The organism is Shewanella psychrophila (assembly GCF_002005305.1).
In the GTDB taxonomy this organism is placed as follows: Bacteria; Pseudomonadota; Gammaproteobacteria; order Enterobacterales; family Shewanellaceae; genus Shewanella; species Shewanella psychrophila.
Genome location: NZ_CP014782.1, coordinates 230,687 through 692,059 on the forward strand (window position 1 = coordinate 230,687; position 461,373 = coordinate 692,059).

386 protein-coding genes, 23 tRNA genes, 6 rRNA genes and 5 pseudogenes (2 of these 420 only partly in view) are annotated in these 461,373 nt (G+C 44.7%); 255 read left to right on the forward strand and 165 right to left on the reverse strand.

The annotated features are described in order from the left end of the window. From sps_RS01075 to sps_RS01115, 9 genes are all read right to left on the reverse strand, one after another. A protein-coding gene (locus tag sps_RS01075; RefSeq protein WP_077750791.1) for a 2-oxo acid dehydrogenase subunit E2 crosses the window boundary here: on the reverse strand, nucleotides 1–614 show its 5' portion. Its footprint begins 154 nt before the window's first position; only the first 614 of its 768 coding nucleotides appear in the window; it begins with the start codon at nucleotides 612–614; its stop codon lies beyond the left edge, outside the window. Further along, nucleotides 611–844, reverse strand: coding sequence for a phosphopantetheine-binding protein (locus tag sps_RS01080; RefSeq protein WP_077750792.1), 234 nt, complete (start codon nucleotides 842–844; stop codon nucleotides 611–613). The genes sps_RS01075 and sps_RS01080 overlap by 4 nt, the downstream gene beginning before the upstream one ends. Then, the gene (locus sps_RS01085) at nucleotides 837–2,741 is read right to left on the reverse strand and encodes an HAD-IIIC family phosphatase (RefSeq protein ID WP_077750793.1); all 1,905 of its coding nucleotides are present in this window, start codon (nucleotides 2,739–2,741) and stop codon (nucleotides 837–839) included. The genes sps_RS01080 and sps_RS01085 overlap by 8 nt, the downstream gene beginning before the upstream one ends. After that, nucleotides 2,738–3,742, reverse strand: a complete 1,005-nt coding sequence (locus sps_RS01090; RefSeq protein ID WP_077750794.1) for a 3-oxoacyl-ACP synthase III family protein — start codon at nucleotides 3,740–3,742, stop codon at nucleotides 2,738–2,740. The genes sps_RS01085 and sps_RS01090 overlap by 4 nt, the downstream gene beginning before the upstream one ends. 9 nt (nucleotides 3,743–3,751) lie before the next feature. Next, the gene (locus sps_RS01095; RefSeq protein WP_077750795.1) at nucleotides 3,752–6,685 is read right to left on the reverse strand and encodes a type I polyketide synthase; all 2,934 of its coding nucleotides are present in this window, start codon (nucleotides 6,683–6,685) and stop codon (nucleotides 3,752–3,754) included. 87 nt (nucleotides 6,686–6,772) lie between these two features. Beyond that, a complete protein-coding gene (locus sps_RS01100) occupies nucleotides 6,773–7,027 on the reverse strand; it encodes an acyl carrier protein (protein WP_077750796.1) in 255 nt (84 codons plus the stop codon). A gap of 22 nt (nucleotides 7,028–7,049) precedes the next feature. Beyond that, nucleotides 7,050–8,705: an acyl-CoA dehydrogenase family protein gene (locus sps_RS01105; RefSeq protein WP_077750797.1), complete on the reverse strand. Its 1,656-nt coding sequence runs from the start codon at nucleotides 8,703–8,705 to the stop codon at nucleotides 7,050–7,052. Further along, entirely contained in the window at nucleotides 8,698–10,464 is a 1,767-nt protein-coding gene (locus sps_RS01110; protein WP_169915644.1) for an acyl-CoA dehydrogenase family protein, read from the reverse strand. The genes sps_RS01105 and sps_RS01110 overlap by 8 nt, the downstream gene beginning before the upstream one ends. Before the next feature lie 10 nt (nucleotides 10,465–10,474). Then, nucleotides 10,475–12,223 (reverse strand): fatty acyl-AMP ligase, encoded by a 1,749-nt coding sequence (locus sps_RS01115; RefSeq protein ID WP_077750799.1) that lies wholly within the window; start codon nucleotides 12,221–12,223, stop codon nucleotides 10,475–10,477. Nucleotides 12,224–12,423: 200 nt separating this feature from the next. Here sps_RS01115 and sps_RS01120 point away from each other — a divergent pair, with 200 nt between their 5' ends. Continuing rightward, on the forward strand, nucleotides 12,424–13,386 hold the full coding sequence (locus tag sps_RS01120; RefSeq protein ID WP_077750800.1) for an iron-sulfur cluster-binding domain-containing protein: 963 nt from the start codon (nucleotides 12,424–12,426) through the stop codon (nucleotides 13,384–13,386). 42 nt (nucleotides 13,387–13,428) lie between these two features. Here sps_RS01120 and sps_RS01125 read toward each other — a convergent pair whose 3' ends face one another. Genes sps_RS01125 through sps_RS29185 form a run of 3 tightly spaced genes read right to left on the reverse strand, consistent with a single transcriptional unit; the run spans nucleotide 13,429 to nucleotide 16,359 of the window. Further along, nucleotides 13,429–15,300 (reverse strand): FUSC family protein, encoded by a 1,872-nt coding sequence (locus sps_RS01125; RefSeq protein ID WP_077750801.1) that lies wholly within the window; start codon nucleotides 15,298–15,300, stop codon nucleotides 13,429–13,431. Between the two features lie 2 nt (nucleotides 15,301–15,302). After that, entirely contained in the window at nucleotides 15,303–16,157 is an 855-nt protein-coding gene (locus sps_RS01130) for an efflux RND transporter periplasmic adaptor subunit (protein ID WP_077750802.1), read from the reverse strand. Nucleotide 16,158: 1 nt separating this feature from the next. Further along, nucleotides 16,159–16,359, reverse strand: coding sequence for a DUF1656 domain-containing protein (locus sps_RS29185; RefSeq protein ID WP_149027200.1), 201 nt, complete (start codon nucleotides 16,357–16,359; stop codon nucleotides 16,159–16,161). 159 nt (nucleotides 16,360–16,518) lie between these two features. Between sps_RS29185 and sps_RS01135 the strand changes: the two genes are divergently transcribed. Then, nucleotides 16,519–16,995: a peroxiredoxin gene (locus sps_RS01135; RefSeq protein WP_077750803.1), complete on the forward strand. Its 477-nt coding sequence runs from the start codon at nucleotides 16,519–16,521 to the stop codon at nucleotides 16,993–16,995. Between the two features lie 81 nt (nucleotides 16,996–17,076). On the opposite strand, the gene sps_RS01140 is transcribed toward sps_RS01135, so the two are convergent. The 4 genes from sps_RS01140 to ompR form a co-directional block, all read right to left on the reverse strand. Continuing rightward, nucleotides 17,077–17,958: a hypothetical protein gene (locus sps_RS01140; RefSeq protein WP_237157971.1), complete on the reverse strand. Its 882-nt coding sequence runs from the start codon at nucleotides 17,956–17,958 to the stop codon at nucleotides 17,077–17,079. Nucleotides 17,959–18,050: 92 nt separating this feature from the next. Beyond that, on the reverse strand, nucleotides 18,051–20,015 hold the full coding sequence (locus tag sps_RS01145; RefSeq protein WP_077750804.1) for a methyl-accepting chemotaxis protein: 1,965 nt from the start codon (nucleotides 20,013–20,015) through the stop codon (nucleotides 18,051–18,053). 153 nt (nucleotides 20,016–20,168) lie between these two features. After that, nucleotides 20,169–21,479 (reverse strand): two-component system sensor histidine kinase EnvZ, encoded by a 1,311-nt coding sequence (gene envZ, locus sps_RS01150; RefSeq protein ID WP_077750805.1) that lies wholly within the window; start codon nucleotides 21,477–21,479, stop codon nucleotides 20,169–20,171. 56 nt (nucleotides 21,480–21,535) lie between these two features. Then, complete coding sequence (ompR, locus tag sps_RS01155) at nucleotides 21,536–22,261, reverse strand: osmolarity response regulator transcription factor OmpR (RefSeq protein ID WP_077750806.1); 726 nt, start codon at nucleotides 22,259–22,261, stop codon at nucleotides 21,536–21,538. A gap of 494 nt (nucleotides 22,262–22,755) precedes the next feature. On the opposite strand from ompR, the gene sps_RS01160 reads away from it, so the two are divergent. The 5 genes from sps_RS01160 (at nucleotide 22,756) to sps_RS01180 (ending at nucleotide 30,520) form a co-directional block, all read left to right on the forward strand. Next, on the forward strand, nucleotides 22,756–24,075 hold the full coding sequence (locus sps_RS01160; protein ID WP_169915646.1) for an iron-containing redox enzyme family protein: 1,320 nt from the start codon (nucleotides 22,756–22,758) through the stop codon (nucleotides 24,073–24,075). Nucleotides 24,076–24,184: 109 nt separating this feature from the next. After that, a complete protein-coding gene (greB, locus tag sps_RS01165) occupies nucleotides 24,185–24,670 on the forward strand; it encodes a transcription elongation factor GreB (protein ID WP_077750808.1) in 486 nt (161 codons plus the stop codon). Then, nucleotides 24,663–25,574 (forward strand): class I SAM-dependent methyltransferase, encoded by a 912-nt coding sequence (locus tag sps_RS01170; protein WP_077750809.1) that lies wholly within the window; start codon nucleotides 24,663–24,665, stop codon nucleotides 25,572–25,574. Before greB ends, sps_RS01170 begins: the two co-directional genes overlap by 8 nt. Before the next feature lie 231 nt (nucleotides 25,575–25,805). Further along, complete coding sequence (locus tag sps_RS01175; RefSeq protein WP_077755509.1) at nucleotides 25,806–28,157, forward strand: Tex family protein; 2,352 nt, start codon at nucleotides 25,806–25,808, stop codon at nucleotides 28,155–28,157. Nucleotides 28,158–28,465: 308 nt separating this feature from the next. Further along, nucleotides 28,466–30,520 carry an LTA synthase family protein gene (locus tag sps_RS01180; protein ID WP_077750810.1) on the forward strand — a complete coding sequence of 685 codons (2,055 nt, stop codon included), beginning with the start codon at nucleotides 28,466–28,468 and terminating at the stop codon, nucleotides 30,518–30,520. Here the strand turns inward: sps_RS01180 and sps_RS01185 are convergent. Both sps_RS01185 and bioH read right to left on the reverse strand, forming a co-directional pair. Next, nucleotides 30,517–31,026, reverse strand: coding sequence for a hypothetical protein (locus tag sps_RS01185; protein ID WP_077750811.1), 510 nt, complete (start codon nucleotides 31,024–31,026; stop codon nucleotides 30,517–30,519). The genes sps_RS01180 and sps_RS01185 overlap by 4 nt on opposite strands. A 78-nt stretch (nucleotides 31,027–31,104) precedes the next feature. Next, nucleotides 31,105–31,890 (reverse strand): pimeloyl-ACP methyl ester esterase BioH, encoded by a 786-nt coding sequence (gene bioH / locus sps_RS01190; protein WP_077750812.1) that lies wholly within the window; start codon nucleotides 31,888–31,890, stop codon nucleotides 31,105–31,107. Between the two features lie 37 nt (nucleotides 31,891–31,927). Between bioH and sps_RS01195 the strand changes: the two genes are divergently transcribed. Next, complete coding sequence (locus sps_RS01195) at nucleotides 31,928–32,704, forward strand: ComF family protein (RefSeq protein WP_077750813.1); 777 nt, start codon at nucleotides 31,928–31,930, stop codon at nucleotides 32,702–32,704. A 228-nt stretch (nucleotides 32,705–32,932) separates the two neighbouring features. On the opposite strand, the gene sps_RS01200 is transcribed toward sps_RS01195, so the two are convergent. Next, the gene (locus sps_RS01200; protein ID WP_077750814.1) at nucleotides 32,933–35,479 is read right to left on the reverse strand and encodes a M14 family zinc carboxypeptidase; all 2,547 of its coding nucleotides are present in this window, start codon (nucleotides 35,477–35,479) and stop codon (nucleotides 32,933–32,935) included. A 251-nt stretch (nucleotides 35,480–35,730) separates the two neighbouring features. Here sps_RS01200 and nfuA point away from each other — a divergent pair, with 251 nt between their 5' ends. After that, on the forward strand, nucleotides 35,731–36,309 hold the full coding sequence (nfuA, locus tag sps_RS01205) for a Fe-S biogenesis protein NfuA (RefSeq protein ID WP_077750815.1): 579 nt from the start codon (nucleotides 35,731–35,733) through the stop codon (nucleotides 36,307–36,309). A 261-nt stretch (nucleotides 36,310–36,570) separates the two neighbouring features. Here nfuA and sps_RS01210 read toward each other — a convergent pair whose 3' ends face one another. Continuing rightward, the gene (locus tag sps_RS01210) at nucleotides 36,571–37,908 is read right to left on the reverse strand and encodes an MATE family efflux transporter (protein WP_077750816.1); all 1,338 of its coding nucleotides are present in this window, start codon (nucleotides 37,906–37,908) and stop codon (nucleotides 36,571–36,573) included. Nucleotides 37,909–37,929: 21 nt separating this feature from the next. Between sps_RS01210 and sps_RS01215 the strand changes: the two genes are divergently transcribed. After that, nucleotides 37,930–38,991 carry a polysaccharide deacetylase family protein gene (locus sps_RS01215; protein WP_077750817.1) on the forward strand — a complete coding sequence of 354 codons (1,062 nt, stop codon included), beginning with the start codon at nucleotides 37,930–37,932 and terminating at the stop codon, nucleotides 38,989–38,991. A gap of 48 nt (nucleotides 38,992–39,039) precedes the next feature. On the opposite strand, the gene sps_RS01220 is transcribed toward sps_RS01215, so the two are convergent. The 12 genes from sps_RS01220 to sps_RS01275 form a co-directional block, all read right to left on the reverse strand. Beyond that, the gene (locus sps_RS01220) at nucleotides 39,040–40,080 is read right to left on the reverse strand and encodes a protein-glutamate methylesterase/protein-glutamine glutaminase (protein ID WP_077750818.1); all 1,041 of its coding nucleotides are present in this window, start codon (nucleotides 40,078–40,080) and stop codon (nucleotides 39,040–39,042) included. A gap of 72 nt (nucleotides 40,081–40,152) precedes the next feature. Next, nucleotides 40,153–40,989 (reverse strand): CheR family methyltransferase, encoded by an 837-nt coding sequence (locus sps_RS01225; protein WP_077755510.1) that lies wholly within the window; start codon nucleotides 40,987–40,989, stop codon nucleotides 40,153–40,155. A 154-nt stretch (nucleotides 40,990–41,143) separates the two neighbouring features. Beyond that, nucleotides 41,144–45,295 (reverse strand): methyl-accepting chemotaxis protein, encoded by a 4,152-nt coding sequence (locus sps_RS29190; protein ID WP_418346708.1) that lies wholly within the window; start codon nucleotides 45,293–45,295, stop codon nucleotides 41,144–41,146. A gap of 23 nt (nucleotides 45,296–45,318) precedes the next feature. After that, nucleotides 45,319–45,894, reverse strand: a complete 576-nt coding sequence (locus tag sps_RS01235; protein WP_077755512.1) for a chemotaxis protein CheW — start codon at nucleotides 45,892–45,894, stop codon at nucleotides 45,319–45,321. 172 nt (nucleotides 45,895–46,066) lie between these two features. Further along, a complete protein-coding gene (locus tag sps_RS01240) occupies nucleotides 46,067–48,172 on the reverse strand; it encodes a chemotaxis protein CheA (RefSeq protein ID WP_077750819.1) in 2,106 nt (701 codons plus the stop codon). 40 nt (nucleotides 48,173–48,212) lie between these two features. Continuing rightward, a complete protein-coding gene (locus tag sps_RS01245) occupies nucleotides 48,213–48,575 on the reverse strand; it encodes a response regulator (RefSeq protein ID WP_077750820.1) in 363 nt (120 codons plus the stop codon). Between the two features lie 2 nt (nucleotides 48,576–48,577). Further along, on the reverse strand, nucleotides 48,578–48,886 hold the full coding sequence (locus sps_RS01250) for an STAS domain-containing protein (protein WP_077750821.1): 309 nt from the start codon (nucleotides 48,884–48,886) through the stop codon (nucleotides 48,578–48,580). A gap of 361 nt (nucleotides 48,887–49,247) precedes the next feature. After that, nucleotides 49,248–49,925 (reverse strand): SCO family protein, encoded by a 678-nt coding sequence (locus tag sps_RS01255; protein ID WP_077750822.1) that lies wholly within the window; start codon nucleotides 49,923–49,925, stop codon nucleotides 49,248–49,250. 69 nt (nucleotides 49,926–49,994) lie between these two features. Further along, nucleotides 49,995–50,909: a heme o synthase gene (gene cyoE / locus sps_RS01260; RefSeq protein ID WP_077750823.1), complete on the reverse strand. Its 915-nt coding sequence runs from the start codon at nucleotides 50,907–50,909 to the stop codon at nucleotides 49,995–49,997. Between the two features lie 75 nt (nucleotides 50,910–50,984). After that, nucleotides 50,985–51,968: a COX15/CtaA family protein gene (locus sps_RS01265; protein ID WP_077750824.1), complete on the reverse strand. Its 984-nt coding sequence runs from the start codon at nucleotides 51,966–51,968 to the stop codon at nucleotides 50,985–50,987. Next, the gene (locus sps_RS01270) at nucleotides 51,968–52,513 is read right to left on the reverse strand and encodes a hypothetical protein (protein WP_077750825.1); all 546 of its coding nucleotides are present in this window, start codon (nucleotides 52,511–52,513) and stop codon (nucleotides 51,968–51,970) included. Before sps_RS01270 ends, sps_RS01265 begins: the two co-directional genes overlap by 1 nt. 144 nt (nucleotides 52,514–52,657) lie before the next feature. After that, a complete protein-coding gene (locus tag sps_RS01275) occupies nucleotides 52,658–53,494 on the reverse strand; it encodes an SURF1 family protein (protein WP_077750826.1) in 837 nt (278 codons plus the stop codon). 131 nt (nucleotides 53,495–53,625) lie between these two features. On the opposite strand from sps_RS01275, the gene sps_RS01280 reads away from it, so the two are divergent. Next, nucleotides 53,626–53,844: a DUF2909 domain-containing protein gene (locus sps_RS01280; RefSeq protein ID WP_077750827.1), complete on the forward strand. Its 219-nt coding sequence runs from the start codon at nucleotides 53,626–53,628 to the stop codon at nucleotides 53,842–53,844. A gap of 107 nt (nucleotides 53,845–53,951) precedes the next feature. On the opposite strand, the gene sps_RS01285 is transcribed toward sps_RS01280, so the two are convergent. The 6 genes and pseudogenes from sps_RS01285 to lexA form a co-directional block, all read right to left on the reverse strand. Next, nucleotides 53,952–54,827: a cytochrome c oxidase subunit 3 gene (locus sps_RS01285; protein WP_077750828.1), complete on the reverse strand. Its 876-nt coding sequence runs from the start codon at nucleotides 54,825–54,827 to the stop codon at nucleotides 53,952–53,954. After that, complete coding sequence (locus sps_RS01290; protein WP_077750829.1) at nucleotides 54,824–55,393, reverse strand: cytochrome c oxidase assembly protein; 570 nt, start codon at nucleotides 55,391–55,393, stop codon at nucleotides 54,824–54,826. Before sps_RS01290 ends, sps_RS01285 begins: the two co-directional genes overlap by 4 nt. A gap of 2 nt (nucleotides 55,394–55,395) precedes the next feature. Then, nucleotides 55,396–56,991 carry a cytochrome c oxidase subunit I gene (gene ctaD / locus sps_RS01295; RefSeq protein WP_418346761.1) on the reverse strand — a complete coding sequence of 532 codons (1,596 nt, stop codon included), beginning with the start codon at nucleotides 56,989–56,991 and terminating at the stop codon, nucleotides 55,396–55,398. Between the two features lie 51 nt (nucleotides 56,992–57,042). Beyond that, nucleotides 57,043–58,155 (reverse strand): annotated as a pseudogene (gene coxB, locus sps_RS01300) (cytochrome c oxidase subunit II); the annotation flags it as partial. 434 nt (nucleotides 58,156–58,589) lie between these two features. After that, on the reverse strand, nucleotides 58,590–59,102 hold the full coding sequence (locus tag sps_RS01305) for a cell division inhibitor SulA (RefSeq protein WP_077750832.1): 513 nt from the start codon (nucleotides 59,100–59,102) through the stop codon (nucleotides 58,590–58,592). Nucleotides 59,103–59,134: 32 nt separating this feature from the next. Next, nucleotides 59,135–59,752: a transcriptional repressor LexA gene (lexA, locus tag sps_RS01310; RefSeq protein WP_077750833.1), complete on the reverse strand. Its 618-nt coding sequence runs from the start codon at nucleotides 59,750–59,752 to the stop codon at nucleotides 59,135–59,137. A 174-nt stretch (nucleotides 59,753–59,926) separates the two neighbouring features. Here lexA and plsB point away from each other — a divergent pair, with 174 nt between their 5' ends. The 3 genes from plsB (at nucleotide 59,927) to bluB (ending at nucleotide 64,356) form a co-directional block, all read left to right on the forward strand. Continuing rightward, nucleotides 59,927–62,350: a glycerol-3-phosphate 1-O-acyltransferase PlsB gene (gene plsB / locus sps_RS01315; protein WP_077750834.1), complete on the forward strand. Its 2,424-nt coding sequence runs from the start codon at nucleotides 59,927–59,929 to the stop codon at nucleotides 62,348–62,350. Beyond that, a complete protein-coding gene (gene mtr, locus sps_RS01320) occupies nucleotides 62,350–63,606 on the forward strand; it encodes a tryptophan permease (protein ID WP_077750835.1) in 1,257 nt (418 codons plus the stop codon). Before plsB ends, mtr begins: the two co-directional genes overlap by 1 nt. Before the next feature lie 90 nt (nucleotides 63,607–63,696). Then, on the forward strand, nucleotides 63,697–64,356 hold the full coding sequence (gene bluB / locus sps_RS01325) for a 5,6-dimethylbenzimidazole synthase (RefSeq protein ID WP_335695440.1): 660 nt from the start codon (nucleotides 63,697–63,699) through the stop codon (nucleotides 64,354–64,356). Nucleotides 64,357–64,363: 7 nt separating this feature from the next. Here bluB and sps_RS01330 read toward each other — a convergent pair whose 3' ends face one another. Beyond that, a complete protein-coding gene (locus sps_RS01330) occupies nucleotides 64,364–65,368 on the reverse strand; it encodes an AraC family transcriptional regulator (protein ID WP_077750836.1) in 1,005 nt (334 codons plus the stop codon). 219 nt (nucleotides 65,369–65,587) lie between these two features. Between sps_RS01330 and sps_RS01335 the strand changes: the two genes are divergently transcribed. Next, nucleotides 65,588–65,935 carry an MFS transporter gene (locus tag sps_RS01335; protein ID WP_077750837.1) on the forward strand — a complete coding sequence of 116 codons (348 nt, stop codon included), beginning with the start codon at nucleotides 65,588–65,590 and terminating at the stop codon, nucleotides 65,933–65,935. Continuing rightward, complete coding sequence (locus tag sps_RS01340) at nucleotides 65,928–67,151, forward strand: HlyD family secretion protein (RefSeq protein WP_077750838.1); 1,224 nt, start codon at nucleotides 65,928–65,930, stop codon at nucleotides 67,149–67,151. Before sps_RS01335 ends, sps_RS01340 begins: the two co-directional genes overlap by 8 nt. A gap of 70 nt (nucleotides 67,152–67,221) precedes the next feature. Here sps_RS01340 and sps_RS01345 read toward each other — a convergent pair whose 3' ends face one another. Both sps_RS01345 and sps_RS01350 read right to left on the reverse strand, forming a co-directional pair. Continuing rightward, nucleotides 67,222–68,427 carry a GGDEF domain-containing protein gene (locus tag sps_RS01345; RefSeq protein ID WP_077750839.1) on the reverse strand — a complete coding sequence of 402 codons (1,206 nt, stop codon included), beginning with the start codon at nucleotides 68,425–68,427 and terminating at the stop codon, nucleotides 67,222–67,224. Between the two features lie 165 nt (nucleotides 68,428–68,592). Next, entirely contained in the window at nucleotides 68,593–69,006 is a 414-nt protein-coding gene (locus sps_RS01350) for a globin family protein (RefSeq protein WP_077750840.1), read from the reverse strand. A 195-nt stretch (nucleotides 69,007–69,201) separates the two neighbouring features. Here sps_RS01350 and sps_RS01355 point away from each other — a divergent pair, with 195 nt between their 5' ends. Further along, nucleotides 69,202–70,029 carry a VOC family protein gene (locus tag sps_RS01355; RefSeq protein ID WP_077750841.1) on the forward strand — a complete coding sequence of 276 codons (828 nt, stop codon included), beginning with the start codon at nucleotides 69,202–69,204 and terminating at the stop codon, nucleotides 70,027–70,029. 176 nt (nucleotides 70,030–70,205) lie between these two features. Continuing rightward, a complete protein-coding gene (locus sps_RS01360; protein WP_077750842.1) occupies nucleotides 70,206–72,236 on the forward strand; it encodes a methyl-accepting chemotaxis protein in 2,031 nt (676 codons plus the stop codon). A gap of 70 nt (nucleotides 72,237–72,306) precedes the next feature. Here sps_RS01360 and sps_RS01365 read toward each other — a convergent pair whose 3' ends face one another. From sps_RS01365 to sps_RS01390, 6 genes are all read right to left on the reverse strand, one after another. Further along, entirely contained in the window at nucleotides 72,307–75,438 is a 3,132-nt protein-coding gene (locus sps_RS01365; protein ID WP_077750843.1) for an efflux RND transporter permease subunit, read from the reverse strand. Between the two features lie 78 nt (nucleotides 75,439–75,516). After that, complete coding sequence (locus tag sps_RS01370; RefSeq protein ID WP_077750844.1) at nucleotides 75,517–77,028, reverse strand: efflux RND transporter periplasmic adaptor subunit; 1,512 nt, start codon at nucleotides 77,026–77,028, stop codon at nucleotides 75,517–75,519. A gap of 22 nt (nucleotides 77,029–77,050) precedes the next feature. Then, the gene (locus sps_RS01375) at nucleotides 77,051–77,467 is read right to left on the reverse strand and encodes a heavy metal-binding domain-containing protein (RefSeq protein ID WP_077750845.1); all 417 of its coding nucleotides are present in this window, start codon (nucleotides 77,465–77,467) and stop codon (nucleotides 77,051–77,053) included. A 256-nt stretch (nucleotides 77,468–77,723) separates the two neighbouring features. Next, nucleotides 77,724–78,164, reverse strand: a complete 441-nt coding sequence (locus sps_RS01380) for a hypothetical protein (RefSeq protein WP_077750846.1) — start codon at nucleotides 78,162–78,164, stop codon at nucleotides 77,724–77,726. A 233-nt stretch (nucleotides 78,165–78,397) separates the two neighbouring features. Beyond that, a complete protein-coding gene (locus tag sps_RS01385; protein ID WP_077750847.1) occupies nucleotides 78,398–78,829 on the reverse strand; it encodes a DUF2057 family protein in 432 nt (143 codons plus the stop codon). Nucleotides 78,830–79,018: 189 nt separating this feature from the next. Continuing rightward, on the reverse strand, nucleotides 79,019–79,531 hold the full coding sequence (locus sps_RS01390) for a hypothetical protein (protein WP_077750848.1): 513 nt from the start codon (nucleotides 79,529–79,531) through the stop codon (nucleotides 79,019–79,021). A 429-nt stretch (nucleotides 79,532–79,960) separates the two neighbouring features. On the opposite strand from sps_RS01390, the gene sps_RS01395 reads away from it, so the two are divergent. From sps_RS01395 to sps_RS01435, 9 genes are all read left to right on the forward strand, one after another. Next, nucleotides 79,961–80,524, forward strand: coding sequence for a NapC/NirT family cytochrome c (locus sps_RS01395; RefSeq protein ID WP_077750849.1), 564 nt, complete (start codon nucleotides 79,961–79,963; stop codon nucleotides 80,522–80,524). Between the two features lie 223 nt (nucleotides 80,525–80,747). Continuing rightward, nucleotides 80,748–81,650, forward strand: coding sequence for an AraC family transcriptional regulator (locus tag sps_RS01400; protein ID WP_077750850.1), 903 nt, complete (start codon nucleotides 80,748–80,750; stop codon nucleotides 81,648–81,650). 272 nt (nucleotides 81,651–81,922) lie between these two features. Continuing rightward, nucleotides 81,923–84,091 (forward strand): TonB-dependent siderophore receptor, encoded by a 2,169-nt coding sequence (locus sps_RS01405; protein WP_077750851.1) that lies wholly within the window; start codon nucleotides 81,923–81,925, stop codon nucleotides 84,089–84,091. A gap of 90 nt (nucleotides 84,092–84,181) precedes the next feature. Then, a complete protein-coding gene (locus sps_RS01410) occupies nucleotides 84,182–84,898 on the forward strand; it encodes a siderophore ferric iron reductase (protein ID WP_169915648.1) in 717 nt (238 codons plus the stop codon). After that, a complete protein-coding gene (locus sps_RS01415; protein WP_077750853.1) occupies nucleotides 84,891–85,658 on the forward strand; it encodes an ABC transporter ATP-binding protein in 768 nt (255 codons plus the stop codon). The genes sps_RS01410 and sps_RS01415 overlap by 8 nt, the downstream gene beginning before the upstream one ends. Then, nucleotides 85,652–86,650, forward strand: coding sequence for an iron-siderophore ABC transporter substrate-binding protein (locus sps_RS01420; protein WP_077750854.1), 999 nt, complete (start codon nucleotides 85,652–85,654; stop codon nucleotides 86,648–86,650). Before sps_RS01415 ends, sps_RS01420 begins: the two co-directional genes overlap by 7 nt. After that, nucleotides 86,650–88,653 (forward strand): Fe(3+)-hydroxamate ABC transporter permease FhuB, encoded by a 2,004-nt coding sequence (gene fhuB, locus sps_RS01425; RefSeq protein ID WP_077750855.1) that lies wholly within the window; start codon nucleotides 86,650–86,652, stop codon nucleotides 88,651–88,653. The genes sps_RS01420 and fhuB overlap by 1 nt, the downstream gene beginning before the upstream one ends. 364 nt (nucleotides 88,654–89,017) lie before the next feature. Then, nucleotides 89,018–89,212 carry a hypothetical protein gene (locus sps_RS27955; protein WP_149027201.1) on the forward strand — a complete coding sequence of 65 codons (195 nt, stop codon included), beginning with the start codon at nucleotides 89,018–89,020 and terminating at the stop codon, nucleotides 89,210–89,212. Nucleotides 89,213–89,270: 58 nt separating this feature from the next. Beyond that, the gene (locus sps_RS01435) at nucleotides 89,271–89,594 is read left to right on the forward strand and encodes a hypothetical protein (protein WP_077750857.1); all 324 of its coding nucleotides are present in this window, start codon (nucleotides 89,271–89,273) and stop codon (nucleotides 89,592–89,594) included. Between the two features lie 25 nt (nucleotides 89,595–89,619). On the opposite strand, the gene sps_RS01440 is transcribed toward sps_RS01435, so the two are convergent. Together sps_RS01440 and rsmD are read right to left on the reverse strand one after the other, a co-directional pair. Next, nucleotides 89,620–89,913: a DUF1145 domain-containing protein gene (locus sps_RS01440; RefSeq protein WP_077750858.1), complete on the reverse strand. Its 294-nt coding sequence runs from the start codon at nucleotides 89,911–89,913 to the stop codon at nucleotides 89,620–89,622. Nucleotides 89,914–90,012: 99 nt separating this feature from the next. Then, the gene (gene rsmD, locus sps_RS01445) at nucleotides 90,013–90,594 is read right to left on the reverse strand and encodes a 16S rRNA (guanine(966)-N(2))-methyltransferase RsmD (protein WP_179948391.1); all 582 of its coding nucleotides are present in this window, start codon (nucleotides 90,592–90,594) and stop codon (nucleotides 90,013–90,015) included. A gap of 383 nt (nucleotides 90,595–90,977) precedes the next feature. On the opposite strand from rsmD, the gene ftsY reads away from it, so the two are divergent. The 4 genes from ftsY to rpoH all read left to right on the forward strand — a co-directional run bounded on the left by ftsY (nucleotide 90,978) and on the right by rpoH (nucleotide 95,654). After that, entirely contained in the window at nucleotides 90,978–92,588 is a 1,611-nt protein-coding gene (ftsY, locus tag sps_RS01450; RefSeq protein WP_077750860.1) for a signal recognition particle-docking protein FtsY, read from the forward strand. 45 nt (nucleotides 92,589–92,633) lie between these two features. Further along, complete coding sequence (gene ftsE / locus sps_RS01455; RefSeq protein ID WP_077750861.1) at nucleotides 92,634–93,329, forward strand: cell division ATP-binding protein FtsE; 696 nt, start codon at nucleotides 92,634–92,636, stop codon at nucleotides 93,327–93,329. A 35-nt stretch (nucleotides 93,330–93,364) separates the two neighbouring features. Beyond that, nucleotides 93,365–94,330: a permease-like cell division protein FtsX gene (ftsX, locus tag sps_RS01460; protein ID WP_077750862.1), complete on the forward strand. Its 966-nt coding sequence runs from the start codon at nucleotides 93,365–93,367 to the stop codon at nucleotides 94,328–94,330. 463 nt (nucleotides 94,331–94,793) lie between these two features. Further along, on the forward strand, nucleotides 94,794–95,654 hold the full coding sequence (gene rpoH / locus sps_RS01465) for an RNA polymerase sigma factor RpoH (protein WP_077750863.1): 861 nt from the start codon (nucleotides 94,794–94,796) through the stop codon (nucleotides 95,652–95,654). Nucleotides 95,655–95,738: 84 nt separating this feature from the next. Here the strand turns inward: rpoH and menE are convergent, their stop codons facing one another. The 5 genes from menE to sps_RS01490 all read right to left on the reverse strand — a co-directional run bounded on the left by menE (nucleotide 95,739) and on the right by sps_RS01490 (nucleotide 101,364). Continuing rightward, the gene (gene menE, locus sps_RS01470; protein ID WP_077750864.1) at nucleotides 95,739–97,223 is read right to left on the reverse strand and encodes an o-succinylbenzoate--CoA ligase; all 1,485 of its coding nucleotides are present in this window, start codon (nucleotides 97,221–97,223) and stop codon (nucleotides 95,739–95,741) included. 14 nt (nucleotides 97,224–97,237) lie between these two features. Then, nucleotides 97,238–98,305, reverse strand: a complete 1,068-nt coding sequence (menC, locus tag sps_RS01475) for an o-succinylbenzoate synthase (RefSeq protein ID WP_077750865.1) — start codon at nucleotides 98,303–98,305, stop codon at nucleotides 97,238–97,240. Continuing rightward, a complete protein-coding gene (gene menH / locus sps_RS01480) occupies nucleotides 98,302–99,084 on the reverse strand; it encodes a 2-succinyl-6-hydroxy-2,4-cyclohexadiene-1-carboxylate synthase (RefSeq protein ID WP_077750866.1) in 783 nt (260 codons plus the stop codon). Before menH ends, menC begins: the two co-directional genes overlap by 4 nt. Continuing rightward, nucleotides 99,084–100,793: a 2-succinyl-5-enolpyruvyl-6-hydroxy-3-cyclohexene-1-carboxylic-acid synthase gene (gene menD / locus sps_RS01485; RefSeq protein WP_077750867.1), complete on the reverse strand. Its 1,710-nt coding sequence runs from the start codon at nucleotides 100,791–100,793 to the stop codon at nucleotides 99,084–99,086. Before menD ends, menH begins: the two co-directional genes overlap by 1 nt. Before the next feature lie 130 nt (nucleotides 100,794–100,923). Beyond that, nucleotides 100,924–101,364 (reverse strand): Lrp/AsnC family transcriptional regulator, encoded by a 441-nt coding sequence (locus tag sps_RS01490; RefSeq protein WP_077750868.1) that lies wholly within the window; start codon nucleotides 101,362–101,364, stop codon nucleotides 100,924–100,926. A gap of 301 nt (nucleotides 101,365–101,665) precedes the next feature. Between sps_RS01490 and yjeH the strand changes: the two genes are divergently transcribed. Together yjeH and sps_RS01500 are read left to right on the forward strand one after the other, a co-directional pair. Then, complete coding sequence (yjeH, locus tag sps_RS01495) at nucleotides 101,666–102,931, forward strand: L-methionine/branched-chain amino acid transporter (RefSeq protein ID WP_077750869.1); 1,266 nt, start codon at nucleotides 101,666–101,668, stop codon at nucleotides 102,929–102,931. Nucleotides 102,932–103,039: 108 nt separating this feature from the next. After that, a complete protein-coding gene (locus tag sps_RS01500; protein ID WP_077750870.1) occupies nucleotides 103,040–103,864 on the forward strand; it encodes an HDOD domain-containing protein in 825 nt (274 codons plus the stop codon). A 65-nt stretch (nucleotides 103,865–103,929) separates the two neighbouring features. Here the strand turns inward: sps_RS01500 and sps_RS01505 are convergent, their stop codons facing one another. Further along, nucleotides 103,930–104,382 (reverse strand): tellurite resistance TerB family protein, encoded by a 453-nt coding sequence (locus sps_RS01505; protein ID WP_077750871.1) that lies wholly within the window; start codon nucleotides 104,380–104,382, stop codon nucleotides 103,930–103,932. Between the two features lie 130 nt (nucleotides 104,383–104,512). Further along, the gene (locus sps_RS01510; protein ID WP_077750872.1) at nucleotides 104,513–105,031 is read right to left on the reverse strand and encodes a DUF2780 domain-containing protein; all 519 of its coding nucleotides are present in this window, start codon (nucleotides 105,029–105,031) and stop codon (nucleotides 104,513–104,515) included. 180 nt (nucleotides 105,032–105,211) lie between these two features. Here sps_RS01510 and sps_RS01515 point away from each other — a divergent pair, with 180 nt between their 5' ends. The 3 genes from sps_RS01515 (at nucleotide 105,212) to sps_RS01525 (ending at nucleotide 108,808) form a co-directional block, all read left to right on the forward strand. Continuing rightward, nucleotides 105,212–105,928 (forward strand): hypothetical protein, encoded by a 717-nt coding sequence (locus tag sps_RS01515; protein ID WP_077750873.1) that lies wholly within the window; start codon nucleotides 105,212–105,214, stop codon nucleotides 105,926–105,928. Between the two features lie 43 nt (nucleotides 105,929–105,971). Next, nucleotides 105,972–107,390 (forward strand): DUF4145 domain-containing protein, encoded by a 1,419-nt coding sequence (locus sps_RS01520; protein ID WP_149027202.1) that lies wholly within the window; start codon nucleotides 105,972–105,974, stop codon nucleotides 107,388–107,390. Nucleotides 107,391–107,575: 185 nt separating this feature from the next. After that, complete coding sequence (locus sps_RS01525; protein WP_077750875.1) at nucleotides 107,576–108,808, forward strand: hypothetical protein; 1,233 nt, start codon at nucleotides 107,576–107,578, stop codon at nucleotides 108,806–108,808. Between the two features lie 40 nt (nucleotides 108,809–108,848). Here sps_RS01525 and sps_RS01530 read toward each other — a convergent pair whose 3' ends face one another. Beyond that, a complete protein-coding gene (locus tag sps_RS01530; RefSeq protein WP_077750876.1) occupies nucleotides 108,849–109,202 on the reverse strand; it encodes a hypothetical protein in 354 nt (117 codons plus the stop codon). 169 nt (nucleotides 109,203–109,371) lie between these two features. After that, nucleotides 109,372–110,361 carry a LysR family transcriptional regulator gene (locus sps_RS01535; protein WP_077750877.1) on the reverse strand — a complete coding sequence of 330 codons (990 nt, stop codon included), beginning with the start codon at nucleotides 110,359–110,361 and terminating at the stop codon, nucleotides 109,372–109,374. 107 nt (nucleotides 110,362–110,468) lie between these two features. On the opposite strand from sps_RS01535, the gene sps_RS01540 reads away from it, so the two are divergent. Together sps_RS01540 and sps_RS01545 are read left to right on the forward strand one after the other, a co-directional pair. Further along, nucleotides 110,469–111,671 (forward strand): multidrug effflux MFS transporter, encoded by a 1,203-nt coding sequence (locus sps_RS01540; RefSeq protein ID WP_077750878.1) that lies wholly within the window; start codon nucleotides 110,469–110,471, stop codon nucleotides 111,669–111,671. A gap of 251 nt (nucleotides 111,672–111,922) precedes the next feature. Further along, nucleotides 111,923–112,516: a tRNA-uridine aminocarboxypropyltransferase gene (locus sps_RS01545; RefSeq protein ID WP_077750879.1), complete on the forward strand. Its 594-nt coding sequence runs from the start codon at nucleotides 111,923–111,925 to the stop codon at nucleotides 112,514–112,516. A 40-nt stretch (nucleotides 112,517–112,556) separates the two neighbouring features. Here sps_RS01545 and sps_RS01550 read toward each other — a convergent pair whose 3' ends face one another. Next, nucleotides 112,557–114,659 carry a putative bifunctional diguanylate cyclase/phosphodiesterase gene (locus tag sps_RS01550; RefSeq protein WP_077750880.1) on the reverse strand — a complete coding sequence of 701 codons (2,103 nt, stop codon included), beginning with the start codon at nucleotides 114,657–114,659 and terminating at the stop codon, nucleotides 112,557–112,559. 298 nt (nucleotides 114,660–114,957) lie between these two features. Here sps_RS01550 and sps_RS01555 point away from each other — a divergent pair, with 298 nt between their 5' ends. Continuing rightward, complete coding sequence (locus tag sps_RS01555) at nucleotides 114,958–116,553, forward strand: EAL domain-containing protein (RefSeq protein ID WP_077750881.1); 1,596 nt, start codon at nucleotides 114,958–114,960, stop codon at nucleotides 116,551–116,553. Beyond that, nucleotides 116,554–116,919, forward strand: a complete 366-nt coding sequence (locus sps_RS01560) for a hypothetical protein (RefSeq protein ID WP_077750882.1) — start codon at nucleotides 116,554–116,556, stop codon at nucleotides 116,917–116,919. A gap of 21 nt (nucleotides 116,920–116,940) precedes the next feature. Here the strand turns inward: sps_RS01560 and sps_RS01565 are convergent, their stop codons facing one another. Beyond that, a complete protein-coding gene (locus sps_RS01565; protein WP_077750883.1) occupies nucleotides 116,941–117,654 on the reverse strand; it encodes a flagellar brake domain-containing protein in 714 nt (237 codons plus the stop codon). A 395-nt stretch (nucleotides 117,655–118,049) separates the two neighbouring features. On the opposite strand from sps_RS01565, the gene sps_RS01570 reads away from it, so the two are divergent. The 4 genes from sps_RS01570 (at nucleotide 118,050) to sps_RS01585 (ending at nucleotide 122,019) form a co-directional block, all read left to right on the forward strand. Next, nucleotides 118,050–119,378: a M16 family metallopeptidase gene (locus sps_RS01570; RefSeq protein WP_077750884.1), complete on the forward strand. Its 1,329-nt coding sequence runs from the start codon at nucleotides 118,050–118,052 to the stop codon at nucleotides 119,376–119,378. Continuing rightward, nucleotides 119,375–120,820, forward strand: coding sequence for a M16 family metallopeptidase (locus sps_RS01575; protein ID WP_077750885.1), 1,446 nt, complete (start codon nucleotides 119,375–119,377; stop codon nucleotides 120,818–120,820). Before sps_RS01570 ends, sps_RS01575 begins: the two co-directional genes overlap by 4 nt. 121 nt (nucleotides 120,821–120,941) lie before the next feature. After that, the gene (locus sps_RS01580) at nucleotides 120,942–121,508 is read left to right on the forward strand and encodes a hypothetical protein (RefSeq protein WP_077750886.1); all 567 of its coding nucleotides are present in this window, start codon (nucleotides 120,942–120,944) and stop codon (nucleotides 121,506–121,508) included. After that, a complete protein-coding gene (locus sps_RS01585) occupies nucleotides 121,489–122,019 on the forward strand; it encodes a hypothetical protein (protein WP_077750887.1) in 531 nt (176 codons plus the stop codon). Before sps_RS01580 ends, sps_RS01585 begins: the two co-directional genes overlap by 20 nt. Nucleotides 122,020–122,048: 29 nt before the next feature. Here sps_RS01585 and sps_RS01590 read toward each other — a convergent pair whose 3' ends face one another. Then, nucleotides 122,049–122,513 carry a tRNA (cytidine(34)-2'-O)-methyltransferase gene (locus tag sps_RS01590; RefSeq protein WP_077750888.1) on the reverse strand — a complete coding sequence of 155 codons (465 nt, stop codon included), beginning with the start codon at nucleotides 122,511–122,513 and terminating at the stop codon, nucleotides 122,049–122,051. 183 nt (nucleotides 122,514–122,696) lie between these two features. On the opposite strand from sps_RS01590, the gene sps_RS01595 reads away from it, so the two are divergent. Then, nucleotides 122,697–123,650 carry a LysR family transcriptional regulator gene (locus sps_RS01595; RefSeq protein ID WP_077750889.1) on the forward strand — a complete coding sequence of 318 codons (954 nt, stop codon included), beginning with the start codon at nucleotides 122,697–122,699 and terminating at the stop codon, nucleotides 123,648–123,650. Between the two features lie 12 nt (nucleotides 123,651–123,662). On the opposite strand, the gene sps_RS01600 is transcribed toward sps_RS01595, so the two are convergent. The 3 genes from sps_RS01600 to exaC all read right to left on the reverse strand — a co-directional run bounded on the left by sps_RS01600 (nucleotide 123,663) and on the right by exaC (nucleotide 127,787). Further along, nucleotides 123,663–124,589, reverse strand: a complete 927-nt coding sequence (locus tag sps_RS01600; protein WP_077750890.1) for a YjjW family glycine radical enzyme activase — start codon at nucleotides 124,587–124,589, stop codon at nucleotides 123,663–123,665. Next, nucleotides 124,574–126,106 carry a YjjI family glycine radical enzyme gene (locus sps_RS01605; protein ID WP_077750891.1) on the reverse strand — a complete coding sequence of 511 codons (1,533 nt, stop codon included), beginning with the start codon at nucleotides 126,104–126,106 and terminating at the stop codon, nucleotides 124,574–124,576. Before sps_RS01605 ends, sps_RS01600 begins: the two co-directional genes overlap by 16 nt. A 160-nt stretch (nucleotides 126,107–126,266) precedes the next feature. Next, nucleotides 126,267–127,787: an acetaldehyde dehydrogenase ExaC gene (gene exaC, locus sps_RS01610; RefSeq protein ID WP_077750892.1), complete on the reverse strand. Its 1,521-nt coding sequence runs from the start codon at nucleotides 127,785–127,787 to the stop codon at nucleotides 126,267–126,269. 299 nt (nucleotides 127,788–128,086) lie between these two features. On the opposite strand from exaC, the gene sps_RS01615 reads away from it, so the two are divergent. From sps_RS01615 to sps_RS01645, 7 genes are all read left to right on the forward strand, one after another. Next, complete coding sequence (locus sps_RS01615) at nucleotides 128,087–129,877, forward strand: sigma-54-dependent Fis family transcriptional regulator (RefSeq protein WP_077750893.1); 1,791 nt, start codon at nucleotides 128,087–128,089, stop codon at nucleotides 129,875–129,877. A gap of 123 nt (nucleotides 129,878–130,000) precedes the next feature. After that, the gene (gene katE1, locus sps_RS01620; RefSeq protein WP_077750894.1) at nucleotides 130,001–131,509 is read left to right on the forward strand and encodes a catalase KatE1; all 1,509 of its coding nucleotides are present in this window, start codon (nucleotides 130,001–130,003) and stop codon (nucleotides 131,507–131,509) included. A 405-nt stretch (nucleotides 131,510–131,914) separates the two neighbouring features. Then, complete coding sequence (locus sps_RS01625; protein ID WP_077750895.1) at nucleotides 131,915–133,249, forward strand: sphingomyelin phosphodiesterase; 1,335 nt, start codon at nucleotides 131,915–131,917, stop codon at nucleotides 133,247–133,249. A gap of 14 nt (nucleotides 133,250–133,263) precedes the next feature. Continuing rightward, the gene (locus sps_RS01630; protein WP_077750896.1) at nucleotides 133,264–134,217 is read left to right on the forward strand and encodes a hypothetical protein; all 954 of its coding nucleotides are present in this window, start codon (nucleotides 133,264–133,266) and stop codon (nucleotides 134,215–134,217) included. A 12-nt stretch (nucleotides 134,218–134,229) separates the two neighbouring features. Beyond that, nucleotides 134,230–134,712, forward strand: a complete 483-nt coding sequence (locus tag sps_RS01635; protein WP_077750897.1) for an ankyrin repeat domain-containing protein — start codon at nucleotides 134,230–134,232, stop codon at nucleotides 134,710–134,712. A 188-nt stretch (nucleotides 134,713–134,900) separates the two neighbouring features. Further along, complete coding sequence (gene acuI, locus sps_RS01640; RefSeq protein WP_077750898.1) at nucleotides 134,901–135,881, forward strand: acrylyl-CoA reductase (NADPH); 981 nt, start codon at nucleotides 134,901–134,903, stop codon at nucleotides 135,879–135,881. Nucleotides 135,882–136,253: 372 nt separating this feature from the next. Then, complete coding sequence (locus tag sps_RS01645) at nucleotides 136,254–138,257, forward strand: hypothetical protein (RefSeq protein WP_077750899.1); 2,004 nt, start codon at nucleotides 136,254–136,256, stop codon at nucleotides 138,255–138,257. A 55-nt stretch (nucleotides 138,258–138,312) separates the two neighbouring features. Here sps_RS01645 and sps_RS01650 read toward each other — a convergent pair whose 3' ends face one another. Both sps_RS01650 and sps_RS01655 read right to left on the reverse strand, forming a co-directional pair. Further along, nucleotides 138,313–139,230, reverse strand: coding sequence for a LysR family transcriptional regulator (locus sps_RS01650; protein WP_077750900.1), 918 nt, complete (start codon nucleotides 139,228–139,230; stop codon nucleotides 138,313–138,315). A gap of 32 nt (nucleotides 139,231–139,262) precedes the next feature. Continuing rightward, a pseudogene (locus sps_RS01655) lies at nucleotides 139,263–139,412 on the reverse strand (LysR family transcriptional regulator); the annotation flags it as partial. A gap of 121 nt (nucleotides 139,413–139,533) precedes the next feature. On the opposite strand from sps_RS01655, the pseudogene sps_RS01660 reads away from it, so the two are divergent. After that, nucleotides 139,534–140,197, forward strand: a pseudogene (locus tag sps_RS01660) (TetR/AcrR family transcriptional regulator). Here the strand turns inward: sps_RS01660 and sps_RS01665 are convergent. Next, on the reverse strand, nucleotides 140,181–141,560 hold the full coding sequence (locus sps_RS01665; RefSeq protein ID WP_077750901.1) for an ATP-binding protein: 1,380 nt from the start codon (nucleotides 141,558–141,560) through the stop codon (nucleotides 140,181–140,183). The pseudogene sps_RS01660 and the gene sps_RS01665 overlap by 17 nt on opposite strands. Then, nucleotides 141,560–142,243: a response regulator gene (locus sps_RS01670; protein WP_077750902.1), complete on the reverse strand. Its 684-nt coding sequence runs from the start codon at nucleotides 142,241–142,243 to the stop codon at nucleotides 141,560–141,562. Before sps_RS01670 ends, sps_RS01665 begins: the two co-directional genes overlap by 1 nt. Before the next feature lie 247 nt (nucleotides 142,244–142,490). On the opposite strand from sps_RS01670, the gene sps_RS01675 reads away from it, so the two are divergent. The 8 genes from sps_RS01675 (at nucleotide 142,491) to birA (ending at nucleotide 152,440) form a co-directional block, all read left to right on the forward strand. Next, nucleotides 142,491–142,967 (forward strand): Spy/CpxP family protein refolding chaperone, encoded by a 477-nt coding sequence (locus sps_RS01675; RefSeq protein WP_077750903.1) that lies wholly within the window; start codon nucleotides 142,491–142,493, stop codon nucleotides 142,965–142,967. A gap of 107 nt (nucleotides 142,968–143,074) precedes the next feature. Further along, a complete protein-coding gene (gene fieF / locus sps_RS01680) occupies nucleotides 143,075–143,944 on the forward strand; it encodes a cation efflux pump FieF (RefSeq protein WP_077750904.1) in 870 nt (289 codons plus the stop codon). A gap of 771 nt (nucleotides 143,945–144,715) precedes the next feature. Further along, nucleotides 144,716–146,260, forward strand: a 16S ribosomal RNA gene (locus sps_RS01685). Nucleotides 146,261–146,610: 350 nt separating this feature from the next. Next, nucleotides 146,611–149,514 (forward strand): 23S ribosomal RNA (locus sps_RS01690). 189 nt (nucleotides 149,515–149,703) lie between these two features. Continuing rightward, a 5S ribosomal RNA gene (gene rrf, locus sps_RS01695) occupies nucleotides 149,704–149,819 on the forward strand. The 16S, 23S and 5S rRNA genes sit together here with 1 tRNA gene alongside, the layout of an rRNA operon. Nucleotides 149,820–150,143: 324 nt before the next feature. Further along, nucleotides 150,144–150,220 (forward strand) — tRNA-Asp (locus tag sps_RS01700). Nucleotides 150,221–150,453: 233 nt separating this feature from the next. Beyond that, nucleotides 150,454–151,485, forward strand: coding sequence for a UDP-N-acetylmuramate dehydrogenase (gene murB / locus sps_RS01705; RefSeq protein ID WP_077750905.1), 1,032 nt, complete (start codon nucleotides 150,454–150,456; stop codon nucleotides 151,483–151,485). Then, nucleotides 151,478–152,440, forward strand: a complete 963-nt coding sequence (gene birA, locus sps_RS01710; RefSeq protein ID WP_077750906.1) for a bifunctional biotin--[acetyl-CoA-carboxylase] ligase/biotin operon repressor BirA — start codon at nucleotides 151,478–151,480, stop codon at nucleotides 152,438–152,440. The genes murB and birA overlap by 8 nt, the downstream gene beginning before the upstream one ends. Before the next feature lie 14 nt (nucleotides 152,441–152,454). On the opposite strand, the gene coaA is transcribed toward birA, so the two are convergent. Further along, complete coding sequence (gene coaA, locus sps_RS01715) at nucleotides 152,455–153,405, reverse strand: type I pantothenate kinase (RefSeq protein ID WP_077750907.1); 951 nt, start codon at nucleotides 153,403–153,405, stop codon at nucleotides 152,455–152,457. Nucleotides 153,406–153,637: 232 nt separating this feature from the next. Here coaA and sps_RS01720 point away from each other — a divergent pair. From sps_RS01720 to rplQ, 44 genes and pseudogenes are all read left to right on the forward strand, one after another. After that, nucleotides 153,638–153,713, forward strand: a tRNA-Thr gene (locus sps_RS01720). A gap of 7 nt (nucleotides 153,714–153,720) precedes the next feature. Then, nucleotides 153,721–153,805 (forward strand) — tRNA-Tyr (locus tag sps_RS01725). A 35-nt stretch (nucleotides 153,806–153,840) separates the two neighbouring features. Next, nucleotides 153,841–153,914 (forward strand) — tRNA-Gly (locus sps_RS01730). A 186-nt stretch (nucleotides 153,915–154,100) separates the two neighbouring features. Then, the gene (gene tuf / locus sps_RS01735; RefSeq protein WP_077755514.1) at nucleotides 154,101–155,285 is read left to right on the forward strand and encodes an elongation factor Tu; all 1,185 of its coding nucleotides are present in this window, start codon (nucleotides 154,101–154,103) and stop codon (nucleotides 155,283–155,285) included. Between the two features lie 263 nt (nucleotides 155,286–155,548). Continuing rightward, a complete protein-coding gene (secE, locus tag sps_RS01740; RefSeq protein WP_077750908.1) occupies nucleotides 155,549–155,920 on the forward strand; it encodes a preprotein translocase subunit SecE in 372 nt (123 codons plus the stop codon). Between the two features lie 9 nt (nucleotides 155,921–155,929). Next, nucleotides 155,930–156,481, forward strand: a complete 552-nt coding sequence (gene nusG, locus sps_RS01745) for a transcription termination/antitermination protein NusG (RefSeq protein WP_077750909.1) — start codon at nucleotides 155,930–155,932, stop codon at nucleotides 156,479–156,481. 125 nt (nucleotides 156,482–156,606) lie between these two features. Continuing rightward, nucleotides 156,607–157,035, forward strand: a complete 429-nt coding sequence (gene rplK / locus sps_RS01750; protein ID WP_077750910.1) for a 50S ribosomal protein L11 — start codon at nucleotides 156,607–156,609, stop codon at nucleotides 157,033–157,035. 4 nt (nucleotides 157,036–157,039) lie between these two features. Continuing rightward, complete coding sequence (gene rplA / locus sps_RS01755) at nucleotides 157,040–157,741, forward strand: 50S ribosomal protein L1 (RefSeq protein ID WP_077750911.1); 702 nt, start codon at nucleotides 157,040–157,042, stop codon at nucleotides 157,739–157,741. Nucleotides 157,742–158,006: 265 nt separating this feature from the next. After that, nucleotides 158,007–158,507 (forward strand): 50S ribosomal protein L10, encoded by a 501-nt coding sequence (gene rplJ / locus sps_RS01760; RefSeq protein ID WP_077750912.1) that lies wholly within the window; start codon nucleotides 158,007–158,009, stop codon nucleotides 158,505–158,507. Between the two features lie 46 nt (nucleotides 158,508–158,553). After that, a complete protein-coding gene (gene rplL / locus sps_RS01765; RefSeq protein ID WP_077750913.1) occupies nucleotides 158,554–158,922 on the forward strand; it encodes a 50S ribosomal protein L7/L12 in 369 nt (122 codons plus the stop codon). Nucleotides 158,923–159,155: 233 nt separating this feature from the next. Continuing rightward, a complete protein-coding gene (gene rpoB / locus sps_RS01770; RefSeq protein WP_077750914.1) occupies nucleotides 159,156–163,187 on the forward strand; it encodes a DNA-directed RNA polymerase subunit beta in 4,032 nt (1,343 codons plus the stop codon). An 80-nt stretch (nucleotides 163,188–163,267) separates the two neighbouring features. Continuing rightward, a complete protein-coding gene (gene rpoC, locus sps_RS01775; protein ID WP_077750915.1) occupies nucleotides 163,268–167,494 on the forward strand; it encodes a DNA-directed RNA polymerase subunit beta' in 4,227 nt (1,408 codons plus the stop codon). Between the two features lie 189 nt (nucleotides 167,495–167,683). Then, nucleotides 167,684–168,058 carry a 30S ribosomal protein S12 gene (gene rpsL, locus sps_RS01780; RefSeq protein ID WP_077750916.1) on the forward strand — a complete coding sequence of 125 codons (375 nt, stop codon included), beginning with the start codon at nucleotides 167,684–167,686 and terminating at the stop codon, nucleotides 168,056–168,058. Nucleotides 168,059–168,135: 77 nt separating this feature from the next. Next, nucleotides 168,136–168,606, forward strand: coding sequence for a 30S ribosomal protein S7 (gene rpsG, locus sps_RS01785; RefSeq protein ID WP_077750917.1), 471 nt, complete (start codon nucleotides 168,136–168,138; stop codon nucleotides 168,604–168,606). Nucleotides 168,607–168,681: 75 nt separating this feature from the next. Continuing rightward, the gene (fusA, locus tag sps_RS01790; protein WP_077750918.1) at nucleotides 168,682–170,778 is read left to right on the forward strand and encodes an elongation factor G; all 2,097 of its coding nucleotides are present in this window, start codon (nucleotides 168,682–168,684) and stop codon (nucleotides 170,776–170,778) included. An 81-nt stretch (nucleotides 170,779–170,859) separates the two neighbouring features. Continuing rightward, nucleotides 170,860–172,045, forward strand: a pseudogene (gene tuf, locus sps_RS01795) (elongation factor Tu). Nucleotides 172,046–172,400: 355 nt separating this feature from the next. Then, complete coding sequence (gene rpsJ, locus sps_RS01800; protein WP_005503530.1) at nucleotides 172,401–172,712, forward strand: 30S ribosomal protein S10; 312 nt, start codon at nucleotides 172,401–172,403, stop codon at nucleotides 172,710–172,712. Between the two features lie 15 nt (nucleotides 172,713–172,727). After that, nucleotides 172,728–173,366 (forward strand): 50S ribosomal protein L3, encoded by a 639-nt coding sequence (rplC, locus tag sps_RS01805; RefSeq protein WP_077750919.1) that lies wholly within the window; start codon nucleotides 172,728–172,730, stop codon nucleotides 173,364–173,366. A gap of 16 nt (nucleotides 173,367–173,382) precedes the next feature. Then, entirely contained in the window at nucleotides 173,383–173,988 is a 606-nt protein-coding gene (gene rplD, locus sps_RS01810; protein ID WP_077750920.1) for a 50S ribosomal protein L4, read from the forward strand. Continuing rightward, entirely contained in the window at nucleotides 173,985–174,284 is a 300-nt protein-coding gene (gene rplW / locus sps_RS01815; protein ID WP_077750921.1) for a 50S ribosomal protein L23, read from the forward strand. The genes rplD and rplW overlap by 4 nt, the downstream gene beginning before the upstream one ends. A 16-nt stretch (nucleotides 174,285–174,300) precedes the next feature. Further along, the gene (gene rplB, locus sps_RS01820) at nucleotides 174,301–175,128 is read left to right on the forward strand and encodes a 50S ribosomal protein L2 (protein WP_077750922.1); all 828 of its coding nucleotides are present in this window, start codon (nucleotides 174,301–174,303) and stop codon (nucleotides 175,126–175,128) included. Nucleotides 175,129–175,139: 11 nt separating this feature from the next. Beyond that, the gene (gene rpsS / locus sps_RS01825) at nucleotides 175,140–175,418 is read left to right on the forward strand and encodes a 30S ribosomal protein S19 (RefSeq protein ID WP_006083596.1); all 279 of its coding nucleotides are present in this window, start codon (nucleotides 175,140–175,142) and stop codon (nucleotides 175,416–175,418) included. A 15-nt stretch (nucleotides 175,419–175,433) separates the two neighbouring features. Next, nucleotides 175,434–175,766: a 50S ribosomal protein L22 gene (gene rplV / locus sps_RS01830; RefSeq protein ID WP_012144645.1), complete on the forward strand. Its 333-nt coding sequence runs from the start codon at nucleotides 175,434–175,436 to the stop codon at nucleotides 175,764–175,766. A 9-nt stretch (nucleotides 175,767–175,775) separates the two neighbouring features. Next, complete coding sequence (gene rpsC / locus sps_RS01835; RefSeq protein ID WP_077750923.1) at nucleotides 175,776–176,465, forward strand: 30S ribosomal protein S3; 690 nt, start codon at nucleotides 175,776–175,778, stop codon at nucleotides 176,463–176,465. A gap of 11 nt (nucleotides 176,466–176,476) precedes the next feature. Then, nucleotides 176,477–176,887: a 50S ribosomal protein L16 gene (gene rplP / locus sps_RS01840; protein ID WP_077750924.1), complete on the forward strand. Its 411-nt coding sequence runs from the start codon at nucleotides 176,477–176,479 to the stop codon at nucleotides 176,885–176,887. Then, the gene (gene rpmC / locus sps_RS01845; RefSeq protein WP_005503550.1) at nucleotides 176,887–177,078 is read left to right on the forward strand and encodes a 50S ribosomal protein L29; all 192 of its coding nucleotides are present in this window, start codon (nucleotides 176,887–176,889) and stop codon (nucleotides 177,076–177,078) included. Before rplP ends, rpmC begins: the two co-directional genes overlap by 1 nt. Further along, complete coding sequence (rpsQ, locus tag sps_RS01850) at nucleotides 177,078–177,326, forward strand: 30S ribosomal protein S17 (RefSeq protein WP_077750925.1); 249 nt, start codon at nucleotides 177,078–177,080, stop codon at nucleotides 177,324–177,326. Before rpmC ends, rpsQ begins: the two co-directional genes overlap by 1 nt. Nucleotides 177,327–177,504: 178 nt before the next feature. Beyond that, nucleotides 177,505–177,873 (forward strand): 50S ribosomal protein L14, encoded by a 369-nt coding sequence (rplN, locus tag sps_RS01855; RefSeq protein WP_013053412.1) that lies wholly within the window; start codon nucleotides 177,505–177,507, stop codon nucleotides 177,871–177,873. 11 nt (nucleotides 177,874–177,884) lie between these two features. After that, entirely contained in the window at nucleotides 177,885–178,199 is a 315-nt protein-coding gene (gene rplX, locus sps_RS01860; protein WP_005503646.1) for a 50S ribosomal protein L24, read from the forward strand. Between the two features lie 12 nt (nucleotides 178,200–178,211). Then, complete coding sequence (gene rplE, locus sps_RS01865) at nucleotides 178,212–178,751, forward strand: 50S ribosomal protein L5 (RefSeq protein WP_077750926.1); 540 nt, start codon at nucleotides 178,212–178,214, stop codon at nucleotides 178,749–178,751. A 10-nt stretch (nucleotides 178,752–178,761) separates the two neighbouring features. Further along, nucleotides 178,762–179,067 (forward strand): 30S ribosomal protein S14, encoded by a 306-nt coding sequence (rpsN, locus tag sps_RS01870; RefSeq protein ID WP_077750927.1) that lies wholly within the window; start codon nucleotides 178,762–178,764, stop codon nucleotides 179,065–179,067. A 24-nt stretch (nucleotides 179,068–179,091) separates the two neighbouring features. Continuing rightward, complete coding sequence (gene rpsH, locus sps_RS01875) at nucleotides 179,092–179,484, forward strand: 30S ribosomal protein S8 (RefSeq protein WP_077750928.1); 393 nt, start codon at nucleotides 179,092–179,094, stop codon at nucleotides 179,482–179,484. Between the two features lie 10 nt (nucleotides 179,485–179,494). Continuing rightward, nucleotides 179,495–180,025: a 50S ribosomal protein L6 gene (rplF, locus tag sps_RS01880; RefSeq protein ID WP_077750929.1), complete on the forward strand. Its 531-nt coding sequence runs from the start codon at nucleotides 179,495–179,497 to the stop codon at nucleotides 180,023–180,025. A 10-nt stretch (nucleotides 180,026–180,035) separates the two neighbouring features. Then, on the forward strand, nucleotides 180,036–180,386 hold the full coding sequence (rplR, locus tag sps_RS01885; protein ID WP_013053406.1) for a 50S ribosomal protein L18: 351 nt from the start codon (nucleotides 180,036–180,038) through the stop codon (nucleotides 180,384–180,386). 13 nt (nucleotides 180,387–180,399) lie between these two features. Beyond that, complete coding sequence (gene rpsE, locus sps_RS01890; protein ID WP_077750930.1) at nucleotides 180,400–180,903, forward strand: 30S ribosomal protein S5; 504 nt, start codon at nucleotides 180,400–180,402, stop codon at nucleotides 180,901–180,903. A 6-nt stretch (nucleotides 180,904–180,909) separates the two neighbouring features. Further along, nucleotides 180,910–181,095, forward strand: a complete 186-nt coding sequence (gene rpmD / locus sps_RS01895) for a 50S ribosomal protein L30 (RefSeq protein WP_005503660.1) — start codon at nucleotides 180,910–180,912, stop codon at nucleotides 181,093–181,095. A gap of 1 nt (nucleotide 181,096) precedes the next feature. Continuing rightward, nucleotides 181,097–181,531: a 50S ribosomal protein L15 gene (gene rplO, locus sps_RS01900; protein ID WP_005503661.1), complete on the forward strand. Its 435-nt coding sequence runs from the start codon at nucleotides 181,097–181,099 to the stop codon at nucleotides 181,529–181,531. Between the two features lie 7 nt (nucleotides 181,532–181,538). Further along, nucleotides 181,539–182,879 (forward strand): preprotein translocase subunit SecY, encoded by a 1,341-nt coding sequence (gene secY, locus sps_RS01905; protein WP_077750931.1) that lies wholly within the window; start codon nucleotides 181,539–181,541, stop codon nucleotides 182,877–182,879. A gap of 22 nt (nucleotides 182,880–182,901) precedes the next feature. Further along, complete coding sequence (rpmJ, locus tag sps_RS01910) at nucleotides 182,902–183,015, forward strand: 50S ribosomal protein L36 (RefSeq protein ID WP_077750932.1); 114 nt, start codon at nucleotides 182,902–182,904, stop codon at nucleotides 183,013–183,015. 113 nt (nucleotides 183,016–183,128) lie between these two features. Further along, nucleotides 183,129–183,485 (forward strand): 30S ribosomal protein S13, encoded by a 357-nt coding sequence (rpsM, locus tag sps_RS01915; RefSeq protein WP_077750933.1) that lies wholly within the window; start codon nucleotides 183,129–183,131, stop codon nucleotides 183,483–183,485. A 14-nt stretch (nucleotides 183,486–183,499) separates the two neighbouring features. Beyond that, nucleotides 183,500–183,892: a 30S ribosomal protein S11 gene (gene rpsK, locus sps_RS01920; RefSeq protein WP_012327241.1), complete on the forward strand. Its 393-nt coding sequence runs from the start codon at nucleotides 183,500–183,502 to the stop codon at nucleotides 183,890–183,892. Nucleotides 183,893–183,928: 36 nt separating this feature from the next. Then, nucleotides 183,929–184,549 carry a 30S ribosomal protein S4 gene (rpsD, locus tag sps_RS01925; RefSeq protein ID WP_077750934.1) on the forward strand — a complete coding sequence of 207 codons (621 nt, stop codon included), beginning with the start codon at nucleotides 183,929–183,931 and terminating at the stop codon, nucleotides 184,547–184,549. A 24-nt stretch (nucleotides 184,550–184,573) separates the two neighbouring features. Then, nucleotides 184,574–185,563 (forward strand): DNA-directed RNA polymerase subunit alpha, encoded by a 990-nt coding sequence (locus sps_RS01930; protein ID WP_077750935.1) that lies wholly within the window; start codon nucleotides 184,574–184,576, stop codon nucleotides 185,561–185,563. Nucleotides 185,564–185,602: 39 nt separating this feature from the next. Then, entirely contained in the window at nucleotides 185,603–185,998 is a 396-nt protein-coding gene (rplQ, locus tag sps_RS01935; protein ID WP_005502465.1) for a 50S ribosomal protein L17, read from the forward strand. 52 nt (nucleotides 185,999–186,050) lie between these two features. On the opposite strand, the gene sps_RS01940 is transcribed toward rplQ, so the two are convergent. The 6 genes from sps_RS01940 to ccmA form a co-directional block, all read right to left on the reverse strand. Further along, nucleotides 186,051–187,037 carry an ABC transporter substrate-binding protein gene (locus tag sps_RS01940; RefSeq protein WP_077750936.1) on the reverse strand — a complete coding sequence of 329 codons (987 nt, stop codon included), beginning with the start codon at nucleotides 187,035–187,037 and terminating at the stop codon, nucleotides 186,051–186,053. Nucleotides 187,038–187,146: 109 nt separating this feature from the next. Beyond that, entirely contained in the window at nucleotides 187,147–187,632 is a 486-nt protein-coding gene (gene ccmE, locus sps_RS01945) for a cytochrome c maturation protein CcmE (protein WP_077750937.1), read from the reverse strand. Beyond that, nucleotides 187,632–187,829 carry a heme exporter protein CcmD gene (gene ccmD / locus sps_RS01950; protein WP_077750938.1) on the reverse strand — a complete coding sequence of 66 codons (198 nt, stop codon included), beginning with the start codon at nucleotides 187,827–187,829 and terminating at the stop codon, nucleotides 187,632–187,634. The genes ccmE and ccmD overlap by 1 nt, the downstream gene beginning before the upstream one ends. Further along, nucleotides 187,829–188,575: a heme ABC transporter permease gene (locus sps_RS01955; RefSeq protein ID WP_077750939.1), complete on the reverse strand. Its 747-nt coding sequence runs from the start codon at nucleotides 188,573–188,575 to the stop codon at nucleotides 187,829–187,831. The genes ccmD and sps_RS01955 overlap by 1 nt, the downstream gene beginning before the upstream one ends. A 1-nt stretch (nucleotide 188,576) precedes the next feature. Continuing rightward, a complete protein-coding gene (gene ccmB / locus sps_RS01960) occupies nucleotides 188,577–189,263 on the reverse strand; it encodes a heme exporter protein CcmB (RefSeq protein ID WP_077750940.1) in 687 nt (228 codons plus the stop codon). A gap of 9 nt (nucleotides 189,264–189,272) precedes the next feature. Beyond that, nucleotides 189,273–189,908 (reverse strand): cytochrome c biogenesis heme-transporting ATPase CcmA, encoded by a 636-nt coding sequence (gene ccmA, locus sps_RS01965; RefSeq protein WP_077755515.1) that lies wholly within the window; start codon nucleotides 189,906–189,908, stop codon nucleotides 189,273–189,275. Nucleotides 189,909–190,289: 381 nt separating this feature from the next. Here ccmA and sps_RS01970 point away from each other — a divergent pair, with 381 nt between their 5' ends. Further along, the gene (locus sps_RS01970) at nucleotides 190,290–190,583 is read left to right on the forward strand and encodes a c-type cytochrome (protein ID WP_077750941.1); all 294 of its coding nucleotides are present in this window, start codon (nucleotides 190,290–190,292) and stop codon (nucleotides 190,581–190,583) included. 166 nt (nucleotides 190,584–190,749) lie between these two features. Here sps_RS01970 and ccmI read toward each other — a convergent pair whose 3' ends face one another. Next, nucleotides 190,750–191,997: a c-type cytochrome biogenesis protein CcmI gene (gene ccmI / locus sps_RS01975; protein WP_077750942.1), complete on the reverse strand. Its 1,248-nt coding sequence runs from the start codon at nucleotides 191,995–191,997 to the stop codon at nucleotides 190,750–190,752. Nucleotides 191,998–192,414: 417 nt separating this feature from the next. On the opposite strand from ccmI, the gene sps_RS01980 reads away from it, so the two are divergent. The 11 genes from sps_RS01980 (at nucleotide 192,415) to sps_RS02030 (ending at nucleotide 205,155) form a co-directional block, all read left to right on the forward strand. Beyond that, on the forward strand, nucleotides 192,415–194,394 hold the full coding sequence (locus tag sps_RS01980) for a heme lyase CcmF/NrfE family subunit (protein WP_077750943.1): 1,980 nt from the start codon (nucleotides 192,415–192,417) through the stop codon (nucleotides 194,392–194,394). A 17-nt stretch (nucleotides 194,395–194,411) separates the two neighbouring features. Next, the gene (locus tag sps_RS01985) at nucleotides 194,412–194,966 is read left to right on the forward strand and encodes a DsbE family thiol:disulfide interchange protein (protein ID WP_077750944.1); all 555 of its coding nucleotides are present in this window, start codon (nucleotides 194,412–194,414) and stop codon (nucleotides 194,964–194,966) included. After that, the gene (gene nrfF, locus sps_RS01990) at nucleotides 194,963–195,442 is read left to right on the forward strand and encodes a heme lyase NrfEFG subunit NrfF (RefSeq protein WP_077750945.1); all 480 of its coding nucleotides are present in this window, start codon (nucleotides 194,963–194,965) and stop codon (nucleotides 195,440–195,442) included. Before sps_RS01985 ends, nrfF begins: the two co-directional genes overlap by 4 nt. Further along, nucleotides 195,439–196,023 carry a TlpA disulfide reductase family protein gene (locus sps_RS01995; RefSeq protein WP_077750946.1) on the forward strand — a complete coding sequence of 195 codons (585 nt, stop codon included), beginning with the start codon at nucleotides 195,439–195,441 and terminating at the stop codon, nucleotides 196,021–196,023. The genes nrfF and sps_RS01995 overlap by 4 nt, the downstream gene beginning before the upstream one ends. A 718-nt stretch (nucleotides 196,024–196,741) precedes the next feature. Further along, nucleotides 196,742–198,286: ribosomal RNA gene (locus tag sps_RS02000) — 16S ribosomal RNA — on the forward strand. Between the two features lie 250 nt (nucleotides 198,287–198,536). Further along, nucleotides 198,537–198,613, forward strand: a tRNA-Ile gene (locus tag sps_RS02005). A gap of 137 nt (nucleotides 198,614–198,750) precedes the next feature. Next, nucleotides 198,751–198,826, forward strand: a tRNA-Ala gene (locus tag sps_RS02010). 370 nt (nucleotides 198,827–199,196) lie between these two features. Further along, nucleotides 199,197–202,101, forward strand: a 23S ribosomal RNA gene (locus sps_RS02015). A 189-nt stretch (nucleotides 202,102–202,290) separates the two neighbouring features. Next, nucleotides 202,291–202,406: ribosomal RNA gene (gene rrf / locus sps_RS02020) — 5S ribosomal RNA — on the forward strand. Between the two features lie 410 nt (nucleotides 202,407–202,816). After that, a protein-coding gene (locus tag sps_RS02025) for an IS630 family transposase (RefSeq protein WP_169915652.1) occupies nucleotides 202,817–203,849 on the forward strand; the annotation gives its coding sequence in 2 pieces (ribosomal slippage) (nucleotides 202,817–203,283 and nucleotides 203,282–203,849; 1,035 coding nt in all). Nucleotides 203,850–204,093: 244 nt separating this feature from the next. Further along, nucleotides 204,094–205,155, forward strand: coding sequence for a patatin-like phospholipase family protein (locus sps_RS02030; protein ID WP_077750947.1), 1,062 nt, complete (start codon nucleotides 204,094–204,096; stop codon nucleotides 205,153–205,155). 29 nt (nucleotides 205,156–205,184) lie between these two features. Here the strand turns inward: sps_RS02030 and sps_RS02035 are convergent, their stop codons facing one another. Beyond that, nucleotides 205,185–205,856 (reverse strand): YccT family protein, encoded by a 672-nt coding sequence (locus sps_RS02035; protein ID WP_169915654.1) that lies wholly within the window; start codon nucleotides 205,854–205,856, stop codon nucleotides 205,185–205,187. Between the two features lie 190 nt (nucleotides 205,857–206,046). On the opposite strand from sps_RS02035, the gene sps_RS02040 reads away from it, so the two are divergent. Further along, complete coding sequence (locus sps_RS02040) at nucleotides 206,047–206,406, forward strand: hypothetical protein (protein WP_169915656.1); 360 nt, start codon at nucleotides 206,047–206,049, stop codon at nucleotides 206,404–206,406. Between the two features lie 127 nt (nucleotides 206,407–206,533). Next, the gene (gene corA / locus sps_RS02045) at nucleotides 206,534–207,481 is read left to right on the forward strand and encodes a magnesium/cobalt transporter CorA (RefSeq protein WP_077750949.1); all 948 of its coding nucleotides are present in this window, start codon (nucleotides 206,534–206,536) and stop codon (nucleotides 207,479–207,481) included. Here the strand turns inward: corA and sps_RS02050 are convergent. Beyond that, nucleotides 207,478–207,798: a DUF3135 domain-containing protein gene (locus sps_RS02050; protein ID WP_077750950.1), complete on the reverse strand. Its 321-nt coding sequence runs from the start codon at nucleotides 207,796–207,798 to the stop codon at nucleotides 207,478–207,480. The two genes, corA and sps_RS02050, sit on opposite strands and share 4 nt — an antisense overlap. Nucleotides 207,799–207,895: 97 nt before the next feature. Further along, nucleotides 207,896–209,155 carry an HD-GYP domain-containing protein gene (locus sps_RS02055; protein WP_077750951.1) on the reverse strand — a complete coding sequence of 420 codons (1,260 nt, stop codon included), beginning with the start codon at nucleotides 209,153–209,155 and terminating at the stop codon, nucleotides 207,896–207,898. A 152-nt stretch (nucleotides 209,156–209,307) separates the two neighbouring features. On the opposite strand from sps_RS02055, the gene sps_RS02060 reads away from it, so the two are divergent. Further along, nucleotides 209,308–210,003, forward strand: a complete 696-nt coding sequence (locus sps_RS02060) for a 2OG-Fe(II) oxygenase (protein ID WP_077750952.1) — start codon at nucleotides 209,308–209,310, stop codon at nucleotides 210,001–210,003. Between the two features lie 63 nt (nucleotides 210,004–210,066). Here the strand turns inward: sps_RS02060 and sps_RS02065 are convergent, their stop codons facing one another. Continuing rightward, nucleotides 210,067–211,434, reverse strand: coding sequence for an ATP-binding protein (locus sps_RS02065; protein ID WP_077750953.1), 1,368 nt, complete (start codon nucleotides 211,432–211,434; stop codon nucleotides 210,067–210,069). Further along, nucleotides 211,425–212,099 (reverse strand): response regulator, encoded by a 675-nt coding sequence (locus sps_RS02070; protein ID WP_077750954.1) that lies wholly within the window; start codon nucleotides 212,097–212,099, stop codon nucleotides 211,425–211,427. The genes sps_RS02065 and sps_RS02070 overlap by 10 nt, the downstream gene beginning before the upstream one ends. Nucleotides 212,100–212,327: 228 nt before the next feature. Here sps_RS02070 and sps_RS02080 point away from each other — a divergent pair, with 228 nt between their 5' ends. The 3 genes from sps_RS02080 to sps_RS02090 are packed head-to-tail and all read left to right on the forward strand — an operon-like array spanning nucleotide 212,328 to nucleotide 215,463. Beyond that, a complete protein-coding gene (locus sps_RS02080; protein ID WP_077750956.1) occupies nucleotides 212,328–213,182 on the forward strand; it encodes a putative selenate ABC transporter substrate-binding protein in 855 nt (284 codons plus the stop codon). Nucleotides 213,183–213,194: 12 nt separating this feature from the next. Further along, complete coding sequence (locus sps_RS02085; protein ID WP_077750957.1) at nucleotides 213,195–213,884, forward strand: ATP-binding cassette domain-containing protein; 690 nt, start codon at nucleotides 213,195–213,197, stop codon at nucleotides 213,882–213,884. Next, on the forward strand, nucleotides 213,877–215,463 hold the full coding sequence (locus sps_RS02090) for a PhnE/PtxC family ABC transporter permease (RefSeq protein WP_077750958.1): 1,587 nt from the start codon (nucleotides 213,877–213,879) through the stop codon (nucleotides 215,461–215,463). The genes sps_RS02085 and sps_RS02090 overlap by 8 nt, the downstream gene beginning before the upstream one ends. A gap of 19 nt (nucleotides 215,464–215,482) precedes the next feature. Here the strand turns inward: sps_RS02090 and sps_RS02095 are convergent, their stop codons facing one another. Together sps_RS02095 and sps_RS02100 are read right to left on the reverse strand one after the other, a co-directional pair. Continuing rightward, nucleotides 215,483–215,827: a hypothetical protein gene (locus tag sps_RS02095; RefSeq protein WP_077750959.1), complete on the reverse strand. Its 345-nt coding sequence runs from the start codon at nucleotides 215,825–215,827 to the stop codon at nucleotides 215,483–215,485. A gap of 103 nt (nucleotides 215,828–215,930) precedes the next feature. Further along, nucleotides 215,931–216,671, reverse strand: coding sequence for a hypothetical protein (locus tag sps_RS02100; RefSeq protein WP_077750960.1), 741 nt, complete (start codon nucleotides 216,669–216,671; stop codon nucleotides 215,931–215,933). Between the two features lie 377 nt (nucleotides 216,672–217,048). Here sps_RS02100 and sps_RS02105 point away from each other — a divergent pair, with 377 nt between their 5' ends. The 4 genes from sps_RS02105 (at nucleotide 217,049) to sps_RS02120 (ending at nucleotide 223,229) form a co-directional block, all read left to right on the forward strand. Next, nucleotides 217,049–218,656: a sensor histidine kinase gene (locus sps_RS02105; RefSeq protein WP_077750961.1), complete on the forward strand. Its 1,608-nt coding sequence runs from the start codon at nucleotides 217,049–217,051 to the stop codon at nucleotides 218,654–218,656. Beyond that, nucleotides 218,653–220,005 (forward strand): sigma-54-dependent transcriptional regulator, encoded by a 1,353-nt coding sequence (locus sps_RS02110; protein ID WP_077750962.1) that lies wholly within the window; start codon nucleotides 218,653–218,655, stop codon nucleotides 220,003–220,005. Before sps_RS02105 ends, sps_RS02110 begins: the two co-directional genes overlap by 4 nt. A gap of 988 nt (nucleotides 220,006–220,993) precedes the next feature. Then, the gene (locus sps_RS02115; protein WP_077750963.1) at nucleotides 220,994–222,274 is read left to right on the forward strand and encodes a magnesium transporter; all 1,281 of its coding nucleotides are present in this window, start codon (nucleotides 220,994–220,996) and stop codon (nucleotides 222,272–222,274) included. A gap of 145 nt (nucleotides 222,275–222,419) precedes the next feature. Continuing rightward, nucleotides 222,420–223,229, forward strand: a complete 810-nt coding sequence (locus tag sps_RS02120; protein ID WP_077750964.1) for a hypothetical protein — start codon at nucleotides 222,420–222,422, stop codon at nucleotides 223,227–223,229. A 133-nt stretch (nucleotides 223,230–223,362) separates the two neighbouring features. Here the strand turns inward: sps_RS02120 and sps_RS02125 are convergent, their stop codons facing one another. After that, nucleotides 223,363–224,004: a LysE family translocator gene (locus sps_RS02125; RefSeq protein ID WP_077750965.1), complete on the reverse strand. Its 642-nt coding sequence runs from the start codon at nucleotides 224,002–224,004 to the stop codon at nucleotides 223,363–223,365. Between the two features lie 95 nt (nucleotides 224,005–224,099). Continuing rightward, on the reverse strand, nucleotides 224,100–224,876 hold the full coding sequence (locus sps_RS02130) for a helix-turn-helix transcriptional regulator (RefSeq protein WP_077755517.1): 777 nt from the start codon (nucleotides 224,874–224,876) through the stop codon (nucleotides 224,100–224,102). A gap of 231 nt (nucleotides 224,877–225,107) precedes the next feature. On the opposite strand from sps_RS02130, the gene nadE reads away from it, so the two are divergent. Beyond that, nucleotides 225,108–225,938 (forward strand): ammonia-dependent NAD(+) synthetase, encoded by an 831-nt coding sequence (gene nadE, locus sps_RS02135; RefSeq protein ID WP_077750966.1) that lies wholly within the window; start codon nucleotides 225,108–225,110, stop codon nucleotides 225,936–225,938. Nucleotides 225,939–226,024: 86 nt separating this feature from the next. On the opposite strand, the gene sps_RS02140 is transcribed toward nadE, so the two are convergent. After that, complete coding sequence (locus sps_RS02140) at nucleotides 226,025–226,498, reverse strand: DUF6942 family protein (protein WP_237157972.1); 474 nt, start codon at nucleotides 226,496–226,498, stop codon at nucleotides 226,025–226,027. A 152-nt stretch (nucleotides 226,499–226,650) separates the two neighbouring features. Here sps_RS02140 and sps_RS02145 point away from each other — a divergent pair, with 152 nt between their 5' ends. Then, nucleotides 226,651–228,111 carry an alpha/beta hydrolase gene (locus tag sps_RS02145; RefSeq protein WP_077750968.1) on the forward strand — a complete coding sequence of 487 codons (1,461 nt, stop codon included), beginning with the start codon at nucleotides 226,651–226,653 and terminating at the stop codon, nucleotides 228,109–228,111. Nucleotides 228,112–228,151: 40 nt separating this feature from the next. Here sps_RS02145 and sps_RS02150 read toward each other — a convergent pair whose 3' ends face one another. After that, entirely contained in the window at nucleotides 228,152–230,338 is a 2,187-nt protein-coding gene (locus sps_RS02150; protein WP_077750969.1) for a diguanylate cyclase, read from the reverse strand. A gap of 385 nt (nucleotides 230,339–230,723) precedes the next feature. Between sps_RS02150 and sps_RS28420 the strand changes: the two genes are divergently transcribed. Further along, nucleotides 230,724–230,870, forward strand: a complete 147-nt coding sequence (locus sps_RS28420; RefSeq protein ID WP_169915658.1) for a hypothetical protein — start codon at nucleotides 230,724–230,726, stop codon at nucleotides 230,868–230,870. A gap of 146 nt (nucleotides 230,871–231,016) precedes the next feature. On the opposite strand, the gene efpL is transcribed toward sps_RS28420, so the two are convergent. Together efpL and sps_RS02165 are read right to left on the reverse strand one after the other, a co-directional pair. Further along, nucleotides 231,017–231,595: an elongation factor P-like protein EfpL gene (efpL, locus tag sps_RS02160; protein ID WP_077750971.1), complete on the reverse strand. Its 579-nt coding sequence runs from the start codon at nucleotides 231,593–231,595 to the stop codon at nucleotides 231,017–231,019. A gap of 147 nt (nucleotides 231,596–231,742) precedes the next feature. Then, entirely contained in the window at nucleotides 231,743–233,332 is a 1,590-nt protein-coding gene (locus tag sps_RS02165; RefSeq protein ID WP_077750972.1) for an ATP-binding cassette domain-containing protein, read from the reverse strand. Between the two features lie 580 nt (nucleotides 233,333–233,912). On the opposite strand from sps_RS02165, the gene sps_RS02170 reads away from it, so the two are divergent. After that, entirely contained in the window at nucleotides 233,913–234,137 is a 225-nt protein-coding gene (locus sps_RS02170; RefSeq protein WP_077750973.1) for a cytochrome c3 family protein, read from the forward strand. A 167-nt stretch (nucleotides 234,138–234,304) separates the two neighbouring features. Here the strand turns inward: sps_RS02170 and sps_RS02175 are convergent. The 3 genes from sps_RS02175 to sps_RS02185 all read right to left on the reverse strand — a co-directional run bounded on the left by sps_RS02175 (nucleotide 234,305) and on the right by sps_RS02185 (nucleotide 236,712). Beyond that, nucleotides 234,305–234,381, reverse strand: a tRNA-Pro gene (locus sps_RS02175). Between the two features lie 226 nt (nucleotides 234,382–234,607). Continuing rightward, the gene (locus sps_RS02180) at nucleotides 234,608–236,395 is read right to left on the reverse strand and encodes a DUF3413 domain-containing protein (RefSeq protein WP_077750974.1); all 1,788 of its coding nucleotides are present in this window, start codon (nucleotides 236,393–236,395) and stop codon (nucleotides 234,608–234,610) included. 101 nt (nucleotides 236,396–236,496) lie between these two features. Next, a complete protein-coding gene (locus sps_RS02185) occupies nucleotides 236,497–236,712 on the reverse strand; it encodes a YejL family protein (protein ID WP_077750975.1) in 216 nt (71 codons plus the stop codon). Between the two features lie 324 nt (nucleotides 236,713–237,036). On the opposite strand from sps_RS02185, the gene yejK reads away from it, so the two are divergent. Both yejK and sps_RS02195 read left to right on the forward strand, forming a co-directional pair. Then, on the forward strand, nucleotides 237,037–238,068 hold the full coding sequence (gene yejK / locus sps_RS02190) for a nucleoid-associated protein YejK (protein WP_077750976.1): 1,032 nt from the start codon (nucleotides 237,037–237,039) through the stop codon (nucleotides 238,066–238,068). Nucleotides 238,069–238,624: 556 nt separating this feature from the next. Beyond that, nucleotides 238,625–239,996 (forward strand): annotated as a pseudogene (locus sps_RS02195) (IS4 family transposase). 75 nt (nucleotides 239,997–240,071) lie between these two features. Here the strand turns inward: sps_RS02195 and sps_RS02200 are convergent. Next, entirely contained in the window at nucleotides 240,072–240,806 is a 735-nt protein-coding gene (locus sps_RS02200) for a DUF4336 domain-containing protein (RefSeq protein ID WP_179948392.1), read from the reverse strand. Nucleotides 240,807–241,114: 308 nt separating this feature from the next. Between sps_RS02200 and sps_RS02205 the strand changes: the two genes are divergently transcribed. Both sps_RS02205 and sps_RS02210 read left to right on the forward strand, forming a co-directional pair. Continuing rightward, the gene (locus tag sps_RS02205) at nucleotides 241,115–241,996 is read left to right on the forward strand and encodes a 6-carboxytetrahydropterin synthase (protein ID WP_077750977.1); all 882 of its coding nucleotides are present in this window, start codon (nucleotides 241,115–241,117) and stop codon (nucleotides 241,994–241,996) included. Nucleotides 241,997–242,073: 77 nt separating this feature from the next. Then, complete coding sequence (locus sps_RS02210) at nucleotides 242,074–242,910, forward strand: M23 family metallopeptidase (RefSeq protein WP_077750978.1); 837 nt, start codon at nucleotides 242,074–242,076, stop codon at nucleotides 242,908–242,910. 126 nt (nucleotides 242,911–243,036) lie between these two features. Here the strand turns inward: sps_RS02210 and sps_RS02215 are convergent, their stop codons facing one another. Continuing rightward, entirely contained in the window at nucleotides 243,037–243,597 is a 561-nt protein-coding gene (locus tag sps_RS02215; protein ID WP_077750979.1) for a dihydrofolate reductase family protein, read from the reverse strand. A gap of 52 nt (nucleotides 243,598–243,649) precedes the next feature. Here sps_RS02215 and sps_RS02220 point away from each other — a divergent pair, with 52 nt between their 5' ends. From sps_RS02220 to sps_RS02250, 7 genes are all read left to right on the forward strand, one after another. After that, nucleotides 243,650–244,261, forward strand: coding sequence for a TetR/AcrR family transcriptional regulator (locus sps_RS02220; protein WP_077750980.1), 612 nt, complete (start codon nucleotides 243,650–243,652; stop codon nucleotides 244,259–244,261). Between the two features lie 113 nt (nucleotides 244,262–244,374). Continuing rightward, nucleotides 244,375–245,292: an IS5 family transposase gene (locus tag sps_RS02225; protein WP_077750981.1), complete on the forward strand. Its 918-nt coding sequence runs from the start codon at nucleotides 244,375–244,377 to the stop codon at nucleotides 245,290–245,292. A gap of 661 nt (nucleotides 245,293–245,953) precedes the next feature. Continuing rightward, complete coding sequence (locus sps_RS28685; RefSeq protein ID WP_218919624.1) at nucleotides 245,954–246,199, forward strand: hypothetical protein; 246 nt, start codon at nucleotides 245,954–245,956, stop codon at nucleotides 246,197–246,199. Nucleotides 246,200–246,766: 567 nt separating this feature from the next. Beyond that, nucleotides 246,767–248,650 carry an ATP-binding response regulator gene (locus tag sps_RS02235; RefSeq protein WP_077750982.1) on the forward strand — a complete coding sequence of 628 codons (1,884 nt, stop codon included), beginning with the start codon at nucleotides 246,767–246,769 and terminating at the stop codon, nucleotides 248,648–248,650. 66 nt (nucleotides 248,651–248,716) lie between these two features. Next, entirely contained in the window at nucleotides 248,717–251,329 is a 2,613-nt protein-coding gene (locus sps_RS02240; RefSeq protein ID WP_077750983.1) for a hypothetical protein, read from the forward strand. 28 nt (nucleotides 251,330–251,357) lie between these two features. After that, a complete protein-coding gene (locus sps_RS02245; protein ID WP_077750984.1) occupies nucleotides 251,358–252,119 on the forward strand; it encodes an ADP-ribosyltransferase in 762 nt (253 codons plus the stop codon). A 79-nt stretch (nucleotides 252,120–252,198) separates the two neighbouring features. Continuing rightward, nucleotides 252,199–252,966, forward strand: a complete 768-nt coding sequence (locus tag sps_RS02250) for an ADP-ribosyltransferase (RefSeq protein WP_077750985.1) — start codon at nucleotides 252,199–252,201, stop codon at nucleotides 252,964–252,966. Between the two features lie 1,040 nt (nucleotides 252,967–254,006). Here the strand turns inward: sps_RS02250 and sps_RS02255 are convergent. Then, complete coding sequence (locus sps_RS02255) at nucleotides 254,007–255,149, reverse strand: IS4 family transposase (RefSeq protein ID WP_077750986.1); 1,143 nt, start codon at nucleotides 255,147–255,149, stop codon at nucleotides 254,007–254,009. 506 nt (nucleotides 255,150–255,655) lie between these two features. Here sps_RS02255 and sps_RS02260 point away from each other — a divergent pair. The 3 genes from sps_RS02260 (at nucleotide 255,656) to sps_RS02270 (ending at nucleotide 259,995) form a co-directional block, all read left to right on the forward strand. Further along, a complete protein-coding gene (locus tag sps_RS02260; RefSeq protein WP_149027204.1) occupies nucleotides 255,656–258,376 on the forward strand; it encodes a hypothetical protein in 2,721 nt (906 codons plus the stop codon). A 139-nt stretch (nucleotides 258,377–258,515) separates the two neighbouring features. Continuing rightward, nucleotides 258,516–258,893, forward strand: coding sequence for a type III secretion system chaperone (locus sps_RS02265; RefSeq protein ID WP_169915660.1), 378 nt, complete (start codon nucleotides 258,516–258,518; stop codon nucleotides 258,891–258,893). A gap of 634 nt (nucleotides 258,894–259,527) precedes the next feature. Continuing rightward, nucleotides 259,528–259,995 carry a GNAT family N-acetyltransferase gene (locus sps_RS02270; protein WP_077750989.1) on the forward strand — a complete coding sequence of 156 codons (468 nt, stop codon included), beginning with the start codon at nucleotides 259,528–259,530 and terminating at the stop codon, nucleotides 259,993–259,995. A gap of 102 nt (nucleotides 259,996–260,097) precedes the next feature. Here the strand turns inward: sps_RS02270 and sps_RS02275 are convergent, their stop codons facing one another. Then, the gene (locus sps_RS02275; RefSeq protein WP_237157973.1) at nucleotides 260,098–260,919 is read right to left on the reverse strand and encodes a phytochelatin synthase family protein; all 822 of its coding nucleotides are present in this window, start codon (nucleotides 260,917–260,919) and stop codon (nucleotides 260,098–260,100) included. Between the two features lie 138 nt (nucleotides 260,920–261,057). On the opposite strand from sps_RS02275, the gene sps_RS02280 reads away from it, so the two are divergent. Beyond that, nucleotides 261,058–263,160, forward strand: coding sequence for a TonB-dependent siderophore receptor (locus sps_RS02280; RefSeq protein WP_237157974.1), 2,103 nt, complete (start codon nucleotides 261,058–261,060; stop codon nucleotides 263,158–263,160). 97 nt (nucleotides 263,161–263,257) lie between these two features. On the opposite strand, the gene sps_RS02285 is transcribed toward sps_RS02280, so the two are convergent. Beyond that, nucleotides 263,258–263,827: a VOC family protein gene (locus sps_RS02285; RefSeq protein WP_077750991.1), complete on the reverse strand. Its 570-nt coding sequence runs from the start codon at nucleotides 263,825–263,827 to the stop codon at nucleotides 263,258–263,260. A 30-nt stretch (nucleotides 263,828–263,857) separates the two neighbouring features. Then, entirely contained in the window at nucleotides 263,858–264,322 is a 465-nt protein-coding gene (locus sps_RS02290) for a L,D-transpeptidase family protein (protein WP_237158087.1), read from the reverse strand. A 300-nt stretch (nucleotides 264,323–264,622) separates the two neighbouring features. Between sps_RS02290 and sps_RS02295 the strand changes: the two genes are divergently transcribed. Together sps_RS02295 and sps_RS02300 are read left to right on the forward strand one after the other, a co-directional pair. Further along, nucleotides 264,623–265,462, forward strand: coding sequence for an ion transporter (locus sps_RS02295; RefSeq protein WP_077750993.1), 840 nt, complete (start codon nucleotides 264,623–264,625; stop codon nucleotides 265,460–265,462). Nucleotides 265,463–265,691: 229 nt separating this feature from the next. Further along, on the forward strand, nucleotides 265,692–267,212 hold the full coding sequence (locus tag sps_RS02300; protein WP_077750994.1) for an MATE family efflux transporter: 1,521 nt from the start codon (nucleotides 265,692–265,694) through the stop codon (nucleotides 267,210–267,212). 101 nt (nucleotides 267,213–267,313) lie between these two features. On the opposite strand, the gene sps_RS02305 is transcribed toward sps_RS02300, so the two are convergent. The 4 genes from sps_RS02305 to sps_RS02320 all read right to left on the reverse strand — a co-directional run bounded on the left by sps_RS02305 (nucleotide 267,314) and on the right by sps_RS02320 (nucleotide 271,979). Beyond that, nucleotides 267,314–267,538: a DUF2986 domain-containing protein gene (locus sps_RS02305; protein ID WP_077750995.1), complete on the reverse strand. Its 225-nt coding sequence runs from the start codon at nucleotides 267,536–267,538 to the stop codon at nucleotides 267,314–267,316. Nucleotides 267,539–267,752: 214 nt separating this feature from the next. After that, nucleotides 267,753–268,199 (reverse strand): hypothetical protein, encoded by a 447-nt coding sequence (locus tag sps_RS02310; protein ID WP_077750996.1) that lies wholly within the window; start codon nucleotides 268,197–268,199, stop codon nucleotides 267,753–267,755. A gap of 300 nt (nucleotides 268,200–268,499) precedes the next feature. Continuing rightward, nucleotides 268,500–268,856 (reverse strand): glutathione S-transferase N-terminal domain-containing protein, encoded by a 357-nt coding sequence (locus tag sps_RS02315; protein ID WP_077750997.1) that lies wholly within the window; start codon nucleotides 268,854–268,856, stop codon nucleotides 268,500–268,502. Between the two features lie 69 nt (nucleotides 268,857–268,925). Then, nucleotides 268,926–271,979: a DUF748 domain-containing protein gene (locus sps_RS02320; protein ID WP_077750998.1), complete on the reverse strand. Its 3,054-nt coding sequence runs from the start codon at nucleotides 271,977–271,979 to the stop codon at nucleotides 268,926–268,928. Nucleotides 271,980–272,121: 142 nt separating this feature from the next. On the opposite strand from sps_RS02320, the gene sps_RS02325 reads away from it, so the two are divergent. Next, nucleotides 272,122–273,141 carry a 2Fe-2S iron-sulfur cluster-binding protein gene (locus sps_RS02325; protein ID WP_077750999.1) on the forward strand — a complete coding sequence of 340 codons (1,020 nt, stop codon included), beginning with the start codon at nucleotides 272,122–272,124 and terminating at the stop codon, nucleotides 273,139–273,141. Between the two features lie 24 nt (nucleotides 273,142–273,165). On the opposite strand, the gene sps_RS02330 is transcribed toward sps_RS02325, so the two are convergent. Beyond that, a complete protein-coding gene (locus tag sps_RS02330; RefSeq protein ID WP_077751000.1) occupies nucleotides 273,166–273,552 on the reverse strand; it encodes a VOC family protein in 387 nt (128 codons plus the stop codon). 233 nt (nucleotides 273,553–273,785) lie between these two features. Between sps_RS02330 and sps_RS02335 the strand changes: the two genes are divergently transcribed. The 5 genes from sps_RS02335 to sps_RS02355 all read left to right on the forward strand — a co-directional run bounded on the left by sps_RS02335 (nucleotide 273,786) and on the right by sps_RS02355 (nucleotide 276,744). Further along, a complete protein-coding gene (locus sps_RS02335) occupies nucleotides 273,786–274,196 on the forward strand; it encodes a GNAT family N-acetyltransferase (protein ID WP_077751001.1) in 411 nt (136 codons plus the stop codon). 149 nt (nucleotides 274,197–274,345) lie between these two features. Continuing rightward, a complete protein-coding gene (locus sps_RS02340; protein WP_077751002.1) occupies nucleotides 274,346–275,053 on the forward strand; it encodes a DUF445 domain-containing protein in 708 nt (235 codons plus the stop codon). Nucleotides 275,054–275,186: 133 nt separating this feature from the next. Next, nucleotides 275,187–275,537, forward strand: coding sequence for a VOC family protein (locus sps_RS02345; RefSeq protein WP_077751003.1), 351 nt, complete (start codon nucleotides 275,187–275,189; stop codon nucleotides 275,535–275,537). 39 nt (nucleotides 275,538–275,576) lie between these two features. Beyond that, a complete protein-coding gene (locus sps_RS02350) occupies nucleotides 275,577–275,927 on the forward strand; it encodes a 5-carboxymethyl-2-hydroxymuconate Delta-isomerase (protein ID WP_077751004.1) in 351 nt (116 codons plus the stop codon). Nucleotides 275,928–276,000: 73 nt separating this feature from the next. Continuing rightward, on the forward strand, nucleotides 276,001–276,744 hold the full coding sequence (locus tag sps_RS02355) for a substrate-binding periplasmic protein (protein ID WP_077751005.1): 744 nt from the start codon (nucleotides 276,001–276,003) through the stop codon (nucleotides 276,742–276,744). Between the two features lie 163 nt (nucleotides 276,745–276,907). Here sps_RS02355 and asnB read toward each other — a convergent pair whose 3' ends face one another. The 4 genes from asnB to sps_RS02375 all read right to left on the reverse strand — a co-directional run bounded on the left by asnB (nucleotide 276,908) and on the right by sps_RS02375 (nucleotide 283,301). Continuing rightward, nucleotides 276,908–278,584, reverse strand: coding sequence for an asparagine synthase B (gene asnB / locus sps_RS02360; RefSeq protein ID WP_077751006.1), 1,677 nt, complete (start codon nucleotides 278,582–278,584; stop codon nucleotides 276,908–276,910). A 436-nt stretch (nucleotides 278,585–279,020) separates the two neighbouring features. Next, nucleotides 279,021–280,715 carry a M28 family metallopeptidase gene (locus sps_RS02365; protein ID WP_077751007.1) on the reverse strand — a complete coding sequence of 565 codons (1,695 nt, stop codon included), beginning with the start codon at nucleotides 280,713–280,715 and terminating at the stop codon, nucleotides 279,021–279,023. Between the two features lie 162 nt (nucleotides 280,716–280,877). Beyond that, entirely contained in the window at nucleotides 280,878–281,624 is a 747-nt protein-coding gene (locus tag sps_RS02370) for an HAD-IIA family hydrolase (RefSeq protein ID WP_077751008.1), read from the reverse strand. A 300-nt stretch (nucleotides 281,625–281,924) separates the two neighbouring features. Next, entirely contained in the window at nucleotides 281,925–283,301 is a 1,377-nt protein-coding gene (locus sps_RS02375) for a GntP family permease (protein WP_077751009.1), read from the reverse strand. A gap of 164 nt (nucleotides 283,302–283,465) precedes the next feature. Here sps_RS02375 and sps_RS02380 point away from each other — a divergent pair, with 164 nt between their 5' ends. Next, on the forward strand, nucleotides 283,466–283,984 hold the full coding sequence (locus sps_RS02380; protein ID WP_077751010.1) for a gluconokinase: 519 nt from the start codon (nucleotides 283,466–283,468) through the stop codon (nucleotides 283,982–283,984). Nucleotide 283,985: 1 nt separating this feature from the next. Here the strand turns inward: sps_RS02380 and sps_RS02385 are convergent, their stop codons facing one another. Beyond that, nucleotides 283,986–284,840, reverse strand: coding sequence for a universal stress protein (locus tag sps_RS02385; protein WP_077751011.1), 855 nt, complete (start codon nucleotides 284,838–284,840; stop codon nucleotides 283,986–283,988). Between the two features lie 337 nt (nucleotides 284,841–285,177). Here sps_RS02385 and sps_RS02390 point away from each other — a divergent pair, with 337 nt between their 5' ends. The 9 genes from sps_RS02390 to sps_RS02430 are packed head-to-tail and all read left to right on the forward strand — an operon-like array spanning nucleotide 285,178 to nucleotide 292,749. Next, nucleotides 285,178–285,654 carry a Na+/H+ antiporter subunit E gene (locus sps_RS02390; protein ID WP_077751012.1) on the forward strand — a complete coding sequence of 159 codons (477 nt, stop codon included), beginning with the start codon at nucleotides 285,178–285,180 and terminating at the stop codon, nucleotides 285,652–285,654. Next, nucleotides 285,648–285,947 carry an MrpF/PhaF family protein gene (locus sps_RS02395; protein WP_077751013.1) on the forward strand — a complete coding sequence of 100 codons (300 nt, stop codon included), beginning with the start codon at nucleotides 285,648–285,650 and terminating at the stop codon, nucleotides 285,945–285,947. Before sps_RS02390 ends, sps_RS02395 begins: the two co-directional genes overlap by 7 nt. After that, complete coding sequence (gene mnhG / locus sps_RS02400) at nucleotides 285,937–286,311, forward strand: monovalent cation/H(+) antiporter subunit G (RefSeq protein ID WP_237157975.1); 375 nt, start codon at nucleotides 285,937–285,939, stop codon at nucleotides 286,309–286,311. The genes sps_RS02395 and mnhG overlap by 11 nt, the downstream gene beginning before the upstream one ends. 11 nt (nucleotides 286,312–286,322) lie before the next feature. Continuing rightward, nucleotides 286,323–287,300 carry a Na(+)/H(+) antiporter subunit B gene (locus sps_RS02405; protein ID WP_237157976.1) on the forward strand — a complete coding sequence of 326 codons (978 nt, stop codon included), beginning with the start codon at nucleotides 286,323–286,325 and terminating at the stop codon, nucleotides 287,298–287,300. A 40-nt stretch (nucleotides 287,301–287,340) separates the two neighbouring features. Beyond that, on the forward strand, nucleotides 287,341–287,733 hold the full coding sequence (locus sps_RS02410; protein WP_077751015.1) for a cation:proton antiporter subunit C: 393 nt from the start codon (nucleotides 287,341–287,343) through the stop codon (nucleotides 287,731–287,733). A 59-nt stretch (nucleotides 287,734–287,792) separates the two neighbouring features. Continuing rightward, nucleotides 287,793–289,223, forward strand: a complete 1,431-nt coding sequence (locus tag sps_RS02415; RefSeq protein ID WP_237157977.1) for a monovalent cation/H+ antiporter subunit D family protein — start codon at nucleotides 287,793–287,795, stop codon at nucleotides 289,221–289,223. Beyond that, entirely contained in the window at nucleotides 289,220–290,713 is a 1,494-nt protein-coding gene (locus sps_RS02420) for a monovalent cation/H+ antiporter subunit D family protein (RefSeq protein ID WP_077751017.1), read from the forward strand. The genes sps_RS02415 and sps_RS02420 overlap by 4 nt, the downstream gene beginning before the upstream one ends. Nucleotides 290,714–290,723: 10 nt before the next feature. Further along, on the forward strand, nucleotides 290,724–291,062 hold the full coding sequence (locus tag sps_RS02425) for a hypothetical protein (RefSeq protein ID WP_077751018.1): 339 nt from the start codon (nucleotides 290,724–290,726) through the stop codon (nucleotides 291,060–291,062). Then, nucleotides 291,049–292,749 (forward strand): Na(+)/H(+) antiporter subunit D, encoded by a 1,701-nt coding sequence (locus tag sps_RS02430; RefSeq protein ID WP_077751019.1) that lies wholly within the window; start codon nucleotides 291,049–291,051, stop codon nucleotides 292,747–292,749. The genes sps_RS02425 and sps_RS02430 overlap by 14 nt, the downstream gene beginning before the upstream one ends. Nucleotides 292,750–293,137: 388 nt before the next feature. On the opposite strand, the gene sps_RS02440 is transcribed toward sps_RS02430, so the two are convergent. The 4 genes from sps_RS02440 to purM form a co-directional block, all read right to left on the reverse strand. After that, on the reverse strand, nucleotides 293,138–293,950 hold the full coding sequence (locus tag sps_RS02440; protein WP_077751021.1) for a RecX family transcriptional regulator: 813 nt from the start codon (nucleotides 293,948–293,950) through the stop codon (nucleotides 293,138–293,140). A 124-nt stretch (nucleotides 293,951–294,074) separates the two neighbouring features. Beyond that, nucleotides 294,075–295,079, reverse strand: a complete 1,005-nt coding sequence (locus sps_RS02445; RefSeq protein WP_077751022.1) for a substrate-binding domain-containing protein — start codon at nucleotides 295,077–295,079, stop codon at nucleotides 294,075–294,077. Nucleotides 295,080–295,258: 179 nt separating this feature from the next. Next, nucleotides 295,259–295,903, reverse strand: coding sequence for a phosphoribosylglycinamide formyltransferase (purN, locus tag sps_RS02450; protein ID WP_077751023.1), 645 nt, complete (start codon nucleotides 295,901–295,903; stop codon nucleotides 295,259–295,261). Continuing rightward, complete coding sequence (gene purM / locus sps_RS02455) at nucleotides 295,903–296,940, reverse strand: phosphoribosylformylglycinamidine cyclo-ligase (RefSeq protein ID WP_077751024.1); 1,038 nt, start codon at nucleotides 296,938–296,940, stop codon at nucleotides 295,903–295,905. The genes purN and purM overlap by 1 nt, the downstream gene beginning before the upstream one ends. Before the next feature lie 212 nt (nucleotides 296,941–297,152). On the opposite strand from purM, the gene upp reads away from it, so the two are divergent. Beyond that, nucleotides 297,153–297,779 (forward strand): uracil phosphoribosyltransferase, encoded by a 627-nt coding sequence (gene upp, locus sps_RS02460; protein WP_077751025.1) that lies wholly within the window; start codon nucleotides 297,153–297,155, stop codon nucleotides 297,777–297,779. A 177-nt stretch (nucleotides 297,780–297,956) separates the two neighbouring features. On the opposite strand, the gene sps_RS02465 is transcribed toward upp, so the two are convergent. Then, on the reverse strand, nucleotides 297,957–299,276 hold the full coding sequence (locus sps_RS02465) for a Na+/H+ antiporter family protein (protein WP_077751026.1): 1,320 nt from the start codon (nucleotides 299,274–299,276) through the stop codon (nucleotides 297,957–297,959). Between the two features lie 313 nt (nucleotides 299,277–299,589). On the opposite strand from sps_RS02465, the gene sps_RS02470 reads away from it, so the two are divergent. Further along, nucleotides 299,590–300,195: a peroxiredoxin C gene (locus sps_RS02470; RefSeq protein WP_077751027.1), complete on the forward strand. Its 606-nt coding sequence runs from the start codon at nucleotides 299,590–299,592 to the stop codon at nucleotides 300,193–300,195. Between the two features lie 128 nt (nucleotides 300,196–300,323). Here sps_RS02470 and rnt read toward each other — a convergent pair whose 3' ends face one another. After that, nucleotides 300,324–300,995: a ribonuclease T gene (gene rnt, locus sps_RS02475; protein WP_077751028.1), complete on the reverse strand. Its 672-nt coding sequence runs from the start codon at nucleotides 300,993–300,995 to the stop codon at nucleotides 300,324–300,326. A 142-nt stretch (nucleotides 300,996–301,137) separates the two neighbouring features. Between rnt and sps_RS02480 the strand changes: the two genes are divergently transcribed. The 22 genes from sps_RS02480 (at nucleotide 301,138) to sps_RS02555 (ending at nucleotide 313,837) form a co-directional block, all read left to right on the forward strand. Then, entirely contained in the window at nucleotides 301,138–302,007 is an 870-nt protein-coding gene (locus sps_RS02480; protein WP_077751029.1) for a flagellar protein MotY, read from the forward strand. A 626-nt stretch (nucleotides 302,008–302,633) separates the two neighbouring features. Further along, a complete protein-coding gene (locus sps_RS02485; protein ID WP_077751030.1) occupies nucleotides 302,634–304,784 on the forward strand; it encodes a prolyl oligopeptidase family serine peptidase in 2,151 nt (716 codons plus the stop codon). 169 nt (nucleotides 304,785–304,953) lie between these two features. After that, complete coding sequence (gene ybgC, locus sps_RS02490; protein WP_077751031.1) at nucleotides 304,954–305,352, forward strand: tol-pal system-associated acyl-CoA thioesterase; 399 nt, start codon at nucleotides 304,954–304,956, stop codon at nucleotides 305,350–305,352. Then, nucleotides 305,342–306,031: a protein TolQ gene (gene tolQ, locus sps_RS02495; protein ID WP_077751032.1), complete on the forward strand. Its 690-nt coding sequence runs from the start codon at nucleotides 305,342–305,344 to the stop codon at nucleotides 306,029–306,031. The genes ybgC and tolQ overlap by 11 nt, the downstream gene beginning before the upstream one ends. Continuing rightward, nucleotides 306,031–306,465 (forward strand): protein TolR, encoded by a 435-nt coding sequence (gene tolR, locus sps_RS02500; RefSeq protein ID WP_077751033.1) that lies wholly within the window; start codon nucleotides 306,031–306,033, stop codon nucleotides 306,463–306,465. The genes tolQ and tolR overlap by 1 nt, the downstream gene beginning before the upstream one ends. Nucleotides 306,466–306,468: 3 nt before the next feature. Then, nucleotides 306,469–307,428, forward strand: a complete 960-nt coding sequence (gene tolA / locus sps_RS02505; protein ID WP_077751034.1) for a cell envelope integrity protein TolA — start codon at nucleotides 306,469–306,471, stop codon at nucleotides 307,426–307,428. A gap of 10 nt (nucleotides 307,429–307,438) precedes the next feature. Next, a complete protein-coding gene (gene tolB, locus sps_RS02510; protein ID WP_077751035.1) occupies nucleotides 307,439–308,767 on the forward strand; it encodes a Tol-Pal system beta propeller repeat protein TolB in 1,329 nt (442 codons plus the stop codon). A gap of 35 nt (nucleotides 308,768–308,802) precedes the next feature. Continuing rightward, a complete protein-coding gene (pal, locus tag sps_RS02515) occupies nucleotides 308,803–309,339 on the forward strand; it encodes a peptidoglycan-associated lipoprotein Pal (RefSeq protein WP_077751036.1) in 537 nt (178 codons plus the stop codon). 19 nt (nucleotides 309,340–309,358) lie between these two features. Continuing rightward, nucleotides 309,359–310,087 carry a tol-pal system protein YbgF gene (gene ybgF / locus sps_RS02520; protein ID WP_077751037.1) on the forward strand — a complete coding sequence of 243 codons (729 nt, stop codon included), beginning with the start codon at nucleotides 309,359–309,361 and terminating at the stop codon, nucleotides 310,085–310,087. Between the two features lie 185 nt (nucleotides 310,088–310,272). After that, nucleotides 310,273–310,348: transfer RNA gene (locus sps_RS02525), tRNA-Lys, on the forward strand. A gap of 248 nt (nucleotides 310,349–310,596) precedes the next feature. Beyond that, nucleotides 310,597–310,672: transfer RNA gene (locus tag sps_RS02530), tRNA-Lys, on the forward strand. 246 nt (nucleotides 310,673–310,918) lie between these two features. After that, nucleotides 310,919–310,994: transfer RNA gene (locus sps_RS02535), tRNA-Lys, on the forward strand. A gap of 35 nt (nucleotides 310,995–311,029) precedes the next feature. Next, a tRNA-Ser gene (locus tag sps_RS27960) sits at nucleotides 311,030–311,122 on the forward strand. Nucleotides 311,123–311,271: 149 nt separating this feature from the next. Further along, nucleotides 311,272–311,347: transfer RNA gene (locus sps_RS02540), tRNA-Lys, on the forward strand. Nucleotides 311,348–311,382: 35 nt separating this feature from the next. Beyond that, nucleotides 311,383–311,475: transfer RNA gene (locus sps_RS27965), tRNA-Ser, on the forward strand. 54 nt (nucleotides 311,476–311,529) lie between these two features. Beyond that, nucleotides 311,530–311,605, forward strand: a tRNA-Lys gene (locus sps_RS02545). Nucleotides 311,606–311,640: 35 nt separating this feature from the next. Beyond that, nucleotides 311,641–311,733 (forward strand) — tRNA-Ser (locus tag sps_RS27970). Between the two features lie 54 nt (nucleotides 311,734–311,787). Beyond that, a tRNA-Lys gene (locus sps_RS02550) sits at nucleotides 311,788–311,863 on the forward strand. Nucleotides 311,864–311,898: 35 nt separating this feature from the next. Next, a tRNA-Ser gene (locus sps_RS27975) sits at nucleotides 311,899–311,991 on the forward strand. 35 nt (nucleotides 311,992–312,026) lie between these two features. Next, nucleotides 312,027–312,119: transfer RNA gene (locus tag sps_RS27980), tRNA-Ser, on the forward strand. 35 nt (nucleotides 312,120–312,154) lie between these two features. Then, nucleotides 312,155–312,247: transfer RNA gene (locus sps_RS27985), tRNA-OTHER, on the forward strand. Nucleotides 312,248–312,685: 438 nt separating this feature from the next. Further along, complete coding sequence (locus sps_RS02555) at nucleotides 312,686–313,837, forward strand: DcaP family trimeric outer membrane transporter (protein WP_077751038.1); 1,152 nt, start codon at nucleotides 312,686–312,688, stop codon at nucleotides 313,835–313,837. 88 nt (nucleotides 313,838–313,925) lie between these two features. On the opposite strand, the gene sps_RS02560 is transcribed toward sps_RS02555, so the two are convergent. From sps_RS02560 to acs, 3 genes are all read right to left on the reverse strand, one after another. Continuing rightward, nucleotides 313,926–314,195: a GrxA family glutaredoxin gene (locus sps_RS02560; RefSeq protein WP_013051073.1), complete on the reverse strand. Its 270-nt coding sequence runs from the start codon at nucleotides 314,193–314,195 to the stop codon at nucleotides 313,926–313,928. 62 nt (nucleotides 314,196–314,257) lie between these two features. Continuing rightward, the gene (gene radD / locus sps_RS02565; RefSeq protein WP_077751039.1) at nucleotides 314,258–316,036 is read right to left on the reverse strand and encodes a DNA repair helicase RadD; all 1,779 of its coding nucleotides are present in this window, start codon (nucleotides 316,034–316,036) and stop codon (nucleotides 314,258–314,260) included. A 136-nt stretch (nucleotides 316,037–316,172) separates the two neighbouring features. Beyond that, a complete protein-coding gene (gene acs / locus sps_RS02570) occupies nucleotides 316,173–318,125 on the reverse strand; it encodes an acetate--CoA ligase (RefSeq protein WP_077751040.1) in 1,953 nt (650 codons plus the stop codon). A 178-nt stretch (nucleotides 318,126–318,303) separates the two neighbouring features. On the opposite strand from acs, the gene sps_RS02575 reads away from it, so the two are divergent. From sps_RS02575 to sps_RS02585, 3 genes are all read left to right on the forward strand, one after another. Beyond that, entirely contained in the window at nucleotides 318,304–321,726 is a 3,423-nt protein-coding gene (locus tag sps_RS02575; RefSeq protein WP_077751041.1) for a hybrid sensor histidine kinase/response regulator, read from the forward strand. Nucleotides 321,727–321,844: 118 nt separating this feature from the next. Then, entirely contained in the window at nucleotides 321,845–322,456 is a 612-nt protein-coding gene (locus sps_RS02580; protein WP_077751042.1) for a fumarylacetoacetate hydrolase family protein, read from the forward strand. 232 nt (nucleotides 322,457–322,688) lie between these two features. Beyond that, complete coding sequence (locus sps_RS02585; protein WP_077751043.1) at nucleotides 322,689–323,978, forward strand: NAD(P)/FAD-dependent oxidoreductase; 1,290 nt, start codon at nucleotides 322,689–322,691, stop codon at nucleotides 323,976–323,978. Between the two features lie 90 nt (nucleotides 323,979–324,068). On the opposite strand, the gene sps_RS02590 is transcribed toward sps_RS02585, so the two are convergent. Beyond that, nucleotides 324,069–324,728 (reverse strand): response regulator transcription factor, encoded by a 660-nt coding sequence (locus sps_RS02590; RefSeq protein WP_077751044.1) that lies wholly within the window; start codon nucleotides 324,726–324,728, stop codon nucleotides 324,069–324,071. Nucleotides 324,729–324,949: 221 nt separating this feature from the next. Further along, complete coding sequence (locus sps_RS02595) at nucleotides 324,950–325,378, reverse strand: acyl-CoA thioesterase (RefSeq protein ID WP_077751045.1); 429 nt, start codon at nucleotides 325,376–325,378, stop codon at nucleotides 324,950–324,952. 441 nt (nucleotides 325,379–325,819) lie between these two features. Here sps_RS02595 and sps_RS02600 point away from each other — a divergent pair, with 441 nt between their 5' ends. From sps_RS02600 to sps_RS02610, 3 genes are all read left to right on the forward strand, one after another. After that, the gene (locus sps_RS02600; RefSeq protein WP_077751046.1) at nucleotides 325,820–329,209 is read left to right on the forward strand and encodes a glycosyl hydrolase family 18 protein; all 3,390 of its coding nucleotides are present in this window, start codon (nucleotides 325,820–325,822) and stop codon (nucleotides 329,207–329,209) included. A 195-nt stretch (nucleotides 329,210–329,404) separates the two neighbouring features. Continuing rightward, nucleotides 329,405–332,083 (forward strand): glycosyl hydrolase family 18 protein, encoded by a 2,679-nt coding sequence (locus sps_RS02605; RefSeq protein ID WP_077751047.1) that lies wholly within the window; start codon nucleotides 329,405–329,407, stop codon nucleotides 332,081–332,083. A gap of 119 nt (nucleotides 332,084–332,202) precedes the next feature. Further along, nucleotides 332,203–333,384, forward strand: a complete 1,182-nt coding sequence (locus sps_RS02610; RefSeq protein WP_077751048.1) for a lytic polysaccharide monooxygenase — start codon at nucleotides 332,203–332,205, stop codon at nucleotides 333,382–333,384. A 75-nt stretch (nucleotides 333,385–333,459) separates the two neighbouring features. Here the strand turns inward: sps_RS02610 and sps_RS02615 are convergent, their stop codons facing one another. Both sps_RS02615 and ppsR read right to left on the reverse strand, forming a co-directional pair. Continuing rightward, entirely contained in the window at nucleotides 333,460–334,521 is a 1,062-nt protein-coding gene (locus sps_RS02615; protein ID WP_077751049.1) for a 3-deoxy-7-phosphoheptulonate synthase, read from the reverse strand. Nucleotides 334,522–334,685: 164 nt separating this feature from the next. Beyond that, a complete protein-coding gene (gene ppsR / locus sps_RS02620; RefSeq protein WP_077751050.1) occupies nucleotides 334,686–335,498 on the reverse strand; it encodes a posphoenolpyruvate synthetase regulatory kinase/phosphorylase PpsR in 813 nt (270 codons plus the stop codon). 126 nt (nucleotides 335,499–335,624) lie between these two features. On the opposite strand from ppsR, the gene ppsA reads away from it, so the two are divergent. The 5 genes from ppsA to sps_RS02645 all read left to right on the forward strand — a co-directional run bounded on the left by ppsA (nucleotide 335,625) and on the right by sps_RS02645 (nucleotide 342,721). Next, nucleotides 335,625–337,994, forward strand: a complete 2,370-nt coding sequence (ppsA, locus tag sps_RS02625) for a phosphoenolpyruvate synthase (RefSeq protein ID WP_077751051.1) — start codon at nucleotides 335,625–335,627, stop codon at nucleotides 337,992–337,994. Between the two features lie 117 nt (nucleotides 337,995–338,111). Then, nucleotides 338,112–341,168: a D-2-hydroxyglutarate dehydrogenase YdiJ gene (gene ydiJ / locus sps_RS02630; RefSeq protein ID WP_077751052.1), complete on the forward strand. Its 3,057-nt coding sequence runs from the start codon at nucleotides 338,112–338,114 to the stop codon at nucleotides 341,166–341,168. Nucleotides 341,169–341,258: 90 nt separating this feature from the next. After that, nucleotides 341,259–341,711, forward strand: a complete 453-nt coding sequence (locus sps_RS02635) for a DUF1285 domain-containing protein (protein ID WP_077751053.1) — start codon at nucleotides 341,259–341,261, stop codon at nucleotides 341,709–341,711. 132 nt (nucleotides 341,712–341,843) lie between these two features. Further along, nucleotides 341,844–342,263, forward strand: a complete 420-nt coding sequence (locus sps_RS02640) for a MarR family winged helix-turn-helix transcriptional regulator (RefSeq protein WP_077751054.1) — start codon at nucleotides 341,844–341,846, stop codon at nucleotides 342,261–342,263. A 98-nt stretch (nucleotides 342,264–342,361) separates the two neighbouring features. Continuing rightward, a complete protein-coding gene (locus sps_RS02645) occupies nucleotides 342,362–342,721 on the forward strand; it encodes a PliI family lysozyme inhibitor of I-type lysozyme (protein WP_237157978.1) in 360 nt (119 codons plus the stop codon). Between the two features lie 70 nt (nucleotides 342,722–342,791). Here sps_RS02645 and sps_RS02650 read toward each other — a convergent pair whose 3' ends face one another. Together sps_RS02650 and sps_RS02655 are read right to left on the reverse strand one after the other, a co-directional pair. Then, a complete protein-coding gene (locus tag sps_RS02650) occupies nucleotides 342,792–343,136 on the reverse strand; it encodes a hypothetical protein (RefSeq protein WP_077751056.1) in 345 nt (114 codons plus the stop codon). Between the two features lie 208 nt (nucleotides 343,137–343,344). Next, nucleotides 343,345–344,379 carry a Leu/Phe/Val dehydrogenase gene (locus sps_RS02655; RefSeq protein ID WP_077751057.1) on the reverse strand — a complete coding sequence of 345 codons (1,035 nt, stop codon included), beginning with the start codon at nucleotides 344,377–344,379 and terminating at the stop codon, nucleotides 343,345–343,347. 253 nt (nucleotides 344,380–344,632) lie between these two features. On the opposite strand from sps_RS02655, the gene sps_RS02660 reads away from it, so the two are divergent. Further along, nucleotides 344,633–345,076: a DUF4826 family protein gene (locus sps_RS02660; RefSeq protein ID WP_077751058.1), complete on the forward strand. Its 444-nt coding sequence runs from the start codon at nucleotides 344,633–344,635 to the stop codon at nucleotides 345,074–345,076. Between the two features lie 194 nt (nucleotides 345,077–345,270). Here the strand turns inward: sps_RS02660 and sps_RS02665 are convergent, their stop codons facing one another. Continuing rightward, nucleotides 345,271–347,367, reverse strand: a complete 2,097-nt coding sequence (locus sps_RS02665) for a TonB-dependent siderophore receptor (protein ID WP_077751059.1) — start codon at nucleotides 347,365–347,367, stop codon at nucleotides 345,271–345,273. Between the two features lie 721 nt (nucleotides 347,368–348,088). Here sps_RS02665 and sps_RS02670 point away from each other — a divergent pair. Together sps_RS02670 and sps_RS02675 are read left to right on the forward strand one after the other, a co-directional pair. Next, nucleotides 348,089–349,266, forward strand: a protein-coding gene (locus sps_RS02670; RefSeq protein WP_149027206.1) for an IS3 family transposase whose coding sequence is annotated in 2 segments (ribosomal slippage) — nucleotides 348,089–348,347 and nucleotides 348,347–349,266 — 1,179 coding nt in all. Because the reading frame shifts where the segments join, the coding sequence is not laid out codon by codon here. Beyond that, complete coding sequence (locus sps_RS02675; protein WP_077751060.1) at nucleotides 349,211–349,951, forward strand: DJ-1/PfpI family protein; 741 nt, start codon at nucleotides 349,211–349,213, stop codon at nucleotides 349,949–349,951. Before sps_RS02670 ends, sps_RS02675 begins: the two co-directional genes overlap by 56 nt. A gap of 97 nt (nucleotides 349,952–350,048) precedes the next feature. Here the strand turns inward: sps_RS02675 and sps_RS02680 are convergent, their stop codons facing one another. The 6 genes from sps_RS02680 to sps_RS02705 form a co-directional block, all read right to left on the reverse strand. Next, on the reverse strand, nucleotides 350,049–350,747 hold the full coding sequence (locus tag sps_RS02680) for a ZIP family metal transporter (protein ID WP_077751061.1): 699 nt from the start codon (nucleotides 350,745–350,747) through the stop codon (nucleotides 350,049–350,051). 90 nt (nucleotides 350,748–350,837) lie between these two features. Further along, nucleotides 350,838–351,218 carry a hypothetical protein gene (locus sps_RS02685; protein ID WP_077751062.1) on the reverse strand — a complete coding sequence of 127 codons (381 nt, stop codon included), beginning with the start codon at nucleotides 351,216–351,218 and terminating at the stop codon, nucleotides 350,838–350,840. A 22-nt stretch (nucleotides 351,219–351,240) separates the two neighbouring features. Next, nucleotides 351,241–352,803, reverse strand: coding sequence for an IS66 family transposase (tnpC, locus tag sps_RS02690; protein WP_077751063.1), 1,563 nt, complete (start codon nucleotides 352,801–352,803; stop codon nucleotides 351,241–351,243). Between the two features lie 27 nt (nucleotides 352,804–352,830). Then, nucleotides 352,831–353,175: an IS66 family insertion sequence element accessory protein TnpB gene (gene tnpB, locus sps_RS02695; RefSeq protein WP_077751064.1), complete on the reverse strand. Its 345-nt coding sequence runs from the start codon at nucleotides 353,173–353,175 to the stop codon at nucleotides 352,831–352,833. Beyond that, nucleotides 353,175–353,465 (reverse strand): IS66 family insertion sequence element accessory protein TnpA, encoded by a 291-nt coding sequence (tnpA, locus tag sps_RS02700; RefSeq protein ID WP_077751527.1) that lies wholly within the window; start codon nucleotides 353,463–353,465, stop codon nucleotides 353,175–353,177. The genes tnpB and tnpA overlap by 1 nt, the downstream gene beginning before the upstream one ends. 123 nt (nucleotides 353,466–353,588) lie before the next feature. Next, nucleotides 353,589–354,797, reverse strand: coding sequence for an IS256 family transposase (locus tag sps_RS02705; protein ID WP_077751066.1), 1,209 nt, complete (start codon nucleotides 354,795–354,797; stop codon nucleotides 353,589–353,591). A gap of 767 nt (nucleotides 354,798–355,564) precedes the next feature. Between sps_RS02705 and sps_RS02715 the strand changes: the two genes are divergently transcribed. Next, nucleotides 355,565–356,098: a hypothetical protein gene (locus sps_RS02715; RefSeq protein ID WP_077751068.1), complete on the forward strand. Its 534-nt coding sequence runs from the start codon at nucleotides 355,565–355,567 to the stop codon at nucleotides 356,096–356,098. After that, nucleotides 356,070–356,288 carry a hypothetical protein gene (locus sps_RS02720; protein WP_077751069.1) on the forward strand — a complete coding sequence of 73 codons (219 nt, stop codon included), beginning with the start codon at nucleotides 356,070–356,072 and terminating at the stop codon, nucleotides 356,286–356,288. Before sps_RS02715 ends, sps_RS02720 begins: the two co-directional genes overlap by 29 nt. A 470-nt stretch (nucleotides 356,289–356,758) precedes the next feature. On the opposite strand, the gene sps_RS02725 is transcribed toward sps_RS02720, so the two are convergent. The 6 genes from sps_RS02725 to sps_RS02750 form a co-directional block, all read right to left on the reverse strand. Further along, nucleotides 356,759–357,883, reverse strand: a complete 1,125-nt coding sequence (locus sps_RS02725; RefSeq protein WP_077751070.1) for a ribosomal protein uL16 3-hydroxylase — start codon at nucleotides 357,881–357,883, stop codon at nucleotides 356,759–356,761. Between the two features lie 87 nt (nucleotides 357,884–357,970). Further along, nucleotides 357,971–359,341 (reverse strand): adenylosuccinate lyase, encoded by a 1,371-nt coding sequence (gene purB / locus sps_RS02730; protein ID WP_077751071.1) that lies wholly within the window; start codon nucleotides 359,339–359,341, stop codon nucleotides 357,971–357,973. 27 nt (nucleotides 359,342–359,368) lie between these two features. Beyond that, nucleotides 359,369–359,983 carry a high frequency lysogenization protein HflD gene (gene hflD, locus sps_RS02735; RefSeq protein WP_077751072.1) on the reverse strand — a complete coding sequence of 205 codons (615 nt, stop codon included), beginning with the start codon at nucleotides 359,981–359,983 and terminating at the stop codon, nucleotides 359,369–359,371. A 3-nt stretch (nucleotides 359,984–359,986) separates the two neighbouring features. Further along, nucleotides 359,987–361,117, reverse strand: a complete 1,131-nt coding sequence (gene mnmA, locus sps_RS02740) for a tRNA 2-thiouridine(34) synthase MnmA (RefSeq protein WP_077751073.1) — start codon at nucleotides 361,115–361,117, stop codon at nucleotides 359,987–359,989. A gap of 138 nt (nucleotides 361,118–361,255) precedes the next feature. Next, nucleotides 361,256–361,732, reverse strand: a complete 477-nt coding sequence (locus sps_RS02745) for an NUDIX hydrolase (protein WP_077751074.1) — start codon at nucleotides 361,730–361,732, stop codon at nucleotides 361,256–361,258. A gap of 39 nt (nucleotides 361,733–361,771) precedes the next feature. Next, on the reverse strand, nucleotides 361,772–362,491 hold the full coding sequence (locus sps_RS02750) for a pseudouridine synthase (protein WP_077755521.1): 720 nt from the start codon (nucleotides 362,489–362,491) through the stop codon (nucleotides 361,772–361,774). Between the two features lie 388 nt (nucleotides 362,492–362,879). Here sps_RS02750 and sps_RS02755 point away from each other — a divergent pair, with 388 nt between their 5' ends. After that, entirely contained in the window at nucleotides 362,880–365,105 is a 2,226-nt protein-coding gene (locus tag sps_RS02755; protein ID WP_077751075.1) for an NADP-dependent isocitrate dehydrogenase, read from the forward strand. Nucleotides 365,106–365,255: 150 nt separating this feature from the next. Here sps_RS02755 and cspD read toward each other — a convergent pair whose 3' ends face one another. Further along, complete coding sequence (gene cspD, locus sps_RS02760) at nucleotides 365,256–365,462, reverse strand: cold shock domain-containing protein CspD (protein ID WP_077751076.1); 207 nt, start codon at nucleotides 365,460–365,462, stop codon at nucleotides 365,256–365,258. 245 nt (nucleotides 365,463–365,707) lie between these two features. Here cspD and clpS point away from each other — a divergent pair, with 245 nt between their 5' ends. Together clpS and clpA are read left to right on the forward strand one after the other, a co-directional pair. Beyond that, nucleotides 365,708–366,016, forward strand: coding sequence for an ATP-dependent Clp protease adapter ClpS (gene clpS / locus sps_RS02765; RefSeq protein ID WP_005500727.1), 309 nt, complete (start codon nucleotides 365,708–365,710; stop codon nucleotides 366,014–366,016). 37 nt (nucleotides 366,017–366,053) lie between these two features. After that, complete coding sequence (gene clpA, locus sps_RS02770; RefSeq protein ID WP_077751077.1) at nucleotides 366,054–368,312, forward strand: ATP-dependent Clp protease ATP-binding subunit ClpA; 2,259 nt, start codon at nucleotides 366,054–366,056, stop codon at nucleotides 368,310–368,312. 105 nt (nucleotides 368,313–368,417) lie between these two features. On the opposite strand, the gene infA is transcribed toward clpA, so the two are convergent. From infA to aat, 3 genes are all read right to left on the reverse strand, one after another. Next, nucleotides 368,418–368,636: a translation initiation factor IF-1 gene (infA, locus tag sps_RS02775; RefSeq protein WP_005500725.1), complete on the reverse strand. Its 219-nt coding sequence runs from the start codon at nucleotides 368,634–368,636 to the stop codon at nucleotides 368,418–368,420. A gap of 137 nt (nucleotides 368,637–368,773) precedes the next feature. Beyond that, nucleotides 368,774–369,487: an arginyltransferase gene (locus sps_RS02780; RefSeq protein ID WP_077751078.1), complete on the reverse strand. Its 714-nt coding sequence runs from the start codon at nucleotides 369,485–369,487 to the stop codon at nucleotides 368,774–368,776. Beyond that, a complete protein-coding gene (gene aat, locus sps_RS02785; protein ID WP_077751079.1) occupies nucleotides 369,477–370,187 on the reverse strand; it encodes a leucyl/phenylalanyl-tRNA--protein transferase in 711 nt (236 codons plus the stop codon). Before aat ends, sps_RS02780 begins: the two co-directional genes overlap by 11 nt. A 55-nt stretch (nucleotides 370,188–370,242) precedes the next feature. Between aat and sps_RS02790 the strand changes: the two genes are divergently transcribed. Next, nucleotides 370,243–370,719 carry an outer membrane lipoprotein gene (locus tag sps_RS02790; protein WP_077755522.1) on the forward strand — a complete coding sequence of 159 codons (477 nt, stop codon included), beginning with the start codon at nucleotides 370,243–370,245 and terminating at the stop codon, nucleotides 370,717–370,719. Between the two features lie 78 nt (nucleotides 370,720–370,797). Here the strand turns inward: sps_RS02790 and sps_RS02795 are convergent, their stop codons facing one another. Then, nucleotides 370,798–371,169, reverse strand: a complete 372-nt coding sequence (locus sps_RS02795) for a hypothetical protein (protein ID WP_077751080.1) — start codon at nucleotides 371,167–371,169, stop codon at nucleotides 370,798–370,800. A 277-nt stretch (nucleotides 371,170–371,446) separates the two neighbouring features. Between sps_RS02795 and sps_RS02800 the strand changes: the two genes are divergently transcribed. Further along, nucleotides 371,447–372,199, forward strand: a complete 753-nt coding sequence (locus tag sps_RS02800; RefSeq protein WP_077751081.1) for a Nif3-like dinuclear metal center hexameric protein — start codon at nucleotides 371,447–371,449, stop codon at nucleotides 372,197–372,199. Nucleotides 372,200–372,258: 59 nt separating this feature from the next. On the opposite strand, the gene sps_RS02805 is transcribed toward sps_RS02800, so the two are convergent. Continuing rightward, a complete protein-coding gene (locus sps_RS02805; protein ID WP_077751082.1) occupies nucleotides 372,259–373,437 on the reverse strand; it encodes a serine hydrolase domain-containing protein in 1,179 nt (392 codons plus the stop codon). 298 nt (nucleotides 373,438–373,735) lie between these two features. Here sps_RS02805 and sps_RS02810 point away from each other — a divergent pair, with 298 nt between their 5' ends. Further along, nucleotides 373,736–374,377: a Type 1 glutamine amidotransferase-like domain-containing protein gene (locus sps_RS02810; RefSeq protein ID WP_077751083.1), complete on the forward strand. Its 642-nt coding sequence runs from the start codon at nucleotides 373,736–373,738 to the stop codon at nucleotides 374,375–374,377. 83 nt (nucleotides 374,378–374,460) lie between these two features. Here the strand turns inward: sps_RS02810 and sps_RS02815 are convergent, their stop codons facing one another. The 3 genes from sps_RS02815 to pdsR form a co-directional block, all read right to left on the reverse strand. Further along, nucleotides 374,461–375,639 carry a cystathionine beta-lyase gene (locus tag sps_RS02815; RefSeq protein ID WP_077751084.1) on the reverse strand — a complete coding sequence of 393 codons (1,179 nt, stop codon included), beginning with the start codon at nucleotides 375,637–375,639 and terminating at the stop codon, nucleotides 374,461–374,463. A 152-nt stretch (nucleotides 375,640–375,791) separates the two neighbouring features. Further along, entirely contained in the window at nucleotides 375,792–378,017 is a 2,226-nt protein-coding gene (gene pdsS / locus sps_RS02820; protein WP_077755523.1) for a proteobacterial dedicated sortase system histidine kinase, read from the reverse strand. Nucleotides 378,018–378,241: 224 nt separating this feature from the next. Further along, nucleotides 378,242–378,934, reverse strand: a complete 693-nt coding sequence (gene pdsR, locus sps_RS02825; RefSeq protein ID WP_077751085.1) for a proteobacterial dedicated sortase system response regulator — start codon at nucleotides 378,932–378,934, stop codon at nucleotides 378,242–378,244. A 291-nt stretch (nucleotides 378,935–379,225) separates the two neighbouring features. Here pdsR and pdsO point away from each other — a divergent pair, with 291 nt between their 5' ends. Genes pdsO through sps_RS02840 form a run of 3 tightly spaced genes read left to right on the forward strand, consistent with a single transcriptional unit; the run spans nucleotide 379,226 to nucleotide 382,843 of the window. Next, a complete protein-coding gene (gene pdsO / locus sps_RS02830) occupies nucleotides 379,226–379,963 on the forward strand; it encodes a sortase-associated OmpA-like protein PdsO (RefSeq protein WP_169915663.1) in 738 nt (245 codons plus the stop codon). A 28-nt stretch (nucleotides 379,964–379,991) separates the two neighbouring features. Then, nucleotides 379,992–382,253 carry a marine proteobacterial sortase target protein gene (locus sps_RS02835; RefSeq protein WP_077751086.1) on the forward strand — a complete coding sequence of 754 codons (2,262 nt, stop codon included), beginning with the start codon at nucleotides 379,992–379,994 and terminating at the stop codon, nucleotides 382,251–382,253. Beyond that, the gene (locus sps_RS02840) at nucleotides 382,250–382,843 is read left to right on the forward strand and encodes a class GN sortase (protein ID WP_077751087.1); all 594 of its coding nucleotides are present in this window, start codon (nucleotides 382,250–382,252) and stop codon (nucleotides 382,841–382,843) included. The genes sps_RS02835 and sps_RS02840 overlap by 4 nt, the downstream gene beginning before the upstream one ends. 11 nt (nucleotides 382,844–382,854) lie before the next feature. On the opposite strand, the gene sps_RS02845 is transcribed toward sps_RS02840, so the two are convergent. From sps_RS02845 to sps_RS02860, 4 genes are all read right to left on the reverse strand, one after another. Then, complete coding sequence (locus sps_RS02845) at nucleotides 382,855–383,880, reverse strand: GGDEF domain-containing protein (RefSeq protein ID WP_077751088.1); 1,026 nt, start codon at nucleotides 383,878–383,880, stop codon at nucleotides 382,855–382,857. Nucleotides 383,881–384,043: 163 nt separating this feature from the next. Further along, nucleotides 384,044–386,671: an MlaD family protein gene (locus sps_RS02850; RefSeq protein WP_077751089.1), complete on the reverse strand. Its 2,628-nt coding sequence runs from the start codon at nucleotides 386,669–386,671 to the stop codon at nucleotides 384,044–384,046. Continuing rightward, nucleotides 386,658–387,299 (reverse strand): paraquat-inducible protein A, encoded by a 642-nt coding sequence (locus tag sps_RS02855; protein ID WP_077751090.1) that lies wholly within the window; start codon nucleotides 387,297–387,299, stop codon nucleotides 386,658–386,660. Before sps_RS02855 ends, sps_RS02850 begins: the two co-directional genes overlap by 14 nt. Continuing rightward, entirely contained in the window at nucleotides 387,292–387,930 is a 639-nt protein-coding gene (locus sps_RS02860) for a paraquat-inducible protein A (protein WP_169915664.1), read from the reverse strand. Before sps_RS02860 ends, sps_RS02855 begins: the two co-directional genes overlap by 8 nt. A 214-nt stretch (nucleotides 387,931–388,144) precedes the next feature. Between sps_RS02860 and sps_RS02865 the strand changes: the two genes are divergently transcribed. The 18 genes from sps_RS02865 (at nucleotide 388,145) to rmf (ending at nucleotide 416,202) form a co-directional block, all read left to right on the forward strand. Beyond that, nucleotides 388,145–388,450, forward strand: a complete 306-nt coding sequence (locus sps_RS02865; protein WP_077751091.1) for a YebG family protein — start codon at nucleotides 388,145–388,147, stop codon at nucleotides 388,448–388,450. Between the two features lie 17 nt (nucleotides 388,451–388,467). Continuing rightward, nucleotides 388,468–388,926: a GAF domain-containing protein gene (locus tag sps_RS02870; RefSeq protein WP_077751092.1), complete on the forward strand. Its 459-nt coding sequence runs from the start codon at nucleotides 388,468–388,470 to the stop codon at nucleotides 388,924–388,926. A 277-nt stretch (nucleotides 388,927–389,203) separates the two neighbouring features. Then, nucleotides 389,204–389,836 carry an RNA chaperone ProQ gene (proQ, locus tag sps_RS02875; RefSeq protein WP_077751093.1) on the forward strand — a complete coding sequence of 211 codons (633 nt, stop codon included), beginning with the start codon at nucleotides 389,204–389,206 and terminating at the stop codon, nucleotides 389,834–389,836. A 25-nt stretch (nucleotides 389,837–389,861) separates the two neighbouring features. After that, complete coding sequence (gene prc, locus sps_RS02880) at nucleotides 389,862–391,946, forward strand: carboxy terminal-processing peptidase (protein WP_077751103.1); 2,085 nt, start codon at nucleotides 389,862–389,864, stop codon at nucleotides 391,944–391,946. A 100-nt stretch (nucleotides 391,947–392,046) separates the two neighbouring features. After that, a complete protein-coding gene (gene pepN, locus sps_RS02885) occupies nucleotides 392,047–394,611 on the forward strand; it encodes an aminopeptidase N (RefSeq protein ID WP_077751105.1) in 2,565 nt (854 codons plus the stop codon). Nucleotides 394,612–394,690: 79 nt separating this feature from the next. Beyond that, nucleotides 394,691–394,906: a DUF2835 domain-containing protein gene (locus tag sps_RS02890; RefSeq protein ID WP_077751107.1), complete on the forward strand. Its 216-nt coding sequence runs from the start codon at nucleotides 394,691–394,693 to the stop codon at nucleotides 394,904–394,906. 325 nt (nucleotides 394,907–395,231) lie between these two features. Then, nucleotides 395,232–397,280 carry a DUF1302 domain-containing protein gene (locus sps_RS02895; RefSeq protein WP_077751109.1) on the forward strand — a complete coding sequence of 683 codons (2,049 nt, stop codon included), beginning with the start codon at nucleotides 395,232–395,234 and terminating at the stop codon, nucleotides 397,278–397,280. An 18-nt stretch (nucleotides 397,281–397,298) separates the two neighbouring features. Continuing rightward, entirely contained in the window at nucleotides 397,299–398,663 is a 1,365-nt protein-coding gene (locus tag sps_RS02900; protein WP_077751111.1) for a DUF1329 domain-containing protein, read from the forward strand. 53 nt (nucleotides 398,664–398,716) lie between these two features. Continuing rightward, a complete protein-coding gene (locus tag sps_RS02905) occupies nucleotides 398,717–399,742 on the forward strand; it encodes a WD40/YVTN/BNR-like repeat-containing protein (protein ID WP_077751113.1) in 1,026 nt (341 codons plus the stop codon). 13 nt (nucleotides 399,743–399,755) lie between these two features. Then, nucleotides 399,756–402,071 (forward strand): efflux RND transporter permease subunit, encoded by a 2,316-nt coding sequence (locus sps_RS02910; RefSeq protein ID WP_077751115.1) that lies wholly within the window; start codon nucleotides 399,756–399,758, stop codon nucleotides 402,069–402,071. A gap of 265 nt (nucleotides 402,072–402,336) precedes the next feature. Further along, a complete protein-coding gene (locus sps_RS02915) occupies nucleotides 402,337–407,175 on the forward strand; it encodes an NAD-glutamate dehydrogenase (protein ID WP_077751116.1) in 4,839 nt (1,612 codons plus the stop codon). Nucleotides 407,176–407,239: 64 nt separating this feature from the next. Continuing rightward, on the forward strand, nucleotides 407,240–408,259 hold the full coding sequence (gene pyrD / locus sps_RS02920; protein ID WP_077751118.1) for a quinone-dependent dihydroorotate dehydrogenase: 1,020 nt from the start codon (nucleotides 407,240–407,242) through the stop codon (nucleotides 408,257–408,259). A 166-nt stretch (nucleotides 408,260–408,425) separates the two neighbouring features. Continuing rightward, entirely contained in the window at nucleotides 408,426–408,959 is a 534-nt protein-coding gene (locus sps_RS02925) for a cell division protein ZapC (protein WP_077751120.1), read from the forward strand. A 603-nt stretch (nucleotides 408,960–409,562) separates the two neighbouring features. Beyond that, nucleotides 409,563–411,698, forward strand: a complete 2,136-nt coding sequence (gene rlmKL / locus sps_RS02930; protein ID WP_077755526.1) for a bifunctional 23S rRNA (guanine(2069)-N(7))-methyltransferase RlmK/23S rRNA (guanine(2445)-N(2))-methyltransferase RlmL — start codon at nucleotides 409,563–409,565, stop codon at nucleotides 411,696–411,698. Further along, on the forward strand, nucleotides 411,688–411,921 hold the full coding sequence (locus sps_RS02935) for a glutaredoxin family protein (protein WP_077751122.1): 234 nt from the start codon (nucleotides 411,688–411,690) through the stop codon (nucleotides 411,919–411,921). The genes rlmKL and sps_RS02935 overlap by 11 nt, the downstream gene beginning before the upstream one ends. Before the next feature lies 1 nt (nucleotide 411,922). After that, complete coding sequence (locus sps_RS02940) at nucleotides 411,923–413,842, forward strand: ABC transporter ATP-binding protein (protein ID WP_077751124.1); 1,920 nt, start codon at nucleotides 411,923–411,925, stop codon at nucleotides 413,840–413,842. A gap of 39 nt (nucleotides 413,843–413,881) precedes the next feature. After that, the gene (locus tag sps_RS02945; protein WP_077751125.1) at nucleotides 413,882–415,786 is read left to right on the forward strand and encodes a DUF3466 family protein; all 1,905 of its coding nucleotides are present in this window, start codon (nucleotides 413,882–413,884) and stop codon (nucleotides 415,784–415,786) included. A gap of 239 nt (nucleotides 415,787–416,025) precedes the next feature. Further along, nucleotides 416,026–416,202 (forward strand): ribosome modulation factor, encoded by a 177-nt coding sequence (rmf, locus tag sps_RS02950; RefSeq protein WP_077751127.1) that lies wholly within the window; start codon nucleotides 416,026–416,028, stop codon nucleotides 416,200–416,202. A gap of 98 nt (nucleotides 416,203–416,300) precedes the next feature. Here rmf and fabA read toward each other — a convergent pair whose 3' ends face one another. Both fabA and sps_RS02960 read right to left on the reverse strand, forming a co-directional pair. Beyond that, on the reverse strand, nucleotides 416,301–416,816 hold the full coding sequence (fabA, locus tag sps_RS02955) for a bifunctional 3-hydroxydecanoyl-ACP dehydratase/trans-2-decenoyl-ACP isomerase (RefSeq protein ID WP_077751128.1): 516 nt from the start codon (nucleotides 416,814–416,816) through the stop codon (nucleotides 416,301–416,303). Between the two features lie 68 nt (nucleotides 416,817–416,884). Continuing rightward, nucleotides 416,885–418,654 carry a S16 family serine protease gene (locus sps_RS02960; RefSeq protein ID WP_077751130.1) on the reverse strand — a complete coding sequence of 590 codons (1,770 nt, stop codon included), beginning with the start codon at nucleotides 418,652–418,654 and terminating at the stop codon, nucleotides 416,885–416,887. 284 nt (nucleotides 418,655–418,938) lie between these two features. Between sps_RS02960 and sps_RS02965 the strand changes: the two genes are divergently transcribed. From sps_RS02965 to sps_RS03000, 8 genes are all read left to right on the forward strand, one after another. Beyond that, a tRNA-Ser gene (locus sps_RS02965) sits at nucleotides 418,939–419,029 on the forward strand. Nucleotides 419,030–419,507: 478 nt separating this feature from the next. Next, nucleotides 419,508–420,152 carry a UvrY/SirA/GacA family response regulator transcription factor gene (gene uvrY / locus sps_RS02970; RefSeq protein WP_077751131.1) on the forward strand — a complete coding sequence of 215 codons (645 nt, stop codon included), beginning with the start codon at nucleotides 419,508–419,510 and terminating at the stop codon, nucleotides 420,150–420,152. Nucleotides 420,153–420,265: 113 nt separating this feature from the next. Continuing rightward, nucleotides 420,266–422,095 (forward strand): excinuclease ABC subunit UvrC, encoded by a 1,830-nt coding sequence (gene uvrC, locus sps_RS02975; RefSeq protein ID WP_077751132.1) that lies wholly within the window; start codon nucleotides 420,266–420,268, stop codon nucleotides 422,093–422,095. Between the two features lie 262 nt (nucleotides 422,096–422,357). Beyond that, nucleotides 422,358–422,903, forward strand: coding sequence for a LysR substrate-binding domain-containing protein (locus tag sps_RS02980; protein WP_077751134.1), 546 nt, complete (start codon nucleotides 422,358–422,360; stop codon nucleotides 422,901–422,903). A gap of 248 nt (nucleotides 422,904–423,151) precedes the next feature. Beyond that, nucleotides 423,152–423,709: a CDP-diacylglycerol--glycerol-3-phosphate 3-phosphatidyltransferase gene (gene pgsA / locus sps_RS02985; RefSeq protein ID WP_077751136.1), complete on the forward strand. Its 558-nt coding sequence runs from the start codon at nucleotides 423,152–423,154 to the stop codon at nucleotides 423,707–423,709. 147 nt (nucleotides 423,710–423,856) lie between these two features. Then, a tRNA-Gly gene (locus tag sps_RS02990) sits at nucleotides 423,857–423,932 on the forward strand. A gap of 106 nt (nucleotides 423,933–424,038) precedes the next feature. Then, nucleotides 424,039–424,112 (forward strand) — tRNA-Cys (locus sps_RS02995). A 103-nt stretch (nucleotides 424,113–424,215) separates the two neighbouring features. After that, nucleotides 424,216–424,301, forward strand: a tRNA-Leu gene (locus sps_RS03000). Between the two features lie 223 nt (nucleotides 424,302–424,524). Here the strand turns inward: sps_RS03000 and sps_RS03005 are convergent. Then, a complete protein-coding gene (locus sps_RS03005) occupies nucleotides 424,525–426,669 on the reverse strand; it encodes an EAL domain-containing protein (RefSeq protein WP_077751137.1) in 2,145 nt (714 codons plus the stop codon). Between the two features lie 218 nt (nucleotides 426,670–426,887). Here sps_RS03005 and sps_RS03010 point away from each other — a divergent pair, with 218 nt between their 5' ends. The 4 genes from sps_RS03010 (at nucleotide 426,888) to rplY (ending at nucleotide 430,271) form a co-directional block, all read left to right on the forward strand. Next, nucleotides 426,888–427,451 (forward strand): prepilin-type N-terminal cleavage/methylation domain-containing protein, encoded by a 564-nt coding sequence (locus tag sps_RS03010; protein ID WP_077751139.1) that lies wholly within the window; start codon nucleotides 426,888–426,890, stop codon nucleotides 427,449–427,451. A gap of 328 nt (nucleotides 427,452–427,779) precedes the next feature. Beyond that, nucleotides 427,780–429,180 (forward strand): L,D-transpeptidase family protein, encoded by a 1,401-nt coding sequence (locus tag sps_RS03015; protein WP_077751141.1) that lies wholly within the window; start codon nucleotides 427,780–427,782, stop codon nucleotides 429,178–429,180. A 106-nt stretch (nucleotides 429,181–429,286) separates the two neighbouring features. After that, complete coding sequence (gene mepK / locus sps_RS03020) at nucleotides 429,287–429,838, forward strand: peptidoglycan L,D-endopeptidase MepK (RefSeq protein WP_077751143.1); 552 nt, start codon at nucleotides 429,287–429,289, stop codon at nucleotides 429,836–429,838. Between the two features lie 145 nt (nucleotides 429,839–429,983). Beyond that, nucleotides 429,984–430,271, forward strand: a complete 288-nt coding sequence (gene rplY, locus sps_RS03025; RefSeq protein WP_077751144.1) for a 50S ribosomal protein L25 — start codon at nucleotides 429,984–429,986, stop codon at nucleotides 430,269–430,271. A 62-nt stretch (nucleotides 430,272–430,333) separates the two neighbouring features. On the opposite strand, the gene sps_RS03030 is transcribed toward rplY, so the two are convergent. The 4 genes from sps_RS03030 to sodB all read right to left on the reverse strand — a co-directional run bounded on the left by sps_RS03030 (nucleotide 430,334) and on the right by sodB (nucleotide 435,968). Continuing rightward, nucleotides 430,334–431,863 carry a SpoVR family protein gene (locus sps_RS03030; RefSeq protein ID WP_077751146.1) on the reverse strand — a complete coding sequence of 510 codons (1,530 nt, stop codon included), beginning with the start codon at nucleotides 431,861–431,863 and terminating at the stop codon, nucleotides 430,334–430,336. Between the two features lie 9 nt (nucleotides 431,864–431,872). After that, nucleotides 431,873–433,141: a YeaH/YhbH family protein gene (locus tag sps_RS03035; protein ID WP_077751148.1), complete on the reverse strand. Its 1,269-nt coding sequence runs from the start codon at nucleotides 433,139–433,141 to the stop codon at nucleotides 431,873–431,875. A gap of 53 nt (nucleotides 433,142–433,194) precedes the next feature. Further along, complete coding sequence (locus tag sps_RS03040; RefSeq protein ID WP_077751150.1) at nucleotides 433,195–435,129, reverse strand: PrkA family serine protein kinase; 1,935 nt, start codon at nucleotides 435,127–435,129, stop codon at nucleotides 433,195–433,197. A gap of 257 nt (nucleotides 435,130–435,386) precedes the next feature. After that, nucleotides 435,387–435,968 (reverse strand): superoxide dismutase [Fe], encoded by a 582-nt coding sequence (gene sodB, locus sps_RS03045; protein ID WP_077751151.1) that lies wholly within the window; start codon nucleotides 435,966–435,968, stop codon nucleotides 435,387–435,389. A 207-nt stretch (nucleotides 435,969–436,175) separates the two neighbouring features. Here sodB and grxD point away from each other — a divergent pair, with 207 nt between their 5' ends. Next, nucleotides 436,176–436,523, forward strand: coding sequence for a Grx4 family monothiol glutaredoxin (grxD, locus tag sps_RS03050; RefSeq protein ID WP_077751153.1), 348 nt, complete (start codon nucleotides 436,176–436,178; stop codon nucleotides 436,521–436,523). A 120-nt stretch (nucleotides 436,524–436,643) separates the two neighbouring features. Here grxD and sps_RS03055 read toward each other — a convergent pair whose 3' ends face one another. Next, nucleotides 436,644–437,867 (reverse strand): uracil-xanthine permease family protein, encoded by a 1,224-nt coding sequence (locus sps_RS03055; RefSeq protein ID WP_077751155.1) that lies wholly within the window; start codon nucleotides 437,865–437,867, stop codon nucleotides 436,644–436,646. Nucleotides 437,868–438,064: 197 nt separating this feature from the next. Between sps_RS03055 and sps_RS03060 the strand changes: the two genes are divergently transcribed. Both sps_RS03060 and hda read left to right on the forward strand, forming a co-directional pair. Then, on the forward strand, nucleotides 438,065–439,165 hold the full coding sequence (locus sps_RS03060) for a DUF2066 domain-containing protein (protein WP_077751157.1): 1,101 nt from the start codon (nucleotides 438,065–438,067) through the stop codon (nucleotides 439,163–439,165). A gap of 76 nt (nucleotides 439,166–439,241) precedes the next feature. Continuing rightward, a complete protein-coding gene (hda, locus tag sps_RS03065) occupies nucleotides 439,242–439,952 on the forward strand; it encodes a DnaA inactivator Hda (RefSeq protein ID WP_077751159.1) in 711 nt (236 codons plus the stop codon). 449 nt (nucleotides 439,953–440,401) lie between these two features. On the opposite strand, the gene sps_RS03070 is transcribed toward hda, so the two are convergent. The 4 genes from sps_RS03070 to bepA all read right to left on the reverse strand — a co-directional run bounded on the left by sps_RS03070 (nucleotide 440,402) and on the right by bepA (nucleotide 444,930). Beyond that, nucleotides 440,402–442,390: a hypothetical protein gene (locus sps_RS03070; protein ID WP_077751161.1), complete on the reverse strand. Its 1,989-nt coding sequence runs from the start codon at nucleotides 442,388–442,390 to the stop codon at nucleotides 440,402–440,404. Nucleotides 442,391–442,578: 188 nt separating this feature from the next. Further along, the gene (locus tag sps_RS03075; protein WP_077751162.1) at nucleotides 442,579–442,947 is read right to left on the reverse strand and encodes a DUF2069 domain-containing protein; all 369 of its coding nucleotides are present in this window, start codon (nucleotides 442,945–442,947) and stop codon (nucleotides 442,579–442,581) included. Between the two features lie 9 nt (nucleotides 442,948–442,956). Further along, nucleotides 442,957–443,307: an arsenate reductase (glutaredoxin) gene (gene arsC, locus sps_RS03080; RefSeq protein WP_077751164.1), complete on the reverse strand. Its 351-nt coding sequence runs from the start codon at nucleotides 443,305–443,307 to the stop codon at nucleotides 442,957–442,959. Nucleotides 443,308–443,469: 162 nt separating this feature from the next. After that, nucleotides 443,470–444,930, reverse strand: a complete 1,461-nt coding sequence (gene bepA, locus sps_RS03085) for a beta-barrel assembly-enhancing protease (protein ID WP_077751165.1) — start codon at nucleotides 444,928–444,930, stop codon at nucleotides 443,470–443,472. Between the two features lie 267 nt (nucleotides 444,931–445,197). Between bepA and sps_RS03090 the strand changes: the two genes are divergently transcribed. Both sps_RS03090 and sps_RS03095 read left to right on the forward strand, forming a co-directional pair. Further along, the gene (locus tag sps_RS03090; RefSeq protein ID WP_077751167.1) at nucleotides 445,198–445,413 is read left to right on the forward strand and encodes a sulfurtransferase TusA family protein; all 216 of its coding nucleotides are present in this window, start codon (nucleotides 445,198–445,200) and stop codon (nucleotides 445,411–445,413) included. A gap of 58 nt (nucleotides 445,414–445,471) precedes the next feature. Beyond that, on the forward strand, nucleotides 445,472–446,554 hold the full coding sequence (locus sps_RS03095) for an AI-2E family transporter (protein WP_077751168.1): 1,083 nt from the start codon (nucleotides 445,472–445,474) through the stop codon (nucleotides 446,552–446,554). An 87-nt stretch (nucleotides 446,555–446,641) separates the two neighbouring features. Here the strand turns inward: sps_RS03095 and sps_RS03100 are convergent, their stop codons facing one another. Beyond that, the gene (locus sps_RS03100) at nucleotides 446,642–447,535 is read right to left on the reverse strand and encodes a LysR family transcriptional regulator ArgP (protein ID WP_077751170.1); all 894 of its coding nucleotides are present in this window, start codon (nucleotides 447,533–447,535) and stop codon (nucleotides 446,642–446,644) included. A 128-nt stretch (nucleotides 447,536–447,663) separates the two neighbouring features. Between sps_RS03100 and sps_RS03105 the strand changes: the two genes are divergently transcribed. Beyond that, nucleotides 447,664–448,275 (forward strand): LysE/ArgO family amino acid transporter, encoded by a 612-nt coding sequence (locus sps_RS03105; RefSeq protein ID WP_077751172.1) that lies wholly within the window; start codon nucleotides 447,664–447,666, stop codon nucleotides 448,273–448,275. Between the two features lie 85 nt (nucleotides 448,276–448,360). Here the strand turns inward: sps_RS03105 and bcp are convergent, their stop codons facing one another. Both bcp and sps_RS03115 read right to left on the reverse strand, forming a co-directional pair. After that, the gene (gene bcp / locus sps_RS03110) at nucleotides 448,361–448,825 is read right to left on the reverse strand and encodes a thioredoxin-dependent thiol peroxidase (protein WP_077751174.1); all 465 of its coding nucleotides are present in this window, start codon (nucleotides 448,823–448,825) and stop codon (nucleotides 448,361–448,363) included. A gap of 13 nt (nucleotides 448,826–448,838) precedes the next feature. Next, nucleotides 448,839–449,378, reverse strand: coding sequence for a glycine cleavage system transcriptional repressor (locus sps_RS03115; RefSeq protein ID WP_077751176.1), 540 nt, complete (start codon nucleotides 449,376–449,378; stop codon nucleotides 448,839–448,841). Between the two features lie 238 nt (nucleotides 449,379–449,616). On the opposite strand from sps_RS03115, the gene dapA reads away from it, so the two are divergent. From dapA to sps_RS03145, 6 genes are all read left to right on the forward strand, one after another. Further along, the gene (gene dapA / locus sps_RS03120) at nucleotides 449,617–450,501 is read left to right on the forward strand and encodes a 4-hydroxy-tetrahydrodipicolinate synthase (protein WP_077755527.1); all 885 of its coding nucleotides are present in this window, start codon (nucleotides 449,617–449,619) and stop codon (nucleotides 450,499–450,501) included. A 3-nt stretch (nucleotides 450,502–450,504) separates the two neighbouring features. Continuing rightward, entirely contained in the window at nucleotides 450,505–451,632 is a 1,128-nt protein-coding gene (gene bamC, locus sps_RS03125) for an outer membrane protein assembly factor BamC (protein ID WP_077751178.1), read from the forward strand. A 296-nt stretch (nucleotides 451,633–451,928) separates the two neighbouring features. Then, the gene (locus sps_RS03130) at nucleotides 451,929–453,014 is read left to right on the forward strand and encodes an efflux RND transporter periplasmic adaptor subunit (protein ID WP_077751179.1); all 1,086 of its coding nucleotides are present in this window, start codon (nucleotides 451,929–451,931) and stop codon (nucleotides 453,012–453,014) included. Beyond that, the gene (locus sps_RS03135) at nucleotides 453,011–456,106 is read left to right on the forward strand and encodes an efflux RND transporter permease subunit (RefSeq protein ID WP_077751181.1); all 3,096 of its coding nucleotides are present in this window, start codon (nucleotides 453,011–453,013) and stop codon (nucleotides 456,104–456,106) included. The genes sps_RS03130 and sps_RS03135 overlap by 4 nt, the downstream gene beginning before the upstream one ends. A 156-nt stretch (nucleotides 456,107–456,262) precedes the next feature. Continuing rightward, entirely contained in the window at nucleotides 456,263–457,069 is an 807-nt protein-coding gene (locus sps_RS03140; RefSeq protein WP_077751183.1) for a substrate-binding periplasmic protein, read from the forward strand. A gap of 458 nt (nucleotides 457,070–457,527) precedes the next feature. Further along, nucleotides 457,528–460,893 carry a PKD domain-containing protein gene (locus tag sps_RS03145; RefSeq protein WP_077751185.1) on the forward strand — a complete coding sequence of 1,122 codons (3,366 nt, stop codon included), beginning with the start codon at nucleotides 457,528–457,530 and terminating at the stop codon, nucleotides 460,891–460,893. Nucleotides 460,894–460,994: 101 nt separating this feature from the next. Here the strand turns inward: sps_RS03145 and moeB are convergent, their stop codons facing one another. Then, nucleotides 460,995–461,373, reverse strand: partial view of a molybdopterin-synthase adenylyltransferase MoeB gene (gene moeB, locus sps_RS03150; protein ID WP_077751186.1) — the 3' end only. Its footprint extends 1,043 nt past the window's final position; the window shows 379 of its 1,422 coding nt (coding positions 1,044–1,422); its start codon lies off the right edge, out of view; its stop codon occupies nucleotides 460,995–460,997.

Sequence of the window (461,373 nt, forward strand, 5' to 3'; positions counted from 1 at the left end):
TGGATCTGTCCAAGCCCTAAGGTGATCGATGCGCCAACCTGAGGAATCAAAAGGCTGACAGGCTTCTGTCCCAGTGAGGTGATGGCAAATGAGCCCTGTAACTTATGTTTTAGCGTCGGCTTACTCATTAACTTGCCAAACAACCAACGTCCAAGTGGCACAGGTAACGACTGAAGCTTCTTCAGTCGGGGAAACTCTGGCCATAACGCGAGTGGTGTCTGTTTAAGAAACCTCACTTCCGACTGAATTTGCGCCAGAGATTTTGTTTCTGCATGTGCAATCAAGCCTGAACCGACACAGCGAACGCCATCAATCTCTTTATCCAGTGCAAACTTGCCGTGAACGGCTGGAAAACGATGTAACTTGGGGCGCCAACGTCCGGTTACGACTCCATTGGCGTCAGGGTGATTTGCCAGTGCCCGCCCCGTGGCATACATGACCATAGCGACGATTCCTGGCACTTCGGCTTGTTCTTGGCCTTTGGCTGTGGCTCTGAGTGTATTCATTGCTGTGGCATCGATATCCGTGGATAAGAACACGGGACTGTATTGTGTCGACTGCTCTAAAAAATAGAGGGTATGACGACGAGAAAGAGGAAATGCGGTGTTATTCATAACGCTTCCTCTAAGGTGGCGAGCCGATGGATATCGCCTAAGGTGTTCGCTTTCAGGAAGGCAGGAATAGGAACTGGGTGTCCTGTCAGCATTTCGAGTTCAGAGAGTAAGCGGACAGCATGAAGTGAGTCCCAACCTTCGAGATCGACTAGCTGCATCGACATAGCCGACTCGGTTAGCTTAATGTCCATAAAATCTTCAACTAGTGCGATAAATTCATGTTTATGCATTGCAGCTTTCCTCATTAATCGTGGTGAGATGCCCTGGCAGTGGCGCAATTTCAGACAGGGTGTGAACAAACAATTGGCTTTTGGGAGTGCCAGTTGCTAGTGCCGATTGCGGCTGATGTGTCAGCGCTGTTGTGGTGAATCCCATAGATGGGTAGAAGGTGGCCATACGTTGGTTTTTATGGCTTAGTATGAATTCAGCCGTGACACTTGTTTTACCTGACGCCACAGCTTGGGCGAGCAATAAACTGATGGCTGCTTGTTCGATACCGCGAGAAAAAACTCGGCAGCTGAGCAGCATATTATCGATATGAGAAGTGTCCAAGGTCATGGATATCAGTACCGCACCAATCAAGCCATAATCACCAAATCTGTCATGACTTCTCAGTACCCAAATCGATTTATTTTCATTTTCCAGATAGTCAATTACCGCTGCTTCGCTCAGACGCTGTGTGGTCATATTAAATTGATTGGTGCGTTGGCTGAGGTTGGCAATACGTGGCACATCTTCGGCTTTTGCATTAGTCAGACTCAGTTCAATATTCAGACTTTCAAGGAAAGAGGTCAGATCTTGACTAGAGGCCTTAAGCGCCTGTCGGTGAGTTTCCTGACGATACTTATGGGGGCGGTCCTTATCTTCGGCACTGACGGACATCATCAGAAAATCATTCATATTGGCCAACATAGCGGCAAAATATGCAGGTTCTCCGGTGACTTGCAGAGATGCCAGCGAAGGGTGTGCCGATTGCACTTCTTCACATTCAAAACTACTGTCGTCGACGAAAACAAAGCTGTCGATACCAATATTGAGGGACTCGGCAATGTCGGCTACCGCCTGACTTTTTGGCGACCAGTTGGCCTGTATATGAAGAAAGTCACTGGCTTTTAGCACCATGTCTTGTCGTTTTTCAAATACGTTATCGACGTTTTCTCTGTCATTTTTACTGCTGATGTTGAGTAACACGCCTTGTGACGCAAATTGCTTGATGACCCGCTGCAACAGCAGGTGTGCTTCACCGGCTGGGTTGCCATCCAGGCCAATGCCATCCACTCCATCGTCGCCTAATATCCCGCTCCATAAGGTATTGTCCAGATCCAGAATCAGGGCTTTCTTACTGTGTCCCAGAGTCGACGCCGCCAAAGCCGAGACCTCACGGATCAATATGTCCATCAAGCCATCTGAATAGGGCAGTTTTGCATAGAATGCCAATCGCTCGTCGCGCCAGCGAGACGTGCCAGTCATCAAACATTGCATGTCCAGCACCAACACGCGCTGACTCAGTTCTGTCATTGCCAGCATATCCAGATTGAACTGCAGCCAGAGTCGGCTTAATTGATTTCTTTCCCGTGATCCCAGCATTTGACGCTGTAGCGATAATGGCAGCGGAATGGTATTGAATATTGCCATTCCTCGAGTGTGTTCGAGTAGTTGCCTGACACCCTGTTGGCAGAGCGTCAGTACTTGTTCACACGCCTCTTGTATATCGGCTAAGCTCCAGGGGGTAGGCAATCTCTCTAAGATGATGTGTTCATCGAGCAGGCATAAGGAGTAGTCTGCCTCGGCCTTGATAAAGTCGCTATTTACATCGAGCACATCGGGTGCAAACTGATTGTAATCAGAAAGGTATAGCGATGGCATAAGTCCTTTTTCCAGGCTGCCAGCCGTCAGCAGTTCGCCGACCATAGCGGTACTGAAGGAGCCTGTTACCGCAAAATTGACTGGTTTAAAGCCTTGAGTATTCAGCCAGTCTTGAGAGATTTTGCGACACTTTCGTCCTGCACTGACCCTAGCTGTCGGATCCGTTGTGCGCCTCAAAGTTTGCATAAGCTGGTGGCGGTCACAGATGTTAACGCCAGCTAAATTAACTGCAAATTCATTATTTTCGTTAGCAGATATCATATGGCCTCCTGCTCAAGCACCAAGCCAGACTTCAACCATTTAGAGGACTCTATCGCTATCAAGAGGGCGGTTTGATTATCTTCAATTCGATCTTGTAAGTGACTGAGCTGAACGAAGGGAAGTGCGTTACCATTATTACCTGTTTCGTGGACACAGCTAATAACCTGATCATCCTTCAAGCCTAAGTGTCGGATGATGTTATGTGTCATCCTTCCAGATAGCTGAGGGGGCAAATACCAATCTACTTCACCCGCAGTCTGCGTCGACAAGCTATCTAGAATCTCTGCGGCTAAACCGGGGACATGCTTTTCGATGGCCTTGTAATCTTCCATCAGCATGGTGTCATCACTGTCACGTAGGCCGCGCCAATTGACTATCTGTCCCGGTGGCAGATCTAAGCCGGTGTAATGACATTCGAACTGAGTTAGCTTCCAGCGCAATCCCGTTGCTTGGGTAGACATAATCATCGCCCCGGCGCCATCACCAAACAGCGCAAAGTTAATCTGTTCGTTGGCTTCACTTTGGCTGTAGTCTTTGAGAGGGTCGATAAACTTGGTACAGACATCGGCACCTATGATGAGTCCGCGTCGATACTCACCACTTAACAATAAGGCTCGGGCCATAGACACGGCTTGCATCGCCCCGGTACAACCGGACTGCAGCTGGAAGGTCGCAATATTGGCAGCGCCAAGCTTTTCCGCCACGAGATTGACCGTTGCAGGCATCAATTGATCCGGTGTTGCCGTGGCCATCACAATAAAATCCAGATCTTCACAGCCTATCTGCTCTATCTCCATGGCTTTTTGTGCCGCTTGTGTCGCTATGTCTGCTAGTGAGTTTTTTATTTCGCCAGTTTTCAAATCTGTAGTGAAGTAACGGCTACGATTTCCCAGGAATAAACTGACCCAATCGGCATTTAGCCCAAAACGTTCGGCAAGCAATGAATTATCTACCGGATCATTGGGCAGATAGTGTTGGCATTGATTAATATAAATAGTCATGGAAATTTCCTATTTTAGGGGCAAGGTTGTTCGGTCCAGAATGGCCATTAAGTCGCCGACGGTTTGCACATCGAACAGTTCAGATAGTTCCGGCATGGCGTCTTCTCCTACCCGCTCACGTAGCTTATCGACCAGCTCAATTAAATTGACTGAATCTAGGCCCAGATCGGCGCTTAAACGTTTGTCTGGGAGGATGAGCTCGGCTGGATGACCCGTCACGGAGGCGAGGACATCGATCACAAGACCGCTGATCTGTATGGCGGGTTTTTCTTTCAGCGGCTCTATGATTTTTTTCGAGCTAGTTATGGCTTGTTTGGAGTGAGTCGCTGGCTGGTGGGTACTCATTGACGTTTTGCGGAAGCGAGCCAGAGATTGGCGAGAAAAGTCAGTTAAATCGAAGGCAAAAGGCACTAGATCAGAATCCGATTCACTGGTGTTCAGGGCTGACCAGTTGATTGGCATACCTCGGCGGAACAGGGCCCTTAGGGTTTCGCAAAAGGTATTAATATCCTGGGGGTCTTCGATAGAGGAAGAGTAGAATTCACCAGTATTAGGGCCATTTTTGATCGCGAGCATAGATAGCACGGGAGCCGACCCCATCTCTATGCCTATGACTCCCTGTCCGCTGGGGATATCACCGAGTAAAGTATCGAAAGCAGGTTTGAACTTCACTGTATTGACTAAGTGCCGAGACCAGTAATTTGCCTCTATGGCTTGTTGAACTTGCTTATTACCTGTGACTGTCGAGTACCAATTTAGCTGTGGAGCGTGATACTCGATCTTGCTGGCCGCAGCTTCTATATCTGACTTTGCCGCTGCCATTTGAGGGCTGTGGAAAGCATGGGTCACAGTGAGAGGCTTGATACGAACCTGCTTTTTTACGCCCCACATTCTTGCTGCTTCTATGGCTGCGCTGTCACCGGCAACGACAAATTGTGCATCGCTGTTCCAGACCGCAAGGGACAGGCCTGGAACATCTTGCTGTAGTTCTGCCAAGGTTTCTCGTGAAGCTAATACCGCAGCCATTGCACCATTACCATTCACATCATCGATGGCGTCACCTCGGGCAATGACCAGAGATATAGCTTGCTCCATGGTCATCACACCCGCAATGCTTGCCGCTGCAAACTCGCCAATACTATGGCCTATTACAGCATCTGGCTTAAAACCAATTTCCATCCACCATTGTGCCAGTGACCATTCGACGGCAAAGAGGACTGGTTGAGCAAAGCGAGCCTTGGTCAGCAAGCATGATGCTTGACTATCATTATCAATAATTGGCATCAAAGAGCTGCCTGTTAGCTGTCGATAAACGGCATCGCATTGATCGAAGTAGCGACGGAGTCGAGGAAACGTCTTATATAGCCCTTTCATCATTCCTGGGTACTGACAACCTTGGCCCGTAAACATAAATACCAGAGGAGCCTCATTGGCATCAAATGGTGCACGGTAAGTGGGTTTTCCCAATAGACGAGCAGATTCTTCAACTTCTTTACTGTTACGGCCAAAGCATAGGTCTCGTACCTGGCCTTGGCTTCTTAGCTGTTGATGCCCACTTGCCAATTGCTTTATGTCGGCGCCTTGAGAAAGGCTTCGAATTGCGGCATTTTTTTGCCTTTGAAAACCAGCTTCATCTTTGGCTGCGATAGGAATAAAGGCGGGTTCGGGAGCTGTGTTTACAACGGCGGATTTTGGTGAAGTAAATACCAGATGGGCATTGGTCCCGCCTAAGCCGAAGGAGCTGATGGCGAAGTGTTTCTTATGCTCGGCTCCCCAAGTTTCCCCATCACTGGAAAGTGCCAGATTTCCCTTGGCCACGAGTGGATTGGCTGTATCGGAAAATGGGTTAGCTGGGATCTTTCTGTGTTTGAGCATCAAGGCAACCTTGATAATGGAGGCCATTGCGGCGGCTGCTTCACAATGCCCAATTAGGGACTTTACCGAATCTATGCCGCAGGGGACTTTACGCTCTCCACGAAACACGCGATTAAGCGCATTAATTTCAATACGATCGCCTAAGGAGGTACCCGTGCCATGACATTCAATAAAATCTATGTCTGCAGGTTCCAGTGCTGCTTTGGAATAGCATTCTCGTAGCAGACTTTCTTGGGATGGTCCGTTAGGAGCGGTTAATCCATTACTCTGACCATCATGATTGATGTGTCCGGCGATGAAGTGACAATATTGGTTTCTGGCTAAGTGTTCGGGCTCAAGCACCACAGCCCCTATCCCTTCGGCGCGAATGATGCCATCGGCGTGATCTGAAAATGCATTACAGCGTCCACTGGGGGATAAGAGTCCGGCTTTTTGATAGAAGCGCTGCAATACTGGGGTAAGGATCGCATTGACCCCGGCGACAATGGCCAGATCACACTCATCAGAACTTATCGCATTCCTCGCGTGCACCAGAGCCACTGCCGAGGAGGAGCATGCGGTCGCTATGGTCATACTCGGGCCTTTAAAGTCATATAAGTATGAGATACGGTTTGACAGTAAAGCGTGGCCTGTGCCCGTCACATGACCCGGCAACAAGGCATTGGTATCTTGAAACTGAAGTGTGGTCCAGTCATTAGCCATGGCTCCGACAAACACCCCAACTTTTTGACCTCGAAGTGTCTTGGGGTTATAGCCAGCGTCTTCCAAGGCTTGCCAGACAATTTGCAGTAGCCAACGTTGCTGTGGATCCATTAAGGATGCTTCACGTCGATTGATTCCAAAGTGCTGATAGTCGAAGGCTTCAAGCTGCGAGACATAACCGCCTGGGACGGTCTGAAAATAGGCCGTGTCTTGGGCATTATCAAACCACTCATCTGCCAGCCAACGTCCAGCAGGCAGAGGACATACGGCATTTTTTGCGGCACATATTTGCGCCCAATATCCTTGCTTGTCATCTGCACCTGGAAATCGGCAAGCGACACCGGAAATAACGAGAGATTTCATCATGTTCTCTTTTCCTTTATGGTTAAATATTTCAAATTCATCGTCTTCTTGCCCATCGACTACCAGTCATTGCGCAGGGTAGGTGATAGGTCAGGCAAGTTGCGCGTTTTGCTCTTCGATCAGGAAGGCCGACATTTTTTCAATGGTGGGATAGTTCCATGTCAGCGTCGGCTCCACATCGATACCGATCAGGTCCTCAATATCTGCACATAGGCTCATTGCCGAGACTGAGTTAATACCGTATTCAGATAATGCGGTGGTCAGTTTGATGTCTTCCACAGGTTTACTGAGATACTCGGCAACCTTCTCTTGGATAAAAGTCATTAATTCGGTTTGTGTATTCATGGTGTACTCCTGGTTGATTCAGTTAGTTATTGTCTGAATGGTTAGCTTTAGGTTGAAACATGAGTGAGGCCAAGGGATCGCCATCTGTGTCTTGTAGGTAATGGCTAATGGTGTCTGCAGCGCTCAGATAGTAGGTATTGGCTGACGGGTCACACATGGGCCGTGTCAGGCGCCAAAGCGTGATAAAGCCCAAGGCATGATGAATATCCTGACTATCGGTTGCGGTGATATTTCGTAGCACTGAAATGGCTGCAATCAGCTTGCAATAACGTGTTGCCGCGCCATAAATGTCCTGCTGAAGCGAGTCGAAGCACTGGGTTTTCAACGCTTCTAAGTCTGTCAGCAGGGATACCCATTCGGCTTGTTGGGCAAATAAGGCCCGGCAGCGTGCCGTTAATGTGGGCAAGAGAGAAAGTAGTGGATCTGATTTACTGCAGGACAGGCGCAGGGCAGACAGCCAGGACGTGTTGCTGGTATTTAAGGCCGTTAATATTGAACTGGCATCGGATTGTGATTTCTCTGCCAGTAATCTTGGCAGCATATGCACTAAGCTAGTCTGGCAGACTAAGCTTCCGGCGTGGCCGAAACTCACCACTGGAAAGTCTCTGACCAGCTTCTCGAACATGCCGAAATCATCGTTCATAAGGTAGTAACGAGCGCCTATTAGGCTGCCCATAGACTTGATTGCCTGCTTCATCAATGGGGGTAAGAAATATTTACTGGCTGAGCTATAACCGTTAGCGAATTGCGGAAATGCCTGTAAAGCGTGTCGCAGTAAGCTTGCCATTTCACCAGCAAGCCAAACATCTGCGGTGGCTTCGGCAAGTTCTTTACGGTAAACCGGTATGGCAAATAAATTGTCACCATACAGGACGCGGTTTTGTGCGAAACGTGTGAGTATTTCCAGACCATTTCGGGCCGAGAATTGGCTGATAGCCGGTAGTAAGGTGCGGGTGATCTGGAATGCTTTCAAGGCATATTCGCCAGCGCGTCCCTGTTCACCAATCAGGCAAGAGTCGGCGATGAAGACACGATCGAAATAGATCCCCGAGATATGACAATTACGTACGCCTAAGGTGTCGAAGCGCCTCTCTATGCTCACTCCTTTCTGGTTTAATTCTGTCTGAGTCAGTAGAAATAAGCTGTGGCGACATGCTGGATTGTCATTGCCTGTATCGGCAAATAGCACCAAGCCATGGGCGCGGGCGAGGTTGTTGACGACCTCTTTACAGCCAGAAAGGAGATAGCCGCCCTCAACCTTAGAGGCCTTAAATGTCATGGCTGTTAAGTCATTACCCGCCTGCAGTTCGTGATAGGCAATCGCAATGCGTCGGTCGTCACTCAGTAGAGCGGCAAGGGTTCGCTTCTGTTCATCGTTGCCGGCAACGGCCAGGTTGGTTGCCGCCATAAATGCGGTAAGGCAATAGCCCAGTCCCAGCGCCAGATCCTGACGGCACATCTCTCCCATTGCACTGGTCAGTGTCTCTAAGGTCACGCTCTCGTTATCCAGCAACCAGGTGGCGAGTAAATTACCCAGACCTGCCTGATGTATCACAGATTCCGCTGCCGTGTTGATTTCACCCGTGCGATCGAAGCTCAAAATTGCACTGGCTTTGAAGGCTGGGTGATGGTGATTAGCTTGGGCCAGCGCCGAGGATACATTGATAAAATCAGACATAGCTTATCTCCTTGGTGGGCTTTTCAGCTCTTGTAGCCTTTGAATCCTCTCTAGTCTGGGCAAGTTTGGCGTCGACTTCGCCACGAATTGATAAATTGAGCGGAGAAAAAAGGTTGTTGTCATCGAGTTGCTGGCGTACCAGTTTTAGGCAATGCATGTCCTTTAGCGCGTCTTGATTGCCGAGCAGCAGATCTATGCACTCCTCTACCCAACTAAATGAGCGGAAGGATCGAGATAAGCGGTTACGGTTGTAAAGGAAGGTGAGCAAGGTCATGGCGGCGAGTTGTAAGTTGCAGTAACGTTTCGCCAAGGAAAACCGTTGCGCCGATGGGTGACCTAGTTCAACGGGTAAAGCCTGTACCAAGCCATCTAGTTCGGTAAGTCTGGCTTGAATTTGGACCAATTTTTCGGTGAGAACCGGACACTCACCTGTCATAGATTCGGCTCTCTTTAACCCGGCAGCCAGCCAGTCACCACGCATAGTGAACAGGGAGAGTGAATCTCGGTCGAATGTCGGCAGTTCTGTATCGATACAGAACAAGGCATCTAACATCTGAGGCGAAATAGCGTTTACTGATTTCTCTCTATGGCGTGCAAGTGTCGGTAATTGAAGGGCGATAGCCTGTAGGTTAACGGCGGTATTACCATCGAAGAGAGAAATCAAACGAATATCGCGCAACATCTTGCCGAAGATATCGGTTTGCTCACCAAGTTGGACGTAGGAGCGAACACCGAGCACATCCGAGAGCGATTCCATCATGGTTTCACATAGAACAGGAACAGAAGCTTTGGCGACGGCAGAGAGTAAACTCATCTGCTGAGGAAAACACTGTATGGCTCGACTGATCACTTGGGTCGCTATGTCAGCGATGTACATCTGCGTGGCACTGGTCGCTAACACCTGACGAATATTGGCTATGTCGATCAAAGCTTGATTACCCGAGCGACGTTGCTGAGCAAATTCCACTGCGAGTCGTAGGCCTGTATCAGCAGCGCCGCAAGAGAGGGCGGCACATAGAGTGCGGGAAAGTTGGAAGCCTTTAAGTGTGATATCCAGGCCATGACCTTCTTTGCCAATCAGGGCATCATGATTAACCTCGAGGTTTTGAAATTGAATCCCACTTATATCGGCGCCCTTTATACCATGGGTCACCGCTTTCGGCACCTGACTAAAGCTTTGTGGCGGATGATCTTTCTTACGCACTAAAAATAATGAAAAATCACGAGATTGGCCCTGATGATCGGTACGGGCAAAGACACTGAGAGCCTGTCCCCGAGTGGCGTTGTTTATCAGGTATTTTTCACCGTTAAGGCGGAAGCCTTTTGGGGTTTTCACCGCCGTTACTTCAGTGCTGGATACATCGCTGCCATGGAGGCGTTCGGTCAATGCTAGAGAAACCATGTCACATGACAGGATATCTTCGGCTACCAGATGCCGCTGAGCCGCGTCGCCCCCGACCCATACGCTGACTGCGCCTAGGAAGGTTTTACCATGGCCGATTGCGACGGTGAGATCTCGTCGTGCAATCAAACGGATCAACATAGCTAATTCCGAAAAATTGCTCAGCTTGCCCCCCAATTCTGCCGGCACATAGTATGCGGCCATGCCCCAGTGATTGAGGGCATCGACCTGATCATCGGGAAAGCGACTGATGTCGTCTGATATCAGTGCATTAGCCCAACTAAATAAGGTGTCAGGACTACGTTCATCACCAAAGTGCTGTTCAAATTCAAGCACAAGAGAGCCGAGAGTATTCATGGTGACTCCTTTACGCCGCATAGGTTGCAGAGGTTATGCTGTCATCGAACAGTGGCCAATTTGGTTCGGCCTGCCATTTTTGTCGGGTCTGATTTCTTTGGATCTTGCCACTGGTCGTGCGGCAAATGGTGCCACGTTTGATTAAAACGACGGCTTGGATTGGGGCTTGAAACTCTAAGGTTATTGCTGCACGAATCTTATGGCTGAGTGCGGGGAATTCTGCTTCCGGTGTGTCGTTAGTAGCAATTTCCTGCACTATAACTATCTCTTCACTGAGGCTTCCCTCTACAGCAAAGGCTGCGGCGAAGCCTTTCTCGAGACGAGGATCCAGACCCGAAACAAATATCTCGATATCCTGCGGGTAAAGGTTGCGGCCATTAACCACAATCAGATCTTTCAGACGGCCAGAGATAAATAGTTCGCCGTTAGTAATGAAGCCCAAGTCTCCGGTTCGTAACCAGCGACGTTCATCGTCACTATTGGCAATTAACGCCTGGAAAGTGTGGGCATTTTTTTCAGGTTGATTCCAGTAGCCCTGACCCACACTGTCACCGTGGACCCAAATCTCACCAATGCGTCCATGGGGAAGGCGAGCCTGACTTTCAGGTTCTACAATGGCGACATTCAGGCCTTCAAATGTGCCGCAGCTGACACAGGTCATGGCATCTTGGGTGCCGGGTGGACATTGCTCAATGATCTTATTTTGGTAAGACTCAGGTGCCACACATATAGTCTGATGTGCCTCTCCGGATTGACCACCCGAGACAAACAGAGTGGTTTCTGCCATGCCGTAGCAGGGGTACATAGCGCTGTAGCGAAAGCCAAACTTTTTAAAGCGATGAAAGAAGAGTTCGATGGTGTCCTGACGAACGGGCTCGGCTCCGTTGAAGCAATTTTGCCAATGAGATAAGTCTATACCTTGGAGATCTTCATCCTTGATGCGACTGAGGCAATATTCATAACCAAAATTGGGAGCGCCAGAGGTGTAGGCGCGATAATGGCTGATGGCTTTGAGCCAAGTCGCAGGGCGCTTGAGGAAAGATGTTGGGGATAGTAGTACCAGAGTCGAGCCGTTGTGTACCGATTGTAAAATATTTCCGATAAGACCCATGTCATGGTAAAACGGCAACCAGCTGCAGGACACCATATCTTGACTATGGTGCATGCGGTCACGGATAAGTTCACTGTTATGGATCAAGTTACCATGGGAGATCATGACCCCCTTGGGAGAACCTGTGGAACCTGAGGTGTATTGCAAGAAAGACAGATCGTCTCGGGTCACTGTAACTGGCTTATAGCGGTTCTCCATCGCAGGATCGACTGTGTCACTAATGATGACTCTCAGCCCTGACATTCCGGCCTCATCGAGCCAATCTTTGAGTGCAGGCCAAGAGGCACTGTCTGTGAGAATCGTTGAGATCTCTGCATCTTGGATAATATGTGTGATGCGAGTGTGGTGTTCGCCTCTGCGGGAGGGAAGGGAAGCGGGCACTGCGACGACACCGGCATATTGGCAAGATATGAAAGCCTGTACAAACTCGAGTCCCGAAGGATAGAGCATCAGGACACGTTCGCCTTTAGCGCATGACTCACTGATCTTGGTTGCCTGAGCTTTTGCTATGATATCCAACTCGGCAAAGGTGATGCGGTCAATCTCATCGCCTCGGTCATTTAGCATGATGTAGGCGAGCTTGTCTGGCAGCTCACAGGCATGCTGCTTGATGAGATCGACTAGGGTGTGTTCCAGTTCCTTGTTCATTGCGTTACCTTCGAGTGTGGAGAATGTGGTTTAGTATTCACCTAACACAAGAAAATCGGCTAGTTGTTATTTCTGACAGGTATAGGATAAAGTTCAATTAAATCAATATGTAATATTGTCCTGCTATCATATGTGACAGGTTGTATCTTCTGTGGGTACTGATAATTATCTAGGTTCATTTGGGAATCAGGATCTGTACCATGTCAATGCACCTAACTTGCACCGAGACGATACGCGAATCAGACGATAGCCTAAGCGCATGGTTTGCTTGTTCAACACCTGTAGTGGCTAAAGGGGGGCAATATATAACTCTGTCGGTTTCTATCCAAGGTCGTGTCCAGACGCGAAGTTATTCTCTGAGTGGCTTTGTCTTACTGGCGGCTTCCAGTGCGCTTCGCATCACGGTGAAACGGGTTGATAAGGGGCTCGTTTCTAATTGGTTGGTGGATAACTGCCGCGAGGGAATGCAATTTGAAACCTCTAAACCCATGGGAAGTTTTACCTTAGATGATGATGCCATCAGTCACACTTTTATTGCTGCGGGTAGCGGCATCAGTCCGATTGCAGCCATGCTAAGGGAGGCTTGTAAGGATAGACCAGGCTCTCGCTGTAATCTGCTATATATCTTTCGCGACCGGGCGTCAGCCCCCTTACTGACCGAATTGGAATCCCTGTCTAGTTGCTATCCGAAACTGAATATCACTACTTGGGAAACCCACTCACTTGGTCGCCCTGACTCTACTCAAATTTTGGATGTCATTAGTGAATGGCAGGCTGATAGTCACTATGTTTGCGGCCCGGAGTCCTTGATTGACACTGTGAGTCAGCTGGATCTCGAATGCCTGAGAATGGAGCGCTTCAACATTCCTGTGGCCAGTCTTGAAAACGTGACAATGGGTAATGCCAAAGTCACATTCTCTAAATCGAATATCAGCATAGAAGTGAACGAGGCGGAAACCATCTTAGATCTGGCTGAAGCCAATGGGATAGATATCAATTCAAGTTGCCGCGCCGGCGACTGCCATGAGTGTAAACTGAGGCACAATAACCCCGATGCGATTGCCTGGTTAGACAGAGATGACGCACTCACGGAAGAAGAAAAGCAAGAATTCCTATTGGCTTGCTGCACAAGCATAGTTGGTGAAGTCAGCATCGACTGCTAAAGTATATTGCTTCGCTCTGGTTATTTTGAGCTTGTTATTGCGTTAACTAAGGCTTGGTTTCACACATAATCGTTTTAAGGCAATACCGAGTTGCCACCAGGCGCTGTAGGCCTGGTGGTCGCTAGCCTGACTATGTCGTTGCATATTGGTTTCTGCGATTAATTGTAGTTGTTTTATCTTATCTTCATCATGTCTGTTTTCTAAGATACTGGCGAGTAACTGGCGAATGAGGACGCGATCCTTATCGGTTAATAGATCCTGTTCACTTAACTTAAAACATTCACCGATGGAAATAAGTCGATCTATGTATACCTTAGTGTGGTCTTGCCGTACTAGTACCGGGTAGGCGGACAAAACCAAGTCTGATGACAGGTTTGAGTGTCCAGGATTAGGTTTGAGTTTTTTGAGAATTCGTTTTATTGAGTGGATCACTATCTCTGTGTCTTTTCGACTGGGGATGATCATATAAACCGCCATGACCATTATTACTGCAACAACATTGGCCATAGCAGTGTTAAGAAAACCACCGAAATCGAGTGTAGGCACGTTGCTTAACGGTATGTAACTGGACCAAAAAATAAGCATGTACCTCCAGACTGATTTGTTAGCGCTGGTGCATACGGCAAATTGATATGAGGTGATGAGTAGGTAGATAAACATAACGGGAAACAAGATGTTGGGTTCGCTCAAAGGAGCGACAGCGAATGTGATCACATACCCGAAACCAACCATGATTAGCTGAGCCAGCAAGACTTTCTTATTGCCTATTTTGGCGTTCGGCACTGTTGCATTCATTGAGCACAACATCCCCGCCATCAGCATGGCATTCATGCCGTGCTCCCATTGTCCTTCAATCCAGATAAAAGAGAGACCAGATAAAAGCAGCGTGGTTCTGAGCATGCTACGAAGCACATCTTGCAGATCCCTATGAGTGAAAAAACGGCTTACCTGCCTTTTGAACCGCTGGGACTCAACTGCGATCCTGTTTGAATTAAGCCAGACTAAATTTTCGATCAGTACTGCGAGATGCTTATTAATAATGTCTGATTGAATATCCTCTGTAACAATTTTTATCCTGTCGAACAGTAACTGAGTATCGAGCTCACCTCCATGAATCTCTTCGATGATCTCGACGATGGAATGCTCGAGTTCGGTATTGCCGGAAGCTCTTAGCATATGTCTTATTTTGATGGCTGCGACGGCGAGTGAGACGCAGTGGAACAGCGCATCTCTCTGTGAATTTATGAGTTCCAGAGAGGCCTTGCTGCCGACTAAGCTATTAATGGGGAGTTGTTTATTGTTGCTTATTAACCCCAGGTACTGAGAGAAGGCTTGTTGTGATTTTTGACGTGTCGAGCCGGAGAAAACCTTGGCAATAAACTTGAGGGTGGCCTTCTTTATTGGAAGTAAGCGTTTTATGTCATCTTCATAGGGAATAACTGCCGACACTATTATTGATACCGCTATGCCGATCAGAATACCAAAACATCTAGCCTGTACATTGTCAAAAACTGAGATGATCTCGGGAGAATAGGCCAGGGGAAAGCCGATCACTGCCGCTGTCATGCCGGCCATACCAAAAACATAGGAGACACTATTTTGCAGGTATGATGCTAGCCCTACACAGGTCACGATCCAAAGAATCATAAACCCATTGAATAGCCATGCATCTATCAATGCCGTCGAGGAGACGAATAGGACGAATGCGCTAGCTAAGATGGTACCGACAGCGCGATAGAAGGATTTAATTAAGTTGGCACCATGGCTGCCGGCCATTAAAATTATGATGATCGAGACCATGGCCGCACTTGTGGCTTCTGAGTTGAGTTTTAAACAGAGCAACCAGGTGATAATGACACTTATCGAGACACGTAAGGCGAACTGAGCGGCTTCTTTATTCCCCCAATAATTCATGACTAGTCTTTTACTGTGACTGTGACTGTTGTGCCTGCAATGAGCCTGTGTTCTTTTAATACTGAGCGGTCGATAGCGATTTTAACCGGTACTCTTTGGCCTAATCTGACCCAAGGAATGGTGGATTGCACATTAGGCAGCAAGCCCGATTGATCGGCACTCTGGTCTACTACGGCTCTACCAACACTCTGAACCTTGCCCTGAATCACTTCCTCACTGGTGTAAGGTAAGATATCGACACTTTGGCCAGCTTCAATAAATTTTATCTTGGCTTCGGAAAAGTAACCGAGAACATAGTAAGAGTCGGCTTCGACGAGGGCCACAAAGGTTTGGCCTATGTTGATATAGTTTCCTACCCTTTGTTTTAAGTTGGTGACATAGCCACTCTCTGGGGCGAAGATTTTTGTGCGGGTTAAGTTAAGTCTGGCTACTTCGAGATCTATTTGAGCCTTGTTATAAGTGGCCTGTTGAGCCTCAACCTTAAGCTGCTCATTGGTCACTTGCTTTTCAGAGACTAAATTATTGGGCAGTAAGTCTTTATCGCGGCTGTAGTCATTTTTAGCTTGATTCAGAGTCGCCTGTGAAGCCATTAATGTCGATTCAGCCTCCTTGATCTTATTGTCATAGTCGGTCATCTCAATTTCGAAAATTAAGGCTCCCTTTTCGACATAGTCGTTATCTTGTACGTGTATGGCGATGATCTGTCCCGATACCTTAGGGGCTACTTGGATTATCTCCGCCCTAATCTTGGCATCTCTGGTCCAGGGGGCATCCATGTACATATTCCATATACTGCTGCCCATAAAGCTGGCAGTAATGATTAATATCAAGGGGATAACAAATTTTGTAAGAGGCATATCACACCATGTAGAAGGTTAAGACTAGATATAAGGTAATAGTAAAAAAGCAACAATCACATAGGGATGGGTGCCAAACTTTTAACTTGGTGAGGATAGGTGAATAGAGGTTTCTCGATAGTAACCAGATGCCGATAGACAATATGAAAACGTTTAGAAAGGCCGGTAAGTAATAGGAATCGAAAAATATCACATCTTTCATGTGTCAGTTATACCAACAGAGATAAGCTAACTTATTAAGCTAGCCGACAACAAGTTGAATCACAATAGCAAATCGTTAAATATCCTCTAATTCTCGTATATTTTTTATCAGAATAGCACTAGCATTGAGCATAACCATTTGATGAAAAGGAAACATAAGATGATCGAGCAAGGACAAAAGTTGCCAGCAGGCATCATGTTAGGTGAACTAACTAGCGAAGGCATGGTTACCCATAACGTAGCTGAGTTATTTTCAGGTAAAAAAGTGGTGTTGTTTGCCGTTCCCGGTGCATTTACGCCAACGTGTTCAGAATCTCATCTGCCTGGTTTCGTGGTGTTAGCCGATCAGTTTCAGGCTAAGGGCGTCGATATCATTGCCTGTGTGTCAGTCAATGATGCCTTCGTGATGAAAGCCTGGGGTGAGGCTCAAAACGCATCAGAACTGATGATGCTAGCCGATGGTGATGCGAGTTTCACTCAGGCACTAGGTTTAGAGATGGATACGGCAGGTTTTGGTGGCGTGCGCTCGCAGCGCTATGCCATGGTTATCGACGACGGTGTGGTGACGCTGTTGAATGTCGAAGCACCAAAGACCTTCGAAGTGAGCAAGGCTGAAGCGGTCTTAGCTGCGATTTAATGTCGATATGCTAGCGCTTAAAGATTTAAACAATAAAGGAGCCAATTGGCTCCTTTATTGTTTGTAGGATTAATCGGGTATTTAAAAATAGTGAACGTATTCGACAGCCACTCGGTACAAGGTGTCTTCGAAGCCGAGTAGATCTAGCTCATAGTCACGGCTTATGTATTGGCTGGTGAAATGCAGCAGGTTGTTTTCATCGGCTAGTGGTATTATCGCTCCAAATGTAAGGCGGTCGACTTTATAATATTGGCCAGCATCATAGGACCAGTTGCCGTCATAACGACTGAATTTGGCAATCAGCTGAACGCCGCTATGGCTGAACGTGTAGGCGTTGCTCCATTCGAAGAAGTAGCCAAAGCCTGCTCGATTAAGCACATCTTCACCGTGACCCATCTCTTCTCGAGGCCAATCATCATCTTTTTCTTCTTCGCTATAGGCTAGGCCTAAAGTCAGACCAAGATCATAGTGATTTACGTCGGAGAAGCGAGTGTTAAGGGTGAGTCCTGCAACAGCAAGTTGTTCAAACTCTTCTAGTTGCTGGCTGTTGTAGTGGCCCTCATAGCGCCCATGAAAACTCAATAGGTATTCTTGCTCGTCACCGAAACTGGCGAAAGGACGCTGATAGTTGAATTTAAGATCGGCGGAATTTCTGAATCTGTCTTCATCATATTTTTCTGAATCACGTTCGTAATAGTAAGCACCACGGACTCTGAAGTAATTAGTGTCTAGTTGATAGGTATTGTTGTAGCGCAAGTCATCCCAAATAAACGACACTCCGCCACCCCGAGACATGGAGCTTGATTCAGAGTCTGGATAAGACTCTAATCCAGCTAAAATAGAGACGGCGTATGGATTTTTTGTCGTCTCTTCAGAAGCTTGGGCTAATTTTGTTGTAAATAGCGCTGTGGTTATGGTCGCCGTGATGGCAAGTGCGGCTAGTAAGTGAGTGTGCTTCATCATTATCCCAAAAAATGTTATACCAGTTGGTATTAGAATGATTTATTTTTTCGAGATATTAACACTAAAGTTAACATTGTAGGTTGGAAAATAAACTAGGCGGCTTGGGCTAGTCTTGGTTTTTGATTTGAAATGCCTAAATTTTTCTCAATATCTTGCACACTCTGCTGCACCTCGGTGCCAATTACTTCGCTTTGCTTAGATGCAGATTGTGCCTGATTTTTCAGTAGCACCATGGCGTTAACAAAGTCATCCAGGTAATTGACCTGTTGCTGGGCATTGATAGAGCCTTGCTTAGCCGTCACAGCCATCTCACTCGCTTGGGTCTGTACCGATAAAGCGACATCTGATAGGCCCTGAGCCCGTGATTTTTGCCTTTGAGTGGCTTGCTCTATTCCCGTCATGCTGATACCAAGTTCGCTGTTAGCTTGGTTGAGCTGATTTAGAATTTCCATTATCTCTTTCAATGAGTCCTGAGTTCTATGGGAAAGGCTTCTGACTTCATCGGCTACGACGGCAAAGCCGCGACCTTGTTCGCCGGCTCGGGCCGCTTCAATGGCCGCATTTAACGCGAGCAAATTAGTTTGTTCGGCAATATTTCCGATCACGTCGATGATCTTCGACACATCTTCAACTGAAGTCGTCAGGCTAGACAATGACTGATGGGATTGAAGCACGGCTTGCTGTGTCTCTTCGGTGGCCAACAGCATAGCTTCCGCTTCCGTTTGGCTCGTTTGCATCTGTAACATGGTTTGTTCTGCGCTCTTTTCTACCAGAGCCGAAGTTGTACTCACTTCATGGGCCAGGTTTCTTATTTCATCAGTTTGCGACTGGGCCTGACTCACAACGTTCTGAGTCTCATCCGTGCTATGGGTTATTTGAGATATACGTTCAACCAGCTTTGATAGTGAGCGTGAGACGAGTGTCATTTGCTGCCGCTGAGATTCATCTTCATCCTCGAACCTCTGTAGCAAGAGGTTAAAGTGTCCTGCTATCTGCCCTGTTTCGCAAGGTCTGTTTATTTCGAGACGCTCACGGCTATTGGACTCACTCAGTGTCTGAAAAGCGTGGTTAAGGCGTTTCAACGGCGATACGACCCGGCTTTGTTGCAACATAAGGTAAATAACAGCAAACAAGGCCAATATAGAGACGACGGCATAGAGAGCGACTTGTAACTCTTGCTTAAGCTTCTGGTTTTGAGTCGATTGTGTCGCACTTAGCTGGAGCATTGCCAGTTCAACATCGGCGATAGAGTCTTTTAGTTGTTGTTGGATTATCTGGTTATCTTTCAGAAGATTATAGGTGTTGCTAACTTCTCTATTGTATCTATTACTGAGGCTTAACAGCTCAGAGCGATAGTTTTCACCAATTTCTAATACTTCCTCATCGACATCACCTAAGGCGAATTCATCGACTTCTTGGCTTTCAAATATGCCGATTAAAGGCAGAGTATCGAGCTTGTCATGCCAAATTTTAAGTTCATCGATTGTGCTTTGTAGAATGGCCTGTAGTCGTAGATCCTTGCCGATGAGATAGCCTTGGGTCAATTGTGAAAGTCGATAAACTAAGGGAGGCAGCTGGCGGCTTAGTTGCAAATATTCATTGGACAGGGAGCCATTCTCACTCTGGCCAATATCGGCGTAGTCGGCTAGGCGCAGATTATTGTCCAGCATCTCAGCTTCAGCATGGGCAAGAAGTTGTCTCGGGTTACCGGCAAGCTTACCTGCTGCTCGATAGTCGGTATCTAAGCTTTGAATGAACTGATTGAGTAGCTGCCTAAGAGAGTCTGCATCTGGATCGCTGTTTTGTGCTAGCGATGACTCGATCTGCTCCAATTGGCCTTTAGCAATTTCTAACTGGTTGGTATTTCCAGTATTAAGATAACCGTCGAGGGCTCGTCTAACTTCAACCAAAAACTTCTGTTGTAACTGCTGCAGTTCATTTGATTGTGTTTCAATCGTTTGGCGTTGAGCATTACTCCAGACCACCACGGTGGCGAGCAGAGCGGCTAAAAGCAGTAGGGTGGCAGAGGCTGAAAGCGACAGGGTTGATATTTTCATCGGTATCAAGCCAAACAAGGATATTTGCCGCCAGAGTAAGGTATTGGTGTTACAGTTCCATGTCTGTTATGTGACATTTATTCAGCAGGTTATACTTGTACTAACCAGAACCGAAAATGCAATATCGATCGGTATAAATCATCGGTGAGTAGCTTATTCGAGTGGTAACCAGACCTGAGCATGTAAACCGCCAGCGACCCTGTTAGTCAGTACGACTTCGCCTTGATGGCGATCGACGATACGCTTGATGATGGCCAGCCCCAAGCCCGAGCCGACACTGCCTCTGGCTGTATCCCCCTGAGTGAAAGGTTGAAACAAGTTAGGGATTTCAGATTCCGGAATACCTGGGCCATCATCTTCTACGCTAAAGCCTACACGCCGTCCGTCAAAGTGAGAACTTAGCCTGACCCAGCCATTGCCATAACGGAAGGCATTTTCTACCAAGTTACTCAGAATACGCTTAATGGCAATACTTTGAATTGGGATCTCTGGACACTCGTTGAGTACCACTTGGATCTCGCCCTCTCGATTGGACTCGGCCTGGGCGACATCTTGAATAAGATAATTGATCTGCTCCTGCTCGCGAACACTCTCCTGATCTTGCCTGATATAAGCGATGAACTGATTGATGATGGCATCCATATCTTCGATATCATGGACGATACCATCCTTTAGGTATTCATCCTCGGCAACCATCATCTCAGAGGCCAGACGAATACGGGTCAGAGGTGTACGTAAATCGTGGGAAATCCCCGCCATCAGAAGCGCTCTGTCTTGCTCTAACTGTTTCATGCTGTGGGACATTTGGTTGAATGCGTTAGTTACTTCGACAATCTCGGTTGAGCCACTAAGAGGCAGGGGCTTGGGATAATCTCCCATGGAGACAGATATCGCCGCTTTCTGCAGCCGCCTGAGTGGCCGATTTTGCTGTCTGGCGAACCACCAACCACCGGCAACACTCAAGGCACCGATCACCATCAGATAGAGGGTAAGGGGCGACAGATCATATTCGTTGAATCCGGTGAGGGGGATCTTGATCCAGATGGAAGGAGCCTGAGGAGGGCGGATCCAGATCTCAAAAAACTCGCCTTGAGCGATTCTTACCTCTGCCTTACCGCCTAAGTGTTCGGACATCTGCGATGAGAGAAGAGCATAATAGGTCGCTTGTTCTATGCCAGCTTCACGAGCTTGTTTCTGATTATAGACATGCATACCATCGTCGCGAACCTTGGCATTGAGTGCATCGACCATAGTTAAATGCTCACGACCTACATCAACACCATCGACAAAAAGTAGTTTCACTTGACGCGCTATCAACTGATTGATCTGCTGATAGGTGGGTTGAATGAAATAAGCCGCGACTGAAAGATAGGATACCAGTTGGTTGATCAGCAAGAGGCTGCCAATCAGCACAACTGTTTGACTAAATGCACTACGGGGTAAAAGTTTTTTCAGCCACTTCATGTAACTGGTTTACCCCTTAGATAAGTATAAAAGTACGATTGGTGACATTAAATATCTTAGCGACGTGAGGTGCCATCGGGCACGAAGACATAACCGAGTCCCCAAACTGTCTGGATATATCTGGGATTGGCAGGATCTTTTTCAATTAGGCGTCTTAACCGGGATACCTGTACATCGATAGACCGTTCTAGAGCCGAGTAATCACGACCCCGGGCCAAATTCATCAATTTATCGCGAGACAATGGCTCGCGAGGATGACTCACGAGAACCTTAAGTACCGCAAACTCACCACTGGTTAGGGAGATTGCCTCTTCACCGTGGTACATTTCCCGTGTGGCAAGGTTGAGTGCAAACTCACCGAAGGTGATCTCTTCTTCCTGCTGAGTAGGGGCACCAGGTACATCCGGGCTCTGTCTGCGCATTACCGCTTTAATACGGGCAAGCAGTTCACGAGGATTAAATGGTTTAGGCAGATAGTCATCGGCACCGAGTTCTAGTCCTATGATGCGGTCAACTTCGTCACCTTTAGCCGTCAACATAACGATAGGAATTGTATTACCTTGCTGGCGAAGCCTGCGACAAATGGAGAGGCCATCCTCGCCCGGCAGCATTAAATCCAAGACTAATAGATGAAAATTTTCGCGCTCGAGTAACCTGTCCATCTGCTCGGCATTGGCTGCGCTGCGAACCTGATAACCTTGCTCCATTAGATAACGCTCGAGTAAGGCTCTTAGCCTCATATCATCATCGACGACGAGAATTTTAGAGGTTTCCTGTCCCATGCTTATTATCCTTTTTCTTGGAACCCGATGGTGGTCGGTAGCCAACTGGCTGATATTGAATATAATTAAACCTGCATTAGCCGCTAATATAGCGGTTTTTTAAGCCCTCTTACCAGCGACTCTTCGGCATAACCCAAATGTTACCTTGCTTCTTGCCCTCAAAAGTGGATGTAATCGATTGAAAGTAAATGTTTATTACTTATTTCCTATTATAGTTGTAAAATTTGTAACAAATTGGAGTCGAAAAACTTCCTCTTGTGTTTAGGCCGATTTATTGAGCCTTCAAATCATAAAGTCTGAGTACCTGCCAAGCTTGCTATTAACTTTCTCTAACGCTATTCCTCCACGCTCTGAGGCACTTGTGCCTGTTATCGACTAGATTATTAATATGGCCAGAGACCCGCTGTATCTCACATGCGACGACTACAGCAGTTGCAGGCTTCTTGATCGGTGCTTTGCACCCCATGGATTTAGACCCTAGAAGGAACATCAAGATGAATATCGAATCACTGAAGTTTGCAGGTGTGGATGAGTTTTGGGCACAGGCAGACCAACTACAAGATGAAAGCTTGTTACATGCGGAAACTCTTTTTTCTGCTCTGGAAACTGCATCGCCGCAACAGCTTATCTCCATTCTGACTCAATATCGTTTCTTCACTCTATATTATGTTGCCGATCTGGCGATACTGATTGCCCGCCTGAAAGATGGCAGGCTCAGGAGTCTGTTGGCTGATATCTTATCCGATGAGCTTGGCTATGGAGACCCGCTTAAAGCACACACCCGACTCTATGATGATTTTTTACTTAGCCTGGGGGCTAATGATGCAGATTTCGACAGTTTAGCCCTAGCTGATAATCTGACTTTGCTCGAGAATGCACGCAGAAAACTGATGGATCCGGCTCAGACCCATGTCTATGGGATTGGCTTTCGGGGGATGGGGGGAGAATGTACCTGCCAGATATATCTGGCTAAACTCTATGAATATATGATGCGTAACCCTTATATAAAACAGCAGACTTCAAAGATCGATTGGAAATTTTGGGAGCTGCATATCGGAGAGCATGATATTGAACACAGGGTACACACACGTCAATTGATCCATGAAGAGCTGGTGTCGCAAGATGCTGCTTGTTTGGTGGATCTTGGCCGAGGTTATTACGAGAGCATGAATGCCTGGCGCGCTTTCTGGGAAAATATATTCAACCAAAACCCAGCCGATTCTTTGCTGGGCCAGGCCAGTGCTTCGGTAGAAGATCTTAGGTTAATGCCTTCTGTTTTATCGGGCGCAGAGGAAAGAGGGCTGAAGCAAGCGCGGGTACCAGAGGCAATTGCTCAATTTCATCTGGCGATTCCAGTGCATGAATTGTCGGCGGCTAAAGAATTCTATTGTGATGTATTGGGGGCGAAGGAGGGGCGTGCCACCGAGCATCATCTCGATGTCAACTTCTATGGTCACCATCTGGTGCTGCATGCCACGCCTGAAGGCGCATCCCATATCTTTGACTTCTTCGAGGCCGATTTTCATGGTGAATCAGTACAGATCCCCCATTTCGGTATCAATCTCGATAGGCAGACCTGGTCTCAATTGGCTAAGCGGATCACGCTCAGCGGCTATGAATTTCAAGATGCTCCTCATATACGGCTCAAGGGACTTCCCGGTGAGCATGCCAGTATGTTTATCTTGGACCCTTCGGGCAATGCCTTAGAGTTTAAGGCTTTCCTTAATCATGATGAGGTATTCTCGAAAGTATTCAATCCGCAAACTAAGGAGCTGTTTGGTCTGGAGGAGTTGATGGTGAAAGTTGGTCAATGAAGAGTTTAATTTTGGTGTGACCCGAGTAGTCTTTTTCCATCGAATAAGTGATAATTGGCGACATGCTACATCATGTGATGTTGTTCGATAGATTTAAAAGAGATCGAAAATGAAAGCGTTATTAATCACCCGTAAAGGCTGGCAGGCTCTGGACAAGGAGCTTAAATACCTTTGGAAAGAGTATCGCCCGGAGATCACCAAGAAGGTGCAGGAAGCTGCGGCTCAGGGTGATAGATCTGAGAATGCTGATTACACCTATAACAAGCGTCTGCTGCGTCAGATAGACGGTCGGGTTCGCTATCTGGTGAAACGTGTCGAAGAACTTAACATAGTCGATTACTCTCCTCAGCAAGAGGGGAAAGTCTTCTTCGGCGCTTGGATTGAGCTTGAGAATGAGGCGGGTGAGGTGGTGCAGTATCGTATCGTCGGCAAGGATGAACTGGATACTAAGCTAGGTTACATCACCATTGACTCGCCCATGGCTCGTGCGCTTATTGGTAAACAAGTCGATGATGAAATCGTGGTACAAACCCCTTCGGGTGCCAAGGAATGGTACGTGAATAAGATTCAATATAAGGCGTTTAAGGATGAATGAGCCTAAGGTGGCGGACGAGCGACTCCAAGTTCACATAGATGAGCTTAGTTCCGATCCTTTAATCTTAGATTGGCAGAATATTGACCTGCCTCGCACCTGGGCCGATGAGATCAACTTTAAGACCCGGACTAATGTGGGCAGACTATTTCGCAGCCTATTTAAGAAGGGCAATGGTCGGGCGGATATTCCAGATAGTTTTCCTCAAGGAATATTGGGTAAAGAGACCTTGCCTAAATATCTACAGCAGGAGTTTCACGGTATACCTAACGGTAACTATTCCAATAATATTACCCGAGGCTATATCAGCGCGTTCGATGGCACCATGTTGGGAAAGATGAAGCCTGTTCGAAAACAGATCGCCACTTGGTTTCGCGGCTGTGAACGTGTCTTAGATCTTGGCTGCGCTGGTGGCCAGATGGCCGCGGCGCTAAAGGATGAAGATATCGCAGACGTTTGGGGACTAGATCCCTCACCTTATCTACTAAAACATGCGGCTAAAGCCTATCCAGAAGTTAAATTTGTTCAAGGCTTGGCAGAAGATCTTAAGTTTTCCGATAAACGATTTGATGGCATTACTGCGAGTTTTTTATTTCACGAGATGCCGCCCAAGTATATCGATTTGGCACTGGATGAGTGCCACCGAGTGTTAGATATTGGGGGCTTGTTGGCTATCTGTGAGCCTTCATCGATACAGTTCAAATCTGGCTGGTGGCAGATGTTTAAAGGGAATGGTTTTACCGGCCTTTATTTTAAGTGGCTTGCTCATCATGTCTATGAGCCATTTGTCCCCGCCTGGCATAAGCAAGACATCGAACAGCTTTTAAATCGACATGGTTTTGAGGTGCTGATTAATCGAAGAGGTATGCCTGAGCATACCGTACTTGCAAGAAAATGTTCTCTGTAATCCTTATCCTACAATATGGCCGCACATTCTTTTCTCCTGAGTGATTCGATAGTAACGGCTTAATCTCCCCAAGGTTAAATTATATAGTCTAAAAGTTGCGGTCAGGTTTCGATAAAATGAATGTCCGATCACGAGATCGATTATCTGTGTAGCTTTCACATGCAAGCACACCTTAGCCTGTGGTATCTTGGCATCATCAGATTCTTTCAATCCAGGCACGACAATACTTTTATGCATATGACGCAAAATATTGCCCAGATCATTGCTCAGGAACTCAATGTCCGCGAGCAGCAAGTCAGTTCGACAATCTCTCTACTCGATGATGGTGCAACAGTGCCTTTTGTCGCTCGTTATCGTAAAGAAGCGACCGGAGGCTTAGATGATACTCAGCTGCGTACATTAAACAGCAGGTTGAGTTATCTACGTGACTTGAATGACAGGCGTGATGTGATCATTTCCAGCATAGATACTCAGGGTAAGCTGACTCCTGAGCTCAAACATGCGTTATTCGAGGCTGATAGTAAGACGCGCCTAGAAGATCTATATCTGCCCTATAAGCCTAAACGTCGCACTAAGGGCCAGATTGCCAGAGAAGCTGGCATCGAGCCCTTAGCCGATCACTTGCTTAATAACCGAAATGCCGATATTGAACAAGAAGCTGCCAAATATATTAATTCAGAAGCAGGTTTTTCAGACTGTAAACTTGTGCTTGATGGGGCGCGTTTCATCTTGATGGAGAGCTTCGCCGAAGATGCTTCCCTGTTGCAGAAAGTGAGACAACACCTCAGCCAAAACTCTGTTATCGAAAGCCGTATGGCAAAAGGAAAAGAGAAAGAAGGGGCTAAATTCCGCGATTATTTCGAACACACGGAAAAACTCAGTAAGGTACCTTCTCATCGTGCCTTAGCCATGTTGCGTGGTCGCAATGAAGGCATGCTGACGTTAAACATGAATGCGGATCCGGGTAACGAGTCTAAGCAAGGTAGTTATTGTGAGGTGATCATCGCCGAACACTTCAAATTGAACCTTGGCACAGCCGATGTCGATTTATGGTTGAAAACTGTAGTTACAGCGACTTGGCGAATTAAGATAGCGCTGCAGATGGAAACTGAGTTTGTCGCTAAGATGCGAGAGCATGCGGAGTCCGAGGCGATAAATGTATTTGCTCGAAACCTTGGGGATCTCCTGATGGCTGCGCCGGCGGGAGCAAAAACTACATTAGGGCTAGATCCCGGACTAAGATCCGGTGTTAAGGTCGCTATCGTTAACAATACAGGCAAACTCGTGGCACACTCGACCATCTTTCCTCATGCCCCGCAAAATCAGTGGGATAAGTCGGTACGCACCTTAGCTAACCTTGCCAAAATGCATAAAGTTGAGCTGATTGCCGTGGGCAATGGAACGGCTTCGAGAGAGACTGATAAGCTGGCTGGTGAATTGATTGCTAGCGTTAAAGCTGAGCTGCCAAGACTCACTAAGATCATGGTGAGTGAAGCCGGGGCATCTGTCTATTCGGCTTCCGAGCTAGCTGCCAACGAATTTCCGAATCTCGATGTGTCCATTCGTGGCGCCGTTTCTATAGCTCGTCGACTGCAAGACCCGCTCGCCGAGTTAGTCAAGATTGAGCCTAAGTCTATCGGTGTCGGCCAATATCAGCATGATGTTAGTCAGAGTCAGCTTTCCTTGTCACTGGAAGGTGTAGTGGAAGATTGTGTGAACGGTGTCGGTGTCGATCTGAATATGGCGTCTGCGCCGTTATTAGCTCAAGTCGCTGGCCTCAATAAGACCTTGGCCCGTAATATTGTTATGTATCGAGATGAAAATGGTCAGTTTACCCAGCGTAAACAGCTATTGAAGGTCGCAAGACTGGGACCTAAGGCTTATGAGCAAGCTGCGGGATTTCTGCGTATTTTCGATGGTGATAATCCACTGGATGCATCTTCGGTTCACCCCGAGGCCTACTCACTGGTTGAGACGATCGCTAAGGCTAAGGGACAGGCGGTTGAGGCTTTAGTGGGCAATACCGATTTACTACGTAACCTGTCGGCGGCAGAGTTCATCACAGATAAATTTGGTCTGCCTACTGTGACCGATATTTTAGCCGAGCTAGACAAACCGGGCCGAGATCCACGTGGTGAGTTCAAGACGGCCACATTTAAGGAAGGCGTGGAGCAGGTCAAAGATCTTAAGCCTGATATGATCCTAGAAGGTGTGGTGACCAACGTGACTAACTTCGGTGCCTTTGTGGATGTTGGTGTTCATCAGGATGGTTTGGTACATATCTCATCTCTGACCGATAAATTTGTCAGTGATCCCCATACGGTAGTCAAGGCCGGGGATGTAGTTAAAGTGAAGGTGATGGAAATCGATGTGGAGCGTAAGCGTATCGCTCTCACCATGCGCTTGGATGAAAAGGCCGGTGATAAACCCGCGCCGAGAGCGGCTCAAAGGCCTAATTCAGGCGGTAAGCAGAAGCCACAAGGAAAACCTCAGCACAGAACTCAACAAAAATCTCAGCCGAAGCAAGCTAATGCCGCCATGGGTAATGCTTTTGCCGATGCCTTTGCCAAATTGAAAAAATAATACATAAGTGAGTTGTTTTGCCATTTGGTATTACATTAATGTCGGAAGAGTTTTCTCTTTCGACATTTTTTTTACATTCCTTCCGCTAACCTACTATTGGGGTGACTCAATTGTATTCTTGGTGTTTCATTATTATGAGTAATAATGTGAACTTTTGTTATTGGGCTTAGTCTTAATACTTGGCTATCATTTCAAAGAGAGTGAAAGTCATCATGGACACTCTATATAGAGTATAAGCGCAGGGACCACTCCATAACTCTAGACTAAGAGTTTTGGATTTTAAAAATTCGAATAACTTTGGGTACTCTATGGCCTTTCGCTTCTCCTTTTTGGGTCCCTTTAGATCCATTTTAAGTTTCTGCTTAATTGCATTGATTATCGTCACTGTGAGCCGTATCGGCTTGGGACTTTGGCAAATCGAACGTGTTTCGGCCGTCGATGGCTGGTCGCATCTCTTATTTCAGGGTCTAAGGGTGGATCTGGCTACCTTATGTTGGTTATGGGGCATCGCTGCGCTTGGCACAGCCATTTTTTCTGGTGATCACGCTATTGGACGAGGTTGGAACACGATATTACGAGTTTGGCTGACACTTGGCCTCTGGCTAATTTTATTTCTGGAAGTCTCATCTCCCTCGTTTATTCAGGAATATGGCATTCGTCCAAATCGTCTCTATATCGAATACCTTATTTATCCTAAAGAAGTTCTTTCAATGCTTTGGGGCGGACGTAAGTTTGAGATGATCTTAGGTTTCTTGATCAGCGGTGCAACTCTTCTTGGTGGTTGGAAGCTCAGCGGTTACCTGCTGCGAGATCTCACCTATTCCCGCTGGTACTGGCGCCCGGTTATCGCTGTTGCCGTGATTGTTGTGACGTTAGCCGGGGCAAGATCAAGTCTGGGCCATAGACCGCTTAATCCGGCTATGGTTGCTTTTGCCGATGATCCTTTGGTTAATTCTCTAGTCGTTAACTCAGCATATTCTCTTTTCTTTGCCATCAATCAGATGGGTAATGAAGCTAATGCCGCTAAGATTTATGGCCGAATGGATGAGCAGAAAATAATCGATACAATCAGGCGAGAGAGTGGCCGAGATCTAAGTGCGTTCCCGTTAGAGGCCGCGCCTAGTGTTTCTTTTAATCCTGCTAGTTACCAGGGAAAGCCTAAAAATTTAGTGATCATCTTGCAGGAAAGTCTGGGGGCGCGCTTCGTCGGAAATCTAGGTGGCCTTCCACTGACACCAAATATTGATGTGCTTTCTAAGGAAGGCTGGTCATTTGAAAATCTTTACGCCACAGGAACACGTTCGGTTCGTGGCATCGAAGCCATCACTACTGGTTTTACGCCTACACCAGCACGCTCGGTGGTTAAGTTAGGTAAGAGCCAACAGGGATTCTTCTCTATTGCTGAACTATTGAAAAGCCATGGCTATGAAACTCAGTTTATCTATGGTGGAGAGAGTCATTTCGATAATATGAAGAGCTTTTTCCTTGGCAATGGTTTCAGTAATATTGTCGATGAAAATGATTATGATGACCCGTCTTTTGTGGCTTCCTGGGGAGTATCGGATGAAGATCTTCTTCGCCGTGCAGATCAGGAATTTAAACAATTCCATAAAGAGGGAAAGCCATTTTTCAGTTTAGTATTTAGCTCGAGTAATCACGAACCCTTCGAGTTTCCCGATGGCAAGGTTGAACTTTATGAGCAGCCTAAACAGACTGTGAATAATGCGGTTAAATATGCGGATTATGCTGTAGGAGAGTTTTTCAAGTTAGCCAAGAAGTCAGATTACTGGAAAGATACGCTATTTTTAATCGTGGCAGATCACGATAGTCGTGTAGGCGGCGCAAGTTTAGTACCTATTTCCCGCTTCAGGATCCCTGGAATTATCTTAGGGGATGGAGTCGAGCCAAAGAAAGACCAGCGAGTGGTGAGCCAAATTGATATGGCGCCGACTTTATTATCTATGATTGGCATATCCGACAGCTATCCCATGCTAGGGCAAGATTTGACTCGAGTCAGAGATGACTGGCCGGGGCGAGCTTTGATGCAATATGATAAAAACATGGCTTATTTACGAGGCGATGATGTCGTGGTGTTACAGCCCGAGCGTGAAGCTGCTGGTTTCAAATATGACTTCGATGCTGAAACTCTTAGTGCACAACCTCAAGCCGATGAGATGAAGCAAGCAGCGCTCGCCTGGGCATTATGGGGCAGTATGGCTTATCAAAAAGGCCTGTATAGAAGTGCTTCACAGGAAGAGAGGCTAGCGTTTAAGCAAGATAAGGATAGTGCTAAGTTGCAGCTGGTCTTGGAAGATGAGAAAGATAATACGACTAGCCAAGCGAGTGAAGTGTTACTGCGTTAAACAAAAGAGGAGATAGCAGGTTCAGTTTTTGGAAGAGCCTGCTCTTGATAGAAGCTAGTTATATGTAGGGCAACCGCTTGATAAAACTCCTTGGGTTGGCTTTTTAGCTCACTCTTTTTAGACTGGTCCTGGTTGTGATTATTGACTGGGTTCGACTGTGGGGCAATACGAATATCACGCCTGTTTAGTGCGGGTTTTCCTCGGAGAGGAGCTCTGGGTAAGCTGGCTGCTAGAGTCGGCTTCTCTGCTTCTTTTTGCTGTTTATCTTCTTGTTGCTGCCCACTACCTTGGTGTTTACCTTGTAGTCGCTCATTGAGCCTAGCTTGAACCTCAGGCTGTTCAGCTGTTCGTTCGTGTTGTGGTGTAAAAGGGCGTTCTTCGTGGCTCTTGACTAGTTCTGGCGTAGGAACGATAGGCGGTCTTTGTTGGCTATCCACGCGCGCGGCATCGGTAGCGGGATTTGTCGTCGCTATTGGTACCTGAGGATAGTTTGTGACCACTAACATAGATAATTCCTTAACTATTGTGGTTAAATAATAACCTTCGTTAGGTTAAAGATAAAGCTCTGTGTGTTCGTTGAGGGCTTAATTTGAAATTTCTTCTATCCAGCTCAAAAAACCAGTTAAAAATTCATCTGTGTGAGAGAAAAATGGGGCATGAGAAGCCTTAGCCAGTATGACATCTTGGTAAAGTGGGTCATTCACTGGCATGAGGGGGGGGACTCGTCTGGGAACTAGCCCATCTAACCTACCCCATATTCTTAGCCAAGGTAGGTCAATCTGATTTAGCCTAGGTCTGAGATCGACACATTCCAACATAGTTAATCCCTGATACAGAGCTCGGGAGTCTGGAAGTGGCCTTGCGAGTACTAAGTTTCTCAGTTGCTTGATATCCTCTTTCGCCGTTGGGCTACCCATTGCCTGAATCGCCAGGAATCGTTCAATTGTTTTACCGAGATCTTTATGCAGGGATTCACTAAACTGGGATAGGACTTGGGGTGAGATCCCCGGCCATTTCTCCTCTTCTCTGGCCATAAAGCAGGGGGATGAAGCTATGGTCACCAGTCCTCTGATTCTGTCAGGATAGTTTAATGCTGCTAATGTAGCTAGGAGTCCTCCAAGAGACCAACCTACCCAGATTGCCTTGTCAGGGAGCTGTGATATCAAGACCCCTAGCCAATCATCAATATCGCCTTCTATGGCCGAGCTATGGCCAAAGCCGGGCAGATCCACATAGTGCACCCTATACTCAGACAAAGACAGATGCAGTGGCGTAAAGACTGCGCTGTTCATTCCCCAGCCGTGAAGCATGACTATTTCAGGGGCAGATTCAGGGCCTATAGACTCTATATGTAGTTGTGCTTGACTCACTTATCTACCTCTTAATGGAAACTTTAGTGGGAAATTGATGAAAATAGCTAAGCTCACTAGACTAAAACATTATGGAGAGAAAAACCTACAGAGAGGCGTCGTATGCGTGAAGCAGTGGCTGGCAGCAAGTTTACCCAATCGCTGTCTTATGTGCCATCAAAGCGTGATTCCTCCTGGCAGTGGGATCTGTTTTACATGTTTACATTCTGGTCTCTACCAACAGCCAGTGTGTTTAGGCTGTGGGCGCAGTTTACAGTTCCAATCTCGCTATTGTGGTGCCTGTCTATCTAGTGAACCCCTGCTTGTTATCTCACCTTGTAGCTATCATCAAGGCTTAGGTCCATGGGTCGGTTTGATAAAATATCGAGCTCAGTTCGCGGGACTAGACGCCTTATCTACGGCCTTGATTATGCGTATAAATAAACTGGAAATGGCAGGGTTAATTGAACGTCCCCAAGTCCTAGTTCCTGTACCGCTACATGAGAAGAGGCTTAAGGCTCGTGGCTTTAATCAGGCTTGGATAATTGCCGATGTTCTTAGCAAACGGCTCAACATCCCCATTGAAACTCATGGATTAGTGAGAAGTTTAGATACTCAGTCTCAGGCCGGTTTAACTGGCAAACAGAGACGTAAAAACCTTAAAAATGCCTTTCATCTACATGATGATTTTCCATATCAGCGCATAGCCTTGATCGATGATGTAGTGACAACGGGAACCACGGCTAAAGAGATAGCCTCTTTATTCGAGAGGCGACATATTCATGTGCAGGTATGGTGTTTAGCGAGAGCTGAAGCACCAGGACTCTTAGATTAGGTTGGAATTAACCTAAGTAAAATTTGAGATTGTAAATATTTGTCAGCTTGCTGTTGTTCAAGAGTTTAGTTTAATCTATTGCCTGCAGCATGCGGATGTCCTATCAATCCAATGGTACGCTACTAGCACATCCCTGTGAGCTCGGCGTGGCGTCCCTGCCACCAACGTCCCTTGTCGTGATAGGACTGGAGAAATAATTATAAATATGTCAGTTCCTAGAGCCTTCTGCTAATTCAATGCGGGGACGAAATAGAGGGCATTAGCGTATATTTTTTCTGAGCCTATCCAGATGTTGCGGAACATTAAGTCATCGGCGAAACCGACTATGGCACCTTTGCCTAAGGGTTCCAAAACTATGGCTGGATTATTAGCGAAACTCGCTTGATACTCTTTGGCGAGATAGCCGCTTAGCAGAGGTTCATCGGCGTATTTTGCCGCGATAGTAAAGGGAGATGAGCTGGTGGTTAATCCAATAGCCTTATTTTTCAATACGGGTAGCCTATTTCCCCTGATACCGAAGTTTATCGGATTACTGGGGTCGAGTGTCAATTCCACTATGGCACCGCCTATGGATTGACGTGCGGCGAGCTTTTCCTTATCTCCATAGCTTAAACCTCGGCTATCGAATAGTTGTTTATAGAAACGTTTTCCCTTGATGTCACTCTTGAGCAGGTTGTTTTTATTTAACCAGGTTAACGCACCTTTTTGAGCGATCACTGTGCCACCATCTGTGGCGAATTGGCCTAATTTTCTGGCAAAGCTTTTGTCTAAAGATGAGTAAGTTCCATCGGCCATGATCACATGTGTGTATCGGTTTAATTTTACTCTGGAAATCTGGCTTGCATCGATTAAAGTTACTGGCACTGCTAACTTACGGTCTAAGTAATACCACAGCTCGCCTACTTCGGAGGCATCTGTGCCTCGACCCGTTATTAATAGAGGTTTTATGGGGGCTATGACCTTGAAACTAGGGCTGCCCAAATCTATACCAGATATAGAGGCGCTAGTGGTGACGGAATGCAAGGTCAAAGGATATTGTTCGGCTAGTTTAACGAGCTTGCTATTAATTTCATCCACCGAAAAATTGGTTTGTTTCAGTGGAACTTGTAAGGTGCCTGCAGGAAATGCATGAGCCTCTCCGGCTAGATCAATGGTAAAAGGTTTCTTAGCAAATTTGACAGTTATATTATCTTGTAACAAGGCCTGTAACATAGGGGCTGCCAAATCTTGCTGCCAATTAATTAGTACTGCTACGGCGTGTCCACTCATTTGGAAATTGGGTTTAGTCGTAGCTTGGCTGGAAAGAACATCGATATCCAACTTACTATTGCGTACCATCTGCAGATGATAGGCGTGTTCTAGATTCCAACTTGAGACATCGTAAAATGTTGGATCTTCGAACTCTGTGCTGTTATCAAACAGGGCTAAAACAAGACTTTTCTGGGGCTGGCTGATAGGAATAAACACACTGCTATCGGCTGTAAAATCCTGACTTCCTTGATGAACGGTTTCGGTAAGATAGTAAAATTTTATCTTGTGTTGGGTTAACAGCTGACTGAGGTCTTCAATACGCTCTCGGTTCGCTGGAGCACCAAGAAGAAAGCCGGTTTGGCGTCCTCGTTGCAGTTTTTTGTCACGGCCTTGATAAAACTCACTCTGGTATTCTATCAGCTCATCTTTTAATGCCAGGCTGCCTTTTAGGCTAGATATAGAGGTGGCGATTTGATTATTTATGGCTTGGCTGAGCCTCAATTCGCCATTTTGGGTGATTTGTACTTGTCCTCTGGGACTAGCTTGCTCGAATAAAATGCCAACTGAGCCGTTGATATCCGGATAAGTCGAGCCTTTTCCATAGTAAAAGTCGTCAAACGCCTCTCGACTGAAATAGCTCTGCTTTAAATCATCTAGGGCTGCTCTATGGAAGTGAGCCAGCTTCTCTGTCAAAGCTTGATTGGTCTTGGAGGTAGCAGGATTGGTGCGCGATGGAACCCCTGGTTGGAAGAAGTAACTCCTATCCCGGCCCATCTCATGAAAATCTCCCACATAGTGAGGCTGCCATTTATGGAACAGGGCTACTCTACCTCGGGTTTCCGGATGTCTGAGAAACAAGAGATCACGATTAAGATCGGCGAAGTAGTGGTTGGTTCTGCCGTTGGGCCAATTTTGCTTGTGTTCTTTATGGTTGCTATCACTAACATCGGTCTGGCCACGGTAGTTATTGGTCCAGGTTGAAAACCTATCCATACCATCCGGGTTCTGACTCGGAGTGATCAAAACAACGGCTTCATCGAGCAAGTTTTCAACCCATTCATCTCGGCTGGAGGCTAGAAAGTAGCTGAGGGTCAAGGCGGCATGTGCGCCACTGGCCTCATCCCCATGAATGGAATACGTCAGCCAGATAACTAAGGGGCCTTGCTGTGTCGCCCCAGATTTAACGGTTTGACGCAGTTTCAAGATATCGTCCAGATTTGCCTGGTTTTTACTAGAGGTAATTACGGCAGTGAGTTGTTGTCTGGCTTCATGGCTCTGACCTGTATGCTCTATGGATACTTTGGCGCTGTCGCTGGCAAGTTGTTTCAGGTAATAATTTACTTGGTCATGACGCAGGTGCCATTGGCCTAATGGGTAGCCTAAGAAGGATTCCGGCGATGTGATCACAGGATCTAAACTTGAATTTGAGATCGAGATCACCCTTTGTGGGTCTGCTGCTTTGACAGGATAACTCAGACTCAAAGAGCAGAATAAGATCAGCAGGAATAGGCCAATTTTCAACATATATAGTTTTCTTTATACTTGTAATATAAGGTTAAATTATCAGTTGGTGTTAATTATTGCCACTGTTAACGCTAGGTGATAACCTAGAAAATGTCGAAAAATAATCCTTACCTGAATAAAAAAATCCTCCATTACATCCTCTAAAAGAGCAAAGCAATTTACAAAGGGACTACAAAGCTGCCCTTAGTCGGAGTATCATACCTCTATATCTTACTAAAACAGTCAAGTTTTACCAGACGGAGCATGTCTTAATGATCACCATTTCCGATGCAGCTCAGGCTCATTTTGTTACCTTGTTAGCAGATCAGCCTGAAGGAACTCATATTCGTGTATTTGTAATCAGTCCTGGTACTGCTACTGCTGAATGTGGCGTTTCATATTGTCCACCAGATGCCGCCGAATCCGACGACACAGAGTTAGAGTTTAATGGCTTCAATGCCATGGTTGATGAGAAGAGCGCGCCTTTCCTCGAAGATGCGACTATCGACTTTGTTACCGATCAACTGGGTTCACAGCTAACCCTTAAAGCACCTAATGCTAAAATGCGTAAAGTTTCCAGTGATGCTTCACTTAACGAGCGTATCGAATACGTGATTCAGTCTGAGATCAATCCGCAACTCGCAAGCCATGGTGGCAACATAATGCTGATGGAAGTGTCTGAAGAAGGCGTGGCTATCTTGCAGTTTGGCGGCGGTTGTAATGGTTGCTCAATGGTCGACGTGACACTAAAAGATGGTATCGAGAAGCAGTTACTCGATATGTTTCCAGGCGAACTAACAGGTGTTCAAGACATTACCGAGCACCAGGCTGGCGATCATTCGTATCAGTAAAGGGCATTTCTAGATTCGAGGGGTAAGACCCTTGTTCTAGGTTATAAAGAGTACGAAAAAGCGAGTTGGCTGATTGCCTACTCGCTTTTTTATGTCAGTGGCTAATGCCAAGATGACGCTGCGCTGTTGGGGCTGAGAAGACGCTACGATGATGGTACTAAGACGACTTAGCTCTAATAGGGCGTAGCCCGTCGAATAGACGCAGCCGTCCGCAAAGCGATAGGTCGGAGGCCGTCATCTTAGCTTTCATACCTTTATTAACTAAAACCCTTCATCTCTCAATTTATAACGATAATGTAGTGTCAGGGTTATGCTTCTGGCTAGCATGAAGCAGCTCATGGCAGCCCATAGTGCGTGATTACCACTGCCTTGCATGACAAACCAGACGGGGAAAAATATGCCAAAAGTCGAGATGATCATACTGTTGCGCATCACCTTTCCCTTGGCTGCTCCGATGTAGACGCCATCGAAGAGGTAAGAACCGAAGGAGAGGATAGGCAGAAGCACTATCCAAAATAGATATTCACTGGCGACCGAGCGTACCTCTTCAATGTTTGTAAGCATCTTGATGATGCTTTCTCCACCGAAGGCAAACACTAAGGTGAATAAGAGCGCGGAGATGGCCGACCACAGCCAGGCCAGAGTGACGGTTTCTCTCATCAATGTCTTATTTTTTTGACCATAAGCCCTACCTACTTCGGCCTCGGCGTAATAGGCAATGCCGTCTAGGGCATAGCTGATTAGTAGTAAAAGATTGAGCAGCACGGCGTTGGCCGCGACTGTATTGTCGCCCAAACTCGCACCATGGAATGTCATAAAGGCGAAGGCGATCTGCAAACAGAGACTACGAACAAATATGTCGGCATTGAGGCTGAGTAGTTTATGATAGCTAGTTAAGTTGAGGCTCTTACAAAGCTTATAAAAATCGAAGCCACCAGTTTTTTGAACTTGCTTGTAGACCATAGTCAAGGCGACCAGAAAACCGGATATATCGGCAAATACAGAAGCAAGTGCTGCCCCTTTAACCCCCCAGCCCAGGCCGAGGACAAACAGTAGATCTAGGCCGATATTGGCTAAGTTGGCGACGATTAATTGCCACATGGCGGCCTTAGGTTGTTGCCTGCCCAGTAGCCAGCCTAATAGCACTAAATTGAGCAGGGCGAAGGGGGTCGACCAGATCCTTATTTCAAAATATTCACGGGTATATCTTTGTACTTCTAGGCTTGCATCGGTGAGCATCAAGGCTGTATTGAGAATGGGGAGTTGCAGAAGTACGGCGCTTAACCCTAAAATAAGCGCTAAACTGCCAGCTTGCAGCAGTAATTTATATTGGGCTTGTGTGTCTCCGGCACCATAAGACTGGGCAACGAGTCCAGTGGTAGCCATACGAAGAAAGCCCAACATCCATAAAATTAAGGTGATAATCGTTGACCCAACGGCGACGCCACCTAGGTAATAGGCATTACTTAGGTGACCAACTACTGCGGTGTCTACCAGACCCAGTAGAGGCACTGTGATATTGGACAATATCATGGGCAGGGCGAGTGCCAGTAGCTGTCTGTTTTTCTGTTTATTACGGATCAATTCGACAGGGGTCATATCATCTCAGAGGTTCTAATTATGTTTAAGAATATCCTGATAACGCTTCTGGTGTTATTCAGTCTATCGTTGCAGGCCTTCACGGCTCGAGCTGCGGTGATTTTACAATATCACCATGTGTCGGAGCATACCCCGGCTATCACTAGCGTGACACCGACTCAATTTAAGGAGCAGATGCAGTATTTGGCCGATAATGACTTTATCGTGACGCCATTGTCTCAAGTTGTGGACGCGATTAGAAACCAGAAGCCGATAGCGGAAAATACTGTGGTGATCACCTTCGATGATGGCTACAAGAGTATTGCCGAGACGGCGCACCCCATCTTAAAGGAATACGGTTTTCCCTACACGCTATTTGTCTCGATTGAGCCGATTAAGGCGAAATACAGTGAGATGATGAGCTGGAAAGAGCTGATTGAATTGTCTAAAGAGGGGGCGGAAATAGCCAATCATAGCTGGGGACATGAGCATCTTATTCGCAAGTTGGCTGGAGAATCAGAACTGCATTGGATGTCGCGTATAGAGACTAATATTCTCAAGACAGAAGCTGAAATTAGTCATGCTACAGGGCAAAACCACAAGATGCTGGCTTATCCCTATGGTGAATATAATCAGGCTCTCGAGGATATGCTGAGCCGCAATGGCTTCGTCGGCTTAGGTCAGCAGTCAGGTGCTGCCGGGGCCTACTCGTCTCTGACAGCGCTGCCGCGTTTTCCTGTCGCGGGAGTCTATGCCGATCTCGCTAGCCTTAAAGTAAAAATGCACAGCCTGAATATGCCAGTCTTATCGATAACGCCTAACGATCCCGAACTTAAAGGTGGAAATTGGCGGCCCGAGCTCAGGGTTACTCTGGATATGAATGATATTTATCCACATCAGATGATGTGTTTCATTCAGGGGCAAGGGGCTCAGAAGCCTCTCTGGTTGAGTGAAAATGAATTTTCTATCCGTGCCGAGTTCGATGTGCCACCTGGAAGATCCAGATATAATTGCACAGTGCCTAGTAAAACAAAGAGCGGTTATTACTGGTTCTCTCAAGCCTGGGTACGCCCCAAGGATGATGGGTCATGGAGAAAGGAATAGGGAAGCAAGATCCTAGTTCCTAGGTTCTGGAGCCTAGGAACTCATGTTTTAACTAGCCTTACAATTCTCCGCTTTCAACAGAAATAATAATTTTTGTGGAATCTTATCCAGATGCATCTGCTCGTGGTGTGCGTCTAGATCTACCGCTGCGCCGGGCATGCCCCATACTACAGAGCTAGCCTCATCTTGGGCTATAGTGTAAGCGCCCTTATCTTTCAGGTTAAGTAGGCCTTTGGCACCATCTTTACCCATGCCAGTCAGGATTATACCTATGGTCGATTTGGCTGCAGACTCGGCGACACTATTAAACAGTACGTCCACTGAAGGCTTATGGCGATTAACGGGGTCGCTGTCGACGAGCTTGGTGAAGAGTAAGCCGCCTTTACGTTCGATTATCATGTGTTTGCTGCCTGGGGCTAGGTAGGCGGTGCCCGGTTTGAGCTGTTCTCCTCCCTGAGCTTCAATGACTTTCATCGCGCAATTATTATTTAGACGTTTAGCAAATGAGGCACTAAATGCCGCTGGAATATGTTGAGCGATTACCACAGGGGGGGTATTTGATGGCATTCGCATGAGCACACTCTGAATTGCTTCGGTTCCGCCAGTCGAGGCTCCAATAGCTATAAGCCTGTTACTGAACATCTCACCACTGAGTGGTTTTATTCTTGGGGCCGATAGGGACTTAGGGCGAGCCTTACTTTTGTAGGCAAGGCGAACCTTGTCTATGAGTTCCTGCTTATAGCCCATGAGTTGGTTGGTGAGATCAGATTTAGGTTTAGAGATAAAGTCTACGGCGCCTATCGAGAGAGCCTCTAAGGTAATCGCGGCCCCTTTGGCCGTCAGGGTCGATACCATGATCACAGGCATAGGTCTGAGCTTCATGATGTTTCTTAAAAAGGCAATGCCGTCCATCTTGGGCATCTCAATATCTAAGGTCAGTACATCCGGGTTGAATTTCTTGATTAGATCTCGCGCCTCATAGGGATCTTCTGCGGTGGCGACAACCTTAATATTGTCGGCATCGTTTAACAGATGGCTGAGCAGTTGCCTTACCAGTGGTGAGTCATCGATCACTAACACGCTAATCATAGTTTAATCCTCGTGGTCTAATCTGCATTCTGGCTTCGGCTAACCGTTATAGCCATAAACTTGCTTGTTGTTTTAGCCAGTAAGGGCTTTTTTTCTCTCTCCATGGACCTTGGCATGACCGCCTTGTAGTGGCTGATATATGGTTTGGCCAATGAGCTCGAATTCATCAGATAAATTAGTTAAAGTTTCAGAATGTCCGATAAAGAGTAGCCCGTCCGGGGCGAGCAGTTTTCTAAATTTAGCGATGATCTTGGCCTTGGTTTCATTATCGAAATAGATGAGCACATTACGGCAAAAAATCACATCGAATGGACCTGTCATGGGCCATTTCTGTAGCAGATTGAGCTGTTTGAAATGGATATTCTTTTGGATACTTGGTTTCATCTGGATACCATTTGGCGTCATCTTTATATACTTTTCTCGGTATCGATCCGGCAAACCAGTGATGCTTTCCTCTGAGTAACACCCCTTAGCCGCCTTGTTAAGTACATTCGTATCGAGATCAGTGGCCAGTATTTTTAGATCCCATTCGGCTCCGGCAAAATGATCTGCCAGTGTCATGGCTATGCTATAGGGTTCTTCGCCAGTTGAGCAGGCTGAAGACCAGACCCGTAAACGTTTGTTGCGTCGTCTTCTCCATAATGGTGCTATCTCTTTATCCAGATAATCGAAGTGATGCTCTTCACGAAAGAAGGCGGTTAGGTTAGTGGTTAGCGCATTAACAAAATTCATTAACTCGCTAGGTTCGCTCTGTACATGCTCACAATATTGGTTAAAGTTTTTCAGTCCCAGGTGACGCAGGCGCCTGCTGAGCCTGGAATAGACCATATGTTTCTTTCTTTCTGGAAGAACGATTCCCGTCTCTTCGTAGGCAAGACTTTGAATAAAATCGAAGTTTTGCTTTGTCATAGAAAATTCCTTTTCGTCTATGATCTCCAATGCCGATACCTCCGTTCTGAAATCATTTGTAATAAATAAGCTACCTATATAGGACATAGACAGACCTTGCATGAAAACAAGGCCTGTCTATGTATTAAGTTCTAGCAGTGGTGAAGCTCAGTCGTTAAAACTCATTCCACTCCTCTTTACTGATACTTAGATTGCCATGGGTATCTCCCGAGACCAAGGCTAGTGGCGCTGATGCCATACCAGAGCTGGTATTTCCACTCGTCTGGAAGAAGCCAAGTTGGGTCTTCATATTTCTGGCTTGATCGGCCATGGCTTCACCTGCTGCCGAGACTTGCTCTACCAGTGCGGCGTTCTGTTGGGTCATTTCATCCATCTGAGAGATGGCCTTGTTGACTTCTTGAATGCCGGAAGACTGCTGATCCGAGGCGATACTTATCTGGCTTATCATGTCGGCGACTTTAGTGACCGCTTGTACGATATCTTCCAGGGTTTCACCGGATTGGTTCACTAACTGGGTACCATCGGTAACCTTGCCCACACTGTCACGGATAAGCTCTTTGATTTCCTTAGCGGCGCCAGCACTTCGTTGAGCAAGATTACGAACCTCACCAGCAACTACAGCAAAGCCGCGTCCTTGTTCGCCCGCTCTTGCAGCCTCTACTGCGGCATTAAGCGCAAGTAGGTTAGTCTGGAAGGCTATCTCGTCGATAACCCCGATAATATCGGATATCCTCTTGCTCGAATCGTTGATGGCTTCCATAGCTGAGACAGCCTGTTCGACCACTTTACCGCCATGTTCGGCCTTGGAGTTAGCTTCCTGGGCCAGTTCATTGGCCAAGGTGGCATTCTGAGCGCTCTGAGTTACAGTCGCGGTCATCTCTTCCATGCTGGACGCAGTTTCTTCCAGCGACGCGGCCTGCTCTTCGGTTCGTTGACTCAAGTCTGCATTGCCCTGTGCTATTTCTTCGGCGCCAGAGGTCACTGTGTTGGCTGACTCGTTGATGCCACCTAAGACTTCGGTGAGTCTTGATACCGTCGCATTGGCATCTGTTTGCAGCTTACCGAACTGACCTTCGTATTCTCCATTTATCTGACGGGTCAAATCCCCCTTAGCTAAGCCGTCGAACATGTTGACTACATCCGAGATGACGTTATCTGCGATCCCCACTAAACGGTTGAGGCCGTTAGAAAGGTTGAGGAAGAAGCCGTCTTTACCCTCGGTGGAGACTCTGTGGCTCAGGTCACCGGCTGCTGCCGATGAGATGATGGTGTCGATCTCATGCTCGATGGCAACCTCGGCCGTACGATCGGTCCATTCAACAACTGTGCCTATCCGTTCGCCGTTTTCATCCTTGATTGGGTTAGCCACCACCTTGAAGGTGCGCCCTCCAACTAATAGCTGGCTTGAGTAGGTAGATGTGAGTCCACCTAGCAGGCCTCGTTGATGGGCAGGATTCTTATGGAAGTCATCGATATTAACCCCGATAAGGTTATTGGCATCGAAGTTAGGCAGATCTTTGATTATGTCAGATTGTGCATTTCTGAACATGTTACCAACGGCACTATTCATATAGATGATGTTAAGGTCGGCATCTGCCACCATGGTATTGGCGGAGACATTATCCAGTGCTTGCTTGATGCGGGCATTTTCTGCTGCTAGCTGTTGTTCTTCGGCTTCTCGCGCTAGCTTGTCGGTCAAATCTTGCCACTCGACAACTGTACCCGTGCGCTCTCCATTATCGAACACTGGGGTGGCGATTAGACCGAAGGTGAGGCCTGACACCTCTATGTTAGTTTCGAAGGTTTCAGTGAGCCTATTCAGCATGCCACGCTGATGAGCCGGATTCTTATGGAAGATATCGATATTACTACCCATCAGGGTGCGCATATCGAAGCGACTCAGGCTCTTTTTCAGGGTCTTCTCATTCTCACCTAGCATCTCGTTGAGTGAATCATTGAAGTAGATGATGTTGTAGTCCGCATCGGCCATCATGACGTTTGCCTTACACACATCCAGCGCCTGCTTGATACGACCTGTCTCGGCGGCTTGCTGTTTCTCTTCTTTCTCTCTAGCCAACTTAGCGGTGACATCTTGCCATTCCACAACTGTGCCGGTGCGCTGTCCATTATCGAATACCGGTGTGGCGATGAGTTCAAAGGTGAGCCCGGAAATTAGTATGCTGGTTGCATAGGTTTCTGTAAGCTTGTCCAACATGCCTCTTTGGTGAGCCGGGTTCTTATGGAAGATATCGATATTACTCCCCATAAGAGTCTTCATATCAAACTTCTTCAGGCTCTGTTTTAGGGTCTTCTCATTCTCGCCGAGCATCTCATTGAGAGACTCATTGAAGTAGATGATGTTGTAGTCGGCATCGGCCATCATGACGTTGGCTTTACAGACATCCAATGCTTGCTTGATACGTCCTGTCTCGGCGGCTTGTTCCTGCTCCTCTCTTTCTTTGACTAGCTTAGCGGTGACATCTTGCCATTCGACCACGGTTCCTGTTCTTTCACCGTTATCAAACACTGGGGTGGCGATAAGCTCGAAGGTGAGCCCCGAGACCTCTATGCTGGTCTCGTAGGTACTGGTCAATCTGTCCAGCATACCTCTCTGATGTGCTGGATTTTTATGGAAAATATCGATATTGCTGCCCATCAGAGTCTTCATGTCGAATTTGGTCAAACTTTCCTGAAGCGTGCGCTCATTGTCGCTGAGCATCTCGTTGAGAGAGTCGTTGAAATAGATGATGTTGTAGTCGGCATCGGCCATCATGACATTAGCCTTACACACATCCAGTGCTTGCTTGATACGGTTAGTATCGGCTGCCTGTTTCGCCTCCTCTTTCTCTGTGGCTAGCTTAGCCGTGATATCTTGCCACTCTACAACGGTACCCGTACGTACACCGTTATCGAATACTGGGGTAGCGATAAGATCGAAAGTGAGTCCCGAGACTTCTATGCTGGTGGCGTAAGTGCTGGTGAGCTTGTCAAGCATGCCTCTTTGATGAGCCGGGTTCTTATGGAAGATATCTATGTTAGTGCCCAATAGTGTCTTCATATTGAACTTGGACAAACTTTCCTGAAGTGTGCGTTCATTCTCGCTGAGCATCTCATTGAGAGATTCGTTGAGGTAGATGATGTTGTAGTCTGCATCGGCCATCATGACGTTGGCTTTACAGACATCCAATGCTTGCTTGATACGTCCTGTATCGGCAGCTTGCTGCGCTTCCTCTTTCTCCTTGGCTAGCTTAGCCGTGATATCCTGCCACTCTACCACTGTACCCGTACGTTCACCGTTATCGAATACCGGTGTGGCGATTAAATCAAAAGTGAGACCCGAGACCTCTATGCTGGTGGCGTAAGTGCTGGTGAGTCTGTCTAGCATGCCACGCTGGTGAGCCGGATTCTTATGGAAAATATCGATATTAGCACCCAACAGGGTCTTCATATCGAAGCTTTTAAGCTCTTGTTGTAGTGTCTTCTCGTTCTCGGTGAGCATCTCGGTGAGCGACTCATTGAAATAGATGATGTTGTAATCGGCATCGGCCATCATGACATTGGCCTTACATACGTCAAGAGCTTGCTTGATACGGCTAGTCTCGGCGGCTTGCAGCTTCTCTTCGGCCTCACGAGCGAGTTTAGCCGTGATGTCTTCCCACTCGACCACAGTTCCGGTACGAACACCATTATTGAAGATAGGATTGGCGATCAGGTTAAAATTAAGGCCTGCGACCTGGATGGTGGTTTCATAGGTGCTGGTTAACCCGTCTATCATGCGTCTCTGGTGCGCCGGGTTCTTATGGAATATATCGATATTCTGTCCGACCAGCTTTTTCACATCGAAGCCGGTGAGTTCGGTCTGTAGCGTTTTCTCATTCTTGGTCATCATGACGTTGACCGAGTCATTGAGGTAGGTGATATTGTGATCCGCATCGGCCATCATGACGTTGGCGTTACAGATATCCAATGCCTTCAGCGCCGTCTCGTCCCGCTGACGCTTCTGATATAACTCATCTATTCGGCTAGTAAGAAGTTCCCAGCCAGGCAAAGATAAGTCTGAAAATTTAGGCGCTTCATTGCTGATCAAGGCATTACTGACTTCGGTTAATGCTTGTTCAAACATCTTATGCCAGCGGTTGAACTTGATAACGCCAGCGGCTATAAGTACTATCGCAAGAATTTGGGTTGCTGCAACCCAGCTTCCTGCTTGTCCTGAAAATGATAACCCTAATGCAACGATGCTGACCACCAATCCGGCTACTGGTAAGCTGTTTACATTTGATAGGTTGGAGTTTTGTGATTCCATTCGTTTATCCTCGTTATACCAGTTTACGCATTAACCACTTGCTGCTGGGGAGCATCAAGCGTATTGATTAAGTTAGAGAGTTGCTCGGCTTCGGGTAAGACTTCGCTACCGAGTAACATGTTGATATCGAGCAAGATCACCATTTTATCGCTGGCATTAGTTAAGCCTTTGATGAAAGAGAGATCTGTGCCTTCACCGAAATTGGGTGCTTCACGTACATCGTCATTATTGACGCTGAATACATCGGATACTGCATCGACGACGATACCTATGACCTTATGCTCGTTAGCGATGGCCACTTTGACCACGATAACTACAGTTGTAGCACCATAATCTAAGACCTCGATGCCGAAACGTTGGCGGAGATCTATGATGGGCACTATGGTACCCCGCAGATTAATCACCCCCTTCACATGACTCGGTGCATTGGGGATCACTGTGGTGGACTCCCATCCCCGGATCTCCTGTACCGATAATATTTCGACTCCGTACTCTTCGTTGGCCATGATGAAGGTTAGGTACTGCTGACTGTCTTCATCGTTATCTTGCTTTATCCCATGATCGTGCTGGGGCTGTTCATTTTGAATTTGCTCTGTCATCTCGTCAGGCTCCATCTTCCTTAATCTGTTATTTTCATCGCTCTCTAGCGTGTTCATTCATAATCTGGTTAAGTAGCATTTTTCATATTGGTAATTAGCGTGTACATTCATAATCTGGTTAAGCCGCATTTTTCATATTGGCAATTGACTAGTGTGTTAATTCTTAGTCTGGTTAGGCTGCGTGTTCTTTCATATTGGTAATGCCTGCCATGCTCACTAATCCGGTAACATCTATGATGAGTGCAACGGTGCCATCACCGAGAATAGTGGCACCCGATACGCCTGGGACCCGGTTGTAGTTATCTTCTAGGCTCTTGATGACCACCTGTTGCTGTGACAAGAGTTCATCGACCAGTAAACCTATTTTTTCATTATTAGAGTCGACTACCATGACCAGACCATCTTTGATCTCTCTGGCATCGGAAGTGTGGCAGAACTCTTGGTACACCTTGATAACAGGTAGATATTCGTTTCTGAGCTGTATCAGTTCATGGCCGTCGCTGAGACGGTTGATTTTGCTTGGTTCGACCTGTAATGATTCATGAATGGAAACCAGGGGCACCACATAGATATGCTGGCCAACCCTGACTAGCTGGCCATCGAGTATGGCTAGTGTCAGAGGCAGCCTGATAGTGAAACGACTGCCTTTATCTTGGGTGGATTTAAGCTCTATGCTGCCGTTGAGCTCATTGATGTTTCGTCTGACTACGTCCATGCCCACACCGCGTCCAGAGAGATCTGAAACCGAATCGGCGGTGGAAAAGCCGGGCTTAAAGATCAACTTATGAATCGCCTCTGTGCTGAGTTCTTCCTCCAGACCGACGAGCCCCTTCTCCCTCGCCTTGTTAAGGATTCTGTCGGTATCCAGACCAGCTCCATCGTCGATTATCTCTATGATGATGCTGCCGCCCTGATGAAAGGCGTTGAGAGTGATAGTGCCGACTTCTGATTTCCCCTTGGCTAGGCGTTCTTCTGGGGTTTCAAGGCCATGATCTAGTGAGTTACGTACCAGATGCACCATAGGATCGACTATCTTCTCCATCACAGTCTTGTCTAGCTCGGTATCTTCCCCTTTTAGTACTAGATTCACTTTCTTTCCTAGTTGCTGACCGATATCGCGCACGAGCCTAGGGAAGCGGTTGAAGGCGAAGCTAATGGGGAGCATACGGATCTGCATGACGCTCTCTTGCAGATCTCGGGTATGGGTGGCGAGCTGTTCCAGTCCCTGCTTGAGTGATATAAGTGACTCTTCGTCTATCTTTTCCTGCTGACCTATCTGGCCGAGCATGGCCTGGGTGATCACCAGTTCCCCTACCATGTTTATCAGCAGATCTATTTTGTCTATGCTGACTCGAATCGAGCTGGTCTCGGGCGTTTTAGCCTGTGAAACCGCTTTAGGTTTAGACCCTTGGTTAGATGTCTTGGTCTCATCTGCTCCATTACTCTCTATGTCAGCCTGGACCGCTTCGCTCCCTTGCAGCTCCTGAGTAATTGTCCCTTGGGTCGATTCTATATTGGAGAGTTCATCATCTTGATTTTCATTAATGAGAGGGTTAGAGGAGAAGTTGATGGTGCATTCATCTTCGACCCATTCGAATACCTCTTTTAATCGTTCTAAGGGCTGATCTGTGATGAGTTCAAGTTGCCAATTCAGATAACAAGCCTCCGGATCTATATCATTAAACTCAGGTGACGTATGTTCGGCCAAGTTGACGCTTAGCTCTCCCAACTGTCTGAGCTCATTGAACATGAGGTAAGGGTCGTTACCACAGCGCAGAATGTCGATACCTGCCTGAAAATCTATGGACCAAAGTAGCAGGCCACTCGCCTCTTGTTCCGTCGTTATCTCGCTGCTGGAATCGACTTCTGCAGTCTCCGATCCCTGAGTACCTTTTTCGAGTTCCATAGTAAATTGCTTCTCGAGTTGAGCGAGCAGGGGATCGTCGAAATCAATTTTTCGCATCAAGGCATCGAACATATTTCGCAGTAGATCGACTGAAAGCAATAATATGTCTTGATGCTCGCTGGTCATCTGTCTGCGTCCATCGCGGATCTCATCGAGCAAGGTTTCTAGCAGATGAGTGTAATTGGCGACTTGGCTGAAACCGAAGGTGGCACTGCCTCCCTTGATAGAGTGAGCCGCGCGAAAAATAGTGTTGATAGCTTCATCGTCGGGGTTATTTACGTCGAGATTAAGCAGTTCGGATTCCATGGCGTCTAAACCTTCTAGACTCTCCTCGAAGAATACCTGACTGAATTGACTGAGATCGATTTCCATATTAAATGTCCGTTAGATCCATCTGATGATTTGGATGTTCTTAACCAAGCACCTTACGCACGGTTGCCAGTAACTGATCTGGGTTGAATGGCTTCACTATCCAGCCGGTAGCTCCAGCGGAGCGACCCTCTTGTTTCTTTTCTGTACCTGATTCCGTTGTTAGCATCAATAGGGGAGTAAATTTATAGTTAGGTAAGGTTCGTAGATTACGGATCAGGGTGAGTCCATCCATGATGGGCATATTCACATCCGAGATGACCAGGTCGTATTCGCCTTGCTGGGCTACTTTTAAAGCCTCGTCTCCATTGCACGCCTCTGTGACGTCGAAGCCAGCCGTTTTAAGGGTAAAGCCGACCATCTGACGCATGGAAGCAGAATCATCGACTGCGAGTATTTTTTTCATAGTTACTTTTCCTCATCCAGTTCGGCTTGTAACTCTGGTGTGCCTATCTCTGGAATACTAATACCCAGATTTTCCAAATTGGTTTTTAGTTCGGGCTGGCAGTCTAGCCAGTCGACTTTTAGAGAGCGGGATTCACATGTTTGGGAAAATAGATACAGGAGCTGCGCCCCAGCAGTGTCTACCCGTGACAATTGGCTAGCATCTATATGCAGCTCTTCGTCATGGGCTAATAGCTCTGAAAGTTGTGCGAATATGGGCTGAATATTTCGAATGGTTAATTCAGAATCCAATATAATTGTTTGTTCCGACATTTTATTTTCCTTTGGATAGCTTTCTTCATCCCTGCAAGATCAAAAGATAGTCGGCAAATTTAAGTATTTCCTCTTTTGTTGGTTTTTTTTTGATTATTTATTCGAGAAATAAAATAGCGGGTAACGAGTCAATAATATGCGATTTAGGTTAGATAGTCGTCCGTATGTGTTCTGTCAAATTATCTTGTATCTGTATGTATTAAATTGGTTTTTAATAGCTTTCCGTGAAGGATTTTCTGAAGTGTGTTTAGCAAAGTAAATATGCTGGATCGACGGATATTTTCAGTTACAATTTGGCACAATTAGTTGATAGTCCCAAGGTTCTCGGTTCTCGGTTCTAGGTACTCGGAGTTCTAGCTTCTTACTTATAATTGGCTATGATTGTTTGAATATCTGCAATCAGGTTCTTGTTGGAGATCTGCGGCAGCTTCCCTGGAGACGAGGACTTAGGTTTTATAATCGCCACCTTGCTTCCATCCGGTGATATCAGTGCCATAGATGCACTGTGGTCTACCTGATAGTCTTCTCCATCGCCGATCATGGCATAGACGAAGCCTAGATCTCGAGTGAGTGGGAAGAGTTGGGCGTGTTCCCCTGTGATCGCGACAAATTCAGGGTTAAAGAAGTCCATATAGCTTAACAGTTTAGCCTGAGTATCTCTTTGAGGATCAACGGAAAGGAAAACCACTTGTAGCTCTGCATTTTCTAATAATTTGGGGTAAGCTGCGGTGAGTTTCCCCATAGTGGTAGGGCAGACATCTGGGCAAGAGGTGTAGCCGATGAAGAATAGGCTCCATTTATTATTTAGCTGAGTGTTAGTAAATGAATTGCCATGTTGATCCGTGAGAGAGAAAGGTGCCAATGGCTTTGCTATTGGAAACACGAAGCTGGTGGTGAGCTCCAGTTCTGTATTTTGCATAGAGGTGATGATGGTATTGCTCTGCTTATTTTTCTGCACCTGAACCGCGGTCACACCGCCGAGGCCGAGAAGAACTAAGCCTAGTAGTGCAACGGCGATGATTCTAAGCTTCTTTGCCATATTGAAAGGCTCCATGTTCGACCTCGGATCTGTATAACACCAACGAACTAATCACTTGTATTCTCTGGTTTATACCCAGAGGTAATGATCGACCAAGAGCACAATAAATAAGATCATCAGATGATAGATGGAGAAACGAAATACTTGCATCGCCAGACCTGGCTTATCATCATATTTAAGCTCCCATGCTTTATAGATGAAGCAGCAGCTTAATATTGTCGAGCCTACTAAGTAGATGGGACCGCACATTCCTACGATAACAGGTAGTAAACAGGCGATTGCTAATAACAAGGTATAGAGCAAGATACAGGTCTTGGTGAATTCGACGCCATGGGTTACAGGTAGCATAGGAATATCTACTTTGGCATATTCCTCTTTTCTGTGGATGGCCAGCGCCCAGAAGTGCGGCGGCGTCCAAGTAAAGATGATGATCACTAACAACAGCGCATGACCGTGGAACTCCCCGGTTATTGCCGTCCAACCAAGGAGCGGTGGCATGGCTCCTGCGAGTCCGCCGACGACGATATTTTGTGGTGTGGCACGTTTGAGATAAGCGGTATAGATGATGGCATATCCCACGAGACTGGCAAAGGTGAGCCAAGCGGTGAGTTCATTGACTAAGGTGTAGAGCAAGGCAAAGCCCAATATCGCCAAACTAACGGAGAAGGCGAGAGCCTTAGCGATAGAGACACGGCCCTTAGGTAAGGGGCGATTATAGGTGCGGGCCATCAGGCCATCTATACGTCGGTCTATAAGGTGGTTAAAGGCGGCGGCGGCACCAGCCATCATGCCGATCCCCATCATGCCAATAATTAAGGGCTGTATAGGCACTGACCCTGGTACCGCCAGACACATACCGACTAAAACCGTAAGCAGCATGAGCGCGACCACTTTAGGCTTGGTCATCTCATAATATGCGCGCCATTGAAGTAACTCGCGGCTGGTCTTAGGCTCTGTTGCCGAAATCGAAAGTGGTTTTGCCATGGCTTTTCCCTCGCTTAGGCTTTATGCCCTTAAAATTATTATTTTGCTTAAAACTTAAAACTTAAAACGTTAGCTTTATGCTTTTCGCCACAGGGCGTAGTTGATAAACACTAATGTCATTAGCAGCATGGCCGCCCCTGCATTGTGAGATACGGCTATGCCCAAGGGTAGGTGCAGTACAACATTGCTGATCCCGAGCCCGACTTGCAGTATGACTAAGCCGACTAAAACCAATGATGCTCGTTTCAATAGCGCCGATTGAGAACGAGTAAAAAGTTTATAGGCAAGCCAGAGCAAGATACCTGTGGTCAATATAGCGCCAAATCTATGGGCGACATGTATGGTCATACGTGAAGAGTAGTCGAGTACGCCAAATTCATAGGTTTCGTGGACGCCTTGGAACGGATTAAAAGCCTGAGTTAGCTGTAAATTTTTGTACCAATCTCCTTCACAAATAGGCAGTGAAGTACAGGCTAGGGCTGCATAGTTCGATGAAGTCCAGCCGCCGAGAATGATCTGTAAGATCAAGACTCCCATGCTTGCTAAAGCTAATGGAGCAAGTTTTCTAGCGACAATATCGCCACCGGGGATCCTCAGTGGCTTAGTTCTGAGGTAGAGTAGGAATAATAAAGATATTAAGGTAAAGCCGCCGATGAGGTGAGACATGACAACTACGGGCATGAGTTTCATGGTAACAGTCCACATACCTAAAGCGGCTTGAAATAAGATTAAGATGGCGATAATTGTCGGCAGTTTCTTGGGGGCATCCAGCTTCTTTAAGCAAAGAATGAAGACAACGAGTACAAGTAAACCAAGGGCTCCGGCTATATATCTGTGGATCATCTCAAGCCAAGCTTTCTTGGGTTCAACTTCCAGCCCAGGGAAGGCATCTTGTGCCTGAGCAAGTTCATGTTGCTGACTGGGGACCTTGAGCATGCCATAACAACCAGGCCAATCGGGGCAGCCCAAGCCTGCATCGGATAAACGGGTATATGCCCCCATTAAAATGACGCAAAGCGTGAAGACAAGGGTGACTCTGAGTAATGCTTGGATCCCCATTAGCCAACTCTCGATAGTTTTAGCATCTTTCTTAAGTCAGCGACCAGTGATTTTCCCTGCATTATCTGCTTGTCCATACCGTCAACTGCGGGATATTCCATGACTAAGCTGCCCAGTGGGTCGACTACTATCATTTGCTGGCGGTCCAGCATTTTTATCATGGCATCATTGGCCAACACCGTCTCGAATGTGTATGTAGTAAGGGCGTGTATATCGCTATCTTGGCTCAGTAAGATCAAAGTGTGAACTCTGTCTTGATTTCGGCCCAGCGCGATATGGCTCTGTTGCAGGATATAAAGATGATCTAGGCATTGCTGGTCACATTTGTTGGGCAGTAGGTAGAGGAGTTGCCACTCTTTAGGCTTAGGGTTGTTCATCCTCAGGCTCTGGTAGCTAGTGCCGATAGGAAGTAGCTCTCCCTTGTTGGTGGCACCTCCTTGATAGAGATCTAAACTGAGCACTATTTTAGCCGCAGCCACTGGCAGCACGAAGACTAAAAAAAGTAAAATTAAAGGTTTAGCGCCGCTCTTTTTTTGGGAGTTCATACTCTCTCCTAAGAAAGCCCATATGAACGCCTTTAGAGGCTAATAAAATTCATATGAGTCATACTCATCCAGTTTCCCGAGACGGCTAGGAAACACGTATTGTCACTTCTTATGTGTAGAAGTTTTTACTGCTTAATCTCTAACCTACTTGGTCTTGTTTTCATTGGCAACAGTCATTTCATGGATATTGGTCCGATCTGGATTATTACTCACTGTAACTTCATTTTGTTGTTTTGTTGAGGCTTTGGATCTTCTGCTATAGATGAAATATAGAATAAGCAGGGCAAAAGCCAGTGCCATTGAAAACCACTGTAGGGCATAGCCTCTATGCTTCTGTGAAGAAAGTGGTATGGGAGTCCAAGGATGGGGCAAGTCAAAACCATCGAGATGATCTGGCTGCAACACAGCAGGAGCCAAAGGCTGGTCTAATAGCTGGCTAATCGCACTAATATTAAGATTTTGGATACGTTTGGGCCAGCTTGATTCTGGCATTAATGCGGAGCTCATAGGGTTTGCTTGTTTCTGATATAACCTGCCATTCAAGCTGACCTCTCCTGTGATAACTTTAACCTTGGGCAGTATTCGTCTATCTAAGCCTGCAGGTACAAAGCCAAGTTCCAGCAGAATCCAGGGACCATCGGCTGTTATCTGCATGGGCTGTAGCGCTAGATATCCTACCAGTCCGTTAAAAACTTGATTATCCAGCAGGAAGATATGATTCGAGGCCGGAGATGCCTGGACCGAGAGACGGTAACCTGTGACTTTCTCTGTTGGGGGAAATGAAACTAGCTGAGTATATGTCAGCGGCGCAGATGATTGGCGCTGGGTCAATTCGCTCTGCCAGCGCTCCTTCATCTCCGCACGATCTAGCTGCCAAAAACCTAGTTTCACTAAAATGAGGAACATAGTTATTGAGAACAAAGCTAATGCTGCTCTGGTCGACCATATGTACAGGCCACTAGGTTGAGAGAGGCTGGTCATAATTTTCTCTCCTGTGTTTTGGACGACACCTAAGGAACCAAAAAGCTAACTTGACCAAATGGATAAACAGCTCCAGAGTAGAAATAGTAAATAAGGCCCTAGAGCCCCATGACTCAATGTGAGGATAACCGGTGAATCTATTAATTATCTTTAAAATTGTCTTAGTACTGCTACTGCTATTCATTATGTTTAATCTTGTCCGAGCCCTGTTTATCTTGGTAAAAGGTGAGAGTGAGACGCCCGTGAGTCATTTCTTAGGGCGCCGAGTCATTTACTCTGTGCTGGTTGTCTTATTTATCCTTGTGGCACTTGGCACTGGGGTTATCACCCCAAATCCAAGGCCTTATTAGTCTAAGGTTCTTGTTCAGGAGCCAAGGTGATGGCTCCTGCTTACTCGATGAAATGATTCAGACTGAACTTCACGTAGTGACATATATAGAGAAGCGTAGCGGCTCTATCAGAGGACGTAGACGAAGATAAATAGACACAACCAAACGACGTCAACAAAGTGCCAATACCAGCTACCCGCCTGGAAGGCGAAATGCCGATCTGGGGTAAAGTGTCCTTTCAAGACCCGTAAAAACAATACAATCAGGAATACGGTTCCTAGGGTGACGTGCATGCCGTGGAAACCGGTCAAGAGGAAGAAGGTATTACCATAAACTCCCGATTCCAACGTTAATCCCATTTCCTGGTAGGCGTGAATATACTCTTCGGCTTGTAGCGCCAGAAAACACATGCCCAGTAAGATGGTAATACCCAGCCAAATGCTAATAGCCGAACGTTTACCTTTCTCCAGGCTTACGTGAGCCATATGCAGAGTCACAGATGACGTGAGTAGAATGATGGTATTATACAGGGGCAAGCCAGTCCAAGGCATAGCCTCTGTTTTTGTGCCATCGGGTGTTGTTATTAGTGGCCAGACGGCTTCAAATCCAGGCCAGAGCACCTCATTAGTCATGGCGTTATTGGAATCGCCACCCAACCAAGGTACGGCAATCATTCGGGCGTAGAGCAGGGCACCGAAAAAAGCCCCGAAGAACATTACTTCGGAGAAAATAAACCAGCTCATTCCCTGCCGAAAGGATCTGTCCATCTGTTTGGAATAGAGGCCGCTCATTGACTCGGCGATAACGGTTCTAAACCAGCCAAAGATCATAAATATGATGACGGCTATACCGGCGAGTAAAATCATTCCTCCACTGCCGCCATCGGTTTTGAGTTGTTGTACATAACTTCCGGCGCCAAATGCAATGAGGAATAATCCTATGGCGCCAATTATGGGCCATGCACTCTGTGCGGGAACGTAATAGTGTTCGTGCTTAGTTGTCATCTTGCTGCTCCTTGCTCAACTGAGCCGACATAACCTCGGTCGGTGATGTTATAGAGGGTATAAGAGAGAGTCAGTGTGGTTATTGAATCGGGAAGATCAGGATCCACAAAAAATATTAGTGGTAGCTCGGCGCTCGCTTCGGCCGTTAGTTTCTGCTGGTTGAAGCAGAAGCATTCGGTTTTATTGAAGTAAGCGGCTCCCAGTCCTGGTGATACCGAGGGGATAGCCTGTCCAATGGTTTCATTTAGAGACAAATTCTTGGCATTGAAATGAGTGTGGATCAGCTCTCCGGGATGAACCTGCATACGTTTGATTTCAGGCTTAAATTCCCAGGGCATATCACTTTGAATCTGCGCCATAAATTCAACTGTAATGGTACGACTCTCATCGATTGTGATCGGTTTATAAGTGCTGGCACTGTTTTGGGTCTTACCATTGATCCCCAATTGTTCGCAGAGCACATCGTATAAGGGAACCAAAGCGAAGCCGAAACCGAACATGCCCACAGCACCAGCAATCAACATACTGATAAGTTTTCGATTGGACTTGCCTTGGTTATTGTTCATATCTACTTAATCTCAGGTGGTGTAGAGAATGAGTGGTAGGGTGCTGGGCTCGGGAGTGTCCACTCTAAACCTTCAGCCCCTTCCCAAGGCTTAGCCGCAGCCTTTTCGCCACCGCGTATGCACTTGATGACCAGCGCGAGGAAGATAAACTGAGACAGTCCAAAGGCGAAGCCGCCTATGGAGACTATCTGATTAACATCGGCAAATTGCACCGCATAATCCGGGATACGTCTCGGCATGCCCGCTAAGCCTAAGAAATGCATAGGGAAGAAAAGTACGTTGACCGATATCACTGAACACCAGAAATGAATCTTGCCTAATCTTTCGTCATACATGTTACCGGTCCATTTAGGTAACCAGTAATAGGCCGCGGCCATAATGGAGAAAATGGCACCTGTCACCAGTACATAATGGAAATGTGCGACCACGAAGTAAGTATCATGATATTGGAAATCAGCCGGGGTGATAGCCAGCATCAGGCCCGAAAAGCCACCTATGGTGAAGAGTATGATGAAGGCGACAGCGAACAACATGGGGGTCTCGAAGCTGAGTGAGCCTCGCCACATGGTCGCCACCCAATTAAACACTTTTACCCCGGTGGGAACCGCAATCAACATGGTGCAATACATGAAGAAGAGCTCGGCGAATACTGGCATACCTGTGGTGAACATGTGGTGTGCCCACACAAGGAATGAGAGTATGGCGATACTCGAGGTGGCGTAGACCATAGAGGAGTAACCAAATAGTCTTTTACGGCTGAAGGTAGGCACTATGGCGGAGATGATACCGAAGGAAGGTAAGATCATGATGTAAACTTCCGGGTGGCCGAAGAACCAGAAGATATGCTGGAACATCACAGGATCGCCACCTCCCGCGGCATCGAAGAAGCTAGTACCGAAGTATTTATCTGTGAGCACCATGGTCACTGTGCCAGCGAGTACCGGCATCACAGCAATTAAGAGGAAGGCGGTGATCAACCAGGTCCAGACGAAGAGTGGTAACTTCATCCAGGTCATGCCCGGAGCCCGCATATTGACTATGGTCACGACGACGTTAATCGCCCCCATGATGGAGCTGATGCCCATGATATGGATAGAGAAGACAAACAGTGCCGTACTGTCAGGGCTATAAGTGGTCGACAGCGGCGCGTAGAAGGTCCAACCAAAGTTTGGTCCGCCTCCTTCCATAAATAGTGAGCTCAGCAGGATGGCGAAGGCGAAGGGTAAGATCCAAAAACTCCAGTTGTTCATCCTTGGCAGTGCCATGTCTGGCGCGCCAATCATCATAGGTATTAACCAGTTTGCCAGGCCTGTAAAGGCTGGCATTACAGCGCCAAAGACCATGACCAATCCATGGACAGTGGTCATCTGATTGAAGAAATTAGGTTCTATCAACTGCAGTCCTGGTTGAAATAGCTCGGCACGTATCACCATGGCCATGGCGCCACCTGTGAGGAACATGATAAAACTGAACCAGAGGTAGAGTGTGCCTATGTCTTTGTGATTGGTGGTTAACAGCCAACGTTTAATGCCCGAAGGATGCTGCTGGTGATGCTCATCATGGTGCTCGCTGGCTTCTTCGACCTGGCCGATTTCCATATTCGGTTCCGCTTCGCGGGTTAAAGTATTCATATTTACTCCCTATTGGCCATGCTGACTAACGTCAGCCGCCTGAACTGTATCGCCTGTGTTGTTGTCCCATGCGTTACGTTCATAAGTAATCACTGCGGCAATCTCTTGCGCGGTTAATTGCTTCCCAAAAGCCTGCATCGCAGTGCCCACTTTTCCATTGATAACCATCTCTAAGTGATCTGTTAATGGTCCAGTTGTTATTGGGCTGCCTTTCATTGGAGGGAATACGCCAGGTAGGCCCATGCCGTTGGGCTGATGACATGCAGCACATCGAGACATGTATACCTGTTCACCTTGAGCCATCAGCTCATCCATGGAGAGGGACTTACTCAAGGAGGCCTGTGCTTCAGCGGCTGCGGCGCTGGCTTGATTCTTTTGTTCTGCTACCCAGATGTCGAAGTCGGCTTGGCTTAGAGCCTCGACCACGATCGGCATGAAGCCATGATCTTTACCGCAGAGCTCGGCGCATTGACCTCGATAGGTACCTGGTATATCGATACGGGTCCATGCTTCATTGATGAAACCCGGATTTGCGTCTTTCTTAACCGCGAACGCGGGAACCCACCATGAGTGGATCACATCTTCTGACGTCATCAGGAAGCGTACTTTTTTATTGATAGGAAGGACTAAGGGCTTATCGACTTCGAGGAGATAGTTCTCTCCCTTCTCTTCGGTTCCCTCTATCTGCTCTCTAGGGGTTGAGAGTAGGCTAAAGAACTCTATATCTTGATCGAAATAGCTGTAATGCCATTTCCATTGAGAGCCTGTTATCTTGATGGTGATGTCGGCATCACTAGGATCTTCCATGGCGATTAAGGTCTTAGTCGCCGGAATAGCCATAAGAATGAGTATGATGAAAGGGGCTATGGTCCAGGCTATCTCGACCTTAGTACTTTCGTGGAAATTGGCTGCTACGGCACCCTTAGATTTTCGATGATTGATCATGGAATAGATCATCACACCAAAAACCACAACACCGATGGCGCAACAGATATACAGTATGATCATGTGCAGGTTGTATACCTGGCCACTGATATCTGTAACGCCCTTTGTCATATTAAGGGGCATTTCTGATGCCAAAACGTAGGGCGTAAACAGCAACGCCAGAAAACTATACAACACTCGCTTCACTAGACTTCTCCTCTGTCAAAAATTAAGACAAAGAAGAGTCACACAGTAAGTCTCTGCTCTATGCAAACTCTTCAGTTCCCAAAAAAGCAACGATGACTTCAAAGTGCAGTGGCGGTTTACTTGTTATTTTAGTTTGGCAGTCACTGACTACCTGAGTTAACCACACTCGCACCTACGGCTGAATATATCAGTACCGATTTCAGCGAGGTAAATATCTGGACTTCCACACATGGCAGGGTCTTTACTACGCCGACTACTAAATCGTTTGGATATAACAAATTATCGTTGTTATATCCCTAACTTACTTGGTGTTGAAATATTGATCAAGATCACTTTTGGTGAATTTTTCAAATATTTTAAATAAAAATCAAACACAAAAAAGTCCCTTACGGGACTTAAATAATAGATTTTCTATTCGTCAAATTGACTCGAGACTAGTGTAGAGAACCGAATAAACTGGCTTGGCTGAAGTGAGTATCTGTTTGGCTATGGGGCTTAGCATGTAAGTGGCTATTCGCATCTTCGATGACAATGCCTAGGGCTCGTGCGCTTTTTTCTACCAATTTCAGTCGGCGATTGTCCCGTGAATCTAAGGCCTGAGTCCAGCAGATGACGGCACTGGATGTGCCACTGGTGAGCGCTTTCTCCATGGCCCATAAGGTTTCAACTTCGTCCTTAGCATGAACGAGAAGGACGCGGTCCATTCTGACTCCTGCTTCGGCTAACATCTGCTTGTAGCCCATGTTGGGAGGACTGATCAATACAATCCATTGCCCCTGATGACTCAAAGTAGCAAGCTGATTACTCACTTTTCTCAGTTCCACCCGGCCCTGAGTGTGGGTGCTTACTGTGGTGATACTCGCATTACCTTGTTCGATGGACACTTGGTCAAGGGGATTCGACCATAAACCTGGGTGTCTAGGGCTATTTCCAATTAGATTTTTCATTACCAAGCTCCTTCGCCAATGAGCGATTTCATCTATTGCCAATTGCCGTTACGGATAACACCGACTGCGAGTCCTTCAATATTCAGGCTCTGGCTGGTGAGGTCGACAACTATCGGTGAATAGTCTTCATTTTCAGCATGGAGATAGACCATGCTACCTTTTTTCTCGAAGCGTTTTACTGTGACATCATCTTCCACTCGAGCCACGACAATTTGGCCATTCTTTGCTTGAGCAACCTTATGGACGGCGAGTAGATCACCTTCGAGAATACCGATATTTTTCATGCTGTCACCGCGTACTCTAAGTAGAAAGTCGGCACTAGGACGAAACATACTTGGGTCGACCTGATAATGTTGTTCTATATGCTCCTGGGCAAGGATAGGTTCACCAGCGGCAACTTGGCCTATCAAGGGTAAGCCTAATTCTTCCGGCTCCGCAGCTTGTGTGAGTCGAATACCGCGAGATGTACCAGGAATAATCTCGATACAGCCTTTTTTGGCGAGGGCCTTCAGATGTTCTTCGGCCGCATTGGCACTCTTGAAACCTAGGCGTTTAGCTATTTCGGCTCGAGTCGGAGGCATGCCGGTATCGGAAATATTGCGCTTAATCAGTTCTAGGATCTCGGCTTGTCTTGGTGTCAAAGGTCTCATGATGAATCCTGTCTTTCTATACAGTTACTGTCAGTATATACAGTATTGCAACCAGTGCAAGGATTAACCAAGTTTATTAAGTACGTAAAAGAACCTTTTGACTAGATTAGGGCTAACTCTCTTTTATCTGGTATTCTATGCCGTTATTAAGAAGACTCACATTGTATAAGAAAAATGTCGAAACAAGACTCTCTTTGGTATAAATCATTACGTTGGATTCAGAAAAAACTGGTGCTCACTGTTGTTGTGCCCCATGACCCCTTTGCCGATCTCAACTTAGACCCAGATAAGCCTGTGGTTTATGTGATGAAGACTGAATCTCTCAGTGATATCGCTTCCCTAAGTGAAATAACCAGTCAGTATGGACTTCCGAGCCCTTATGATGAGCTGGTTGTCGATGGTGAGCGCACGCCCAGAGTGGTGTGTTTGGAAGGTGCTAAGCCTCTTTTTGGGCAAAGAGAGAGCAATGAGTTTTTCTTAAATAGCTTTATGGATCTGTTGAAGGTTCATAGGCAGAAGCCTGAGCTGGATATACAGTTAGTGCCGGTTAGCCTCTACTGGGGGCGCACTCCAGGCAAAGAAGACGATACCATGAAGGCGGCAGTGTTTGAGCGCCAAAATCCGACCTGGCTCCGAAAATGTCTGATGATCCTCTTCTTGGGACGACATAATTTCGTGCAGTTTTCTAATGCTGTCTCAATTCGTTATATGGCCGATGAACACGGCACCGATAAGCGAATAGCTCACAAGCTGGCTCGTGTGGCTAGAGTCCACTTCAGTCGTCAACGTAAAGTGATGACCGGACCTGTTTTGCCTAAGCGTCAGGTACTATTTCAAGACCTGTTAAATTCTGAGTCGCTAAAGAAGGCGATTCTAGAAGAAGCGGCGAGCAAGAAAATCTCCGAAGTCGAGGCCAGAGCCAGGGCGATGGAGTACCTGGATGAAGTGGCGGCTGATTACTCCGAGAGCCTAGTGCGTATCGCAGAGCGTTTCTTGACCTGGCTGTGGAACAAGCTCTACAAGGGTATCAAGATTAAAGGTGCAGAGCAGATAAGGCAGCTACATCATGATGGCCATGAGATCATCTATGTGCCTTGTCACCGTAGTCATATGGACTACCTGCTACTGTCCTATATTCTCTATTACGAAGGTATGGTTCCACCGCACATAGCTGCGGGTATCAACCTCAACTTCTGGCCTGCGGGGCCTATGTTCCGTCGTGGCGGAGCCTTCTTCATTCGCCGTAGCTTCAGGGGGAACAAGCTTTATACGGCGGTTTTCCGTGAATATTTAGATCAATTATTCACTAAAGGTTACTCGGTAGAATACTTTACCGAAGGTGGACGTTCACGTACCGGTCGTCTGCTGGCACCTAAGACTGGCATGATTGCCATGACTCTCAATAGTGTGCTGGGTGGCATGGAAAGACCTGTGACTTTAGTGCCCGTTTACTTAGGTTATGATCATGTGATGGAGGTCGCCACCTACCATAAAGAACTTAGCGGCAAGAAGAAAAAGAAAGAGTCTGTTTGGCAGCTGTTTGGCGCGCTGCGTAAGCTAGGTAACTTTGGCCAAGGTTATGTGAATTTTGGTCAACCTATCACCTTAGATTGCTATCTGGACGAGAAGGTGCCCGATTGGAAGCAGGAGATAGCTAAAGACCCTGAGCAGAAACCTAAGTGGCTGACGCCTGTGGTGAACGCCTTAGCTAATCGAGTGATGACAAGCATTAATGATGCGGCGGCGGTGAGTTCAGTGACGCTGACAAGCTTGGTTTTACTCGCTTCCGAGCAACATGCACTGGAGCGTTCACAACTTGAGAAGCAGCTAGATCTCTATCTAAAATTACTCAAGGATCTGCCTTATACTGAGTTCACATCTGTACCTGAAGGTGACGGTAAATTACTGGTACAGCAAGGTCTAGAACTTAAGAAGATTCAGCTAGATAGCGATCCGCTAGGGGATATCATCTCCATAGAAGATAGCATTGCAGTAGCGATGACCTATTACCGTAACAATATCATCCACCTTTTGATTGTTCCCTCCCTAGTTGCAAACTGCTTGACTCAGCATGAGCACGTTTCCAGAGATGAGATTATCGATACGGTAAAAGACTTCTACCCCTTATTGAAAGCAGAATTGTTTATGGGTATCGAGGACATAGAAACTCATGTTATCCAAATTTTGGATTTATTTGTCGCACAAGGATTAGTGACCGAAGCTGGACGCTTATCGCCAGTAGAGAGTCAGATCAACCAGTTGTTGTTACTCGCTGGCACAGTGAGTGAGACGATGCAACGCTATGCCATAATATTTAACCTGCTGGCTGCCTGTCCTAAGATGGAGCGATCAGAACTTGAGCGTGAGAGTCATAGGCTGGCACAGAGACTGGGTGCGCTTCATGGCATCACGGCGCCGGAATTTTATGATAAAAAGCTTTACGGTACTCTTAGTGTCAAGTTAAAAGAGCTAGGTTACTTATTAGATAGCGACAAGAGAGGGGAAGTCGAACGGATTAGATTGCGAGCCAATGGCCTGCTGCGTTCATCTGTCAGACAGACCATAGAAGATAGCGTCGCAGCGGAGCACAAAGCGTAATGGCTAACCATATGAATGCCACGAAAAATAAAGTGGCAAGTAAGTCTCTACTCGGTGGAGCCATGATTATTGCCGGAACTGCGGTTGGGGCCGGTATGTTCTCTCTGCCGGTCGTCGGTGCTGGGATGTGGTTTAGCTACTCCATAATAATGATGATCGGTGTGTGGTTCTGTATGTTAGTTTCGGGGCTGTTACTACTGGAGACTAATTTACATTTTGAGCCAGGTGCTAGTTTTGATACCTTGACTCGCGAGACCTTAGGGCAATTTTGGCGGATTGTTAATGGTCTCTCCATCGCCTTCGTGCTTTATATCCTAGCCTATGCCTATATCAGCGGTGGCGGGTCTATCGTTAATCATAGTCTCGAGGCGGCGGGAATCGAGCTGCCTCAGAGTGTGGCGGGGCTTGTTTTTGCTTTAGGCTTGGCATTTGTGGTATTTATCAGTACCAAGGCGGTGGATAGAATTACCACCATAATGCTCGGGGGCATGGTTATCACCTTCTTCCTTGCCGTGGGTAATTTACTGATCGATATCGACACTGTTAAGTTATTTCAGCCTGATGGTGAGGCGACATACCTGCCATATCTTTTAGCTGCGCTGCCTTTTGGCCTGGTGAGCTTCGGTTATCACGGCAATGTGCCTAGTCTGGTTAAATACTATGGCAAAGACCCTAGCACTATTATCAAGGCTATCGTACTGGGGACAGTGATCGCATTCGTTATTTATGTGTGTTGGTTGGTCGCGACTATGGGGAATATCGGCAGGAGTGAGTTTGTCGATATCATAGCCCAAGGCGGTAACATGGGTGTCTTGGTCGGAGCGCTGTCGGGGGCGATTACCAGTGATTGGCTAACCAGTATGTTAACCCTGTTTGCTAATTTAGCCGTCGCTTCATCTTTCCTTGGAGTGACTTTGGGCCTATTCGATTATCTTGCGGATCTATTTGGTTTTGATGAGTCACGCTCTGGTCGTTTGAAGACTGCGGCGGTCACTTTTCTGCCTCCAACGGTATTAGGTTTGCTGTTCCCTGATGGTTTCTTGATTGCCATCGGCTTCGCTGCGCTTGCGGCCACTATATGGGCGGCAATTGTACCTGCCATGATGGCTCATAAGGTGAGAAAGATGTATCCGGATTATAAGGGGTTCAAAGTGCCTGGCGGAACGCCGGTGATTGCCATAGTGATCTTATTCGGCATTATCACAGGAGCCTGCCATCTTCTGGCAATGGCAGATCTGTTACCCGTTTACGGCTAGCTTTAATGAATACTTATTGGTATTAGTAAAAATAGGGCCTTCGAGGCTCTATTTTTTTGTCGACATAAAAATAATATATAAAAGAGATAAATGTTGAAGATAACCCAAGCTGAGCGAGATGCCGTCTATAAAACCATTTTCAATCGTCGCGATGTCAGAGCCGAGTTTAAGCCCGACACCATCCCTGATGACGTTTTGAAGCGGATTCTCACCGCGGCTCATCATGCACCTAGCGTGGGTTTCATGCAGCCCTGGGATTTTGTGATTGTCAGAAGCGAGCAGACTAAACAGAAATTGAAGCAAGGCTTTATTCAGGCGAATGCAGAGGCTGAAACGCTTTTCGAGGGAGAGCGAAAAGCGCAATATAGTGCCCTGAAGCTAGAGGGGATTCTAGAGGCGCCGATTGGCATCTGTGTCACCTGCGATAGGACAAGAACGGGACCAGTAGTCTTGGGGCGCACCACTAATTTAGACATGGATCTCTATAGCTCGGTCTGTGCAGTGCAGAACTTGTGGCTTGCAGCTCGCGCCGAGAACATAGGCGTAGGTTGGGTAAGTATCTTACATGATGAAGTATTGCACCAGACCTTAGGTATTCCGGAGCACATAGTTCCTATCGCCTATCTCTGTTTGGGTTATGTCAGTAAGTTCTATGACCAGCCTGAACTAGAGAAGCGTGGTTGGCTTAAACGCCAAAGCCTGAGCTCTATCATTCATGAAGGTCAGTGGCAGGCTAAGTCCCATAAATAGATAGCAGTTATGGTTTTATCCTTTCCAGATACTGTTGCGGCGTGCAGTTTCTGAATCGTTTGAATGCCTTACTAAAGCTCTGTTTATTGGCATAGCCGAGCAGCTGGGAAATCTCCTCGACAGACCTATTATCTAACATATATTTGATCGCTTGATTACTGAGAAGATAACCACAAATATTAGTGAAATTAAAACCATGGAGCTGCAATTTGCGTTGTAGCTGCTGCCTGGAGATATTAAACAGGGCTGCGACACTGTCTACCGTAGGTAAGCCATAGTACCTGGCGTAGTTGACCATCTCAAATAGCACCTTAGGGGTATCATGGGGTTGAGGCATATCCAGATATTGTTCGAACAGTGAACGGGGCATAGCAACAGAACTGTTTTCTGGTATTTGCAAGTTTGCTTGTTGTACCAAGGCGTCTGTACTGATCCAGATTTCTGTTTGAGGGGCGTTCCAAATTACAGGGCAATTAAACAGAGATTCAGCTTCCTGTTTACCGACAGCTGGGCCGCTAATGTGGATCTGTAGCGGTCGATATTCATTACCCAGAAAATATTTCAATGTATTGAACAACATGACGGCGACTCGTAGCGAGTCATGGGTTTTCTGTTGGTTAAAAACATAGGGGTTTCGGTAACACCACTTAATGATCTTTCCCGATTGAATGATGTAATAACTGGCTCCAGATTGGAAACTGGCGATACCATAATTAATACGTCGCACACTCATCGCTAAGTCTGTGGTTGCCAGGAAACTGATCCCAGGAATATCCAAACGAGAAAAATCCAGATGTTGGGCAAGTTTCAACATATAAGCCGGATCTTGAGTGGCTTGCTCTAATTGCTTTAGCCAGATGCAAATTTGGCTAAAAGGAATCAGTGCCATGGGCTCATCCATCAAGGTCTGGGGAATATTTAAGTCTGTGGTGTGAATCCCATACACTCGTTCTACCCCTTTGAAAACGGTACTCATGTAACAGACTCGGATGAATGAGCTATTGAATTTCATGATCGTGCCTTAAGACTATGTTTGGGTCTAATTAAATCATTTATAGTCATATTTTGATAGAACTGGACTTACTATCTTGCTCCTTATTTCATAAGAGGCAGACTGGATACAAGATTTAACACTTCAACGTTAGTTCTGACTCAAATCCAGAATAATAACTTACCTCGTTTGAATCATTTTCTCGTTAATCCATTTTGCTTGCATGGGATCACTTTATTTATGAGTTTAATTAGTATGCCGTTTGTGGACTCGGGTTTAGATACCACGTTACATGTTGTGGCGACGGTGGTGATGATCACTACCCTAGCTGCAATGGCTATCGGCTTTTGGAAGATCCATGAGCTGCCAATCAATAAGGCGCATAAGGAAAAGCATCATCAGATAGGCTTAATAACAGCCCTGACCTGGATAGGTTTCCTATGGCATTGGGTATGGGTGTTGGCCGTGTTTGTGGCATTCATTGATGGTGAGAAAGCCCTACGGAGGATCCGAGACGTTTGGCATGAGGATAAAGATCTAGAATCAGAATCTAGAGAAAATCAGGGCAAGGGGACTAAAAATGCTTGAAGGTTTAGCGGTTTGGGCTCTGTTCATCTACCTGTTGAGAATGGCAGGAATGCCATGGAATAAATACAGTAAAAGTTTCTCCTATCTTGGAGGCGGTGCTTGGTTGCTATTCGTATGGGTAGGCTTGATTAACTACACGCCTATGGACATATCGGGAGGCTCAATAGTCCAGTCGCCTCATATTCAACTTAGGCCTGCATCGAGTCAGATCAAGGGGCAAGTTAAGCATATCTATGTGGTGCCAAATCAGACCATTGTGGCGGGTCAGTTGATCTATGAACTCGATGATAAGCCCTATCAAATAGCTTTGAACAAATCTGAGGTGGCTAAAGAGTCGGCTGAACTTGAGCTCGCTCTGGCTAAAGAGGATGTTAATCTGGCTAAGAAGGCACACTTAGCAGCGCTGACCGATATCGAAATCAGTGAGAATCAGCTTGAGGCAGGGATAAAAGATCTCAAGTGGAAACAGAAAACTCTGGCTCGTTTTATGGAGCAAAATAGAGTGGTTCCCGACACCATTACTAAGAGTCAGCTCGATGAACAGAAAAATGATGTAGATATTGCTCAAGCTAAGGTCAACGCTTACTATTCACAGATTGATAAGGCTAATCTTGCGGCTAATAGAACCGAGTTAGATATCGGTAAGGCTAAATTGAGCATTCAGAGTAGAGGTTCAGATCTGAAGGCTGAGGTCGAGAATGTTGCTAAGGCACAGTGGGATCTAGATAGTACTAAGATTTATGCCCCTGCTAATGGCTATGTGACCAACTTCATCATGCGAGAGGGGCAGTTTGTGGGTGCAGTGCCCCGAATGCAAATGTATACGGATGAGAAATATGTGCTGATGAGGGTCAATCATCAGGCTATACGTAATGTGAAAGTCGGCCAGAGAGCAGAGTTTGCTTCGGCTGTTTACCCTGGAAAGGTGTTCAATGCCGAGGTGGAGGGAATCATAGAAGCAACGGGCGAGTCTCAGGGAAGTCTTATCGCCCGGGATGACAATGTACGACAACTGACGGGGGTTAATGTGAATAATAAGCATCACTTCGTGCGTCTTAAGATCTATGAAACAGGTGATTATGATATTCCCGTCGGTGCGGTAGGACTGGCCTGGATATCGGGTGAGAAACCTATCGCCTTCCTTGCTTTTTTAGATGTGATCAGAGGGATAGTGATCCGCATGAAGTCGCAAATTTACTATTTCTATTCTATGTAGCATAAATGAGATTTTGACTCCACTTTCATTACTGACGGTGGAGTCTTTTCTATTTGATTGAGCGATTGTATCAAATGCAGATCTGGTTACGGCCTTTCTTCTTGGCTCGATAGAGAGCCTGATCGGCACGTTTCATGGCTTGATCGAAGTTTTCACCGCCGAGTCGTTCAGCAACCCCGATAGATATAGTCACACTGACTGTCTTCTTTTTTGCTGTTTTTGACTTACTTCGTTTTGCCTTGGCCTGAGTATTACTATTTTTCTGCCGTTTATCCTCCCTCAAGACGATGCGGTAATCTTCTATCGACTCCCTAACATCCTCCAAGTCATCAAGAACCGCTTCGGCATCTTTACGAGGGAAGACGATAGTAAACTCTTCACCACCATACCTGAACACCTTACCGCCTCCGGAAACTTGGGCCATCTTTGCTGCTACTAGTCTAAGCACTTGGTCGCCCACGTCATGGCCATAGGTGTCATTAAATTTCTTGAAGTGATCGATATCCAGCATGGCGACACTGTACTTTCTACCCAGAGAGAGCACTAGGTTGTAGAGGGCGCGTCGAGATGCCAAACCGGTTAGCTCATCTCGATAGGCAAGAAAATAGGAGTCAATCAAGATGGTAAACAGATAGATGACGGCCAGAGATGACAGGAGTATGGAGAGGGGGAGATAATCAGGTCTGAAATAGTAAAATAACCAAATTCCTAAGGTCGTTAAGATGGATGTATTGACCAAGTTTGCTCGCCAAATAGCGCGAAAAAAAACTAAGGCAAAACAGAGAATAATGGGAACAAGTATGAGGGCCTGATAGCTAATATTGACTGGAGATTTTGCGATGATGTCGGCTTGAAAGTGATCGATAGCTGCGAGCCAGATAAACCCAAGCCCCAAGCAGATTATTATACCTAAAGTTCTCACTATTCCATGGGATGAGAATAGCCCCCTGTCTTTAATGAATGCGAACCAAGTGATGACCATAGCCCCGCCAATAAATAGCTCATCTATGTGGCTATTTGGGGCCGTAAACAATGGGCTTGAACTCTGTTTACTTACATAAAATACCAGTATTAGAACAGCGAGATAGGCCAATCGACTGCGATTAAATTGTAATGCCATAGCGGCCGCGATGGATAATAGCCAATAGGGCAGCCGTTCAATTATCTCATTCCAGATCTGCCAACTGGCTTGAGTCACTTGAATAAAAGTGAGCGCCATAACAGTAATAAATAGCGGCAGGATGAAATAACGACATCCATGTAAAAAAGATGGCAAATTAAACCTCTACAGTGATCTTATATTTGGGCCACAGGGAAATAAGTTCCCGAATACTCAATAATCAAACCTGCAGAAGATTGAGCTTAGCCATATAAGTCGACACTTTTCTTCTATTGGTGAAGAGGTAAAGGAAGTTTATTTTGTGATTAATTGTGGTTTTATTTACTCTTTCATCTCAGGTTTCATGGTATCAGAAATCACATGTATGACAGAAATCCAAGCCTGTCTGACCTCATCGGTAAAGGCATCACCTAGACCGATTTTTAATGTGTGAAGCAAAGCATTTCCGACCGGGGTGAAATGGCTTTTCTTGGTACCATAAGCATTATGTCGTTGGGCAAGCTGCTGTAAAGCCGGGACTAATGCCTCGAGATCGTTTAAGCCATCTACCGCCGCCTTTAGCATGGTCATTAGCTTGCGCCCCTGAACTTTCATGTCGTTGCGAAATAGGGGTTTCAATGAGGGGTCTATGCCGAACAGGGCGTCGTAGAATATGTCGGCGGCTTTTTCGGCTATGGGTTCAACTAGACTAAAGGAGTGTTGGACGAGTTGAATCTGTTTCTGTGTCAATGCCATTGTGTCATCCTTAATTAGGCTATTTTCATCCTGATCTCTATGTCATCTAATATCATTCAGGGGATATGATCTAATTTGTATAGGGCCAATATGGAAATCTGTTTTAAAAACTTCTATCACATTTAGCATAGACAGAAAATAGAAAACAAGCTTAACTAAATGCGTCTTTCTCTTTATTAACCAAGGATGTTGTCTATGAGAGTGAATCAATATATTCAGGGGTTGCCTTGCTGGGTAGAGCTGGCTAGCCATGATGCATTGGCTGGAAAGCAGTTTTATGCGGAACTGTTTGGCTGGAGAACTCAAGATATGCCAATACCGGATGGCATATACACTATGTTTGGTCTAACACCTGATTCAGCTTCAGATGGTGAAGGGCAAGATGATATTGGTGCTGCATATCAGATGCCAAAAGAGATGTCTGATCAGGGAGTGCCGACGACGTGGTTAGTTTATTTTGCCGTCGATAGTGTCGATGAAACTGTTGAGAAGGTGAAAGCAGAGGGAGGCAGCTTATCTATGGGACCGTGCGATGTCGGTACCGCAGGTAGGATGGCGATGTTTAGTGATCCCGAAGGCGCAAGATTTGCTGTGTGGCAGGCGGGTGAGCATATTGGGGCTCGACGTCAGGGTGAACATGGCACCTTATGTTGGGTCGAGCTTGCCACCAGAGATCCGGCATCTGCCAAGATGTTTTACCCCAATGTTCTGCATTGGACTAGCCATGCAGGGGACATGCCCGAGTTTGAGTACACGGAATGGCTAGTGGGTGATAAACCCATGGGAGGAATGTTACAGATGAATGAAGAATGGGGAGAAGTGCCTCCTCACTGGATGCTTTATTTCGCCGTGGATAACTGTGATGAAGCGGCTGCCAAGGCTAAGCAGCTTGGAGGTGAGATATGTGTGCCACCGACCGACATCGCTAAAGTTGGCCGGTTTGCCGTGATTAATGACCCACAGGGCGGCTTCTTCTCTATTATCACGCTAAATCTACAACAAAGCGCTAGTCATCTGGCTTAGATCTGTCTCCCCCAGAGCTTCAGCTTCTGATTCGTTAGCCTCTATGAGCTGGGGACATAAATTGGTCCCCAGTTTCTAGCTTTGCACCATGACTTGGCGCGACAAGCGCCTTAAAAATTTCCTGCTAAACTTTAATGAGTTAACCCACTCTGTACTCGACAGATGGATTTCAGCTTATGAAGCAGCTTTCAATACGGCAGAAGATTATCCTGGGCTTTAGTGCCATAGGTGTATTACTGATCACTGCGAGTAGCTTTTTTTATCAGTCTTTGAGTCATATCAGTCGAGCTAATCTTGATATTGAAACTTTAGCCGTTCCTGTGCAGAAACAAAGCAATGCTCTACAGCTGAAGCTGCTGCAGATGGTAAAGCTGGTAGCTGTGGCGAATACTCAAAAGGCCAAAGATAAAATCTTAAAGAGCCAGCAAGAATTTAATCAGCTTAAGCTTAGTTATTCTCAAGCATCCAATGCACTAGAAAGTAAAATCTCAGATCAAACACAGATGCAGAATGCTCTGGGAAATTCAAATGATCTCTACAAAGGGTTTATTGAAGCGAGTGATGCAATGATTCGAGCGAAACTTTCCAATTTGGCAGCCAATGAGGAGTTTAAAAAAGGTTATATGTTGTTTGATGATGCTCGTTTCGGTGCCAGTAATACAATGTTAGATCTAGAGCTAATCTCTGCGGCAGAAGAACAGCAAAGGCTGTTAGAGGAAGTAATAGGTACAGGAACACGCATCGATGACATGCTATTTACCATGGGCAACACCATGGCTGGATTAATGCGAGTCGAGGAACTCGATTTATTACTTTCGCATCAAGAGGATATGGCATTTCTACTCAGTAATCTTAAGAGTAATTTCGATTACCTTAAGAGACAGGCCGAGCCCTTGGACACTCAATCTCTGCTCGGTGAAGCCAATGAAAAGCTGAATCTTGTCTTTTATTATCTCGAGGAACCTGGGGACTTGTATCGGTTACAGAGGGAGGTGATAGCTCAAGATCAAGAAGCGCAAGCCGCATATGGCCAAGTGCAGCAATATTTCTCTTCGAGTTTAAGCGAACTAGAGCGTTTAGTGACGTTGGCAGATGAGAGATTTATGGTGTTGCAGCAAACGGCCAAAGATGAAATAGCCACGGGAGAGACATTAGCCATAGTGCTCGCTGTGGTATTTGTCATCATGGCCAGCCTAATCTCTCTGATGACGACTCGTGCCATGCTGCGGCCACTGAATGCAGTTAACAGGGCACTAGCACGTATTGCAAGCGGAGACCTGAGCCGAAGAGTCACTAAGGTGAATGATGATGAGTTTGGCACACTTATCGATAGTATTAACAAGCTGTCGGAAGATCTCACTCAGCTGCTCAATGACATTAGGGAAAATGCACATAAATTAGATGAGTCGGCAGTTTCATATAGCGAACAGAGTCAACGTATAGCCGGAGTTGCCAGTGCACAGATAGCACGAGTTGATGATGTAAAGAGAAGCGCTGAACAGATGTCGGTTAGCTCAAATACGGTTAGGGATGTAGCCGATACCTCGGCAACAAATGTGTCTGAGGCCACAAAGCATAGTCATGGGATTAAGGACATAGCCGACGCTAATAACGCCAGAGTAGCACAGCTGTCTCAGCGTTTACTGGTGGCTGTGGAGATAATGACCAGGCTGAGTAGTCATAGCAAAAATATCGGCGGCATCTTAGATACCATAGTTTCCATCGCCGAGCAGACAAACTTGCTAGCACTCAATGCAGCCATAGAATCTGCCAGAGCCGGTGAACATGGCAGAGGGTTTGCGGTGGTGGCCGATGAAGTCAGGACTCTAGCCATGCGAACTCAGGAATCTACTGCGGAAATTCAAGTGACGATTTCTGCCCTACAGCAGGAGACGACGAATGCCGAGGAAGCGATAGGCTTGGGGCAGTCACAGGCTTCTGAATGTGTAGAGCAGAGTCAGGAATTAACTCGGGCAATAGAGCTGATGGATAGCTCCTTGAATACCATAGAGCAGATGAGTAAGCATATTGCCCAGGTAGCACAAGAACAGCTATCCGATAGTGAGACTATAGTTTCAGGAATGAAGGAAGCCGCCGAGGCGGCAGAGCAAAATGCCGATGAGGCCAACGAAATGTCGAAAGGCAGCACTGAGATGAATGAGCTGGCTCATTCTTTGACTAGTTCGGTAGAACGTTTCCAGCTGTAATTTTATAATTTCGACAAGCGAGCATAAAAAAAACACCCAGCATTGCTGGGTGTTTAGTGTTATAGAGAGCTTATTTACTTAGTTTACGTGAGTAAACCAAGAGATAGAGGGCTGGCAGAACGAACAGTGATAACAGAGGCGCTGTTACCATGCCACCGACCATAGGTGCGGCGATTTTCTGCATTACATCATTGCCGGCTCCCGCGCCCCACATGATGGGCAGCAGACCGAAGAAGATGGTAGCAACTGTCATCGCTTTAGGGCGAATTCGCATCACCGCGCCTTCTATCAAGGCTTCTTTCAAGTCACTAACCGCTTCGTATTGACCTTTTTCTTTTCTATGCTTGATGGCGTTGTTGAGGTAGACCAACATTACCACACCAAACTCTGCGGCCACTCCCGCCAGGGCAATCATACCCACGGCCACGGCAACTGACATATTGAAGTCCAGAGCATATAGGAGCCAGGTACTGCCAACGAGTGCAAACGGCAAGCTGAACATGATCATACTGGCTTGTAGTGTCGAGCCGAATGTCATCATCAACAAGATGAAGATGACCCCCAGTGCCATGGGGATCACTTTCTTAAGCTTTTCATCGACACGTTGCATATATTCATACTGGCCAGCAAAATCGTAGCTGTATCTTGGTGGAACTGTTAGCTCATTTTCCAGTGCTGATTTAGCCTGATCTATATATTCACCAATCGAGGTTCCTTCTATATCGACAAACACCCAAGAGATTAAACGACCATTCTCACTCTTGAGCATAGGTGCGCCGTCGGTGATCTCTATATCGGCTAAGTTACGTAGCGGCAGATAGTGTCCCGTCTTAGTGATAACCGGTAGCTCTCTGAGTTTTTCGATATTATCTCTTAGATCCCTAGGGTATCTAAGATTGATAGGGTAACGCTCTGCCCCCTGAACAGACTCACCAATATCCATACCGCCGATGGCGTATCGGACCACATCTTGGATATCGGTTAGAGTCATGCCATAGCGAGAGGCCACATCCAGCTTAGGTGTGATATCGATATAGCGGCCACCGCCCACACGTTCGGCATAGGCCGACTTAGTGTTAGGCAGTTTACTAAGTATGGCTTCTATATCTGTACCTATCTGCTGCAGCTCATTGACGTTGGCGCCGGTGATCTTAATGCCTACCGGAGTCTTAATCCCGGTGGAGAGCATGTCGATACGTGTCTTAATTGGCTGCACCCAAGCATTAGTAAGCCCTGGCACCTTTACGGTTTGTTGCAGCTGTTCTATGACATCCTTTAGTGTGTACCCTTCACGCCACTCATCCCTAGGTTTAAGCATGATGGTGGTTTCTAGCATGGTGAGTGGTGCCGGATCCGTCGCCGTTTCTGCACGGCCTACCTTGCCGAATACACGCTTCACTTCCGGAACTGTCTTAATTAACCTGTCGGTTTGTTGCAGTATCTCTGCAGCCTTACTGGCACTGATACCTGGCAAAGCTGTAGGCATATAGAGCAGATCGCCCTCATCCAGCTCTGGCATGAACTCGCTACCTAAATTGCTCATTGGGTACCAGGCACTCAAGAGTGCGATTAGCGCGACGACCAATGTCATCTTTGGAAACTTAAGAACCAGAGTCAAAGAGGGCTTGTACAGGGCTATTAGGAACCTGCTGATGGGGTTGCTGGTTTCCTTGGGGATTTTTCCTCGGATAAAGAAGCCCATAAGTACAGGCACTAACGTGATGGACAGCACTGCAGCTGCAGCCATAGCGAAGGTTTTTGTGTAAGCCAGTGGGCTAAAGAGTCGGCCTTCCTGAGCTTCCAAAGCAAATACCGGCATAAAACTCAGGGTAATGATCAGCAAGGAGAAGAATAGGGCAGGACCCACTTCGACCGAGGCTTCTGCTACCAGCTTCCAGTGCTCCTTTATGTCTGGTCGGCGTTTATTTTCTTGTTCGAAATGCTCCAAGTGCTTATGCATATTCTCGATCATGACAATCGCGCCATCGACTACTGCGCCTATGGCAATGGCGATGCCACCTAAGCTCATGATGTTCGCGTTGACGCCCATTTTATTCATTACTATGAATGCAATGAGTATCGCCAACGGCAAAGTAATCACGGCGACTAATGTCGAACGTGCATGCATCAGGAACAGCAAGCAGACCAAGCCAACCACAAACATCTCTTCGATCACCTTATGAAACAGGTTTTCCACTGAGCTTTCGATCAATTGAGATCTGTCATAGGTCGGGATGATCTCTACCCCTTCAGGTAGGCCTGCTTTTAGCTGCTCTAGCTTATCTTTAACCGCTTCTATAGTGGCCAAGGCATTCTCGCCGTAGCGCATGATTATTATGCCACCGACGACTTCACCTTCACCATCTAGCTCGGCGATGCCGCGGCGTGATGCAGGGCCTTTACGTACGGTAGCAACGTCCTTGAGCAATAAAGGCGTTCCCGACGGGCTGGTTATCCCGAGAGGGATCTCCCGAAAATCATCCAATGTTTGACGATAACCTTTGGCGCGAACCATGTATTCGGCTTCGGCCATCTCGATAACTGAGCCACCGGCTTCGGTATTTGACTTAGATATGGCATCTTTTATGGCTGCTATATCTAGCTTATAGATGGCCAACTTATCGGGTTCTATAACGATCTGGTAAGTTTGTTCCATGCCACCTACGGTGGCGACTTCGGAAACGCCAGCCACACTTTGAAGTTCAAGTTTCAGATACCAATCCTGCAAACTCTTTAGCTGTGAAAGATCTAAATTACCGGATCTATCCACCAGAGCGTACTCAAAAATCCAACCCACTCCGGAAGCGTCCGGTCCCAAAGATGGCTGAACCCCCTGGGGTAGACGGCTACCCACTTGATTCAGATACTCCAAAACTCGAGAGCGAGCCCAATAGATATCCGTGCCATCTTCGAAGATGACATAGACATATGAGTCGCCAAAGAAGGAGTAACCACGAACAGTCTTGGCTCCCGGAACAGCCAACATGGCGGTAGATAGCGGATACGTGACCTGCTCTTCGACCAGTTTAGGTGCCTGTCCTGGGAATGGCGTCTTGATAATAACTTGTACGTCTGAGAGATCTGGCAAGGCATCTAAGGGCGTATTTCTTAGCTCCTGTACGCCCCAGACAGTGATCATTATGGTGACAATAAGCACCATTAACCTTTGTTTTATAGAGACTTCGATGATTTTCTTAAGCATGAGAAGAGTCCCCCAATATCAAATCGTAGCTGCCAATAGAGGCTTCGTCATTAATGTTTTTAAGCATGATAAATCCTCCTAGTGCTGATGACCGCTACTCAGGCGCATTAAACTGCCCTTGAGACTGGCTTCTGAATCGAGTAAGAACTGACCGGAAGTGATCACACGTTCACCTTCGCTCAAACCATCGATAATCTCGGCCTTGCCTTGGCTTAGCATACCCACTGTGACCTTACGTGCGGTAAAGCTGTTATTTTCCAGCTTTACTATGACGCGGTTCTCTTTACCCGTTTGGATCAGAGCCTCTTGAGGGATCACTAGAGCATCTTCATTGGGGCCACCGAAGATGTCTATCTTGGCTAAAGTGTTTGGTCTTAGCTCTATATTGTGATTTTGAACCACAATTCTGACCCGTAAGCTACGGGTGATAGGATCTAGCTCAGGATAGATATAATCAATCTTACCTTTGATGCCCTTGATCCCCATGGCAGGTACAGAAACTTCGGCTTTTTGACCTACTGCGAGCCAGCTTTGCTCATTTTCAAAGACATCGGCGATCACCCAGACTTTAGAGAGGTCGACTATGGACATTATCTCGGTAGCGGGTTGAATATACATACCATCTCTGATGGTTAACTCTTTTACTATGCCGTCACTCTCGGCGTAGAAGGGCACTCGATATTGAGTTTTCTTTGATTTTGCTAATGCCTTTATTTGGCTCTTATTTAAGCCAAGTAATTCTAATCTTAGGCCTGCTTTTCTGAGTAAATCTTGGTAACTGGCATTTTTCCCCGTACGTCTCAAAGTATCTTGGGCGAGTAGGAAGTCATCCTGTGCGTTGATCAGATCCGGTGAGTAGATCTCATACAAGAGTTGCCCTTTAGTTATCTTGTCACCGACAGACTTGATAGTCAGCTTCTCGATCCAACCAGTAACCCTGGCGTGGATATGATTGATTTTACTCTCGTCATAATCAATCTGGCCTACTGTCTGAACAAATTTCCATAAAGTATCTTTTTCTACTCTAGCGACCTTTAGAGCCAAGGCTTGCTGCATGCCACCAGAGACATCTATCTGGATCTCTTTGCCGTTACCACCTATCTCAACCTTTTCCAGATTCATACCACAGATTGGGCAGGTACCCGGCACATCGCTGATGATATGTGCATGCATAGGGCAGACATATTTTATTGTGCCACCGTCATCGAGCGAGGCTGGCTTAGCGCTGCTAAATACTGTGTCAGCAGGAGTGATTGCCGATTGAGCCATATGTTCGTGGCCCGAGTGGTCTTCTGGGATTGATTCACTCATGTTATGGGCCGAGTGCTCTATATCTCCTTTCTCTTCCTCCTCCTCTTCCACGAGGTACATGTTGCAGATAGAACAACGGGTGCCTGCTTCATGGCTGGTAATTTCAGGATGCATAGGGCATGAATAGGTTATCGCTTCATGTCCTTCTGTGTGGTTATGCTCAGTAGCTGGGCTCTGAGCTATCAGCGACTGAGAATGGGCTAACTGCGGTGTCACAACCATAAATAGGCTGAGCAGGTAGGCTAGTTTTTTGCGTTTGTTCATTTCAAATTGACTCATGATGCCTCATCTCCACTCAAAATTAGTGTTTGTGGTGAACTGCTGGTTTAGTATCTGCCTTGGCTTGCAAGGGCTCTAAGTTCATGCCGCATTTAGGACATGTATCACCCTCTTTCCCGGTGATTGACGGATTCATCGGGCAAGCATGGGTATCTGCAGATACACCGTTTTCATGAGCCGTAGCCTTATGATGAGGGCAGTTATCACAGCTTTGGCCTTTATGAGAACTGGCTTTCATGGCTGTTAAGCTCATACCGCATTTAGGACAAGTATCACCTTTTTGTCCCGTTATCTCAGGATGCATAGGGCAGGCATGATCGGCCTTCATTTCTTGATGTTGAGCATGTTCTTGCTGCTGTGAATGGTCATGCGCAGATACAGCTGGTACAACTGAAACTAAGATAAAGGCAGATAAAATAAGGCTAATAAGGGGTTTCATTTATAAAATCCATCATATAGACGGCCGTCAGGTTTGATCTAATAGATCGAAAACAAGTAACGGCTAATATAAAACTAATCACAATTAATAACAGTCTTAATCAAGCATAATAAATCGATAGTCTGACAGGCAGAACAAATCGTGCTGTTAAGAATCTAATTATTAATCGAATCGAATAATTGTCTTAAAGGTATAGCTGAGTAAGCAGTCGATAGGACTACTGGATTTAAGATACAAGCATCTTAAGTCCTGTTTTTTAAGCTATGGGAGGTCTGATATCTTTAGTGATAGAGATTGAATGGAAATGAGGCATTTGAGTGGCCAATGCTAACTCAGAGGGACTAAATCCTGGCCAAGATCTAGTATCGAAAAGAGTGCCTGTCACCGAGATAACGAGACAATGATTACAATCGCCCTGGCAGTATCCGTTGCCGTTACAGCAGCTCTGAGCTTCGTCGGGAAGCACTACGTTGAGTTGCTCTGAGTCGCAGCATTGGGGGATGTTATCTGTCTGTTCCGAGTGGCAAGCAACTCCATCTTTCATGCTCATCATTTGTGTATGGTGTGAACCAGACATCATGGCTTCATGTGCTTGCGCCTTTCCTATCATCAGAGACCCATTAGATAGCAGCCCTTGGCTCAGCATAGCGAGCAGGGTAAAGGCTATCAATGTGTGACGGCGAATAAGGGTAAACATAAACATCCAATAATGAGTTATGGCTAGTCTAACATGAGCGAGTAATAGTACATTGACTGAATTCACATTTCTCGGTTTAAGCTCGATGAATTCTTCACTTCAACAAGGTCAATATTTTCTGTCGATATCTGTTACTGGCTCAATTTTGCTTCATTAATTGTATCTAAATCTAAAAATAACTACCCAGCCATTTCAACAAAGTTAACTATTGAAATGGCTTAGATATGACCGGCTTATTTCTTTGCCAGTAGAAGCTGAGCCATCAGCTGGTGGTGAGTCAGCAAGGTTACATCTTTGCTCTCTCCTAGGGATCTAGTGAGGGTGATCACTGGGTTATCGATAAAGTCGTAGGCTTCATCTTCGGTATCTATAACCGGAGTCATTGCTTGATATTGAGCTTGCTCAACAGAGCTCATGATTAGGTAGAGAGGCGCAGATTTTACCCAAGCCCCCGAGTCATCGGCATTAACTTCGAAGATGTCGTGATACTTGAGTTCGATTAAGTTTTTACCCTCGGCAAGCTGTATTTCGTGGGTGCCAAACTTCGTTTCTCCATTGATGCCTGTAACTGAGAGTGAATCTGGAAAAGAGACGCTGGCAGCTGAAGATGAGAAGCTAGTTAAACTTATAAGGGCTAAGGCTGCAACTGTGATAAATGTTTTCATAATAGACTCCAATTGGAACTATGCCTAGACAGGAGCAAGATCTATAACGCGGCTGACTATGGGGCTCTTAAGATAATAGTGAAGAGCACCTTCATAGACACGGCATTAGGCTCTGTCTTTAGGCAAAAATATAATAAATTGTTTTGGGTGCGACTTTAGCAATATGCCTAGGCGCCAAGCTTTAAACGGTTAAGTTAAACTTGTCCAAATTGGAGGGGGATTAAACGTTGCGAGGTCTGAGGTTTGAGCTGACCATGATAGTGTCTGAACTTTACCGTTGGATTCTGGTGATGACAGAGAGAATTGAGCTTGAATTAAGATGCCACTAGCGCTGGCGCAGTGGGAGATACATCCTCCTGAGCCCATCATCTCACATAGGGCATCACAGTCGATAAGGATATCGCTATCACTAGTCGTCAGATTCGCGACCATCATGTCACATTCTTTCTCACCATGTTTCATGATCATCTCAGCTTTCGAGCCTGTGTCTGAATCAGAGGGGGATGTAAATTTTGATGTGAGTGTTGAGCTCTGTTGGACTTGTCCCATGGACATCTTCATAGATGCATCAGAACTGCCCATTTCTGCCATATGAGAGTGAGTAAATGCATGCAAAAATCTCGGCATAGCCATCACTGGTGTAAGCAAAAATTGCCCCACCAAAGAGATGATTAATACAAGATGTGTAATTTGCTTCAACATTTCTCGCTCTTAATTCGTTAAATGAATAGTGTGTTGTTCTAATAGACCCAGTAATTATATAAAAAGTTTCAAACTTTGAAAATCTTTTTTTTGATCGAGGTCAATAAAGGGATAAATAAAATATTTCGACCTATAAAATCATGTAAAATGTGTTAATTATCAGCTTGTTACGCGTGCGCCCTTGCTAAATGCATGGGTTTGAATTAACTTTAGCTATAGTGAATATAAATTGAACTAAGTGCATTTTTCTCTATTTAGCAAATAGAGTTAGAGCTAGATCTCATTTGCACTATTTCTCTCAGATCAGGTGGTAAGATCTGGTTTATAATTTCTGCCATAGAGATGAAGTAATAATAAGTACTAGTTACTAGGTAGTAAAAAATAAAAAGCTAAGTACTCAATAAAAATCATATTTTACGGAGAAGAGTGATGAACTGGCGTGCCCTATTTAAACCAAGTGCGAAATATTCAATATTAGCCCTACTTGTGGTTGGTATTGTAGTCGGTGTTGTTGGCTATTTTGCTACACAACAAACTTTACATGCGACAAGTACAGATGAGTTCTGTATGTCTTGTCATAGTAACCACTCTTTGAAAGATGAAGTGTTGGCTTCTGCACACGGCGGAGGAAATGCTGGTGTGACGGTTCAATGTCAAGATTGTCACCTTCCACACAATCCAGTTAAGTACATGATTAAAAAGATTATCGTATCTAAAGATCTCTATGGGTTCCTAACTATCGATGGCTTCAATACCCAAGAATGGTTAGATGCAAACCGTAAGGAACAAGCCGATCACGCGCTTAAATACTTCCGTGCTAATGATTCTGCTAACTGTCAGCATTGCCATACTCGTATTTACGAGAATCAGCCTGAAACGATGAAGAAGATGGCGAAGAGAATGCACGAACGTAACTTCAAGAAAGAAGCCGATAAGCGCAAGACTTGTGTGGACTGTCACAAAGGTGTGGCACACGTTTATCCTAAGGGATAAACCTTAAGGCTCTTTATAGAATAACGTAAGCCCCATAGCTTGTGCTACGGGGCTTTTTTGTGCTTGTTGTAGCTCTGTATGAGTTTGTACCAGCTTGTATCATTATGCGTTAATATACTAAGAGGCTAATAACTCATCTCGTATCTGCTGGCTTGGTTCAGTTATATCTATAGGTATTAAACCTCATGTTCAATCATTCATCTTACTTTTACCGGGGAGGTCTATGTCAAATCGTTCACCTCTCACTCGTATCGAGGGAGTACTGGAGTATATTCATGATAATTTGGATAAGAGCCTCTCATTAGAGGAGTTAGCCGAACAGAGTTGCTGGTCGAGATGGCAGCTACAGAGGGTGTTTCAGAGCCAAACTGGCTTGAGTGTTGCTCAATATGTTCGTGAGCTGAAGCTGAGCCTGGCGGCTGAGCGTATGATCACTGGTGGTGAGCGTATGCTCGATATAGCCTATGAGCTTGGATTTAACTCTGAAGTGAGTTTTAGTCGTGCCTTTAAGCAGTTTTTCGGTTCCAGCCCGAGGGAATATAAGCTCAGGGGGGTGAGAGTCGGCTTGAGAAATCCGCTGACCAAGCTAACGAATTTGGCTTCCTCTAGTGTTGTGGACAGTGCATTTCTGCAGACGCGTATCGAATATAGACCCGCATTCAGCATCCTAGGAGTATCTTCGCCCATCAAGGGGGTACTCTCAGATTCTCCAGATTTTTCTACCATAGTCCCGGAAACTTGGCGAAAGTTGCATGATATTCTGGATGCTCAGTTGGTATCTGCTAGTGAGCTAATAGGTGTCGTCGATACCCGTATAGTGGCTGAGCCACTTATTAACTATTGGGCCGGGATTGAAAGTCAGACTATTAAATGGGATGGCCAGAAAGTTCTACAAACTTTGAATCCGTTAGAGATACCGGCTCAAGAGTATGCAGTTGTCTCATATACTGGGGCTATTAGTGGTTTTTCTCATGTGGTTGAGTGGCTGATCTGTACCTGGTTACCCGAATCAGGATACTCGGGAGTCGAAGGTTTAGAGCTTGAAACCTATGGTGCCATAGAGGAGAGAGACAATGAGGCCCATACCGAGATGGAATACTGGCTTCCTGTTGAGAGGAAAGTTTAAGCCTGTTTTACCTGAACTTTAAAACCATGTAACTGAAATTTAGATGTTTGTCATAATGCTGAGCTACTGATTATCCCTACGCGTATAGATATTGTGATTTTCCTCCCGAAATGACCAACAAATTGAATATTTACATTCCCATGCACCAAATTGTTAATTTTATCTCTGCTAAAGACTATATTATCCACACCTGATAATCATTCTCATTTATATTCTCATAAGCAACTCAGTCTGCTGTTGAGAAGCCTAACCTGAATTTAGTAGAGGGCTTCATGGTCTCAAGTAAGCGCAACCTGATATTTCATCGCACCGTTCTGGCAACGGCTATTATGGCTTCATTGTCGTACACCCAGTCTGTCAACGCGCAGGAGTCAGATGACTCTGTGATTGAAGTTCCTCAGATGGAGACCATTACCGTTCTCGGTCAGGCATATCGCAACACAGCGACTAAAACCTCGCTACGTCCTGAAGATACTCCTCAGGGGATAACAGTCATCGATAGCGAATTGTTGAAGGAGAGAGGTGTTAAGTCTTTAAACCAGGCACTAAGATATGTTCCAGGCGTGACTACCGAGCAAAAAGGTGGCGCGGTGACCATGTATGACACTTTCAATATTCGTGGTTTTGATGTTAACCAGAGCTACTACGACGGCCTGGTGCTTCAGTCGCTCACGGGCTGGAACCTGCAACCTCAGATCGATCCTATCGCTATCGAGCAGGTGGAGGTATTTAAAGGGCCTACTTCTGTACTTTATGGCTCTATGCCACCGGGTGGCATGGTTAATATGATTGCTAAGACGCCTCAAACCACGAGTAGTACCGAGATCACTGCAGCCACAGGATCAGATAACCTGATGGAAGCTTCGATCGATACTACGGGCCAGATTGGTGACAGCAACTTCTCATATCGTGTCGTTGCTCTGGCGCGTAAGAAAGATGGCCAGGTGGATCATACCGAAGAGGAGCGTTACGTTTTTGCACCTTCTTTAGATTGGAACATATCAGATAGCACCTATATCAATTTCAATCTTTATTATCAGAATGACCCTGCTATGGGGATGAACTCATCATTGCCTGCTTCGGGAATGATCTATGATAATCGAGCTGGCAGTACCAGCCCATCGACCTTTGCCGGTGATCAAAACTGGAGCACTTTCGAGCGTGAATTTTGGATGGCAGGTTATAAGTTAAATCATGAGTTTAACGATAATTGGTCATTCCTGCAGAGTTTCCGTTATCTGGACGCTCAGCTGTATCAGGAGAATACCTATCATCAGGCGGGTAACTTCGATCCCGTTACAGGTAACTTAGACAGAAATATCTACAGCACAGATGAAGACTCTAGCGGTTATACGGTTGATAACCAGCTATCAGGCAGTTTCTATACCGGCAATGTAGAACATAATGTACTGATCGGTGTCGATTATCAGAAGATGAGCGGAAGCTCTGCATACTCAGAGTTTGGTACTACGAGTCAGTTTGGCGATTTCAATATTTTCAACCCAAATAATGACATGATAGATCCAAGTCAACTGACCTCTACTTATGATGCCAAGCAAGATGTTGATCTGGAGCAACTGGGCTTTTACTTCCAGGATCAGCTACGTATAGATAAGCTTATCCTGATCGCCGGTGGCCGCTTCGATGACTTTAGCGCATCGAGCCAATATATAGGTGATAGCAACAAACCGGAAGCTAATCATGACCAGTTTTCCTACCGTGTCGGTGCTATGTACGAATTCGATAATGGTGTTTCCCCCTTTATGAGCTATGCCACGAGTTTTGAGCCTGCGGCCGGCACTAAGTCCGATGGTAGTTCTTACAAGCCTGAACTCGGTGAGCAGCTTGAGGCAGGGATCAAGTACATCTCACCAGCTCAGGATATAACGGCCAGTGTCTCCTATTTTAATATCGTTAAAAGCGACGCCCTGATGTCAGATCCAAGTGATCCTTGGGGGAATAAACTCCAGGTCGGCGAGGTGCAATCCCAAGGAGTTGAGCTAGAGGGCCAGTGGTACCTGACGGACAATTTCGATATTTTAGCCAGTTATACCTATATCGATATGGAGATCACTAAAGATAGTGGTAACGATCTACAGGGAAAGGCGCCCATATATGTGCCTGAGCACACGGCGACACTATGGAGTAATTACTACATAAATTCTGGTGTGCTCAGTGGTGCGCGTATCGGTGGTGGTGTGCGTTATGTTGGTGAAATGCAGATGGATGCTATGAACACCGACACAGTTGAATCATACACCTTAGTGGATCTCTCCCTTGGTTATGACCTGAGTACATTGAGTAGCAACTTAAATGGCGCCAGCATGACGCTGATTGCTAATAACCTATTCAACGAGGAATATTATACCTGCTACGACTCGATGAACTGCTGGTATGGCGCAGAGCGCACCGTCGAGTTGAATTTTAAATATAATTTCTAGCCTGCTATCGAGGCTGGCGGAGAAAGGGAGCTCCCCCAAACAGATTTTTGGAGAAAGGGAGCTCCCCCAAACAGATTTTTGGAGAAAGATGTGAGCCAAGCTGATTTCGAGCAACTCTTTAAGCAATGTGAGCAAGTGACGCCTTACCTTAAGGGGGAACTTGGCCGCTCACTCAAGGGGATGATTTCACTGCGAGGCTCGAACCTGCCGCAAATTAAGTCTCTTTATCTTGATCTACAAACCAGCACTCCCGAGGCAGAAAAGGTATATTGGCTGACTCGCAGCTGGGATCTGCTCACATGGCAGCCTCTCTATCTGGCATTTGTCGCCATCTATAATATGAAGTCGCTGCCAAACCTGAGTAATATGGCTCAACACCATAAAGGCGATCTCATTGCCGGATTCAGCTTCGATAACACCGAATGTATTCAAGGTGACTATGAGGGGTTGATAAGTCAGGCGGGTCAACAACTGTCTCAGATGTTTGAGCACTACAGGAGTGAACTCGATCATTGGATACGTTGTCGCCCTGGATTTGTGCAGCATCTAGTTGCCGACGCTCTGCTGGCTAAGTTACTCCAAGTGCAGCAACGACATTTGGAGATGAGCGATGGGTTTATCTTACACCACGCAAAACTTTGGCTAGCGGCGTTTAATATCTCAGACAAGCACTTGGCATCACTGTATTTGTCTAAATTAGATAATAAACTCAAATTGAGCCGCACCAGCTGTTGTTCCGTATACAAGACTAAATCGGGTGTCCTGTGTGACAATTGCCCTCGTTTAAGAAGAAGTAAAGATGTATGAACTCAATAATATCAGAGTGATACGTGGGGAACGTACCATTTTGGATATCGATGCCCTAGAGATAGATCCCCACGCCCTTACTGTGGTGCTCGGCCATAATGGCTCCGGCAAGTCGACTTTGGTCAATCTGCTCGCTAATCAGTTTTCCCCGGAAGAAGGGAAAGTTAAATTAGCTGGCAAGCTCCTGTCAGATTATAGCCCTAAGCAGCTAGCCCAAACCGTGGCTTATTTACCGCAAAAATTGCCGGAAGTGGCAGGACTGAACGTAGCAGAGTTAGTACGCTTGGGACGCTTCCCTTGGCGCGGCGCTCTAGGGCGCTGGCGTAAAGAGGATGATGAGATTATAGCTCAAGCGATGAAAGAAACCGGAGTTGAGGCGTTTAAAGATACCTTAGCCGATCAACTTTCTGGTGGTGAGCGTCAACGAACTTGGGTCGCCATGTTGTTGGCACAACAGGCTGACTTGTTGATATTGGATGAGCCAACATCGGCCTTAGATATTCATCACCAATATCAATTGATGGAGCTATTAAGCAAGTTAAATAAGAATACAGGCAAGGGGGTGATCGTCATCTTGCATGATCTTAATCTAGCCTTGCGCTTTGCAACTCAAATTGTGGCGCTAAAGGCGGGAAAAATAGCCTTTAAGGGGGAGGTGGATGTCTTGCTCGATGAACAGCTGCTATCGGATCTCTATTCGACACCCGTCAGACTCATGGATCATCCGGAGCAAGATCATAAGGTCGCTGTCGTATGTTAGTGACTCAGTTAAACGCAATATTAGCCAGATCTGTGTTGCTAGTTACAATGGTGTTGGTGTCTTGGGGGAGTCTGGCAGAGGTTCAAGCCCCTGTTCAAATTCAAGATAGCCGAGGCCTGCAGACGTTAGCTCAAGTACCAAACCGTGTTGCCGTGTTGAATTGGGATGTGGCGGAGCAGGTGCTGGAGCTGGGCATCACTCCTATCGCCATGCCGGACATCGACGGTTATCGTGAGTGGGTGATGAAACCTCAAGTTCCTGAATCCGTGTCGGATATCGGTACCCGAGTCGAACCTAATTTTCAGCGTTTGGCTGCCTTGAAGCCTGATGTGATCATCATAGCATCGCCTCAGCTCGACCTCTTACCTAAGCTGGAGCAGATAGCGCCAGTGCTGTTTTTTCAGACCTACAGCGAACATCACGATAATGCCAAGGCCGCCATCGACAATTTCAAACAGATCGCTAAGGTACTAGGACGGGAGGAGGTAGCCGCTCAAAGGTTAGCGAAAATGAACGCAAACATAGAACAGATGAAGGAAAAGTTAGCTGTGGCATATTCAGGACACTTGCCTAAGGTGACCAGTTTTCGTTTCGCTAGCATGACCTCTATCTATCAGTATGGTGATAACTCCACCTCACAATATGCACTTTCTTTGTTGGGTATTGAGCCTGCCATTGCTCAAGGCCGTTCACAATGGGGCGCGAGACAAAAGCGCTTGAAAGAGTTGCGCCATGTGGGTGAGGGGATTGCCTTATATTTCCGTCCTTTTGCTCAAGAACCTCAGTTGGACTCAAGCGTGATGTGGCAAGCCATGCCTTTCGTTCGGGCTAAGAAGATGAACAGTGTCGAGTCGGCCTGGAACTACGGCGGTGCCATATCTATCGAATATATGGCTCAAGCACTCACTGATAGCCTGCTTGAGATTGCGCCTGTTAAACCTAGGGTGACTCAAGCCTTAGTATCAAATAAAAAGGGTGAGTCAAACCTGTAATGCACAAATATCAACTTCTTCGCTACAGTACAACGCTACTATTTTTACTGCTCATGACTGCAATGTCTGCGCAGGTCGATACTCAAATCTCGCTATCAAGCCAATGGCATCTACTTATAGATTTCTCCCAGCGTCATCTGTTGGCTAACAGCTTCGATGAGATCATGTTTGTCGAGTCTCAATTGCCACGTATCGCCATGGCCATCATGGTAGGAGCCACTTTAGGCTTAGTGGGCAGCTTGATGCAGCAGTTAACCCAAAATCCTCTGGTTTCTCCTCTCACCTTAGGTACGGCCTCGGGGGCCTGGTTAGCCTTAGTGGTACTCAATGTATGGTTTCCCGGCTTTGTCGGTGAATATGCTTCACTGGCAGCCATGATCGGTGCCATGTTGACTCTGGGGTTAGTGATCTTAATTACGGGTATCCGTAATATGTCAGGACTGCCTGTGGTACTTGCTGGCATGGCGGTCAATATTCTGCTGGGTGCTATAGCGACGGCGATTATTTTACTTAACGATCAATATGCGAAAAATCTGTTTATCTGGGGAGCTGGTGATCTGGCTCAAAATGGCTGGCAGCAAGTTCAATGGTTAGTGCCAAAGCTTTCTGTTGCAGTGCTTGTCTTTATCTTTGCTCCGCGGGTCTTGTCTTTACTGCGTATGGGGCAAACTGGCGCTGCGGCTCGGGGTTTAAATATTATCCCCGTTTTTTTAGGCTTGTTTGCCCTAGGGCTGTGGCTGGTTGCCTCATCTATCACTGCCGTAGGTGTGATCAGTTTTATTGGCCTGCTTGCGCCAAATATCGCCAGACAACTCGGGGCCAGAACTCCGAAAGATGAGCTGTTTTATAGCATGTTACTTGGTGCTCTGGTGCTGGTGGTTACCGATGCATTGGCCATGCTGATGAGCACCTATACTTTTGATCTCGTGCCATCGGGAACGGCCGCCGCTTTAATCGGGGCTCCTGCGCTAATCTGGTTCACACGGCGCAAGATGGGAGCGCAAGATCAACTGTCCCTTTCCTTGCCTAAGAGCCGTTATCAGATGAGCCCCAAGGTTCTGCCATTGATGTCATTGTGCTTACTGGCTTTGGCGGTCATCTCTTTGTTTATCTCTAGAGCAACCGTGGAGCAGGAGATTGTCTGGCTGTTCTCATTTCCTGACGCCTTCGGTTGGCAGATCCGCTGGCCGAGATTGTTGACCTCTATCGCATCGGGTGCAGGTCTTGCCGTCGCTGGTGTCTTGCTGCAAAGGTTGATCTATAACCCGTTAGCTAGCCCGGATATATTGGGGATCTCGGCCGGGGCAACCTTGGCCTTAGTTGGCGGGACTATCTTCCTGGGATTGAACATCTTCGATGGTACTCCGGCCATTGCTTTTATGGGCAGCATGTCGGTCTTGGGACTGCTGTTGCTTCTGGGAAAACGGCACCAATATGCGCCTTCCATGTTGGTGTTAATCGGTATTGCCTTGACCGCACTTATCGAGGCCATGGTGCAATTTGCTCTGGCGCGAGGCGATGAAACCTCTTATACCATTTTAAGTTGGCTCGCTGGCTCAACCTATAGAGTCACCCCAGTATCGGCGCTCGTGCTCACCGCTGCCGTGGTGTTATTAATCGGCTTTGCCTTATTAACGTCGCGCTGGCTGACACTGATTTCGGCGGGGCGGGAATTTGCTAAGGCCAGAGGGCTGAACGTACCTTGCGCCTTTATTTCGTTACTCTCTTGCGTGGCACTATTGTGCGCAATAGTTACTGCCACCATGGGGCCTGTTGCGTTTGTCGGCTTACTCGCGCCGCATATGGCGGTGATTTTAGGCGCCAAAAAGGCTGAGTTACAAATCCCAACAGCAGCCATACTCGGTGCCAGCTTGATGGTGTTTTCAGACTGGTTAGGCCAGAATCTGGTATATCCATCCCAGATAGCGGCAGGCACATTAGTCGCGATAGTCGGCGGGCTGTATTTTATTGTTTTGCTAATACAAGGGAGACGCACTGCATAGTAAGGATGCAGGTTTCCTTTGTTACGTTTCGGTATTGAGCAGGCGCTAATTAAGGCATAAGTCGATTATCATTAATTGCTTGCAGCAGGCTTATATGTAACTACTTCTATGACTCGCAGCGAGTACGGTCCCTGTATGCTCTGCCAAAGCATCCCTGCTTTGGAAGGTCATAGCCGCAGTTACATTTAGTAGTTTTCTCTTCGATGATACGGTGTTGTATTTTTACTGGTCACAATAAAAATCTTTTATTTTCAGTTTATTACTGATTTAAAGGCTGCATCATTTAACCATTGATCGTCGTTATGAGTATTCTCCGCACTAGATATCATTTTATTTTAGCAACCTGCTTATTTTCGTATCTACTTTGGCGAGTGCAGATACTCCAAGTTCGTCCGCTATTTTTACTGCTGAGCAGCAGCTGGTATTCGAAGAATATACCCATGGGATCGATAACAAGGTTGGTGATGTCAGTAACCAGCTTGCTCAAATTCAACAAAAAATTGATGCCGACAATGCTGTGCAGATTATTAAAGACAGTGTAAAGCAAGCGTTCTGTTGATCTCTGGTTAGGCTTTCTGAGTTTATTACTAGCGGCTGCGATTTTCTTTGTCTGGCGCATGAGGGCGACGATTCAGCAGGAATGGGATAAACAAAAAACTCAAATTTCAGCAGAACATGGTGCGGCAATACAAGATATTGACAGATCCAAAGAGGTCCTTACAAGAGAGGTTAAAGAGTGCTTAGTTGAAGCTAGAGAGCGAATTAAAAAATTACGTGAGGAATTAAATCATGCGCGATCTATTAATGGAGATATAATAAAACTTCACGATAAAGCAGAAGCACTGATTTATCTCATAGTAATGCTAATTATTGGTTTGATTATGCTTTTTCTCTTTATAAATCAATTTGATGAAGGTGTTTTTCCGTATGGAAATGGCTAGGAACTACCAAAAGTTTGACTGAAAGTTATTTACCTTTGTTAACTGACAAAAGGGTCTGTTGTCGATAGCTTAATAGGCTAAATATGCCGAAGGCGAATACGTTTAGATAATCGCTTTTGCGCAGCGTTAGCTGAGATTTGAATAGAGTATGGAAGATGACAACCTGAAATCCGTGCATAAACAGGGTTACAGCAAATAAAATATACAGGATCACGGCGAGGTTGCCTTCGAAGGGCTGAATTAAATTATAGGTCATCAATAACCAGGCAAAGAGGGTGATAGCCTTACCCGGTATGATAAAAAAGTTAATAAACGTCATTTTTCTCTTAAGATACTTTTTTAATCGCAAATTGCAGCGCTAATCTGCGTAGCTCGTAGCTCGTAGCTCGTAGCTCGTAGCTCGTAGCTCTAAAAGTCTTTAAGGCTGATATTGATACAGGCGATAGATAACTTGACCCGCTTTCTTCTCTTTTAACTGTACCCAGTCAGACGGTACGCTTAGGTTTTCCAGCTCGCTTTCTGTCTCTACATAAATCTGAGCATTTTCTTTGAGCCAGTTATGTTCAGCGATCAACTGAATACTTTTCTCGGCGAGATCTTTTCTAAATGGGGGATCGATATAGACGATGTCGAAGCCTTCGAGGGGCTCAATTTCCAACAATTTAAGAGTATCACCCTTGATGACATCGGCCATCGATGAGTCACACTTGAGGGATCTTAAGTTCTGTTTTAGTTGCTCTGCCGCACTCGACTGGAGTTCGAAAACCTTGGCATAGCTTGCGTAGCGAGAGAGGGACTCGAAACAGAGCGCGCCACTTCCGCCGAAGCAATCGAGTATTCGAGCGCCAGTCAGATCACCTGCAAGCCAGTTAAAGAGCGTCTCCCTGACTCTATCAGTTGTGGGCCTTAAGCCTTCAAGATCATGAATAGGCAGACGTCTCGATCGCCATTGGCCCGCGATGATTCTAACTTGGCCACTGGAAGGTCTATTTCTCGCCATTTCTTTACCCATCTGCTTAGCTATTTTTGGTCTTAAGGGAGAAAGTGGTAGACTATTTCGCCCAATGAAAGGCAGTTATTTTACCCCAAAGATAGTTGAAATGGTGAAAACCTGAGGTTATTGCTGGAAAAGGCTTGTTTCTCTGCGTATTTACCCCTTTCTTGTGGTTATAATGTGGTCCTAAATTAGTTTGTCTGTATGGCATCGATAAAGTAATTATTTGAATGATTATTTACTGCTGAGCTATAGATAAGCAGCATATAGACATCAGATAAAGATAAACAAATACATGATTGGATGATTTCGTGAGCTTTGACATCAATAGACTTGGTAGTCCATCCAGTTTAAAAGTTAAGTCCGTTAGTAGAGCACTGGTATAAAACATGGCAAAGAAAGGTTTTTTTTCCTGGTTTCGCAAAGATAAATCAAAAGATGAAGTCGAAGCTCCAGAGGTAGAAGTTGCAGATACAGTAGAAGAGCTGGCTATCAAAGAAGCCGAGGCTCTGGCTCTCGTCGAGAAAGAAGCGGCTGAACAGGAACGTTTAACCACTGAGGCTCAAGCCGAGAAATCGAGACTTGAAGCTGAGGCACTTGCTGAAAAAGAAGCTGAGGCTCTTGCATTAAGAGAAGCTGAAGCTGAGGCTCTAGCTAGACAAGAAGCCGAAGCTCTTGCTGAGAAAGAGGCTGCGGCGCTTGTAGAAAAAGAAGCGGCTGAACAGGCACGCCTTGCTGTAGAGGCTGAAGCAGAAAGGGCTAGACAGGAAGCTGAAGCTCTTGATTTAAGAGAAGCTGAGACTCTTGCTTTAAAAAAGGCTGAAGCTCTTGCCAGACAAGAAGCCGAAGCTCTTGCTGAGAAAGAGGCCGCGGCGCTTGTAGAAAAAGAAGCGGCTGAACAGGCACGCCTTGCTGTAGAGGCTGAATTAGAAAAGGCTAGACAGGAAGCTGAGGCACTAGATTTAAAAGAAGCCGAAGCTCTTGCTTTGAGAGAAGCTGAGGCTCTTGAAGCCACAGCAGAAAAAGAAGCTGAGAAGCAGCCCGAGCCACAGGAAAAACCCGTTAAAGAAGGCTTCTTTGCCCGCTTGAAGCGAGGTTTAAAACGTACCAGTGAGAATATTGGTAGTGGCTTTGTGGGTCTGTTTAAGGGCAAGAAGATCGATGATGATCTTTTTGAAGAACTCGAAGAGCAGTTACTGATCGCCGATGTCGGTGTCGAGACTACTACTCGCCTGATCAAAAGTTTGACCGAGCAAGCGAGCCGTAAGCAGCTTAAAGACGGTGAGGCCCTCTATGAACTACTGCGCGAAGAGATGCAGAAAACCTTAGAGCCTGTCTCTATACCTCTGGTTCCGGATAGTGGCGACGGTCCCTTCGTTATCTTGATGGTCGGTGTCAATGGTGTAGGTAAGACAACAACCATAGGTAAACTTGCCAAACAATATCAGGCCGAGGGTAAATCGGTTATGTTAGCAGCAGGCGATACTTTCCGTGCTGCAGCCGTAGAGCAGTTGCAGGTTTGGGGGCAGAGAAACGATATTCCAGTAGTGGCACAGCATACTGGAGCCGATAGTGCTTCTGTGTTGTTTGATGCACTTCAGGCGGCTCGAGCTCGCAACATCGATGTATTGATTGCCGATACGGCAGGTCGTTTACAGAATAAAGCGCATCTGATGGACGAACTGAAGAAAGTCGTGCGGGTGATGAAGAAATTAGATGAAAATGCCCCTCATGAGGTGATGTTGACCTTAGATGCGGGCACAGGGCAAAATGCGATTAGTCAGGCAGATCTTTTCAAGAAGGCTGTTGGTGTGACGGGTATTACGATTACTAAGCTGGACGGTACGGCGAAAGGCGGAGTTATCTTTGCCATTGCCGATAAGTTCGGCATTCCTATACGTCATATTGGTGTCGGTGAGCAGATAGATGATTTACGTACTTTCGATGCAAAAGACTTTATCGATGCGCTCTTTACCCAAGATAGTGAAGAGCAGAAATAATTTATTCAATACCCAGGGCACTTTTCAGAGGGAAATGAGAAACAGATGATCCAATTTGAGCAGGTTAGTAAAGTTTATCCGGGTGGGCAGAAAGCCTTAACTGATGTTAACTTTCATCTTCAAAGAGGTGAGATGGCATTCTTAACTGGTCACTCGGGTGCCGGTAAGAGTACCTTGCTTAAATTAATCACTGTAATTGAGCGTGCTAATGCTGGCCGAGTGTTCATTAATGGACATAATATTGCCAACTTGTCTCGAAAGGATGTACCGTTTCTTAGGCGAGATATCGGTATGATTTTTCAGAATCATCACCTGTTGATGGAGAAGAGTGTTTTCGATAATGTCGCTCTCCCATTAGTGATCGAAGGCTTTTCCCATGGCGAGATTAAAAAGCGTGTATTAGCGGCGTTGGATATGGTCGGTCTCTATGGTAAAGAGCGCCATCACCCTATTATGCTTTCTGGTGGTGAGCAGCAAAGGGTTGGTATAGCGCGGGCTATTGTAAACAAGCCGCCCTTGTTATTAGCCGATGAACCAACGGGTAACCTAGATCCTAAGTTATCTATGGATATTCTGCGCTTATTCGAGACCTTTAATGACTCAGGTACTACTGTGTTGATCGCGACACACGACTTAGGCCTGATAGCGAGAATGAAATATCGCACCTTGACCCTAAAGCAAGGTCGAGTGTTAGGAGGGGAGGAGCTTACTTCTGCTCCGGCAAGTCCATTTACCGTTTAAATTAATATGATGTCTAATGGCACACAGGGAATGACATGAGCAAGAAGCCTCAGCTAACCAGAAGCAAGTTACCTATCTCCGGCCGTATTGTGATGTTCTTCATTCGCCATATACAGCATGCAATGGGGAGTATGGGTGAGCTTTGGCGGAATCCTGTCTCCTCTGTCATGACTATGGCTGTGTTGGGGGTGAGCTTAAGTCTGCCTGCTGCGCTTCAAGTTTTAGTTAAAAATGCCGAGACGATAACCCAATCCTGGAATAGCGCAGCCGAGATATCGTTATTTGTCGACGATGCCCGCAGCGAGAGAACCATTCAGAGCTTAATAACCCGAATTAAGGTGTACCCTGAAGTCAGCGAAGTGAATTATATCAATCGCGATCAGGCTCTCGAAGAGTTTCAGACTCTGTCAGGATTCGGGGAAGCTCTTGCTTATTTAGATACAAATCCACTGCCGGCGGTGGTGACTGTGACGCCGAGTCTCAGATATTCGAGTCCTACAGGTGCTCGAGAGTTACTCAAGAAATTAGAGCTGGAGCCTGAAGTGAGTTTTGGCCGACTCGATATAGAGTGGTTGGAGAGATTACAGGCTGTAGTTAAGTTACTCGAGCGTACTGTGTTAGCGATTGCGGCCTTATTAGTGTTGGCCGTTGTACTCGTGATAGGCAATACCATACGTTTGGCTATTATTAATCGCCGTACTGAGATTGAAGTGATGAAGCTAGTAGGTGCAACAGAGGCCTTTATTCAGAGACCATTTCTGTATACAGGGATCTGGTATGGCATCATAGGTGGCATCTTAGCTTGGATAATTATCAATCTTCTGGTCTTGTATCTCGACAATGCATTGGCTGAATTATTGGGCTTATATGGGAGCAAACTGCAGATGCAATCTCTGTCATTGGTGGAGCTTGGTCAGCTAGTAGGGCTTGCCTCTTTCTTAGGTTGGCTGGGGTCATATCTCTCTGTTCGCCACCACCTGAGAGCGATTGAGCCTTCATAATTAGGCTTGAACCTCATGCTGAATTAATTTCAGAATCCAGCTTTAAGGCTTCTAGCCTTTTAGCTTTCAGTAACAAGTATGAGCTATATGAACTAATCTTCACTTGCCTTGTCTATTCATTTGAGGCGAAAATGAACCATGGTAAAACTGTTTTTAAAATAGTCTTTAAAAACTTTGAAGGTCCACTTTGAAGTTAGTAAGCAAAAGGCTTTCGGAAAGAAGTCGGAAAAAGAGATAAGTTAGTAGCAATTATTTCATCTCAGGTGTGTTGACATAAGTTGTCAGATCACCGATAGTTCTCCGTCCTGCCCTTTTTTACCTCGGTATTTAACAGAGGGCAAGCCGCAACAAATACTTTCATCTTGTTGAAATAAGTCGGTGCTACACTCTGTCTTGTGTATCGATGAATGTACTGTTAGCTGTATTTGTTAGACGAGTAAATTTAGAAAGAATAGGAGCGTGAATGACTGATCAAACGCAAACAATGGCACTTGTGGTTCCCCATGGTAGCGGTAGCCTAGAAGCTTATGTCCATTCGGCGCACAACATCTCTATGTTGGAAGCCGAGCAGGAGTATGAGTTAGCTAAGCGTTTACAGGAAACAGGTGATATACAAGCAGCAAAGCAGCTGATTATGTCCCATCTTCGTTTCGTTGTTCATGTTGCTAAGGGGTATGCCGGTTACGGTTTGCCTCAGGCTGATCTTATTCAAGAAGGCAATATTGGTTTGATGAAGGCGGTTAAGCGTTTCGATCCTAATGTTGGGGTTCGCTTGGTCTCTTTTGCCGTTCATTGGATCAAAGCTGAAATTCATGAGTATGTGCTTAAAAACTGGCGCATAGTGAAAGTGGCTACCACTAAGGCTCAACGTAAGCTGTTCTTCAACCTCCGTAAGGCTAAGAAGCGTCTTGGTTGGTTTAGTGATGCTGAAGTTGGTATGGTTGCTGAGAATTTGGGCGTATCTAAGTCCGATGTGACTGAAATGGAGTCACGTATGGCGGCTCAAGACCCTGCGTTCGACCTTGCCAGTGATAGTGACGATGACATTCAGGATTATGCTCCGGCTCTGTACCTTGAAGATCACTCTTCAGATCTTGCGAGCCAAGTCGAAACTGATAACTTAGAAGCCAACAATCAAACTCGCCTTTTGGCTGCTATCAAGACCCTTGATGAGCGTAGCCAACACATTCTTCAGGCCCGTTGGTTGAATGAAGATAAGACAACGTTGCAAGAGCTAGCTGCAACCTATCAGGTTTCTGCCGAACGTATCAGACAGCTTGAGAAAAATGCCATGAACAAGCTCAAGGGCCGAATGGAAGCGTAAAGCTTGCTAGCCTAAAAGAGTAAATTAAAACCTGCCGCGGCAGGTTTTTTTATGTCTGGAACATTTATGCCGATAGCCTAGTTCCTAGGCGCTAGGACCTAAAACCGCCTCAATTATCTGTTTTCGGGATACTTTCAAACTCGTTTGCTCGACCTCTGGCCAATGATAATATTTTCGAGGGCGTTTAAAGCGAGCAGCTTGACTGCAGACTAACGTATCAAGTTCACTTTGCTCTGGGAGATGTCCCTTGATAATTGCGACTGGCAAGTAGCCAAACTCCTCATTGGCTAGAGGAAATACGATAGCCTCTTCAATATCTGGGTGTTGCTTAAGTATCTTCTCTATCTCTTCGGGTTGGATGTTCTCTCCACCTGAAATAAACATGTTGTCACAGCGGCCTAAGATGCATAGGTTTCCTTCTTTGTTCCAATAACCTCTGTCTTTGGTAAAGAACCAACCATCCGGATCCAATGACAATGTTAACTGCTTTTCACTTCTTGTAAGAGATAGGGAGTGAGAATGAGGCTTGAGGTAGCCCAAGAAGAGTGACTCGCCCCTGACATAGATCTTGTTATCTTGGATCTTAAGTTCTCGGCCCGGTAATAGATGACCGCAACTACCGTCTTTATTGGCAATACCTGTGGTGATCTGAGAGCCCATCTCTGTCATACCATAACTGGTGAAGCTGCGTATATTCAGTGCTGCCAATTGGTCTAAGAGATTTGAAGGTATTGCCCCGCCACCGAGGAGTAGCGCTTTAACCTGTTTAAGACTATTGGCATCTTGATTCAGTATCCTGATCAGCTGAGTCGATACTAATGAAAGATGGGTGATATTATCTCTGGTTAATTGCTTCGAGAGTTTTGTCTCTCTATCTTGTAATACGACCGATGCGCCAGCTAAGGCACAGCGGTTTATGATTGCTAGGCCACCAATATGAAACACTGGCAAGGTTAGCAGCCAGCTATCGCCAGGCTCAAGAGGAATGAAGCTGCGGGAGCCCTCAGCATTTACAATATGGTTATTGAGACAGTGCAACGCGGCCTTAGGTATACCACTGCTGCCCGAGGTGAGAATGATGTTGGCAGCTAGCTTGGAATCGACTCTGACGGGTTGAGGTGGATAGAGTTGGGCTGGTGTCGCTTTGGTTACATGCGGATAGCTCTTCAGGCTAAAATCTAAGGAGATCGTTTTATGAGCTGGTCCCTGAGTCAATAAGTCCCGATGAACCTTTCCCGCCCAGACATGGCTTAATGCATATCTCTCCACTAGCTGGGTTATCTGTGCAGATGGAAAGCGTGGTGAGAGTGGGCAGAAGAGTATGCCTTGGTCAATACAGGCCCAGTAAAGCATGATTAATTCGACGGAGTTACTGTCAATACAGGCGAGCCTGTCTCCTCTTTTTAAACCTGAGGCCTCAAGCTGCTCACCGAGTATCATGACCCTCTGACTCAGCTCTAAATAGCTGAGTGTTACGCTGACCCCCTTACTGGGCTGGCGTATCGCTATCGTTTGTGGATGAGTTTTCGCCGTCTGATGCAGGGGAGAGATAATAAGGGCTTGTTGCAAGGGACCTCCTTTACCTAGGCAGATTTCATTAAGGTGAGATCATTAAAGCTAAGGCAATTAGCCTTGCCGGAGTCGATGATCAGATCGGCGCTAAATGCACTCAAGGTATCGAGCCCGGGTATCTCATCCGGCGACATGACCTGATTTAATCTGGCTAAAGACTCAATCCCCAGGCTGGCCTCTAGGCTGGAGCTTATTATGGTACGTACGCCATAATGGTCGGCGTCATATTGTAATTTTTGTATTTTCTCTAAGGTGCCGATAAGCATAGGTTTGATAACGAGTGCAGTGAGACCTGGCTGCATTTCAAACTTGAATTTAGGGTCGTTGAGTGTCTCATCTAATGCCCAGGGCATGCCGATGGCTCGATAGAAGTTTGGGTTGTCATTATGGTCGATACAAGGCTCTTCTATGTACTCGATGGCATCGATAGGTAGGCAGGCGGCAAAGTCGATGGCCTGCTCTAAGGTGAGACCCCGATTGGCATCGAGTCTTAGCTTTAGATCGGGCCTTATGGCTAATACCTGATGAACAAGCTTGATCTCCTCTTCCATTGAGGTCTGGGCGACTTTTATCTTAACCGAACGTATATCCTTTGGCAGGGAACGGATTCGGTCTTGTAAGGTGCTAATGGACTCATCTTCCTCGCGATAGATAAGCGGAACGACTCTAGTATTCTGAAGCGATAGGCCGTTGTCATCGAGCTGGCCGATGAGCTTGGAATAGAGCAGACTCAAGCCGAATGCGAGTGATGGATATTGGGTCTCTTCGGCGAGATCCAACAGATGGATTAGGGGCTTACCTATGAGCGATTCGAGCCTTTCTGCTAGCTGTTGGCTGACATCATCCAGACTTTCCTGACTGAAGCCCATCAAGGGATGACGATCGATATCCTGGCCCGATAATGGACTTATTTCAACCAATTCGGTTCGTAAGCCTGATGTGACCTCAGCTTGGGGATTCTCACTCACTTGGAGTCTGAATACGAGTCCGCTGCGTAGTTCGATACGTTGCTTCCCTACAGGAAGGAGTTTATTCAGAGGGATCTGGTAAGAAAACAGCTGGGCAGAGGAGATGATCATTGAGGTGTCTCTGTGAGTTGTAATATCAGCTGCTGACAAAATTTATTCGCAGCCGCTAAGTGAATATTGTGCCCGGCTCGATCGAACTGATGCACAGTTAAGGATGACTGATCCTGCCAATTCAGAGCGAGGGCTAAAAACTTACTATCATCTTTGCCTACGTAGTAATGGCAGGGAGCTGAAATTTGATTGGGTAACTGAGATAGATCTTCCTGCACTGCGAGTGAAGTGGCCAGATAGATCGACTGCAGCGCCTGGGCACTATTTTTACTGCGCTTTTCAACCAAGGCTTGCCGTGCTACCACAGATAGCTCGGAAAACACGCCCTGCTGGTACCAAGCATTGAGGAATTCATTCAAATTCAGGCTGGTGAGTCTGGAGTTCCACATCTTATCGTTTCTGAGTCTGACTTCTTTATCACTGGCTGTGGTGAGTCCAGGGTGAGAGGACTCCATATGTAAGCTGAGGATCTGCTCGCTGTTTTGTCGGGCGATATGCAGCGAGATACGACCACCGAGTGAGTATCCTAGAAGATGGTACATGTTTATGTGCAGAGCCGATATGGATTGATGAATTTCAGCGGCCACCCGATAAAACCCTGGGGTGTCGAGTGAGAGTGCGGGGCTGTTTCCGTGTCCCGGCAAGTCGATGCAGATGCAATAAAAATACCTAGTTAGCTCTGGTAGAAGAGGTGTCCAATCGGCTCCACTCCCCAAGAAACCATGGATCATAACCAGAGCCGGATTAGCTTTATCACCATGACAAGTTAAGGCTAGCATTAGCTCTGTTTGACCCAGGAGGTGATTTTCGCTATCTGTGCGCTGGCCTGCTCTTGCGCTACAGTCACTTCGATAACAGAGGGACCATCGAATCCAATAGCATCCTGATAGGCTTCATCGAAGCCCTCGATATCATCCACTTGGTTGTAGGCTATACCAAACATGGCTGCGCCATAACCAAACTCCAAACCATGAGAGAGTCGGTAATAATCGTTTCTTAACTTCTCATCGGGGACTGGTAATAAGTTAAAGATGTTGCCGCCATCATTGTTTAAGATCACCAAAACAAAAGCTGTGTTCATGGTGCGTGCTAGGGCAAGAGAGTTAAGGTCGTGCAACTGGGAGATATCCCCTATGACTAAAGTTGTTGGTATCTTGCTATGTTTGGCGATACCACAAGCCGTTGCCAAGAGGCCATCTATGCCCGATGCTCCACGGTTAGTGTAAGTCGCGCCATGCTCAGGTGTCATAGGGGCAAACATATCATAGAGGCGCACGGGTAAGCTGTTGCCAATAAATAGCTGCTGCGATGTATCTTGTGCCTTGGCAATGCGACGAACCACCATGGCTTCGCCAAATTCACCATTGTCTATCTGGTGTTGGAACAGAGTTTCCAGATTGTCATTAACTTGAGTGAGTTGCAGAGCCCAGTTGACTTCAGAAGATCTGGGCCACTGTAGTGAGGCAAATGTTTGCAGCTCACACTGCCAAACTTGCTTTGTGCTATGGCTGGGATCTAGTCTCATCTGTGTCGGTAGTACTTGCCAGTAGCTCTTCCACTTTTGCTCGGCAAGATAACTGATTAATCGTTTCGATATAAAACGTCCACCGAAGACTAAGACACGTTCGGCTTGTTGCAACAGGGCCTTGGCCTTAGGGTGATGTAATAGTTGATCTATGTTACCTACAACGCCTGGGTGTTGTCTAAGTTGTGACTGAGCATCAGTGAGCAGTGGCCAGCCAAGTTTCTGTGATAATAAGATCAGGGCTTCAGGAGATTCTTGAGGTGACAAGGTGCCGGCAATGATCACTCCCTTGCCATGAACGAAGCGTGCCAGAGCATCCTGACTCGGTATACTCTGCTGTTTAACCTTGCCATATTGAACATAGGACTGGCTGGTATGTTGCCAGGTACCTAAGGTGCTCAGATATTCGGTAAAATTGGCACTCATAGTAGAAGGGTACAAAGGCTCCCGATACATGCAGTTGATGTGCACGGGTTGGCTCTGATTGCTAATGGCTTCATCTAGAGTTGCGAGAAGGGATTCGGGGCGAATTGCGAGATCCGGTGTAGGCAGATTTATCTGTTTAGCATATTGAGAAAAAATCGCAGGCTGTACTATAGCTTGATTGGCACCGCAGTCGATGAGCTCAGGGGGTCTATCTCCTGATAGCACGATGAGAGGGACATGGGTCAACCAGGCTTCAATTATCGCTGGATAAAGGTTAGCTACGGCCGTGCCCGATGTGGTGATGATTGCCACAGGGGCTTGGCTTGCTTTGGCTAAACCTAACGCAAGAAATCCCAGTCCTCGCTCATCAAAATGCAGATGTTGTTTCAACTTTGTTTGTTTAGCGGCAGCCAAGGTTAACGGTGTAGAACGCGAGCCAGGTGCCATACATACATGTTGTACGCCAAGGCGTGCAAGCTCTTCTAGCATCAGAGTGCCCCATAACAAATTGAGTTCTGCTGTCTTTTCGATCTGCATAGATAATTACCATAAAATAGATATCGCTAGTCTATCGTGAAGTAGGGGGGATTTCTAAGCTAAAGCACATAGTTTATGCATTAGTTAGCTTCCTCGTTCGTGGTCAATGAACTCTATATGTGAAATTAACTTATTCGCCCCGGTTATCTATCCACTCACTCATGACCACATGGGTTTTTATTTTGATGATATCGGTCTGGGCGTCGATAAACTCTCTGATCTCATGAAGGCGTTTCATCGAAGGGGCCCTCACATAGACTAAGAGATCCATATCTCCAGTTATGCCCCGGCAGGTGATTACCTCAGGAATGGCATGGAAAACATGAACGACATCGGCACAACGTGGGCACTTGTGCTGGATCTCGAAGTAGGCTGAGACGCCTTCTTTTTGAGATTCGCTAAGTAGTACCTGATAGCCACGTATGATACCTGTGTGCTCGAGCTTTTTGATTCTCTCGGAGACGGCAGAACGAGACAAACTCACCGCCTCGGACATATGGGAAATGCTCTGTCTGGCATTTTCTCTCAATGCGGCAATGATCGCCTTATCGAATTTGTCTAATTGATCCACCTAATTCTCCTGATCACATATGCTCGGTATTATCTCTTGCCAACTATCTGTCGGATATTAAAGTCCTCACAGACATTTTGTCGGTACATTGCTTAGATTCGCTTCTTGAATACGGCAGTTTGTATCGTGACCTAAGTTTATACTAACGATGAAGATTCCCATAATTATGGGAGTAAGAAAGACACTTAATAAAAATTCAACTCAATAATTATATGAAGCTTATACCAACGTTTTGATGGTTCTCTCAGCGAGATAGTCATCAAATGGTATGAGGCGGATATAGCAGGATAAGGACAGGCAGATGGATCAGGTTAAGGGAACAATTGGGCGGTGGCAGGGTGCGGGCTTGATGGCAACTACGTTATTAGGTACTGGAGTGTTTATCTTGCCTCAGATGACAATAGCGACAGCGGGTAATGACGCCTTAATTGCATGGCTGTTACTAACACTTGCAATCATTCCTGTCGCACTGGTATTTGGTCGATTAGCAGGGGCTTTTCCCCATGCAGCGGGACCAGCATATTTTGTCGAGAAGGCATTTGGTCGGACGGCGGGGAGAACCATAGGATTGATTTTTCTCTTGGTTGTCCCACTAGGTGCCCTCGCCGCTATCTTAATGACATTTCAATTTGTTGATGCCATGGTGCCCATATCGGGCTGGAGTCAGGTTGTTATGCAATTGGGCTTGTTAATCGTGCTCTTTTTTCTTAATTTCAGAGGCATACATGTCTCGGCTAAGCTGCAATTTGTACTGACAATTGCCATTGTTAGTGTTGTAGTCTTGATGTTTGGAGCTGGTGGGTTGAATCTGCATAAGCTGGAGTCGATATCCTTAGGGACAACCAGTGATGCTGGTTTAATCATGGCGGCTGCGGGTATCGCTTTCTGGAGTTTCTTAGGGATAGAAGCTATGACTCACTTGGCAAATGACTTCAAAGATCCTAAGAAAGACATGATCCCAGCCATGATGATAGGTATTGTCTTAGTGGGTGTCGTTTATATCGCTTGTACAGGACTCTTGCTACTGACCCAAGTCGAGACCGGGACAGGCTTAGCCATGGTGACAAGCTTCGATAACCTGCTCGGAGGTTATGGGGCACAAGTGATTGGTATCTTAGGAATCGCTGGGGGATTAGCGACTGTAAATGTGTATACCGCCAGCGTTTCTCGCTTGGTGTGGAGTTTTAGTTGTGAGGGTATTCTTCCTAGATACTTTTCTTCGCTCAACCGTCATCAGGTTCCAGTCAGATCGCTGTTTGCGGTGTTATTCGCCATGGCATTAGTCATAGTCTTAACCTATGTTTCGGGGCAGGAACTTGAACACCTCATCGCATGGACCAATGGTGTGTTTGTCATCATCTATCTGATGGCTATGCTTGCTGCAGCTAAGCTTTTGAGTAAGCGTTACTTACCTTTGGTGGCGATGGGTAGCTTGTTTTGTATTATGCTTGGCTTCGCCTTGGGTTGGAGCATGCTCTATGCGGGGCTCATGACCTTAGTAGTCGCCCCTATCTTATGGTGGCAGAAGAATCATCTCTCACGCAAACAACTGCTTCAAACAGCTTAGTTACTGATTCTTAAATTAATGGAATTCAATGGGAGATAAACCTGAGCATATTTGGATTTTCTGTCCTATATTTTTAACTCTAAGTTAAAGAATTTATGGAGATACAGAATGGATTCAGCTGCATTACTCAGCCACATTGATGAGTTACCTCGCTTACCTAAGGCGGTCAGCGAGCTAATCGATCTGGTTAATAATGATGATGCCTCGGTGGCAGAGATCACAGAAAAAATCTCACACGATCCCCTCGTTAGTGCCCGGATTTTACGTTTAGTCAATTCAGCGCATTATGGTCGTAGTAGGGAGGTAGGCTCGATCGATGAAGCTGTGGTTCGTCTAGGTATGCAAACCTTAAGAACCTTAGTGATAGCATCGGCAGTAATTGGCGCCGTACCTAGTATTGCTGGTATCGATTTGGGAGTGTTTTGGGGGCGGACCTTTGAGGTATCCCTGTATGGACAAGAGATGGCTAAGCGATGTGGTGCAGCCCCGGATATGGCATTTACCTGTGGCATATTACACGATATAGGCGATTTGTTAATTGCTACCATAGAGCCTGATAAATCGTTGAAAGTTCGTGAACTTGCAACTGATGGGGATAAAAAATCACTCATCGAGCAAGAGATTTTTGGGTACGAGTCGGCAGAAGTCGCCGCATTACTGGCAAAGAACTGGAAGTTTTCTCCCGAGCTTGTTGAGGGGATAAAGTATCAAAATCATCCATATAAAGCCGAGCCTTTCTCTAAGCAGGCTGCTTTATTAGCACTATCTCGTATGGTGCTAGATGAGTGGGATCAGGTTGATAAAAATGAGAGAACCTGTTGGCTATCCCAGCAAGCAACGGCAGTTGGCTTGAAAATGGAGGTGGGAGGGTTACAGGATAAGATACTGGGATTGAGAGGCAAGGGCTTCGATATTGCTAAGCAATTGACTTAAGCTTTAGAACATCTGAATGAGTTTATTCGAGCACAAGCTCAAAGGCTATTGGCTCTTTTTTAAAGTTAAGTCTGACTTTCTATGGCGATATTACGCATCTGTATTAGTTCGCTGTGTTTCAGATAGAGTAAGTCTGCAGTTCTACGAATTATTTGATCTTCATACTGGCACAATTGACCGTCGGCATAGGCTAATTTCCACATGGCCAATATCAACTTTTGTTTTTGCTCGACGTCGCACTGTTCATTTATCTCCTTGGTAAATTCATAGAGAGATATTGAGTCACCTTGTATCTTCTTGGCTTCATAGATTAACTCTTCAGCTTCTGCTTGTGTAAGAGATAGAGCCTTAGTCATCAGCTGTGGCAGCATTCTGGCTTCTTCTTCACTCAAGGTCTCATCGGCAAAGACAACTTCGAGCAGTAAACTCACAGCGGCTAGGTTTAATTGGCGTGCTTTCTCTTCCGGTGTAGCTGCTTGTGAGTGTGACGTTAGAAATTGTTTTAATTTGGCTAACATGAAAGACCCTGTCGATTCGAAGTGAGTTCAGCATAAAGGATTAGAGTAGAAGATGAAATAAGAGTTCACTTGTAAACTTAATTCAATAATGAATCTTATTTCATCTATCTTTTCTGCGTCAGAGACAGGCTTAAAGAATAGCACCTAAGCCTTTCATAAGCATATCCGTCGTACCCTCTCCAGCATTGCTATCTAAATAACCTTTAACTATATCGACCATAGGAGCTGCGAGTTCCTTCGATATGCCAAGTTTTTCGAAGGCATCGTAAACCTGAGCACCGCCTTGAAGCGAGCTGCCCAGATCACCTGCTTTTGCCAATAAACCAGACATACCTGATTCGTTGTCTAGGGCTGGAGCCGCAGATAGTAGGCCATCTATACCTGGTATAGCATCGGCGATAGAGGAGAAGTCATCACCGCCTAGTGTAGATTTGGCCAGAGATAGCAGACTCCCTAACCCACCCTCTGCTTGGGACTTGTTGAGTCCTAGCTGAGACATGACACTGCCTACAAGGTCATCGCTTTGAGGTTGCACTACTTGTGGTTTTTCTTTTTCTGCTGAAAAGAGGTCATCAAACCAACCAGCAGTCGCTGGTGTGCTTAATGTCGTGCTCGCGAGTAGTAGGCCGATCACAGCTGATAGTTTCATTTTTATTCCAATGGTTATTTAATTTGGTTGTTGCAATCATTCTATCTTTTTTAACAATAACATTGCATCTATTTTACGGTTTCAGCTCTGTATTGTGATATTTCATCGGTGCAATAAATATCAAATTTCGGTATCCTAGCTGCCTTATTCTGCTTTTTTAATTATCTATTGGAAACACCCATGTCATTGTCTGCGATATTAACAGAAGCCTATAACTTCTTTCGTAATCATATTAGCCAGTTAGCCGCATTGACTGTGCCTATTTTATTTGTTCAGGTTGGTATTCAGTTGTGGCTGGGCATGGAGATCAGGGGAGCCGATTTAGAGAACCCTCAGTTTGGTGCCTCTCACATGGCGGCCATGATGGCCTTGTTACTGGTGTTTTCATTATTGATCGCTGCCTTAACTATCTTCTTAGAGCTCCGCTCACAAGGTCATGAGGCCAGTACTGCGCTGATATTGAAGACCAGTTTGAATTTCGTTCCTGGCCTACTACTCGCCGGTGTATTTTCAGGCTTAGCGATTCTCGCCCCTGTGATGATTTTTGCAGCCTTCGGTCCTTTATGGCTAATCGGGCTCACCATGAGTATCTATATCTTTGCAAGACTCGCCTATGTGAACTTTATGGTTGTCGTCGAGCGGTTAACGCCGTTCGAAGCGATTAAGGCAAGTTTTAAATTTAGTAGTCCCATAGCGTTTAAGACCTTGATGGTACTCATGTTGTACATACCTCTGTCTCTGGTGGGAGGTTCAATTTCTGCTCTGGTTCAATCATTAGGCTTCCCTGTTCAGCTAATCGTCGAGGTTTTTATTGCTTTTATAGGCCTATTCGTCAATGTTGCGCTGTTCCGTTTATATATGGTTTCACGCCCTAACAAGGTAGATGAAGAAGTTTAAGCTAGGGCTTAATATTTAGGGCCTAGGTATATGGAGTTGTACTGTGCTTACTGATGTAGACTTAGTGACTCAATTTTCTGCCGAGTTAGGTCATGATTACGGTATAGCTAAGAGCTATGTAAAAGATGTGCCAACCCAGGCATTGCTGCTGCTTCGTAGCCTTACCCATAAATTAACGGATCTGCTAGCTGACTCCAAAGGAGTTAAGTTCGCGGGTCCAAATTTATATGACAGAATAGAAACCCTTAACAGTAAGCGTGTCATCGATGTACGTATTACCAGGACCTTGCATCGCTTACGGGGTGACGGTAATCGTGGAGCCCACCCGGAAAAATATCATCTGACAGCCGAACAGTTACAGCAGCTCAGTGAAAAATCCATAGAGAACTTATTAAAACTCATCGAATCTTTATTTAAGCAAGTAACGGGTAAGCCGCTGCCTAAGTATAAATTTGAGGCGTTTGACTTACTGGTTGGACGGGATCTCTGTTATAGAGCCGTGATGCAGGGAGAGGCTGAAGCTCAGTATCTTGTAGGAATGTCACTCAAGACCCGCGCCTTGATGCAGCAAGAACAAGAGCTGGCACTCGAGACTCTCAATGATGCAGAGGCTGTTCAATTAAACTCTTCCACTGACAACTTAGCCAAGGCTCAATATTGGTTTTCGCTGGCTGCCGATCGGAATATGGACGCTATGCATGAGCATGGTGTCGCCTTAATACACGGCTATAACGGTGAGGCCGACGTGGTAGCTGGAGAGAAGGCGATCGCTGTTTCTGCCGAGGCAGGTGTGGCTAATGCCATGGCCTTGTTAGGCTATTTCTATCTGGTAGGCAGTGAAACTGTCGCCATAGATCTCGATAAAGCCCAAGAGCATCTACAAGGTGCTGCCGATTTGGATCAAGCGGAAGCGATGGCAAACTTAGGTGTGTTGTTTTATCAGCAAGGTGATCTTCTTCAGGCTAATTACTTTATCTCTCAAGCCGCTAAGGCTGGCTTTCCCCATGCTCAATATCATCTCGCTCTGATGTTAGCAAAAGGAGAAGGCACAGAAATCGATCTGTTGTCCAGTGACCATTGGATGAAAGAGGCGGCTGAGCAAGGGCAGCTCGATGCCATGTTCTCTCGTGCTCAGACCATACTCAATGATGATGGCTCTACAAGTGCCCAGTTGGCGTTGGCGGAGTCTTATCTCAGAGAAGTTATTAGGTACGGTCATAGCGTCCCCGCCATGATTGAGCTCAGCATAGCGTTAGCTGATGGGATGCTAAATAAAATTGACGTGGTAGGCTCTTCTGCTCTGCTTAAGTTAGCCAGAGAGCGGGCGAATGATGAGGAGCTTTCGGTCATAGTGCCATTATGGGACTCTCTGTTACAACAGGTTGAAAATGTGCTTTCTGTTGCAACAAAAACCGAAGAGTTAGCCACCCTGAAAAGAGCGAAAGAACTGCTTTCTGACTAATTTTCTATAAGAATCATCCCCAATAAATCTTCCTTGTTTATGATCTCGAGAAATTGAAATAGGAATTATGCACAACTGGTTAGTTGCATACAATATGCAATGTGTTACATTTATGTTATTCAAGTTAAGAGGGTATTCAATTGCTGACACATGCAGATGAAAGACAACACAGGGAAGATGATCTTATGGATGATCAACAATTGAACCGAGAGCTCAATGATATTGCAGAGTGTTATGTCAAGTTAGTATTGGCTATCGGTCTGCATGATCCATTTTATGTGGACGCTTTCTATGGTCCTGAAATTTGGCGACTGGAATGCAAGGAACTCACCTTGACAGAGCTTCAGCAAATGGCAAAGGCGAAACTCAGCTGCCTGAATTCGCTAAATCTATCCTGTATCGATGCCAAGCTTATTTCCAGGCATAGCTTCTTACATAAACAGGTGTCATCTGTGGATTACTATCTGAGTCACCTTCAAGGGGATAAAGGCAGTTTCGATGTTGAATCTGAAGGCTTGTATGATACTAAATCGAAAAAATTTGGCTTGTGCTCATTCGAATCGATACAAGATGAGATAGATAAGCTGTTACCGGGGGAAGGTGAGTTAGCCGAGCGCTTCGAGCAGTTTCGAGCGGAGTTTATCGTGCCTCAGAACAAGATCCCTGTTGTATTTGAGGCTTCAGTAGATAAAGCTAGGGCGCTTACGGGGGTACATATTGAGCTGCCACATGATGAAAATTTTAGCATCGAATTTGTCACCGATAAGATTTGGACTGCCTATAACTGGTATCAAGGTAATTATAAGAGCCTTATCCAGCTTAACCAAGATCAGCCTCTCTATATTGAGCGCTGTATGGAGCTTGCCAGCCATGAGGGTTATCCTGGCCATCATGTATTTAACCTGTTGCAGGAAAGAGAGTTGGTCAGAAGCGAACAGTGGATCGAATATGCAGTTTATCCTCTCTACAGTCCTATCTCTTTTCTCTCGGAAGGTAGTGCTAACTATGGCCTAAGCCTCATAATGTCCCAGCAAGAGGTGATCGATTTCGAACGAGATATCTTGATGCCACTGGCGGGTATAGAGGGGGATATTGAGAAATACCACAAAGTTTTGGCGTGTTATAAGAAGCTAGCCTACTTGGATAATTTGGTCTGTGAGCAGTTGACCGATGGGCATATCTTGGAAGAGGATGCTCAAAACCTATTAATCAAATATGGTTTATATACTCGATCAAGCGCTAAGCAAAGGGTGAAGTTCTATCTCTCTAATCGAGCCTATGTAATTAATTACAATCATGGTGAAGAGAGTGTAGCCCGTTGGATAGAAAAAGATGGTGAGACAAGAAAATTAGAACACTGGAAGCGTTTCGAGGCGCTGTTAATGCGTCCTCTGACAGCTTCACAATTTAAGGTTTAACCTAGGGCTGATATGTTTTTTTGCTGAAAGCAAACGTCTGCTAGCTTGGATCATGTTCGTAGGTGCGCCCTTGATGCGGTTTAGACTGATGACGGTGCTCGTTAAATATTTGCTGGCTTTGGTGCTCGCTAGCGGTTGAGAAACTTCCCTGCTGATCACTATTTTCATGGGTGCCTTGGGCCTGCTGCTGTTTAAACCTAGCAAGCTGTCTCTTCAGAAATAGACGGCCAAACAGACTTAACAGGATAAAGCTGATAGCCCCGAAAAGTAGCAAGAATGGCAGAGCAATGAGGGCTAAGGTGATGACGGCAATACCGACAACAAACGCCATCCAGCCTTTGGTTCCGGAGAATCTAGTTTGGAAAGGTGATTGCTGAAATTGACTATAAATCATAAGAACTCCAAAAGTTAACTGTACCCAGTCTGCATATTAAATAACCTAAGATCACGTTAAATTCAGTTAATCTGGCTTTGAATATGTAACAGATTGTCTGTAAAGGCGATAGCAGCCTCAAGAATCATAATAATAAACCAGCTTGGATTAATCTAAGCTGAATAGCTGGCTAATTATTACAATTTTCGTCATTGAGAGTCTGATCTTCGAAAGCATCGGCGACACTCTTACATATGGTTTCTCTGATCCATTTATGGCCGGGCTCCTCGTTATTACGAGAATTCCAAAGCAGTACATAAGCCAATGGAATAAATTTGAATGGCAGTGGCAGCTCGACCAGTGGATACAGCTTGCCTGCATGGCGGGCAAAGCTAGATGGCAAGGTGAATATTAGGTCGCTATGGGCACACACACTGGCCGCGCCATAAAAGTCGGGTACAGTAGTGCTCAGTTTGCGTCTATGGCCTAAGTTTGCCAGATGATAGTCCAGTGCCCACCAATCATTGCCTTCGCAGCGTACCTGTACATGGGACATTTCCAAGTAGATCTGTAGATCCCATTGGCCTGTTTTTACAGCGGAAATTATTGGATGCTTCTCTCTAACTAAGCAGATTTGCTTGTCGGTAAATAATGTCTTGTGAGAGATTCCGTCGGGAAGCCTGTCAATTTGAAAATCTGACTGTGGATGTAGGTCTCTTCCTGAAATGCCGAAATCAATTTGTCCTTTCTGCAGCGCCTGCATGGATTGCTCCATCCACCCATAGGTATCGAGTTTAAGGTTTGGCGCATTGTTGAGTAGGGAGCCGATAAAATAGGGTAATAAGGTCTCATAGGCACTTTCGACCATAGCGAAAGAGAACTGACGATTACTGCTTGCTGGGGTGAAATGAGGAGGCTGTGTGATCTGATATAGGCCCTGGAGCATATCTGGTAACTTCTGACCCAGCTGTAGGGCATGGGCCGTGGGTTTTAATCCGTGGGCGGTGCGGTGAAACAGTGGATCACCCAGAGTGTCGCGTAGGCGGTTAAGGCTCTTGCTGAGTGCAGATTGACTCAAGTGTAGGCGACTGGCAGCACGGGTGACGCTTTGTTCTTCCAACAGCACCTGCAATATGACCAGTAAGTTGAGATCGATTCGCGCCAGGTTGTCTAAATTCATTAGTTATTCCTTAAAGGAAATTCAGTTCTGAAATTATACCATTTCTGTTCATAACATCACTGGGCTAGAATTTAGCTATAGAATAATGTTTCATCTTGAGAAAAATAATGCGTCGAAATCTGTTACCCATACTCATGTCAATGGTGGTGCTCAGTCCATTAGCCATAGATATTTACCTTCCTTCTATGCCGACGATGGCTGCAGAGTTCTCTGTCTCATCGAGTGAAGTCCAATCGACCTTAGTGTTGTTCCTATTCGCTATGGGCGTGGGGCAAATTCTAATTGGCCCACTAGCCGATCGGTATGGACGTCGGCCAATCGCCATTTTCGGTGTTTTACTCTACGGAGCTAGCAGCTTATTTGCGGCTATGGCCATGGAGTTTCATTGGTTGCAGTTGGCTAGAGTGCTTCAGGGGCTGGCGGCTTGTTCGACATCAATCGTTGTCTTCAGTGCAGTGAGAGATTGTTTTACTCCTAAAGAAGGTGCGCGATATTATAGTTATCTCAATGGGGTCATCTGTGTGATCCCTGCATTGGCTCCGACTCTCGGTGGTTTGCTGGCGTTGCAGTTTGGCTGGCGATCGACTTTCATCTTTATGACGCTCTACGCCATAGTGATGATGATAGTCGTAGGGTACCGCCTACCGGAAACTCGCCCAGCCAATACTGTTACTACGGGGCCACTTTACCGTTGGTCACGCTATAAACCTGTACTCAGCGAACCCCACTTCATGTTCTATGCATTATGTTGCATGGCTGGCATGGCCTCGATTTTGAGTTATGTTTCTTATGCTCCAGTTTGGTTGATCGAACATTTGGGTATGTCAGAGCTGACCTTCAGCGGTCTATTTGGCCTCAATGCAGCTGTCAATATAGCAGCCTGCTTCATAGCACCTATGGTGATGAATAAGTTAGGTAATCGTCCTACCGTCATGTTGGCTTTAAGTACCATGTTGTTATCGGCTCTATCGCAGGTGCTGGTTCAGATCTGGGGGCCACAAGCGGGTCTGGCTGCGGCATTTAGCTTTATGCTACCCATGATGCTGCTCTGTATCGGTTTTGCTCTACTGCTTGGTCCTGCAACTAGCATGGCACTGTCAGCATTCGGCGAAAGAGCCGGAACCGCAACGGCCATGCTTGGATTCATTCAGATGAGTGGCGCTTCTCTGTTGGCTGGGCTAGTACAACAGACAGAGCTAACGGCGCCCTATGCGGTTGCGTTGGTGATGGGAGGCTTAGCGATTATGCTATTAGCTATGATGGCCATGCCGCGTTTAGATAATTGGCATCAAGAGCAACATGCGCATTAAGAGAAGTTTCTAGGCTCTAGGAGCCTAGACCATATTAAGCAACACCCTTTGCCCGCTAACTGCTAACCACAGGAGGCGGGCTTTTTTATACAATGCTTGGATGGTCAGAAGTCGTTATTCCCGGATGCCCTAGATGGTATAGGAGGGGATTAATGTCAGGAACATTTATATGTGTTGGCTTCAAGATACAGTTTATATCTCATGTCGGTTACACTAGTGTTTCTATTCATTGATTGAAATAAGAGAGCCTAGTGGCCCGCCCTATCTGCCCTAAATGTCATTACCCCTTGAAGGCTTGTCTCTGTGAGAGTATCGCGCCGATGCATGTTTCGACTGAGTTGATTGTGTTGCAAGATCCCAGTGAAGTAGGGCATGCAAAGAATAGTGTGCGCTTGTTATCCCTAGTTATCCCAAAGACCCAAGTCTTGGTTGGTGAGGGAGCCGATGATTTTTCCAATCTGCGTCAATATCTGGATGCCAGCACTAAGCCTGTTTATCTCGTTTATCCTTGTGATAAGAGTAAAAGTGCTGAGGAGGAGAGATTTGATGATGAGGTTATTTTGCTGTTGCTAGATGGCACTTGGAAGAAAGCTTATAAGTTGTTGCAGCTCAATCCCTGGTTACTTCAATACCCTTCCTTGCACCTAGATCTGCAGTCCGGATCGAATTACACCATTCGTAAGGCGAGCCGAAGTGATAGCCTCTCGACGTTGGAGGCGGCGGCCATGATGCTCAAGGCCATAGAGCCTGAATTGAGTGTGATTCCCTTGACTCGAGCATTGAGCGCCATGGTTAATCAACGCCTTAACTCTATGCCTGCGAGCGTGCGAAAGCGTTACGAGTAAGTTTGTCATAGCTGTGATAGGGAGCTGAATATGCCTTGGTTTATGAGAAACTCTCAGAGGTGAAGTTATCTGCAGTCTTAGGATGGCCAAAAAAGTATCCCTGACCGAAACCTTTTCCCATCTGCTCTAATATCTCTTTTTGTTGTTTAGTTTCGATACCTTCAACAACAAAACTGATATCTAAAGCCTGCGCTAGCTGGATCATCGCCTGACAAAGTTGCTTCCCTTGGGGCTCACTGAGCCTACGTGCAAATCCTGCATCTATCTTTAAGCTATCTATCGGCAGACTGCCGAGCTTACTGAGGGAGGAAAGACCTGCACCAAAATCATCGATGGCGATGCTGACGCCCAGTTTTTTTAATTGAGATAAAGTGCTCTTCACTCTTTCTGGTTGTCTCAAGAGTGCCGACTCAGTGATCTCAAGTACTAGGGCTTCAGCGGGGAGTGAGCTTATGATTAAGGCTTGGTTGACGTGCTCGACAAAATCCGGGTGTTCAAGCTGCATAGGTGAGACATTGACACAGACTTTGAGGTCGGGAGCGTGGGACTTTCGCCACTCAGAAACCTGCTGACAAGCTTGCTTGAGTACCCATTGGCCAATGGAGATGAGTAGGCCAGTTTCTTCCAGTAATGGCACAAAGTCGCAGGCCTTGATGATTTCACCATTGTTTTTTTGCCAGCGCAGTAGGGCTTCGGCACCGATAACCGTATTACACTCTAAATTAACGATCACTTGATAGGCGAGCTTAAATTGTTTTAGGCTGTGAGCGTGACGCAGCTCACTGAGTAAGGTGAGTTTTCTCTCAGCTTCTTCATGCATAGCAATGTCATAAAATAGCACGTGCTGTGGGCTTTTCTTGGCACTGTACATGGCTGTATCGGCCAGGCTGAGTAGTTTGGTGGCTTGATCACTATGTTCAGGAAAAAGGGCTATTCCTATACTGGTACCCAGATAAAACTTCTGATCGTTAATCTCGAACGGGGCATCAAACAGCGTCATTATCTGCTTTGAAAATGCTTCGACTTCGCTTCTATCATGACAACCTTGTATCACTAAGGTGAATTCATCGCCGCCAAGGCGAGCGATTTCGGCCTTTTCAATGCAACTCGCCTCTAGTCTTGCTGAAACCAGTTGTAATACCTTGTCACCAGTAGCATGACCAAAACAATCATTAATATTCTTGAAACCATTGAGGTCGAGGAACATCAAGGCACCAATTTCATTCGGATTGTCTTTGATCTCTTGTAGGGCCTGATTCAGTAACAATTTTAGGTGAAACCGATTAGGTAAACCAGTGAGTGCATCATACATGGCCTGTTCGGTCAGTTTAGCCTCTAATTTTTTCTTGGCACTGATATCACTGAATATGGTGACATAATAGATGTGTCCATCGGCTGATATCTTTCGGCAACTTTTCCATGCCGGGAACTCTGAACCATTAGATCTTTGTTTCCAGACTTCACCTTGCCAGCTACCACGTTCCTCTAGAGCGTTGTTGTACTCCTCCTCTTCGGCAGGCGTATGTTTTCGTAACTCGAGAAGTTCAGTGCTGTTAAAAAGAAGTTGATCCGCGCTATAACCACTGATGCGGCACATAGCTTTATTCACGGCAATTATTTGGTGTTTTGCATTGGTGATATAAACAGCCTCGGCACCGTCTTCTAATGTGATAGACATCAACTCTTTAGGCAAGGCGTCGAAACCGTTTCCGGTAATAGTTCTGGCTTTACTTCGCCTGTTGGTGGCAATGAACTGCGCCAAAATGACCGTTTCTTCCTCCAGTTTAAACGGGAAGAGAGATACTTTCGTTGGTAGCTCCGTTCCTCGCTGACTCAGATGAAGCCAGTCAAATTCAATGATATTACCTTCGGCAGCTTGGCGGATCATCTTCTGAGAAAATTCGACACTATTGCGGCCGGAAGATTGAATTCGAGGTGAAAAGTCATAGGGAGTCGCGTTGACGAAGTTATCGGTTTGGGTCTGAAAGTACTCTAACGTAACCAGATTAGCCGCGATAAAGTGATAGCCTTTGATTATGGCTAATGGAGGTGAGTCTGCTTGTCGTAACCAAGTTTCAAGCTTCTTTGATAAGCTTGGCCTATCTGAAGTTAGCTTAGATAATAGCTGAGACCATTGGTCCATTCCTTTACTCCCTTGTCCCATGTCCCTGTTTACTGCTTAGGTGTTAATTCAGTTAAAAATGCATCATATCTATTAGTACAAGATTACAGCAGGGTTAAAAATAACCTTATTTCCTCAGTTACTCAAACTTGAAATGCCTTTTTGTAATATATAACTGCTATTTGGATGATTTTTCCCTGCACTTTTGGATGGAAGTGAGGTTAAGATACAGTTTAAATCGTACTTTGTTCTTGGGGGAGAGCCTAGTGAGTGTTTTTATTATGTTGGGTGATCTTGCGTGAGATGGGTTTTATCTAAGATGAAATTTAAGACGTTATCATCGCTTGGTCTTTTCTCTATATTAGTGATTATCATCGCAATCGCTACATCCTACCTTTATGCATTCTGGCAAGTTTCTAATGAAGTGAGATCCGATTCTGAGCAACTGCTCAATTATGTTGAGCATAAACTTTCGGTGGCCGGAAATAGTTTAGAAAAGCTCAATGAAGTTAATTTTTCTAGCTGTGACAATAAGGGTCAAGAGAAGTTAGAGGAGTTTCTTTTCGATCATTTAGGGGCGGGTTTATTTCTTATTCGGCATAAAGACTCGGCGCCTTGGACTTATTGCTCTGTTGTGGGCAACATCTTGGTTTCACAAAGAGATCGAAACTTCAATAACGTTATATATTTAGATGATAATAGAAAGAAAGTCATTTCTGTGATGGGTTACGATTGGCAAGGCATAGAGAAGCGTGATCTTTTTGTCGCGTTAGAGGCTGATGACCGGATTAATGTCGTACGTATTGCCCTTGAAGATAGTTATTCTTTCTTTGAAGATCAGTGCACGGATTGTAGGCATGTGGAAGTGAGACTTTCCAATGATGATTTGATTTTAGAATTAGGAGAAGTGAAGTCTGGCGTGTTAACTGAACTTAGGGTCTATAGCCATGAATTTCCACTCTATGTCGATGCGGTAGTGGGAAGAAAGCGAGTGCGTGGAGAGATGTTTAACTCGTTAATGTTAACCATTCCAATATCTTTGGTGTTTAGTCTACTCTGTTTATATATCGTTAACTTGGTAAAAACCTTACATCGTTCTCTGGGCTACCAGTTAAAAGTAGCGGTAAAAAGAGGGGAGTTAATCGCTTATTATCAGCCCATTATTGATGCTCAGACCGGTTATGTAGTCGGGGCCGAAGCCTTGGTTCGTTGGATTAAACCTGATGGAAGTGTTGAGCCGCCTGGACGTTTCATTCAGGTATTAGAAGAGAGCGATCTGATTAATGATGTGACTCTGCAACTGCTTAAAAATATCCCTATCGATTTAGCTGAGGTTCTCGAACAATCTCCTCAGTTTCGTTGTAGCATTAATCTCGTTCCGCAGCATCTGGAGTCTCCATGCTTTGCCAAACAATTGCTCGAGCTTAAGGGCAAGGGTTTTCCTTGTGATCAGCTTGCAATAGAGATAACTGAAAGACTTCCTCTTAAAAACCTAAGTCAAGCCAAAATGAATGTAGAAAAAATGAAGGCCTTAGGTATTTGTATCGAATTAGATGATGCGGGTACAGGTTACGGTGGTGCATCTTATTTGCAAGAGTTGAATATAGATGTAATGAAGATCGACAAGCTGTTCGTCGATACCTTAATAATCTCCCCCGATAGAACTCAGGTATTAGATGCTAACATTCAAATGGCTAAGAGCTTAGGCATGCAAATTATTGCAGAGGGAGTCGAAACGAGCTTTCAATCCGAGGCCTTGGTCGAGAAAGGGGTTCGCTTTCAGCAGGGATATCTGTTTGCTAAGCCGCTATCGACTGCTGAATTTATTGCGTTTTGGCATGAAAGCCATCAAGCTTATATTCAGCAATATGCTAATACCGACATGCCTAATTTATATGCTCTCAAGGAGGAGTGAATGATATCTAATAGAAGTGACCGTTTCAGTCAGAAAAGCTGTGTGATTGGAGTGGCTTGTATATTCCTTTCAACTTTCTCTACAGCTTCAGACACGCAAAAAAGTTTAACCCAAAAAGCCGATGCAGCGCGTGAGGAGTCCCGGGAACTTGAGCAAGAGCAGTTACAAAAGGCTAGAGATGCAGCGGGCGAAACCCAGGCTCGTGAAAAGAAGATCTATAAAAAGACGCAACCTAATGACTGGGAAGCCGAGCAGAGAGTTAAGGCACAAGAGCAGTTTAATGAGCGTGAATCTCGCGAGGATAAATATCTTAGAGAGGCAAGGGAAGCGGTATTAAAAGAACGGAAAATACCAAAACCTTTTTAAACCTAGCCTAGAAAAATCTACTTATTCAGACTGTTGTAGTAAGTGGTTGAGAATCACTTTTTGTACAAAGATCTCAGCCTCACTCTGGGGACTGTTTATGATAAAGCCATATTGGAGCTGTGCTTTGTCATGTTCGATTCCAATTGCATTCTTAACTGTGACCGGCATGGATAAAGTTTCCATGTCTGGCATGATTTTAACTTGAAGCAGGTAGTTGCCTTCCTTTTCTATTGTGTCATTTGTCTTACAGACAAAGGCCCCACCCTTTATTGATATATCGCTTAAATTTCCATGTGCCAGAGGCTTAGCCTCAGTGCTATTTTCACTTGCTTCACTAGGCGCAGCCCTGAGTGACGACTCAACATTTATAGGGATTCTGGAGTGTTGTCTAAGTGCTACTTTTTGTATCTCTTTAGGATAGTCTACAAGCAACCATCGGCCTGAACTGTTGATGAGTTTTTGGATACAGGTTTTAAAGGCAATTACATTAGCATCGGGTTCATCAGTTTTGACAATGCGTATGATGACTCCCTGATCTTGAGCAATAAAGTCACTAGCCTGTTGCCAATGCTTGTCAGAACCAAGAGCCAATATTATGGATACATGTGGATCTACACCGACAAGCCTGGTTCGTAATCGTATAGGCTGAGTTGGGGTTAGGATCTGAATATTGACCTCAGTATTGCAGGCAATATTATCTAGATAAGAAAATTCGTAAGCTTGTGATTGAGGCACTTGTTACTCTCCCTTTTTCTACCTAAACCATAGCATATAATTTTAAGCTGATGTTTTTAAGCTATAAAGCCACATCTTGAATTCAAAGTAAGTAATGTGAGCAGAGTTGTGTTTGTATCTTCTTGCTTGAAATTACAGCATTTTTAGTTTCTTATACTGGTTGCTTTAGGAAGAAAGATAAGGCTTAGATAAGATTCAGCTCATTGTTATATTTTGGAGCATGATATTTACAATTTGTTTCTGTTTATTTACGTAGTTACAGTTGAATATTAACGAGTTTTAGCTTTATATGTTCGACTTAGCGTGTCATTGCTATCGAGTCAGGATAAATAACTGGCTTTGTGGGATGTACCAGAGAGTCGAGCTGTTCGATTAAACATAGAAAGGGAGCGAAAATGATTCGCAAAATTTTAGGGATAGTACTGATGTTAGGGGCTTTGGTCTCGACAGCTGTGCAGGCGACCCAAGCCGAAGATATCAAGAGCTTTACTCTGGATAACGGTATGAAGATTATGGTATTGGAAGATTCATCGATTCCAAATGCCAATATGTATCTGTTTTGGAAAGTAGGCTCACGCAATGAAGTGCCAGGTATTACCGGCATATCTCATTTCTTCGAGCATATGATGTTTAATGGCTCTAAGAAGTATGGTCCTAAGATGTTTGACCGCACTATGGAAGCCGCTGGTGGAGCTAATAACGCCTACACCACAGAAAACCTCACTGTCTACACAGATTGGTTTCCTGCTAATGCGTTGGAAACCATCTTCGATCTGGAAGCTGATCGCATTGAACACCTGGATATCGATGCGAAAATGGTGGAAAGCGAGCGTGGTGTTGTGGCCTCAGAACGAACTACAGGTCTTGAAAACTCAAACTGGCGTACTCTGCAGGAAGAGCTTAAGGGCATTGCATTTAGGGCTCATCCATACAGCTGGTCTGTGATTGGACACGAATCAGATATTACAGCCTGGACCTTGGATGATTTGGTTCAATACCACAAGACCTATTATGCACCAAACAATGCAGTGGTCGTTATTGCCGGAGATGTTAAATTTAATGAAGTTAAGGCATTAGCCAATAAATATTTTGCGCCTATTCCAGCGCAGGCTCCGCCAAGAGAAGTGAAAACAGTTGAGCCACTGCAAAAAGGTGAGCGACGAACTTATGTTCAAAAGGCATCGGTAAGCACCCCTAATGTCATGCTGGCCTTCCATGTTCCTTCTACGTCACATGAAGATTACTATGCACTGGATCTGCTCTCATCTGTGCTCAGTGAGGGCAATAGTTCTCGTTTGTACCAGTCTTTGGTGGAGAAGCAAGTTGCCATCGAAGTTGAAACTTACCTGCCGATGACAATCGATCCAAACCTATTTTATGTCATGGGCGTGGCAAATCCCGGGATCACCGCGGTTGAACTCGAGAAGGAAATGATTAGCGAGATCAATAGAGTTGCCCGTGAAGGTGTGACTGAAAAAGAGTTAGAGAAGGTCAAAAACATCAAGTTGATGGATTTTTATCGTTCCATGGAAACCATCAATGGCAAGGCCAACACTCTTGGTACCTACGAGCTGTATTTTGGTAGTTTCGAGAAATTGTTTAACGCACCAGAAGCTTACAACAAGGTGACACCTGCTGATCTTCAGCGTGTGGCGCAAACATATCTACGTCGTGCAAACCGTAGTGTCGCCGTGCTGGCAGCAACAGAGGAGACAGATGAATGAATACGTTAACTCATCTCACTAAGCGTTCAAATAAGTTGATGGCAGCTATTGCTCTGGGCAGTGTATTAGCACTTTCGGCCTGCGCTTCAACGACAAGTAATACCAGCGTAGATACTGGTAGTTTTAGCATGCCGGCGTATGAGAAATTAGTATTAGACAATGGGCTGACTGTATATCTAATGCCTCAGAGAGAAGTCCCTTTGGTGACCGTCAGTGCTGTGGTACGGGCAGGTTCGGTAAATGATACAACCTCTGGCGTGGCTGGGATGACGGCGCAAAGCCTGCTACTCGGTGCTGACGGAAAATCTAAGGCCGATATAGAGCAGATGGTGGATTTTCTCGGCGCTTCTATCTATGCCGATGCGGGCAAAGAGGGCAGCTATATCGGTGCCGACTTTATGGCTAAAGACAGCGATACAATGTTGCCGCTAATCAAGAGTCTGCTTTTATCCCCCAATTTTGATGCCAAGGAATTCGATAAGCTACGTCAAAGAGAGATTGCCGGACTATCTCAGGCTAAAGAGAGCCCTCGCTCTGTGATCAGCCGCTATTTCGATAAACTCGTTTTCGGTACGCATCCATACGGCAATGCTAACTCTGGTACCAGTGAGTCTTTAGCCGAGCTAAATATTTCACAGTTAAGGGCTTTTCATAAAAGTTATTACCAGCCAGCTAATACGGCAATTAGTGTCGTCGGTGACTTCGATACTGAGCAGATGAAAGCCGAGCTTAGAAAGCTGTTTGGCCAGTGGGAAAATGGCGAGAAAGGCGTGGCACTTAAGCTGAATGAACAGCAGCCTGAATTATCGTCTCCGCAGGTATTATTAGTCGATAAGAGTGATGCCATAGAAACTACTTTTTTGATTGGTGGTAAGGGTATTTCACGGGATAACCCGGATTATGTGGGTTTAAAAGTAGTTAATACTATCTTAGGTGGCCGTTTTACCTCTTGGCTCAATGATGAGTTAAGGGTTAATGCTGGACTGACCTATGGCGCTCGCTCAGGATTTATTCCTTACTCTCAGGGGGGGGTCTTTAGAATTAGCACCTTTACTAAGACTTCAACGACCAAAGAGACTATCGATTTGGCATTGAAAACTTACGCCAGGCTATGGGAAACAGGCATAGATCAAGTAACACTGGATTCAGCTAAGGCCTATGTTAAAGGCCAGTTTCCGCCTAAGTTTGAAACCAGCGGACAGCTTGCAGGTTTGCTATCTGATATGTATCTCTATGGCTTCGATGATGGCTTCATCAATGATTTTCAAGCTAAAGTGGACGGCTTAACTGTGGCCGAGACGCAGAGATTGGTCAGCACATACTTTCCGCAGCAAAACCTGCAGTTTGTCATCATAGGCAATGCCGAGAAAATAGCGCCTATTGCGGCCGAGTATGGTGAAGTTAAAACCTTAGACATCAAAGCCGTTGGTTTTGGAGGCTAGCAAGTTAGCCTAATAAGCTTTAGGTTTCTAGGTTTAGAGACCTAAAGCGTTTCTTGCTGCAGCTTTCTTTGCCCTGTTCTACACTTGATGCTTATAGGGTATTAAGACTAGGAGGGTCGAGATGGCAATAAGTAATGCAGGGATCAGCAAGCTTGAGATGGAGTTTCCTCCAAGTGATGCCGATGTAGATTGGTGTCATATTCAAGAGACCATCAAGGTGTTGTTGTTAGCCATGGCGCAGATAGAACTATCTTTGACCGATGGGGAGCATAATGTGACTTCACTAGGTTCCTTATTCACCGATATGGCTAGGCATCTGGAAGGAATGAATAGCTACTTGACCCAACTCGAAGGCACACCGCCTGAAGTATTAGTTCATGGCGAAAATCTAGCGACGGCCGTTAGGGAGGGGGTTGTAGCATTCCAGTTCTATGATCGTGTTTCTCAACGTCTGCAACACGTGATCATGGGGCTAGCCTTAATGGAAGAAGTGCTAAGCAGTCAAAAGGAACGTATATCCCCCGAGGCGTGGGAAAAGCTTCAAGAAGAGATAGAAGAGAGCTATTCACTTGATTGTGAGAGAAAAATGTTCGATCTTGTATTGCAAGGAATCCCGGTACACGAAGCCTTGAGGCTTTATAAGGATCAGAATCAAGTTACTCCCCAAGATGATATCGAGTTGTTTTAGAAAGAGTATCGTTTCAATTGCGGTAGTATTGTGCCTATTTGTGTCCACTCAATCTTGGGCCGAGAAGGCTAACTTCGGTGATTTTTGTACATTACTGGCGGGTCATTGGCAGGGCAGCGCAGCGAAACTGAAGCAACTCCCTATACAGACCTCTGTCCAGGTTATCTGTTCGGCAGATCAACAACAGCTATTGGTCTCTGTCAGTCGTAATGCAAATCATAAGTTCAGTGAAACCTGGTGGTTCAGGCGTAGAGGCGAGTCCACTTTTCTCACCTACTTCGATGGGGTCAATGAGGATAAATTTCAAAGCTTCAGTCTATATCGCCAATATGGTAGCTATACCCTATTGGGTGAGGGGGAGTTGAACAAACGCCCCGCCTTGATCCAACTCAGGTTTGAGCCTAAAGGAGATGGCTGGCTCTGGCTGCAGAATGTGCAATATCTGGATGACGATACCGATCGTTATCTCTTCTATCGAGGCATCGAAATGATGCCTGTTCCCTTGCGTTGAAACCCTAAACATTAACAGTTTTCAGCTGCTTATAGTGCTCCTTCGAAACCGTTCTGTCGCCAGGCTTCATAACTGATGATGGCGACAGCATTGGAGAGGTTGAGGCTTCTGCTCGTTCCTGCCATGGGTATCTTGAGTCTCTGATTCGTGGGCAGTGATTCGATTATCTCTATTGGCAGTCCCCTGGTTTCAGGGCCGAACAAGAGGACATCTCCCTTTTCGAAACTGAGTTCGGTATGAGGGCGGCTTCCCTTAGTGGTACAGGCCATGATGCGCTTTCCATCCATAGCATCGAGGAAGCTTGGAAAGTCTTTATATCTGGTGACACAGGTGAGGTCGGCATAGTCCAATCCCGCACGGCGTAACTTCTTCTCTTCGAGATCGAATCCTAATGGCTCAATTAAATGCAGCTGGCAACCATTGTTGGCGCAAAGGCGTATGATGTTACCTGTATTGGGAGCGATTTCGGGCTCATAGAGTGCGATATGAAACATGCTGGCCTGCCTAAATAATGATGAAGCGTGATTATGACATAAAGCCGACCAGAAAAAATAGCCGCACTGGGTGAGCTCAGTCTTGTTTCTACCTTGCTAGAGTATACGCCGAGTCTGGTTTCTGTTTATATTCCTAGGTTACGAAAAGAACTAAAATAATGCATCATAGGCGTAAGTAAGTATATGGATCTGGTCAAATTATCCCGTATTAGCATGAAACATCTGATCACCTTACATGTGATGTTAGATACTCTGAGTGTTACGGCTGCCGCTGAGCGGCTCTGTCTAAGTCCTTCTTCTGTCAGTAAAACATTAAGTCAGCTCCGCAGCAGTTTGGGGGATGACCTTTTCTATCGTCATGGCAACAAGCTGGTGGCGACACCTTTGGCGCGCAGGTTGGGGCCGAGTGTACAGCAGATGATCTACGATATGGATCAGCTGATGAGCCAAGATCAATTTGATCCTTTCAATTGTGAGGGGCGGTTCTCATTGGCCATGCGTGAGAGTACCTTCGAACTGCTAGCGGCAAAATTAAGTGCCCATGTGCTGGCACTGGCACCTAATATCAAGCTGGAAATCAGCACCAAGGACAGTGTAGGATTCGATGGCTTGATCGGAGGCACGTTGGACTTTATCATCTTGCCTCACGACCTCAGCCAGCCACCGGGATCTCGACATGATCTGGTTTGGCAAACCTTGTTTAAGGATGAGATGGTTTGCCTGATGAATCCGGATCACTCTTTAGCACAGAGGGGCGAAGGGGAGTTGAGCCTGGATGATTATCTCAGTTACGGCCATATCGGCATCACAGACGGGGATCTGAATATTCCTTTCTTCGAGATGCAACTTGCCCAGCTAGAGTGCCGCAGAAATATCAGCATATCGCTGCCTGACTTTGGCAGTGCAGCCTTGATGTGTCATCATTCTGAGCTGTTGTTTACCTGTTCCCGTCGTTGGGCCGAAATGGCGCTACAGGCCAAGGGGCTTGTCAGCCGTGCCTTACCTTTCGATTATGGCGAGGTGGCCTATAGTCTGGTGTGGCATAGTGCGACCCTGAAAGACCCCGCTCAACGTTGGTTCTATGAGCAGGTATTGGCATGTAGCGAAGCGGAAGATTCATTTAGGCTAATAAAATAGCTAGGAACAATTTTATAGGTAAACAGAAGGTAAGGTTAAGGAGATTACCCCGCGTTCAGTGAGTCTCTCGGCCAGAGTAGTCATATCCTCTTCACTGCAAGTTTGCCACGCTAAGGCCTCTCCCTTCACACCATGGTGACCAAAGGCATTGAGTCTGATCTTAGTCGAGCTCGGCAGTCGCTTTAGATACTCAGCTATCGCCGATATTTCAGAGTCTAAGTCTGATTTCCCCGGGATGTGTAGTAGCCTGACTTCATATAGCTTCTCCTCGCTGGCCAATAGCTCCATGGAGCGAAACACCCTGTGGTTATCTCTGCCTGTCAGCCAAAGATGGGTTTCCTTCTGCCAGGCCTTAAGATCCACCATGGCGCCATCCATATAGGGTAGTAACTTGTGCCAGCCCGACTCACTTAGGCTGCCGTTGGTGTCTAACATACAGTTAAGGTGCTGCAGCTCAGGGCTGGATTTTATGGCAGAGAACAGGCCTACAATGAACATGAGTTGCAGACTGGCTTCGCCGCCGGAGACTGTGATCCCTGTGATGAAAGGGCTATTTTTCCGAATCACAGCCAAGAGCTGGCTCACTGTGTATTGGCAGGTCTTAGGGCTTGCTTGTTTCGGGCACGCCTCCAGACATGCATCGCATTCGATGCACAGGTCTGTGTCCCAATTAATTGCGCCAGCTCCATCGGTCTCAATTAATGACAGTGCCTGAACCGGACAGGAGGAGAGGCAGAGGCCACAATTATCACACAGGCCTATGGTGTGAGGATTGTGGCATGACTTGCAGTTGAAGTTACATCCCTGAAGGAAGATGACTAGCCTATTGCCTGGACCGTCGACGCAGGAGAAGCTCAATATCTTAGTAACGGTTGCGCTTCTCTCATTTCTCCTCTGGTGGGCTGCATCACTGTAGGCTTGCTCTAGGACTCGTAGCAAGGTGCTTGCTCATGACTGGTGACTCTGGGTTTACGGTTTGAGATGCCAGTATTGGCCGCCGCTTGTGCACCTAGGCCCGTGGTATTGGTGCGGGAACCGCGTTTTTTGAAGGCGGCTATGTCCGACAACTTGATCATGTAACCCGTAACACGGACTAGGTCATTGGAGGCCACATTAGCGGTGAATTCACGCAGTCCCAGACTCAAGGCTCCCTTGCATAGCTGGTACATAGCTTGGGGATTCGATTTCACCGTCTCGTCGATAGTCAATATCTCGCTGATCCCAGATGAGTAATATTGGTGATGCTCGGCCAAAGCCTGAATATGGGTGACAGGATCGGGCTCGGTTCCATAGGGAATGCGCACCCCTGGAGTGACCCCCTTATCCAGACTGATACCGCCCTGGGCGTGTAGCAGTGCTCGGCCGCGGTAGCCATAGGTGACAGGTGTCGATTTAACAATTTTGTTCAGTGCCGCAGAGATCTGATAGCCAAGTTTATTGGCGGTCTCATTGTGACCATATGATTTCGGTGAAGTCTCGGCCTCACCCAGTAGGCTGTTCACCGCCTCTGCCATGCCATAGATACCAAACATGGGGGCAAATCTTGTTTCTTCTATCAGGCCCTCTTCGACCAGGAAACTGGTGAAGAAGTGTGACTCTTCATGTAGGTAGCTAGTTCTGGCCTGGATTAACTCATACATGAGTCGGCAATAATAGGGCAAGGTGTGGGTGAAAAAATCCTGACTGTCTGTGGCTAGCAAAGCCACTTGTTTGAGGTTGAGGCGAACTAGGGTGTTAGCTCCACCGGCTAGGGGTAATGAGTTGTAGCAGCTGACGATACCGAAACCAGTCTTATCAAAGGTCTGAGCATGTATCGGGTAATTGGCGATGTGGGGTTTACTGCACTCGCAGATATTGTCGGTTGCCTGTTGCAGCAGTTTATCGGGTGTGGTGTTGGGATCGTACATAAAGGTGAGGTTAGGCGCGACCTGCTTCAGCTCTGCATCAACACGTAAGATAGTCCGGCAGATGATGTTATCTGACGGACCTATGTTCACATGCATAAAGGCATCGGGCAAGGTGCGGTCTAGCATGATCCAGAATAGCCTGAGTTTGTTATAGATAGCTTCATCATCCAGATTGGCTACATAGGGCATCAGCAATTCATCCAATCGACCCAAGTAGACTGGGATGTTGGTCACCGAAGGCACATGGTGATAGATGATAGTTAAGGCATTGATGGCCTCATCTAGATTACGTGCTGGCTTCAGCTCCAGATATTTTGAACCTTGAGTCAGATACTTGGCATAGTCGGGCAGTACATAGCGAGGTTTGAAAGGGGCATGGCCCTCGAACATGTCACAGATGATCCCCGAATCCATCGCCTGGCTGACGGCACTTGATACTTGAGGATATGCAAGGCTGGCTTCTGCCTCGAGGGCCAAATAATTGGATTTCTGTTTTGGCGTTAGGCTGGGGTCGGTCACTATACGGTTGAATGTTTCCCGAAAAGTCATCTGCTCTATCCATATATGAATGATGCAGACTAAATTACTCCTTAAGCCTTTTAGCCAACAGTGAAAAACCCTGCAGTGCCAGTTTCCAAAATGGAAAAGCGATATGTGGAGTCACAGTTTTCCCTCTGAGACTATCAGTCTGAGAGGGAATTGCTTTTTATTAGAAGAATCCTAATGGATTAACATCGTAGCTGATAAGCAAGTTCTTGGTATTTTGATAATGATCTAACATCATCTTGTGGGTCTCACGTCCGATCCCCGAGCGCTTATAGCCACCGAATGCGGCGTGTGCCGGATAGGCGTGATAACAGTTAATCCACACGCGTCCCGCCTGGATTTCCCGTCCCATGCGCTGGGCTCTATTCATGTCTCGGGTCCAGACTCCGGCACCTAATCCATATTCGGTATCGTTGGCTATGGCCAGCGCCTCGGCTTCAGTCTTAAAGGTGGTGACAGAGATCACCGGGCCGAAGATCTCCTCTTGGAAGATACGCATGTCGTTGGTGCCTTTGAGGATGGTGGGCTTGATATAAAAACCACCACTCTGGCCGCCTTCTAGACTGCATATATCGCCGCCTAACAATAGCTCGGCACCTTCTTCTTTACCTATTGCTAAGTAACTCAATATCTTATCGAACTGTTCCTGAGATGCCTGGGCACCGACTTGAGTCTCAGTATCCAGAGGATCGCCTTGCTTGATGCTCTTAGCGCGCTCGATGACCTTGGTCATAAACTTGTCATAGATAGACTCATCGATGAGTACCCTAGATGGACAGGTACAGACTTCGCCTTGGTTGAAGAAGGCCAGCAACATGCCTTCAATGGCCTTGTCTAGATATTCATCTTCGTGTTCCATCACATCGGCGAAGAAGACATTGGGTGACTTACCGCCAAGCTCCACTGTCGAAGGGATCAGTGAGTCTGCGGCGCACTTCAGAATGTGTTGACCGATATTTGTCGAGCCGGTGAAGGCTAGTTTGGCAATACGCTTGCTGGTGGCCAGTGCTTGTCCAGCTTCGGTGCCGAAACCATTGACGATATTGAGTATGCCCGCAGGCAGCAGATCGCTTATCAGCTCGACCAGTACCAGAATCGATACCGGAGTCTGCTCCGCAGGTTTGAGGACGATACAGTTACCCGCAGCTAGTGCGGGAGCGACTTTCCAAGCTGCCATCAATATAGGGAAGTTCCAGGGGATTATCTGGCCAACGACACCTAATGGCTCGGGGAAGTGGTAGCTGACAGTATTAGCATCGATATCGGCGGCGCTGCCCTCTTGGGCGCGAATGCAGCCAGCGAAATAACGAAAGTGATCGACAACTAAGGGAAGATCTGCGGCGAGAGTCTCGCGTACCGCCTTACCATTTTCCCAGGTCTCGGCGATAGCCAGATATTCGATATTTTGCTCAATACGGTCGGCAATCTTTAGCAGCAGATTAGAGCGTTCTGTGACTGAGGTCTTTCCCCAGGATTCTCTAGCCTCGTGTGCAGCGTCCAGTGCAAGTTCGATATCTCTCTCGTCCGAGCGTGCGACCTGACAGAACACCTTGCCATTGACGGGGGAGCTGTTCTGGAAATACTCGCCGCCGACTGGGGCAACCCATTCGCCACCGATATAGTTGTCATACTTGTCTTTGAAATTGATCTTGGCACCGTCGCTTCCTGGTTGTGCGTAGTTCATGCTATTTGTCCTCTAATTTGTCTTGTTAGTTAACTCTTACTGAGTCATTAGCCGATACATCTGCTGTATCTTGTTGTTTTAAGTGCAAAGGATTTTCTCTGCTTATGTGAGCTTTCCCGAGGGATATCGCAAACATCGAGCCAAGCTGGCCGGAGTTGTGATATTTGTGAGGTAACAGTATGATGAAAAACTAATTTTTGATGTCTTAATGTGCGAAAACCAGTAAGGCGTTGCACTGGTATTGCGGTCGCACTGTGGCATAAATGCACACCATGAGTGTGCCAAAATGGAACACTGCTATGACTCTTAGACTCGGCACTCAACAACAGAACATGCATGATTGGCTATCTGATTCCTGGTTACGTAGTCAAGGTGCAGGGCTTACTGAAACCAATCTTCCCGAGGAGATGAAGCTAGATAGAGACGCGTTGGAAGACCGGAATTTTCACCATAAACAGCTTATCGAGCTGGTAGAAAACCATGCACTCCCCCTGTTTAGCCAACTCATGTCACACACTTCGAGCCGGTTAATCCTGTCCGATAGCGAAGGCTATGTGCTGTGTCATTGGGGGGTGAGAAAATATTCAGATAAGCTCGCCAATATTGCATTGGATGTTGGGGTTAATTGGCTGGAGCAACATAAGGGCACTAATGCGATTGGGACTGCGCTAAAGGCGAAGCAAACCATATCGGTTATAGGTGAGCAGCATTTTATTAAGCAGCATAGATTTATGAGCTGCACCGCCAGTCCGATATTCTCTCCTTCCGGTGAGATGATAGCTGCCATAGATATCACCACAGAGCAGCAGCAACACACTCAGCAAACTCTGCTATTAGTGTCTAGCTTGGCGCAACAAGTTGAAACGGCTTTACTCTGTCATCTACCACATAGTCATTATCGAATCGACTTGGCCGAGCAAGCCACGCTGATAGACTCGGGTTGGCAAGGTATCGTCATCGCCGATAGCGAAGGCAAGATTTTGGGTACTAATGCCATGGCTAAGAAGTTGTTAGATACGCCGGATTTAGGCGAGGACATCAAACACTATATTGGTAGTCAGTGGCCCCAAAACAAAGCCTTATCAACGCATAGAGATCTGCATCTTAAAACTCAGGCTATAAAACCCAATAAGACTCAGGTATTAGGTCATCAAGTCGCGGTGCGTTTTAAAGACCCCAAATTAGAGCGTGCCTGGCAGCAAGCCAATAAAGTGGTAGGTAAATGTATTCCTCTGTTGGTATTAGGTGAAACGGGCGTGGGAAAAGAGCAATTCGTGACTAAACTGCATAGTCAAAGCAAGCGTCGCGGTCATGCACTTGTTGCAGTCAATTGTGCCTCTTTACCCGCAGATCTTGTGGAGTCCGAGCTATTTGGTTATCAAGCCGGTGCCTTTACCGGTGCTAGTAGAACCGGATATTTAGGCAAAATCCGTCAGGCGGACGGGGGATTCCTGTTTTTGGATGAGATTGGCGAGATGCCGTTGGCGACGCAAAGCCGATTATTGCGTGTCTTGCAGGAAAGAGAGGTAACGCCCGTAGGCAGTAATCGCTGTTATAAGGTCGATATCCAAGTCGTGGCGGCGACTCACACAGATCTGGAACAGTTAGTTAAGGATGGCCGGTTCAGGCAAGATCTCTTTTACAGGCTTAATGGCTTGCAGGTGACCTTACCATCGCTGCGGGAGCGAAGTGATATTGAGGGCATTATTCATAAACTGCACAGAAAATATCGTGGGGCACCGCAGCTTATAGAGGCATCTCTATTGGCAAATTTACTTGCCTATGATTGGCCGGGGAATTTACGCGAGCTGGATAACTTGATGCAGGTCGTGTGTCTGATGTCAGAGTGCGAGCAAGAGGTCCACTGGGGGCACCTGCCAGATAACCTGCAGCGAACTCTGGCTCAAGAACATCTGAGCCCCTGTTCGGTCACTGAGCCTAATGATAGTGAATTACAAGCTCTGGTTAATAGCAATATTATCGCCTGCTATGCTCAGTTTCAGGGGAATGTCAGTCAATGTGCTAAACAGCTGGGGATCAGTCGCAATACCCTTTACCGTAAATTAAAGGCATTAGGAATTAAGAGTTAAGTGCTCGCTAATAGGATTTATTGATTGTGTTAATCGATTTAGATCTCTTCTTTTAATCCGATTTTTGAATATACTGTTTGCAGGCAGAAAAGAGCTTTAGATCATGCATATGGAGGAACTGATATGCATATTTCCAAAAGCCTTCTATTTATATCTATAGGGTTGACGCTTAGCGTACAAGCCGAGACTATCACTCGTGATAACGGCGCAGCCGTTGGTGATAATCAAAATTCAACTACAGCTGGTAGCAATGGCAGTGTGTTGTTGCAGGATGTTCAGTTAATACAGAAATTGCAGCGTTTTGCTCGTGAGCGAATTCCTGAGCGTGTGGTGCATCCTCGTGGCGCCGGCGCCTATGGCGAATTTGTTGCTAGTGGCGATTTTAGTGACTTGACTCGTGCGACTCCATTTGCGCAAAAAGGTAAGGTGACGCCTGTTTTCGTGCGTTTCTCTTCAGTTATCCATTCGAAAGGCTCTCCTGAAACCTTAAGAGATCCTCGAGGCTTTGCGACAAAATTTTATACCGATGAAGGTAATTGGGATTTGGTAGGTAATAATCTACCAGTGTTCTTCATTCGAGACGCGATCAAGTTTCCGGATATGGTGCATTCTCTCAAGCCATCTCCTGTGACCAATATGCAAGATCCGAATCGCTTCTTCGATTTCTTTAGTCACGAAGCGGGTTCGACCCATATGTTGACCTGGCTTTATACCAATTTAGGCACGCCAAAAAGCTATCGGGAGATGGATGGTTGGGGCGTACATGCCTATAAATGGGTGACTGAAGACAATAAAGTCAATTACGTTAAGTTTCACTGGCAGAGTCTGCAAGGCGTAAAGGGCTTGCGACCGGAAGAAGTTGCCGAAGTACAAGGTAAAAACTTTAACCATATGACTGATGACCTCTATCGAGAGATAGGTCAAGGTAATTTTCCTAAGTGGAATCTCTATGTGAAAGTGTTATCGCCAAAGCAGTTAGGTGAGTTTGATTATAACCCATTAGATGCAACTAAGATGTGGCTGGATATTCCCGAGACTAAGGTGGGTACCATGACGCTGAATAGAATGCCGGATAATTTCTTTCAGGAAACTGAGCAAGCGGCATTTTCACCTGCAAACTTGATTGCTGGGATTGAGCCATCGGAAGATCGCTTACTTCAGGGGCGAATATTCTCTTATGCAGATACTCAGATGTATCGTCTAGGGGCGAATCACTCCATGTTGCCTATTAACAGAGCAAAAGTGAAGGTGATAAATCACAATCAGGAAGGCGCGGCAAATTACGCTAATACTCGTTCCGACATTAATTATCAACCGAGTGCACACTTAGATTTAGCCGAAGATAAACAGTATAAAGCGGTAAACACTCAACTTACTGGGTATGTGCAGCAAAATGCCATTAGTAAACAGGATAATTTCTCTCAGGCTGGGGTGTTCTACCGTAGCTTAAGCAGGCAAGATAAAACCGATTTGATCACTAACCTAGCTGGTGATTTAGGCAAGGTCAGTGACATTAACGTGAAGACTCAGATGCTGAGTCATTTTTATCGCGCCGACAAAGACTTTGGTCAAAGGTTAACTAAAGCGGTAAACGGTAACCTTAGTGACGTGAAGCAAAGCGCCAAGATGTAACCATGACTTAACTCGTACCAAGCTGTGATCCATTAAGTCCCGCAAGACGTATATTAAGCTCTTTTCTGCCCTGTTTAGAGAGTGCGTCTTGCGGGCATTCCCGAATTTTTTCCGGAATGTATTTGATGGAATACTCGATATAACCCAGTTTACGACTCTAGATTATTTGTCTGTTTCTGTGGTGATTTACATTATTTAACTCTAATGGGTAGGTGTAAATTAGCGGAAACCGTGCGAGGTTTCATATTAGTGTAATTATTCAGTCATGATCTTATGGCGAAATAGTGCCGGAAAATAGCAACATAATATCGAGATCTCTGCATCAAACCTTCGGAGTTAGCGTTAGGCGATATCGCCTTGTTTCGGGGGAATTTGATTTAATGCATTCTAATCGAAGGAAATGATATGAACCCATTAGAAAAATCCATTCTGGCCCTTGGCATATCCGTTTTATGGGTTTTACCAGCGCTTGCCGACAGTGACATTTATGTTACCAATAACTCAAATCAAATAATGTCGGTGGATGTTATCCATACCGGCTCGGGTAGACTGGAGGAAGGCAATGAATGGCAGCAACACACGGACAGTTTAGGCCCTTGGGAGACCAAAGTCGTCCTGAGTTTTAATCGATGGGAAGGGGTTGAGTCGGGGCAAGACTACAATTTTGAAACCCGGCTCACTAATCAGCTGGGGGAGTCAGTTTCCTTACATCAGAGAGTCGAGGGTCACTGGTATAATTCGACCATGAAGCATGGTGCCAGTGCTGACGATTTAGATCTGCAATGGCAAGACAATCGCGATATTTATCGGTATCAGATATTCAGTCCATATTCAGGACTTTCAGAGTTGTCATTCAAGGCGGACAACACCGCACGATATGATGACATTTATTATGCTCTCACTCCGGGGAAAATAGACGAGCAAAAGGATGACAATGAAGACTTGCTCAAGGTGATGACCTATAACATCTGGGCCTTACCAGTTATTGCTTCTCACATCCAAGACCGCTTAGCCATATTACCTGAGTATATGCGAGGCTATGATGTCTTGATGTTGCAGGAGGTGTTTGCATCGGGACGGGGAGACTTCTTGCGTCAGTTGGCTGAGGAGTACCCCTTCCAGACCGAGATGCTCAACAAGCCCGGGGTTAATATCTATGATGGTGGGGTTATCTTAGTCAGTCGCTTCCCCATAGTTAACCAGAGTCAGTACGTGTTCCCCGATTGCACTGGTACAGATTGCTTTGCTGACAAGGGGGTCAATTACGCCGAGGTGATAAAGGGAGGCAAGGCCTATCACCTATTCGCCACTCATACAGCCTCATTCGATACAGACACGGCCCGTGATTATCGCCAACGTCAGTTCAGGCAGATACGCGAGTTTGCTTCTTCGATGAATATTCCTGCCAATGAAATGGTTGTCTATGGTGGTGATTTTAATGTCAATAAGCGGAAGTTTGAGGATGACTACGCCAATATGCTGGCCAACTTAGACGCTTCGGCGCCGGCGTATGCTGGATATACTGAGTCGACCTTCGATCCAAGAGTCAATAAATTCGCCGGTGCGCCAGCTTCGGGTGGCGAAAATGTCGAATACCTAGATTACATAGTGGTCAGCAATGAATATCTGACCAAGCCGAATAATACTAACCGTGTCCTAGTGCCGAGAACCACAGACCCTCGATTGTGGAAGAACTGGAACTTATCGGATCATTTCCCTGTGGCAACAGTATTGTATTAGCAGGCTAACAGAATATGTTTAACACCAAATATATCGGAATCTTACTCATCGCCGCTCTGGGGGGGCGCGCAGTTTATCTGTTTGTCGAAGGAGGGGCTAGGCAGCCACTGATACCTATTACCTCTGGGTTAACCCCAGTAGATACAAGATTAAGGTCGACTCAAGTGCAAGGTTCCGCCGCAGCCATGAGCTCAGAGCGCTTGTCAGTGAAAAGACGGCAGTTACGCGGGGCGATCGAGAACAGTTCCGGTAGAGAGTTAGTCGCTCTTTTAACTCAATTTTGGCGGGATTGTGAGGTAAAAGTGAGTTGTGATCAGGAGCTGTTTGAGCTGAAGCGCTATCTAAGCCCGGAGCGTTATGTGCTGCTAGAGCACTTTTTACAGAATGAGCAGGCTAGAGAGGAGCTGTTGGGATTGGAGCTTGTGTCACAGGATATTTCCTTGGAGCAAAAAATAGCCAAGATTAAGTATATCGATCGGCAAGTATGGGGTGACGATGCCGAGCTGGTGTTTAAGGATGAATACGCACTATACCAATTCACCCTGAAGAGTCGGCAATTAAGCGAGTTGGAAGATGTCTCCGACTTTATCGACGCATATGAGCAGTTATTGAGGGTTCAGCATGATGATCTAGCCAGTTTCGCCCTTGAATCGGAGCAGGCTAAGTATGAGCATGCCTTGACTCTGATCCCCGATTCTTATTCGGCCTATGATAGAGAGTCTGTGATCCAAGCATTGGGAGAGAGGTTCCTGACCCCAGCTCAACAGACATCTATCCATAATAGACAAGAGCAGGTGACTCATCAGGCTGCAGAGGTAGAGACATATCAGCAGGGACTCGATGCACTGAATCGTGAACTAATGAACTCGAGGCAAACCGATAAGTCACATTTGAGTCCGGCCCAATGGGAGGACTATTTGGCTCAACGTCATTATGAATATCGCTTACATTTCTTCGCTAAAAATTGATAGGGAAACGCCATGAATATCTATAGCTTAATGTCACCTATATTTCTGTGGGCTGTCATTTCCGCGCCTATATACGCCAAAGCTGTCGACACAGAAGCCGAGGCTCTGGCGAGTCCGCAGCAGCTGAGCGACTATTTCTTTGCCGCGGCGAGAGTGGGAGACATTGAAGTATTGAGTACCTTTCTCGATGCTGGATTTCCCATAGATCAAGCTAATCAGAAGAGCTATACCGCCCTAATGGTCGGCGCATATGCGGGACAATATTCGGTAACCGACCTGCTTTTACAGCGAGGAGCCAATGCCTGCTTGCAGGACAAGCGGGGCAATACAGCAATCATGGGCGCCTTGATTAAGGCTGAGTTTCGTATTGTCAGCCTGCTTTATTCTTACGAATGTGATGAGAGCTTGATTAACAAGTCGGGTATGAGTCTGGAAGAGTTTGCCCGTTACTGGGGTCAAGCCGACAAACTTAAAGAGCTTAAAGATCCTGCTTAATGATATTGGCTATAAGCTTAAGCAACTAATTTGGAGTACGAGCCAGAGTGCAAATCGTTTTTGATTTGGGCTGACACATTTTGAAAGTGATAACTATGCCTTCTATGCATGGGAGATATGCAAATTATGCAATTTAAGCATGATTGTTTTTGCTTTATGCTAGCAGTATTATTTCAGAGGAGTTCATCATGTTCAAAGCACTGGTTTTAACTCAAGAAGGCAAAAATACCCTAGCAAACATCACTCAGATCCAAGAGTCAGATCTGCCTGAAGGTGAAGTGCTAGTCGATGTAGCGTATTCATCGTTGAACTATAAAGATGGTCTTGCTGTAACGGGAAAGGGCCGTATTATTCGTAATTTCCCCATGGTACCGGGTATCGATTTTGCTGGTGTGGTGAGTGAGTCGGCCGATCCTCGTTATAAAAAGGGTGATGAGGTTATCTTGACCGGTTGGGGAGTCGGTGAAAATCACTGGGGCGGCATGGCTGAGAAAGCACGTGTAAAAGCCGACTGGTTAGTCCCTATGCCACAAGCTTGTAATGCCAAAAAATCGATGATGATAGGCACTGCTGGTTTAACCGCTATGTTATGTGTGCAGGCGTTACAAGATGCCAAGATCACACCTGAATCAGGCGATATCTTAGTGGCAGGGGCGAGTGGCGGAGTGGGCTCTGTTGCCGTTTCTTTGCTTGCGAGGCTGGGCTATAAGGTGGTGGCAAGTTCTGGTCGTGTGGAGCAAAACAGTGAACTGTTGTTTTCACTCGGTGCAAGTGAGGTCATAGACCGAACTGAACTCGAGCAAGATTCTAGACCGCTAGAAAAGCAGCGCTGGGCTGGTATTGTCGATACCGTAGGAAATAAAGTGCTGGCATCTGCTCTGGCTCAGATGAACTACGGCGGCGCGGCGGCTATTTGTGGTTTGGCTGGTGGATTTGCACTGCCGACGACTGTGATGCCGTTTATTTTACGCGGCGTAAGCCTGCTCGGTATCGATTCTGTTTCGTGTCCCTTAGATAAGCGCCAAGCCGCTTGGGAGCGAGTCATAGAGCTATTACCGGAAAGTTACTATCAGCAAGCGGCTCAGACTATTGAGCTCGATGAGGTTGCTGGTTACGCCGATAAGATAGTTAAAGGTCAAGTCACTGGTCGTGTGCTAGTTAAAGTTTAGAGAACTATTTTAATATTAGCTCTCTACTTTGAGAGCTGATATCTGATTTAATATTCTGTTAAATCAGCCTGATACTAATCCTTCCTAGTAGATCATCTTCTGCTACCTTAAACTCACTCTCGGTATAAAAAACTAATTTATAAAGATTTTTGCAATTAATTCTTACCTTTTTCTGCAGATTTAATATTTTATACTCTTTTCGTTTGTTTAGGTTGTATTTTTGTTGTTCATTTGTTAGTTTTCGCTTGCTAATTAGAGTCCGTATACTAAATCAAAGCGTTATGGATAACGTTTTGATTTAACTATTCTAAATAGCATCGCTTATAGCTATAAGTTGATTAACTTACCTATAAAAATAAAAGGAAGTATTTAATGTCAAACCATATTAAATTAGCGATGGCTATTTCAGCCACGCTGACTTTGTCTGCGTGTTTAGAAGTTGAAGATAACAAGAACAACGATGCCGTTGTAGCAGCTTTAGAAGCACAAAATCAATTACTACAAGATCAAAATAACGCCAGTGCTAAGCCGATAACTTTATCTGGAACATTAATAGGTGCAACGGAAGGTGTCGCTCTCTCTGATGCCCAAGTCTCTATTAAGTTTGCTGAAGGATGGTCGACTCCGGTGTCCATAACCGATTCCAAGTTATTTTTGGATAAACAACCAGCAAACAGCGACTTTATGTTGAAAGTAGAAAGTCCTTCAGGCTCTTTCGTCACTATGGCCTATAAAGGTATGACAAAGGGCGGGGCTCAGGGTCAGCTTGTTAGTCAAGACTTGGGTGAAATCACTTTAGGTAAGCCAAAAGAGAAACTGCTAACACTTCTACATTCGGGCGAAAATACATATGTGGAAGGTTTGGATTTATATCCGGTTTATGTCGTAGATGATTATCCAAACTATTACATGTCATATCCTTTAAAGCTTCAACAGCCAGAATTCACAGCAGATTTCACCAAAGAAATTGGTGAATATAAGCTGATTTTACCCGAGGGTATTCCTACTGAGATACATGCAAATCTCGATATTGATAGTGATGGTATTAACGATTTTGAATTAGAGCTAGGTCAGAATGGTTCAACCTCTAAACTATTGAGCTCAAGTAAGATTTGGGCCGAAGGTTTGCTCTATCTGAAAGAGGTTAATCAGCTGAAGGAATACAGCTTACGCTTGACGCTATTAAATGGAGAGGGCGAAGCTTTAGGGGGGGCTCGTGTTTCCTCAGCAAATAATGATCATGGTAATGCCTACTTTGAATATGATTCTACTAGCGGCCAGTATGTATTGGATGTTGCATATCGTGGGGCTCTGAATGTAGAAATCCCCAGTTTTAAAGTTGGAACTCTCAACTATACCAGTGCTGAAGTCAGTATCAATCAAACTGAATTTGAACAACAATACAATGTTTATATCTCAGATTCCCAGTATCATAGCTTCTTAACAGAGGTCGTAGCAGGTGAACTTAATCTAGTCGTAAATCTATCAACATTCAGCTATCAATCCCCATCGATTAAAGTGCTCTCAAAAACCACAAGAAACACTGATTTTGAGATATTTTATTCAGCACCAGTGGCTTTAGTCGAGGAGGAAGATATACAGACAAGTGTCATGCTTGTTGCGACGGATTCTGTGAAGGTTATTCCTGGTAATATTCAGAATGAAGAGGGGGTAAGCCCTGGAACGACTTATCTTATGAGTGAGCATAAGATTATAGGGACAGATGTAGCGTTGTCGCTAAATGGTACTAAGTTAACGGCTTCTCCTGTAGATGAGTTGATTGATGGAGAGTATCAATATCGGGTCGGTGAGTTAGTTAATGTTATTGCTAGTAATGAGGAAGATGTTTACAACGACGACTCAAATCCACTTTATGTTTACAATATTTCATTTAATATCAATGATGTAGTTTTAGATAATAGAAATTTCACCACAAATGGATCTTTAATCGTTTCAAAAAATACTGCTGATGAAACGGTAATATGTGGATGGTGTGGTGCTAGTAACAGTGTGAGCCTATATTTTCCTACTTCCATTAATAATTTGCATGAGCTCACTTTAACAATGACTTCATATAAAGAACATGGTGTCAGTAATGATTATCATAATGAAATTAAGGTAGTTGTTGCAGGTGAGCTATATTCAACGAGTAAGCAATATCTGTTGAAAGCCGCCCAAAATGAAAATATTAATTCTAGCTCTATTTATCCACAAACAGGAACTAGCCTAGAGTCTGGGTATAGATATTCTAACTACACATATCTGCATCTTGAGGATGATGTTGTGAATAATGAGAATAGTGCGACTTTTGATTATAGTTATACGACAAAAGAAGGCGTGCATCAGACAGGAACGATGACATATAAAGTAAAGTAATCAATATATCTATTTGATTTAAGCCCTGCTTTTGCAGGGCTTTTTATTATCTGGATTATTGTTTAAGCAGTTGACGAATTAAAGCCGTGATCTCTTCCCTTAACCACTTGTGGGCTTTGTCGAGTTCAGATTTTGAGTGCCAAAATAGGTTGTAGTCTAATGGTGGGATCTCAAAAGGAAGTGGTTTTAGCCTGAGCCTGTGCTTGGATGCGGCAAGTTCAGCCATACCCTCAGGTAAAGTTATGATCAAAGGATGAAATTTTAATAGGGTAAGGGCGCTATCCAGATGAGAGGTTCTTAATAACTCATTGCGGTCGGGATGCGCCGCAATAGCCGAATCAACCAGTGCCTTAACGCCATCACTGATGGCTATGGTTGCGTGAGGGTAATATAGGTAATCCGCTAATGTGAGGGGGGAGTCAGCCAGGGGGTGCTCGGGCGATAATAGGCAACTGACTCCGACTTTACCGAGAAACTCTTGACTGAGCTGCCGAGTTTGACCGATTGCACGGCAGATAGCCAAGTCAGCCCCTTGCTGACTTAATTGGGGTTGGAGTTCTTTATGCTGAACCGGTATGACCTCAAGTCTGATACAGGGCGCCTTACTGTAGATTTCCGGTAATACGAAAGGCACGATTGCCTGCATCGCATAGTCTGTGGCGGCTATGGTAAATTTTTGCTGACATTCACTTGGGTTAAATTCTTTGGGAGTCAGTAGCTCAATCAGTTGCCCTGTAGGTTGCTGTAACTGTGAATAGCAATTGAGGGCGAATGGAGTCGGTACTAGCTTTTGTCCTACACGGGTAAAGAGAGGGTCATTAAGCATGTCGCGTAACCGGGCCAAAATTCTGCTGGTGGCAGATTGGCTTAGATGCAATCGCTTAGCGGCTTGGGTCACGCTACATTCTTCAACCAAGATCTGCAGTGCAATAAGCAAACTTAGATCTTGCCGGTAGATATCTTCTAGTTCCATTGATATTCACTCAAATCTCATTGATATAACACTAACACCAAGACATGAGCTATGCTCACTTCTAGTTTTTTTATCTGTAAACTAAGTGTTGATTGGGTTCGGCAAATTGTTTCGGCGGCTTTAGAAAGGTTGCCACTCTCAGCGACAGCAATAAAGCTTTCAAGTAGTTCGATTTTTAACATCTGGTATTGGCTTTATTAATAGTGGTATCAGTATTACTCAATATCAGGGGCTCAGAAAGCTTGCTATCTTGTAACTGTGAAGTTATTAAGTTGCAAAGTTAAGAAGTGTGATGAGGTCGAGATGAGTAGTTGGGAACAACGCGGGCAGTACTTGGTTGGCGCAGCGTTGCCTTAAAGGACATAAAACCTTTGATCTTTGCCGTTCACATTTGGTACACGCGAGTCAAATATCTAAGGGTACTATCTACAATCATTTTACCACCTAAGCGGATTTAATCGTTGCGGTCGCGTCTGGTGAATATGAGCATTGGCTTGAGCTGGCTAAGCAAGATGCCAAAGACTACCAAGATCCGCTAATGTGCTTTCTCTATCGTCACTGTAATCGGCTTTACTCTACCTTGGCTGAAAAACGATTTGTGGTAGATCGGGTTATGCCTAATCAAGATTTGCTAGATCAAGCGACAGATTTATATCGTCTACGATTTGAAAAGTTATACCAAGAGTACTTAACTTGGAATAAACAAATCATTTCTAGTATAGGCGAGGTGCCTGGCTTTGATCGGGTTGAGCTCGTGATGAGTTATCTGAGAGGTGCCATGATAAACAGTAATGATGCCGAAAAACATTTTGGTGATGTACAACTTTACTATCAATTCAGTTATGCATTGAGTCAGCTAATGGGGCATTCGGATAGGCGAATACCCACTAAGCTGGCATTATCTGCCTGGTTGTCAGCTAAACATCAATTGAATCTTCAAAAGAATAGCGTTAGCTCAGCAGCTTGATGGTGACTTTCAAACCGTGGGGCTGAATATTTTCGGCTATTATCTGTCCTTGATGAGCATCAATGGCCGCCTTAGTAATCGCTAGACCTAGCCCCCAGCCGCCAGATTCTCTTTCTCGAGCCGTTTGAGGCCGATAGAAGGGGTCAAAAATAGCTTTTAAATCTTGCTCATTCTCAATACCTGGTCCATCATCAGCAATGGTTATAATGACTTCATTTTCTGAGAATTGAGCCGTGATGTTGATCTGATGCTCGGCATAGCGAATCGCATTTCTGAGTAAGTTTTCAATTGCCCTAGCCAGTGGTCTGGGACTTGTCGGCATTGCGATTGCATCATCAATATCTATCAGCAGTTGCTTGCCCTGCTGCGAAGATTCAAAATCTGCATCATCGAGAACCTGACTCAAGGTTTCATTGAGTGACACTAGATGCTTAGTATCGTGAATATTGAGCTTTACTCGAGAAAGCTCAAGTAACTCAGCAATCATCTGTTCTAGCTGTTCTGCTTCATAGCCGATACGTTCGGTTTCGGCTGATTTCTGTCCTTTCTTACGAGCTAGGGCCAAGGCCAATTGAAGCCGGGTTAGTGGTGTTCTTAATTCATGAGAAATATCACTAATGAGCCTTTGTTGGCTTTGAACCATATTCTCAACTGAATTAGCCATGCCGTTAAATGCCTGAGCGAGTTGACCTATCTCATCTTTGCGCTTAGTGGTTGCCTTGTCGACACGGCTGGTTAAATCTCCGGCGGCAAGTGCATCGGCGCTTAACTTCAGTGTACGCAGCGGTTTTCCCAGGTGCCAGGCGAGCAGACCACATAAAAGGCCGGAGAGAATGATGGCTAGGCTTAATGTCAGTAGTTTATTCTCTGCGAAGAAGAAAAACCAAGGGCGTGGGTGATGATCGGCTAGCCTGCCATAAATTGAGTATTTTTCTCCTTTGACATCGAACTCATAGGGGCCAAAGATTAATTCTCTCTTAAATTGGTGTGTCATAGGTCGTTCGGCTTCATCTGCCATCAGCATGAAGCGGCGTAGCCCCCGAGATACCTTGTGTGTGTTAATTACTCTGCCCTGATGATCGGCAATATAAAAACGGACAGGTTTGTCGTTCCTATCTCTGATGTGAGTGAGTCGTTTGAATCGACTGGTGTTAATAGCTTGAGGACCATCCTCCAAGCGTATACTGACGCGATCGGCAACCCTGACTAGCATGTTTGCAAGATGAGGGGGAAGTGGTGCTCTGTCATGGTTTTGCTGCAATAGCGGGAGCAGTCCAACGATGGCTATGATCAAGGAGCTACATAGCCAGAAGCCAAGCAACAACTTTATAAAAATACGGTTCGGGAGTTTGCTTAGAGTCATTAAGGTAGCCAAATATAGCCTTTGCCGCGAATCGTTTTGACTCTAGGTCTGCCATCTTGCCGCTCCGGTAGCTTCTTACGTAGGTTAGATAGATGCATATCTAAGCTTCTGTCGAATGGCATAAGCTTCTTATTGAGCACTGTTTCACTCAAGCTTTCTTTACTTATCAAGTCACCTGCATTTTGTACCATCTCATATAACAAACCAAACTCAGTTCCGGTGAGTATGAGTAGCTGTTCCTGGCAATAGACTTCCTGACGACTAGGATCTAGCTTGATATCGCCATATTCAAAAATACTGGGTTGCTGTTCGCTGGGTAAAATATGACTACGACGAATAATCGCCTTAATACGTGCGACTAGCTCTCTATCGTTGAAAGGTTTAGGTAAATAGTCGTCGGCTCCTATCTCGAGTCCCACAACTCTATCAATCTCATCGCCGCGAGCGGTGAGCATTAGCACAGGTGTCTGTTTGTTCGCTCTGAGAGACTTTAATACCTCAAAACCATTTAGCTTTGGTAACATGACATCGAGAAGAATCAGATCGTAATCTTTTTCCAGAGCCAGATCTAAGCCTGATTGCCCATCATGGGCGAGTGTCAGCTCGAAGCCTTCCAATTCAAGGAGTTGTGCTAATAACTCCGATAAGCCCAAGTCATCGTCTATCAGTAACAGATGGTTCATATACGCTTTTACCCTAAATCAATATGCTAACAAGACGAGTATACCTTTTTAGATGTCAATTGCAGTTTATCAATGTAAGTCTAAGTAAAGATTGCAGCATAGGCTGATTGAAGGGAAGCTTGTAATAAAAGAACTCAGTAAATTTACAGTGATTTACCTTGTATAAACCCTGACTTACATTGAATTCGCTAAACTGGATTTTGTTGAATGACGTGAGATAACTCACCCACAGATAGAGGTCAGTGAAATGAAAAAGAATACATTTAAAGCAGGTTTACTCGCAATTGTAGCAAGCACGGCTCTTATGACATCGGCTGTATACGCAGAAGATGGGCAACATGACGGTCAGCATCATATGAAGAGCGAGCGTATGGGACACCATGGCGGTATGCGTCAAATGTTTAGGGGGTTAGATCTGACTGATGAGCAAAAAACTGAAATAAAGTCTTTAATGAAAGAACAGAAATCAGCGATGAAAGAAAATCGTCCTAGTAAGGAAGAGCGTCAAGCTAAAAAGGCTGAGTTTTTAAGTTTGATCACAGCCGATAATTTCGATGAGGCAAAAGCACAAGAGTTGATGCAAGCCAGACAAGATAATGCCAAATTTAAGAAACTAGGTATGCTTGAAGTTCAGAATAAGATATATAAGCTTCTTACTCCTGAGCAACAAGAGCAGTTCAAAGATAACTTCGAAAAAGGCCATTCACGTAAAGGTGGGCACTAGTCATCGGTTTTTAGTTAGGTATTGATATACACTGAGATCATAGGCTTCCCCTGCTTGCTATTCTTAACAAGAAAGTTAATAGCTATATATAGTAGAAATATGATCTCATGAATCAAACTTCCCAATACGACTTCTGGGTCAAATTAGCTAGTCGTGCAGCTGTCGCAACTGCCTTGACCCTTATTATTATCAAAATGGCTGCCTGGATGTATTCAGGCTCTGCCAGTATGTTAGCGTCATTGACAGATTCCTTTGCCGATGCGCTCGCATCTATAGTTAATTTCATCGCAATTAGATATGCGATAGTTCCTGCCGATCAAGATCATAGATATGGCCATGGTAAAGCTGAGCCATTAGCGGCATTAGCCCAATCTGCATTTATCTTAGGGTCTGCGTTCTTACTATTATTTCATGGTGGAGACCGCTTAATTAATCCAACCCCAGTAAACCATGCAATGTTGGGGGTCGTGGTCTCTATAATCGCTATTATCCTAACTTTTGCTTTAGTTGTATTGCAGAAGAAAGCACTAGCCGCTACATCTAGCACTATTGTTGAGGCCGATGCACTTCATTATAAATCAGATCTATTCTTAAATGCTGCCGTATTAGTGGCACTTGTTCTCTCACAATATGGCTGGTGGTGGGCTGATGGATTGTTTGCAATCCTTATTGCAATCTTCATAGGCCAGCAAGCTTTGGGTTTAGGCTATCGCTCAATTCAGTCTTTACTCGATAGAGAGCTAGATGATGACACTCGATTAAAGATAGTCGAGTTGGCTCAGCAGGATCCACAAGTCAAAGGCATCCATGATTTAAGGACCCGTGAATCAGGCAAGACAACCTTTATTCAGTGCCATTTAGAATTGGACGGTTCTCTTAGCTTAAGAGAAGCACACGCTATTGCGGATAAGACCGAAGCGAGAATAAGAGCGTGGTTTGATGATGCAGAGGTTATTATCCACCAAGACCCAGTTTAATGGTTTTATGTATTTAAGTTTATGTAAAATGAAAAAAAGGCTGCTATTTGTGGATAACGTTGGGGGTAACTAGTGCGCAGCGTGTGCTTAAGTATCTACTTTTAAATAAAGTGATTTTATACCTAAAAAGCCCTTGCGCTCTAGGCTGATATCCCTATAATGCGCATCCACTGACACGGCACAGCAGGCCATCTAGACTAATTCTTAAAACTTATAAACAGTCGAAAGATTAGATAGTACGGGACTTGCAGCAGTGTTAGAGAGTTTATTTCTTCGGAATTTAACTCAGGTGAAAAGTGCTTTAAGAGCTTCGGGTTTTGTTTGGTTCTCACAATAGTGATTAACAAATCATCACTTGGAAATCTTCTTAAAATAAGCCCTTGACGCCAACTGCGGAGAGTGTAGAATACGCCTCCTCAAGCCAACGACCTAGCGTCAAGGCTGCTACTGAAAGATTCGCTCTTCATGTTAGCAACGCTCTTTAACAATTCAAAACAAGAAATCTGTGTGGGCACTCACAGGTGTTGAGTTATTCGAAATTACCTTCTGTTCTTCGGAATGTCGGTAATCAAAAATTTAACTCGATGAACCACTGAGTGACCATAGCAACTTTGGTTTCTACTTTCTTACTCTCACGAGCAAGCAAAGTAAATTCAAAGAAGCAAATATGTAAGCTTCATTGGCATTCTCTTTATAGAGAGTGGTTAGTGAAAAACAGTATAATTCATTGAGCCGATGTCATTTTCGAAAGGAAGTGCATCAAAAAAACTTTAATTGAAGAGTTTGATCATGGCTCAGATTGAACGCTGGCGGCAGGCCTAACACATGCAAGTCGAGCGGAAACAGGAAGGTGCTTGCACCTTTGCTGTCGAGCGGCGGACGGGTGAGTAATGCCTAGGGAACTGCCCAGTCGAGGGGGATAACAGTTGGAAACGACTGCTAATACCGCATACGCCCTACGGGGGAAAGGAGGGGACCTTCGGGCCTTTCGCGATTGGATGTACCTAGGTGGGATTAGCTAGTTGGTAAGGTAATGGCTTACCAAGGCAACGATCCCTAGCTGGTCTGAGAGGATGATCAGCCACACTGGAACTGAGACACGGTCCAGACTCCTACGGGAGGCAGCAGTGGGGAATATTGCACAATGGGCGAAAGCCTGATGCAGCCATGCCGCGTGTGTGAAGAAGGCCTTCGGGTTGTAAAGCACTTTCAGCGAGGAGGAAAGGTTGTAGTTTAATAAACTATAGCTGTGACGTTACTCGCAGAAGAAGCACCGGCTAACTTCGTGCCAGCAGCCGCGGTAATACGAGGGGTGCAAGCGTTAATCGGAATTACTGGGCGTAAAGCGTACGCAGGCGGTTTGTTAAGCAAGATGTGAAAGCCCCGGGCTCAACCTGGGAATTGCATTTTGAACTGGCAAACTAGAGTCTTGTAGAGGGGGGTAGAATTTCAGGTGTAGCGGTGAAATGCGTAGAGATCTGAAGGAATACCGGTGGCGAAGGCGGCCCCCTGGACAAAGACTGACGCTCAGGTACGAAAGCGTGGGGAGCAAACAGGATTAGATACCCTGGTAGTCCACGCCGTAAACGATGTCTACTCGGAATTTGGTGTCTTGAACACTGGGTTCTCAAGCTAACGCATTAAGTAGACCGCCTGGGGAGTACGGCCGCAAGGTTAAAACTCAAATGAATTGACGGGGGCCCGCACAAGCGGTGGAGCATGTGGTTTAATTCGATGCAACGCGAAGAACCTTACCTACTCTTGACATCCACAGAACTTTCCAGAGATGGATTGGTGCCTTCGGGAACTGTGAGACAGGTGCTGCATGGCTGTCGTCAGCTCGTGTTGTGAAATGTTGGGTTAAGTCCCGCAACGAGCGCAACCCTTATCCTTATTTGCCAGCACGTAATGGTGGGAACTTTAGGGAGACTGCCGGTGATAAACCGGAGGAAGGTGGGGACGACGTCAAGTCATCATGGCCCTTACGAGTAGGGCTACACACGTGCTACAATGGTCGGTACAGAGGGTCGCAAAGCCGCGAGGTCAAGCTAATCCCACAAAGCCGGTCGTAGTCCGGATCGGAGTCTGCAACTCGACTCCGTGAAGTCGGAATCGCTAGTAATCGTAGATCAGAATGCTACGGTGAATACGTTCCCGGGCCTTGTACACACCGCCCGTCACACCATGGGAGTGGGCTGCACCAGAAGTAGATAGCTTAACCTTTCGGGGAGGGCGTTTACCACGGTGTGGTTCATGACTGGGGTGAAGTCGTAACAAGGTAGCCCTAGGGGAACCTGGGGCTGGATCACCTCCTTACCTATACGACTAACTCAATATTTGTTGAGTGTTCACACAGATAACTTGTTCTTGTTAGAGCGAGAAACGCACCTTTACGGTGTAGTTTGTTCTTTAAAAATTTGGAAAGCTGATAGTGTTAATGCGAAAGGGACTATTGTGAAAGCGACGTCGTAAGATGAAGTGATAGCAGTGGTTAATAGCATTAGCGCGAAAAATAAATAATTGAGTTCTCAAACACTTAAATCAAGTGCCGACTCATTCATTATAGATTCTTGTAAGAAAAGGTCTTTAACGATTGAGTCATGAGTATTCTTTTGGCGAAAGTAAACACCATTAGTTGCGATACAACAAACTTATGTGGGTTGTATGGTTAAGTGACTAAGCGTATACGGTGGATGCCTTGGCAGTCAGAGGCGATGAAGGACGTAGTAACTTGCGAAAAGCGTTGGCGAGCTAGTAACAAGCATTTGAGCTAACGATGTCCGAATGGGGAAACCCACTCACATAAGTGAGTATCACTACATGAATACATAGTGTAGTGAGGCAAACCCGGGGAACTGAAACATCTAAGTACCCGGAGGAAAAGAAATCAACCGAGATTCCCCTAGTAGCGGCGAGCGAACGGGGATTAGCCCTTAAGTCTATAGGGTGTTAGTGGAATGAGTTGGAAAGCTCAGCGGCACAGGGTGATAGCCCCGTACATGAAAACTAACTATAGATGAAAACGAGTAGGACGGGACACGTGACATCTTGTCTGAACATGGGGGGACCATCCTCCAAGGCTAAATACTCCTGACTGACCGATAGTGAACCAGTACCGTGAGGGAAAGGCGAAAAGAACCCCTGTGAGGGGAGTGAAATAGAACCTGAAACCGTATACGTACAAGCAGTGGGAGCGGTTCTTGAGACCGTGACTGCGTACCTTTTGTATAATGGGTCAGCGACTTACATTTTGTAGCGAGGTTAAGCGAATAGCGGAGCCGTAGGGAAACCGAGTGTTAACTGCGCGTTTAGTTGCAAGGTGTAGACCCGAAACCCGGTGATCTATCCATGGGCAGGTTGAAGGTTGAGTAACATCAACTGGAGGACCGAACCGACTTATGTTGAAAAATGAGCGGATGACTTGTGGATGGGGGTGAAAGGCCAATCAAACCGGGAGATATCTGGTTCTCCTCGAAAGCTATTTAGGTAGCGCCTCGAGCGAATACCATTGGGGGTAGAGCACTGTTAAGGCTAGGGGGTCATCCCGACTTACCAACCCTTTGCAAACTCCGAATACCAATGAGTACTACTCGGGAGACACACGGCGGGTGCTAACGTCCGTCGTGAAAAGGGAAACAACCCAGACCATCAGCTAAGGTCCCAAAGTTATTGCTAAGTGGGAAACGATGTGGGAAGGCTTAGACAGCTAGGAAGTTGGCTTAGAAGCAGCCATCTTTTAAAGAAAGCGTAATAGCTCACTAGTCGAGTCGGCCTGCGCGGAAGATTTAACGGGGCTAAGCAATACACCGAAGCTATGGGTACTAGTGCTTGCACTAGTGCGGTAGAGGAGCGTTCTGTAAGCCGTTGAAGGGAAGGGGTAACCCACGCTGGAGGTATCAGAAGTGCGAATGCTGACATGAGTAACGATAAAGGGAGTGAAAAACTCCCTCGCCGAAAGACCAAGGTTTCCTGTCCAATGTTAATCAGGGCAGGGTAAGTCGACCCCTAAGGTGAGGCCGAAAGGCGTAATCGATGGGAAACAGGTTAATATTCCTGTACTTCTGCTAACTGCGATGGAGAGACGGAGAAGGCTAGGCTAGCGCGGCGTTGGTTGTCCGCGTTTAAGGTTGTAGGTTGTATTCTTAGGCAAATCCGGGAATACGCATTAAATTGCAAGACTGAGGACTGATGACGAGACCCTAAGGGGTTGAAGTAGTTGATGCCATGCTTCCAGGAAAATCTTCTAAGCTTCAGGTTAGTAGGAATCGTACCCCAAACCGACACAGGTGGTTGGGTAGAGAATACCAAGGCGCTTGAGAGAACTCGGCTGAAGGAACTAGGCAAAATGGTACCGTAACTTCGGGAGAAGGTACGCTGCCGGCGGTGATGGGACTTGCTCCTTAAGCTGCTGGCAGTCGCAGATACCAGGTGGCTGCAACTGTTTATCAAAAACACAGTACTGTGCAAACTCGCAAGAGGAAGTATACGGTATGACGCCTGCCCGGTGCCGGAAGGTTAATTGATTGGGTTATCTTCGGAGAAGCTCATGATCGAAGCCCCGGTAAACGGCGGCCGTAACTATAACGGTCCTAAGGTAGCGAAATTCCTTGTCGGGTAAGTTCCGACCTGCACGAATGGCGTAATGATGGCCACGCTGTCTCCAGCCGAGACTCAGTGAAGTTGAAATTGCGGTGAAGATGCCGTATACCCGCGGCTAGACGGAAAGACCCCGTGCACCTTTACTATAGCTTGGCACTGAACATTGAACCTACATGTGTAGGATAGGTGGGAGACTTTGAAGTTGGGACGCTAGTTCTGATGGAGTCAACCTTGAAATACCACCCTTGTAGTTTTGATGTTCTAACTCTGGCCCCTGAATCGGGGTTGAGGACAGTGCCTGGTGGGTAGTTTGACTGGGGCGGTCTCCTCCCAAAGAGTAACGGAGGAGCACGAAGGTTGGCTAAGTACGGTCGGACATCGTACGGTTAGTGCAATGGCATAAGCCAGCTTAACTGCGAGACATACACGTCGAGCAGGTACGAAAGTAGGTCATAGTGATCCGGTGGTTCTGTATGGAAGGGCCATCGCTCAACGGATAAAAGGTACGCCGGGGATAACAGGCTGATACCGCCCAAGAGTTCATATCGACGGCGGTGTTTGGCACCTCGATGTCGGCTCATCACATCCTGGGGCTGAAGTCGGTCCCAAGGGTATGGCTGTTCGCCATTTAAAGTGGTACGCGAGCTGGGTTCAGAACGTCGTGAGACAGTTCGGTCCCTATCTGCCGTGGGCGTTGGATGATTGAAGGAAGCTGCTCCTAGTACGAGAGGACCGGAGTGGACGAACCGCTGGTGTTCGGGTTGTTATGCCAATAGCATTGCCCGGTAGCTACGTTCGGAATCGATAACCGCTGAAAGCATCTAAGCGGGAAGCGAGTCCTAAGATGAGTCATCCCTAGGAATTTAATTCCTCTAAAGAGCCGTTCGAGACTAGGACGTTGATAGGCAGGGTGTGTAAGCGTTGTGAGGCGTTGAGCTAACCTGTACTAATGACTCGTGAGGCTTAACCATACAACCCAGATGGGTTTGTAGCGTTAATGTTGATTACTTTACAAGCACAAAAGAATACGAACTTGATTTAAGTTGGTCATAAAATGCTTCTGTATTTATGACATAGAGTACATCCGTGTACTAGACCCAATTATTTAACGCTATTTAGACGATTTCTGAATAGCCAGCTTTTCAAATTTACCAAATTAGTCTGGAAACCATAGCATTGTGGCCCCACCTGACCCCATCTCGAACTCAGAAGTGAAACACAATTGCGCCGATGGTAGTGTGGGGTCTCCCCATGTGAGAGTAGGTCATTTCCAGGCGCCTAATTAAGTAGAGAAGCCACCTGAATAAGGTGGCTTTTTTGCGTCTGGGTATTTTTAAATATAGATCCAATTTCCTATATCGAATGTCAATGTAGGCAGGTGGCTTATCCACTTAAGCACGTACGTGCAATGATCCATCTCGAACTCAGAAGTGAAACACAATTGCGCCGATGGTAGTGTGGGGTCTCCCCATGTGAGAGTAGGTCATTTCCAGGCGCCTATTTTGATTTTCACTTTCTAGAAAGTGAAGTCAAAGTCTACTGATAGTGACAAATCAGAGACTATAAAGAATTTAGTAATATGCGCAAGCACTTTACTAAAGGAGCGGTAGTTCAGTTGGTTAGAATACCGGCCTGTCACGCCGGGGGTCGCGGGTTCGAGTCCCGTCCGCTCCGCCAACATTACGATAAGCCCTAACAGCAATGTTAGGGCTTTTTCGTGTCTGTTTTTTATTCAAAAAAATATACAAGAAGAGCGGTCACTCTTGCCCACCCATTCCTGTCGGTCGTACTTTCGTGGTCATCTTTGAGTAAAATCATGTTCATTAATCGTGCTTAATTTTGGAGCCAATTCTTTCTGCTAGCTAAATACGCTACAATGCCGCTTTAATGCTCTCTAAAAGTCTTTATCTATGTCAGCGGTACCTTATTCATTAAAATCTTACAATACCTTTCAAATCGAGCATAGTTGCGGCCAGTTGATTCATGCGAAAACTAAAGATGAATTGATTTCTGCCTGTTTGGAACTTTATCTTAGTGACGAGCCATTTTTGGTACTCGGAGGAGGGAGCAATATTGTACTGACAGATGACTATTTAGGCAGCGTTGTTCATATAGAGACTAAGGGCATAGAGTTTACTGAGGATGATGAATATCATTACCTGAGTGTGGCAGCGGGCGAGAATTGGCCTCAACTCGTCGAGAGAACCCTCTCTATGTCTATTGCTGGACTTGAAAATCTAGCCCTGATACCTGGAACTGTTGGTGCGGCGCCAATTCAGAATATTGGTGCTTATGGTGTTGAGCTGATGCAGTTATGTGATTGGGTAGAGTATCTAGACCTCAGAACAGGAGACTTGAAACGTTTAAATGCCCATGAGTGTCTCTTTAAATATAGAGATTCAATTTTTAAAGGGGATCTCCTCACCTGTGCAGTGATCACTGAGGTTGGACTCAAGCTAAGCAAACAATGGCAGCCTGTAATATCTTATGGGCCACTGAGAGCGTTTAAGGAAGCTAGTGTGACCGCTAAACAGATATACGAATGTATATGTAATATGCGAAATACTAAACTTCCTAATCCTGATGTACTCGGTAATGCGGGGAGTTTCTTTAAGAACCCAATAGTTTCACGTGCTGTATTCGATTCCCTAGTTGAAAATCATCCCGGGATAGTTGGATTCACTGTGGATGATGATTCGATTAAATTGGCAGCTGGCTGGCTAATCGACAGAGCAGGTTTAAAGGGGCTTAAGGTTGGAGATGCGGCTGTCCATGAGCAGCAGGCACTGGTTTTGGTTAATATGGGACAAGCAACGGGAAAAGATGTCACTCAGTTAGCGCGTAAAGTAATTAAAGCGGTAGCAGGGCGATATGGTATTGAATTAGAAGCAGAGCCAAGAATAATTGGTGCGAACGGTGAAAAGGGATTAGCTGATGATTGAACAGTGGGGACGTAAGAGAGAGATATTAACTGCATTATCTGGTGAGCAGTTTATTTCAGGTGAAGAGTTAGCGAAACAAGCTGGCATATCGAGAACAGCGATTAGTAAACACATAGACTCACTCGAAGATTATGGTGTTGAAATTTTCAGTGTAAAGGGCAAGGGCTATAAACTGGCAAACCCAGTGTCATTAATTGATGAGCATAAATTAGCGAGTTCACTTAATCATAGGTGTTTCTACTTCAATGAATTACCAAGTACCAATGCCTTTCTGCTAAAACATGTAAGCGAATTAACCTCAGGTGATATCTGTATAGCTGAATATCAGTCTGCAGGCCGAGGGCGTCGTGGTCGTAGCTGGGTGTCACCCTATGGCTGTCATCTGTATTGCTCTATGTATTGGAAATTAGAGCAGGGGATGTCTCATGCATCAGGGCTCAGCCTGGTTGTCGCTTGCTCACTGGTTAAGGTTCTGCAAAGTTTTGGCATCGACGATTTAGGAGTTAAATGGCCAAACGATATTTATTTAAATAACAAGAAACTTGCCGGTGTCTTAATAGAAATGAGTGGTCAGGCTGATAGTGAATGTCATCTGGTTGTTGGTATTGGAATTAATATCTCGATGTCCCAATCCCAAGGAGATAAAATTGATCAGGCGTGGAGTGATCTTTCTGCTAATCCTTCGTGCCCGAGTAAAACAGATCTGGCAATAGCGCTACAGAAACAGTTACATCAAGACTTTTATACTTTTGAGCAGTTGGGGTTGAAGGCTTTCTTAGCACGATGGCAAGAGGTCGATGTGTTCTTCGGTAAGCGAGTAAAACTCCTGATGGGGGATAATCAGATAGAGGGTATCTGCAAGGGAGTAGATGAATCCGGTGCTCTTCTACTCGAAACGGACGAAGGTATAAAAGCATTTGTAGGTGGCGAGATTAGTCTTCGAAGCGCGATATAACGCTTCGAAGTAGGCTATTTTCGTAATAGAACCTGGCTCATCAGATGATCATCCCCTTTCTGTAAAATAAGGTGGGCACGATCTCTGGTGGGTTCAATATTCAACTTCAGATTTGGACCGTTGATGCTATCCCAGATGTTAGAGGCTATGGTAATTGCTTCCTTATCATCAAGCTTTGAATAATGATGGAAGTAAGAGTTTTCATCGCTAAAAGCGCCCCCTCTGAACTGGAGAAACCTGTCCACATACCATTTTTTCAGTAACGCTTCCTCTGCATCAACATAGACAGAGAAATCGACAAAGTCAGAGACAAAGGGTTGTTGTATTCCAACCGCGGCATCCTGGCCTGTTTGCAATACATTTAAACCTTCAATAATCAATATGTCAGGCTGCTTAATTATTTGATGCCTGTCCATGATTCGATCATAGCTGATGTGAGAATAGAGCGGCGCCTGTACCTGATGCTCTCCAGCTTTGATTTGAGAGATAAACTTAACCAGCATCTTCATATCATAGCTTTCTGGAAAGCCTTTCCGCTGCATTAGACCGCGACGTTTGAGCTCTGCCAGTGGATAAAGAAAACCATCTGTAGTCACTAGATCGACTTTTGGGTGTTCTGGCCATTGGCTCAAAAGGGCCTGAAGAATTCGAGCCGTTGTGCTTTTCCCCACCGCGACACTACCGGCAATACTGATAATATAGGGGCGCTTCGGAGGCTTTCTTCCTAAAAATTCGTTGAGAACCAGACCTCTCTTCTGTTTAGCACCGACAATAAGGTTAAGTAATCGGCTCAGGGGGAGATAAATATCGGTAACTTCGGTTAGGGAGAGCTTCTCATTTATACCGCGTAGCTTCTTGAGTTCAGATTCAACAAGGGTCAAGGGGACGGATTCACGTAATTCGGCCCACTGAGATCTTTGGAATGCAAGATACAGAGCATTATGAATTTGATTTTCGGTTGTCATTACTTATCTCCCTTTGAGGGAGGAACAGTACACTAACACTTTATGATGAACAATATTAAAGCCAGCTTAGATGCCTACTGTTTGGCCATTGACTCGTGGGATGTCCAAAAAAACATCTAAAGCCCACTTTTATGGGTGAAAAAACAACACTCGACATCTTTTTTTGGTTTTTTTCTAAATAGCTATTGCACTTGTGCTCACATTTCCATAATATCCGCTACCGAAATGACACGCCGGCATAGCTCAGTTGGTAGAGCAACTGACTTGTAATCAGTAGGTCCCGAGTTCGACTCTTGGTGCCGGCACCATTTCTCTGGAGGGGTTCCCGAGTGGCCAAAGGGATCAGACTGTAAATCTGACGGCTCAGCCTTCGAAGGTTCGAATCCTTCTCCCTCCACCATTTTCTAGGTAGTTAGGTAACCTGAAGTAGGTTGCGCGGATGTCGTATAATGGTATTACTCCAGCCTTCCAAGCTGATAACGCGGGTTCGATTCCCGCCATCCGCTCCAATTTTCGCTGATGTGCTCACCCTTAAGAGCACGCCCTGATAAAGGGTGAGGTTTTAAGTCACTGCCATCAGCGCCAGCCTTCTTCAAATATCCTATTCTAAATTTAATTGATTCGATGACATTTATGCATCGGATTTTTTGTTGTATGTCGGTTTCATCACCAAGATATCTGATTGGGGCAATACCATGGCTAAAGAAAAATTTGAACGCGTTAAACCCCACGTAAACGTGGGCACCATTGGTCACGTTGACCATGGTAAAACAACTCTAACTGCTGCTATCTCTGCTGTTTTGGCAAAGACTTATGGTGGTGACATTAAAGATTTCGCACAAATCGATAATGCTCCTGAAGAGCGCGAGCGTGGTATTACAATTAATACCTCTCACATCGAGTACGATACTCCAGCACGTCACTACGCACACGTAGATTGTCCTGGTCACGCCGATTATGTTAAAAACATGATCACTGGTGCTGCTCAAATGGATGGCGCGATTCTAGTAGTTGCTTCTACAGACGGCCCAATGCCACAGACTCGTGAGCACATCCTGCTTTCTCGTCAGGTTGGCGTACCTTTCATCATCGTATTCATGAACAAGTGTGACATGGTTGATGACGAAGAGCTGCTTGAGCTAGTAGAAATGGAAGTTCGTGAACTTCTTTCTGAATATGACTTCCCAGGTGATGATCTTCCAGTTATCCAAGGTTCTGCTCTTAAAGCCCTTGAAGGCGAAGAAATTTGGGAAGCTAAGATTCTTGAACTTGCTGAAGCTTTGGATACTTATATCCCAGAGCCAGAGCGTGCTATCGATGGTGCATTCATTCTTCCAATCGAAGATGTTTTCTCAATCTCAGGCCGTGGTACAGTTGTAACTGGTCGTGTAGAACGCGGTATCATCAAGGTTGGTGAAGAAGTTGAAATCGTTGGTATCAAAGATACTACTCGTTCAACTTGTACTGGTGTTGAAATGTTCCGTAAGCTGCTTGACGAAGGTCGTGCAGGTGAGAACTGTGGTGTTCTTCTACGTGGTATCAAGCGTGAAGACGTTGAACGTGGTCAGGTTCTTGCTGCTCCTGGTTCAATCACTCCACATACAACTTTTGAATCAGAAATCTATGTTCTGTCAAAAGAAGAAGGCGGACGTCACACTCCATTCTTCAAAGGCTATCGTCCACAGTTCTACTTCCGTACAACTGACGTAACCGGTACTATCGAGCTTCCAGAAGGCGTAGAGATGGTAATGCCTGGTGATAACGTTCAGATGGTAGTAACACTAATCTGCCCAATCGCGATGGATGAAGGTTTACGCTTCGCTATCCGTGAAGGTGGTCGTACTGTTGGTGCTGGTGTTGTAGCTAAGATCATCGCTTAATAGCGAAATCTTACAAGACACTAAGAAAAGGAAGCTTCGGCTTCCTTTTTTGTTATTTTAAATTTTACTAGACACAAGCTTGCTTGTATTCTTGATTACTCGTCAGAATAAGAATACAATCTATGGCCGATTTTTGACCCTTTGGGCTTACCATTAAGCGCATTGAGAGTAGTAAGCTCGGAATTAAGTGGTTAGATGGTATTTTAGTAGAATGCGATCAACCTGATACCACCTTTGGTCGTAGTGAGTAACGGAATTAACCGATGACAACAAATACTGAAAGCCAGGGTAATTCTCTGGATATCGTAAAATGGGTTCTAGTCGCTATCTTGTTGGCAACAGCTATTGTCGGCAATCAGATGTATAGCGAAGCCAGTGTATTAGTTCGTGCAATTAGTGTAGTCGCAGCCTTTGCTGTAGCTGGATTTATTGCACTGCAAACAGAGAAAGGCAAGCAAGCGCTAGTCTTTGCTCGTGAAGCACAAATTGAAGTACGTAAGGTAGTTTGGCCTACGCGTCAAGAAGCGCTAAATACAACGTTTATTGTATTAGCCGCGACCGGTGTTCTTGCGTTGATCCTTTGGGGTATGGACGCAGTATTGCTGAGAATTGTCAATTTTATTACAGGCGTATAGGCACTTCGAATGACTGAAGCAACTGAAGCTAAAAAAAGATGGTATGTGGTCCAGGCCTTTTCTGGTTATGAGGGCCGTGTACTTAAGACTCTGAATGAATATATTCAGATGTACAAGATGGAACACTATTTTGGTGAGATTCTTGTCCCAACTGAAGAAGTTGTCGAGATGAGAGCTGGTCAGCGTCGTAAGAGTGAGCGTAAGTTCTTTCCTGGGTATGTACTTGTCCAGATGGAAATGAACGATGAGAGCTGGCACCTAGTGAAGAGCATCCCTCGTGTGATGGGCTTCATTGGCGGTACTTCGGATCGTCCTGCTCCTATTTCTGATAAAGAAGCTGATAGAATTCTACAGCGTCTGCAGGAAACGACCGAGTCTCCAACACATCGCGTTATGTTCGAGCCTGGTGAAGTGGTTCGCGTTACCGATGGTCCGTTTGCTGACTTTAACGGTACTGTTGAAGAGGTCGATTATGAGAAGAACCGCGTTAAGGTTTCTGTCATGATCTTCGGCCGTTCTACGCCTGTCGAGCTAGACTTTAGTCAGATCGAAAAGAGCTGATTAAATTAAATACAAATTTTATTTGGAATGGGTGTGGATTTGTTATAAAATCCGCACCCATTGTTTTTCGGGGAGCTTACTGGCATTTTGTCGGTGGCGTTTGAACCCAAACTGAGGAAATACTCATGGCTAAGAAAGTTGATGGTTACATCAAACTACAAGTCGCAGCTGGTGCTGCAAATCCGTCGCCACCAGTCGGGCCTGCTCTAGGTCAGAAAGGTGTTAACATCATGGAATTCTGTAAAGCATTCAATGCTCGTACTGAAAAGTTCGAAAAAGGTATGCCAATTCCAGTTGTTATTACTGTCTATACTGACCGTTCTTTCACTTTTGAAACTAAGACACCGCCTGCATCTTTCCTACTGCTTAAAGCAGCTGGTCTGAAGTCTGGTTCTGGTCGTCCTAACACTGAAAAAGTGGGAACTATCAAGCGTAGCGTTGTCCAGGAAATTGCTGAGACAAAAGCTGCTGACATGACTGGATCTGATATTGATGCGATGACTCGCACAATTGAAGGTACTGCTCGTTCAATGGGTTTGGTAGTAGAGGACTAAGAAAATGGCAAAACTAACTAAGCGCGCTCGCATAATACGCGAAAAAGTAGAAGTAACTAAGAACTACGACATCAATGAGGCTGTTGAGCTTCTTAAAGAACTAGCAACTGCTAAGTTCGTTGAGAGTGTAGACGTTGCTGTAAACCTTGGTGTAGACCCACGTAAATCTGACCAAAATGTTCGTGGAGCAACAGTGTTGCCACACGGTACTGGTCGTGACGTTCGTGTTGCCGTGTTCACACAAGGTGCTAATGCTGAAGCTGCTACGGCTGCTGGTGCTGAGCTGGTCGGTATGGACGAGCTTGCTGCACAAGTTAAAGCTGGTGAAATGAACTTCGACGTTGTTATTGCTTCTCCTGATGCAATGCGTGTTGTTGGTCAACTAGGTCAGATCCTAGGCCCACGTGGTCTAATGCCTAACCCTAAGACTGGTACAGTGACACCAAATGTTGCTGAAGCAGTTAAGAACGCTAAAGCTGGTCAGGTTCGTTACCGTACAGATAAGAACGGTATCATCCACACTACTATCGGTAAAGTGGACTTCGAAACTGCTAAGTTGAAAGAAAACTTGGAAGCACTTGTTGTGGCACTAGTGAAAGCTAAGCCTGCAGCAGCTAAAGGTGTTTACCTTAAGAAAGTCAGCATCTCGACCACTATGGGCGCAGGTGTTGCAGTTGACCAGAGTACTCTGGAAGACGCTAAGTAATTTTACAAGGTTAGCGTATTAGTCTATAATACGCGCACCTTGTGGGTTGAGGTCTAAATTTTAGCCATTTATTTGGCTTGATCTTAGACTTCCGTCCAAGACCGTAGGTGTTGGTTTAATCGCTGACTTAATCTCCTACGTAGACGGTGTCGAACCCCAGAAAGATTTTGTTCTACTGGATAAGCACCGTAAATCACTAGTCATATTTATGATTAGTATGGTAATTGCTAGGGAATTCCCTAGATTTAATCCAGGAGTAAAGCCAATGGCATTAGGACTCGAAGACAAAAAAGCGATTGTTGCTGAAGTCAACGAAGCTGCCAAAGGTGCTTTATCTGCAGTTGTTGCCGATTCACGCGGTGTAACTGTAGGTGATATGACCGGTCTGCGTAAAGCAGCTCGCGATGCTGGTGTATTCGTTAAAGTTGTACGTAATACATTAGCTAAACGCGCAGTTGCGGGTACTGATTTTGAGTGCCTTAGCAATACGTTTACTGGTCCTACTTTGATTGCCTTCTCTAACGAGCACCCAGGTGCTGCAGCGCGTCTTCTTAAAGATTTCGCTAAAGAACAAGAGAAGTTTGAAATCAAAGCAGCAGCCTTTGAAGGGGAAATAATCCCTGCAGCCGATATAGATCGCTTAGCGAAACTGCCAACATACGACGAAGCAATTGCTCAGTTGATGATGACAATGAAAGAAGCATCTGCTGGCAAGCTAGTACGTACACTGGCCGCCCTTCGCGATCAAAAAGAAGAAGCAGCTTAAGTTTAAACTTAGCCGCTTAAATTCAGAACAATAGGAATTTTTTGTTATGTCTATCACTAAAGACGATATCTTAAACGCTGTTGCAGAAATGTCTGTAATGGAAGTTGTTGAACTAATTGAGTCAATGGAAGAGAAGTTCGGCGTATCTGCAGCTGCTGCAGTTGTTGCTGGCGGAGCTGCTGAAGGCGGCGCTGCTGCTGAGCAGACTGAATTTGACGTTATGATGACTTCGTTCGGTGAGAACAAGGTTAAAGTAATTAAAGCTCTTCGTGGCGCTACAGGTCTTGGCCTGAAAGAAGCGAAAGCTATGGCTGAAGCTGCTCCAGTAGCAGTTAAAGAAGCTATTTCTAAAGAAGAAGCTGAAACGCTTAAGACTGATCTAGAAGCCGCTGGTGCTTCTGTAGAGATCAAGTAAGTTATAATTTAACTTGCTAAGCCCGAGTCATCGGGTGAGGGCTGACGGTTTTTTAACCGTCGGCCTTTTTTGCGCTGTAAGCGTAGGCGATTTTTTTTTCACCGTTTGTCGCCAGATTATGCAGTTCCTAACAGAGATTACTGGTTAGGTTCTTGCCATCAACGGTGATGGGCAAACGCGCTGTTTCAATTTTTGAATCAGTCTTGGTCACATCTCGAAATCAGAGGAAACCCATGGTTTACTCCTATTCTGAAAAGAAGCGTATTCGTAAAGATTTTGGTAAACGTCCAAAAGTTTTGGATATCCCTTACCTACTCTCAATACAGTTGGACTCATTTAAGAAGTTCACTGATCAAGATCCTACTGGTGAGCGTGGTTTTGAAGCCGCTTTCCGTAGCGTTTTTCCCATCAAGAGCTTTTCTGGTAACTCAGAGCTGCAGTATGTCAGCTATAAGTTAGGTGAGCCTGTTTTTGATGTGAAAGAGTGTCAGATCCGCGGTGTTACATACTCCGCACCATTGCGCGTGAAATTGCGTATGGTGTTGTATGACCGTGAAGCTGCACCTGGCACAGTCAAAGACATTAAAGAACAAGAAGTCTACATGGGGGATATCCCTCTAATGACAGACAACGGTACCTTTGTTATCAATGGTACTGAGCGTGTTATCGTATCTCAGTTACACCGTTCACCCGGTGTGTTCTTCGATCATGACCGTGGCAAGACCCACTCTTCAGGTAAAGTGTTATATAACGCACGTATCATCCCTTACCGTGGTTCTTGGTTAGATTTTGAATTCGATCCAAAAGATGCATTGTTTGTACGTATCGATCGCCGTCGTAAACTTCCGGCGTCTATCATGTTGCGTGCATTAGATTATTCGACTCAGGATATTCTGGATCTATTCTTCGATCGTGTTAATTTCAAGATCAAGAAAGATTCATTAGTGATGGATCTTGTTGCAGAACGTCTTCGTGGCGAGACTGCAAGTTACGACATCAAAGATTCAGATGGCAGTATCTTAGTTGAGAAGGGACGCCGCGTTACTGCACGTCACATTCGTCAGCTAGAGAAGTCAAAGACCTCTGAGTTAGAAGTGCCGGTAGATTACATTGCAGGTAAGATTTCTGGTCAGGATTATATCGATCCTGATACAGGCGAAGTACTGGTTTCAGCTAACGCTGAGATCACACTTGAAGATCTTGCTAAGCTTTCAATGGCCGGCATCAAAGAAATAAGCACTCTGTATATCAACGATCTTGATAACGGTGCTTACATGTCAGATACCCTACGTATTGACTCTACAACTAACCGCCTAGAGGCGTTGGTTGAGATCTATCGTATGATGCGTCCTGGCGAGCCACCAACCAAAGATGCGGCTGAAGGCCTATTCCAGAACTTGTTCTTCAGTGAAGAGCGTTATGACCTGTCTAAAGTCGGTCGTATGAAGTTCAACCGTCGTCTAAGCATTGGCGAAGATGAAGGTTCAGGTATCCTATCTAAGGAAGACATCGTTGCGGTAATGAAGAACATCATTACTATTCGTAACGGTGGCGATGAGGTCGATGATATCGATCACTTGGGTAACCGTCGTATCCGTAGTGTTGGCGAAATGGCTGAGAACCAGTTCCGTGTTGGTCTAGTTCGTGTAGAACGTGCCGTACGTGAACGTTTGAGTCTTGGTGATCTTAATGAGCTTATGCCACAAGATTTAATCAACGCTAAGCCAATCTCTGCAGCAGTTAAAGAGTTCTTCGGTTCATCTCAACTGTCTCAGTTTATGGATCAGAACAACCCACTTTCAGAAGTGACTCACAAGCGCCGTATTTCGGCTCTTGGTCCTGGTGGTTTGACTCGTGAACGTGCAGGCTTCGAAGTTCGAGATGTACACCCGACTCATTACGGTCGTTTGTGTCCAATCGAAACTCCTGAAGGTCCAAACATTGGTCTGATTAACTCGTTAGCGAGTTTCGCGCGTACTAACTCATATGGTTTCCTCGAAACACCTTACCGCAAGGTAGAAGATGGTGTGGTTACCGATCAGATAGATTATCTGTCGGCAATCGAAGAGGGTCGTTATGTTATCGCTCAGGCGAATATAGAGATAGATAATAACGGACGCCTACTCGAAGAGCAGGTTGCCTGTCGTCATAAGGGTGATTCAACCTTTATGCGCGGTACTGATATCCAGTATATGGATGTATCACCGCAACAGATCATCTCAGTGGCAGCCTCATTGATTCCGTTCCTAGAACATGATGATGCTAACCGAGCTTTGATGGGCGCGAACATGCAACGTCAAGCTGTACCTACACTAAGAGCTGATAAGCCATTAGTTGGTACTGGTATTGAGCGCATCATTGCGGTCGATTCAGGCGTTGTAGTTGCTGCTAAGCGTGGTGGTAGTGTCGATTATGTTGATGCTAGCCGTATTGTTGTTAAGGTTAACGAATCTGAGCTACGTCCAGGCGAAGCTGGTATCGATATCTACAACCTGACTAAGTACACACGTTCTAACCAGAACACCTGTATTAACCAACGTCCTTGTTGTTCTGTTGGCGACCCAGTGGTTCGTGGTGACGTATTGGCCGATGGTCCTTCTACGGATCTGGGTGATCTGGCTCTTGGTCAGAACATGCGTATCGCGTTCATGCCTTGGAACGGTTACAACTTCGAGGATTCAATCCTCATCTCTGAGCGTGTAGCTCAGGAAGATCGTTTCACTACTATCCATATTCAGGAGCTTTCTTGTATCGCTCGTGATACTAAATTGGGTAGTGAAGAGATCACTGCTGATATTCCAAACGTGGGTGAGTCTGCGCTTTCTAAGCTGGATGAATCGGGTATCGTTTATATCGGTGCCGAAGTTAAGGGTGGCGACATCCTAGTTGGTAAAGTAACGCCTAAGGGTGAAACTCAGCTGACTCCAGAGGAGAAACTCCTCCGAGCTATCTTCGGTGAGAAGGCCTCTGACGTTAAAGACAGCTCGCTACGTGTACCTAACTCAGTGAAAGGTACTATCATCGACGTCCAGGTATTTACCCGTGACGGCGTTGAGAAAGACAAGCGTGCGGTTGAAATCGAAGAGATGCATATCGCTCAGGCCAAGAAAGATTTGACCGAAGAGTTCCAAATCCTCGAAGAGGGTGTTTATGGACGTGCACGTAAACTGCTATTGAATGCAGGTTTCGACCAGGCACAACTCGATGCTATTCCTCGTTCTCAGTTGCTCGTACAGACAATTGATGATGAAGCTAAGCAGACAGAACTTGAGCAGCTTGCCGAGCAGCATGACGAATTGAAAGCAGACTTCGATAAGAAGTTTGAGGTCAAGCGTCGTAAAATCACCCAAGGTGATGACTTAGCACCTGGCGTACTTAAGATAGTTAAGGTTTACCTTGCTGTTAAACGTACTATCCAACCTGGTGATAAGATGGCTGGTCGTCACGGTAACAAGGGTGTTATCTCTAAGATTAACCCTGTTGAAGACATGCCTTACGATGAGAACGGTAACCCAATCGACATCGTATTGAACCCGCTTGGTGTACCATCTCGTATGAACATCGGTCAGATCTTAGAGGTTCACATGGGCGCCGCGGCTAAAGGCATTGGTGATCAGATCACCGCTATGCTTGAAGAGCAGCGTCAATTGGCTGAAATTCGCGGTTACATCAAAGAAGTATACGAGTTAGGTGACGAGGTGCTGCAGCGCGTCGATATCGATTCGTTTACTGATGATGAAGTCCTGCGTTTGGCCAAGAACCTTAAGGGCGGTATTCCGATTGCTACACCAGCATTCGATGGTGCGAAAGAGAAAGAGATCAAGGAAATGCTTGCACTTGCTAAGCTTCCTACCTCTGGTCAACGTACCTTGTATGATGGTCGTACCGGTAATGAATTTGAGCGTCAGGTAACCGTAGGTTACATGTATATGCTCAAGCTTAACCACTTGGTTGACGACAAGATGCATGCTCGTTCTACGGGTTCGTACAGTCTTGTTACTCAGCAGCCATTGGGTGGTAAAGCTCAGTTTGGTGGTCAGCGTTTCGGAGAGATGGAAGTATGGGCACTAGAAGCATACGGTGCTGCATATACTCTTCAAGAGATGCTAACTGTTAAGTCTGATGATGTTAACGGCCGTACTCAGATGTATAAAAACATCGTCGACGGTAATCACCAGATGCAACCAGGCATGCCAGAGTCATTCAACGTACTGTTGAAGGAAATCCGTTCACTCGGTATTAATATCGAGTTGGATCAAGACTAAAATTGACCTAGGTTAATTTGGCAATAAATTGGTGTCCTGCAATAGCGGGGCACCCGGTTTAACTCCTTCAGGAGAGAAACGTGAAAGACTTATTAAAGTTTCTGAAACAGCAAAGCAAGACCGAAGAATTTAACGGTATCAAGATCGGACTAGCGTCGCCAGATCTGATCCGCTCTTGGTCGTTTGGTGAAGTTAAGAAGCCAGAAACCATTAACTATCGTACTTTCAAGCCCGAGCGTGAAGGCTTGTTCTGTGCGCGTATTTTTGGTCCAGTAAAAGATTATGAGTGTTTATGTGGTAAATATAAGCGCTTAAAACACCGCGGTGTGATCTGTGAGAAGTGTGGCGTTGAAGTTACACAGACTAAAGTACGTCGTGAGCGTATGGGTCACATAGATCTAGCCAGCCCAGTAGCACATATCTGGTTCCTTAAGTCACTGCCGTCTCGTATTGGTTTGATGCTGGATATGACTCTGCGTGACATCGAACGTGTACTTTACTTCGAATCATTCGTTGTGATTGAGCCTGGCATGACCAGCCTTGAGCGCGGACAGATGCTAACCGAAGAGAATTATCTTGACGCGTTAGAAGAGTACGGTGACGAGTTTGAAGCTAAGATGGGTGCCGAAGCAGTTCTTGAATTGCTACGTGCTATCGAGCTTGAGAAAGAAATTGAAATGATGCGTGAAGAATTGCCATCAATCAATTCTGAAACTCGTCGCAAGAAGATCACTAAGCGTCTTAAGCTTATTGAGGCCTTCTTCCAATCAGGTAACAAGCCTGAGTGGATGATCCTTAAAGTGCTACCGGTTCTGCCACCTGATCTACGCCCTCTAGTTCCACTAGATGGTGGACGTTTCGCTACGTCTGATCTTAACGACCTTTACCGTCGTGTGATCAACCGTAACAACCGTCTTAAGCGTCTGTTAGATCTAGCTGCACCAGACATCATCGTACGTAACGAAAAACGTATGCTGCAAGAGTCTGTTGATGCGCTATTGGATAACGGTCGTCGTGGTCGTGCTATTACTGGTTCTAACAAGCGTCCGCTTAAATCTTTGGCCGATATGATCAAAGGTAAGCAAGGTCGTTTCCGTCAGAACTTGTTAGGTAAGCGTGTTGATTACTCTGGTCGTTCGGTAATTACCGTAGGTCCAACGCTTCGCCTACATCAGTGTGGTCTTCCTAAGAAGATGGCACTCGAGCTATTTAAACCTTTCATCTATGGCAAGCTTGAAGGTCGTGGTCTAGCGACAACGATTAAAGCCGCTAAGAAGATGGTCGAACGTGAAGTTGCCGAAGTATGGGATGTACTAGACGAAGTAATTCGTGAACATCCAGTCATGCTTAACCGTGCACCAACACTTCACCGTCTTGGTATTCAGGCATTTGAGCCGGTACTGATTGAAGGTAAAGCGATTCAGCTTCACCCACTCGTTTGTGCGGCGTACAACGCCGATTTCGATGGTGACCAAATGGCTGTTCACGTGCCGCTGACGCTTGAAGCTCAGTTAGAAGCACGTTCGTTAATGATGTCTACTAACAACATTCTATCGCCAGCAAACGGCGAGCCGGTTATTACACCGTCACAGGATGTTGTATTGGGTCTTTACTATGCCAGCCGTATGTGTGTTAACGGTAAAGGCGAAGGTATGGTTTTCGAGTCAATCGATGAAGTTGAAAAAGCTTATCGTACTGGTTTCGCTGAAATCCATGCTCGCATCAAGGTGCGTGTAACTGAGACTCATATTGCCGACAATGGCGAGCGTACTGAAGCACGTCGTATTATAGATACTACAGTGGGCCGTTCACTCCTTTCTCGCATCTTACCGAAAGGCTTGTCTTTCGATCTGGTTAACCAGAACATGGGTAAGAAGCAGATAGGTAAACTATTGAACACTTGTTATCGTCAGTTGGGTCTAAAAGATACTGTTATCTTTGCTGACCAATTGATGTATGCGGGTTTCCACTATGCAACAGTATCGGGTGCCTCTGTAGGTATCGATGATATGGTTATCCCAGCAGCTAAGTACACCTTAGTTGCCGATGCCGAAGCAGAAGTGCTTGAAATTCAAGAGCAGTTCCAATCGGGTCTTGTTACCGCCGGTGAGCGTTATAACAAGGTCATCGATATCTGGGCAAGCGCCAACGAGAAGATTTCTAAAGCCATGATGGATAACCTGTCTACTGAGACAGTGATTAACCGTGACGGTGAACAGGAAGAGCAAGAGTCGTTTAACAGCATCTATATGATGGCTGATTCGGGTGCTCGTGGTAGTGCTGCACAGATTCGACAGTTAGCAGGTATGCGTGGTCTGATGGCTAAGCCAGATGGCTCAATCATCGAAACCCCAATTGTGGCTAACTTCCGTGAAGGTCTGAACGTATCACAGTACTTCATCTCGACTCACGGTGCACGTAAGGGTCTAGCCGATACCGCATTGAAGACAGCTAACTCCGGTTACCTGACTCGACGTCTGGTTGATGTTGCTCAAGATCTCGTCGTTATCGAAGATGATTGTGGTACATTCGAAGGTCTTACGATGAAGCCGCTTATTGAAGGTGGTGATGTTGTTGAGCCACTACGTGAGCGTGTACTCGGTCGTGTGGTTGCTATCGATGTACTTTATCCTGGTTCTGAGAAGATTCTTGCTCCTCGTAACACTCTGCTCGATGAAGCGTGGTGTGATGCCTTGGAAGAGAACTCTATCGATGAAGTTATTGTTCGTTCTGTCATTAGCTGTAATACCGATTTCGGTGTTTGTAAAGCCTGTTATGGTCGTGATTTGGCTCGAGGTCATATCATCAACCAAGGTGAAGCTATTGGTGTAGTTGCTGCTCAGTCAATTGGTGAGCCAGGAACACAGCTAACGATGCGTACCTTCCACATTGGTGGTGCGGCTTCTCGAGCTTCTGCTGAAAACAACGTTCAGGTTAAGAATGCCGGTACACTTAAGTTACATAACGCTAAGCATGTAACAAATAGTGAAGGCAAATTGGTTATCGTCTCTCGTTCATCTGAGATCGCGATTATTGATGAGCTTGGTCGTGAGAAAGAGCGCTATAAGGTGCCTTACGGAACGATTCTGGAGAAACTAGAAGAAGCGACTGTAGCTTCTGGCGAAATCATCGCTAACTGGGATCCCCATACTCACCCAATCATCTCTGAGGTTGCGGGTACCATTAAGTTTGTCGATATGATTGAAGGTGTCACTATGACACGTCAAACAGATGAACTAACGGGTCTATCTTCAATCGTCGTTATGGAAGTAGGTCAACGTCCAACAGCTGGTAAAGAGATGCGTCCTGCGATTCGTCTTCTAGATGCTAGCGGTGAAGACTTGAAGATTCCGGGTACTGAAGTGCCTGCGCAATACTTCCTTCCTGGTAAAGCGATTGTTAACCAGGACGATAACGCCGCGATTAATGTCGGTGATGCGTTAGCGCGTATCCCACAGGAGTCATCAAAGACTCGTGATATTACCGGTGGTCTGCCTCGCGTTGCTGATTTGTTCGAAGCGCGTAAGCCAAAAGAGCCGGCAATTCTTGCCGAGTACTCAGGTACTATCTCGTTTGGTAAAGAGACTAAAGGTAAGCGTCGTCTATTGATAACGCCTGCCGATGGTGGCAAGCCTTACGAAGAGATGATCCCTAAGTGGCGTAACCTTAACGTGTTCGAAGGTGAAAAAGTCGAACGTGGTGAAGTTATTGCCGATGGTGCTGAGGCTGCTCACGATATTCTACGTCTTCGTGGAATTCATAAAGTGGCTAACTATATCGTTAATGAAGTTCAAGACGTTTACCGTCTACAGGGCGTAAAGATTAACGATAAGCATATCGAAGTGATTATCCGTCAGATGCTACGTAAGTGTTTGATCACAGATGCAGGCGACAGTCAGTTCCTTGCTGGTGAGCAAGCAGAAGTGGCCCGCGTCAAGATCGCTAACCGTGAGCTTGAAGCTCAGGGTAAGAAGCCTGCGACCTTTGACCGTGAGCTGTTGGGTATCACCAAGGCATCGCTTGCAACAGAGTCGTTTATCTCTGCTGCATCGTTCCAGGAAACTACCCGCGTACTTACGGAAGCGGCTGTAGGCGGTAAGAGTGATAAACTACGCGGTCTGAAAGAGAACGTGATAGTGGGTCGCTTGATTCCTGCTGGTACCGGTTATGCTTACCATCAGAAACGTAATGCAGCAGCTGCTGCGAAAGCATCGGGTAAGACGACTGAACAGCCGTCTGCCATCACTGCAAGTGAAGCCGAGCAAAACTTGGCTGACCTGCTAAATCTTGCTGGAAGTTCTGATTAAATCGGGCTGAAAAGTAAATAGATTGTAAAAAAGGCGCCTTTGGCGCCTTTTTTTTACTTTATATTGGTTAAAAGTTGTCTATTTCTTGACAGAATGCCATTACCTTTCTAAAATTTCGCGTCCCACACCTGTGGGATATAGATTTTTCACACCTTACTGTTGAGTTTATCAACTGATTCGGAGCTATACATGGCAACTGTAAACCAGTTGGTCCGTAAGCCTCGCACGCCAAAAGTCGACAAGACTAATGTGCCTGCGTTGAATGCGTGTCCACAAAAACGTGGTGTTTGTACTCGCGTATACACGACCACACCAAAAAAACCTAACTCTGCACTACGTAAAGTAGCTCGTGTGCGTCTTACTAACGGTTTCGAAGTTACTTCGTACATCGGCGGTGAAGGCCACAACCTGCAGGAGCACAGCGTAATTCTAATCCGTGGTGGTCGTGTTAAAGATCTACCCGGTGTGCGTTACCACACTATTCGTGGCGCGTTAGATTGTGCTGGCGTGAGTGACCGTCGTCAAGGTCGCTCTAAGTACGGAGCTAAGCGTCCTAAGTCTTAACGCTTTCCGTTAAGTAAGGCCAAGCTAGATATTAAGATTCCAGTTTTGGGGTCCCTGAAGCATACGGAGAAATTGTTATGCCAAGACGTCGCGTTGTAGGACAACGTAAAATCCTACCAGATCCAAAGTTTAAAAGTGAGTTGTTGGCTAAGTTCATCAACGTCATCATGCAGGACGGCAAAAAGTCGACTGCAGAAAAAATTATCTATAAGGCACTAGATACCGCTTTCGAAAAGAAAGGCGAAGACCATCTAGTGATCCTTGAAGCAGCCCTGGAAAACGTTCGCCCTTCAGTCGAGGTTAAGTCTCGTCGTGTTGGTGGTTCTACTTACCAGGTACCATGTGAAGTACGCCCAGTTCGTCGTAATGCATTGGGTATGCGTTGGTTAGTTGAAGCTGCTCGTAAGCGCGGTGAAAAATCTATGGCTCTACGTCTAGCAGGTGAATTGGTAGACGCTTCAGAAAACAAAGGTACTGCTGTTAAGAAGCGCGAAGACGTGCATCGTATGGCAGAAGCAAACAAAGCGTTTGCTCATTACCGCTGGTAATCTGATGGAGCTGATTTTAGTCAGCTCCATATTCTACATCTCTAAGGCGTTAGCCTTAGACAAGAGGGTTTAAACGTGGCTCGTACAACTCCGATTGAGCGCTACCGAAATATTGGTATTGTTGCTCATGTCGACGCAGGTAAAACCACAACGACAGAACGTGTTTTGTTCTACACCGGTGTTTCTCATAAGATTGGTGAAGTTCATGATGGCGCAGCCACCATGGACTGGATGGAGCAGGAGCAGGAGCGTGGTATTACCATCACTTCTGCGGCAACGACCACATTCTGGCGCGGTATGGAAGCACAGTTCACTGAGCACCGTATCAATATCATCGATACACCGGGTCACGTAGACTTCACTATTGAAGTTGAACGTTCTCTGCGCGTACTCGATGGAGCAGTAGTTGTGTTCTGTGGCGCGTCGGGTGTTGAACCACAATCTGAGACTGTTTGGCGTCAGGCCGATAAGTACCATGTGCCTCGTGTCGTATTCGTCAATAAGATGGATCGTGCTGGTGCTGACTTTGATAGCGTCGTCGAACAGATACGTAACCGTTTGGGTGCGACTTGTGTTCCAATTCAAATGAATATTGGTGCAGAAGAGGAGTTCCATGGGGTTGTTGACCTGATTAAGATGAAGGCCATTAACTGGTCAGAAGCTGATAATGGTACAACATTCACCTATGAAGATATTCCAGCTGAACTTACTGATAAAGCAAGTGAGATGCGTGAATATCTAGTTGAAGCTGCCGCTGAGGCCTCGGATGAACTGATGGAGAAGTACCTCGAAGAGGGCGAACTATCAGAAGAAGAGATCAAGAAGGCGCTGCGTCAACGTACTCTAGCTAATGAAATTGTACTTGCTACTTGTGGTTCTGCTTTTAAGAACAAAGGTGTGCAAGCGGTTCTTGATGCTGTTATTGAGTATCTGCCTTCGCCAGTCGAAGTGCCTGCAATTAAAGGCATAGATGACAATGAGAAAGAGGTTGAACGTCCTGCGGACGACAATGCTCCTTTCTCTGCATTGGCATTTAAGATAGCTACGGACCCATTTGTTGGAACTTTGACCTTTATACGCGTATATTCGGGTATATTGGCAACAGGTTCAGCCGTTTATAACTCAGTTAAACAGAAGCGGGAACGCGTAGGTCGTATGGTGCAGATGCATGCTAACGATCGCCAAGAGATCAAAGAAGTTCGCGCTGGTGACATCGCGGCTGCTATTGGACTTAAGGACGTGACAACGGGTGATACTCTTTGTGATCTTGATCATAAAATCATCCTGGAACGTATGGAGTTCCCTGAGCCCGTTATCACGATTGCCGTGGAACCAAGATCTCAAGCCGATGAGCAAAAGATGGGCATTGCGTTGCAAAAACTTGCAGCGGAAGATCCTTCATTCCGTGTTGAAACCGATCCTGAATCGGGTCAGACACTGATCTCTGGCATGGGTGAGCTACACTTAGACATTATTGTTGACCGTATGCGTCGCGAATTTAACGTCGAGTGTAACGTAGGTAAACCGCAAGTGGCTTATCGTGAAACTATTCGCTCGAGTGTAGAAGTTGAAGGCAAGTTTGTACGTCAATCTGGTGGTCGAGGTCAATTCGGTCACGTTTGGTTGAAGTTGGAGCCTCAAGAAGAGGGCTTCGGCTATGAATTTGTCAACGAGATTGTTGGTGGTGCTGTTCCAAGAGAATACATCCCAGCTGTAGATAAAGGTATTCAAGAACAGATGAAGAGCGGCGTACTCGCTGGCTTCCCTATCTTGGATGTCAAGGTTACTCTATATGATGGTTCATATCATGATGTGGACTCCAATGAGATGGCCTTTAAAGTTGCGGCTTCCATGGGCTTCAAGAAGGGCGCTCTCGAAGCAGACCCTACGCTCCTGGAACCTTGCATGAAAGTTGAAGTAACAACTCCTGAAAATTATATGGGAGATGTTGTTGGTGACTTAAACAGACGTCGTGGCTTGATTGAAGGAATGGACGACGGCATTGCCGGCGTCAAGCTCGTTCATGCGACGGTGCCTTTATCTGAAATGTTTGGTTATGCAACTGATTTGCGCAGTGCGACTCAAGGGCGTGCTTCATACTCCATGGAGTTTTTGAAGTATTCCGACGCACCGCAAAACATTGCTAAAGCGATTATGGAATCTCGAGGCTAACTAGCCGGGAAACCATAACTAAAAATTAATTGCTATTGCTCGGTGTCAAGCCGAGCATTTCTGAAAAGAAAGGAATATATCGTGGCTAAAGAAAAATTTGAACGCGTTAAACCCCATGTAAACGTAGGTACTATCGGACACGTCGATCATGGTAAAACAACTCTAACTGCTGCTATCTCTGCTGTTTTGGCAAAGACTTATGGTGGTGACATTAAAGATTTCGCACAAATCGATAACGCTCCTGAAGAGCGTGAGCGCGGTATTACAATTAATACCTCTCACATCGAGTACGATACTCCTGTAACGTCACTACGCACACGTAGATTGTCCTGGTCACGCCGATTATGTTAAAAACATGATCACTGGTGCTGCTCAAATGGATGGCGCGATTCTAGTAGTTGCTTCTACAGACGGCCCAATGCCACAGACTCGTGAGCACATCCTGCTTTCTCGTCAGGTTGGCGTACCTTTCATCATCGTATTCATGAACAAGTGTGACATGGTTGATGACGAAGAGCTGCTTGAGCTAGTAGAAATGGAAGTTCGTGAACTTCTTTCTGAATATGACTTCCCAGGTGATGATCTTCCAGTTATCCAAGGTTCTGCTCTTAAAGCCCTTGAAGGCGAAGAAATTTGGGAAGCTAAGATTCTTGAACTTGCTGAAGCTTTGGATACTTATATCCCAGAGCCAGAGCGTGCTATCGATGGTGCATTCATTCTTCCAATCGAAGATGTTTTCTCAATCTCAGGCCGTGGTACAGTTGTAACTGGTCGTGTAGAACGCGGTATCATCAAGGTTGGTGAAGAAGTTGAAATCGTTGGTATCAAAGATACTACTCGTTCAACTTGTACTGGTGTTGAAATGTTCCGTAAGCTGCTTGACGAAGGTCGTGCAGGTGAGAACTGTGGTGTTCTTCTACGTGGTATCAAGCGTGAAGACGTTGAACGTGGTCAGGTTCTTGCTGCTCCTGGTTCAATCACTCCACATACAACTTTTGAATCAGAAATCTATGTTCTGTCAAAAGAAGAAGGCGGACGTCACACTCCATTCTTCAAAGGCTATCGTCCACAGTTCTACTTCCGTACAACTGACGTAACCGGTACTATCGAGCTTCCAGAAGGCGTAGAGATGGTAATGCCTGGTGATAACGTTCAGATGGTAGTAACACTAATCTGCCCAATCGCGATGGATGAAGGTTTACGCTTCGCTATCCGTGAAGGTGGTCGTACTGTTGGTGCTGGTGTTGTAGCTAAGATCATCGCTTAATAGCGAAATCTTACAAGACACTAAGAAAAGGAAGCTTCGGCTTCCTTTTTTGAATTGTCTGAAATTTGCCAGCACCACAGGCTGGTAATTTATATTCGAATGGCTATAATGTCGCTCGGTCGAAATAAAGTCTTCTTGATGTTATTTCAGACAGCGGGGTTGATCTATTAACTTAAATCAGTATAATACCCCTTCGCCTTAACCATTAGGCGAATTACTAATTAGACTTTTAAAGTTTAATTCAAAAAACAGCGGCTCCGATTGGGAGTCGAACGGTTAAATCATCTCGCTCTGCGTTCCTATAGGAAGTGCAAGAGGGTGATTTTTTATGTGTCCATTTTAGGAGCTCTGGTCAATGCAGAACCAAAGAATCCGTATCCGCTTAAAAGGATTTGATCATCGTCTGATCGATCAATCTACTGCGGAAATCGTTGAAACTGCTAAGCGTACAGGCGCGCAGGTACGTGGTCCAATTCCACTGCCAACGCGTAAAGAACGTTATACCATTTTGACTTCTCCACACGTTAATAAAGATGCGCGTGATCAGTACGAACTTCGTACTCACAAACGTCTAGTTGACATCGTTGAGCCAACTGAAAAGACTGTAGATGCACTTATGCGTCTCGATCTTGCGGCTGGTGTTGACGTTCAGATTAGCTTGGGTTAATAAGAGGTTTTCGAGATGGCTATCGGTCTTATCGGTCGTAAAGTGGGTATGACTCGCATCTTCTGTGAAGATGGCGTTTCTGTCCCGGTTACAGTAATTGAAATCACGTCTAATCGCGTTACTCAGGTGAAAACCTTAGAAACTGACGGTTACCGTGCTCTTCAAGTTACTACTGGTAACAAAAAAGCTAATCGCATCACTAAACCAGAAGCAGGTCACTTTGCTAAGGCAGGCGTTGAAGCCGGTCGTGGTTTATGGGAAGTGCGTTTGGCAGATGATGAAGGCGAAGGCATTGAAGTTGGTGCCGAGCTAAATGTTGATATCTTCGCTGACATAGCGAAAGTTGATGTTACTGGTCAATCTAAAGGTAAGGGTTTCCAAGGCGGTATTAAGCGTTGGAACTTCCATGCACAAGATATGACTCATGGTAACTCACTGGCACATAGATCCAACGGTTCTATCGGTCAAAACCAAACCCCAGGTCGCGTTTTCAAAGGTAAGAAAATGTCAGGCCACATGGGTGCAGAGCGTGTTACTACGCAGAATCTAGACGTTATACGTGTAGATGCTGAGCGTAACTTGCTATTGGTTAAGGGTGCTGTTCCGGGGGCTACTAATGGCAACCTGATCATCAAACCTGCCGTTAAAGCTTAGGTCTGAGGAGATAGTAATGGAATTGGTATTGAAAGACGCACAAAGTGCTCTGGAAGTTTCCGAAACTACCTTCGGCCGTGACTTTAATGAAGCACTGGTTCATCAGGTAGTTGTAGCATATGCTGCAAATGCGCGTCAGGGCACTCGTGCTCAAAAGACTCGCGCAGAAGTTATTGGTTCTGGCAAAAAGCCATGGCGCCAAAAAGGTACTGGCCGTGCACGTGCTGGTACTGTTAAAGGCCCAATCTGGCGTGGCGGTGGCGTAACATTCGCTGCTAAAACACAAGATCATAGCCAAAAAGTTAACAAGAAGATGTACCGCGGAGCGCTGAAAAGCATTTTCTCTGAGTTGGTACGTCAAGACCGTCTAATCGTGGTTGAGTCGTTTAGTGTTGAAGCTCCTAAAACTAAAGAGCTGAAAGCTAAATTGGCTGAAATGAACCTAGAAGATGTGTTGATTGTTACTCCAGAAATTGACGAGAACTTGTTCTTGGCAGCTCGCAACTTGTACAAAGTTGACGTGCGTGACGTTGCTGGTATCGATCCAGTAAGTCTTATCGCATTCAACAAGGTACTAGTAACTGCCGATGCTGTTAAGCAAATCGAGGAGATGCTGGGATGATAAGCGAAGAACGTTTGCTAAAAGTTATTCTTGCACCACATATCTCTGAAAAGAGTACTGTTTGTGCAGAAAATAACAACACGGTAGTTTTCCGTGTAGCTGTTGACGCCACTAAAGCTGAAATTAAAGCTGCAGTCGCTAAGTTGTTCGAAGTTGAAGTTGATTCAGTTCGCACTCTAGTTAACAAAGGCAAAACCAAGCGTACCGGTGCCCGTATGGGTCGTCGTATCGATTGGAAAAAAGCTTATGTAACTTTAGCTGAAGGTGCTGACATCGATTTCGTCGGCGCTGAGTAAGCAAAGGAGAATTATCATGGCAATTGTTAAGTGTAAGCCTACCTCTCCAGGTCGTCGCCACTTAGTAAAAGTGGTGAACAAGGACCTGCACAAGGGTAAACCTTTTGCAGCCTTGCTGGCTAAGAAATCTAAAAGTGGTGGCCGTAACAATACTGGTCGTATCACTGTTCGTCACATAGGTGGTGGACACAAGCAGCATTACCGTATTATTGATTTTAAGCGCAATAAAGACGGTATCCCTGCAAAAGTTGAGCGTTTGGAATATGATCCAAACCGCACAGCTAACATCGCACTTGTTTTGTATGCTGATGGTGAGCGTCGTTATATCCTTGCTGCTAAAGGCATGCAAGCTGGTGATAAGATCCAGTCAGGTATCGATGCTGAAATCAAAGTGGGTAACACTTTGCCATTACGCAACATCCCAATAGGTAGTGTTGTACACGCAGTCGAGATGAAGCCTAGTAAAGGTGCTCAAATCGCTCGTTCAGCAGGTACTTATGTACAAGTTGTAGCTCGTGATGGCGAATACGCTACTCTACGTCTTCGCTCTGGCGAAATGCGTAAAGTACCAGTGGATTGCCGCGCGACTCTGGGTGAAGTTGGTAATGCCGAGCATATGCTACGCCAGTTAGGTAAAGCAGGTGCTAAACGCTGGAGAGGCGTACGCCCAACAGTTCGTGGTGTTGCAATGAACCCAGTCGACCATCCACATGGTGGTGGTGAAGGCCGTACTTCGGGTGGCCGTCATCCTGTATCTCCATGGGGTCAGCCTACTAAGGGTTATAAGACTCGTAGTAACAAACGCACCGACAAGTACATTGTACGTCGTCGCAATAAAAAGTAAGAGGATTCGCCATGCCACGTTCTCTCAAGAAAGGTCCATTCATTGACCTACACTTGCTGAAGAAGGTAGAGAAAGCGATGGAAGCGGGAGACAAGAAGCCTATTAAGACTTGGTCTCGTCGCTCTATGATCATACCTAACATGATAGGTTTGACCATCGCTGTCCATAATGGTCGTCAGCACGTACCTGTGTTCGTAACTGACGAAATGATCGGCCACAAGCTTGGTGAGTTTTCACCAACTCGCACTTATCGCGGCCATGCTGCAGATAAGAAAGCGAAGAAGCGTTAATACGGGAGGAATAAGATGGAAGTTTTAGCTAAACATCGTTTTGCCCGTACGTCGCCTCAAAAGTGTCGTTTGGTTGCAGATCAAATCCGTGGACTGCCTGTTGCTAAGGCTCTCGAAATTCTAACTTTCAGCCCTAAGAAAGCTGCAGTACTTGTTAAGAAAGTACTGGACTCTGCTATCGCTAATGCTGAGCACAATGAAGGTGCTGACATTGACGAATTACGAGTTGGAGCGATTATGATCGATGAAGGTCCAACCATGAAGCGTATCATGCCACGTGCCAAAGGCCGTGCTGATCGTATAATCAAGCGCACCAGCCACATTACTGTGGTTGTGTCAGATCGCTAGGAGTTAGCAATGGGACAGAAAGTACATCCTAATGGTATCCGTCTGGGTATCACTAAGCCTTGGATCTCGACTTGGTACGCTGATAAGTCAGACTATGCCAGCAACTTGAATAGTGACTGGGAAGTGCGTAAGTTTCTTGAAAAGAAACTTAAGCAAGCATCAGTTTCTAAGATTGTTATCGAGCGTCCAGCTAAGAGTGTTCGCGTTACTATTCACACTGCCCGTCCAGGTGTTGTGATTGGTAAGAAAGGTGAAGACGTTGAGAAGCTACGCAACGCTGTTGCTAAGCTGACTGGTATTCCAGCTCAGATTAACATCGCTGAGATCCGTAAGCCTGAGCTAGATGCAAAGCTTGTTGCCGATGGCATCGCTTCGCAGCTAGAGCGTCGTGTTATGTTCCGTCGTGCTATGAAGCGCGCAGTACAAAATGCAATGCGTCTTGGTGCTAAAGGTATCAAAGTTGAAGTTAGTGGCCGCCTAGGCGGAGCTGAAATCGCGCGTTCTGAGTGGTATCGTGAAGGTCGCGTACCTCTACATACACTTCGTGCTGATATCGACTATTCTACTGCAGAAAGTCACACTCAATATGGTGTGATCGGCGTTAAAGTTTGGGTCTTCAAAGGTGAAGTTCTAGACGGAATCGTTCCTGCGCATGAAGAGCCGAAACAGCAGCCGAAGCGTAAGCCTCGCGGTAAATAGGAGAGCTGGCAATGCTGCAACCAAAACGAACTAAGTTTCGCAAAATGTTCAAAGGCCGCAACCGTGGTCTTGCGAACGGCACTGAAGTAAGCTTCGGTGATTTCGGTTTAAAAGCTGTTGGACGTGGTCGTCTAACTGCTCGTCAAATCGAAGCTGCGCGTCGTGCAATGACACGCCACATTAAGCGTCAAGGTCAGATCTGGATCCGCGTTTTCCCTGATAAGCCGATCACCTCTAAGCCTCTTGAAGTGCGTATGGGTAAAGGTAAGGGTAACGTTGAATACTGGGTTTGCCAGATTCAACCAGGTAAGGTTCTTTATGAGATGGATGGTGTACCAGAGGAGCTAGCTCGTGAAGCTTTCGCTCTTGCTGCCGCTAAGCTACCTCTTAAGACTACCTTCGTAACTAAGTCGGTGATGTAATGAAAGCGAGCGAACTAACAGAAAAGAGCGTTGAAGAATTGAACGCTGAACTGCTTGGTCTGCTGCGTGAGCAGTTTAATCTGCGCATGCAACACGCAACTGGTCAGTTGACTCAGACTCATCAGCTGAAAATCGTGCGTCGCAATGTAGCGCGCGTTAAGACCATTATTACTTCTAAGGCGGGTGCGTAATGTCTGATAAAATCCGTACTTTGCAGGGTCGTGTACTTAGCAACAAGATGGACAAGTCTATCACTGTAGCTATTGAGCGTAAGGTTAAGCATCCTTTATACGGGAAGTACCTTAAGCGCACTACTAAGATCCATGCACATGACGAAACAAATCAGTGTAGTGAAGGTGACGTCGTGACTATTCGCGAATGTCGTCCTCTATCTAAGACTAAGTCTTGGACCCTGGTTGAAGTAGTGACAAAGGCCTAATTCATTTTAGGTTTAGTTAAACGGCTCCTGCTATAGGAGCCGTTTTTATTTTAACACTATCTATTCCCAAAATCGGGTGTTATACTTGCGCGCCTTTTTAGACTAAATGTTAGTCGAAAAGTGGCGAAATAGTAGTCCCGATAAGGGATGTGAAGTAACGTTTAGCGGAGCATTTACAATGATCCAAATGCAATCTACTCTAGATGTAGCCTGTAATAGTGGCGCTCGTAGAGTTCAGTGTATTAAGGTCTTAGGTGGATCTCACCGTCGTTATGCCGGTATCGGCGACATCATTAAGGTTTCTGTTAAAGAAGCTATTCCTCGTGGTAAAGCGAAGAAAGGTGATGTTTATACTGCGGTTGTGGTTCGTACTAAGAAAGGCGTACGTCGTCCAGACGGTTCTGTCATTCGCTTCGATCGGAACGCAGCTGTTTTGCTTAACGCAAACAATGCACCGATTGGTACTCGTATCTTTGGCCCAGTGACGCGTGAATTGCGTAATGAACAATTTATGAAAATTGTTTCTCTGGCACCAGAAGTACTGTAAAGGAGCTTCAAATGGCAGCTAAAATCCGTCGCGAAGACGAAGTAATAGTACTAGCAGGTAAAGATAAAGGGAAACGTGCAAAAGTTTCTCAAGTTCTTACTACTGGTAAATTAATTGTTGAAGGCATCAATCTTGTCAAGAAGCATCAGAAGCCAAACCCACAACTGGGTGTGACTGGTGGTATTGTTGAGAAAGAAGCACCGATACAAGCATCAAACGTAGCGCTATTCAACTCTGCCACTGGCAAAGCTGATCGCGTTGGTTTCCGATTTGAAGACGGCAAAAAAGTTCGTTTCTTTAAGTCGAACAGTGAACTCATTAAGTAATTGGAGTAAACGATGGCGAAACTGCATGATAAATATCAAGAGACTGTGAGTCCTGAGCTTGTTAAAAAGTTTGGTTACACCAGTGTCATGCAAGTCCCTCGGATTGAGAAAATCACCCTTAACATGGGTGTTGGCGAAGCAGTAGCAGATAAGAAAGTTATGGAGCATGCGCTTCGTGACATGACTGCTATCGCTGGTCAAAAGCCAGTAGTGACTGTAGCTCGTAAGTCAGTGGCTGGTTTTAAAATCCGTGATGGCTACCCGATAGGCTGTAAGGTTACACTGCGCGGTGAGCGTATGTGGGAATTCTTAGAGCGTTTAGTTGATATCGCAATCCCGCGTATCCGTGATTTCCGTGGCATGAGCGCTAAGTCGTTCGATGGCCGTGGTAACTACGCGATGGGTGTACGTGAGCAGATTATCTTCCCTGAGATCGAATACGATAAAATCGATAAGATCCGTGGTATGGATGTTGTGATCACTACTTCTGCGAAGAATGATGAAGAAGGCCGAGCTTTGCTCGAAGGCTTTAACTTCCCATTCAAGAAATAAGGGTAGCGAAATGGCAAAAAGTTCAATGAAAGCACGTGAAGTAAAACGTGCCAAGCTCGTGGCTAAATTCGCTGAAAAGCGTCAAGCTCTTAAGGCTATCATTAGCAGCCCGACAACATCTGATGAAGATCGTTGGGATGCCGTTCTTAAGTTGCAAGGTTTACCACGTGACTCTAGCGCTGCGCGTCAGCGTAATCGCTGTAGTCAAACTGGTCGCCCACATGGTTATTTACGTAAATTCGGCCTTAGCCGTATCAAATTACGTGAAGCGACTATGCGCGGTGAAGTTCCTGGTCTACGTAAGGCCAGCTGGTAAGCACGTGTCACGGAGTAAGCTAATATGAGCATGCAAGATCCTATAGCGGATATGTTAACACGTATTCGTAATGGCCAAGCTGCTAACCACGTATCAGTATCTATGCCTTCTGCTAAGCTAAAAGTTGCCATCGCGCAAACGCTTAAAGAAGAAGGTTATATCACTGACTACGCCGTAGCAGATGAAGCTAAACCGACTCTAGAAATCACTCTTAAGTATTTCCAAGGTCAACCAGTCGTTGAGACTATCCAGCGCGTTAGCCGTCCTGGTCTTCGTATTTACAAAGGTAAAGGCGAACTTCCAAAGGTTATGGGCGGACTGGGTGTCGCAATCGTGTCCACTTCTAAAGGTTTGATGACTGATCGTACCGCCCGCCAAAATGGCATGGGTGGGGAAGTTATCTGCTACGTAGCATAAGGAGCTAGCAATGTCTCGTGTCGCAAAAGCACCAGTCGCTATTCCTGCAGGCGTAGAAGTGACTTTAAACGAACAAACTATCACCGTAAAAGGTACTAAAGGTAGTTTGACTCGAGTAATAAATACTGAAGTTTCTGTTGTTGTTGAAAACAACGAAATCAAGTGTAGTTCTGTTGAAGGCGTTAAAAATAACGCTCAAGCAGGTACAGCTCGAGCTTTAATCAACAATATGGTTGTTGGTGTAACAGCTGGTTTTGAGAAGAAACTAACTCTAGTTGGTGTCGGTTACCGTGCGAAAATCACTGGTAAAGATATCGACCTGACTCTAGGTTTTTCACACCCTCTAGTACACAAACTTCCTGACGGCGTAACAGCAGCCTGTCCTTCACAAACTGAAATCGTACTTACGGGTACTGATAAGCAGTTGGTTGGTCAAGTAGCAGCTGAGATTCGCGGATATCGTCCACCAGAGCCTTATAAAGGCAAGGGTGTTCGTTATACCGATGAGCAAGTACGTCGTAAAGAGGCTAAGAAGAAGTAGGTAACGCGATATGGATAAGAAAACATCTCGCTTACGTCGCGCATTACGCGCCCGTAAGAAGATCCAAGAGCTGGGCGTTAACCGTCTGGTTGTACATCGTACACCACGTCACACCTATGCTCAGGTAATCAGCCCTGATTCACAGGTTTTGGCGTCAGCTTCTACTGCTGAGAAAGCGGTATCAGAGCAGCTAAAGTACACAGGCAACGTAGATGCAGCAAAAGTAGTGGGTAAAACCGTCGCTGAGCGTGCTATCGAAAAAGGCGTGACTGTAGTTGCATTCGATCGTTCCGGTTTCAAGTATCACGGACGTGTAGCTGCATTAGCAGACGCCGCTCGTGAAGCTGGCCTCAAGTTCTAAGGAATGATGAAAAATGGCTAAATTTGAAGCTCAGCAAAAAGACGATCTGCAAGAGAAATTAGTTGCAGTAAATCGTGTTTCTAAAGTAGTTAAAGGCGGACGTATCTTTAGCTTCACTGCACTAACTGTAGTCGGTGATGGTAATGGTAAAGTCGGCTTTGGTTATGGTAAAGCGCGTGAAGTACCTGCAGCAATTCAGAAAGCGATGGAAAAAGCTCGTCGTAACATCGTTTCTGTTGAATTGATCAATGGTACTTTGCACCACCCTGTAAAGGGTCGTCACACTGGTTCGCGTGTTTACATGCAGCCAGCCTCTGACGGTACCGGCATTATTGCCGGTGGCGCAATGCGTGCCGTATTGGAAGTAGCAGGCGTTCATAACGTTCTGTCGAAAGCATACGGTTCAACTAACCCGATTAACGTTGTTCGCGCAACTGTAGATGCGTTGGTGCACATGAAGTCACCATCACAAATCGCAGCTAAGCGCGGCCTCAATGTTAATGAAATTCGAGGTTAATGCACCATGGCTAAGAAAACATTAAAAGTTACTCAGACTAAAAGTTCAATTGGACGTTTGCCTAAGCATCGTGCAACTTTGACTGGTCTAGGTCTACGCCGTATTAACCACACTGTTGAACTTGAAGATACTCCTTCAGTTCGCGGTATGGTTAACAAGGTTTACTACATGGTTTCGGTGGAGGAAGTATAAGATGCGTCTAAATACTCTATCACCTGCTGCAGGTGCTAAATCAGCAGCTAAGCGTGTAGGTCGCGGTATCGGTTCAGGCACTGGTAAAACTTGTGGTCGCGGCCACAAGGGTCAGAAGTCTCGTTCTGGTGGCGGCGTACGCATCGGTTTCGAAGGTGGTCAAATGCCACTTAAGATCCGTCTGCCAAAATTTGGTTTTACCTCGCGTAAGGCTTTGGTAACTGCGGAAGTTCGTATCAGCGAACTTGCTAAAGTTAACGGTGATGTTGTTGACTTGAATGCGTTGAAAGATGCAAATCTTGTTACACGCAACATTCAGTTTGCTAAAATCGTTCTTTCAGGTACCATTGAGCGCCCAGTGACCGTTAAAGGTCTAAAGGCAACCAAAGGTGCACGTGCAGCTATCGAAGCTGCCGGCGGAAAGATCGAGGAATAATACGTCGATGGCAAAACCAGGACTTGATTTAAAAAGCGCGAAAGGTGGATTTTCTGAACTGAAAACTCGCCTCCTGTTCGTGATTGGTGCAATTATCGTCTTTAGAGCCGGTTCGTTTGTACCAATTCCTGGTATTGACGCTGCTGTATTAGCAGAGCTGTTCAATCAGCAGAAGGGTACCATCTTAGGCATGTTTAACATGTTCTCTGGTGGTGCTCTTGAACGTGCTTCTATCTTTGCATTAGGAATTATGCCGTATATTTCGGCATCGATCATAATGCAGCTATTGACTGTGGTACATCCTGCACTCGCTGAACTAAAGAAGGAAGGCGAATCAGGGCGTAAGAAGATCAGTCAATACACACGATACGGCACATTGGTTCTGGGCACGTTCCAGGCAATCGGTATCGCAACGGGTCTACCTAACTTGATCCCTGGTTTAGTAGTAAACCTAGGTTTTAGTTTTTACTTCGTTGCTGTTGTGAGTCTAGTCACAGGAACTATGTTCCTTATGTGGCTCGGTGAGCAGATTACCGAACGAGGCATAGGTAACGGTATCTCGATATTAATTTTCGCAGGTATTGTCGCTGGTCTACCATCTGCTATCGGCCAAACGGCTGAGCAGGCGCGTCAAGGTGACTTGAGCGTACTAGTATTATTGTTGATTGCAGTTATCGTATTTGCTGTGACCTTCTTTGTTGTATTTGTGGAACGTGGTCAACGTCGTATCGTCGTTAACTATGCTAAGCGCCAGCAGGGCCGTAAGGTTTTTGCTGCACAAAGCACACATTTACCGCTCAAGGTTAATATGGCAGGTGTGATACCACCAATTTTTGCGTCTAGCATCATTTTGTTTCCAGGCACACTGGCTCAGTGGTTTGGTCAAAATGAGTCCCTTTCATGGTTAAGTGATTTTGCACTTGCTGTGTCACCGGGACAACCGCTTTACTCATTATTGTATGCAACAGCGATTATCTTCTTCTGTTTCTTCTATACTGCGTTGGTGTTTAACCCTCGCGAGACAGCTGATAACTTGAAGAAGAGTGGTGCGTTTATTCCCGGGATCCGTCCTGGAGAACAGACTTCGCGTTACATTGATAAAGTAATGACTCGCCTGACATTAGCAGGTGCCTTGTACATTACCTTTATCTGTTTAATTCCGGAGTTCATGTTAATTACGTGGCAAGTACAGTTCTATTTTGGCGGTACTTCACTACTTATTATGGTAGTCGTAATCATGGACTTCATGGCTCAAGTTCAGACCCATATGATGTCTCATCAATATGAGTCTGTTATGAAGAAAGCTAATTTAGTTAACAAAGCGAATTTAGATCGCTTTGGACGCTAAACTAACTTTACGGAGTGATGAAATGAAAGTTCGAGCTTCCGTTAAGAAGATCTGCCGTAATTGCAAGATCGTCAAGCGTAAGGGCGTTGTTCGCGTACTTTGTGTTGAACCTAAACACAAACAGCGTCAAGGCTAAAACATTTGCTCAGCCCTGTCCGGGCTGAGCAAAATATTATTTGCAAAACTGTCGTCTGTCGAGTATCCTACCGGGCTTTTCACAGATGACCATTAACTATTGAGGAGTGCATAGTGGCCCGTATCGCTGGCATTAACATTCCTGATCAGAAGCACACAGTCATTGCATTGACTGGAATCTTCGGCATCGGCCGTACTCGCGCTAGAGCAATCTGCGCGGCTACTTCTATTGCTGAAGAAGCTAAGATCAAGGAATTGAGCGAAGCTCAAATTGATACACTACGTGAAGCAGTTGCCGAATACACTGTAGAAGGTGATTTGCGTCGTGAAGTTTCTATGAACATCAAGCGTCTTATGGACCTTGGCTGTTACCGTGGAATACGTCACCGTCGTAGCCTGCCCCTTCGTGGGCAACGTACTAAGACCAATGCGCGTACGCGTAAAGGTCCTCGTAAGCCAATCAGAAAGTAACGGGGTAATCCAATATGGCTAAAAGTCCGTCACGTTCTCCGCGCAAGCGCGTACGTAAACAGGTTGCTGATGGTATGGCTCATATCCATGCGTCTTTCAACAACACAATTATTACCATTACTGATCGTCAAGGTAATGCACTATCTTGGGCAACTTCAGGTGGTTCAGGTTTCCGTGGTTCACGTAAATCTACTCCTTTTGCTGCACAGGTTGCTGCTGAGCGTGCAGGTGTTGCTGCTCAGGATTACGGTGTTAAAAACCTTGAAGTTTTTGTAAAGGGTCCAGGTCCAGGACGCGAATCTGCGATTCGTGCACTGAATTCGGTTGGTTACAAGATAACTAACATTACCGATGTGACGCCTATCCCTCATAATGGTTGTCGTCCTCCTAAGAAACGTCGCGTTTAACTCGTCGTTTTTAAATAGGATAGTTGGAGAAAGAACATGGCAAGATACTTGGGTCCAAAGCTCAAGCTCAGCCGCAGAGAAGGTACAGACCTTTTCCTAAAAAGCGGCGTGAGAGCAATCGATTCGAAGTGTAAGCTTGAAACTGCACCTGGACAACACGGCGCTCGTAAGACCCGCCTGTCTGAGTATGGTGTTCAGCTACGCGAGAAACAAAAAGTTCGTCGTACTTATGGTGTGCTAGAAAAGCAATTCCGTAACTACTACAAAGACGCTGCACGTCAAAAAGGTAACACAGGTGAGAATCTGCTTACTCTTTTAGAAACCCGTCTTGATAACGTTGTTTACCGTATGGGTTTTGGTGCTACACGCGCTGAATCACGTCAACTAGTTAGCCATAAGTCAATTATGGTTAATGGCAGCGTTGTTAACATTCCATCATTCAAAGTGTCTGCGAATGATGTAATTAGCATTCGTGAGAAGTCTAAGAAGCAAGCGCGTATTATGGCTGCTTTGGAAGTTTCTTCTCAACGCGAAAAGCCGACATGGGTTGAAGTTGATAACACTAAGATGGAAGGTGCTTTCAAGCGTCTACCTGAGCGTAGTGATTTATCTGCGGAAATTAACGAACAGCTTATCGTCGAACTTTACTCTAAGTAAAGTTAACACAAAAGAGAGGACACAATGCAGGGTTCTGTTACAGAATTTCTTAGACCGCGTCTCGTTGATATCGAGCAGGTTAATCCAACACGTGCCAAAGTTACACTTGAGCCGCTTGAACGTGGTTTTGGTCACACTTTAGGTAACGCGTTGCGTCGTATCCTATTGTCGTCTATGCCAGGCTGCGCGGTAACCGAAGTAGAGATTGATGGTGTACTGCATGAATACAGTAGCAAGGAAGGCGTGCAAGAGGATATCCTTGAGATCCTACTAAACCTTAAAGGTTTGGCAGTAGTGATCGAAGGGAAAGACGAAGCTATGCTTACTTTAAGTAAGTCAGGCGCAGGCCCTGTTACTGCAGCAGATATCACCCATGATGGTGATGTTACAATCATGAATCCTGAGCATGTTGTCTGTCATCTGACAGGTAACAATGAAATCAGCATGCGTATCCGCGTAGAGCGTGGTCGTGGTTATGTACCGGCTTCAGCCCGTGCACAAACCGAAGACGATGATCGTCCTATTGGTCGCTTGTTGGTTGATGCTTCTTTCTCGCCTGTCGCTCGTATAGCCTACAATGTAGAAGCTGCACGTGTTGAACAGCGTACTGACTTAGATAAACTCGTTATCGATATGACCACAAACGGTACTATTGATCCTGAGGAAGCTATCCGTCGTTCTGCAACCATCTTGGCTGAACAGCTAGATGCATTTGTTGAGCTACGTGATGTGACTGAGCCAGAGCAGAAAGAAGAAAAGCCAGAGTTCGATCCGATTCTGTTGCGTCCTGTGGACGATTTAGAGCTAACTGTACGTTCAGCTAACTGTTTGAAGGCTGAAGCGATTCATTATATCGGAGATCTGGTACAGCGCACTGAAGTTGAGCTGCTGAAGACACCTAACTTAGGTAAGAAATCTCTTACCGAAATTAAGGATGTTTTGGCTTCTCGCGGACTGTCGTTGGGTATGCGTCTAGAAAACTGGCCTCCAGCCAGCCTAGTCGACGACCTTTAACTCCAGATTTTGTACAGATAAGGTAATAAGGATTAGGTCATGCGCCATCGTAAGAGTGGTCGTCAACTAAACCGTAACAGCAGTCATCGCCAAGCTATGTTCCGTAACATGGCAAGCTCTTTAGTCCGTCACGAAGTGATCAAGACTACTGTAGCTAAAGCGAAAGAACTGCGTCGCGTAGTTGAACCTCTAATAACGCTTGCTAAGAGTGATAGCGTTGCAAATCGCCGTTTGGCATTTGCTCGTACTCGCGACGCTGAAGTCGTAGGTAAGTTATTTAATGAATTGGGTCCACGCTACCAGGAACGTCCTGGTGGATATACCCGCATCCTTAAGTGCGGTCTACGTACTGGTGATAAAGCGCCTATGGCGTATATTGAACTAGTAGGTCGCCCTGAAGCTGCAGAAGCTGTTGAAGCTGACGACGCTGAGTAATTAAGGGTTTCATTGTAAAAAAGCCGGGCTAACCCCGGCTTTTTTTATGTCTTCATTTTGTCCAATGACTCTGTGTGCTCACCCTCTGAGGGAGTTCAAGTTGCCATCGTTTAAGGCCTTCTAAGCTAAACAGATAGCGGCCCTGCCTATCGAACTCATAGGTGAGCTGATTTGGACTCTTGCCCTGTAAGATCTGTGAGATAAGTTTCCCTGCAAGCTGCCCATGAAGATAGCCATCTAAGACGTAACCTCCTATATTCCTTTGAGCCCCTATTGAAAAATCCCAGAAACCGAAGTGGGGTATAGGTGCATTTTGTTGGGTCCAAAGAATGACTTCATTTGGGAGAACATGCTGCTGTTCAGCATCGACTAGGGTGTGATAGAGGCCAACGAAGAGGGCATCGTAGCCATTTTTCTTAGCATTGCTGACAAGCTCTTGCCATTCTACAACTTGCTTTAGAAGCTTAAAATCAACAGTAACCTTGCCAATGCTAATGGCTGCTAAATCCGGACTGATAGGCTCGATAGAAGCTTTGGAGGTCTTACTGTTATCAAATATGACCAATATTTTTTTTTCTGATTTATCAGGCAATATTTGTTCGGCTAGAATAATGGAGCGTTTCAATATTGGCCGCTCTAGGACGCCGGTGAAGTTAGACAGTTTAGTTAAACCATAATCTCTCGGGTTGCTATTGAGCCCAAGAAATACAACCGGGACATCCGTCAGTCCAAATCTATGTGATAACAAGCTTATGGCGTTGTCATCACAGAGAACCACTAGATCTGGTTTTAGTTTGAGGTATGTTTGCCAGGCTAAGTTTGCTTGCTTAGGAAACTGCTCAATAGGGAGGGTTTTGGTATCCATATAGAAATGTGTAAATGTGTTGTTTTCATCTACAATCGATTTTATGCCACGATTGTAGCTTTTATCCCAAGCATACTCTTTATGATAGCTCTCAATAATTAAAATCGATGCCGCAGTTGCTTGTCCTCCTGCTAGGACATATATCACAAGCAATAAGAGAACTGTCGCGCGCATTTTAATCACCTCCTAATCCTCTTTTATCTAGTTATAGCTTAAATATGAGCAGAAGGCGTTCTGGGCGTATAAAAAAGGCCTCGCTAGAGGCCTATTCAATCAGTTAGTTCTAGTAACCACTTTTTTGCTCTGTCTTGTAATCTAGTTTCTCATGAGTTTGCCCCATAGCTTCGGCTACTTCGGGAGGCATGTAGTTTTCATCATGCTTAGCGAGTACTTCAGTTGCCTGCAACTTGCCACCTTCTATTAAAACACCCTGAGCGACGATGCCTTGGCCTTCACGGAAAAGATCTGGTAGTAGATCGTCATAAGTCACTATGATCTCACCGCCTAAGGAATCATGAACGGCAAACTCAACATGCAAGCTGTCAGGATCTCTCACCATAGACCCCATGGTGACCATACCGCCTACGCGTATGCGCTGGCCAATTTCGGGTAAAACTCCGGTATCTTTCTTACCTTGCACTATTTCTGTCGGAGTATAGAAAAGGTTTAAGTTTGAGTTTAATGCATACAGTAATAATGATGCTATTGCGGCTACACCACCTATTAAGGCTACTGCTAGAGCTAGTCTCTTTTTACGTCTTGTGTTCACTATTTATTACTCCGGTTTTCTTTTAGGCGTTCTTCTCGCTGAATTTTCTTTGCTATTTCAGTCAACACTTTACGTTTCTGACCCATACTCTGTATGACGAGGATGGCTAACGAACCAAATGTTACGCCATATGCCAGCCATACATAGAAGGCGTAGCCTCCCATATTAAAAAAATCACTCAATGAATCAAATTGCATTACTTAACTCCTTGGGCTTTAGCTAGAGTACGAACCCAAGGTCGCATACTGTTACGTGCCAAAACTTCAGATCTGAAACGGATCAAGGTTATTGCGCCTATCATCATGCCGAAACCTAAGATGTTTATCAGTAGTGGATAAAGCATTTCAGTTGGCATAGTCGATTTCTCTGTAATTCTAATAGTTGAAGGTTGATGTAGAGAGCTCCACCATTCAACTGAGTACTTAATTATCGGGATGTTAATCACACCAACTATAGCTAATATTCCAGCCGCTCTTGCTGCTAATACCTTGTCTTCAAAAGAGGCATAAAGCGCAATAACACCCAGATAAAGAAATAGCAGGACCAACTCGGCTGTTAAACGTGCATCCCACACCCACCAAGTCCCCCACATAGGTTTGCCCCAGGTTGCGCCAGTGATTAAAGCGATGAAGGTGATCACAGCTCCTATGGGGGCAATGGCTGCTGCGGCCCAATCGGCCGATTTTATCTGCCATACTAGGCCGATAAATGCAGACGTTGCCATGCCCATATAGGCCGCCATAGACATTGAGGCTGCAGGAACATGAATGAAGATGATTCGGTAACTATCACCCTGCTGATAATCACTAGGTGCAAAAACCAAGCCCCACACTGACCCTATACCTATCAGGGCAATCGCTAGCATAGCGAACCAAGGGAGGAGTTTTCCAGAAAGGTTATACGCGCGCTCTGGATCCGCGTAACTATGTAGCCATTTCCACATGTTAGTTTGTACTCACTCTTAAAGATGCACCAATTGCGAAAGGTGCTAACGTTAATGAACCGACCAGCATCGCAGCAATTATAGCGAGATGGCCATCATAAGGTAGATTCAACCCGGCAGCATCTATGGCTGTCGTGGCAAAGATTAATACGGGAATATATAAAGGTAAGATGAGTAAGCTAAGTAGCACACCGCCTTTATGTAGTCCTACGGTTAATGCGACACCAATAGCCCCGAGTAGACTCAATACAGGTGTTCCTAAGGCTAAAGTTGCCATCAGGGCACCATAACTATTGCCGTCTAAATGAAGTAATACGGCTAAAAGCGGTGCGACTAGAATTAATGGAACCCCAGTTAATAGCCAATGAGCTAAAACTTTTGCTAGCACCATCAAAGGTAAAGGTTGTGGGCTTAGTAGCATCTGTTCAAGGCTACCATCGACATAATCTGCCTTAAATAATCGCTCTAATGACAACATAGAGGCTAACAAGGCTGCGACCCAAATTATGCCTGGGGCGACTCTGGATAATATTTTTGGCTCGGGTCCTATGGCCAGTGGAAATAAGGTGACGACTAGGATAAAAAACAGCAGTGGATTGAAAATGTCACCCTTATGTCGGATCGCTATCTGTAAATCGCGTTTCAGTAGAGTAAAAAATGCTTGTCTGAAGCTGATGCCTTTTTTCATTTCTGGACCTTATACAAAGCGATATTCAAGGCTGATCTTTCGGAGAATATCGTCATGGATAATTCCCATATCTTGGTGTGTCGTTAAGATGACACATCCGCCACGTTTAGCGTGTTCAAGAAACAGATGTTCAAGTTCTTCAACGCCTTTCTTGTCGATGGCTGTAAAAGGTTCGTCTAACAACCAAATTTTACAATTGGTATGCCAGAGTCTAGCCAAGGCTGTGCGTCTATGCTGTCCAGCAGAAAGATGTCCTGCGAGTGCTTCTTCAAAGCCAGCTAGGTTTACCTTGGCGAGAATATCTTGAGTATTGAAGTCATCATAACCACTAATTCTTAAATTGAAGTTAAGATTTTCCTCTGCGGTTAACTCACTCTTAACGCCTGCAAGATGACCTATATAGAGCAGGTCCTCGTTGTATTCGTCTCTATAGCGGTTTATCTCTTGATTTTTATAATGGACATCACCAGCATAGGGGCGTGAAAGACCTGCGAGGATCCTAAGTAGACTCGTTTTACCTGAGCCGTTTGGGCCTTCAATTTGAACAATCTCACCTTCAGTAATGTCGAAGCTAAGCTCATCGAATAAGATGCGTTCCTCGCGAATACAGGTCAATTCCTTGGCCGAAATTAAGGTCTTTGTCATCTGTTCTACCACTGAGTCCTCTATACCAAGCCTTGAGTCATTACAAGGGATCTTAACACAATCACAATAAGGGGTTTAGTACTGCTTGATTCTATGTGTCAGCAATTTGATGTGCTTCCAATAATTGAAACCTTTTAACAATATTTTTGAACTTTTTTCTTTTCTCAATAAAGATTTTTTAACCCTTGCTAATATAATATCGAATTTGTGCTTCTAATTGTGTTTATAGTATGCAAGCTTTGATAAGAATCACAAAAAGGTGAGATTTGTTGAAGTTTAATGTATTCTAGAACAGCTATAAAAATAGTCTGCCTTACTCATTGATGAGAGTAACAAGGGTGGCGTTGAGCTTTGTTAGAACTTGCATTAGGAACATCGAACATGAAAAAATTGTTAGCTATGACTGCGGTCGCTGCTTTGACTTTGTCTGCAAACGCATTTGCACAAGAAGGTAAGGCTGTATACGACAAGGCATGCCATATATGCCACAGCATGGGTGTCGCTGGCGCTCCCAAATCACACGATGCTGCTGCTTGGGCACCTCGCCTTGAACTAGGACTCGATACATTAGTATCTACAGTGAAAACTGGTAAAGGCGCAATGCCACCAGGTGGCATGTGTACTGATTGTACCGATGAAGATTACAAAAACGCTATCGAGTACATGTCTAAGTAATCGTTATCTAGCTCGAGTACTGAGCATCAAAAACCGGCTAAATAGCCGGTTTTTTTGTGTCTGTCTTTTCTATTTCTTATTTATCTACTTTCTAGTTGTAGCTAAGTACTAGGCAATAAAAAGGGCCTGCGATTGCAGGCCCTTAATCTTAATAATGGTTATCTGACTATTTAACTTGCGTGTCTATGACAAGCTGGACTGTATCACCGACTTTAACCATGGCAAGTCGACCCTGAAGGTCACCGGTCTGAGGTTTCACACTACCGTGCTTAGAGAGTACTGCAATTATCTCGACATTTTTAGCACCACTTAGCTTCACGTCACCACCCATAGAAGTGCTGTCATCTAAGGTGATTGTGGCTGGTAATGATTTAGCCGAGACCTTTACTGCCGCTAGAGGGACTTTGGGGCCTTCTGTGCTCCGAGCAAAGATGAATAGCATATCTGAACTACCTACTTGCTCGGCGAGCTTATCAGACACAGAAACTTCAACGTTTACGCTTTTGACCACAGCTTTAACACTTGCGTGTGCTGCGTCATCAGGAATTTCACCTGTCTCAGCCTGCATTCTCATCTTGGCACTATCGATAGCATTGATGATCGCACTTCGATCGACATCACTTCTTTCGCTGTCGAGTATGGCTTGCCAAGCATCTATTGCCATTTGATAGTGAGCAGTAAAGAAGGCGTCCATACCTTTAAGCAATAGAGTCGATGGGTCTTCGGGATCTAGGGCTAAAGATTGATCGATAATAGCCTGGATGGCTGGTGTCATTTGTTGGTTCGCCCTGTAGTACATGGCGGTTGCTTTTGGACCCAGTAACTCGGCATGGGTACCAACGAGTTCCATAGCCTGATCAAATGTTGATATAGCATCGTTGTAACGGCTCGCAGAGATATACATGTGACCAAGGCTAAAGAGAAGTTGGCTATTTTCAGGTTCAGATTTAGCTTGAGCTTCCATTATTTGCAGACGTTGCTGCATAATTTGATCGGCATCCATTCCTGCATGTGGGTTTGCTTGAGCTGGTTGATCTAGTTTTGCATAGGCGCCAAGTGTTGAATAGAAGTATCCAGAAAGCCCTAGGATAACCACAGACATTAACGTAGGCCATAATAAACCTTTAGGTTTGACCTTGTTGACCAGGGATTCATCTTCCCCTTGTTTCATATCCTGAAGGAGACTTATCTCTAACTCTTTCTTCAAGATATCAAATTCACCTTGATCAAGCAGTTCTTCTTCTAGTTCTTTCTCTAGAATGACGAGACGATTGTTAAACAGTTCAAGGTTCGTTTGTTTACGAACACCTGCTTCTTCCGCCTGCAACATCTTATGCTGACGAAAATGAGGAAACCAAATCAGCGCTAGGCTGACTAACACAAAAAGCGCAATAAAAATCCAGAGAGTGGTCATTATTTCTTTTTCACATTAGTTATAAAAAGCGGATTCACCGCTGAGCTAGGGAAGGATTATACGTAAAGATTATTCATTGAACAGTAATATAAGAAGATGAGTTAAGTAAAAAGTGATAGTTGGGCACTGGTTCACAGTTCGATTCTATTTTTGAAAACAGGCCGAAACTTAAGCTTCACATAAGGGTCTGATCATAGAATCTTGCACATTTTACATCTGTTACAAATCTGATGATTAGACCAATAAATGCGACTAGTCACCCATATTTGTACGAAAGAAGCAGACAGATACAATAGCAAATACTAAAATGACTCAAATTTTAAACCTTAGGCAGCTAAATTATTAATTGCTTAAGGATGTTGAGTGATTGAATTGGGCGTAAGCTTAACAAATAATCTAAAGTACTGAGGAAAACTCATGATCCCAGAATTAGGACACCTCTCGCTGATAATCGGTTTGGCTTTTGCCTTCCTTTTAGCTAGCGTTCCTTTAATTGGTGTTGCACGCAAAGACCAATACCTAGTGCGATATGCTTGGCCACTAAGTTACGGTATGTTCTTTTTTATCTTCCTATCCGTTATTGTTCTAGGCTACAGCTTTGCGGTTGATGACTTCTCGGTTGCTTATGTAGCGCATCACTCAAACTCTCAGTTACCTATCTTCTTTAAGATAGCAGCTGTTTGGGGGGGGCATGAAGGTTCTTTACTCTTCTGGGTGTTTGCCCTTTCAGGCTGGACTGCTGCGGTCGCCTATTTTAGTAAAAGCTTAGAAGAGGTATTTACCGCTAGAGTGCTATCTGTGCTGGCCTTTATAGTCATTGGCTTTGCATTATTCATGGTTTTGACCTCCAATCCTTTCGAGCGTTTATTTCCGATCCCTATGGAAGGCCGTGATCTGAACCCAATGTTGCAAGATGTTGGTCTGATCTTCCATCCTCCTATGCTATATCTTGGTTATGTTGGCTTCTCGGTTAGTTTTGCCTTCGCGATTTCAGCCTTAATGGGTGGTAGTCTCGATTCTGCATGGGCACGCTGGAGCCGACCATGGACTTTAGCGGCTTGGGTATTCCTGACTGGTGGTATCTCTCTCGGTTCTTGGTGGGCATACTATGAACTTGGCTGGGGTGGTTGGTGGTTCTGGGATCCAGTTGAGAATGCTTCATTCATGCCTTGGTTAGTTGGTACTGCATTACTTCATTCGGTTATTGTGACCGAGAAACGTGCGGCATTTCGTAATTGGACCGTACTGCTCTCTATCACAGCTTTCTCGTTAAGCCTGTTAGGTACTTTTATTGTTCGTTCCGGCGTACTTACATCGGTGCACTCTTTTGCCGCAGACCCTAGTCGAGGCATGTTTATTCTATTGCTATTAGGTTTAGCTGTGGGTGGCTCATTGACACTATTTGCTTTCAGAGCGAGTCAAATGAAGAGTCCTGCGCGTTTCGATCTATGGTCTAGAGAAACAATGCTGCTTATCTGTAATATTTTACTTACTGTAGCATGTGGCACCGTACTACTTGGTACCCTCTACCCGTTACTCATAGATGCATTAAATATGGGTAAGATCTCAGTAGGACCTCCATATTTTAACGCCGTGTTTGTACCAATTGTCCTAGTGCTATTCGTATTTATGGGTATAGGTCCAAATATTCGCTGGAAGAGAGCTAAACCTGGTGCCATGAAGGCGAAAGTATTGGTACCTGCAATTGTTGCTATTATAGCGGGCCTAGCTGCACCATTCCTGGCAGATGGTAAGTTTAACTTTTGGGTTGTACTAGGAATCGGTACGGCGACTTGGGTTACGCTTATGACGCTTAGAGCGGGATACGATCTAATTAAGTCGAAAGATGGCTCACTGAGTTTAGTTCGTCTAAGCCGTAGTCAACTGGGTATGATCATCGCTCATTTAGGTATAGCCGTATCGGTTGTGGGTGGCACTATGGTGTCCAACTACTCCATCGAAAAGAGTGTACGCATGGGACCTGGTATCAGCCAAGAGCTGGCGGGTTACACCTTTAATTACCTCGAAACTAAGAATGTTGTTGGGCCAAACTATACGGCTCTACAAGGACAGATTGAAGTGTCTAAAGATGGTGAGTTCATCACCTTGCTAAAGCCGGATCGCCGCCAGTACAATGTACGTACTATGGATATGACAGAAGCTGGTATCGACTGGGGACTCTTCCGTGATCTATACGTCACTATGGGGGATCCAATCAGCAGTACTGAATTTGCAGTTCGCTTGAACTATAAGCCATTTGTTCGTTGGTTATGGTTCGGAAGCATCTTTATGATGGTAGGTGGCTTCTTTGCTGCATCAGATAAGCGTTATCGTACGAAAAAGACAACGCAAACATCTAAGCTTGATGCAGAAAAAGCGAAATTGGCTACGGCCTAACTTGAATTGGGGCAAGTATGAAGAAGCTAGTATTATTTATTCCGCTGATCTTAGTGATGGGAATGGGGGTGTTCCTTTATAAGGGACTCTTCCTTAACCCACAGCAATTAGATTCGGCTCTAGAAGGGAAGCCTATTCCGGTTTTCCAGTTAGAGCGTTTGGAAGATAGTAGCGAGATAATCACAAACGAAACGTTGAAAGGTAAAGTGTCACTATTAAACGTATGGGCGACATGGTGCCCTTCGTGTAAATACGAGCATCCTTATCTAATGCGTTTCGCAAGACAAAATACCTTACCTATATATGGTATTAACTACCGTGATGAGCGAGCGTTAGCGGTTCGTGAGTTAAATAGGCAAGGTGATCCTTATACTAAGAACATTTTCGATCATGATGGGCGTCTCGGTCTGGATCTTGGTGTTTATGGTGCGCCGGAAAGCTTCTTAGTGGATCACAATGGGATTATCAGGTTCAGATATGCGGGCCCAATTGATCAACGAGTATGGAATGAGACATTGCTGCCAATGATTAAAGAGCTGCAAGCCGCTGCAAAACAGGAGGGAGCATCATGATTAAATCTATATTCAAACTCATGGGCGCAATACTCCTGTCATTAACTGTGATGTCAGTATATGCAACGCCAGTCGATACCTATGAGTTTAAGTCTGCAGATAATCAAAAGCGAGCGCTTGAACTAGCGCATTCACTTCGTTGTCCTCAGTGTCAGAATCAAAATTTAATCGATTCTAATTCGCCAGTTGCTCAGGATCTTCGTCTTGAAGTTTATCAAATGGTTGATGCGGGTAAAGGCGATGACGAAGTTATAGAGTTTATGACGAGTCGCTATGGTGATTTCGTTCTTTATAAACCTAGGATGGAAGCTAAAACATATGTCTTATGGTTAGGTCCTATTGGTTTATTAATCTTTGGCTTACTTATCGGTTTCATCTTTGTACGCAAACAGCGTATCACTCAAGTCGAAGAACAAGAGATTAGTGCCGAAGAGCAGAAAGAGTTAGATAAACTGCTTAATCGAGATGATGAATGAATAAGTGTTTGTCTAAGGTGCTAACAGTTTCTTTGTTAGCACTCACTTCATTATCCTTAAATACGGCTATGGCATATCCTGGGATGCAGAAGAAGGAGGAGGAAGGAGCCGCTCAGTCGAGTGTTGATCTTATCAGTGTATTGCCTGAAACCTATCCTATTGATGTTGTTCCTTTCAGTGATGCGAATGGTAAAGCTGTAGACTTCAGTCAATATCGAGGAAAGGTGATCATGGTAAACATGTGGGCAACTTGGTGCCCACCTTGTGTTCGAGAGTTGCCAGCAATAAAACGCCTAGCATCTAAGTTTGATAAGGCTCAATTTGAAATTTTACCAATTTCTATTGATCTTGATGGAAGAGAAAAAGTAGAACCTTTCTTAAAAGAACTTGGAATGGAAGGTTTCACATCTTTTTATGATGAAAAGCAGCAGCTAGGGCAGGTGTTCCCACTAGATACTATTCCTGCTACATTTATCTTAAATAAAGAAGGCGACCTAATTGCCTTTGTGCGAACCTTTGTGGACTGGGATGATAAGAAAGCGGTTGAATTGATCCAGAGCCTTATAGATAAAGCTTTATAGACCAGTCAATGATAGAAAGACTTATTATATAGGTAAAGCAAGACTAGTATTATTGCTTCTTTAAAAAGGGACCTTAGGTTCCTTTTGTGTTTTTAATCCTGTAGTGATGACAAAGCAACCTGATTACGTGCTATTAATCATCGTTTCGATTGATAAGTATACGGTCGTTAAGTTTATTGGAATATTCTTCTAAATACCCCTTGCGCTCTGGGCTGACATGCCTATAATGCGCATCCACTGACACGGCAAACCAGTCTTCTTAAGCAGTAAGCTAACTAAGACAAGAGCGAGTCAGGGCAACAAGTAAGCGCTTGAAAATTTAATTTTTAAAAGCCCTTGACGCCAACCACGGAGAGTGTAGAATACGCCTCCTCAAGCCAACGACCTAGCGTCAAGGCTGCTACTGAAAGATTCGCTCTTCATGTTAGCAACGCTCTTTAACAATTCAAAACAAGAAATCTGTGTGGGCACTCACAGGTGTTGAGTTATTCGAAGCCATCTTACTTTGTAAGTGGCAACAAATTTTCTCAATGAACCACTGAGTGACCATAGCAACTTTGGTTTCTACTTTCTTACTCTCACGAGCAAGCAAAGTAAATTCAAAGAAGCAAAATATGTAAGCTTCATTGACATTCTCTTTATAGAGAGTGGTTAATGAAAAACAGTATGATTCGTTGAGCCGATGTCATTTTCGAAAGGAAGTGCATCAAAAAAACTTTAATTGAAGAGTTTGATCATGGCTCAGATTGAACGCTGGCGGCAGGCCTAACACATGCAAGTCGAGCGGAAACAGGAAGGTGCTTGCACCTTTGCTGTCGAGCGGCGGACGGGTGAGTAATGCCTAGGGAACTGCCCAGTCGAGGGGGATAACAGTTGGAAACGACTGCTAATACCGCATACGCCCTACGGGGGAAAGGAGGGGACCTTCGGGCCTTTCGCGATTGGATGTACCTAGGTGGGATTAGCTAGTTGGTAAGGTAATGGCTTACCAAGGCAACGATCCCTAGCTGGTCTGAGAGGATGATCAGCCACACTGGAACTGAGACACGGTCCAGACTCCTACGGGAGGCAGCAGTGGGGAATATTGCACAATGGGCGAAAGCCTGATGCAGCCATGCCGCGTGTGTGAAGAAGGCCTTCGGGTTGTAAAGCACTTTCAGCGAGGAGGAAAGGTTGTAGTTTAATAAACTATAGCTGTGACGTTACTCGCAGAAGAAGCACCGGCTAACTTCGTGCCAGCAGCCGCGGTAATACGAGGGGTGCAAGCGTTAATCGGAATTACTGGGCGTAAAGCGTACGCAGGCGGTTTGTTAAGCAAGATGTGAAAGCCCCGGGCTCAACCTGGGAATTGCATTTTGAACTGGCAAACTAGAGTCTTGTAGAGGGGGGTAGAATTTCAGGTGTAGCGGTGAAATGCGTAGAGATCTGAAGGAATACCGGTGGCGAAGGCGGCCCCCTGGACAAAGACTGACGCTCAGGTACGAAAGCGTGGGGAGCAAACAGGATTAGATACCCTGGTAGTCCACGCCGTAAACGATGTCTACTCGGAATTTGGTGTCTTGAACACTGGGTTCTCAAGCTAACGCATTAAGTAGACCGCCTGGGGAGTACGGCCGCAAGGTTAAAACTCAAATGAATTGACGGGGGCCCGCACAAGCGGTGGAGCATGTGGTTTAATTCGATGCAACGCGAAGAACCTTACCTACTCTTGACATCCACAGAACTTTCCAGAGATGGATTGGTGCCTTCGGGAACTGTGAGACAGGTGCTGCATGGCTGTCGTCAGCTCGTGTTGTGAAATGTTGGGTTAAGTCCCGCAACGAGCGCAACCCTTATCCTTATTTGCCAGCACGTAATGGTGGGAACTTTAGGGAGACTGCCGGTGATAAACCGGAGGAAGGTGGGGACGACGTCAAGTCATCATGGCCCTTACGAGTAGGGCTACACACGTGCTACAATGGTCGGTACAGAGGGTCGCAAAGCCGCGAGGTCAAGCTAATCCCACAAAGCCGGTCGTAGTCCGGATCGGAGTCTGCAACTCGACTCCGTGAAGTCGGAATCGCTAGTAATCGTAGATCAGAATGCTACGGTGAATACGTTCCCGGGCCTTGTACACACCGCCCGTCACACCATGGGAGTGGGCTGCACCAGAAGTAGATAGCTTAACCTTTCGGGGAGGGCGTTTACCACGGTGTGGTTCATGACTGGGGTGAAGTCGTAACAAGGTAGCCCTAGGGGAACCTGGGGCTGGATCACCTCCTTACCTATACGACTAACTCAATATTTGGTTTGGTAAGAAATTGCATCCGTGCATTTCTTACACACAGCACATCCGTGTGCTTGAGTGTTCACACAGATTACTTGATAGAAGAAAGAGAAATATATCGAAAGGTATTTTTGAGAATTTTGATTCTTAATCAAGGCACTTGATGAGTCTCTAGGGAGTGTGCTCTAGTACATGACTGAGAAACGAAGAAAGTAACGATGAGAAAGGATTAAAAGATCAAAAGAATGGGTCTGTAGCTCAGCTGGTTAGAGCGCACCCCTGATAAGGGTGAGGTCGGTGGTTCAAGTCCACTCTGACCCACCAAATCTTTGTTTATACTGCGTTAACTTGTTACTCGTTTAGTGAACTAAACGTCGCAACAAGTCGTCTTGTCTAAATTCGATTTGGCTTCGCCAATGTTTTCATTGGATATCTTGATTGTTTCTCAACTGCATGTAAATGGGGCTATAGCTCAGCTGGGAGAGCGCCTGCCTTGCACGCAGGAGGTCTGCGGTTCGATCCCGCATAGCTCCACCATTTACTTTTGCTTAAGGATGTTAAACATCTTTAAATATAAGTGCATGCACATGGATAGAGATGCCAAAGATAAATTAATATTTATCTTTGGCTTTTTTTAAGCCCGCTCTTTAAAAATTTGGAAAGCTGATAGTGTTAATGCGAAAGGGACTATTGTGAAAGCGACGTCGTAAGATGAAGTGATAGCAGTGGTTAATAGCATTAGCGCGAAAAATAAATAATTGAGTTCTCAAACACTTAAATCAAGTGCCGACTCATTCATTATAGATTTATTTCTTTAACGATTGAGTCATGAGTATTCTTTTGGCGAAAGTAAACACCATTAGTTGCAATGTAATTTATATGAGTTTTAAACTTATGTGGGTTGTATGGTTAAGTGACTAAGCGTATACGGTGGATGCCTTGGCAGTCAGAGGCGATGAAGGACGTAGTAACTTGCGAAAAGCGTTGGCGAGCTAGTAACAAGCATTTGAGCTAACGATGTCCGAATGGGGAAACCCACTCACATAAGTGAGTATCACATACTGAATACATAGGTATGTGAGGCAAACCCGGGGAACTGAAACATCTAAGTACCCGGAGGAAAAGAAATCAACCGAGATTCCCCTAGTAGCGGCGAGCGAACGGGGATTAGCCCTTAAGTCTATAGGGTGTTAGTGGAATGAGTTGGAAAGCTCAGCGGCACAGGGTGATAGCCCCGTACATGAAAACTAACTATAGATGAAAACGAGTAGGACGGGACACGTGACATCTTGTCTGAACATGGGGGGACCATCCTCCAAGGCTAAATACTCCTGACTGACCGATAGTGAACCAGTACCGTGAGGGAAAGGCGAAAAGAACCCCTGTGAGGGGAGTGAAATAGAACCTGAAACCGTATACGTACAAGCAGTGGGAGCGGTTCTTGAGACCGTGACTGCGTACCTTTTGTATAATGGGTCAGCGACTTACATTTTGTAGCGAGGTTAAGCGAATAGCGGAGCCGTAGGGAAACCGAGTGTTAACTGCGCGTTTAGTTGCAAGGTGTAGACCCGAAACCCGGTGATCTATCCATGGGCAGGTTGAAGGTTGAGTAACATCAACTGGAGGACCGAACCGACTTATGTTGAAAAATGAGCGGATGACTTGTGGATGGGGGTGAAAGGCCAATCAAACCGGGAGATATCTGGTTCTCCTCGAAAGCTATTTAGGTAGCGCCTCGAGCGAATACCATTGGGGGTAGAGCACTGTTAAGGCTAGGGGGTCATCCCGACTTACCAACCCTTTGCAAACTCCGAATACCAATGAGTACTACTCGGGAGACACACGGCGGGTGCTAACGTCCGTCGTGAAAAGGGAAACAACCCAGACCATCAGCTAAGGTCCCAAAGTTATTGCTAAGTGGGAAACGATGTGGGAAGGCTTAGACAGCTAGGAAGTTGGCTTAGAAGCAGCCATCTTTTAAAGAAAGCGTAATAGCTCACTAGTCGAGTCGGCCTGCGCGGAAGATTTAACGGGGCTAAGCAATACACCGAAGCTATGGGTACTAGTGCTTGCACTAGTGCGGTAGAGGAGCGTTCTGTAAGCCGTTGAAGGCGAAGGGGTAACCCACGCTGGAGGTATCAGAAGTGCGAATGCTGACATGAGTAACGATAAAGGGAGTGAAAAACTCCCTCGCCGAAAGACCAAGGTTTCCTGTCCAATGTTAATCAGGGCAGGGTAAGTCGACCCCTAAGGTGAGGCCGAAAGGCGTAATCGATGGGAAACAGGTTAATATTCCTGTACTTCTGCTAACTGCGATGGAGAGACGGAGAAGGCTAGGCTAGCGCGGCGTTGGTTGTCCGCGTTTAAGGTTGTAGGTTGTATTCTTAGGCAAATCCGGGAATACGCATTAAATTGCAAGACTGAGGACTGATGACGAGACCCTAAGGGGTTGAAGTAGTTGATGCCATGCTTCCAGGAAAATCTTCTAAGCTTCAGGTTAGTAGGAATCGTACCCCAAACCGACACAGGTGGTTGGGTAGAGAATACCAAGGCGCTTGAGAGAACTCGGCTGAAGGAACTAGGCAAAATGGTACCGTAACTTCGGGAGAAGGTACGCTGCCGGCGGTGATGGGACTTGCTCCTTAAGCTGCTGGCAGTCGCAGATACCAGGTGGCTGCAACTGTTTATCAAAAACACAGTACTGTGCAAACTCGCAAGAGGAAGTATACGGTATGACGCCTGCCCGGTGCCGGAAGGTTAATTGATTGGGTTATCTTCGGAGAAGCTCATGATCGAAGCCCCGGTAAACGGCGGCCGTAACTATAACGGTCCTAAGGTAGCGAAATTCCTTGTCGGGTAAGTTCCGACCTGCACGAATGGCGTAATGATGGCCACGCTGTCTCCAGCCGAGACTCAGTGAAGTTGAAATTGCGGTGAAGATGCCGTATACCCGCGGCTAGACGGAAAGACCCCGTGCACCTTTACTATAGCTTGGCACTGAACATTGAACCTACATGTGTAGGATAGGTGGGAGACTTTGAAGTTGGGACGCTAGTTCTGATGGAGTCAACCTTGAAATACCACCCTTGTAGTTTTGATGTTCTAACTCTGGCCCCTGAATCGGGGTTGAGGACAGTGCCTGGTGGGTAGTTTGACTGGGGCGGTCTCCTCCCAAAGAGTAACGGAGGAGCACGAAGGTTGGCTAAGTACGGTCGGACATCGTACGGTTAGTGCAATGGCATAAGCCAGCTTAACTGCGAGACATACACGTCGAGCAGGTACGAAAGTAGGTCATAGTGATCCGGTGGTTCTGTATGGAAGGGCCATCGCTCAACGGATAAAAGGTACGCCGGGGATAACAGGCTGATACCGCCCAAGAGTTCATATCGACGGCGGTGTTTGGCACCTCGATGTCGGCTCATCACATCCTGGGGCTGAAGTCGGTCCCAAGGGTATGGCTGTTCGCCATTTAAAGTGGTACGCGAGCTGGGTTCAGAACGTCGTGAGACAGTTCGGTCCCTATCTGCCGTGGGCGTTGGATGATTGAAGGAAGCTGCTCCTAGTACGAGAGGACCGGAGTGGACGAACCGCTGGTGTTCGGGTTGTTATGCCAATAGCATTGCCCGGTAGCTACGTTCGGAATCGATAACCGCTGAAAGCATCTAAGCGGGAAGCGAGTCCTAAGATGAGTCATCCCTAGGAATTTAATTCCTCTAAAGAGCCGTTCGAGACTAGGACGTTGATAGGCAGGGTGTGTAAGCGTTGTGAGGCGTTGAGCTAACCTGTACTAATGACTCGTGAGGCTTAACCATACAACCCAGATGGGTTTGTAGCGTTAATGTTGATTACTTTACAAGCACAAAAGAATACGAACTTGATTTAAGTTGGTCATAAAATGCTTCTGTATTTATGACATAGAGTACATCCGTGTACTAGACCCAATTATTTAACGCTATTTAGATGATTTCTGAATAGCCAGCTTTTCAAATTTACCAAATTAGTCTGGAAACCATAGCATTGTGGCCCCACCTGACCCCATCTCGAACTCAGAAGTGAAACACAATTGCGCCGATGGTAGTGTGGGGTCTCCCCATGTGAGAGTAGGTCATTTCCAGGCGCCTAATTAAGTAGAGAAGCCACCTGAATAAGGTGGCTTTTTTGCGTCTGGGGCTTTGTAAAATTATTAACTTTACGCCTCGAATTTACCTGTGCTGATAACTGGTGGCTTATCCACTTAAGCACGTAGGTGCAATGGCGACTCCCGATGTCGCCGCGTCGCTGAGCGGGCTCTCCCGCTACGAAACGAAGTTTCTCCGCGTTCAATTAGGGCTGAATACTGCGTATTCAAAGCGTCGTAATTTCACCCCCATGTGCCCACTTCGTGGATCGAGTTGGCCATTTCCAGGCGCCTATTTAAGTAGAGAAGCCACCTTATTAAGGTGGCTTTTTTGCGTCTGGGTACTTTTTATACCAATCAGTAATGAGTTGTGATCTAATATAGGTATCGCAAATAACCCGTATCTCCGTTTGAAAAACTATACCGCTGAAGAGATTTTAATCTTATCTAGAGCAGAAAAAGAGCCGCGTAAACGGATCCGATTACTGGCAGTAGCCTTATTCCTAGAGGGGCATAGCCGAACAGATGTCGCCGAGAGACTAAAAGTAGCCCGTGGCAGTGTTAACGCCTGGGTAGCAAAATATCTTGCGAGTGGCCCCAAAGGATTAGATGCCAAAAAGAATAAGGGCCGTGATAGCTACCTCACCTCAAGCCAAAAGCAGCAACTAAGTGCATATATAGAAGAACAAAGCATAAGTTCCTCTGGAGGCAGACTGACAGGTGACGCTATCCTAAAATATATTCAGCTACGCTTTAATGTCGACTACCACCCGAATGCGATTTACAAACTACTGGAACAGTTAAGTTTTAGCTGGATAACTAGTCGTTCTAAGCATCCAAAGCAATCACCTGAAGCCCAAATGGCTTTTAAAAAAGTTCCAACTGGAAACGATCCTTAACATCCCTGGTAGTGTGGCGCTTGAACGGGTAGATATTTGGTTTCAGGATGAGGCTCGATTTGGTCAACAAAATAGTACGACACGCTTGTGGGCGAGAAAAGGGACGCGTCCAAGAGCTGTGCGTCAGCAGCAATTTGAATATGTCCATTTCTTTGGTGCTGTTTGCCCACAAACAGGAGAGACTGAAGCGATAATTACGCCATACCTAAGTAAGGATATTATGCGTCAACATCTATCACTGATATCCCAAAGAACAAAGGCTGGTCGACATGCTGTTGTTGTGATGGATGGTGCAGGTTGGCATACCGATGATATAGCGGATGAATTTAATAATCTAAGTATCATCAAGTTACCTCCGTACTCACCAGAGCTAAACCCAATAGAACAAGTATGGAGTTGGTTACGACAACATCACCTTGCTAATCGCAGTTTCAAAGGTTACGAGGATATAGTGGATGCCTGTTCGATTGCTTGGAACAGTTTCATTAGTGATACAAAAAGAGTGGTGTCACTATGCCGAAGGGACTGGGCAATAATGACTTAATGTTAAGATGGAATGGTATTATTCTACCTTCGTCCTTCCTTAGCCTCGTAGCTTCTATATCCATATTTCACATCCATGTGGGTCGTAGGTCATTTTCAGGTGTTTCCGTTCAAGCTTGTTTAGCATTCGTTAATATCAATTGGATTTTTCTATGTAGGTGATTTAAATAATCAATTATACAAGTTAGGGAAGAGTCTATAGATTTGATTGAGTTCCGTGGGGGAATTAACTTTCAGGTCTTCTTATGCCGTTATCCATAGCTACCAATTCAGATACAGATCCATTTATAGCTAGCGTGCTTGCCGATGAGTCATCTCCAAAAAAAGGTAATGCTCAGCGCTATACCATGCCAGAACCGATTGCACATACGGCTCTGGTAGCAGAAGGTGGAGGTCAGAGAGGCATATTCACTGCAGGTGTACTTGATAGCTGGTTAGAGAGTGGCTATAACCCATTCGAGTTACTGATAGGTACCTCTGCGGGGGCACAAAACCTGTCTAGTTATCTGACTGGGCAAGCTGGATTTGCCCAAGCATCAATTGCAAAGCTTTCTAAGCAACCAGAGTTCTTCAATATTAAAAGAGGGCTGAAAGGAGCTAATGCCGTCGATCTTGACTGGTATTTCGAACAGGGCAGTGATGCACAATTTCGTTTAAACACTGAGTATGGTTTGACTAAGCTTAAGAGGCGTAGCCTACTTATTTCAACAACGAACAGTTCAAGCTATCAGGCTCATTTTTCAATGCCTAATGCCACAAATTGGTTAACCTTGCTCAAGGCATCGAGTGCCCTGCCTTATCTTTATCGAAAGGGAGTGAAGATTGAGGATGATTATCATGTAGATGGTGGTTTGTCAGCTCCCTTGCCTGTGGAGGAAGCTTATAAGCGTGGGGCGAGAAAGATTGTTGTTATCCGCACTATGCCGAAGGAGTATGCTGCCCATACGCCTTGGGTTAATAGGCTTAAATCCTGGATTTGTTCGTCGAATCGATGCCCTAAGGCACTCGATTATTTTATTCATCATGAAGCAGCCTATAAACACTCTTTACAGTTTATCGCGTCACCACCAGACGATGTTGAGGTGATCGAGGTATTTCCTGAGTCTCGATTGGTGAGTCATATTTTAGGCAGTGCAGATACTGAGCTTTCACATGACTATAAGATGGGCATAGTGGCTGGAAAAGCGTTTATTGAGTCAAACCCTTTGGCTAACTTTATGAGTGGAGGGAAAATTGAATTGATTAATAAATCTAGGAGTGACTCGCTTGGTAAGCATGAGCACAAGCTTGGGTTTAGGTATTGCTAGTTTGCTAATCCTAAACCCATAGAAGATGTTTAATCTTTTATTCTTTGCTTAAATGCTTTACGGGTCTCTTCATCTGCTTGGCTATACCAAAAATCCAGCATTTGCCCAACATTGATCTGGTCTTTGTTGGTGTTAGGTGCCTGTCCAGAGGCCACACTACTATTGTTAGTCACCACCAGAGCCGTTGCTGGTAATACTACAGGTGTTGATTTCTGTGTTTTTGTCGCAAGATTAGGGAGGGCTGCAGGCGCTGAACTCCCGTTATAGACTGCTATTTCTTTGTCATAATCCCGGCCTAGTTGTATTCCCACTTTGAGGAGTAGGTCACTGGTGTATTCAACGTCTACACCCGCATCATCGACAAGGGTCAACTCTGCAAGCTTATTAAACTTGTCTGCATCACTGTCTGATCTGAGTCTTGGCAACGACAACTTATAGGCCGAATCTTGTCCATTAAAAGTCAGGATCACCGCTTCTGATGTGAACCTTCTTTGTTCACCTTGTTGCCTGAAGCTGGTGTTATATTTAAATACGATTTGATTATTGCCATCATTAAGATCCACTGTGGTTTCATCTTCCATCTCTACACCATTAACCACTAAGAGCTGCGCAGACTTAGGTAAAGTAAGGGTGATTTTTGCATATGCTGGCAGTGAACAGGCTGCAGTGATAATAACTGCGAGGGCTAAAGTGTGCTTCATAGGATTCTCTAGGTTAGATCTGTGAGGTGATTTATACCACTTTTATACACATTATTGTAATCGGTATAGCAAAAGATGAGATTGTTCGGCGAGTCTCAGGTTTTTTCTTATGTTTGATTAGACATTCGTACCAGTTTAAACAGTGAAAAGACGTTATAATCACAGGTTATTATTACCGTTGGGGCTCGCTGTGTTCACGAAAATACTGATCACTCTCTTAGTCATTGTCGGCGCTTTTTTCTATCTAAGGAAACCTGCTCGAAAATCTGATCAAACCAGAACTGCAGATGTGGGTAAACGTATCATGCTGCGCTATATTTTTATGGGCTTGATCGCACTTTCAATGGTTGGAAGCACTAGTTATTGGTATTGGAACTGGCAAGATGGCAACCAAGTGGTCAGAGTGACCATAGTATCGCCGTTAATAGACAGTACCAGTGTATATCAGGTGAGAAAGAAAGATATATTGAATAATCAGATCACAACTGTTGACGGTATTAACATACGATTATCGAATCAAGAACGTGTCATTATCGCAAATGCTCAGTAATGGACATTTTGACTAGATTATTGTTTATAGTCCTTTTTAATGTTGGCAATTAAGGTAGAATAGCCTCGTTTTTTACCCTGCGCTCTGACACAAATAATTTCGTCATAGTGTTTTTTCAGGAGATACCATGATAACTGCTTATGTCTATAACAATCGTGAACTGACGATTACTGAACTGAACATACAGGATGTCGTGCCTCCGGATACTCTCTGGCTAGACCTTTTTAAGCCCAGCGATGAAGAACGTGAGTGGTTGAGTAAATATTCTGTTGAAGAGGTGCCAGAGGAGGAAGATATCAATGAGATTGAGGCTTCCGCACGTTTTTATCAAAATAACGATGGTCTGCATATTAACTCCTTGTTTCCTCAACGAGTAGGCCAAGACGTCAAAGGCGTTAACGTCTCATTTAACTTACGTAAAGATTTCCTGCTAACGATAAGAGAAGACGATGTAGGCCTCATTCGCTTGCTTAGAAACTATCTTAGGCTTGGACGTATCGAAGTTACCACTCCTCAGGGGCTTTTTCTGGAGTTGTTTAATCTAAAAGTTGATCACTTATCAGATCTTATCGAAGATATTTATTCGGTAGTCGATGGAGTCAGTGAACAGGTTTTTGAGAACAATGAACTCGATGAAGTGTTTAAGCTTATCACCTTGCAGGAAGACTCAAATGGTAAGATTCGATTGAGTCTGTTGGATACTCAACGCTCTCTACGTTACATGCAAAGATATTATCGTGGCCAACTCACCGACGATAATCTTAAAGACTTGCGTGAGATGTTGTTAGATATCGAATCTTTGATGCCTCACAGTCAATTTATCTTTGATAAATTAAATTTTTTGCTGGATGCCGCCATGGGATTCAGTGGGTTGCAACAGAATAAGATTATTAAAATCTTCTCGGTTGCAGCGGTTATTTTCTTACCTCCAACAGTAATCGCCAGTGCTTATGGGATGAATTTCACCAATATGCCTGAGCTTGAGTGGCAATTTGGTTACCCTATGGCCATCCTGATGATGTTAGCCAGTGCCGGTGGAACCTACGCATTCTTCAAGAGGAAAGGTTGGCTCTAGTCAGCAGGTTTCTTTGAAGGAAGCGTTAAGATTTTGGCATTTTGTTGCCGAAACTCTTGGGGGCTATTCATTATGGTGTTTAAGGAAATAAACTTGTCGTTCATGATGCTAATGGCCAAATAGCATCTGTGATAAGGGTTTGTGCATCTGGATAGCTGTTGCTCAAGGTGGTATTGCATCGAGATCAGTTGTTCTTTGTTCGATTCCGGGCAGCAGTCTATCGCTTCTTTACAGAGTGTTTTTTGAAGTTCTTCGAGTTCATCGGGCTCATTATCTGCCAGCCATCTCAGTTGATCGAAGTTAGGTAATTCAGTCATAGCCTCCTCCCCCAGAAGATAGCGTTACTTTCAAATTAGCTAATAGTTTGGTATTCGGCAAGAAAACTTGAGAATAATAGGGGAAATATAAGGGGTTTTAGCTATCAGAGCCTATGTAGTAGCTGACGCGCTCTCTGGGGTTTAAATATTTAAAGATTTTTTCGGGTAACGCCATCGGTTGTATACAGCGGACTATGCTCAGACCTTCGACTTCAAGATCTACAATCGGAGCCTGATCTTTGGGGACCATGGCATCGTAGACCAGTATTCTGGGGAATAATATCTTGTCCAGATTAACTGACATGACCATGGCAAATTGTCCTGAAGATAATTCAACAATACTGCCTGGGGGATAGATGCCCAACATCTTGATCATCTTGCCCGTTACTTCCTGATTTAACTGTGTCTTGAAATTTTTATAGATATGACCCAGTGCTGAATAGGGGGTACGCGCTTTCGTCTGCGCGTCCGGGTGACACAGAGAGTCATATAAGTTAACTACGGCAACGAGTTGACACAATTTGTCGAGCTTATCCTCTTTAAGCCCCCTAGGGTAGCCAGAGCCGTCAAGATATTCATGATGATTGAGTACAATTGGCATGGCACCAGCAGGAAAGTTTTCGGCGAGTTTCAATAAGTCGGCACCCATGACAGGGTGTTGCTTCATAAAGTTAGCTTCAGGTGGCGTTAAAGCGGTTTTTTTCCTGAGCAATTGTGGAGGGATTTTCAATTTACCGGTATCGTGAAATAGTGCACCCATGCCGACTAATTCCATATCGGCTTTATCCCAACCCAGCTCTTTTGCCATTAACATGGAGAGTACGGCGACATTGAGAGAGTGATAATAAATTGACTCATCGTCTTTGGCTTCGCCCATAAGGTGTAGGACTAAGTTATCTGAATTGAGTAATTGCGCACTCATGTCATTAATTAATTCTTTGGCATCATCAATGGCATTTAGCGGACGATTGCGTAATTTAGACACCAAGTTACGCATTTTTGCGATAGAACGGTCAAAGTCTTGCTCGGTTTTTTGAAGGTCTCTGCGCATCCGTTTGAGTTTTTCAATGCGCTCGTTCTTGGTTTTTTGCATTTCGATAGTGAGAGCATCAAGATCTTCTTTCTGTGCTGGCACCACTTTAGTTTTAGCTACCTCTTCGCTGAGAGGAGGAATATCACTTCGTTCGAGATCGACGAAGACAAAGTCGATGGCTAACTTTTTGATTAACTCGATTTGTGCCTGTTGCTTGAGTCTGAAACTACTGAATAGAAAAGGGTGATCTTTCCAAGAGACGGGTAAGCGGATGAAATTACCGACTTGTAATTGATTGACTGCAACTTTACGGCTTTTCTTCATATTCTTCTTATCAGTATCCCCATCTTTGTAGGGCAATTATTCCAGAACGAGTTTGATTGCTATAGCAATATTTTAACTTAACTCAATGACTTTACAATCACTTAACCATTATGTCAGCATAGACTGAACACAGAATAGACAAAGTTAATAAAATGGACTTCATTGAAGTATACCCTAATGCTATCCCTGATGACTTATGTGAGCGTTTGATCGCCTGTTTCGAACAACATAAGGGGGTCACCGATGGCAGAACTGGTCAAGGGGTGGATTTAGAAAAGAAAGTAAGCCGTGATCTCACCTTAGACAGTTTCGAGGATCTGCAGAGTATCAGGAATGAATTACTCACTTATACATTGAAATATTCTACCGAGTATTTTAATCAATACTCGATGGCATTGATGGGAGCTGTATCGGTGCAAGTCGCTGATGAAAAAGGCCAAGGTGTTGCGCTGACGCCGGATAATTATCAGAGTTTAGGTGAACCAAGAGCTGAGGCATTAGTTAAGTACCTCTATCGCAGTGGGACCATCAATGTTCAGAAATATCAGCAGGGGGTTGGGGGATACCCTCACTGGCATTCGGAGCTGTTTCCTCAGGCGGGGCATAATGAAGCCTTACATCGCGTGGTGCTCTATATGTTTTATCTTAACGATGTAGAGGAGGGAGGGGAGACTGAGTTTTTCTATCAAAACAGAAAACTCACACCCAAGAAGGGCACTATGGTCATTGCACCTGCGGGCTTTACTCACTCACATCGTGGCAATAAGCCAATCAGTAACGATAAATATATCGCGACCTCATGGGTAATGTTTAATCGTGCCGAACAATTGTATGCACCGATAAGCTAGATTATCAGTGCCTTGGTACCAAGGCACTGTGTTGGGGGTCAAAGCAAATAATTAGTTCTCGGCCTAAATTGGAATCGTTATTCTAAACTTAGCGCCTTCAAGCTCTGATGTTTCGATGCTCAAATTACCGTTGTAGCTGATCACTATCTCATTACACACGGCGAGTCCAATACCTTGTCCCGCTTTTTGTGTATCGGCTCTGACACCGCGTTCGATGATTCTTTGGCGCAGGCTCTCTTCGACGCCAGGCCCATCATCTTCGACAATCAGCTCAAACTCTCCGGCATCGCTATAACGGGCTGTGACTTTTACCTGACTGATACACAATTTGAATGCATTCTCCATCAAGTTACCGCAGAGTTCCATCAAGTCGCCTTTATCACCTGGGAATACATGCTCCTGGGGGATATAGGCTGTAAATTGAACTTGCTTGTCACGGTAGACCTTAAAAAGCATTTGAGAAAGCTGATTGACCAAGGGGGCTACTAAAGTTTGTTCATGTTTAAGGCCTTTACGACCTAGCATGGCGCGCTTGAGCTGGTATTTAACCAGTAAGTCCATTTGGCTTACCTGCTCCATGATCCGCTCACTCGCACCTTGCTTATCTAAGGACGCGTCATCAGTGATGGCGTGGACAGCAGCAAGGCGTGTCTTCAGACTATGGGCAAGGTCATTCATTGCATTCTGATACCTTTGCTGCTGGGCACTCGATTGTGATAATAGTTGGTTGAGAGCTTGGGTGACTCCTTCGAGCTCTATGGGGTAATCTTGTGATAAAGCCTTAGTCTTACCATTGCTGACACTCTCTAACTCACTTCTCATTCGAGTTAAAGGGCGCATTCCCCAGTAACCTGCACTGATTAACAAGACCAGAGCCAATGCCAATACCATAGCGAGCCTGAAATAGGTGCGTCGACTGAACTTGTCTAATTCCTTCTCGAGCTTCTCTGCATCTTTCATCACTAACAGGTTATATTGATTACCTGACATATCTAATGACAGCAAATAGATGAAGTAACCCTTATCGTCGGCAAGATTAAGGTAATAGGGAGGTGAGTCGTGGCGAATATCGTTGAAGCGTTCGCAGGTGTCGAAAAGCCCTTTATCGACAGCCAGGGATGAGGTCCAAATTTGTCTATAATCGGCATCACAGCTGGCTATGATATAGCTCTCGGGCGTATTGTTTTCCTCGAGCCAGTCATCACTACTAGCAGGGATTAGATCGTGTTCCCTCAGTTCAGCGGCAACTTTAGGGATCTCAGCAATGAGCTGAGCCGTCTCTTCGTTGTAATTGTCTTGTGCATGTAGAATGTTAACCAGCCAGGCTAAACCAAATCCTACTAAGGCAATAATTGACAGTGAGGTAAGAAACATCCGTGTTAGCAGACGTTTCTTAAATTTAAACTTAAACATATTCAGTTTTAACTGCATGGCAAGTTGAACTTGTAACCTTGACCGCGGATCGTAGCAATAGGATTTTCCAGCCCCTCTTTGGTGAGCTTCTTTCGGAGTCTGGATACCATGACTTCGATGGTATTGGGGTCACCCTCTTTATCGCCATAGATCACATCTAACAGACGCTGCTTAGCAACGACTTCATGACAATGGCGCATCAGGTACTCGAGTATGAGATATTCAAAAGCAGTGATCTCCATGGGGACACCATTCATCGAGAGCTGTTTCGCGGCGAGATCCAGTTCCAGTTTACCACTGGTGATTTGGGGTTTCACAAAACCTGCACTGCGTCTAACCAAGGCGTCTAAACGCGCGACTAATTCTTCTTTCTGGAAGGGTTTAACCAGATAATCATCGGCACCAGCATTGAGGCCTTCTACCTTGTCTTGCCAATTGACTCTGGCGGTTAAGATAAGGATTGGGGCCTTCAGCCCCTCATCACGTAGACTTTGAATCAAGCTCATGCCATCTTGATCCGGTAAACCTAAGTCGACAATGGCGACATCTATGGGATAATTGGTTGCCTGATAGAATCCCTCTTTGGCGGTCAATGCAACTTGAACCTGATTCCCTAGTTCACTCAGTTGCACCTTTAAATGGTGAGACAAGATAGGATCGTCTTCAACAACCAAAATTCTCATAATTTTATGCCTTTATAATTTTTTACAACAGTTTACTCAGATATTGGCATATTGCCAATATCTGTATTTGCCAATATTTTACGTGAACGTAACTTAATACCAGCTGACTTAATTTGAAGATAAATGGCAGCAAATCGAGATAGAGTCTTATTTTTGCAATAAATCACTTTGTTTCTGAGGCCATTATCGTTAAAATCCTGCACAATTTTTACTGACAGGAAACATCTCATGAGGCTAATAAACATAGTCGCTCTACTACTTTTAAGCACGCTTTCTTCCGGTGCGTTTGCGACTGTATTTACTTTCACCGCCATTCCTGATGAAGATGAGAGTCAGCTTCGTACACGTTTCGACAAAGTTGCTGAATATCTTGAGACCCAATTAGGCGTCGATGTCAGATATATTCCGGTTAAATCCTACTCGGCAGCGGTAACCGCATTCAGGAATAACCAAGTTCAACTGGCTTGGTTTGGTGGCTTATCTGGGGTGCAGGCGCGTCGTTTGGTCCCTGGCTCTGAAGCGATTGCTCAAGGTTATGAAGATCAGTTTTTTAAGAGTTACTTTATTGCGCATCATTCGGCTGACATCCTGCCATCTGAGAGCTTTCCTAATTTAAATGGTTACACCTTTACCTATGGTTCAAAAGGCTCTACATCGGGCCGCCTAATGCCGCAATTTTTTATCGAGCGAAATCTAGGTAAGAAGGCTAAAGATGTGTTCTCTCGTATTGGCTTCTCCGGTGACCATAGCCGCACCATAGCCCAGGTTCAGGCTGGGGCGTATCAGGTTGGCGCGGTTAATTATAAAGTTTGGGAGGTGGCGTTGGCTAAAGGCATTGTCGATCTGGATAAGGTCGATGTGATCTGGCAGAGCCCGTCATACCCGGATTATCAGTGGACGGTAAGGCAAGGGGTGAATGAGACATTCGGAGACGAGTTTAAGGCTAAGCTGACACAAGCCTTGCTCGACATGAAAGATCCTGAACTACTTGCTAGCTTTCCAAGAAAGTCTTTCGTAGAAGCTGAGAATTCGGATTATCAACCTATTGAAAATATTGCTAAAACTATAGGGCTCATCGACTAGTATTTATTCACTATGATAACATTTGAAAACTTGACCCTTAAATATGCTGACAAGCTGGCTATTGATAGGCTCTCTCTGACGATAGAAGCCGGAGAGAAGGTGGCGATAATAGGGACCTCAGGTGCCGGTAAGTCGACGTTGTTGGCTCACCTCTATCTGTTGCTAAAAGACAATGCCGCTTATTGCTCACAAAAACAGGGATTAGTTGATAGCTTAAGTGCTTACCATAATGTGTATATGGGGGCATTAGCCAGGCATCATTGGGTTTATAATCTAGTCAATTTGATTGCTCCGTTCAAAAAGCCATTAAATGAAATAAATGAATTATGTCGAGAATTAGCACTCGACTTTCCTATCAGTAAGAAGCTTTCAACCCTTTCTGGTGGTCAACGTCAACGCGTCGCACTAGCCAGAGCCCTCTACCAAGAGAAATCCACTTTTATTGGTGATGAACCCTTTTCGGCTTTAGATCCTATTATGGGTAAACGCCTATTGGATCTCGTGTTTGCCCGCCATGAAACTGTCATCATGGTGCTGCATGATAAGTCATCTGCCCTATCATATTTTGATCGTGTTATTGGCCTGAGTCAGGGCCAACTTAAGCTGGATATCCCCCACGAGGAAATAAACTCGAGCCACATCGATGAGCTATATTCGGGTTCGGTTTCTGACTTAGCGTCAGATACATTAAACCATGCCTAAATCTCAGCCTAAGGCCATGGCCAAGGGCTATCCATTCTTTAGCTATTGGCAGAAGTTAACCTTGCTGTTATGGCTCATCGCGACTCTATGTTTTGTTTTGTCCGATACCGAGATTATCTCTCTTGACCCTTGGAGTGAGTTGCTCAGAATGGCCGAGGGTTTTATGAGCCCTGATTTTTTCGCCACAGAGTATTTATTTGAATCCCTTTGGCAAACGGTCTCTTTTGCTCTGCTTGGTGTGGTCGGTGGCTTGCTTTTCGGGGTGCCACTATCTTTCTTGTATTCCAACCGCTTGGTTGCAGCCTTTTGTGCGGTTACACGCTCGATTCATGAAATCTTTTGGGCGCTGCTGTTTCTGCAAGTGTTTGGCTTGTCACCTATAACGGGAATATTGGCGATAGCCTTACCTTATGGTGCTACTTTTGCCAGAGTATTTAACGATATCCTGATACAAGCTCCCCAAACAACGACTCAAACTTTACCTGCTAATACCGATAGAATTAGCCGATACTTCTATGGTCGTATCAGTCATGTACTCCCCTCTATCTTTGCTTATGTTCGTTATCGATTCGAATGTGCCTTAAGAAGCAGTGCCGTGTTGGGATTTATCGGTATGCCGACCATAGGTTTTTATCTGGAAACGGCTTTCAGGCAGGGGAATTATCATGAAGGTGCAGCTCTGTTAATCTTGTTTATTGCCTTGATTGGTACGATAAGGTATTGGTGCCAGCCTAAGCTCATCGTGTTTTATATCTTAGCTGGCTTATATACCTTGCCTAGTATTCCCAGTGTCGATGGCATGCTGTTATGGCGTTTTATCACGGTAGACATATTACCTCCTGCTTTGCAGCACGTTGAGCATTGGCGTCAAATCGATTTAAATCTTGTCAATCAACTGCTGAGCTGGGCACAGAAATTATTCTTCACTCAAGCCTTGCCAGGTCTAGCCATCACCTTATTGCTTGCCTTATCCGCGCTGGCCATGGCTCATATTATTGCCTTGGTTAGCTCGGCGCTTTCATCCAGAATGTTGACTGGGACCGTGCTGTCAACCTGTGCCAAGTTGAGCTTGCTAGTGTTTAGATCTGTGCCTGAGTATATTTTTGCCTTTATCTTCATGATGCTATTGGGTCCATCTATGCTACCAGCCATGCTAGCTCTGGCGCTTCACAATGGTGCTTTGATTGCTTACTTAACAGTGAGGCAGTCCGATACCTTAGAGGTCTCGGCATATTACAATGGCAGGCTCGATGGATATTGTTATGAGGTATTGCCCCAGATATACCCGAATCTTATGAGCTTGGTGTTTTATCGCTTCGAAGTCATCTTACGTGAGACAGCAATCTTAGGAATGTTAGGTGTTGCGACCTTAGGTTTTTACATCGACAGCGGCTTTGCTGAGATCCGCTACAGCTCAGCACTATTCTTACTGGTGTGTACCGCCATGCTCAACATAGTGATCGATATGATAAGTCGGCGTTTATTGACCGCTAACATTAATCAACAGATGACCTGCAGCGGTAATAACCAAGTTAGTAATAACCAAGGTAATAATAAGAGGTTAAGCAGCACATTCTAATCTGTGATGGTTAAAAACGTTAAACTAGCGACCTAGACCTAGCACGCTTAGCTATTATGCCATTGCAGCATGCTGCGGCGATTAAGGTGAAAGCAGCTACCGCCGCCATGATCATCCCCAATCTAAGCCAAGGTTGCTCAAGAGCCAAACGCATCTGCACAAATTCATATCCGCTCATCCCCCAAACGAGTAAGGCGCTAGTGACTAAGGTGACTTGTAATAGGCGAGTTGCGAATTTATGTCTGATGAAAAGCAGCAGGGGAGCCAGTGCGAAAAGTGAGCAGACAAGAATGTAGCCATAACGCATGAAATGAGCGCCGATCAATAAAAAAGCCAGAGAAATGATAAGAGTACGCCACCACATGTGAAGCTCCGAAAATCAAGTAATTGATATTTAGAGACTACTCTATTTGTGGATACTCAAACCTGGCAGTGTTCACATTTCTACATCTAAGATGTTAATTGATTTAGTTTAATGCATCTCTTATGGCCTGTTTCTGCTCTTCTGTCAGTTCGCTTTGCTTAATAGATTCAATTAAGTGCTGGGTAATATCAGATTTTTCATCACCATGAAAGATAAATACATGTTGACTATCGGCACCACCTTCATGAATTTCTATCTCGATATCACTGAAATTTGAGGTTATTTCGGAGACTTCATCGGCCAGCTCATTCATGATTATATCGAACTCTTCTTCATGCTGATCGAAATAGATTTCGAGTGCCATCGCTTTGGCTTCCATTTCGTGGGCGTGGGATTCCATCTGGGCAACATGCACTTCAAATTCTCTTGCCTTAGCCTCCATTTCATGCCCTTTAGTTTCCATTAAGCGGCTTATTTTTTCAATTTTCAACAGTGTTTTTGGATCGAGCTCGTTTTCAACGATGAGGTCAAAGCCTAAGTCTTGCCTGTTTGCCATTCTACTCAGCAAGTGAGCGACTTTAGTGGCTGAGGCTTTAGGTAGGCTACTTAGCTTGTCCTTTATCACTTGCGGATCTGTTAGCTCATCTTGGGTGAAGGTAAAGGTTTGTTTATCCTCACCAACTCTGACTTTAACCTGAGTAAGTTTATTCTCATCACTCTTGATTTTGGCGAAGGTGGTTTTGTCTTCAAACTCAAGCTGATGTATCTCGGTTGGCGCCGCTACTACATTCAATGCTAGCAGGCCACTACAGGCTAATGCGATCACGATATTTTTAAGTTTCATATTTAGTCCTTACATCCCTTAATAGAGTAATGATTTATTTAATTTTATGGCTAAGGTTTTACCCTGCCTGCTCAGTTTTACTTGACCTCGGTTATTGAGTGTCTGTGTTAGAGATAGCCAAGTTCATGCCAATATTTAGATATCAATATAAAACAATAAGATGAGCGATTTTTGCTTGGTTGAGATAGAGAGATCAGAGGAAAAGCGTTAAGGCTACCCGATATGAGTATGTGACTTCCTTATATGAGGAATTATGTTGTGATTATGATAATGTTTGTTTGCAAACGACTGTTAGCGCTTGTATTTTAAGCTTGGTACTTTTCTTGTATAGCTAAAGTTTTAAGGCAAAATTTAGGTATGGGTAAGATGGAGCGAGTATGTCGATAAAGCGTTATGTGTTTCTCCTTTTTGGGACCTTGATTGTATTACTTGGGATCAGCCAACTGCTGATTTCTCAGTACTATAAGGGAGAGCTACAGAGTGAGTTGAGCCAAAGTTCGCGGACGCTCTCTAAAAATTTAGTCAAGGTGTTGATAGATAATGTCGGCAGTGAGCAGGAGTTTGTTGTTGAGTTCTCGGAGGATGAGTTACAGGAAACTATCCAAGATATCGAAGAGGCTAGGAGTGATTTTCAATTTGATATCGAAGAGATAAGCCAAGAGATCGGACAGCTGACGGAAGAGATCATCTTAATCGAGACTAAGAATCCTCATGATTTTTCACGGCAGGAACGCAGAGATATACAAGCTGCAATGCAGGAAAAACAAGGTGAATTAAAGGCACACTTGAGAGAGATGGCGGTTCATGAGCGTGAGTTAGAGAAAATGCAAAGAGCTAATATCGTTGAGGCTCGCCGTGAGGCAGCTATCTCATACCGTGAGCGGCTACATGAGGCTGTGAGCCAAATTCAAATTGACACCAATACCTGGTTGGAAGACGGTAATGTTGCCATTATCGAGGTACCAACAGCACCGAGTGAAGGAAAGCCTGCCTTCAGTTTCATCCACGATTTAGCCATTCCGAGTCAAAATACCAATAATCAATTGGAGCGTTTCAGTGAGTCTATGCTAGCCCTAATACTGTTAACTTCAATCGGAGCATTAATAATGGCCTATCTGTTGAGTCATTATATTAGTTCGCCTTTGACTAAGCTGGCTAAAGGTCACGAAAAATTAGGTGATGGTGACCTAGGCTTTCAAGTTGAAGAAAAAGGGGTGAAAGAGTTGAAAGCTATCTTGACTGGCTTTAATAAGATGAGTCGAAAGCTCGCCCAACTGAGTGAAAAAGAGCAGTTAATGACTCAACAGCAGCAGTTAGCCGAATTAGGGGAGGTAACACGAGGTATAGCCCATAGTCTACGTAATCCATTGCACACCGTAGGTTTATTATCTGAAGGCGCAATGCAGGCCCAAAGCAAGGAGGAGGGGGCTGAGCTACTGCAAAAAATACAACAGAAAATCGCCATGATGGATAAAAGTATCCAATCTCTGTTGACCCTATCGAGTAATGAGGTTAATCGCAGTCATAGCGTGCCCATCAAGGCTATCATCCAAGATATTTTACTTGAACTCTCTATTAATGGCTCTAAGCCTAAGATTACATTTCACTCAGCAGACTGTTTAGCTGCGATTAATGGTGCCGAGTCAGAAATAAGAAGCATATTGCATGCGGTTTTGATTAATGCTGTAGAGGCTACACCTGAGGATGGTAGCGTTGAGGTATCAATAAAAAATCGCGACGATAGTTATCAGGTAATAATAAAAGATAGCGGTAAGGGTATATTGCCTGAGGTCAGGGAGCGTTTAAGTCAGCCCCATGTGACCACAAAAACAGAAGGTACAGGTATGGGGATCTATATCGCGGAGCGACTGATTAAGGGGCATTATGGTGGCGATATACAATTTGAAGACAATCCCACTGGTGGTACTTTAGTGAAGTTAACATTTTCTAAATCGGCGAATAGAGACTCAGAGGCGGCACAATGAAAGTTGAGAGATTAAAGATACTGGTTGTGGAAGATGAACCTGATCAGCGAAGCCTTATTTCACAAATGCTTGAAGCTAATAATTATCAAATCACCAGTGCCGATAGTGTCGAGGGCGCCATTGTGTCATTGAAGCAAGATGTTCCGGATCTGGTATTTTCAGATTGGAAGTTAGGTCAGCTTAGCGGCATGGATCTCTTGACTTATGTTAGACGCGAGCATCCTGATATGGGATTTATTATAGCGACGGCATACGGTACGATCACACATGCAGTCGATGCTATGCAGGCAGGTGCGGATGATTATTTGGCTAAGCCTTACCAGCGTCAGTCCCTATTACTAGCGATAGAGAAAGTTGCTAAGTCTCTGGTATTAAAGAAACAAAATAGACGCCTCACATCTGAATTGTCTCAACAGCAAGAGCTGGTGGGTATTGTGGGTAAAGCGCCCTGTATGCAGAAGGTTTACTCTCGAGTGCAACGAGTGAGTGCCACCGATGCCACTGTATTGATTGGCGGTGAGAGTGGTACAGGTAAGGAGCTTGCGGCCCGAGCCTTGTACCAACTGTCCCAGAGGAAGCATAAACCTTTTATTGCCATCAATTGTGGCTCCATTCCCGAGTCATTAGCTGAGTCGGAATTATTTGGTGCCGAGAAAGGGGCATATACCGGCGCGACGTCGTTAAAAATCGGTAAGTTAGAAGCGGCCAATGGTGGTACGATTTTTCTCGATGAGATAGGTGAATTACCTCTGCTGCAGCAAACTAACTTACTCCGCTTTCTCCAGGAGGGTCTTATCAGTCGTTTGGGACAAAATGGCGAGATCAAACTGGATGTGAGGGTTATTGCCGCCACCCACAGGGATCTCAAGTTTGAGGTGGAAGAGGGGCGGTTTAGAGAGGATCTCTATTATCGACTCAATGTTGTACCGATCCATATGCCCCCATTAAGAGAGCGACAGGAAGATATTGGCAGGCTAGTCGAGCATTTTTTGAAGCTGCACAGTGGTCAATACAAGATGGAGCAAGCTAAATTATCTGCCAATACCTTAAAGCAGCTACTGGATCACCCATGGCCTGGAAACGTCAGAGAGCTGTCAAATCGCATAGAGCGATTCGTGTTGCTCGGAGATGAAGAGGAGATGCTTGAAGAGTTATCGAGTCAGCCAAAACCACTAAATACCAGTCAATTCTCTTTGCCTGAAGAGGGGATTGAATGGGAAGTTTTCGAGAAAGACTGCTTAGAGCAGGCCATGAACAAGCATCAAGGTAATCGTACGAAGGCTGCAAAGTTTTTAGGCTTAAGTTATAAGGCCTTTCTCTATCGATTGGAAAAGTACCAACTTGTGTAAATCAGGTCATACCGATTGGTATAACCTTAGGTTCAGTGATTAAAAATAGTCACTGAAGCTAAACACTCATCTTAGTACACTAGTTTATTGGAAATTATTATAACTTGTGTGCCCGACGCGAATGTAGAATGTTATAAATTAGCGAATATCTTTAGTATGACTTATTCGTTTATTTTGTTTTTATGGTTAGTTTTAATATTCAATTAATAGTTTGGTTCTAGTAGGCTATGTTTTTACAGTTTATTATTGAGTGTTCCGTACGGTTTAATTTGATTTTAGATACGATACTTATCAGTTTTTACTAGATTTTAAAGTAATTCTGGTTTTTACGTGTTCTTAGTGGGTTTGTTCTTGACATGATTTATTATATCACTATAATTCAGCTCAAATTTATTAGGTGAGACCGCTCTATGGATACCGACAGTTTAAAGGGAATTAGCATTAGCGCTTGGAGAATTAAATTCTGGTAAAATAACCATCTTAGGTTTCATTCAGAACTATCCCTTCTTTTTCGTTTCTTGCTTTCCCCGCCTTTGCTTCAAAAACAACACTTTGTATCACAATGACTAGTGCTCGTATCGCCATGTGCTCAGTACTATATGCTATAGCTAACATCCATATTCTAGCACTGTATTTCTTTGCTTATGATTTATATCAGTGCTTTGCGTAGCCAGTTATATTGTGACGTTACATAACAGATCTATGCTCTAGCTATTATTAAATGTAGAGTTTAATTTATACATATCCTGCTATGTTTATTGTTTATTTATTATTAGGAAACAAAAATGGAAATCGACATTCCTCCGAGTAGAGAAAACGGCGTGATTGGGTACTTATGCTGAAATTGATGTTAAATTAATTAAATCTGTATTTGTCATAAACTCCCTTTCTGCTGTCACTCCTATTCTATTTATATTATATCTCGATATCTATCGAGTCATAGTCAATCAATATAAGTTTAAAACCCTATACTATGGGAGGACGACACATGTCCAATATTTCTGCCGGAATTAAAAACAACCTTAATATTAACTTAACTCATAATTTAAATTTCTGGAATAATGATACCATTCAATTTGAGAGTGATGATGTCAGTGACCAGCTGATTAGTTTTATGCAAGAACAAGCTAAAGGTGTTATTCAAGGTTGGCTTGATAATAAATCTTTGATGCAGTGTTTCTATATTCATCAACTCTTGCCTGAGACTGAGAGAAATACTTTTTTTAGCCACATGCCCGCTAGGTTTGTGAGCGATATGGAGAAAATTGAGGTTGAGAATCATCCTGTTATTTCTGTGATTTCAACAACTCCTCAACTTTCATTTACTGGTGATATGTGTGTTGGTGATGCCATCGCCAAAATACATGAAACCAGTGAAGCCTTTGATAATAAAGTGGCTTTCATTGTCGATGAACAAGGCTGTTATCGCGCTGTTCTGCCAATACACCAATTGCTCAATCATAGTGAGACAATATTATTAGCCGATATTGCTGAGACGATAGGGGCTTGCCATGCCTGCACAGATAGAGAAAAAGCGGTTGCCATGTTGCAACATAGCGATATGGATTGTTTACCTGTTGTCGATCTCTGGGGAAGGCCTGTAGGCGCACTGAGTGCTAAAGAAGCGATGGTGGTGATGCAGCAGGAACAGACTCAAGATGTAGAGATGTTGATGGGCATACAGGCTGATGATAATGACGCGCCCTATATGCAAACATCGGTATTGGCCCATGTCAAAAAGCGTATTTTCTGGATTGTGGGGTTAGCTGGCGTAGGTATCTTATCGGGTATGGTGATCCAAAGTTATGAAGATGCGATCACTGCGCTAACTATATTGGCACTCTATATGCCGATGGTCGCCGACACTGGTGGCAATGCAGGCAGTCAGGCATCGACCGTAATAGTGAGATCTATGGCTTTGGGAGAACTCAAGCTTAAGAATTGGTGCGAGGTCTTATGGAAAGAGCTGAGGATCTCACTCTTTATTGGTCTAGGTTTGGCGTGTATTTCATTCATTAAAGTGTACTTTTTGTCCCATGGTGTTGAATTACCTAATGGTTTAACCTTGTCTATGTTAGGCAGTGCAATAGCCTTAGCGCTGTTCTTTCAGGTGGTTACAGCGACAGTCATAGGCGCCGCTCTTCCCCTGATAGCCAAAGTTTTCGGCCAAGACCCAGCCGTTGTTGCTAGCCCGGCAATTACCACGATAGTGGATGTGACTGGGCTCTTGATCTATTTCTATGTCACCTCATTGATCTTGCTGAACTAGTAGTGTCTTCAACGACTCATTAATGGGTCTGTTAATAACGCAGTATTCACCCATTATGAGCCGTCAAAAGTCTAGAGAGGCGAGTTCTCTCTAGACCCTAACTCTTTAATTTTTATTTTATCCTAATTTTATGGGAGGACTTCCTATGTCCTATCAATATGTAAGACGAGCAGAGTCTAGTAAGGCCAAATTTGTATTCTTATCTAAAGTGCTGGTTATCGTTGTTTGTATATTTGGCTCTGGAGGACTAGAGGCGTCAATAGAAGCCCTAGATGACAGACTAGAACAAAAAGAACATCTTCCTGGGGAGAGAGAGCAGCTCGCCTTTTATGTTGAACTTGGTGGCGAGACACAATATATCACCGAGGGACGTGATCAGCTGGATAATGGCGGGATCATTTGGGGCAGTATGTTATTGGAATATGCCAGTATTAATCTCTACTCAAGCTTAGGACAGGCGACTAGTCAAAACTACAGGGAATGGGAGTTGGGCGTATCTTATGATGTATTTGAAACAGATACCTTCAATGGGGGGATTGGTATGCAATTCGTCGAAATATATGGAACCGAGCGTGAAAGTGACATTGAGTTCGTCAGTGCTTTGTCTTATAGGGGAAGTCAATGGATCACAGCATCGATTGATCACACGTACTCCTTGCAATCTAAAGGGCACTTTCTCGAGTTGAGCCTGCACGGCAAGAGTTTAGCATTACCGGGTAGGGGGCGAGTAACGCCCTATGTGAGCCAGGCCTTTGACTTTAAGTTTGCCAATGAAGAATATACAGGGGCTAATCATTTTCAGTTTGGCATCGAAGCTTATTACCCTTTAAGCCACCAGTTCACCCTGTCCGGGCATATGAGCCATGTTATTCCTCAGGGGGGAATCAAGCGTGACCTTAATTTCGAGGTTAAAGAGCAGACCTTTGCGGGAGTGAGTGTCAGTCTGCAGTTCTAGTGCTGGTCTGAGCCTTAACTGTGGTTTAGTCATTTTTCAGCCTCTGCCGGAGTATGGAGCTGAGAGTGGTGGATCAAGTTAAGGCTCATTTTACAACACAGCTAAATCAGCAGTGTTTAATCAAGAAGGCTGTTTATATGACGCCAGAGACTATGACGATTGCGACAGAAATAAACAGTATGCCAGTGACTAAATTAATCACAGGACTGGCTCTTTTAACTTTCAGTTGAATAAGGGGCTTAGATAACACTAAGGCGATAAATACAAACCAGGCTAAGGATAAGATAAGCATGATAAATACGGCGCTCACCTTAGTGATAAAGTTGATGTCAGGGGTGATCATGGCGGAAAACAGGGTAATAAAGAACACCATAGCTTTTGGATTTAGTAGGTTAGTGTATAGCCCCTGGAAAAATCCTTGTTTGATAGATAGCCCAAGATGACAGGCATTATCCAAATCCTGTGGACTCACTTTCTTTCGCCATTGTGACACTGTGCCCCGAATGGCTCCTATGCCCATCCAGCCAAGATAACTCGCGCCAATTAATTGTACGGCGACAAAGAGTAGGTCTGAGCTTTTGATGATTAAACTCACGCCGGTGACACTGAGTAAACTGTGTAGCAAGATAGCGACAGATATTCCCACCGCAGAGGCGATAGCCGTAGCACGGCTTTCCTGGCTGGCCATCTTGACCACTAGTGCGAAGTCCGGGCCTGGGCTCGCCAAAGCGACAGAGTGAATAATGGCAAGAGAGATGAGAAGTTGCAGTTCCATATTGAGATCCGATTTAATAACTTGTTGTCATCATGGGGGATTGAGCGCGGGAGATATTGTAAATTATTGCAAGGGTGTAAAAATAGGGTGTAATTTTAAATAACGCGCTTCTGGAAATGAGAGGGAGTAATCAGAAAAGCTTGTTTAAAGGCTTTGTTGAGGTGGCTTTGATCGAAGAAGCCAACTTGCAGGGCGATATCTATCACAGCTTCGCCTTTTGCCAAGGCTTTCTTGGCGTATTCTAATCGTACCCGTTTCAAATAGGCGTGTGGTGTCATGCCTGTGGCGGCTTTAAATTGACGTAAAAACTGAAATTTACTCAAACCCACCGAAGCGGCTAAATCATCGAGTTGAAATACATTATGCATTTCATCATGAAATTGAGACTTTATGTCGACAACCTGCTGAGATGACAGTGCATGTTGTTGATGACTCAATTTTTTTACTGAACCATAGCGTTCGAACAGTTCCGTGGTGAAAGCCATCAAGCTCGTCTCTATTTGTAATTGAGCCTGCTTGGCGTGGGGACTGGTTAGGTTTTTATGTAGATGTAAAAATGCTTGGTGAAGGTCTGGAGCCCATGAGAGAGGAGATGAAAAAAACTGCTCCCTGATACTAAGTTCAGAGGTGATCTGATTGATATAGGTTATGGGAATGGACATGACATTGGCTTGGTAACCCTCCTCCTCAACGCTTTGGCCATTATGAGCCTCATCGGGGTTTAAGGTCGAGATGCATCCCTTGCTTAAATGGTAACTTTCGCCCTTGTGCTGATATTTTTGACCGCCCTGAGTCACGACGCCTATGTGGTAGTCGAGATGAACATGTTGAGCAAACTCAAAGTGCTGGAAGCTAGCTGTACTGAGCTCCATCTCTGGCACTATGGGATTACGCCAATATTCAATTTTCTCTTCAGTCACTTCTCACTGCCTTTGTACTAATTCTCACATCTTTTTACTATATTAGCTGCCGATTATTCCTTTAGGCTAGTAAAAAATTGCACGAATAAAATATGTTGCAATATAACACTGTATTAATCAGTATTTTGGCTCATAATATCAAACTCATCTGCTATATATCTTTATTCGATTGGAGCTCAGATTGTGAAGGGACAGATTTTACGTGAAATGAAGGTTCAAGCTGCGATAGAGCCTGAGTATGAAGTGCAAAGACGCGTTGCTTTCATTAAATTAAAGCTTAAAGAGTCTCACTGTCAGAGCTTAGTGCTTGGGATCAGTGGTGGGGTCGACTCATCACTCGCAGGTCGTTTATGTCAGCTTGCAGTCGATGAACTTAACCATGAGGCAGAGCAGAGCGTTTACCAGTTTATTGCCGTGCGTCTTCCATACAATGTTCAGCAAGATGAAGATGAGGCTCAACTGGCCTGTCAATTTATCTCTCCTTCCAAGCAAGTCACCGTCAACATACATGAAGGCGTTGCCGGTATTCATACTAATACTCTAGCTGGGCTTAAGGCTGCTGGAATAGAGCTTAATGATGAGGGCAAGGTCGATTTTGTTAAGGGGAATGTAAAGGCGAGAATGCGGATGATCGCCCAGTATGAAGTCGCTGGTTTAACTGGGGGGCTGGTGGTCGGTACCGATCATAGCGCCGAGAATATCACAGGTTTTTACACTAAATGGGGCGATGGCGCTTGCGATCTAGCACCGCTGTTTGGTCTGAATAAACGTCAGGTACGTAAGCTCGCTGGCTTTTTAGGGGCGCCTGATATATTAGTCAGTAAAGCACCTACTGCAGATCTTGAAGACGATAAGCCTCAACTCGAGGATGAAGTTGCATTAGGCTTGAGCTACGATCAAATAGATGACTTCCTAGAAGGTAAGCCCGTCGATAGAGTTGTAGATGACAAACTCGTTGGGATCTATAAGGCTACACAGCATAAACGTAAGCCCATTCCGACTATCTATGACTAATTGAATGAGCCTTTAGGCTCAATGTACCGATAAAGACGCGAAAGCGTCTTTTTTATTGGTGTTTTTATATTTATAGGTTAGTCGGTTTATTTATTCAGATAGGGTTTTAGCTGTTCAATCAGATTATTAGGAAATTGGCGATAATCCAGATAAGGCGAGATAAAAACCCCCAAGCCATTTGCATGAAGCTTGTCTTGTTCATCTAGGCTGTTAAACAAATCATTAGCACTATTGATGTTTAACTTAGCAGCCGCTACGGCGCCGACGATAATATGGCGCTCCGCTGTTAATGACAGGTGTGAGGCCTCTATCATTATTTGCTCGTTATGTTTAAGTAACTGAGTATCCCGATAGCTTTTCCAGTCGGCATCAGGGGCTGACAATTTGGCCATAATGGTCAATATCTTGCGCCAATGGTTACCATTAATTTCGATGAGTGTAGCCAAGGCGTCTTCTTGGTGATAACACCATCCTTGGGGTAACGTTGGGGCGTTTGGAAGATAGTAGCAAGTCTTAGCTTCGGCATTGCCGAGAATCATAGTAGACACGGGGTTGGACATAATCTGCTCGGCCATGTTTGTGAGAATGAGTATTGGTGGATTTTACCTAGTTAATCCGTGTAAGTTAACGTAATTAATGTAATTTCAATTTGGACAGTCACTTTTATCACTATTGGTGCTGGTTAATTGTGTCGAGGCATGCTGGAACAGATATGAGAACGATCGTTATAGGCTCTACCAAACACCTGTTAATGGCGATTTTTTATGCGTCGCTTGGGATTTTTGTTGCCTTGCTGGTGGCAGGAGTCTGGTTCTTAAATGCGAGACCGGATCTCGATATTTGGCACACAGTTGATCTAGAGTCAGACTTTAAACGTACCAAAGGACTAGAGACCTTTTCTGACTATCTCGATCTTGAAAAGGTACTTTTCAAAGAGGTCGAGGAGAAGATCTACGATCAGACTCTGACCCCGCATCCGTCGATCTTGAATCGTTATGTACGTGGTAGTTTGGCAGACCCACAGAAGTGGCGCCATGATTGGAACCGCAGTTACGAGTGGCCAAATGAAGATGCTGATTTCGGTGTATTGCTGCTTCACGGTATGTCAGATTCCCCCTATGCTTTGTCCCATGTGGCTAAGCATTTTGAGGACAAGGCATATGTCTTAGGTTTAAGGTTACCCGGTCATGGCACCATCCCCTCAGGTCTGGTTGATATCCAATGGCAAGATATGGCTGCAGCCGTTTCTTTAGCGACCGAGCATCTTAAACGGGTACTTAATGGCAAGCCTCTATATGTGATCGGTTTTTCAACTGGGGCCGCTTTGGCATTAAATCATGAGTTAGAACGACTGGCCAAGAATAAGACTGGCGAATATTCAGGGATGGTTTTTTTATCTCCAGCCATCGGGTTACCGCCAGTGGCCGCTGGTGCGCAGTGGCAGTCTAAATTAGGGGCCTTATTGGGGTTAGAAAAACTGAGCTGGAACAGCATTCAGACAGAATATGACCCCTTTAAATATAACTCCTTTGCGGTAAACGCCGGCGATGTTGTCTATCAACTTGCTGAGCGCAATCAGCTACTGTTAGATCAAGCGTCAAGACAACAGCTTGAATCTCTGTCATCTGTGCTGGCGTTTCAATCGTTGACTGACGATACTGTATCGACTCAGGCTGTGATCTCTGGGTTATTTCAAAAGTTACCTCAGGATAATCATCAATTGGTTATCTTCGATATCAATCGCACAGAGGTCAATATGGGGCTGATTCCGGATGATCCTATATTGCATTTCGGCGGTTTATTTAATACCACGCATCTAAAATACGACTTGACCTTAGTTCACAATAATTTCGACACACTTGACCTGCCTAGGGATGTGGTAGCTGAGACTCATTTTGCTCAAGGCGAACCAACGAAAGAAGCGCTGAACTTGAGGTGGCCTAGAAATGTCTACTCTCTCTCCCATGTTGCCTTGCCATTTCCCATCGAAGACAGTTTGTATGGTCCTGAAGGAGTGCATTACGTGAAACGAATACAGATAGGTGCTACATCTACTCGAGGAGAGCGTGGTGTGCTCGGTGTGTCGGCCGATGAGATATTAAGGCAGAAATGGAACCCATTTTTCCCTTATCTGATTTCCAGGACTGACAAGTTTATTAAAGGGTTAAAATAAAAATGATGTTGGGCTAGGCTCAGGTGTATTCACTTAGGGTCTATACAGTCACCTTTTTATCGGAGGGTTTCGGCATAGAGATGATGACCTTATCTCTGCCCTGATTTTTAGCCTGATACAGATTAATATCGGCCTGTTTAAACCAGACATCTAACTCGGTGCTGTATCTAGCATTGTTCACTAAGGCACCTATACTGACCGTCATACTTATTGGGCGTTTATCATTAGGGTTTATTATAACTAACCCTTGAACCTTGTCTTTAAACTCGTTTAGGTGCGCTTCGATCATTAACACATTACAAAAGGGTAAGATGAGTAAAAATTCTTCACCACCGTAGCGTGCAATGACATCGGTATCCCGTTTAAAGTATTTCTTCATTTCTCTGGATAAAACCCGCAGGCATTCATCACCGCCTTGATGGCCGTAAGTATCATTGATTGATTTGAAATTATCGATATCTAAGATCCCAACCGCCATCACCTCATCGCTGCGTTGGCAGAAATCTTGAGTAGATCTGAATTTTGCTTCGGCATAGCGTCGATTGTACAGCGAGGTCAACTCATCTTTTTCTACTAAGATTTGCAGTTTAGCATTGGCTTTTTCCAGTTCAAAGGTACGTATCGCGACCTTCTCTTCAAGTTCTAACTGGTAAGAAATTAGCTCTTGTTTACTCTTCTTGATGCTTTGATATAAGTTGAGGAACTCAATAGGTGATTCCTCGTTGATATGATAATCGGCTGCTTTACTGTGTCCATGCTCGGCAAACTTGTTGGCTATAACGCTAAGGGGCTGAGTCAATCTGATGCTCAATACTCGAGTCACTAATACGGTAATGATAATAGATAAGATAAGTACTGCGAAGGTAGTGAGATATTGAGACTCTAGTAATTTTAATAACGGAGAAAAAGGCTTAACCACATAGAGTTTCCACTGATTATCAAGCGCGTAGCTGTCATAGACAAATTCAGGGTTTGGGTTCTCGATATCGCGGAGGTTGAGCATAGACAGGCTAGTCTTATAGTCTTTGCCACTTTCAGCCCACATAAACTCGGACAGTGGGGCAAGTCCTAGCTTATCGGATGCGTATATGACCCTGCCAGCTTCATCGACGAGGATCATAGATTGATCTTGATAGACTTCATTAGCCTGTTCAATTTGGGCAAAAGTTGTTAAATCTAACGAACCTTCGATGATCCCGGTGGGTTTGTCGGGCTCATTGCTACGGTAGAAGGGAGCACTGATGGCGACGATGGGGTCTGCGCCGAACCCCCGGCCTAAAAATGCCGGTGAGGTGTAGGTGATTTGATTGAAAAATGCTTCCTGAAAGTAATGACGATCTTCAACACTGATCTCTTTGTTGAGTACCTTGTTTACGCCTAATGCCGATAGCGGGCTCGCCGCTATGATCCGCGCATCGGCGTTGGTTACTAGCATAGTAGCGAACCCGGGGTAGCTCTGATGCAACTTAACCAGTTTGCTTTGCCAACCTGAGATTTTCTCTGCACCAGATAGGCTCAGCCATCGAGAGGCATTATCTATTGCTCGCGTATGAGTCTCAAGGAATACCTCTGTTGCCAGCCCTAAATGGGTGACAGAATCATGTAAGTTTCGCTTCAAACTCTCTTGTTGTTTGATAATGACCTGATGATTGAATATCAGCGCCGAGCCCAGCAGTGAGATGGTTAGTACTAAGGAGAAACTGTAAGTGAGCTGAGCATTGAAGCTGCGTCTTTTCTTGTCTTTTACCTTGTCTTTTAGTTGCCATAATTCAGAGATAACAGTGACAGCCAGAGAGCCTACAGCGGCGCAAATTAAACCATTAATCCCTTGTTTTAGTGTGATAAAGGAGAGGTGGCTTTCAGGTAGTTCCGAGAAAATACTGGCGTACAGTACAAATAATGGCATGCCTAACAAGAGCCAATACCCGATATCTGCGTATAAAGAATAGATGTCTTTTCTACGGGCAAACCCTAACCAGATAGCCTCTAGACTGAAAATGAGAAATACATGGGGGCTAGACCAGGAGATAAACAATCCGATTGAGCAGACCAGAGCTGTAAGCAGTGCATACCAAGGCCCCAATAAAATAGCGACGATAACAAAAGCACTGTTACCTAAGATTAGCTGCACATTTCCAAACAGGGGAATAGGGTACAGGTTCGCTATTAGGCCTAATATGCCTAGGAAGAGTGAGAACTTGAAATGCTGACGATTTATCTGGAACATGAAAGCCTTATATTTTTTTATCTTGCGGCTATTTATAGATGCTAGCGGCTTAGAGAATAATCCTCAATACATATGTAACAAAAAATCACTGTTTGCTTGGTATTTATACCAGTTGGTAACTTCGGAGTTATTTAAATTAAAACAGATAGCAAATGGTGATGGGCTAAGTGTATTGGTAACTCGTAAACTAGGTTGCCTTTATGTGTACGTTTGTGTGTGTTGGTGAAGGTTTGTTTGTTTAAGTTTACATATCGTTGAATAACTTAAGCTTATTTCAGTAGAGCACACCTCTAGTTATTCAGATTAAGCTTATCTTCATTGTCACGATTCATAATTTCGCTTAAAGCGACAAAGCTACACATCTACCACTAAATGGATCATGAAAATGGATAATTTAATCAACCAACATATTTTTAAGGTCGGCATAGGTTTAGCCATCTTATTATCTTTTATTGTCTATGGGATCACCAAAGACTTACGTTTACAGAAGCAGATGGAAGTAGAGCGGAAGAATAAGTCTAAAGCTGAATAAACACGCGGGAAGAAAATATAGTTAGCTTGTGTGAGGTGGCTAAAGGCTTCTGAGACCTGCTCAATAACGTTAGCCTAGCTATTGAGCTGACTTCATAATAAAAAGGACCTGTTATTTGCCTTGAAATAATAGGTCCTTTTTAGTCATTAAGCTTTAGAGTCAGAACGGCTCATAAATTTATGCTCGGCCGTGTTTATCTTAATTTTCTCACCATTGGCGATATATTCAGGAACCTGTACCGTCAGTCCGGTTGAGAGAGTGGCGGGTTTAGTGCGGGCGCTGGCGGAAGCCCCCTTGATTGAAGGGTCAGTTTCTACAATGACCAGATCGACATGGGAGGGGAGTTCGATAGCAACGGGTGAACCATCGACTGTAAGCACATGCAAGCCTTGAGTCTCTTCTGTGATAAAGAGTAACTCTTCGGCGATGGTGTCTTTGTTGAAATGGTAAGGCGTGTAATCTTCTACGTCCATGAAGACATACTCGTCACCATCGATATAAGAGAAGGTCACATCATGGTGACTCAGATCTGCAAGGCTTATCATATCGTCGGCCTTGAAGGTATGATCTAGTTTAGAACCCGACGCGACATCGTACATACGCATACGGTATAGGCTGCCTCCAGAGCGTCCCTGTGGAACAGAACGTTCAATATCTCTGATGAGAAAGACATTATTGTTGAATTCGATAGCAGTATTTTTTTTAACTTCGCTTGCCTTCGGCATGATAACAATCTCTAAAAGTAATTTGGTCAGTAAAATATCATAAGCTTAGGTGGATACCAATCCAGCTTAGATAAAATTAGTGCGAGATTAGATAATACATCCTAATCTGCAGGGCGAGAGGGCTCAGCGCTATCATTTACTTAAGAATCACTTGCTTAAGATTTCTACTGTTTCTGTGATGCCGGCATCAGTCACGAATTCTCTGTCGTGGCTTATCAAGATAAAGCTCCCTCGATACTGATTTAACGCTTCAGATAATAGATGTTTCGATTCAATATCTAAATGATTGTCAGGCTCATCGAGTAACAGTAGCGGCAAGGGTATTTGGTGGGTCGCGATGAGTATAGCAAGCTTCATTTTTTCCCCTCCGCTGAGCCAGCTCGCTTTTCTATGTACACTTTGCCCCCTAAATCCCATTCCGGCCAGTAAGGTGTGTGCTTGAGTGTCAGCAATGCTAGGGCAATAAATTTTGAGATTACCCAGCAGGGAAAGCGCTTGATTAATTAGCCGAAAGTCTTGATCTAAATAAAAGAGTGGAGCTGCTCGTTGAATGTCACCACTGTCTGCTGGCAGCTCTCCTAAAATCACCTTCATCAAGGTCGATTTACCACAAGCATTGTTGCCCTTCAGGTGCAGCTTATCTCCATGAGACAAGTGCAGTCGGATAAGAGGCGTATCAACATAGGGGATCCGTATGTCTTGGATACTGAGCAGGGTTTCGGGCTTTTGTGTCTTCACTTTCACACCGGTCTGAATGTACATTGCCTGTGGCTTTAGTGATTCTTTTCGTTGAGATAATTGCCGAATTAATTCGGTATTGTTTATCTGCTGATTATCCCTTTGTATGGCTCTTGATGAGGATGATTTTTCGGCGTTATCTCGCATAGTATTGAGTAATATTTTAGCCTGACTACCTGATTTTCTAAGTCGCTTACCACTCGCGGCCCTTTGTTGTGCTTTCTCATGGTTGAGCTGCGTATGACGAGCTATCTGCTTTTGTTTGCTTTGTGCTTGTGCAAGCTTGCGATTAACAGCTATCAGATGGGTTTGCTTGCTCGTTTTGTAATGGGAGAAATTGCCTGGATAAAGAGTCAAACCTAGACTCGTCAGTTCATAAATGGCCCCTACATGATGTAACAGCGCTCTGTCATGGCTAATTAACAATACCTTTGATTTACTTGTGTTAATTTGTTTTAAAAGCCACTGACGTCCTTTGTTGTCCAGATGATTAGAAGGCTCATCTAAGATAAGTAGTTCGGCATTTGTGCTAAACAACTTAAGTAGCTGCAACTTTGCTTTTTCGCCACCACTAAGTTGTGCGCAAGGGGTCTCAGGAGGCAAGGTGATCGCTATTTCAGCAAGCTGTCGGGCCAGATTTTCCCGTACTTGCCAGTTATCTCCTATGATATCTAGTTCTGCTGCTTGATATTGGCCTGACTCGACCTTCTTTAGCGCGTTTATCTGTGGCGCGACGCCCAAAAATTCTGCAATGCTTTGCCCTGAGTGGCTGTCTATGCCTTGTTGCTTAAAATAACCAAGATGGTTAAATGAACGAAATACCGAGCCTGAATCTGCTTGTGTTTCGCCCGCTAAAATAGACGCGAGTACTGATTTACCTGCACCATTGCGACCTATGATGGCAGTAAATTTTTGCTCTATGGAAAAGGAAAGATTGCTAAATAGTCTCTCTCCCGTATCTAGTTTGTATGAAAGTTGCTGTGCGTTGAGAATTGGCATATTGCCTCCTAAGAAGAGGGAAGCAGGGTGTGCACAATGACTATATTTGGGATCTAATGGTCTGCGATGTGATCAAAAAGGACGCCCAAAAGCTTAAACATATAAGACTGGTGGAAATTCGATCGTGCGCTCAATAACAAATTTAAGCCGAAAGTGCCTACTAACCCTGTGGTTCCAAATAAAAGAATAAAGATGGAAAACAGGTGTTAGTTGTTCATTGAGGCGAAGACTCCGAGATAAGAATGAAGAAATTGAGGTTTACTCACACGCAAGTGCGTGAAGATTGAACACGCATCATAAAAGTTAACTTGCTAAAAGTAAACCGCCAAGTATTTGCTTTACCCAATAACGTTATGGGTATGCCAGCTAACATTCTGACCTAGGTCACAGTATCGCATTCTAAAAGTTGATCTGTTAAGCAAGTATTCAGAATAGTTGGACTAATTAATATTCAATTAAGGCTGATCCATAGAATTAATATTAAGAGAAGCAATGAGTTTAGATAGAGAGTTGAGCCTTTTTTATCTAAGCAGAAAAAATAATTTTAGGGTGACCGAACCCGGATTACTGAGGTATAGAGATGAAATATTTAACTTTGATCGCCGCGTTAGCTTTTGCTGGTTCTGCCATGGCGGTAGATTGTACCGATTGTCATGAGAAGATTGATGTGGCTGTCCACACTGAGGCTGAAGCAAGTATCGCAACCTGTAATGATTGCCATGATTTTGAGGGAGCCCATACGCTAGATATGGACATGCATACTCCGGATCTGACCATTGCTGAGTGTTCAGATTGTCACGAGTGATCACATTTAGCTAGATATACTGCTTGGTATTGATAGGGATTAGCCAGACTTTATCGTCTGGCTTTTTTGATCTTACACCGACACCAATCACAGTGTTCGCTATAAGTGGCTAGCATGAAATAGAAAGCAAAAAGCCAGACTCATTGCTGAATCTGGCTTCTTTAATGTGGTCGGGATAGCAGGATTTGAACCTGCGATCTCTTGTCCCCCAGACAAGCGCCTTACCGGACTAGGCCATATCCCGAAATTTCTTAGAACTTAAACTGTTTCTAAGAACACCTAAATATCTTTTTCGTGGGGGCTATTTAGGTGAGGCAGAACTTTAGCAAGTCACTTAAGATTCTGCAAGCGATTAGTCAACAAGCTTGATCTAATCGCTTAGTTTATAAGCTTTTTAGCCAGTAATTATTCAGTTGGCATTAATTACTGGCTAAAAAGGGCACTTTAAATAATGCGCGATTAGCTATGCCTTAGTTATTGTACAGCCTGCGACCTTCACGCATCACTTCGATGAGTTCCGGTGCACTCATCTTCTTACGCAGGCGCTGCTCGTAATTTTCATCATAGATACGGTACTTACCGTGTCTGTCGATCACCGTAATCTCTGATTTTTGATAGATGCCAAATATACGATTATCACCGACATATACCCAAGACTCTGCATCAGGTTGCAACAAACTTCGACCAGCGCTGTAATCGGTTGCCGGATTTGTGCAGCCAAGGACTTGAGTCATTAACGTAGGAGCAATGCCATAGTGACTGGTACGATAATTTACGTCTTTTGCAGGTGATTTCGGCCAGTGAATCACTAAGGGGACCTGAACATTGGCTGGAGAGAGATTACCTCGAGCTTCGTCCGGGTTACTGGTGAACAACTTTCCACTGACGCCTGTAATGATGACTAAGGTATCTGCTGGCAGAGCAGTGATAATTTTTTCAATCTCTTGATCGATAAAATTCAGCGACTGACGATATTGATTGAATAAGACTCGCTGGGCAGGTGTTAATTTCTGCTCAGACTGGACTGTCTCGATACCCAAAAAGCCGATAGGGGTATCATAGCTGTCAGGGGCTCTTAAGTTGATGAGGCCAAACCAAGGACTATTTTGTGTCTGTTGCCAGGTTTGAAATCCTGAAACCGTTTCAAGGTCTTGAGCTGCATCGCTACTATTTGGAGCCGATAATATCTGTTCAAAATCATCATAGATGGCTTTTGGCATTTGACTGGCGTGTTCGCCTGAGAATAAACCTAACTGATAGCCCTGTTGCTTCAATATTTGAGTCAGTAGTGGAGGGGTTTGTGATAAACCACTGGAATTGATATAGCTGCCTTGAAGCCCATAAAGAATGGAGAACATACCGCTGTTGAATTGATTGCCGCCACTGATGTGGTGAAGGAACTCTTGATTGGCATCGCCATACTGGCTGAAGAAGGGCATGGTTTTGCTGTTGACCATATCAGCTCTAAGACTATCTATGGTTAGTAATAAGATATTAGGCTGCACTTCATTAGTCTTAGTGCATTGCAGTGGCCGCTTAGGGTAATTTAAACTGCTTTTTAGGGATGAGCTTGCTTTAGGCCGCGTTGAACTGTCTATGCCATGACTTTCCATAAATGAGCGGGCAGTAGCAGGGTAGGAGAGCGGGTAAGCATCGTCTAGGCGGGTGATCTCAGTGATATCTGCGGCATCGGCCCAGATATGGATCAGATGACTGCTGATAAAACATAGACCCACAAAAGCGACGACCTTATTACCACGACGTACCTTGTGGATTTTTTCGATCCGTTTCCAAAGGAAATTTGCCGCCGTGAGCTCAATGGCTAAAATCCCTAAGGGGGTAATGATATAGGAGGTACCACGAAGCAGAGCATTGAGATCAGCCCAAGCCAGATCGAACACAAATGGACTCAGGTGTAGACCATAATCATCATAAATGATGGTGTCGTAGAGTAAAATACATAAACTTAAAGTCGCAACACTTGCCGCATAGCCACGTAAAATCTTGGAATAGGGCAGTAAGAAGGTGACGGGAAAAACCAGTACTAAATAAACGATAAAGGCCAAGAAGCTAAAGTGACCTATGGTACTGACGGCCAAATAGCCCCAGCCAATCCAAGTTTCAGGATGGCCTACCGTATCGAGATAGCGGAAACCCACAATCATGGCAAGAAAGCCGTTGAAGAAGGCAAACCAATGTCCCCAGCTCACCAAGCGTGATACACGATCACGCCCCATTTCCTTTTTACGCTCGACCATGTGGCTCCGCTTAGCGTTTAAGTGCTTATTTTATTAGATACTAATGTATCTTATGTGTTTTTTTACGTGTTTAGCTAGTTTTCAATGCACAAAGGCATTAATTAGCTTTTAACAGATTGAGATAAGGCTTTTGAAAACTGCTCAGCTACTTGGACTCTGGCTTCTTGAGGTACTTTACGCGCAAGAAGATCTGTCACACAGTTACCCAATACCATGAGTCTTAAGTCAGTCGGTGCCTGGTGCTTATCCATCACAGCACTGATTTCAGCAATAAGTGATTCGACTTGAGTGTTTGAATATTTTGATTGTATAGCCATATTAAAAATGTGTTTCGGTTACCTAGATATTTGGCGCTTATGATAACCGAAATTCAGCCTAAGCACGATATCATTGCACTGGTTAGCCCGATATTGATACCAATATTCTCTTTTACCTGTGTAAATATGACTAATGACTCTTTTGGATAAGATTTTCAGGCAAGTCTTAGTCATCTTATTCTTGAAGCAGGATTTCAATTGGGGCAATATAGGCTCATTAAAATTGACCCAAAAGTGAGGTTCTGTTTAAGCGATTCCAGTCGCGGCATCAGAGACTTTTTATTGGTGAAATTACATTTTTAACCATTATCTTTATCGAGACTTATGAGCATAAACGTCGAACAAGCCATCATCCATGCCATTATTCAAAATAGTGAGGGGCAGTTAAGCTGTCGATTGCGTCCCCAACCTTTATTAAACGGCGAAGCCGTTGAAGCCATGTTGGATGAATTACATCAAACATATACAACAAAGGCGGGTAAGGGATTTGGGCATTTTGGTATCTCTGGTGAAGATGGTGAGGCTAATCCTAAATTTATGGAGGCGTTAACTGAGTACCGAAATGGTGAACTTGGTTTTGTCGAGTTTTCCGGTTTGGCGGGTAAATTATTGCAGGAAGAGTTGTCCAAATATGATTTCAGTCAAGGTGGTTACTTGCTCCTGTCTTGTTATACCCATATGACCAGTGACTATCTGTATGTTTCTTTGCTTAATGCTAAATCATCGATGACAGTGCTCGATGATATGGAACTCTCGAAAAATACGCATTTAGATCTTAAGGATGTCCAACTTGCGGCGCGTATCGATTTGACCGAATGGCAGGCAGATGAAGATTCACGTAAATATATCTCCTTTATACGAGGGCGTGCGGGCAGAAAGGTTGCCGATTTCTTCCTCGATTTTATGGGCTGCGTAGAAGGGGTCAACACTAAGGTTCAGAACAAGCAGTTGATGAATGCCGTCGAAGATTTCGTTTCTAGCAGCGAACTGACCAAAGACGAACGTCAGCAGTGTCGTGAGAAGGTTTTCGATTATTGTACCGAGCGTTGTGATGTTGGTGCCGATATTGAAATTAAAGATCTCGCCGATGAGCTCGCCGATAGTGGCATGGACTCTTTCTATGATTTTGCCAAAGGTGGCGAATATGAACTTGAAGATGAGTTTCCTGGGGATAAGCCAACTTTACGCCAACTGAAGAAGTTTTCCGGTACTGGCGGTGGCGTGACACTTAGCTTCGATGGAGCACACCTTGGTGAGCGGGTTATGTACGATCCCATTTCTGATACCATAATGATCAAAGGTGTTCCGGCTAACCTAAAAGATCAACTCGATCGTCGTTTGAAGGGTGGGCAGTAATCCTTTAGGTTTTATTGATTGTTGAAGCATGTACGATTCAATATTTTCCGACACCATTATGATTAAAGGTGTTCCGACTAACCTAAAAGATCAACTCGATCGTCCTTTGAAGGGTGGGCAGTAATCCTTTAGGTTTTATTGATTGTTGAAGCATGTACGATTCAACATTTTCCGACACCATTATGATTAATGGTGTTCCGACTAACCTAAAAGATCAACTCGATCGTCGTTTGAAGGGTGGGCAGTAATCCTTTAGGTTTTATTGATTGTTGAAGCATGTACGATTCAACATTTTCCGACACCATAATGATCAAAGGTGTTCCGGTTAACCTAAAAGATCAACTCGATCGTCGTTTGAAGGGTGGTCAGTAATCCTTTAGGTTTTATTGATTGTTGAAGCATGTACGATTCAATATTTTCCGCTACTATCATGATCAAAGGCGCCATTTGGCTGTCTTTTATACACAAATCCCTGTTAAGAAATTAACAGGGATTTTTTTGAACTAATTTTCAATTTCATGATCCGAACTTTTAACCTTATTAAGGAGATAAAGTGATGATTCATGAGCATCTACAGTGGGCACAACAGCAATTTGGGCAATCTGATTTAGGAGAGCCTAGAAGAACCGCTCGTCTGGTAAAGTTAGCTTCTACTCTAGCTAATGAACCAGGGAAACCTATCGTGAATGTGACACTGTCTCCTGCAGATATGGAAGGTGCGTATCGCTTTATCCGCAACGAGAACATCAAAGCTGAAGCCATCGCTGAGTCTGGTTTTCAAGCCACAGTAGAGCGAGCGCAACAACATGATTTATTACTTGCTCTAGAAGATACCCCCACGCTCATATACCAACATCGTTCGATAAAAGGTGACTTAGGCCATGCAGGACGCGGTAAGGCACAAAGAGGCATGTTAGCGCATAGTATTTTACTGTTTTCACCTGAAGAAAAGAACGTAGTTGGTCTTATTGAGCAATTACGCTGGAGTCGTGATGTGAGTAAAACCGGCCAACGAGAGCAACACGCTACTCGTCCCGATGAGGAAAAAGAAAGCGTAAAATGGCAAACGGCTTCAGAGTCGATGACTCAGCGTCTACAGTCCAAGATGGCCGATGTTATTTCTGTTTGTGATAGAGAAGCCGATATATACGAGTACCTACTCTATAAGCTTAACGCTCAGCAACGGTTTGTGGTTCGCTCAATGCAGAGCCGATGCATTGAAGAGAGTGAAGATAAGCTTTATCAGTTCGCCAGTGAATGACAAAGCGCGGGGCAAAAACAGCTTAATATTGCTCAAAAGGGGGGCGTAAAGCCAGAACGGTAACACTTGATATCACTTACGCTCCAATTAGCCTAAAAGTGCTTGCAAATAAAAAGGACAATCATTGCCAATGTATTATGTAGGGTGTTGTGAACGAAGCAGTCACGACAAACCGTTAAGTTGGCACCTTTTAACCAGCGAGCCTGTTACCAATAAAGAACAGGCCTTAAAAATCATCAGTTACTACGAAAAACGTTGGTTAGTTGAGGAATATCATAAAGTCTGGAAGAGCGACGGTACAGATATAGAGAGCTTAAGGCTGCAAAGCAAAGATAATATGGAACGGCTTGTTACGATTAGCGGTTTTATTGCGACAAGGGTGCTCCAGCTAAAATTTGCGAATATGCAGGCAGGAGACGTGAGTTGCGAGCAGGTTCTGTCGACAAAAGCGTGGAAACTACTTTGGCTAAAGCGAGTGGGTAGCGAGCTACCGAAAGAGGCACCCAATATGGGCTGGGCTTATCAAGAATTAGCGAGGTTAGGTGGCTGGAAAGATACGAAGCGGACAGGAAAAGCTTTAGTGAAAGTAATATGGCAAGGATGGCTTAAGTTGCAAACCACCCTTGAAGGCTACGAGTTAGCAATGTCTCTTGAGTTTAACTTGTGATCAAGAGACAGCCCATCAGGCGCCTTTTTTATTGACCGTGTATTGTCCTGAAATACATTTAAACTTTAAGAGCCGCTAATCCAGCCAGCGAAATGATCGTTTGAGGAAGGCTGGAGCATCCTCCCAAATACACTCACCATGAGCAATGATTATTCCTTTTGGCTGCCATGCTTGAATGAGTTTAAAGCAAGCTCTGGCTTTGCCTTTGCCAAATATAAAACTGATACGCCAGTCGGCTGGGGTCTGGCCATCCGGGGCTAAGATACCAACCAGTTTGGCGATATGGTTTTGCCAAGGTTTAAAGTGAGTGGTTGGGAAGTTCTCTATCAGATCGGTCAAGATGAGCGTGCCACTGGTTTTATGAAAGAAAACGACCTCCTCCATTGCCGGACTTCCGGTAAAGATAAGCTGGTCTATTTGATGGCACCAGACATCATTGGGTTTTGAGATTAATTCACTCGAAAATGGGATGTCCGGGCACTTCTTTATCAGACCAGGTGCCGCATAAGAACTCGCATCCGGATAGCGGGATATCCACTCTTGAATAAAGAGGTAGTGAATTTTATTTGGGGCAATGAGATAGCTGACTTCACCTAGGCTGTCGACCTCTTGTTGCAGGGAGGCCGTTAACTGACAAGGTGAATGCACCCATAATTTACCATCATCGAGGCGGATTACTGTCATACGAGTGGTATAGGGCATGCAATAGAATGAAACCGTAGGCCCATCGTAATACCAAATGTCAGAGTCCACAGGGTGTAACAGACTAAGGTGTGTGTCACTTGTAGTGTTGAGAAGTGTATCGGGCATATATACCTCCTGTGCAGCTTGTTTATAGCTTACGTAAAGTGATCACTGCACGAAAACCATAGGCGCAAGCTAAATAGTAAAGCGAGTGATTCGAAGTGAATTATTAAGCTTATACTGATGACAAATCAAGCATACTCGCCAAGTTTACAATTAGGCGCAATAAACGGGTCGAAAATTGCTGTTATCACATGTAAACTTGCGTAAACCTCAAAGATAATGTCAATTTATCTTGAGACACTATTTCTGTCCTTTGGCCATTGCCGAATGGACGTACAAAAGGTGGACTGTTTTTCCATCTAGGAGCGTAAATGCAACTTTTTGTTAGAGATTTAACCGTAATCGATTTTTCATACTTGTGTCCTATTCGTGGCATGGTGGGAGAAAGCTGGATAGTCGATGTTCTCCTCGATGGCGGCTTAGATGAGCAAAATATGGTGTTAGACTTTTCTAAAGTTAAACGCACCATCAAAAATACAATCGATGAAGTTGCTGATCACCGTTTACTCATTCCAACGGCTTGCAGTGAAGTACGTTGGCAACAGCAAGGCGATAAAGTCTTTATGGACTTTAACAGCCTACAGGGCGATATTCACTTAGCGTGCCCAGCTCAAGCCTTTGCCCTTATTCCCAGTGAAATTATCGATTTCGATAGTGTTAATGCTTTTTTGCAGAAAGCATTAAGAGCTGTATTGCCGGACAATGTGGAAGGTATAGCGTTGACGCTACGTAATGAGATGCATGAAGCGCCGTTTTATCATTACTCTCATGGTCTTAAAAAGCATGATGGTAACTGTCAGCGTATTGCTCACGGCCATCGCAGCCCTATTAACATCTTCGAAAATGGTATTTCGGCACCTAAATGGGATGAGTACTGGGCTAAGCGTTGGAAAGACATTTATCTGGGTACCGAAGAAGATGTGGTTAATTTGAGTGAATTAACACTTTCGCCACAGGCAAAGGTGAGCGAAGACACTCACTATGGTTTCTGTTATCAGGCACCGCAGGGAGAGTTCCAACTCGCCATGCCAAAGACTCGATGTGAGATCATTCCACATGACACTACGGTAGAGCTGCTGGCAGAGTTTATCGCTAACACTTTGGTTGATAAATTGCCTCAAAGTGAGTTTAAAGTGATCGCCTATGAAGGAATAGGTAAAGGGGCTATCTCAGTAAAAGGCAACATAAATTAGCGTGGTTTATGCCCATGCGCGTCTGGATATTAATGATTAAGTTTAATCGAGTCCTATCACATATAACTGGAAATTAAATGTCTCTATTACCTAAAATAGTCTCGCCATTGGCTGCATTGACACTCTTATTTACCGTTAACGCAACCGCGCAAATCCAGTTGACGGGTAAGATGGAGCAGGGCGCTCTGATCCGAGCCATGGTTGAGCCAGGAACTCAGGTATACCTTAACGGCGAAGCACTAAAAGTGACCCCTGAAGGTGCGTTTGCATTTGGTTTCGCGCGCGAGGCTGAGCTAAAGCAAGAGTTGAAGCTTGTTTATCCTGATGGCTTGACTCAGATAAAGCCACTGAGCATCAAGACGAAAGAATACAAGATCGACAGGGTGAACGGGATCAGTAAAAAGATCATGAAGCCCGATCCCAAAGCGGTAGAGCGCTCCAGAAAAGACAGTAAGCAAGTCAAAGCCGCCAGAAGTCAGTTTTCAGAGATTGAGTCATTCACTCAAGATTTCATCTGGCCATTGACGGGCCGTATCTCTGGCGTTTATGGCAGTCAGCGTGTTTATAACGGCAAGCCAGGCAATCCTCATTATGGTGTTGATGTCGCCGCGAAAACCGGTACTGTCGTGGTAGCGCCCGCCGATGGTGTCATCAGTTTATCCGTAGCGGATATGTTCTATTCCGGCGGCACCATAATTCTCGACCATGGTTATGGTGTCAGTTCGAGTTTTCTGCATCTCAGTAAGCTCTATGTCAAAGATGGCGAGGTGATCAAGCAAGGTCAGCCTATTGCCGAAGTCGGCGCGACAGGCCGGGTAACTGGCCCACATCTAGATTGGCGTGTTAACTGGTATCAGATGCGTCTCGATCCTGTGACGATAGTTCCAAATATGGCTGAAGTGCTTAAAAAGTAACTGTTTTTCGATAAATGAATTGCCTCGATAGCAATTATTGTACTGATAAAGCAGAATCAGATAGGCTGAGCCAGAGTTTACCAAGGTTAAGCCTGTTTTATTATTGTTAGTGATGGCTGCTAGTTACTAATAGCTTACCTTGTACTTCACTTGAACGAAGTTGTTAGGGAAGGCAATAGCTTCAGCTTGTTCCAGCTTTATATCTTTGAATACCTTACCAAATAATGGCTTACCTTCGCCTAATAGCACTGGTGCGTGTGTTATTGTCATTTCATTGATAAGTTGAAGGTTAATGAAAGCCTGAATTGTAGTGCCACCATCAATATAGGCATGCTCGTATCCTTCACTTACAAGTCTCGATACTAAGGCTTGCAGATCGCCAGAATACATCTCTACTTTGTCTTTCATATTCTCAGGAGCTTCGTTTATGGTATTGCTGAGCACTATGATGCGAGTATCTCCATAGGGCCATTGTTCAGCGGTCAACTTCATGCTCGAGATCATGTCCATGCATTTACGGCCCATGATCATACAGTCAACCGAAGCCATATAATCCAGCATCCCCATATCCGCTTGTTTACCCATATCAGCTTCGGGCTTACCTGCGGTGTGTAACCAATCGACCCCGCCATCGTCTTTTGCAATAAAACCATCGACACTGGTTGCGATAAATACTGAACATTTCATATAAATATTCTACACTGTAGAAATAAAAGAATTAGTTTAACGAGGAGATTGAATGACTGTCAAGGAAAAAACACGTGGGCGACCAAGAGGGGCGACCAGCCAACTAAGCGCTCAAGCTATTATGAAAATGTCTAAGTCCTTGATGCGAGAGGAAGGTAAAATTCCCAGCATTCGTAAGCTTGCAAGATGTTTAAATGTCGACGCAATGGCGATTTATTATTATTTCAGTAATAAAAATGCGTTATTAGAGGCTATCACCACCTCATTAATACAAGAGGTGTATCAGCCTGAAGCGGGCGATCTTAAGGCGAGAGAACACTGGAAAAATGAATTAAGCCAGTTGTGCACTAGCTATCTGTCATTACTCAGTCATTACCCCGGATTGTTAGAAACGTTTCTTTCAATGGATACGATAAGTCCAGCTGAAGTCTTTGTTACACGCTTTAATATCGTGATTGAGCCGTTAAATCTAGACTCAGAATCGGCAAAGAATGGGTTAGATTTATTGGTAGACTATCTTCATGGCTATGCACTGGCACTGAGCTGTAACGGGAAAGACTGTAATGGTAAAAACAGTCAATCTACGTTGAATATGGAGATGATTAAGGGGCCATTAGCCCTATACTGTGTTGCTCTGGAAAATATAATGAGTACAAGTCGATAGATTTTTTCAGTTGTTATGCTGTTGCCTTTTGTTCGGCCTTGTTTCCTAAATCGATTGAACCTTTTGCAGCTTATGTGATCTGATCTTCCAATGTGGTTATTGGAAACATCAAGATGGGTAAAGCTAAGCGTAAAATGACCAATTGGTCTCAGTACAGCAAGGCATTGATTAATCGAGGGTCCTTGACCTTTTGGATTGATGAGCACGCCATTAGCTCTTGGTGTTGCTCTGAACATCGCGGCCGCCGTGGCCGTGGGTATATTTACTCTGATGTTGCTATTGAAACTGCATTGGTTGTTAAAGGTGTATTCAACTTATCACTGCGAGCACTAGAAGGTTTCACTACCTCCGTTTTCCAGCTTATGGATGTGCCACTAACCTCACCAAGCTATAGCTGTATTAGCAAACGTGCCAAGACCGTAAATATCAAATATCGCTCACCGAGTCGTGGCTCTGTGGCACATGTAGTGATTGATTCAACGGGCCTCAAAGTTTACGGCGAGGGAGAATGGAAGACTCGAAAGCATGGTAAAGAAAAGCGTCGTACCTGGCGTAAGTTACACCTCGCAGTAGATGCGAATACGCATGAAGTCGTGGCAGCAGAAGTCTCTCTGGTTAACGTTGCCGATAATGAAGTGTTACCCACATTAATCAAGCCGTTAAGAAGACAGATTAAACAAGTTTCTGCTGATGGCGCATACGATACCAAGGCGTGTCACAAACTACTTCAGCGTAAAGGTTGCAAACCCACTATCCCACCAAGAAGCAGTGCTGGATTTTGGGAGGATGGGCATCCTCGGAATGAGGCAGTGAGAGCGCTTAAGAATAATGAATTAGCGCAATGGAAGAAGGAAAATGACTATCACTTACGGTCACTATCTGAAACAGCGATGTACCGATATAAGCAACTGATTAGTTCGAAACTTAGCCTGCGAGATTATAATGCTCAAGTTGGTGAAGCGCTGGCAGGTGTAAAGGCCATCAACAAAGTCATAAGACTAGGAATGCCAGTTAGGAAACAGACTGCCTAGTTAGCTCAAACCCTTGAAGTATCTGCGTCTATAGCGAAGATTTGATCAACAACGCCCTTTTGTTCTGTAATCGCACTATTTATAGTATATAAGTGAGTTATATTTAATCTTCAGTCATTTTCAATGATGGCCTACATTTCCTTTAAATTCTCAATAATTCTTGTTTATTAATTTACTTTAAAAGTGGAAGGTACTAAATGTGAGTTTATTTTGATCAATGTCAGACCTGAACGCTATATTTTAATTTCTATTATAATAGGGGAGTATCAAGTCATAAAGGGTCTTGGTTTTAATTTTGATTGTTTGTGTAAATTAATCAGCCTATGGGACACTCTCGCCATCTCTAATTTTGAGTAGTAATTCTCTTTACATTAATTAAAGCGGCTCTTTGATTATTAATTTTTCAAATGTGTTTTCGTCTGGTCATTCTTATAAGTTGTTGATATTTATTGTTTGTTCTTGGTGTGCTTTTGATTGATGATAAATAAATCCATTTACAGTGCTCTAATATTGTTTTTTGTGAGGGGAGGGAGGTATATATAAATGAGCTTGTAACATCACTAGATTATAATGTGAACAGGCTTGCATCTCTTGTTAATAAATTACTATTAGTATAGATTATTATTCTCATTTTTATGGTTTGAAATTTTATGGAGTAATAATGAACAAAGTTAATTTATTTGGCTTGATAGCTATTCTTGCTACTGCGACAGTCTCTGCAAATAATATTGTATTCCCAGTTCATACCGATACATTAGCAACAGAGTCCGTTGTCAATTTTCTACAAGAAAAAATACCTGTTCCACTTGTTGGCGGTTATCAAATTGAAAATGGTGTTTTGACTGCAAAAACGTACAACTGTGGTATTAGCATTAGTGATCTTGAGATTGAAGCGAAATTAATTTGAGACGGGGCAACACCTCAGCTTCTCATTGTTGGTGCGTATCCATCGACTATGTGTCGCGCTGCTTTTACCGGTCCATTTTCAGTTGACCTGACAGGGTTTATTGCTAATACACCGACACATATTTTAGATCATCTTGGAGTGGCTAACAGCGTATATATTGGTTTGTAAGATCATCTATTCGACTTATTAATAAACCGAATAAAACCAATAAACCAGAACAGCCGCTGGCTTATTTTTTACTGGTTGGTCTTATTTCGATAGGTATTGAGTTTCATTACTTATTGCTAGCTGTCTAGTTGGGCAGTTGCCTTGATTGTAATGATTCTACATTATCTGCGCCCTAACTTTTAATGTGATGGTTTTGTTTTGTTTTGGGTGGTTAATGCTGACCTTAGTTAACACTCAGCTACCTTCTTGGTAGCAAATATAACGAAAAAACATTATGGGGAAGGAACTCATCCTCTTTATGTATTTACGGAATGCGCATTTTATTAACTGTTTTAAGTTAATAGTGATTGTATTTTATCTTTTATTTAATGATTGAAAATTAAATTAAGGTTGTTAACTGTGAAATCTAGTACCTCAGCCTTGCTCTGTATCATCATTGGATTGTTGACCATCTTACTGGTCAATTTGACTCTGTTGCATCACTTTTATAAAACATCTGAAGATGATTATCAGAGAAAAGAAGATCTACTGTTTAATTCGACCCATGATATGTTGTTGCAGCATAAAATCATGCTTAATGCATTACGCTCCTTATTCAACGCCTCCGACATAGTGACAAAGGAAGAATTTAATATTTTCTCCGAGGAGTTGTTAAAGATAAAGTCTGCGGTTGCATTTACTCTGGACGATAATTACCACGTTCAATATATGTCTGATCCCATATTTCAGTCTGAGATATTAGCCGGTAAGGTACAGCTTAATAAAGATGACAAGCTGGAATATCAGATGAAAAATTTCTCCAGCATCATCGTTAGCATAGAGCAGCAAGAAATGCCGTATCTTGTGTATGCCATTTCACATAAGAAGGTGCAACAAAGGTTAGATGAATATAAGGGGGTCTGTGCCCGACTGCTCTTAGATGGCACTGCGTTTAACAATGTATATTGCAATAACGAAGACGCTAATTGGTTAACCTCTTTTTTTAAGTACCAAGGCACAGATACTATTGACTTGCCTGAGTACAATAAACAATACAGCATCTCGGCCTGGTCTATTGCGCCTGCTGTCCAGACATACGAACTGTATCTGTTGGTGTTCTTTATCACAGCCATGGGCGGTAGCCTATCGGCACTCCTGTATCTTAAGATCCGCAATCATACGCGTCTCATTCAGATGACCATAGAGACCAAGTCTAAATTTGCCTTGCTGTCGAGTATAAATCATGAGATCCGTACGCCTATCAATGCAGTGCTTGGCTATAGCCAAATGCTCAAAGACAGTGATTACTGTGATGTATCCGGACGAAGCACACTAGACAAGATCATCTGGTCGGCAAACCTACTTAATAGTGTTGCAGAAAACACCCTTAATTTTTCAAAAGCCGAGGCAGGGCACCTGAACTTAGACTATCGGGATGTCCATTTTATGGATGAACTCAATGCCATAGATGATTATTACAATGCCTTTAGTCAAACTCACGAGAAGCGTCTGGTGATGAAAGTACAAGCAGACATGCCGAAATATATCGGTTTGGACGGCACTAAGTTTTTCCAACTAACGACCAATTTTATCAATAACGCCTTTAAATACAGTAATTGCAGCGAAGTCGTGTTCGATATCAGTTTAAAGTCTGTGTCTGGTCAGGATTTTGTGCGTGTGGCGGTCAAAGATACTGGAAAAGGTATGTCTGTTGAGTCGAAAAAAGCCATCACCCATCCTTTTAATACCGACCCTAATGTTAAGCCAGCTATTCAATCGGGGATCGGCATAGGTCTCTATACTTGCAAGAAAGTGATAGAAGAGGTCGGCGGCAGTATACGTATACGCAGTAAAGAAAATAAAGGCACATTAGTCCTATTTCGTTTCCCATATCGTCAGGTTTCAGGGGTGGCTAACATTAGCAAAATCACCAAGGCCAGATATGCCGATATCTCATTGTTGTTGGTTGATGATGATCCATTTAATTTGCAATTATGCGGCAGCATACTGAAGAGCAGTGGTTTTGTGGTCAAAGCACTTCAAGATGAAGCACAGGCTTTCGAAGCTTTCCAAGCATCTCAGCCTCAGGTCGTCGTTATGGATTACCGATTAACTAAAGCAGATGGGATCAGCTTAATAGAAGAGATGCAGCAAGTTCAGGCCAATAAGGTTCACTATTTTATTTTATCGGCTAACAAGAAGAGTGAAATCCCCAATGCCGATAATTACCCCGATATAACCTTCTTGCAAAAACCGCTTAATCTCGCCGTTTTTATGCAGCAGTTGGATCGTAAAGTGCTTTGACTAAAACAAGGCCGATCCAAACCTCTATTTAGTTGTGCTATGTACAGATTATAAAAGGAAATGATAATGAAGATAAGCTACTTTGCATGTGCTTGCGCCTTGATAACAAGCAGTGCCCATGCTTATGAAATCTGCCAATTGGGTGATGAACTGTTGGTTCTCGACAAAGAATCTTTCAATGCCGTCCAACAAGATAATTATCAGACCTTCAGTGAAGACATCACTGCTGACACCTTATTCACCACCGCCCCTGAACATTTACCTGAACTAAAACCTACGTTACCCGATACCGAGGGAGTATTTACGCGCACCTCGTTATTATTGGAGACTGGTCCTGCCTCGACCTTGGCTATCGAAAGTGGCGAAGCGGCACGTTTGATGAGCACTTTGGGCCGTACTAGTAGTGGGTTAGCCAAAGGGGCACTTGAGGCTTTGGGACCGATTGGTGATGCCGCCGCAGTGGGATTATGGGCACGCGATGTCGCTAATACTTTCCAAGATGAATCACGTACTAGCTACGATCGCTTTACGTCGGTTATGGGATTAATCGATTGGTTCGGCGCATTGAAGCTGCCAGAACGTGAGATTGACCGGCATATTTTGAGTAAGCGCTGGGCTGCCATCGCTACTGGTGAGCACTACAGTTTTTCTGTTCATCAGGATCTAGTGACTCGGCAAGACGTACGCAATAAGGCACATTGGGCGGCACTGGCTGCCAATCAAGATGTGATGTTAACGCAGGTGGTTAACGGTTATGCCACCGATCTTGCCCTCAAATACCAACTGCATTATCAAGAGGCAGTGAAAGCACAAACTGAGATGGCGGAAACCTTGCTCAATGCGATCGATCTAGAAGTGCGCAAAACCTTGAGTACGCATTTTGCGTTTGATTGGGAAGATACCCGTCTGTTTGCGAGTGATTTTTCAAGTGCTTGTCGTACTCAAGTGAGCACGCTTGAAGCTCTATATCCTGTATACCGAGAAAACAACAGTGCGCCACAGAGCCTACCTTCAACCAAAGAGGCAAACCGGGCACTCTCGACCCTGCAACGGTGTCAGTTTGCATTGCAACAATCGGCTTTTGTTGTGCTCGATGAGCTAAGTCAAGGCCGGCGAGATGGATTATCGCAACCAGCCATGCACTATCTGTATCGCACAGCCTTAGAAGCAAAAAAACAGGTTGTCGACACCGCCGACAATCATTTGAGTCTGATCCAACAAAAATTACGTCAGGACATGCGTAAAGCGGGTCATGACACCATTGATGCCTTATTTGCATCTGGTACGATCCAACAAAGCACGCAATTTTTCAAAGACCAAGCCAGCCGTTATGCCGTGGATGAAATGGCACGCAGCGTGCTTTATCGCCCAGCGACTGGCCAAGAGCTCAATACAAAAGTGTTAGTTTTGCAGCCAGGTTATTCAAAATGTACTTACTTTGGTGTTTCACAGCGTAATCCACAAATTCCAATGTGCTTGGAAGAAACGTGGATCCCCGCGGAAACCCGTAGGTTTGATCAAACCAAAGATGTTGTGGTAAACGCGATTCGCCTGCCCATTAAGCAGAAATACATCAGCTACTTTGATGATGCTATGCAGCAATTGGTTACGCATGGCTGGGATGCCAATAACGAAGAAGAATGGCTAGAAACACAACTGAAAGACTATGCCAGACAACAAACCACCAAGCAGCAATCCCGTGATGATAAGGCCTTAGTACAGCGCTGGCTATTCGCTTCGCTCGGCAATGAATGTCGCGGTGATAATGCTTGTGCAGGCTGGGGCCAAGCCTACTTGGCTAAAGAACGATTGTCACACAATTCCTCATTGACCGACATTGCTAAGTGGCTGGCGGCATACCCGAATCCAAATAGTTATGTGCACAAGCATCGCCTAGCTAAGCTCAAGGTCGAATTACCTCGCGCATTGGAAAGTGAGTGGCAAGCCGCCCTTAGTCATAGCTATCACAGCTATGCTTATCCTGAGAGTTTCAATATCGAGCATTATGCTCCCTTGATTGATAGTGCGTTAAAAGGGGCTGGACTGAATTTTTCGGCATTGGTTAATCCCGCGCAAATAGACAAAGTGATGCCGCTGTTTAAGCGCATTGTGAAAACCAATATTATGGAGGCGATGGTTCAATCTGAGATGAGAGGCAACGAATGGCTCAATGCACAGATTGGGGACTTCCAACGTTATGCTGCCATTGTCCATGCCCAGAATACGACAACAGGTCATTACGCCCCAGGTCAAGCCGACAATAACATCCTGTTTTCTCAACCTCTACCAGCATATCTGCTGCGTTACAGCATTTCCGAGGTTCCTGGTATTTCCAATTTACCTGCGGGTTATGACGGTACGCTGAGCGCATCAATTGATGCGATGTATACGCCTAGCTCATCACTTGGCCAGCGTATTACTGAAGTCAGTACTGCCCAAGAGGAGATAGCTGCTCAGATTGGGCGTGCATGCGACATTGATTACACCGCTTTGAAGCAAAGTTTACTGAACTTATCAGGCAACGACACCTTGATGTGGTTATACCCAATGTCAGATTGGGTCGACAGCTTAACGCGTGAACAGTTGCGTTTGCAGGCGGTGATTAATTGGGGAGCCCAACAACAAACCGACAATCATCTTAGTTGTCAGTTGAGTCGCAATAATCCGCGCTATTTTTGATACGCCTTAGACACTGTAAGGCAAAATTATGAAGCAGATTCTTACACTTATCGTCAGTTTGACGTTTAGCCTTTATGCCCAGGTTTTACTCGCATTGCCATTGGATGCTCTCAAACAACCAATGCGTACGCAACAAGAGTTGGCACTGCTGTCTGAACAGTTTAAAGATTGGTCTGTTGCTGCAACGAGCTGGCGTCATAAACTACTGACAGCAACAGAAAAAAGTGCACTTGAGGACTTTTCTGTGTCGGGCTACATCACCGCGAATGACCATCTACGTGCCAGTGATGGTGCAGAATGGGGGGCCGCTGCGCGTGATGCACAAAGATACATTCGTCAGGTGCGCAGAGGGCTCGTGAAATTACCGCGCTATAAAGGCACTGTCTTTCGCGGCAGTTGGATGAAGCAGTCATTAGCGCAGAAACTTAATGTAGGTGATGTACTGGTTGATCCGGCATTTATGTCAACCAGTACCCTGCCTGAAATGGTAATACGCTTCGCAGTTGTGCCACCGAGTTCCGCTTTACCAATGGAAAAAGCCTTTTTTGAGATCAATGCACAACATGGGAGTTATACCTTGGCGGGGATATCAGAATTCAGTCCAGAAGCCGAAGTATTGCTTACACCTAAGCGTTTCTTTCGTGTTACTGCACTTGAAAAAATGGCAACAGGTAACTTCATTGCAATGGACACCTTGGCTGGAGCGCCTTCAAACACGAGTCGAGTTTTTAATTTGTTCTCTGGAGAAGAAGTTTCGTCATCAAGATGGCAGCGCTTAATTTGTCGTTAGCCGTTTTATTTACTACATACAGGGAAGCTCTCGTTACGTCACCACACAACGAGAGAACCACATTGATACCGGAGTTATCATGTTAAAAATACTGATATCAGTATTACTGATTGTTTTTACTACGTTTACGTGGGCAGAAGATTTTGCTGAGTTCACAGGACGGGCATTGAGTCCACAGCAGGAAGAAAACATAGCCGATGCCTTGATGGATTGGAGTGTCAGTCACCATGTGAAAGCTGAGCAAAGAATGTTGCCGGAAGAGTATTCTGCCATCAAACGTTATGGACGCGTTGATCATGATGTGATCAATGAGTTCCTACGCGCTGGCGAGCCGAAGGATTTCCTGGGCGGACTCTTTGGCGATGCTGCGCAACGTAGCGTAAAAGCCATAAAATCGGCTTTGAATAAACTGCCCAATTATAAAGGGACCGTATATCGAGGCTCAACCATCAAAAATGTGCTTCTAGAGAAAATCAATGTGGGTGACATTTTTCATGAGAGAGCATTTCTTTCTACCTCAATGATCCCGAGCTATGCTCGCACTTTTTCAGCCAGTGCTGCATACGAAGGTGCATCGGCAGCACAGTTTAAAATCTCACTTAAATCGGCGGGGCGAGCCATCAATGCGTATACCTTTAAAGCTTATGAAGCGGAGATCTTGGCTAAACCTAATACATATTATCGTATTGAGGCCATCAATCGCCTTTCACGTAATCAAAATTTTATCAAACTCAGAGAGATTAAGAACCCAAGTCGTTACTTACGAGCAGATCCGGATGCCCGAGTGTATGACAGTTTCAGTGGCGAAGAGGTGAACTCTCGCCGTAGCAGCCTTATGTGTCTCTAATTAGCATGACGTATGCCTGGCCACTTCTGTGTGAGTGAGTTCAGAAGGGAGCACCATTCTGAACTTATTCGTCTTGAATTATGCAGTCAAAAAATTCTGAGTTGACCACTTTCTTATACTGATTGATATTGCTTGAAACTGCGTAGTTTGGAACGGAGAAGACTTTGCTATTTCTAAGTGGCTCGGTGTTATTGAGGAAGTCGTTCAGAGTCATACTCATGATTTTAATCATGTTTGATACATCTCTTAGATATCTTGGTATTACTGATTTTTGAGTACTGGATTTCGATTTTTATTTATAACTAGCTGTCCAAATGGGTAGCTGCCCTAATTGTGTCTTTTATGGTTAACTTGTTAAGTTCTTCCGGCGGTATAAGCAGCGAAAATGTCAGTGTGATTTGTGTTTTCACTTGCTTATGTTCTATATGTCTATGAGCGTCCACAGCATATTGTGTATCGACATCGGGGGATAGATAAGAGTATGAGAAACACACCTTTATTACAGTTGAGAGAATACCGATCAAATCAGAAGTGAAGAGAAAGTCTAATCTAAAAAATAAGACTAAAATGAAGCAGCGCATGGTACGTCATAAAATAGAGGAGTACATGGAACAGCGTGAGTTGAATGCAGTGTTAGGTCTCGAAGAGGGAGAGGTTATCTCTGTGCTTAGTTATGACGATAAGTGAGAGTCCTATGAAGTATTGCCAACATTGCTTTCTTGTCAATAAAACACACTGTGTAAATATTTGCGTATTGAGTCTTGAACCTGGCCGTTATGTTTTTTCTCAGCTTGGAGAATATTGGTATCTCACTCATCCAGAGTATTACGATCCCATTACGATAATCAGTGAGCAGGAAAAAGAGACCATCACCTTTATAAAACAATTGTTGGAACGGTTGAAAACCGAAAGGATTAAGTAAATTTTACTGCAGACTATCCGAACAGCACATCCCCGGCATTGCCACTTTAGTGGGAGGTGTGTCTGTTCCAACAAAGATAAGCCCACTATAGGCTTAGAGATCCCCTCATTTTTCAATTTTAAATAATCCCGAAAATTGAACGGTAAATAGGCTGGTTTTTAAGGTAACGATAAAAATTATCCATTAGAGGTTCTGCCCACTCTTCTCGCATCGTGGGTAACAGTTCATAGTAAATACAACCTTGGCGAAACAGAGAGTATGAGCGAGTTTTACTGGTATTTGCCTTTATTGTCTTTTCCAAGTCAGCATCCTCGCCCGCTTTTCCTAGTAGCGTCAGCAAGCCTATCGCCAAGGCGCTTAGCAAAAACAACCGGTCTCTACGTACCGGGGAACGCGTGTAGGTGGCACTCATCCCCATGCCAAAACGATAGTCTTTAATGTCACGAAAAGTCGTCTCTATCCCCCAACGTTTCCCATATAAAGTCAACATCTTGCTACTCACTAGGTCACGTCGACTTGATGCTAAATACCAAGCTTCTTTCATGCCTTTTTTCTTGGTGCAAATGACCCGAGCGACTGCTTGCTTATTACCCGTTATTTGAACGTCCTTAAGGGTTCTTGTTATGCCGCTGGGTAATAGCCAGTCCTTTACTGGAAACAGCTCTCCTACCGCATCGGTGACTTTGATATTAGCCTTAATTCTAATGATGAAGTCAAAACCCAGCTCATGTTCAATGAAGTTAAATAGTGCCGTATCACTAAAGCCTCTATCAGCAACAATTGTCACTTTAACATCCTCTGCAACGATCGACCTTAACTTAACCAACAACTCATCTTCATGGTTGTTTCTATTACCTTTTAAAGCATGTTTACGATGGGTTTTCCATAGCAGTGGCGTGTTACGTCCATGGGTTGTTTGCATACTCAGTACGATGGTTGAATGGTCGTCTGAATCAAATTCAGTCCAATCGAGAGAGACCACTATCTCTTTGCGTGCACCGATAATATAAGGCCCCCAGGAGTCCAGTAATTGCCAGACGTTTAACTTTGTATTACTGAGTAATCGGTCTACTTGTTTAATAGCAGACTTACGCTTAAGTTTATTGGCTTGGGCTAAGCCAGCGCCAATGGCATGAATAGCGAGTGACTCCTTTTCAATCACTCCGTGAGCGGCATTAGCAAGTGAGGTGACCCTTTTAGCATGCATGTCATGGCCAAAGAGTTCATCGATGTGATTATGAATAAGGGCTTTATTTATCATGTTATAAATTTTAGAACATAGAGTGATTTGGCTTATTATACTCTGGAAGCCTTGCTGCCTCTGGTTATTATGAGGGGATGCTTAAGCACTATAGGCCAAGTTGATGGCCTTAATATCAGCACCTTAATATAATAAGCAACATAGTGTGTTAGTCCATTGTTTATAATAAGCCGTTTAAAAAACTGTGACTATCTAGATGAATGGCTTGGGTAGCCCAGAATTTCTGGCTTGCTTATCAGTATTTAGGTTTTAATATTAAGATTAAAGTGACCCCTTCATTGTGTTGTAATTTTTTATTACAAGGTATCATATTGGAAATATAAAAAATTAAAACGTTTATTGATAGAATATCCCCTAGTAAAAAACAAATATAAAGAAGGTGGCTAAAATAATAGCTTGTGTGCTAATCATTGTTGCTGATTAAATTGTTTTCTCTGTAAGCAACGAATGAAGTGGTTTTAGTTATATATAAATAAAAATATGGATACCTGAAGGAAGGGACAATTATGCCAACAAGTATAACTAACAATCTGCAGACCATAACTAGATCAACAGAAACCAGTGTCGCATCTCAAGATACATTACCTATTAGCACGATAAAAATATCAGGGATACTTCAAAAGCCGTTTTTGCTTCCTTCGATGCAGTCTTCTAGTTCAACGCTAGAACAAAGTGGGATGCGAGAACAGCATTTAACTGGGTTAACGTCTTCAACATCAAGTAGTCATTTACACTTAGATGGCAGACTTGTGACTGAAAAAATATCTAATATCGTTAATAGATTGCATGAGTGTATAACGAGTTTAAACCTTATAGACACGGCAAGGAGCAAGCCTCTATTATCAATATTGACCATCATGGATAAATCTCAACAATCTACAGGGATTGTATCCATAGATGACACTGCAAAGTTATCCTATCAATTTGAAAAGCTAGCAAAAATATTACCTAAAGGTGATATAAAAGAAATTTGTACTTTGCTCGGCCAAAATATAAAAAGTGGTTGGATAACACTAAAGAATCAAGAGTTAAACACAGAGAAAAAACAACAATTAGCTCCTTTGGGAACTCCTGGGGCATCAGAAACTTTGAGCCTTTCTGTAGGTGCAAATACTGGAGTCAGTTTGTTACCTGCATCTGGGGGCGCTGGATCTGTAGGCCCTTATGCTGAATTGTCTGTTGGGGTCCATAAAACAACAGGTTTATCGGCTGATGACGAGGCGCTTTTTTTTAAAGATTCTACAACGGGTAGTAAAGTCAACGTTGCAGCGGGGGCGCAAGTAAAGCTCACCGAGCAAATAGGCGCAAAATTGGGAGCCAATGCTCAATTTAGTCACAGTCATACTCAATTTAAAGAATATGATAGTGTCGAACAATACGTAGATAGAAAAGGGCATAAGCTTAATAAGGCGAATCGTCGGGAGTATATTGATAGCTCGAAGAATAATAAGGTCGAAAACTTTGTTAAAAGACACCTTCCTTTTAATTTAGGATCCGAATTAAAAAATTTGAAACACGAGCGTCAACAAGCAGCAAATAGCCAGCATCGTTTAAATGACTTACTCGAAACAGTGTTAGATATAAAAACAAACGTGAACGCCCCAGCCCCTGAAAGAAGTAAGCCACTGCTGGGGCATTATAATACATGGGCGGGGGAAGTTAAATTATCGGCTAATGCGGGGATGACAGTAAATATTGGCGAGGCTGGATTAAAATTAGCTGCAGGGGCGACAATAAATCATAAAAAATCAGTAACCAATATTTATGAATTTGTGCCTAGTCAGTTTTATGATGTCATTAAAAATAACGCAGATAAATTGAAAGAATTGCCAGCGAACCTGACTCAGCATGCAAAGGAGATCACCGCTTATTCTTCAAATTCAAACGGTGCAACTAAAGGTTTGAAACTTTTATCACAAGATATTGATAGCTATTATAAAACAGTACAGCAATATGATTATCTTAAATCGGCAAAAAATGCAGATCCAAGTGTCCTTAAGCAGCATCGAATAGACAAGCACACGATTGAAAATCGTTGGGGAGCCATTGGACGTCATCAGTTTTTACAGTTTGCTAATGCATCTCATGCTTATTTAGCTCATAAAGCGATGGCAGATGATCCTCAGTCAAAGGCACTAACCACTGAACAACAAACGAGTAAAATGGATTTAATTGCTAATGTTGCAATGAAAACACAGTCTCCGCCAATAGAATATTCTAAGAAACGTTTAGATAAAATTGCGACATTTAAACAGCAAATTTTTTTAAAAATCACAGACAGTAAAACAGGGCTTAATGTGTCGGCTGGCCCTTTTTCTGCTCAGTTAGATGTATTGCAACGTGAGCGTATTCACCCGAGCCGAATACGTGCCGGTAGCTATGTCGATCTCAATCTTACATGGACGGTATCAGGCTCCTTACAAGGTGTTATCGATAAAGCCAGCATTACTGCAAAAATTAATGAAGCAGCGGAAAAAGAGGGGGTGAAATTGCCACAAGATTTCGATTTTTCTCCTGATTTAAGTGGTGGAAAGTCGGGCACTGTGCTGATTCGTTTCTTTAAACCTAACTATGCAAAAGGAGCTGAGTTTGAAGGAGATACAGGTTATCGACGTCAATTTATTCGTCATCTAGGCTCCATTTCGGCAGGGGCTGGATTAGGCGCTGCAGCAATGGTTGCACCTGGGGTAAATGTTGGAGCTAATCTCGGTGTCAATTATAATAAAACCACAGTATCCAGTGAAAAGTTAGGCACAGAAGATCTCACTTATACCATGGTCCGCTACAATCGATTTTTTCGTAACTCAGGCAAAGACCCAGCTAATAAAGAATGGCAAGCTTTTGAAAGCAAAAATGAAATAGAGTATCAGAAAATGTTTCGCCATCTTGGAGACCAATCACATAAGATCCATAAAGAAGCGCAGCATTTCTTAAGTGAGTTGGTGGATAAAGCCCCTGATGAATCTAATAAAATCAAGGCTCAGTCATTATTTAATGAATTTAATCAAGCTATGAGCAATTATGATGCAGATCCAGCTAGCCAAGATAAATTCAATTCCGCAAAAACGTATTTTAATCAGTTTCTTGAGAAACAAACGTTCCCATGGTGGGAAGATCATATGAGTACTTGGACCGACCAACCTTTCGTACAAACTGCCGATTCAGGACTAAACTTGGGCACTAAAATTAAAAAAGCCTTAAATCTCCATGAAAGAGTGAAAGTATAGGCAACTACTTATGGGAGTCGTGGCTGAAATCAGAGCGATAACAGTAAAGCCAATAAGAATAAGATGAAAGTTAATGCATGATATTGAAATTAAAATAAACGAACTTTTTTCTGAATTAAGTCATTCAGTAGGAAGTCATTTGGATATAACAACCGGCGTTTGTGCTCTCTACGATCATGATGGTCAAGAAGCGGCCATTATTGAAGTACCTAAAAATAGTGAGATGATAATACTTCATTGTGAGTTGCTGAGTATGTATGAGGGCCTTACTGTCGAGTCGTATCAACATATTATGATGAGAAACTTCTCTATCAGTGACATGAAAGGCTGTTGGTTTGCTTTGGAGAATCATTCCCTAAAATTATGTACTCAACGAGCGATCACGGATATGAACGGTATCCGTTTTTGTAACTTGGTGAATGGTTTTGTTCAACAAGGAAAGCAATGGCGTGAAAAACTACCTCAGCTATTAGATCCTAGATTAGACAATCCATTATCGCCTTGGTTAGCGGTATAACGCAGAGTCTGAGCTTGCCTGCAGTGGTAAGGCACTCGACCGAGGTGAACAGGGCTATGTTCTCGGTTGTCTTCAGGGTAGTCCACTTCAATAAATTATTTTTGAATGACTAGGCTTATGAAAATTATGCTATGTTTTCTCATGCTAGTCTCCTTTGTAATATTGTTAGGTCACAAATACAGTATGGCTCTGGTGTACAGTTTAGCTATTTTGGACAATCCACGAACTTGGAGGCTAGCACCTCTTGGGAGTCATTATGCCTAGAGGTTTTAAGCCCTGCATCAAGTCCCGCAGTATTATCGCGGCTGTTAAACCCGATAACTTGATGAGGATTAATAATGGACAACAACAGAGATAAAGATAGGAAACAAGCAAAGAAAAGAGTGTAAAAACTCTCAAAGAAAACGAATAAGTTGATAAGCTGTTTATTCCAGAAAGAACTGGAAGCTTATGTATATTCGCTTTGAAAAGTTGAAGCGAGCTAAACAGTTAGGAATGGATTACTCACCAAAACATTGAGACAACAATTAGATGACTAAATACCAATTGATGTTATTAAGCAGCCGTAAGTTTAATAACAGTTAACACCTTCATGAGGCCACCCTTGAAGGTGTTAACCAAGAATAGGAAGTGTATGTTAAGCATAAGAAAATACCAAGAAGATGACTGCGATGATTTGTGGGCGTTATTTTATAATACAGTGCGCTTCATCAATATTAAGGACTATTCCAAATCTCAAGTTGACGCATGGGCATCAAAAGACATTAAACGTGCTGCTTGGAGTTCTATATTGGCAAAAAACCAACCATTCATAGCGATAGTGGATGGCATGGTGGCTGGTTATGCAGATTTACAAAATGACGGTTTGATTGACCATTTTTATTGCCATCATGACTATCAGGGCAAAGGCGTTGGTTCAGCACTTATGCAGCATATTTTTGATGAGTCTACAGCTAAGAGATTGAGTAAGCTCTATGCGCACGTGAGTGTAACCGCAAAACCTTTTTTCGAATCCTTTGGTTTCAAAGTCGTTACAGAGCAAGAGGTCAGTGTACGTGGAGAAAAGTTAACAAATTATCTGATGGAAAAGGCGCATAAGTAAAAGCTAGCTCACTTTTAGGTCAAAGTGAGCTAAGGATTTTATGACCTTGGTTTGGTTAAGGCCTAAGTTATACCCAGCGCATAGCTCGTTGTGGTAAGGGGCTTAAGTTTCAGAGATTACTAGGAACCCTCTCGAATTACCATTATCTTTTATGGCCATAGCTTCAAAAAGTTTATTAGCATCTACCCAAACCCAAGTTTGAAAGGTATTGGATACATCCATGATAAGAAATGAATCTGAAGCTTTATGGTAGGCCACCACAGGTGAGAAATGACCGCTACCCGCTTGGTCTAATACACTCCGTGAATAGTTGACGATGGCATAAGTGTCTTGGCTCACAAGTGCATGGATAAGACTCGCTTTTTGCTCAGTATATGTGGCTGAATCTTTCACAAAATAAGCGTGGGCTCTGAGGCCATGGTTTTTCGCCAGACCCGCTAAATCAGCTAATCCGAGTCCGTAATCGCTGGCTTGTTCTTTCTCTGTTCCTTTTTCTTGTCTGGGTTTCCCCATAATTTCGAGTCGGGTTTTAGGACTGAGTTCAACCACTGTATTTTGAGTATATCGCTCGAATAACGGGCTCCAATTTTTTTGTGGGAAATAACCTCTGTCTTGGGGCGCTATGATGGACTCGTCCGGCGTTATCTTATGCTCACCTTTGCCGACACGCAGGGCATTCAAGATCACTGTCATTGAGGCTACACCACAATAGACCTTATTTTGTTGTCCTTCAAAATGGGTGGCTAACGCAAAAAAATCACCTTTCACTGCAGACTCTTCGAGTCTGTGGATCCCTTCATTGCTGTTCCAGTGCACAAGCGGACTTGCAAATGCCGGTGCATGAGTGAGCAAGTAAAAAATTGAAAAACAAAGCAAGGTAATAAGACATCTACGTATGGTCGTGTTCATGGCCTGTGGTTTCATAAAATGTACTTTAATAAAGTGTTTATAGAAGCAGTCTATTGAAGCTGTATTCGCTAATCATTTGTAAGAGGTCTACAAAGGCTTAGTTATTTCTGCTTGGTTAATATGGTAAGTATTCTTAGACAGACTGGACCCCTAATGTTCCCTAAAAATAAGTTATTCTTGGCTGTAATTGCAGCAGTTAGCCCTTTTTCTCTCTATGCGCACCAAGATCATCAGGATATTGAAGTTATTAGCGTCATGGGAACAAAACAGCCTATAGCGACGAACAGTTCGGCCATGAAGATGGACATGAGCCAGCTCGAGACTCCAGGCTCAATTTCTGTGTATGGTAAAGAGTTAATTGAGGCGCAGCGGGCCACAAGCTTAGGGCAAGTATTAAAAAACGATGCCAGTGTGTCCACAGGGAATGTTCGTCGTAATCGTGAGCGGTTTTATATGCGAGGCTTTATATTAGAGCCTGACCAAAGCTATCTGAGAGATGGGCAATTCCATCTGTCACGTTACGCTCAACCCATAGAGTTATATGAACGTATCGAGGTCCTCAAAGGTCCCTCAGCCTTGTTGTATGGTAAATCGACTCCTGGTGGCATGATCAATATGGTGACAAAAAAGGCCCAAGAAGAACTGCAATTTAGTTTTCAGCAGGAGTTTGGCTCGTTTGGATTCAATCAATCGATACTCGATGTGGGCGGAGCCCTGAATGAGTCAGGCAGTATACGTTCGAGAGCTATTCTGTCTAAGTCTTCTCAAGATGGTTGGCGCAAATACAAGGATGGCAGCCATGGGGGCCAGGATCGCTTTGTCGGCGCCCTGATGTTGGAGGCCGATTTGAGTGAAGACACGACCCTAAGCCTTAATTATGATCGCACTCGAGATGAAGGTTCGATAGAGATGGGGCCTCAGCACCTTAAGAATGAGCAAACGGGTAAGTATGAACTCGCCGGGAAACGAGATTATATTTGGGATATGCCCTGGTCCGCGCGCGAATCCACAGTAGAGAACATGGGCTTTACCTTAAACTCACACCTTGACGATGATTGGTCGATACATATGGGCTATAACCAGCAACGTCATGAAAGACAGACTCTGGAGAGTCTCTATGGCAAGGTTCAGCAAGTGGATTTGTCGAAAGGGACTTATGCTCTGCGTGGTCGAGATACCTATGAGAAGTTTGATGTGTCGACGGCATTTTTCGATCTTAAAGGCGAATTTTATACCGGAAAAGTTCACCATAGGCTGTTGATGGGAACCAGCATGGTGGATTACGATCGCTCTGGTCAGCAAAATAAAATGAAGATAGCCGGTAAGGCCAATATGAACGACAAACAGATAATCCATAGACCCGATGAATTGGACTATCGAAATGGCGATCCTCTGATCCGAGTTCAGCGGCAAACCTATGGAATTTATGTACAAGATATGATTGAGTTTAATGACCGCTGGCATCTGCTGGCGGGTGTAAGATTCGATAGAGAGCAAATTAATGGGATTTCCGGAACTAGGTCCCAGAATAATGTCTTGCCTAAACTGGGTTTGATTTATCACCCGAGTGAGAATACATCAATTTATTCGACTTACAGTGAGAGCTTTGAGCCTAAAGATCCTATTTCTAATACGGACGATATCAATTACGGCAAAAAGTTGGATGCTGAGCGTGGTCAGTCTTTCGAGATTGGTGCTAAGGGGGAGTTCTTCGATGCGAGTTTGTTTCTTTCTGCTGCTCTCTTCTCTATTGAGAAGAGTAATAAGGTTGTTACTGATAAAAGAGGGAAACAGCCGATCACCACGCAAAATGGTAAGGCTCGCCATCAGGGGATAGAATTTTCGGCTGAAGGCAAGCTGACTGAAGGATTGTCGGTACTCACTTCTATGATGTATCTCGATGCTAAAATTATCGATGATCCTCTCTATACAGGCAAGCGAGCCAAAGATACCCCTCAATTTAGTGCCAGTACCTGGTTTAACTTCAATGTGACCGACAGCAGCCAGTTTTCCATTGGTGCCGTTTATGTGGGCGAGCGTTATGGGGATACACCTAATGACTTCTTGAAACAAGCCTATGTAAAAGTTGATATGGGCTATAGCCATAGCTTTAGTTTTGCCAATGACCATGAAGCGGTTTTTAGAGTGAATGTCGATAATCTGTTCGATACCGATTATCTCAGAGGCGGTTGTAGTAATAGTGCCATGTTTGGCGACGGACGTGCTATCAAGGCATCAGTGCAATACAGGTTCTAGCTGGAAGTGATACATTCAAGTCCGTGAAATAAAGAGGTGAGCCAATGGCTCACCTCTTATGTTTCGAAATGTCTACTGAGGCTCGAAGTGGAATTGATTAATGTTCAGATGCTATAACTGCCCTGATGCCATGGGGATGTACCTTGATACAGATATCATCTTTCTTGAAGGCGATGGTAGGATTAGCCAGTCGTTCATGCTCTCCCTGAGGTGAACTGATCTTGACTTTTATCTCTGATTGTCCAGATAACACGGGCGCAAGTTGCGGCGCCATATTCAACAGCTGCTGTTTAAGTTCATCGCAGGTTGTGGCTTCGCACGCTAATACCAGTTCAATATGCTCCCAGCCTTCGACAAGATATTGCTTGTTACCCGGATAAGGTAGCTCTATGCAATCAATCTTCATCAGTCCCATGATGAGTGGCGTATTAAGCTCAAAAATCAAGATAGGCCGACCATTGATCATGTTGTTGGAAATGATTTGTCCCTGGCGTTTAAAATAAACACTCAGGGCCTCGGCGGCATCATTGGAGTTGACTCTTAAGGCGACGTGGTCGCAGGTTAACTTGAATTGTTCTAGCCCAAGTTCCCGCAGGAATATCGTTATTTTGTCACAGAAACTTGGCCAGGTATCGAGTAATACCTGCTCAGATATAGCGTTTGTCATGCTTAGTGATGATCCTAATAGCAATGTAGGTTATGGCAAGATCTCGATGGGCGTACCTTCGTCTATGGCGCGCCACAACTCATCCATTTGTGGGTTAGTGATGGCGATACAGCCATCGGTCCAGTTATACTTTTGTGCTTCTTCGGCGTTGAGTGAAGATCTTGGATTCTGACCGTGGATCATTATCTGTCCGCCGGGCTTGATCCCTAAGGCACTGGCACGTAATTGATCTTCTTCGTTAGGGTAGGAGATATGTATGGCTCGGTAGTAGGCACTATCAGATTTCTTATAGTCTAAGCTGTAACGGCCTTCAGGAGTTCTCTGATCTCCTTCCTGGAGTTTATGGCCTTGGGGCTTGTCACCTAGCGCTATGTGGTAGCGTCTTAAAACTTTTCCGTCACGCATCAATGCCATGGTCGAAGTCGATTTGGTTACTACGACCAGATCAATCTTGCCGATATTCACTACAGTTGAACTCGACAATGAGTTTTGCATCGAAGATACCGCCGAAACCGGCAAAGAGATGCCCGTAAAAAATGTCAGTATCGCGATAGAAAAAAATAGGCGCATCGGTAAATAGCTGCTCATCAATGATTCGAGTTTCGTGGGCTTATAATACCTTAATCTGGCAATAAGCACAGGACTTGAGGTATCTGTTTGGTATTGTGGAAAAGAAGTGGCAAAATACTCTGCTTGTCCAGAGTAAGTATAATCGTGATTGAGCTAGGGGAAAGCTCACCGTTATGGTATTTGCCTAGGCATCCAAATTAAACCGTTTGAGGAAAGTTCGTTTACATGTATCAAGAGAAATCATCAGATAATGGCGGTTCGATGCGTCATCAACTCCGTAGGATCATATTCGGTACAGATACTAAACTGGGCCGCTACTTTGATATTGGTTTAATGGTTTGTATCATTCTCAGTGTGGCCCTGGTTTTTTTGGATACTGTCGCCAGCATTCATGAGCAGTATGGTGAGATCATCAGTATTCTAGAATGGGGATTTACCTTTATCTTTACCCTGGAATATGTGTTGAGACTCTATTGCTCCGCACACCCAGTGCGCTATGCGCGAAGCTTCTATGGCGTGGTGGATTTACTCTCTGTGATGCCTAGTTACCTGGCATTATTCTTTCCTGGTGCAAGCTTTACACTGGTGATCAGAATATTAAGACTGTTTAGAATATTCCGTGTATTTAAATTGTTACGATATCTTAGCGAAGGCAATGTTTTGCTGCGAGCTATGCTACAGTCTGGGCGTAAAGTATTTATCTTCTTTTTCTCAGTTAGCCTGATAGTCATGGTGCTTAGCGCCGTGATGTACGTGGTCGAAGGACCCGAGAACGGGTTCACTTCGATCCCTAAGTCTATCTACTGGACGATTGTGACCATTACCACAGTTGGATATGGCGATATTACCCCAGGAACCAACTTGGGACAGGCCATTGCAGCCCTGACCATGTTGCTCGGTTATTCCATCATTGCGATCCCTACCGGAATATTAACCGCCGAGATCTCACAAGAGATAAGTCGCAGTAAAGATCTGCGTCGTTGCAGTAATTGTCTCAAGACGGGTCATGAGAATGACGCGCTATTTTGTGATCACTGCGGTGGAGAGTTAGAAAGAGAGCTTTGACGGTTCAATTTACAGCCATGAGAATGACGAGGCTAATGATGTGAACACTGCGGTGGAGAGTTAGAAAGAGAGCTTTGACGGTTCAATTTACAGCCATGAGAATGACGAGGCTAATGATGTGATCACTGCGGTGGAGAGTTAGAAAGAGAGCTTTGACGGTTCTATTTACAGCCATGAGAATGACAAGTCCAGATAATTTAATACCAGCAAGACAGAATCAAGGATAGAAATGACCACAGCTAAATTTGTTCAAGGCCCAATCATGCGCCATATTCTGGTGATGAGTTCTACCGCAGCGGTGGGGATCTCAGCCCTCTTTGTGGTCGATTTGATTGATATTTTCTTCTTAAGTTTACTAGGAGAGTTGGAGCTTGCCGCAGCGGTAGGTTATGCCGGCACAATTTCATTTTTTACCACATCAATAGGCATAGGGCTCTCTATAGCGCTGGGGGCACTAGTATCACGCTCCATTGGTGCAAAACAAATGGACGTAGCCAGACGCTTGTTACTCAATAGCGCCATTGTCACCCTGATTATGTCGGTGATTGTATCTGCGATTGTGGCCTTCTTTATTCCTGATCTTTTGGCTCTGGTCGGTGCTAAAGGCCATACTGCCGAGCTTGCCGCAGATTACTTGTACATTTTAGTACCATCATTACCTTTCATCTGTTTGGCCATGGCATTGGGCGCGGCGCTCAGAGCCGTGGGTGACGCTAAATTATCTATGATATCCACCTTAGTCGGGGGCGGCGTCAATCTGGTATTAGACCCTATTTTTATCTTCGCCATGAGCATGGGGATCGAGGGTGCCGCTGTGGCGTCAGTACTGGCAAGATTGGCTGTTATGTTAGTGGCTGCCCGTGGTGTTATCGTTAAGCACAAACTTTTTGGTCAATTTGAACTCAATAGCTTTATTACAGATTTAAAACCCATTTTTGCCATTGCCGGGCCAGCCATGATGACCAATGTTGCTACGCCTATAGGTAATGCCGTCGTCACTCGGGCCATAGCCGATTTCGGTGATGGTTATGTAGCGGGATGGGCTGTATTAGGCCGTATCATTCCGGTGTCATTTGGCATGATATTCGCCCTTTCCGGTGCGGTTGGTCCTATTATCGGTCAGAACTTTGGTGCCCATGAATTTGACCGAGTGCGGGAGAGTCTGACTAAGGCACTGCAATTTTGTGTACTGTATGTGGTCAGTGTTTCCGTGATACTCATGTTACTTCAAGACCAGATTATCTCAGTGTTCGGCATGCAAGGGGAAAGTGCGGAGCTTATTCGCTTCTTCTGTACTTATATTGCGGTATTCTTTGTGTTCTCTGGGGCTCTTTTTGTTGCTAATGCTTCGTTTAATAATCTGGGTAAGGCTAAATACTCGACCTTCTTAAACGTGGGTAAGGCCACAATCGGCACCATACCTTTTGTTTATTTTGGTGCTAAGTGGGGCGGCGTTGAAGGAGTATTGATAGGGCAGGTTATTGGTAGTGTCATCTTTGGTATTTTGGGTGTGATCACCGCCTATGCCTTGGTTGAGAAAGTGAAACAAGCTTGCCTCAATGATACAGGCCTAGATCGCGACACATCAGCGAGTGACACAGATCCGTTAGATGCAGAGCTACTCCCGAGCAGCCCTAATCCTCTCTCTTCTTCATGTGCTCAAATGGCACAGATTAATGAAGAGCAAGACTGTGAGGCGAGTAACCAAGTAACCGAAGCTCTGAAAATTTCAGATCATAAAGCAAGCTAGTCTGGGTGACTAAAGACAACTAGTTAATCAATAGACAAGCAAAAGGGAGCCGCGGCTCCCTTTTTGATGAATACGTTAAATCTTATGCTAGTGAAAAACGCTTATTTAGCTTGGGCTTCAACTTCTGGCCCTGTGGCGGCTATTTCTTCAGAGCCGGTATTCTTATCTGCTGTGTCTTTTAATGCAGACTCTGCCTGCTCTTGAGCTAACATCTTTGCTCGATCAGACTTAGAGATATATTTCTTAATCGTAGGAGCTGTGTGCTTGTTTTTACGAGCTTTGGCGCGTTTTGCCGTTAGCTTGATCATTTTCTGTTTTTTATTCATGGCTCTCTACCGAACTGTTTGACTGATCTGACACTTATATAGTGGCAGATATTAACCGGACGCGGATTTTAACTTAATCTACAACACCAATCCAGTCACAGCATCAATACTTATGCTATTTGTTAAGATAAGACGGGTTTGTCTCTCGTCTTGTGGTCGTTTTAACTTCGCTCTATGGGGGTTAAGGCTTGAATCTTTGTAGTTTGATGTGAGCCTAAGAGGAAAACTTATCTCTATCCTTTTGGGTCGCCCCTTCATTGCACTCACCGCGGATTTCACCGCGATCGACCTCTATAAGCCGGCTTAACTCCATATAACCTTCTCGACAATAGCCCGTCATGTCTAATGTCTTAGATAAGCCAAGTTCTATCTGCTGGGTCCAATCAGTGAGATCGACTTCGTAGCGTCCAGAGCGAGAGCGTTTACTGCGCATGGCTTGCTCCATTCTTTGTTGATGGGGCATTTGGTCAATCGTGTCATTTGAGGTGGCGAGCTTAGCTTTATAAGTAAATAACTTGGTGCCATTAGTTCGAATATCGGTGTGTAATCTATCTTTGACCTTGCCTTCAAAATCACTGGGGTCGGTCTTTTTGCTTGCACATCCCGCGATAACACTCAAGATGAATAGCGTAGATAAGGTTTTTATTAGGCATTTTTGCATCAGATTTATGTGTTCTTATTAGTATTATTTCTCGGCTGCAATATCAGCTTTCTTTACCCATAAGCATGAGAAAGCGGTAGTCGCAGAGGACATTATCAAGCCAGAATAGCGCAATTAGGTCATGGACGCAGCATGATATACACTTTTTTACCTTAGGGACTCGTGAGCTTAATCGATGGACAATAACTAATTACTGATGAATTAAATGCTGATATAGCTTGATGGGGATGTGGGGGGAGAAAACTAAGGCAGTAATTCAAAGTGAAATGATGTTACTGCCTAAGAGAGTGAAGCCGTAGGTTATGCGAAACGGGTATCTAGATAACTGATAATATCCGAAGACTCATACATCCAACGTGTTTCACCATTTTCTTCGATTCGTAAGCAGGGCACCTTGGCCTTACCACCTTGATCAACGAGGGTTTGCTGATGGTCATTTTGCTTGGCATCTATCGTGGCAATATTCAGCCCCTGGCGACGCATGGCGCGACGAACTTTGACGCAAAATGGGCAAGCCTTGTATTGGTATAGGGTCAACAACTCAGTTTCATTATCAATTTTTGCTTGCTCATCCGAAGGACGTTTACGTTTCTTGGGAGTGAAGATAAAATTAAGAGTAAGTATGATACGGCCTAAAAGCCAACGAACAACAAACATGAACTACCTCTGATAAAGTCTGAAAACGGCAAGAGTGTAACTCATGTCTGCTTAATATTGAATCTTTGTTTAATCGGCACCTAATGTAAGTAAGGCTTCCTGTGCTCCGTGGTTAATATCAATTCGGCTGTCTAGGAGGAAAATTCTCGACGGCGGGATCTTATTGATCTCGACCAAGTGTGTTTTTACCGCGCTCGCTCTAGAGCTGGCCAAGGTGCCTAATATGCCATCATCGACAACTTGCTTGTTCAAACTGAAGTTATATAAGGCGATGTGCCATAGCGTCTGCAACTTCTCTTGGTCAAGTTCGGCCTCTTCGGTATGTTCTTTTTCAATACTGAGTTTTAGCTCACTCGCGCTCAAGCCCGTTTCCTGTTTATATACGTTAATCAGCGCCTCTGAGAGCGTCCCTTCTGTGGGGAAGTTACTGGCCGAAAGTTCACTTGGTAGCGACTCTATCTCTGTTTGGCTTAAGTCCGCCAGTTTTTGGTGCAACATCTGCTCCTTGAGAGTACGGGAGTCAGTAACGGCATCGATGGCACCCTCTATGCTTAGGGTTAATTTAGGTCGGTCGAGTAGGGCCTTGGCCAGAGTGGCAAGCTTCTCCTGCTCATCGGTTGAAATCTGAGTTTGACCGGATTCAAAGGCTATCTTATCAAGTTGCTCGTCGTCATCGAACAAGCCCGCTAGTAAGGTAAAAGGAGCGGTGACGGCTTTAGTTATCACATTGGTAAAGGCCGTCATTATTATGCTGCCAAAACTGAAACTCGGCGAGTCCAGATCGCCAGAGACATCAAGTCCCAGATCTATGACTCCATGCCTGTCCTGCAACAGAGCAATTGCTAAGGTGACTGGCAGCGTAGTAGCCAGGCTACTGTCGCTGGGCTTGCCCAGTTGAAGTTGGTCTACCACCAGGTGATTACTGCCTTTGAGCCTGTTGTTTTCCAGCTGGTAATTGAGAGATAAAGACAGTTGCCCCTTATCGATATAGTAACCGGCATAAGTGCCGGAATAGGGGTTAACCGATGTCAGCTCAACACTGTTGAAATTGAGGGCAAGATCTAAGTAAGGCATTTCAAGTAGGGGGTTGAGCTCCCCCTTGAGTGTGACCGGGGCGTACTTATCAATCTTGCCCTTGATGTCCACCGAGGCAGGAAGCTTAGCAGTGGATGATAATTTGTCTACGGTACCCTCTAATTGCTCAATGCTGGCGGCGAAACTAGGTGTCAAAGAGTTATCGGCAAAGAAAGTAGAGCCTTGTTTGAAACGAATTTTACCTATGTCAATTTCAAGGGGGGCTTGGGGCTCTGTTTTTGCCACCTTTGGAGTTTTGCTTGATTGTTCAGGGGAGGATTTGACCAACAGGGCTTGGATATTGGTGCTCTTGTCTTCGGCAATGATGATGCGTCCGTATGGCTTGGTAAAATCGACGCTCTCTATGGATAACTTATTTTTCTCTTGATCGAAAACAAGTCGATTGACCGACATAGATTGCCATTTAGTTAAGGTTTTCTTGTGCAGCTTGTCCTGCACCAATAACTGGTCGACGTTAATATCTCCAGCGAAATATAGCGCTTTATCTGATCCTGCTGTCAGGCTTCCCTTGGTATTGAGCTCACCCTGCTTCAAGTCGATATTTATGTATGGCTGCAAGTAGGCTTGGAGTTGTCTGAGATCAAATTTAGACAATGCGATATCGGCTTTTAATGTCTCTTGTTTGGCATCTACTGAGCCTGAAGATTCGAATGTGCCTTTATCATTGATGACAAGGTCCAAGCGGTATTCAATGGGAGATTCAAGATCTGAATGGATTTCGCTCGTGCTCAGGTTGAATGGGAATATTCGCCATGGAGTATTGTCTGTGAGTCGATTTTCTACCAAGTTTAGGTCGTAGTCTTTAACCGACACATTCGTAATGACCGCCGACCAGGTTGAGGTGTTGGCTGGCTTGTTCTCAGGTTGCGGTTTAGCTTCTTGTTGGGCAGAGGCTGTTTCTTGCTGCGCCGACTTAGGAGGTTGCTCCTTAACTGAGGTGCCAACAGGCATAAACAGGGGAAGAATATCCAGCCCCTGTTTTGTCAGGCTAGCGTTAAGGGATAATTTCTCTGTTTCTACACTGGCAATTTCGACCTGTTTATCGGCTAAATTGAGCCTGATGCCATTTACGCTAAATAGAGGAAGAGAAAGTAATGGACGCTGGCCGTCGACGAAGGAGATATTCTCCAATGAGAAATGGCCATCTTGGGTGAGCAGCTGAAGGGGCTGGTCTTTTTTAGCTTGGATCTCGAAATGGCTGTTAAAGCTGAACTGGCCGGTACTGAGTTCTGCTTTAACATCGTCGGCGATAAATGACCAAAATTGTGGTAATTGAATCGCCGTGAGTTGCAGCTCGCCTATGATGTTTAATGGAGATAGTTGTAGCTTGCCTTGGGTGGCAATTTCTCCGCCATTTTGTCCCACAAATCGGATTGAAAAATGATTACTGCCGTTACCATTACTATCGAAGTTTTTTAGGGTGTCGAACGCTTTCAAATGCAGTGTCATGGCGGGATAGTGGAGACGGCTATGGGAGACTTTATCTGTATAGAGAAGTTCGGCATTTAGAATAGACAGGTCGTTGACCTTAATATGAGGCAGACCGGTAGGTTCTTCTGTTTGATTGTTAGCGGTCACATTAGCGTCATTACTTGCCAACTCATGGATGATATCTGAAAAATTAAAGACGTATGAATCTGGCTGGTTGAGGCGTTCCAGTAAGGCATAAGGTTTCTCCAGAGTGACATGATCGACACTGAGGGCTCTGTTTATCACAGAGCGCCAAAAATCCAGTTGGAAGGTCAGTTTACCGAAGCCGACGAAGCTGGAGTTATCTTTCTCCTGAATACTAAAATCGGTCAAGGATACCTTGAGGGTGAATGGGTTGATGGAGATATCCTCAAGCACCACGGGACGCTGGAGCATAGACGATAATGCTTGAGGTACTTGTTTATGAGCAAGGTAAGGGACCAGCAATCCGAGCAAAGCGGTGAAAATAAGGTAAATAGTTAACAAAATCGTCAGGTATCGATGATACTTAGGTAGATTGCGAAATTTGATAGCCAATTGGGTGAATGGTTTTGACATTTGAGGCCTATTTACTTAATTGTACGAAGAATCTTCCAGTTAACTGGTATTTTAGCTAACTTGATGGCTTTGTTATAGAAATGTTTTGGGCTATTGCTCGTTATTATGCGAGAAATGATGAAAATGGACACAGAGTGAACGGATGACAAGATTTTATTTCGATGGCCAAGGTTTTGATGCCCAATCTGATGAGACAGTGTTAGACACCTTGATCAGAGAGGGGCATCAAGTTAATTACTCATGTAAGAAGGGATCATGTAAAACCTGTCTGGTAAAGCATGTGGATGGCGAACTCTCCATGGGGTCGCAGCGAGGGTTAACCTTGACCTTAAAACGGGAGCATTATCTCTGTGCCTGTCAATGTAAGCCCACTCCAGGATTAAAACTTAAATCTGTTTTGGCGCAGGAACTCTTTATTTCGGCCCAAATCCACTCAAAACAATATTTATCTGACTCTGTGGTGAAAATTAAACTGAAGCTACCGGAGAAGATTAATCATTGTGCTGGTCAATACATCAACTTACGCCGTTTCGATGGCTTAACTCGGAGTTATGCCATCACTAACGACCCCTTGGGAGAGTTTATCGAGCTCCATGTCAAAAGGAAATATAACGGTCAGTTCAGCGATTGGTTATTTAATCATGCCAGTGTTGGTGAAGGTCTGTTGTTACAGGGACCTTGGGGACATTGCTGTTATTCTACTGCTTATATTGAAGATGACATCAGCTTGATTGCCAGTGGCACAGGCTTGGGCCCGGTATATGGAATAGCACTCGATGCACTTAAAAGCGGCCATAGAGGACAAATAAACTTGTATCATGGTGCCAGAAATAATGCCGAACTATATCAACATTCAAGTTTGTTACAGCTCATGTTAGAGCATAGAAATTTTACTTATCATGGATGTGTTGCCACACAGAAAACAGACGCCCAGCCCATGAGCCGAGTACAGCAAGGCGATCCCTTTGATATCGCTATGATGCACTTTCCTGTGAAGGTTGAATCAGGAAATAGGAGTCGGCATCGGGTGTATCTCTGCGGAGAACCGGATTTTGTTTTGAGAGGTCAGGCATCGGTATTTCTAAATGGCGTACAACTTAATAGGATCCACGTGCTGTCATTTGATTACAAAGATCTGAGGAGTGTGTCCAGAAGTTTATAGAACCGACAAAATAAATATCCCTCTTTATTCGTCGCGATTCTTATAAGTGATTGCGGCTATGATGGCGCCAGCAGGGTCTTGTATCCAACAAAATCGACCAATATTGGGAATATCTTCTGGCCCATATAGTAAATCTCCCCCTAAGGTTTTCGCCTTGATTGCAACCTCATCAACATCAGCTACTGTGATGTATCCCGTCCAGTGACTCGGCATTTTAGAGCAGGGGTTTGGTGCTATTCCACCTATACTAATGCCCTGATTTTCTATGATGTAGTAGGGACCTTGTGGCATGTTCATTTTTTTAAATGTCCAACCGAAGATCTCCCCGTAGAAACCCATTGAATCTTTGCAATTGTTCGATGTCAATTCATGCCAGCTCAATGTACCCGGAGTCTTAAATGGTGAGCCCATTGGAATGTCCTTTATTGAGTGAATGGATAAATACGACTTAATACCAAGTGGTATTAAAGGCTGAGTTTCAAGTGTAGTTCAGCTGGTGGTTTTTAATTATTTTAGTTCTAAAATTCACCTATGAAATTTATTTCTATGTGTTAAGGTTATGTAACTGAAAGGGAAGTTGATGACAGTAAAATATGTCATTACTCGGTACGTCATTGACATCGACATTATTTCAAGGAATGAAAATGCACATTAGAATCGCCACTGATGAAGATCTACGCTCGTTAACACCATTATTTGACGAGTATAGGAAAAGCTTAGGTCAAGACTCTCGTTTAGCTGACTGTAAAGAGTTTATCGAAAGCCGATTACAAGAAAATGATTCTGTAATATTCATTGCCTTTCTGGTGGACATCCCCGTTGGATTTATTCAACTTTACCCCTCATTTTCATCAGTTTTACTCAAACCACTCTGGTATTTTGACGATCTTTTTGTGGCTGAACCCTATAGAAAAAGAGGCATAGGCACCGAACTGGTAAAGAAAGCCAAAGAGCTTGCCGATGAGACTCAAGTGTTGGCGGTTCGCCGAGAAAAGATTGAAGGCAATGGTTTTGTGTCTATTGACTCACTGGCGCTATTTGAGACTCAAGTTTAAAGTCATAAAATTTGCCTGACAGCACGTCAGGCATTTGTCCTGTTATTTGTCGCCATGCCAGAAACAATGTCACGCCATAATTACTGAAAGCTCAGCTAGCTATGATATTATAAGGAGTTTTGTAGCTGTTTTAATTTTGGAGCAACAGATTGAATAAGAGTGTGATCACAAATCTAATCGCGGCCCTCTTGCTGGCATCAGGTTATTATTTTTCATCGGCTATCGTCTTGAGCATAGGCTTGTTCGCTCTCTCTGGTGCGCTGACAAATTGGCTAGCCGTCCATATGTTATTTGAAAAGATCCCAGGCTTGTACGGCTCTGGCGTTATTCCGTCTCGCTTCGAAGAATTCAAAGCGGGTATCTCACATTTGATGATGAAGCAGTTTTTTACCGATGAAAATATCGATCGCTTCTTGTCGGATCAAGGTGGCAGTGAATCTCATATAAATCTGCAGCCCGTCATCGAGAAAGTCGACATGACGCCGGCATTTGATGCCCTGGTGACCACTGTTGAGCAGTCATCTTTAGGTGGAATGCTTGCCATGTTTGGTGGTACAGAAGCCATCACCCCGTTAAAAGAGCCGTTTATCGACAAAATGAAGGCGTCTTTGGTTGAGATTTCACAGAGTGAGGAGTTTTATACCTTGCTTAAGAATGAGCTCGAGCAGCCCGATGTTTTGGCCGATATGAAAACGAAGATCAATGAGATTGTCAGCCAAAGATTAAACGAATTGACCCCTGAATTGGTGAAGGAGATCATTCAAGAGATGATTCGTGAGCACTTAGGTTGGCTGGTGGTCTGGGGGGGGGTCTTTGGAGGCATCATCGGATTAGTTGCGGCGCTGATACAAGCCTAATCTATCCGTCTAGAGTTGAAACCTTTTAAATATTGAAACAGGGAACGAATTGGTTCCCTGTTTTTATAGTGATATCAATCAGCATCATTCTGCTAGTTTATTAACAGTGTAATGCTAGGAAAAGGAAGCCATTATGACTGCTCATCATTCAATTAATTATATCGAAATGCCAGTTAAGGATATCTCGGCCACTAAACAATTTTTTGGCCAGGTGTTTGATTGGGAATTTGTCGATTACGGTCCTGAATATACCTGTTTCACTAATGCCGGTATCGCTGGGGGATTTTTCCTGTCTGAACAGATTTTCGACTTGGCTAAGGGAACGCCATTAGTGGTGCTATATTCTGCTCAGCTTGAAGCTTCTATGGCGAGAATCGAAGGCGCTGGTGGAGAAATATCTAAGGCTATATTCTCATTTCCAGGTGGACGACGTTTTCATTTTAAAGATCCCAGTGGTAACGAGTTTGCCATCTGGTCAGAATAGTTTCGTATGTAACGTATCCCTCATTTTCGAGAAATATTTATGCCCCACTGTGTGATTGAATATTCGGCGCCTCTAGCCGAGTTGATAGATATTCCTAAGTTAGTCAAAGAGACTCATCAGGGCGCGATAGATTCTGGCTTGTTTGAATCAAAGGCAATTAAGATCCGCGCTCACAGATGTGATGATTTTTTGATGGGTACTGAACCTGACGATAATTTCATTCATATTCGTTTATCCATTATGCCTGATCGCAGCAACGAGCAGAAAACCGTGTTGCTGGAACGGATATATGCCAACATTGTGGCACTCACTTCAGACGTGAATAGTGTGACCATAGAGATCCTCGATATCGACAGTCAACATTATTTCAAGGCATTGGCACCAAGTTAAGCATCAGAAACCGTCCTACTGCATGAATCGTGCTTATACTAATACTGTGAATTGCTAACTGGAAGTAAGCTAAATGCGAAGTTGGCTGTGCTTTATTCTGATGTTCGGCTTACCTGTGTGGGCGGCTCCTGCTATGCGAGCCTGCATCGACCACTATCCTCCGTTTCAGATCATAACCGATGATGGGATCATGGGGGAAAGTCTGGTGGCCTTGAATTTGTTGGCTAAACTCATCAAACATGATTTAGTGATTAAGACTAGCCCAAATTTTGCCAGATGCCTTCGCATGTTGAAAGTCGGTCAGGTGGACGTCGTCGCCGGTTTGATTTTAAAGCCAAAAAGACAAGCCTATGCCAGCTTTCTTCCTTATCGTGAAGACAGCCATTATGTGTTTATCAGCCGTGATCCCGATATTAATATTGAGTATTATGAGCAGTTAGCCAATCATACGATAGCAGTGTCCCGCCATACCCACTATTTTGACCGATTCGATCAAGATCCCGAGTTACGTAAGATCGTGGTCAATGATATCAAGACTGCGATTGCTATGCTGGCTAAAGAACGCTTCGAGCTCTTAATTGTACCTGAGATGATCTTACCGAGTATCAGGCGGGATTTTACTCAGTTTGATAATCTGTTTAAGGTTCACCCTTATCGATTTAAGCCGCAACGTATCGTCTATTTTGGTTTCAGCCGTAAGCATCAGCTGGTTATCGAGCCTGATATGCTCTCGACTACTGTCGAGGCTGCCTATGAAAATGGGTTATTTATCAAAGAAATTGAGACGTTTACCAACGAACATTTGGAGTGGTATTAAGCGTTTTCGAGTACCTAGTGTTAGATTTTCAGGGAAGTAAAAGGGTTTATCAACGCATATCCTGAGTGGAATTAAGGGTAAGAACGCATATAAAAATGCCGTGAATTGTCATTCACGGCATGATAAAAAATTACATGACCCACTTTAGCTAATCATCTATAGATCAATAAGCGCTATCGTGCACCGATTGTACAGCCCGTCCCGATGGGTCGATAATGCCTTGTAGGCTTTCATCCCAGGCTAGCGCTTCTGGCGTTGAACAAGCCACAGATTTACCACCCGGTACTGTCTCTGCTGCCGACTCTAACGGAAACTGCTCTTCGAAGAAACAACGGTAGTAGTAACCTTCTTTGGTATCAGGCGTGTTATAAGGGAACCTAAACTTGGCATTGGCCAGCTGAAGGTCATCGACTTTCTCTGCTGCCAGCTCCTTTAAGCCATCGATCCATGAGTAGCCAACACCATCACTGAACTGTTCTTTCTGACGCCATGCGACTTCTTTGGGTAACTTGTGTTCGAATGCCTGACGCAGAATATGCTTCTCGATACGGCCATCTTTTGACATCTTAGCTTCTGGATTGATGCGCATCGCCACATCCATAAATTCTTTATCAAGGAAGGGCACACGCGCTTCGAGTCCCCATGCTGCCATGGCCTTGTTGGCTCGTAGACAATCGAACATGAAGAGCTTGTCCAGTTTACGTACTAGCTCTTCATGGAAAGCTTGTGCATTCGGCGCCTTATGGAAATATAAGTAACCACCGAACAGCTCATCGGCGCCTTCACCCGATAACACCATTTTTATGCCCATGGCTTTAATTTTTCTCGCCATGAGATACATAGGTGTTGCAGCGCGAATGGTAGTGACATCATAGGTTTCAAGATGATAAATCACATCTTTAATCGCATCGATACCGTCCTGGAAGGTAAAGGTGATCTCGTGGTGGATTGTTCCTATGGCATCGGCGACTTTTTTCGCCGCTATTAAGTCGGGGGCACCTTCGAGGCCAACGGCAAAAGAGTGAAGCTGCGGCCACCACGCATTGCTCTCGCCATCATCTTCGATACGACGTTTAGCATAAGTTTGAGTGATAGCCGAGATAACCGATGAGTCAAGACCTCCCGATAGCAGCACACCATAAGGTACATCAGACATAAGCTGGCGTTTAACCGCGGCTTCCAGTGCATCTCTAATCTCATCGATACTGGCTGGGTTATCTTGTACCGCTGCAAACTCGCGCCAATCACGCTGATAATAAGTCACATAACCGTCTTCTGTGTCGGTTGCTTTGTTACATAGGTATTGACCGGGCTTAAATACATTCACAGTCTTACAGACGGGCATCAAGGCTTTCATTTCTGATGCGATGTAGAAGTTACCTTCGGCGTCTAAACCTGTGTAGAGGGGAATGATCCCCATATGGTCACGGCCAACCAAATACAAGTCTTTAGACTTATCGTAGAGCACGAAGGCGAATATGCCGTTTAGTTTATCGAGAAAGTCGACACCATACTCTTGATAGAGGGATAAAATTACTTCACAGTCAGAGTTAGTCTGGTAAGCGTATTTATCACCGAGCTCGGCCTTGAGTTCTTTGTGGTTGTAGATCTCACCGTTGACCGCAAGAATAATGTTTCCATCGCTGCTTAGCAAAGGTTGAGCACCGTTATCTATATCGACAATGGCGAGGCGCTCATGAGCTAAAATGGCTTTGTCGCAGCTGTAGATCCCTGACCAATCCGGTCCACGGTGGCGCATCAACTTCGACATTTCCAGTGCGACCTGTCGCAGCTGTGTTGCGTCTGACTTAATATCTAAAATGGCAAAAATTGAACACATATTCTAGCTCCTGCAAATCGGTGTAAATCTCAATTGGTATTACTGTGCCAGTAATTGATGCTTTTGCCAAACCCTAAATTGATAAAACATGAGTAAAAGTGCGGTTTGTTGGTAGATCTACATATTTAAATGGTAATTGAAATGAGTTTTATCTAACAAATATTGGTTTTTGTTAACGATAATTCGTTTTCACTATGTGGTGGGTGGTGGAAATTGATTTTTTATCAGTGGAAATTGCTTAATGTCATTAAAAGCACTATTACCGTTAATTGCTGATTTTTTCCTCGTTAAGGCTTGACTGAAACTGGCATTGAGCTGAGTAATAATATGGCTCCCAAGCAGCGGGAGCCATATTCAGCAGATCATGAATAAAGACCATCAACTAGAGTGATTAAGATAATCATCAATTTGAAGACCAATTTCAGGTTAATCTAGGTTATTCACTCACGGCTTGAGTGTTTGCACTTCGAAGAGAGTGAAACTCAGTGCCAGCAAAGTATCCAGGCCAGTCTTGGCTGTTGGCCAAGGTTTCAGCTGCACTGTAATAAATAGCCAAGTCTTGTAGGGCGCCGCTAAGATCCCAATCTTCCCGGTATTCATCACAGGTATTGTGGTAACAGCCCTTCATGGTCTCCTTCATCTTCACCTTGTATTGTGCCGTGGCCTCATCGACTGGCTCACTGCCGCCGCCGGCGAATACAGCCGGAATGCCGAGCTTGGCGAAACTGAAATGATCTGAGCGGAAAAATCCACCTGATTCCGGTCGACTTTCGGCCTTAGCCACGCGATTTTGTGATGTTAATGCGTCTATCAGGTAGTTTTCTAATTCAGACTTGCCTTTGCCGACGATAGTGTAATCCAAGGTACGGCCGTATATGTTGGTACTGTCTAAGTTGAATACGGCCACGGATTTATCGATAGGATAAATGGGGTTGGCAGCATAGAAACGTGAACCCAGTAAGCCTTGCTCTTCACCTGTGGTGGCGATGAAAGTGACCGAGCGAGAAAGAGGCTGTCCATCTTTAGATTGCTTGGCAAACTGACGGGCTATTTCGAGTATGCCTGCGGTGCCAGAAGCATTATCAAGTGCACCATTATAAATTTGATCGCCGTCTTTGCTCTCATCCTTGCCGATATGATCCCAGTGGGCAGTAAACAATACCTGCTCATCGGGCCGTTTATTGCCCGGAAGGGTGGCGACAACATTATAACTGTTGGCATAGCTGGCCGTATTGGCGAATTGAATATTGGCCGTTTGTTTAAGAGGGACATTCATCGGGCCGCTGGCTGCTCGTTGGACAAGCTCTGATAAATTCAGGCCTGACTTTTCAAATACCTTGGTTGCAATATCTTGGGTGATCCAGCCTTCAACTTGTACATGCTTATCTAGCTCAGTTTTATCAACCACCAAATCTTGTTGAGGGCCTGTCCAGCTGTTTTCTACCACGGACCAGGGGTAAGATGCCGCGGCAGTTTCGTGGATAATGATGGCACCTAGGGCACCCTGTTTACTTGCCTCGCTGAACTTATAGTCCCAGCGACCGTAGTAAGTCATGGCTTTACCGTTAAACTTACCTGAGTCCGGTAGAGCAAATCCTGGGTCATTGACCAAGATCACCGCAATTTTTCCATGCATATCCAGATCTTGGTAGTCGTTCCATTCGTATTCAGGTGCATTGATGCCGTAGCCAACGAATACCAACGGCGCGCTAGCAATATCGACGCCGCCATTGTCATGACGGCTGCCTAGAACGATATCTTTTCTGTGTTCAAGTGTAAGATCTGCAAAGCTGATAACTTGTTGCTCTGAAGCCGTATAGGTCACCATGGGCACAGCTTGCAGGTAATCACCATGATTGGCTCCTACAAGTCCCATTTCTTTAAAGGCTTGGGTCAAGTAGTTAAGGGTGAGAGTTTCCCCTTTGGTGGTTGGCGCGCGGCCTTCAAACTCATCGGAAGATAAGGTTTTGATATCTTGCCTAAAGCGAGCTTCATCGAACTTAACTGGGCTGTTTGCCGCTGTGTTAACTGCTGGCTTAACTTCTGATGATGTGGAGGTTTGGGTGTCAGTTGGGTGTTGGCTACAGGCACTAAGCAGTGCAAGCGCACATACCGGAGGCAGTAATCGCATTGAATGTCCTATTATTATTGTTATTGGTGAGTGTAAAAATCGATCTTGCGCTGACATCATGAAGGAAAATAGCCCGCTTTGACAAGCAGGCTATTGGTTTCCTAAGTGTAAATGTGTTTCTTAATATTGCTATGTGCCGTAGTTGATTGCTAAATGACCATATTAAACGATGTCGATATCTCCGGCGCAGGCAAACACATGGTTAGGGCGGAAGGGCTCTTTGTCAACATCGTGAAGTTGGCTGACCCCGCTGGTGACCAGAATCGTCTCCAGACCAGCCTGAAAACCTGCCAGTATATCGGTCTTCATGTTATCGCCGATGATCACTGTATTGTCCGAGTGACCATCAATATGGTTAAGTGCCGAGCGAATGATCCAGGAGCTTGGTTTGCCCACGTAAAAAGGCATACGGCCGCTAATTCGCTCGATTGGCGCGCACAAGGCACCACAAGCTGGGCTATGTGCCGGACCATGGGTATCTGGGTTAGTAGCGATAAAGCGGGCACCTTCGGCGACGAAACGGGCCGCCTTGTGGATCATCTCCCAGTTATAAGAGCGCGTTTCGCCAACGATAACAAAGTCAGGGTTGATATCAGTGATGGTAAAACCAGCTTTATAGAGTTCGTGGGTCAGGGCGCCTTCACCTATCACATAGGCCTTACTTCCTGTTTGATGCTTTAAAAAATCAGCGGTTGCCATGGCAGAGGTATAAAAGCACTCCTCTGGCACATTTATCCCCGCCGCGCCGAGTCTGTTTTGCAGATCTTTACCGGTTTGGACTGGATAGTTGGTCAAGATAACCAAAGGGTTACCTTGCTCGAGCACCCGGTGTATGAATTTGTCACTACCAGGAATAAGCTCATTGTTGTGCAGTAGAACACCATCGATATCACAGATAATATTTTTCATTTATCAATCTCGGTATACAAAGGAATTTTAGCTAACGTTATTTAATCCATATAAAGCCAAATTGACTGTCATTACAATGCTTTTTACTCAATTGTGCGGACTAAATATTAATGGCAAGTGGCATTAGCTAATGTATGAGTCAGTGGATTGCAGCTAAAGACTCTATGGCATGGTGAATAGGAGGTATTTGGGTGGATATTTTTGGATTTAAACATCCGTGTTTAAATCCATTGATACGTGAGTTGATTACTGAATTAATTAGCTGAATTGATCACGCAACAGTTACAAGCGGCTAGAGCGTTAAAGTAGCATGCTAAGCAGGGCCACTATGATAAAGGCAATCGTGCCCAAAAGGGTTTCCATCACAGTCCAGGTTTTAAGGGTGGTTTTTTCATCCATCTCCATAAGGCGTGATACCAGCCAGAAGCCCGAGTCATTGAAATGTGACAATACGGTGGCGCCGCCTGCGATAGCGATAACGATGAAACACAGATCAAGCTCAGACAAACCAGAGGTCGCAGCTACGACGGGAGCTATCAATGCCGCTGTCGTAGTCAGGGCCACCGTTGCTGAGCCTTGAGCGACGCGAAGACAAGTGGCGATAACGAAGGCCGCCAGAATTACAGGCATGCCTGTATCGGAGAGGACACCAGCCAGTGCATCGCCAATACCGCTCGCGCGGAGCACGCCGCCAAACATACCGCCAGCACCAGTGACCAGAATAACCGCGCAGATAGGGGCTAATGAATCACCACAGAGTTTTTCCAGTTTCGCCATGCCGAAATCTTTGGCGAAGATGATAAGACAGACTAGCAAGGTGATCATTAAGGCTATCGGGGTTTTACCTAACATTCTTAGAAATTCAACTAAGGGCGATGAGCTATCTAGCATGCCGGCCACAGCGAGTGTATTAAGGCCGGTATCCATAAATATCAGCATGAGCGGTAGCAGCAAGATACTTATTACAGTCGAGAATTTTGGCAGTCTTGACTCATCTATGATGGTGTCTGTGTTGAAGAAGGCTTTAGACAGAGGAATATTAAACTTCTTGCCGGCATATTGGCCAAACAGATAAGCGCCGATATACCAGGTTGGTATCGAGACACTTATACCCACAAATAGCAGCAAGCCTATGTTAGCGCCTAATAAGTCTGCTGCAGCAACCGGGCCCGGGTGAGGGGGCACGAATCCATGCATAACGGCAAATGCCCCAGCTGATGGCAATGCATATTTAAGCGGTGAACCACCAAAACGAGCAGCGACACTCAAGATGATGGGCATCATCACAATGAGGCCTGCGTCGAAGAAGATGGGAAAGCCAAACAGCAAGGATGCAATACCTAAGGCGAGTGGCGCGTTCTTCTCACCAAAACGTCCAACCAGCTTATCGGCCAATACCTTAGCGCCGCCCGTCACTTCCAATATCTTGCCTATCATGGCGCCGAGGCCAACGAGCAAGGCTACTGATGCCAAGGTGCCGCCGAACCCACTCATCATAGTCGGCACAACGTCTTGAGATGATACGCCGGTGACGATGGCGGTAGCGAAGCTCACTAGGGTAAGAGAAACAAAAGCATGGATTTTTAATTTAATGATTAAGATGAGCAGAGCAGCGATAGCTAGCACCGCGACACTAAGTAGAAATGTTGGATCTGCTGTTTGAGCCATCAGGTTCATAATGATACCTATCTCGTGTAAGGGGTAAGTTTGTTTGTGTTTTAGTTCACAAATCTCTTGGTTACGGGTAACATGTTACCCGTAACACTACTTGTGTAAAGTACTATTTTTAATCTGAATAGCAAAATGTCGTCTTGGGTCACTCTGAAGGTAGAGGAAGTTATATGCTTGGTAAAAGTATTATCGTTATGGGTGTTTGTGGTTGCGGAAAAAGCACTGTGGGAAGTCAGATTGCTGAGATGATAGCTGCAAAGTTTATCGATGGTGACGATCTGCATCCTAAGAAAAATATCATCAAGATGGCGAAGGGTGAGCCGTTAAATGATCAGGATAGAGGCCCTTGGCTGGAAAGGATAAGAGATGCTGCATACAGCATAGAAACTAAGAACGAAGTCGGGATTATCGTCTGCTCTGCGCTGAAGAAAAATTATCGCGATATCATTCGTGATGGCAATCAAAATGTCTATTTTGTGCATTTACACGGTGATATGGCGTTGATCTTAGATAGAATGCGTCAGCGAAAGGGCCATTTTATGAAAGAGAGCATGGTCACCAGTCAGTTCAATACCTTAGAAGATCCACAATTGGAATCAAAAGTGATGGTAGTGAATATTGATGGTTCTCAAGAAGAGGTCATCAGTCGTGCTATGGCTGCATTAAATACAGCAGGCCTATTACTTTAGCTTAAGTGCTTACTTGAGGAGGGCCTATAATCAAGCAATCGGTTCGTAAATGATGTAGGACTTTTTCTGCGGTATTGCCCAACAAAAAACCGCTCACGCCTTCGCGGCCAATTGTCCCCATAACCACTAAATCAGAGTGTAGTTCATTCGCAACATGTGGAATGGTTCTAACGGGGGGACCAGCTATAATATGACTAGTCACTGAATCCAACTCAAACTGATTTAATAAACTGTTCATTTTTTGTTGAACAGCGGCGGCATTGTCTTGCTTGACAGTATATTTATCTACGATACCAAGCTCTAATAATGAGTTAGCAACAGGGATACTGTACATGGCATGTAGCTCTGTATGGGTCACTTGCGACCAAACTTTTCCCCAATTCAGCGTTAGGCTGTTAAGTTCTTGGTGCATTATTTTGTTTTCAGACAAATCGACAGTTAGCAAAATATTGGCTTTACTTTTCCACTTTACATGAGAAGCGATGAGTATTGGGCAAGGTAGGTGTCGAATTAACTGCCAGTCGCATGGGGTATGAAACAATGATTCACTTCGGTGTCCAGTTTTGATAACAAGATCGACAGAAGTCTGTTGGCAACGATTAACGACCCAGTCGGCAATGTTATCACTATAAATGACTTGGCTAGTGATTTCTGAAGCATCATCAAAAACCTTATCCACTGTAGAATTGAGTGAGTCTTTAAGCTGTTCTATAGAAGTATCTAATTGGTCTGTGCTGTGAAGAAACTTAATGACCTCCACCGAAGCATCAAAGGGGTGAATAATATCTCGAGCTTTCTCTAGGGGAAGTAAATCATCACTTTTGATATTTGTTATCACCAAAACGTGCTTTTTCATGATTCAAACTCCTCTTTCACCCATATTCTTTGATTGCTATTAAAAATCTAAGTCATAAAACGCAAGTGGCTGTTTATACGTTAAGTCAAGAAACTCTTTAAACGACAGAGCGTTTAGTCATAAATATAAGTTTGAAAATCAGAGAGCCATCCGGATTATCAGCTAGTATTAATGTAATTAAAGAACATGGCTTTGGGGTTGTCAATTGCATCTAAATGTCCCCTCAATATGATTTAGGTGAGAATAGCAGGGATTCTACAAGCTATTGTAAACGACTTTACTGGCGCTAATTAGCGTAGAAAGGTGACATTAATAAGTTTTAGTACAGGCTGTTCTTATGAGACATACACTCAGTTTATTTCTGACGTTAACTGCTTTTTGGGGGTTAATGTCGGGTCACAGTTCTATTTTAATGCTGCTTCTTGGAGCAGTGTCTATTACTTGTGTTCTATATATAGCACACAGAATGGATGTGGTTGACCATGAGTCTCAGCCAATACATCTTTCACTTAAGATCTTTGGCTATTTTTTATGGCTTTTCAAAGAGTTGGTTATAGCTAATATTACTGTAGTCAAAAGTATCTGGTTAGGGAACGCTTCAATTTCACCTGTTTTAGCAACAATTAAATCGAGCCAAGTCACTGATGTTGGAAAAGTAATTTATGCAAACTCCATTACCATGACTCCAGGAACAGTGACAGTCGATTTAGTTGGCGATTGTCTTATTGTTCATGCTTTATTTCAACGCAATGTGGAAGTGTTAAACACCGGTGAAATGGATCGACGAGTTTGCCATTTGGAAAGCAAATGTTAATTGCGGCTACACTTGCCATTCTTGTCGTTATGATTTTAGCGATCATTCGAGCGATTTTAGGGCCAACACTTTATGACCGAATTCTGGCTGTCAATATGTTCGGCACCAAAACGGTACTCCTACTGTCTTTACTCGGTTTTGTAATGGGGCGTCCAGAATTTCTCGATATTGCAATAGTGTATGTCCTGATTAATTTTATCAGCGTAATAGCAATATTACGTTATTCAGATAGCTTTAAGTTGAAAGATTTTGACATCAAGCCTTCAGATAAAGGAGGCAAAAATGACGTTTGATGCGATGACTATCTTTAGCTTTATCAGTGCTATTTTTTTATTTATTGGGAGTTTTTTATGTATATCAGGGGGCGTTGGCATTCTAAGGTTTCCTGACTTTTATACTCGAATACATGCGGTTGGAGTCACAGATACACTTGCTGCCGCGATGATTTTACTAGGTTTAATATTGCAGAGCCCAAACAGTTTAGTTTTGATAAAACTGCTGATTATTCTTGTGGTGACCTTATTTATAAACCCGACAGCAAGCCATGCATTAGCCAAAACTGCGATTCATAATGGCCTAATGCCTATGGTTATTAAACATGATCACGACAAGATGATAATTGCTAAAAAGGAGGGTAAGTCATCGAATCGGTCATAAACTTCGTTTTATTGGCATTACTTGTTGTTATTGCAATCGAGGTAGCGCGCCTGAAAGATCTGTTTGCTGTAGTCATGTTAACAGGGATATATGGTCTAGTCTCTGCGAGTTTTTTTGTCGTGATGGATGCAGTCGATGTGGCATTTACAGAGGCATCTGTCGGCGCAGGGATCTCCACATTATTGATGTTAGTGGTGATTAGTTTGACCCAGCGCTCTGAGCATCCCGTTCGCAATAGACCATTTGGGGCATTACTTGTGGTTATGCTCACAGGCGGTATGTTGATTTACGGCACTCTAGATATGCCTTATATGGGGGCGGGAGATGCGCCCATTCATATTCACATTGCGCCAAGATATCTTAACGATTCGATGCAAGAAGTCGGTGTTGTTAATGTGGTCACAGCGGTGCTCGCAAGTTATAGAGCGTTTGATACTTTTGGCGAATTGGTTGTTATTTTTACTGCTGGTGTGGGGGTATCAGCTCTGTTGATGACTGTTGGTGGTCGAGGCGAGAAGAAACCAATGGTTGCAATAAATGACTCGATGCATAAACAACAACTCATTTTACGTATTGTAAGCAAAATGATGCTCCCATTTATCATGTTATTTGCACTGTATGTACAGTTTCATGGAGATTATGGTCCTGGAGGTGGATTTCAGGCCGGGGTGATTTTTGCTGCGGCTATTATTTTATATACCTTGCTATTCGGTTTAACGAGTGCACGTCGTGTCATAAATCAAACCGTGAGCCAATTAGTTGCTGCTTTTGGGGTTCTATTATATGGCAGTGTTGGACTTGTATCTTTATTAAATGGAGGGAACTTCCTTGATTACAATGTGTTAGCTTCCAATCCAATTAGTGGTCAACATTTGGGTATTTTATTTATTGAGCTGGGAGTTGGTATTACTGTTGCGTCAGTCATGATCACCATCTTTTTCAACTTTGCAGGCAGAAAAGAACTTCAAAAAAGTACTTCAGAAAAATAAGGATACTTAAGCTTCAAACAAAGGTAAGAGGGGGAGTGTTATGTTGATGGGTCTATTTAATCATTGGATTGTTGTCGTTTTAATGATGATAGGGCTTTATATCGTCATTGCTCACGGCAACTTAATCAAAAAAATTGTCGGTTTAACCATTTTCCAAACCTCAGTTTTTATTTTTTATATAAGTATGGCTAAGGTGGACGGAGGTACCGCCCCGATCTTAATGGCTAACGTTAGCCAATACGCTAACCCGCTTCCTCATGTTTTAATTCTTACAGCGATTGTGGTTGGCATTGCCACTACGGCTCTAGCGCTCGCTTTGACGATCCGTATTAAAGAAGCTTATAACAGTATCGAAGAAGAAAGTATTCAAGAGCAGAATAAAAAGCAAGCGTCAGAACCAGATGAACTTGACCCCAGAAGTGACCCATACTGATGTTAGCACATTTGCCGATTTTGCAAGTGATAGTACCGCTCATAGGAGCGCCTGTGTGCGTGTTATTAAGTCGTGCTCGTTTAGTATGGTTATTTGCGTTAATAGTGAGTGGTTTATCTTTTATTGTCAGCGCCTTACTTTTACAGCAAGTGCTGATGTCAGGTACCATTATTTATGAACTGGGAGGCTGGGATGCCCCGTGGGGGATAGAATATCGTATTGACAAGCTAAATGGCTTTTTATTGTTGATCATTTCAGCAATGAGTACGCTAGTTTTATTCGCGGCTCAAACCAGCATTAACAAAGAAATCCCAGCAGAAAAACATACCCACTTCTATATCTTGTACTTATTATCTCTGACTGGCATGCTGGGCGTTGTTGTCACTGGTGATGCGTTTAACGTATTTGTTTTTCTTGAGATATCCTCGCTTTCTTCCTATGCACTGATTGCCCTCGGTAAGGATCGACGCGCACTTTGGGCTGCCTATCAATATTTAATTCTGGGGACGATTGGCGCCACATTTATCCTGATTGGTATAGGTCTTATGTACCAAATGACAGGGACATTAAATATGGCGGACCTTGCTGCTCGTTTGCCTGAAGTCGCTCAAACTAAAACGGTATTAACTGCTTTTGCTTTTGTTATTACCGGCGTTTGTTTGAAACTGGCTTTATTCCCATTGCATCTTTGGCTACCAAACGCTTATACCTATGCACCGTCTATAGTGACGGCTTTCTTAGCCGCTACTGCTACAAAAGTTGCGTTCTATTTATTGATCCGTTTTACCTATTCGGTGTTTGGTGTCTCTTTTTCTTTTACTACGTTACCGCTGCAATTTCTATTTATGACACTGGGGCTGCTGGGGATTTTTGTAGGCTCAATAGCCGCTATTTTTCAGACTAATGTTAAACAAATCTTTGCTTATTCGAGTATTGCTCAAATTGGTTATATGGTAATCGGCTTCAGTATCAGTAGCGTTACAGGTCTAACTGCCGCGTTATTGCATATATTTAATCACGCATTAATGAAAGGTGCGCTTTTTTTAGCCTTAGGCGCAGTGGTGTACCGTATTGGTAGTGTGCAAATTAACCAGTTTCAAGGGCTAGGGCAGCAAATGCCACTCACTATGGCTGCGATACTTGTTGCTGGTTTAAGTTTAATAGGCATGCCGTTGACGGTTGGATTTGTGAGTAAATGGTATTTACTTAGTGCGCTAATAGAAAAAGGGTGGTGGCCAGTTGCTGTGCTTATTTTGATTGGGTCATTGTTGACGCTTGTTTATGTATGGAAAATAATTGAAGCAGCATATTTTAAGCCATCCCTTTCTACAAATAGTACAGTGAATGAAGCGCCTTTGGCTTTTTTGATCCCTATCTGGTTATTAGTCATAGCGAATATCTATTTCGGTATCGATACACGTTTAAGCGTCGAGGTTGCACATTCAGCCTCTGAAAGTCTGCTTCAAGCTCAGGGGCTGGTGATACCATGAGTCTGTCTTTGGAGACGATGCTGCAACTGTGCATTGTATTACCCCTGCTCGCCACAATACCAATAGCCCTAACTGGCCATAAGCCTAACCTGCGTGAGGCAGTTTCTATTGCTATGGGGTTAGTTGTTCTTTATTGCGTCATTAAGTTATATCAGGGCATTATTAAGGGCGAGATAATCAACGTTTTTTGGTGGGAGTTGATGCCTGGTCTAACACTCAGTTTCTCAATAGAACCACTGGGGATATTATTTGCACTGCTCACCAGCTTCCTGTGGATAATTACAACCATTTATTCCATTGGCTATATGCGGGGTCACCATGAGAAAAATCAAACCCGATTCTATAGTTATTTTTCTGTCGCTATTGGGACGGTAATGGGAGTAGCCTTTGCTGCCAACTTATTCACTCTGTTTATTTTCTATGAATTGTTAACTTTATCAACTTATCCATTAGTGTCACATTCGGGGACTGAGAATGCGAAAAAAGCAGGGAGGATCTATTTGGGGCTTTTGTTAAGCACCTCAATAGTCTTTTTTTTATTGGCAATTGTCTGTACCTGGCTGGTGGCTGGAACGCTCGATTTTACTCATGGTGGGGTCTTTGACCCTAGTGTCAATAAGCTGCTAGCGGGTGGGGTGTTAGTGCTATTTATATTTGGAATAGGCAAAGCCGCAATCATGCCTTTTCATCTATGGCTACCAGCAGCTATGGTTGCACCAACACCTGTGAGTGCATTACTTCATGCCGTTGCTGTCGTCAAAGCCGGTGTATTTGCAGTATTGAAAGTCTGTGTGCTCATTTTTGGCTTGGACTTGTTAGCTATTTTGCCCTCAACTCAGTTTCTACTTTACATTGTGGGTGTTACCGTTTTTATCGCCTCTATCATCGCAATGCGTCAAGATAACTTAAAAGCAAGATTGGCATATTCAACGATCAGTCAATTGGGCTATGTCACTATCGGGGCGCTGATAGCGACATCATCAGGGGTGGTTGGTAGTGCCATGCATATTGTTATGCATGCCTTTGGCAAAATCACGCTATTTTTCTGCGCAGGCGCAATACTAGTCACGACACAAAAATCAAATGTCAGTGAAATGCACGGCCTTGGAAAACAGATGCCACTCACTATGGCAGCTTTTTTTATTGCCAGTCTTAGTATCATTGGTGTACCACCTACTGGCGGAAGTTGGAGCAAGTGGTACTTGCTGCTGGGGGCGGTGGAATCTGAGCAGTTTATTTTAATGCTGGTATTGTTGCTGAGCTCTTTGATGAATATCGCCTATCTATTACCTATACCTTTTAACGCTTTTTTCTCTCACTCTTTATCTCATCAGCAGCTTGATTCACGTAACACGTTAAGTACTTTTCAATTAAAAGAAGCGCCGCCAGCTGCACTTATCGCTATAGGTATAACTACAGTTGGTTGTTTATTGTTGTTTATTTATCCGCAACCTATATTCGACTTGGCAAGGTCCATTTTGGAGCCCTAAGGAGTTGCAGGTGGAAAGTAAAAAAAAGCACATCTTTGATGAGGTTAAAAATGTCAAGCGACTATTAAATTGCCTTTATGTTTGTTGTGCGCTGTTGCTGATTTTAGATTTTGTTATTCATCGTCATGTGAGTCATCACTGGGAGCGTCTATGGGCTTTTTATCCTATTTATGGTTTCTTGGGATGCGTAGCTCTGGTATTAGTCGCCAGTTGGATGCGCCGTTTTTTAATGCGTGGGCAAGATTACTATAATGATGAAGGTATTGATTATAAACCAAAAAGTAAGGGAGAGAGGCAAGACTTAAGCCAGCACAGGGCAAAAGAGGAGGGGCATGATGTGGATGCTTGAAATACCTCCATTTGTACCATTTTTTATTAGTGCATTAATTGCATTAGCAACGCGGGGTTTTTTGCGTGCTGTGATAATGACCATTATCCCGGTCATTAGTATGCTGCAACTATGGACAGTGCCTGAAGGTATCCATCTTCAATTTACCTTTCTGAGCTTTGAACTGCTCCCTTATCGAGTGGATAAATTGAGCCTGATGTTTGGTTATATTTTTCATATCGCAGCCTTTATCGCCATTATATATTCTCTGCATGTACGAGACACTAGTCAACAAGTCGCCGCTATGATGTATGCCGGTAGCGGTTTGGGCGCTGTTTTTGCTGGTGACTTGATCACCTTATTTGTTTTTTGGGAGTTGCTAGCCTTTACTTCGGTGTTTCTTATTTTGGCACGTAGAACGCGACGATCTTATGCAGCCGCCATGCGTTATTTAATCATTCAGGTCTTGTCTGGCGTACTTCTGTTAATTGGTGCCGTCTTTTATTTTGCTGACAATGCAACGCTTGAGTTTACTTATCTTGGCTTGGATGGTATTGCTGGCTGGCTAATATTTATCGCCTTTGGGATTAAATGTGCTTTTCCTTTGGCACACAATTGGCTTACCGATGCCTATCCCGAAGCAACAGTGACTGGTACTGTTTTTCTTAGCGCTTTTACCACAAAAGTTGCAGTGTACGCATTGGCTAGAGGCTACCCAGGGACTGAGTTATTGGTCTATATCGGTGCGGTTATGACCTGTTTTCCTATTTTCTTTGCTGTAATTGAAAATGACTTACGCCGAGTATTAGCCTATAGCCTGATCAACCAGTTAGGTTTTATGGTGGTCGGAATTGGTATTGGTACGGCGTTGGCTATCAACGGCGCCGTCTCACATGCATTCAATGATGTTATTTTTAAAGGCCTTTTATTTATGTCTATGGGAGCGGTATTGCATAAGACTGGTCGCATTAATGGCTCAGAGCTAGGTGGGCTTTATAAATCTATGCCCAAAACCACAGTATTATGCATGGTCGGTGCAGCATCTATCTCGGCATTTCCACTTTTTAACGGTTTTGTGAGCAAGTCAATGGTGATGTCAGCAGCCTTAGAAAACGGCTATGATTGGATATGGTTAATACTTTTGTTTGCCTCTGCAGGTGTATTTCACCATGCAGGTATTAAAATCCCCTACTTTGCCTTTTTTGCTCATGACTCTGGCATTCGTACCAGCGACCCTTCCAACAATATGATAATGGCGATGCTGATAGCAGCTGGCTTGTGTATCGCTATAGGTATTTATCCTGCAGCTTTGTATTCACTATTACCATACGAGACTGGCTATAACCCCTACGATGCCACCCATGTACTGGCACAAACTCAATTATTATTTTTTTCTGCATTAGCTTTTGTTTGGCTGAACCTGAGAGGAATTTACCCGCCAGAACGACCCTCTACCAATTTGGATTTCGATTGGGTTTATCGACGGTTTTTCCCGACGATATTGAGATCAATATTTGCAACTATTTGGAAGATGGACAAAAAATTACGTCAGCGAGTTATCAATAAAATAGAGAGTAATTTTGTTTTTATGTCAAAAAAATATAGCCTGTTGACTGATTTACTATTAAGGGGCTATCCGCTGGGGAGTATGGTGTTGTGGTTGGTTGTTGTACTGAGCTGTTATCTATTTTTGAGTGTTATTTACTAATTTTCGGCATTTAGCTAGATTAATTTATCCATATTAAACATTCTCTAACGTAATACAGTAAAGGTTAAGCGGACCTGACATCATATCAATATTTAGTTCAATTTTAGTCTGGTTATTGTTTAGCGCTAAATCATACCCATGCAGATAATCAACCGGTAAATTCAGGGCATTAATTCTAGGAGGCTTAATAACATCATTGAAGCGCTCGCTACACACTTGAGAAGGGCCTAAAGCATCCATAGGAAGCAGGGTTTCAAGCTGGCTAGGCTAGTTATCAACCAACAACCAAGACCCCCATGATTGTCAGTCGAAGCTCCCTTGATGTTTTTTAATATTGAACTGCACTAGTACAAGGAGAAAAGTAGGGTGTATCAGTTATTTTTTTTTTCTAGATGTCATCATCCGGGTTCATTGCTTCTTTTATTTCATCACTGCCGAACCCTTTACGGGATAAATAGGCATAGGCTTTCGACTTTTCTTTATAGTCCGATAAATCATAGCGCTTTTTGGCCAGCTCATTTTTACAGCTTTGATAAAAATCGACATCATCTGTCAGCGTTAATTGATACAAGGTATCTTCAAAGTTGGTTACATCAATCAGTCGCTGTTTTAGCTCCTGCAGGATAAGGGTTTCACCTTTCCCTTTGTTAAAAAGTTTAATTATTTCAGTTTGTAAGTCGATTTTGTCTGCTTTTACGGCTAGTTTACTGCGCAGTGTTTCACGTTCTGGATGTTGTGATAATGCGTGATCAATTTCTACTCGAGAAAACCCTTTGGTGGTCATCTGGGCATAGACTTTTTCTTTGTTGGTACCATAAAAGTTATCAAACTTGTTTAGCAGTCTAGATGTAGCCATAGCAAAGGCATCAACTTTTTGCTCGTCCATCACTTGCTCTATAGCCGCATCAATCTCTGTAACAGGGACGCCGCGTAGTCGTAATTTACGTTTTATTGCACCTGTACCGAGCTCATTACTAAAGGCCACCTCGCAATAGCGTACAGCAAAGTCATAGTCATTTTTTAAGTAACCGTTCTCTATTAGTTTGGCTAGTACGGTCTCAATCCAATCTTGGTTTTCGGTTTTACGCTCAAGCTTGGTGCGAATTTCATTAATGGTAAAATCCTGCTGACCTAGGTGCCAATAAGCGCTATTAAAAACGTTGTCGATGGTTTTGGCTTGACGTAGTGGAGGACGCTGCATAACAAATTGATCTTAAATTAAAAAGTAACCAAGGGAGTGTAGCAGATCTCCGCGTTGTTGAGTACGCGCCTTTCTGGTGAGATATTCAGTGTAGATGCAGCTGGATATCTCATTAGCTATAGCATTACAGGCTTGAGCCCGCAGAAATGCTATAGCCTAAGTCGAACACCTTCTGTTCACTTCGGTCATCGGCCAAAGCATTGATAATCAGCTCGGCACTTTTCCTGCCAATTTCATAGCGAGGGGAGTCGATGCTGGTTAGCGCTGGGCTCATCACAGTCCCTATGTCTAAGGCATTATTGCCTACTAGGCTTAACTGCTTGGGCACCTGGATGCCTTTTTGCTGCGCGGCGATCATGATGCCGACGGCAATATCATCATTGGTGCAAAAGGCCCCGTCGAGGTTTGTGTATTGTTTGAGTGCTTGTTCGAGCAGACTTGCACCAATTGAAAAGCTTGAGTGCTCCTCTGTCAGTACATAAATGGGTTTATGTCCCTGAGCTTCTACGGCTTGAGTGTAACCTTGCATTCTGAGTTTAGTGCGACTGTCTAAACGCGCACCGAAGTAGGCTATCTGTTTCTTGCCAGAGTTGAGCATCTGGGTGACAACTTTATACGCAGCTGCCTGATGATCTAAGCCTACGGCCATATCTATGGGCGTTTGAGGTAGCTCCATGGCTTCAACAACTGGTATGCCAGCTGTACGTATCATCTGTAAGGTGCGCTTTGTGTGTGAAGTTTCCGTGAGTATGAGCCCATCAACCTGATAAGAGAGCAGGGAGGCGACCTTATTTTCTTCTTCTATTTCACTGTAGCCAAAGTGGGCGATGAGCGTTTCATAGCCATGAGCTTTAGTGACCTCTTCTATTCCCTGAGTAAAGCGCGCGAAAACTTGATTTGATAGTGAAGGCAGTAAAATGCCTATGGCCTTGCTAGATGATTTGGACAACATGGCAGGAGCGCGGTTTTGAATATAGCCTGTGGCTTCTATCTCCTTGGCAATCTTGGCTCGGGTATTTTTTGCAACAGAATTAGGGTCGCGCAGGTAGCGTGAAACCGTCATCTTAGTGATGCCGATTTTGTCGGCAATATTCTGAAGGGTTGGCCTGGTTTTTTGTGCTGCGCTCATACATGTTCTCACTATAATGTTACAGGTAACATTAACATCAATATATACATGAATCTAATGGTAATGATGAGTTTATGGAGGAGAATCGGTCGACTTATCTAGTACCTTGTCGACGCAATAAAAAAGGCGCTGAATCAAATTCAACGCCTTTATATTATCGATTTGTCTGTGGAAGCTTATTAGTCCGCAGCGTAGCCCATGTTTTCGAGTGCTTTACTGTCGAGAAATGCCTGACCATCTTTCATCTCGAGTCGATTCTGGCTAAACCATTTAACGACCATAGGATAGATAGCATGCTCTTGCTGATGAACTTTCTCAGCTAAGGTATCGGCGGTATCTTCATCATAGACAGGCACCTTAGCCTGCAAAATGACAGGACCCGAGTCTAGCTCCGGCGTCACAAAGTGTACGCTGGCGCCATGTTCGGTGTCTTTAGCATCGATAGCACGCTGGTGGGTATTAAGCCCTGTGTACTTAGGCAGAAGAGAAGGGTGAATATTGATCATTCGTCCTTCGAAACCTTGTACAAATTCATCGCTTAATATCCGCATAAAGCCGGCTAAGACAATCAGATTTGGCTGATATCTGTCTATGGCAAGCTTTAATCGAGCGTCATATTCAGATCTTGCTTCATCCTTTCGAACAATCACACAGCTAGTATCAATCTCGCTCTGGTGAGCACGGATAAGACCGTAAGCATCGGGCTTGTTACTGATAACACCGACGATTTCAGCTTCGAGGTGATCATCACAATCATCGATGATCGCCTGCAAGTTGCTACCATTACCTGAGATTAATACTAAAACGCGACAGCTTGAGGACATTACAGGATCTCCACTTGCTCTTCGTCACCACTGCGCTTAGCTATGTCACCGATTAGCCAAGCTTGCTCGCCTTCAGCATTTAGAAGCTCAAGTGCTGCTTCAACTTTTTCAGATGGCAGTGCGACAACCATACCCACCCCACAGTTGAAGGTACGATACATCTCGAATTCAGAAATGTTACCGTTTTCCATCATCCAGTTGAAGATGCTTGGCCACTGCCATGAATCACCTTTAACAACGGCTTTACAGTCATCAGGAAGGACGCGTGGGATGTTTTCCCAGAATCCACCGCCTGTGATGTGTGCCATAGCGTGTACATCGGTTTGTTCGAGTAACTTAAGCAGTGATTTCACGTAGATTTTTGTCGGCTCAAGCAGGTGGTCTATCAGTGGCTTGCCTTCAAGATCATCTTGAGGGTTAGCCTTGCTGACTTCGAGTACCTTACGGATTAATGAAAAACCGTTTGAGTGAGGACCGCTTGAGGCTAGGGCGATGAGTGAGTCACCGGCAACGACTTTAGTGCCGTCGATGATGTCTGCTTTTTCTACAACACCGACACAGAAGCCGGCTAGATCATAATCATCACCTTCATACATGCCTGGCATCTCGGCTGTTTCACCACCGATAAGTGCACAGCCTGACTGTACACAGCCTTCGGCAATGCCTTTTACGACTGCAGTGGCAGCATCAACGTCTAGCTTGCCCGTTGCATAGTAATCGAGGAAGAAAAGTGGCTCGGCGCCTGAAACGATTAAATCGTTAGAGCACATGGCGACAAGGTCGATACCGACAGTGTCGTGCTTCTTAAAGTCGATTGCCAATCTTAACTTGGTGCCAACACCATCGGTACCAGAAACAAGCACTGGGTGTTTGTACTTAGTCGGAAGCTCACAAAGAGCGCCGAATCCACCTAAGTTGCCCATAACTTCTGGACGGTGGGTACGTTTCACGGCAGTTTTAATATTATCGACTAGTGCATTTCCGGCGTCGATATCGACACCTGCATCTTTATAGCTAAGCTGTGTAGGAGTGCTCACGAAGATCCTCTCGGGTACAGAATGATTATTGGATTTTATGCGGCGCTATTCTACCAGTTTGTGACAGGCCTCGAAAGCGAAGATTTCGCTATTTACAGCGGACATAGCTCACGATTTATCGTGTTTTTAAAACTTTATGTTTTCCATTGCGGACAAATAAACTAAAATCTCGTTAATTTGCTTGTCACGATGCTAAAAATCAGGAGAAAAAAATGAAAGTTGTCGAGGTTAAACACCCATTAGTACGTCATAAAATAGGCTTAATGCGCGAAGGTGATATTAGCACTAAGCGTTTCCGTGAGTTAGCTGCGGAAGTGGGTAGCCTGCTGACCTACGAAGCGACTGCTGATTTTGATACCGAAACTGTCACCATTGAAGGTTGGAATGGTCCGGTTCAAGTGGAACAGATTAAAGGCAAGAAGGTCACAGTTGTGCCGATTCTTCGTGCAGGCCTTGGTATGATGGACGGTGTACTTGAAAATATTCCGAGTGCACGCATCTCAGTTGTTGGTATGTACCGCGATGAAGAGACGCTTCAGCCTGTACCTTACTTTGAAAAGCTTGCCAGCGACATGCCTTCTCGTATCGCATTGGTTGTAGACCCTATGCTGGCGACAGGTGGTTCAATGATATCAACTATCGATCTGTTAAAAGACCGTGGTTGTACTGCGATTAAAGCCTTGGTTTTAGTTGCAGCGCCTGAAGGGGTTGCAGCATTAGAGAAGGCTCACCCAGACGTTGAGCTTTACACGGCCTCTATCGATGATTGCCTGAACGAGCAGGGATACATTCTGCCAGGTCTTGGTGATGCTGGTGATAAGATATTCGGCACTAAGTAGTCTCAATAAAGGCAGTCATAAACACTGCGATATAAACTTAAATTAAGCTAATCGCTAGCTTATGTTGTTGGTTTATAATTGAAAAAAGGAGCCGAGTGGCTCCTTTTTGTTTTTCATCTTGCTCGAATCTCGAATCTCGAATCTCGAATCTCGAATCTCGAATCTCGAAACTTTGTGCTACAGCACCATAGCCGCTATCCAGCCAAACACTAATAATGGAATGTTGTAGTGAATAAAGGTTGGGATAACACTGTCTTTAATGTGATCGTGCTGTCCATCGGCGTTCAGACCTGCAGTGGGGCCTAATGTGGAGTCAGAGGCTGGCGAGCCTGCATCCCCGAGCGCCGCAGCAGTACCTACGAGCGCAATCGTGGCGGTGACTGAGAACCCAAAACTCATGGCCAGTGGCACATAGATAGTGGCGATAATCGGGATAGTAGAGAAAGATGAGCCAATACCCATGGTAATGAGTAAGCCCACGAGTAACATCAAGAAGGCGGCGAGGGCTTTATTGTCACCTATGATAGTGCTCAGAGATTCGACTAAACTGCTCACATCACCAGTCTCTTTGACTACTGCAGCAAATCCGGCTGCAGAGATCATGATAAAGCCAATGTTGGCCATCATGCGCACGCCTTGGTTAAAGATATCCTGATCGGCAACATGCTTAAGTGCGCCAGAGAAGCTGAAGATAATAAAACCTATCAAGGCGCCGAAAATCATTGAGCCTGTAATTAACTGCACCGCGAGCGTCGATGCGACAGCTACAGCTGCGATGGCAATATTACGACCGCTTACAGTCTCTTCGGGCTCGGCGGCTAGAATCTTCTCTTCTTTATATTCACGGGGCTTTCTGTAGCTGATAAATACCGCCACTAATAAACCCGTTATCATGCCCATTGCAGGGATCATCATGGCTGTGGGTATCTGCTCTCGTACGGCATTGAGGTTATTGCTGTTGAGGTTGGCCAGTAATATGTCATTTAAGAAGATACCACCGAAGCCAACGGGCAATATCATGTAGGTAGTCACTAAGCCAAAGGTGAGTACACAGGCCACCAAACGTCTGTCCAATTTTAGCTTAGACATGACATGTAATAGTGGTGGAATAAGAATGGGGATAAAGGCAATGTGGATTGGCAGCAGGTTCTGAGAAGAAACCGCCATAGCCAGAATAGCCAGCAATAGGATCCAACGAACGCGATTCATATTCGCGCCGTTCTGCTCTTTGCCGAGTAAGGCGATCACCTTTCTGGAAATGAGCGTGGTTAAGCCCGAATGTGACAGAGCGACGGCAAAAGCGCCAAGCAATGCGTAACTTAACGCAATCTGTGCGCCACCACCTAGGCCAGTGTTAAAAGCATCTACCGATTGTTGAAGACTCATCCCCCCAACCAGACCTGCGACTAGTGCACTTACCGTGAGTGCGATTACAACATTTACCCGAGCTAAACTGAGTCCTAGCATAAGGCAAACTGCGATGACGACTGCGTTCATATCAATAGATTCTTTCTTATCTTTAGTTGGGCAGACATTCTTGCCTAGCTAGGCTTGCCTTGTCCAGTAGACAGAGGATATATCTGTTAAAACTGGGCACTTGTTAACTTAGCGTGGATATAAATGGTGGTTTTTTGTAAATAACCTCAGTGTCCATAAGTCTATTGCGATGCCTTAATATACGAAGAGATGAAGATTCAATTAATAAAGGTGATATTCGTCGCAAAAAGCTTGTATGCAAGAAAACACTGCCTATAATGCCATAAGATTTAAAACGAAAAACGTTTTTTCAATCCATAGATGGAGATATAAAATGAGCGTATTAGTAGGCCGTCCGGCACCTGATTTTACTGCAGCAGCTGTACTTGGTAACGGCGAAATCGTAGATAGCTTTAACCTAGCTGAAGCGATTAAAGGCAAGCCAACGGTAGTGTTCTTCTACCCACTTGATTTCACTTTTGTTTGCCCATCTGAGCTGATCGCTTTCGATCACCGCATTGAAGAATTCAAGAAGCGTGGCGTAGAAGTGATTGGTGTTTCAATCGATTCACAGTTCACTCACAACGCATGGCGTAACACTCCAGTCGCTGAAGGCGGCATAGGCCCAGTTCAGTACACTCTAGTTGCTGACGTTAAGCATGAGATCTGTAAAGCATACGACGTTGAGCATCCAGAAGCTGGTGTTGCTTTCCGTGGTTCTTTCCTAATCGACAAAGAAGGCATGGTTCGTCATCAAGTGGTTAACGATCTTCCACTAGGTCGTAACGTCGACGAAATGCTACGTATGATCGATGCACTTCAGTTCCACGAAGAGCACGGTGATGTTTGTCCTGCTGGTTGGGAAAAAGGCGACAAAGGTATGGACGCAAGCCCAGAAGGCGTTGCTTCTTACCTAACTGATAATGCTGATTCTCTATAATCTTAATCGATTATCGGTAGTCTAAAGCATAAAAAAACCGCGTTTATCGCGGTTTTTTTGTGCCTGATGTCAGGGGCGCAGACATAAAAAAACGGCCATGAGGCCGTTTTGTCGTTAAGCTTTGGTATCTAGTTTGTCTCTTCAGCTGCTGCATCAAGGTCATGATTAACCGCTAATGGCCATCCACCTAGTGCTTTCCACTTATTGACGATATGACAGAATAACTCGGCGGTACGTTCAGTATCGTAAAGCGCCGAGTGAGCTTCGCTATTATCGAAGTCTATGCCTGCAATTGAACAAGCTTTGGCGAGTACAGTATGGCCCAGTGCTAAACCAGAAAGTGCGGCAGTATCGAACGTGGCGAAAGGATGGAAAGGCGTACGTTTTAGCGCACAGCGTTCAATCGCCTTGGAAACAAAGCCATGATCGAAGGCTGCATTGTGGGCGACTATGATACTTCTGTGACAGCCTGCGGATTTCTGAGCCTTTTTTACTTCTTTAAAAATCTCGAGGAAGGCTTCCTTTTCGCTAACCGCACCACGAAGTGGGTTGGTCGGATCTATGCCATTGAAGGCGAGGGCGTCAGGTTCCAGATTAGCCCCTTCGAAAGGTTCTATGTGGTAATGAAGAGTGTTGTCTAAACTGAGTACACCTTCATCATCCATTTTCAGCATGGTGACGGCAATTTCAAGCAACGCATCGGTTTGGGAATTGAAGCCGGCAGTCTCGACGTCGATGACTACAGGGAAATAGCCCCTAAAACGGTGATTTAATTTATTGGCGTCGCAAATTTCGCTCATTGAAAGTGTCCAAATAGTTATCAGGCCGCTATTATGAGGGAAGCGCTTAATGCTGTCATGTCTGAATGGCTACTTTATAAGCTAAAGGTCTGTAAAAGTGTGCCGATAGCATTAAGTAATAGAATTAATATGAGTATCGAGTATGTGGCTTAGAGTATTGCTTGCGTCAACATTATGCGTGCCTTTTTTTGCGACAGCAGAATTGCGCCATTATGTTGCCTCTCTCGATCAGTCTCAGTGGAAGCTGAGTGGCAATACGCCGATCATATGTCGTCTCGAACATGATATTCCCGCTTATGGTAAAGCGGTATTTACCAGCACAGCAGGTAAAAACCATAACTTGACCTTCACTTTAGATATGTGGGTTAAGCCGGATCAAGTTACTCAAGCTACCTTGATGAGTATGGCACCGGCTTGGAGACCGGGGATCATGTCTAAAGAGATCACCGAACTGACCTATCAGAAATATTTCAGTGGTGAAGTGCCACGCAATGCTGCCTGGTCAATGCTTGCCGAGCTTGAACGCGGCATGGAGCCTACTTTTTACTATGCAGATTGGTATAACCAATCTAATAAGGTTGCCGTTGGCCTCTCTGCGGTAAATTTTAATCGTAATTATAGAGATTTTAAGGCTTGTCTTGCAGGATTGTTGCCTTATAGTTTCGACGATATTGCTTTTACTGTATTGACCTATGAGTTTGGTGGTTCAGAGCTAACTCGCTTCTCCAAAGCACAAATTGCCAAAGTGCAAGAGTATCTTGCCTATGATTCTGAAGTAGAGCTGGTATTGATCGATGCTTATACAGATAGTTATGGTGGTCGCTCAAGTAATCAAAAAGTCTCAGAGCAGCGCGCAGATTCTGTGAAGAATTTCTTCTTATCGGCGGGTATCAATCAAGACCGTATCTACACCGTTGGCCATGGGGAGCGTCGTCACGTTGCCTCGAATGCAACCATAGATGAACGAGGCAGAAACAGACGAGTTGTCATTAGGATTAGTAAACCAATGTAGTGAATGTGTAATAGATGAAAAGAAAGGATTCTGCATACCGTTTATCTGTTAGCGATTAGGCCCAGCTTTTGAGCTGGGCTTTTTATTACCGAAATTTTGATAAGTGGGGAACTAAAGAATTCTGGGCAAAAAAAAGCCCGCTTAATAACTTAAGCGGGCTGCAAATAATATATTGCAATCAACAAATTGAAGGAAGGAAGTCAAGCATAAGAACCAGGGATGAATTCACGTGTCAGACACGGGAATTAAGAGTTCTTGTTTTCATATCTGTGAAACAGATACTTCCTGAAAACGAGATTAGTATAGGCTCAGACACTTGAACTAACAAACTAGAAAAAATACTAATTTTCATTAGAATTTATAATGTGGCTTAGTGTGATCTAGATCCATAAATGCAGTGATTAAGCTGATTTCCGCTTGGTTAAGCAAATTAACTGCATAATTCGACGGTTACTTAACTAATCCATGTTACAGGGTTATTAATATGACTAGCCCTTCAATCATTATCCATTAAATAATCTTTCGTTGCCTCGCAAATAATTACTTGTATAGTGGCTTTCAATGCTGGGCTTAGGCTCAGGGAAAAGATAATAAGAAACACCATCAATATTAGCAGGACAGCAAATATGATATTTAAAAACAAATTGAAAAAGCAGCACCTATTAATAGCGAGTTTAGCCTTGGCGCTTATGGGGTGTCAGGCTACTCCGCAAGAATCCGAGAAAAAAGCTTCATCCGCAGCAATTGCTGGAGATACCATAGAAACCATTCATGGTGTTCAAGTTGCAGACCCTTATCGTTTTCTTGAACAAGATACAGAGCAAACCCAAGCTTGGGTGAAAACCCAGCAAGCGGAGGGTAAAGCATACCTGTCAGGCATAGACAACAAGCAAGCCGTGGTCGACCGTATTACCGAGCTGTGGAATTATGAAAAAGTCTCCGCGCCTTTCGAGCACGGTAACAACACCTTCTTTTATAGGAACGATGGTCTTCAGGCACAATCTGTGCTTTATGTGAAAGGTGCCAATGAAGATGAGAAAGTGGTATTGGATCCAAACACGCTATCGAGTGATGGTACAGTGGCTCTGTCTGGAGTCTCGGTCAGTGGTGATGGAAAGACGTTAGCTTATGGTGTGTCTAAGTCGGGTTCGGATTGGCAACAGTGGCAATTTGTCGATGTCAAAACTGGGACTAAACTCGGTGACGAGCTTAAATGGATTAAATTTTCAAAAGCCGTGTGGAACAAAGATAATAGCGGTGTGTATTATGCGCGTTATGATGCGCCAGCTGGTGGCAACTTGCTGGCCGATGTTAACTTCAATCAGAAGGTTTATTTTCATAAACTAGGAACAGAGCAGGTGAGCGATACGCTTGTTTATGAGCGTCCGCAAAATAAAGACTGGGGTTTCGGTATTGAAGTCTCGGAAGCTGGTGACTATTTACTACTTTCTATCTCTCAAGGAACAGATACCCGTAATCGCTTCTTCTATAAGTCTCTTGAGAAGCCTTCAGAAGTGGTGGAGTTGATCACAGATCTTGAAGCCGAATACAGCTTCTTGGGCAATGATAAATCGGTATTCTATTTTAAGACAGATCTCGATGCACCGAACGGTAAAGTGATTGCCATCGATGTTAATCGTAGTGACAAAGCTAACTGGCAGACTGTTATTGCCGAGTCGAGTGATCCAATCAGCAATATCGCGATTATTAACGATCACTTGGTAGTGAGTTACTTGCATGATGTGCTCGGTAAACTATCCATTTTCAGCATGAATGGGTTAAAGCGCCAAGACGTTAATCTTCCTGGTAAAGGTAAGGTGGCAGGCCCCTACGGTAAGCGCAGTAAAGACTACTTTTATTATGTTTTTAATAGCTACGTGCAACCTAAGACTACCTACAGGTTTGATTTTAAGACGGGAAAATCATCTCTTTACGCGGAGCCAAAGGTGTCATTCAGTCCAGATGACTATACTTCGGAGCAAGTCTTTTACACCAGTAAAGATGGTACTCGTGTACCTATGATGATTTCATACAAGAAAGGCATGCAGAAAAATGGTGCAAACCCGACATTGCTCTATGCCTATGGTGGCTTCGCTATTTCGCTGACGCCAAGATTCAGTCCGGCTAATATAGCTTGGATGGATATGGGCGGGATCTATGCGGTACCCAACTTAAGGGGGGGCGCCGAGTATGGTGAGAGTTGGCATCAGGCAGGCATGCTAGATAAAAAGCAAAACGTGTTTGATGATTACTATGCGGCGGCTGAGTATTTAATCGATGAGAACTACACCAATAAAACTAAGCTTGGAGCCTATGGCCGTAGTAACGGTGGCTTGTTGATGGGAGCAGCACTGACTCAGCGTCCTGAGTTGTTTGCCGCCGTGTTGCCCGCAGTCGGAGTACTCGACATGCTCAGGTTCCACAAGTTTACTATAGGTTGGGCTTGGACCAGTGAATATGGCAGCGCCGATGTTGCTGAGCAATTTCCAGCTTTGCTGGCTTACTCTCCATACCATAATGTGAGTGAGCGTAGTTATCCAGCGACTATGGTGATGACAGCCGATCATGACGACAGAGTGGTTCCGCTGCATAGCTTTAAGTTTGGTGCCATGATGCAGGCCAAACAGCAGGGAGATGCGCCTATCATCATGCGTATCGAGTCGAAGGCGGGTCATGGTGCTGGTAAGCCAACATCGATGAAGATCGATGAATTTGCAGATATTTATAGCTTTCTATTTGAAAGTTTCGGTTTAAAAATACCGACAAAAGTTAATTGATAATCACGTAATCGTGAAATGATGAAGAAAAGAGGAGCCTGGCTCCTCTTTTTTATTAACAATTTTTTATGATTATCACCTGCTTCTGAGCATAGCAAGCATTCACAATTGCATTGGGTCTAGGTATAGTAGGCCTCTATTTTTCTTTCATGATTGGCGCGTAGAATTCATGTTTCGTTGGCCTATTTCTGTCTATTACGAAGATACCGATGCCAGTGGCGTTGTTTATCATTCAAATTATCTTAATTTTTTTGAGCGAGCTCGTACCGAATGGTTAAAGGCCATAGGGGTCAAGCAGACTGCTCTACTGGCCGATGATCTCGCCTTTGTAGTGAAAAAGGCCGAACTAAATTTTTGCCGTGCAGCTCGATTTGAGCAGAACCTTATCGTCGAAACGGTTGTCATAGACTTGAAGAAAGCATCCTTGATGTTTGAACAAAAGTTAATTGACGAGCAGGGTGTAATATATTGTGAGGCTAAAGTCTTAGTCGCCTGTATCTCTCTATCGCGCATGCGACCTCGTGCCATCCCACAAAATATAGTTCAGGAGTTTAAAGTTGGAAGCTGAAATTTCATTTATAGGGTTATTTTTACAAGCCAGTTTATTAGTTAAATTTGTGATGCTCACCTTGCTGAGTCTGTCTGTGATCTCTTGGGCAGTTATCATTCAACGTCGTCGTTTATTGAATGCTGCAAAGCAAAATGCACTCAAGTTTGAGGATAAATTTTGGTCTGGAGTCGATCTCAATAAACTCTACAAAGAGTTATCGTCCAGACAAGATAGCAATACTGGATTAGAAACTTTGTTTCATACCGGTTTTAAAGAATATGCCAGATTAAGCAAGCTTAATAGCAAGGTTCCAGGGGCGGTGATGGACGGTAGTTATCGCGCCATGCGTGTATCCTTGTCTCGCGAGATGGAAAAGCTGGAAACCAACTTACCTCTGTTAGCCACAATCGGCTCTACCAGTCCGTATATCGGTCTATTCGGCACGGTTTGGGGGATCATGAATTCTTTTATCGCCTTAGGTGCGGTGGAAAATGCCACTCTAGCCATGGTGGCTCCAGGTATTGCCGAAGCCTTGATTGCGACGGCAATGGGTCTGTTTGCCGCTATTCCGGCCGTTATTGCCTATAACCGCTTCACGACTCAGGTGGACAGCGTTGAGATGTCCTATGCGAACTTCATGGAGGAGTTTTCCAGCATTTTGCATCGTCAAGCATACAGTGACAGGGATGAAAGCTAATGCACCAGGGCTATCAGCGTAAACGCAGGCGCCCCGTTGCCGAGATAAATGTGGTGCCTTATATCGATGTGATGTTGGTATTACTTATTATCTTCATGGTGACGGCGCCAATAGTTACCCAAGGCGTAAAAGTGGATCTTCCTCAAGCAACATCCGAGTCGCTTCCTGCCGACAGTAAGCCGCCGATCGTCGCCTCTATCGATGCCGATGGGGATTACTTTTTGGATGTGGGCAGTTCAAGTTCTAAGGAAACATTAGATCTTGAAGAGGTCGCGATTCGTGTGGGCGCCATTATTCAATTGGAACCCGAGCGCCCTGTAGTGGTAAAAGCCGATAGAAGCATCGCCTATGAGAAAGTGATCCAGCTAATGGTGAGCTTACAAGGTGCAGGCGTTCCTTCGGTTGGTTTGATGACAGATTCACCTGGAGAGTAGTCGGTGGCAGCTAAATCAGATTTTACGTTACCTTTAATCATTTCAGCTGGTATTCATATTGGCGTGTTAGTAATCCTCATCATGGGCGTGGATGTCTCTGAGAAGCCGAAACCTCAGCCTCAAATGAGTGCCCCGGCGATGAAGGCTGTGGTGGTCGATCAGAAATTGGTGGCTCAGCATGTCGAGAAATTAAAGGCTGAGAAAAGAGAGACAGCTCGTAAAGAGAAGGCTCGCCAGGATGAATTGGAACGCCAAGCGACTGAGGCTCGTCAACAAAGAGAGCGCGAACAAGCTCAAATTAAGACTTTAGAACGTGAGCGTAAACAGAAAGAGGTAGAGACTAAGAATGCACTGGCAGCGGCAAAAGCGGCTCAGTTAAAGCAGAAACAAGAGAATGAGAAGGCGCAGCAGGCCGAAGCTGAACGTAAGCAGAAAGACAAAGAACGTAAGGCTTCTGAAGAAGCGGCAAAGAAGGCAGAGGCTAAACGTAAACAGGAAGAGGCTGTAGCTAAGAAAGCCGCCGATGAGCGTAAACGTAAGGCGGAGGCTGAACGAAAGCGTAAAGAGGAAGCCGATCGTAAACGTAAGGCGGAGGAGAGAGAGCGCCAACTGCAAGAGCAGATGATGCAAGATGCCTTGGCTGCTGAACAGACCGCACTGTCTCAAACTCGTAACAGGCAGGTGATGAGTGAAGTGCAGCGCTATACCAGCATGATTAGGGCGACCATTCAGCGGAATTTAGTGGTTGATGAGTCGATGCGCGGAAAGAGTTGTAGGGTCTTTATTCGCCTTGCTAATGATGGTTTTGTTACAGGAACTAAGATACTGTCCGGGGATTCTGTAGTATGCCGTGCGACAAAGGCTGCGATTAATAAGGCTGGGCGCCTGCCTGTATCGAGTGAACCAGACGTATATAACAAGCTCAAAGAAATTAATTTAACTGTTCAACCGGAATTCAATTAATAGGGGTCCTATGAAGACTTTGGGGAAATGGCTCTTTTTAAGCCTGATTATTTTAAGCTCACCAGCGAGAGCCGCGTTAGATATCGTTATTACCGAAGGCGTGGATGCTGCACGTCCCATCGCCGTAGTCCCGTTTGTTTGGCAAGGGACCGGGGTCGCGCCTGAGCAAATCTCCGATGTTGTCATGTCGGACCTTATACGTAGTGGCACGTTTAATCCACTCGATGAATTAGGTCTTCCTCAGCGCAACATTAGTAATGTGTCTCAGTTTGTTGCTAAAGATTGGTCAAGCATCGGCGCCGAAGCGGTGGTGATGGGCTCAGTTAAGCCCTATGGTAATGATCAATATCTGGTTACTTTCGATTTAGTTGACCTGGTTAAGGCCCAAATGCAACAAAGTTCCAGTCCACAGTCTAGCAATGATTATCTTATCGATAGTCGTGAGACGGTTATCTCTGCCGCACAATTTAGACAGTATGGTCACAGGATCAGTGATTTGGTTTATGAGAAGTTGACTGGCATTCGTGGCGCATTCTTAACTCGTCTTGCTTATGTGGTTGTGAAGCATGGTGAGAAGTCTCCCTACCAATTAATGATCTCTGATTATGATGGTCATAATGAGCAGATGTTATTACGTTCACCTGAGCCTTTGATGTCACCTTCTTGGTCTCCCGATGGTCGTAAGTTGGCTTATGTAAGCTTCGAAAATAAAAAAGCCGAAATATTTATTCAGGACATCTATACTCAGTCTCGTAGTAAGGTCACCAGCTTCAATGGTATTAATGGTGCTCCGGTCTTCTCTCCAGATGGAAAGAAGTTGGCATTAACTTTATCTAAAGATGGTCAGCCTGAAATCTATGTGGTCGATATTGCGACCAAAGCACTCAAACGCGTCACCAACCATTATGCAATCGATACCGAAGCCTCATGGTTCCCAGATGGAAAGTCTTTAATCTTCACTTCTGAACGAGGTGGTCGCCCTCAAATCTATAAGGTGACATTAGCCACGGGCAAGGTGCAGCGCCTGACCTATGAAGGGGAGTGGAACTTAGGTGGTTCTATTGCTCCTGACGGTCGCAGTATGATATTCGTAAACCGTACTAACGGTAAGTATAATATCGCAAGAATGGATCTCGAAACGCGTTTTATGCAAGTACTCACGTCAACGCGTCTCGATGAGTCACCAAGTGTAGCGCCGAATGGCACTATGGTGATATATGGAACAACACATCAAGGTAAGCAGGTTTTAGGGGCAGTCTCTACGGACGGACGATTCAAAGCAAGATTGCCTGCAGGTCAAGGGGAGGTTAAGTCTCCTTCATGGTCACCTTTTCTCTAACAATTTTAACTATAAAAAATATTAAGGATTTTAAAATGGATCTCAATAAGCTGTTTAAAGCTATGTTGGTTGCACTTCCGATTATGGCACTCAGTGCTTGTAGCTCTACTTCTGAGTCTGAAACTGATGCAACTAGTTCAACATCAGGTTCAGGTAGTGAGTTAGCTACTGGTGGTGTTGAAACCGGAGGCGTAGCGCCAATTTTGACTCCTGAAGAGCAACAACGTTTAAAGTATCAGGAGCTACGTAAAGAACACATAATCTATTTTGATTTTGACCGCAGCGCAGTATCGGCTCAGTTCGCTGAAGTACTTCAAGCCCATGGTAATTATTTAGTAGAGCATCCAAACGTACGCTTGATGATCGAAGGACATGCCGATGAGCGTGGTACTCCTGAATATAATATCGCGTTAGGAGAGAGACGTGCGAAGGCCGTTGCAAAATACCTACAAGGCATGGGCGTACTGCCAAGCCAAATGAGTATTGTCAGCTATGGTGAAGAGAAGCCATTAGATATGTCTCGTACAGATGATGGTTTCGCGATTAATCGCCGAGCTGTTTTAGTTTACTAATGGTTTGGTAGGTTTATCTATGAAAAGAGCCGTATTAACGACGGCAATTCTTCTTAGTATAGGTGCGGCGTCTGCTGCACCTGCACCGGTGGCAGATGCTACCGGTAGTTCTACTGAAGAAAGAGTTGCACGTATAGAAAGGATCCTTCAAGCAAAGCAACAGTCAGAGTTCCAGACTCAGCAACGCTTGGAAACGCTACAGCAGGAAGTGCTCGACCTACGTGGCTTAAATGAGCAGCAAGGTTATCAAATTGAGCAGATGCTTCAGCGTCAGCGCCAACTCTACGAAGATATCGCAAATCTATCGGCCAAGTCCGCTCAAATGCCTGTTGTCACAGCACCACAGGCTAGCTCAAGTTCTTCCTCTTCTACTTTAGGGGAAACAGCGAGTTATGAGCATGCCGTTAATCTGGTGCTTAAGCAGAGAAAGTATGACGAGGCGATCCCTGCTTTCAGGGGATTCATAAAGCAGTACCCTGATTCTACTTATGCAGCTAACGCGAACTATTGGCTGGGACAACTCTTATATAACAAGAGTGATTTTGAACCTGCTAAGCAGGCGTTTGATACTGTAGTCAATCGCTTTAAAGACTCAAATAAGCGTGCTGATAGTTTAGTTAAGCTTGGAATGATAGCTGAAAAGGGTGGGAAGGCGTCTTCTGCGAAAGCTTACTACCAGCAAGTTATTAAAGAGTACGCAAATAGCGCCGCAGCTCGCTTGGCACAGCAGCAATTGTCTGCTCTTTAATCCCTATTTATTCAAAAAACAGACTCTTAGACTGTTTTTCATGCAAACAGCAAAAAATGTAAGAAATGCACTTGCAAGAGAAGATGAAAAAGGTATTATAGGCGCCCTCAGAGCGGCAGAGTCGCTTGAGGGTCTTGAGTTAAACAGTTTTCGAATCGTTTGACAAGAGATTTTGCTACTAAGATGGGCCGTTAGCTCAGTTGGTAGAGCAGTTGGCTTTTAACCAATTGGTCGAAGGTTCGAATCCTTCACGGCCCACCATTCTCCTGGTGGAGAAGGTAGAGATAGGTTTGCTCAGTCGATGCTTTTAAGTAAGAGCCGTTGGCTTTACTTATTATTGTAATGGAGTAGACCACATTGGTCGAAGGTTTAAATTCTTCACGGACCGTCACTTCTTGAAAGTGTATGCCTTAAGTTAATCCTTGAGCTGTTAAATTCAAAACCACTCTAACTGAAAGTGGACTTGTTCATTGCGATGAAGAAGCAAATTCAGAGTGCAATATCAGTAAGGGCCGTTAGCTCAGTTGGTAGAGCAGTTGGCTTTTAACCAATTGGTCGAAGGTTCGAATCCTTCACGGCCCACCACTCTCCTGGTGGTTAAAATGGAGAAGGTAGTAATAGGTTGTTTCAGTTGATGTTTTTAATAAGAGCACAGTTGGCTTTACTATTAACTGTCACATTGGTCGAAGGTTCGAATCCTTCACGGCCCACCACTTCTTGAAAGTGTGCGACTTAAGTTAATCCTTGAGCTGTTAAATTCAAAACCACTCTAACTGAAAGTGGACTTGTTCATTGCGATGAAGAAGCAAATTCAGAGTGTAATACCAGAAAGGGCCGTTAGCTCAGTTGGTAGAGCAGTTGGCTTTTAACCAATTGGTCGAAGGTTCGAATCCTTCACGGCCCACCACTCTCCTGGTGGTTAAAATGGAGAAGGTAGCAATAGGTTAGCTCAGTTGATGCTTTTCATAAGAGCGCAGTTGGCTTTACTTTTAACTACCACATTGGTCGAAGGTTCGAATCCTTCACGGCCCCCCACTTCTGAGGTGGATTTGCTTCTAGGCAAATAAATTCAGAAAAGCAATACCAGAAAGGGCCGTTAGCTCTGTTTCTTGTAGAAACAGACAGTTGGCTTTTAACTAATGATAGTAAGTTATTAATTTCGATATATCAGCAATACCAGAAAAGGGCCGTTAGCTCAGTTGGTAGAGCAGTTGGCTTTTAACCAATTGGTCGAAGGTTCGAATCCTTCACGGCCCACCACTCTCCTGGTGGTTAAAATGGAGAAGGTAGCAATAGGTTAGCTCAGTTGATGCTTTTCATAAGAGCGCAGTTGGCTTTACTTTTAACTACCACATTGGTCGAAGGTTCGAATCCTTCACGGCCCCCCACTTCTGAGGTGGATTTGCTTCTAGGCAAATGAATTCAGAAAGCAATACCAGAAAGGGCCGTTAGCTCAGTTGGTAGAGCAGTTGGCTTTTAACCAATTGGTCGAAGGTTCGAATCCTTCACGGCCCACCACTCTCCTGGTGGTTAAAATGGAGAAGGTAGTAATAGGTTAGCTCAGTTGATGCTTTTCATAAGAGCGCAGTTGGCTTTACTTTTAACTACCACATTGGTCGAAGGTTCGAATCCTTCACGGCCCCCCACTTCTGAGGTGGATTTGCTTCTAGGCAAATGAATTCAGAAAGCAATACCAGAAAGGGCCGTTAGCTCAGTTGGTAGAGCAGTTGGCTTTTAACCAATTGGTCGAAGGTTCGAATCCTTCACGGCCCACCACTCTCCTGGTGGTTAAAATGGAGAAGGTAGAAATAGGTTAGCTCAGTTGATGCTTTTAATAAGAGCGCAGTTGGCTTTACTTTTAACTACCACATTGGTCGAAGGTTCGAATCCTTCACGGCCCACCACTCTCCTGGTGGTTAAAATGGAGAAGGTAGAAATAGGTTAGCTCAGTTGATGCTTTTAATAAGAGCGCAGTTGGCTTTACTTTTAACTACCACATTGGTCGAAGGTTCGAATCCTTCACGGCCCACCACTCTCCTGGTGGTTAAAATGGAGAAGGTAGAAATAGGTTAGCTCAGTTGATGTTTTTAATAAGAGCGTAGTTGGCTTTACTTTTAACTACCACATTGGTCGAAGGTTCGAATCCTTTACGGCCCACCACTCTTCTAGTGGTCACCCCTAACTCTGGTTCAAATTGATTTTCCTTCCTAAAATTTTGTTTTATATAATCCACCCAATTAGTTATTCAGAATATTAAGTAATACCAGAAAGGGCAGTTAGCTTCTTATAAGTGATTGGTTTTAAGTGAATAGGCTGTTGGCTTCACACTTAATTCTTGCTTTAAGAGGGCAATTGGTCGAAGGTTCGAATCCTTCCCATCTAAAATAAAAAAAACCTGCCGTTCACGCTACATCAACTACTATATCAACTACTGCACTTTATAGGATATCCCCAAAGGGAGTGCCGATAAAAGCGGTAGCTTATTACTTTAGATCTCGCCGTTATACTTTTGTCTTATAGACGTATTGCCAATGTTGTTCGATTGTTATCTAGTTCATATTCTTGTAAATAATATAATAATGTTACGGGAGAGAGATAATGAGACAAGCAAAAATGAGTCTTGTAGCCATGGCGACTATGCTAGCAGTCAGCTCAGGGGCACAAGCAGGTGATACAGAGTTTAAGTTTGGAGGCTATGTCAAAGCTGATGTGATGTTCAGTGATTACAGCAATGGCGCTCCTGATTCCGGTAACCTGTCCAGACAGTTCTATGTTCCAGGCACTATCTATGGGGATCCGAGTAATGGGAATCAAGTTGTCGACTTTCAGGCTCGTGAGTCCCGTTTTAATTTTAAGACCAGCACAAATCTAGATGGGCATAAATTAACGGGCTTTATCGAGCTTGATTTTATGACTCATACCGATGGCAATGAGCGAGTATCTAACAGCTACTCTCCTCGTATCAGGCAGGCCTTTGTTAGTTATGACAACTGGACAGTGGGTCAGACCTGGACAACCTTCCAGAACCCTGGCGCACTTCCTGAGAATCTGGACTTTGTCGGTGCAGCCGAAGGTACCCCTTTTGTCCGCCAAACTATGGTCCGTTATACCAATGGTGGCTTCCAGTTTGCGGTAGAGAATCCAGAAACCACAGTAAACAGTTATGTTGATAGTGGGTCAAGTTCTCGTATCACTAGTGGTAGTGGTATGGTGCCTGATTTTGTGGCTCGTTATAACTTCAAGACTGAAGGTGGAGCAAAGTTCACCGTAGCTGGTTTAGCGAGACAGCTAAATGTTGAGATAGATAACCTTGATACGCAAGAGATGGGTTATGGTGTGAGCTTCACTGGAGTTATTCCTGTCGGTGACGATGACATAAAGCTGTCTGCTACTGCCGGAGATGGTTTAGGTCGTTACATGGCACTGAACTACGCTAATGCCGGTGTATTAGATGCTAATGGTGAGATTGAAACGATTAGTTCTTATGGTGGTTTTGCTTCATATCGTCATTGGTGGACTGATAAGTGGCGTTCAAGCTTCACGCTTTCAGGCTTTAAGGCCGATAACAATGAAGCGCTAACAGGGGGAGGGGTAAACAAGGAATCTTATTCCGGTTACGTTAACTTGCTCTATTCACCTGTTAAGCCTATGACAGTGGGTGTGGAGTACATGTATGCAGAGAACACCAAACAGAATGGGGATAATGGCGAGTTAAACCGTGTCATCTTCTCGGTGAAATACGTACTCTAATACCAATTCATATATCAGTTTATAAAACAGCAAGATCAAAAAAGGAGGCTTAAGCCTCCTTTTTCAGTTGAGAGTGCAATCTTATAAGTTAAGCCGGAGCTGAAAGTAATTGATTGTCTCTGACATACTGTTCAAACTCAGTGCAACCACCGACGTGTTCTTTGTCGATGAAGATCTGCGGGACAGTTTCAACAGGCTTACCGACTGTTTTTTCAAGATCCGCTTTGCTAATCCCTTCTGCATGAATATCGATGTACTTAAATTTAAAGTCATCGCGAGCTTCAACGAGTTGCTCAGAAAGTTGTACCGCTCTAACACAGTAAGGACAGCCTGGACGGCCAAAAATTACGACAAACATATTAACTCCTGAAAATTTAGTCGCCACTTTTATACCACAAAACCACTTAAATTGCATATTCCCTATTGGAGAAACTTATTCTCAGTTTGGTAGCGGCCTTGATAATCGAAGAAGGTTTCCTGTAGATCCCAGCCCTTTTTATGCTTTTTGAGTAGCAGCATATCTGGTTTACGAAATAGCTCTCGGGTTGCAATTACCTCTTGTACCTTGTTGTATCTTGGATGCTTTAGCCCAGGTGTTCGGGTGTGTGATAACACGAATATGGCATAGAAGGCGCGGATCTGCGCCTTGGTCTGAAAATTGAAATACTGACAAAAATCATTGCCGTCGATATCTATGTATCTGATTTTGAGTTTGTCTTTTTCCTCTTCGAATAACATGGCATCGCATTTAAACAGATGATGATGCTTTTGTTGCAGCACTTCTTTGAGGCGCTTGTCAGGATCGATCAGCATGGCATCGCAACTGTGACAGATTTTGGCCGCGATATCATTTTCTTCGCTGCAGTTTGGACAGGCTTTAGATCTAAACCGGAAATCGCATTGGTTCTTTTGGTCATCTTGCTCGATTAACGCCTGACATCGTCGGCCAAAGTGCTCGATAATATCTCCATCGTCATCGACCAGCCCCCAGAAAATATTAGCAAAATCACAGACAGGGCAATGCACCTGTACCGGTACAGATTTACTGTTTGGCTTGTTTTGACCCACTTCAGGAAAATAGAGATCGTAGCCGTTGGCGGCATAATCTATGATTAGGCACTCAGATTTTCCCTCACATATCCTTAAGCCTCGACCGACCATCTGCTGGAAAAGGCTTACTGAAGCCGTCGGGCGTAGGATGGCGATCAGATCCACATGGGGGGCATCGAAGCCTGTGGTTAACACGGCGACGTTTATCAGGTACTTAATCTTTTTGGCCTTAAACTCTTCAATCAGGCTATCGCGCTGCTCTGTACTGGTTTTGCCTGTGATCAGGGCTGCTTGCTCTTTACGTAATAGTTTGAGTATCTCTTCGGCGTGACGCACAGTGGCGGCAAAGATAATCACACCTTGTCTGCTGCCGCCTATCTGTATCAGTTGCTTCACGATAGCTGTTGTTGCCCGACCGCAGTGACTGAGTAGGTCATTGACTTTGGCTTCTTGATATTGGCCGCTCGTAGAGGTCTTAAGGGAGCTGAAATCATATTGGGCACTGAGACCATCGAATATTTTAGGTGTGCTCAGGTAGCCGCGTTTTATTAAGGGGCGCATGGGTAGCTCGAAGATGCATTGTTCAAATACTGCCTTGTCTGGGTTGCCTACCTTGCCATGGTAGTGGTGACGATAGATCCAACCGAGATCTAGCCGATAGGGGGTTGCAGTGAGTCCTAACAGCCTTATTTTGGAATTGATGTTCTTGAGGTGTATCAGCAGCTGTTGGTATTGGCTGTCTTTATCCTGACTTATCCTGTGACATTCATCTATGATCACCAGAGAAAATGGGGTGGTAAACTTCTCCGGCGCTCTCACCGCAGATTGGATGCTGGCGACTATGGTTTTATCTTCGGTGGATTTTTGATTCAAGCCAGCAGAATAGATCCCGGCGGCGGTGGTCAATATACCGACTTTTTCTGCATTTTGTGCAACGAGCTCTTTGACATGGGTTAAGACTAAGACTCTGCCATTGGCTATTCGGGCTAGCTCGGCAATTACTATGCTTTTACCCGCTCCCGTAGGCAGCACCAGTACGGCCGAGTCCGGGCTTGTCTTGAAATGTTGTACCGCCGAGTCGACCGCTTGTTGTTGATAGTCTCTTAATTGCACAAAAATCTGCTGTTCAAAATACCGATGGCAAAGCATATCAGTGTGAAGATGGTGTCGCTATGTTTCCCTCTAATAATTTTTGCTCAGTGAGTTTCATCTGGACAATAAAAAGCCCCTCCTGGGAGGGGCTAGGTAAAATTAACGATTACTGTCGGATAACGACTGGGATTAGTTATTCGCTGCGGTTCAGACGAGACTCAATCAAGACGTCGATCACAGCAGGATCAGCCAGTGTCGATGAGTCACCTAAGTTGGTCACCTCATTAGCGGCAATCTTTCTCAGGAAGCGGCGCATGATCTTACCCGAACGAGTCTTAGGCAGGCCGCCAGCCCATTGAATGAGATCCGGTGTCGCCAGGGCGCCAATCTCTTTTCTCACCCATTTTCTCAGGTCTTGGCGAAGTTCTTCAGATTCTACCGTACCTCTGGTTAGCGTGACATAAGCGTAGATACCTTGACCTTTGATGTCATGGGGGTAACCCACAACAGCGGCTTCTGCCACACTTTCATGTGAAACTAAAGCGCTCTCTACCTCGGCGGTGCCGAGTCTGTGGCCTGATACGTTGATCACATCATCGACGCGACCCGTTATCCAGTAATAACCGTCTTCATCACGTTTCGCACCATCACCTGTGAAGTACATGCCGCGGAAGGTCTTGAAGTAAGTCAGTGCAAACCTGTCATGATCACCAAAAACGGTACGCATCTGTCCGGGCCACGAATCGAGTATGACTAGGTTACCTTCAGCTGCGCCTTCAATAATGTTACCCATATTATCGACAAGCGCTGGCTGCACGCCGAAGAAAGGACGTGTTGCCGAGCCAGGCTTTGTATCAATTGCGCCAGGAAGTGGGCTGATCAAGATACCACCGGTTTCTGTCTGCCACCAGGTATCGACAATGGGACACTGCTCGTGGCCAATGACTTCGTTATACCAGCGCCAAGCCTCAGGGTTAATTGGCTCACCGACGGAACCCATGATACGCAAAGAGCTACCATCGAATTTATCAAATTGTTCCTTGCCTTCAGCCATCAAGGCGCGGATGAGAGTCGGTGCGGTATAGAGTATGTTTACCTTATGGCGGTCGACAATTTCACCCAGACGAGAAGGTGTTGGGTAGTTAGGTACCCCTTCGTGAATTAGCACGGTTGCACCATTGGCAAGCGGGCCGTAGACCATATAAGAGTGGCCAGTGATCCAACCCACATCAGCGGTACACCAGTAGACTTCACCGTCTTTATAATCGAACACATATTCATGGGTCATGGATGCGTAGACCATGTAACCACCTGTGGTGTGTAACACACCTTTAGGATTACCGGTTGAACCTGAAGTGTAAAGTAGGAATAGGGGATCTTCGGCGCCCATCTCTTCGGGTACACAATGCTCAGAAGCTGTCTCCATGACAGTATCCCACTTGATGTCACGGCCTTCTTCCCAGTTAACATCGCCACCAGTACGCTCGAGAACGATGACACGTTCTACACAAGTTACATCAGGATGAGACAGAGCTTCATCAATATTGGCTTTTAGTGGAATAATGCGACCAGCACGCACGCCTTCATCTGCGGTGACGATAACCTTAGAGTTACCATCTATGACACGTGATGCAATAGAGTCTGGTGAGAAACCACCAAATACCACTGAGTGAACCGCACCTATGCGAGCACAGGCCAGCATTACCACAGCCGCTTCGGGGACCATGGGCATATAAACAGTTACGACATCGCCACGTCTTACGCCTTGGCTTCGTAATGCATTGGCAAATTTACACACATCTTTGTGTAATTCACCATAAGTAATAGTGCGTTGATCTTTAGCATCATCGCCTTCCCAGATGATGGCGACCTTGTCGGAATACTTTTCCAGATGTCTATCTAAACAGTTGGCCGAGGCGTTGAGTGTGCCGTCATAGAACCAATTGATCGACAGATTATGATCGTCGAATGAAGTTTTCTTTACCTTAGTGAAAGGTTTTATCCAATCTATGCGTTGGCCGTGCTCTCTCCAGAAACCTTCAGGATTCACAATCGACTCTTGGTACATTTTTTTGTATTTTTCTTCGTTTATATGTGCGTTTGCAGCGATTTCGCTGGGAACTTTATAGAGAGACTGCGTGCTCATGGGGCTTCCCTTATATCTAATGAGATTGGGTTTAGTATGTAGGTTTCGATGCTATTTGCTCTATTAGACCTTGGTCTAGTACAAAAATATCCTTTGTTTTTAGTCTGTTGTCAATAAACTATAACCTAGATTTAATCTTCTATTTAACGCACAATAAGCACAAAAAAATGAGAGTCTAATGAATCTGACCATAGTGGTAGGCGTTATTGCCATTTTTTACGTTTTTCTGCTCTTCCTGCTGGCGTGGGGAGCGGAGCGTTGGTTCAGTAAAATAACCAAGAAGATCCAAGTGTGGATCTATGGTTTGAGCCTAGCGGTTTACTGCTCATCCTGGAGTTTTCTAGGCACAGTTGGCCAGTCGGCCCAGGACCTCTGGTCTTTCTTACCGATATTTATTGGCCCTATTCTCATCTTTACCTTAGGTTTTGGACTGCTTCGAAAGATGGTGATAGTTTCTAAAACTCATAACATCACTTCGGTGGCGGATTTTATTGCCGCCCGTTATGGCAAGTCTCAATTATTGGCAGTCATCGTCACATTAATTGCGCTCTTTGGCATCATGCCTTACATAGCCTTGCAACTTAAGGCCATGGTTTTTAGCCTTAATCTGTTTCAGCCCGATGACTCTCCTTTCGACGGTGCCCAGGTATCTTTGGTTATCACAGCCGTACTCGCCATGTTTGCTATCTTATTTGGTACTCGAAAACTCGATGCTACCGAGCATAATCCCGGCATGATGTTGGCCATCGCTTTCGAGTCTTTGGTTAAGTTAGCGGCATTTTTACTCGTAGGTGTGGTGGTCAGTTTTGGCTATTTCGATGGTTTCGGCGATATCTGGCGTCAGGCAGCGGAGCGAAACTTGATTAGCGAGCCTAGTCTCAGAGTGGAGTCTCTGATGCCTCAACTCTTGGTGGGAATGGCGGCATTCCTGTGCATGCCCAGACAGTTCCATGTGATGATGGTGGAGTGTATCGATGAGAAAAGTTTATTAAAGGCGCGCTGGATATTTCCCATTTATCTATTGTTGTTTGGTCTGTTTGTGGCGCCATTAGCCCTGGCTGGGAAGTTGATTTTGGGGGACTCGGTTGCCGCCGATACCTATGTGATTAACTTGCCCTTAGCCCTAGATCAACCCATGTTGGCGGTAGTGGCTCTACTGGGTACGCTCTCGGCTGCGACTGGTATGGTGGTGGTCGCTGTAGTAACCATCAGCGTGATGGTGAGTAACGAATGGTTAGTCCCCATCATGTTACGCACCGGGAAAATTAAGCAGAAAAATTTTAGTCAGTTTTCTCAGTTTTTGCTCAATGCACGTCGTTTGTCGATTATTGTTATCTTAGGTTTAGGTTATTTCAGCTATCTTACCTTTATGGACAGCGACTCTCTGTCGGCTTTGGGAATGTTATCTTTCGGCGCTTTCGCTCAGCTGGCCCCTGCGCTCATAGGGGGCATGTATTGGAAGCACGGCAATCGCTCCGGAGTGCTGCTTGGCCTGCTCGTTGGCTTTGGTCTATGGTGCTACATCTTAGCCAAGGGGGCGAGTGATGCCAGCGGTGTGTTTGGCAGTGATTTTGGTTTACTCGAGGCGATTACTCCTAATGTAAGGGATATTTTAACCGCCTTACTCGCGAACTTAGCCTGCTATATCTTAGGGTCAATCTGGTTTAGAGCCGGGGTATCTGAGCGTATGCAAGCCAGTGAGTTTGTTACTCCAGGAGAGCTGAAGGATAGTAGCAGCCGCAAGGGAGCCCCGATCTCTCAGCAAGATCTCTTGATCTTGGCGAGCCGATTTGTCAGTCCGACTCGTGCCTATGAGAGTTTCTCTCGATTTTCCGAAGAGGCAGTGAAGAGTGACAGTTGGCATAAAGTGGCTCCTGCCGAGCTTATTGCTCATACAGAGCATATTTTGGCTGGAGTCCTAGGGGGCTCTAGTGCGGCCTTAGTGATGGATTCTGTGCTGCAGGGCAGAGATCTGGCACTTGATGAAGTATTTAACCTGGTCGATGAAGCCTCTTCTAAAATAATCCTCAGCCAAGATATGCTGCGCGGAGCCATAGAGCACGCCTATGAAGGCATGAGCGTGGTAGACCAAGACTTAAATCTAGTGGCCTGGAATCATAAGTATTCTGAGCTATATCAATACCCGGCAGGTTTCCTAAAAGAAGGAATGCCTATAGGTGAGGTGGTGCGTTTTAACGCCGAACGTGGTTTTTGTGGTCAAGGTGAAATAGAGGAGCAAGTCAAGAAGCGGGTACAGCACATGATAAACGGTACCGCCCATGTGTCGGAGCGTGAGCGGCAAGACGGTAAGGTGATCAAGATACAGGGAAACCCTATGCCTGGTGGCGGTTTCGTGATGACCTTCACCGATATTACTCAATACCGTGAACATGCTAAAGCGCTGCAGGAGGTAAATGACTCACTGGAGGCGAGGGTGAAGGAGAGAACCTATGAGCTGGCGATGTTAAACAGTCAGCTATTGGAGTCTAAGGCTCAGGAGGAGATGGCGAACGCATCAAAGAGTAAATTCCTAGCCGCTGTGGGTCATGACTTGATGCAGCCTTTGAACGCGGCGAGATTATTTACCGCCTCCCTGTCTCAATATCCAAATCTTGATCAGGAGAGCAAGACGACACTGTCCCATGTCAATAGCTCGCTCAAAATTGCTGGTGAATTGCTCACGGATCTGCTGGATATCTCAAAACTTGATTCGGGCGTGGTGGATCTCAATCGCCGTGACTTTGCTATCTCAGAATTGCTGGATGGTCTGGCGGTTGAATTTGCCGCTATGGCTCAAGATTACCAGATTAAGTTCAGTATGGTGCCTTGTACGGCCTCGATTAACTCAGATCTGAGTCTGCTTAGGCGGGTATTGCAGAACTTCTTGACCAACGCCTATCGCTACGCCAAAGGTAATCGCGTCTTATTAGGCTGCCGTCATCGGGGAGATTTCCTGGAAATTCAGGTGCTGGATACGGGCTGTGGCATCGATGAGAGTGAAACCTCGGATATTTTTAAAGAGTTTAAACGTCTGGATAATCCCACCAGTAAAAGCGTTAGCGGTCTGGGATTAGGTTTAGCTATTGCCGATAGGATCAGCCGGGTGCTGGAGCACGATATCAAGGTGGCTTCCATTCTTGGGCAAGGTTCGGTTTTTTCTATTCGTGTGCCGCTGGGTAAGACAATTTCTGAGCCACAGGTGAAAAAATCAACCGCTATGATCCAGCCTTTAGCTGGCGTTAAGGTACTGTGTATCGATAACGAAGAAGCTATTCTGGCAGGATTGGAGAGCTTACTTAGTCGCTGGCAGTGTGAAGTTATCTGTGCCACCGATCTTGCCGATGCGAGGATTAAACTTGGCCTCAAGGGGGTTGCTCCGGATATAGTATTGGCCGATTACCATTTGGATAATGACGAAAATGGTGTCGATGCCATGGATGGTATACGTGCCTTATATGGTAGCCATCTCCCCGGTGTGCTTATTACTGCTAATACCAATAAAGAGCTTGTGGATGATGTTGAGCGTAAGGGTTATCGCTATATGGCTAAGATGGTGAAGCCCGCAGCTCTGAGGGCCTTGATTTCGAGTTTGGTGAAATGATAGAAATCAGCACTTAATAAGTCGGTTTGTGATGTGATAGTCAGCGATTATCCTGTGGTCTGTTTTATAAAACGTGTTTTGATAGACAAATGTGGGTTTATGTTTGGAGTGGAGCTAGATGAATACTGTAGTCGTCGATAAGAGAGTGGTAAAACCTTCGAAAGTGGTTTGTGTAGGGCGTAACTATGTCGAACACATTATGGAACTCAATAATGAGGTACCCGATGAGATGGTGCTGTTTGTTAAGCCAAATTCGGCTATCTCAGCTGAGCTGGCGAGTTTTCATCAAGAGGCGATACATTATGAAGCCGAATTATGTTTCGTGGTTGAACACGGACAATTTAGTGCCGTAGGACTCGGATTAGACCTTACTAAACGAAGTCTTCAGAGTCGGCTCAAGGTCAAGGGGCTACCCTGGGAGAGAGCCAAAGCATTTGATGGCTCAGTGGTGTTTTCTGAATTTGTTGCTATCGAGAATGTCAGTGAGAGTCTGACGTTCGAACTAATGATCAATGATGAGCTGATACAAGTTGGTAATATGGCTCTAATGATGAATAAACCTGAACAGATCTTGACCGAGATACAGAGCTTTATGAGCTTGATTGACGGTGATATCGTGATGACTGGCACGCCGAAAGGAGTCGGAGTCGTCAACAGAGAAGGTAAGTTCTGCGCTAAGCTTTTCGACAAGGACTCGTTACTCACACAAGTAAATTGGACTGCTAAATAATACCCATCTTTTATCTTCTGTAGATTAATTTCTCTCCTAAAAGACAAGACTTTCAGTCTTGTCCTCCTGTTTCTACTTTTTGTTACTAACAAGTGCCCACTTTCGTAAAATATTTCAATCAAGCGTGTTGACGAGAAATTAGCCTTGTATATACTGAAATTATTTACACTTGTAAAATATGTTAAACGATCAAGGCAGAAATATTTGCCTTAGCAAACATACGGAGAACCCTATGTCAGAACAACGCTGTGATTCTTACTATAACGCCACAATCAATGAGGAAACGAATTATCCTCGTCTGGAGGAAGACATTCGAGTCGATGTGGTCATCATAGGCGGCGGGTTTACCGGTGTTGCGACTGCGGTGGAGTTAGCGGAAAGAGGCATTAAAGTCGCTATTCTAGAAGCCAATAAAATAGGCTGGGGAGCAACGGGGCGTAACGGCGGCCAGGTGACCGGCAGTTTGTCCGGTGACGCCGCCATGACGAAACAACTGAGAAACACCATAGGCACCGAAGCGGAGGATTATGTCTGGAACCTTAGGTGGCGTGGGCATGAGATTATCAAGCGCCGGGTTGCAAAGTACAATATCGATTGCGATCTCAAGTTTGGTCATCTGCATACTGCTTATAAACCTGCTCATATGACTGAGATGGAAAAAACCTTTGAAGAAGCGCTCTCAAGAGGTATGGGTGATGAACTGCGTTTGTTATCGAAGCAGAATATCCCTGAGTATCTGGAGAGCCCTCTTTACCATGGAGGTTTGCTCAACAGGCGTAACATGCATCTGCATTCGGTAAACCTGTGCATCGGTGAGGCGAGGGCGGCTCTGAGCCAAGGTGCATTGATCTTCGAACATTCAAAGGTTATTGATATCTGTGATGGTGACTTACCTGTGGTCAAAACCGAGCATGGGTCTATCACGGCTAACAGCGTCTTATTGGCGGGAAATGCCTACCATAAACTTGCTCGTAATAAACTCAGTGGCATGCTGTTTCCCGCGTCTCTGGGTAATTGCGCCACGGTAAAGCTCACTGCAGATGTGGCTAAGGCGATCAACCCCCATGATGTTGCTGTTTATGACAGTCGGTTTGTACTCGACTATTATCGAATGACGGCGGATAACCGTCTCATGTTCGGTGGTGGTACCAATTACTCGGGACGGGACTCGAAAAATCTGGCTGCAGAATTGCGTCCGGCAATCGAGCGGACATTTCCTCGCCTGAAGGGAGTCGATATCGAATTCGAATGGACTGGAATGGCCGGCATTGTGGTCAATCGTATTCCACTGCTAGGAAAAGTATCGCCTAATGTCTTCTACTGCCAGGGCTACTCAGGACATGGGGTCGCAACGTCCCATATCATGGGGGAGATCATGTCCGAGGCTATTATAGGCCAGTTAACTGAATTTGATTTATTTGCCGGAATGAAACATGTCCGTATTCCCATGAATGAGTGGCTAGGTAATCAGGCTATGGCACTAGGAATGACCTATTATCGCATGATGGAGCACTTTCGTTAATGTTCCCTCATTGAGTTTCTATGCTAATCCATAAACTAAAAAGCCAATCTAAACTGATTGGCTTTTTGCTTCAATTACATCTGAGTTTGACTAGAGCTCCACTTTTTCCATTTCTAGCTGTTGTAATGAGATAACAGCTTGGGTGCGATTTCTTACACCTAACTTACGAAATATCGCCGTGGCGTGAGCCTTGATGGTGGCTTCCGATACGCCTAAGTCATAGGCAATTTGCTTATTGAGTAGGCCTTCGGCAAACATCTGCAGCACCTTGTACTGCTGTGGGGTAAGATCTGCAAGCTTGCTAGCCATCAGATCCGTCGCGTCTTCCTTTATTTCCTGTATCTCAGCATGATCCGGTAACCAGATATCCCCATAGAGCACCGAGGTCAGGGCTGCAGCCAGTGTTTCCATCGAAGCTGATTTAGGGATAAATCCTGAGCTACCATAATGCATAGCACGGCTGATGGTCATATTATCTTCATGAGCCGAAATAACAATGACAGGGAGATCGGGAAAGTGGGTTCGCAGATGGATCAAGGTGGAATACCCGTGGGAGCCAGGCATCTGAAGGTCTAGCATGACTAAGTCATAGGCTTGATCTTTATTTTCAAGCAGGCTTTGAAGAGCATCGGCACTGTCTGCTTCAAACCAGTTGGTGTCAGAGAAGGGACCACTCAAGGCATGTCGTAAGGCATTACGAAATAGCGGGTGATCATCGGCAATAATTATGTCTAAATTTTCTAGCTTCATGGCTTTATATTTTATTTCGTTGCGCGTGAAGATTACATCAATGTAACAGAAAAAGTAGGAAGGGGACTATTGGTTTATGGTTATTTGGTGGTGATTTAGCCTTAAAACAGGTTTTTTTAAGACTTAGGTCTAGTGTTCAAGCACAAGGGTCTTCAGGAGATGAAGGTGTCGGGCGAAAATTGGCCAATCGAGGCAGTGAATACCGTCACTGCCATTTATTTTTATCTCTCTTGTGTCCAGACTTGGGTGGGTTGTCTGTCATCATCTACGGCAACGAAAGTGAAGACGCCTCGAATGGCATGCTCTCTGTGATCTTTATACATGTCTTCGACAAAAATGTTTACTTCGACTTTCAAAGAAGTATTACCCACATGGATCACCCTAGCGATGATTTCGGCCAAGCTACCTGCTGGAATCGCTTTCTTGAAGTCAATTCTGTCGGAACTCACAGTAACCAAAGGTTTACGGCAGAAGCGAGTGGCTGCAATAAAGGCGGTTTCATCCATCCAAGCTAAGGCTTCACCACCGAACAGAGTGTTGTGGTGGTTGGTAATAGATGGAAAAATGGCCTTAATGACTCGGGCTTCTGATTGTTCTATTCGGGTATTCATCACTGGTGAGCGACATTCGGGTGTTTGGGATAATGGCATACGGCAACCTAAGGTTATGCTAGTTCAATATTGGCGGAATAGAGAGAGCAGAATTATAGTGAAACTTCCCGCCTAAAGGAAACATTATTAAACGTGCGTTTAATGTCCGTTACTTAGTGGTTTATTGAGGTTTAATTATGTTGAACGTAGTAAATAAGCAAATATAATGCATAATCCGTCGCTAGCGATGTAGTTGTTAGTCATTGATAAATAAATTTAAAATTAATAAAGTTATAAAGAGTGGGTTTATTATTATATTAAACTAATAAACAAACTCATATTAAGTGTGTAGTTTAATAGTATCCAAATTACTTCATAACCAACAGGTTGAAGTGATCGGGTTTAAATACCGATGAAGTTATCTTGCAGTTATGTTATTGAGTTTTGTTGTCTCTATATTTAGGTAGTTCGGTACAACTAAATAATAATAGGAATAATCAAATGAGTAACAATACTGCATATTTTGGCAGACGACATCGTCTCGCTTTAATAATAAGCACATCGCTCTTGAGTCAAGCCGTGGTAAGCCAAGCTTACGCTGTCGATTGCCAAGAGGTCGCACCTTGGTTAGCCGATACTGTGTATGCTAGTACCACTCAGGTCACCCAGCAAAATTCCCTCTATCAAAATAAATGGTGGACCACCAACGAGTCACCTGTGGATGCCGGTGAGTGGGGCGTGTGGGAAACCTTAGGTCAATGCGATGGCGCCTTAAACCAAGCACCAACCGTAAGCATACTCGCACCCCAAGCCGACAGTACTATTAATCTACATGATGAGGTGGTGCTTAACGCCGAAGCGGCTGACAGTGATGGCACGGTAGACAGTTTGGTATGGACGGTAAACGATATCGTGGTGACCAGTCCTTGGTCAGCAGATCTTCAAGGCGCAGTCGTATTGAAAGCCATTGCTACCGATGATGACGGTGCATCGACTGAGCAGCTGGTTAATATCACCGTGGTGAACAGCCAGAATCTATCGCCTGTGACGACAATAACTTCGCCAACAAATGACAGCGCTGTCAAGTTTGGCGATTCGGTACTTGTTACTGCTAATGCATCGGATCCCGATGTTGGCGATAGTATATCTAAGGTTGAACTGCTTGTTGACGGTACTCTAGTGAGCACCGATACCAGCGCACCTTATGAGTTTAGTTGGGTGACTACTTCTACAGGAGGTCATAGTCTGCAATCGCGAGCATTTGACGCTCAAAATGACAGCGCTGTCTCTGAGGTGGTCAACATAAATGTGACTGCGGCTAATCAGTTGCCAAGTGTGCAGCTATCAGCGCCTACTGCAAACTTCACTCTGGCCGTTAACGGTGAGTTAGCGGTGAGTGCAGATGCTCAAGACAGTGATGGTGAGATAGCGTCGGTCAGCTTCTTCGCTAATGGTGTCTTGATTGAAACTGACACCATAGCGCCATACTCAACACGATATAGCGCGGTACAAGCTGGCGATCTTTCTATCTCAGCCGAAGCCACAGATAACTTGGGAGCGACTACGCTTTCAGGTGCTGTCATTGGCTATGTGGGTGATAGACCGACTAGCCATGAGGCCTGTAGACCCGATGGGCTAGAGGGCGACTCTGTTTATTGCGATATTTACGATGAACAGGGCCGCGAGAAGATGGGCGCGGATCATGCCCGCCGCGTGATTGGTTACTTTACCTCTTGGAGAAATGGCACCAATGGCCAACCTAGCTATCTGGTGAACGATATACCATGGGATAAGATCACCCATATTAACTATGCATTCGCCCATGTTAATAGTGACAACAAGGTGTCTGTTGGCAACCCAAATAGTCTAGAAAACCCTGCCACGGGTATGACGTGGGATGGCGTTGTCGGTGCTGAGATGGATCCAGAATTTAGCTATAAGGGACATTTCAACCTGCTCAACAAGTACAAAAAACAACACCCTCAGGTGAAAACCTTGATCTCAATTGGTGGTTGGGCCGAGACCGGGGGCTATTTCGATGATACTGGCAATCGCGTTGCCAGTGGCGGCTTCTATGAGATGACCAAGACCCAAGCCGGGATCAATACCTTTGCCGATTCTGTGGTGGAGTTTTTGCAAACCTATGGTTTCGATGGCGCCGATATCGATTATGAGTATGCAACCTCAATGGCGAAATCCGGTAATCCAGATGACTTTGCCATCGCCGATCCGCTTCGAGCGACTCTGTTTGGTCAATACGATCTATTAATGAAAACCCTGCGTGAGAAGCTAGATACAGCTGGTAAGCAAGATAACAAGCACTACATGCTTACCGTTGCAGCCCCTGCATCGGGCTATTTGCTTCGCGGTATGGAAGCGTATCAGATGACGCGCTTTCTCGATTACGTCAACATCATGAGTTATGACCTGCACGGTGCCTGGAATGATTTTGTTGGCCATAACGCCGCGCTCTATGACACAGGTGAAGATGCCGAGCTGGCATTTTGGGATGTGTACTCCACCGCGCAATATGGTGGCATTGGATATCTCAACACTGACTGGGCTTATCACTATTTCCGCGGCGCTATGCCAGCGGGTCGTATTAACATAGGTCTGCCTTATTATACCCGAGGCTGGCAAGGGGTCACTGGTGGGTCAAATGGTCTGTGGGGTAAGGCGGCATTACCAGATCAAGCCTCTTGTCCATCGGGTACAGGTGAAGGCGACAATAACTGTGGCTACGGAGCGCAGGGGATAGATAACCTCTGGCACGATCTCGATAAAGACGGCAACGAGATGTTTGCCGGCTCTAACCCCATGTGGCATGCAAAAAATCTAGAGCAGGGCATAACCGGCAGTTACCTTGCAAGTTATGGGCTAGATCCAGCCAATGATCCTGCCGATAAGCTGACGGGAACGTACGAGCGCCATTACGATAATGTCGCTCAGTCTTCCTGGTTGTGGAATCCATCGAAGCAGGTTTATCTGTCTACCGAAGATGAGCAGGTGATGAATACTAAGGTCCAGTATGTGGTCGACCAAGGTATAGGTGGTGTGATGTTCTGGGAGCTGGCTGGTGATTTTGACTGGTATCCGGAGCGTAATTCTGGTCAAGGTGAATATTTTATCGGCGAGACGATGACAACTATTGCTTACGATAAGTTTGCCAGTGCGACGCCTTACGGTAATTCCGTCAGTAACTCTCCGGCGCTGGCTAATGCCTTAGCCTTGAGCGCGAGCTTGTCGGGTTACAAGGTGGGAGACAGTAATTACCCCATCACACCGACACTCACGATCACTAACAACAGCCAGAGCACCATACCTGGCGGTGCCGTGTTTGAGTTTGATATCTCAACCTCAACCTCTTCACAAATAAGCGATCAATCGGGGATGAACTTAGCGGTTGTGACTGATGGCTCAAACGCTGCATCGGGTAATGTTGGTGGATTAGAAAATGATTTCCATCGGATTAGTTTTACCTTGCCTAGTTACAAGTCTATCGCACCAGGCGCCGATTTTGGTGGCACCATTAAGTATTATATACCTGTGTCTATGCCATCTAACTTTACCGTCACGTTCGGTGGGATCACCTATGATTTTGGCCAAGGTGGTGAAACTGTGCCTGATGAATGTGAGTTAGATCCTACCGCGCCAGGTTGTGGTGATACCACGCCACCAACAACTGACTCATGTAGCGATGCCAATATCGATCCCTCTGTTATTCCGGCTTATCCTAACTTCCCTCAGACTGACTGGGCGGGTAATCCCAGTCACGCTTCAGGTGGGGACAGGATGAAAGATGAGACGGCCGTGTTTGTTGCGCTTTGGTGGACCAATGCCAAGCCGAGTACCTCGAGCGGCGATTGGGACTTTGTTTGTAACTTTAACTAAGGGTGAACTCAGTTATTACCTACGTAAGACATTAATTGCATGAGTAATTAACTGAAAAGTTCAATTAAATAATTGATTGGCTAAGCCTATATTTGAGCGGGCCAGACTAGGGTACTGGTTCGCTTTGTTACAGGCTACTGGTTGCTGCAATGGACCTAAGTCGGCGACATTTGCTATGCCAAATGGAGCAATAAAATGAGTAATTTATTAACCATACACAAGAGACAATTTTGTCAATCTGTACTGGCCGTCTCACTGGCTTTAAGTACTAGTACACAGGTATATGCACAAGAGGCTGCTAAGAATACCGATGATCATGATAAAGATATCATAGGCTACATCACCCAGTGGGAGCCATGGAAAGACACTAAGGCTGGGTTTGTTGCCAAAGGTGCGGCAAACCATCTTAATGTCGATATGAGCCAGTATACGGTGCTGAATTTTTCATTCTTCGGGGTTGCCGTCGATGGCTCACTGCATTCGGGGGATTTTAGAAACAAGAATATCTACAAGCAAGGGACAGTGCAGCAACCTGCGGAGCTCTTGATGGGGGATGTGTATAGTAGCTGGGATTACTTCTTAATTTTTGGTGAGCTGTTACCCAGTTATAGCCTCACAGCGGAAGCCGAGGAGCAAGGCTTTGTGCTCGATGGCAGTGGTTGGAAAAATACCGTCTATGGCACTAAAGGCTCTATGCCGATCCCTGTTAAGAAGTCTGGCGGCGCACCAGGTTTAATTGAGAAAGCCCATGCCAATGGCGTTAAGGTGATGGCATCTATCGGTGGTTGGTCCATGTGTCGGCATTTTCCTGAGATGGCGGCCGATCCTACCAAGCGGGCCAAATTTATGGAGGGGGTCGATCAGCTGATGGCACTTGGCTTCGATGGTATCGATCTCGACTGGGAATATCCGGGTCCCTATTCAGGAATGAACTTCATCGGTAGTGAAGCCGACTATGATAATTTTCTGACTTTAGTACAGGAGATAAGAGACAGGATAGGCGCGGATAAACTCATTAGCGCCGCATTTTCTGCCGATACGCGAAAGTTAGAAGGGTTTAACTGGGAGCAACTCGAGCTGGTCATGGATGATTTCAACATGATGAGTTACGACTTTAATGGAGGTTGGTCAAATATTGCCGGTCATAACTCGCCTCTGTACAACTATGAAGGGGCTGAGGCACCAAACTTTAACTGGGACTACCTGACTCAGTGGATGCTGGATAAGGGCATCGAACGTTCAAAAATCAATATGGGCAGCGCCTTTTATGGCAGAGGTGTAGTGACCCAAGATGGTGCTGTGCTTAATGGCGCTACCAAGAAGCGGGATGTGACCATTCAACCAGATGGTCCCATTAGCACGTCTGCCGATTATGATAATTGGAAGGTGGAAGTCTACGACGGCACACCCAACTACTTCTTTATTAAGCAACAGGAAACGAGCTGGACTCTGCACTGGGATGATGAGGCTAAGGTGCCTTATATGACGAAGGGGAACTACTTCCTTAGCTATGACGATGAGGAGTCAATTGGGTTAAAGGCGCAGTACATTAACGATCAGGCTTTGGGCGGCACCATAGTGTGGCACGTGGCTGGCGATCAACAATGTTTAGGCGGCACGACCACCTATGGCGGTAAGCTAGTAGAGTGTGGATCCCTTAATCCTACCTTAGTCAATAAACTCAATAATGTATTTGCAACGGGCTGCAGCGGATGCCCGACAGTGCGGATCACATCACCCAATATTGGCGATGTGTTCTCTCCAGGGGATGATATTAACTTTTCCGTTGAAGCCAGTGATGCAGATGGTGAGGTCACTCGAGTCGATTACTTTAATGCTGGTACCAAGATAGGCAGCAGCGATATTTCACCCTTCGATTTTCGTTGGACAGAGGTTGCTGAGGGCAGTTACGCAATCACAGCACTAGCGGTAGATAATCAAGGTAATGAAAAGGCGTCTTCAAAAGTCATGGTTGAGGTGAATGAGGATCACCTCAAACCTGAAGTCACAGTATCTAAGCCTGAAGCGAAAGTGATACAGGAGTCACTTACCGAGCTATTGCTGGTGGCAAGAGCCGAATTTTCTGCCGGTTCTATCACATCCGTTGAGTTTTCCGTCGATGGTCAGCTGGTTGATACACTCAGCAGTGGTGGACCTAATTATCAAACCACTTGGCTTCCCAGCCAATATGGTACCCATCAACTCATTGTTACCGCGCAAAATAATTTAGGTTATCAGCAATCATCCAGTCGTGATTTTCAAATCGTACTGTGTGATGCGGCTGCTTGGGACTCAAGCTTAGTGTACACCTCACAAGAAGTACTCTACGAGGGTAAGCTATATCAGGCTAAATGGTGGAACCAAAATCAACGCCCCGATACTGGTGACGCCTGGGAATTAGTACGTGACTGTGCACCAGATAATAGTGGCAGTGAACCTGAGATTTCCATCATTCGTCCCGTCGATGGCACGAGTGTCAGTCAAGGCGATACCATTGCTATTACTGCCGATGCGCTCGACAGTGATGGCGCAGTGACTCAGGTGGAGTTTTTCGTTGCAGGTAATTTGATAGCGGCAAGTAATACATCCCCTTATCAGGCGAGTTGGACGGCTGACATTACCGACGATGTCACTCTGATGGTAAAAGTTACCGATAATGCTGGGTTAACCAATTCCAGCGCCGTGGCCATCAAGGTAGAAGCGGGGAGTAGTTCATGCAGTTTACCTGAGTGGTCAGCATCAGACATCTATACCGGTGGCGAGAGCGTGTCTTATGAAGGTCAAGAGTACCAGGCCAAATGGTGGACTACCAATGAAGTGCCTACCGCATCGGGTGAGTGGGGCGTATGGGAATCATTGGGGTCTTGCCAATAACCCCATGATCACTTTCTAACGTTGACAGATATTAAGCGCCACTTGGGGCCTAATATCTTTTTACTTATTTTGATTGAAGTAGTACTCAGTAGTACTGCCTAAATAATGAGTGAGGAATTATGAAAAATTCAATTCAAATTATCATCAGTCTTGGCCTAGTCATGGCATTGTTAAGCTTTCAGTTCGTTCAAGCCCACGGCTTTATGGAAAACCCTAAGGCACGTCAGCAGTTCTGTGTCGAAGCGGGGGGCTATTGGTGGCCCGAAGATGGCTCGGCCATTCCTAACTTGGCTTGTCGGGCGGCATTTCTCGCCAAGGGCACTAAACCTTTCGTGCAAAATAATGAGTTTTCGGTCAATGTCATCGACTATCACAATATCGAAGCGGTAAAGCTGGCTATCCCAGATGGTCAGCTCTGCGCCGGTGGAGACATAGATAAATCCGGTATGGATATCGCTTCAACATACTGGCAGCGTAGTCTTATCACCCCGGATAGCGAGGGTAATGTGACAGTGACTTTCGATGCTCATACTCCCCACAACCCCAGTTTTTGGGAGTTTTACTTGTCCTCGCCTAGCTTCGATGCCGCCAGCGAAACTTTAAGTTGGCAAAAACTCGATCTTATCGCCGAGGTGGGCGATGTTGGCGTTATCAGTCTCGATGGTCGTAACGTGTACCAGATAACGATTCCCTTTCCTCAAGATCGTCTTGGTGCTGCGACCCTGTACACTCGATGGCAGCGTGAAGATTCAGCAGGTGAAGGTTTCTACAATTGCAGTGATATTACCATAGTAAGTGATACTCAACCCCAAGAGTGGACCGAGTTAGACCAATATATCATCAATGGTTTAACGGCTAATGAAGGCGATGAAGTCTGGTTCCGTCTATTTAGTTCCATGGGCGATGAGTTGGTGTTTGAGAAAATCACGGTGGAGCAGTCAAACCTGGCTATTGAGATATGGGCAAGGCAATTGTCGCAGCAGGTGTTGCAGCATTCATCGCAGCTACGGGTCGGGATCAAATCCCTGGGTGATGAAATTGTCTATTCAGAGGATCTCGCTCTTAATAAAGTCTGGGTTAAGCAGCCTGGTCTGACTTTTAGACTGGATATAAAAGCGCCTAGCGAGCCACCTAAAACATGCACCCTGTCTCTATGGAGTGAATCTGGGATCTATAACAGCGGTGATTTAGTGGTACATGAGTCACTCAGTTACCAAGCTAAGTGGTGGACTAAGAATGAACTCCCATCCGCATCGGGTGAGTGGGGCGTGTGGGAGCTATTGGGAGTGTGTCAGCAATGATATTGATGGATTTTTAGATCAAAAAAGGCTTCCCAGCAATGCTGAGAAGCCTTTTTATACGGTATTAGCTGTTAATTAGCTAAGCTTATTCATTCTGGCTCTCGATGCCTTAGCGAGGGAGCGAAGCAGTTTTTCTGAATCTTCCCAATGCAAACAAGCATCTGTGATGCTCTTGCCATAGACCAATTCTTCTCCAGGGATAACCTTCTGGTTACCCTCTTCGATGAAACTTTCAGCCATGATACCGGCGACAGCCGTCGAGCCTTCATTCATCTGTTTGATGATGCTGTCGGCGACAATAAGTTGCTGGGCATGTTTCTTCTGGCTGTTGCCATGGCTGAAGTCGACAACCATACGATGAGAAACACCTACACTTTGCAGCTGCTCTGCAGCGGCATTGACGTCTTCAGCGTGATAGTTAGGTTGCTTACCACCACGAAGGATGATGTGGCCAAATGGGTTACCGCTAGTGCGATAAACTGCCATGGCGCCGTCTTTATCGGGAGAATAGAAAATGTGCGGCTCTTTAGCAGCGCGTACGGCATCGATGGCAATATTAATGTTGCCGTTGGTGCCATTTTTAAAACCTACCGGACAAGACAGCGCCGATGCCATCTCACGGTGAATTTGGCTTTCGGTAGTACGTGCGCCTACAGCCCCCCAAGTGATCAGGTCGGCAATATATTGCCCGTTCACCATATCGAGAAACTCCGTGGCGATAGGTAACTTAAGCTCTGTGATCTCTTGCAATAGCTGACGAGCGAGTCGTAAGCCTTTATTGGCATTGAAACTGCCATCGAGATCAGGATCTGAGATTAGGCCTTTCCAACCCACTGTGGTGCGCGGTTTTTCAAAATAGACACGCATCAGGATACAGAGATCGTCTTTTAGCTCTTGATGTAATTTAGCTAAACGTTTGGCGTAATCTATGGCTGCTGTTGTGTCATGAATAGAGCAGGGACCTATGATAACTAATAATCTTTGGTCTTCGCCTGTGAGGATCGCTTCAACTTCGCGTCTCTGCTGAACCAGGTAATCGGCAGCATCTTGTGTTAAGGGGAACTCAGAAGCTAATTTAGCGGGAGAAATTGCCTTACATAATAAAGTGGTGCGTAGTTCGTCTGTTTTAATGGTCATTAACTATACCGAGCGTTCGTAAGGGCATTTAGCCTGATTGCTTCGGATTATAACGAATAGTTTAAAGATGCACAGCGCCTTAATCACGAAAAGTGAGGCTAATTTCGGCTCTCTGTGCATAAAGGTTGACAAATAAGTGAATATTTAAGCATTTTTGCCGTTTTTTAAAACATATGACGTTCCAGTCCGGTGACATCGAGGATCTTAGTCGCTATCTCTTCTACCGAGTGATTGGTGGTGTTGACGTAGGGGATACGCTCGCGCTTGTACATCATCTCTACCTCTTTAACTTCGATGCGACACTGACGCAATGAAGAGTAACGGCTGTTTTCCATGCGACTCTGGCGTATCTCATGTAGCCGAACCGGATCTATGGTTAGACCGAATAGTTTCTTCTTATTACGTTTGAGCTCTTCAGGAAGCTTAAGGTTATCCATGTCATCTTCGACAAAGGGATAGTTAGCAGCTTTGATACCGAATTGCATTGAAAGGTAGAGGCTGCTTGGAGTTTTGCCACAACGAGATACACCTAATAGTACTAAGTCTGCTTTATCTATGTTCTTTAATGTCTGACCATCATCATTGTCCATGGTGTAATTGATGGCTTCTATTCGCGCCTCGTAGCCTTCATTTGCCTTGCCATGGGTTCGATGAACCACGGGAGAGGCCTTCATTCCCAATTGTTTCTCTAATGGAGCGACAAAAGTGTTCAAAAAGTCATAATCTATGCCTTCACTGCTGAAGATGATGTCTCGTATCTCAGGTTTGACGATAGAATGGAAGACTAAGGGACGCTCACCTGTTGTAATAAAACAATCATCTATTTGCGCTTTAATAGTTTGAGCTTTTGATTTCGTTTCGACGAAGGGAATTGTAAGTGCGTCAAATTCAACGGGAAATTGTGAGAGAACCGCATGGCCAAACACCTCTGCCGTGATGGCGGTACCGTCTGAGATATAAAAAACTTTACGTAACATTTTGACCTCTTGTAGTAATAAAATTACAAATAAAATTATAGATTTACGCTTCCTGCGATGGAGTGTAAAATGCCGCTGCCCTCCTGTGAAGGGGCTACACTGAAATAAACTTGCGGAGATAGAACTGTGCAGCAATATGTACTCTGGTATCAAGAATTAGGCATGGGTGACGTCAACAAGGTAGGCGGTAAGAATGCTTCTCTTGGAGAGATGATTAGCAACTTAGCTAATGCAGGCGTTCAAGTGCCTGGCGGTTTTGCCACCACCTCTTACGCGTTCAATGAGTTTCTTGAACAAAGCGGACTGAACCAGAAGATATACGACATTCTAGATGTTCTAGATGTAGATGACGTGAACGCACTCGCTACAGCCGGTGCACAGATCAGACAATGGGTGATAGATACCCCATTCCACCCCGAATTTGAGCAGGCCGTAAGAGATTCTTACGACAAGCTTTCCTCTGAAACTAAGGATGCGTCTTTCGCAGTTCGCTCTTCAGCGACTGCAGAAGATATGCCCGATGCATCATTTGCCGGTCAGCAAGAAACCTTCCTTAACGTTAAAGGTTATGACGCAGTTCTTATAGCGATGAAGCATGTATTTGCTTCCTTGTTCAACGATCGCGCTATCTCTTACCGCGTTCACCAAGGTTATGACCATAAAGGTGTCGCTCTGTCTGCTGGCGTGCAGCGCATGGTTCGCTCTGACACTGCAGCTTCCGGTGTTATGTTCACGATGGACACTGAGTCGGGCAACAATGATGTGGTATTTATTACCTCTTCATTCGGCCTGGGTGAAATGGTTGTACAAGGCGCGGTCAACCCAGATGAGTTTTATGTCCACAAGCCAATTTTAACCGCCGGCCACCAAGCGGTTGTTCGTCGCAACATCGGCAGCAAGCTGATTCAGATGGTGTATTCCGATGATGAGTCCCATGGCAAGCAAGTCAAGATTGAAGATGTTGTCGCTGAGAAGCGTCGCGAATTCTCAATCAATGACGACGAAGTCATGGAACTGGCTAAACAAGCCATGGTCATCGAAAAGCACTACGGACGTCCAATGGACATCGAGTGGGCTAAAGATGGCAATGACGGTAAGCTTTATATCGTTCAAGCTCGCCCAGAGACTGTGCGTTCTCGTGAAGATGTACAGTTGATTGAACGCTATCATCTTAAGACTAAGGGTGAGGTACTCTGTGAAGGCCGCGCCATCGGTCATAAGATAGGCAGTGGTGTGGCTAAGGTTCTGGCTTCAATTGAAGACATGGACCAGATTAAAGAGGGTGATGTACTGGTCACCGATATGACAGATCCCGATTGGGAGCCTATCATGAAACGCGCCAGCGCCATTATCACTAATCGTGGTGGTCGTACGTGCCATGCGGCAATTATCGCCCGTGAATTAGGTGTACCAGCTGTTGTAGGTTGTGGTGACGTGACCGAGCGCATCAAGACAGGTCAAAACATTACAGTTTCTTGCTCAGAGGGAGATACTGGTTTCATCTATGAAGGTATTCAGGAGTTTGAAGTCACTTCATCTCGTGTCGATTCTATGCCTGATCTTCCAATGAAGATCATGATGAACGTGGGTAACCCGGACAGAGCGTTCGATTTTGCACGCCTTCCTAATGCCGGTGTTGGCCTTGCGCGTCTTGAGTTCATCATCAACCGTATGATTGGTATTCATCCTAAGGCGCTACTTGAGTTCAATCAGCAAGATGCTGCGCTTCAGGAAGAAATTCACGAGATGATCGCGGGCTATTCATCCCCTGTTGAGTTCTATATTGCACGTCTCGTCGAAGGCATGGCGACTATCGCATCTGCTTTCTATCCGAAGAAAGTGATTATTCGTATGTCTGACTTTAAGTCGAACGAATACGCTAACTTGGTAGGTGGTGACAGATACGAGCCTGAAGAAGAGAACCCTATGTTGGGCTTCCGTGGTGCTAGTCGCTACATCTCTGACTCTTTCCGTGACTGTTTCGCACTGGAATGTGAAGCCATCAAGCGTGTCCGTAATGAGATGGGTCTGACTAACGTCGAGATCATGATCCCATTCGTTCGTACTCTAGGTGAAGCGGCTCAGGTGATTGAGCTACTGAAAGAGGAAGGTCTTGAGCGCGGTAAAGATGGTCTTCGCGTCATCATGATGTGTGAACTGCCTTCTAATGCATTGCTTGCGGAGCAGTTCCTTGAGTACTTCGATGGTTTCTCTATCGGATCTAACGATTTGACTCAGCTGACGCTAGGTCTGGATCGCGACTCTGGTATCATCAGCCACCTGTTTGATGAGCGTAACGAAGCGGTTAAAATCCTGCTAGCTATGGCCATTAAAGCGGCTAAGGCTAAGGGTGCATATGTTGGCATTTGTGGTCAGGGACCTTCAGATCATGCAGATTTCGCAGCCTGGTTAGTTGAGCAAGGCATAGATACCGTATCACTGAATCCAGATACTGTAATTGATACCTGGTTATACTTGGGTAAAGAAAACAGTTAATTATTCTTAAAATAGAATAAGCTAATTTGAAAAGCCGCTGTATAGCGGCTTTTTTTTGTGTCAAATTTTTATATAATAGCGCTCATAATTACATAAATATAATAGACAGAAACATATATGTTACCTAACGCTAAGCTGCCTAAGTTATCCCATGAAAATACCCTTGAGCCTGAATACCTTGCCTTCTTAATCGCGCTCGAACAAAGTGAATTCAGCGGTGACATAGACAAGCGTTACAGTGCACGCTTAGCTCAGGCAACGGATAACTCAGTCTATCAATTTCTGCCACAGGCTGTCTTATACCCAAGGAATCAACAAGATGTGTCTCTTGCCCTTGAACTAGCTTCACGAAAAGAGTTCGATACTGTGGTCTTCAGTGCTCGCGGCGGTGGCACAGGCACCAATGGCCAGTCACTGACTCATGGTTTTATCTTAGATCTTTCTCGTTACCTCAATAGCGTGCTGGAGATCAACGCCGAGGAAGGGTGGGTGAGAGTTGAGGCCGGTGTGGTCAAGGATGCTCTCAACGATGCGCTGAGGGAGCACGGCTTCTTCTTCAGTCCGGATCTGTCGACATCGAACCGCGCAACCATGGGAGGCATGATAAATACAGACGCTTCAGGGGCGGGCTCTCTGGTCTATGGCAAGACTTCCGATCATGTACTCGAGCTATCCAGCGTATTATATGATGGCAGCATATTGAATACTTATGCAATTAAGCGTGAAGAAGTGAAAAATGTCACCGGAATCACCAATAATCCATTAGGTCAGCAATTAATCGCTAAGATTGCCGATATGTGCAGTGACAATCGTGGTGAGATCGAAATACGTTTTCCTAAGCTCAATCGATTTCTCACCGGATATGATCTGAAAAATGTCTGGAATGATGAGTTAACCGAATTTAACCTGTCGCGTATTTTAACTGGCTCCGAAGGCACTTTAGCGGTGATCACTGAGGCTAAATTAGATATCACGCCTCTGCCTGATGTACGTATGATGGTCAACATCAAATATGACTCATTCGAGTCTGCGCTGCGCCATGCCCCCGAGCTGGTCAAAGCCAACGCTACAGTAGTTGAAACTGTCGATTCTAAGGTTCTCAATTTAGCGCAACAAGATATTATCTGGCACTCTGTCTCTGAGCTGATTAAAGATGTGCCTGGCAGTCGTATCGATGGCTTGAACATGGTGGAGTTTGCCGGTGAAAGAGAGGACGTTGAAGCGAGAGTATCGACACTTATTTCCAGTCTGGATACTCAGCTTGCGGCAGGTTCTTGTGGTTTACTGGGTTATCAGCAGACAAGCGATAAAGCCAGTATCAATATGATCTACGCCATGCGTAAGAAGGCGGTTGGTTTGCTAGGGGCGATGAAGGGGCGGCGTAAGCCCATAGCCTTTGCCGAAGATACCGCGGTGCCGCCGGAGAAGCTAGCCGACTTTATTATGGAGTTTAGGGCCTTGCTCGACAGCCATAAATTACAATATGGCATGTTTGGTCATGTGGATGCGGGGGTATTGCATGTGAGGCCAGCGCTGGACATGTGTGATATCAATGACGAAAAATTGTTGAAGCAAGTTTCCGATCAAGTCGCTGAATTGACCCTTAAATATGGCGGCTTGATGTGGGGAGAGCACGGTAAAGGGGTGCGCGGTGAGTATGGCCCCGCGGTATTTGGTGAACATCTGTATGGCCTGCTCGAAGAGGTGAAGGGCTTGTTCGATCCCCATAATAAGCTCAATCCGGGCAAGCTGGTGGCGCCCAAAGGTGCTGGTACATTAATCTACAATGTCGATAGTGCCAAACGTGGCAGCTTAGATCGACAGATCCCAATACAGACCCGAGATGCATTCCCCGATGTGATGAACTGTAATGGTAATGGCCTGTGTTTTAACTACAGCAGCTATTCACCCATGTGTCCCTCATTTAAGGCCACAGGTGACAGAGTTCAATCGCCGAAGGGTCGTGCGGGCTTGATGCGAGAGTGGCTGCGTCTGCTCGAAAAAGAAGGTGTGGATGTTGTAGAGCTTGCTAAACAAAAGCCTCAGGGTTTGCTGCAAAGGGCTCAAAATAGCTTAAAAGCCAAGAGTGAGTATGACTATTCTCATGAAGTCATGGAGTCTTTGAAGGGCTGTTTAGCCTGTAAGGCCTGTGCATCTCAGTGTCCGGTTAAGGTCGATGTGCCTAAGTTTAGGGCGCAATTTTTTAATATCTACTACCAGAGGTATCTACGTCCGGCAAAAGATTATCTAGTGGTCGGCATCGAAGATTCTCTACCCTTGATGGCTATCGCACCCAGATTGACAAACGCGGTGGCTCAAAACGGCGTCAGTCAATGGGTGATCAAGAAGTCTTTAGGCTATGTGGATGCGCCGGCTTTATCTGTGCCTACTCTTAAGCAGAAATTGGATGGTCATGGGTGTAGGGGTTACGATCTTGAGGCGCTGGAGGCTATTAGTGATGATGAACGTCATCAATATGTCTTGGTTGTACAGGACCCATTTAATAGCTTCTATGAGGCCGACACGGTTTATCATTTCATCAAGCTCATTGAGAAGATGGGGCTTAAGCCAGTGTTGTTGCCCTATAAACCTAATGGTAAGCCCATCCATATTAAAGGTTTCTTGGATAAATTTGCTAAGACGGCTCAATCCTCGGCAGATTTTTTGACCAAGTTGCACGCATTGAACATGCCCATGGTGGGGGTAGATCCTGCCATGGTGCTATGTTACCGCGATGAATATCGAGAAGTGTTAGGTGATGCCAGAGGAGATTTCGAGGTTAAGCTGTCCAGCGAGTGGCTGCTTGAGGCGATAAAATCCATGCCTGCGGTGACGGAGCAGGTTAATCAAACAGGCTTTACTTGGTTTAGTCACTGTACTGAATCAACCGCTAAGCCGAGTACTGGCGCCGAGTGGAAGACGATTTTTTCTCACTTTGGTGCCAAACTTGAAACTGTCAGTCTAGGGTGTTGCGGTATGGCTGGTACCTATGGTCATGAACTCGAAAACAAAGAACGTTCTAAATCCTTGTATGAGATGTCATGGGAGAAGGCTATGGAGGCGGTGCCTCAGGAGCAGGTTTTGGTGTCGGGTTACTCTTGTCGAAGTCAGGTGAAGCGTTTTGGTGGTTTCAAACCAAGGCATCCGGTGCAGGCTTTACTGAACTTACTTTAATCATTGTCGCAAATGATATAAAAAGGCTAGGTTATCCTAGCCTTTTTATTGGTTTTCTATTAATAGTTTGGCAATTGGTATGGGGATGAAATGAGCAAAAAAACAGAAAATAGCAAGGTTGAGGGAGTCGATATTGCATTGAAGCAATTGAGGCAAGGTAATGCCTTATGTATGGAAACGGTTTTATTTCATATCGATAACCAAGGGCAGTGGTTTTACCAAAATGAATCTCTGCCAACAAAGTTTGCGCGTCTGTTCAGTAGTATTTTGCACTGTATCGAGCAAGAGTACTTTCTGATCACACCCGTTGAGAAACTTAAGGTATCGGTGGAATCAGTTCCTCTCATTATCGTTGATTATCAAGCGCTAGAAAGCGGAAGTTTTGAGCTGGTGACAAGTCTCGAGACCCAGTTTGATATCGAAGGAATAAATTCATTTACAATAGTGGAAGACGGCGTCTTCGTTGAGTTGTCTAATGGGCTAGCAGCTAAACTCGGTAGGGCCTGTTATTATCGATTCGTAGAAGAATACGTTCTGGAGTGAAGCTGGTATAAAGAAAATTTAAGTTAAGGCTTTGATGTTATATCGTTTTCATAATTAGTTTTGAGTATTGCTAGTTTCTTGTGAGCTTAGTGGTAGTATTAAATTAGGTTCTTATTGAATTGGAGGTGCTAGTTGAAACATTATGAAAGTCTTGGTTACTTGGTATCTCACTTGAATATTGATCTTCAAAATGCACTAGATGAGAAACTCAAACGATACCAACTCGATATTAAGCTTTGGCCAGTTCTTTTTGCCCTTTGGCAAGAGGAGGGGATAACACAAACTGAATTATCAAAGCGCTGTGATGTAGCTAACTACACCATGACTAGACTATTAGACCAACTCCAATCACAAGGGTTAATACATCGCCACCAAGAAGCCGATAATCGTCGTGCCTTTCAGATTTTTTTAACCGATATAGGCAAGGCTCTGGAACAAGATTTAATCTGTGAAGCCGAAAGGGTCAATGATAATTTTCTGGTAAACTTGTCGGAAGATGAGCAAGCGTCTTTTGTCCTCATGCTCAATAAGATTAATCGCTTTCCTACCTGATCGGTTAAGATATGTGCCATTGGTCTCAATAGGCACTCATTAAAATGTTCAAGTCTCCCTCTATCCTCGTCTGTTCTCTTTTGTTGAGTGCATGCTCTGTGAATCTTCAGCAGGCAGAAGATCCGTCTACAAAACAGCTTGTGAGGGAGAAAAATTCTTTCCAAGTTTATGTAACTAAAGTTGAGCTGGCATCAGGTTACACCTTAGTGGTGTCCGAAGGGCTATTGGAGCCGAGATCGATAGGAAGTGTTACCGTAAAACTGTATCGGGATTTAACCCTAGGAGACTTTGTTTCGGCAGTCTCATTCTCCCGAGATGGGACCATATTCGAGTCGGTACTGGTTGAGAATGCTACGAACAAGCAACAGCTGTCAATTACCACTGTCACTGCAGGAAGTGGAAACTATCAAACTAGCCAATTCATCTGTATCCAAGGTGAGAAAATGAGTCTTTGCTAGCGCATAGATGCTGAGCTGTTTATGCCTATCCGCCAGTGGCGTAACTGGCTGTGCTATTTAGTCAATGCTATCAGTTTAGTAACAGTAACAGTAAGCCTGACAATGTCGCGAAGATAGTCATGTTTTGCAGTAACTTTCTACTCTTAACCAAGTTTTCTCTCCCCTGATTAATACTGGTAATGAAGCTGTTACTCTTATAAATCCGACAGATCATTTCTTCAGAGGTTGGGTCTATAAATAACTGAAAACGAAATGGTTTCCCATCATTTAGTTGAATGTTATGTTCACTGTTTTGGCCAAAGTTGAGTTTTCTTGAGACCCGTTTCCCATTGATATAAACTTGCTCTAAACCACACCAGTTGCTGGCCTGAAGTTCAATCACGTCTTGGTTGAGATCATACCTGAAAGTCACCATAGCATTTTCCTATGCGAGTAAACGAGCCTCTAAGTTAAGCTGACAAATATGACATTTTCCAGTGCAGTTTAATTAAATTTCTGTGTCTGATTGGTATCTATTTGGCTGAGTTGGAAATTTATTTTTAGAAATAAAAAATGGGACAAAAATTTATATTTTGTCCCATCAAAATAGTTAAAAAAACTGTAGTAATGTTACCGATATTTACCTATTTTTTTGCCGCTTCGATGATCTTGCGTGCCATCTCATCGGCAACAGAAGCGGTTGTGCGATCTTGTGCATCTGATGCGTTAAAAATCGTCATCAAGGTGTTGTAGATTTCTTCGACTTTCTTCGTTGATATGCTTGCATCATAGTCTTTTTCGAAAGAGACATTGATGATGCCACCGGCATTGATAACATAATCAGGTGCATAAAGAACTCCCATTTCTTTCAGCTTCTCGCCGTGACGTGCTTCGGCTAACTGATTATTGGCACAACCTGCGACTATGCTGGCTTTAAGCAGTGGGATTGTAGTGTCGTTGATGGTAGCACCCAGTGCACAAGGCGCATAAATATCGACATCTTGATGATAAATATCTTGAGGAGCAACGACTATGGCACCAAATTCGGCAGCAGCTTTATCTAGAGAAGCCTGATGTATGTCAGTGACGATGAGCTCTGCACCTTCTTGGTGTAGGTGACGACAGAGATAATAGCCAACATGACCCACACCTTGGACTGATATCTTGAGTCCCTTGAGTGAGTCGACACCTAGCTTATGCTTCGCCGCTGCTTTTATGCCTAAATAAGTTCCTAGTGCGGTGAAGGGCGATGGATCACCGCTCTTTCCTTCGAGTCCCGCCATGTAAGGCGTTTCTTCATGGGCGATCATGATGTCTTTTGTCGATACCCCGACATCCTCTGCGGAGTAATATTTACCACCCAGAGCGTCGATACAGCGACCAAAGGCGCGAAAGAGGGCTTCACGGTCTTGAAGTTTAGGGTCTGCGATGATGACAGACTTACCGCCACCCATGGTGAGCCCCGCGAGGGCGTTCTTATAGGTCATGCCACGTGATAGGCGTAACACATCGTTTAATGCCTCGTCATCTGACTCATAATTCCACATTCTACAACCGCCAACGGCCGGTCCAAGATTGGTGTTATGAATGGCAATGATGGCTTTTAAGCCACTTTCTTTGTCTTGACAAAATACGACCTGTTCATGATCGTCGAAAGAGATATGATTAAATACAGCCACGTACAGTTCTCCACTTGGGGATGTAAACGCCAGGGCTCAAAGAGTTAGTCTGACGGCTTGTTATATTTATTGCAGAACGATAGCATTTAGCGATACTCTCGATAAAGTAAAGATTCGGATTAATTGTGATCTGTGTGGCAATCTAGCTTTCCACTTTACGTCAACGTAAAGCTGGTGGTTGTTTTAATGCTCAAATTGCATTAGAGAGTGAAGTGAAATCAATAAGTGTAGAATAATAAGATAGGGATCCAGTATGACGGAACAAGCAGTCGATCAAACTCCAGCGCTAACAGCAGAACAACAAGAAGAACTTAGGCAAGAGTGGATCAGAGAACATTTTCAAAAGGCGAACCACTTCTTAGCTGAAAAGGGCGTTATACCTAGTAAGGTCATTGCAGATGAGAGCCGTTATCTAGCCCCATATGTTGCGGTTTGGAAGATGGAGTCTAAGCAACCTAAGAAGCAGACGTTTTGGGTAATGTCAGGCGATCTTCCCTCGGATTATGTTGATGTGAAAGTGGCGGCAACGGCGCGAGATGCTCTACGTCATTTCTCTATGATGTGGCAATTAAAAGCCGAAAATTTACAAAAAAGTGGGGCTACAAATGAGCCGACTCAAGCCAAGTTTGCCCAACTTTTGGTATCAAGGGCCGAAAGCTTGTATCACATTCATAACGATGAAAAACTCTGGGGCTAACATAAGCTTAGGTAGATGATTCTCTGATTTCAGAGACATTCAATCGATAAACTGACTGCTGTTTTAAACACAGAGCATAAAAATCCCCACCAGAATACTGGTAGGGATTATCAATCATCTACACGCTCATTCAAGTGTTGTTAAACGATCGGCATTGCGATAATTATTAGCAATCTTTTAATATCTGAGATTAATTAGAACTTATATTCAAGTGATGCTTTAAAAGCTCTGCCATCACCAAAATTAGCATTGTTGGTACAGCCTCCTTTTAGATAGTCTGCGTCAAATAAATTATCGACCGTAAATCTTACAATAGCAGCATGATCGCTTCCTAAATTGACCGTATGGCTTAGCCCCAGATCTACTTTTACATAACCGTCTTTCAAAAATTCATTAGCAGGATCGCCATATCGTTCACCCACATAAACGGCACCAGCCGATAACTTAGTATCATCGGTAAGGCTGTAACTTAGCCAAGTACTGGCCGAGAACTTAGGTACATCTCTAGAAAGGTTTCCTTCAAAACGCGGATCTTTAATTATCTTGGCGTCGATATACATCATTGAGGTTAACAGAGATAGGTCATTAGTAAGCTGGCCTTCTGCAGAGAACTCAATACCTCTATGGCGCACAGAGCCTGCCTGAGTTGTCTCTGGGTGCTTGCCAGTCTTATCAGTTATAACTTTGTTGTTTTGCTCAATATTGAATAACGCTGTCGAGAGGTATAGGGCACCGTCTAAGAACTCACCTTTAGCGCCAATCTCAAATGATTCGCCACGTTCAGCGTCAAGCGATTTACCATAGTTAACATCGTCGGAATTCATAATAGGATCTTTAGGCTCAAAGCTTTCGCTATAAGTCGTATAGATCGATGTGTTATCTGTTGGATGATAGATAACACCTAGCTTAGGCAGGATATTGTTTTGTGTTGATGTGTCAGTCTCTTCTCTGTCGAGTCTAACACCCGCTATCACATGCCACTGGTCGTTCAGCTCAATCTGATCTTGTACGTAAACACCATATGATTTTCTGGCAAGCTTAGCCATGTCTTTACCGTTACGATAATCTAGTTCGTCAGGCCTATTGATGATGGCTGGAGCATCCCAGCTCACCTTATTTTTAATCTTCATGCTCATCTGTTTGCCAGTGCGGGAGTAATCAATAAAGTTGGTACCAATCACCATTCTATGATTGATACCGCCAGTATCAAACTCACCTTTAAGATCGAAATATCCAGTTAATACTGCAAACTTTTCAAACGTGTCTCGACCACGCAATGAGTATTGTTTTTTCTCTAGATCAACGCCCTGAACTTTGCCGTACATGCTTTCTAGGGTTCTACGCTCATGGATTTGTTTGTTCACACCCGTGTTAAATGACCAATCATCGCTAAGATTTGAATTAACAGTAAACCCGATGTTTTCAACGTCAGACTTTCGTTTGGCCCATGGCATATCCCAAATATACCCGCGCTTACCAATTAGCTCATGCTCACCTGTTTTTTTATTTTTAAGGTGAAGAGCGCCCATATCTAGCTTGCCGTCATCATCTGTTTTGTCATAGTTGAATGTGATAGTTGTATCGTCACTTATATCACCCTCAAGCATTAACGCCCCGACAAATCGCTCTGACTCAGCTTTAGAACCATCTTTGTATTCTCGCCATCCATCCTTATGAGATTTAGATAAAATGCTTCGAGCTCTTATTGTGCCGCTCTCATTAAGGGCTCCTGCAACATCAAGAGTAGATTTAGAGTGACCGAATGAGCCAAACTCATGTTGAATGCTAAATTTAAATTCGTCTTTATCTGCTTTTTTGGTGACGAGGTTAATCAGGCCCGCAGGGGTAGATTTTCCGTAGAGTAGGGCACCTGTGCCTTTTAGCACTTCAATACGCTCATAGAGCTCGATAGGTTGCGAGTAGCGTGATAAATGGAACTGACCATCGCGCAAATAACTTTGATCTGGTTCCAGTACAAAACCACGCATATAGAAACGCTCGCGATTACGTCGTGTGTTACCTGCAGATACGCTGGCATCGTTTTTAAGCACATCGCCAAGAGTCTGAGCCTTTTGCGCTTCCATCAAACTAGAATCGTACACGGCAACTGTACCTGCAGTGTCTAATTGACTGGTTTCCATCTTCATGGCCGACCCATGGCTGGATATGACGCTTTTAGTTCCTGTTACGCTAATTCTCTCTATCTCACCGGATCCCTTCTCATGTGCTTGGGCAGGAATAATCGTCATTGCGGCCATCACAGCAATAGAAGTAGTGCTTAGTTTAAACATTTATGTTTTCTCCGAAGGAACTCTAACCTTTAAATGATAATAAGTATCATTATCTATCCGGAGGCGTAATCAATCCTCACAAAGACTCATAGTAGTTGTCATCGGTTTTCACTTGATTAAGTAAGGCATTAATTAGTTTATGCGATTTAATGCGCAGTAGAGCTTCTATGTAGAGTTACGTAATTATGAATATGAAAGGAGAAATCATTGCAGAAAACTACTGGAATACCACGAACAAAGAGGCTAAGAATCATCCTATGTCTGCGCACAAGTCTTTCACTTCCATGGCTCCGTTCATAGCTCAAGAGCAAGGCTTATTGAAACTATCAAAACGGCTGGAAATGGAAATATAACAGAAATAGCCTCGGTTTCATTGTTGATAGCGCCAACTATGTCTGAAAATCCACAAGCATTGTCGGTTAAAGCTGGAAAGTAGGCTACAGATCCAGCGTGGCTGACTGTGATCCAGTTAGTTAGCCGCAATAATGCCTATCCGAATAGTATTTATTAACCGATTAAGGTAGCCCTTACCTTTCAATTGTGTGGGGAAGTCAGTTTGTGGAACTATTAGCATTAGAGTTTACTCGTTATTAATTATTGCTAATCTGATTAAACCGCATTAGTTCGAGAGTTTATTTATGAGAAGACTGTAGTGGCACACTAAATTTGGCCACCTGATTAGAGGTGATATCATCACTTCACTATTAAAGCAGGTGAGACAATGACAAAGAAATCTAGACCCACATATAGCGCAGAGTTTCGACTTGAAGCGGCGCAGCTAGTTGTTGACCAAAACTATTCAGTGACTGAAGCGGCCAAGGTCATGGGCGTGAGCAAATCAGGAATGGATAAGTGGGTTAGACAGCTTAAACAGGAGCGTAAAGGGCTCTCCCCTAAAGCCTCTCCAATGACACACGAGCAGATTGAAATCCGTGAGCTAAAGAAGAAAATTGACCGTCTCGAGGAGCACAATACTATTTTAAAAAAGGCTACAGCTCTCTTGATGTCAGACTCCCTGAACAGTTCTCGTTAGTCGAGAAGCTCAAGCAGAGCCATACAGTAAAGCGTATTTGTGAAGTGTTCGGGCTTCATCGCAGTAGCTATAAGTATTGGTGTGGCCGCGTGAAAAATATTTCACCAGGAAGAGTTAAATTATACAGCCTAGTGAGAGAAGCCCACGCTGCTAGTAACGGCTCTGCGGGCGCTAGGAGCATCGCTGAGATAGTGACAGCTAAAGGCACTAGCTTAAGCCGTTATCGAGCGAGTAAGCTAATGAAACAGCTCGGGTTAGTGAGTTGCCAACTTCCTAAGCATAGCTATAAAAGAGCGGACAGCGAGCATGTTGAAATACCCAACCATTTGTCGCGTCAGTTTCAAGTCACTGAGCCGAATCAAGTGTGGTGTGGCGACGTGACTTATATCTGGACAGGTAATCGATGGGCTTACTTAGCAGTGGTTATTGACTTGTTTGCTCGAAAGGCAATTGGCTGGTCAATGTCATTTTCACCAGATAGTACCTTAACGGGAAAAGCGTTATCAATGGCTTTTGAGTCAAGAGGAAGACCGCAGGCACTGATGTTTCATAGCGACCAAGGTTGTCACTATACCAGTCGACAATATCGTCAACTACTTTGGCGATACCAAATAAAACAGAGTTTAAGCCGTCGAGGAAACTGCTGGGATAATGCACCTATGGAGCGATTCTTTAGAAGCTTAAAGACTGAATGGGTCCCCTCTACGGGCTACAGCAGCTTCACTGAAGCCAAGGCATCAATCATTAACTATATAGTTGGATACTATAGCCAAGTCAGACCACATCAATATAACGGTGGCTTGACACCAAATGAATCAGAAAGAAGGTTCTGCCTTACGTATAAAACCGTGGCCAAAAAAGGTTGACCACTACAGAGTTGATTTTTTGTCGCTATCAATAGGCGTAATGGCCGCAATAGGCATTCCTTCGCAAGCTTGTGCCACGACGGAAGATAAACCATTCAGAATTCTTTGCTTTGTATTCAATGACTATGAAACGTTAGATCTTCATGGGCCTATCGAAATGCTCGGCCATATGAAAAATGTTGAAATAACATTAGTAGGCAATGAAAAAATTGTAAGAAGTTACCAAGGCACAAGAATAGTTACAGACACCTCAACTGATTATCTCACCCCTTGTGAGTTATTTATTGTCGTTGGCGGTATTGGTACTCGTTCTCTGGTGGACAACGCCTTAAGAATGGAGTGGATAAAAAATCAAGTAGATGTTTCTGATAAGGTGTTTTCAGTGTGTACAGGCTCAGCTCTACTAGCCAAAGCAGGGGTGCTAGATGATATTAATGCCACTACGAATAAAATGGCCTACAAATGGGTTATCAGTCTCTCAGACAAGGTGAAGTGGTACCCTAGGGCTGGCTGGGTCGATGACGGTAAGTTCTTAACGTCCTCTGGTGTTTCCGCTGGTACGGATGCAGCTCTATATTTTGTAAGCCAGTTGCACGGCATGAAAGAAGCTAAACGAATAGAACGCCTGACCGAATACAACTGGAATAGCGACGCAAATAACGATCCGTATGCAGTTGAAAAATAAACAGGCGAAATTACGCAATGAAAGTGAATTGACCTGCTTGGTTGTTGAGATTCAAAATCGAATGCTAATAAGGCTACCGATTAAGGTGGCCTTTGTGTTAGTGGTGATGAACATGACCAATGCCGTTAACGAGCATGTAGAGAATAGCGAACCCTATAAGCGCCCCTATACGCTCTGGCATATCTTTCTTGCAGCATTCGCCTTCGACATGCTGATGAAGAATAACATGCATGATAGAACCTGCTACGAAGGCCTGAAGGTATACAGTGCTCTCAAGGTTGAGATGTATTAATAGTTCCCCGCCTGCAAAATACCCTAAGCAAGTCATACCAAGCATTAATAACAGTGCCGCGCTAGCCCATAAACTTCCTGATCTAGGCTGAACCATCCACCAAATAGCAAGTCCTTCCGGTAATCGATGGATGATAACCCCAACAGCCAGCATGATTGAAGCATCGGCCTGCTGAGCGAGTATGATTGAGCAGCCATCGGTGATATTGTGAAGCATAAGTCCGAACAGGCTTAATACAATCGCTATCTTCTGCGTCGTTCCAAAATCCCCCTTAAAAAACTTTTCAGCCATTGTCGGTAATATAAGCCCAACAAGTACTGTAATAACGGCAATAGCGCCACCAACTTTAACTAAGTCTGGCAATATGTGCAGAATAACTAGACCCGAAATGGTGATGAAAATAAAACCGTCTAGCCCTTTTCTTAAACCATGGTCTGAGTTCAAAAAACGATAAAAAATAGGGCCGGCCAGCAATGATACACAGCTGACGAAGAGATAGATCATAGTTTTTTGCCTTAGAGATGTGAGCCACCTAGACAGTGACTTGGTGAATGACCAATTTTTAGTAACGCCCAGTTAGACAGGCGAATGATGTTAAACGTAGGCGAGGAAAAGGAGGCCGCTAACCATAATAATCATCAATGCGTCACGAATTTTTTGCAAAAACTTGGTAGCCTTAATATTCGCTTCCTCCTCTTGGCTTTTTCTTTCATTAGCAATTTTGTCTCTAACTTTCTTATTCAATAAATATTCCGCCTTCTCGTCTTCTCCCATCTTGCTCATTTTCTGTAATTGCAGAGACTTTAGCTGAATATCTCGTCGTTCTTCCTGCTTGACTATGGCCGCTCGATCACGGGCTTTTCTTATTAAAGATGCTTCTTTAATTGCGATTAGAATGAGACCACAATAAATAAGGAATAACCCAGCAGGCCAATAACTAAGTAAGAATATAAGTCCTGTAACGTAACCGATCAATATAGGACGGTATTGCAGGAGATTAAGAAGTCTGCATCAAATCTGATGTGAGTGGGTTGTCGGCAAATTTCGTCTTCCACACTCGCGGCGTGAGTTCTTCAACTTTCGAAGCTGGCTGCTGGCTGACGCGTTGCAGGACATCGACGAGGTAAGTGTAAGGATTAATCCCTTGCAGACGGCAGGTAACCAGTAAACTTTGCAGCATCCCCAACTGCTCCGCCCCCAGTTCGGTCCAGCAAAATAGATAATTTTTCCTTCCCATGGGTATGACTCGTAAAGCTCGCTCCAAGTGATTGGTATCGATAGGCACAGCTGGGTAACTCAAGAAGACCTTAAGTTCTGTTTTTCTATCAAGTGCATAACTAAGGGCCTTGCTTAACGGGTTGCTCGGTAAAATCTCTGGGCGTTGCCGTTGGTCATAGAGCCATTTGAAGAAGCTATCGACGATGGGCTCACTCCACTTTTGCCGATAAGCGAGGATTTCATCGCTGTAGGTCAGGTTATCGCGGATGTGTTTTTCGATTTTGTAGAGCTCGGCGATTTGCTTTAAGGCCTCTTTAGCCAATTCCGGCTCCATGAGTAAAGATTTATCGAAGTAGCGCCTAGTATGAGCCCAACAGGTGGCATGGATGATGTTCGCTTCGTTATCACGATTAAGTGCTTTTATCACATTGGTATAAGCCTGGTAACCATCACTGAGCAGTACACCGGTAAAACCTGTTAACTGTTCCTTGGCGTGCTTAGCTCCACGGCTTGATGACCAGGTGAAGGCGACTTCATCATCTTCACCGTAGATGGGCCAAAAGTAAGTCTGTTTCATCCTACCTTTCGCTTTACGCCCTGCTTTCATCGGTACTTCATCCATGGCCAGTGTAGAGCTGGTGAGGATATGCTGTAGCTGAGCTCGGTAGATAGGCGTTAACAGTTCGATGCCCCGTTTTACCCAGTTAATGAGAGTAGCCCGGCTGACCTGAACGCCGCTATCAAGCATTCTTTGGTGCTGGCGATACAAGGGTAAATGATAGACTCCCTTGTCGACCATGATGCCGGCGATAACAGAGACATCAGCAAAACACCCGTCGAGCACGTTATCGGGTGCAGGTTGTACGCTAAGGCAATGCTCAGTTTTGTGACGGACGACGGAACGCTTGTAGATAAGAATGGTGTAGCTGCCCGGCTGTTGAGCCAAGCGATGAGTCTCTTTATAACCGATAACCTCATACTGCTCAGCATCGTCACCTTCTAGCTCTGGCGCCTTAAGTTCAATAACCTTAGTAGGTACCGTGTCACCAAAGCGCAAGCCGGTGTCATTCACTTCATTGCCGGTGCGTTTTTTTGCTGAGCGGGTATAGGATATCTGTTGCTTGTCTTCAGGCTCTTGCTCCCCAGACTCAAGGCGGTCAAATAAGACTTCTTGATTGGGATTATCCTCTAACAGCTTTTCAGACTTGCGGCCAAATAACTGGCGCTTAAACCAGTCGAGTTGCTGTTGCAGCGTGAGCACTTTTTCAGACAGCTCAGAATTTTGAGCGTTTAGCTGCTCAATTTCTTGTGATAACGAAGCTGTCTGGATAGTTGTTTTCATGGCTGATATTATATCAAAAACAGCCAGTTATAACGAACTAAACCGTTTGTTTTTCACTTGTTTTTGCCAATTAATGCCTTCGATGAGGCACTGTAGTTGAGTCCAGGTGAGATTGATTTTATCCCCGTTACCCTCAACGTGATGAAAGCGGCCTAACTCAAGCCGCTTACTCCACAAACAGTATCCTCCGCGACTGAAATACAGCACCTTCATCATGGTCTGCTTGCGATTAATGAACACAAACAGCTCACCACTCATGGGAGAAGCGTGGAGTTGGTGCTTAGCTAATACGATTAAGCCATCAAACTGCTTGCGCATGTCCACGGGTTTGGCATACAACCATATGCGTAAATCCGGACTGGGCAATAACATCAGTATCGTAGTCGTAAAATGACATCACCAGGGAGCACAAGCTCAATGTTCCAGTTTGGTTTTGGGTCAGGTAACACGGGAAGCTTATCTTGCTTAGCGGGCTCAAGCGCTATCCAGTCGGCTTCGGTAGCCTGGATTTCTGGAGGAACCGTTAACTGCTGGCGCCAACGATTGAAAGAAGAAGTTGAAATGTTCTCCTGATGACAGAAGTCCTGCATAGATAAAGGCGTTGTGCACCACTTGTCCAGGAGGGTAGATTTTTGAGCGTCGGTGAGATGAGGTTTAGCCATGAGCATTCTCAGTATTAGGTTTACCCTGAGAGTAGCCACATCAAATGATCTTAGGAAGACGTCCTATATTGATCGGTTACCCTGTAACTAGACCCTGTAGCAGATTCTGTGTAACTACCTAAATTATATATAGTCTGCTATTCGATCTTCAAATTCAATAATAAAACGATTGAGTGCTGGTTTCCAGTTTCTTATCGGCATGGTCCACTTCTTCGAAGCTTGCATAATCGCCAAGTAAACGACTTTCTTCGCTGAGTCATCATTTGGGAAGAGCTTACGATTCTTGATTGCTTTCCTAATCACACTGTTTAATGACTCGATAGCATTAGTTGTATAGATGGCTTTCCGGATGTCTTGAGGGTAATTAAATAGCGTATTAAGATTAGTCCAGTGCCTGTGCCAGGATGCTGAGATACTAGGATATTTAGCGTCCCATTGCTCGCCAAAACGTTCCAAATTAAGCAACGCTTCCTCTTCGGTCACTGACTGGTAAATCCTCTTTAAATCAGCTGTCACCGCCTTGTAATCTTTGTACGGCACAAACTTCATCGAGTTTCGAACCATATGGACGATGCAGAGCTGGATTTGAGTGTTTGGGAACACGGTATTTATGGCATCAGGAAAACCTTTTAGACCGTCAATGCAGGCGATGAGGATATCTTTGAGTCCACGATTTTGAAGCTCTGTCAGTACATTTAACCAAAACTTAGCGCCCTCGTTCTCTGCTATCCACATGCCAAGTAACTCTTTATGGCCTTCGAGGTTAACGCCAAGCGCGAGGAAAATAGCTTTGTTGATGACCTTACTGTTCTCCCTGATTTTAACCACAATACAGTCAAGGTAAACGATAGGATACACGGGTTCTAGCGGACGAGATTGCCATTCGACGACACGCTCAAGGACTGAGTTAGTGACGCGAGAAATTAGCGTTGGTGATATCTCTGCGCCATACATCTCATCAAAGGTATCGACAATATCTCGTGTCGTCATTCCTTTCGCATAAAGATGTAAAATTTTGTCATCCATCGAGGTGAAGCGGCTTTGGTTCTTTTTAACAATCTCAGGCTCAAAGCTACCATTTCGGTCACGGGGAGTGTCTAACTCGAAGCATCCATCTTCGGTCTTTATTTGTTTGTGGGAGTAGCCATTGCGGTTATTACCAGCCGCGACCTTCTCGTTTTTTTGATAGCCTAAGTGATGATCGAGTTCAGCATTTAATGCGGCCTCAACAGTGACTTTGGTTAACATAGCCCTGAAGTCATTTAAATCGGCTTCGGTTTTAATGCCTTTAGCGGCTTGTTTAGCGAATGCTTCTAGTTCTTTTTTATTCATACTCTACCTTCCATTGACCCACATAGGGTACTGATTGAAAGGTAGTTACACAAAATTATTTACAGGCTCTGTAACTATTAATATAATGCCCATGGGATTCTCAATACGCGTATCAAACTCTTAAATGAGACGAGATCGTTCGGTCGCAACAGCTTCGCGGGTGTTAAATACTTCCTTAAACTTGATCCTATAGAGTTCGCTATTCTCACTTTTCTGGTGTACAGAGCTAAAGCCATAAGGCTGGCTCCTGTAACTTAATCCGCTACCAAATAAGCTGCCATATCCAAGTGCCCCTTTTTATTAATGTTGATGCCTAGCCCTCTACCACCTATTGATAGGCTAGGGCCGTCACCTCTGCCAAGCCCAAAGGTAGACTTGTTTAGGTTAATACTAATGCCTTTGGCCAATTTGAATTTATTTTGAAAACGGAAACCCATATAACTTGCTCTGTAGCGTTTCTTATACTACTTATATTTCCATGCTTACAACCATTAAACATTGCCAGGGTGTATAGGGATAAATAGTGAATAGATGGATGTTAAGGTGGGCTTAATGAGTCCTGCTCACGCTCGGTTGATGTTTCATTTAGATAACTGGGCTGCAAATAATCAATCGAAATTTAAGCGTGAAGGTGTTGCTAAGAAGTTAGCGAACAACAAGTTTTCAAAGTGAAAAGCTAAAGCAAAGAATAGGATATAACTAAAATCGAGAAGGAAAGAATACGTATATCTAAGGCTGTATCAATCTTAAAAGTGGGTACGACTGAAATGAAACAGATAAATTTAGATAAAGGCAAAAAGTTTGAGGACTTGCTCTTAAACATTATCGAAATGTCTAGTAACAGCTGCTCCCTTAATATTGCTGAATTTACAGGTCGTATTCGTGTTCGCATACCACTATGGGCCGTGATTATCGGTGAAACATCTCACTCACTACTAAAGGCAATGGAAGATAGTCGGACAACTTCAGTATCTCACTGGTACAGCGATTACCGCCTACCTTTTCCGGATACTGAAAATCTGACGGTGTATGCCACCCTCGATGAGTTTAAAAGTATATGCAAGAGTCAGACTTTTCGCTGTCCTTCATGTGGTCAATTATCAGTAGAACCTTTTTTCTGCGAAGTAAAGTCTACAAAATTGTATTGCAATTGGAAGGCATACGGTTATTCAGGATGCTTGGGCAGGGGACACCGCTTTGTTATAAAAGCTGATTTAATACAAACCCCTAAAGTGCCTGAGATCTTCATGCCATTTGATTTGGAGGATAGCTGTGGCCAACAAACTCATAAACTCATATAGCTTTGAAACGCTTCAACTAGAAATGGCAGAGAAAAATGGAATAAGTGGCCGACTCGGTAAGTGGCAAGCGCTCACAGCTGTTCTTATTAATTGCGGCTACGCATTTTCGCCAGCTATGCCAGCTTTTGAAGTTCGTTCTGTTATCACCAACTTACTAGAGCTAATCAAGCTTAAAAACGAAGCACAATAGCCTGCTAAAGAGCGGCCATACCTCGTGTGTCCAAAGTGCGAACGTGTCACATACAAGATTAATGACATTCGGTGGGAATTCTGCGGAATATGTGGATTTCACGTCACGTTCATCGATTTGGATAAGCCAGCTAGCGGCGGAGAACCTTTGACATTAACAAGGCCGCAAAATGAATGACACAATGGACCTCTATAGAGAATAAAAACCAATAATAGAGGGCAAAGTATCGCCTCAAGTGATTGTTGCCGATCGTATTTTAGCCATATCCCTTTTCTATTTGATCCATTTTCTTCAACAGACTCATAGCTCTATACGCAAACATAAAAAATCCCCACCAGAATACTGATAGGGACTATCAATCATTTGCAAGATCGTTCAAGTGTTCTTAAACGATCGGCATTACCCTTATAAGGGGCTATTTTTGATCTTGTTAGCTAAGCCTAAAGGAACTCGACTTAAGTTGACCAAGTTTAGGCTAAATAGTAATAGCCTACGTTAAGCATAGTGAGAAGAAACTTTTTTAGCTCTACAGAATCAGTGAAGGCGAGCATTTTATCATTGTCCAAGCACATCTGATTAGCGATATGGGCTAACTCATCCTGATCTATGTTTAACTCAAATTCCTCGCCGTTAATGAACAAGCGTGATTGCGTATCGCCCTCGAGACTGATGACTTTCAATCCGCCAATTCTGACTAACCGCGCACCTTCCGATAAGGCCGATGCTAAATCAGCCGCCGAGTACTCTTGCTCTGGTTCACATAGATCCAGCTCGAAGCGGTTTTGACTCAGTAGCTGGCCTAACATCTGTTGGTAATGCTGAGGCTGTGCTAAAAGGTCTTGCAGCAGAGCCAATATTCCCGTTTGATGAGCTATGGACAGACTCGCTGGCATTTTTGGTTCATTTTCTGAGATAAAGCGCTGTGAGCCTGTGTTGGTGTCTAGCAGATGATCAGCCAGTCCACTCATGAGTTCTTGCTGACTCGGTGCCCGATACCCTATGGAATAGCTCAGGGCGGTGGTGATTGTCTCCCCTCTATGAGGGTAGCCCGGCGGGATATATAACATATCGCCTTTTTCCAATACCACATCGATAATGGGCTCGAAATCGTCGATGAGGGCTGTGTGAGTATCGCCACCACGAGGAGAGTAATCTCCTCTAGCACCGACTTTCCAGCGGCGGGTCCCTTCGCCTTGAAGCAGGAAAACGTCATAGTTATCGATATGAGGTCCAACACCACCACCTGGGGTGGCAAATGAGACCATGAGATCGTCGAAACGCCAATCGGGGATAAATCTGAAGGCTTCGACGAGATCAACTGAATCAGGAAACCAATGGTTGACGGCTTGCACCAATAATTGCCAGTTATCGTCACCAAATTGATCGTAGTCTTCTATAGGACCCTGAATGATATCCCATCCATCATTTTTGGTGATGATAACCCGGGATGAGATTTCTTCTTCGCAGGCGAGGCCTGCCAATTCATCGGCGCTGATAGGATCGATAAAATCCGTGAAGGCGTTTTTGATGACTAAGGGGGTCTTCTGCCAATGCAGTGCTAAGAAGTCTTGGGTATTGAGATTCAGTTTATACATAGGTGGCTTATTAATAAGGTCATAAAAAAGGCGGTAAGGATAAGCTTACCGCCTTTGGTTTCGATTGTCTTATAGACTATTGAAGCGTTACTTTAGTTCATCTACGAAGGCTTCGGCGCGGCCAATGTAGTTGGCTGGCGTCATCTTTTTAAGTTCAAGTTTCACTTCTGCAGGAAGCTCTAGACCCTCGATGAAAACAGCTAGCTGCTCACCATCGATACGCTTACCACGAGTCAGTTCTTTAAGCTTCTCATAGGGCTTCTCGATGCCGTAGCGACGCATCACGGTTTGAACAGGCTCTGCTAATACTTCCCAGTTTTTGTCCAACTCGGCTCTCAGCTGAGCTTCGTTAACTTCTAGCTTGCTGATGCCTTTTAGCGTCGATTGGTATGCAATCAATGCATGAGCCATACCTACGCCTAAGTTACGGAGCACGGTAGAATCGGTAAGGTCACGTTGCCATCTCGATACCGGCAGTTTAGCGGCTAAGTGCTGCATCAAAGCGTTTGCTATGCCTAAGTTACCTTCCGAATTTTCGAAATCGATAGGGTTAACTTTATGTGGCATGGTCGAAGAACCAATTTCACCGGCTATGGTTTTTTGCTTGAAGTGACCCAGTGCAATATAACCCCAGATATCACGATCGAAATCGATCAGGATAGTGTTGAAACGAGCGATGGCATCAAACAACTCTGCGATATAATCGTGAGGCTCAATTTGAGTCGTGTATGGGTTCCAGTTTATGCCTAAGCTTGTGACGAAGCGCTCGGACAAGGTATGCCAATCGACTTCAGGGTAAGCTGAGATGTGAGCATTGTAGTTACCCACAGCACCATTGAGCTTGCCCATGATTTCGACTGCTTGGATCTGCTTAAGCTGACGCTCCAGACGCACCACAACGTTGGCCATCTCTTTACCTAAAGTCGAAGGTGAAGCTGGCTGACCATGAGTACGGGACATCAGTGGCACAGTTTTGTGCTCCACTGCTAGTCCCTTGATAGCATCGATAATCTTCTGGCAATAAGGAGCAAGAACTTGCTCGCGTGCTTCGTTTAACATCAGAGCATGAGACAGGTTGTTTATGTCTTCTGAGGTACAGGCGAAGTGAACAAACTCATCGATAGCGACCAGTTCGGCATTATCGGCAATCTGCTCTTTGATGAAGTATTCGACCGCTTTTACATCATGATTAGTGGTCGCTTCGATAGCCTTAACTCTCAGTGCATCTTCTTCACTGAAGTTATCTTTAATTTGATCAAGAAGGGCGAGTGCCGCTTCGCTGAACGGTGGAACTTCAACTATTTCTGGGCAGCTAGATAGCAGCTTTAACCAGTTTATTTCGACTTGAACACGGTACTTGGTCAGGCCGTACTCGCTGAAAATCCCTCTTAATGAGGCGGTTTTACTACCATAACGACCGTCTACGGGAGAGATAGCAGTTAGTGCGGAAAGTTCCATTAGAAGCTCCTTAATGAACTTGACTTATTATAGGGTGAGGCTTTTTTTAGCTATATCGACTATTGTTTTTCTGGCGAAGACAAGGTGTCTACGCTTGCCTCCTAATTGGCGCCATAATACTGCACTGCGCATGGCAGAGAGTAATAGGGCTCGGATTTTCTCCTGAACCTGAGATTGTTTCAGAAATTCTGGGTTACCCGAAATTTGGATTTTTGGACCTAAGCTACTGATAATATCGCTGTAGATACCGGCAAAATTGGCGACTACCTGCTCGTCAGTAATTGAGAAGTGGTGCAGTTGACGGTGCACCTGATTGATTCTTTCGGCTAAGATCCCCATGGCATTGCCACGAGACAATTTGCGTTCTAAGGCAAGGATGCCGACAAGGTAACGTGTTACCTCTACATCTTTTTCTTTGCCATCGCCTAACTGATTGACGATCAATTGATAGCCTTTTCTCAGGGTTATCTTATCTGCATAGACATCTGATGTGGTCTCAGCTTCTGTGACCAACACTGTGTTTAGGCTGGCAGCGAGGCTATCGGTATCGGCACTTCCGTGTCTGGCAATGTGTTGCACTTGGGCGATAGCCTGCAAAATCCCTGCAAAGGCCATGGTGCGTTCATTTAGTTGCTCGTTCACGGCTTAATCTCTGATTAATGAGTCGATGATGCCGCCGCCTAAGCAGAGTTCACCAGAATAGAAGACCGCCGATTGACCTGGGGTTACAGCCGCAACAGGTTCATCAAACAGGACTCTGATTGTGTCTTCGCCTTTATCATTGGTTTCGAGGAACAGGGTACAAGCCACGTCGTGTTGACGGTAGCGGGTCTTTACTGTGATTTTTGCGCCATTGATTGGCCCTTTTCTGTCGACCCAGTGTAGCTGGTCAGCGTAGAAGCCCACGGACATTAATCTTGGGTGAGTGCCACCTTGGCCAACGATTAAGACATTTCTGTCCATTTCCTTATCTACTACATACCAAGGATCGTCATTGCTGTTCTTCATTCCGCCAATACCCAGACCCTTACGTTGACCTAAGGTGTGGTACATGAGCCCCTGATGCTTGCCGATAACGTCGCCTTCTGAGGTCTCAATATTACCGGGCTGGGCGGGTAAGAAGGTGCTTAAAAAGTCGGTAAACTTACGCTCGCCGATAAAACAAATTCCGGTACTGTCTTTCTTATCATGGGTGATAAGGCCCATCTCTTTGGCTATTTCTCTGACTTCACTCTTGTCGAGCTCGCCAACAGGGAAAAGAGAACGGGATATTTGCTCATGACTGAGTGTATAGAGGAAGTAACTTTGATCTTTATTGCCATCGATGCCACGTAACATTTGGCTTTGGCCTGTGTTATCGCTGCGACGTACATAATGCCCCATGGCAATGTAATCAGCGTCTAGAATTTCATCGGCGAATTCGAGAAAAGCTTTGAACTTAATCTCTTTGTTACAGATGATATCAGGATTGGGTGTACGGCCTGCCTTGTATTCTGCCAAGAAATATTCGAACACATTGTCCCAATACTCGGAGGCGAAGTTCACTGTATGCAGCTTGATCCCAAGCTTGTCACATACAGCTTGAGCATCTTTTAGATCATCGGCAGCAGCACAATATTCATCAGTATCATCTTCTTCCCAGTTTTTCATGAAAAGTCCTTCGACCTGATAACCTTGCTTGAGTAGCAAGTAAGCCGAGACAGATGAGTCGACACCGCCGGACATGCCGACAATGACTTTTTTATTGTTATTTGCAGTGGGTTCGATTGATGCCATAGATCCTAAAAACCGTTAAATTGAGTCTTTTGCAGCTGTTTTACTTTGAAAAGTAAGCTGACAATTAGGTGAAATACCCACAATTGACAGGTTTCTTACAATGAGCAAAATAAGTTACATTTTCGGGGGCGTATTCTATCACGCATTATTGTTCGGGGCTAACTTGAGATAGTCGTCATTGAGCACTTGTAGCGGATAGTGAGTTTTGTGTAGAAAATCATCGAGGCATGAGAGAACTAATGGGCTTCTTAAACTGTTTCCCAGAGCCGAAATTTCAGCATAGATCAACCAATGTGTGTCTTTGATTATCGGATCTTGTGGTTGAGCCGGGAGACAATCATTGAGGGCCACATGAAAGGTAAACCTTAAGAAGGCGAGGGAGTCATTGGCTGAAAACTGATAAATTCCCGTTAGGCCTTGAGGTATTATTTCGAGTCCGGTTTCTTCCCGAACCTCTCTTTGGCAGGCCTGAAGTAAACTCTCTCCATGTTCCAGATGGCCTGCTGGCTGGTTATACCTTTGTTTACCTTGGATAAGCTCTTCGACAATCAGGAATCTCCCTTGAGCCTCTATGATGCAGGCTACAGTGACATTGGGCTTATATCTTGGTGTCATTTCAATGTCCTCAAAGCAATGAGCTTAAACTTATTTGGGTCAGCGCTTGGCTGTCATATCCAAAATGCGGTATTGCCCAATATCAATATCGTCGAGACTCCATTGACCTATTTTATAACGGATGAGTCTGAGGGTGGGGAAACCAATATGGGCGGTCATGCGTCTTACCTGCCGGTTGCGACCTTCGCAGATCTGAATTTCGAGCCAGGTGGTCGGTATATTCTTACGTTCTCTAATAGGAGGGACGCGGCCCCAGACATTAGGTTCTGAAATGATGGAGACCTTTGCAGGTAGCGTAATACCATCTTTGAGTTTGACGCCATCGCGTAATCTTTGAAGTGTTTCTTCGTTTGGAGCTCCTTCCACTTGTACCCAATAGGTTTTAAAGGTTTTCTTTTTGGGTTCGGTGATTTTTGCTTGTAACTTTCCATCATTGGTTAGTAATAGTAGACCTTCACTGTCTCTGTCTAATCTTCCCGCGGCATAGACATCTTTCACAGGAATGAAATCTTTCAGGGTCTTCCGGCCTTGCTCATCGGTAAATTGGCAGAGGACATCGAAGGGTTTATTAAACAGAAGTATCACAGGTTCTGTAGCCGCGGGCTTTCCCCTCGCTGGCTTGCCTGTTTTGGATCCTATGGCACTGTTTTTTTTATATTTGCTTACTTTCTTTTTATCACCCCAGGCAGAGGATTTATCTGCCAAGGGCTTCGCAGTGGCTTTTTTTGATGGTTTTTGATGAGAAATAGTATGACTCACTCTGGCTGTCTTCTGGCATAGTGTGGCTTGATACTGACATTGTACTTGGCATTCGCCATTAGTGGAATTTGAAAATTGCCTGGAATGTTTTATGATGTTGGCCATAAAATGTGAACCAGGCCAAGATGCAGTTAAGTTTTGAGATGTTCAACTGTGTGAATCTCTGATTTAAAGAGGCTGAAGCACCTTGTCATTATTATGGTCTGTCTGGTTTCAAGCATATAGAATGTTACTCTCTATATTCACGTGTAAGCATTCAGTTTTCCACTTTGAATAAGGTGGGCAACTAAATAAAGTATGTATAAAAAACTGCATCTAGATAAAAAGCAGTATAAGAAAAAATCAAAAGTATCTTAAATCTTTATTTTACAATTACGTAGGACGGAAAATGACCGATAACTCATCAACTATTATTTACACTGAAACAGACGAAGCTCCGGCGTTAGCGACATTGTCTTTGTTGCCTATTATCCAGACGTTTACTCAAGCGGCTGGTATCAATGTTGAAACCCGTGATATTTCTTTGTCGGGACGAATCATCGCCATCTTCCCTGAGAATTTGACTGAAACCCAAAAAATTTCAGACGCTTTAGCCGAACTAGGCGAATTAGCGGGTAAGCCAGAAGCCAACATCATCAAGCTTCCCAATATCAGTGCGTCTATACCACAGCTTAAAGCCTGTATTCTCGAGCTACAAGGTAAAGGCTATGATATCCCTTCATATCCCGATGAGCCGACAAATGCTGTCGAAGAAGATGTTCAAGCTCGTTATGATAAGATTAAAGGCAGCGCCGTAAACCCAGTATTACGTGAAGGTAACTCTGATCGTCGTGCGCCAGGCTCAGTTAAAAAATATGCTCAGAAGCATCCCCATTCAATGGGCGCTTGGGCCAAAGGCTCTAAGACTCACGTTGCTCACATGAATGAGGGGGACTTTTACGGTAGTGAAAAATCAGTCACTCTGACTGAAGCAACTCAAGTCAATATCGTGCTAAAGACAAGAGACGGTAGCGAGCAGGTACTTAAAAGCTCACTTCCCCTGAAAGCGGGTGAAGTGATCGATGCTGCTGTGATGAGTAAGCAAGCGCTACTCGCGTTTTTTGAGCGTGAGACTCAAGATGCTAAAGCGCAAGGAGTGCTGCTTTCATTACATTTGAAAGCGACCATGATGAAAGTATCTGACCCTATTCTCTTCGGTCATGCGGTTAAGGTTTACTACAAAGAGTTGTTTGCTAAGCATTCTGCACTGTTTGAAGAGCTAGGTGTTGACGTGAATAATGGTCTTGGTGACGTTTATGCCAAGATAAGCACATTACCTGCAGGGCAAAAATCCGCTATCGAAGCCGACATTGCGGCTATTTATTTGACTCGTCCTGAATTGGCTATGGTCGATTCAGATAGGGGTATTACCAACTTACACGTTCCTAGTGATGTGATCATTGATGCGTCTATGCCAGCAGCAATTCGCACCTCAGGCATGATGTGGGGACCGGATGGACAGCCTAAAGACACTAAGGCCATGATCCCTGATCGTTGTTATGCTGGTGTCTATGAAGAAACTATTCAGTTCTGTAAAGAAAATGGTGCCTTCAACCCAACAACCATGGGCAGTGTACCTAATGTGGGCTTGATGGCTCAGAAGGCCGAAGAATATGGAAGTCACGATAAGACATTCGAAATCTCTGCATCAGGCAGTGTGAGTGTTATTGATACTAACGGCAATATTCTTCTCTCTCACGATGTTGAAGCTGGCGATATCTGGAGAATGTGTCAGGTTAAAGACGCGCCTATCCAGGATTGGGTTAAGCTTGCAGTCAAGCGCTCACGTTTATCGGACACGCCTGCGGTATTCTGGTTAGATGAGAAACGTGCACACGACACTGAAATCATTAAGAAAGTGAATCAGTATCTTGGCGATCATGACACGAATGGTCTGGATATTCGTATTTTGTCACCTATAGCTGCCACACGTTTCACCCTACAGCGCACTAAAGATGGGTTAAATACTATCTCAGTGACGGGGAACGTTCTGCGTGACTACCTAACAGATCTGTTTCCAATTCTAGAGTTGGGTACCAGTGCTAAGATGCTCTCTATCGTTCCTTTAATGAATGGTGGTGGTCTGTTTGAGACTGGTGCAGGCGGAAGTGCACCTAAGCATGTGCAACAGGTTGAAAAGGAAGGACACCTGCGTTGGGATTCATTAGGTGAATTCTTGGCCTTAGCTGCATCGTTAGAGCATCTGAGTCAGACGACTAATAATGCTAAAGCACAGGTATTGGCAGATACGCTAGATGTGGCTATCGGACAATTCCTCGATCAGAACAAATCACCTTCTCGTCGTGTGGGGCAGTTGGATAACCGCGGCAGTCATTTCTATCTTGCTATGTACTGGGCTCAGGCTGTTGCTGGTCAGTCACAGGATGCAGAGCTTAAGGCACAGTTTGCTGGGCTAGCCGAAGCCTTGACTAGCAATGAAGACAAGATTGTTGATGAATTAAACTCTGCACAAGGTAACCCTGCAGATTTGGGCGGATATTATCGCTTGGATGCTGTTAAGGCTGTTGCTGAGATGCGACCAAGTGTGACACTTAATGCCTTGTTTGCTTCTTAGAGTATAAAACTGCCGAAGTGGGTTTACCGCTCCGGCTCCGTTTTACTTTAGCTTGTTATGACCCGGAACCGTTAATAGATTTCAGGCGTGAATAGTCAGGCAATAAAAAAGGCAGGGTCACCCCTGCCTTTTTTGATCTTAGCCACTAAATTAATTAGTTGGCGATATTACTGACGCGTGCATACCTTTTGGACCCGCTTCTACTTCAAATTGAACTGGTTGGCCTGCTTTTAGAGTTCGATAGCCTTCCATTTCAATGGTAGAATAGTGTGCAAAAACATCTTCACCGCCAGCATCAGGGCAAATAAACCCGAATCCTTTGGCGTTGTTGAACCATTTAACAGTTCCGTTTGCCATACTTCCACTTCCTTCTGTTGTTTACTTACCAGTAAGATAGTAAAACTAAATGAGCGGGCTGATTCACCGCTTGTTGAACAGAATGAAAGCAGTTCGTATGTAAGTCAAGCGTATTTTAACAAAAACTCAACAACTGGGTTAAAAAGTTGTATCAATTAGTGTGTTAGATATGAGATGTTGACTAAAAGTGTTCAAAAATTTTATATCAATTGGTACAAGCGATGACTAGAGGCTAATATTGAAACATGGGTAAAGTAGGAAACATTGAACATGTAGAAGAACGTGTTGAATCAGAATTGATGCCACCATCTATGTACAAGGTGGTTTTGAATAATGATGATTACACTCCGATGGATTTTGTGATTGAAATTTTACAACTTTTTTTTAAAAAAAATGAACAGGAAGCCACAGATATCATGTTGGCAATTCATCATCAAGGCAAAGGAATTTGCGGTGTATTTCCATTTGGAATTGCAGAAACTAAGGTTGCTCAGGTAAATCAATTTGCAAGACAAAACGAACATCCGTTACTGTGTTCTTTAGAGAAAGCCTAAATTTAGGTTTGTTACGTTGTATATTTAGGGGGTGCTTATGCTAAACAAAGATCTCGAAGTCACCTTGAACCTGGCGTTCCAGCAAGCCAGAGATGCGCGTCATGAGTACATGACGGTAGAACATTTATTGCTGGCCTTGATTGACAATCCAGCCGCTCAAGAAGCGCTCGTCGCTTGTGGTTCGAATTTAGACAAGTTAAGGGAAGAGGTATCTAGCTTTATTCAGCAAACCACGCCAATCATTGCCGATCCTGAGGATGATAGAGAAACTCAGCCTACTTTAGGTTTCCAAAGGGTGCTCCAGAGGGCAGTGTTTCATGTCCAGTCTTCGGGCCGTAATGAAGTCACTGGTGCCAATGTGCTGGTTGCTATTTTTAGTGAGCAAGAATCCCAAGCAGTCTACTTATTAAGAAATGCCGAAGTGACTCGACTCGATGTGGTTAATTTCATCTCTCATGGTGTGTCTAAGAGCGAAGGCGACTCAGGAGCGAGTCAAGAACGTATCGAAGATCATAGTGAGTCTGAAGAAGAGAAGAGTAAACTTTCTCAGTTTGCCGATAATCTCAATGAGCGTGTGGAACAAGGGCATATCGATCCCCTTATCGGACGCAGTGAAGAGATTGAACGTGCGATTCAAATTCTCTGTCGCCGAAGAAAGAATAATCCACTGCTGGTTGGAGAAGCTGGGGTTGGTAAGACGGCAATTGCCGAGGGGCTTGCCTATCGTATTGTTAACAATGAAGTGCCTGAAGTGATGAACGAAGTCACTGTCTACTCTTTGGATCTCGGGGCGCTACTTGCCGGTACAAAATACCGGGGCGACTTTGAGAAGCGATTCAAGAGTCTGCTTAAAGAGCTTGAGAGTGATGAAAAGGCTATTCTGTTTATTGATGAAATTCATACCATAATTGGTGCCGGCGCCGCTTCCGGTGGTGTGATGGATGCGTCTAACCTGTTAAAGCCTCTGCTGTCCGGTGGCCGGTTAAGATGTATGGGCTCGACCACGTTCCAGGAATATCAGAGTATTTTCGAGAAAGATCGTGCCTTGGCTCGACGTTTCCAAAAAATTGATGTTAACGAACCTTCTGTGGCAGAGACAACCAAAATATTGCGCGGACTCAAGTCTAAGTATGAAGAGCATCATGGGGTGAGATACACCATGGCGGCCTTGAGTGTTGCGGCTAAATTGTCTGACAAACACATTAATGATCGTCACTTACCGGATAAAGCCATTGATGTTATCGATGAAGCTGGTGCCCGAATGGCGATGCAGCCTGCTAGCAAGAGAAAGAAGACTATCGGTCAGAGCGAGATAGAATCCATTATTGCTAAGATTGCCAGAATACCTGAGAAGTCCGTATCGGCTACTGACAAGGATATGCTGAAGAACTTAGAGCGTAACCTCAAGATGGTGGTGTTTGGCCAGGATAATGCGATTGAAAGCCTTAGTGCTGCAATTCGGTTATCTCGAAGTGGGCTTAGTGGAGAAGAGAAGCCTGTAGGTAGTTTCTTGTTTGCCGGTCCTACTGGTGTTGGTAAGACTGAGGTGACCAGTCAATTGGCTAAATGTCTTGGGCTTAACTTGGCTCGGTTCGATATGTCCGAGTATATGGAGAGCCATACCGTATCTCGCTTGATTGGTGCGCCTCCAGGTTATGTTGGCTACGATCAGGGGGGGCTGCTTACCGATGCAGTGATTAAGAACCCTCATTGTGTCGTCTTGCTCGATGAGATTGAGAAGGCGCATCCTGATGTATACAACTTGCTGTTGCAGGTGATGGATCATGGCACCCTGACTGACAATAATGGCAGGAAAGCTGATTTTAGGCATGTGACGCTGGTGATGACAACCAATGCGGGTGTGCAGGAAACGGTACGTAGTTCTATTGGTTTTAAACAGCAAGATCACAGCTTAGATGCACTGTCTGAGATTAATAAGATTTTCTCTCCGGAGTTCAGAAACAGGCTCGATGAAATCATCTGGTTTAATCATCTGGATATGACTGTTATCGCTAAGGTTGTCGATAAGTTCTTAGTGGAGTTACAGGCTCAACTCGATGATAAGTCCGTGACTCTCCATGTTAGTGATGAAGCGCGAACTCTGTTGGCTGAGAAGGGCTATGACAAGTCAATGGGAGCGAGACCCATGGCACGTGTTGTCACAGAGCTTATTAAGCGACCGCTGGCGGATCAGATATTGTTTGGTGATCTGGAGAAAGGTGGTGAGGCACATGTCGATGTGGTTAATAATGAGATTGTGATCACAACGGATCGAGTGGAGAAAGTGCTGAGCTAGTGGGTAAAAAATAGATAAAAAAAAGGCTGCAATTGCAGCCTTTTTTAATACGATTAACTAAAAAAACCGGCTCGGCCGGCTTTCTAAATTCTGTTATTAGCTAACTTAGCGTGAACGGAAGACGATGCGACCTTTGCTCAAATCGTACGGGGTCAGCTGAACTGTCACTTTATCACCCGTTAAGATACGGATGTAGTTTTTACGCATTTTGCCTGAGATGTGAGCAGTCACGACATGACCGTTCTCTAGCTCTACACGAAACATTGTGTTCGGCAAGGTTTCAAGGATCGTGCCTTGCATCTCAATGTTGTCTTCTTTCGCCATTAATCAGTTATCCTGTTAGCCTTCAAATATTAAAAACGGGCATATCATGCCGCAATTAAGCCTTGCTGTAAAGAGCAGGTTAACTTATCGCTGATAAATAACGCTCTTGCGGGGGCTCCTATCCAAAAACTAATAAATTATTTCTCATCAGGTGTTTGCAGCCATCCTGATTCGGTTAATATTTGATAGGGAGTATAGTCTTTTTTGTAATTCATCTTTCTTGACTCATCAATTTGATAGCCTAAATAAACAAAATCTTTTTGCATCAATTTAGCCAGACGACATTGGATCAGAATGAGCAAAGATCCTAGAGAACGTTTGTGTTCATCGGGAGCAAAAAAACTATAGATTGCCGACAAACTGTTAGGCAGAATGTCGGTGACAGCCACCCCGACGAGCTTGTCATTGCTCCATAGCTCAATAAAGACAGGGTCTAACCAACCTGAGCCTATGAAATGTTGATATTGTTCTTCAGAAGCTGGATACATAGGCCCATCACAGTGTCTTTGATTGATATAACTTTCGTACAAAGTGTAGTGGTATTGGGCTTGCTTGCCGATTATCTTCCATACCAGATCTCTATTATTTTTCAGTGTTCTTTTTTGTCGTCTTGAAGGCGTAAAGTTCGCACTTGGTATACGAATGGGCTGGCAAGCGGTGCAATTGGGGCATTGGGGTTTATAAATTGTGCCGCCACTGCGTCTAAAGCCCAGTGCTAATAACTGTTCGAACAGATCGATGTCGATACTTTCTTCTTGAAGCACCAGAAGTTGCTCCATTTGAGTGTCTAGGTAACTGCAGGGAAAAGTTTTGGTGATCCCTACTGAAACTTGTTGTGATTTAGAGTTCAATATATACCTCTGTGGCTAACCAAGTGTTGGCTGCAACATCACCATCACGAAAACGCTTGAGCAACTTGATAAAATCTTTTCTTTTTAGCGCTGTAGCTCCTAGAGAAACTAAGTGTGGGTTCATCACTTGTGCATCGATTAATTTGAAGCCGCTTCTCAGTAGGTGTTGATGCAACATCAACATGGCCGCTTTAGACGCATTTGTTTGGGTATGGAACATAGATTCGCCACAAAAGACCTGTCCTATGGCCACGCCATATAGCCCCCCTATGAGGGTACCATTTTCCCAAACTTCTACAGAATGGGCTTGACCTTGTTGGTGCAGCGTTAAGTATGCTTGCTGAATTTCAGTGGTGATCCAGGTGCCATCTTGTGCCACTCTAGGCTCTGCACAGCCTTTTATTACCTCTTCAAAAGTCTGGTTTATGCTATAGGTCCAGGTTTGTTTTTTTAGATATTTTATTAAACTACGACTGACTTTCATGCTTCCGGGGACAAAAACAGCCCTAGGATCCGGTGACCACCAAAGGATAGGGTCATCAAGATTAAACCAAGGAAAGATGCCTTCGTAATAAGCCTTAAGTAATCGCGGCGGCTGCAGATCACCACCTATGGCTAATAGCCCGTTGGGGTCTGTCAGTGCCAGCTCAGGTTCTGGAAACTGTTCGAATTGATGATTTAAATAGGACAGAGAGTTCACAATTGAGTAAAATTATCCTTAATGGGCCTTATTATAATTTAGCGGAAAAATGATTATGTTGAAACCTAGTTTTGCTTTGTTAGTTAGCTTATGTATTGCTTTAACTGTTTCATTTGATGTATCTGCCGCTTATCAAAGGGATCAAGCGGTCCCCGTTGAGAAAGTGGTGTATGGTAATGTCGTTTCGGTAAGGAATATAACCGAAAAACAGCTGATAGAAGATAGAAACACAGGTTGGAAGACCTTTGGCGGTGCATTGATTGGCGGCGTGATCGGTCATCAATTTGGCGGTGGCAGCGGACAAGATGTTGCGACTGTGCTTGGAGCATTACTCGGGGCGGGTGCTGCCCATAGATATGGCGATAGCTCATATTATCAAGAATTACATCTTGTAGAGCTTATGATCACCCAAGAAGGGGGAGAGCAGGTGATGATCATTCAGGATCTCGATCCTGGTATGGTATTTAATACCGGTGATGAAGTCAGAGTGGTATATCTTCAGGGCAGTGTCAGAGTCGACATCGCCATGTAGCGTGTAAAGTTATCGTATAGCATAAAAACAAAAAGGAGCCTCAGGCTCCTTTTTGTTTTTATGCTATTGGTATAAAGATTAGAAACCGCGAGGTAGCTGACCTTTGCCTGCAAGTTTTTCTCGCCATAACTCTTTTGGCGTTTTACCACCTTTAGACCCTGTGGCTTTAATTGATTTTGCAGCCGCTTTTTTTGCGGGTGTTTTTTTAGCTGCAGCCTTTGGCTTTGCTGTTTTAGAGGTCGGCTTAGCTTTGGTTTGCACCACTTTAGCAGAAGCTTCACTGCCACCTAGATCGGTAAGCATAGTTTCGAGATCGCTAAAGCGTAATGACTTACCGCCATCGATTTTGTACCAGCTTCCTTTTTGTTCAATCGTTACAGCCGAACCTTGCTTTGCAGCGAGAGCAGACTCTAATGCGCTGATAACCTCTTCTTTGGTCAGTTTTGACATAGTAATAACCTATTTATTTTTTAATGTTAACTTGAAGGTTTGGCTTAATTTTATAGGCTAAACGAGTAAAATGTCCAATTTTCACTGAAAATCGCGTGTATTTGCTGGTTTTTACGGCTTATTTTCAGATGATTGATCATTAACTTGATTTTAAAGGAGTTAATTAAAGGTACTGGAAATGTCGTCTAGGTGTTTTTTTGAAGTGTGAGTGGGTTAAACCTGTGCCGGGTTTAGTTGATGGGTTACACTTAAACAGCATTTTTATAAGGACGACCCGATGACACGTAACGAATTAACTGAATATCTCTCAGAGTTTTTGCAAGTAGGTAAGTTTAAAGATTATGCGCCTAACGGTCTGCAAGTTGAGGGGCGAACGGAGATAAAGAAAATTGTTACAGGGGTTACGGCCTGCCAGGCTTTAATCGATAAGGCCATCGCACTCAATGCAGATGCGCTGCTAGTGCACCACGGATTCTTCTGGAAAGGAGAGAGAGAAGTGATAACTGGCATGAAGCAGAGGCGTATAAAAGCACTGCTGACCCATGACATTAATCTTTTTGGTTACCATCTTCCCCTAGATGCACACCCCATGCTAGGCAATAATGCCGAGCTGGGACGAAAGTTAGAGATATCTAACGCCGAGTCAGTCGAAGGGATTGCTCAGGGGCTCATTTGGCAAGGACGTCTAGATACGCCGCTTCCTGCAGGTGTTTTTGCTAAATTTATTAGTGATGTGCTTAACAGAGAGGCACTGCATATTGGCGATACAACTGCTGAAATACAGAGTATTGCCTGGTGTACTGGCGGGGCTCAGGATTATATTGACGATGCGGCGAGCTTAGGCGTCGATGCTTTTATCAGTGGTGAAGTGTCGGAGCGTACCTTTCACAGTGCCCTCGAGTTAGGCATACATTACTTTGCGGCGGGTCATCATGCGACGGAAAGATATGGTATCCAGGCCTTAGGTGAGCACTTGGCCCGTGAGTTTGATATCGAACACGAGTTCGTAGACATCGACAATCCTGTTTAGGTTAATCTATCTCGGGTTAAAGAACGAAGCAGTCGCAGATGGACTGCTTCTTATGCCAACTAATCGGCGTGAATACTTGTCTTTTGCTTCAAGGCAATTTGAGCTTTTTGCTGAATTACGCTATGCCAGAAACTTGCCCCTAACTTAGCGATGACTCTCGACTCGCCATTGAGTAACATGGCCATGCCAACTTTAAGCCGAGGAGAATAGGCTACTTCGGCGACATAACCTGCCACCCAGCCTGCATGATATATTAATTTTTCTCCTTCGAAATCATACACACGCCAACCTTTGCCGTAATGAGCATCATGAAGGTAAGCTTTCCATTCCCGGCGGCGTAACTCTTTGCTCGTGCGCACTCCTGGAGTTTGAATATCCGACAACAAACTTAGGGATAGTACATCTGGGTTATTTCCTAGGTTTGCGATTAACCATTTTGAAAGGTCGGTAATACTCGCATTCACGCCTGCAGCAGGCTCAACCTGATAGTAGTTAGGCTTTACCTTGACCTTTTTGAAACCCGAACGAGTTTTGATATGTGGACTGGCCCGATTGTCTGTCGCCATAAAGTTATCTATACCAATGGAGGCGGTATTCATATGTAGGGGCTCAAAGATACGCTTTTCTACCAAATTAGCGTAACTGTCGCCGGTTTGCTGCTCGATCACTGGCTGAATAAAAGAAAATGCAATATTCTGGTAGCTATAACAAGTGCCTGGTGAGCACATGGGGGTTAACTTTTTGAACTTTGGAATGATCTTCTCGAGTTTACCGTTGGCATTGAGAATATTGTCATAACTGTTCGGCATCAGACCAGTGCTTTGTCCTATGAGGTGGCCGAGCTTAACTTGCTGACTGGCTTGTGGGTTGGCGAGGTGAAATTCGGGCATATATTTTCGTAGTGGCTCATTCCATTCAAACTTATGTTCATGAACCAACATGGTCGCTAAGGTGCCTGCGAAGGTTTTTGATACTGAGGCGAGTCTGAATACTGTGTCTGAATTAACATTGAGACTACCGCCTTTCTTTCGCTTGCCATAGGTGCTCATTTTTATAATTTTATCATTGTCGATAATAACGAAGGCACCGCCCGGTACCTTGTTTTTCTTTAATTGAGCATGAAACTGCGATTTAAAGCTATCACTGATAGCCTGATAGTCAGACTGGGCAAAGCTTGTGGCAGAGAAAATTAAGCTGGCAAGGGGAAGAGTAAGTAAAGAGAAAGACCAGTTGGACATGACGAAGAAATCCCAAAATAAAATCTAAAGAAACAATAGGCGAGATAATCGATCATGTTAGCAATAAATGAGGCTAACAAAAAACAGTCAATTGACATTAGTGGGTATTAATGAATCTTTTGCGTGAAAAACAAACGTTATAGCAATAATTAATCCACTGAAATCAGTATTAATCAGCTGAGGGTTGAGCAAACCTGTTATAGAATAATCAGTGTTATGACAAGAATAACGAGATTGGCTTGTGACTTTGTAGCTATGTGATTATTCTGGTGTATTCCTTAGATGATAAGTCCTCGATATGAAGTTGGCATTGGTTAGTGATCCGAATACCGAAAAGGGTCTTGCAGGGATAAAATATGTGCTGGATGCAATGGGATCAAGCTCGAAGCGCATAGGTTATATCGCCTCACAGCCTGACTCAGCCAGAGATTACTATTTACCTACTCAGCAAATGTACAGCAAGCTAGGTGATAGACTCGATTGCTACTTAGAGTTGGAAGAGGGCTTCAATGAAGCCAGCTTAAAACAGTTACTAGATTGTGATGCGATTCACTTATCCGGAGGTGATACCTATCGTTTTCTCAAGTGGCTTAAATATCGGGATTTACTCCCTGTCCTTCATCAGTATGTAACTCATGGTGGCGCACTTATTGGCATCAGTGCTGGGGCGATGATCATGACGCCCTCAATCGATACTGCGATTTTGTGTGGTGATAAAAACCTGGTGGGCTTACGGGATCTGTCAGGCTTATCTCTGGTGCCTTTTCATTTCGTTCCTCATGTATCATTAGTTGAAAAAACTTCGAATATGGCAAGAGAATTAGCGGCAATCTCTGCTGATTTGTTACAAGTCTATTTTTGTGGTGATAACTCCAGCCTAGTCATTCTCGATGAAGATATCGTCGAGCTAGGTGAGCCATTCCCTTGGGTAATAAACTAGTTCAAGTTGACATAAAAAACCGCCAAAATAGCGGTTTTGTATGGAGGAATGATATGCTGTAGAGCATATTAAATTTCGATGTGTTAGCGGGTTAGTTCAGCGTTAAACCGTTCAAAACCAGCTTCGAGATCTGCGATTAAATCATCCGCATTTTCCAGACCGATATGTAGCCGAATAAGAGGTTTACTACTATCCCAGCTGGTGACAGTTCTGATTTTGTCGATACCGAATACGCCTAAGATAAGACTCTCGAATCCACCCCATGAGAAGCCCATCTTGAAGTGATCCATGTTCTCTACAAAAGCGGTAACTGATTTGAGATTTCCCTCTTTTAATACGAAAGAGAACAGGCCGTTGGAGCCACTGAAATCACGTTTAAAAAACTCATGACCGGGACAAGTCTCGAAAGCCGGGTGTCTTAAGTGATCCACTTCCGGGCGAGTCGCTAACCAGTTTGCCACTTTTAAGGCATTCTGTTCATGCTGTTGCATACGAACACCAAGGGTTCTCAACCCTCGGCTGGCGAGATAGACATCATCTGGGGAGGTGCATTGCCCCATAAGGTAGCTATTCTCCCTAAGTTGCTCCCAGTGGGTATCAATCGATGTTGCTGTGCCTAACATTACATCTGAGTGGCCAACAATATATTTAGTCGCCGCTTGAATGGAAATATCCACGCCCATATCGAAAGGGCGTGAATTTATCGGTGAGGCCCAGGTGTTATCCAACATAACAATGAGGCCGTGCTGATGTGCTATTGCGCTCAGGGTTGGAACATCCTGAATTTCCATGGTGACTGAGCCTGGCGATTCTAAGAATAAGACTTTTGTATTGGGTTTGATAAGCTCGGCGATACCTTCGCCTATCATGGGATCATAATACGTCGTCTCTATGCCAAAACCTGCGAGCAACTTGTTGCACAGATCCCGGGTTGGCTCATAGGCACTGTCGACCATCAACAAGTGATCGCCGCTTTTTAAAAATGATAATAGGGCACCGCTGATAGCAGCTGAGCCAGATGGATACAGCGCTGTACCGCTGCCACCCTCGAGTTCGGCGATAGCCGCCTGAAAAGCAAAGTGGGTAGGGCCACCACGTCTGCCATAAAACATCTCACCATTAGCACGGTTTTTTGTGGCAAAACGCATCTCTTCCATAGTATCGAAGACCATAGTCGATGCTCGAAATACGGGGGGATTGATCACGCCCTTGGTCCATTTTTTGTCACGTCCAACACTGATGATCTGGGTTTCTTTTTTCATAGGGCATACTTCCTGGAGCGAATAGGAGAAATAATGGCTTTTAGCCATCTTAACATCTAAATGGCTAAATAGGAGCGTGAGTGCCGTATACTCTTATCTGGTTTCTAAATCACTTAAGTAAATTAACTAAAATTCAGTTGGTTATGATAGTTTTAGTCTTTTATATAAGGTAGTGAAACCAAAATTTCGACCCCTGATTTATCTCGAACGGCACTTTCGCTGCCTTTTTTGTTCGGAGCTTGTAGATCCCTTGCCTTGATGGAACCGCGGTGGAAGTCAGTGATAAGCCGGGCGATATAGAGACCGAGACCTAAATGAGGCTTGTCTTGGGCCTTTTGTTGTCGAACAGAGACCATAGACTCGAAAATTTGCTCTGCCATTTTTTCAGGTAATAGGGGGCCAAAGTTCGAAATAGTTAGCTCGGCGTGTCTGTGTTTGGCCGTTAGGGTGACAGTAATGGGCGTATTGTCGGTGCTGAACTCTAACGCGTTGGCAATCAGTTTATCCATGAGTTGAGCGATATACTCGGGCACACCACTCATGGTTAAAGGCTCCTGTGTGACAGAAACCAGAAACTCTTTGTTAGGGTAGGTGAGCTGATAGCCTTGCATACATCCTGAAATGACCTTGGAGAGAGGAAATATGTCAACTTCGGCTTGAGATAAACTCTCTTCTAGGCGTGTGGCTTCGCTCATGTTATTGAGGATCATATTGAGTCTACTAACGCCTTCTTCCGCCCGATCGACGTATTTTCGGGTGTCAGGATCTAACTGTTGCAGGCTTAGGTGCTCAAGTGATGACCGCACCACGGCCACAGGGGTTCTCAGCTCATGGGATAAGCGTGAAGACATATTCTCAAGGTAGTGAGTGTATTGACCCAAGCGACCGACAATGCTGGCAAAACTTCTTGAAAGATCGCCAATTTCATCTCTGACTTCAGAGCCCTGTATTGTTTTTCTGATCCGTCCTTGGCTGTCTATTGCTTCTTCGGCTTCGTCCCTGAGCTTTCTTATCCTGCTGGATATGCTGGAAGCGAAAAAGAATAGGGCTAAGGTGCCCATGCTCATGATGGTCAGAATGACGTTAAACAATTTCTCCAGGGCCTTGTTACGCAGGGTACGGATACCATGCGTGGTTTCCTCGGCTATCACTACACCCATGACCTTATCATCAATCCAGATAGGGCTGGCCGCAGCCAGGATGACGGCTTTATTATCCGGTGTTAGACGCCAGGTGGACCCTTGCCGACCAGCTAATGCATTCTTGATATGGCTACCTTTGAGCACTGTAGAGTCCTGCAGGGAGTCGATAAAGTCTTTAGGAGGTGTGGTTAAGATTTTATAATAGAAACGGTGGAGGTAGTCCCGCTTAAAGTGACCCCAGAACGAATCATCGGGCGTATCTTGCACTGTGCGGGTCCAGACACTACTACTTGTACGAATGTCACCTGATTTGGCTAATACGCGTCCATGTTTATCGACCACCCAAATACGGGAACTGTTATGACTCATTCCTTTGATGATGCTTTCAATTTCCGGAGATGGAACCAGTACTGTGCCTAAGCTTTCCACATCATCGATAGCCGATGTACCGACAATCGCATCTAGAATGCGCGTCTTCTTATCGTTTACATCATAGATAGCAAACCCCAGCTTACTGCCGACCATATCCAGTGGCATGCGTATTTCGACATTGTAACCTACTCGGGTTTTAACCCACTTTCCCTGAATTTTAAGCTCCGGGGTAACAGGCATTCTTTTTTTGGGGTCTTCAGGCAGTTCATAGGAACTCACCCAACCATCTTCTTGGGTGGCGATGATGTAGCGTTTGAATTTTCCATCGGGTGCCAATGTGGCAATGGCTAGGTGATCATTGACATCGATCTTGAGGCTGTTGGTGCCACGATAGATCACACTGGGATCTGTTACTTCAAAGAAGGCGTAGAGGAACCCAGCGTATTTGCCCACCATATGATTAAAACTAACGTTTAACGGTGCGTCGGCTAAACGTTTAAAGATTTGATGGTCTTCGCCATAATTGATACTTCTGTGGCGATAGGAGGCCCAGTCATGTAGCCTGCCGTCGAGTTGAATCGCTCCGGCTAAAGGATAAGCGTAGAGGTCGCGCCCTTGCTCTACCTGTGTAAGAAAGCTGGCTTGTATGTCAAAGAGGCTAGGGCGTTCATGTAGCGCCGTAGCGAGAGCCTGTGTGGTACCCTCGAGTGTTTTCTCCTGGCCGTATCTCAGGTATTTTTCCATCTCCCATACATATTGATAGCCTAACCAGGGCAGACAAAGCAGGAACAGAGATAAAATGGCGACTTTCGATCTTAGGCCTATCGGAGGATGAAATTTCGATAGTTTGTACTTCAGGTTCATAAAGTGTTCGGTCAGCTTCTTGCTTATTGTAGAGAAGCTAGCCGGGGTTACCTTGATGATTTTAGCCTTTAGCCAGGCCCAATGCTTGCGCATCCTATTCTTAGTCTCGCTAACGATGAGGAAAGCATACATAGAGGCTTTAGCTCTGATGTCCAGGAGGCGATATAACAAATGAGATACTCTTTATTTAAACATTTTTACTGGCTTTGAACTCTCAGTCTAGCTTAGCGCTGAGGGTCCCAACGATATCCCATTCCATAAACGGTATCGATGCAGTCGAAATTTGAGTCGAGGATGAGGAACTTCTTTCTGATCCTTTTGACATGGGACGTGATGGTGCTGTCATCCACAAAAATCTTAGCTTCCTGCATCAATTCCTGTCTGTTTCTAACATGCCCTGGACGTTTTGCCAGTGCGTGCACCATCCAGAACTCGGTAACCGTGAGTTCAATATGAGTCTTGTTCCAATACACTTGCATGCGATTGATATCGATAACCAGTTTATCTCGCTCTAGTAAGTTTTCATTGGCTATCTCTTTGCCTTGAAGTTCGGAACGACGAAACAGGGCTGCCAGTCTGGCAATTAAGTGGGGGAAGCTGACATCTTTACTCAAGTAATCATCGGCGCCCAATCTGAGGCCACATACGGTATCAAAATCGCTGTCTCTCGCGGTTAAAAAAATGATTGGTAGGTTACTCGACATGGCTCTGAGGGACTGACAAAGGGTAAACCCGCCGTCGATTTCATCTTCGAGTCCGATATCAATGATTGCCAGGTCTGGGAGACGAGTCAAGAAGGCCTGCATCGCCATCGGACGATTGGCATAGGCTTGAACACTGTAGCCTTGCTGTTGTAATACTTCTTTATAGTTTTCGCGAATGGCGACTTCATCTTCAACGATGGCGATGCGTTTCATGATCTTTAACCTTTCAATATTGATTATCGTGATTGTGCTTATCGATAATCGCTCGGCAGCTTACTCTACTACCGGTTAACCTTAATTGAGTGTGACTATACAGTAAAACCACAAGGTAAAAAGCTAACTTAAGCGATTGCCTTTTTGTTGCCACAATTGATAGTCGCAATGCCATTTTTTCTCCCCGTCAAAGTCATCTCTATTCGTTTAAATGTTCATATCGAATTGAAGCGAAGTTACACCTCCGCTCAGAACAGACATATAACGTTAATGACAGTAGGGAAGAATAAGATGAAGAAACAATTGATTGCCGCATTAGTGATGAGTTCATTAACATTTTCCAATATGAGTTATGCGTCGGATACTGAAAATCAAAGAGAACACCATGAAGAGCTAATCGGCGTGGGATCAGGGATCGTCCTAGGTGCCGTCGTCGGCGGCCCCATTGGCGCTATCATCGGCGCGTTTACCGGAGGCATTATAGGGAAATCGGTTGGCGATGATACTGAGATTGAATCTCAACAGGTAAAATTAAGCGAGCAAGCAACCACCATTAACCAACTCAGTGAAGATAACCAGTCTCTGGCACTCATCTCTAATCAGTATGAATCGGTACAAGGTGAATTGGCCGAACTTAAGCTGGTAAGGCAGCAAAAATTGACTGAGATGGAACTTGGCTTAAACATTCAATTTAAGACTGGCTCCTCTCAGTTAGAAACACACTTCCAGCCTCAATTGGATGAATTAGCGAGTGTGTTGGGAATGTCTAATGATCTCAAGTTAGATCTGACCGGATATGCCGATCGTCGTGGGGAGTCGACCTACAATCAGGCTCTGTCAGAGCAGAGGGTCGCCGAGGTGAAGAGCTATCTGGTAAGTCAGGGGGTGAGTGAACAAAGATTAACGGCTAGTGCTTACGGTGCCAGTGCTCCGATTACTTCTGAGCAGAGTTTCGAAAATGACTTCTTCGATCGTAGGGTAACGATTAAGTTTGTATCACAAGACACGGCCATTGCTGCCAACCATTAATCGGTTTTCATAATAAAGGAATATAAAGATGAGAACTGGTTTGTGTCTACATCATCATTTAAATGTACAAGCCCCTCTTAGGAGGGGGCTGAGCTCTGCTATTTCCGGGATAGTCATATTGATGGCATCTTGGGTTAATACGGCACAAGCCGTGGATGCCGTGGAGATAACCCAGGGAAGTTTTGTGTATCATAAGCAAGGAGAAAATGAGCCTCAGGTGGCGATGCCGCTGAACACAGATGTTCAGATGAAGATCTCCGGATGGGTCAATCGAGTCACAGTCACCCAGACATTCAGAAATGATAGTGACTATTGGTTAAATGGTAGCTATCTATTTCCCTTGCCAAATGAGGCTGCGGTAGATCATATGCGCTTGATCGTTGGCCAAAAGGTCATAGAGGGCCAAGTTAGGGAAAGGGAAGAGGCTAAGAAACAGTTCGAACAAGCCAAGGATGCAGGTCAAAGAGCCAGTTTGGTGGAGCAATCCAGACCAAATATCTTTACTACCTCCGTCGCTAACTTGGGGCCAGCTGAAACCTTAGTGGTTGAGATAAGTTACCAAGAGTTAGTTAAGTATGAAAAAGGTGAATTTAGCCTCAGGTTTCCTATGTTAGTTAATCCCAGATATGAGTCTGAACTTAGATCTGAGAAAGATAAATCCCCCCCCTCAACTGAGAGATTACTGGCGCAGTTTGTTGACTCAAGTTATGGCTATGGGGAAGGCAGAGGTACTGGTGCAAAGGTGAGGATAGACATAGATCTCGATGCGGGTACAGAGCTGAGTGAGATAACCAGTGTTTACCATGATATAGAAAAGCATCCAGTTACTAATACTCAATATCGACTCAAACTCGTGGGCGATACACCAGCCAACAGAGATTTTGTACTGAAATGGTCGCCGGTTTCGGGTAGCGAACCCGTTGCGGCCATCTATGCCCAGCATGGCCAAACCCATAGGGAAACAGACGCTTCACAAGAGAGCAGCGATTATGCCTTATTGATGCTGATCCCGCCGGAAACGGGTAAGAGTAATGGCGTTATTGCCAGAGAACTGATACTCGTTATCGATACTTCTGGCTCTATGTCCGGTGAGGCAATTGAACAAGCCAAAAAGGCGATGGGTTATGCACTAGCTGGGTTAGGTGTACGTGACAGCTTCAATATCATAGAGTTTAATTCAAATGTACATTCGTTATCACCACAATCTCTTCCCGCCACGGCAAAAAATATCGGTAGGGCTAATCAGTTTATACGCACCTTAAGGGCCGATGGCGGCACAGAGATGGGGCTTGCACTGACTCGTGCGCTGGGTAGCGAGGTTAAATCGGCTTATCTTCAGGAAGAAGAACACTCTGATTCAGATAGTGCTAGGTTGAAACAAGTCTTGTTTATGACAGATGGGGCCGTGGCGAATGAGAAAGACTTGTTCAACCTTATTGAGGAGAATATTGGTCATTCGAGATTATTCACAATAGGAATAGGCTCGGCACCTAACTCACATTTTATGGAGAGAGCGGCTGAGAAAGGTAGAGGGAGCTTCACTTATATTGGCAATCTCGATGAGGTGCAGCAGAAAATAGAATCGCTACTGTATAAGATAGAGCATCCACAAGTAACGGATATTGAACTGCACTATGGCGATGGCACTATTCCCGATCATTGGCCAATTAGTGTTCCAGATCTGTATGCCAATGAACCTCTGTTAGTCGCGATAAAGATGCGCCCTAAGATTTACCAAGCTTCGGCCTCTGAGTTAATCGTTTCGGGCATGATTGGCGAGCAATATTGGCATAGCCGTTTGTCTCTTAATGAGCGTAAATCCGCTGCAGGTTTAGATCTTGTCTGGGCCAGAAAGCTGATAGCCGCATTGGAGATGAGTGAAGATGGGGTTAACCAGACTAGAGTCAAAAAACAGGTGACAGCGTTAGCGCTTAAATATCATCTGGTGAGTCAGCATACCAGCTTAGTGGCAGTTGAGGTCTCTCCTGCAAAGCCTTCGTCCGTGGTGTCAAATAATGCCAGTGTGGTGCAGTCAACGCCATTTGGCTGGCAGGCCCCTGTGGGCTATTTGCCTCAGACCGGAGGTGAGAGTCGTTTGCTTATCATGATGGGCATGATCTTGCTGGGCTTAGGCTTAGCGTATTTGGCAAGTTTTAGCCTAGATAAGGGAGCAGGGCTAAGGGTACTGCATAGCTTAGCTGTGCAGAGAAGGCGACAAGAAGTGTCAATTCAGGCAAAAGGAGAGTATGGCGACAATGTACATGGACCATCAAAAGGCTTGGAGATATGAGTGGGTTACGGGTGGGGCGTATAGCACTCTGCAGTAGTGTGATATTGACCGGATTATTACTATTGGGAGGAGGTTCATATATGCAAGCTAAGGCGTACTTCGCACAATATCTTATTCAGCAAGCCTGGCGACAAACCTTAGAGGATAAGCAACCCCACAAACCATGGAGCTGGGCAGATACTTACCCTGTGGCTAAACTGACCTTGATGACGGAAGATGATTTAGGCAATGAAGACAGAACTTTTTATGTATTGTCAGGTGCATCAGGCAGAAATTTAGCCTTCGGGCCTACTATGGTTCAAGGTAGAGGCCTGCAGACCGAGGGGGGGAACAGAATCATAGCGGGTCATAATGATACCCATTTTTCTGTGTTGAACGGGATTAAAGCTGGACGGGTGTTAAAATTTCAAGACGCGGACAAGCATACGAGTTTATACCGGGTATCTTCGACTCAAATTGTGCACGAATCTGACACCCGTGCGCTTATGCCAAGTTACTATGACCAATTAACGTTAATTACTTGCTATCCATTTAATGCATTACAAACAGGCAGTCCTTACAGACTCATAGTGAGGGCTCTGCCGGTGTAGTAAGGTATTATTTAGCTGGATATGGGCATTACCCTGTTCCGGCCCAGGCGCTTGGCCTCATAGAGAAGTTTGTCCGCTTTTTCTATGAGCTCAGTACCCTCGAGATTTGTATTCCATTGTGCGACGCCGAATGATGCGGTGATCTTATTGATAAGAATGTCTTTTCTTCTGTCTTTAAGGGATACTTTTTCCAGCCCTCGCCGCATGGCTTCGGCCAGATGACGAGAGGAACTAAGTTGGCTTTTAGGTATGATGACGGCAAACTCTTCGCCACCATATCGATAGAGTTTTGCGCCATCTCTGCAGGCTTCTTTTAATCGCTTTGCGACCGCTTTAAGTACTTGATCGCCGAGCTGATGACCATAATTGTCATTAAATGCCTTGAAATGGTCAATATCTATGAGGATTAGGCACAAGCCGTCAGGTGATTGACTCAGGGAGCCACTAAGATCGTTATCGAATGCACGGCGATTGAAGATACCGGTCAGTGCATCGTAGAGTACGATTTGTTCGGATTTAGCTAGTTGGTGCTTTAATGCATCTATCTCTTGCTGGGCTTTAGTAAGTTGACCGGTGAAAAACTGCGTGCTCGAACGTATGTCATCGGACTCTTTAACTAAACTTCTGACGATACCGAGTACCTTCTCTAAGCTGACGCCTTCTGACTCTATTCGATTTAATTTCTCGAAATTACTGTCGATACGACGCTGAAATTGAGTGGCATCTAAATTAGTATCTTTGAGAGAGTGAGATAGTTCAGTCGCCATCGCCTCGAGGGTTTGCCGCATGTCTAGGACATCGACTTCGACGGGGTCTGATACGTATTCGCGATACAGTATCTCGGCATTTACTGGAGGGCAGGTATCATGCTGCTCTATAACCGTGTCGAGTCGTTTATTTAATTCCGGACTTTGCTCTGATACATAGGTATACCAGAGCGCATAATTGGTTGGCGTGGTAGGAATTTGGTGCTTTAACATCAAAGGAACGGCTTTTTTCAAATTTCTGGCCGCTATTTTCATGATTTCTTTGGACATAACTCTCCCTAGACTAATACCAATCTAAGTTCTCTAGACTAACTACCAATTCAAATAAGTATAAGCACTGTGGTGGGTAAATGAGAGCATAGTTAAATAAGCGTAATAAAGAAGGAGCCAGAAGGGTGAATGTTTTCCTTTTCTGGCTCCTTATTAAGTGACTTTAGTGCTGATTCTTTTGGACTGGAGCCCAGTTTAACCATTTAGGTTCGAGTTTTTCATGTAAGGTAAAACTTGCACCGGGTGCCAGTTGATTGTTAGCCACGGTTTGTTGCTCTGTTACCACACCTACACCACCTGCCAATATGGTTTCTAATGATCCTGTCTCTATCTTAGCCCCTGAAAATAGCCCAACATCGACTTTTACACCGGAAAGATCCCAGAATTGACTCGTTTGATTGACCAAGTGGCGATATTGCCCATCTATATGGGCGAACATCTGCACTGAATTCCCTGTATCGGCGAGCTGATAAGCATCAATCGCACCAATTTTTATGCCTCTAAAAATAATGGGGGTTCCGGCTTTGATTGAGCCAAGGTTACTGTCCTCAAGAGTAAATTGTAACCAGTCCTCTTTGGCCTGAATCACTGGGGACACATGACCAATAAACTGCGTTCGGCTATGAGCACTGATTCCAGGTTTTACGCCGATATAGGGGCCGGTCAATAAGGTTTCAGGAGCCTCAATACCCGCGAGGGATATTTGAGCCTCAACAAGGAAATACTCGGCATCTTCTTGAGTAAAATGCTGGGCATAATTTCCATACAAATAGGCATCGACACTGACGCTTATTAGATCTTTATTTAAGGTGACGCGTTCGACAGAGCCTACTTTATGGCCTAAGTAACGTATAGGCGCCTTGGCTGCTAACTTAACGTCAGCCGGGAAGGTGAGGCTAATGGGTTTTGCCTGAGCGAGAGCAAGAGATTTAGACTCATATAGATGAGTTTGAGAGCCTATATCATCATCGTCGAGCAAACCTAAGGTGATACTGCCTTTTAATGCTCCTTGTATGGGAGCGATATCAATTTCGATGCCTGAAAGGGCTGCATTTACAGTGACGGCACTGTTTCGCCAAAAAACGCTATTAGCTTTGACTAATGGTTTGAATTGGTCTCGAATACTGATGTTAATATCGAAGTTCTCATTAGCCGAGTGCCAGTCAACTCCGTCGACCTGACCAATTTGCATCTTTTGATAGTAGACAGGTGAGCCAGGCGAAAGGCCTGCCCCATCCGAGCTCGTCAGAGATAATGTAAATTGATTGAGCTTGTCAAAATAATCATCAGCCGCATCTGTTGAGTGAAACAAAGCCAGTTGTGCATGATTTTTTGCCACTACCTTACTGGAGCCCTGTATCAGGCTGATAGCGCCTTTAGTCAAGGTGGATAAATCTCGAGTTTCTACCGATATGCCATCGAGGGAAGCTTGGATAGATAGAGCTGATTCGGGGATGAAGTAACTATTGCTATTGACCAGCTCTGTATACTCAGGCCAGATTTCGATCTGGTATTCTACGCCGGTTAATGCTTGATTAAGGTTGACTGCATTGACTTTGCCGATGGCTAATTGCTTATAGCGAACTTCAGCTCCTATCCCAATCCCCGGATTATTATCCGCGGCCAAATTTAGCGATAATTTTGACTTTGCATCATGGTCAGGTGCCATATCCAATAACGAATATTGCGGCTTAGGCTCACCAGTTCCTGGTGAAAAATTAATGACACTACCTGTGAGCAATCGCGCCGCATGCTTGATACCAGACAAAGATATATCGGCGCCTTCAAGCCAGAAATGGGACGTACCTGAGAGTAACTGAGCATATTCTTTATCAATTTTTGCCGTGAACTCAACTCCTGTATCTGTTAATTGAGTGTCTGTGATACGGCCAATATCTATGCCTCTGAACACGATGGATGTACCAGTCGATACTGCATCTGATTGAGTGGCAGTCAGAGAGAACTCAATGCCGCCTTGGGCTAACTCTTGACTGTCATAGACACGGTAACTGTGTCCATTTTCGGCTCTTTGAGTGTCATCCGAAGAACTGAAACTGAGACCTCCTGCAAGGATGGATGATAGACTTTCAGATTTTATCTCTATACCTGAGAGTGAGGCGTCGATATGGAGTCCGGACACGTTCCAGAATTGAGAGTCGGTTTTTACCAGATGAGCATATTGTTTCTTTATAAAGGCAGAAAGTAAGATTTGTCTCGAGCCTTCTAGGTGATAACTAATTATTTTTCCGACGGGGATTTGCCGATAAAATATCTGTGAACCCACATCCAGAGACCCTAAGGTATCGGCTGTTAATTCAATGACCAAACCATCACTTCCCGGTAACATAGCGGGGGCATCAGTCTCAGCTTCGAAGAAGGATTGTGACTGACCACCACCGGGTTGAATAGCGATATAATTTCCCGAGAAAAGGGCATCTAAACCTTCTACTCCTGTGATTGAAGCTTTAGGCGTGACTAACCAGAATTTGGTTTGCTCATTTAAAAAGGGATCTGCTCGATAATCCATTTTAAGATCGACATTGACGCCTTGAAGGTCGTCATCAATGCTGATATCGGCCACTTTACCAACCGTTAGGCCCTGATACCGCACTAAAGTTTTACCCACATCAATACCAGTCGCGCTGGGGAAGTGGATACGTACTTCGATACCGGCTTCTCTTATACTTTTTATGCCTAACCAGGAGCCTAGGGCTATAGCCACAAGGGGCAAAAGCCAGATAGGCGAAAAAAGCTTCTTCTTAACTACTTTCGGTGTTTCAATTTGCGTCATCTTTCGATTCCAATCGATCCCAGAGTAAACGAGTATCAAGTACCTTAGCGGCGACTTGTGTCAGTAAAATCACTAAAGCAAATGCGGTTGCGGCAGGTCCAGGCTTAGCATCTAGTAACTGCCCCATATTGACCACCGCAGCGGTAATAGATATGACAAAAAGGTCAAGCATTGACCATCGTCCTATCCATTCAATAACATGAAAACCGACCATCAACCTTTTCTTGGAGATGGGCAGACGAAAACTGATGGCTAGCAGATAAATAGTCAGCCCACAGATTTTTAGAATAGGAACTAAGATACTGGCTGTAAATAATATTATCGCAATAGGGAGAATGTCCAGATCGATAAGGTGGGTAATGCCGGTAAAAATAGTATCGTGGCGTGTCTGCCCCTGACTGGTAAAGATGGTGATCGGATAAATATTTGCAGGGATCAATAAAATTGCGGCAGTGATCAGCAAGGCCCAGCTTTTTTGTAGGCTGGAATAATCTCGAAGCGCGAGCGCAGAGCCACAGCGTGAGCAATGGGTTTCCTTATGTGACATCAACTTTTGGCATGAAGGACAGAGTGTAAGGTTTAAATCTTTACCTTGTTTTCTCTGTGGCAGCTCAGAGGGGCTAGTCATCTATTAGACTCCACATATGATCCAGATGATATTCGCGCTGTAAAAACAGAGTCACAAGAAACAACATGGCAAAACAGAAAGTCCCCATTCCCAGATAGATATCGGTATAGTCCGTGAGTTGGAAAACGGAAACAAAAATACTGATCATATAAATTTCTAACATGGTGAGTTGTGAGAGTAGGCCGTGACATTTCAACAGGCGTTTCAAGATATCTCGAAAGAAAGGCACATCTAGTCGGTACTTGATGATCAAAATTTGCGAAAGCACAGATAAAAGCAGTAATCCAGGTGCGATGACCGCCGAAGTGAGTACGGCAATTGCGACGACCCAATACCCTTGATTTGCTACAGCCATGGCACCTTCGAGGGTGGTTGTGGTTCTGATGCTGCCAAGAAAATGTAACTCGAGAACAGGGAGTAAATTTGCCGGGATGAAAAAAATGATCGCGGTTAGGCAAAGGGCTAACATGCCGTTTAAGGAGCAATAAGGTGCATCATAGATGGCTGTATGACATCGAGGGCATAAGGCGCGAACAGACGAAGGTAAGGCTCGCTTCCGAATTACGAGATCGCAAGAGCGACACAGGGTCACACTGGTATCTGCACATCGATGTTCCGTAAGTAATTTCAATCTCTCTGACACACCCGTTATCGTTAACACTTAACTTGAAGATACTTGTTAACTCACTTGAACTTCTTGTAATGGAGTCATGTTTACTGGCGAATACCCTGATAGATATCACACTACAATCAGACAGATAATATCAGGTTTTCAGGAATACTTGCATAAGAAGTTACATTTATGAGACCCTACAACTGTATATATAAACAGTGAGAGGGATGTTATGGCGGTTGTAACTAAATTTGTAGTGGTCCGAGAGGGGGTTGAGAAAATGACATTCACATCTAAAAAGGAGGCTGATGCCTACGATAAGATGCTTGATATCGCCGATAATCTAACCCCCTTCTTAGCTGAGTCAGAATTAGACATAGATGAAGTAACCTGTGAGAAGTTGAGTTTTTATCTTGCTCAACACAAGGACCTATTGCTCAGTTTACTTAAAGGTGTTGTCCCTCAGCAAACAGAGACGACAGAAATCAAGAAAAAGACTAAGAAAGCCGACCCTAAAAATGTCGATACAAAAAAATAAAGTGTTAGGAAGTTTGTATGAAAACTGAATTTTATCAAACACTGAACCGTCAAGCCCAAGCCCTTCTCCAGGGGGAAGACGACTTAGTGGCAGCGATGGCCAACTTTTCCGCCTTACTCAATGACTCATTAGAAGAGCTAAATTGGGTGGGGTTTTACCTGCTAAAAGGTGATCAACTTGTGTTAGGCCCATTTCAGGGGCGGGTTGCCTGTACGCGTATCCCTCTGGGAAAGGGAGTCTGTGGTTCGGCAGCATTAGAACAGAAGACGTATAGAGTGGCCGATGTTCATCAATTTTCAGGACACATTGCTTGTGATGCAGCGAGTAATTCAGAAATCGTTATCCCAGTTATCAAGGACAACCGAATTATCGGTGTGCTAGATATAGACAGCCCTAAGCTCGCTCGATTCGATGAAATCGATGAAATAGGACTAGAAAACTTAGTCTCTAGCTTCGAAAATGCGTTATTTGGCTAAACTATAAGCAATTTTGGGTAATTCGTGTTCGCAATCGTCAAACTCGGGTTTATAATAGGCGGTTCGAATACTAAGGACGTCGAGGATATTCCTAGGTGGGAATGAATGCTTGGCGTTTGTTAATTGTAATTGCTAAAGTATGTCTGCCGTGTTTGCGCTGCGTTTCGATAATTCTGTTTAGGATTTTCTGATTGAGCCCGCGAAAGACAAATATAAACGACACTGAATAGTCCATTTTATGTCTAGTCAGTGCCCCTTTTAAACTGTGGAAGTAATAATGGAATCAACAGACAAGTTGACCGACACCAACGCAATTCTTGCGTATTTATATGAAACATTTCCTTTGTGCTTTATTGCCGAAGGTGAAACTAAACCATTAAAGATTGGATTGTTTCAGGAGTTGGCTGAAAGGTTAGCTGATGATTCTAAAGTCAGTAAAACTCAATTGAGAATTGCTTTGAGACGCTATACTAGTAGCTGGCGTTATCTGAAGGGCGTAAAAGTTGGTGTTCAGCGAATTGATCTTGATGGAAATGAGTGCGGTGAGTTAGAGCAAGAGCATATCGATCACGCACAATTGACACTTAAAGAGAGTCAGGAAAAGGCGAAAGCGAAACGCGTTGCGAAAGCTGCAGCGGCAAGGAAGGAAGGGCAAGCTGCTAAGCAAGCCAAGAAACCTGCACCTAAGCGTGTTAAGCCAGCGGCTAAAAAGCCAGCAAAAGAGCCAGCGCCTGTTGTTAATTTGACGCCAGCAGTGTTAAATGAGCTAAAACAAAATCAGCGTGTTAGTGTCAAACTAGGTAAGTCACCAGTTTCAGGTGTTATCATTGACATTAAGAAAAAAGATGTTCAAGTCCAATTGGACTCAGGCCTAACCATAAAAGTTAGTGTCGATCACATCATGCTATAAATTCTAGTAAAGGAGTAACTTGTTGATGCGAAAAATTACCCTGGCTGTCTCAATCGCCAGTATATTTGTTGGATTTTCGGCTTGGGCGTTAACCCCAACAATTCCATTCAGCGAGTTACCCGCTTTAACGCAGGAGCCGCAACACAAAGTTGCGAGCAAGCGCGTTACTGGCCTTTTCACTCGTTCCCACTATCACAGATTTGACTTAGATGATGCTTTTTCCGAGCAGGTATTTAAACGATATCTAAAACAGCTCGATTACCGACGTAATGTGCTGCTTCAGAGTGATCTGGATAGCTTTAAAGTATATTCGAAGCAGTTCGATGACATGCTGAAAAGTGGTGATTTAACTCCTGCTTACAAAATGTTCGAACTAGTTCAAAAAAGACGCTACGACCGTTTTGCCTACGCACTCACCTTGTTAGACAAAGAGATAGATTTTTCGCTCCCTAATGATAAGTACCAATATGATCGCGAAGATGCGGCTTGGCCTAAAGATGAAGCGGAAGTGGATGAGCTTTGGCGTCAACGAGTCAAATACGATGCATTAAATCTTAAGTTGACTGGTAAGACATGGGACGAGATCGTTCCTGTGCTTGAAAAACGCTACAACAACGCGATAAAGCGATTGAGCCAGACTAAGAGTGAAGATGTATTCCAAGGTGTGATGAATGCCTTCTCTCGTACCGTCGAGCCACACACTAGTTACCTCTCACCACGCAATGCCGAACGTTTCCAGATGGAGATGAATCTGAGCCTTGAGGGGATCGGTGCCGTACTTCAGATGGATGATGACTATACGGTGATCAAGAGCCTTGTGGCTGGTGGCCCGGCTGCGACCAGCGCAAAATTATCTCCAGAAGATAAAATCATTGGCGTAGGTCAAGAGGGTAAAGACGTTGTCGATGTTATTGGTTGGCGATTAGACGATGTGGTCGAACTGATAAAGGGCCCTAAAGGCAGTAAAGTTGTACTGCAAATTTTACCTAAGAAGGGTGGCTCTTCGGCGAAATCTTTTGAAGTTGTCATCATCAGAGATAAGATTCGTCTCGAAGACAGAGCGGCAACATCTGAAGTAATCGAACCTGATAATGGCCTTTACGCCAATCGTAAAGTTGGTGTCATTCAGATCCCCGGTTTCTATATGGACTTATCTAAAGATGTGTCTAAAGAGCTGGTTAAACTCAAGGAAGCCCAAGTCGAAGGCATCATTATCGACCTACGTGGTAATGGCGGTGGAGCATTAACCGAAGCTACATTGTTGACTGGTTTGTTTATCGAGCAAGGCCCAGTCGTTCAAATAAGAGATGCTAACGGTAAGGTTTCACAGAATCGTGATAATGATGGCCGCACTAGCTATAGCGGTCCATTGACAGTGATGGTAGACAGGTACAGCGCGTCGGCATCTGAAATTTTTGCTGCGGCATTGCAAGATTACGATCGTGCACTCATTGTCGGTGAATCTACTTTTGGTAAAGGTACTGTGCAGCAGCATAAGAGCCTAGGTCGTATCTATGACATGTACGAGAAACCTATCGGTCATGTGCAATATACGATTGCTAAGTTCTATCGTATCAATGGTGGCAGCACCCAGCTTAAAGGTGTTACACCCGACATCTCTTTCCCGAGCGCATTAGAGCCAGGTGAATATGGCGAGGCCGAAGAAGAGAATGCACTGCCTTGGGACAAGGTACCTGTGGCTCAATATGGTACGCTCGGGGACATCAATCCTAATCTGATCACTAGCTTAGATTCTAAACATCTAACGCGTATTAAAAGCGATGTAGAATTCGATTATATTAATCAAGATATCGCCGAGTTTAAGCTGCATCACAATGAAAAGACAGTGTCACTAGTTGAGAGTGAGCGTATTGCCGAGCGTGAAGGTAATGAAGAGAAACAACTTGTGAGGCTCAATGAACGTCGTGTTAAACAAGGTTTAGCAGTCGTCAAAACATTGGATGATGAAGATGAGGCCAATAGCGAGGACAGTGATACTAAATCTGATGAGGAAGAAGTTAACATTCCTGATGCCTTCCTCGATGAAACTGTCTATATCACCTTAGATCTTGTTGACATCGAAAGACTTGCTAAGAACGAATCACACTAGATTTGTATGATTTTTTGAAAAACGCGCTTCGGCGCGTTTTTTTATATTTATGATTCAGCTTATGGTGACATAAGCTTTGACAAGGATTTAAGGTCTGTTTATGACACAAGCACAAGCAAAATACCTAAAAGACTATGCCGCACCTAGATTCACCATCACCCACTTAGATTTAAGTTTTACCTTAGATGGAAAGCAAACTCAAGTGATTGCTAAGAGCTTGGTGGTTAGACGAGACAAACAAGCGACAAGTTTGTTACTCGATGGTGATGAGATGAAAATCTTATCGGTGAAAATAAATGGTGAAGACGTTAGCTATAAACAAGGGTTAACGAGCTTGAGTATAGATACACAGCTCGATGAGTTTGAACTCGAGATTGTGACTCAGCTTGATCCCGAGGCCAATTTAAGCCTAGAAGGCCTCTACATGTCAGATGGGGCTTATTGTACTCAGTGTGAGGCTGAAGGTTTCAGGCGAATCACTTACTTCCTCGACAGACCCGATGTTCTGGCCATCTATACGGTGCGCATAGAAGCCGATAAGGTCGCTTTCCCTTACCTTTTAAGTAATGGTAACCCTATTGAAAAGGGCGATCTCCATGGCGGTCGTCACTTTGCCAAGTGGCATGACCCATTTCCTAAACCTGCTTACTTGTTTGCCCTAGTTGCTGGAGATTTTGACCTCTTGGAAGATGAGTTCATTACCCGTAGCAATAAAGCTGTCAAGTTGCAGGTATTTGTCGATAAAGGGAATTTAAATAAGGCTCACCATGCTATTGCGTCACTGAAGAAGTCAATGGAATGGGACGAGTCTCGCTTCAATCTTGAGTATGATCTCGATATTTACATGATCGTCGCGGTAGATTTTTTTAATATGGGCGCCATGGAAAACAAGGGACTTAATGTTTTCAACACTAAGTATGTTTTAGCCGATACCAACTCAGCTACCGATGATGATTACCACGGTATTGAAGCTGTGGTAGGCCATGAGTACTTCCACAACTGGACTGGAAACAGAGTGACCTGTAGAGACTGGTTTCAATTGAGCCTTAAAGAAGGCTTAACGGTTTTTAGAGATCAAGAATTTAGTTCTGATCTGGGTTCGAGAGCGGTTAACCGTATTCATGCTATCAAGGTGATAAAGAATCAGCAATTTTCCGAAGACTCAGGCCCTATGGCCCATCCTATACGTCCTGAATCCGTTATCGAGATGAATAATTTTTATACGGTAACTGTGTATAACAAAGGTGCTGAAGTCATTCGGATGATGCATACCTTACTCGGGGAGCAGAAGTTTCAGGCCGGAATGCAACTGTACTTCAAGCGTCATGACGGTCAGGCGGTCACTTGCGATGATTTCGTTGCGGCAATGCAAGATGCTAGTGGCATAGATCTGGTTCAATTTAGGCTGTGGTACAGTCAATCGGGTACCCCTGTCGTGACTGTTGAAGAAGATTATGTCGAGGCCGATGGATGCTATCGTCTAACGATTAACCAGACTACACCTGAGTCGGTGGAGCAAAAAAACAAGCAAGCACTGCATATTCCCTTCGACTTGGAATTGTTATCCAGTCAGGGGGAGTCCATGTTGAGTGAAGTGCTAGATGTTAAACAGGCAAGCCAAGAGTTTATTTTCCACGGTATTACACAGAAACCGACTCCATCTTTGCTGCAAAACTTCTCGGCTCCAGTGAAATTAGTATTCGACTATTCCGTTGAACAACTGGTCCATTTAATGAGATTTGCCGACAGTGAGGTTGCTCGTTGGGAAGCGTCAGTGACGCTTGTCAGTCAGTCGATTTGGGAAAATGTCGCTAAGCTGCAACACAATCAAGCCATGCATGTGGATCCTAGAGTCGTCGATGCCTACAGAGGAGTAGTGCTTTCAGAAAGTTTAGATCTTGCCTTAGTCGCAGAAATTTTTACTTTTCCCAGTGTTTCCGCGCTCATTGAGCAGGTTGAAGTCGTCGATCTCGATGCCCTGGCCACAGCGCGTGACTACGTAGCAGAAGAGATAGCCAATGGGTGTGAAGATGAGTTAGTCACTCGCTACCGAGAACTAGCTGAATTCGATAATGCAGGTGCCCGATCGCTTAAGAATATTTGTTTATTACTGCTTCAAAAAGTTTCTGATGAATATCTGGGGTATGCTGAGAGTCAGTATCGTCAGGCGGATAATATGACTGACAGTTTAGGTGCACTCCAAGCACTGAATAGTGAAGCATCGTCTATAAGAACTGAGCTGATGTCTGACTATGAAGCTAAGTGGAAAACTACACCACTAGTGATGGATAAATGGCTGACGTTACATGCGACTTGTGGTGATGATAATTGCTTGGAAATTTTAGTCGCTTTAACTGGGCATGAGTCTTTTAGTTATTCAAATCCTAATAGGGTCAGATCTTTAGTCGGTGCTTTCGCCGCTGGTAACTTAACGCAGTTTCATCATATCGAAGGTAAAGGTTACGATTTCCTGACGGATGTGATCATCAAGCTTAATAAGGTGAACCCTCAAGTTGCTGCACGTATCATTACGCCTTTAATCCAATTTAAGAAGTTTGATTTAGCCAGACAGGCTAAAATGAAAGCGTCCTTGGAGCGCATATTAGGCCTACCTGATTTGTCCAAAGATCTCTATGAGAAAGTATCTAAGGCTCTTGCCCTCTAAGTCTGATTAATCTTTATCATACCAGCCCCTAGCAGCTTAGGCTTCTGGGGGCCTATATCTCATTTCATGTAGTTGCCCTATGATCTTTTATTTTTCACTCAATGTCACTTATCACGATTTCCAGCAATTCTACCGGGGTGAGGTGAATAAGGTCGAAGTCCATGACCGTAATGGCAGAACCTTGTGGATCCATGGTAGACATTTTCGCCGTTTCTTAACACGCTCAGGTATTGTGGGTCAGTTTAAGATGGAGATAAACGCTCAAGGTGAGCTTGTGTCACTTTGTAAACTCTAAACCATTATAGAGTAATTACTTCAAACGAACGATTTATTACTTCTTCGCTTCTCACTCTCTCTATCTGTAGTTAATTAACTGTATTTACAGTTAATTAACTTAGCTTATCTGCATTTAAAATCCCATCTAGATTCGATTTTAAATCAAGTGTTTGAAATCTTACTTTAAAACCAGCTAACGTCTTTAATTCTTTAGAAGATTTTCTTAAATTCCGCCTTGCTCATCGCATGTAATTGCTGTAACAATGGTGTTACCTGCACGCTAACAAGATGTTGGTTGCCATTCCTAATAACAAGAATTCAGCAGGTTACGGAGAAGCGCTAAAATGAAAAAGGTTAACAACGGCTTTACGAAGTCGACACTTGCTTTAGGGATCGTAGCGGCACTGAGCATGGGGATCTCATCCAGTGTCAATGCTGTATCTTTTAATTGGGGAGAAGTTGAAGGTACGTTCGATTCTACATGGTCAGCGGGTGCAAGCTGGCGTGTAGAAGGACGTGATTGGGACAACCACATAGGTAAGGTCAATCATCCACAGTTTGATTGGTCTAACTATTCCGCATTTGGTAATACCAAGTACACCTCAGATCAAATTTGGGCACAACCAGGCTCTTATTCCAGTAATGGTGATTTAAGTAATCTGCTCTATTCCCAGGGTGATACTACGGCGGTCGTGTTTAAGGGATTACATGAGCTTTCTCTTAAGTATAAGAATTTTGGTGTGTTTGCTCGTGGTATGTATTTCTACGATCAAAAAGCCAATGACGGCAGCTATGGTTTTAGTGATCCATTAACGGGAAATGAATACGATCCTTGTGCCGATTCCAAATCCTCAGAGGTGCAATGTAAAGACATTCGTTTGCTTGATGCCTTCGTTTACGGTGATTTCGATTTTAATGACGGTGCCAATCCCTTGTCTGTCCGAGTTGGTCAGCAGGTGGTTTCTTGGGGTGAAAGTACACTGATCCCCCATGGTATCGGTGTGATCAATGCGGTGGATCTGAATATCCTCAATGCGCCGGGCGCCGAGCTCAAGGAAGCCTATAGACCTCAAGGTATGGTTTGGGCATCCTTTGGAGTCACCAATGAACTTTCGGTGGAAGCCTTCTATCAGTACGACTGGGAGCCCGTTTGGGTTCCAACGCCAGGTTCGTATTTTTCCACTAACGATTTTGCTGGTTATGGTGGTTATAGCCAGAATGCTCAGTTAGGTTTTCAGGCCAATCCTGATATGAACATGGATTTTCTTGAGGCTGAATACAATAAACTGGTAGCCATGATAGGGTCTGGTCAATATGACGCTGCAACTTTGGGGGCATTAGCCTTGGAATATCCAACCAAAGCGACCTTAGTTGAAGATCAAGCCAGTGCCAGTGATTCGGGGCAATACGGTGTAAAGCTAGGTTATTACTCCCCTGAGCTGGGTGAGACAGAGTTCGGCTTGTATTACATGAACTATCACAGCCGTCGTCCGTTAATTAGCGGTACTACGGCTAACTTTACGGCTGACGCCGTTGGTCGTGATTTAGCCGTATTAGGCGGAATTGCCGCGGCTGGCGGCTCTGTTGACAGAGAAACCTTACTGGGTCTAGAGACCTTCTCTAAGGCGCAAATTGAGTATCCAGAAGACATTCAGCTCTATGGTTTTAGCTTTAACACGCTTATAGGTGATACATCGGTGGCGGGTGAGATTGCCCATCGCCAAGATGAGCCACTGCAAATTGATGATGTAGAGTTATTATTTGCAGCGATGCCACAGCAGCTGGCTAATGCAGGCCTTAGACCCGAGTTCGATGGGATTTCACAAATTGATAATGTTGCCCCTGGTCAATATGCTGAGGGTTTCATACGTTTAGACACCACTCAGGCCCAAGCGACTTTTACTCATCTGTTTGGTCCGACGCTAGGCACCAGTAATCTGGTAATGTTAGCAGAGGTCGGCGGCGTCTGGATCCATGACATGCCTAGTTTTGATGAGCTAAGGCTCAACGGTCCAGGTACGGCTCGTTCGGGCGGAAATCCTGATATGCCGGGTATTATCGAAGCCGTCCATAACGGCCCAGAGACTAATCCGTTCCCGACGGATTTCGCTTGGGGTTATCGTCTGGTTGCCAAAGCGGATTACAACAACTTGTTTGCAGGGGTAAACATGTCGCCGCGGATCATTTTCTCACATGATGTTGAGGGGATTACTCCCGATCCTATGTTCTTGTTCACCGAGGGCAAGAAATCTGTGTCTGTTGGCGTGAACTTCGATTACCAGAGTCGTTGGGGAGCCGATTTTTCCTATAATAGCTTCTTCGGTGGCGTAGGCACGACAAACCAGATGTCTGACCGTGATTACGTGTCATTTAACATCAAATATTCAATCTAGATCACAAGGACAATAATAATGAAGAAACTTGCGATATTGTCGGCGGCTGTGATAGTTGCTTTGAGTGCACCGAGTGCATGGGCGAAAGTTACGGAGGCTGAAGCGGCTAAATTAGGCACCGAGTTGACGCCTCTGGGCGGCGTCAAGGCGGGTAATGCCGATGGTTCCATTCCTGCTTGGGATGGTGGGATCACAACAGCTCCAGCGGGGTACAAGAAGGGGATGCATCACCCGGATCCGTTTGCTGGTGATAAGATAGAATTTACTATCACCAATGCCAACAAGGATAAGTATAAAGCGCACCTTACCGATGGTCAGATCAAGCTATTTGAGCTGTATCCTGAAACGTACAAGATGAATGTTTACCAAACTAGACGTACAGCTTCCGTGCCTCAGTTTGTTTATGACGCAACTAAAGCAAATGCGACCCGTGCCGAGTTGGTTTCTCAAGGTAATGGCGTAAAAGGGGCATCTATCGGTGTACCTTTTCCTATCCCTGAGAATGGGTTAGAGGTTATCTGGAACCATGTATTGCGTTTTCGTGGTGTCGATGTGAAAACATCACGTAGCCAAGCAGCGCCTACGGCAGGTGGTAGCTACACGCTTGTTGAAACTACCGAAGAGATTCGTTTTCAGTATTCACGTCCTGAAATGACTCTGGATAAGCTAGCCGCTTCTAATACCTTGTTTTACTTCAAGCAAGTAGTGACTCAGCCTGCTCGTCTTGCGGGTACGGCTTTGCTGGTTAAAGAGACCATGGATCAAGAAGCCTTGCCTAGACAAGCCTGGACCTATAACACGGGTCAGCGCCGAGTGCGTAAGGCTCCGAATGTGGCATTTGATACGCCGGGTTCGGTTTCAGATGGCCTGAGAACAACGGATGATTTTGATATGTTCAATGGCTCGCCAGTTAGATATAACTGGGAGCTTATGGGCAAAAAAGAAGTTTATATTCCTTATAACGACTACAAACTTCATTCAGATCAGTTGAAGTACGATCAGATCATTCATCCGGGGCATATCAATCCTGAATTTGTCCGTTGGGAAAAGCATCGTGTGTGGGTGGTTAAGGCTCAGCTTAAAGAAGGCATGCGTCATATCTACAAAACACGTACTTTCTATATCGATGAAGATTCATGGCAAGTATCGCTTGCCGATATGTACGATAATCGTGATGAGTTATATCGTGTCGCGGTTGCTCATGCAATTAACTACTACGAAGTGCCAACACATTGGAGTACGTTAGAGGTCTTCCACGATCTTCAGTCCCGTCGTTATATTGCAATGGGTCTTGATAATGAAGGCCGCATGTATGATTTTGATGCCAAGCTCAGTGAAGCTAACTTCACTCCGGCAGCATTGAGACGTGCTGGTATTCGTTAACCCTCAGTTCTAAGGGGCGGGTTACCGCCCCTCTATTCTTTAAGGAAGTCTGTATGTTGTTTAGCATGCTTCGATCAGTATCTATTTGTCTATTTTTAGCTATTTCTTTGCAGCCTTTTGCGCTTGCACAGGAAATCCATGATGTTAAAGGCCAAATACAAGCTTTAGCCATTGATTCTATTATTCTCGACATCGCGACTAATGGGGACACAGTTCTTGCCGTGGGTGAACGGGGCCATGTTTTTATATTCGATGAACAGGCAAGCCCCCAGTGGCAGCAAGTGCCAAGCCCAACCCGCGCACATCTCACCAAAGCATTTTTAATTACCCCTCAACTTGGATGGGCCGTAGGTCATGATGCGACCATCATACACACTCAGGATGGAGGAAAAACCTGGCAGTTACAGATGGAATCCATGGAAATCGAAAAACCTTTATTGGATATTCATTTTTTCGATAAATTTAATGGTATAGCCGTTGGTGCCTATGGATTGTTTTATCGTACCGATGATGGCGGTGGACACTGGAAAAGTGAATATCATCAAGAATTATTATTCGAAGAAGATGTCGACTACTTGGCCGAATTAAAGGCTGAGGATGAAGCTATTTATTTGAGTGAGCGAAGCACCTTGCTACCACATTTCAACCGGATTATTTCTACGATAAATGGCCAGTTGGTGATGGTGGGAGAGCTAGGTTTAGTGGCCGTATCCAATGATCAAGGTAGGCAGTGGCAAAAGCTAGACTTCATTTATGAAGGCTCAATGTTCAATGCTATCTATGTCAATGATTCATTATTTGTCATGGGATTAAGGGGACATGTTTTTAAAACCGATGCAAGTCTGACAAACTGGACTGAAATCTCATTACCCGTGACCTCAACGATCAATGGGGCCATGGTGAAAAAAGACGGAAATCTTCGTCTCGTCGGCAATGCCGGTGTGATTATTGACGTAACGTTAGAGGGTAAAAGCCAACTGATCGAGCAGCGTCAAGGTGAAAATTTAGTGTCAATAGTTCAAGATCCCCAAGGTCATACCTGGATTGCAGGTACCAAAGGCCTCTTCAAACAACAATAATAGGATCTTTATGATGTTAGAGAAATTAGTTAATGGATTAGAATCCTTTTTATTCAGGCGACGGGCCTTTGTCATCTTACTGTTTATATTAACCACCATTTTTTTGGCGTTTCAGGCCAGTAACTTGAAAATGGATGCGGCTTTTATCAAGAATATTCCGCTTAATCACAGCTACATGAAGACCTACTTGAAGCACCAGAAGCAGTTCGGCGGTGCCAACAGTATTATGGTTGCCGTCGAAGACACCAGTGGTGATATTTTCAATGAAAACTTCTTCGATGCGCTGAAAAATGTCCATGACCAGCTCTTCTTCATTCCAGGGGTTGACAGGGCGCAAGTTAAATCCTTGTTTTCTCCCTCCACACGTTTTACCGAAGTGGTAGAAGATGGTTTTGCAGGCGGCCCGGTTATTCCTGCTGACTTTTCTACTACTCCAGCGGGTCTGGCAGTTGTGAGAGATAATATTGAAAAAGCGGGAATCGTCGGTCGGCTAATCGCTGAAGATTATTCCGCTGCTATGGTCAAGGCTCAGTTGATGGATTTCGACCCTCAAACTGGTAAGCCACTCGATACCTTGGCATTCGCAGCGCAGCTCGAAAAAGAACTGCGTACAAAATATGAAAACGAACATATAAAAATTCATATTATAGGTTTTGCCAAGATGGCGGGGGATGTGGCCGATGGCGCTAAAGGCGTCATGCTTTTCTTCCTTATCGCAATAGTTGTCACAGCGATCATGGTTTACCTCTTCTCTAAGTCATTTATTCTTACCTTATTGCCATTAACCTGTAGTTTAATCGCAGTGATCTGGCAGTTGGGCTTATTGACTGTAGTTGGCTTTGGGCTTGACCCTATGTCGATTCTTATCCCATTCCTTGTGTTTGCGATTGGTGTGAGTCACAGCGTGCAGATGATCAATGCCGTACGACGGCGAGTTCTCGAAGGGGAGACGACGAAGGCCGCTGCAGCACTTGCTTTTAGAAGTTTATTGATACCAGGAGGCATCGCACTTCTGTCTGATACCGTGGGCTTCTTAACTCTGTTATCCATTGATATCGGTATCATCAGAGAACTGGCTATTTCTGCCTCTCTAGGTGTTGCCGTCATCATCTTAACTAATCTAATTCTCTTGCCACTCATCATCTCTTATACCCAAGTATCGGCGGTGAAATCAAATGACGGCTCAACTGAGCGAACTAATCGAGTCTGGGAATTCTTGTCGAGATTTGCGACGACTAAATATGCTATATGGGTACTCGTGTGCACAACGGCCTTGTATGCTTTAGGTTTGCAGCAAGCTAACCAAATGAAAGTAGGTGACTTACAAGGCGGGGCACCAGCGCTGCATTTTGATTCTCGCTACAATCAAGATACTTTTTACATCACTGATAAGTTTTCAATCACTACAGATGTGATGACTATTATCGTTGAGGCCTTCCCTGAAGCGTGTACTTACCACTCTGTGTTGACACAGATGGATGAATTTGAATGGTTAATGAGTAACACTCCTGGGGTAGAAGCGACAGCCAGCTTGGCATCGGTTGCGAAGCGAGTAAATGCCGGTTTCAATGAAGGCAATCCCAAATGGCAGGTGTTGCCTCGGACAACAGCTAGCCTAGTACAAGCGGTTGGACGTGTACCGACAACCTCCGGGCTACTCAATAGCGACTGTTCCGTCATGCCTATTTATCTTTTCTTGAAAGATCACAAGGCTGAGACGATAGAAGTCGTCATAGATAAAGTGAAAGCACTCTCTGCGACGATGGATAATGACAAGTTACAGTATCGACTCGCTTCGGGGCCTGTTGGCGTGATGGCCGCGACGAACGAAGCGGTAGCTGCGGCTCAATTACCTATGATGTTGTATGTCTATGGGGCTGTGTTTTTTCTCTGTTTGCTCAGTTTTAGATCCCTAAAAGCGACGATATCTGTCATCTTGCCTTTATATGTGGTTTCTACATTGGCTCAGGCATTGATGACTCAACTGGATATTGGTTTGGCTGTGAGTACTTTACCTGTGATAGCCCTGGGTGTCGGGATCGGTGTGGACTATGGTATCTATATCCTTTCAACCATGGCTGGAAGATTAAGAGAGGGAATGCCGGTGCAACAGGCGTATTATGAAGCCTTAGTTGAGCGAGGCAGTGCGGTTATTTTTACCGGTCTCACACTGGCCATCGGCGTCAGTACTTGGTTTTTCTCGGCGCTTAAATTTCAAATGGATATGGGAATACTGCTGACATTTATGTTTTTGGTAAATATGTTAGGTGCCATAATTATTTTACCGGCGATAGGGGCGGTTATCTGGCGAAAACCCAGAGAGGTATAAGTTAACAGGGAGCTTCGGCTCCCTTTTTATTACCCTGAAAATGAATAGTTACGCTGTAATGACGATTGATTTTTCATCTAACGGTCCTAAATACTGCTGTAACTGGTTTTAAGGAGGATCTACCACTAAAATAAGTCTCGAAATGTGGTCGCTTTAGTAATAAACTTCGCCCATGACCTAGGTCACACTATTTTGACTGGTCATTGTAACAAGCATCCCAAAAATTATAAAAGCGCTGCCATAGACCCTTAAAGGAAACAGCAACATGGCCTTGAAAGATGCAATGCCTTCAGTACTACTCGAAAACGTAGTCAACCTTATTCATTCAAAAGTTCCTACTACACAAGTAAAACAGGTCGAGCAGTTTGCCACCTGTCTGTATGCCCACATGTCGAAAGATGATCTTAAGGCCCGTAACGATAGTGATCTTTATGGTGCCGTATTAAGTCTCTGGAATGCCGCGAATATGACAGTAAAAGGCGGTTCACATATTCGAGTTTTTAATCCCAACCAGTCAAAGCATGGTTGGCAATCAACGCATTCAATCATCGAAATCATTCAACCTGATATGCCCTTCTTAGTTGACTCTGTGGGTATGGCGCTCAATCGTAACGGGATCACGACCCATATGATGCTGCATACGCCCTTGTCTATTAAGCGAACCAAAGATGCCATCACTCAAGTCACCTATGGCGACGATGGTAAAGGGAAGCAGGAAAAGGTCGCCGTATTCCTCATTGAGATCGACCGGCTCAGTAGTAAAGATGATATAAAACAGATAGAAAAAGAGATAGCGTCGGTACTTGGTGATGTTGCAGCCTCAGTCAATGACTGGCAAGCCATGTCCAGTCAGCTCGACGAAACGATTAAAGATCTCGCTGTACGCCCGTATCCAGGGGAAAAACAAGAGCTTAAAGAAGCCTCTGATTTCCTTAATTATTTGAATAATCATCACTTCACCCTCTTGGGCTATCGTCGTTATGATTTACGAAAAGTTGAAGGCGATCTAGAGCTTATTCCGGATACCTCATCAAGCCTGGGCTTGATGAACATACCCGGTAAACCTCAGCCAGATACTGGATTATTATTGTCTAACTTTTCGGAAAGCGCACGAAAAGAAGCGTTAGATCATAGCTTACTTCTGCTAACTAAGAGCAGCGAAAAAAGCCGAGTCCATCGTCCAGCTTATGTAGATTATGTCGGCGTTAAGCGTTTTGACAAAAAAGGTAATGTGATTGGGGAAGATAGATTCTTAGGACTCTATGCCTCAAATCTGTATAACCGCAGCCCACGCGAAATTCCATTGTTAGCTGAAAAAGTTCAGCGCGTGTTGGACCGCTCAGGTTTAACACCTCGATCCCACGATTATAAAGCCTTAATGCACATACTCGAGACCTTGCCCAGAGATGAGCTTATTCAAGGCAATGTTGAAGAGTTGGCATATGTCGCCCATGGCGTACTTGAGATGCAAGACAGGGACAAGTTAAAGCTGTTTGTTCGTAAAGATGGCTTTGGACGTTTCTTATCTTGCTTAGTCTACGTGTCAAAAGATAGATATAACACTAAGCTACGTGAAGATACTCAACGTATATTAGCCCAGCATTTTAAGAGTGATGCCGAGGTTGAGTTTACGACCTATTTCTCTGAATCAACACTTGCGCGCACTCACTATATAGTGAAAGTCGACAACAATACTATGGATGTAGACGTGGCTGCTATTGAAAATAATTTAACCGAAGCTGCTCGTTCTTGGGAAGATAAGCTGAGCGACTCCCTTAGCAGTGCTCGTGGTGAAGAGTCTGGCACTAGGCTAATGAAGCGTTATCTCACCGCATTCCCTCGTAGCTATCAAGAAGATGTATTACCCAGCTCAGCTGTTGTGGATATTTTGCAACTTGAAGCACTGGATGATGCTCATAACCTGGGCATGCTGTTTTACCTGCCTCAGGAAACAGCTTTAAGTAACAGTAAAGTGCGTTTGAAGCTATTCCATAAAGATGAGCCGATCCACCTTTCTGATGTCTTGCCTATGCTGGAGAATTTTGGCCTTAGGGTGATTAATGAACGTCCCTATGAAATAAAAACCGCTAATGGTGATACTTATTGGATCTTAGACTTTCTGATGACAGTTCGGGGTTCTACCACTGAAAATGTTGCAGAGAGTCAAGACAGATTCCAGAATGCCCTGTCTCAGGTCTGGAAAAAGCAGCTTGAAGATGATGGTTTTAACCGTTTGGTCTTGGCTACGGGCCTTAGCGGACGTGAAGTTTCTATACTACGTGCTTATGCTAAATATATGCGTCAAATTGATGCGACATTTAGCCAAGCTTATATAGAAGAGACATTTACCCGTTATCCTCAGCTTGCCGATCTCTTGGTTAAAATGTTCATTCGTAAGTTCAACCCTAAACTTAAGACTCGCACCTTAGGCAAGTTTGTTGAGCAGATCGATCTACGTTTAGACGATGTTTCCAGCTTAGATGATGACAGAATTATTCGTCGTTATTTAGACCTCATCAATGCCACATTAAGAACCAACTTCTATCAGGTAGCCGATGACGGTGCTGAAAAGCCTTATGTGTCATTTAAATTTGCTCCGGAAGATATTCCAGAGATGCCACGTCCGCTGCCTAAATTTGAGATTTTTGTCTACTCACCAAGAGTCGAAGGCGTGCATCTTAGAGGCGGTAAAGTCGCCCGTGGTGGATTACGTTGGTCTGATAGACGTGAAGATTTCAGAACTGAAGTATTAGGCTTAGTTAAAGCACAGCAAGTTAAGAATACCGTGATCGTCCCAGTTGGAGCGAAAGGTGGATTCGTCTGTAAACAGCTACCGACAGAAGGCGGTCGCGAAGCCTTCTTCACCGAAGGTCAGGCTTGTTACCGGATATTTATTCGTGGTCTGCTCGATATTTCAGATAATATTATTGAAGGAGAGGTGATCCCGCCAAAGAATGTTGTTCGCCATGATGAAGACGATCCTTACTTAGTGGTCGCTGCAGATAAAGGCACGGCAACGTTCTCTGATATCGCCAACAGTATCTCTGAGGAGTACGGTTTCTGGTTAGGTGATGCATTCGCCTCCGGTGGTAGCAATGGTTACGATCATAAGAAGATGGGGATCACGGCGCGTGGTGCTTGGGAGTCAGTTAAACGTCATTTCCGTGAAATTGGTATCGATTGTCAGACAACAGATTTCACTTGCTTAGCCATCGGTGATATGGCGGGTGATGTATTTGGAAACGGCATGTTGCTTTCTGAGCATACTCGTCTTGTCGCGGCTTTCAACCATCTGCATATCTTCATCGATCCAAATCCAGAAACGGCATCTACTTATAAGGAGCGTGCACGTTTATTCGAACTGCCTCGTTCTAGCTGGGATGATTACAACAAGAAGTTGATCTCTAAAGGGGGCGGAATATTCCTACGCTCTGCAAAGAAGATCCCGTTGTCTGCAGAGATGAAGGAGATGTTAGATACCAAGAAGGCGTCGATGACACCGACTGAGCTGCTTAAAGAGCTCTTGAAGATGAATGTCGATCTTATCTGGAATGGTGGTATCGGTACGTATGTGAAGGCATCCACAGAAACTCACGCGGAAGTGGGTGATAGAGCGAATGACACCTTGCGTGTCAATGGCGATGAAGTGAGAGCAAGAATCATAGGTGAAGGTGGTAACTTAGGTTGTACTCAGCTAGGTCGCATCGAGTACGCTACCCATGGTGGCCGCATGAATACCGATTTTGTGGATAACGTCGGCGGCGTCGATTGTTCCGATAACGAAGTGAATATTAAGATCTTGCTTAATGCCTTAGTTGCCGACGGTGAGATGACACTTAAGCAACGTAATCGTCTCTTGGTTGAGATGACTGATGAAGTAGGCCGCATAGTCCTTCAAGACTGTAACGATCAAACCAGGACGATCTCAGTGACCCAAGTTCGTGGTGCTGAGCAGCTGAAAGAGCAGATCCGCTTCATTCATTATCTGGAGAAAGACGGCAAGCTTGATAGAGGGCTTGAGTTTTTGCCTTCGGAAGATGAGCTAGCTGAGCGCTTAGCCAATGGTAAGCCGTTGACGCGTCCTGAGTTATCTGTGTTAGTCGCCTACGCGAAAATGGTGCTTAAAGAGCAGTTATTGACACCTGAAATAACGGATGACCCCTTCTTGAGTCAATTATTGATTGCATATTTTCCACTGCAATTACAAGAGAGGTACAGTGAGCGTATGGCTGCTCACCCTCTGCGTGGTGAAATCATAGCAACTTCATTGGCAAATGAACTGGTTAATGATCTGGGTCTTAACTTTGTTCAACGTATGCAAGATGAGACAGGTGCCTCAGTCGCTGAAGCCGCGATTTGTTACACTATGGCTCGTGAAGTATTTGGTTTAGCTGATTTAACGAAAGAGATCACCTCACTCAATGGCATTATCCCTGCGGTAGTACAAGGCGAGATGCTACATCAATTACGTCGTAATATCCGTCGAGCTTGTCGCTGGTTCCTGCGTCATCGTAATCGTAGTCACAGTATTGAACAGTCAGTAGCCTTCTTCACTCCAGTATTCGAGGATTTGAAAGCGAATGTCCATGGCTATATGGTTGAAGCAGAAGTTGAAGGCATACATGCAGAGATTGCGGCACTAGTAAAAGAAGGTGTCAATGAGCCGATAGCGACGAATGTGGTTAACATGAGTACGCTATTCTCTGCACTGGATATTGCTCAAATTGCTGAGTTGGAAAGTAAGCCTATTGCACTGGTTGCACAGACCTACTTTAAATTAGGTGCGCGTGTGGATTTACACTGGTTCCTCGATCAAATCAGTGAGCAACCGGTTGCTAACCACTGGCAAGCACTTGCCAGAGCGGCATTTAGAGAAGAGTTAGATTGGCAACAGCGTTCACTGAGCTCAGTAGTACTAAGATCATGTACCTCGACTTGTGATGCTGATACCATAATCGATCAGTGGATAGACTCCAATCAGGGCTTGTTGGAGAGATGGTTCCATATGCTCGCAGACTTTAAAACTTCGCAAAGCCATGAGTTTGCAAAGTTCTCTGTCGCCTTACGTGAGTTAAATCTTTTGATTCTTCATTGTGAAGGTTAAAAGTAAATAATAATATTAATCAGCCCTGGCATTTGCCGGGGCTTTTTTCGGTCTAGGAGAAAGCATGTTTTACAAAATCGCTCAAAAAGTCATGTTCCAGATGGATCCTGAGAGAGCGCACCATGTCGCACTCAGCAGCCTTAAATCCACGGCGAATAGCCCGTTAGATTGTTTCTACGCTCAGACGTTTGAGTCCGCGCCTGTTGAGTTTATGGGGATAACCTTCCCTAATCCTGTCGGTTTAGCTGCTGGTATGGACAAAGATGGTGAATGTATCGATGGTTTTTATGCGATGGGATTTGGACATATCGAAGTGGGCACTGTAACACCCAAGCCACAGCCAGGTAATGAGCAACCACGTCTGTTTAGACTCAAGCCTGCGAAAGCTATTATCAACAGAATGGGCTTTAATAATAAGGGAGTCGATAACCTTATTGCCAACCTTAAATTGGCAAAGTCCGGTGCACTGGTTGGCGTCAATATTGGTAAGAATAAAGACACACCGGTGGAGCAGGGCAAAGATGATTACCTTATCTGTATGGAGAAAGTGTATCCATATGCCGCCTATATTACAGTCAATATTTCCTCTCCAAATACACCAGGCTTAAGAAGTATGCAGTATGGAGATCTGCTTGACGATCTATTGAGATCACTTAAAGAGAAGCAAAAAGATCTCGCACAGAAGCATGGTAAATATGTACCACTCGCATTAAAAATCGCCCCTGATTTAACGTCAGAGGAAATTGAGAAAATTGCAGAATCTCTCATTCGCAACAAATTTGATGGGGCTATCGCGACAAATACGACCTTGAGCCGAGATGGTGTTAGCGGGCTTATCAATGCAAATGAAGCCGGAGGGCTAAGTGGTAAACCACTGAATTCATTGTCTACATCTGTGATAAAGCAACTTTCAGATTGTCTTAAAGGCGAGATACCTATCATAGGTGTCGGTGGAATTAACTCTGCATCTGACGCGCTAGATAAGCTCGATGCAGGGGCGAAAATGGTCCAAATATTTTCAGGATTTATTTATCAGGGGCCTGAATTAATTAAAGACATAGTCAATGCCTATCGAGTTCGATAATTAAAAGATCGTTTTTCAGATCCATTTAAGATCGCGCGATCGCAATTTGATCGCGCATGACCGATATAAGATACTGTTATCTTGGTCAATTTTTTTTAATTATATTTTGATATTGAGTAAAATATCATCTATTATCGGCTTGTATTCTATATGACAGGTAAACGTTATGTTATTAATGCCAAAAAAGGATTGGCAATGGAATTATAATGATGCGTATGGTGTGTTAAGCGTCTCATTAGGTTCAGAGATGGAATTTCTGACCCCTTATAAAATGAAAACTTTAATTCCTGACGCTTTGATGGAGTTAGAGTTTAATATGGAACATGCCAAATTTTATATTGAGTTTCTAGATCTTCTTTCAAGGTCATTACACCTAACAGCGGGTTTGCAAGTTCAGCTTGCGCTCAATGCTACTGCTGCCCATTTTTTGTTAAAGCCACAAATGCCTAAATCATGGTTTTTTGCTACCAGTAATATGTGTGTCTTTAGTGAGCTAGGTAAAGTTTTTCGTCTATCTTGCCAGGGCATTAGTGCACAAGTTTTAGTCGTTGAAACAAGCGTACAAGCCTCACTTGTGATGTTGTTGGAAAAAGATTTACGGCTAAGTGATAGCAAATCTCTAGGTCAGTTCGAATGTATTAAAGTTATGCACGATAGACTGCACCCAATTATTGTTAATCGGCAGATTGTCGCGGCATAATTATCTGTTTTGTCATGTTTCATTCCCTATCCAATTCCTATCTAGCTAAGCGCTTTATCTAGAGAGTGAGTGATTATATAAATCGTTCTAACTCATTTCCATTTAACGTTGTCAGCATGATTAATGCACAATTGATTTTAATTTTATTTTTGTTCATCGGAATAAAATTAAGTGGGTGTGTTTTATGGAGAAGATATTAGGGTGTTTTAATATTTAAGAATTGGTTGCGGGAGCTGGATTACTTTTATGAAAGTAGGGCCACGAGCTTCACCCCGATGTAATAAGTCGCTGAGTCCGAGTAGATTTCATACAGCCCCATCTCGCGTTCGATTCAACTTCTTGATTTTTCTTGATTTAGAGTCATCAAATCTTTCTTCCATGCCGTCGAAGCGCGGCAAACTATAGCTATATGACCTGGCTATTACAAGCCTGATTTCAGTTGAAAGATCTAACCGTTCATAAATGAGACGAAGAGCGGGGTCTTTGTGCAAATAGTGGGGTACTAACAGGAATAATCTCCTTGAGAGCTAATAACTTTTTATCATTTCAGTGCGCATCAAGGTATAATGTCTGATTAATTTTTACTGTGTGCCTATCTATACGATGTTAAATTTTTTTGCTGCGGCTCCTAGGGGCTATGAATATGCGTTATCACTCGAGTTAGCAGAGCTCGGTGCCTCTGAAATCAAAGAGAGTGTAGCTGGTGTCTACTTTACGGCATCTCTTGAGCTAGGTTATCGAATTACGCTTTGGTCACGTTTGGCGAGTCGAATCATTTTCGTCATACATAAAGGCCCATGCGAGTCTCCTGAGCAGCTCTATAATGCTGCTTATGGTATAGATTGGCAGATGCAGTTTTCTAATCGCAGCACATTTAGCATCGATTTTCATGGTCAGGGTGGTTTCATCAATAACACCATGTACGGTGCACTTAAGATAAAAGATGCCATTGTTGATCGTTTTCGCGACGATGATTTTTCAAGGCCGGATGTTGCTCGCCAGGATGCAGATTTTCGAATCGACGCACATTATCGTCGTGGAGAGATCACCATAGGATTGAACTTCTCCGGACCTGCCTTGCACAAACGTGGCTATCGCTCGACCACAGGTGAGGCCCCTCTAAAAGAGAACCTTGCGGCAAATATGCTGGTTCGTAGCGGGTGGAAGAAAGAGCCGGTTTCATTGCTCGATCCCTTCTGTGGTAGTGGCACTATCTTGATTGAAGCTGCCATGATGGCCTGTGATATTGCGCCGGGTCTTCATCGTGAGCGTTTTGGTTTTGAGCATTGGCTCAGACATAACGACAAACATTGGCAAGAATTGCTTAATGAGGCTCGTGCCAGGGCTTCTATTGGCATAACCCGCTGTAGCACTAAGTTTTATGGTTCAGACATCGAGCCTCATCTTGTCTCTATCGCTAAACAGAATGCGGAAAATGCCGGTGTAAGTGACTTAATTGAGTTTACTGTTAGCGATGCTTTAGAGGTGAAAGTGCCAGAAGCATCCGGTTATCTTATCAGTAACCCTCCCTATGGTGAACGTTTAGGCACAGTGACTGAGTTGCTTCAGCTCTATTATCAGTTGGGTGATAAGTTTAAGGCTGAATTTGGTGGCTGGAAATTAGCTATGCTAAACAGTGATAAAGAGCTGTTATCTGCCTTGAAGCTTAAAGCCGATAAACAGATGAAGATGAGTAACGGTCCACTGGACTGTGCTTTCAACCTCTATACTGTTCATGCTGAGAATACTCGCCGCGTCGATCCTGAGAATATTAAGATAGAGGGTGATGTTAGTGATATCGCTGTGCCTTTCGCTAACCGGGTAAAGAAGAATTATAAACAACTTAAGAAATGGGCTAAGAAAGAGGGTATCGACAGTTACCGTATCTACGATGCCGATTTACCGGATTACAAAGTTGCCATAGACAAATATCTGGATTATGTCGTTATTCAAGAATATACCGCACCGATGGATATTCCCGAGTCAGTGACCAAGCGGCGTTTGACCGATGTGCTTATCGCCTTACCTAGCGCAATTGGTATAGATCCTAAGAACATCATCTTGAAGAAGCGGGAGCGTCAAAAGGGCACTAATCAGTATGAGAAACTCTCAACGTCTAAGCTTGAGCTTATCACGACTGAATATGATGCCAAATTTAAGCTAAACCTTAAAGAGTATCTGGATACCGGCCTGTTTCTCGATCATCGTCTCACCCGTAAACTCGTGGGTGAAAAGTCTAAGAATCGCGATGTCCTTAATCTATTTGCCTATACTGGTACGGCTTCAGTACATGCTGCTCTGGGTGGGGCTAAAACGGTTACGACCGTCGATATGTCCAATACCTATATCAGCTGGGCGAAAGAGAACTTTGCCTTAAATGGTTTAAATGACAATAAGTATTCGTTTGTACAGGCCAACTGTTTAACTTGGATCAAACGAACCCACGATACCTATGATTTCATCTTTATCGATCCGCCGACCTTCTCAAACTCGAAGCGCATGGAAGACTCTTTTGATGTGTTACGTGATCATGTGGCTTTGCTGACTGACTTGATTAAGATCTTAAGACCTGGCGGTGAGATCATCTTCTCCAATAATAAGCGTAAGTTTAAGATGGAGACTGAAGCGCTTGAAGCTGCTGGGATCAAAGTTGAAAATATTGACAGTCAAACTTTACCTACGGATTTTAAACGTAATCCACAGATCCACAACACTTGGCTGTTAACCCATGCCGAGTAAGTCCTATATCTTGTTCCACACAGATGCTTGTCATCTGTGTGATTTAGCCGAGCAGTTGATTGAAATGTCTGGCGTGTCATACATAAAAACAGATATCTGTGATGATGAAAAGCTAGCTGAACAATATGGCATTCGTATCCCTGTGCTAAAACAGCTTGATTCTGAAAATGAGCTTAATTGGCCATTTGATGAAGATGTATTAAAGAATTTTTTAGGAGCATAACTTGAGTCTTGTTCGTATTAATAGTGGCTCTCTAGCCTATGGTTACACCCCACTATTGCAAAAAGCCGATTTCACCATAGAACCCGGTGAGCGTGTCTGTATCGTTGGCCGAAATGGTGCCGGTAAGTCCAGCCTGATGAAAGTATTGAGTGGTGATGTACTTCTCGATGAGGGTGAATTCAATATCGCCACCGACGTTAAGGTGAGTCGTCTACAGCAAGATCCACCCAAAGCCGAGCAAGGTTCAGTCTATTCTTATATCTCTGCCGGACTTCAAGAGGTGGGTGAGAAGCTCGAACGTTATCATCAGTTGGCTCACGATGTAGGCACCGCAGATCCAGAGCAGATGGATCGCATGCTTAAACAGATGGAGCGACTTCAGGAAGATATTGATCACCTCAATGGCTGGCAGCTAGACAGCCGAATTAACCAGAATTGTGAACTATTGGGGCTAGACCCAGATAGTGCCTTGTCAGAATTGTCCGGTGGGTGGCAACGTAAGGTTGCCTTAGCCAGAGCTTTGGTGAGTGAGCCAGATTTGCTATTACTCGATGAGCCCACCAACCATCTGGATATTGATACTATCGAATGGTTAGAGCAATTTCTGTTAAGTTATAAAGGTGCTATCGTATTTATTAGCCACGATAGGGGGTTTATTCAACGTATGGCGACCCGTATTGTCGATCTCGATCGCGGTGTCATCACGTCCTGGCCTGGTAATTATCAAACATACCTAGATGGAAAAGCGGAGTGGTTAAGAGTCGAATCCGAGCAAAATGCACTATTTGATAAACGTCTCGCGGAAGAAGAAACCTGGATTCGTCAAGGTGTTAAGGCAAGGCGTACACGTAACGAAGGTCGTGTTCGTGCGTTAAAAGCTTTGCGAGTCGAGCGTATGGCGCGTCTTAATCGACAAGGCGGTGCTAAGATGGCCGTTGCTGATACCGATCGTTCCGGCAAGCTTGTTTTTGATATTGAAAAGCTGAACTACAATCTGCCTGATAAAAACTTGGTGAAAGATTTTACGTCGGCTGTGATGCGCGGAGACAGGATCGCGCTTATTGGTCCTAATGGTTGTGGTAAATCTACCTTAGTAAAACTCTTGATTGGTCAGCTAGAGGCACAGTCGGGTAGTGTCAAGGTGGGGACTAAGCTTGAGATTGCCTATTTTGATCAATATAGAGAAGCACTCGATCCCGAGAAAACAGTGGAAGAGAATGTAGGTGAAGGTAAGAAAACCATCACCATCAATGGTCAAGACCGTCATATTTTGAGTTATCTGCAAGACTTCCTCTTCTCTCCGATGAGAGCAAGAACACCAGTCAAAGCGCTTTCTGGTGGTGAGAAAAACCGTTTATTGCTAGCCCGTTTGCTTTTAAAACCTGCTAACTTGATTATTCTCGATGAGCCGACCAACGACCTTGATATTGAGACCCTAGAATTGTTAGAGTCTTTGTTGACCGATTATCAAGGAACCTTACTTTTAGTGAGTCATGACAGAGCATTTATCGATAATACCGTGACCAGTAGTTGGTGGTTCACCGGTAATGGTGGCTGGAGTGAGTATGTCGGTGGCTATGAAGATGCAGTGTCTCAAGGTGCTAAATTTTATTCTGAGGAACCTCAGGGAACAAAGAGTGTCCAACCTCAGAAGGTTGAGGTTAACGAGGTAAAGCCAGTAGACAAACCTAAATTAGAAAAGAAGTTGTCTTATAAACTTCAGCGTGAACTCGAGGCGCTACCTGCTATGATGGAGCAGCTAGAAGCGGAGGTTGAAGCTTTGCAAGAGAAAGTTAGTGCATCAGATTTTTATGCTCAAGATCAAGATAAAATTAATCTCCAACTCGGCCAACTAGCCGACAAAGAGCAGGAGTTGGAAGTGTGCTTCGGGCGATGGGAAGAGTTAGAGTCGCTCAAGTAATACAAAATTAAAACTAGAAATAGTATGGGAATAGCGTTAATGAAGTTGAAATTGGATAAAGCACTATCATTAGTTGCAGTAGGTGTAATTAGTGTTTTGCAAGGTGCCAATGCAGCACCTGTATATGAAATTAAGAACCTAGACGAAATTTATAGCCAGGAAGATGGCGCTGAATTAATTGGCACATTACAAGGTACTCGTAGTGGCTACGGTATGGCTGTGAACGCTAATAATGAATCTTTAGGTGTGGCAAAAGGTAAAAAATACCTGAGCGTATCTGAGGATGATGATGGTGTTATCGATATCGAAGATGGTATCGCACCGGAAGAGAAGATCGTGCTGTCCATTAATACGCCGATCAAAGCTAACAACTTCACCTTTACTGCCGTCGAGAATGATTCATCTACCCCTTGGTTACCGACTTTTGACAGCGTCAATGGCACCACAGATCCCAGTTTAACCGATCCAGATGATCCAGATACAATAAATTCGGTCGATGCCTATTACTATGGTATCAATAATGCGGGCGTAAAAGTCGGTTCCATGACATCTGAAGAGCTGAAAATAACTTGTGGCGATGACTGTAAAGATGATCAGGATTTCTGGTACTACCGGGAGTTTGAAGAGCGTGGCTTTGTTAAAAACGCCGATAATATCGAGATAGATCTGGTTCCGCCTCTCACCGAATATGTTAAAGACGACGAGACTCCGGCTGTTAACGTGGGTGGTTATTCGGTTGCGGCCAAAGTGAACTCAAGTGGTTTAGTCGTAGGCTATGCAGGTACTGAGTTATCTAAGAATTCTGAAGATCGTATCGATACTTGTATTTCGAGTGATACTTACCCACTAGATGTCTGCGTGCAGACACTGCAGTTTCCTTATGATGATTACGGTAATTCATACATGATTTACCAAGTACGTGGTTATGTATGGCAGCTAAATGCGGATAGGACTGTAGTAGAGAATGAGATTGAGTTACCCTTAGGTTTAGCCCCAAGTTCTAGTGACACAAGAATTTATACGGCTCAAGGTCTGGGAGTCAATACAGCCGGGGTTGTCGCAGGACGCTCCCATGTTTATCGTCGAGGCAACACAGATAAACTACATTATGATGCGGCATATTGGACTAAGAACGACACTGGTAAATATGACTACCATTGGATAGATATGATAGATGATAGATATGAGTCTATCGCTTATGATATTAACGATAATGGCATCTTAGTCGGCAGTTATAAGCAATACCTTCAAGGATATTCAAGAGATAAGTTCTTCTATTACGATACTAATGGGACTGAAGACATAGTTACCCCTTATGATTTTAGCAGCAACACTGGAGTTTCAGATCTAAGCAGTAGGCCAAAAGATATCAACAATAAGGGTCAGGTCGTCGGTTATATTGAAACCACCCACGATAAGGAAAAACCCCGCCCTAAAGCAGGTTTCTTGTTTGATAAAGACACAGATGATTTTAGGAACCTTAATCAACTGTTGACTTGTGAGTCCAAGGGCTTCGAGAAGGTCGATGATAAGTGGGTGCGTAAAACAGTCGAAGTCGAAGATGGTGCAGGTAAGACACTAACCTACAATGAAGACTTAGTGGTTGTCGAGGCTAACGGCATCAATGAAGAGGGTGTCATTGTCGGTACAGTGTCAGTGCGTAAGCCGGTGTATAAGTTCGACTCAGAAGGCAACTTGGTTATTGAAAATGGCAAGCCAGTGTTTGAAGTGAATGGTTATGGTGATCCGCTTACATCTTACTTACCTCGTTCTGTGGTTTTGCAAACGAATTATGCTGAAGCGACCGATGAGTGGCTAGCGGCTAATAACTGTGTTGATGACAATGAAGAGCCTGATGATTATGAGCGTAAAGGCGCGGCAAGCTTTGCCTGGTTATTTGCCTTACCCTTACTTTGGTTCCGTCGTCGCTACTCGAATAAATAGCATGAATGTTTATTTCAATTAACTCGGGTTAGTGCTTGTTATCATGAGTGCCAAGTCTGGTAGAACAAATTCATAGAAAAGTCGAGGCGATAGCCTCGATTTTTTTTGTCTAAAAAACTCAACAGCTTAAAAAATAACCATGTAAATTGGTGAAATATTGATTGATCTTGAGCCGAAAAAGATCTATTTCTATCAAGTGAAGCTATTGCTTCTTTGTATGTAAAACAGAGGATGCTTGCATGAAGAGACAAAAAAGAGATCGTTTAGACAGAGCTTTTTCGAAAGGATTTCAAGCCGGAGTTGGCGGCCGCTCAAAGGAGAATTGTCCGTACTCGACACTTGATTCTAAGTCACAGTGGTTAGGGGGGTGGCGGGAAGGCGTAGATGGCCGAATAACTGGTTTATTTAATAAGTAACGTAGCATTTTGCCCTCCTGGTAACAGATAGCTGTAGCCGAAGAGGGCATTTTTATGCCTGATTATCTAACTTAAAAAAACAGGCATAGAAATATAGTTTAGAAGCTACTTGTATCTGTGAAAATTCCGACTTTCAAATCTTTAGCGCTGTAGATTTCACGTCCATCGACTTCCATGGTGGCATCAGCTATACCCATGGTAAGTTTACGATATACCTTACGCTTAATCGTCAGTTTATAAGTGACTTTCTTAGCATCGGGAAGCACTTGGCCGGTAAATTTAACCTCACCTACACCTAACGCTCGCCCTTTACCTTCGGCGCCTTCCCAACCGAGGAAGAAACCAACTAGCTGCCACATTGCATCCAGACCTAAGCAACCAGGCATAACGGGATCGTTTTCGAAGTGACAACCGAAAAACCATAATTTAGGATCGATATCCAATTCAGCAACAATCTCACCTTTGCCGAATTCACCACCGTCGGCATTTATCTTAACGATGCGATCGATCATCAACATATTGTCTATAGGAAGACGAGGTGAGTTCTTACCAAATAACTCTGCATGACCACAGGCGATAAGTTCTTCTTTACTGAAACTGTTTGCATTACTCATTGATTTACTTCACTCCAACAATATGAGGAGCCAAGATTAGCGAACACGTGTACGCTAAACAACTCCGATCAGCTAAAAAACTTCAATTTTCGGAGCAACTTCTCAAAAAATGTACTTTCTTCGTCGGAATAGCCCGCTAAATTTGCCAATCGACCCTGAACTAGACCATAGAGTGAATCTTCTGGAAAATCATTATTTTCATCGGCAACGCCGGCCGTCATCTTCATCAGAAGCTCGACGGCTTCATCGATATGATCGATTTGGTAAAGGCTAAACTTCTTGTCTTCAATCGCCGCAACGAGATTCGCAGAGAGATTGAGCTGTTGGGTGTTAGCTCTTGGGATGATAACCCCTTGGTTACCTGTTAGTCCTCGACGTTCACATAAGTTAAAGAAGCCTTCAATTTTCTCATTGACGCCTCCTATGGCTTGTACTTTTCCGAATTGGTCTATGGCACCAGTTGCCGCAATACTTTGACTGATTGGCTTCTCAGTAATTGCAGAAATCAAACTACAGTATTCAGCAAGAGACGCGCTGTCTCCATCGATTTCTTGATAGGATTGCTCGAACACTATGTTGGCATTTAAGTGTAGTGGGGCATCTTTACCGAAGATTCGATATAGGCAAGATGATAAGATCATCATCCCCTTAGCATGAATATTTCCTCCCAGTTCTGACTTTCTTTCGATGTCGGCAACTTCCCCATCGCCATAATGAACCGAAGCGGTAATGCGTGCTGGCTCTCCGTAACTGTACTCAACAGTTTCGAGTACCGTTAATCCATTAATTTGACCAACTCTCTCACCTTCTGTCGGTAAATTTATAAACTTGTCATCGAAGTTTTGTGCCGATAGTGTCTCAGAGGCGTTATGGCGAAGCTGATAACGCGTCAAGGCGTAGGCTATATCTTTAGCCGAAATTTCAGAAACACCACTGTATGCGTGAGCCTGGGACAACAGTTGCCCCACTTGAGATGATAACAAGGTTAGGCGTCGCTGATGGTCGGCTAATCGTGCACTGTAGTTAAATAATGGTGCTAAGGCTGAATGAGACAGAGACACTTGATTGAGCGCCGCAATAGAAACGAGCCAGTTTCCATAATCCTTTTCGCTATAACTGGTTAAATCCAGTTCATAGCTCATCTCGCCCAGAAGAGGAAAGTGAAGAGAAAACTGGCTTTCCTCTATCCAACAGACACTGTACTGGGTACTCGTGCCGACAAGTACAATCTTACAATTAAGCGGTACAAGTGGAAGTTGAGAATGAATTTGATAGCTCTTAGATGACAAAATATTGAGTAACAGATCCCATAAGCCTTCTCGTTTCCACAGGGAGTCAGCACAGATAAAGAGGGTATGGCACTGGGCCAATGCACCTGCTTGATATTGGAGCTTATCGAGGTTAGCGGTATTAATGGGATGAACACTCGAACTCAATAGTCGACCAACCAGATCGGTACGCTTAATATTGCCCGATAGATAAGAGTAACCTTGGTTTTTATGGCTCAAGATGAGTGGTTCGCGCTTTTCATTCAGCACTAAATCTTGTTCATCTACCCACTGAAAATGAGTGGTGTTGTTATCATTTGAACCAATGAGTAGCTGAGAAGCCTTATCACCTTGTTGGCTAGCTAGTGCGTCAATGAAGGCTTTCCTATCTATACCTGCAAAATCTGCGAGATACATATGCTGGTGAGCCGTTTTAGTCAAAAGTGTGAAAGCGTCAACGACTCTCTCTTGGCCTAATAGCAGGCTTTTCTTTTCGTTTTTTAGTGTTGAGAGTGCAGGAAGGTTATGCTTAGGCGTTAATGATGACAATGGAATGACGTTTGGATTCATAGAAACATTAGCTACTTAAAAATAGAAATCAGAATTGTGATTAATGATATGTTAGCACATCAAGCTTACAGCCCATATTCTAATTGAGACTTTGATTCTTGATTTTGAGAGTAATTACAATATTAGAGCGCGAGCAGGTATGGACGAGTTTGTTTGAGTTTAAGCCAAGTATTGGGCTTGTTGTATATTTTTACAAAATGTTGAGTGTTACATCGCCACTTAACCACAATCTTTAAAAAAAGAGTTTACTTCGATCTTAGATACTTATAATATTCGCAGCGTTCGGAGAGATGGCAGAGTGGTCGAATGCACCGGTCTTGAAAACCGGCATGGGTTTATAGCCCATCTAGGGTTCAAATCCCTATCTCTCCGCCACATTCAAGAAAAAAGGCTACTCGAAAGAGTAGCCTTTTTTCGTTTTAGATGATGATAGGAATGTGAGCCCTTGGTTCCTCTTGTTTAAAGTTAGCTATCTCTGTGCCACATTAAGAAAAGCCCTTAACATTAGATGAGTCTCTAGTCTCTTCTATAACAAGCGTAGGACTTTTACTTTCGTCTGAAGGTCAGCTCTATCCAACCTATGACGACTCGTTTTCTTCCCTGGTTTTCTAGATAGCAAGAGTCCAAACACTCGACCATCGAGATAACAGTAACAGGGTTGAGATCTGCTTTAATAAGATAAACAAATACAATAGCTTGATTATTATCTACTCAATGTAAGGGCTTACCTGGGGTTTATCACCTAGTATATTAAAAAACGAGCTTTATTATTGATGGTTTATGGGCTAAATTAGCTTTAAATAAGAAGTAGAATCAGGCAAGGTTCTTCACGTTAGCCCTAAGGTAATTTGAATTGATTTCTGTATATTTAGTCGATGATCATGAACTAGTCCGTACCGGAATTCGCCGTATTCTTGAAGACGAACGTGGCATTAAAGTCGTGGGTGAGGCGGGTGACGGTGAAACTGCGGTTCAATGGAGCCGAAGTAATGAAGCTGATGTTATTCTGATGGACATGAACATGCCCGGGATCGGTGGCTTAGAAGCGACGCGTAAGATTTTACGTTATCAGTCCCATGCAAAAATTATTGTACTAACAATACAAACAGAAGACCCCTTTCCAACTAAAGTGATGCAGGCAGGCGCGTCAGGCTACCTTACCAAAGGTGCGACACCACCAGAGGTGTTGCAAGCGATTAGACAAGTGGCACACGGGCAAAGATACCTTTCTCCGGAAATCGCCCAACAGATGGCACTCAGTCAGTTTAATTCCAATGAGGACAACCCATTTCAATCACTCTCAGAGCGTGAGTTACAGATCATGATGATGATCACCAATGGCGAAAAGGTCAGTGAGATTTCTGAACAGCTAAATTTGAGTCCTAAGACGGTAAATAGCTATCGCTATCGTTTATTCGCTAAGTTGGGGATCAATGGTGATGTTGAGCTGACGCGCCTTGCGATCCGTTATAAAATGCTAGACACAGGACAATTTTAGCCTAGAATCTCAGCTATTTAGAATGATTAAGATCATAAATAGTGCGTACCCCTCATAGTCATGAGCCAAAACTGTCCGATCCATTAGCGTAAACAACTTTAGTCATTCTATCTATGCCAGCTCAGTTTGATTCAGTACTCTTTCTAAAAAATGTATCCTCATCGCCGGGTGTTTATCGCATGTATGACGCAGATAATGTCGTCATCTATGTGGGTAAGGCCAAAGATCTTAAGAAGCGCTTAAGCTCTTATTTTCGTAAAAATCTTGGTAATGTAAAAACTCAAGCCTTGGTTTCTCATATCGCGAATATCGATGTGACAGTGACCCATAGTGAGACTGATGCACTGATCCTCGAAAATGATTATATCAAGCAGTATATGCCCAGATATAACGTGTTACTTCGTGATGATAAATCTTACCCGTATATATTACTGAGTCATCACAAACACCCAAGGCTTGCCTATCATCGTGGCCCTAAGAGAGATAAGGGGACCTATTTTGGTCCATATCCAAATGGTGGGGCTGTCAGAGAAAGCTTGCATCTGATGCAAAAAATATTTCCTATCAGACAGTGTGATGATCTTTACTATAAATCGCGTTCTCGTCCTTGTTTACAATATCAAATTGGTCGTTGTAGTGCCCCTTGTGTAGATAAAGTCACTAGTGAGGAGTATGAAACCCAAGTCAAATTGGCAAGCTTATTTCTTAAGGGCAAGAATAAACAGGTGATGATTGAACTGGTGTCGAAAATGGAGGCTTGTGCACAATCCCTTGACTATGAGAAGGCGGCCAGCTATCGAGATCAAATCTCCGCATTACGGAGAGTGGCTGAGCAGCAGGAAGTGTCCAATACTTCAGGTGATATGGATGTGATAGGTGCTCATTACGCATCGGGTGTGGCTTGTTTTCATCTGCTCTTTATTCGTAATGGTAAAATTTTTGGCAGCCGAAGTTATTACCCAAGTGTCCCCGCACAAACCGATATCGATGAAGTATTGAGTGCGTTTATGATCCAATTTTACCTCAATGGCGATAGTCAGAGGACGTTGCCAAAAGAGATCTTATTGAGTCAGAGTTTCGATGACTTACCTCAATTAGAAGAGGCCATACAAACGGCACTGGATAAAAAGGTTGAGATTAAAACGAATGTACGTAGTGAAAGAGCTAATTTTTTACGCTTGGCTGTGACGAATGCTACCAACGCTGTGAATACCCGGCTATCTCACAAGAATACCGTCGAACAGCGCTTCTTGCTATTAGAAGAAGCCCTGGAAATGACCACGCGGATACAGAGGATGGAATGTTTCGATATTAGCCACACTATGGGGGAGAGTACAGTTGCTTCCTGTGTTGTTTTTAATCGCGAAGGGCCTAATAAGGCTGACTACCGTCGTTATAACATTAATGGTATTACGCCGGGTGATGATTATGCAGCCATGAAGCAGGCAATAACAAGGCGGTTTAATAACATCGATAAAACCGGCAAGATCCCAGATATTTTATTTATCGACGGCGGCCTGGGGCAGCTTCGAATTGCGCAAAAGATTGTAGATGAAAAATTTGCCAATATTGATATCGCTCCTATGCTTATCGGGATCGCTAAAGGAGAGGGGAGAAAACCGGGCCTAGAAACCTTAATCTATGGCGAAAATGAACAGTCTTTCTCTATCTCTGCAGACTCAGGTGCTTTGCACTTGATACAGCACATTCGTGATGAGTCTCACCGTTTTGCCATAACTGGTCATAGAAATAAGCGACAGAAGACACGCAATACTTCCACATTAGAATCCATTGCCGGTGTTGGACCAAAACGGCGCAAGGCCTTGTTGCAGTTTTTAGGTGGGATTCAGGAAGTGAAAGGAGCGAGTGTGACTGAATTAGCGAAAGTGCCTGGAATAAGCTTAGAGATGGCACAAACAATCCATGATTCATTGAAAGGCTAAGTGCTATGCACAATATAAGTTGTGCCATTGATTGCAATCGGATTAAACCTGTCTGATTGGCTAAGAACGGCCATTTTGCCTTCTTGCTAGATTTTCTAGGTTGCTTCCTTCAAATCCCCATTCAATTTCATCGATAATCGCCAGCACCAGGCACAACATCTAATTATGTCTGGTTCTAGATCACATTTTTAAAATTCCAATAACCGTTAAGTCAACCTTGCATAGACTGCTAGCAACTTCAACATCTTAGACTCAACGGGCAATGGCTCTGGTTTTATCCCACTGTATTCGATGCGTTTGTATAAACGATTTTTTACGAGGGGATATTGATTTTTTAGTTGGAAGTTATACTGGTCTTCCCAATAATATCCATCAAGCTCATTTAATTGATATATCTCACTCCGCTTATGTTAGAAAAGAGCACCCTCTAGTTAAATTAAATACAGCAGTAACTATAGAGGAACTGAATGAGTATCAAATAATTGAATTAGAAACTCATGAAAATGCCGATTTTACTCTACGTACGAAAAACATAGTAAGACCCTCACTCAAACTTTCTAAGTATGAAAAAATCGCACCTATCCTTAAAGAGTCTAGTGCTATTTGCTTTCTACCCGATAACCTTTTAAACACGTCTGATCTCGTTAGCTTGAATATTGCATTTCCCAAACTAATGGTTAACTGCCGCATCTATTGGCATGAATTAATGAATGGTGATTTGTTCCATAACTATTTGAAAGGTGTGTTAATTAATATAAATTGCAAAGCAAGAACGGAAAGTTTGGGTGAACAAATACCATCAGGCTAGGCTTAGTGGACCTATTACTAGACCTCTTTTTCGTCGTCGCCCCCCTGATGTTAGTTGTTTTGTACTCGATACATGTTCCATGTTTTGTCTGTTTTATGTGTTACCGAGCAACTGGGGGCACTGAAAGTGGCAGAAATTGAAAAAGTGCTACAGATTAGCCTAGAAATGGCACAAACAATACATGATTCATTGCGAGGCTAGCTAAATTAAGGCAAGATTGGCGCTGCTTTTAAACTATTGGTTTTCTCATGCCGTTTAACATACCTATAGCTTTAACTTTGTTTAGATTATTTTTGTTACCTGTGTTTATCGTGGTTTTTTACCTTCCTTACTCCTGGGCGCCTTTTGCTGCCGCCTTTATTTTCTGGTTAGCTGCTGTCACCGATGCATTAGATGGCTATGCCGCCCGAAAATTGAAGCAGTCTACTCGATTTGGTGCTTTTTTGGACCCCGTTGCTGATAAGATCATGGTAACCACTGCACTCGTGCTGCTCGTAGCCGATTTCAATAATATTTGGCTTACTTTACCCGCACTATTTATGATTGGTCGCGAGATCGTTATCTCGGCACTGCGTGAATGGATGGCAGAGATAGGCAAAAGAGGGGCGGTTGCAGTGTCTTGGATCGGTAAATACAAGACGGCAGCACAGATGGTAGCCATTACAGGTCTTATCTGGCATCCCAACGACTTTCTTACTTATACCGCTTATGCACTCTTTTATGTCGCTGCAGTCCTCACCTTTTGGTCAATGATGAATTATATCTTAGCCGCTTGGGGGGATTTAACGGCGGAATCGGATAATTAAAATGCAATGAGACTATTTAGTGTCCAAGCAGTCATTTATCGGTAAATATGCGATTGACTCTTGGTGCTAAATCGGTAGAATGCCATTCCGCAGTCAGGGGAAAGCTTCTTAAGAAAGAACTTGCTGCAAGTAAGATTATTGATGTAAGCGACATTAGCTCAGTTGGTAGAGCGATACCTTGCCAAGGTATAGGTCATCGGTTCGAACCCGATATGTCGCTCCAATCTTACAGATTATCAGAATAAGATGTGAAACTTTACCAAGGTATAGGTCACAGGTTCGAACCTATCTTTATAAGAAAGGCCGCTTCAGTATTACTGGTAAAAATTGGCGCGATGGCAGAATGGCTATGCTGCGGATTGCAAATCCGTCGATCTCGGTTCGACTCCGGGTCGCGCCTCCATATTTAGATTGTGATGAGTGTCAACTCTTGAAGGTTATAAACTAGCTATCGAGAGACACAGTATTAACTACCGATAATACGTATCATCAAAGTCAACGAGTTTGCCCGAGTGGTGGAATCGGTAGACACAAGGGATTTAAAATCCCTCGCTTAATAGGCGTGCCGGTTCAAGTCCGGCCTCGGGTACCATCATTTAAGCCCTGACATTAGTCGGGGCTTTTTTGTATCTAGATATCCAGAAACAGGTTTAAAATCCCTCGCTACGCTTCTCTTGATAAGAGCGGGTACGTACCGGTTAAGCTCTCTACTTCTAAGATTGGCCTCGGATACCATCATTTTTTTGAGGGTTGGCAAAACCTTTACCTCATATAAGAATAAAACTAGTTTCAGGAGTATTTTTAGGTTTAGGCACTCAGTTAGTACTTCGATTGACCGTCAATTTTAAAGGGCTAGCTGGAGTTGTAGATGAGATGAGTGAATCAATCTGCTCTTTGGGGATAGGGGTACTATAGTAATATCCTTGAATCTTGTCACAGCCCAGAGCGATAACACTTTCTAGTTGCTTTTTAGATTCGACTCCTTCTGCTACTATGCTCATATTGAATGCATCTGCAATGGTAATAATAGCTTTGACTAAAGCCCACGTCTTATTACATGTTCCTAGTCGTTGAATAAAGCATTGATCTATTTTGATGATATCGAAGGGGAGGTTCTGTAGATAGTTCAGTGAGGAGTATCCGGTACCAAAATCATCGAGAGCTAGCGAAAACCCCATGGCTTTAAGGGTATTAACAGTTCTTGTCACACATTCAGAATGTTCCAAAAATGCCGTTTCTGTGATCTCAAATGTGAGTTTAGTAAAGGGGAACGTGAAGCGGCAAAGTATATTTTCGAGTCGGTCTAAAAAATCGTGAGCATTCAGCTGTTTTGCTGATAAGTTAACAGCTAGAGTGAGGTGGCGGGTATGAGTCGATTCTTGCCACTCTTGTAGTACAGTACAGGCCTGTATAAGGACTGCTTGGCCTAAGTCATATATTAGTCTTGACTGTTCGGCGATGGGAATAAATTGTGCCGGTGAAATACGAGGTTGATTATCTCTCTGTGGCCATCGGACTAGGGCTTCAAAACCAATAAAGCGGTCTTCTTCAACTGAATATTGACCCTGATAATGCACTTCTAATTGGTTGTGTTCTAGTATCTGGCGTAACTGGTTCTGTATGTAGGCCTGTTTTTGAGCTTGCTCCGACATCGATGGGACAAAGAGTTGATAACAGTTTCGGCCTTCTGATTTAGCAGCATATAAAGCTATATCGGCCCATTTTAGTAAAGTCTCTTTATCTGGCTCTCCATTGTTGCAGCAGGAGATGCCGATACTCGTTTCTATTGAAATCTCTTTGTCTTGAATAATGCAAGGTACGGCAATAAGGGTACCTATCTTTTTTGCTATCTCCTCTGCGTCTATACTGGATTTACAATCTTCGAGTAAGATTGCAAATTCATCACCCCCTAATCGGGCTGCGATATCAGTTTCTCTAAGCATAGATTTAAGCCGTATTGAAATTTTCTGGAGTAGGGCATCCCCGATATCATGGCCGAGATTGTCGTTAATGAGTTTGAAGCGGTCCAAATCTAAGAGGAGTAATACTACCGAGCTATTCAAGCGTTTAGAACGCTTGATTGCCCGGGTTAGACTATCGTGGAAGTAGGTTCTGTTCACTAGTTGAGTTAACGTATCGTAACTTGCTAAATGTACTAGGCGGCTCTCCATCTCCAGTCTTGCAGTAATATCTTGAAAAAGAATGATCATAGAGGAGTCTACATGCTTCAGTGCAGAGGTGCATGTTAATTCAACCAGTAGGTTCTCGTCCTGGTGTTTGATTAGTTGAGCTACCTGATGTTGATATAGTCCTAGTTTGCTTACTTTATCTTTTAGATGATGGAAAAGAGTCTGTTTTTTTATCTCGCTGGGTTGCCACTGAAACCAGTGATTAAAGGCAGCCCCCAAAATATTTTTGGGATCAGTATCTAATATTTGACATGCTTTAGAGTTGGAGAACTGTATCTCCCCTTTTTTATCGACTTTAATGACCCCTTGACCGGCCGCCTCAAGAATAACCTCTCGCTCGCTCTTCAAGTAATGGGTTTTAGACTGTAGTTGGTTAATTTTTACGAACTGTTTGACCTTGCTGAGTAGAATAGTGCTTTCAATGGGCTTGGTTAGATAGTCGATAGCACCAGCTTCATAAGCCTTTAATATATCTGCAGAGGAAGGGTCATGAGCCGTGAACATGACAATAGGGGTATGTTTATGAGCTTCGGTAGAAGAGATTAACTCTACAACTTCATAGCCATCCATGTCGGGCATATTGACATCGAGTAAGACCACGGCAAATTTATCATTTATTAGTTTCGATAAGGCCTCACTGCCTGAGCTGGCTTGAATCAGCTCGATATTTTTTAAAGACTGCAATACTTTCGTCAAAGCGATACGATTATGCTGTAGATCATCGACGATGAGAATTTTACTTATGTGTTGGTCCATATTCTCATCATCCATTAACCGTCCTTGGGTGGAGTGTCAAAGCTATTTGATTAACTGAGTGTAGACCAGAATTTGATAACTTCCCTATTTTCAGGTGGATGTGTTTAAACCATTTTGTTCTGTGAATAGGTTAAGTATTTGAGTTATTTGCTATCAAGTTAGTGACACTGAAAGTCTGAGCGAGATATAATGTATACACTGTGTTTTGTGTAGGTAGTAGAAGGTTGGGTGTGATGAAAGGTGGGGATGATAAAGGTTTTACCCTTATCGAGCTTGTGGTTGTTATCATTGTCTTAGGTATTTTAGCGGTTGTCGCTTTACCTAAATTTATTAATTTAGGTCAGGATGCCCATGATTCTGCTGCTAAAGGTGTTTTTGGTGCATTTAAATCTGGAGTGACTATGTATCATAGTTGCTGGGCTGCATCGGGAGTCAGTGCTCGTGTCGAAGATTTGGACTGCTATGGTGATGGAACAGTAGATTCGAGTTTTACAGGTTATCCCTTGAGTACAACTAATGGCGGTGATGGGACTATATTAACTGGTGATAGTTGTAAAGAAGTGTGGCAAGGGCTACTTGAAGGTGATGACTATGTGTTAGCTCCTCATGCTGATGCTTCATTTGGTGGCGAGACCGATATCATTTATTGGTATGGTTCGGGCTCCTCAATCAGTGGTGGTTCGTATTGTTATTATAATTATATAGCTGATGACCGCTCCAAAGGTTCTGAAAATTGGCAACTTAAATATTTTCCAGGTTCAGGTGAGACTGAGGTTGTTCGAGCAACGTTAAGCTAATTTCAATGAGTCAGTTCATTCAAGTCTAAACACGAGTATTAACACTTCCGGTTCGGTGTTAACGAGCTTAAACGTAAAATAACCAAGTTTAAGCTCGTTGCTAGCAACATATATGTTGTGAATGCCATATACGCAAGATCAATGCCTCGCCTCGGTAGCACTAAATTCTAGCTGAGTGTTCATAGCGTTATTTTGATTGGTCTTAAATTATTCTCCTTTCGTATTCTATTCTGCATATCGTAAATTTTGCCATACTTAAACCACTAGCGAGATATGTATAAAGCTAAAGAGTTCAGAGGTTGTATTAGTCGATCATGGAGGTGAATTTATGTTTGCAAGGTGTGCGAGTGCTAAAGTGTTTGTCCTCTTGATTATCTTGCTCAGTACCAAGCCTCTACTTGCTATGGAGCACTCAGAAGCAGCATTAAACTCTTTGCTCTATCAAGTTCAATTTGTACGTTTAATTAAACCATCAACACAAATTGAACAAGATTATAGGGCATTAACCTTAGGCGCCATGGAATTAAAACTGGCTAGGGTACAGCGGATTCAGTCTGAGCTAGAGCAATTTTGGGCATCTCTAGGGGTCCCTACTAACGCAATGAACTTGAAAGGCTCGGATAATTTGTTCCAACAGGTTCTTTCCCTGGAGCCAATCTCTAAGGACTATCTAGCTACCAGTAATAAAATCCGTTACTTGCTGTGGCTGGAGCAGAAAGGGGACTGGAGTGAGTTAGTGTCCAATTCTTGGTTAAAGCTGGGCGATAAGCATAACTTAGTGTCTGAAATTAGTCGTAGATTAAAAGGGTTTGGTGATTTAAGGGAATACAATCCTGTCAATACACTGTTTGATGCCAATGTTGAAAACGGTGTTAGGCACTTTCAACAGCGTCATGGGTTGAAACTAGATGGAATTATTGGCCCCGAAACGCTTCGCTGGATCAATATTAAACCAGTGAAACGGGCTGAGTTGTTAGCCATTAACTTTATAAATAAGACTAGTTACTTAGCCTCAATTGAGCCTAGCTTTTTAATCATTAACATTCCAGCATTCGAATTAGAACTTATCGACAATGGCCAAGTGGCGTTACAGTCTCGGGTGATAGTGGGTAAACCCTATCGTCAGACTCCCTTGTTAAGCAGTCGAATTTCAAACCTTGTGATCAATCCAAGCTGGCGTGTACCTAGGCGTTTATTAACTCGGGATCTGTTACCTAAAGTCAGGGAGGATGGTGGTTATATTCGGGCTCGAAATTTTAATGTTTTCGATAGTCAGGGGCTTTTAGTGAGTAAAACTGCCCAAGAGTGGCAAGATTTAGCTCATGGACGTTTTCCCTATCGCTTGGTTCAAAAGCCTGGAAAGGAGAATACCTTAGGGCGGTATAAGTTTTATTTTGAGAATAAATACAGTGTTTATCTTCATGATACTGCAGACAAGGCGTTGTTTGAAGAGTCCAACCGTGCGCTTTCATCTGGGTGTATACGTATTGAAAATGTCGAGGGGCTAGCTAATTGGATGGCATCTAATTTGGTGACAGATAAGCAAACCTGGGTTGATATGCAGATTGAGCGTCAAAAAACCCAATGGTTTTCTTTGGATCAGAGCTTACCCGTTCATTTAGTTTACTGGACCGCTTGGGTCGATAAATTGGGAGTAGCCCAATTTAGAAATGATATATACCATAAAAATTCTACACTTAACTCGGCATCGGCTCATCTGTCTCCATGAGTGCGTCACTATTCATTTATACCTTTATTATTGTTAACTTGATATTTGGCAGTTTTCAGTTTAATTTGTTCGCTGTTTTGCTTGAATATTAATCAATGGTGGTAGTGTGTCTGTAGTATGTCCAACTCGTAGGCAGTTGTTGCTAGGTCTTAGTGGCGCTGCAATGTTTTCGATGGTTCCTTCTAAAGTTTATGCAAGTCGTTCGACGAAAGGAGTTCGTACTCTAGGTTTTCATAATTTGCATACGGGGGAGCGCGGGCAGGGAAGCTATTGGGTGGATGGAAGTTATCAAAGTGAGATTTTGTCAGACTTTAGCCATATCCTGAGAGATCATAGACGCAATGAATCTGCTCCTATGGATAAGCGTCTCTATGACTTGCTATTTAAGCTCAAGGAGTCACTCAATATAGAGCAGGAATTCAATGTTATTTCTGGATATCGCTCTCCTAAAACCAATGCCATGTTAGCGGCTAAGAGTAGCGCTGTTGCCAAGAAAAGTTATCATATGAAAGGCATGGCTATGGATATCGCGATTGAAGATGTGAAGTTGAGTGATCTTCGTGATGCGGCCATTGAGCTTAAATTAGGTGGTGTCGGTTATTACCCTAGATCTGGATTTATTCATGTTGATACAGGGCCTATACGCACCTGGACATGATAGAGGATTAATCTCCACCTAAGCGCTTAATAAAACAGTTTGTTAGCCCTGCATTGTTATGGTAGACTTCCGCCGCGTTTAAACGTCCTTACTGGTCGAAAGTAGGGACACTCTGAAACTAATTTTATTTTTAAGTGAGAAAAACATGTCTTACACAATTTCTGCTGAAATCCGCACTGAAATCGGGAAAGGTTCGAGCCGCCGCCTACGTCATGCGAATAAAGTTCCTGCTGTTATCTATGGTGCTGGTAAAGAGTCTATCTCTATCAAGTTTGACCAAAAAGATATCATTAACATCCAAGAAAACAAAGAATTTTACACGGACGTTCTGACTATCGCTGTTGATGGTAAAGACGTTAATGTTCGTGTGCAGGCAATGCAGCGTCATGCATTCAAGCCTCTTATTGAGCATGTTGATTTCAAATTCGCATAATTTTTGTATGTGAATTAAAAAAGCGCCGAATGGCGCTTTTTTTGTGGTTAATTTTTATGGAACTAAACGTCATCTGACTCCTTTTGTTTATCGGGACAAGCAGCGATAATAGTGGTGACCCCATGCTCGTTAACTTCTTCTAATCTGATATCAAACCCCCAGAGACGATGCAGATGTTTGACGACTTCCTGACAACCTTTGGCCAAAGGGATATGGTTAGTCGGGATATAGCGTAGGGTTAGAGAGCGATCGCCGGTGATATCGACTTGTTCTATCTGTATATTAGGTTCCAAATTCGATAGATTGTATTGCTGTGAAAGCATCTGGCGTATATCTTTATATCCCTGCTCATCATGGATAGCAGAAACTGAGAGATAGTTTTTCTTATCATCGTCCAAAATACCAAACAGTTTAAATTGCCTGATGATATTGGGTGACAAATATTGGCTGATGAAGCTCTCATCTTTAAAGTTCTGCATGGCAAAATGCAGGGTCTCTAACCAATCACTGCCGGCTATGTCCGGAAACCACTCTCTATCTTCATCGGTTGGATTTTCACAGATCCGTCTGATATCGATAAACATGTTGAATCCTAACGCATAAGGATTGATCCCATTATAGTAAGGGCTGTTGTAGCTTGGTTGTACAACCACATTGGTATGGCTCTGTAGGAACTCCATCATAAACCTATCTGTCACTTTCCCATCATCATATAGATGGTTGAGTATGGTGTAATGCCAGAATGTAGCCCAACCTTCGTTCATTACCTGAGTCTGTTTCTGAGGGTAGAAGTACTGACCCATCTTCCTCACTATTCTTACTATCTCTCTTTGCCATGGCTCTAATAGCGGGGCATGTTTTTCAATGAAATAAAGAATGTTTTCCTGTGGCTCTTCAGGAAATTGAAATTTAGTTTTTTCTGTGTGTTCCTGATGAGCCTGAGGTATGGTGCGCCATAGATCGTTGACTTGGCTCTGAAGGTATTCTTCACGTTCTTTTTGTCTGAGCTGTTCCTCTTTAAATGAAATTTCGCTCGGCCTCTTATACCTATCGACTCCGTAGTTCATCAAGGCGTGACAAGAGTCGACGATCAGTTCGACTTGTTCAACGCCGTGAAGCTCTTCGCACTGGCTGATATAGTTCTTTGCAAAGACGAGGTAATCTATGATGGAACTAGCATCGGTCCAGGTTTTAAACAGATAGTTGTTTTTAAAAAAACTGTTGTGACCGAAGCTGGCATGAGCCATCACCAGGGCCTGCATTGTAATGGTATTTTCCTCCATCAAATAAGCAATACAGGGATCTGAGTTGATCACTATTTCATAGGCCAGTCCCATTTGACCGCGTTTATAGCTTTGTTCTGTTTCAATAAATTTCTTACCAAAGGACCAGTGAGTATAACCAAGGGGCATGCCGATACCTGCATAGGCATCCATCATCTGCTCAGCTGTGATCACTTCAATTTGGTTAGGGTAGGACTCCAACTTGTAGTGGGCTGCAACCCTCTCTATTTCGGTTAAGTATTCCTGAAGTAGTTCAAAGTTCCAATCAGGCCCGTCATCGAGCGGTGTTCTCTTTTTCTTGTTATCCATAACGCCCCCTTATACAGCTTGTTTCTTGAAGAGTTCTCTAAACACTGGGTAAATGTCTTCGGCTTGCTTGATATGCTGTACGGCTATGTTATCGAAAGACTTCTGTAGGCCCTCATACTCACGCCACAGTGTCTGGTGAGCACGGTTAGTGATCTCTATATAACTAAAGTAGCGCACTACGGGTAATAGTTGTTTCTCAAGCAATTGCTTACAGCCGGGTGAATCGTCGGCCCAGTTGTCTCCATCGGATGCCTGCGCCGCATAGATATTCCATTCACTCTCAGGATAACGTTCTTTTTGTATCTGGTGCATTAGCTTTAATGCACTGGAGACTATGGTGCCGCCGGTTTCCTGAGAATAGAAGAACTCATGTTCATCGACCTCTTTTGCCTGAGTATGATGGCGAATATAGACAACGTCTAAATTTTTGTAAGTGCGGGTGAGAAAGAGGTATAGCAAGATATAGAAGCGCTTAGCCATATCTTTTGTTGCTTGATCCATAGAGCCTGAAACGTCCATTAAACAAAACATGACGGCCTGACTCGAGGGTACCTCGCGTTTAGCAAAGTTGTTATACCTTAAATCAAATGTGTCGATAAAGGGGACTTTAGCTATCTTCTGTTTTAGTTCTTCAATTTGTTCTTTTAAAAATAGTATACGCTCAGCTTCGGCTCCGGGGGTGTTCTCGAGTTCTTCGAGTTCATTCTCTAGCTCGCCGAGTAATTTCTTCTTACTCGAAGACATAGCGATACGTCTTGCCAGTGAGGACCTCAATGAACGGACGATGTTGATATTAGAAGGGACACCATCATTGGTAAAACCAGCGCGATATATCTGATATTCAACTAATTTATTAAGGCGATTATTCTGTAAATTAGGCAGTTCTAAATCTTCAAAGAGGAGTTCTAAGTATTCATCTTTCGAAATTTGAAAAACAAAATCATCTTCGCCTTCTCCAGAATCGGAAGCGTCCCCCTGACCCGATCCTTGTCCTCCACCGGAAGGCGGACGTTCAATCTTGTCTCCTCTAATAAATTGATCGTTACCTGGATGGACTCGGTCCCTTACTCCACCTTGTCCTTGGCGAAATGAAGGCTCACTGATGTCCTTCGTTGGAATACCTATTTTTTCGCCCTTATCGACATCGGTAACGCTACGACGTGTCACCGCATCACTGACTGCTTTTTTAATCTGTTGCTTGTAGCGATTGATAAATCGTTGACGGTTAACCGTACTCTTGCCTTTAGCATTGAGTCTTCTATCTATGAAATTCGCCATGCGCACCTCCTAAACTATTGCCGGAAGCGAATATTGCTTCCGGCCAGTCTATTTTAAGAAGACTTACGTACTCTCAAGTACCACTCAGATAAGAGTCTGACTTGCTTCTTGGTGTAGCCTTTCTCCATCATACGATTGACAAAATCATCGTGTTTACGTTGATCGTCTGTGGATGTTTTGGCATTGAAAGAGATAACGGGCAGCAGATCTTCCGTATTAGAGAACATCTTCTTCTCGATGACGGTTCTGAGCTTTTCATAGCTGGTCCAAAGAGGATTTGATCCCTCATTATTGGCCCGAGCCCGCAATACAAAGTTGACTATTTCATTTCTGAAGTCTTTGGGGTTGCTGATCCCGGCTGGCTTTTCAATTTTCTCTAGTTCAGCGTTAAGTGCCGAACGATCGAATAGCTGACCGGTATCAGGATCTCTATATTCCTGATCTTGTATCCAGAAATCTGCATAGGTAACATATCGGTCAAAAATATTTTGTCCATATTCGGAGTAAGATTCCAAATAGGCTGTCTGTATCTCTTTACCGATAAACTCTACATATTTAGGGATTAAATACCCCTTGAGAAATTCCAGATAACGTTCGGCGGTGTCGGTGGGAAATTGTTCCTGCTCTATCTGGCGCTCAAGCACATAGAAGAGGTGAACGGGGTTGGCCGCTATTTCACTATGATCGAAGTTAAATACCTTAGATAATATTTTAAAGGCAAAACGAGTCGATAAGCCCTGCATCCCTTCATCTACACCAGCATAATCACGATATTCTTGATAGGATTTTGCTTTAGGATCGGTATCTTTCAGGCTTTCACCGTCATAAACACGCATCTTAGAGTAAATGGATGAATTTTCTGGTGACTTGATACGGGATAGCACACTGAACTGAGCTAAGGTTTCCAGTGAACCTGGTGCACAAGGGGCATTAAAGAGTTCAGAATTAGACAGTAACTTTTGGTAGATCTGTATTTCTTCTGACATCCTCAAGCAGTAGGGCACTTTAACGATATAGACCCTATCCAGAAACGCTTCATTAGTCTTATTATTTCTGAACGTTGTCCACTCTGATTCGTTAGAGTGGGCTAGGATTATGCCGCTGTAGGGTAGGGCTGACAGACCCTCTGTACCATTATAGTTGCCCTCTTGGGTTGCTGTCAGTAGCGGATGAAGTACCTTGATAGGTGCTTTGAACATCTCGACAAACTCCATGATGCCTTGGTTTGCACGACACAAGGCACCTGAGTATGAGTAAGCGTCAGCATCATTTTGGGCAAAATGCTCGAGCTGGCGAATATCTACCTTACCGACCAAGGAAGAGATATCTTGATTGTTCTCGTCTCCAGGCTCCGTCTTAGCGATGGCCATCTGATCTAGAATGGCGGGAAAGACTTTTACCACTCTAAATTTTGAAATATCACCGCCAAATTCATGCAAACGTTTTACCGCCCAGGGCGACATGATGCATTTCAGGTAGCGGTTGGGGATCTTGTATTCGTTGAGTAACAATTCACCGTCTTCATCTGGGTTAAATACACAGAATGGGTGATCGTTAACAGGACTTCTGACGCCATCAGCCATAAGTACATAAATAGGCACTTTCTGCATCAAGTCTTTCAGCTTTTCAGCAAGTGAGGACTTACCGCCACCGACGGGACCGAGAAGGTACAATATCTGTTTCGATTCCTCTAAACCTTGTGCGGAATGTTTAAGGTAAGCGACTATTTGCTCTATGGCATCCTCCATACCATAAAAATCTTTGAATGCTGGGAACCGGGAAATTAGCCGGTTTGAGAAAATTCGACTGAGAATTGGGTCCTTAGAAGTATCTGTGACTTCAGGCTCCCCGATAGCCATTAGCAACCGTTCGGCAGCCGATGCATAGGAACTTCGGTCTTGTTTACAGATTTCTAAGAACTCTTGCAGTGAATACTCTTCGTCGAGTTTCTGTTCGTAGCGCTGTTGGTAATGCTCAAAAATGCCCATATTCCACCCCCTGAAACGCCTAAAAAGTGTGTAAGCGATAACGGAAAACTAGTCTCCTACTTTTAATATTAGACCTTAAAAATGAACTGCGTCATAAAAAAGTCAAATAAAACAAAGAGAAACAGTTGCAAATGCAACTATCGCACTTGTAAGTCGAGGGCATTTTAGTGGAAGTTGTCGAGAAGCATAAAAAAAGGAGCCGAAATGGCTCCCTATTGTCTGTGCGCTAGGTTTTATCCAGACACTTTTTCGGCTAGTTACGCGAAATTTTTGTTAACGAAATCCCAGTTAACCAATTCCCAGAAATGAGCCATGTAATCAGGACGTACATTACGATAATCAATGTAGTAAGCATGTTCCCAAACATCAACCGTCATAATGGGCGTAACACTGCTATCAGTCAGTGGTGTTGCAGCATTGCTAGTATTAACAATAGCGACGCTACCGTCAGCATTTTTAACTAGCCAAGTCCAAGCGCTACCAAAGTTGTTTACTGCTGAATCGGTGAATTTAGCCTTGAACGCTTCGAAAGAACCAAATGCCTCATCGATAGCCTTAGCTACTGCCCCCGTTGCTGCGCCGCCGCCATTTGGTGATAAACAGTTCCAGTAGAAAGTGTGGTTCCAAATCTGTGCAGCATTGTTGAAGATACCGCCAGTTGAGGTCTTGATGATCTCTTCAAGGCTTTTTTCAGCAAGTTCAGTACCATCAACTAGGCCATTTAGCTTAACGACGTAGGTGTTGTGATGCTTACCATAATGAAATTCAATCGTCTCTTTGGAGATATGTGGTTCTAGTGCGTCTTTAGCATAAGGTAATGCTGGTAGTTCAAAAGCCATGAGTTGCTCCACTCTAAGTTAGGTTTATTATATTTCTAGAATCTAATTCTACTTGAAAATTCCCTATCAGTATCTGCAATTTCTCGATTAAATCAATAAAAATGTTTATATTTAATAACCCTTTAAAAAGTAGGTTTTAGTTCTGGGTAAACCTGAAGTACAATAGGATAAATTATTAGTAATTGTGTGTGCAGTTTAGGAATTGAAATGGAAACAAATGAAACAGTAGAGAAAATCAAGGCACAAATCGCCGAAAATCCAATCATAGTCTACATGAAAGGTTCTCCCAAATTACCTAGCTGTGGCTTCTCGTCTCAAGTTGCTCAAATCATGATCAACTGTAATGCGCAATTCGCGTTTGTTGATATTCTACAGCATCCAGAAATTCGTTCTGAGTTGCCTAAATACGCGAATTGGCCAACATTTCCACAGCTTTGGATTGAAGGTGAGTTGATCGGTGGTTGTGATATCTTGACTGAAATGTATCAAAAGGGTGAGCTGCAGACGCTAATCATCGAAACAGCTGCAAAGCATGCTTCTGAAGATAACGCTTAGTTTTAGTGAAGCGAGTCAGCCAAAAAAGCCTTTCAAATGAAAGGCTTTTTTTATGGGAGTAACAATCATAACAATGAATATTAAGTCACTTCCGGGTCTGATTTTTAGACATCAGAGTCTTTAGGAATCAGAGTCATTAGGCATTGGTAGTAACAGATTCATGGTGATAGCGACTATTCCGCAGAGGCTGATCCCAGTCAGACTAAATGAGCCTATTCCGAAGGCCATGCCACCGATCCCGAAGACCAGAGTCACACCGACGATACAGAGATTTCTTGGCTCAGTGAGATCCACCTGATTCTTAATCAGTGAATTTAACCCTACCGCCGCGATAGATCCAAATAATAGACACATGATACCGCCCATCACTGGGACGGGTATGGTCAACATGATCGCGCCGAGCTTACCGACGAAAGCGAGAATAATCGCGGTAATGGCGGTCCAGGTCATGATCACCGGGTTAAACGACTTGGTGAGCGTGACAGCACCAGTCACTTCCGAATAGGTGGTATTTGGCGGTCCACCGAAGGCTGAGGCGGCAATGGTTGCCACACCATCACCAGCAAGGGTTCTGTGCAGCCCTGGCTTCTTCAGATAATCTTTACCTGTGACGTTTGAGATAGCAAGTATATCGCCGATATGTTCTACGGCTGGCGCGATGGCTACGGGGATCATAAATGCGATGGCATGCCAGTTAAACTCTGGGGTGACGAAATTGGGCATGGCTATCCAACTGGCCTGAGCGACAGGGGTAAAGTCGACGATACCAAAACCGAGACTTAAGCCATAACCCACTACAATACCGGCTAAGATAGGCATCAATCTGAAGATCCCTTTCGCAAATATGGCGATGCCGATTGTGGTAAGTAAAGCTGCGAGTGAGATGATTAACGCGATATTTTGCTCCACTAAAACGAGGGAGCCATCACCACTCTTACCCATGGCCATATTGACGGCGACCGGAGCTAAGCCCAGACCAATCACCATGATAACGGGTCCGATAACGACGGGGGGAAGTAAACGCTTGATGAAGCCATCCCCTCGAACTTTGACCAGACTGGCTAAAATTAGGTAGACAACACCGGCTGCCATTAGCCCGCCCATGGTCGATGGGATCCCCCAAGTTTGAACGCCGTACATGATAGGGGCTATAAAAGCGAATGAAGATGCGAGAAAAATCGGGATCTGTCTCTTAGTGATTAACTGGAAAACCAGTGTGCCTATACCTGCGGTAAACAGGGCAACATTAGTATCTAATCCTGTCAATAAAGGCATCAATACCAAGGCGCCAAAAGCCACAAATAGCATTTGAGCCCCTTGAAGGGCGAGGGAAAAGTTTTTCATTATTATCTCTGTTATTGGGTACCAGGCTAATGTTAACAGTATGGGACAATTTTAATAGTAATTAGTCTCGCACTTGCTTGAGTTTTATGTAAAAACAAAAAACGCCATAGAAACGATGAAATAGCCAAGTGAATGATCTGGAGTGAACAAAGATGTGATACAATTTTGCTATCTTGTCTCCCGTTAGAACAGTGAAGATGCTGAAAACCTTATTAAACTCTTCGATTTTTTGTGTTGGCTATTTATTGTTACAGGCCAATGTAGTGAGTGCTGCCGAAGTTAATCAACTCGATGAAACCTTAGTTTCGGTTGAGTCCCGTTCCGTTGCCCTGCGACAAAAAGCCATTTCTATTGGGCTGAGGGAAGTGGTGCTTAAAAACTCAGGAACCAAAGCATCGATCTCTCATCCCAGTGTTCAGGCCAAGGTGAAAAATCCTTCCTCTTTGCTCAGTCAGTTTGGTTACAAAGAGGTCGACGGCGAGCTTTATTTACAGGTAAGTTTCGATCATCAACGCATCATCAAGCTATTGAGAGATGCTCAATTACCTGTCTGGGGCAAACAGAGGCCTTTGACCTTGATCTGGCTAGTTGAAGACGATGCAGAAGCAAGACAGATCGTTAACGATGAATCTGTGCTTGATAGCCGGGAGCTATTTCAATCGGCTTCAGAATCAAACGGGGTACCTTTACTGTTTCCAGTCATGGATCTCGATGACAATATGAATGTAACTCTCAATGATATCCGCGGTAAGTTTGTCGACCAAGTTGCTAGGGCATCACAGCGATATCAGGCAGATTATTTCGTCATGGCGTCTATCGATACCCGCGGAGAGTCCACCAAATATAATTTTGCTTTATACCCCAAATCCAGTGACGAAACCTCGCTGAGTCCTTTAACGAGCAAAAGTAATACGGTCAATGATATCGATACCGCCGTAAAGGAAATTATCGCGGGAGTGAGTGAGTATTATGTCGGACGTTATGCAATTGCAGATTCCGGCAGTGCACTCGATAGTTATGTGACTTTTGTTGATATTACTGAATTGAAGCAACTGGTTGAAATTGAAAAATACTTCAAGCAACTCAGTGCCGTAAAATCAGTTCAGCTGACTCAATTGCAAGGCACTTCGGCTAAGTTTAAATTAGATCTGTTTGGTACTGAAGAAGATCTGCGCAGATTAATGAAACTTGAACCTAGAGTCAGTGTCTTGGATGAAGCTATGCCAGTGACTGATGATGGATTCGATCCACTTCCTTCTAACGAAGTGCATGGTCCTGAGTATCGTTGGCGAGGTTAGCCCGTAATATGAATCTTTAGGTACTCGTGTTAAAATGAGAGCTTAAGTGTTACCCGTGTAATTGAGAATTATCTGAGTGAAATCTAACTCACCACTGCAACTGTCTTTGCCTGTACATCTACCCGATGATGAGACCTTTAACAGCTACTATCCCGCGGCGGGCAACGATGAGCTTATTCAAAGCTTACAAGCCTGCGCTGAAGGAGCTGCTCATCAGGCTGTTTTTCTTTGGGGGCCTGTCAAGTCTGGCCGAACTCATCTGATGCATGCTGCTTGTGCTCATGCGAACGATGTTCAAAGAAGTAGTTTCTATTTACCATTAGGGATACATGCCAGTATTTCACCCGCCTTATTAGAAGGCTTAGAGCAGTTAGACCTGATCTGTATCGATGATGTCGATGCAATCGCTGGGCATCCCTTGTGGGAAGAAGCTATTTTTGACCTGTATAATCGAGTCTCTGAAAATAACAACTGCAGCTTAATCGTTAGTGCCAGTGTTTCGCCCACGGATTCTGGTTTTGTTCTTGCTGATCTTGTCTCTCGCATGCAGTGGGGCCTCAATTATCAGTTACAACCTATGGCCGATGAAGAGAAATTAGCGGCGCTGCAGCGACGTGCTGCCATGCGAGGCTTACAACTCGAGGAAGATGTGGGGCGTTTCTTACTCAATCGCTTAGCCAGAGATTTGAGAACCCTGTTTGATGTGCTCGATAAATTAGATAAAGATTCACTCGTGCATCAGCGTAAGCTAACCATTCCTTTCGTTAAGAAGATGCTTAGGTTGTAACGATACCAATCGGTATTACACTCATGAAAAATTGGTAATGGCTCAGGTTATATCATTCCGAGTAAGTATCTGATCATTCAGCGGGAGTTCAAAGCACTGTAGGCAAGGTCTATATTTGCTCCTGCAATATAGACATTCACCACATCCATGTGACTTGCGAATGTTTGAAGCTAATAGTTATTCTCGGCAACAAGCTCCTGCGTTGCTCTACCTCCTGCATCCATGCAGTCGTATATCAAGAACATTCAACGTAGCATAAAGGGCTTTGCCCTTTGCTTTAAACATCAGCCGCACTGCGTGAGGCTCTCAGTGTTTCCATTTCGGTGTGCACTGACTTATAAAGGGAATAACCATTTTCTCATCAATGCGCCTAGAATTGAAAAACTGAGCGTCTCTGAACTGACCAGATAATTATATGGAATGGTATTATTACCAGTTTTTTATGCCTATTATTGGCTTTCGTTCATCTTATGCCTGTCACCGCTTATCCTCAATTCGGGGATAAATTGTTGTTCTTGAGGTACGTTAGGAGCGGTTGACTGCGCAGGGGACATTTTCTGCAGAGCCAGGGACAACTGAGATGAAATCGTTAGATTCTCTAACCAAGACTGGCCTTGAGTCATCTGGATTGGCAAAGGTAAATCTCCGATAAGCTGACTGCCATCTAATGTAGGTAAAATTTGATTGATAACGAAGGCCGCTCTTTGAGGGATCGTAGAGCCAGAACTTTTCTCACCGATGCGTCCGCGTTGTCCCCAGTCAACTGTAATACTGAACGCGGTGGCGTTGTCCGGGTTATCAGTAATGCCAACATCACGCATTATTCCATATCTGTAACTCATCATGGCTTCTTCGAACAACATGGCAGTATCTTCACGGCTGGTTGAATAAGCGTAATAATCTGTTGCATTGTCATCGGAGAAGAAGCCTGTGATGTCACTTGGCAGATAAGCTTGCTGCGCAGCTGTGGCAGTTTCGCCTCTGAAACTGACGTCGGCGAGGCTATACATCTCGTTGCTCAAGAGGGGATATAAGTTCGTGACTTGATCGGATATTAATTCGTCAGCCGCAGTGCGGCGATTATAGTGATCTAACAAGGTTTGGTTATCGACAGGAATTGTGTCGTAAATTGAACTTGGGAAAAAATCATTGGCATGGGCGAGTTCATGGAACAAGAGTGAGGATAGGTCTGGGCTCATCTGGACCATGGTGCGATCGGTTCTAAGCTCTCTGGGGCTCGAGTATGATACATAGGCATTATCTTTTACATAACGCCAGGGCATGATAAAGCCAAGCTGATTGCCAAATGCACTACGAAAATCTGCGGCTTCGTTTATCACATCACGCTCTTCGGCGAGTAACCAAAGATCTGTTGGATCTAAGTAAATAGCGCCTGTGACCACCCAGTAAAATGATGGCCGAATATCGTAACTGATCACTATCGCTGTCACCGACTGTAAAAGTTGAGCAAAGTCACTGTTAGGATCCATATTATCGAGAAATGTTTCGAAATTTTCTCCCATCCACTGATGAGATACCTGGACTCTTTCCATTATCTTCTCTTTTTCAGAGAGGGAGATCGTTTGGCCCAGTAGAGGTAATGTCTGGATCGAACAAGGCGACAAGAGTTGATTTGAATAAACGCATGAATTGAGTGCGTTTTTATAGGTTGAGCTCTCTCTATAGGTAAATGTACGGGCAACAGGCTTATCGAAATAGGGTGAGGTTATACCTGATTCATTAGTGATTAGGGTCAGGACCTCATCAATAACCTCTTCTCCATCGACATTCCCTGTTGCTCTTAATATGGCGATAGTATCTGAGTCAACTGCGGGCGCCTTAAATTGAGGGCGTTCAATATTACTGGTATCGATATTGAGTTCGGGCCCGGATGCGATACACCAGCTCAGATCCGATGGGATTTGATCGGCCAGAGCTCCCACTCTATCTGCTCTGACACTGACATCGTTACCTTCAACAACCTGTTGGTCGCTGCGGACATTGAACTGAGTCCTGGTCATTGCCGAAACTGATATATTGAGTGTTTCATTGAAGGACATGCCGTTGCCTGAGACATTAACGGAGAAGCTATAGTCTCCAGCATCGGCAAACTGGAAGGCTAAAATAGGACTTTTTACCGATTTCAATATAAGGGGCTGACCAGCTGTTTGCAGCCAATTGAAAGCAAGATCTTTACTATCTGTATCACCTATTTTTGCGATTATGGCGGCGGATTGATTAGCGGTATAGGCAGGCTCGCTGACAAATTCTAGGACAGAAGAGGTAGAGGTAACCGTTAATTGAGTTTGCTGTTCGCATCGATTCAAATTAGGAGGGGGTGGATCGATAGGTGTGTTGTTGTCCCCATCTGAATTACCACCGCCGCAGGCTGTTAGGCCTAAAACACTGGCTAGGGTAAGCGTGTTAAGTTTCCACATCTAAGGGGACTCCCGTTATTAATTAGTTTAATTATTATTTAACGATTGTTTTAACTAAAATATAACACGAGATTTAACATTCAAGCACGAGTTTTCTCTGGGCATTCTTGTGACATTAGGTATCTGTGAGTGACTAGTAACAAAAAAGCGCCCTGAGGCGCTTTTACTGTGTTTAGTCATTGACCTGATTACTTCTTTTTCTTTAACCCTAACCCCAATTCTTTGCCACGAATACGGGCATAAAATGGAAAGCCTATCAGCAGAGCACCCAGTAGGAGTACCTCTACCAGAGCAAACACAAAATACTTTTCTGTAACGTAAAGTAAGGTAAGGCCGTGGAGCATATACACACAGATGATGAAGCTGGCCCAGGCATAGGTGTAGGGCTTTCCTTCGATAATGCCTTTCAAGGGAAAGAGTAATGGGATGATCCACATCGCAGTAAATACCAGAGAATATTCTCCCGTGATCCCCTTATTGGCAAACCAAGCGCCGAGCATTAACACTAATGCTAGATAACCAGCACGGCATAGTTGAAACAAACGAGTCGAATTCATTCAAAAACCTTATAGAATCGCAAGAACATTTTCGGGAGGACGGCCGATAGCGGCCTTATCGTTGGCCAGTACTATGGGGCGTTCAAGCAATTTAGGGGTATCGACGATAGCTTGAATGAGCTGCTCTTCAGTCAAGTTTGTGTTGGCTAAATCTTGCTCTTTATATTCAGTCTCTTTGGTGCGCATCAATTCTCTGGCATTTAAACCAAGCTTAGTGAGTATACTTTCAACCTCACTTTTTTTGAGAGGGGATTTCAGATATTCAACTATCTGAATTTCGCAATCTCTTTCCTCTAATAAAGCAAGGGTTTGACGGCTTTTAGAGCAACGTGGGTTATGAATAATACTGACCATAGTCATGAGCTAATGTCCGAATGCAAATATTGCCGACATCATACTGGAAATTAGGTTTAATTGGGATTTTATTTAACAGGAATCGTTCATGATACTGGTGTGCTGAAGGGGTAAACACAGATAAAATATCGGTGATCTCGACGTAAAATCACCGATTTTAGTACATTGTTACTGTAGTGCCTCTATTGCAGATTTAGCTTGCTTGAATTGTCGAATTCTAGCCTCGATTCTGGCAAGTTGTAGTGGTTTTTCTTCGGACAATCGATAAGCGAAATTAAGCTGGTCTATTGCGCCTTTATAGTCTGCTCCCAGGGCCATAGACTCGGCTTTAACAAAGTGCTCCATGGCTTTATTGCCTGTCTTTCGATATGCATCACTGAGTAAGAAGAAAGGCAATTGATTCTGCTTGTCTAAGAAAATGAGCTCTTCGAGTAAGGGAATAGCTTTAGTCGGTTTGCCTGATTCTATATACACATGGGCCAAGTTAGTGTTAATCACTTGAGAAGAGGGTTTAAGCTCATGTTGTGCCTCGAGCAGCTTAATAGCTTCATCTGTGGCTTCTCGCTGAACTAACAAATCTGTCTTGGTATCGAGATAAAATAAGTTATTTCTTTTTTCTTTCAATAGGTTATCTATTATTTCTTCGGCTTCATCGAAGCGCTTAACTCTAAATAAGGCTAATGCCTTACCGTAAAGGGCTGCATTTTTGAAAGTATAGGTTCTTTTTCTGAGCTGTTTGTCGAATAGGGCGAGGGCGGCTTCTTCACTGTAGCTGGAGAACCTGACCTGAATACGCGCTTTTGCTAACTGAAAATCGATATTATCCGGAATATACTTGTGTGGATACTGGGCGGCTCTGTAGCGGGCTTCAGTAATTCGTGACTCGGGAAGTGGGTGAGTCAATAACATCTGTGGAGGTTTGCTGGTGAAACGGTAGCGAGTGGCAAGCTTAGCGAAGAAATCTGCGGCGCCGTTGGGATCGAAGCCTGCATCTACCAAAATTTGCATGCCTATTCTGTCGGCTTCTTTTTCATGGGCTCGGGTAAAGTTAATCTTGGCTTGAGTCGATAGAGCTTGTGTGGTGGCCAGTGCTGCCATTCCCGCCTGTGGCGAGGCTATTGTCAGGAGTATTGCCCCTAGCATGCCGACGATTGTTGCGGTTGAACTCTTATCTTGGGCCTCTATTGAACGGGCTAAGTGCCTTTGGGTAACGTGGGTAATTTCATGGCCAAGTACCGATGCTATTTGGCTCTCATTGTCGGCGTTTAAAAACAAACCTGTGTGAACACCAACATGTCCTCCGAAGAAAGCAAAAGCGTTGATTTCATCATTTCTTAATAAGAAAAAATAGAAGGGGGTCTTAACGCCTGTGGCATGGGCCACTAATTTATTACCTAATTCAGTCAAATATTGGCTGAGTACCGGGTCGTTGAGCATAGGGGCTGAGGAGCGAATGACCCGCATATACGCATCGCCATAGATGGTTTCTTTTTCGAGACTGAAGGTATTGACGGCTGCTGTACCCAGATCGGGAAGATCGTTGTTTGCAAAAGCCATTGGTGCGGTGGCACAAAAAATAAGTGAAAGGGCACCGGCTAACAGAGACTTGGTTGATGTAATTTTACTCAAACTTATCCTTAATATGGGCAATGTGGTCTTGATGCTAAGTTAATCATTATTAAACAAGCTGCTGACTTTATTAGAATAACTCATGTAATGATGTTTAATATTGTGATTAATATTACCTGCAGTTTTGCGCATATTCCATACTTGTGTATATTCATTATGAATATCACACTTCGTATTGACCACAAGGTAATAGATTCGGCAGGGATCGCTTGTGGTTTGTCTTGCAACTTAGGATAATAGCCAAAGTTTGTTCATGGCAAGATTATTATGGTTTTTATCGATTTAACCACACTTCGTTGTCCATTAGTGTTAGTCAAAGTCAAACTCGCATTGAAAAATCTCAACAGCGACGATGTACTTTGTGTTTCGTTATCAGACACTGGTTCTAGACAGGATGTTCCCCGGTTTTTAAAAAAAGTCGGTTACCGTTACTCAGAAGTGAGAAACGATGACCAGATTTTAACATTAGAAATAGCTAAATAGGGTTACCCCTGCACAGTGGCAACAACACGATCAACGGTTTATTTTTCAGGAATGGTGAATGTTAACTTTATTGACAACTTGGTATAAAGAGCGTTTTAGCGATCCCCAAGCGGTGACCTTAGTCCTTATTTTGATCGGGATCGCCTTAGCTATCTATTTTGCGGGTGGCTTGTTGGCGCCCTTGTTGGTGGCACTAGTGCTTGCTTTCTTACTGGAATGGCCAGTAGCACAGATGTCAAAACTGGGCATTAATCGAACCACTGCGGCCTCATTGGTGTTAGTCATGTTCGTTGGTGTGATGTTGCTGCTGATTTTTGGCTTAGTCCCCAGCATATGGAAACAGGGGCTAGCCCTGGTCACTGACTTACCTACCATGCTTGATAAGGGCTTAATTATCGCCCAAGGTTACGTCAATCAGTATCCGCAATTTGTTAATCCGGATCAACTCGATACTATGGTGCATGAGCTTAAAAAAATGCTCGATACCCAACACCTTTTGGATATCGGTAAGCAAATTCTTGGGTATTCGGCGTCATTGCTAGTCTTGATGGTTTACGCGATTCTGGTCCCGCTATTGGTGTTTTTCTTCTTAAAAGATAAAGACGAACTGCTGCGTGGCAGCAAACGATTTATTCCGACCAATCGCGATCTAGCTCATAAGGTTTGGATTGAGATGAATCAGCAGATATTTAACTATATTCGGGGCAAGGTAATAGAGATAGTCATCATAGGTGTGGTGAGTTATGTCTTCTTCGCCGTGATGGATCTCAGGTATGCCGCCTTGTTAGGTGTGTTAACCGGTTTTTCAGTTCTCATCCCTTACGTAGGTGCCACCTTAGTGACTCTGCCTATCGCGCTGGTGGCCTTCTTTCAATGGGGGATCAGCCCAGAATTTGGCTACCTTATGTTAGGTTACGGCATCATCCAGGCACTAGATGGCAATTTGCTTGTGCCCATTCTTTTCTCCGATGCAGTGGATTTACATCCAGTGTTTATTATCGCTGCAGTGTTAATTTTCGGTGGACTCTGGGGCGTGTGGGGCGTGTTCTTCGCCATACCTTTAGCCTCTCTGGTTAAGGCGGTACTTAATGCCTGGCCAACAGTGGAACCTAAAGCTGAAACGGTAGAAAGAGAATCGTGAATGAATTAGCAATACCAGCATAAAAAAAGAGCCGTCGGCCCTTTTTTATGCTTATTGATTGGTAATCCGCAAGGAAATCATGAAACATTAATCATGGCATAGAGACTGTTTCGCCGTGACTGCCAGAGACCGATAGACGATAGTGGTCTGCTTGGCTTTAATGTTCCAATGTTGCCAATACAGGGGAACACGCTTACGTTTACCCGGGGTTATTTCAATCACTAAGCCTTTCTCCAGTAAGGGCTCGGCTTGGAGATGGCCAACTAATCCATAACCTAAACCCTGTAAAATGGCATCGAGAAAACTTTCTGAAGAAGGGATCTTATGCTCACGCCAGCTACCTGTTTTCATTTTAAAATATCGGCTTAGATACTTCTCATGAAGTTTATCTTTCGTTGAGAACACAACCGCAGGTGCTAACTCTAGAGAGGCTTGAGATACGGTGATGGGGAAATATTGCTCGATAAACTCAGGTGTTGCGACGCAAAGATACTCCATATCTCCAAGGTATTCACTGCTGCAACCGGCAAGTGCTTGTTTGCTTGTAGTGACACACCCAACAGCCTCGCCATTTTTTAGCAAATTATGGGTGTAAGACTCATCATCGACAACCAGCTCAAGCAGCCATTGATGACGCTTAAACACTTCACTCAACGCGGGTAAGAACCAGGTGGCTAGACTGTCGGCATTGACGGCTATTTTGACTATGGTGGGTAATTTAGGATCATCTACATCCATTTCACTCCTGAGTTCACTTTCTAGTAGTTCGACTTGTGAATAGTGACGTAATAGTCGTTTACCGGTAACCGTTGCTTCGACTGGACTGGTGCGGATAACTAAAGCTTGGCCGACTCTCTCCTCTAGCAGTTTAATTCGTTGTGATACGGCAGATTGAGTGATGCAGAGTACCTTAGCAGCGCGTTCGAAGCCGCCTTCAGAGATCACTATTGATAGGGCACGCAGGTGGGAATAATCGAGCAAAGGATAACTCCTCATAATGAAATGCATGGTGTATAAGTTTTACTTATACACCATAAAAAAGATTAGTTATATTTATTTCCGTACCTTGTGTACGCTTGCGTTCAATCAGATGTTTCTAGGAAAAACCAATGCAGGCATTCATTCAAGGTGTAGGAATAGGCGGTAGCCTTATCATGGCAGTAGGAGCGCAAAATGCGTTTGTATTGAAGCAAGGCTTAAAGCGCTCACACTCACTGCCCATCGCAGCACTCTGTTCAATCATAGATGCCTTGATGATCACCGCGGGTGTTGCGGGTTTAGGCCATCTGATCCTAGCATTCCCCTTGATAAAGGACATCGCCAGTATAGGTGGGGCTATTTTTTTATTGGTCTACGGCGCTAGGGCACTTAAGTCATCATTTATGGTACAGAGTATGACTCAGGGTTCCACTAATGGCACGGATACGTTAAAGGCTGCAGTACTAACCACATTAGGGATAAGCTTGCTCAATCCCCATCTGTATTTAGACACTGTGGTGTTATTGGGCAGCATCAGTGCTCAATTTGAAGGAGCCGATCGACCGCTGTTTGGTGCTGGAGCCGTACTGGCTTCATTTCTGTGGTTTTTTAGTTTAAGTTTTGGTGCCAGATATTTGAGCCCACTATTTCAGAAACCCAAGGCTTGGTGTTATCTGGACAGGTTTATTTGTTTGACTATGTGGACGATTGCCTTAGTTTTGATATGGCCATATTTCGCTTAGTCATTTCTCTTTCATGCCTGCTATTTTAGGCATAAAAAAGCCCGCGATGAGCGGGCTTTCTGTTTAGTTAGGTTACTGTTCAGTCTTATTTAAGATGTTTAAGCACCACTTCATGATGCTCTTTAGTCTTAAACTTGTTAAACAGGTGGCTGACTTTGCCATCTTGTCCGACTAAGAAGCTTAATCTATGGATACCGTCATAGATCTTACCCATAAATTTTTTCTCACCCCAAACACCGAATGCATCGGCGATGGCATGATCTTCATCACTGAGAAGAGAGAAGTTCAGCTCCTGCTTTTGGGCAAAGCGTGCCAGCTTAGGGACAGGATCGGGACTAATGCCTAACACGGTGACTTTCAAGTCATTGAGTTCTGTCATGCTGTCTCTAAGACCACAGGCTTGAACGGTACAGCCCGGTGTAGAGGCTTTGGGGTAGAAATAGACCAGAACAGGGCCGGTTTTCAAACACTCTTTCAACGAGATGAGCTTATCGTTTTGATTTTTTAGCTCGAAGAGTGGGGCGTTATCGCCTGCAGTTAACGTATTCATTTAAAACTCCTATTTAGCTACTGGTGATGCCCTGCATACGTTCGATGGTACAGTTTAATGACATCTCTGAAGCCAGCTCATTGATGCTGATTTCTAACTTATCCAGTTCGACTTTTTCCGGAACATTGATTGTCAGGAAAACATGTTGGCTTGGATTCCCTTGTTCGTCTTCCTCTGCATGGGATCTCACTGCGGCGAGATCTAAGGAGCGATCGGCCAGAAACTGGGTGATTTTTTTCATGGTGCCGCGCTGGTCTTGTCCGCTAAAGGTGACTTGCAGACGAGAGATATAGTTTTGCGCGGTGTGTTTTGAGGTGCGCTTCATCACTGTCATCAGCTCAAGCTCAACGCTTAAGGCGGGAAGTTGGGTTTCCATCTTAGTGATAGAGGCCCAGGAACCTGACAGCATCATGATCAAGGTGAATTCATTGCCAAATAAGGCCATTCGACTGTCGACGATGTCACAGTCACATTCACTTGCAAGTCTTGCAAATTTACTGACAATACCTGGGCGGTCTGAGCCCATAGCAGTAACGACAAGATGATTGGACATGAATTCCCCTTAATTTATAGCCAATTTTGTACATAAATACACCGATTTCAAGCGTATTTCTCTATGGCGACTTATGCTACCACAAGATCGCAGAGATGAGATCCCCGTCGTATCGATCAAAGCGCTTATTGCATACACTGCATGATGAAAAACTCTTAACACGATTCAATCGTTGAAATGCTTGTTTTTAATGGTCAGCATCAGTACCATAGCCAGTCCTGAATCTTGGGGAAGTCACATGATAAACGGAAGCATCGTAGCCTTAATCACACCACTAAATAGTGATGGCACAGTAGATAATATAAGTCTTGAAAAGTTAGTTGAGTATCATATTGCAGAAGGCACTGATGCCATTGTTGCCGTAGGCACCACTGGTGAATCAGCCACACTTCCTATGTCTGAACATATCGAAGTGGTAAGGCAAACTGTCAATTTTGCATCGGGACGTATTCCAGTTATAGGTGGAAATGGCGCCAATGCAACGGCTGAAGCCATAGAGCTGACCAAGGCACAGAACAAGCTTGGTGTCGTGGCGATGTTAGGTGTTACGCCTTATTATAATAAGCCGAGCCCTAAGGGCTTGATCGCTCATTATACTGCCGTCGCCGCCAGCACGGATATTCCGCAAATTCTCTATAATGTTCCAGGCCGTACGTCGGTCGATATGTTGCCTGAGACCATTGCGCAGCTGGTTGAGGTTCCCAATATCATAGGTGTTAAAGACGCCACTGGTGATGTCGCTCGGGTGAAACAATTACGTGAACTCTGCGGTAACGATTTTCTGCTTTATAGTGGTGATGACGCGACTGCGAGAGAGTTTTTGACCTTAGGCGGTGACGGCGTTATCTCTGTCACCAACAATATTGTGCCAAAGCTGTTTAAATTGATGTGTGACGCCGCGTTAGCCGGTGACAACCACACCGCTATGGCTGCTGAAGATCAAATTAAAGGTCTGTTCACAGCACTGTTTTGTGAAGCTAATCCTATACCCGTAAAATGGGCTGCCCATCAGATGGGCTTGATCAGTCAAGGTGATATTAGATTACCTTTGACGGAACTTTCTACCGAGTTTCATGGTCTGTTGTTAGATGCAATGAAGAATGCCCGAATTGAGGTTAAATAATAGATGTTGAAGCAAGTGACTCCTTTAGTACTTATTGCCGCTGTTACCGCGTGTAGCTCACCTGTCGATAGAAGGCAGGCCAATGGTGGTGATGAGTATACCAATGTACTCGTTGAACCTGCGTTAACTATACCCGAAGGCCTTAACACGCCGGTATACAGTAAAGAGTACGATATTCCTAAACCAGGTAGCAAAACTAATGCGACTCTGGTGGGTAAACAGTTGGATATTCGTCCTCCTCTTCAGGTTTTACCTATGGCAGAGGGAACTCATGTTGAGGAAGGCAGTGACAATATTAAAATTGTCGTAGAGTCAATTGACAGTGATATTGAACTTAAGAATGAACTGTTCAACGTAATCAAAGATTATTTAGCGAGTAAATCAATCTCCATTCTTAAGGAAGATTTTGAGAAAGGTCTGATTGAAACAGATTGGATTGAGAATCAAGAAGTGATTGATTCTAGCTTTTGGGGGAGTGATGAGATTTACACCCTGCGTCAACGTTATGAATTTAATATAGACGTACGTCCCCATGGCCGTAGTGGTAACTTGATGATCAACCTTCTCGATCATGAAGAGAGCTTCGACGGTGAGCAACAAGACATCATTTTGACCGGCGAGGATAAGCGTAGATACACTATTGATATGCTGAACAATGCCGTTGCGTATATGAGTATTAAACGTAACCAAGCGATCAAAGCCAAACGTCTGCGTGAAAGCTTAGGCATAGACATGAGCATAGTAAAAGGTACTCGTTCGGATGAAAGCTCGGATGTTGAAGACCTTGTTGCTTCATATTGGTTAGCCGACGCACCGTTTAAACGAACCTGGGATCGCTTGCGCATAGTCCTGCCTGAAATGGGTTTCGAAGTTGTCGATATGGACAGCAATAAAGGTCTGTACTACATCAATGTTACCGATGACTCAGGTTTCTGGAGTTCGCTTTGGAATGAGAAGGAGCTGCCCGTTAAAGAAGGCTCCTATCGCATGATACTGAAAGATGACACCAATGCAAATAAGACTCGCATCTATCTACATGATTCATCGGACAAGCCGTTGGATAATGAGACTGTTGAGGCCGTTTATGATGGTTTCTCGGAACTGATGCAAGAAGATCGTAAGATCCGTTAAATTCATTGGTTGAACCATTGCAAAAAAGGAGGCGTCTAGCCTCCTTTTTTATTGTCTAATTTTTGAAATATTAGTGGGTATGGCCAGACATACTACTTCTATATCGCATCTATCCATCATACTTCACTATTCTCATCCTCCCGAAAGCATCAACTTCTACAAAAAATAGACAGAGCTTAGATTACCCTCCATTGTTAACTTGTCGTGTTAATTGTAAGTAAAGGTAAAACCCCTTGAAGCACTATGAGCTATGAGTAAACTAACGGCATAAAAATAAGTGGTATTTTGGGGATTTGATGAAAAAAACAATAATAATGTTAACGATCTTGGCTCTTGCTTGGTTTATCTATCAACAAGTCGCGCCTGAGGGGCTTACTGCGGGCAAGAAACATAGACCCATACCCAACGTGGTGGTGGCTAAGGCAACGATTGAGCCTATACGTGATGAAGTGGAAGCATTGGGGACCAGTAAGGCCAATGAATCGATAACTGTTACTCCGAAAGTCACCGAAGTGGCGACCAAGATCAACTTCGAAGACGGTGACATCGTTAAAAAAGGTCGTTTACTGGTTCAACTTCAGGATAGAGAACAGAGAGCTCGGGTGAAAGTGGCTAAAGTGCGCGTCAATGATCATAGACGTGAATTGGACAGGATCCGCTCCTTGGTCACCAGCCAAACCATAGCCGAGCTAGAACGAGACAGGCTACAGACCTTGATCGATACCGCCAAGGCAGAATTGGAGCAATCTCAAGCAGCCCTAGCAGACAGGAAGATATTAGCCCCCTTTAATGGTCGATTAGGCCTGCGTCAAGTCAGCGTAGGCAGCCTATTGACCCCAGGCACAGTGATCACCACTTTAGATGATATTTCTGTGATCAAATTGGATTTCTCTGTGCCGGAGCGCTTCTTAGGATCTCTTGCCATAGGAAAAACCGTCGAAGCCACTGCGGTAGCATTCCCGGATGAATTGCTCAAAGGTAAGGTGATCTCCATCGATAGCCGGATCAATCCAACCACTCGTGCCGTTATCGTCAGAGCAGAGATCCCCAATCCGGATAATCGATTGATGCCGGGCATGTTAATGAAAGTCACCTTGATCCAACAGAGCCGTGAAGCGCTTATATTACCTGAGTCGGCGATCATCCCGATTCAGGATCGACATTATGTCTATTTGGTTAACGATGAGAATGTCATTGTTCAGCATCAGGTTACCTTAGGTTTACGCAAGCGCGGTTGGGTCGAAGTACTAGAAGGGGTCGAGTTAAATGAGCTGGTCGTCATCCGTGGCATATTGAAGGTCAGGCCTGGGGACAAGGTAAAGGTTCAGTTTAGTGAGCGTTTTAGTTTCCTTAAAGAAGCTAAGGTTGGGCCAACCGCATGATGTTAACAGACCTTTCTGTCAAGCGTCCCGTCTTCGCTTCGGTGATCAGCATTTTGCTTATCGCCTTTGGGTTAGTGGCGTTCGACAAATTACCGTTGAGAGAATACCCCAATATCGATCCCCCGGTTGTCTCGATACAGACCAATTATCGCGGAGCCAGCGCCTCTGTGGTGGAAAGCCGTATCACCCAGCTAGTGGAAGACAGGATAAGTGGTGTCGAAGGTATACGTCATATCAGCTCTTCGAGCCGTGATGGACGTTCTACCGTGACCTTAGAATTTGATGTCGACCGTGACATCGAAGCCGCCGCAAACGATATACGTGACAGGGTATCGGGCTTGTTAAATAACTTACCCGAAGAGGCCGAGCCACCTGAGGTACAGAAAGCCAATGGTGGTGATGAAGTGATCATGTGGTTAAATCTGGTCTCAGATCAGATGACCACGTTGCAGCTCACCGATTATGCCCGCCGTTATCTAACCGACCGCCTATCCGTTATCGATGGCGTGGCGAATATTCGTATTGGTGGTGGCAAGGTATATGCCATGCGCATTTGGATAGATAGGCAAGCCCTAGCGGCGCGAAATTTAACCGTGGCCGATATAGAAAAGGTGCTGAGATCTGAAAATGTCGAGTTACCGGCAGGCTCAGTCGAGTCTAAAGAGCGGCACTTTACCGTGCGCGTGGAGCGCAGTTTTCGCACCGTTGAGGATTTTTCCAATCTGGTGCTGAGCGAGGGCGACGATGGTTACTTAATTAAGCTTGGGGATGTCGCTCGGGTCGAAATAGGCTCAGAAGAAGATCGCATCATGTTCAGGGGAAACCGCGAGGCCATGATTGGCCTTGGGGTCTCAAAGCAATCCACGGCCAACACCTTAGATGTGTCGAGGGCAACTAATGCCTTAGTAGATGAGCTCAATCCGACATTACCTGCGGGAATGGAGATAAAACGCTCCTATGATAGCTCTGTATTTATTGAGGCTTCGGTGAAGGAGGTGTATCAGACCCTGTTCATCGCCATGTCCTTGGTTATCATTGTTATTTATCTGTTTTTGGGCAGTGTACGTGCCATGTTGATCCCGGCGTTAACCGTACCAGTATCCTTGATGGCGACGTTTATCGTGCTATACGCCTTAGGTTACACCATTAATTTATTGACTTTACTGGCCATGATCTTAGCTATTGGCATGGTAGTGGATGATGCCATCGTGGTGCTGGAGAATATTCACCGACGCATAGAGGAGGGGGATTCGCCATTAAAAGCGGCCTACCTTGGCTCTCGTGAAGTGGCATTTGCTGTTGTCGCTACAACCCTGGTGCTGGTGGCAGTCTTTATGCCGATCACGTTTCTCGAAGGTGACATAGGTAAATTATTTAAGGAGTTTGCCGTTGCTATGAGCGCCGCCGTGATCTTCTCGAGTCTGGTCGCGCTGACCTTGAGCCCTATGATGTGTTCAAAACTGCTTAAACCCGCAGGTGACGATTCTTGGCTAGTGCGCAAAGTCGATGCCGGTATGAGCTATGTCGCAGATAAGTACCGCTTACTGCTGACCAAGGCCATGTCCCACCCGGTGATCGTGACCTCGCTAATAGTGGTTGCACTGGGTTCCAGTGTTGCTTTGTTTAAGTTAGTGCCTCAGGAGTTTGCGCCAAGAGAGGACAGGGGCTCGATGTTTCTAATCGTCAATGGTCCTCAAGGCGCGAGTTTCGAGTATATCGAGTCCTATATGGATGAGATCGAAGCACGTCTCATGCCTCTAGTGGACAGTGGAGATATTAAGCGACTCTTGATCAGGGCGCCGAGAAGTTTCGGCAGCAGCGCTGATTTTTCTAACGGCATGGCCATCATAGTCTTGGAAGATTGGGCGGTGCGTAGAAGCGCAGCTGAAATCACCACAGACATACGAGGACGACTGTCCGATCTCGCCGGGATCAGGGCCTTTCCTGTGATGAGGCAAGCTTTCGGTCGTGGCGTCGGAAAACCGGTGCAATTTGTACTGGGTGGACCCAGCTACGAGGAGTTAGCCAGATGGCGAGACATTATTCTTGAGAAAGCTAAAGAAAATCCGAACCTTGTTGGATTGGATCATGACTATCAAGAGACTAAGCCGCAACTGAGGGTGATCATCGATAAAGACAGGGCGGCGGATCTCGGTGTTTCTATCTCCCATATAGGCAGAACATTAGAGTCTATGTTGGGCTCACGTCTAGTGACTACTTTCATGCGAGAGGGCAAGGAATATGATGTCATCATAGAGGGAAATCGAGAAAATCAAAATACCGCCAGAGATCTGGAGAACATCTATGTTCGCTCGGACAGGAGTCAGGTCTTGATCCCCTTATCGAATCTGGTGAGTGTCGAAGAATTTGCCGATGCCAGCAGGCTTAATCGCTATAATCGTATGCGAGCTATCACCTTAGAGGCAAACCTTGCTGAGGGATACAGCTTAGGCGAGGCGCTGGATTACCTCAATGAACTTTCCGATACGTATCTCCCCGCCGAGGCCGTTATCAGTTACAAAGGGCAGTCACTGGATTATCAAAATTCCGGTAGCTCGATGTATTTTGTGTTTGCTTTGGCCTTAGGCATCGTATTTCTGGTATTGGCGGCTCAATTCGAGAGCTTCATTCATCCTATGGTGATCATGTTAACTGTGCCTTTAGCGACTCTTGGCGCTTTGATCGGACTCTACTTAACGGATCAAAGCCTCAACATCTACAGCCAGATAGGCATCATAATGTTGGTGGGGTTAGCGGCTAAGAATGGCATCTTGATTGTCGAGTTTGCTAACCAGTTAAGGGACAGGGGGCTTGAGTTTGAACAGGCCATTATACAAGCCGCCTCTCAACGACTCAGACCAATCCTGATGACGGGGATCACTACTGCCGCTGGTGCAATACCTCTGGTAATGGCACAGGGAGCGGGCGCCGAGACTCGATTCGTTATAGGCGTGGTGGTGCTATCAGGGATTCTGGTGGCTACGCTGTTTACCTTGTTGGTGATCCCTGTGGCTTACTCCTTGTTTGCCCGTAACTCCAGTTCACCCGAGGCCGTAGCGCGGGCGTTGGAGAAAGAGTTAATGCAAAAGTAAGTTAACTCATTTTCACTCACTAAGCGTGTTAAGCCAGTCAGCTATCTGATTGGCTTTTTTATTTTTCCTATTTAAATCCTTGCTCATAAAATTTTGTCTCGCAAGCAGTTTATATCGGTTGGTATCACTGCTATAAATAGATAAGAGGTGAGTGAGATGAAGTCTTCCCTATACAAATTTTTCTGCACTATTACCTGCAGTTTGTTGATGTGCTTAGTAGCCCTATCTGTGCCAATATTTTTGGCGATCTCGTTGCCCATTTATGCGGCCGATAAGTTGCCAGAACCAGAGCTTATCCTTGGGGTGCCATTAGATCGCCCCCCTTATGTGGTGGAGGATGGCGGCATAGAGGTTGATATAATTAAGGAAGCCCTGCAACTGCAAGGGTATCAGGTTCAAGTACAGAAATTTTCTCACCTGAGGTTACAGAGAGAGCTGGATAAAGGCAGAATCGACATCAGCTCCAGATACACGGCAAAAAATGACAAGATAGCCTTATCCGGTGACTACATCACGTTTTATGATGTGATCTTCACTAAAACAAGCCTTGGTTTGACAATCGATTCTTGGGCCGACTTGAATGGTAAAAATTTTCTGGGTTGGCATGGATTCGAAGAAGATTTTGGGGATGACTTTACACGAATTTATCGAGAGAATACAAGCCGCTGGCATGGGCTGGTTTCTCAGGAAGAGCAATGCCTGCACTTTTGGAAAGGTATGGCCGATACCATCATTCTCGATACCAATATTTTTAACTGGTATCGAAAAACCTTAGCCATGCGGGGTATCGATACTTCCGCAGCTATATCTATGCATCATCTGCTTCCTGAAGGTGTTTCTTATCGGGCAGGTTTTAGAGATAGCAAGATAAGAGATGCATTCGATAACGGAATAGCCCAGCTTAAAGAAAGTGGCAGTTATCAAGACATCATAGATCACTATAGCCAAGTGCCTGCGAAATAGCCGTGGCTTGAAAGGTGGTTTCGCCTACTGGAACCGATTGTGATACACATTGAACTGGCCAAGTTTTGCAGTGTACTTTTCCTAGCTTCCTAGTTTTGTATAAATAACCTTAGCTTCGACCCCTGCGCGTTCCTATCTCATTTCTCCTCATTGCTCTCGATCATTATCGCTCGTTACTTGCCAATACCTATAAATCTCGTTAATAACATGTTGTAATATTGTATATCATATATTTTATGTGTTAGTTTAGTTTTTGGTGATTAATCGAATGATTTGTGTTCAATCATTATGGTGTTGACTCAAATTGGTTATATATCGACAAGCAAATATCACCGGCAAGACAATAAAAGCGTCATGAGCAGATAGCTCTATAAGTCGCAGAACAAAAATCGTGGCACCAGAGGCTTCTGTAGTGGCCCGCCACGTTAATTTAGCCTGATAAAAACGAGAATATAACAATGATAAAAACCATTAAAGGTGGTGCTATCTTAACAGCACTGACCCTGTGCGTTAGTTTGCCTGTAGGGCATGCTTGGGCCGGGCAGTCGGTCAATAAGATAAACCAAGCCAATAGCAATCAACAAAAAAATACCATGTCGAGTCACCTAAAATCCGGAGGTCAGGTCTGTGGTACTGACAGTAATGGACAAACATGGGTACCGAGTCCAAATGAAGGATTATTTTTCGCTTCGGCTTTATCACAATCACAGCAACAAGCTCAGTCGAAATCTTTATCTAGTCCTGCTAGCTTTTCTGTGGGTGTACAATCTATCGGTAATGCCGATCAGGGGGAGTATATCGTCCCTGTGGTATTTCACGTATACGGCGCAATACATAACTGTGATTCAGGGGGCTCCTGTGTACCAGACAGCCTTATTGCCAATGCGCTAAAAAGATCAAACGAAGATTTCCAGGGACTCAATATCTTAGATGGGCCTATCGCCAGCCAATTTCAAGCGATAAGAGAGAACATGAATGTCGAGTTTGTGCTTGCGCAAGTCGATCCCTGGGGAAACCCAACTAACGGCATTGTCAGGCATGGCGAAGCGACGGGTTATGGTAATTATGATGCGCCTAACGATGCTGCCAGAGACGCAAAAAATGCCGAAATTTCTGGGGATGCTTGGGATAACTATCGCTACATGAACATCTATATCATGAATGATTTAGATGGTGATGGCGCGACCAATAACTCTGGTGTAGCCTGGTATCCAACGACATCTATGTCAGATGCTGGCTTGGCCCGAGTGGTCTATAACGGTGCTTATCTAGGCACCAACACTGATGAAAATTTTCGCTCTATTTTGACCCATGAGTTCGGTCATTGGCTTAACTTACCCCATGTATTTGACGGTGCTCAATGTAATACAGATAACGAAATTTTCTGTTCTCATACGGGAGACCGAGTCTGTGATACGCCTCAGATGAGTAGCCAGTCTATGGCCAATAATGCACAAAACTGTCTTGGTCAGGCGACCAATACTGAAAACTTCATGCATTACACTGATAATTACGCCATGTTTACCCAGCAACAGGCTCAGCGTATGTATGGTGCCTTGAATCATCCGGCTCGTAAGACGCTGTGGACCGATGACAACTTAATTTCTGTGGGTCTGAGTGCTTATACATCAAGCTTTCCACATAACTGGGATGGTTCAGGTGTCGATGCACCGCCAGAAGGAACGGTATTGATGGAGTTACCCGGGCTATCGGCCTTAAAAGGAGAGATTAATACTTATACTATCGATCTGCCTGTGGGTACCGAGGTGATGGCTGTTTATCTGGACGGCTTCTCTGAAGATCCCGATTTGTATTTAAGATACGGTCAGGCTCCTAGCTATGACGGTACCAACTGGACTTATGATCTTCACTCTTTTAGCTCGGCGGGAACCCCGGAATTTATCGGTCTTGTGGGGCCTAAGACCACAGGGACGTACCATATCACCATAGACGCTTTCTCGGCCTACACTAATGCCAGATTGATCATCGTTGCTATGGACGATCCTACCCTGTGTAATGGCTGTGAACGCGTGACTGCAATCGAGGAAACTAAGCTTGCGGCGCTTAAAGGCTCAGCGCCTAAGCACTATAGTTTCACGGTGCCCAATGATGCAACTCGTGTCATGGTTGAGATCCCGGCAGGTTATGGCAGTACGCTTCAAGGTGGACCCGATCCGGATCTGTATGTCAGTCGTGATATTATCCCGACGACTTCTGTTGCCGATTGTAAGCCATTTGCGGCGCCAGGTTTGAGAGAAGTCTGTGAATTTACCGGAGTCGATCTCGGCGGTACTTACAACATCATGATCGATGCATTTCTCGACTACAGTGAAGTGACACTTAAAGCAGTTTATGATCACCCGATAACGACCAATGTATTGCCGACAGCTCAGGCTAACGGACCATACTCGGCAACTCTGGGCGCAGCCATCAATTTCTCAAGTAATGGCTCAGTAGATTCAGATGGTTCGATTGTCAACTACAGCTGGGATTTTGGTGATGGCAATACCAGTAATCAAGCCAATCCTGTTCATACTTACGGATCTGCTGCGACATTTAATGTGACCCTGACGGTTACCGATGACCTCGATGGTATCGGCAGTGTTACTACGACAGCTGTCATCACCAATTCAGATCTGGTGGAGCTGAAGAATGGTGTTCCCCAGTCAGGGATCTCGGCAAATACTGGTGACTTTGCTAAGTTTTTCGTCAATGTCCCTGCCAACGCGAGTAATCTTGTGGTTAAGGTAACTGGTGGCACAGGTGATGCGGATCTCTATACACAATTGGGCGCTGAGCCTACAGATAGTAGTTATGTATGTAGACCTTATGTGGGGGGCAACAGTGAGACCTGTACTGAAGCTGCGCCAGCAGAAGGGATCTGGTATGTGAACCTGAAAGCTTACAGTACCTTCGCAGATGTGACCATAACGGCAAGTTTTGATGGTGGAGCGGCGAATGTTAAGCCGACAGCCAATGCTAATGGTGGCTATGCGGGCAATGTGGCTCAAGGTATTAGCTTCTCTAGTCAAGGCTCTAATGATTCCGATGGCAGCATTGCTAGCTATGAGTGGAATTTTGGTGACGGCAGTGTTAGTAGTCAGGCTAATCCTAGCCATGCATATTCAGTTGCTGGCAACTATACGGTCACATTGACGGTTACCGATAATGGTGGCTTAAGCGATACCAGTACCACTACGGCTACTGTCAGCGCCACGCAGAATATTGCCCCAACGGCCGCAGCAAATGGACCTTATGCCGGTGATGTGAACGCTAACATTAGTTTCTCCAGTCAAGGATCTAGTGACACCGACGGTAGTATCACCAGCTACAATTGGGTGTTCGGTGATGGTAGTACCAGCACTCAGGCTAATCCTAGCCATGCCTATGCAAGTGCTGGCAGCTATACCGTGACTCTAACTGTGATCGACAACCTTGGTGCTACAGGCAGTAGTGTTGCCGATGTCACTGTCTCGAGTGTACCGGCTAATGGCTTGATTAATGCCTGTGGTACTCAAGCGGCGGTGGATTACATCGAAGTACAGTCGGCTAACCCAATCTGTGTGACATCGGGCAGTGATATGTATTTCTACTTCTACGCCGATGGGCTGAGCAGCACCGTTATTCGTACTCAACATGGCAGCGGTGATGTGGCGCTCTATTACAGTAATTCAGGTTGGCCGAGCAGCTCAACCTACACCCAGATATCAAACACGTCAGGTAATACTGAAACGATCACGGTCAATGGGCTGGCAAATGGCTGGCACTACATCATGGTTGGCGGTAGCCATTCGGGTGTGACGCTTAAGGTCGATATGCAGTAATATCTAGGTAATACCAATAGGTATAATACTAGTAAAACGCCAAGCCGGCATGGTTCACCATGCCGGTTTTTTGTGCCATTTTTCTGGTATTGAGATCCCCGTCAATAACGGGTCAGATTGGGATCAACCTGGTCAATCCAGGCCAAGATGCCCCCCTTGAGATTGGTCACCTTGCTAAAACCTAGGGCTGTCAGCTTATCACACACTTTAGCCGAGCGGCCGCCCAGTTTACAGTGAATAACCAACTCTAGATCCGGGTCTAGCTCGGCCAGATGAGCATCGAACTCTTGCATGGGGATATATTGACTCCCCGCTATCATGCATATGGCCCGCTCGAAGGGTTCTCTAACATCGATAAGGCACACGCTCTGATCTCTATCCATCCAGGCTTTAAGCGCCTTGGCTTCTATCTCTTTATAGGACTTAGCCTCACTGGTGTGAGAGAGGCCACAAAATGCCTGATAGTCGATGAGCTCTGTA

Excerpts from the sequence above, each read along its gene's own strand:
- sps_RS02355 (WP_077751005.1), top strand. The coding sequence starts at position 276,001 with ATGCGAAGTTGGCTGTGCTTTATTCTGATGTTCGGCTTACCTGTGTGG.
- rpoB (WP_077750914.1), top strand. The coding sequence starts at position 159,156 with ATGGTTTACTCCTATTCTGAAAAGAAGCGTATTCGTAAAGATTTTGGT.
- rsmD (WP_179948391.1), bottom strand. The coding sequence starts at position 90,594 with ATGGCGAGAAATAGACCTTCCAGTGGCCAAGTTAGAATCATCGCGGGC.
- sps_RS01275 (WP_077750826.1), bottom strand. The coding sequence starts at position 53,494 with ATGACCAGCCTCTCTCAACCTAGTGGCCTGTACATATGGTCGACCAGA.
- sps_RS01335 (WP_077750837.1), top strand. The coding sequence starts at position 65,588 with ATGAGTTTAATTAGTATGCCGTTTGTGGACTCGGGTTTAGATACCACG.
- sps_RS02610 (WP_077751048.1), top strand. The coding sequence starts at position 332,203 with ATGAAAAATTCAATTCAAATTATCATCAGTCTTGGCCTAGTCATGGCA.
- rpmJ (WP_077750932.1), top strand. The coding sequence starts at position 182,902 with ATGAAAGTTCGAGCTTCCGTTAAGAAGATCTGCCGTAATTGCAAGATC.
- rpmD (WP_005503660.1), top strand. The coding sequence starts at position 180,910 with ATGGCTAAGAAAACATTAAAAGTTACTCAGACTAAAAGTTCAATTGGA.
- rplA (WP_077750911.1), top strand. The coding sequence starts at position 157,040 with ATGGCAAAACTAACTAAGCGCGCTCGCATAATACGCGAAAAAGTAGAA.
- sps_RS02055 (WP_077750951.1), bottom strand. The coding sequence starts at position 209,155 with ATGAAGAAAAGCCGTAAAGTTGCAGTCAATCAATTACAAGTCGGTAAT.
- sps_RS01235 (WP_077755512.1), bottom strand. The coding sequence starts at position 45,894 with ATGACAGAGCAAATTCAAAATGAACAGCCCCAGCACGATCATGGGATA.
- purN (WP_077751023.1), bottom strand. The coding sequence starts at position 295,903 with ATGTCCTCAAGCTGTCGCGTTTTAGTATTAATCTCAGGTAATGGTAGC.
- yjeH (WP_077750869.1), top strand. The coding sequence starts at position 101,666 with ATGGATCAGGTTAAGGGAACAATTGGGCGGTGGCAGGGTGCGGGCTTG.
- rpoH (WP_077750863.1), top strand. The coding sequence starts at position 94,794 with ATGACTGATCAAACGCAAACAATGGCACTTGTGGTTCCCCATGGTAGC.
- sps_RS01360 (WP_077750842.1), top strand. The coding sequence starts at position 70,206 with ATGAAGCAGCTTTCAATACGGCAGAAGATTATCCTGGGCTTTAGTGCC.
- sps_RS01105 (WP_077750797.1), bottom strand. The coding sequence starts at position 8,705 with ATGTCTGATTTTATCAATGTATCCTCGGCGCTGGCCCAAGCTAATCAC.
- sps_RS01245 (WP_077750820.1), bottom strand. The coding sequence starts at position 48,575 with ATGAAAAAAATACTCGCAGTCGATGATTCTGCTTCCATGCGTCAGATG.
- sps_RS01970 (WP_077750941.1), top strand. The coding sequence starts at position 190,290 with ATGAAAAAATTGTTAGCTATGACTGCGGTCGCTGCTTTGACTTTGTCT.
- ydiJ (WP_077751052.1), top strand. The coding sequence starts at position 338,112 with ATGTTACCTAACGCTAAGCTGCCTAAGTTATCCCATGAAAATACCCTT.
- proQ (WP_077751093.1), top strand. The coding sequence starts at position 389,204 with ATGGAATCAACAGACAAGTTGACCGACACCAACGCAATTCTTGCGTAT.
- sps_RS02705 (WP_077751066.1), bottom strand. The coding sequence starts at position 354,797 with ATGAATAAAAAAGAACTAGAAGCATTCGCTAAACAAGCCGCTAAAGGC.
- sps_RS02800 (WP_077751081.1), top strand. The coding sequence starts at position 371,447 with ATGACACGTAACGAATTAACTGAATATCTCTCAGAGTTTTTGCAAGTA.
- sps_RS03055 (WP_077751155.1), bottom strand. The coding sequence starts at position 437,867 with ATGAAAAACTTTTCCCTCGCCCTTCAAGGGGCTCAAATGCTATTTGTG.
- rpsS (WP_006083596.1), top strand. The coding sequence starts at position 175,140 with ATGCCACGTTCTCTCAAGAAAGGTCCATTCATTGACCTACACTTGCTG.
- sps_RS29185 (WP_149027200.1), bottom strand. The coding sequence starts at position 16,359 with ATGAAAGATGTGATATTTTTCGATTCCTATTACTTACCGGCCTTTCTA.
- sps_RS02305 (WP_077750995.1), bottom strand. The coding sequence starts at position 267,538 with ATGAATAAAAAACAGAAAATGATCAAGCTAACGGCAAAACGCGCCAAA.
- sps_RS02350 (WP_077751004.1), top strand. The coding sequence starts at position 275,577 with ATGCCCCACTGTGTGATTGAATATTCGGCGCCTCTAGCCGAGTTGATA.
- sps_RS01500 (WP_077750870.1), top strand. The coding sequence starts at position 103,040 with ATGGATTCAGCTGCATTACTCAGCCACATTGATGAGTTACCTCGCTTA.
- sps_RS01135 (WP_077750803.1), top strand. The coding sequence starts at position 16,519 with ATGATCGAGCAAGGACAAAAGTTGCCAGCAGGCATCATGTTAGGTGAA.
- sps_RS02945 (WP_077751125.1), top strand. The coding sequence starts at position 413,882 with ATGAAGTTGAAATTGGATAAAGCACTATCATTAGTTGCAGTAGGTGTA.
- bluB (WP_335695440.1), top strand. The coding sequence starts at position 63,697 with ATGTTGAAGATAACCCAAGCTGAGCGAGATGCCGTCTATAAAACCATT.
- mnmA (WP_077751073.1), bottom strand. The coding sequence starts at position 361,117 with ATGGCATCAATCGAACCCACTGCAAATAACAATAAAAAAGTCATTGTC.
- sodB (WP_077751151.1), bottom strand. The coding sequence starts at position 435,968 with ATGGCTTTTGAACTACCAGCATTACCTTATGCTAAAGACGCACTAGAA.
- sps_RS01400 (WP_077750850.1), top strand. The coding sequence starts at position 80,748 with ATGTCAAATCGTTCACCTCTCACTCGTATCGAGGGAGTACTGGAGTAT.
- sps_RS03035 (WP_077751148.1), bottom strand. The coding sequence starts at position 433,141 with ATGGCGAATTTCATAGATAGAAGACTCAATGCTAAAGGCAAGAGTACG.
- cyoE (WP_077750823.1), bottom strand. The coding sequence starts at position 50,909 with ATGGCAAAACCACTTTCGATTTCGGCAACAGAGCCTAAGACCAGCCGC.
- sps_RS02650 (WP_077751056.1), bottom strand. The coding sequence starts at position 343,136 with ATGGTGACTTTCAGGTATGATCTCAACCAAGACGTGATTGAACTTCAG.
- sps_RS01145 (WP_077750804.1), bottom strand. The coding sequence starts at position 20,015 with ATGAAAATATCAACCCTGTCGCTTTCAGCCTCTGCCACCCTACTGCTT.
- sps_RS01415 (WP_077750853.1), top strand. The coding sequence starts at position 84,891 with ATGTATGAACTCAATAATATCAGAGTGATACGTGGGGAACGTACCATT.
- yejK (WP_077750976.1), top strand. The coding sequence starts at position 237,037 with ATGAGCATAAACGTCGAACAAGCCATCATCCATGCCATTATTCAAAAT.
- cspD (WP_077751076.1), bottom strand. The coding sequence starts at position 365,462 with ATGGCAAACGGAACTGTTAAATGGTTCAACAACGCCAAAGGATTCGGG.
- ccmD (WP_077750938.1), bottom strand. The coding sequence starts at position 187,829 with ATGCAATTTGATTCATTGAGTGATTTTTTTAATATGGGAGGCTACGCC.
- asnB (WP_077751006.1), bottom strand. The coding sequence starts at position 278,584 with ATGTGTTCAATTTTTGCCATTTTAGATATTAAGTCAGACGCAACACAG.
- sps_RS02165 (WP_077750972.1), bottom strand. The coding sequence starts at position 233,332 with ATGCCAATTCTCAACGCACAGCAACTTTCATACAAACTAGATACGGGA.
- secY (WP_077750931.1), top strand. The coding sequence starts at position 181,539 with ATGGCAAAACCAGGACTTGATTTAAAAAGCGCGAAAGGTGGATTTTCT.
- sps_RS01940 (WP_077750936.1), bottom strand. The coding sequence starts at position 187,037 with ATGCGCGCGACAGTTCTCTTATTGCTTGTGATATATGTCCTAGCAGGA.
- sps_RS02555 (WP_077751038.1), top strand. The coding sequence starts at position 312,686 with ATGAGACAAGCAAAAATGAGTCTTGTAGCCATGGCGACTATGCTAGCA.
- sps_RS02895 (WP_077751109.1), top strand. The coding sequence starts at position 395,232 with ATGAAAAAGGTTAACAACGGCTTTACGAAGTCGACACTTGCTTTAGGG.
- rplE (WP_077750926.1), top strand. The coding sequence starts at position 178,212 with ATGGCGAAACTGCATGATAAATATCAAGAGACTGTGAGTCCTGAGCTT.
- sps_RS01095 (WP_077750795.1), bottom strand. The coding sequence starts at position 6,685 with ATGATGAAATCTCTCGTTATTTCCGGTGTCGCTTGCCGATTTCCAGGT.
- sps_RS01570 (WP_077750884.1), top strand. The coding sequence starts at position 118,050 with ATGATTCGCAAAATTTTAGGGATAGTACTGATGTTAGGGGCTTTGGTC.
- rmf (WP_077751127.1), top strand. The coding sequence starts at position 416,026 with ATGAAGAGACAAAAAAGAGATCGTTTAGACAGAGCTTTTTCGAAAGGA.
- pdsR (WP_077751085.1), bottom strand. The coding sequence starts at position 378,934 with ATGAAACGCATCGCCATCGTTGAAGATGAAGTCGCCATTCGCGAAAAC.
- sps_RS02105 (WP_077750961.1), top strand. The coding sequence starts at position 217,049 with ATGTCGATAAAGCGTTATGTGTTTCTCCTTTTTGGGACCTTGATTGTA.
- sps_RS02070 (WP_077750954.1), bottom strand. The coding sequence starts at position 212,099 with ATGAGAATTTTGGTTGTTGAAGACGATCCTATCTTGTCTCACCATTTA.
- sps_RS01130 (WP_077750802.1), bottom strand. The coding sequence starts at position 16,157 with ATGCCTCTTACAAAATTTGTTATCCCCTTGATATTAATCATTACTGCC.
- sps_RS02180 (WP_077750974.1), bottom strand. The coding sequence starts at position 236,395 with ATGGTCGAGCGTAAAAAGGAAATGGGGCGTGATCGTGTATCACGCTTG.
- ppsR (WP_077751050.1), bottom strand. The coding sequence starts at position 335,498 with ATGTTACGTAAAGTTTTTTATATCTCAGACGGTACCGCCATCACGGCA.
- exaC (WP_077750892.1), bottom strand. The coding sequence starts at position 127,787 with ATGAACTACGCACAACCAGGAAGCGACGGTGCCAAGATCAATTTCAAA.
- sps_RS01185 (WP_077750811.1), bottom strand. The coding sequence starts at position 31,026 with ATGTTAGTGGTCACAAACTATCCTCAGGTACCAATAGCGACGACAAAT.
- sps_RS02410 (WP_077751015.1), top strand. The coding sequence starts at position 287,341 with ATGTTGATGGGTCTATTTAATCATTGGATTGTTGTCGTTTTAATGATG.
- greB (WP_077750808.1), top strand. The coding sequence starts at position 24,185 with ATGAAAGCGTTATTAATCACCCGTAAAGGCTGGCAGGCTCTGGACAAG.
- rpsQ (WP_077750925.1), top strand. The coding sequence starts at position 177,078 with ATGTCTGATAAAATCCGTACTTTGCAGGGTCGTGTACTTAGCAACAAG.
- pdsO (WP_169915663.1), top strand. The coding sequence starts at position 379,226 with ATGAAGAAACAATTGATTGCCGCATTAGTGATGAGTTCATTAACATTT.
- sps_RS02845 (WP_077751088.1), bottom strand. The coding sequence starts at position 383,880 with ATGTCCAAAGAAATCATGAAAATAGCGGCCAGAAATTTGAAAAAAGCC.
- rplF (WP_077750929.1), top strand. The coding sequence starts at position 179,495 with ATGTCTCGTGTCGCAAAAGCACCAGTCGCTATTCCTGCAGGCGTAGAA.
- sps_RS01590 (WP_077750888.1), bottom strand. The coding sequence starts at position 122,513 with ATGTTTCATATCGCACTCTATGAGCCCGAAATCGCTCCCAATACAGGT.
- sps_RS02385 (WP_077751011.1), bottom strand. The coding sequence starts at position 284,840 with ATGAAAAAGCACGTTTTGGTGATAACAAATATCAAAAGTGATGATTTA.
- sps_RS02795 (WP_077751080.1), bottom strand. The coding sequence starts at position 371,169 with ATGTCAAAACTGACCAAAGAAGAGGTTATCAGCGCATTAGAGTCTGCT.
- rplQ (WP_005502465.1), top strand. The coding sequence starts at position 185,603 with ATGCGCCATCGTAAGAGTGGTCGTCAACTAAACCGTAACAGCAGTCAT.
- sps_RS01440 (WP_077750858.1), bottom strand. The coding sequence starts at position 89,913 with ATGACGTTTATTAACTTTTTTATCATACCGGGTAAGGCTATCACCCTC.
- sps_RS01270 (WP_077750825.1), bottom strand. The coding sequence starts at position 52,513 with ATGAACTCCCAAAAAAAGAGCGGCGCTAAACCTTTAATTTTACTTTTT.
- rlmKL (WP_077755526.1), top strand. The coding sequence starts at position 409,563 with ATGTTAAATTTTTTTGCTGCGGCTCCTAGGGGCTATGAATATGCGTTA.
- sps_RS02445 (WP_077751022.1), bottom strand. The coding sequence starts at position 295,079 with ATGAGCGCAGCACAAAAAACCAGGCCAACCCTTCAGAATATTGCCGAC.
- sps_RS03115 (WP_077751176.1), bottom strand. The coding sequence starts at position 449,378 with ATGTCCAATCATCTTGTCGTTACTGCTATGGGCTCAGACCGCCCAGGT.
- sps_RS02635 (WP_077751053.1), top strand. The coding sequence starts at position 341,259 with ATGAGCAAAAAAACAGAAAATAGCAAGGTTGAGGGAGTCGATATTGCA.
- sps_RS03145 (WP_077751185.1), top strand. The coding sequence starts at position 457,528 with ATGATAAAAACCATTAAAGGTGGTGCTATCTTAACAGCACTGACCCTG.
- sps_RS01170 (WP_077750809.1), top strand. The coding sequence starts at position 24,663 with ATGAATGAGCCTAAGGTGGCGGACGAGCGACTCCAAGTTCACATAGAT.
- sps_RS03015 (WP_077751141.1), top strand. The coding sequence starts at position 427,780 with ATGTTTGCAAGGTGTGCGAGTGCTAAAGTGTTTGTCCTCTTGATTATC.
- sps_RS03130 (WP_077751179.1), top strand. The coding sequence starts at position 451,929 with ATGAAAAAAACAATAATAATGTTAACGATCTTGGCTCTTGCTTGGTTT.
- sps_RS02960 (WP_077751130.1), bottom strand. The coding sequence starts at position 418,654 with ATGAATCCAAACGTCATTCCATTGTCATCATTAACGCCTAAGCATAAC.
- sps_RS01645 (WP_077750899.1), top strand. The coding sequence starts at position 136,254 with ATGTCAAACCATATTAAATTAGCGATGGCTATTTCAGCCACGCTGACT.
- sps_RS02205 (WP_077750977.1), top strand. The coding sequence starts at position 241,115 with ATGCAACTTTTTGTTAGAGATTTAACCGTAATCGATTTTTCATACTTG.
- sps_RS02485 (WP_077751030.1), top strand. The coding sequence starts at position 302,634 with ATGATATTTAAAAACAAATTGAAAAAGCAGCACCTATTAATAGCGAGT.
- sps_RS02595 (WP_077751045.1), bottom strand. The coding sequence starts at position 325,378 with ATGCCATTATCCCAAACACCCGAATGTCGCTCACCAGTGATGAATACC.
- rpsH (WP_077750928.1), top strand. The coding sequence starts at position 179,092 with ATGAGCATGCAAGATCCTATAGCGGATATGTTAACACGTATTCGTAAT.
- rplR (WP_013053406.1), top strand. The coding sequence starts at position 180,036 with ATGGATAAGAAAACATCTCGCTTACGTCGCGCATTACGCGCCCGTAAG.
- pal (WP_077751036.1), top strand. The coding sequence starts at position 308,803 with ATGGATCTCAATAAGCTGTTTAAAGCTATGTTGGTTGCACTTCCGATT.
- sps_RS02215 (WP_077750979.1), bottom strand. The coding sequence starts at position 243,597 with ATGAAATGTTCAGTATTTATCGCAACCAGTGTCGATGGTTTTATTGCA.
- sps_RS02905 (WP_077751113.1), top strand. The coding sequence starts at position 398,717 with ATGTTGTTTAGCATGCTTCGATCAGTATCTATTTGTCTATTTTTAGCT.
- rplX (WP_005503646.1), top strand. The coding sequence starts at position 177,885 with ATGGCAGCTAAAATCCGTCGCGAAGACGAAGTAATAGTACTAGCAGGT.
- rplN (WP_013053412.1), top strand. The coding sequence starts at position 177,505 with ATGATCCAAATGCAATCTACTCTAGATGTAGCCTGTAATAGTGGCGCT.
- sps_RS01340 (WP_077750838.1), top strand. The coding sequence starts at position 65,928 with ATGCTTGAAGGTTTAGCGGTTTGGGCTCTGTTCATCTACCTGTTGAGA.
- sps_RS02345 (WP_077751003.1), top strand. The coding sequence starts at position 275,187 with ATGACTGCTCATCATTCAATTAATTATATCGAAATGCCAGTTAAGGAT.
- rplY (WP_077751144.1), top strand. The coding sequence starts at position 429,984 with ATGTCTTACACAATTTCTGCTGAAATCCGCACTGAAATCGGGAAAGGT.
- sps_RS01555 (WP_077750881.1), top strand. The coding sequence starts at position 114,958 with ATGAAATTTAAGACGTTATCATCGCTTGGTCTTTTCTCTATATTAGTG.
- sps_RS02380 (WP_077751010.1), top strand. The coding sequence starts at position 283,466 with ATGCTTGGTAAAAGTATTATCGTTATGGGTGTTTGTGGTTGCGGAAAA.
- sps_RS01305 (WP_077750832.1), bottom strand. The coding sequence starts at position 59,102 with ATGAAAAATCTAATTGGAAATAGCCCTAGACACCCAGGTTTATGGTCG.
- fieF (WP_077750904.1), top strand. The coding sequence starts at position 143,075 with ATGAATCAAACTTCCCAATACGACTTCTGGGTCAAATTAGCTAGTCGT.
- grxD (WP_077751153.1), top strand. The coding sequence starts at position 436,176 with ATGGAAACAAATGAAACAGTAGAGAAAATCAAGGCACAAATCGCCGAA.
- katE1 (WP_077750894.1), top strand. The coding sequence starts at position 130,001 with ATGCATATTTCCAAAAGCCTTCTATTTATATCTATAGGGTTGACGCTT.
- sps_RS03105 (WP_077751172.1), top strand. The coding sequence starts at position 447,664 with ATGCAGGCATTCATTCAAGGTGTAGGAATAGGCGGTAGCCTTATCATG.
- sps_RS01995 (WP_077750946.1), top strand. The coding sequence starts at position 195,439 with ATGAATAAGTGTTTGTCTAAGGTGCTAACAGTTTCTTTGTTAGCACTC.
- sps_RS02065 (WP_077750953.1), bottom strand. The coding sequence starts at position 211,434 with ATGCAGTTAAAACTGAATATGTTTAAGTTTAAATTTAAGAAACGTCTG.
- sps_RS02085 (WP_077750957.1), top strand. The coding sequence starts at position 213,195 with ATGATAACATTTGAAAACTTGACCCTTAAATATGCTGACAAGCTGGCT.
- sps_RS02275 (WP_237157973.1), bottom strand. The coding sequence starts at position 260,919 with ATGAAACCACAGGCCATGAACACGACCATACGTAGATGTCTTATTACC.
- sps_RS01265 (WP_077750824.1), bottom strand. The coding sequence starts at position 51,968 with ATGGGGATCCAAGCATTACTCAGAGTCACCCTTGTCTTCACGCTTTGC.
- sps_RS02980 (WP_077751134.1), top strand. The coding sequence starts at position 422,358 with ATGGCTCTGGTTTTATCCCACTGTATTCGATGCGTTTGTATAAACGAT.
- sps_RS01240 (WP_077750819.1), bottom strand. The coding sequence starts at position 48,172 with ATGGAAATCGATCTCAGTCAATTCAGTCAGGTATTCTTCGAGGAGAGT.
- sps_RS02665 (WP_077751059.1), bottom strand. The coding sequence starts at position 347,367 with ATGTTTAAACTAAGCACTACTTCTATTGCTGTGATGGCCGCAATGACG.
- rplC (WP_077750919.1), top strand. The coding sequence starts at position 172,728 with ATGGCTATCGGTCTTATCGGTCGTAAAGTGGGTATGACTCGCATCTTC.
- sps_RS02725 (WP_077751070.1), bottom strand. The coding sequence starts at position 357,883 with ATGTATAAACTGAATCTCAATACCCAAGACTTCTTAGCACTGCATTGG.
- sps_RS02095 (WP_077750959.1), bottom strand. The coding sequence starts at position 215,827 with ATGTGGTGGCGTACTCTTATCATTTCTCTGGCTTTTTTATTGATCGGC.
- sps_RS01250 (WP_077750821.1), bottom strand. The coding sequence starts at position 48,886 with ATGTCGGAACAAACAATTATATTGGATTCTGAATTAACCATTCGAAAT.
- sps_RS01110 (WP_169915644.1), bottom strand. The coding sequence starts at position 10,464 with ATGAATACTCTCGGCTCTCTTGTGCTTGAATTTGAACAGCACTTTGGT.
- sps_RS02910 (WP_077751115.1), top strand. The coding sequence starts at position 399,756 with ATGTTAGAGAAATTAGTTAATGGATTAGAATCCTTTTTATTCAGGCGA.
- rnt (WP_077751028.1), bottom strand. The coding sequence starts at position 300,995 with ATGAGCGAAATTTGCGACGCCAATAAATTAAATCACCGTTTTAGGGGC.
- sps_RS02375 (WP_077751009.1), bottom strand. The coding sequence starts at position 283,301 with ATGAACCTGATGGCTCAAACAGCAGATCCAACATTTCTACTTAGTGTC.
- sps_RS02590 (WP_077751044.1), bottom strand. The coding sequence starts at position 324,728 with ATGAAGCTAGAAAATTTAGACATAATTATTGCCGATGATCACCCGCTA.
- sps_RS02600 (WP_077751046.1), top strand. The coding sequence starts at position 325,820 with ATGAGTAACAATACTGCATATTTTGGCAGACGACATCGTCTCGCTTTA.
- tnpC (WP_077751063.1), bottom strand. The coding sequence starts at position 352,803 with ATGAAAACAACTATCCAGACAGCTTCGTTATCACAAGAAATTGAGCAG.
- ftsY (WP_077750860.1), top strand. The coding sequence starts at position 90,978 with ATGGCAAAGAAAGGTTTTTTTTCCTGGTTTCGCAAAGATAAATCAAAA.
- tuf (WP_077755514.1), top strand. The coding sequence starts at position 154,101 with ATGGCTAAAGAAAAATTTGAACGCGTTAAACCCCACGTAAACGTGGGC.
- bamC (WP_077751178.1), top strand. The coding sequence starts at position 450,505 with ATGTTGAAGCAAGTGACTCCTTTAGTACTTATTGCCGCTGTTACCGCG.
- sps_RS02030 (WP_077750947.1), top strand. The coding sequence starts at position 204,094 with ATGCCGTTATCCATAGCTACCAATTCAGATACAGATCCATTTATAGCT.
- sps_RS03060 (WP_077751157.1), top strand. The coding sequence starts at position 438,065 with ATGCTGAAAACCTTATTAAACTCTTCGATTTTTTGTGTTGGCTATTTA.
- sps_RS01420 (WP_077750854.1), top strand. The coding sequence starts at position 85,652 with ATGTTAGTGACTCAGTTAAACGCAATATTAGCCAGATCTGTGTTGCTA.
- tnpB (WP_077751064.1), bottom strand. The coding sequence starts at position 353,175 with ATGTTATTGCCCAGTCCGGATTTACGCATATGGTTGTATGCCAAACCC.
- sps_RS02575 (WP_077751041.1), top strand. The coding sequence starts at position 318,304 with ATGAATCTGACCATAGTGGTAGGCGTTATTGCCATTTTTTACGTTTTT.
- sps_RS02130 (WP_077755517.1), bottom strand. The coding sequence starts at position 224,876 with ATGGAGCTCAGTACAGCTAGCTTCCAGCACTTTGAGTTTGCTCAACAT.
- sps_RS01580 (WP_077750886.1), top strand. The coding sequence starts at position 120,942 with ATGGCAATAAGTAATGCAGGGATCAGCAAGCTTGAGATGGAGTTTCCT.
- sps_RS01635 (WP_077750897.1), top strand. The coding sequence starts at position 134,230 with ATGAATATCTATAGCTTAATGTCACCTATATTTCTGTGGGCTGTCATT.
- sps_RS02310 (WP_077750996.1), bottom strand. The coding sequence starts at position 268,199 with ATGCAAAAATGCCTAATAAAAACCTTATCTACGCTATTCATCTTGAGT.
- sps_RS01160 (WP_169915646.1), top strand. The coding sequence starts at position 22,756 with ATGAATATCGAATCACTGAAGTTTGCAGGTGTGGATGAGTTTTGGGCA.
- sps_RS01955 (WP_077750939.1), bottom strand. The coding sequence starts at position 188,575 with ATGTGGAAATGGCTACATAGTTACGCGGATCCAGAGCGCGCGTATAAC.
- sps_RS01405 (WP_077750851.1), top strand. The coding sequence starts at position 81,923 with ATGGTCTCAAGTAAGCGCAACCTGATATTTCATCGCACCGTTCTGGCA.
- sps_RS02835 (WP_077751086.1), top strand. The coding sequence starts at position 379,992 with ATGAGAACTGGTTTGTGTCTACATCATCATTTAAATGTACAAGCCCCT.
- rpsL (WP_077750916.1), top strand. The coding sequence starts at position 167,684 with ATGGCAACTGTAAACCAGTTGGTCCGTAAGCCTCGCACGCCAAAAGTC.
- rplD (WP_077750920.1), top strand. The coding sequence starts at position 173,383 with ATGGAATTGGTATTGAAAGACGCACAAAGTGCTCTGGAAGTTTCCGAA.
- prc (WP_077751103.1), top strand. The coding sequence starts at position 389,862 with ATGCGAAAAATTACCCTGGCTGTCTCAATCGCCAGTATATTTGTTGGA.
- sps_RS02170 (WP_077750973.1), top strand. The coding sequence starts at position 233,913 with ATGAAATATTTAACTTTGATCGCCGCGTTAGCTTTTGCTGGTTCTGCC.
- sps_RS01595 (WP_077750889.1), top strand. The coding sequence starts at position 122,697 with ATGGATCTGGTCAAATTATCCCGTATTAGCATGAAACATCTGATCACC.
- rplP (WP_077750924.1), top strand. The coding sequence starts at position 176,477 with ATGCTGCAACCAAAACGAACTAAGTTTCGCAAAATGTTCAAAGGCCGC.
- rpsK (WP_012327241.1), top strand. The coding sequence starts at position 183,500 with ATGGCTAAAAGTCCGTCACGTTCTCCGCGCAAGCGCGTACGTAAACAG.
- sps_RS29190 (WP_418346708.1), bottom strand. The coding sequence starts at position 45,295 with ATGGAATCACAAAACTCCAACCTATCAAATGTAAACAGCTTACCAGTA.
- sps_RS02110 (WP_077750962.1), top strand. The coding sequence starts at position 218,653 with ATGAAAGTTGAGAGATTAAAGATACTGGTTGTGGAAGATGAACCTGAT.
- sps_RS02365 (WP_077751007.1), bottom strand. The coding sequence starts at position 280,715 with ATGCGATTACTGCCTCCGGTATGTGCGCTTGCACTGCTTAGTGCCTGT.
- clpA (WP_077751077.1), top strand. The coding sequence starts at position 366,054 with ATGCTAAACAAAGATCTCGAAGTCACCTTGAACCTGGCGTTCCAGCAA.
- sps_RS01615 (WP_077750893.1), top strand. The coding sequence starts at position 128,087 with ATGACTCTTAGACTCGGCACTCAACAACAGAACATGCATGATTGGCTA.
- sps_RS01140 (WP_237157971.1), bottom strand. The coding sequence starts at position 17,958 with ATGATGAAGCACACTCACTTACTAGCCGCACTTGCCATCACGGCGACC.
- sps_RS02220 (WP_077750980.1), top strand. The coding sequence starts at position 243,650 with ATGACTGTCAAGGAAAAAACACGTGGGCGACCAAGAGGGGCGACCAGC.
- sps_RS02330 (WP_077751000.1), bottom strand. The coding sequence starts at position 273,552 with ATGGGCTCACCATTTAAGACTCCGGGTACATTGAGCTGGCATGAATTG.
- sps_RS01930 (WP_077750935.1), top strand. The coding sequence starts at position 184,574 with ATGCAGGGTTCTGTTACAGAATTTCTTAGACCGCGTCTCGTTGATATC.
- sps_RS02790 (WP_077755522.1), top strand. The coding sequence starts at position 370,243 with ATGTTGAAACCTAGTTTTGCTTTGTTAGTTAGCTTATGTATTGCTTTA.
- sps_RS01090 (WP_077750794.1), bottom strand. The coding sequence starts at position 3,742 with ATGACTATTTATATTAATCAATGCCAACACTATCTGCCCAATGATCCG.
- sps_RS02755 (WP_077751075.1), top strand. The coding sequence starts at position 362,880 with ATGACCGATAACTCATCAACTATTATTTACACTGAAACAGACGAAGCT.
- sps_RS01505 (WP_077750871.1), bottom strand. The coding sequence starts at position 104,382 with ATGTTAGCCAAATTAAAACAATTTCTAACGTCACACTCACAAGCAGCT.
- sps_RS03075 (WP_077751162.1), bottom strand. The coding sequence starts at position 442,947 with ATGAATTCGACTCGTTTGTTTCAACTATGCCGTGCTGGTTATCTAGCA.
- birA (WP_077750906.1), top strand. The coding sequence starts at position 151,478 with ATGATTGAACAGTGGGGACGTAAGAGAGAGATATTAACTGCATTATCT.
- sps_RS01180 (WP_077750810.1), top strand. The coding sequence starts at position 28,466 with ATGGCCTTTCGCTTCTCCTTTTTGGGTCCCTTTAGATCCATTTTAAGT.
- sps_RS02810 (WP_077751083.1), top strand. The coding sequence starts at position 373,736 with ATGAAGTTGGCATTGGTTAGTGATCCGAATACCGAAAAGGGTCTTGCA.
- ctaD (WP_418346761.1), bottom strand. The coding sequence starts at position 56,991 with ATGGAAATCGGCCAGGTCGAAGAAGCCAGCGAGCACCATGATGAGCAT.
- sps_RS02145 (WP_077750968.1), top strand. The coding sequence starts at position 226,651 with ATGAGAACGATCGTTATAGGCTCTACCAAACACCTGTTAATGGCGATT.
- rpsN (WP_077750927.1), top strand. The coding sequence starts at position 178,762 with ATGGCAAAAAGTTCAATGAAAGCACGTGAAGTAAAACGTGCCAAGCTC.
- sps_RS01585 (WP_077750887.1), top strand. The coding sequence starts at position 121,489 with ATGATATCGAGTTGTTTTAGAAAGAGTATCGTTTCAATTGCGGTAGTA.
- sps_RS03090 (WP_077751167.1), top strand. The coding sequence starts at position 445,198 with ATGGTTTTTATCGATTTAACCACACTTCGTTGTCCATTAGTGTTAGTC.
- sps_RS01195 (WP_077750813.1), top strand. The coding sequence starts at position 31,928 with ATGAAAATAGCTAAGCTCACTAGACTAAAACATTATGGAGAGAAAAAC.
- sps_RS02605 (WP_077751047.1), top strand. The coding sequence starts at position 329,405 with ATGAGTAATTTATTAACCATACACAAGAGACAATTTTGTCAATCTGTA.
- sps_RS02560 (WP_013051073.1), bottom strand. The coding sequence starts at position 314,195 with ATGTTTGTCGTAATTTTTGGCCGTCCAGGCTGTCCTTACTGTGTTAGA.
- sps_RS01675 (WP_077750903.1), top strand. The coding sequence starts at position 142,491 with ATGAAAAAGAATACATTTAAAGCAGGTTTACTCGCAATTGTAGCAAGC.
- efpL (WP_077750971.1), bottom strand. The coding sequence starts at position 231,595 with ATGCCGAAGGCAAGCGAAGTTAAAAAAAATACTGCTATCGAATTCAAC.
- sps_RS01350 (WP_077750840.1), bottom strand. The coding sequence starts at position 69,006 with ATGGCATTGACACAGAAACAGATTCAACTCGTCCAACACTCCTTTAGT.
- sps_RS01115 (WP_077750799.1), bottom strand. The coding sequence starts at position 12,223 with ATGAACAAGGAACTGGAACACACCCTAGTCGATCTCATCAAGCAGCAT.
- sps_RS02315 (WP_077750997.1), bottom strand. The coding sequence starts at position 268,856 with ATGTTTGTTGTTCGTTGGCTTTTAGGCCGTATCATACTTACTCTTAAT.
- sps_RS02420 (WP_077751017.1), top strand. The coding sequence starts at position 289,220 with ATGAGTCTGTCTTTGGAGACGATGCTGCAACTGTGCATTGTATTACCC.
- clpS (WP_005500727.1), top strand. The coding sequence starts at position 365,708 with ATGGGTAAAGTAGGAAACATTGAACATGTAGAAGAACGTGTTGAATCA.
- sps_RS01365 (WP_077750843.1), bottom strand. The coding sequence starts at position 75,438 with ATGCTTAAGAAAATCATCGAAGTCTCTATAAAACAAAGGTTAATGGTG.
- rpsC (WP_077750923.1), top strand. The coding sequence starts at position 175,776 with ATGGGACAGAAAGTACATCCTAATGGTATCCGTCTGGGTATCACTAAG.
- sps_RS01670 (WP_077750902.1), bottom strand. The coding sequence starts at position 142,243 with ATGAACCATCTGTTACTGATAGACGATGACTTGGGCTTATCGGAGTTA.
- plsB (WP_077750834.1), top strand. The coding sequence starts at position 59,927 with ATGTCGAAACAAGACTCTCTTTGGTATAAATCATTACGTTGGATTCAG.
- sps_RS01435 (WP_077750857.1), top strand. The coding sequence starts at position 89,271 with ATGAGGGCGACGATTCAGCAGGAATGGGATAAACAAAAAACTCAAATT.
- sps_RS02320 (WP_077750998.1), bottom strand. The coding sequence starts at position 271,979 with ATGTCAAAACCATTCACCCAATTGGCTATCAAATTTCGCAATCTACCT.
- rpsJ (WP_005503530.1), top strand. The coding sequence starts at position 172,401 with ATGCAGAACCAAAGAATCCGTATCCGCTTAAAAGGATTTGATCATCGT.
- sps_RS01175 (WP_077755509.1), top strand. The coding sequence starts at position 25,806 with ATGCATATGACGCAAAATATTGCCCAGATCATTGCTCAGGAACTCAAT.
- rpsD (WP_077750934.1), top strand. The coding sequence starts at position 183,929 with ATGGCAAGATACTTGGGTCCAAAGCTCAAGCTCAGCCGCAGAGAAGGT.
- sps_RS03005 (WP_077751137.1), bottom strand. The coding sequence starts at position 426,669 with ATGGATGATGAGAATATGGACCAACACATAAGTAAAATTCTCATCGTC.
- sps_RS02840 (WP_077751087.1), top strand. The coding sequence starts at position 382,250 with ATGAGTGGGTTACGGGTGGGGCGTATAGCACTCTGCAGTAGTGTGATA.
- ccmB (WP_077750940.1), bottom strand. The coding sequence starts at position 189,263 with ATGAAAAAAGGCATCAGCTTCAGACAAGCATTTTTTACTCTACTGAAA.
- sps_RS02850 (WP_077751089.1), bottom strand. The coding sequence starts at position 386,671 with ATGACGCAAATTGAAACACCGAAAGTAGTTAAGAAGAAGCTTTTTTCG.
- sps_RS01390 (WP_077750848.1), bottom strand. The coding sequence starts at position 79,531 with ATGTTGAAGCAAATTACACATCTTGTATTAATCATCTCTTTGGTGGGG.
- sps_RS02080 (WP_077750956.1), top strand. The coding sequence starts at position 212,328 with ATGAGGCTAATAAACATAGTCGCTCTACTACTTTTAAGCACGCTTTCT.
- sps_RS02300 (WP_077750994.1), top strand. The coding sequence starts at position 265,692 with ATGACCACAGCTAAATTTGTTCAAGGCCCAATCATGCGCCATATTCTG.
- sps_RS01385 (WP_077750847.1), bottom strand. The coding sequence starts at position 78,829 with ATGAAAACATTTATCACAGTTGCAGCCTTAGCCCTTATAAGTTTAACT.
- sps_RS01080 (WP_077750792.1), bottom strand. The coding sequence starts at position 844 with ATGCATAAACATGAATTTATCGCACTAGTTGAAGATTTTATGGACATT.
- sps_RS02815 (WP_077751084.1), bottom strand. The coding sequence starts at position 375,639 with ATGAAAAAAGAAACCCAGATCATCAGTGTTGGACGTGACAAAAAATGG.
- sps_RS02295 (WP_077750993.1), top strand. The coding sequence starts at position 264,623 with ATGTATCAAGAGAAATCATCAGATAATGGCGGTTCGATGCGTCATCAA.
- rplO (WP_005503661.1), top strand. The coding sequence starts at position 181,097 with ATGCGTCTAAATACTCTATCACCTGCTGCAGGTGCTAAATCAGCAGCT.
- sps_RS02675 (WP_077751060.1), top strand. The coding sequence starts at position 349,211 with ATGAATCAGAAAGAAGGTTCTGCCTTACGTATAAAACCGTGGCCAAAA.
- sps_RS01985 (WP_077750944.1), top strand. The coding sequence starts at position 194,412 with ATGAAGAAGCTAGTATTATTTATTCCGCTGATCTTAGTGATGGGAATG.
- sps_RS01535 (WP_077750877.1), bottom strand. The coding sequence starts at position 110,361 with ATGAATTTAGACAACCTGGCGCGAATCGATCTCAACTTACTGGTCATA.
- sps_RS01290 (WP_077750829.1), bottom strand. The coding sequence starts at position 55,393 with ATGAACAATAACCAAGGCAAGTCCAATCGAAAACTTATCAGTATGTTG.
- sps_RS02335 (WP_077751001.1), top strand. The coding sequence starts at position 273,786 with ATGCACATTAGAATCGCCACTGATGAAGATCTACGCTCGTTAACACCA.
- ybgF (WP_077751037.1), top strand. The coding sequence starts at position 309,359 with ATGAAAAGAGCCGTATTAACGACGGCAATTCTTCTTAGTATAGGTGCG.
- sps_RS02865 (WP_077751091.1), top strand. The coding sequence starts at position 388,145 with ATGGCGGTTGTAACTAAATTTGTAGTGGTCCGAGAGGGGGTTGAGAAA.
- rplL (WP_077750913.1), top strand. The coding sequence starts at position 158,554 with ATGTCTATCACTAAAGACGATATCTTAAACGCTGTTGCAGAAATGTCT.
- sps_RS01510 (WP_077750872.1), bottom strand. The coding sequence starts at position 105,031 with ATGAAACTATCAGCTGTGATCGGCCTACTACTCGCGAGCACGACATTA.
- sps_RS02395 (WP_077751013.1), top strand. The coding sequence starts at position 285,648 with ATGTTAATTGCGGCTACACTTGCCATTCTTGTCGTTATGATTTTAGCG.
- sps_RS02470 (WP_077751027.1), top strand. The coding sequence starts at position 299,590 with ATGAGCGTATTAGTAGGCCGTCCGGCACCTGATTTTACTGCAGCAGCT.
- sps_RS28685 (WP_218919624.1), top strand. The coding sequence starts at position 245,954 with ATGAACAAAGTTAATTTATTTGGCTTGATAGCTATTCTTGCTACTGCG.
- uvrC (WP_077751132.1), top strand. The coding sequence starts at position 420,266 with ATGCCAGCTCAGTTTGATTCAGTACTCTTTCTAAAAAATGTATCCTCA.
- sps_RS02120 (WP_077750964.1), top strand. The coding sequence starts at position 222,420 with ATGTCCTATCAATATGTAAGACGAGCAGAGTCTAGTAAGGCCAAATTT.
- sps_RS02245 (WP_077750984.1), top strand. The coding sequence starts at position 251,358 with ATGAAGCAGATTCTTACACTTATCGTCAGTTTGACGTTTAGCCTTTAT.
- rpmC (WP_005503550.1), top strand. The coding sequence starts at position 176,887 with ATGAAAGCGAGCGAACTAACAGAAAAGAGCGTTGAAGAATTGAACGCT.
- ybgC (WP_077751031.1), top strand. The coding sequence starts at position 304,954 with ATGTTTCGTTGGCCTATTTCTGTCTATTACGAAGATACCGATGCCAGT.
- rplV (WP_012144645.1), top strand. The coding sequence starts at position 175,434 with ATGGAAGTTTTAGCTAAACATCGTTTTGCCCGTACGTCGCCTCAAAAG.
- sps_RS01380 (WP_077750846.1), bottom strand. The coding sequence starts at position 78,164 with ATGTTTACCCTTATTCGCCGTCACACATTGATAGCCTTTACCCTGCTC.
- sps_RS01550 (WP_077750880.1), bottom strand. The coding sequence starts at position 114,659 with ATGGACCAATGGTCTCAGCTATTATCTAAGCTAACTTCAGATAGGCCA.
- nusG (WP_077750909.1), top strand. The coding sequence starts at position 155,930 with ATGACTGAAGCAACTGAAGCTAAAAAAAGATGGTATGTGGTCCAGGCC.
- sps_RS02745 (WP_077751074.1), bottom strand. The coding sequence starts at position 361,732 with ATGACACCAAGATATAAGCCCAATGTCACTGTAGCCTGCATCATAGAG.
- sps_RS01225 (WP_077755510.1), bottom strand. The coding sequence starts at position 40,989 with ATGACAAAGCAAAACTTCGATTTTATTCAAAGTCTTGCCTACGAAGAG.
- sps_RS01355 (WP_077750841.1), top strand. The coding sequence starts at position 69,202 with ATGAGAGTGAATCAATATATTCAGGGGTTGCCTTGCTGGGTAGAGCTG.
- corA (WP_077750949.1), top strand. The coding sequence starts at position 206,534 with ATGATAACTGCTTATGTCTATAACAATCGTGAACTGACGATTACTGAA.
- sps_RS02925 (WP_077751120.1), top strand. The coding sequence starts at position 408,426 with ATGTTATTAATGCCAAAAAAGGATTGGCAATGGAATTATAATGATGCG.
- sps_RS03010 (WP_077751139.1), top strand. The coding sequence starts at position 426,888 with ATGAAAGGTGGGGATGATAAAGGTTTTACCCTTATCGAGCTTGTGGTT.
- sps_RS02440 (WP_077751021.1), bottom strand. The coding sequence starts at position 293,950 with ATGCAGCGTCCTCCACTACGTCAAGCCAAAACCATCGACAACGTTTTT.
- sps_RS02870 (WP_077751092.1), top strand. The coding sequence starts at position 388,468 with ATGAAAACTGAATTTTATCAAACACTGAACCGTCAAGCCCAAGCCCTT.
- sps_RS02035 (WP_169915654.1), bottom strand. The coding sequence starts at position 205,856 with ATGAAGCACACTTTAGCCCTCGCAGTTATTATCACTGCAGCCTGTTCA.
- sps_RS01085 (WP_077750793.1), bottom strand. The coding sequence starts at position 2,741 with ATGATATCTGCTAACGAAAATAATGAATTTGCAGTTAATTTAGCTGGC.
- sps_RS28420 (WP_169915658.1), top strand. The coding sequence starts at position 230,724 with ATGGATAATTTAATCAACCAACATATTTTTAAGGTCGGCATAGGTTTA.
- sps_RS03030 (WP_077751146.1), bottom strand. The coding sequence starts at position 431,863 with ATGGATAACAAGAAAAAGAGAACACCGCTCGATGACGGGCCTGATTGG.
- sps_RS01515 (WP_077750873.1), top strand. The coding sequence starts at position 105,212 with ATGTCATTGTCTGCGATATTAACAGAAGCCTATAACTTCTTTCGTAAT.
- sps_RS02715 (WP_077751068.1), top strand. The coding sequence starts at position 355,565 with ATGAAACAGATAAATTTAGATAAAGGCAAAAAGTTTGAGGACTTGCTC.
- tnpA (WP_077751527.1), bottom strand. The coding sequence starts at position 353,465 with ATGGCTAAACCTCATCTCACCGACGCTCAAAAATCTACCCTCCTGGAC.
- pyrD (WP_077751118.1), top strand. The coding sequence starts at position 407,240 with ATGTTTTACAAAATCGCTCAAAAAGTCATGTTCCAGATGGATCCTGAG.
- sps_RS02185 (WP_077750975.1), bottom strand. The coding sequence starts at position 236,712 with ATGGCTATACAATCAAAATATTCAAACACTCAAGTCGAATCACTTATT.
- arsC (WP_077751164.1), bottom strand. The coding sequence starts at position 443,307 with ATGACTATGGTCAGTATTATTCATAACCCACGTTGCTCTAAAAGCCGT.
- sps_RS01650 (WP_077750900.1), bottom strand. The coding sequence starts at position 139,230 with ATGGAACTAGAAGATATCTACCGGCAAGATCTAAGTTTGCTTATTGCA.
- nfuA (WP_077750815.1), top strand. The coding sequence starts at position 35,731 with ATGATCACCATTTCCGATGCAGCTCAGGCTCATTTTGTTACCTTGTTA.
- tolB (WP_077751035.1), top strand. The coding sequence starts at position 307,439 with ATGAAGACTTTGGGGAAATGGCTCTTTTTAAGCCTGATTATTTTAAGC.
- acuI (WP_077750898.1), top strand. The coding sequence starts at position 134,901 with ATGTTCAAAGCACTGGTTTTAACTCAAGAAGGCAAAAATACCCTAGCA.
- sps_RS02240 (WP_077750983.1), top strand. The coding sequence starts at position 248,717 with ATGAAGATAAGCTACTTTGCATGTGCTTGCGCCTTGATAACAAGCAGT.
- tolR (WP_077751033.1), top strand. The coding sequence starts at position 306,031 with ATGCACCAGGGCTATCAGCGTAAACGCAGGCGCCCCGTTGCCGAGATA.
- sps_RS01575 (WP_077750885.1), top strand. The coding sequence starts at position 119,375 with ATGAATACGTTAACTCATCTCACTAAGCGTTCAAATAAGTTGATGGCA.
- menH (WP_077750866.1), bottom strand. The coding sequence starts at position 99,084 with ATGCTAGCCTTAACTTGTCATGGTGATAAAGCTAATCCGGCTCTGGTT.
- sps_RS03040 (WP_077751150.1), bottom strand. The coding sequence starts at position 435,129 with ATGGGCATTTTTGAGCATTACCAACAGCGCTACGAACAGAAACTCGAC.
- sps_RS01625 (WP_077750895.1), top strand. The coding sequence starts at position 131,915 with ATGAACCCATTAGAAAAATCCATTCTGGCCCTTGGCATATCCGTTTTA.
- sps_RS03140 (WP_077751183.1), top strand. The coding sequence starts at position 456,263 with ATGAAGTCTTCCCTATACAAATTTTTCTGCACTATTACCTGCAGTTTG.
- sps_RS02140 (WP_237157972.1), bottom strand. The coding sequence starts at position 226,498 with ATGTCCAACCCCGTGTCTACTATGATTCTCGGCAATGCCGAAGCTAAG.
- rplJ (WP_077750912.1), top strand. The coding sequence starts at position 158,007 with ATGGCATTAGGACTCGAAGACAAAAAAGCGATTGTTGCTGAAGTCAAC.
- sps_RS01540 (WP_077750878.1), top strand. The coding sequence starts at position 110,469 with ATGCGTCGAAATCTGTTACCCATACTCATGTCAATGGTGGTGCTCAGT.
- nrfF (WP_077750945.1), top strand. The coding sequence starts at position 194,963 with ATGATTAAATCTATATTCAAACTCATGGGCGCAATACTCCTGTCATTA.
- murB (WP_077750905.1), top strand. The coding sequence starts at position 150,454 with ATGTCAGCGGTACCTTATTCATTAAAATCTTACAATACCTTTCAAATC.
- sps_RS01375 (WP_077750845.1), bottom strand. The coding sequence starts at position 77,467 with ATGAAACCCCTTATTAGCCTTATTTTATCTGCCTTTATCTTAGTTTCA.
- sps_RS01215 (WP_077750817.1), top strand. The coding sequence starts at position 37,930 with ATGTTTAAGAATATCCTGATAACGCTTCTGGTGTTATTCAGTCTATCG.
- sps_RS02915 (WP_077751116.1), top strand. The coding sequence starts at position 402,337 with ATGGCCTTGAAAGATGCAATGCCTTCAGTACTACTCGAAAACGTAGTC.
- sps_RS01255 (WP_077750822.1), bottom strand. The coding sequence starts at position 49,925 with ATGGCAAAGAAGCTTAGAATCATCGCCGTTGCACTACTAGGCTTAGTT.
- secE (WP_077750908.1), top strand. The coding sequence starts at position 155,549 with ATGACAACAAATACTGAAAGCCAGGGTAATTCTCTGGATATCGTAAAA.
- sps_RS02270 (WP_077750989.1), top strand. The coding sequence starts at position 259,528 with ATGTTAAGCATAAGAAAATACCAAGAAGATGACTGCGATGATTTGTGG.
- envZ (WP_077750805.1), bottom strand. The coding sequence starts at position 21,479 with ATGAAGTGGCTGAAAAAACTTTTACCCCGTAGTGCATTTAGTCAAACA.
- sps_RS01665 (WP_077750901.1), bottom strand. The coding sequence starts at position 141,560 with ATGACTCTAAGCAAACTCCCGAACCGTATTTTTATAAAGTTGTTGCTT.
- infA (WP_005500725.1), bottom strand. The coding sequence starts at position 368,636 with ATGGCGAAAGAAGACAACATTGAGATGCAAGGCACGATCCTTGAAACC.
- sps_RS02260 (WP_149027204.1), top strand. The coding sequence starts at position 255,656 with ATGCCAACAAGTATAACTAACAATCTGCAGACCATAACTAGATCAACA.
- mnhG (WP_237157975.1), top strand. The coding sequence starts at position 285,937 with ATGACGTTTGATGCGATGACTATCTTTAGCTTTATCAGTGCTATTTTT.
- sps_RS01370 (WP_077750844.1), bottom strand. The coding sequence starts at position 77,028 with ATGAGTCAATTTGAAATGAACAAACGCAAAAAACTAGCCTACCTGCTC.
- menD (WP_077750867.1), bottom strand. The coding sequence starts at position 100,793 with ATGCAGATCGAAAAGACAGCAGAACTCAATTTGTTATGGGGCACTCTG.
- sps_RS01395 (WP_077750849.1), top strand. The coding sequence starts at position 79,961 with ATGAACTGGCGTGCCCTATTTAAACCAAGTGCGAAATATTCAATATTA.
- sps_RS03095 (WP_077751168.1), top strand. The coding sequence starts at position 445,472 with ATGTTAACTTTATTGACAACTTGGTATAAAGAGCGTTTTAGCGATCCC.
- sps_RS01980 (WP_077750943.1), top strand. The coding sequence starts at position 192,415 with ATGATCCCAGAATTAGGACACCTCTCGCTGATAATCGGTTTGGCTTTT.
- pgsA (WP_077751136.1), top strand. The coding sequence starts at position 423,152 with ATGCCGTTTAACATACCTATAGCTTTAACTTTGTTTAGATTATTTTTG.
- sps_RS01125 (WP_077750801.1), bottom strand. The coding sequence starts at position 15,300 with ATGAATTATTGGGGGAATAAAGAAGCCGCTCAGTTCGCCTTACGTGTC.
- ccmI (WP_077750942.1), bottom strand. The coding sequence starts at position 191,997 with ATGACCACTCTCTGGATTTTTATTGCGCTTTTTGTGTTAGTCAGCCTA.
- sps_RS02430 (WP_077751019.1), top strand. The coding sequence starts at position 291,049 with ATGTGGATGCTTGAAATACCTCCATTTGTACCATTTTTTATTAGTGCA.
- sps_RS01630 (WP_077750896.1), top strand. The coding sequence starts at position 133,264 with ATGTTTAACACCAAATATATCGGAATCTTACTCATCGCCGCTCTGGGG.
- sps_RS02890 (WP_077751107.1), top strand. The coding sequence starts at position 394,691 with ATGATCTTTTATTTTTCACTCAATGTCACTTATCACGATTTCCAGCAA.
- sps_RS01210 (WP_077750816.1), bottom strand. The coding sequence starts at position 37,908 with ATGACCCCTGTCGAATTGATCCGTAATAAACAGAAAAACAGACAGCTA.
- sps_RS02370 (WP_077751008.1), bottom strand. The coding sequence starts at position 281,624 with ATGAAAAATATTATCTGTGATATCGATGGTGTTCTACTGCACAACAAT.
- sps_RS02855 (WP_077751090.1), bottom strand. The coding sequence starts at position 387,299 with ATGACTAGCCCCTCTGAGCTGCCACAGAGAAAACAAGGTAAAGATTTA.
- purB (WP_077751071.1), bottom strand. The coding sequence starts at position 359,341 with ATGGAACTTTCCGCACTAACTGCTATCTCTCCCGTAGACGGTCGTTAT.
- ompR (WP_077750806.1), bottom strand. The coding sequence starts at position 22,261 with ATGGGACAGGAAACCTCTAAAATTCTCGTCGTCGATGATGATATGAGG.
- sps_RS01200 (WP_077750814.1), bottom strand. The coding sequence starts at position 35,479 with ATGTTGAAAATTGGCCTATTCCTGCTGATCTTATTCTGCTCTTTGAGT.
- ccmA (WP_077755515.1), bottom strand. The coding sequence starts at position 189,908 with ATGACAAAGACCTTAATTTCGGCCAAGGAATTGACCTGTATTCGCGAG.
- sps_RS02585 (WP_077751043.1), top strand. The coding sequence starts at position 322,689 with ATGTCAGAACAACGCTGTGATTCTTACTATAACGCCACAATCAATGAG.
- sps_RS02255 (WP_077750986.1), bottom strand. The coding sequence starts at position 255,149 with ATGATAAATAAAGCCCTTATTCATAATCACATCGATGAACTCTTTGGC.
- sps_RS02225 (WP_077750981.1), top strand. The coding sequence starts at position 244,375 with ATGGGTAAAGCTAAGCGTAAAATGACCAATTGGTCTCAGTACAGCAAG.
- sps_RS02050 (WP_077750950.1), bottom strand. The coding sequence starts at position 207,798 with ATGACTGAATTACCTAACTTCGATCAACTGAGATGGCTGGCAGATAAT.
- rplK (WP_077750910.1), top strand. The coding sequence starts at position 156,607 with ATGGCTAAGAAAGTTGATGGTTACATCAAACTACAAGTCGCAGCTGGT.
- mtr (WP_077750835.1), top strand. The coding sequence starts at position 62,350 with ATGGCTAACCATATGAATGCCACGAAAAATAAAGTGGCAAGTAAGTCT.
- sps_RS02680 (WP_077751061.1), bottom strand. The coding sequence starts at position 350,747 with ATGATCTATCTCTTCGTCAGCTGTGTATCATTGCTGGCCGGCCCTATT.
- sps_RS02200 (WP_179948392.1), bottom strand. The coding sequence starts at position 240,806 with ATGCCCGATACACTTCTCAACACTACAAGTGACACACACCTTAGTCTG.
- dapA (WP_077755527.1), top strand. The coding sequence starts at position 449,617 with ATGATAAACGGAAGCATCGTAGCCTTAATCACACCACTAAATAGTGAT.
- sps_RS01605 (WP_077750891.1), bottom strand. The coding sequence starts at position 126,106 with ATGACTTTTCGGGAAACATTCAACCGTATAGTGACCGACCCCAGCCTA.
- sps_RS02280 (WP_237157974.1), top strand. The coding sequence starts at position 261,058 with ATGTTCCCTAAAAATAAGTTATTCTTGGCTGTAATTGCAGCAGTTAGC.
- sps_RS02210 (WP_077750978.1), top strand. The coding sequence starts at position 242,074 with ATGTCTCTATTACCTAAAATAGTCTCGCCATTGGCTGCATTGACACTC.
- sps_RS03135 (WP_077751181.1), top strand. The coding sequence starts at position 453,011 with ATGATGTTAACAGACCTTTCTGTCAAGCGTCCCGTCTTCGCTTCGGTG.
- sps_RS02060 (WP_077750952.1), top strand. The coding sequence starts at position 209,308 with ATGGACTTCATTGAAGTATACCCTAATGCTATCCCTGATGACTTATGT.
- rplB (WP_077750922.1), top strand. The coding sequence starts at position 174,301 with ATGGCAATTGTTAAGTGTAAGCCTACCTCTCCAGGTCGTCGCCACTTA.
- rpsG (WP_077750917.1), top strand. The coding sequence starts at position 168,136 with ATGCCAAGACGTCGCGTTGTAGGACAACGTAAAATCCTACCAGATCCA.
- sps_RS01330 (WP_077750836.1), bottom strand. The coding sequence starts at position 65,368 with ATGAAATTCAATAGCTCATTCATCCGAGTCTGTTACATGAGTACCGTT.
- ftsX (WP_077750862.1), top strand. The coding sequence starts at position 93,365 with ATGAGCAAGAAGCCTCAGCTAACCAGAAGCAAGTTACCTATCTCCGGC.
- sps_RS02805 (WP_077751082.1), bottom strand. The coding sequence starts at position 373,437 with ATGTCCAACTGGTCTTTCTCTTTACTTACTCTTCCCCTTGCCAGCTTA.
- sps_RS02290 (WP_237158087.1), bottom strand. The coding sequence starts at position 264,322 with ATGCAAAACTCATTGTCGAGTTCAACTGTAGTGAATATCGGCAAGATT.
- sps_RS02150 (WP_077750969.1), bottom strand. The coding sequence starts at position 230,338 with ATGTTCCAGATAAATCGTCAGCATTTCAAGTTCTCACTCTTCCTAGGC.
- rpsE (WP_077750930.1), top strand. The coding sequence starts at position 180,400 with ATGGCTAAATTTGAAGCTCAGCAAAAAGACGATCTGCAAGAGAAATTA.
- pdsS (WP_077755523.1), bottom strand. The coding sequence starts at position 378,017 with ATGAACCTGAAGTACAAACTATCGAAATTTCATCCTCCGATAGGCCTA.
- sps_RS01530 (WP_077750876.1), bottom strand. The coding sequence starts at position 109,202 with ATGATTTATAGTCAATTTCAGCAATCACCTTTCCAAACTAGATTCTCC.
- sps_RS02285 (WP_077750991.1), bottom strand. The coding sequence starts at position 263,827 with ATGACAAACGCTATATCTGAGCAGGTATTACTCGATACCTGGCCAAGT.
- upp (WP_077751025.1), top strand. The coding sequence starts at position 297,153 with ATGAAAGTTGTCGAGGTTAAACACCCATTAGTACGTCATAAAATAGGC.
- menC (WP_077750865.1), bottom strand. The coding sequence starts at position 98,305 with ATGATCATCTCCTCTGCCCAGCTGTTTTCTTACCAGATCCCTCTGAAT.
- pepN (WP_077751105.1), top strand. The coding sequence starts at position 392,047 with ATGACACAAGCACAAGCAAAATACCTAAAAGACTATGCCGCACCTAGA.
- sps_RS02900 (WP_077751111.1), top strand. The coding sequence starts at position 397,299 with ATGAAGAAACTTGCGATATTGTCGGCGGCTGTGATAGTTGCTTTGAGT.
- sps_RS02935 (WP_077751122.1), top strand. The coding sequence starts at position 411,688 with ATGCCGAGTAAGTCCTATATCTTGTTCCACACAGATGCTTGTCATCTG.
- sps_RS02090 (WP_077750958.1), top strand. The coding sequence starts at position 213,877 with ATGCCTAAATCTCAGCCTAAGGCCATGGCCAAGGGCTATCCATTCTTT.
- sps_RS01560 (WP_077750882.1), top strand. The coding sequence starts at position 116,554 with ATGATATCTAATAGAAGTGACCGTTTCAGTCAGAAAAGCTGTGTGATT.
- sps_RS02480 (WP_077751029.1), top strand. The coding sequence starts at position 301,138 with ATGTGGCTTAGAGTATTGCTTGCGTCAACATTATGCGTGCCTTTTTTT.
- sps_RS02325 (WP_077750999.1), top strand. The coding sequence starts at position 272,122 with ATGACAAGATTTTATTTCGATGGCCAAGGTTTTGATGCCCAATCTGAT.
- sps_RS01285 (WP_077750828.1), bottom strand. The coding sequence starts at position 54,827 with ATGACAACTAAGCACGAACACTATTACGTTCCCGCACAGAGTGCATGG.
- sps_RS02660 (WP_077751058.1), top strand. The coding sequence starts at position 344,633 with ATGACGGAACAAGCAGTCGATCAAACTCCAGCGCTAACAGCAGAACAA.
- sps_RS02250 (WP_077750985.1), top strand. The coding sequence starts at position 252,199 with ATGTTAAAAATACTGATATCAGTATTACTGATTGTTTTTACTACGTTT.
- sps_RS01120 (WP_077750800.1), top strand. The coding sequence starts at position 12,424 with ATGTCAATGCACCTAACTTGCACCGAGACGATACGCGAATCAGACGAT.
- rplW (WP_077750921.1), top strand. The coding sequence starts at position 173,985 with ATGATAAGCGAAGAACGTTTGCTAAAAGTTATTCTTGCACCACATATC.
- sps_RS02125 (WP_077750965.1), bottom strand. The coding sequence starts at position 224,004 with ATGGAACTGCAACTTCTCATCTCTCTTGCCATTATTCACTCTGTCGCT.
- bcp (WP_077751174.1), bottom strand. The coding sequence starts at position 448,825 with ATGAATACGTTAACTGCAGGCGATAACGCCCCACTCTTCGAGCTAAAA.
- fhuB (WP_077750855.1), top strand. The coding sequence starts at position 86,650 with ATGCACAAATATCAACTTCTTCGCTACAGTACAACGCTACTATTTTTA.
- ftsE (WP_077750861.1), top strand. The coding sequence starts at position 92,634 with ATGATCCAATTTGAGCAGGTTAGTAAAGTTTATCCGGGTGGGCAGAAA.
- acs (WP_077751040.1), bottom strand. The coding sequence starts at position 318,125 with ATGAGCACGCAGTCTCTCTATAAAGTTCCCAGCGAAATCGCTGCAAAC.
- sps_RS02100 (WP_077750960.1), bottom strand. The coding sequence starts at position 216,671 with ATGAAACTTAAAAATATCGTGATCGCATTAGCCTGTAGTGGCCTGCTA.
- coaA (WP_077750907.1), bottom strand. The coding sequence starts at position 153,405 with ATGACAACCGAAAATCAAATTCATAATGCTCTGTATCTTGCATTCCAA.
- sps_RS02615 (WP_077751049.1), bottom strand. The coding sequence starts at position 334,521 with ATGACCATTAAAACAGACGAACTACGCACCACTTTATTATGTAAGGCA.
- sps_RS02580 (WP_077751042.1), top strand. The coding sequence starts at position 321,845 with ATGAATACTGTAGTCGTCGATAAGAGAGTGGTAAAACCTTCGAAAGTG.
- lexA (WP_077750833.1), bottom strand. The coding sequence starts at position 59,752 with ATGAGACCTTTGACACCAAGACAAGCCGAGATCCTAGAACTGATTAAG.
- sps_RS02115 (WP_077750963.1), top strand. The coding sequence starts at position 220,994 with ATGTCCAATATTTCTGCCGGAATTAAAAACAACCTTAATATTAACTTA.
- sps_RS01220 (WP_077750818.1), bottom strand. The coding sequence starts at position 40,080 with ATGATTAGCGTGTTAGTGATCGATGACTCACCACTGGTAAGGCAACTG.
- sps_RS01525 (WP_077750875.1), top strand. The coding sequence starts at position 107,576 with ATGGATGATCAACAATTGAACCGAGAGCTCAATGATATTGCAGAGTGT.
- sps_RS02465 (WP_077751026.1), bottom strand. The coding sequence starts at position 299,276 with ATGAACGCAGTCGTCATCGCAGTTTGCCTTATGCTAGGACTCAGTTTA.
- sps_RS03070 (WP_077751161.1), bottom strand. The coding sequence starts at position 442,390 with ATGTGGAAACTTAACACGCTTACCCTAGCCAGTGTTTTAGGCCTAACA.
- sps_RS02390 (WP_077751012.1), top strand. The coding sequence starts at position 285,178 with ATGAGACATACACTCAGTTTATTTCTGACGTTAACTGCTTTTTGGGGG.
- radD (WP_077751039.1), bottom strand. The coding sequence starts at position 316,036 with ATGCTTTGCCATCGGTATTTTGAACAGCAGATTTTTGTGCAATTAAGA.
- sps_RS01100 (WP_077750796.1), bottom strand. The coding sequence starts at position 7,027 with ATGAATACACAAACCGAATTAATGACTTTTATCCAAGAGAAGGTTGCC.
- fabA (WP_077751128.1), bottom strand. The coding sequence starts at position 416,816 with ATGAGTAATGCAAACAGTTTCAGTAAAGAAGAACTTATCGCCTGTGGT.